The following is a 461,373-nucleotide window of genomic DNA, read 5'->3' as shown; positions in this document are numbered from 1 at the left end:
TGAATACAATACGCCGTTTGAATATACTTCAATTTTAACTTTACCATCCGATTTTTGATTAACGATTTCAGCAAATTTTTGGGCGGCTAAGCCTTTTGGAGTATTTTCAGCTACCACGTGGCTAAAATTAATCACAATTTGCTTATTTAATCCTTTTTGCTCATCGTCATGATACACATTATCCTGATTTATAACCGTATACTGCAAAAAAACATAGATCATCAAGAAAACGCTAACAATGATACTTGCCCCTATAAACATCTTCAAAATGTCCAACCCCGCGATTCAATAATTTTTCTCTACAAATATTCTAACACGCAATTTCTCAACGTGGTAAAATTAAAATAAACTTCAATCAGCAGTAGGTGTTCCGCTATGATGCGCTTATCGATGCAAACGAAAATGACGGGGTTAATCTTTTTTATCGTGGCCTTTTCGTTGTTTTTAGCAAGTATCGTGGTGATTAATAATTTTGTACAGTCAAAAGAAAATGATTTAGAGCAGAGGGCTTTAATCACTTCGAGAACAGTTGCTGAAATGCCTGAAATTCGAGAAAAAATTGAAAAAGATAGTAAGAACATTAATCAAATTGTAGAGCCGATTCGCATTATTCACGGTGCTTATTATGTAGTGGTTATGAATATGAATCATGAACGTTTGTCTCACCCTTTGCAAAGCATGATTGGAGAAATCTCTAAAGGAGATGATGAGGGACAGGCGTTTGCAGAACATACCTATACCGATAAAGCAAAAGGAGAAGGCGGAATGGTCATTCGCTCTTTTGTGCCCGTTGTAAACGATCAGCATGAACAAGTAGGAGTGGTTGTCTCAGGCTATCTTCTTCCGAAATTTACAGAGGTCATTTTAAGTTTAAAAAAAGAAATCTTTCTTATCTCAGGTCTTGCTCTTTTTTTTGGAGGATGGGGAGCGTGGGCGCTTGCATCTCGTATCAAAAAAGAGATGTTTGAGCTTGAACCTCATGAAATTGCTCGTTTGTTCGTAGAACGAACGGAGACCTTTAATGCCATGCATGAAGGAGTCATTGCCATTGATAAAGAGGAGAACATCACTATTTTTAATCATAAAGCGAAAATTATGATGGATGTACCCGATGAAGTAATTGGAAAAAAGATCTATGATGTGATTCCAGATACAAGGCTTCCAGAAATTCTGCAGCTTAATCAGCCTGTTTATAATCGAGAGCTTCAAGTTCGAAATTTGAATATTTTAAGCAATCGTGTGCCGATTAAGGTTAATAATCACACAGTCGGTGCGGTCGCTATTTTTCAAGACAGAACGGAAGTTAAAAAATTAGCTGAAGAGTTAACAGGAGTTAAATCATTTGTAAGCGCTCTTAGAGTTCAAAACCATGAATACATGAATAAACTTCATACGATTGCAGGGCTTATCCAACTTGGAAATAAAGACAAGGCTCTTCAGTATGTTTTTCAAGTGTCTGAACAGCAAGAAGAGCTCACCCAATTTCTTCATAAGCATATTAAAGATGAAAGTATATCGGGATTGCTGTTGAGCAAAGTCAGCCGTGCCAAAGAACTTGGAATTGAGTTAGCTATCGATCGCCACAGCGAGCTTCACTCATTTCCTCCTTACTTAGATCATCATGATTTTGTGATTATTATTGGTAACTTAATTGAGAACGCTTTTGATTCGTATCAACATATGGAGCGTCGTGAACGGAAGATCTATATAAGTATGGAACAAAATGACGGCATTCTTTCTATATTAGTTGAAGATAACGGGTGTGGTATGAATGAGGATCAAGTAGCGAGAATCTTTGATGAAGGTTTTTCAACCAAAGCAAAGGAAAATAGAGGAATTGGTTTGCATTTAGTAAAACAAATTGTTGAAAAAGGAAACGGTCAGATCGAAGTAGAGTCAGAATTAGATGTTGGAACGACTTTTATCATTACATTCTTTTTATAGGGGGAGTGGGAAATGAATAAAAAAGAATGGACCGTGCTTCTCATAGAAGACGATCCTATGGTACAAGAAGTGAACCGCCAATTTATTGAACAAGTTGAAGGGTTCATCGTTATCGCTGCAGCTTCGAATGGTTTAGAGGGGGTACAGCTCATTAAAAAACATCAGCCTGATTTAACGATTATTGATATGTATATGCCTAGTCAAGATGGCTTAACTACCTTACAGCAAATTCGAGCAAATGGCTATAAAACAGACGTGATAGCAGTTACGGCTGCAAGTGATATTGAAACCGTACGCAAAGTTCTTCAATATGGCGCTGTTGATTATATTATGAAACCGTTCAAGTTTGAACGAATGAAGCAAGCACTTGAGCAGTATCGTTCGTTTCAAGTTAAAATAAGTCAAAAAGAACATATTACTCAGTCTGAATTAGATTCTATGCTGTTTCAGCAATTCGAAGAAAAAGCCGATTTGCTTCCAAAAGGGCTAAATGCGGTTACGCTAAGGAGGATACAACAATATCTTTCCGAACAAAATCATCCAATTTCTGCTGAAGAAGTAGCGGACGGTGTAGGAATTGCGCGTGTTACAGCAAGAAGGTATTTAGAGTTTTTAGAACAGGAAAACGAGCTGAAATTATCAGTTGAATACGGCAGAGTGGGGAGACCTATTAATCGCTATATGTTAAAAATAAATTAAATGATACAGAACAGCTTTTATTTGGAAAAGCTGTTTTTTTGCGTTAGAAAGTATATCTTTTTCTCTCCTAGAACAAATTAAGGTATACAGTTTTCGCTATCCAAAGAATATTTCGTGCGGTCATTAATTCATAAAATGTCCCTGAAAAAGGATTAATGGCGGAAAAATTGGGGAATATGCACTTTGACATTTAATTTTAGCACAGGAAGGTTTTGAAACATGGACATATTTTTAGCTGTCTTACCAGCCATATTTTGGGGAAGTATTGTGCTTTTCAATGTGAAACTAGGCGGAGGACCTTATAGTCAAACACTTGGAACCACATTGGGAGCTTTGATTTTCTCCATCGGTATTTATATTTTTGTACACCCTACGCTTACACCTTTAATCTTTGGGGTTGGAGTTGTATCGGGGCTATTTTGGGCAGTTGGACAAAGTAATCAGTTGAAAAGTATTGATTTAATTGGAGTTTCTAAAACGATGCCTATTTCAACTGGGCTTCAGTTAGTTTCCACTTCATTATTTGGAGTAATTGTGTTTCACGAGTGGTCTACAAAAACTTCAATCATTCTTGGTGTGCTCGCTCTTATCTTTATTATTGTAGGGATTGTTTTAGCATCACTTCAAAGCAAAGAAGAGAAAGAGGCTGAAGAAGGAAAAGGAAACTTCAAAAAAGGAATTGTTATTTTATTAATTTCAACCGTTGGTTATTTAGTTTATGTGGTAGTAGCCCGTCTATTTAATGTAGACGGATGGTCGGCTTTATTACCTCAAGCGATTGGTATGGTTATTGGAGGAGTATTGCTGACGTTTAAGCATAAGCCATTTAATAAATATGCAATTCGCAACATTATCCCAGGTCTTATTTGGGCCGCTGGTAATATGTTTTTATTCATCTCACAACCTAAAGTAGGCGTAGCGACAAGCTTTTCGCTTTCCCAAATGGGAATCGTCATTTCAACATTAGGCGGGATCATTATTTTAGGTGAGAAGAAAACGAAGCGTCAGCTAGTTGGGATTATTATTGGAATTATACTGATCATCATAGCAGGAGTCATGTTAGGGCTCGCCAAAAGCTAACTAGGAGGGTATTAACAATGTATAAAGATTTAGAAGGAAAAGTAGTTGTCATAACAGGTTCATCTACCGGTTTGGGAAAATCAATGGCGATTCGTTTTGCGACAGAAAAAGCCAAGGTAGTTGTGAATTATCGTTCGAAAGAAGAAGAAGCTAACAGCGTTTTAGAAGAAATTAAAAAAGTTGGCGGAGAGGCAATTGCCGTTAAAGGTGACGTAACAGTTGAGTCTGACGTGATCAATTTAGTTCAATCTGCTATTAAAGAATTTGGAAAGTTAGACGTTATGATTAATAACGCAGGAATGGAAAATCCGGTTTCATCTCATGAAATGTCTTTAAGCGATTGGAATAAAGTCATTGATACGAACTTAACGGGAGCATTTTTAGGCAGCCGTGAAGCGATTAAATATTTTGTGGAAAATGATATTAAGGGAACAGTTATTAACATGTCGAGTGTTCACGAGAAAATTCCTTGGCCATTATTTGTTCATTACGCAGCAAGTAAAGGCGGAATGAAGCTTATGACCGAAACACTTGCATTAGAATACGCTCCAAAAGGTATTCGTGTAAATAACATTGGACCGGGAGCGATTAATACACCGATTAACGCTGAGAAATTCGCTGATCCTGAGCAGCGTGCAGATGTAGAAAGCATGATTCCAATGGGATACATTGGAGAGCCGGAAGAAATTGCAGCGGTTGCTGCATGGCTAGCTTCTTCAGAGGCAAGTTATGTAACAGGGATTACACTCTTTGCTGACGGTGGTATGACACAGTACCCATCATTCCAAGCAGGACGCGGATAAGAAAAAACGCACTCTATGATAGAGTGCGTTTTTTAGTTTTCCTGAGCTTTTTTTTGGTTCTTAGGAGCTGACTGGTGTTGAAGTCGTAAAAAAAGAAAAATCAAAACGATGCAGCCAGTGATGCTGTACATCCCAAGAATAAGCGGTTGCTGTGTATCTGTTCCAGAAGTAATGCCGTGATACAGTGCGAGCAAATAGCCTGGAAAAGCAAGAAAATGAATGGCTTTCCATGTTTTTCTCCCCAGCTGTTTTATAAAATCGGATGTGATAATCAGTACGAATAAAATGTAGAGTGAAATAGTACCAAGACCTGTGCTAATTGGTTTGTAATCGGAAGTGAACGGAATTAAAATGTCAGAAAGTGAAAAATGAATCGATTGATCAAATGATAAAACAAGTCCGTGAATCATGCCAAATAATAATCCGAACCACCCTGATGATTGATGAACCAGCAAAAGCTGTTTTTTTCGTTTTGGTTTAAAAAATGAAAAGCTGTGAGAAATGCCAGCGGCAACCGATACAAACATGAGCAAATAAGAAGTTAAGCCGGCTGCCCGAATGGTATTCCAAACGGGAAAGTGGGCACTAAATTGCGCGAGGAGAGTAGCCATAATGGTATACCTGACCTTTCACATTTTTTTCGATTAACACTTCGCCTTCTTTTGTAACCGCAATTACCTCTAAAGAAGGGTGATGCATTTTAGCTAATCTTAATCCGACGTCCCATCCGAGAATAAGCATGCATTTTGCATAGACTTCAGAAACGGTCAAGTCTTCTGAAACAACCGTTACTTGCAGAAGCTCTGATGAACTAGGCTTGCTGATTCTGCCATCAATAATATGATGGTGAGTGTGTCCGTTTACTTTCCACAATCGCTTGCCCACACTGCTTGTGGCAATGCCGCTGTTGCTCTTTACTTTAATACTCATGAGATTTTTTGATAAATCAAATGGATGAGAGAGCGCAATAGACCAGTGCTTGCTAGCAGGCCCCCACGTTACAATATCACCGCCTCCATCGATTGCACCAAGTGAAGTTCCTTTTTTCTTTAATTGATTCGCCATTTGCTGAATGCTCCAACCTTTTGCGATTCCGCCTAAATCCAGACCGACATTAGAAGCAAGCTGAATACTTCTCATTCCTTTGTGAATCATAATAGGGTTAACAGCATCAAAAGCTGCTACTTCTTGAGGAAGCTGATTGTTAGGCAGTTGTTCAAAGCTTTGGTCATATCCTAGAGTTTGAATAGAGTGATACAGAAATGGGTTGAAAATCCCGTTTGTCTCATTGTGATAGTAAGAGGCTGTTTTTACAGCTTCATACAACATTTTTGACGGTAAAAATAATCTTCCGTTCAGCGAATTAAGCTGTGAAAGCTCGCTTGTTGGAAGAAAGCGGCTTAGGGTTTCTTCTACAAGATAACACCAGCTCTCCACTTTTTGGCTGACAAGTGTTTCAAGCTCATATACATTAAATTCGGTATTCATTGCTTTAAATGAGTAGCTCATTATATCACATCCTTAAGAAGGTCTTGATTGCATAGAAGAATCATCGTTATTGCCCCAATTATCCTGACTATTTCCAGCATCATCATTAGACCACTGATCTTGCTGGCTACTTGAATCATCGTCTGACCACTGATCACTTTGCTCACTAGAATTGTCATTTGACCATTGATCTTGCCCGTTAGTTCCATTGTTCGTATTGGAACCAGATCCTGAATCTGGAAATAGATCCGTCTCATCTTCCGTTTGAGTTTGAGATGAATTATCGGCTGATGCATCGTTATTTAGTGCTGGAGCTGTTGAATTTGTTTGATCATATTTTTGAGAAAGTCCTATAAAAGTGGTAAATGCAGCAACGCTCGATAAACCAACCATCCATTTTGTCCATTTATTAGCTGCCATTGATATGCTCCTTTTATCTTTCATATTTTGCAACTGAACACTGAAGAAAAACTGCAGTGGAAGGTAACATACATCGTTCAATTGTTATAGTTCAATATAGACAGAGAAAATGAAAAAATAGTGAAATAGATGTAGGTCGGATTATTTTTGTGGGGGAATTGAGTGAATTATTAGATTAAAAAAGGGTTGTTCTTTTTAGAACAACCCTTTTTTAATCACCGATAAATCTTACTAATTGATACGTAATAAACCGTTAACTGTACAAGAGAAAGAAGCAAAAGAACGGCAATGGGATAGAAGCTAAAAGAATTAGGTAACAGCGGATAAAAAGCTATTAATATAGCACCTATAGGAATAGAAAATAGGAGGAAAACAAAGGCTTTTTTGCAAGCTTCTGCTGTTATCATCTTTTCACGTTCATCTTCTTCTGCAAATTCAAAAGGAAATAATAAAGGCGAAACGTTCTTCGTCTTTTTACGCGCGCGGTAGTAAAAAAATGAGACAATTAAAAGAACAATTAAAGAAGCAAAAGAGCCTATAGACATAGTAATTTCCCACGGAGGCTCAGGGTCGGTCATAACTTCACTAAATTGAATATTTAGGCTTAAAAAATCATATAAAAACCAACCTACGCACAACAGGGACACTACATTCAACAAATAAGATTTAATAACATTACTCAACATTTTTCTCCTCCTTTTGAAGTGTAAAAACATCTTCCATTTTTAATTGAAAGACATCACAAATTGTTAAACCAAGTAGTAGGGAAGGAACGTAATTTCCCTTTTCAATAGCTGCAATGGTTTGGCGAGTGGCTCCAACTTTTTCAGCTAAATCTCCTTGCGTATATCCATGTTTAGCTCTAAGCTCTTTTACGTGATTAATAAGAGTCAATATGATCACCCGCTGTCTTTTTAATGAATTTGTTAAGTTGATTTAACATTATGTAAAGTTAATTTAACACTAATTGGATAATTTTTCAATAGTTTATGGATAAAAAATACAAAAAAGATCCTAGAAGAATTCTTCAGGATCTTTTTTGTTAATAAATTTCTTTAATGCCAGACAAACGAATGGAAAAAATGTTTTGTTTTTCATCTCGTAGGGAGAGGGTTTGGTCGGTTAGGTTTAAATTTTGGATTTTTCCTTTGAAGGTTTGAAGCAGGCCATTTTCGTAATAATTCACGGTTACATGTTTGTTTTTCTTTAACGCTTTTAAAATCATTAATTCATCTCCTTTCATGTGTGCATCTGTTATGAAAAGAAAGCTGTGGCTTAAGCATAAGAATGTGGAGAATGCTCAAGGCAGAATTATTATTATACAACAAGATGAGAATAGTTTGTATATAAATTGTGAAAAAATGCACAAGTTTGCAGTACGGGTGTTGCAACAGAGTACAGTATATGAGGGAAGAAGGGGTTTTATGATAAAAAAGGTGATTTTAGTTTATTTATTTGTGGGTATTAGGTAAACTAGTAGATGAATTTAAAGAATCTATCTATGGTTGTGAAGGCTAGGATTTCATTTAATTTTCATTTTCTATGAGTACAATGATAAAGGTTTTCTATATGTTCTTTGTGAATCTACTCATAAACTAATCGAGAAAGGAAAATCAAAATGAAGCGAATCGTTTCTAAGCCGCTGCACTATTTCATATTAGCCGCTGTTTTAATGTGGATAAAGTCGTATGTGGCTTATAAAACTGAATTTAACTTAGGCGTAAGCGGCGTAATGCAGCAAATGCTGCTGTTCATAAACCCTGTGAGTTCAGTGCTGATTTTTTTAGGAATCGGCTTATTTTTAAAAGGAAAGAAAGCAGGAGCTTGGATCCTTGCAGGCAGTTTCATTATGACGCTGCTGTTATACAGCAACGTTCTCTATTATCGTTTTTTTAACGATTTTGTAACGCTTCCTACACTGTTGCAAACAAGTAATGCAGGAAGTATGGGCGGAAGCATTATGGATTTATTAAAAGCACATGATGTTTTTTATTTTGTTGATTTTATTATTTATTTTTTCTTCTTTTTTAGTAAAAAAATTGACTGGCATAATGAAAAAGTATCGGTTAAGAATGCTGTAACCATTCTTTCTTTAGGATTTATGGTTTTTTCTGTAAATTTAACATTAGCAGAAATTGATCGCCCGCAGCTTCTATCTCGAACTTTTGACCGCAATTATCTAGTAAAGTATTTAGGCGCCTATAATTATACGATGTATGACGGTGTTCAGACTGCTCAAAACTCTAAACAGCGAGCTTTTGCAAGCAGCAATGATTTAACAAACGTCGTTAATTTTAAAAACAGTCATTATGCGGAGCCTAATTCCGTTTATTTTGGAAAAGCTAAAGGGAAAAATATTATTAAAATTCATTTGGAATCATTTCAGTCTTTTTTAATTGATTACAAATTAAATGGCCAGGAAGTGACACCTTTCTTAAATTCGTTGGCCCATGGAAATGACTTTACGTATTTTGATAACTTCTTTCATCAAACGGGACAAGGAAAAACATCAGATGCTGAGCTGATGATGGACAATTCTCTATACGGCCTTCCTCAAGGTTCTGCCTTTGTACTGAAAGGAAGCAATACGTATCAGGCAGCGCCAGCTATTTTGGATCAAAAAGCTGGCTATACGAGCGCTGTGCTGCACGGAGACTATAAGACGTTTTGGAACCGTAACGAAATTTACAAGCAGTTCGGTGTGGATAAGTTCTTTGATGCAAGTTATTACAATATGACGGGTGAAAATAAAATTAATTATGGTTTAAAAGACAAACCGTTCTTTAAAGAATCTGTTCCAATGCTGCAGTCTTTACCGCAGCCGTTCTATGCGCATTTAATTACGTTAACAAATCACTTTCCATTTTTACTTGGAAACAATGAGGCAAGCATACAGCCGGCTAACACGGGCGATGCAACAGTTGACCGTTATTTCCAAACGGCTCGTTATTTAGACGAATCATTGCAATCTTTCTTCCAAGAACTGAAAGCTTCTGGGCTTTATGATAATTCTGTGATTATGATTTATGGAGATCACTACGGTATTTCTGAAAATCATAATGCGGCAATGGAAAAAGTAATGGGAAAAGAAATTACCCCTTATGAAAATGCTCAGCTGCAGCGTGTACCTCTATTCATTCACGTTCCTGGAGTGAAAGGCGGAGTTAATCATACGTACGGTGGAGAAATTGACGTTGTGCCAACTCTTCTTCATTTAGTAGGGATTGACAGCAAAGAGTTTATCCAATTTGGCACAGATTTATTTTCTAAGGATCATGATGATGTAGTTGCATTCCGCAATGGCAACTACGTATCTCCTAAATATACATTAGTGGATGGAACGTATTATGATTCTAAGACGGGCCAAGCCCTTAAAGAAAATAATCAAATGAAAGCTTATAAACAGAAGGTAGCAAAAGAACTGGAGTTATCTGATCAAGTGCTTTATGGAGACTTGCTTCGTTTCCACAAGCTGAAGGATTTTCAAACAGTCGACCCTTCGAAATATATGTACGGGAAAGAAGAAACAGAAACATCAGCTAAATAAAGCTAAAATCAAAAGAACATGATGACTTCTGCAAAGCAGAATGAACATCATGTTCTTTTTTACTGTAAACTATTCATTAATAAATTTCTTTAATTCCCGATAAGCGAATAGAGAAAGTATTTTGCTGCTCATCTTTTAATGAAAGCGTTTGGTCCGTTAAATCTAGGCGCTGTACTTTTCCTTTAAACGTTTGAAGCAAACCGTTTTTATAATAGTTAATTGTAACGGCCCCGTTTTTTCTTAATGCTTTTAAAATCATCTTCAAAACTCCTTCCATATTTAAAATGTTTATGATTAACGAGCTGTAACATTCATTTTCATTTGCATATTTTTATTATACACAAAAATAGAAAGCGTTTTCACTTAAAGTTTGAACACTTTGTGAAAACTTTAACAGAGAATGTGACAAATACATACAGAAACTAATTTATTTGTCGTATTCATCATAAAACACATTTATGAAAGGAGTGTTAAGAACGTGTTAAAACTTTATGGATGGAAGAATATTATAAAATATCGTTTGAAATGTCGTAGTGAATCCATTCATCGTTTGTTACATTTCCGCCCATTTTTCTGTAAAGCATTTGGGCTCTTGTGTTATCATAAGCCGTTTCCCAAGACATAGTTGCATACTGATGTTCTTTTGTATACTGGTGACTAGTCGAAAATAATTTTTCTCCAATTTTTTGTCCTCTTGCTTTTTCAGTAACGTACAAGTCATTTAAAATCGCTACAGGCTTTACACGCGTGGTGCTAAATGTAAAATAAAGCGTCGAAAAACCTACTGCTTCGTCATTTTGAGTCGCGATAAACTGAACGCCAGCATCCGGATGCTGAAATAAGTGATTAATTAAATTTCTCAGCTGCTTTTTGGTAGGCTGAGGGCGCTTGTAAAAATCAACAATGTATTCGTTCATTAATGAAATAAGTGCTTCCATGTCAGCGGCATTAGCTTGACGAATTGTAATAGTAGTCATTAAATCTTCTCCTTTTTAATCAGATGATCTACACTTATAGTAAAAGAAATGTATCCCCTCTAAAAGAGCCAGATTTGAAAAATAAAATAGGGACAGATGAAAGGAGCTAGCGTGAAGTTCACACCTTTATTAAACCGCAAAGATGATATGCCTTTGTATCACCAGCTATATGAATATATAAAAAAAGAAATTGTATCCAGCAGGGTAGAAGTGAATGACAAACTGCCTTCTATCCGGTCTTTTGCTGATTACTTAAACGTAAGTCGAAATACTGTAGATATGGCCTATCAGCAGCTTTTAGCTGAAGGGTATGTAGAAAGCAGGCCCAAAAGTGGACTGTACGTAACGAATACACAGTTTGATTTACTGCAAACAGATAGAAAGCCGACTGTATTTTTACATCCTCACTCAGAAACAAAGTCGTGTACCTATGATTTTCGGTATGGAAAAGTTGATAACCGTTTGTTTCCTTTGGATGAGTGGAAAAAACGATACAATGAAAGTCTTCAAACTTATAGAGAATCTCTGTTTACTTACCAAGAAAGTCAAGGAGAAGAATCACTGCGAGAAGAAATTGCGACGTACCTTTATCAATCAAGAGGAGTGGTTTGTTCAAAACATCAAATTATTATTGGAGCAGGTACGCAGCAATCACTCAGTTTACTAGCGCAGATGCTAAAACCAAGCATCTGGGACATTGCCTTTGAAAACCCTTGTTATGACGGGGCTAGCTTTGTATTTAAGCAGCATGGATTTTCCTTAAAACCCGTGTCGCTTAATAACAAAGGGATAAACATCCAAGAGCTTTATGATAGCCTAGCACGAGCTGTTTATGTCACACCATCTCATCAGTTTCCATACGGAATGATCATGCCTGTTTCAAGAAGAATAGAGCTTCTTAAATGGGCGAATGACCGCAACGGGTTTATTATTGAAGATGATTATGACGGAGAATTTCGTTATAAAGGCTCTCCCATCCCTTCATTGCAAAGCTTAGACACTGAGGGGCGCGTCATTTATACAGGTACATTTTCAAAATCTTTTATGCCTTCTTTAAGAATCAGCTACCTTGTATTACCTGAAGTTCTTCTAAAGGAATATCATGAACGCTTCTCTTTATACGAGCAAGCTGTTCCAACTCTCCATCAGCGGACGCTCGGGCTGATGATGAAAAATGGAGAGTGGAGTAAGCATTTAAGAAGAGTAAGAACTGCTTATCAACTGAAACACAGTACTCTTTTAGCAGCTTTACAGAAGGAGTTTAACAAAAACATCACGTTGTCAGGAGAATCTGCAGGTTTGCATATACTTATACGCGTGCACAACGATATGAACGAACAGCAATTAATTAACGCAGCTCGAAAGCAAGATGTCTCTGTCTACGGTACCTCTCGTTATTGGCTTACGGAAGTACCTAAACAAAAGCCTCATGTTTTGTTAGGCTTCGGAAGTTTGGGGAGAGAAGAAATAGAAGAAGGAATAAAACGATTAAAAAAAGCTTGGTTATAAATCCATGCTCGTTTTTTCGGTTTCTTGACAAAAGTTGCCTAGTCCTTTAGACTTTTTTGCATATATTTTAAATTATCTGAAAGGAGGATAGGGTAATCGAAGCTAACTGCTAGTGGACAACCCTAGATTAAACAATGAATCCTATCCAACAAATTTTACATACATTTCCTGTGATTGTACTAGATGGTGCAATGGCAACTGAACTGGAGAGATATGGCTGTGATCTAAACGACAGCTTATGGTCTGCTAAAGTGCTGATGGAGCAGCCAGAATTGATTAAGAGAGTGCATCAAGATTACTTTTCAGCAGGAGCTGACTGTGCGATTACAGCAAGTTATCAAAGCACATTTGAAGGTTTTTCTAAACGTGGTTTGAGTGAAGCAGAGGCTCGCGAGTTAATTCAAGCATCTGTAAAAATTGCGGCTGAAGCAAGAGATGAATTTTGGCAGCAAGAAGAGAATCGTCTTAATCGCCCAAAACCAATTGTCGCCGCTTCGGTAGGGCCTTACGGAGCATTTTTAGCAAACGGATCGGAATATACTGGACAGTATGACGTAACAGAAGAAGAGTTAATGGAATTTCATCGTCCTCGTATGAAAGCATTAATTGAAGCAGGAGCAGACGTATTAGCTTGTGAAACTATTCCTAATGTAATGGAAGCAAGAGCCATTGCGAGGCTGCTAGAAGAGTTTGAAGGAGCGTACGCATGGATTACGTTCAGCGCAAAAGATGACCTGCACATTAGCAGCGGAACATTAATCTCGGAGTGTGCACGCTATCTGGATTCCTATGAGCAAGTAGCGGCTCTTGGAGTTAACTGTACGCCGCCTCAATATATTTCTTCACTTATTAAAGAAATTAAATCTCAAACGGATAAGCCAGTCATTGTGTATCCAAATTCAGGGGAGCATTATGATGCTGAATCTAAAACATGGAACGGGATATCTGCAGGCGAAACGTATGGCTGCAGCGCTCACAGCTGGTATGAAGCAGGTGCTCAGTTAATCGGAGGGTGCTGTCGTACAACTCCAGATGATATCAAAGGCATTACAAAATGGGCTAGAAAATAACGGATTAAAAGAAAGAGAATGTGAGAAAAGTTGTTTCGCTAACGTTAAACACGAACGATCTATCAAAAATAGATCGTTCGTGTTTTTTATGGTCATGGTGAACGTAGGTTTCGTGTGGGCAGGTCCTTCTAGCTGTTACACGGAAATCAACAAAGGTGTCATAAGCAGTTCAGCTCATTTATCCCCATTTTCTGTCTTTAGATTAGATTCATTTTATTATGTCCCAATCTTTTTTTCTTGTAAAATAAAAGAATACAAGTTGAAAAATCTTTATTTGAACGAAAGAAGGGATGATGAAAGTGAAAGATATTAAAAATATTTATTGTGTAGGGCGGAACTACGCACTGCATGCAAAAGAATTACATAATGATATTCCAACATCACCTTTTTTATTTTCCAAACCTACTCACGCTCTCGTTGAAGCAGCTGGACAATCAATCGCTCTTCCTAGCGACCAAGGAGAGGTGCACTTTGAAACTGAACTGATTCTTCATATTGGACAATCTTACAAAGAGGGCATAACAGTAGATGAACTTGTTGACGAGATGACGATTGGATTAGACTTGACCCTTCGAGACGTGCAGAGCGAATTAAAACAAAAAAAGCACCCTTGGCTGCTTGCAAAAGGGTTCAAACGTTCAGCGGTTGTGGGAAACTTTATTCCATTTGAAGGAGTAGAAGCATCTAAGAAGAAAGACTTTTCGTTAGTGAAAAACAATGAACGCGTGCAGCTGGGGAATATTAAAGATTTGATTTTTGACTTACAAACGATTATTGATTTTACAGGAAAACATTTTGGTCTTGATAAAGGAGATCTTATTTTTACAGGGACACCTGAGGGAGTAGGTCCGCTTACTCATCATGATGAGCTTTCACTTAAATGGGGACAGCAAGAGCTTGGTTCTTGCATCATTTCCTTTCGTTAACAAAAAGAAGCTGAAACAAAAGTAGTTTAGTTGAAGGAAGATCCGAACGATGAATTGAGATTCTTGATAGAGAATCCAACTCGTTCGGATCTTTTATTGTGATGGTGAACGTAGATTGTATATATTTGCTTCTAGCTGTTGATTAGAGGGTAAGGCGAAGACTCCGGGAGGAAAGTGGAGTGGCTGAGACCCCGCAGAAGGGTAAGTGAAGTTTTGCACGAAAATCAACAGCGGTGTACCACGCAGTCCAAATCATTTATCCTATTTGTTCGTATTTAGTTTGGCTTGCTTTCGTTATGCCTCAATCTCTTTTTCTGCGAAGTCTTAATTTTTTAGCCTTCAGAATGAATTTAATATCCAATGGGAAAGCTGTTTCTATCTCCTATAGAAAACGAGGTCCTCAGCATGGTGCTCTTAATCCTTACAACGGTGATTTCTATTTTGAGTGTACTAGTTATGCCAAAACGTATCAGCTGGATAGAAATGTACACAACTTCTTTGTTTGTTATGTTTTTAGGATCGGTAGCAGATATATATCTTGATGTTAAATATGATCTTTATGGATTCTTCACAAAAGGAGTAGATTTTGAATATCTTTTAATTTTTATTTTTGTTTATCCTGCAACGAATAGTGTATTTTTAAATTTTTATCCACAGAGCAAGAGTTTGGCTAAAAAAGCTTTATATATTACAGTGTGGGTAATTCTTACAACCCTGTTTGAATACATTTCTGCCCAAACAGAAGTGTTTTATTATAACGAATGGAAGACGCTATACTCGTTTTTTTGCTATCCTTTTCTTTATATAGCAATGGTTTTAAATTTAAAAATGATACGGAGGCTTCAGATTATCGATAAACAAAAATAGAAATAAAAAAAAGTAATGATAAATCATAAAAAAATGATATTTTATTAATGGCTACATATGTAATATAGTAAAAATAGAAAATAAACGAAGCAGCATATAAGCAGGGTTAAAAAACATCAAAACGGGAATCTTGACATTAACTTCATGTTTTTAACCATGTATTGTGAATGAATATACTTATTGCTAAATAATATGTTGTAGAAGGAATTTAGCAAAGGAGGCAAGAAGATGTTTAAGCGTAGTGAAAAAATCCAAATTCATGGCGTAACGTTTCATGGAGTCATGAGTGCGAAGCAAAAAGCCGCCCTGCAGGAAATTGCTAATGTAACAGACGAAAAAGACTGGGATGGGCTAAAAGGTGTGTATTGCTTAGGCAGTGTAAAAGTGCAAGGGAAAGATGTGCTAGGCGTGTACTATGGCCAATTTAATGATAACCTTCCAAAAGATAAGCGCAAACTTCAGTTTGAAATTGACTATATTAAATATACAGTAACGGAATGTCCTATTGTCTTTATCGATACAACAAAAAATAAAAAGCCTCATCAATTTGCTTTTATCATTCTGCATGAATTAGGCCATCATGTGGATCGTATGACAAATGGAACGCTTTTAAAAGAAGGAAATAGAACGCAAGAAATGTTTGCTAATACGTATGCTTTAGAGAAATATTCAAAAATAGAAAAGTTCCAAACAAAGAAGTTGAAAAACATTCCATTTTTAGAGGAGTCTCTTACTCAATGGAATAAAACTCCTCATCCTGGAGCTTATTCTCTTAGAGTTCAAATTGAATAATTCACGAGAATAGTTCCTCTCTCTCCGTTTTTTATTTTCCTATCTTTTTTCCTCTTCCTTTCTTTTATTCTTCCAATGAACAAAAAGGATTTAATTACCCATAAAGTTTTAAAAGTTTTTATAGTACGAATTATTTACACTATACCCTCCTGTAAATTATGATTATTTTAAGAAAAAACAGAAAATTTTAAAGTTTTAAGGTACAACTTAATAGTGAACAAGCGATGTTGTAATCGTATAGACGAACTGGCATACATATGCGAGTCATACATACAAACGAATCGCTTCCACTGTTATGAAAGCGGATTCAAAAATAGGAGGGGTAATAATGTTAGCTATTCTTGGGTTTTTGATGGTTTGTACATTTATGTTTCTAATTATGACAAAACGATTAACGCCGCTTATTGCTTTAATGGTTATTCCAGTATTGTTTGCAATCATAGGGGGATTCACAAGTGATATTGGAGAAATGGCTTTAAATGGTGTAAAAGAATTAGCACCTACAGGCGTTATGTTAATGTTTGCTATTTTATATTTTGGGATTATGATTGATGCTGGTTTGTTTGATCCAGTTGTAGGAAGAATTTTAAAAATCGTAAAAGGTGATCCACTAAAAATCACAATTGGTACAGCTATTTTAGTTCTTATTATCTCATTAGACGGAGACGGAACAACAACATATATGATTACGCTCTCAGCGATGCTTCCGCTTTATAAAAAGCTAAACATGAAGCCTATGATTTTAGCCTGTATCGCTATTATGGGTAGTGGAGTTATGAACTTAACGCCTTGGGGCGGACCTACTGCACGTGTGATGAGCGCATTGAAGTTAGATGCTTCACAGGTGTTCACACCACTGATTCCAGCCATGATTGGTGGAGCTGTTTGGTTATTATTTACGGCTTACTATTTCGGGAAAAAAGAGCGTCAGCGCTTAGGTGTTATTGATATTCAAGACGTTACAAATGCTCAAGTAGCTTTTGCAGAAGCAGCCGCTGCTGAAGGAATCGAGTACAAGCGTCCGAAGCTTTTATGGGTAAACTTTGCTTTAACAGCTCTCTTATTAGTAGGACTTATCACAGCAGTTATGCCGCTTCAAATTCTGTTTATGATTGGATTTGCAATCGCTATCATGATTAACTATCCAAATTTAGAAGTTCAAAAAGAGCGTATCACAGCACATGCCGGTAATGTACTTGCTGTTGTATCTCTTGTATTCGCAGCAGGCGTATTCACAGGTATTTTATCAGGTACAAAAATGGTAGATGCAATGGGTAATAGTTTAGTAGGATTAATTCCAGATGCGTTAGGGCCTTACATGTCTGTGATTACAGCCATCACAAGTATGCCATTTACGTTCTTTATGTCAAATGATGCTTACTACTATGGGATTTTACCAATTATTGCTCAAGCAGCTTCAGCATACGGTATTGATGCTGCAGAAATTGGCCGTGCTTCATTGATTGGTCAACCTGTTCACTTACTAAGTCCTTTAGTTGCTTCTACGTATCTATTGGTCGGTATGGCAAAAGTCGAGCTTGGTGAATTCCAGCGCTTTACTTTAAAGTGGACGATTGGAACAGCGATGGTGATGCTTTTAGTAGCTATTATTACAGGAGTTATTACGCTGTAAAGATCATGAACCTAAAAACTTATCAATTCCGCTTTTGGGATTGATAAGTTTTTTTGTCTAAAAAGCTTTTGGAATAAGGAGCGGATATACAAAAAATTTTGATAAAATAAAAGAGGAATAGAACTATAAGGTAAAGGCTAAAGGTGCGATGAAATGAAAAAATGGTTTCAAGTATCGCTGCAAACAAAAATCGTAGGTTTATCAGCAGCATTAATCATAACTGTTATTGTTCTTTTAGCGAGTATTTTCTCTTACATGCAGTTTGTAGAATCTAAAAGGCAAGCCGAGCAGCTGGCTCTTCAAGCAGCCAAATCAATATCATTTATGCCGGAAGTCAAAGCTGCTTTTCAAAAAAAACAGCCGAGTCGCTACATTCAGCCGCTTGCCGAGCAAGTGAGGGAACAAATCGGAGCAGCAAGTATTGTAGTTCAAAACCGTGAGCAAATCATCTATTCTCATGCTAATCAAAAATGGATAGGAAAGAAAGACAAAGAGGCGGTTAACGATAGAGCACTATTATTCGGCGGATATTATACGCTTGACGGAGAGGGAACCACAGGTCCTGCAATTATGGGGAAAGCGCCTATTGTCATCAGTCACGGAAAGTATACGGAGGTCGTGGGAGTAGTGACGGTTGAGTTTTTAAAGTCTCATGTTCATGCTCAGCTCATTACGCGCATTCAGCAAATTATCCTATTTTCACTAGCTGTTTTATTGCTTGGTATGATCGGGGGTATTTTTTTAGCTAAAAGTATTAAAAAAGATACTCTCGGTCTTGAGCCCCATGAAATCGCTTCTTTATACCGTGAACGAAATGCGATTTTACTTTCGATAAAAGAAGGAATTATTGCTATTGATCATCAAGGCTTTATTACGATGATGAATACATCAGCTAAAAATATGCTAGGACTACAGACGGAATATTTACATCATCATATCATTGAAGTGTTTCCTTATACGAATATGATTGAAGTGCTAGATACGGGAATAGCCCGAAGCGACCAAGAGATTTTTCTAAATGAAAAAACGTTTATCTTAAACTTAACACCTATTATTGAACATCAGCGAATTGTAGGAGTGGTCGCTAGTTTTCGTGATAAGACAGAATTAAAAAGTTTAATCAATACGATTTCAGAAGTACGAAAGTATTCAGAGGATTTACGAGCTCAAACGCATGAGTTTACGAATAAGCTGTATGTGTTGTCGGGTTTGCTGCAGTTAGGGCAGTACAAAGATGCATTTGAGTTTATTCAAAAAGAATCAGCCGTACACCAAACACAAAACCGTATTCTATTTGATCAGATACTAGATTCTAAAGTCCAAGCAATATTGCTTGGGAAGATTGGAAAAGCATCTGAAAAGAAAATTCACTTTTCGGTTGATTCGGAGAGTACACTCGATACGCTCCCAGAACATATTGAAATTTCTCATCTCATTATCATTATTGGGAATTTAATTGATAATGCATTTGAAGCGGTGAGTCAGCAGCCTGAAAAAGAAGTGTCGTTTTTTATTACCGATATTGGTCATGATTTAATTATTGAAGTGATGGATAACGGACCTGGTATATCAGAAGAAGTACTAAATCAAATTTTCACAAAAGGTTTTTCAACCAAAGGTACAGACAGAGGATACGGACTGGCAAATATAAAGAAAATGGTAGATGAGCTTGGAGGATCTATTGAAGTGTATAATCAGCCAGAAGGAGGAGCCATTTTTTCAGTTTACCTTCCAAAAAACTGAATCATGAGAAGTAAGGGGAGAGTTGAAATGTTAAGAGTCGCAATTGCAGAAGACGATTTTCGAATTGCTCAAGTTCAAGAGCGATTTTTATTAGAAGTAGATGGTGTGGAAGTTGTAGGTAAAGCGTTGAATGCAAAAGAGACGCTTGAAATGCTAAAGGAGAAGAAAGTTGATTTACTTCTTTTAGACATCTATATGCCAGATGAAATGGGAACAGATTTACTGCCAAAAATCAGAGCGCAGTTTCCACACGTTGACGTTATCGTGGTAACGGCTGCCACCGAAAAAAACATTGTAGAAATCTGTTTGAGAAACGGCGTCGTTAATTATTTGATTAAGCCGGTTATGATGGAATCCTTCATTAATGCTATTAAACAGTATCAAGAGAAAAAGGAACTGTTTAGTACGCATGAAGAAGTTGATCAATCATTTATTGATGCGTACTTTGGACATGTCAGAACAAAGCCAAAAGCGGATAAATCTCTTCCTTCAGGTATTGATGGTATCACATTACAAAAGTCAAAAGATATTTTAAAAAGCATCAAAGGAATTACGATCGAAGAGATGGGGCAACACATGGGAGTATCTAGAACGACAGCTAGACGATATTTAGAGTATCTAGTATCAACTGGTGAATGTCACGTTGAATATGATTATGGGATTATTGGACGGCCGGAGCGCAAGTACTATTTAGCGTAGCATTAGCCTTGAAGGATGGTATATATGATCAAAAAGCTCATGATAGTGTTTATAAGTGTATTGCTTGTTAGCTGTTCTTCTCCCTCTAAAAAAGACCATATTGATATGGGGGAAATTGAAATTGTGGCAGCCGGTGCAAAAGGCGGAGGAGCAGATGCAACAGTAAGAGCCATTCAACAGGTGCTAACGGAAAAGAAGATTGTGAAGGTACCCGTTTCTGTTAGTAATAAAATAGGTGGGCAAGGTGAAGAAGGATGGAAATATATTAAACAGAGAAAAGAAGGGAATATTGTTTCCGGAAATTCCAGCTTACTGATTACAAATAATTTGCTAGGGCAAAGTCAATTAACCTATAAAGACTTTACTCCGCTCGCTATTTTAACATCTGAATGGGAGGTCATCGTAGTCCCGGCTAACTCTCCTATATATAATTTAAAACAGCTCATACGCACGTTAAATCAAAGTGAATCCAGCATGAAAGTGGGAATATCACCTCGCTTAGGAAATGACGATCATTTATCGTTCATGCAGCTAAATAAAAAAGCAGGCGTAGACTCTTCCAAGCTTGAGTTTTTCGTTTACAACAGCAGTCATAAAGTGATCGATGCGCTCGTTCATCATCAGCTAGATGTAGCACCTATGTCATTATCAGAAGTAAAAAAGCAGTATGAACAAGGGCAGGTAAGAATACTCGCCGTTTCTTCTCCCAGCAGGCTAGAAGAGTTAAAAGAGATCCCAACGTGGAAAGAAGCGGGAATTGACGTAACATTTAGCCATTGGAGAGGTCTAATGGGACCGCCTAATATGACCAAAGAGCAGGTAGCATATTGGAATAAGACAGTGTATGAAATGGTTCATACAAAAGAATGGGAACAGCTGCTTAAAGATAACGATTTAACCTCTTTTTATAAAAATAGCAGCGGTGCTAAAGTCTTTCTTGAACAGCAAAGCAAGCTGTATTCTGACTTAATGGGCGGAACAAATGATGAATAAATACAATAGAAAGAGGTTGGGATAAAAGGATTTTAGACGGAGTGAAAAACGAACCATTGATCAAGGTTTTTGATTCGTGGTTCATTTTTTTGTTTTGGTGAGGATAGTTTCATCTGTTTTGTTCCTTCTAGCAGTTGATTGGAGGGCAAGACGAAGACTCCTGCGGGAGAAGCGGAACAGGTGAGACCCCACAGGAGAGTTAGCGACGAGGAGGCTCACACCGGCCTCCCGCGGAAAGAGAAGTCTTGCACGGAAATCAACTGCAGGGTCAAAAGCAGTTCAGCTCATACATCCCATTTGTTCGTCTTTAGATTAAATTCATTTCGGTATGTCTCAACCTCTTTCTATCAGCGTACATCTTTTAAATCCAAGTTTTGAATGAACTCAATAAAAGCTTTTACGATGTTAATCTTTAATGAATCCTCATGATAAAACATCCATGTACTGCGCGTTAAAGGCTGCTGGTCTTTTGTTTTTAACGTGTATCTGTAAATCTCTGCTGCGTCATCAAGCAGCATACTCGGCAAAATCGCATAACCGAGTCCGTTTACAACCATCTTTTTGCATGTTTCTGCTTTATCCACTTCAATACTGACAAGGGGAGGCTGAGAGTAATTTTCAGCCCACCAGTTATCAACAGATGTTTTTAAAAAACGATCTTGGTGATAATCAATTCGAGGTATATTGGGAAGGTTGTTTATATCAACAGGCTGTGCAGACGCAATGCAAATCGTTTCTTTAAAAAGCAGCTCTTTCTGATCCTGCCAGTTATAATCACCTTTTACAAACGCAATATGAACATCGTGCTTATAAAGTAAGTGGGCCATGTCACTGCTCCATCCGGTGGTGACTTTGAATTCAACGTCAGGAAATCGCTCTTTAAATAGCCGTAATAGTCCAGGGAGCTTGTAGTCAGTGAAAAAGTTAGACACTCCTAGACGTAAAGTACCGGTTAATTGATCATCCATGTTTAACACATTTTCTTTTATTTTTTGAAGCGTGAGCAGCATTTCTTCTGCACACTTCACTAAATATTCCCCCTGTGGTGTAAATTGAACGCCGCGGCGTCCTCTGTTCACAATCTGAACATGAAATTCCTTCTCCATCTGCTGCAGTCTATGCGTAAGCGCAGGCTGAGAGATAAACAGCTCCTTGGCTGCTTTTGTAATGTTTTTTTCTCGATACAACACTTGTAGAATAAGCCAATCTCGATCGTCCATACTATCCCTCCAGGAATAAAAAAAATGAATGGTTTATAATAAAATTTCGATATTTTAATTATCTCTAAAATTATACTATAGTTAAGAAGAGGAATGTTCGGTGTAAGAAAGAAAAGCCTTGTAGAAGGAAGGAAGTAGATATGAACGCAAGAATTATTTTTTTACAATCTATATTTTTTATTTTATTAACAAGCATAGGAGGATTTCTTTTATCGTTAACAGGTTTATCCATTGGCTGGATGCTTGGGACCCTCATTTTAGCTGCTATTCTAGCTTTCCGAAAGCCGCGTTTTTTATCTCAAACAAGCAAAAAAGGTATTCCAAAATATTGGCTGTACGCAGGACAGTGTATTTTAGGGATTGAATTAGGTCAGAAGATTAACTTGTCTGTATTAACTACGTTTCAATCTCACTGGTCCACCATTACGATCATGCTTTTGCTGTCCGTTGTTTTTTCTCTTTTATCCGGTTATTTGCTATGGAAGTTCAGTTCCACAGACTTATTAACAAGCTTTTTCGGCACGACTCCTGGAGGAATGAGCGCAATGCCAGGCATGGCTGAAGAGGTAGGGGCCAATACGGCAATTGTAAGCATTATTCAAACAATGCGCGTGTTTTTAGTTGTGCTTGCTGTTCCTTTATTTGTGGTCTATTGGGGAAGTAATACAGGTCGGCATGCAGTGTCAGCTACTCCAAGTATTTTTGGGTGGGAATCACTGCTATGGACAGGCGTTTTAATCGTTACAGCAGTAGTAGGCTATTATATAGGAAAAAAACTAAAATTTCCTGCTCCTTGGTTAGTAGGGGGAATGCTTACTGTTGCGATTGTTCAAACAGCTGCTTCATCGTACGCGGGATATAATCTTCAAGCATACTGGCCTCATTCTGTTATGATTTTATCGCAAATTTTTATCGCGTCAAGTATTGGTTCTCGCTTTCATAAAGAAATGTTTATTGGCGTGAGAAAAATTATAGTTGTTGCGCTTATTAATACAATCGGTTTGATCGCTGCTATGTTTGTTTGTGCACTAGCAGTCTCCAAAATAACTGGAATCGGGCTTATTACGTCTATTTTAGCGTTTGCTCCTGGAGGCATTGCAGAAATGGCAACAACATCAATTGTACTGCAAGCCGATTCGACGTTGGTAGTAGCGGTCCAAGTGCTTCGAATTTTAACCATTTGGCTGCTTCTTCCTCCGCTGTTTCGCATGTTTCATCAATGGGGAGAAAGAAAAAGAATACATTCACACGTTTCATAATAAATATGTGAATGCACTAGGCAAAGTAATAGAGAGTTTTAAAGAGAAAAATGGGGGGAGAATAGATGAGTAATAAAGAAATGGTGGTCAGTCAGTTCGGGGGGAATGCTGGAAAGTACGTCAAAAGTAAAGGTCATGCGAAAGGCAAAGATTTAGCTATTTTAGCGGAAATTGCTGAAGAAAATAGAGGAGGAAAGCTGCTTGATGTAGCAACAGGAGGAGGACACGTGGCAAATAAGCTAGCACCTGTTTTTCAAGAAGTAACGGCTTTTGACTTAACTCCTCAAATGCTGCAAAGTGCTGAAGGCTTCATTAAAGAAAATGGTTATGAAAATGTATCGTTTGTTCAAGGAGATGCTGAAGATATGCCATTTCAAGATGACGAGTTTGATACGGTAACGTGCAGAATTGCACCGCACCATTTTCCTAATATTAAACAGTTCATCAAAGAGGTGTACCGAGTGTTAAAGCCAGGCGGACAGTTCTTGCTCATTGATAATGTAGCACCGGAAGTGAATGCTTATGACGAGTTTTATAATCGAGTTGAAAAGACAAGAGATCCAAGCCATTATCGTGCCTATAAAAAAACAGAGTGGCTTTCTATGCTTGAAATGCAAGGATTCCGTACAGAAGTGCTGACAACTTTTCCAAAGCGCTTTTTATTTGATGACTGGTGCGGGATGATGAATGTTTCGGAAGAGACAAAGCGTGAGCTTACTCAATATATGCTGAATATACCAAGCGGATTTAAGCAATTTTTCGACATCAAAACAAATCAACAAAGAATTGAATCGTTTCAAGGAGAAGCAATCTTTGTAGCGTGTTACAAAAATAAATAAAAAGAGGCCAACTCATCGGAGTTGGCTTCTTTTTTTACTTATGCTCGTTGGTTTGAACGATTTCCAAAATATTGCGTAATACGATCTAAAATAATCGCTAAAATAACGATTGAAATTCCAGCTTCAAAGCCCGTGCCGACTTCAAGTCGAGAAACTGCACGATATACTTCCGCACCAAGTCCCGGAGCACCTACAAGAGAGGCAATAACAACCATTGAAAGAGATAGCATGATGCTTTGGTTAATTCCGGCCATGATTGTTTTTGTGGCTAATGGAAGCTGTACTTTAAATAATTTTTGTTTTGTTGTTGAACCGTAGGCATTTGCTGCTTCTACTAGGTCAGCGGGTACTTCGCGAATACCTAGGTTCGTTAAACGAATCGTCGGAGGCATTGCAAAGATAACAGATGAGATAACACCTGGTACCACACCGATTCCAAAAAAGAAAAGTGCTGGAATCAAATAAACAAATGCGGGCATTGTTTGCATAAAGTCTAAGATTGGCGTAATAATTCGAGCCGTCTTTTCGCTTTGAGATGCCCAAATGCCAAGCGGAATTCCTACTATAATCGAAATCAGTACGCTTGTTAAAACGAGAGCTAGTGTGTCCATGGTTTCTTGCCAGTAGCCAAGATTAAGAATAAATAACAGGCCAATCATCGATAAAATAGTAAATGACCATTTTTTACTTGAAAACCAAGCAATGATTCCGACAATTAAGATTAAAATTAATGCGGGTGGAAAGGTTAGCACTAGTACAATAAAACTTACAATACCATCGACAATAGCTGAAATAACATCAAAAAACCCTTTGATATTATCATTTAAAAACGTGACAAAATGGTCAATCCAATTGCCAACAGGAATTTTAGGAATACTATTCATTTACGTTCACCTCATTACTATCAGTACCGGCGAGTGCTTCAATCACTCGTTCTTTTTTAATGATGCCGCGCAGACGATGGTTTTCATCTACAACCGGTAGTGGAAAGCGGCTGATAACCATTTTGTCGTACAGGTTTTCTAGTAGCGTATCTGTTGTAACAGTTGGAATATCCGTATCTAATACGTCTGCTGTCAGTTTATTTTGTTTAATGGCACGGCTAATATCATCTGCAGTTACAACTCCTAAAAGAGTTTTTTTCTTGTCTACGACGTAGATGCTTGAATAACCAGCTTCTTGCATAATTTTAAGAGCCACGCGCGGACCTCGGTCTACGGTAATAGATTCGGCACGGTTCATCACGCTTTCAGCTGTGTATACTTTAGCTACATTAACGTCTTCCACAAAGCGCTCAACATAATCATTGGCAGGGTTTGTCATAATTTCTTCAGGTGTTCCTACCTGAACAACACTGCCGTCTTTCATTAAAACGATGCGATCTCCGATTCGAAGAGCTTCATCAAGATCATGGGTAATAAAAATGATTGTACGTTCCATTTTTTCTTGAAGCTCCAGTAAGAAATCTTGCATGTCTTTACGAATAAGCGGATCTAGTGCACTGAATGCTTCATCCATTAATAAAATATCAGGGTCATTGGCAAGTGCTCGGGCCAGTCCGACACGCTGCTGCATACCGCCGCTCAGTTCACCAGGGTATTGATTTTCGTACCCTTTCAAACCTACTAATTCAAGCGCTTCTTTTGCTTTCTTTTCACGTTCGGCTTTTGGTGTACCTTGAACTTCTAGTCCGTATTCTGTGTTATCAAGAACCGTACGGTGAGGGAATAGGGCAAAGTTTTGAAAAACCATGCTCATTTTTTTTCGGCGCATGTCGCGGAGTTCATCTTTGTTCATTTTTACTACATCGTCACCGTCTAAAATAAGGGATCCAGATGTTGGTTCAACAAGGCGATTAAACATACGAACTAAAGTGGATTTACCACTTCCAGACAGGCCCATAATAACGAAGATTTCACCGGATTTGATTTCGAAGTTTGCTTGATTAACCCCTATTGTCATTCCTGTTTCTTCTAGAATTTCTTTTTTTGTTTTTCCTTTTTGAAGTAAATCAATCGCTTTTGACGGATTCTTACCAAACACTTTGGTTATATTTTGTACTTTTAATTTTACGTGTTCCATATGTCCACCTCAATTGTTGTTTTCTTTTACGTCCATTAATCTTTTGTCCAACTGTCAACTAGCTTTTTATGCTTTTTTACCCATTCTTGCGCTGCTTCTTCAGGATTCGAAGATTTTTCAACTTGTGATAGAAGAGGACTGATTAATTTATCATTCATCTGTGCATTATTCATCCATTTTATGACTTGAGGATTTGTCTTTTTAAATTCCTTGCTTGTCATTGTGTAAATGTTGTCAGGGTCTCCAAACGAATTTTTAGGATCTTTTAAGTATTTGATATCAAAGTCTGCAAAAGCCCAGTGAGGATTCCACATAGTAACAACAATTGGTTTTTTGGCATCATAGGCTTTGCGCAGTTCACTGAGCATAGCTGCCTCAGACGATTTTACAAGCGTATAGCTTTTAAGGTCATAATCCTTTAACGCCTGTTCGGCTAATCCATTAATACTGGAGCCTGGGTCAATTCCAATTACTTTGTTATCGACATCAGAAGCAACCTTAGCAAGGTCTTCCGTTGTGTTCACATCTTTCATATAGGAGGGAACTGCGAATCCTAAGCGCGCGTTTTTTAGCCAAGGGTCTTCGATGTTCACTTGATCTTTATACTTTTTGTAAAAAGGCGCATCTGTTGTAGGCAGCCATGGTGCAAAGGAAATATCAATGTCGTCATTGGCCGTTCCTACCCAAACACCGGCTTTCTCTAAGAAAACAGTTCTAACCTTGTAGCCTCGATCTTCTAAAATCTGTTTCCATACGTACGTGTAGGCGATGTTTTCAGTATAGTTATTCATGCCGATGGTAATGGTTTTTTTATCTTTAAATGCGCCATTACCGTTGCCGCAAGCCGAAGTAATAACTAGAAGAAAACAAATCATGCTGATTAACAATAGTTTCTTCATGCAATGTAACTCCTTTATAAAGTTTTAAATCAATCTGACTGATATGTAGAACGAGTGCTAAACACAACGAAGTGTATACCCGGTTTTTTTAGGTGGTAAACATAGAAAATATAAAATGTGAAATAGAGTGGGTGATTTTTTGGCGTTATAAAGTTATTTTTAGCTAAAAATGTACATCGTAGTTAAGAGAAATTATGGGAAATAAATGGATAAAATAAGTGACTGTAGAATCAGTTTTACATGTTACCACTCTTTTTTTTACTCCGTCAACTTCGAGTGAAGAGTAATTAAGCGATAAAGCTTTATAAATAAACGCAGAAAAGTATCTTTCTACTAAAGATACTTTTTCAGAAAAATAGTTGCTTAAAGAGCGTTGTATCAGCTTTTACTTTGGATGGTGAAAGGAAGAGAAATAACAGTGAGACATATAAAAAGAGCGAGGGTAAAATGATAAAATAAAAAAATATTTTGAAGACGGCATGCGACCGATTTTTTAATTAAATTTAAAGATTCAGAAAATTTTATCTTGCATAATTTGTGTTACTTATAGTAAAATGAATGAAAGTCATTCATTTTATAGGTGGAGGGAAAGAGTTGGTTACAAGCACAAGTGAAAAATACGATAAAATCTTACAGGCAGCGATTGAAGTTATATCTGAAAAGGGGCTTGATAAAACGTCAATTTCAGACATTGTAAAGCGTGCAGGCGTAGCTCAAGGAACTTTTTATCTTTATTTCAGATCCAAAAATGCCCTTGTTCCTGCGATTGCAGAAAACTTACTTTCTTTGTCGCTTGAAAAAATTAAAGAAAGAGCTAAAACAGCAACGAATTTTTTAAGTACATTAGAGGTAATGATTGACGAAACGTATAAAACAACTGATGAATATAGAGATGTTCTTGTTTTATGCTATTCGGGGCTCGCTTTTGACTATTCATTAGAAACATGGGAAGCTATTTACTTACCTTATTACAACTGGTTTGAAGAGGTATTAAACGAGGCTGTTAGAAAGGAAGAAGTCATTAAGCAGCTTAACGTTAAATGGACAGCTAAAACGATGATCAATTTGATTGAAAATGCTGCGGAACTTTTTTATATCGGGCGAGAGCAAGATGTCACACTTGAGCAATCAAAGGAAGAACTTTTTCAATTCTTAAAGCGTTCTCTTGTGCCATCCGTGTAATATTAGCGCTGCTGATATTACACCTATCAAAATGACTGACATTCATTCAAACTATATAATTAACTATCAGAATTATAAGTTTTTAAAAGTTTAAAATGACTGACAATCAGTCGTTATTTAATAAGGAGGTATCTTATGGATCGTACAGCCGTTAAAACGTTAACTTTAAATATGTACATAAACGGAGAGTGGAAAAAAGCAGAGAAGCAACGTCCTACTGTTAACCCAGCGACAGGTGAAGTAATTGGATATGCTGCAGAAGGCAGCGCAGAAGATATGAAAGCAGCAATTGAAGCTGCACGGGAAGCCTTTGACAGCGGAAGTTGGTCTGAGACTTCTGCGTCTGAAAGAGCAGCTATCTTATTTAAAATTGCCGATAAGCTTGAAGAAGCGAAAGAGGAATTAGCAGCGCTAGAAACAATGGATAACGGAAAGCCATATCGCGAGGCTGAGGCTGATGTGGAAGATGCAGCTGCTTGTTTTAGATATTACGCTGGATTAATTACAAAGCCAGACGGTCAAACGTACAGTGTTCCTGCACCTATGCAAGCAATGGTTATAAAAGAACCAATTGGGGTGTGCGGACTGATTGTACCTTGGAATTATCCGCTGTTGATGAGCGTGTGGAAAATTGCACCTGCTTTAGCTGCAGGAAATACGATTGTATTTAAACCTTCTGAAGTGACACCGGTTACTCCTACAAAACTTTTTGAGATTTTAGAAAGCGTAGGATTGCCAAAAGGAGTAGCAAACCTTGTTATGGGAGCTGGAGATACTGTAGGAAATACGCTTATTCAAGATAAGCGTGTTGATAAGATTTCCTTTACGGGCGGAACGGTAACTGGAAAACACATCATGCGTCAAGCAGCGGAGAATGTAACGAAAGTCTCTTTAGAACTTGGAGGAAAGTCACCGAACATTATATTTGCTGACGCTGATTTTGAAACAGCTGTAGATTATGCCTTATTTGGAATTTTTGCAGGGAGCGGCCAAATTTGCGCTGCAGGTTCTCGTATTTTAGTAGAAGAAAGCATCGCTGAGAAATTTATTGAACGTTTTGCAGAGCGTGCTCAAAAAATTAAAGTAGGAAATGGAATGAATCAAGAGATTGAAATGGGCCCTCTTGTAAGTGAAGAACATATGAAAAAAGTATTAAAGTACATCGAAATTGGAAAGCAAGAAGGCGCCCGCCTTGTATGCGGAGGCAATCGAATCACCAGCAGTGGATTGGAAAAAGGATTCTTTGTAGAACCTACGGTTTTTAGTAACGTTACGTCAAATATGAAAATTGTGCAAGATGAAATCTTTGGACCCGTTGTTGTTATTCAAACGTTTAAAGACGAAAAAGAAGCTATTAAACTTGCAAATGATACGGAATATGGTTTGGCAGGCAGTGTGTTTACAAACAACGGCGCAAAAGCTCTTCGGGTGATTAAAAAGCTGCGTGCGGGCATCACTTGGGTAAACACATATCATTTTACATTTAACGAAGCGCCTTGGGGCGGATATAAGCAGAGCGGAATTGGTCGAGGGCTGGGCACGTTTGGATTGGAAGAATTTCAAGAAGTAAAACAAATTAATATTAATTTACAAGTAGAGCCAATCGGCTGGTTTAAAAATTAAAAAGTAGAGAAGGAGCGATATTAAAATGAATACAGTGACGAAAAATCAAGAGGTAAACAAAGCATATGGTGAAGTAAACGAATATATCAACAAAGTGCTGGGACTTATTGAAAAAAGCGAAGTTTCAGCTGAAGAAGCACAGTGGATTACGAAAGAAACAGTAGACGGATTTCGTGAGCATGTTAACCCAGGCTTTTTAGAATATCGCAAAACAGTAACGGTGGATACGCAGTTTGCAGCTGTGGAATGGTCAGATGAAGGCTCTTGTTTTACGGATGTAAACGGTAAAAAATACATTGATTGTTTGGGCGGATTTGGAATTTATAACGTGGGGCACCGCCATCCTAAAGTAGTCAAAGCTGTTCAAGATCAGCTTCAGCGTCAAGCGCTCCATAGCCAAGACTTATTAGATCCACTTCGTGCGATGCTTGCGAAAATTTTAGCAGATATTACACCGGGTGATTTGAAGTATTCCTTTTTCACAAACAGCGGAACAGAAAGTGTAGAAGCCGCTTTAAAATTAGCGAAAATGTATAGTGATCGAACAACGTTTATTTCCACAACACGTTCTTTTCACGGAAAAAGTCTAGGTTCTTTATCAGGTACGGCAAAAGGAATGTTCCGTAAACCATTTCTGCCGTTAATTCCAGGTTTCCGTCACGTGCCGTTTGGTGATATTGACATGATGCGCAAAACATTTGAAACGTGCGCGCTTGTAGGGGAAGATGTGGCAGCTGTTTTATTAGAACCAATTCAAGGAGAAGGCGGCATTATTCTTCCTCCTGAAAATTATTTAAAAGAAGTGCGTGCACTATGTGATGAGTACGACGCTATCTTAATTTTTGATGAAGTTCAAACAGGTATGGGACGTACCGGTGAAATGTTTGCATCAGAACTATACGATGTTGTACCCGATATTTTATGTCTTGCTAAAGCGTTTGGAGGAGGAGTTATGCCTGCTGGCGCGGTTGTAGCAAAAGAAAAAGTGTTTTCAAGCTTCTTTGATAATCCGTTTATGCACACAACAACGTTTGGAGGCAACCCGCTTGCCTGCGCAGCCGCTATTGCAACCATTAAGGTGTTGATTGAAGAACAGCTGCCAAACCGTGCAAAAGAGCTGGGAGAATATTTCCTTGCTGGTTTAAAGAAAGCAGCTGAAAAACATGGAGATAAAGTACTTGAAATCAGAGGGCAAGGTTTAATGATTGGAATTGAGTTTCACCAAGATGAAATTGGCTACGCGCTTTCTAAAGGTATGTTTGATGAAGGGATTCTAGTAGCCGGCACGCTTGTAAACTCTAAAACAATTCGTATTGAGCCACCGTTGACTATTTCAGCGGAAGAAGTAGATCAAGTCATTTCTACATTTGAAAAAGTATTAAATGAGCTGAACCACCAATAAATGTAACAAGGAGCAACGAATATGAGTCGGCAAACGTTTCTTATTCCCGTATTGCTTTCAATGATTTTAGTAGTGGAAATGCCTAGCGACTAACTGAAATCATTGAAACGGAGGAGTAAATTATGAAATATCCATTGTCCCCAGATGTCAAACCAGAATTTTGTACAACGGGCTCATTTATGAGGCTGCCAGCGGAAAGAGAAAATGCAAAAGTAGGGCTAGTAGGGATGCCGTTTGATACGGCAGCATCCTTCAGAGTAGGTGCGCGCTTTGCACCTCAGGCAATTCGGCAAGCTTCCATGACGCTGTTTCCTTATCATCCGGTACACGACGTATATCCATTCGATGATACGAATGCTATCGATATCGGTGATGTGCCCGTGATTCCGCATAATATTCACAGAAGCTATGAATTAATGGAAGAAGCGGTAGGCACTCTTATGGATAGAGGAATTGTTCCAATTGGAATTGGAGGAGATCATTCGATTACCTTGGCAAGCCTTCGTGCTGCTGCTAAAAGATATGGTCCAGTGGCTATGATTCATTTTGATTCTCATACAGACACGTGGGATACGTATTACGATGAAAAATATTGGCACGGATCTCCTTTTATACGCGCATATGAAGAAGGGCTAGTAGATCCAAAGAAGGTCTTTCAAATTGGTATCAGAGGAACATTAAATCATCCGGGAGATGTTCAAGAAAGCAAAGACCTCGGTTATCATGTAGTAACGGCCGGGGAGCTTGAACATCAAGGATTTTCAGTGATTTTAGAGCAAATGAAGACAGCGATTGGAGATACTCCGTGCTTTTTAACGTTTGATATTGATTTTGTTGATCCTTCTTGTGCACCAGGAACAGGAACGCTTGAAGTAGGCGGATTCAGCAGCAGAGAAACGCTGAAAATGATCCGTTCTCTGGCGGAATTTAACTATGTTGGATTTGACCTGGTGGAAGTGCTGCCTTCTTATGATCCAACTCAGATAACCTCGTTGCTTGCAGCTACAATCATTCATGATTTTGCTAGTTTAGTTGCAGTGAAAACGAAAAGAGAGTCATTGGATACGATGATTGAATAACGGCTTGTAAGCAGAAATCCCTCTTATTCAGAGGGTATTTCTGCGTTGATATAGCAGGAGATTAGGAACATATAGCTATTTAAAATAAAACGCTTTCATAATATGATAAAAGAAAAAGATAGGTTGTTAGCAACCCTTACCAACTTAAAGAAATAAATCATATATTTGCTATAGTAAATGTAACTACTCTTTATGTAAAAATGAATGAAAGTCATTCATTTTTATATAAAGAAATTAAATACAGGCATTTATGGATTTAATTGTAAGAATGTTCTTAATAAATAGAAGGGGGAAGATAAATGAAACATGAAACAGTAACATTAAAAAGGTCGTTGAAATTATGGCAGATTGTATTAATGGGGATCGGATATATGACTCCGATGGTAGTGTTTGATACGTTTGGGATTGCGTCTGATATGACGAATGGACACGTTCCCACGTCTTATATCATAGCCCTTGTCGGGATGCTTCTCACGGCAGTAAGCTATAAAAAGATGATTCAAGTGTTTCCAAATGCAGGGTCAGCTTATACATATACGCAAAAGACAATCAATCCACATTTAGGATTCTTAGTTGGCTGGTCTGCACTAATGGATTATCTCTTTTTACCGATGGTTAACGCACTTATTTTTCAAATTTATTTATCATCTATTTTTCCTTCGGTACCATCGTGGGTTTGGGTTGTCAGCTTCGTCATTATCGTTACGCTGCTAAATTTACGAAGCGTTAATTTCACCGCCAATTTCAATACGTTTCTTGTTATATTTCAAATGACGATTTTAGTATTGTTTGTTGCTGTTTCAATCAAAGCCTTGCTAGGAGGAATGGGGGAAGGTACTCTTTTTTCTATGAAGCCTTTCTTTAATCAGAACATGACGTCATCAGGGCTAATAGCGGGAGCCACACTTATGTGTTTTTCCTATTTAGGATTTGATGCAGTGGCTATGTTATCAGAAGAAACGCCTAATCCTAAAAAAACGATTCCGCAAGCTATTTTTTTAGTTGCGTTAATCGGAGGAGTCATGTTTACCGTGACATCTTATTTTATTCAAGCGGTTTTTCCAACGTTAGAAGGATTCAAGCATCCAGACGCTGCGGCTCCTGAAATTGCTATGTATGTGAGCGGTACGCTGTTTCAAATTGTCTTTTTAGCTGGAGGAATTGCAGGAACATTATCATCAGGCATGTCATCGCATGCAAGCGTTTCGCGTTTATTATACGTAATGGGACGCGATCGAATTTTACCTCAGTCATTTTTTGGTTATGTTCATCCTAAGCTGCGCACCCCTTCGCGAAATATTGTATTAGTCGGAGTTGTATCAGCAAGTGCCATTTTCTTCAGTCTGGCAACAGCTACGTCATTTATTAATTTTGGAGCACTCATTGCGTTTTCTTTTGTTAATATTTCGGTTATTGCGCACTATGCTGTTCATCAAAAGCAGCACCGGTCGGCTAAGGGATTTTGGTCATACATTGTTATGCCACTATTAGGAGCAGCAGCGATTGGCGTTTTATGGCTTAACTTGGAGCGCAACTCCTTTTTACTTGGTATTGGCTGGGGGATTGCTGGTTTGGTTTATTTAGCGTATGCAACGAAAGGTTTTAGAAGGCAGCTGTCTTCCATTGAGTTTAAGGAAACAGAAGAAATGTCACCTTTGATGAAAGTCGGAGAAAAGTAAGGATAGAAACTACCTGTTTAAGCCTATCTTATTAAGGAAGCCACATTTATGGATTACGCATTTTGAACGTGTTACTATGTAAGAACGATAAGATAGAAAAAGGTAGGTAAATTATGATTAAAGCAGTTGTGTTTGATTTTGATGGATTAATTATTGATACAGAATCAGTGTGGTATGAAGTATACCGAGAAATGTTAGAAGACAGGGGAGTAGATCTACCGATTGCAACGTTTGCTTCTTATGTGGGAACGGATGCTACGGCACTTTACGATTACTTGCTTCAGCAGTTTAACAATGAGTTCACAAAAGAGGAACTAGCTCAAGAATCGTTAAGACGTCATCAAGAAAAAATGAAATCATTAGTAGCCCGAGAAGGTGTAGCGGAGTACTTGGCAGAAGCAAAAGAACTTGGATTGAAAATTGGTTTAGCAAGCAGCTCATATCGCGACTGGGTAACAGCTTTTTTAAAAGAGCTAGATTTGCTGCACTATTTTGAAGTCATTCAAACGCGCGATGATGTAGAAAAAGTGAAGCCAGATCCGGCTCTTTACCGAAATGTAATTGAAAAGCTAGGAGTAGAGCCCTCTGAAGCTTTGGCATTTGAAGATTCTTCTAATGGAGCAAAAGCTGCTATGGCAGCAGGCTTGCGCTGTGTGATTGTACCAAATCCGTTAACTAAACATCTGTCGTTCGAAAGATATCACTTACACATCGAATCGATGAAAGAGAAAAGTTTAAAAGAAGTGATTCAGTATCTTTGTATTGAAGATTAAAAAGAAAGGACGCTCCTGCTGCGTCCTTTCTTTTTTTATAGAATAGATATAATTTTTTTAATTAAAAAATAACGAATCAGCTTGTTTAAATAGATAAAACTGATATAATGATAACGATTATCAGTTTCAAGAGTCGATTATCTACATAAAGATACAAGCAGGAGGAATGACATTTGAATAAGAAAAAAATAGGACTGCTGGCTTTTATTACAATGCTGGCAATCGGAATGCTTATCGGCTGCAGCAGCACGAATAAGGGAAATTCAGCTGATGAAAAAAGTGAAAAAACAAGAGTGGTCAAGCATGAGCTTGGAGAGACAAAGGTAAAAGAGAATCCAAAGCGAGTAGTCGTATTAGAGTTAGGCTTTATTGATGCATTGTTAGATGCTGGTATCAAACCTGTAGGAGTAGCTGATGATGATAAAGCAGAACAGCTTATTGATAAAAATGTACTAAAAGAAATCAAAGGATACAAATCAGTTGGCACGCGAGCGCAGCCAAGCTTGGAATCGATTAAACTGCTGAAGCCCGATTTGATTATCGCCGATTCAGAACGTCATAAAAATGTATACAAAGAATTATCGAAAATTGCGCCAACGATTGAGTTAAAAAACTTAAATGCTAATTACGATGATTTACTAAATACAGAGTTAAAAGTAGGAGAAGCGGTTGGCAAGAAAGCAAAAGTTGAAAAAGTGGTAGAAGAGCATAAGCAAAAAATGAAGGATTTAAAAGCAAAAGCACCAAAAAATCCGGGCAATGTACTTGTTATCGCTGATGCAAATGGTAATATTAATGCTAGAACTTCAAATTTCTTTACAACGGGTGTTCTTGAGCAATTAGGCTTCAAAAATGCATTAACAGATCCTACAAAAGAGTACAGTGTAAAAATGACAATGGAACAACTTGTAAAAGCAGATCCGGACAAACTCATTGTTATGCGAAATGAAAAAGGTCATACGCCTTTAGCAAAACAGCCATTATGGAAAGAGCTAAAAGCGGTTAAAAATAATCAAGTGTATGAAGTTGATGTATTTAAATGGTCTCTTCGCCGAAGTGTACAAGGTGCAAATGGTATTGCAGATGAAGCAGAAAAGTTATTATTTGAAGGCAAATAATAACGAAGAAAAGAACAATCCAGCGGGATTGTTTTTTTTCTTTTTAATGAACTTTCAAATGGAAGGAGGCGCATTCTACTATGAAAGCTGTTCACGGCTTATCCAAAAGAAACAAATCTCCGCTTCGTATAATAGCTATTTTTCTTGCGGTTATTATTCTTTTACTAATTTCAATGTTTTTATCTATTTCCATCGGTTCTATACATATTTCTTTTGGAACGATTAAGCAAGCTATACTAAATTTTGACGGATCAAAAGAACAGTCTATTATTCAAACTGTCCGTCTGCCTCGCTTATTGGTAACGGCATTTGTTGGCGCTAATTTGGCTGTCGCTGGAGCGTTGATGCAAGCATTAACTAGAAATCCATTAGCTTCTCCTGGTATTTTTGGTATTAATGCCGGCGCATCAGCGGCAATGGTATTTTTAACGGTTTTAGTGCCTAGTGTAAGCATGATTGGCGGGGTATTTGGTGCATTTTTAGGAGGCGCATTTGCTGCTGTTATTGTTTATGTCATGAGTTCGTTGATTAAAGGAGGCGACAGTGATGTAAAGCTTGCTTTAACAGGTGTTGCTATACAAGGTATGCTTATGTCTCTCACGCAAACGCTGCTGATTTTTAATGAAAGCAAAACAGAAGGCGTTATGTTCTGGCTCACCGGTTCAGTTATTGGGCGAGATTGGGGACATGTTCATGTATTGGTTCCTTTTAGCATCGCGGGCCTGCTTATTGCGTTTGGTCTGGGAAGAGCGTCTTCTTTATTGTCTTTAGGAGATGACGTAGCTAGAGGACTCGGGCAGCGAGTCTTTGCCATTAGAGCGTTCACTGCAGTTGTTGTGATTGTATTAGCAGGTGTTTCGGTGGCAATTGCGGGTCCCATTGGCTTTGTAGGGCTTGTTGTTCCTCATATGGTACGCTATTTAATAGGTGTAGATTACCGGTTCGTTTTGCCAATGAGCGCGCTGCTTGGTGCATCTTTATTGCTGCTAGCAGACGTATTATCACGATTTATTACATACCCGTATGAGACTCCTGTAGGTGCAGTAACAGCATTGCTCGGAACGCCGTACTTTATTTACTTAGCGAGACGCAAAAAAACAGAAAGGAAGGCATGAGTTATATGCAGACTGTCAATAAAACAAAAAAGCAGCCATCTCGATTCAAGTCTGTCGGCCTGTTTATCATTCTTTCTGTCTTAATTATAGCGCTGAGTGTGATAAGCCTTAGCTTAGGAGACATTAACATACCTCCTCTAGACATTATTACGTCTTTTATTGGTATTGGCGATCCTGACTTGACGTCCATTTTAGTAGAATTTCGTCTGCCTCGTATTTTGCTGGCTATTTTAACAGGAGTCGGCCTAGCTGTGTCCGGAGTCGTCGTACAGTCCATTATGAGAAATCCGCTCGCTAGTCCAGATACATTAGGTCTATCAAGCGGATCAGGATTAGCAGCTGTTGCAGTCACTATTTTACTGCCTTTAGCAAGCCCATCTGTTTTATCTGTCGCTGCGTTTGCAGGAGGCTCGCTTGTCTTTGTAATCGTCTATTTGCTTGCTTATAAAAAAGGAGTAGAACCTATTCGATTTGCATTAATAGGTGTAGCAGTCAGCGCTTTTTGTTCATCCGGTATTCACTTGTTAATTTCAAAAGCAAATCCAAACGTAAATGCGGCACTGATTTGGCTGAGCGGCAGCTTATGGGGAAGAACATGGGATCAATTAATTGGTTTACTTCCCTGGGTCGTTATATTAGTACCGTTGATTTGGCTGTTAGCTGCTCGGTTAGATTTAATTCATTTAGGTGATGAAGTGGCTCGAGGACTAGGGGCTAGAGTAGAGTTAATTCGTCTAGTATTGCTGGCAAGCGCAGTGGCAATGACGGCTGCGGTTGTATCGGTGGTTGGCACAATTGGCTTTGTAGGGCTTATTATTCCTCATGTGGCCAAACGGTTAGTGGGACCGAGACACAAAAAATTGATTCCTACAGCCGCTTTGCTTGGCGCTTTGTTTGTACTAGCAGCAGATTTAATTGGGAGAGGAATTGCTCCTCCGGTTGAAATTCCGGCTGGATTAATCATTGGCATTATCGGCGCTCCGTATTTTCTTTATTTACTGTGGAGAGAATCTAAAAAATGAGGCTGTGACAAAAGTAGTGTAGTTAAAGTTAAACACGAACTATTCATCAAAAATGGATGAATAGTTCGTTTTTTTTTGTAATCATGGTGAACGTAGGTTTCATATATGCAGGTGCTTCTAGCTGTTGTTTGTAGAGCAAGGCGAAGACTCCTGCGGGAAAAGCGCAACAGGTGAGACCTCGCAGGAGCGCAAGCGACGAGGAGGCTCAGCGGGCGCCCGCGGAAAGCGAAGCCTTGCATGGAAATCAACAGTGGTGTCACAAGCAGTCCAACTCATTGCTCGTCTTTAGATTGGGTTCATTTCGTTATGTCCCAATCTCATTTTTATTCCAAATGAATTTTTGGGAATGGAATATGCGGAGGCTCTTCTAGACATCCTTGTTCAATGCTTATTCTTGATACTTCTTTGGCGTATTCCAAAATTTCATTCGTGAAGTTTGTATAGTTTAAAGCGAGATCTAAACGCGGGCTCGTTGACATCGCCAGCCCGTATCCACGTACATTTTCAGTAATCATCGCAGCCAGGTGAAACATCATGAGTTTTTCTGAAAATGGAGGAACGGAAGACTTTTCTACTCCGTAATCCCACTTCATTGTGACCGGTATGTTTTCTACCATTAGCGGTTGTGACAGGGATTCAATGTGCTGCTGTACCTGCTCTCTACCTTTTAACAAAAAAGCTTGAATTTCCTGAGAAGGAGCTGTTTAAGCAAATCCTAAAATTAAATCCTTTGCAATTAAGTTCGTCTGTATGCTTGACACGATATGAGAAATTTCGATGACCGTTAACGGCCGCTTTTCATCAAAATAGCTTCCTAAGAAAAGTTCTTTATCGTTCATATCAGACGCATCTGCAATAGGAATAGGAGGAAGCTCTATAAAAATTTGTTTTTCTAACAGCAAATCTGTAATCGTTTGATTAAGCTTTTCTGCTTTTAATAGCAAGCTGCGAAAAAAAGATCGTACATCACTTCTTGCGGCAACATCGACGCCCGTAGTTGCTGATAGCAGAAGGATATTTGAAATATGCTTCAAATAAAGCAAATAAAAAGAATCCGAAAATAATTTTGGAGCTTCAACATTAAGGTCTTCTTCGCCGAAACCTAGCGGGATTGGCATATTTTCTTTTAAAAAGATAGCAGTGAGCGCATCACTGTTTTTTGTTGTGATGTGCAGTGTACCTTGAATCGCTTTTTGAATATCTAAATCGTCTACATGACACAGAAAATGTTTAAGCATACAAGAAATTGCTTTATCGTTCATATATTGCTTCCAAATAACAGCCATCTCGGCGGCTGATAGTGGAGAAAATGATTGATTGTTCATAATAAACTCCTCATATATAGATAAATAACAAGTTTCTAAAAGGTTATCAACTAGTATAAGTCAAAGGAAGTAAGATAAACACTATAGAAAGTAAAAAAGGTATCAACATTTTACTATAAGAGTAACCGTCATGCATAATTTAAAGGTTCTTTTAGGAAAAGAAGAGTTCAACCGCTTCTTTCTTGCAAAGCAGAAATAAAACCGAAATAATAAATGAAGAAAGTTAGGCAAGAAAGGAGTTTCATTATATGCCAGAAGGTCCAGAAATTAGACGAGCAGCCGATGAAGTGGAAAAAGCGATTATTAGTCTTCCCGTTAGAGAGATATGGTTTGCTTTTCCATCTTTACAGCATTACGAAGAAGTATTAACGGGTGCTCGTATTAAAAGGGTAGATACAAAAGGGAAGGCTATGCTTATTCGTTTTGACAATGGCTATACCATTTATTCACATAATCAGCTTTATGGAAAATGGTATGTACGTTCATCTTACAATTATCCATCTACAAACAGACAGCTGCGTCTTGCTATTCATAATGAAAAAAAATCAGCGCTGCTCTATAGCGCTTCTGATATTGAAGTATTGCGTGATGAAGAAGTTTCTGCTCATCCTTTTGTATCAAGAGTAGGTCCGGATATTTTAAGTGAAGAAGTAACGGCAGATGAGCTTTTAGATCGCTTTTACTCTAAGTCATTTTACCGCAGAAAATGGGCGTCACTGCTGCTAGACCAAAGCTTTATAGCGGGGATTGGAAATTATTTGCGCAGTGAAATCTTATTTGTAGCGGGAATTAATCCTGCAGCTCGTCCGGTAGACTGCACGGAAGAACAGCTTAAAAAGGCAGCTGAAGCAACCATTTCTCTTGTCAAACGGTCCTATGAAACAGGTGGCATTACAAATGATGTAAAGCTTGCTGAAACGTTAAAAAAGAAAGGCCAAAAGCGCTCTGAATACCGCCACTGGGTTTTTAACCGTGAAGGAGAAGCTTGCCGAATTGACGGCACGCCTATCTTAAAAGTGCAAGCTGCTTCTAGAAGGCTTTATTACTGTCCTACTTGTCAAAAATAGCAGGATATATTTATTCTGCTATTTTTTTAATGTGGGAATGAATGACTGTTCATTTTTTGTGATATAGTTAAAAAGTAAAGTCATAATCTTAAGGGGAGGGATAAGATGGAATGTAAAACAGGAGATACATTTACGTGGCAAAGAACGTTTCAAGAGGAAGAAATCATGCAGTTTGCGGAGATGACTGGGGACCGGGGCAAACATCATATAGAACGTGACGAAAAAGGGCGGATAATGGTGCATGGACTTATGACTGCTAGTATTGGGACAAAAATAGGAGGAGACTTAAACTACATTGCAAGAGAAATGGTGAGTGAATTTCTTCGTCCAGTTTTTGCAGGAGATACAGTTACCTGTGAATGCATATTAACTGAAGTAGAAAAAGCAGATGGTTTTAAAAAAGTGAAAATCAAATCAGTGTATCGAAATCAACAAGGTAAAGAAGTACTGATAGGGACAAGTAATGGAGTTATTAGAGATTAAAATGAAAACGATAACAAAAAATAAGTTATGAATGTTGTTAGAAAAGTCACGGATTCGTGACTTTTTTATTATGCAATTTCCTGCTTTTGTTGGTTACCATTTAAATGTAAATATGGTAATTTAGTAAAGTTGAGTTTCGTAAATGGTAAAAATGTGTATTTACTAAGTACATAGATTCTTATTTTTGGAAAAATATTCAAAAAGGAGTTTCTTATATGAAAAAAATAATGAATACAGGCTTAGCACTATCATTCGCTCTATTGCTTTCGGCATGTGGGATGCCGTCTTCAGAGGAATTAACGGGTGACGTGAAAGAAGCACAAGAAAAGGTGAAAAATGTTCAAGTGAAGGTCACTGGAAAAGAAGAAGGATCCTCTGATTACCAAGTAAACGGAGTACAAGAGTTTGATTTTAAAAGTAAAGCAGGTTACATTAACACAAAAATGAACGGCGAAGAATTGAAGATGTATCATGATGGTGATGAAACGCTAGCTGTGGCTGGAGAAGAAAGCACAAAAGTACAGGGAGAAGAAAAAAAGTACGTTGCCGCTTTAATTAATAACGCTATGGAGCTTCAACAAAATCCAATACGCTACTATCAAAAATATGATAAAAATCTTCCAAATGAATTTGACGTCACCGAAAAAGACAAAGAGTATGTATTAACATTTAACGGAGACAAAGACAAAAAGCAAAAAATTGTAGCAGGTGATGCTAAAGCTTATTATAAAATAACAAATCAAGGCAGCGATACCGCTGTAGACCTTGACCAAATTAAGGGAAAAGATTTTTCGCTTGTTGTGACAATTGATAAAGAAACGAAGCAAATAAAGAAAGTAGTAAAAAATCAGTCGTATTCAGTTAAAGTAGACGGGAAAACAGAAAACTCAAAGTCTAAGCAAACGTATACGTATACATATAACCAATTAGACAATGTAACAAAACCAAAAGTGGAAGCAAAAGCCGCTGCTGCTTCTAAAGATAGCAGCACCGAAACGCCAAGTAAGGAAAAGCAAGCTGCCTATGCCAAGGAAGCAGGACAATACGTGGATGCTTTAATTCAAGCAACTGTTTATCAAAATACAGATCAATTTGTTGCTAAACATCCGAATCAGCAAGATAAGAAACAGGTGAAAGAAAAAGGGGAGTTCCAAAAGAGTTCGTTTGTAGAGTTTTTTGAAACGAATTTTAAAGGTGCTTTATCATCATTGAGCTCAAATATAACCGACGAGCAGTTAAACGAAGTAAGCAGCGCTTTTCTAAAAGCTCTTTCATCTACAAAATATAAAATTAAAGATGCAGCGTATAGTGATGAAGATGATGCGTACGTCGTACAAGTCGAAATTCAAGGATTTAACGATGCAAGTGTATTAGCGGAAGTCATGACACCACTTGCAGAAAAATATCAGGCGGGTGAGCTGAGTAACGAGCAGTTAGTAAACGAACTTATTAACGGAGTGGCAAAACGCTATCGTGAGCCAGTTGAATTACTTCCTGCAAAAACAGTCCCTGTACACGTCGTAAGAAATGGTGAACAAGATTACGAAGTTTTAATGCAAGATGAGTATCTGTTAACATTTGCTCAACAATCATAAATAGACATAAAAAAAGATTTTAGCTATATGCCTGAAGTCTTTTTTTGTGTTTTTTTTAAAATATAATTTTAAAAAATAAAATAAATTATTGAAATTATATTTCAAACAAATTATAATAGCCATAACTTCACTATATGATGAAAAAGGAGCCCAAAAGATGAATGAACAGCTTACGTTATTAACAACAGAGTCCCAAAACGAACACACAATGAAGATAGATACAGCTAGTACAAAGGAAATTTTAAACATAATGAATAAAGAAGATCAAAAAGTGGCGCTGGCTGTACAAAAAGTACTTCCAGACGTAGAGGTGGCAGTTGAATTTGTAAGTGAATCGTTTCAAAAGGAAGGCCGGCTTATTTATGTCGGAGCAGGAACAAGCGGGAGGCTGGGAGTATTGGATGCTGTTGAATGCCCGCCTACTTTCAGTACCAATCCCAATCAGGTACAGGGATTGATGGCTGGAGGAGAAAAAGCATTTGTTAAAGCAGTTGAAGGTGCTGAAGATAACGAAGAATTGGGAGCAGCAGATTTACAAAAAATTCATTTGAATGAACGAGACACAGTCATTGGAATTGCTGCAAGCGGACGCACTCCTTATGTGATTGGTGCATTAAGATATGCAAAATCTGTAAAAGCTAAAACGGTGGCGCTGTCTTGCAATGGTAATTCTCTTATTGGAAAAGAAGCGGACCATAGTATTGAGGTGGTAGTAGGTCCGGAAGTGCTAACAGGTTCCACAAGGTTAAAAGCAGCAAGCGCTCATAAAATGATTCTCAACATGATTTCTACAGCGGCTATGATCAAAGTAGGAAAAGCGTATGAAAACTTAATGATAGATGTTCATGTGAGTAATGAAAAGCTTAAAGAACGAGCAATAGGTATTATTTGTAAAATTACGGGTGTTTCTTATGAGCAAGCAAGTCGAACGCTTGAAGAAGCAAATAATGAGGTAAAAACAGCAGTGGTTATGATCAAAACAAATGAAAATTATGACACCGCGAAGATGTTACTGAATAATGCGGACGGTTATGTGAGAAAAGCGATTGAACATTACGTATAAAGGAGAGAAACGATGTCAACAGGCGGATTAACAATGATTAAAAACACGGTGGCTAAGCTTCCTGATTCGGAGAGGAAAATTGCTGAATATATTTTAAACAACCCGCATACTGTGGTAAACAGTACGGCTGGGGAACTAGGTAGACTAGCGAATGCGAGCAGTGCTGCTGTTATTCGTTTGTGTAAATCTATCGGGGTTAGCGGGTTTCAAGAATTAAAGGTAAGAGTAGCCGGTGATTTAGCTAGAGATACGGAGCAAGGATACCGCGATATTGAAACAAATGAAACGATTCAATCTATTGTCAAAAAAACGGCAAGCAACAGCATTCAAAGTCTAAGTGATACGGCCGAGCTTGTGAATTACAAAGAAGCAGAGCGGGCTGTTTTGGCGCTGATTGAAGCTAAAAACATTCATTTTTTTGGAATCGGTGCTTCACATATTATTGCTATGGATGCGCAGCAAAAATTTCTTCGAATTAATAAAAATGCGACTGCTTTTGCAGATAGCCATCTAGCAGCTACACTTATCGCAAATGCAAGTAAAGACGATGTAGTTGTGGGCATCTCTTTTTCAGGGGAGACTCCTGAAGTAAGCAATGTCTTATCTTTAGCTAAAAATCGCGGAGTAAAGACGATTAGCTTAACCAAGTACGGACAGTCTACCGTTTCGTCTTTAGCTGATATTTGTTTGTATACGTCTTATTCTCAAGAAGCGCCGTTTCGAAGCGCAGCTACATCGTCTCGTTTAGCCCAGCTTTATGTGATTGATGTGTTATTTTTAAGTATTGCAGCGCAGCAGTATGACCAGACGATTGAGTATATTGATAAAACAAGGGATGCCATTCAGTTTTTGAAAACTAAGAAATAAAAAAAAGAAAACGATTACAAAAGGGGATTTTGTGGTCTGTTTCCTCAGTACCGTGTCCATCTAAGAGGAAAATACAAAGGGGGATTAACATGTCTGTAGATAATCATCAATTAGCAAAGGTTATTTTGGAGATGCTTGGGGGAGCATCAAATATTGAAGCGTATACGCATTGTATGACTCGGCTGCGCGTGACTGTAAAAGATGATTCAATTGTAAAAAAGGCAGATATACGAAAGCTTGAAGGCGTACTTGGATTAGTTGAAGAAGAAACGCTGCAAATCATTATTGGTCCTGGAAAAGTAAACAAAGTAACAGAGGAATTTGGAAAGTTAATTGATGAATCTGGCGGTATTAATTTAGAAAATCGTGCGGCTCAGCGGAAATCAGAGCTGAAAGAAAAAAATGCAACTCCGTTTAAGCTCTTGCTTCGCCGAATTGCGAGTATTTTTATTCCGTTAATACCTGCTCTTGTAGCATCTGGACTTATCACCGGAGTGACAAAAGCAGCTGTTCAAGCGAAGTGGCTTCCGGCAGATTCACAGATTGCTATTCTTTTAACCGTTATCGGAAGCGGTTTATTTGCTTATCTTGGTATTTTAGTAGGTATTAATGCGGCAAAAGAATTTGGTGGTTCGCCGGCTCTAGGAGGCTTAGCCGGTATTTTAGTCATTAATCCTGCCGTAGCTGATATTAAACTTTTTGGTGAAGCACTTTTGCCGGGACGGGGCGGCTTAATAGGCGTATTGCTTGCAGCAATCTTTATGGCCGTAGTGGAAAAACGAGTGCGTAAATTTGTCCCTCAGTCACTGGATATTATTATTACACCGACCGTTACGGTGTTAATTACAGGCATTATTACGTATGTAGTGTTCATGCCAATCGGAGGTTTGATTTCAGATGGAATCACAAAAGGCCTTTTAGGAGTTTTAGAGGTTGGAGGAGTTGTAGCAGGCTTTGTTTTAGGAGCAACGTTCTTGCCGCTTGTCATTACAGGACTGCATCAAGGTCTTACTCCTGTTCATTTAGAGCTTATCAATTCAATTGGAGATGATCCGCTTCTTCCTATACTAGCAATGGGCGGAGCCGGTCAGGTAGGTGCCGCTTTTGCTATTTATATCAAAACGAAGAAAAAACGTTTAAAGCGAGCAATTGGAGGCGCTCTTCCTTCAGGGCTGCTTGGAATCGGAGAGCCGCTTATTTTTGGAGTCACACTTCCTTTAGGGCGTCCATTCTTAACCGCTTGTCTCGGAGCTGGAATCGGCGGAGCATTTCAGGCGCACTTTCATATTGCAACTGTAGCGGTGGGGGTATCAGGTTTACCGCTTACGTTTTTAGTTCATGCGCATCAAATTCTTCTTTATTTACTTGGATTAGTTGTTGCTTATGCAGCAGGCTTTGTTTGTACCTATTTCTTTGGATTTAACGATGAAATGGCGAGGGAGTTTGAATGATCGGTATTTCGTTTTATTTAAATGATAGTGATGCCCCCGAAAAATTAATAGAAGCGAGTGAGTGCGGCGTCACACGTGCATTCACTTCGCTTCACATTCCAGAAGAAAAAGGAGATTTGGCTGAACGGGCAAAAGACTTGCTTCATGTGGCTAGAGATTGTGGAATAAGCGTGTATGCAGACGTATCTAAGCATACGCCAGTTCATTTAGGTATTGAAAGCCTTATGTCGCTATCTTCACTTGGCGTATCTGGTATTAGACTAGACGATGGCTTTAGCGCAGAAGAAACTCTTTCGCTTGCGAATGAATTTTATATTGCTGTTAATGCAAGTACGTTATCCAAACAAGAAATTGAAGCACTCTTATCTGCAGGTCTTCATCATCATCAGCTGCTTGCATGGCATAATTTTTATCCGCGGCCTGAAACAGGGCTTGAAGAAACGTTTTTTCAACAGCAGACAGATTTATTTAATGAACTTCGGATTCCAGTCTGCGCTTATATTCCTGGAGAAGACGAAAAAAGAGGCCCTATTTATCAAGGTCTTCCTACTAGAGAAACAGACCGTAATAGATGTCCTTTTACCTCTGCAGTAGATTTATACGGATGCGGAGTAGCAGAGGTTTATATTGGAGATCCATGCGCCGGTTCAAGTTTATTAAAGCGTTTGGTTCAATATCAAGAAAGCCGTATTATTCCGCTGCGCATTCGTTCACCTCATATAGAGGGAACGTACAGCGTGCGTCCGGATGTATCAAAAGACGTTCTGCGTTTAGTTGATACTCGATCTGTAAAACCAGTGCCGCCATTTCATACAGTAGAGCGCAGAATGGGAGCAATTACAATGGACAATGATGGCTACGGACGTTACAGAGGAGAGGTTCAAATAGCTAAAACGAATTTGCCTGCAAATGCTAATGTGAATGTGATTGGGTATGTAATAGAAGAAGATCATGAGCTGCTTTCGTTAGTGAGACCGGGGCAAAAACTTGAGCTTGTCACTGTCTAAATGGAAAAACCGCGTATTTTTAAAAAAGCCGCTAACTAGTAAGCTTATAAAAGTAAAGAGCACACACTGCTTAAAAAAGGTGTGTGCTTTTTATTTTACTAAAAAGGAAACTATTTTCATTGCTGAATCATGAACCTTTCTATTGAATAAAACGCTTTACTATGATAAAACTATTACAGGTAAACATATGATAATCGTTTAATTTTATAGAGATACAACGCCACTAGGGGTGCTTTCTAAGCTGAGAGAGACGAGAAGTCTTAACCCTTATAACCTGAACTAGGTAATACTAGCGTAGGAAAGAGGTATTGTAATGGATGTTTTGTATGGTATTTCCTTACGAACTCGTTATAATAATTTTTTGTATATAAACAAAAACACTTCTTTCCTGCGAAAGAAGTGTTTTTTTATGCGTAAAGGAAGGTGTCATACATGGAAGAAACAATTGATTTGATTGTCAAACAGGTAGAGGAGCGCAAAGGGGAGCTAATCCAGTTAGTAAAAACGCTTGTTTCATATAAAACGCCGGCGCCTCCTGCACGAAATTCTCATGAAGCGCAGCGTTACGTAGCAGATTTCCTTAAAAGCTGCGGTTTTTCCATCGATATGTGGGATTTATATTGCAACGATCCTATTGTAGTGGGCACGCTAAAAGGGAAAAAATCAGCTGACTATCAAAGCTTAATTATTAACGGGCATATGGATGTAGCTGAGGTACAAGAAAATGAAAAGTGGGAGACAAATCCGTTTGAAGCTGTGGTAAAAGACAACATGATAATCGGACGCGGAGTTGCTGATATGAAAGGCGGCTTGGCAGGAGCATTATTTGCAGTCCAGCTTTTAACAGAAGCAGGAATCGAACTGCCGGGAGACTTGATTTTTGAATCCGTTGTAGGAGAAGAAGTGGGAGAGGCAGGTACGCTGCAATGCTGTCAGAAAGGATATACAGCTGACTTTGCGCTTGTTGCTGATACGAGTGATTTACATATTCAAGGTCAAGGCGGAGTGATCACGGGATGGATTACGATAAAAAGCAGTAAAACCTATCATGACGGTACACGCCGAAGTATGATTCATGCTGGAGGAGGTCTGTTAGCTGCGAGTGCTATTGAGAAGATGGCAAAAGTGATCGGAGGGCTGCAAGAATTGGAGCGCCACTGGGCTGTTACAAAAAGCTATCCAGGATTTTTGCCGGGAACAAATACGATTAATCCAGCAGTAATCGAAGGGGGAAGGCATGCTGCGTTTATTGCAGATGAATGCAGGCTGTGGATCACCGTTCACTATTATCCCAATGAATCATACGACCAAGTATCAAAAGAAGTGGAAGAATACATTTTAGCTATTGCAAAAGCAGATCCATGGTTAAAAGATAACCTGCCAACCTTTGAATGGGGAGGCACATCAATGATTGAAGACAGAGGAGAAATCTTCCCGTCATTAGAAATTGATGAAAATCATGCTGGAGTACAGCTGCTTGCAAATACTCATGAACAAATTGAAGGGAAAAAGCCCCCAATCGATGTGTCAACTAGCGTAACAGATGGCGGTTGGCTAGCTGATGCGGGAATTCCGGCAGCTATTTACGGTCCGGGAAATTTAGCAAATGCACATGCTGTGAATGAACAATTAGATATGAATCAGCTTATTCAATATACAAAAGTGATGGTGCAGTTCATTTATACGTGGCTGCATACGCATAAGGAGTGATCATCATGAAATTTAGTGAACGATTATACGAAAAGCTGCAGCCTATTTGGCGTCAAAATCATAATCATCCCTTTGTACAGGGAATGGGAGACGGAACGCTTGAAAAGGAGAAGTTTCGCTTTTACATGATTCAAGATTACCTTTACCTAATTGATTATGCCAAATTATTTGCGATTGGAGCCATGAAAGCTACTGATGTTCAAACGATGGGGAAATTTGCTGCACTTTTGGATTCTACATTAAACGAAGAAATGAGCCTGCACCGTGAGTATGCCAAGAAATTTGAAATCAGCGAAAAAGAATTAGAAAAAGCGCAGCCATCTCCTACAACGCTTGCATACACACACTATATGCTGCACGTTGGTCAAAGCGGAACATTAGCTGAATTAGTGGCGGCTCTTTTGCCTTGTATGTGGAGCTATTGGGAAATAGGAAAAGAACTCAGTGAAAAGCCTGGAGCTAACAATGAGTTTTATCATGAGTGGATTGAAATGTACAGCTCAGAAGAATTTGGAGAACTAGCGACATGGTGTATTAATTTATTCGACTCACTTACTGCAGACAAATCAGAAGTGGAGTTAGAAAAGCTCGAAGAAATTTTCTTAAATACAACGCGTTTTGAGTATATGTTCTGGGATATGGCTTATAACGAAGCGATGTGGCCAATTCATGAATAAGTCTGTGTTATCTTTTCAAAACGTCAGTTTTACGTACAAAAACGGTGATCAACCGATTTTAACATCATTAAACTTAGACGTGAAAGAAGGCGAGTTTGTCAGTATCGTTGGAGCGAGCGGTTCTGGGAAAAGTACGTTGTTTCGTCTCATTACAGGTCTTGAACAGCAGAGTGAAGGCGATATCGTGATTAACGGACAGTCTTATGAAAAGCGGCTTGGAAAAGTAGGCTACATGCCGCAGCAAGATTTGCTTCTTCCGTGGCGTACGATTTTAGACAATGCAGCGCTGCCGCTTGAGCTTCACAATGTGTCAAAAGCAAGTGCTCATAGGCAAGTATCTCAGCTGCTCGAAGAGTTTGGTTTAAAAGGGTATGAAAATCGTTTTCCAAGTGATTTGTCTGGAGGGATGAAGCAGCGTGTTTCTTTTCTGCGAACGGTATTAAGCGGTTCTAACGTACTGCTTTTAGATGAGCCTTTCAGTGCGCTTGATGCCATTACGCGTTTGTCGATGCAAGAATGGCTGCTTGAACAATGGCAAAAGCGTAAGCACACCATCTTATTTATCACTCATGACGTAAACGAAGCGCTTTTTTTATCAGATCGTATTTTTATCTTTTCAGACAAGCCGGTAAGTCATCTTGAAGAGATTCAAGTGCCGCTTAGCAGACCTCGAACGCAAAAAGATTTGAATCAACAGCGTGTGCTTGACGTAAAAGATTATTTAATTGAACAGCTTAGATCGAAGGTGAACACATGAAAAAGTACGGAGCTTCAGTGATATTAGTAGTCATTTTACTGGCTGCTTGGGAAATTGGAGCACGCATTGTAAACTATCCGTTTATTTTACCAACGCCCACCGGTATTTTAACGAAGCTTTGGGATTTGCGAATGGATTTATTGTTTAAGCATTTACCAGCTACGTTATCTATTGTCATAATTGGGCTGGTTATATCCGTTGTGCTAGGGGTTCTGCTGGCCGTGTGGATGAATTGGAGCTCGCTTATTGAGCGTGCCTTCTATCCGCTTATTATTGCGTCACAAATGATTCCGACCATTGCCATTGCTCCTGTATTTGTTCTCTGGTTTGGCTACTCCATTTGGAGCAAAGTGATTGTGACCGTATTAATTACGTTTTTTCCCATTACCGTTAGCACGTTTGACGGGCTTCGTTCCACAAACAAAGAGTTAAAAGAACTCATGTTAACGATGGGAGCAACAAAAAAAGATATTTTCTTTAAGTTGAACATTCCTTCTGCACTGCCTCATTTTTATTCAGGGCTCAAAGTAGCGGTTACCTTTAGTATAATAGGTGCTGCCATTGGCGAATGGTTAGGTGCACAAGCAGGCTTAGGATATTTCAGTCGTCGTATGATGACACAGTTTGATGCAGCTGGTGTATTTGCACCAATTGTAATTTTATCTGCGCTTGGTATTTTATTCTTTATTATTGTAGTAGGTTTTGAAAAACGTTCATTAAAGTGGAGGAAAACAGAATGAAAAAATGGTTTGTAATTGGCTTAAGCCTGATGCTTGTTTTGATGCTCGCTGCTTGTGGTCAGAACAAGGAAAATAAAGCTGGTGACAGTAAAAAATTAAAAGACGTTACAATTATGCTTGATTGGTATCCAAATGCAGTGCACAGCTTCATTTACGCTGCACAAGAAAAAGGATATTTCAAAAAAGAAGGGCTGAATGTAAAAGTACAGTTTCCTGCTAATCCAACAGACTCGCTTAATTTAGCAGCTGCGGGGAAAGTTACGCTCGGCCTTTATTATCAGCCTGATGTAGCAATGGCACGAGCAAATGAAGATGTGCCGGTAAAGTCGGTAGGAGCAATCGTAAGGTCTCCGTTGAACCGAGTTGTGGCGCTGAAAGATAGCGGTATTAAGCGTCCTAAAGATTTAGAAGGAAAAGTAGTAGGCTACAGCGGAACACCATTAAGTGAATCTGTTCTAAAGAAAATGGTGAAAAGCGATGGAGGAGATCCGAATAAAGTCAAACTAGTAGACGTAGGATTTGAGTTAAATTCATCGCTGATTAGTAAAAAAGTAGATGCCGTAATAGGGGCATATATTAATCATGAAGTACCATTGCTTCACAAAAAAGGATACAAAACGGTTGACATTGATCCTTCGGATTACGGCGTACCATCTTACTATGAGCTAGTGGCAGTTACTGGGGATCAAACATGGGCAAAAGATTCTGATACGATTAAAGCGTTTTGGCGTGCCGCGACAAAAGGATATGAGTACACAGAGAAGCATCCAAAAGAATCACTTCAAATTCTATTAGATAACCAAGATAAATCAAACTTCCCTCTTGAAAAAGACGTGGAAACAAAAAGTTTAAATATTTTACTTCCGAAAATGAAGTCTGAACACGGATTTGGCAGTCAAACGAAAGAATCATGGCAGTCAAATGTGGACTGGTTAAAAGAGTCAGGATTAATTAAGAAAAAGCCAAATGTAGATGAAATGTTTGAGAATATCGGAGAATCTAAGTAAATAATTTAAGACGAATTTAAAAAAACCTTCTTATACTGAACGTAACTTTCTGAAAGAGAAAGTGAAAAGGTAAAGGAGGTTTTTTTATGGCTTTTACGATGGTAGATAAGGAAACATGTATTGCTTGCGGAGCATGTGGAGGGAGCGCACCAGATCTTTATGATTATGATTCAGAAGGTCTTGCTTATGCTGTGTTAGATAACAACGAAGGAATAAAAGAGGTTCCTGAACATCAGCAAGATGAGATGATGGAAGCGTACGAAGGATGCCCAACAGACTCGATTAAAGTTGCAGAGCAGCCCTTTTATGGAGATGCAACAAAATTCGAATAGGGTTTTTGAAAAAAGTTAACGATAAAGTACATTTAGTTAGTTATGCGATAAATAAATATTTGGTGAAATAGAAAGTTTCAAAACAAAAAAGGTCTTGCCTAGAGCAAGACCTTTTTTTATTCTAAATTTGCATGCTTTCCGTACATTGTATGGGTATCAAGTTCTTTCTTCTCCATGAAGCGAAGAATCAGCGCATCGTAAAAGAGAAGAAGCGTTTGTTCAAACAATGATGCCATAGGCTGTACTGTTTGATAACTGCTTTGTTCTTGATCCTTAGGAGCACCAGGCAGCTTCACGATAAAGTCAGCCAGCTTGCCAAGCGTGGAGTCGGGAGAAATTGTGACTACTCCAACTTTTCCTCCAAGTTCTTTTGCTTTTTGAGCGATAGGAATCAAGCTCTTCGTCTCCCCAGAACCTGATCCGATGATTAATAAATCATCCTGCGTGAAAGTGGACGTCACGGTTTCTCCAATGACATAAGCATCAATGCCCATATGCATCATACGCATAGCAAACGACTTGCCCATAAGACCTGAACGGCCTGCTCCAGTGACAAACACTTTTTTAGATGAGATGATGCCATTTACAAGCTGCTCAGCTTCATCATCAGCGATTAGAGCTGTTGTTTGTAAAAGCTCATTCATAACTGTTTTTAAATGTTCGCTCGTCTGCATAGAAAGCTCCTTAATTTGTAATAAGCTCTTTCATTTGAGAAGCAACTGATTTTTTATCGTCTTGGCTCGTGATTCCTCCGCCAACGATAACAAGATCAGGCTGTGCTTTTACTACTTCAGGTAAAGATTCTAATTTAATTCCGCCAGCAACGGCTGTTTTTGCATTTTTTACAACGCTTTTGATTGTTACTAAATCTTCAAAAGAGTTTTGACCAACAGCTTGAAGGTCGTATCCTGTGTGTACACAGATATAGTCAACGCCAAATTCGTCTAGCTCTTTTGCGCGTCCTTTAATATCTTTTACCCCAATCATATCGACTAGAATTTTTTTACCTTGTTTTTTGGCTTCTTCAACTGCACCTTTAATTGACATATCTTCAGCAACACCTAAGATGGTAATGATGTCTGCTCCAGCTTGAGAAGCTTGCTGTACTTCATAGCCAGCTGCATCCATAATTTTTAGGTCAGCTAATACTTTTAAATTAGGAAATGCTTCTTTAATTTCTTTAACGGCGCGAAGCCCTTCATTGATTACAACGGGCGTACCGATTTCCACGATATCAATATGTTCTTCAACTTCTTTTACTACCTCTTTTGCTTGAGAGATATTAACAAGATCTAATGCTAATTGTAATTCCATTCTACTCCACTCCTTACAGAAATGTATAAATACCTTTTGTGCTTTTTTACATATAAAGCAGCTGGTGTAGTTATTGTACCCGCAGTTTGAGGTTCTTAAAAGTACGCACTTTTCCCACAAATAGTGTGGGGAATGATAGTATACAGAAGTATACTAATGGACATATCAGTCTTGTAACCGCTTAATCTTTATTAAAAATGCGGATGATGTTGAGTAACATCATCCGCATAAAAAAATAAAAACTATGGAATAGAAGGAGTAGTTTCCATCATTTAATCAACGTTTCCGCCTTTTGTTCTTGATTGATCAGCACTGTATCACGGTAATTTTTACCCCAATCATACATGGCTGTCAAAATGGGCATTAAACTTTCTCCTTCTTTTGTAAGTGAGTATTCGACTTTAGGTGGTACGACAGGATAAACTTTACGGTTAACAATTAGATCTTCTTCCAGTTCCCGCAGCTGGTTAACCAGCATACGCGGCGTAATATCAGGAATAAGCGATTTTAGTTCCCCGAACCGTTTTGTTCCTTCACGTCCTAAGTGCCATAGTATCAGCATCTTCCATTTCCCACCGATAATAGCAAGCGTTAATTCTTTTTCACAGTTAAATTCCTTATTAAGCTGGCTCAATTGCTTCACCCCTATGACCAATAGTATAAAATTTATTTTAAAGTACTTCTTATTATACCGGTGCTGACAATCCTTTTACAAAAATCCGGCTTGCGCTTTTCCGTTAAAAAAGGGGAGCTTTTTTAATACATAGTTATTCTTGACTAGTGGGAGCAAAAAGGTGGCCTTTAGTCATGTTTTTTGTGTTCAATTGTTTAAATATAAAAAAAGATGGGAAATCACTCAATAACAATGCTAAAGGAGGCAGTAAAAATGGAAAGAAGCCGATCTGAATTACAAAACCCTGCTTTAAGCAACAGCGCAGGCATTAATAACGACGTAGGAATCAATAACAATCCACAGACAGCTAATAGCACTACTGCTGTTAGCACTGGAAAAAGCTGTAGCAGCAAGCTAGTAAAAGGTGTTGTTGTCGGGGCAGTTGTGGGTGGATGTATAACATTACTTGATAATAAAACTCGCTCATCTGTTAAAAGAAGAGCCGTTACATTAAAGGACTCTTCTGCAAACATGATTAATCAAGTAAAAGAGAACCCTCAAGAAACAAAAGAAAAAATGGTGCAGCAAATGAAAAACGCATCGAATCTTTTAAAAGATGCAATTAATGATGCTAAACATTTGTACGAGCGTGTAAATGAAGATTTCTTTAAGCAAGCAGAAGATGTGAAAAGCGTTACGCATGATGCAAAATCGACGGTAGAAGATGCTAAAAGTGATTTACAGCAAATTGGTGAAAAAGTGAAAGATGCAACTTCTGAAATAAGTAAGGAAAAGATGACGCCAGACGAAAAACCAGAAGCTGAGCGTGAAAGAACATACCAGTCTATTCACTAAAAGGGAGATGTTAACTGTGAGTCAAATGAATGAAGGAACTACAAAAGACATGAATAAAATTGAAGAAACGGCAGATAATTTAGGGACGGAGAAAAAAGAAGCAATTTTGCAGAACTTTGATACGTTTACCGATTATTTAAGTCAAAAAGTTCATGTCGGTAAAAAGCTCGGGTTAAGTGAGGAACAATTAACGGCCGCTACAAAAAAAGTGGCTAGCTATTTAGCCAAAAATGAGGAGCCTCGAAACCGAGAAGAAAAAGTCCTTCATGAGTTATGGAAAGTCAGCAGTGAAGAGGAAAAGGAAGTCCTTTCTCATCTCATTTTAAAACTAGTTGCGTAACATTAAAAAAGCATCCCATCTATCAGGATGCTTTTTTAATGTATTAAGATGATTGATTTTGAGCCTCTTGAATCGTTTTATCCCAGTCAATACCGCAATCATCCGTTGCACAAGAAGATTGCTGTGCGCAGCTTGCACATTTTCCCTGAGTACTCTTGCGGAAGAATTTTGTCATATGATAAAGAGCATATCCAAATATCAAAACCCCAATTAAAATGTTAATAATCAATGTTATTCACTCCTTTTAAGAAAAACCAAGTACTTTTCCAATAGTGTGTACAAGCAAAGCTACGAGATAAGCGACAACCAAAGGGTAGGCCACAGCAAATGCTGTCCATTTCAATGAGCCGGTTTCTCGTCGAATAACAGCGACGGTTGCTAGACACGGAACATAAAGAAGAACAAACACCATAAACGTATAGGCTGTTAGCGGTGTAAAGAATGTCTTCATTGTGTCGCCAAGCTGTCCTTCTTGTACTTTATAAATGATGCTCATAGTCGAAACAACCACTTCTTTTGCTAGGAAGCCTGTAATCAGTGATGCTACAGCTTGCCATGTCGCAAAACCTAAAGGTATAAATAGCGGAGCGATAGCACCTCCAATAATAGCCATAAAGCTATTTTCCATATCTACTCCAAAACCGCCAGGGCCAGCGTAAGATGATAGCCAGATAAATACAGAGCCAGCTAAAATAACCGTACCTGCTTTTCGGACGAAATTTCGGCCTTTTTCCCACGTGCTTCTCCAAAGAGTCTTGGCTTGAGGTACGCGGTAAGGAGGAAGTTCAACAATAAAAGTTGATTGTTCGTCTTTAAGAAGCGTTACTGATAAAATTTTCGTTACAACAAGTGCTAAAATAATGCCAAGCAAGTACATAGAAAACACCACAGCTGCTCCGTTTTGTACAAAAAACGCACCTACAAACAAAGCGTATACAGGAAGGCGTGCTGAGCAGCTCATAAATGGATTTACTAAAATGGTCATAAGGCGCTCTTTTCGCTGTTCAATTGTACGCGCGGCCATGATCCCTGGTACGTTACATCCAAAGCTAATAATCATCGGAATAAATGCTTTTCCGTTCAAACCGAAAAATTCCATGATACGATCCATTACTACAGCAATTCGAGCCATGTATCCTGAATCTTCAAGCAGTGAAATGAAAAAGAACAGGACAAAAATTTGTGGTACAAATACTAGTACGCCGCCTACGCCTGCGATGATGCCGTCCACAATTAAATCATGAATAAATGGAGCGGCACCAGCTGCAGTTAGAAGAGAATCAGCGCCTTTACTAAGCGTTCCGCCAAAAAAACCGTCCAGTTTATCAGAAAGAGGAACGCCAATCCAAGTAAACGTAATATTAAAAATCAAATACATTAAGCCAAGAAAAATAGGGAGACCAAGCCACTTATGCGTCACAATTCGATCGATTCGATCTGTGAAGGTTAGAGGTGTTTCGCTGCCCTTTATGATACACTCGCTGGAAATGCGTTCAATAAATGCTGTACGCACGTCGAAGAAATGCTCGCTAAGCGGCTTGGTTAATTTTTGTGCAGCCGCTTTTCGAAGCTCAAGCAGCTCTGAGTAACTCGTTTTTTCTTTTAATGTTGATTCGATTACGCTATTTTCCGCTAAAAATTGAATGGCAATCCATCTGCTGACATCCGCTTTTGTTTGAATCATATGAATTGCTTGTTCAGCGGTTTCCCCGTAATTTAATTGAAATGAAGGGGCTTTTAAATCTTGCTTCAAAGTGGAGAGAAGCTCATTAATTCCTTTTCCATTGCGGGCAATAATTGCAGAAACCGGAATATGTAATGATTTGCTAAGCTTTTCCAAATGAAAAGTTAATCCACGTTTTTCCGCTACATCAATCATATTTAAGCCGATTACTAATGGCTTTCCATATTCCAATGCTTGAATAGTGAGGTGCATGCTTCTTTCAAACTGAGAAGCGTCTACAATATTCAGCATACTGTTAAATTCTCCGGTTAACAAAAAGTTAGTTACCACTGCTTCATCTGAAGAAAGAGGAGTAAAATCATACACACCCGGCAAATCAACCAGCTGGCTGTTTTGCTTTTTAATAGACCCAACTTTCTTTTCAACGGTTACACCGCTCCAATTTCCTACGTATTCATAGGAATCTGTTAATATATTGAATAAAGAAGTTTTTCCTGTGTTTGGATTTCCTAAAAGTGCAATTGTACTCATGCTGTCTCAACCTCAATTTTAGCCGCATCGCGTTTTCGGATGCTAATCATTTGACCTTGACATTCAATAATACAAGGTCCCCCTAAGATGGTTTTTTGCTTCATGCACAGTTCGCAGCCTTTTTTTACTCCAAAAGAAAGAAGGCGGCGTTCTAATGATCTATCTAAAAATTCAATGTTTTTAACTTTTACTTTGTCGCCAATACTCACGGTAGTTAAATTCATCATTCAGCACTCCTGTTAATGATAATCATTTTCAATTTGTATCTATCTCGATTATACATAAGGTTCTAAAATCAATCAATGCTTCTAGAGCGTTACAATTAAAAATATATATTTATAACTATATTTTTCAGGTGAAATTATGTACGATTTTAGCAGCAAATTGTCAGGAGGGATGTGAGTGGAGGTAATCATTCGCAAAATGAGAAAAGAAGATATTACGTCTGTTCAATACGTCGCAAAGATGAGCTGGTATGATACATATGAAGGGATTATTCCTAGAAGCGTTCAGAATCGGTTTCTTTCAGAAGCATACTCCAATAAAAGGCTGCTGTGGCGCTTGCGCAATTCGTTCATTTATGTAGCAACTATTGATGAGAAAATCGTAGGGTACGCTAACTTTTTCCGACTACAAAACAAAGGGGAAATAGAACTAGGATCTATCTATATACTTCCTGCTTATCAAGGAAAAGGAATCGGTTCGCAATTGTTAGAAAAAGGAATGAAGCGCTCGAAGGAATTAAAAATCGTTTACATTAACGTAGAAAGGGAAAACGGAATAGGCCGTGCTTTTTATCAATCAAAAGGTTTCCAGCTCGTGGATGAATTTGATGATGAATTTGAAGGGCACTTGTTAAAAACGATGCGGATGAAGTTAATGATTTAAGCCTATAGCATGAACGTTATCTTAAAAAAGCTGATTTTAAACTTTCTGCTAAAATCAGCTTTTAATTACAGAATAACGATTGACCTTATTCTTGTGAATATGGTAACATTAATCAGAACTTAATGACCGAAAATGTTTTTCGGTCAAACAGTCAGGCGGAAGTAAGGATTATTGGAGGCTAAAAAACATGAATATGATTAAAGGAGAATGGAAAAAAATCTTTTCCAAACCAATGACTATTGTTGTGATTTGCGGATTGTTATTTGTTCCATTACTTTATAATGTCATCTTTTTATCTGCTTACTGGGATCCATATGGAAAAACAGATCAAATTCCAGTTGCAGTGGTAAATGAAGATAAAGGTGCTACGTTAGATGGAAAGAAATTGAATGTCGGTCGTGATTTTGTTGATGATTTAAAGAAAAATGATAAATTTGACTGGAAATTTACGAACAAAGAAAAAGCGTTAGAAGGCCTAAAAAATGAGGACTACTATTTAGTTTTAGAAATTCCAAAGAATTTCTCCAAAAATGCAACAACATTAATGGATAAAGATCCTAAAAAAATGAAATTTATCTATCATACAAATGCCGGAAAGAACTATTCAGGCGCTCAAATTAGCTCAAATGCAGTGGCTAAAATCAATGATCAGATTAAAGAAGCAGTCACAAAGCAGTATGCTGAAACGGTATTTGACAGCTTTAAGCAAGTAGCGGACGGTCTTCAAAAAGCAAGTGACGGTGCAGGAGAGCTCGAAAATGGCTCAAAAACGCTGCGAGATAACATGAAGAAATTAGCAGACAGCACGGTTACATTCGAAGACGGTACAGCTAAATTGGCAAGTGGGTTAACGGATGCACGAAAAGGAGCAACAGATTTAAATGCAGGTGCAGCTAAGCTCCTAAACGGTGCGGACACAATTAATGAAAACTTAGGCAGCCTAAACAGCGGTTTAGGGAAGCTAGAGAGTGGAAGCAGTCAATTATATAGCGCTTCTAGTCAATTAGAAACTGGAGCTGTTGGTGTTCGAGATGGATTGTCAAAGTTACAAAGTGCAACCAAACAGCTTAATGATGGAACGCAGACACTTCAAGGAAAGCTTCCGCAGTTCACAAGCGGCTTAAATCAAGTGGACGCTGAAGTGAGCAGCGTTACGCAGCAAATTAATCAAGCGGAACAGGAAATTACGCAGATTAAACAGCAGGTCGATTCAAAAAAAGCAGAGTTTGAACAGCAGCAGCAAGCTCTCATTGACAGCATTAACAGCAATGAGTCCATTCCTGATGAGCAAAAACAAACGCTGATTGCAGGAATTAAAAAGCTGACGTCTCAGCAGTTTATGGATGAACAGCAGCAAAAAGCAGAGCAGCTAAAAGCAAAAGTAGATAAAGTGCAAGAATTATCAGCAGCGCTTCAAAAGCTTTCTAAAGGCGGAGAAGATATTCAAAGCGCTATTAATAAAATTGCTGATGGACAAAGTCAGCTGTACGATGGACAAACGAAAGTATATAATGGTGCTGTTAAACTAGCAGACGGAGAAAAGCAGTTCAACAGCAAATTTGCAGAGCTAAACAGCGGTATTGCTGACGCTCATACAGGAGCTGGAAAGCTTGCTGACGGGCAGCAGCAAATTGTGGATGGACTTAAGAAGTCTGAACAAGGAAGCGCAGCGCTAGCAAATGGTTTAACACAGCTAGAAAACGGGGCAACCAAATTAGCAAATGGTTCTAAAGAGTTAACAAATGGTTCGTCCAAACTATATGATGGTTCATCTAAATTATCAGATGGAACAAGCGAGCTTCATTCATCTTTAGCAGATGGTGCAAAAGATGCAAAAGATGTTAAAGCGGATGATAAAACATATAGCATGTTTTCAAATCCAACGGATTTAAAATCAGATAAACAAAACAACGTAGATAAGTACGGTGTCGGATTAGCTCCATACATCTTATGTATTGGCTTGTTTGCGGGAACGTTAATGTTCTCAGCGGTATATCCAATGAAAGAGCCATCAATTCGACCGACATCAGGCATTTCGTGGTTCTTAAGTAAGTTTAGTGTCATCACTATTGTAGGTATGCTGCAGGCAGCGATTGCTGTTACAGCTCTTCTATGGGGCTTGCATTTAAACGTAACAAGCATTTGGCACTTCTATATCTTTACCATGATTACAGGTGTGACGTTCTTTACACTTATCTTGTTCTTAACAACAGGGTTAGGAAAAGTAGGGCAGTATTTAGCCTTCATTATTCTGCTGCTTCAAATTGGCGGCAGTGCAGGTACATTCCCTAAAGCACTTGTGCCGGAATTCTTCCAGGCAATTAATCCGTACTTGCCTATGACCTATGCAATTCGCGGTTTCCGTGAAATCATCTCAATTGGTGATGATTTCGGCTATGTATGGCATCAGGCTGGCGTACTTGGAATCTTTGCAGCAATCTTCATCACTCTTTCATTGATAATGTTTTATATCAATGCCAGAAAAGAGAAGCATCACACAGAGGAAGAGGCAGCAGCATAATTTAACTAATATAAAAAGAGAGTTCCAGTTTAAAAAGGAACTCTCTTTTTCTTTATGATAGTATAGGTTTACGTATAAAAGAGGGGAACGTGAATGCATGCAGCTTACAAAATTTTCGGTATATGAAAGTGATCGTGTAAAAAAGTGGCAGGAAGGGCTGAAAGAATGGGACGGTTCAATATCGGAACGGATGATAAACGACCGAGCTGAAGATGAATTTTGGCAGCAGTATTTAGAGAAAATGTCTTTTAATTCAGTAAATGACCCTGTAGTAAAACAGCTTCAACAAGAACTTCTTGCTTTTTTGAATCCAAATGACTCTGTTATGGAAATTGGCCCTGGCTGGGGAAATTATACGTTTTCGATTGCTGATTATGTAAAAGAACTTACGTGTATGGATTGTTCGCCAAGCATTATTCGCTACTTACAAACGCAATCAGATGCCCGCTCTAATCTAAAGTTCATAGAAGGTAAATGGGAGTATGAGCGTCTAACAGATAACTACGATGCCGTAGTAGGAATAAACTGTTTTTACCGTATGCATAATATTGTCGATGGTCTCTTAAATATGAACGATTCGGCTAATCGTTTGGCGGTTATAGGCATGTCAACGGGTCCAGAAAAGCCTCACTACGTAGAGTTACATAGAAAGCTTGGGTACGAGATTAAATGGCGCCGTAAGGAATATATTGACTTACTAAATATTTTATATGAACTGGGTATTTACGCAGATTGTAAGCTGGTTCCTATAACCAAAACGGTAACCTATGAGACGTACGAAGATCTCATCAAGAAGAACTCGACAAAGGTGCTTTCTAAAGATATTGACAAGTTAAAAACTGAGAAGATTATTTTACAGCATGTAAAGAAAATAAATGGCACATATGAATATACGTATCAATATCATATGGCTTTTATTTATTGGAAACCGATAAAAAGAACCCGTTGAGTAAAATCAACGGGTTCTTTTTAGTAGGGATAAAGCTGTAATTTAGAATAAGCAATATTAAAATCGTCGCCGCTTAGAAGAACTTTCAATTCCTGCTTCTTCACGGTATTTAGCTACTGTTCTTCTTGAAATCTGAATTCCTTCGCTGGAAAGAAGAGACATGAGCTTTTGATCTGAAAGAGGTTTTAATTTATTTTCTTCGGCAATTAATGTTTTGATTTTTTCTTTTATAAAGGCAGTAGAATTGCTTTGTTCGCCATCAGTTCGCTCTAAAGAATTGGTGAAAAAGTATTTTAACTCAAACAGCCCGCGTGGCGTTTGAATATACTTTCCGTTAGTCGCACGACTTACCGTTGATTCGTGACAGTCTATTTTTTGAGCAATATCTTTTAAGTTAAGCGGCTTTAGCCCCGAAATACCCATTTCAAAAAAATCTTGCTGATGTTCCACAATGGCTTTGGACACGTTGTAAATCGTCGCATTACGCTGCTCAATACTATTGATTAGCCAAGTAGCTTCATGAATTTTTTCCTGTACGTATCGATCGGTTGTTACGCATGCAGAGCGATGAACCAGCTTTTGATAGGTGCCGTTAATTTCGATGGGCGGAAGCAGCTCGCTATGAAGAATAACATGATAGCGGCCGTCAACTTTTTGTACCGTTACATCAGGCGAGATGTACTTTGTAAGCGGGACGTGGAAATCTCCTGCTGGACGAGGATTTAATGTCCGCAAGCAGTCAACAATTTCTTGTACTTCACGCATCGAAATAGAGTATTTTTTTGAAATGTTCCGATATTTTTTGTTAGCAATATCTTCAATATCGTGTTTTACCACGTCGTATAAAAGAGGAGGCTTTGACTTTTTGGCCTTAATTTGAATAAGTAGTGAATCGACAAAATTTTGAGCGCCCACGCCAATCGGATCAAAGCTTTGTAAAACGTGAATCATATCGTTGACTTCGTTAATTGAAACATTCAGCAGTTCGGCTGCCAATTTTGGCTCAATTGCTAAAAAGCCGTTTTTATTTAAGTTTCCAATTAGAAATTGAACGATGTGTTTTTGGTGTGAGTGTAAATGATTTAGCATAGACAGCTGCTCTAATAAATGACTCTCTAATGTCACAGTTTGATCAGATATATAATTAAACGGATTATAATCGTCATCGGTATAACCTTTTGAATATGAACGCTGTTCTCGAGTATCAAATGAATCTTTTTGCTGAGAGTCGCCAGCAGACAGTTTAATCACAGGATTTTCATTGACTTGCTGATGAAGATAATGAACTAAATCGGCCGTAGAATAATTTAAAATGTTGATAGACTGACGTAATTCAGGTGTCATGGCCAATTTTAATAGTTGTTTTTGGGATAAATCTAAACCTAATTGCATCATTGAATCACCTATCATTCTTGAGTTTTATTTCGACAATTCTGGCTGCATCGTTCGACATCATCATAGCTGAAAATGCGAAAGAATTCTATAGTGTTGTCAGATGTTCTTACACAGGGGCTAATTGCAAGAAAGAGTAGGAGAATAGATAAAACAAAAACGAATAGCTCCTGGCAATAGCTATTCGTTTGTTTTAACAGAGCCGCTAGGAGAACTTAGCTGCAATTTGGGGTGTTTCCCATTCTTCTATCTCCCCATGCGCACATCATATTTAAAATTTCTCGTAAGGTTTCGCCTTCTTCACTGAGTGAGTACTCTACTTTAGGAGGAACTTCATTGTATACTTTTCTATTAACCACACCGTCTTTTTCTAATTCTTTTAGCTGTTGAGACAGCATTTTTTTGGTAATAGCAGGCATAGCTCGCTGAAGTTCACTAAAACGTTTTTCACCTTCTTTTAATAAGCATAAAATAACGACTTTCCATTTCCCGCCGATTACTTCAAGCGTTGCTTCAACAGGTACATTATAGTGGGGTGCTTTCACCGTTAATCCTCCATTCATAAACAGATATGAAATATGGATATAATAATTTAATATCCATAGACCTAGGTTACCGGGAAGGTACCTGGTTACATGAAAGTGCCGTCTTTTGTAAACAACATGTATTTATTATACTGAAAAAGAACTTTTAATTGAAGGAAGAAATGTAAAAGGGGAGATCTTGATGAAAGCTTTACTGCTAGAAGGCAAAGGGAAAGTAAGTGAGATGAAAGTCGGAAATATCCAAAAGCCACATCCAGCTAAAGGTGAAATTTTAGTTAAAATTAAAGCTACTGCTTTGAACCCTGTAGATTATAAAACAGGAAACAGCGGTAATCCTAGTTGGACATATCCTCACGTATTAGGACTTGATTCAGCGGGCGTTGTCGAGGAAGTGGGAGAAGAAGTCACAGCTGTCAAAGTCGGAGACCGCGTTGTATATCATAGCGATTTATCAAAAAAAGGCGGGTTTGCACAATACGGGGTGACAACAGCCCACACAGTTTCTCTTATTCCGCAAGGGGTTTCATTCGAAGACGCTGCGGCTATTCCATGTGCGGGATATACAGCATATCAAGCATTGTTTCACAAAATGAACGCTTCAAAAGGACAAACAATTTTAATTCACGCAGGTGCTGGAGGGGTTGGAGGATTTACCATTCAGCTTGCCAAAAATGCAGGCCTTACAGTGCTCACAACCGCATCTTCTGCCAATCATGAGTTTGTAAAAAGTTTAGGTGCTGATTATGTAATCGACTACCGTAAAGAAGACTTTGTGAAAAAAGTGCTGGAGCTTACCGATGGAATCGGTGTAGATTTAGTCTTGGATACCGTTGGACGAGACAATGCAGACGAGTCGGTAAAGGCTCTTGCTTTTAATGGTCAAATTGCATTCATCGCAGGACCGCCTAATGTAAACAATGCGATTTCGTTTGCGCACCCACTATCGTTTCATCAAGTTGCATTAGGGAGTGTACATCAGTCTAATAACGTAAAAGAACAGCAAAAACTTGCTGAGATGGGAAATAAAATGCTTTTGCTTTTACAAGAAAATACGCTAAATGCACTCGTGGAAAAAGTCATTTCACTAGAAGAAGTGCCAGCAGCATTAGATGAACTGGCGACTCGTCGAGTAAAAGGGAAAATTGTAGCTGTAATAGATAAATGATAGAACGAAAAAGAGATTGAGACATAACTACATCAATTCAATCTAAAGACAAACAAATGGAATAAAGGAGCTCGTATCGACCATTTATTACACCGCTGTTGATTTCCGTGCAAGGCTTCGCTTTCCGCGGCCGGCTGATGAGCCTCCTCGTTGCTTGCGCTCCTGGGGGTCTCATCCCTTCCGCTGTTCCCGCAGGAGTCTTCGCTTTGCCCTCCCATCAACAGCTAGAAGCAGCTAACTAGATGAACCCTACGTTTACCAGCACAATGAAAAGGTCCGAACGATTACTCGTTCGGACCTTCTTTAAACTAACATACTTTTTATTTTACCTCTTTTAAATCGTAAACTGCTGCGTATAGAGTTGGTGATAAAACCCTTGTTTTTCTAGCAGCTCGCGATGATTTCCTTCTTCAATAATTTGTCCGTCTTTTAAGACAAGAATTTGATCTGCATTTTCAATCGTTTTAAGGCGGTGGGCAATGACAAAGCTTGTTTTTCCTTTTAATAGATTACTCATTCCTCGTTGAATATCAATTTCTGTTTTTGTATCAATGTTGGAAGTAGCTTCGTCTAAAATTAAAATATCACAGTCAGAAAGCATGGCTCGAGCAATCGATAAAAGCTGCTTTTGACCTTCACTTAAATTTCCTCCGCCAGCTGAAATCGCGGTATTGTATTGCTGCGGCAAATGTTTGATAAACGAATGAGCATTGGCCATTTTAGCTGCGCTTTTCACTTCTTCGTCGCTGGCATCTAACCGGCCAAATCGAATGTTATCCGCAATCGTACCGGAAAATAAATAGGTATCTTGAAGAACAATGCCGATTCGGTTTCGTAAATCATGGATGTTATAGTCACTGATGGAACGTCCGTCAATTTTAATGTCTCCGTTTGAGATGTCATAAAATCGTGTGAGCAAGTTAATGATGGTTGTTTTACCAGAACCTGTGGGACCGACCAAAGCAACCATTTCACCTTTTTTTGCTGTCAGTGTAACATTTTTTAAAATCATTTTTTCATCGTTATAGCCAAATGATACGTTCTCAAAAGCAACGTCTCCTGCAAATTTTGTAACAGAAAGAGCGTTTGGCTTGTTTGTGACGTCCGGCTGCTCATCCATAATCGCAAACACGCGCTCTGCGCCGGCAATAGCCGAAAGAATGGTGTTTACTAAGTTTGCCATTTGACTGATTGGGCGAGAGAACTGACGTGAGTAGTTAACAAATGAAGCGATCATCCCAACTGTAACGCTACCTTGAACAGCCATAAATGCGCCCGCTCCGATCACTAGTGCTAAGCCTAAGTTGTTAATAAAGTTTGTGACAGGACCTAAAAAGCCTGAAAATGTTTCCGCTTTTGTTGCTGAACTTCTCAGCTGTTCATTTCGTTCATTAAAAACAGTTAAAAAGTCTTTTTCCTTACTAAAAAGCGTAACAACTTCTCCTCCAGAGATTGCTTCTTCTACAAAGCCGTTTAGCTCACCTAAGTCTTTTTGGCGTTTGACAAAATTTTCACTGCTTCGTTTTAATATTTGTCGAACGATTATAACCATCAAGGGAATAACAATCAGCGTGATAATGGCAAGAATCCAGTTGAGCGAGAACATCGCAATGGTAATGCCGACTAAAGACAAAATAGAGGACAGAGCCTGAATAACGCTTTGACTCAGAGCGCTGTTTAGATTATCAATATCATTTGTGACTCTGCTCATTAACTCTCCGTGAGCTCGTTTGTCAAAAAAGCGAAGGGAGAGAGTCTGAAGCTTTGCAAATAAATCTTGTCGAAGCATTCCAATAGTCGTAAACGAAACGTTCACCATTAAATAGGTTTGCAGCCATGTTAACAAAGATGTCGTAATATAAATTCCTGCAAGAATAAGGGACATTCGTATCGTTCCGCTGATATCTTTAGGAATAATATGCTCATCAATAATAACTCCAATTAAATAAGGGCCTAGTAAATTAAGCAGGGAAGTCACAATAACTAAGATTATCGCAGCCGCAAGCGGAGGTTTTCGTTTCCCCATATATGACCAGATTCTGTACAGTGTTTTTTTCGCATTTTTTGGCTTAACTACAGGGCCTTTCATCATTCCTCTAGGGCCGCGAATAGAGCTCATTTGATTTTTACCTTGGTTATTCACTAGGCAACACCTCTTTTCCGCCTTGTGCAAGGTAAATGTCGTAATAAAGAGAGCGATAACGAAGCAATTCTTCATGAGTCCCTTGTTCAGCAATTTTGCCTTCATCCATGACGATAATATGATCAGCGTGGAGAAGAGACGAAATTTTAGAAGCAATAATGATAACGGTCGCATCAGCAAACTCTTCTTTTAAATGTTTTAGTACCTGCGCTTCTGAGACAGCGTCTAATGCCGAAGTTGCATCATCGATGACCAGGATAGCGGGCTTTCTAACAAATGCACGCGCAATTGAAAGACGCTGCTTTTGCCCTCCTGATAAATTGGTTGCTCCTCGCGTTAAAGGATACTCATATCTTTCTGGAAGTTTTTCAATAAACTCCGTTGCGCATGCAAAATCCGCAGCATCTTCAATTTCTGAGGAAGAAGCCTGATCTTTTCCCATTCGAATATTCATATCAATCGTGCCGGTAAACAGCGTAGCTTTTTGAGGAATAAATCCAATGGATGAGCGAAGCACTTTTACGTCATAGTCCGTAAGGTTTTTTCCATCTACGAAGATTTCGCCGTCATCAGGATCATATAAGCGGGAAATAAGTTTTGCAAGCGTCGACTTCCCGCTTCCAGTAGAGCCGATAATGCCAATGGTTTCCCCGTGTCTAGCAGTGAACGAAATATCTTTTAATACGTTTTCGCCATTTTTACTATAGCTGTATGTAACGTTTTGAAACGATAGATCACCTTTAAGTCTGTTGATTTGAGCAGCAGAGTTTGCTGGAGGGATGTCTATTTTTGTTTTTAAAACAGAATCGATTCGTTCAGCTGAAGGGAATGCGCGTGTAATTTGCATCAGCACCATGCTGCTTGACATAAGTCCGTTTAAAATAATCGTTAAGTAATTAATAAAAGCTAAAATCACACCTGCTTCAATTTTTCCTGCTTCGACTTGAAGTCCTCCCAGCCATAGAGTAGCTACCATTCCGATATTTACGACAAATAAAATAACGGGCATTAAAAGCGAAATAAGCTGAACAGCACTCATATTAGCTCGCGTCAAGGAACTGTTTGCTTCTTTAAACTGATTGATTTCATACGATTCTCTTACATACGCTTTTACTACACGCATCCCTGATAAATTTTCTTGGACTTTTGTATTTACACGATCAACGCTTTGCTGAACTTTTTTAAAAAGTTTTCCAGCTTTCGTGATCACAAACCAAATGCATAAAAATAAAATAGGGACGACCACGACGATAATAGGAAACAAAGAACGAGCGGTTAATAACACGATCACAATACTTCCTGCAAAAAGTAAAGGACCTCTAACTAATACTTTTAGCGTCATATTCAATGCGTTTTGAACACTCGTTACATCATTTGTCATGACGGTAATTAAGTGACCAGTCCCTAGTTTGTCTCTGTTGCTGTTTGAGAGGTTTTCAATTTTTTCAAAAAGCGATTTCCGAATATCGGTAGAAAAATTTACTGCCGCTTTTGTGCTAAGGATGGCGCAGACGATACCGGCAGCTAAGCCAATGACTGCTAACATTAGCATAAGGATACTTCGAGTGATAACATATGTTTGATCGTTGTTTGCAATGCCATAATCAATGATATGCTGCATAATAGTAGGCTGAAGAAGGTCAGCTAACACTTCAATTACCATCAATAGCGGGGCAAACAGCGCGAGCCATTTGTAAGGTTTTAAGTAAGGGTACAAAGATTTAATTGTATTCACACATTGTGGCACTCCTTTCTGTAAAAAATATGGTAACATAGAATAAGTTTAGAAGTTTGTTTCAAGCACCATTTATTATACGCCAATGCAAGCAGAAATCCACTTTTTGAGAGGGTCAGGTATGCAATGAATCAAACATTACGAGTACATCATCCGCTTTTTGGATCTTTGTTATATGACTCGGCCTGGGTTGGAGAAAAACAGGTCACTTTCTTTGGACAAAAACAACAGGTGTTGCTGACAATTGATGGAGATAAAGAGAATCCATTTCAAAAACGACAAGAAGAGGCCTTTCAAGCATTTTGGCTTCAAGGTGAATTATTGTTAAAGAGGACGGAAAAAGCTCTTTTTGATTATTATCAACAGGTGCGAGATGAATACAGAACTCAAGTTGAAAAAGACGTGGTAGACTTATTAGTTCCGAATGTAAAAAAGCGAAAAGACATCGGGTTTTTAGTTGAGTGTATTCAAATCTTTGTTCCTGAAGCACCTCATGATACAAGAGAACTTGGTTTGTTTTTTGAATGTACGTGGGAAGAAGAGCATATGTTAGCTGTAAAGTTTAGAAATGAACAAATTTCCGCTATTGGTTTACAAGAAGATTTATTCTAGTAAAAAGCCTTGAAGCAACCTGCTTCAAGGCTTTTTGGCATTAATGCTTGACGGGCTCTTCGATTCCCATACCTGTATTTGCTTTTACTAAAATCTCATCAAATTTCTTTTCGTCTGCTTTTTTAGACGAAAGAAGTGTTCCTATAAAAGCAGCTAAGAAGCCTAGAGGAATAGAGATAATACCAGGGTTTGTTAGCGTAATGAGCGGTTCACCTACAAAGATAGCAGCTCCCGGCTCAGGTGCCCATACGTTAGGACTAATGGCAACTAAAAACAGGGAGCTGAATAGTCCAACCAGCATGCCAGTGACTGCTCCTGCTGTATTAAAACGTTTCCAAAAAATAGTGAGAAGAATAATTGGCAAGTTAGCGCTCGCTGCTACCGCAAACGCAAGTGCCACTAAAAATGCCACGTTCATGTTTTGAGCAAATAATGCAAGAATAATAGATAAAATGGATACCCCAATAGAAGCCCATCGTGCAGCCACTACCTGTTCTTTTTCAGTAGCAGCTCCTTTACGCAGAATATGACTATAGAAGTCGTGCGCGAATGCTGAAGCTGCTGAGAGCACCAGTCCAGCTACAACAGCTAAAATTGTAGCAAATGCTACAGCTGAAACGAACGCAAAAAGAAAGTCTCCGCCAAGAACTTGAGCGAGCAGAGGAGCCGCCATATTTCCTGCTGCATTTGCTTTGATAATATCATCATATCCTACAAAAGCAGCAGCACCGAATCCTAAAAAGATTGTCATAATGTAAAAAACGCCAATGATCCACGTTGCATAAATAACAGACTTTCTTGCGGTGATGGCATCTTTTACTGTGAAGAAACGAATAAGGATATGAGGCAGGCCTGCTGTACCAAGAACAAGAGCTAAATTCAACGAAATCATGTCCAGCGGATTTTTGAATTTATTTCCTGGATTTAAAAAGCCGTCACCAAGAGGAGTTGCAGTTTTCATCTCGGAAAACATTTTAGCTAAGCTAAAATCAAATTTTGAAAATACGATAATGGAAATAATGAACGTGCCAATCATCAGAAGCAAGGCTTTGACAATCTGCACCCAGCTAGTCGCTGTCATTCCTCCAAATACAACGTAAACCGTCATCAAGACGCCGACAATCAAGACAGAGTACACGTAATCTAGACCAAGTAATAAATGAATTAATGCTCCTGCTCCAACAAGCTGCGCAATCATATAAAAAATGGAAATGGTGATCGTGTTTAACGCAGCAACTCCCCGCACTTTCTTTTCGTTAAAACGAGCTGCTATCATATCTGCCATCGTGTACTTTCCTAAGTTGCGAAGGGGTTCAGCTACAATGTATAACACAACCAGGTAGGCAACTAAAAAGCCGATGCTGTAAAAAAAACCGTCAAATCCAGAAAGCGCTACCATTCCAGCTATGCCTAAAAATGATGCAGCAGACATATAATCTCCGGCAATTGCCATACCGTTTTGCCAGCCGGTTAAACTTCCATCTGCTGTATAAAAGTCACTGGTCGTTTTTGTCCGCTTGGATGCCGCATACGTAATGATTAGCGTAAGACCTACAATGGCTAAAAAAAGTGAAAAAGCTAGTACGTTCATTCATTTAACCCCCTATTTAATTTGCAGCTTCTTTTTTAATCGTGTCAACAAGTTCATCGAATTTCGAGGCTCTTTTTGTGTATAGAATGCATAGGGTCCAGGTCATCACAAACTGTGTAAAAGCAAATACCCACGCCCAGGTCATAGAAGCAAAAGCTGGTTTGTTTAGGACGGTTGTGTAAGCCGTTAAGATAGGCAAGGTAAAATAAAAAGCAAGAAAAAACAGAGAGAGCGGTAAAATAAAATTGCGTTTTTGTTTCAAAAGCTTTTGAAATGAAGCAGACTGTACAATTTCTGTGTAATCAGGAGAGGAAGAAGCATTGTTTACCTTCTTTAAAGAATTTTCATTCATCGCCAAGCGGAATTCCCCCTTTGATAATAAATAGATGAAGCGAAAAGCTTCATACCACTTGAATTATATTATTTTCGGAATAAAAAGTAAATTCTGTCTTTTTGTGAGAATGGTAACTGTGTAGGTTTTTTAATATACTGAAGGTTCGTAATAAATGCATACTGACATAATAAAAAAAGAACAACATTTAATACAAAGGAAAAATCATTCGCAAAAGAAATGTTGAAATTAATCCTTAGTTTCTTATATATAAGGCTTTTCTTTATTATTTAAACATTATTTGTTTGTTTGATCTTTTGAAAAAGAAAAGAAGATGATGATAGAATCATAAGCACACAATAATGCTTAGAGAGGAAACAGGTTGAGAAAATAAGCTATTATTTAGAGATGGTTATAAATAGACAAGATATTATGAAAGATTTCTATATGAATGATATTTTTTCTTTATAGTAAACAAATCATGTGACTACTTATATAAAAGAGAAAAGGTGAAAGAATGGCATTTGGAATTAAACGCCCGGAACTAAACGCATGGAAAGCAGCTGTTAAGCGAGGAGAGATCGCGTTTTTAACTCATTATTGGCTTGATGAGCGTTTTCCACATGCAACTACCGTAACAAAAGTAGGTTGCAGTGACTTAAATAAGCTGATTAAGTGGGGAAAAAAGTATGGTATTCCCGCTAAGTATATTGATAATCGATCCGGCTATCCTCATTTCGATTTACTAGGTGAGCGTCAGAAAGAAATTATGAAAAAGGAAAATCAGCTGGAGCAGCTGAAGCGATTTGAAGAAGTTAACGAGTGAAAAGCAAAACTAATTTCAAAAAATGTAAAAAAATTCTATTGTTAAGACTTTTTTTATGTTTAAATAGAAAAAACAGTGGAATAGATTAAGAAGAACAATTACGTTATGTATTCTCTTATATAGGGAAAATAACTTAGTGTAGTTTCCTTATTTGATACGATAAAGAGCTTTGTTTTATAATAAAATTGTTGTTCGGATAAAAGGAGGAAGAAGGGCATGTCCGAGGTTGGAACTTTAAAAAAAGGATTAGATATCTTCTCTTTGCTTTTAAACCGTCCGAATATGACTATTCCAGAAATGATGGAAGCGCTCGGTTTTAATAAGAGTACGATGTATCGTCTTGTGAGCACGCTTGAGCAAAACGGATTTATTGTAAGAAACCCGTCTAACCGCTATACGGTTTCACCGCAACTGGTGCTGGCACTCGTGCAAAATACGATGCATACGAACTATGAAATGAATTGGCTCTCTGTTCCTGCTATGCAGAAGCTGAGTGAAGAGACCAAAGAGACCATTTATGCGGGAATTCTCCATCATAAACAAATGGTTACAACTCAGGTGGTTAACGGGCAATATAGCACTCGTACGCATTCTGAAGTAGGAAATAAAAAGCCGCTTCATGCAAATGCTATTGGAAAGTGTATTCTTGCTTATCAAGAGGACAGCGTACAAAAATCTATTCTTCATGAACTTTCGCTTGAAGCTTATACAGATCGAACGATCACCGAGCTGGACGAGCTTGAAGCTGATTTAGCTTTAAGTAAGGAAAGAGGATATGCTGTCGACGATGAAGAACGGGAGCCGGGCGTTCGCTGTATTGCAGCCCCTATTTTCAGAAAAGGAAAAATAATGGCGGCTATTGCTTTATCAGGTCCATCCTTCCGTATTTCACAAGAGAAAGACGAAGAACATGCTGCACTTGTTAAACAGTGCGCAGAACAAATTTCACAAGCAATTACTCTTTACGAATAATTCAATAGTAAAAAAAGGGGATGAACAGCAACATGGAAAACTTACAGTCAACTACGACCTTAGCAAACGGCGTTAAAATGCCTTGGTTAGGTTTAGGTGTTTATAAAGTAGAAGATGGTCAAGAAGTTGTAGATTCAGTTAAATATGCAATCAAAGCTGGATATAAAAGCATTGATACGGCTAAAATTTATGAAAATGAAGAAGGCGTGGGACAAGCGATCAAAGAATCAGGTGTTTCTCGCGAAGAACTGTTTGTTACATCAAAAGTGTGGAATGCAGATCAAGGATATGACACAACTATTCAAGCGTTTGAAACAAGCTTAAACAAGCTAGGGCTTAAATATTTAGATTTATACTTAATTCACTGGCCAGTTGAAGGTAAGTATAAAGATACGTGGAAAGCACTTGAAAAGCTTTATAAAGACGGGAAAATTCGTGCAATCGGCGTATCGAATTTCCAAGTACATCATTTAGAAGACTTGATTGCAGATGCAGAAGTCAAGCCGATGGTAAACCAAATCGAATTTCATCCACTTTTAACACAAACAGAAGTGCGTGAATACTGCAAAAAACAAGGAATCCAAGTGGAAGCATGGTCACCGCTTGCACAAGGTGAGCTGCTTGATAACGAAGTGTTAACTCAAATTGCTGAAAAGCACGGAAAATCAACTGCTCAAGTTATCTTACGTTGGGACTTGCAAAACGAAGTAGTAACTATTCCTAAGTCAACAAAAGAACATCGTATTATCCAAAATGCAGACGTATTTGATTTTGAATTAAATGCAGATGAAGTTGAAAAAATTAACGCATTAAATCAAAATCATCGCGTAGGTCCTGATCCGGATAACTTTGACTTTTAATTTTAAAGCAAGACTAAAACGTCTTGTAAGATAAATAATAAACAAAGCGCTATTGTCATTCATGCAGTAGCGCTTTGTTTATTAAAGAGTAAATGCGATGGTTGAACGAGGAGGAAAAGTAATGAAGATGTCAGAAAACACTATTTTAATTACGGGCGGAGCATCAGGAATTGGGTTGTCGCTTGCAGAACGGTTTTTAAATGAAGGAAATGAAGTTATTATTTGTGGAAGAAGGGAGTCAAAGCTGCAAGAAGCAAAAGAAAAATTCCCTTCATTACATACAAAAGTGTGCGATGTATCAATAGAAGAAAGCAGAGTAGAGCTAGTAAAATGGGCGACTGAAAGATTCCCGAAATTAAATGTTATTGTGAATAATGCAGGCATTCAGCAGCGCGTAAATCTTTTACACATGCACAAAGAGTGGCAGTATTACGAAAAAGAACTAATGAGTAATGTAAGTGCTCCTATTCATTTAACGTCGTTATTGATTCCTCATTTCGTTCAGCAAGAAGGTGCTGCGGTTATTAACGTTACTTCCGGGCTGTCTTTAACACCTGGAGCATGGGTGCCAATCTACAGCGCAACAAAAGCGGCATTAAGGTCGTTTACGATTAGTCTAAGACATCAATTAGAAGAAACAAATACCGAAGTGATAGAAATTCTTCCTCCAGCCGTGAACACGGATTTGGGAGGACCGGGACTTCATACATTTGGAGCACCGCTTGATGACTTTGCCGATTCGATATTTGAAGAATTGAAAAAAGGTAAAATCGAAATTGGCTATGGAGACAGCGCTAAGAGGCTTCATGCTTCCAAAGAAGAAATTGAGAAAGCTACAGCACAGGCTTGGAGTGGATTTTTGAAAAATAATCCTGAATTTTAAAGACAGCAAACAAAAAGCTTACTAAACTCGTCAATAGTAGCGGGTCATAAAAAGCGTGTGTCCATAAAATAAATGAACACACGCTTTTTAGCATTAACGATCTACAGTTTGTCTAATTCGTTTTTCCATTTTTTCAAGCATGCGGAGGTACTCATCCTGTTCTTCAGGAGTTAGAGCAAAAAGCATGTCTTGCCAAAATAAATTCCGCTGCTCAATTACATAGTTCACTAATGTTTCGCCAGCCTCTGTTAAGGATATCCATACAATTCGGCGGTCTTTTTGGTCACGTACGCGCTTAATGAGTGCATCAGCTTCTAATTGATTTAATAAAATGGTAGTAGCCCCGGAGGTTAGCTTTAGATTTGAAGAAATTTCGGCTACCATACGTTTAGAGCTGACTCCAATGAATTTTAGAATTAAAAATTTCGTAATGGTCAAATTATAGGGCTGCTCACTGATTTTATCTTCCAAGAGCTTTCGCTTGAGTTCAAATAATGAGGTTTTAACTTGGTCAAGTTTTTCTAGTTTATCTATTAACTGCTGATCCATTATAATCACCTTTTCTTTATCATTATAGGTGTTAAACAATTGCTGCTAGTTACCTATTGTGGTTTATGTATATAGGGAGTTTGTTCCGAAAAAAGAAGCTGTTTTTGTGTATAACCCTATGCTTATATATCTAACTTTAAAGTAAAGTAAAGTACTTGTAAAGAAACCAAAACTTTTAAGTTGTATTTCAGTTAAAGATGTAGTAAAGTATTCAGTCGGGAAAACTTTATGAAACATAAATGTTTAGTTTTAAAAATAAATTAAAATCAAAGTTATTTACAACTAAATATCTTTGTGATAAAGTTATCTAGCGTAATACTTAACTGAATGAAATATTAAGGAGGTAAAATAAATGTCAAGAGGGCGTTTAATTTTAATGAACTTTATCGGAATTATTGTAGTATTAGCTTTAATTATTGGTGGGGGATACTATTATATTCAAAAATCTAATTATGTATCCACAGACAATGCAAAAGTGTCCGGCGACCTTTATACAGTAGTAGCGCCAGCGGCAGGTAAAGTAGCAAGCTGGAACGTTGAAGAAGGTAAAGATGTTTCAAAAGATGATGAGGTAGCTAAAATCCAATCAGAAGATGGAGAAAAAACAGTTACAGTACCAGAAGACGGTAAAATCATCAAAACACAGGTAAAAGAAAATCAAATGGTTCAAGCTGGTCAACAAATTGCTAGCGAAGTAGATATGAATAACTTATTCATCATTGCAAACATTAAAGAAGACAAATTAAAAGATATTGAAGCTGGCGATGACGTTGATGTAACAGTTGACGGAGATACTAAAACAACAATCGATGGAAAAGTAGAAGAAATCGGTTATGCAACAAACTCAATTTTCTCATTAATGCCAAGTTCTAATTCAGACGGCAACTATACGAAAGTATCACAAACAGTTCCTGTTAAAATCTCTATTTCTAACTACTCTGAAAACGTACTACCAGGTATGAACGCAGAAGTTAAAATCTCTAAAAACTAAGAACGTACATGATTAAGAAGAGAAGAAAGGAGGAAGGAACTGATGTCAGCAAACACGATACAACCAGAGGAAAGCTCAGTTAAAAAGCATATTCCGCTGCTAGTCGTACTTATGCTTGGATTGTTCTTAGCAATTTTAAACCAAACGCTGCTAAATGTTGCGATCCCGCATCTGATTACAGAGTTTGGCGTTACGGCTAATACGGCACAGTGGTTGCTTACAGGATATATGCTTGTAAATGGTGCACTTATTCCATTATCAGCCTATTTAATTGAACGTTTTGGAGTTCGTCGCTTATTCTTATTTGCAATGGCCTGCTTTACAATAGGGGCACTTATCTGCGGAATTGCGCCGACTTTCTCGATTATGCTAATCGGACGTCTGGTTCAAGCAGTCGGAGGCGGAGTGCTAGCACCTCTAGTTATGACCATTATCGTATTTATTTTCCCTCCTCATATGCGCGGAAAAGGAATGGGTATCTTTGGTTTAGCCATGATGTTCGCTCCGGCAATTGGACCGACGCTTTCAGGATGGGTTATTCAAAACTATGACTGGCACATTTTATTTACGGGAATGGTGCCACTAGGTGCGCTCGTACTTATTATTGCAGCTTTTAAATTAAAAGATATTAAACCACCTCAAAATGTAAAAGTAGATCTAATCTCTGTGTTTACATCTCTTGCAGGTATGGCTTTACTTCTATACGGCTTCAGTGAAGCTGGAAACGATGGCTGGACGGATTCAGTTGTATTGTCAACGATGATTGGCGGTATTGTCTTATTAATCATCTTTGTCGTGCAGCAGCTTCGACTTAAGAGTCCATTACTTGATGTGAGAGTATTTAAATACAGTATTTTCTCATTATCTAATATCATTAGTATTGCCATCACAATTAGCATGTATGCTGGTATGTTCTTATTGCCAATTTACTTGCAAAACATTCGTGGCTATTCAGCATTTGATTCAGGTTTATTAATCTTGCCTGGTGCACTTGTTATGTTAGTTATGTCACCAATTTCTGGTACGCTGTTTGATAAATTAGGACCGCGTCCACTAGGGATTGTCGGGATGTTGATTACGGTTGTGACAACATTTGAATTTACAAAATTAACGCTTGAAACACCGTTTAGTCATATTGTTATTATTTATATGATCCGTGCATTCGGTATGTCATTATTGATGATGCCAATTATGACGGCTGGTTTAAATCAGCTGCCGGCAAAATTAAGCAGCCATGGTACATCAATGGCGAACACGCTTCGTCAGGTGAGTGGTTCAATCGGTATCAGTTTAATGACTACAATCTTTACAAATCGCACAACATATCATGTGAATGAAATGAGCAGTTCCATGACTACATCCGATCCATTCTTTATGAATAACTTCCAGGCATTTGTGCAAAAGATTGCTCAAACGCTTCACCTTTCTCAAACAGAGGCGCAAAAACAAGCTTTAACAACATTAGCTGGAAAAGTTCAAGCGCAAGCAACTGTACAAGGAATTAACGACGCGTTTTATTGGACAGTTATTATTGCCATTATTGGATTGATTTTAAGTTTCTTCCTACGTGATGTTCGTAAAGACCCAGTAGTGGAAGTGGAAGAAATAGAAAAAGAAACAACAGACGATATTCGTATGTTACCGGCACCAAAAGATATGAACTCATAAGCAACGGAGGGATAAAGGATGAAAATTTGTATCGTATATGATAGTGAAGGCGGACATACAGAGGCATTAGCCAAAGCGATTGCTTCTGGCGCTGAGCAGTCTGGAGAAGCAACTGTATATGTAAAGCATGTAGAAGAAGCAGATGTACGTGAACTGCCTGAAATGGATGCTATTATTTGGGGCTGCCCAGGGCATTTTGGAACAATCAGTTCAGGGTTAAAAACGTGGATTGATAAATTAGGTTATTTATGGGCAGAAGGTAAATTAATTGATAAAGTAGGTGCGGTGTTCTGTACAACAGCTACAACGCACGGTGGCTTAGAAGCAACGCTTTTAAATTTAATTACACCTATGCTTCATCAAGGAATGGTTATCGCTGGCTTACCAGGTAACATTCCAGAAAATGCGCTGTACGGTACTTATTACGGTGTGGGAATTACTTGTCCAATCGAAGGTGACGAATTATTAACAGAGAACGACCAAGCGCTAGGTAAAGCGTTAGGAGAACGTGTTGTTCAAGTGACTAAACGAATGACACAAGGACAGTAGGTGACAGTATGTTAGGTATTTTACTGATCGTTGTAGCTGTGATTCTGGTTGTACTAATTATTACAATGAATGCTAAAGCATCATCTTCTAAGCGCCAGCGTACAGTTCCACCTAAAAAAGAAGCGGCTGCTTCAAATGCTCCTAAAGAGCCAAAAGTAGAAGAGAAAAAAGTGGCAGAAAAAAAACCTGAAGCACCAAAAGAAGAGCCAAAAGAGCCGCAGGCCAAGACGGAAACAAGAACATCTAGATATAAGAAAGAAAAAGATGTCATGAACGATGATATGTATCGTCAAGTGCTGCAAAAGTTTAGAGAAGGCGAAAAAGACAACACGGTTTTTACAAAAGAAGAACGTGACGTTATGAATGATGACGCTTTTCGTAAGGCTTTAAGATCGTTTAAGAAAAACGATAGTGAATGAGTTTCTTCTATTATAATAGTACGGAATAAAATAGATAGAAAATAGGTTATAAGCATTCTGCGAAACCAGCCGCTCTCCCCAGGCTAGGTTTCGCTTGGAGTGCAGCAGGGGGCTGACATGTTAACATCGACTCCCTGATTATAAGAAAGGGGACGTCAAAACATGGAACAGCTCACATTTATTGAAGAGGTCCAGAGAATTTCGATATCCCTTAACAAAAAGGTAATGACAGAGATAAAAGAAAGGTTACTTTCACAAGGGATTACACCTTTTCAATATCATATCTTATTAATTATCGGTAAGTGCAGTCACATTGGGGTAACCAAGCTGGCAGAAGAGATGCGCGTCAAGCCTAGTGCGATTACTCCTGTTATTAATCGTTTAATAGACTTAGAGTTAGTTTCACGCTATCACTCTAAAGAGGATCGCCGCAAAGTAAACATTGAGTTAACAGCTAAAGGTGAACAAGTGATTGAAGAAGCAAATGAAATTGTGCAAAAGATGATTGCTCATTTCTTTTCTTGCTATGAACCGAAAGATCAAGAGCAATTTTTGAAATTATTTAAGAAACTAGACGCTAATATCTAATGAAAGAAAAATCACTTCTTAATGAAGTGATTTTTTTTAATAAAAAGATTGTCAACTTCACTTTTCCATGTTATTATTTGTGTAAACGGTTACATATATGAAAGGAGGGAAATAAAGTGGTAACAATTCGTGATGTAGCAAAAGAAGCAGGCGTGTCCGTTGCGACCGTTTCGCGCGTTTTAAACAGTACAGGATATGTAAAAGAAGACACGCGTGTGCGAGTAATGAATACAATTCAAAAATTAAACTACAGCCCTAACGAGGTAGCCCGTTCGCTTTATACACGTGAATCTCGTTTGATTGGTCTCTTGCTTCCAGACATTACAAACCCTTTTTTCCCTCAGCTTGCACGCGGAATAGAAGATGAAGTACATAGCCATGGATTTCGTTTAATTCTTGGCAATAGTGATGAGCAGTTAGAGAAAGAATTAACCTATCTCCAAACGTTTACGCAAAACCATGTAGTAGGGATGATCACGGCAACAACAAGTCTAGCTCAGAAACTATATGAAGGTCTTACATTTCCCGTCGTGTTTTTAGATAGAAGTTCTGAACAGTATCCATCCGTTTATGCTGATGGTTTTGAGGGTGGAAAGCTTGCTGCAGAAGAAATAATCAAAAGAGGAAGTAAAAGAATTACACTTATCAAAGGTCCAGTAAATGTAAAGCCTGCCCAGGAACGTTTTCAAGGCTCTCTGTCTGTTTTGAGTCAGTCTGATGCAGACTTTTACGTATTAAATACAAATTCTCTAGCGTTTGACGATGCGCAGAAATGGGCAAAGGAAATCTTTCAAAAGTACCCTGAAACGGACGGGATTATTGCAAGTAATGACATTGTAGCCACAGCCGTTTTACACGAGGCGTTTCGATTAGAAAAAAGCGTGCCTGATGATCTACAAGTAATTGGTTTTGATGATATTCCGCAAAGCCGCTTTTCGTTTCCAGCGCTGTCTACAATTCGTCAGCCTGCTTATGAAATGGGCAAGCAAGCAGCAGGTCTGTTAATAAAATGCATTAAGAAAGAACCTTTAATTCAAAAGCAAGTACAACTACCCGTTACGTTTATTGAACGAAATACGACACGAAAGGTTGAGGAACATGGCTAAAGTAACTGTGATTGGAAGTTCATCAATGGATTTAGTAGTAACATCAAATATTCGTCCTGGAGCTGGAGAAACAGTGTTAGGAGAATCATTCAAAACTGTTCCCGGAGGAAAAGGAGCGAACCAAGCTGTTGCAGCAGCCCGTCTTGGAGCTGATGTGAGTATGATTGGGTGTGTGGGCGAAGATCATTACGGAAAAGCAATTCTGGAGAATTTCAAATCAAACGGTGTATCCGTGAAAAATGTGAAACCGGTTACAGATTCAGATAGCGGAACAGCGCACATTATACTCGCTGAAGGAGATAACAGCATTGTAGTTGTCAAAGGAGCAAACGATTATATTACTCCAGACTACGTGGAAAAAGCAAAAGAAAAAATTAAAGAAGCGGATATCGTACTTATTCAGCAAGAGATTCCAGAAGAAACGGTTGAATATGTTGCTGAGCTTTGTCAGGAACTTAAAGTACCGCTTTTGTTAAATCCGGCGCCTGCAAGACCATTAAAAGCAGAAGTGATTGAACAAGTTTCTTACATCACTCCAAATGAACATGAAGCAGAGCTTTTATTTGAAGGAAAAGAAAAAGAAGAAGTATTAAAACAGTATCCAAATAAATTGTTTATTACAGAAGGAAAACAAGGTGTGCGCTATTTTAACGGCAAGAAAGAAGTATTGGTTCCTTCTTATCAAGTAGAAACGATTGATACAACAGGAGCAGGAGATACATTTAACGCAGCGCTTGCTGTGGCACTTGCCGAAGGAATGGGTTTTGAAAAAGGAATTCAGTTTGCTAATCGGGCAGCTTCGCTATCCGTCACTAAATTTGGTGCGCAAGGCGGTATGCCGACTCGCAAAGAAGTGGAGGAGAGTCTGTAAATGAAACGTCACGGAATGATTAACAGTCATATTACGAAAATACTAACAGATCTAGGTCATACAGACACTATTGTCATTGCAGATGCAGGGTTACCTGTTCCGAGTGACGTGCCTAAAATTGATTTATCTTTAAAGCTAGGGGTGCCTAGCTTTGAAGATGTAGTAGTAGCTGTGTTAGAAGATATGGCTACAGAAAAAATAGTGATTGCTTCTGAAATGAAAGAAAGAAATCAAAAGGCTTACGAGTTGATGGAGAAGCAAAACATCTTAGTAGAAGAAGTATCGCATGAACAATTAAAAATGCTGACAAGCAAAGCGAAAGTTGTGATTCGTACAGGAGAAGCAACTCCTTATGCAAATTGCATTTTACAAGCGGGAGTTATTTTTTAAAAGAGGTGAACAGCATGCATATTGCAATGAGAGGGATTCATAAAGCCTTTGGAGCAAACCGTGTACTAAGGGGCGTGGATTTTGAATTACATGAAGGTGAAGTTCACGCACTAATGGGGGAAAATGGAGCGGGGAAATCTACGCTGATGAATATTTTAACCGGCCTTCATAAAAAAGATGAAGGGCAGATTCTGATTGATGGCAAAGAGACGTATTTTCAAAACCCAAAAGAAGCAGAACAAAACGGAGTTACCTTTATTCATCAAGAGCTGAACGTTTGGCCTGAAATGACGGTGCTTGAGAACTTATTTATCGGCAAAGAATTAAAAACGCCTTTAGGTTTTTTAAAAACAAAAGAAATGAAAGCGTTAGCAAAGAAGCAGTTTGAAAAATTAGCTGTGACCATTCCTCTTGATCAAGAAGCGGGACTTTGTTCTGTCGGACAGCAGCAAATGATTGAGATAGCTAAAGCGCTGATGACGAATGCAAAGGTCATTATCATGGATGAGCCAACCGCAGCGCTTACTGAAAGAGAAATTCAAAAGTTATTTGACGTAATTAATGCGCTGCGAAAACAAGGTGTATCGATTGTCTATATTTCACATCGTATGGAAGAGATTTTCGCTATTTGTGATTCCATTACGGTCATGCGTGACGGACAGACGGTAGACAAAAAGCCGATTCCAGAAACCAGCTTCGATGATGTTGTTCGCAAAATGGTAGGAAGAGAGCTAACGGATCGATTTCCTGCTAGGACATCTCCTAAGGGAGACGTTGTATTTGAAGCAAAAGGCTTGGAGAGAAAAGGTGCATTTCAAGACGTTCATTTTTCAGTGCGATCAGGAGAAATTGTCGGTGTTGCGGGGCTAATGGGAGCTGGCAGAACCGAAATTATGCGCGCTATCTTCGGGCTTGATCCGTTAGAAAAAGGCGAAATTATATTAAATGGCAAACGGGTCAGTATCACAAAGCCCGACCAAGCCATTAAATTAGGTCTCGGGTTCATTACAGAAGATCGTAAAACAGAAGGGCTCGTCCTGGATTTTTCTATTCGAGAAAATATTGCGCTTCCAAGTCTATTCAGCTTTTCGCCAAAAGGCTTTATTGAACAAAAAAGCGAGCAGCAATTTGTAGATTTACTTATTAAACGTTTAACGATCAAAACTGAGTCGTCTGAGACGAGTGCGGGTAACTTATCGGGAGGAAATCAGCAAAAAGTAGTTATTGCCAAGTGGATTGGCATTGGACCAAAAGTGCTGATTTTAGATGAACCAACTCGAGGAGTTGACGTCGGGGCAAAGCGTGAAATTTATCAGCTTATGAATGAACTGACAGACAGAGGCGTGGCTATTATCATGGTGTCTTCAGAGCTTCCAGAGGTACTGGGCATGAGCGATCGCATTTTGGTTGTACATGAAGGGAAAATAACAGGTGAACTGACAAGTGAAGAAGCAACTCAAGAAAAAATTATGACATTTGCAACAGGAGGTCAGTAAAATGAAAGCAAACACAGCGATAAAAGAAAATCGCGTTGATAACGTGATGCAAAAGCTAGGTCCGTTACTAGGTCTATTTATTCTTATTGTCATTGTATCGATTTTAAATCCAAGCTTTTTAGAACCTTTAAATATTTTAAACTTGCTGCGTCAAGTAGCCATTAATGCCTTAATTGCATTCGGTATGACGTTTGTCATTTTAACAGGCGGAATTGATTTATCGGTTGGCTCTATACTTGCTTTATCAAGTGCGTTAATGGCAGGTATGATTGTGTCAGGTGTAGATCCTATTTTAGCTATTTTAATAGGATGTGTGTTAGGAGCTGTAATGGGTATGATTAACGGCTTGCTTATTACAAAAGGAAAAATGGCGCCGTTTATTGCAACGCTAGCGACGATGACAATTTTTAGAGGGTTAACGCTTGTTTATACAGATGGAAATCCGATTACGGGGTTAGGCGAAAACTATTACTTCCAGTTATTTGGCCGCGGCTATTTTCTAGGTATTCCTGTTCCGGCAATTACGATGGTACTAGCATTTGCTGTCCTATGGGTGATTTTGCATAAAACGCCGTTTGGCCGTAGAACATATGCAATCGGAGGAAATGAAAAAGCAGCATTTATTTCAGGAATTAAAGTACCAAAAGTTAAGGTTATGATCTACTCACTAGCAGGATTATTGGCAGCGCTATCAGGAGCGATTTTGACTTCTCGTTTGAACTCTGCTCAGCCAACGGCAGGTACGTCTTACGAGTTAGATGCTATCGCTGCAGTAGTACTGGGTGGAACAAGCCTTTCTGGAGGACGTGGACGCATTGTTGGAACGTTAATTGGTGCGCTGATTATCGGAACGTTAAACAACGGCTTAAACTTACTCGGCGTTTCGTCCTTTTACCAAATGGTCGTAAAAGGAATTGTTATTTTAATCGCGGTATTAATTGATCGCAAAAAGTCAGCTTAGGAGGGAAAAACATGAAGAAAATTTGGCTCGTGCTATTATCATTTTCATTATTACTGTTAGGGGCTTGTTCACTTCAGCCTCCTGAGTGGGCGAAACCATCTGAAAGTAAAAATTTAAAAGATATTAAAATTGGTTTATCCGTTTCTACATTAAACAATCCGTTCTTTGTTTCGCTAAAAGAAGGGGTACAAAAAGAAGCAAAAAAACTGGGCATGGAAGTAGTTGTAGTAGATGCTCAAAATGATTCAGCAAAACAAATTAACGATGTAGAAGATTTAATGCAGCAAGGTGTTAACATTCTGCTTATTAACCCAACGGATTCAGCTGCTATTTCAACAGCTGTACAATCGGCTAATAATGTAGGTATTCCAGTTATTACACTAGATCGTTCAGCAGAAAAAGGAAAAGTAGAAACCCTAGTAGCTTCAGATAATGTAAAAGGTGGTCAAATGGCTGCTGATTACATTGTGAAAAAAGTAGGGGAAAAAGCTCAAGTAGCAGAACTTGAAGGCGTGCCGGGAGCTTCAGCAACTCGTGAACGAGGAAAAGGGTTCCACAACGTTGCGGATCAAAAGCTAGATATTACGGCTAAACAGTCGGCTGATTTTGACCGTACAAAAGGCTTAAACGTTATGGAGAATGTTCTTCAAGGAAATCCTGGTATCAAAGCCGTATTTGCTCATAATGATGAAATGGCATTAGGAGCTATTCAAGCGATTAACAGCTCAGGAAAAGATGTGCTAGTAGTAGGGTTTGATGGAAACGACGATGCAATTAAAGCGGTAAAAGAAGGGAAGCTAGGAGCAACTGTAGCCCAGCAGCCTGTTTTAATCGGCAAACTTGCCGTAAAGTCTGCTAAAAATGTTCTTCAAGGCAAAAAGGTAGATAAGCAAATTCCAGTGCCTTTAAAACTAGTAACACCTGACAAATAATGGTTTTATACGTGTGTAGAAAAAAGACGCTCATTTGATTTATGGGCGTCTTTTTATGTATATAAAGTGTAAAAAAGAAGTGAAAAAGTCACAACTTTATAAATAGTGTAGGAATTATGTAGGTGGAATTTATGTAATAAAAAGTAAAAAACACCGAAAAAAGACGCTGAAACACATAATTTTCTGTGAAAAATTTGTAATATACCTGTAATAATAAGCGTTTATTTCTATTTTTAAAGAGTGATTTTGCCCTGTTTATGACAAAAATATATCTTTTTTAATAAACAGTAAACCTCTCTATCAAGGGATTTTGGTGATGAATTCCCAGAAAGAGATTCTTGGTTATACAGATTATGGGAAACTTTTAACTGTATTGTAACATAAACAGATAGTTTTTTATGGTATAACTAAGTCTATGAGGAAAGGGGACTATTACTTTATGAAAATTTTTAAGCGTATGACTCTTGCAGCAGTCACAGGAATTTTCTTCATGACCGGCATCACAGAGACTCACGCCCAATCGAATGAAGAAGCGCTCCAGAGTACTGAAAATAAAATTAAAGAAACAGAAAAGGCTGTTCAACAAAAAGAGAAAGAGAAACAGTCTATCAATTCAGATGTTCAAAACATTCAATCACAATTAAATTCATTACATACAGTAATCTCTAGCAATAAAAAAGAGTTAGCATCGACTGAAAAGCAGATTTCAGAAGCGAACAAAATGATTGAGAAAAAGAAAAAAGAAATCGTTTTGCTTCAGGAAAAAGTGTTAAGTCGTAAAGATATTATTGAAAATCGATTAGTTGCTTTACAGCAAGACGATAAAACAAGCGTTGTTATTGATACATTAATGAATGCTGATAACTTTGGAGATTTTGTTGCACGTATGGGTGCTGTCACAACGTTATTGTCAGCAGATAATGATATTTTAAAGCAGCATCAAAATGATTTAGATCAAATTGAAAAAGATAAAAAAGAAATTGATAAGCAAGAAAAAGTATTAAAAGCAGCAAAAGGTAGCTTAGCGGCTAAACAAGCTGAATTAGATAAAAACGTTGCCAAACAAACAGCAACGTTAACAACTATGCAAGAAAAGTACAGCACGGTCGTAAATGAAATTGATGCAGCTTCTTCAGAAAAAGCAAACCTTCAGTCTGAATTAACAGGCATTCAAGATAAGATTGCAAAAGAAAAAGAAGCAGCTCAAAAGCAAGCTGAGCAAGTGGCAAAACAGCAGGCAGCTGAAAAGGCTGAGGCTGATGCAGAAGCAAAGCGTCAAGCTGAACTGGCAACAGCTAAAAAAGAAGTAAAAACAGAGCCAAAACAAGAAGTAAAAACAGCTGCAGCTACAGAGAAGAAAGCAACCGTTTCTTCAGAAGCAAAAGAAACGAAAAAAGAAGAAAGCACACAAAAGCATTCTGGAAAAGAAATGTATGTAGAAGCAACAGCTTATACAGCTAATTGTGCAGGGTGTAGCGGCGTAACAGCCACTGGACAAAATGTGAGTTCAGGCACTCATAAAATTATTGCGGTAGATCCATCCGTTATTCCATTAGGTTCAAAAGTATACGTAGAAGGATACGGAGTGGCAACAGCAGGTGATACGGGCGGTGCGATTAAAGGATATCGAATTGACGTATTAGTACCTTCCGAGTCAGCTGCAAAAGCATTTGGACGTCGTACAGTGAAAATTACGGTGTTAAATTAAAGAAATAAGCTGAAAATATTTTAGTTGCAGGAAAATCCGAACGATGAATCGTTCGGATTTTTTCATTGTTGTAGTGAACGTAGGTTTCATCTAGTTAGTTGCTTCTAGCTGTTGATTGGAGAGGAAGGCGAAGACTCCTGAGGGAAAAGAGGAAGTGATGAGACCCCGCAGGCCCGTAATCGACGAGGAGGCTCATCGGTCGCCCGTGGAAAGCGAAGCCTTACATGGAAATCAACAGCGGTGTCACAAGTGATCGATACCAGCTCATTACTCCCATTTGTTCGTCTTCGGATTAGATGGATGTAGTTATGTCTCAATCTCTTTTTTGCATATTTAGTGAGCAAGTTGCTAGCTAATCTATACTCTTTTCGTTACCATACAATAAAGTAAATCGAAGAAAAGGAGTGGGTAAAATGAAGATAGTCGATCCAGCGGTACAAAGTGTAAAAGACAATTATCATTTGTTAACAGGGGTCGTCATTCCCCGGCCGATTGCGTTTGTTACAAGTCAAAATGATGACGGTGTAGTGAATGCCGCACCGTTTAGTTTCTTTAATGTAGTTGCGGCAGAGCCTCCGCTGATTGCCATTTCAGTTTCGAGAAGTGAAGGTCAAATGACGAAAGATACGGCCAAAAATATTAGTTCATCTAAAGAATTTGTAGTTCATCTTGTAGACGAAAACTTAGTGGAACAGGTGAATCAAGCGGCATCTTCTTATCCTTCTTCCGTCAGTGAAGTCGAAGAAACAGGGTTAACGCTAGCACCGAGCAAAAAAGTGCAGGTTCCCGGAATTCAAGAAGCCAGCATTCGGATGGAATGTAAGCTTCACCAAATTGTGCCATTAGGAACGGATGAGGCATACAGCTCAGATTTGTTTATCGGTGAAGTTGTGATGTTTCATATTAGTGAAAAAGTGATAGAAAACGATCGCGTTTCTGCAGAACGTGTGAAGCCAGTCAGCCGACTTGCGGGTTCTAACTATAGTAAATTGGGGCAATTATTTTCCTTAGAACGTCCTAAATAAGCAAGAAAGTGTTACTTATGTAGCAAAAAAATAGTATACATTGGATTTTTTTAAATAAGCGATTGTGTTCTGTTTCAACAATGACAGTACATTCGCTTTTTTTCATGAACGAAAAAGTTAATAGAAACCATAATAACAAAATCAATTTAGAAAAAGGCAAAAATGTAAGGTTTTTGCCTTTTATATTTACCATTGAGGAAAAGGGTATTCATTCATATAATTTAGATTAAGTAAATTGTATACGCTTTCAATATACAGAATTATTTTTCAATAATTCTCTCGAAAAAGAGTCATGAGCGTTTACAAAAAAACTTGCCACACTAGGAGACAAGATTATAGGAGGGGTATTCATTGAAACGTTGGTTTAGTTTAATCAGTTTTGCACTCATTTTAACCCTAGTACTTGCAGGATGCGGAGGAAAGGCCGCTAATGAAACAAGTGGTAGCGGTGGAAAAGAAGTTGTTGCATGGGCTTGGAATATTAACGTACCGGTATTAAAGAAAGCAGCAGCAGAATATCAAAAAGAGAATCCAGGTTTTAAATTAAAAGTAGTGGATATGGGACGTGAAGACGTTTATTCAAAACTAACAACAGGATTGCAAGCTGGCGGAAAAGGCCTTCCTGATATTGTATTAGTAGAAGACGATCGTTTCCAAGGATATTTAGATGCATTTCCAAAAGCATTTTTAAACCTATCTAAAAAAGGATTTGATAAGCAAGAAGATAAGTTTCCTGAATTTAAGAGAGCCCTTTTATCAAAGAATGGAGATATGTACGGCTTCCCGTTTGATGCAGGTCCAACAGGCGTATTCTATCGCACAGATTACTTTGAAAAAGCAGGCGTAGATCCAAACAGTATCAAAACATGGGATGATTATATTGCAGCTGGTAAGAAAATTAAAGAAAAAGTTGGCGTTGATTTACTAGGTTTAGATTTTAATAATGACGATGGCTTATTCCGAATGACGCTGACACAGCAAGGTACGTTCTACTTTAATAACAAAGGAAAGCTAAATTTAACTTCTAAAGAAGCGAAAAAAGCAATGGAGTTAAATAAGAAGTTAAAAGAAGCAGGCATTGTTAAAAATACAGTGGGCTGGGATGCTTCAATCAGTGCCTTAGCAGAAGGTAAAGTAGCAAGTTCACCATCCGGTGCTTGGCTATCCGGTTCTATTACACAGCAGGCTCCGGATTTAAAAGGAAAATGGGGAGTGTTTTTATTACCTTCGTTTGAAGAAGGAGGTAACCGTGCTTCTAACTTAGGCGGAAGCAACTATGTGATTTCAGCAACTAGTCAAAAAGCAGATGAAGCGTACAAATTTATGGAGTATTTCTCAACAACGGATAAAGTTCAAGAAGAAGCGATGAAGGGCGGATTATTCCCATCATTAAATACCGTATACTCTTCAAAATTATTCACTGCACAAGATGAGTACTTTAACAATCAGACGATTTGGAAAACATTCGCAGATGAAATGAAAGATATTAAACCGGTTAATTTTACGGGCAATTACTCAGTTGCAAACAGTGAAGCAGTCAAAGCTGTGTCAGAAGTAACAAATGGTAAGGGTGTTACAGACTCGCTTGAAGCAGCTCAAAAACGCTTAGAAAACCGAATTAAAAAATAATCAAGAAGCATAGAAGGTGATTTATGGAAAATTGCCTTCTATCTCTTCTTCTTGCGGTACTAGGAGGTCATCATGAAGACAAATAAATCGTTGCCTTACTTATTTATTGCTCCAGCACTTTTGCTGTTCGCGCTGTTTACAATCTACCCTATTTTTTCATCGTTTGTTTTAAGCTTTCAGAGTATGGAAGGCGGAAAGTATGTATTTACCGGGTTATCAAACTATACACGTTTGCTCGGAGATGATATTTTCTGGAAAGCGCTTGGGAATACGGGGATTATTTTAATCGTTCAAGTACCCGTTATGATTTTATTAGCTCTTGTACTAGCTAACGCGTTAAACAGTCAGCTTTTAAGACTAAAAGGTTTTTTCCGAGTTTCATTTTTCTTGCCGGCAGTAACGTCACTAGTTGCCTACTCTATTTTGTTTTCAATCATTCTTCAAGATGAAGGAATTATGAATACTATTTTAGGGTTTTTCGGTATCGATGCCATTCAGTGGCTGGGAGATCCATTTTGGGCTAAAGTCTCAATCATCGTTGCGATGACTTGGAGATGGACAGGTTATAACATGGTTATTTTTCTAGCAGCTCTTCAAAGTTTATCTCATGAAGTTTACGAAGCAGCTGATTTAGATGGAGCAAATCGTATTCAAAAGTTTTTCCACGTAACGGTTCCACAATTAAAACCCGTTATCTTGTTTGCTACTATTTTATCAACAATTGGCACGCTTCAATTGTTTGACGAACCTTTTAACTTAACAAAAGGCGGCCCTGCTGATTCTACTATGACGCTAGGCTTATATATTTATCAAAATGGCTTTAAATACTTTGATTTTGGATATGCATCGGCCATTGCGTACGTTGTTGTATTATTAGTTGGTATTTTAACGTTCTTCCAATTTAAATTTACGGGTGATAAATCATGAGTGTATTAGAGAGAGTAGAAGCAACCGCAGTAGTTACCGTTCCTAAGGTCAAAAAGAAAAGGCACATCATGCGTAAAATAGGACTATACAGCTTGCTTGGGCTGTTTACGATTATCTCAATTTTTCCTTTTTACTGGATGTTTATCGGCGCTACGAATGAATCAGGAAAAATGTTTACAAACCCTCCAACGCTGAAGCCTGGCGATCAATTTATGACAAATCTACAAAATTTAAATGCTTCAATTGATTTAGGGCGCGTCTTTTTTAACTCAGTATTTGTTTCAGTCGTGTATGTGATTGTAGCTTTAATGGTCTGCTCCACAGCTGCATATGCGCTATCTAAATTTGAATTCAAAGGCCGAAACGCAATTTTCACTACGCTTTTATTGTCTATGATGATTCCATATCAAGCAACGCTCATTCCACTTTTTCAGCTGATGTCGAATTTTAATTTGCTTGACACGTATTTTGCACTTATTGTTCCGCAGCTGTGTTTTCCGTTTGCTATCTTTTTATTACGTCAGAACTTTTTAGCTTTTCCAACGGAACTTATTGAAGCAGCTCGTTTGGACGGAGCTGGAGAGATGAGAATCTTTTTAACTATTGTGCTTCCTTCTATGAAGCCTGCTATGGCTGCAGCAGCTATTTTCTTATTTATGACACAGTGGAATAACTTTATGTGGCCTTTAGTTGCGACTACATCTAACGAAATGGCTACATTACCAGTTGCTCTTTCAAGCTTAATTGGCTTATCGATTATTGATTACGGTCAAGTAATGATGGGAGTAACAATTGCAACCATTCCAATCATTGTCTTCTTCCTGGCACTTCAGCGTCATTTTATTTCAGGAATGCTTGGAAGTGCAGTAAAATAAAAGCAGAAGCTCCTATTATAGGAGCTTTCTCAATGAACAGGGGGAGAGAAGATGGGAGAAATACCTGTAGGAGTTCAGCTTTATACGCTGCGTGAAGAAATGAAAAAAGATTTTAAAGGAACGCTTCAAAAAGTAGCTGCTTTAGGATATCAAGGGGTAGAATTTGCAGGGTACGAAGGATATACAGCAAAAGAAGTAAAAGCATGGTTAACGGATTTACAGCTGAAGCCGGCTTCTAGTCATGTGCCGCTTGAACAATTAGAATCTAATTTAGAGCAAGTGATTCACTTTGAACAGCAAGTTGGAAATTCACATATTGTTTGTCCTTATTTAATGCCTGAACGTCAAACTGAAAAAGGATATCACGTGCTTATTGATTCTTTAAATGATATTGATACGTATTGTAAAAAAGAAGGTATGTCGTTTAGCTATCATCATCATGATTTTGAGCTGAAGAAATTGTCAACTGGAAAGTCAGCTCTCCAAACAATCTTAGAAGAAACTGAGGTAAACGTAGAACTGGACATTTATTGGCTGACTAAAGCAGGTGAAGATCCAGTGGAGTGGATGCAGCATTATCAAAATCGTACGCCTTTTATTCATTTAAAAGATATGACAACAGACGGCGAGCAGTTTTTTGCTCCTCTTGGTACCGGAGGAGTAGATGTAAAGGGTGTAATGCAAGAAGGACATAGAGCAGGCGTAAAATGGTGGATCGTTGAACAAGATCACTGTATAGAAAGTCCACTTAGCAGCATTAAAAAAAGCTTAGCATATATCAAATAAAAAACGAACAGACAGCGTCTGTTCGTTTTTTATTGATAAGCTGGAGTCCACTCAATTTCTCCGCACTTATTCGTATAATCAATATTCACCTCAAAGTTATGTTTTTCATAAAAATGAATCAATCTTTCGAGATGATCCCAATCGCGCTCAGCGATATCGCCTTTAATGACATGAACATTTTGATCAACCGCTACTTCTTTTAAATAATTCATACATACAGAGCCATATCCCTTATTAGCGGGCCCTTTAATGTCACCAATAAAAATCGTGTGATTATCTTCATATACGCCATCGATGGCAAAATCCCAAGCCCCTCTATAGGCTTTTGTACATTCATTTAGCATAATTTTACATGCGTTTCCGTCATTTTGTGCCGATACAATAACTAACTGATTATCTTCAGGCTGATCGACACCAATAACTTCATACTTTTTAGCAATTTCTTTTAAATTATCCTGCATGCGAAATAGCTGAAACTCTAAATCATCAAGTGTTTCTTTTAGTTCTTCTGCATTCTGGTTTTTTTCTGTAAGCTGAGTAAACATTTTATACTCCTTTCCGTCTGTTTTCGGTCTAAGTGCGCCTATGACAAAGAGGACACGGTGTATAAAGCGAAACTTTATTTAGCAAAGTATCTACCTTAGTAAAAATATAAAAAGGAAAGAACCTGATTTGATTGATTATTCATCAAAACGGCTGCTTTCCTTAGCATTCACTTTTAAATTTTTCACAACGTGTATAAGGGTAACAAAGACTCATTAATTTTGTCAATAAGGTTGTAGGTCTATTTATAAAGAAGATAACAGGTCATTTTACTTATTGGGTAGAAAAAATAATGGGTGAAAAAAGAATCATTTTAAAGTAAAATCATTGAAGGAAAAGTATGGTTAAAAAGGAATTGCTTTTCATTTGGAAAAAACATACTTAAAATACAAGTAAGAAAATATTTCATTTACTTACAAAATATTATAGAAAAATGGATGGAGTAATATGGGGTAAGTGTTAACTATATCGAACAAAGGGTGTATAAGATGGATAAATATCAAATTGCATTATTAGCTAATGTCCGCAAGCAGCTGCAAGAGTGGACCGATCAAAATGAAGAAATACCTCATGAAGAAGTGTACCGCTTTTTGCATTCAATTTCTGGAACGTCTGCAACCATTGGACTGAATTATTTAGGAGATCGTTCCCGCGAGTTAATGGAAGCTGTTGAAAAAAATCAGAAAAAAACCTGGGGTTACGCGGAGTTGAATACATTTTTATTAGATATTATTAAAATTTGTTATCAAGATGAAATTCAATCCGTAGAAGACATAAATAAACCGATAGAAATTAGTGAACAAACAGCGAATGTTTTACTTGTGGATGATGATCTTTCAATGCTGATGTATTTAAAAGAACAGTTTGAAAAACAAGGGTGGTACGTATTAGCAACTGCCTCTAAAGAAAAAGCCATTACGGCTTTTTACGAATTAAAGCCGGATTGTTTTGTTGTTGATGTACATATGAAAGACTGTACAGGCTTTGACATTCTTTCATTTTTACGTGATAAAACAAAGCAACTGTTCGTCCCCATTGTCATGATGAGCGTTGATAATCAAAGAGAGACGCGTTTGAAGGCTTTTAAATTAGGGGCCGATGATTTTTTTGTTAAACCTCTCGATATGGAAGAAAGTCTACTTCGAATTGGTCACCATATTGAACGAAAGCAGATGTTTAACTCCTATTTAATGTTTGATGAATTAACAGGAGCCTATAACCGAACGTATTTAAAAGAAATCTACAGTCAGCAGCTATCCAGCTACGACCGCTTAAAAGATCCTTTTTGTTTAGCGATTTTAGATTTAGATTTCTTTAAGAGAATAAATGATCGATATGGACATCTTATGGGAGACCGTGTGCTGCAAGCATTTGTAGAGTATATGAAGCATGAAATTCGTCCAACAGATTACATTTTTAGATATGGAGGCGAAGAATTTATTCTTTTACTGCCAAAAACCAATATAAAAGAGGCAGAAACAGTATTAAATAGACTGTTGGATTTCTTTGTGGAAAAAGTGTTCACACATCAAAGCAATTCGTTTTATTGCAGCTTTTCCGGCGGAGTTGTAGAAGTTCATAACACTGAATGGCCGTTAGAAAAAGCTCTTCATCAAGCTGATGAGGCATTATATATAGCGAAGGAATCAGGACGTCAAAAAATTGTAGCTTCTTCTCAAAGCAAGCTGGTTAAAAAGCGAACGCTTCGTATGGCTATTATTGATGATGATTCTATCATTCGAACGATGCTGAAAGAGCTTTTAAGTAAGATTGATGTAGGAGATCGCTATGAAGTGAAAATAGAAGTGTTCAAAGATGGCATTGAATTTTTTGAGTCTCAATGGATTCATTCTAGCGATCAGTACTTTGTTATTTTAGACGGAATGATGCCTAAAATGGATGGCTTAGAAGTGCTGCAAAAATTAAGACAGAATAAACGTTACGATCAGTATACGGTTATTATGCTTACATCAAGAAACAGCGAACAAGATATTCAAAGAGCATTAGAACTTGGGGCAGACGATTACATGACAAAGCCATTTAAGTTAATGGAGCTTGAAGCGCGCGTGCGTCATTTAATGAAGAAGGTGAAATAAATGGCGATGTCAATTCAAGTGGTATATGTCTTATTTGGCGGATTGCTATTGCTTTTAGTCTGTTTTCTGAGTTATTTACTTATTCAAAAAGCGCGTTTAAACGCTTTTCGAGCAAAAGTAGAATTCTATAAAGATAGTATGAAAGAATCTCTTTTTATTTATTTATACAGAAATGATGAAGAACATCGGTTAGAGCCTAAAAATAGAATAGAGCTGGCGGGTGTAGAGGAACTATTGAGCGGTTTTTCTACAGCTGTACAAGGCGATGAAATTCTAAATAACATCACGCTCTATGCGGAGAAGGTTTTTACACCCAAATATAAAAAAGAGCTGCATCATTCTAGATGGAGTGTCAGAATGAATGCCCTTTATGCTATTGAAGATTTTGGTCTAACTACGCTAACAGACCAATTAGTAGAAATGTATGAGAAAAAAAATAGTACAGCGGCTGAAAAAAATCAAATTTTAAAAATTTTAGTTAAGCTGAACCGCCCTGAGTTTGTTGTGTACATGACAAACGCTTCTAGACCGCTGTCTGAATTTATGTACCGCTCTTTGTTTGGAACTATGAACAGTGAGCAGTTTCAGCAATTTATTAATAAATTTGAAAATCTACAAGAAGAAATTCAGCTGCCTCTTATCGATATGATCGGTATCAATCATAAGTTAGAGTATATAGATTTCTTAAAAATGCACATGAAAAGTTCATCAGAAGAACTGCGAATTCGTACATTGAAATCACTTAATGCTTTATCTTTTCCATTAAGAATAGAGGAGCTCACGAACCATCTTCAGTCAGGTATTTGGCAAGAAAGAATGATGGCTACAAAACTAATAGGCAAAACGAGAGATGAGAAGGGATTGTCACTTCTTGAGCAGTCGCTAAAAGATTCTCATTTTCTTGTGCGTTCGAATGCTGCTCAGTCAATGATGAAAATCCCAACAGGTAAAGAATACTTAGTTCAAGTATACAAAACGACTGATGACAAGTTTTCGAAAGATATGGCAGCAGAATGGCTTGAAAAAGGAGGAGTTACGGTTGTGGAATAGTGTTTGGCATCTTTTATTGTCCATTTGCGGATGGGCTGTATTTGCTTATATGATTTTTGTGCTTTGTTTTTATTTTATGATGTTTATCATCTCTGCTTTTCAACTGCGAAAGCAATATCAATTAAATGATGAAGAACCTTATGAAGATTTGCTTGCGGTTAGCTATACAACACCGTTATCTATATTAGTTCCCGCTTATAACGAATCTGTCGGGATTATTGGAAGCGTGCGTTCGCTGCTTGGAATTGAATATCCGGAATATGAAGTAATTGTAGTAAACGACGGATCTTCAGATGATACGTTAGAAAAGCTAATCGAGGAGTTTTCTCTTGTGAAAATGAATCGAGTTGTGAGAAAGCAAGTAGAGACGAAAGAAGTAAAAGCTGTATATCGTTCTAAATTATACGATTATTTATATGTAGTCGATAAACAAAATGGGGGAAAATCAGATGCATTAAATGCAGGAATTAATTTATCCAACTATCCTTATTTTTGTTCGATCGATGGCGATTCAGTGTTAGAAAGAGATGCTTTTTTAAAAGTTATGAAGCCAATTATTGATTCAGACGGAGAAGTAATTGCTTCAGGGGGAAGTATTCGAATTGCAAATGGATGTAAAATCGAAAACGGTGCGGTCGTATCGATTGGACTTGATACACAGCCGCTTGTTGTGATGCAGATTATTGAATATTTACGTGCATTTCTTATGGGACGCATTGGTCTCAGTCGCCATAATTTATTGCTTATTGTGTCAGGAGCATTTGGCGTATTTTCTAAACGCTGGGTGATTGAGGCTGGGGGTTATTCTCACACGGTCGGCGAAGACATGGAGCTTGTTGTTCGCCTGCACCGACTGATTAAACAGAAAAAAACCAACAATCAAATTGTTTATATTCCAGATCCCGTATGCTGGACAGAAGCACCCGATGAAATCAAATATTTGCGAAGACAGCGGAACCGCTGGCACCGCGGTTTATTTGATAGTCTTTGGAAGCATAAAGAGATGCTGTTTAATCCGAAATACGGAAGCATCGGAATGATTTCTATGCCTTATTTTGTGTTTATTGAACTAATCGGACCGGTCATGGAAATGTTAGGCTATTTGTTTATTGTTATTTCTCTAGTTGTAGGCGGGATTTATGTAGAATTTGCTTATTTGCTTTTTCTTTTAATGGTTGTATATGGTTCTCTTTATTCAATGGCGGCCGTTTTGCTAGAAGAGTGGAGCCTTCGTAAATATCCAAAAGTATCCGATATTGCTAAGCTATTTGTCTTTTCCCTGACTGAATCCTTTTGGTATCGCCCACTAACTGTTATATGGCGCTGTCATGGATTGTTGGATGTTATTCGCAATAAAAAAGGCTGGGGAGACATGCAGCGAAAAGGAGTTTCACAATGAAAAAATGGTTATTAATCGGCGGCATTATTTTGGTTATGGCGATAACGGCTTCTCCATTTCTTATTTGGCAGCTAAAGAAACCAACTGATTTGAATATGCTTGTTATTGATAAAACAGTGCCAGATCAAACGTTTCGAGAGCATCAAGGCTTAATGTGGATGCTGAATCAAGCGAAAGTACGCAAAGACGGGAAGCCTTATGAAATCTCAAAAGATTATGCAGGGTTTTACCCAAAAGGAGATAAAACATACAGCATTAAATCTCTGCCAAAAACAAACTCTGCAGATATGATTTATATCACCGACACGTATGGTGTATACAAAGAAGATTTAGGCGTAAAAGCTAAAAGAGGAGATCGCTCTCAATTGGTGTATGGCGGCATGACTTCTGAAGACGTGAGCTACGTTAAGAAAGCGCTGAATGGACGTACAAACACGCTGATTGGAGAGTTTAATACATTTGGAAGCCCTACTTCTTTAGACGTTCGCAAAGAACTGTATGAATTGTACAATGTTACGTGGTCTGGCTGGATTGGTCGCTACTTTGAGGAATTCGGCAGTGAAGAAGTTCCTGCTTGGGTGAAAAGTGCTTACAAAAAGCAGTACAACAAAGAGTGGAGCCTTACAGGAAAAGGCTTATTATTCGTTAATGAATCCAATAAGCTCGTTATTATAACGGAAAAAGAATTAAAAGAAAATCCAGTATGGTTTCAATATACAAAACAAGGAAATAAAACATTGAATTTACAGGATGAATCTGCTTATCAATATTGGTTTGACGTAATTACACCCCAGCAAAAAAGTGATGTGCAGGCTCAGTTTGTCTTTCACTTGGATTCTGAAGGAGAAAACAAGCTAAAGGAAAATGGTATCCCTTTGTCCATACCAGCAGTCGTTCATCATAATAAAGAGCGATATGATACCTATTACTTTGCAGGAGATTTTGCAGATCAAGGAGAAGTACCTTCCATTTATCAAACCTCTTTTTACCCGGTGTGGAAGAAATGGACAGAGAAAATCGGAAAAGAAGATGAGTCTTCTTTTTACTGGACTGTTTATCTGTCTCTTATGAATAAGATCATAGATCAACAGCAAAATGAATCTCAGCCTGCTTCTGTTACTTTTAATGAAAATATGGAAATCTATGAAGATGCTGACCGTAAAGTAGCAGGGAAAGTAGGAAAAGATTATTTGCAAGTTTATCAAAATGGCAAGTGGCAAGATTTGCTGATTAAAGGAGTAAATATGGGCATTAGTAAGCCAGGATATTTCCCCGGTGAGACTGCTATTTCGAAAGAAGAATATTTGCGCTGGTTTAAAGAAATTGGAAAGATGAATGCCAACTCAATCCGCGTATACACCATTCATCCTCCCGCCTTTTATGAAGCGCTTGCTGAGTATAATCAAAAAGCCAAAGAACCCATTTATCTTTTTCATGGAGTATGGGTAAATGAAGAAGTTTTCTATGATTCACAAGATGCTTTTGCAAAGGAAAATACAAAAGAATTTGAAGCTGAAATGAAAAGGATTGTAAACGTTATTCACGGAAAGGCAACACTGCCAAAGCGGACGGGACATGCAAGCGGAACGTACACAGCAGACGTGTCTCCTTATGTTTTAGGATGGATTATAGGAGTTGAATGGGATCCCACGGTAGCTCTTTCGACAAATGAAAAACATAAAGGAATGAAAGATTTTAAAGGGCAGTACATCTATACCGAAAAAGGCAACCCTTTTGAAATTTGGCTTGCTCAGCTTATGGAAAAAACAATTTCCTATGAGCAGGATAAATATGATTGGCAGCGGCCTATGAGCTTTACGAACTGGGTGACGACGGATTTGCTTACTCATCCATATGAACCTTCTGAAGACGAAGATAAAGTGTCCGTTAATCCTAATTTAATTCACACAACTAAAAAATTTGAGCCGGGCTTATTTGCCTCTTATCATATTTATCCGTACTATCCTGACTTTTTAAACTATGAACCTCGTTATCTCGCTTATCGAGATCATCGAGGAGAGAAAAATAACTACGCAGGCTATTTGCAAAATATGAAAGAAGTTCATCATATGCCCGTTCTTGTTGCTGAATTTGGTATTCCGGCTTCGCGAGGACTCACCCATAGAAACGTATACGGGTGGGATCAAGGCTTTCACACGGAACAAGAACAAGGAAAGATTCTGTCACGCTTATACGAAGACATTGTCGAAGAAAAAATGGCTGGCGGTATGGTCTTTACATGGCAAGATGAATGGTTTAAGCGAACGTGGAATACGATGGAGTACGACAATCCGAACCGAAGGCCATTTTGGACGAATTTGCAAACGGGAGAGCAGCATTTTGGACTGCTGAGTTTTGATCCAGGAACGAAGCTGAAAGTCAAAGTAGACGGTAAATCAGATGATTGGAAAAAGCTGAACAGCAAGTCGGTATATAAGCCGTCTAAAAAGTTAAAAGCATTGAACATTACAAGTGATGAAGGTTATCTATATCTACAAGTGAGTGCAAAAGAACTGGAAGATCAAAAGCTTTATTTCTTGTTTAACACGATTAACAATCAGGGACAGTCAAAGATTCCTCAAATTCCTTCCTTAAAAACAAAAGGAATTGATTTTGTAGCAGAATTAAACGGGAAAGAAGACAGTCATTTATGGATAGACAGCTATTACGATACGTATTATTTTTCATATGCTCATCAGCTTCAAATGATTCCGGCCGTAAAAGGAACCGATACGAAAGACAACGGCATGTTTAATCCAATCAGGCTCGCCCTTAACAAAGAGTTAGCGATTGGAGAGGGGAAAAACAAGAGAACCATTCCTTTTGACGCCTATGAAACTGGGAAGCTCCAAGAAGGAAACAGCGATCCTAACTCTTCATCATTTGATTCGCTAGCAGATTTTAAAGTAAATGAATCAAGTGGAATTGCTGAACTTCGCATTCCTTGGGCGCTTTTAAATGTAAAAGACCCGAGTCAAAAAGAAATAATGGGAGATATTTGGTCCAAAAAAGGATTAGAATCCAGCAAGAAAATAAAAGGGATTCAAGTGGGAGTCGTAGCTGTTAATAAGAAGAGCAATGACGTAGAAGATACGTTTCCGACTCAGAAAAAAGGAGAACTTTTATTAAAAGATTTTTACTTATATAAGTGGAGAAATTGGGAGTATCCAACTTTTCATGAACGAATAAAGCCGTCCTACTTCATATTGCAAAAAACGTATGGACGACTACAAGCGGAGGAATAACAATGGCAAAAATTTTATTAGCAGAAGATGAAGAAGTGCTTCGTATGCTAGTGGTAGATACCCTTGAAGATGAAGGACATGATGTGACGGAAGCAGAAAATGGCGAAGAAGCTTTGGAATTTATTAAAGAACGTGATTTTGACTTAATTATTTTGGATTATATGATGCCCGTGTTCACCGGGCTTGAAGTCATTCAACAGCTGAAAGAAATGAAAGATAAGCGCCATACAAAAGTATTGATGCTTTCAGCTAAGAATCAAGCTGCTGATCAAAGCCGAGTGTTAGAAGCAGGGGCTGCGTATTTTATGTCTAAGCCGTTTAGTCCCCTATTGCTAGCCGAACGTGTCGAGGAAATTTTAGATGAACAATAAACTAAAACGAAAAAGTATCTCAATCCAGTTCATCCTCTTAGCAAGTATCCTTTTACTTGCTTTTGCGGCGGGTTCAACTGTACTTGTTGTACGGCAAAAAGAAATTACAGCTGATTATGCCCAGTACAGGGCACAAGTACGGGAAAAGGCACAGCTGCTATCTACAATTGATAAATCAATGAACAAGGCTTTTTTGCAGGCTCGTGGGTTTATTGCATTTGATTCAGAGGATATGTATAACGAGGCTGCAAGTCAGCAAAAAATTATCGAAGAAAATCTTGATCGACTTTCAGGTCTAGCCGCAGATAGACGTGAGCGTACGTTTGTAAATGAAGCGACGGTGATGCTAAACACGTATTTTAATCAAACGCTTCCTTATTTTAAAGATATTTACGACAAAAAAGGTATTGAAGGAGTCCGCTCTAGTCCTGAGCGGAAGGCTGCTTCTAAATCAATAGAACAAATGCAAAAAGAACTTGATGACTACCAAAAGGAATTAACTAAAGACTTAAATACACAGTACGATGATACGTCGAGTGACATGCAGAAAAGTCAAACGCTCTTTATTTTATTTTTAGCGTTTACAGTGGTCATTTTATTATTGCTTACACGGGTACTGCTAAATAAGTTTGTAAAGCCGCTGAGTCAGCTCGCATATACGGCAAGCGAAATTGCTGCCGGAAAAGAAATGCCTATGACATTTGATGAACATAGAAGAGATGAAATTGGTATGCTATCTCAAGCCTTTTACAAAATGGTATCGACTTTGCAAAATAATGAACAGGAGTTAACGGCTCAAAATGAGGAGCTGATTGCACAGCAAGATGAATTGCACAGTCAGCAAGATGAACTTCAGCACGCGTTAGAATTGACCAAGGAACGAGAAGGGGAGTTAGAATTGCGCAATTTATTTGTGCATGGACTAACAAATTCTCTTCACAAGCAAGAGGTTCTCACGAGTGCTGTCACAAACATGAGCCGGGTGATGAAAGCTGATCACGGGTTTATTATGCTAGCCGATGAAAAGACACATGCTTCATTTGGTCTATCTTCATCAAGTGTTCAACAGATGGTGGTAAATCTTCATAATAATTACGTTGATCATGTGCAAAAGACGAAAAAATGTATGGTAGTAAAAAGAGAGTGTATAGAACATGAGCGCCTATATCATCAGCAAACGTTTTATTTGTATGATGTTATCGTACCGGTGCTCTCTTCACAGGGAGATATGCTAGCCTATATGTTTTACAGCCGCTACGCGGATGAATACACAGAACATGAATTACAGACATTTGAAATACTGGCAAAACAAATTACGATTGCCCTTGAAAAAATTTATATTTACGAAGAGTCTGAGCATGACCGATTGCTATCTCAAGATATTTTAAATTCGATTCAAGAAGGAATGCAGCTTGTAGATACAAGCGGTACGATTCTACAAGTGAATACGAAGATTAGCGAATTGTTTCAATATGAGCATCAAAGCGGGCTTCTTCAGCTCTCTTGCAATCAATGGCTAGATGCTCTTTCTCAAAAAGTGGAAAATATACAGCAGCTGAGACAATACGTTGAAGCCATTTGTAAGGGAGAGCAAGTAGAAAAGTCTTTTGTTTATTACCTGCACACGGAAGGTAAGCGAAAAGTTATAAAAGTTTATAGCGAATACGTATATCGAAACCGTCAGATGTTTGGCGTATTGTTCGTTCATCGGGATATTACGAAAGAATTTGAAGTTGATCAGATGAAGTCGGAATTTGTAAGCACTGTGAGTCACGAACTGCGCACACCTTTAGCAAGTGTATTAGGGTTCACTGAGCTTATGCTAAACAAAACATTAAAAGAAGAAAGACAGAAGAAGTACTTAACTACTATTTATCAGGAAGCACAGCGGTTAACATCTTTAATCAACGATTTTCTGGACGTCCAAAGAATGGAAGCGGGGAAACAAACCTACGATAAAAAGTATCAAGACATTCTGCCGCTTATTAAGCAGGTGATTGAGGTCCAGAAAATACAAACAAGTAAGCACGAATTTGATATGATTTCCGATCAAGAGCATTTTACAGTAATGGGAGATAAAGATAAGCTGCTGCAATTGTTTAATAATGTAATTAGTAATGCAGTGAAATATTCCCCCGATGGAGGGAACGTTACAGTTAAAGTGTATCAAAAGGAACACGCTGTTTATATTGATATTCAAGATGAAGGGATTGGTATACCAAATAAAGCGCTAGGTCAATTGTTTACCAAATTCTACAGAGTAGATAACTCCGATATGCGCAAAATTGGCGGAACAGGTCTAGGATTAGCAATTGTAAAAGAAATTGTAAAAGCTCATGGCGGAGACATTACTGTACAATCGGAATGGAAAAAAGGAACAACATTCACGGTTGTTCTCCCGCTTCTATATGAAGTTCAGTACGATGAAGAGATGATAAATACGAATGATAGCCGTAAAAGCGTAGTGATTGTAGAAGATGATAAAAGTTTAGCGACGCTTTTACAGGTAGAATTAAAAGAAAGCGGTTTTCACGTTCGGTATTTTAACAATGGAGAAGACGCATTAAACTCTATTCATCAGCAAAAGCCTGAAGTGGTTGTTCTAGATATTATGTTAGGAGAAAATAAGTTAGACGGCTGGGATGTTTTAAGACAGCTCAAAGAAAATACAGAGACAGAAAAAATTCCTATTTTAATCTCATCTGCTTTAGACGAAAGAAGCAAAGGGTTAGAGCTTGGAGTGTGTGAGTTTCTGATTAAACCCTATCAGCCTAGTAAATTATCCAAAACGATTCTCCAGCTGCTTTTGAAAAAACAAGAGCACGAAGGAGAAATTATGATTCCATCAGATAAAGAAGAGTAGAAATTTGGTGAGGCTTCGTTATATTTACGGAGCCTCATTAAACGAAAAGAAAATTAGCAAAGTAATATAAAAAACATTGAAAACGCTATCAAAATGTGGTTTTATAGAAAGTAGGCATAACATGATGACCTTAGAATTACCTTTTTCCACCTCCTTACATGCGTAAGGAGGCTTTTTTGTATAAATATAGTAAGATAAGATAACAAAACCTGATGCAGAATCGTTCATTGAATTTCAGCTAATTAAGAAACTGCTCAAGAAAGTTTGATAGTGAAAGGAGTGAAGCTCTGGAAATTATTTTACAAAGAGAGGATAGTCTATCCAAGAAGTGAAGGTAGTTCAAATTTTATAATCATAGTATAATAAAAAATACGGTTATAAAAGCTGTGTTTATTATACATCTTTTATATAGAAGGTAAGATTGAATTTTATATTTGCTTAAAGGAGGTCTTTCCTTGGATATTGCGTATATAATTGCTGAAGAAAGAATTAGACAAGCAATAAAAGACGGTGACTTTGATAAGCTGCCTGGGGAAGGAAAACCATTAAAGTTAGAAGATTTATCACATATACCTGAAGAACTGCGCCAAGCGTATAGGATATTAAAAAATGCAAACATGATAACGGATGAACAAGAGCTGAAACGAGATATGGCTACAATAGAAGAATTGATTTCTATATGCACGGATGCTAATGAAGAACAAAGGCTAACAGAGATGCTTACGGAAAAGCGTTTGCGCTTTGAGCAGCTCGTTGACAAGAAAAAGATGACAAGTTCTGCAGCTTACAGGACGTATCAGAATAAAATTTACTCCAAATTTTTTTATTAATGAGTGTAATGAACCAGACGATCGGAGGGTGAGAACTTGCGGCTGTTAATTTTATTGATTAGTATCATACTATTTATTTCGCTTTGTTTTTATATTTTTGCCCCACAAATAAAACGAGGTGCCCAATCGAAAAATGTGCCGGTTTTATTTATTCATGGCTATTTAGGCAGTCAAAAAAGCTTAGGGAAAATGATTAAACGATTTGAACAAAACGGATGGGGAACTAAAGTAGCTTACTGCGTTGTTCAAAAAGATGGAGCTATTCAGTGGAAGCACATTATGAAAGCAAAAGAGGGAAAACTTCCGCTTATTCATATCGTCTTTAAAAAGCCAGATGCCAGTATTGCACAGCAGCAAAAATGGATTGAAGCTATTATGCAAGATGTACGTGATACATATAAAGCATCTTCTGTTGATTTAGTTGGACATAGTATGGGAGGAGTAACAGCAGCAGCTGTTAGTTTGTCTAACCCTCAGTATATTCAAAAGTTAGTTACGTTAGGATCGCCAATTCAAGGATTAGATTATCAGGAATTAATGGAGATGTATCCTCATGCACGCAATCATATTGAATCTATGGGTGCTCGTGATTTAGCTTTTCACTCTATAGCGTTAAACAAGCTGTACGAAAGTCGTCAAGATTTCTCAAAAGAAATCGACGTTTTTTCAGGAGCAGGAGATGTGGGAGATAAGACAGATGGAGTGGTAACAGTAGAAAGTGCGTACGGACTGCAAGAGTTCACCGAACACATTCATCTCCACACGTTTCATGAAGCACATTCAGATTTACATGAAAGCTCAGAGGTTGATAAAGCTGTCTATCAATTTTTAAAACGGGATTAAAGGGGGATTACGATGCTTTATTTAATTAGACACGGCCAAACAGATTGGAATAAAAACAAACTTATTCAAGGGCATGCTGATATTCCGCTCAACGAAGCGGGAAAGCAACAAGCTAAACGCGTAGCGGAACGTTTTCGAGATATCCATATTGATGTAATCTATACAAGCGATTTGCTTCGCGCGCAGGAGACCGCTAGGGAAATTGCAGCTGCTGCTAAAGTAAAGAAAATGGAAGTTTGTGAGCAGCTGCGTGAGCGCTCTTTTGGAGAACTAGAATCAAAGAACGTAGAAGTTCTGCATGAGCTTGTGCCAAACTATGCGACAAATTGGGGAGAAGAGCCTTTATATAATATCGAAACACTCGAAGCGGCTCAAGAACGGATGGTTCAGCGGTTAACGGAAATTATGAAGAAGTCTATCGGAAAGAAAGTAGCAGTTGTTAGTCACGGGGCAGCAATTAATACATTCATTCATCATGTAACAAGCGGAGAACAAGGAACAGGGACTACTGTTTTACAAAATACATCGATTACAACTTTTGCTTATGAAAGTGGAAAATGGCGTCTTGAAACGATCAATGATGCCAAACATCTTGAATAAATATACTTAAAGAGGCTGTGGCAGTAGTATTTTAGTTAAGGGGAAATCCGAACGATTAATCGTTCGGATTTTTTTATGGTGATGGTGAACGTAGGTTTCATATATGTAAGTACTTCTAGCTGTTGATTGGGGGACAAGGCGAAGACTCCTGCGGGAAAAGCGGAAGGGATGAGACTCCGCATATTAATTCCATATATAAATATTTATACAATTGATTTTAATAAAAATGCATAGTAAAATAAGTTTTATTACTATTCTATTAAAGCGTTTAGTATAACTGAATTTCCTAATATTGTTTAATAAGTAACTATATTTCGGAATAAGATTAATTGATTTGTATAATTTCAAGGAGGATGTAGTATGTCAAAAGATTGGAGTCACTTATTTGAAAGAATGCCTGAATTGCTAGCACCGACGATGGCTAAAGACCATCCGAATTTGCCCGTTGTGAAAGAAGAAGGATGCTATTATTATGGATTGGATGGTAAAGAATATCTCGATTTTACTTCCGGAATCGCTACGACTAATGTAGGACACAGACATCCGAAAGTAGTAAAAGCAATCAAAGACGGAGCAGATCAATTATTGCACGGTCCTTCAGGTGTTATTATGTACGAATCGATACTAAAGTTAGCCGATGAGCTAGGAAAAGTAACGCCGGGCAATTTAGACTGCTTTTTCTTTGGAAATAGTGGCACCGAAGCAATTGAAGGAGCCTTGAAATTAGCGAGACATGTCACAAAGCGTCCGTATGTTATTTCTTTTTTAGGGTGTTTTCATGGCCGCTCGATGGGAGCTTTAAGTGTTACAACCTCGAAAAGCAAATATAGACAATTTCAGCAGCCTTCAGGACTGACGTATCAAATTCCATATGCGAATCCAAAAGAGTGCCCTGCGGAGCTAGACAGCGATGTGTACTTTACTGAAAAGCTTGAAAAAGATTTTGAAATACTCTTTAAGCACCAAGTCACGCCTGAAGAAGTGGCGGCCGTTATTTTGGAACCAGTATTAGGAGAAGGCGGCTATATTATTCCTCCGAAAAGTTGGATGAAGAAGTTAAGAGAGATTTGTGATCGTCACGGAATATTACTTATTTTCGATGAAGTGCAAACAGGATTTGGCCGTACCGGCGAATGGTTTGCTGGACAAACGTTTGATGTCGTGCCAGATATTATGGCTATAGCAAAAGGAATTGCTTCTGGAATTCCGCTTAGTGCAACGGTAGCTTCTCAAGAATTAATGAAGCAGTGGCCCCTTGGCACACATAGTACAACATTTGGAGGAAATCCTATTGGATGTTCAGCAGCACTTGCAACTCTTGAAGTGATGAAAGAAGAACAACTGCTGGATAACACGAAAAAAATGGGCGCTTATGCGTTAGAAAAGCTGCATCTTTTAAAGGACAAACATTCAATTATTGGGGATATCCGTGGTTTAGGACTTATGATTGGAATTGAAATTGTTAATCCGCATACGGGAGAAGGCGATGGAGACGCCTTATTCGAGATTTTAGACTTAGCTTTAGAAAAAGGTGTGTTATTTTATTTTTGCGGAAATGCAAGTGAAGTTATTCGCATGGTACCTCCGCTTACTGTAACAAAAGAACAGATAGATGCCGGCATTCGTATGCTAGATGAGGCTATCACTTCCTTTGAGAAAAAGTCAGCTGTAAAAGCGTGATAAAAAAATATAAAAAAATTATATATTTGTAACCTAGTTGTCATAGTAATGGTAGCGATATCATAGTTTTAGAGGGAAAACAATTTTCTGAAAAGTAGTTGACATCTGTTTGTGCAGCATGTAACATAATATTTATCTTATCAACAATTATCAACAAAATTCGACAAACTTCTTATCAAGAGAGGTGGAGGGATAGGCCCTGTGAAACCTCGGCAACGGACTTTATAGAACCGTGCCAACTCCCACAAGCAGTGCTTGAAAGATAAGAAGAGACCAGGCTTACTAACAATTGTGATCCCAACCTCTTCTTACAGGCACTTAGACACTGTAAGTGGAGGTTTTAATTTTATGACAAGAAGATGACATTTAGATAAAAAACAGCAGGCGAAATTACCTGCTGTTTTTATATGCTGTAAAATGATAAATAACCTACCATAATTCCTAGTAAAAGTACCCCAATCGTAATACCAACAATCCACCACATTATTTTTTTCATTATTTATTCCTCTTTATCAATTAACTGTAGCTGTTGATCCGCCTGAAGCGCCGGAAGCTGTACCGTAAGCAGTTTGTCTTTTGATTCCGGCATTTTTAGCTGCAATTTTCCACTGCCAGTCAATTCGCCCGTAGGCTCGATTATTTTGCACCCAAGATTTTGAGCTCTTTTTTGAAATAGACACAAGGGGGTTTACATTTTTCGTGACGACGCCTCGTACACTTTTGACTGAAGTCACCGATGAGTTTTTCGTGTAATAGTCTACATACACCGTTAGTTTTGTTGTTGTAAATCCAGCCGCTTTATAAGAAGCCGTATAAGCTGCTGTTTTGAATAAAGGTGAAGCCGTTCTTACTCCGTATGCTGCTGTACTTGCAGCTTCGACCGTGCCGCTAGTCTCTTCAATATCCATTTTTAACAGAGATGGATCCTTTAGTGATTGTACAACTTTTTGTTTTTGTTGACGCGACAGTTTTGAAAATTCATACAGTGAACTTTTATCACTTTGCGCTTTCAAGAACTGCGTGTAAGAAGCAACCGTTAAATGTGCAGGTTTTTCACTAGCCATAACAGAGTTTGGTACGACTAATAGACATAATAACGCACTTATCAGGAAAAAAGAAAAAAACGTTCTTTTTGTAGCCATATTTATATAAATCCTTTCTAGTATTCTATCTTTATAAATAGATACGAAGTAATTTATCGTTTTGAAGAAGGACTGTGTGCTGACATATTAACTGTCATCACGACACGAGCTTGCTGTACAGATTTCATAAAACATTCGTATAGAGAAGTGAATACTTTGTCCACATCTCCTTCTAAAGCTGTTGCAAAAGGCACGGTTTCGGCAAATACTCCCTGTTGTTTAACTGCGCCAATTCCGCTTTTGATGATGTCTACATAATGCGGCGTATCTAATGGATACAAAGAAAATTGAGTGGATACAGGGAACGAAGCACAAAGCTGTTGGTTTGAAGATATGTTTTCTTTTGGTTTTATTTTTCTTTCTTCAAAATATTCTTCGTGCTGCCCTGTTGAAAACGTGGCATTCAGCACAATATGCTTTCCTGATTTTCCAGCACTTTTATAAACGGCTTGCACAACTTCAAATACGTCTTTAGCACTTCCTTCAATAAACGTACTAACACGGTCCGTTTTTCGCTGAACTTTAGACATATCCACTTCGTTTAGTGCGCCTAAAATAATATCGATAAAGTTATCACTCATAACGGAAAGCGTAAAACGGCAGCCAACATTTATTTTTTCCAAGTTAATCACCCCTAAAATATAGATTTGTAGTTTTTTAATCATACAAATCATAAAATAACTTTTCTGTTTTGTATAGAAACAGAAGATAGATTCTTTATTTTTAGGAAATATTACATAGAAGAAACGAAAATAAATTGCATAACATGAAAAATAAGGGTGTTAAGAAAAGTTACATAATAAAAAAGAATAAAAAAACAATGTTAGAACTTCTGACAAAAAGCTGGTATATAGACTGAAAACACCATATTATAAATACAAGATCACATTATTCTCCTGCGATTTCGTATAACCTCTTGAAAAAGGGACTTGGGATTTTATCATAAATCCAACCTCCTAGCTGTATAATCAGCTAGGAATTTTTTTTACCCAAACTCTCTATCGCGCATGAGGTTACCTACACTTATTCAACTCAGAGCATGCACCATATATATTTAAGAACAGTGTAAGAAAGATTGCTTGAAGATGTTAGTGTTCGGCTTGAGCTAGAAATAGATAGATGTTACGAAAGAGGGGAAAGAAGGTATGACGCACACATTAATTAAAAATGCAGAGATTATTACGATGAATGAGAAGAATGATATTATTTACGGTGACCTTTATATTGTTGGAAATCGTATTGCAGCAATCGGGAAAAACCTGCATCCGGAAAAGGTAGATAAAGTCATTGACGCAGCAAATAAAACGATTGTGCCGGGCTTTATACATACTCATATCCATTTATGTCAAACGCTTTTTAGAGGGCAAGCAGATGATTTAGAGCTGCTAGACTGGCTAAAGAAGAAAATATGGCCGCTTGAAGCTTCACATGATGAAGAATCTATCTATTATTCAGCGCTGTTAGGGATCGGCGAACTCATTCAGAGCGGGACTACAACAATTGTAGATATGGAAACTGTTCATCATACGGACTCTGCTTTTCAAGCTATATCTCAAAGTGGAATCCGAGCTCTTGCAGGAAAAGTAATGATGGATAAAAAAGGCGATGATCTGCCAAAAGCTCTGCAGGAGACAACGGCTGACTCGATCAAAGAAAGTGTAGAGCTGCTTGAAAAATGGCATAATTCAAATAACAGTCGTATTCGATACGCATTCTCCCCAAGATTTGTGCTGTCGTGTACGGAAGATTTGCTGCGTGAAGTGAGCCATTTATCAGCTGCATATAATGTCCATGTACATACTCATGCTTCTGAGAATCAAGAAGAAATTCGCATCGTAGAAGCTGAAACGGGTATGAGAAATATCATGTACTTAGATCATTTAGGATTAGCCAATGAACGCCTTATTTTAGCGCACTGTGTGTGGCTAAATGATCAAGAAAAGCAAATTATTAAGAATCAAGGAGTAAAAGTTAGTCATTGCCCAGGCTCAAACTTAAAACTTGCATCGGGAATCGCAGATGTGCCCGGTTTATTAGAGCAAGGTGTATTTTTAAGTCTTGGCGCTGACGGTGCTCCTTGTAATAATAATTTGGATATGTTCAACGAAATGAGGCTGGCCGCTACGATTCATAAACCCTCGCACGGACCAACGGCCATGAATGCAAAGCACGTGCTAGAAATGGCTACAATCGGCGGAGCGAAAGCAGTCGGGCTTGAAAAAGAAATTGGAAGTTTAGAGGTCGGGAAAAAAGCGGATCTTGCTATTTTAAATTTAAATCAGCTTCATACTTTTCCATCTTACGGCGTAGACCCTATTTCCAGAGTTGTGTATTCAGCAACGCGAGGAGATGTAGAATTAACGATGGTTGATGGAGAAATTGTGATGGAAAATCGCGTGTTAAAAACAATTGACCAAGGAATTGTATTGAAAGAAGCAAATCATTCGATTGATCGTCTTTTAAAAAGAATCCCGCTTTTGATTTCATAAGATGTAAAACAAAGAAGAGGCTGGAATAAAAGTATTTTAGCAAAAGTAAAACTCGAATTATTAATCGGAGTTATTGATTAATAATTCGAGTTTTTTTGTTGTCAAGGTGAACGTAGGTTTCATCTGTTTATTTGTCTTGAGAATGGATTTATTTAGTGATGTCTTAATCTCTTTTTTGTATAAATGAGTAAAAAGAGTACTCTTGCAACAGACTAAAAAGATAAGAGAAATAAATTTTCAAAATTCCAAACTAACGGAAGATAAAAATTTTTATAATGATAGCGTTTTCTACCTTTGCATATCTACAAATTAAGACTATAATAGGACAAAAGATTTTACTTTGCAACGTAAAATCCTCCTAAATCGTGTCTTTTTTAGGACATTTGAATAGGTAGGATTTTTTATTTTTTTTAGAAGTAGGGAGGCGCGCGTGTTGGAGCGTAACGGAATATTAGAGCGCTTGTTTAAACTATCAGAGCGCAACACAACACCAAAACAAGAAATACTAGCAGGACTTACAACTTTTATGACGGTCAGTTATATGGTAATTGTCAACCCCATTATCATGTCTGACGCGGGTATCCCCCGCGAAGCGGCGCTTGCAGCTACCATTTATGCCATTGTATTTAGTACGTTACTGATGGCTCTATGGGCAAATTTCCCGATTGTAACCGGTCCAGGGATGGGTTTAAATGCGTTTTTTACGTATTCAGTAGTATTAGGGCAAGGATTGTCATGGCAAACGGCACTTGGAGCAGTTTTTATATCCGGGGTCTTATTTTTTGTTTTAACGGTAACAGGAATACGCGGAAAGATTATTGATGCCATTCCGAACGTATTAAAGTCTTCCATAGCAGTTGGAATTGGTCTTTTTGTTGCGTTTATCGGTTTGAAAAACGCTGGATTAGTTGTGGCAAACGAGTCTACTTTTGTAGGGCTTGGAAATGTCATGGATAAAGGTCCCTTACTGGCTATTTTTGGGCTGATATTAGCAGCTGTACTGATGGCTAAAAATGTAAAAGGCGCTCTCATTATAAGTATTTTTGCTACGACAATATTAGCGATGATTGTAGGAGTACAAGCAGTTCCTCATTCCTTGAAAGACGTCTTTTCAGCTACGCCGCCAAGCGTTGGAGAAACATTTTTTCAAATGGATTTAAAGGGTGCAGTTGCCTACGGCATTTTTTCAGTTGTATTTTCTTTCACCATCGTAGAATTATTTGATACGCTAGCGACATTGATTGGATTATCTAAAAAAGCAAACTTGGTAGATAAAAACGGTAAAATTCCAGGTTTAAATCGCGCGCTTGCAGCGGATTCAATCGGTACAATGGCGAGTGCTATTTTTGGAAGCACTGCGTTAAATACGTATATTGAAAATGCAACAGGTATTGCAGAAGGAGGGCGTACCGGCTTAAAGGCATTAACGGTTGCCATCTTATTTATATTTACCTTGTTTTTTGCACCGCTCATTCAATTTATCCCAAGTGTTGCTACTGCTCCGGCACTCATTATTATTGGTTCGCTTATGCTGAGTGACATTCGAAACGTTAACTTCGACGACTTTACTGAAGTTGTTCCCGCTTTCTTAACAATTGTCATGATGCCGTTAACCTACAGCATTGCAGAAGGTTTAGCATTCGGCTTCATTTCATACACAGCGATTAAACTGTTTACAGGACGCCGTCGCGAAATTCATTGGATGATGTATGTGATCACAATTGCCTTTTTTATCAATTTTTATATGAGTTCGCATTAGGGATGAAAAAAGACGTAGCATTAAGCTACGTCTTTTTTTGTAAAGGCTTGTTAAGGGAACGAATTTTTATTTCATTAAGGTTGATAAATGTCCCAAGCTGTTTTTAATGAATCAACGATATAGTTAGCTACTTCTTCAATATCTAAATTATCAGTTTCAACTTTCGAATGGTGATTGGAATAGATAGCTTGACGATCGTAAAATAGCTTTTCAATATCTTCTAAGCTTCTTCCTTGTAAAACAGGGCGGCTATCAATAATTAAACTAATGCGTTCTTTCCAAGAATCCCAAGATAAATCTAAAAAGAATACGATGCAGTTAGATAAACAAATCTCTTGAATTTCTTCTTGTAAAAAAGCGCCTCCCCCTAAAGAAATGATTTTTAAACGCTGCTGTGAAAGTCGATTTATTACTTCTTTTTCTTTTTGTCTGAAGAAAGTTTCACCGTGCTCTTTAAAAATCTGAGAAGTAGGCATATTAAATTCTCTTTCGATTTCTTGATCTATATCAACAAAATCTCTATACAATTTTTTGGCAACCATTTCTCCAATAGTTGTTTTTCCTACCCCCATAAAGCCGATAAATACAATACTTTTCTCTCTAAGAGATATGTCGTTATATGCCATTTTTAAGCCTCTTTCTGATTTTTAAATACAAATCGGATGTTATAGTAAATACTGAAATTATAATATAAATCCTTTAGTTTGTAAAAGCTACTATTCTTCTCTGAAATAAACCGGAAATTATTTTTTAGGATGCATGGAAAGATACACCCGAGTATCTTTTTTGCGCTCGTACTTTGGATTAGCGCTTCGCGTATATTCTTTTGACTGATGTTCTATATGGTAGTTCTGTTCAAACTGTTTGATTGCTTCATTAATTTCTTCTTGTTTTCCCATTAATCTTACTTGCAGCATTGTAACGTCTCCTTCCATATACTTTGCCTTTTGACTATATCATGAAATGAAAAAGAAGTAATTTTATTTTTGTTGACGAACCTGTATATACAGGTTAGAATAAAAACATAAAACTTGTATATACAGGTTTGCGGTGAGATTTATATGGGGGATAGGAAATACAGGAGTAAAATGAAAACGGAAACAAGGGGGAAAAGACATGAATCGAGAATCTGTTGAACGCATTGTAGAAGCCGTTGGCGGAAAAGAAAATATTTCTGCTGCAACGCATTGTGTAACGCGCCTTCGACTTGTTTTAAAAGATGAAGGTAAAGTCAATCAACGTATGCTAGATGAGCACGAATTAGTAAAAGGATCTTTTTCTACAAACGGCCAGTTTCAAGTTGTCATTGGTCAAGGCACGGTCGATAAAGTATACAAAGAAATGGTGGCGCTTACAGGGATAGGCGAACTATCAAAAGAAGAAGTGAAAAACGAAGCGGCTAAAAACTTAAATCCGCTGCAGCGTGCAATAAAAACATTAGCTGACATTTTTATTCCTATTTTACCGGCCATCGTAACCGCGGGTTTATTAATGGGAATAAATAATGTATTAACAGGAGCAGGAATTTTTTACGATGATAAATCAATCGTAGATGTTCATACACAGTGGAAAGACTTTGCGAGCATGATTAATTTAATTGCCAATACGGCTTTTGCCTTTTTGCCGGCTCTTATTGGATGGTCAGCTGTTACGCGTTTTGGAGGAAGCCCTTTATTTGGAATTGTCCTTGGGCTCATGCTGGTCCATCCTGATTTGCTAAATGCCTGGTCTTATGGAGAAGCATTAAAAAAAGGAAGTATCGATACGTGGAATTTATTTGGCCTGCACGTTGAGAAAGTCGGCTATCAAGGACAGGTTTTACCTGTGTTAGCTGCTTCGTTTGTGTTAGCAAAAATCGAATTGTTTTTACGAAAACGAATACCGGATGGTTTTCAGCTTTTAATTGTAGCGCCTGTAGCTCTTTTAGTAACAGGGTTTCTCGCTTTTATTGTGATTGGTCCGATTACATTTGCAATAGGAAATGTGATTACAGGTGCAGTTGTATGGCTGTTTAAAACGGCTCCATTTATTGGAGGACTTGTATACGGCGGCTTATATGCTCCCCTTGTTATTACGGGCATGCACCATACATTTTTAGCCGTAGATTTACAGCTGATTGGAAGTGTGGGAAGTACGTTCTTATGGCCAATGGTAGCATTATCTAATATTGCACAAGGCTCTGCGGCTTTTGCGATAATGATTCTTTCAAAAAATGATGAGAAATTAAAAGGACTGTCTTTAACGTCAGGGATTTCAGCGTGGCTTGGCATTACGGAACCTGCAATGTTTGGTGTGAATTTACGCTTTAGATTTGCTTTTATTTCTGCAGTGATTGGTTCAGCTATTGCAGGTGTCGTCATATCTGTGGCAGGAGTGAAAGCAGCATCGGTGGGAATTGGGGGTATCCCTGCTCCGTTATCAATTGTTCCACAAAGCTGGCCAGCTTTTATTATTGGAATGGTAATCGTAATTGTGGTGCCGTTTCTTTTAACGTTAACGCTTGGAAAGCTTCAGAAAAAATCAACTGTTACATCAACTGTCGCGGCTACAGAATCGTTTCAACATAATCCAAAGAATTAAATGGTGGTGTTAAAAATGCAAGAACCTTGGTGGAAAAAATCAGTTGTCTATCAAATTTATCCTAAAAGCTTTTACGATACGACTGGCAACGGCGTGGGTGATATAGCTGGTATTATTAAAAAGCTAGATTATTTGAAAAAGCTTGGCGTAGACGTTGTGTGGCTAACGCCAATTTATAAATCGCCGCAGCGGGATAATGGATATGATATAAGTGATTATTTTGTTATTCAAGAAGAATACGGAACAATGGAGGACTTCGATCGTTTAATAACAGAAGCGCATAAGCGGGATCTTAAAATCATCATGGATATTGTCGTTAACCATACGTCAACTGAACATAAATGGTTTCAAGAAGCTAAAAAATCGAAAGATAACCCGTACAGAGATTTTTATATTTGGAAAGATCAAAAAGAAGATGGAAGTGCTCCGACGAATTGGGTTTCAAAATTTGGAGGTTCGGCGTGGGAGCATGATAAGCTGACAGAACAATCCTATCTGCATTTGTTTGATGTCACGCAAGCGGATTTGAACTGGGAAAATGAGCGTGTGCGCCGCAGCGTGTACGATATGATGACGTTTTGGTTTGAAAAAGGAGTAGATGGATTTCGTCTGGACGTTATTAACTTAATTTCAAAAGATCAGCGCTTTTTAGATGATGATGGTTCTATCGCACCAGGAGATGGACGGAAATTTTATACCGACGGTCCTCGCGTTCACGAATATATGCGAGAAATGAATCAAGAAGTTTTTTCAAAATACGATAGCATGACCGTTGGGGAAATGTCGTCGACAACTGTTGACCACTGTATTCAATATTCTCATCCGGACCGGGGCGAGCTTAGCATGACGTTTAATTTTCATCATTTGAAAGTCGATTACCCAAACGGAGAAAAGTGGGCGCTAGCAGATTTTGATTTTATTAAATTAAAAGAGATTCTATCAACTTGGCAAACGGAGATGAATAAAGGAGGGGGATGGAATGCACTATTTTGGTGCAACCATGATCAGCCTCGCGTTGTTTCCCGCTATGGAAACGATGAACTCTATCATAATAAATCTGCCAAAATGCTCGCTGCAACGATTCATCTGATGCAGGGAACACCTTATATTTATCAAGGGGAAGAAATAGGGATGACAAACCCGAAGTTTTCCTCTATTGATGAATATAGAGATGTGGAGTCATTAAATGTGTATGAGATAAAACGTGCACAAGGAATGAACGAAAATGAAATTTTGGAGATTTTAAAACATAAATCAAGAGATAATTCCCGTACACCGGTGCAATGGAGCGATGAGCCAAATGCAGGTTTTACAAAAGGAAAGCCGTGGATTAATCCAGCCGATAACTACCGTGAAATTAATGTGGAAAAAGCGTTAGATGATGAAGATTCAATTTTTTATTTTTATCAAAAGCTTATTGCACTGCGCAAGCAGTACGAGATTATCACCTATGGAAACTATGAATTGATTCTTGGAGAAGACGAGCAGATTTTTGCTTATATCCGAAATGGAGCAGATGAAAAGCTGTTGGTTATAAACAATTTCTACGGCAGCGAAACGACTTTTGAACTGCCAGAAAATCTAACTTTTGAAGAATATCATAGTGAAATATTGCTGTCTAACTACGAAGATTCATCAAAGGAATTCAAGCAAGTCTTCCTTCGGCCGTATGAATCAATCGTGTATCATTTAAAAAAATAGAGAAAAAGTAAAAAGAACGATGGGTGACAATCTATCGTTCTTTTTATACAATTGGGTATATATAGAAAGTAAAATAGGTGATGGCAATTGAAAGAAAATAAATTTATCAGCATTTACGAACAGTTAGTCGATAAAATTAAACGCGGTGACTGGCGTCCTAATACAAAACTTCCTTCTGAAAATGAACTTGTTGAACAGTATCAAACGTCTCGTGAAACGATACGGAAAGCGTTAAATTTACTTTCACAAAATGGGTACATTCAAAAAATGAAAGGAAAAGGCTCATTTGTATTGGACGTATCACGCTTTGATTTTCCAGTATCAGGACTTGTTAGCTTCAAAGAAGTAGCGGAAAAGCTGGGACATACATCGACCACTATTGTAAAAGAGTTTGAGTTAGTCAAGGCCGATCAAGACCTGTGCACACAGCTTGGGGCGACGAAAAAAGATCTTATATGGAAAGTGGTTCGAGCGCGGGAAATCGATGGGGAGAAAATTATTTTAGATAAAGATTTTTTTCATAAAAAGTATGTTCCTCACCTCACAAAAGACATATGTAAAGGCTCTATTTATGAATACTTAGAAAAAGATCTTGGGCTGAAAATAAGCTTTGCCAAAAAAGAAATTTCCGTTGACGAGCTGACGGACGAAGATAAGTGTTACTTAGATTTAAAAGACTATGAACATATTGTGGTAGTAAGAAACTATGTGTATTTAGAAGATGCAAGCCTTTTTCAATATACGGAATCACGTCATCGTCTGGATAAGTTTCGTTTTGTAGATTTTGCCCGAAGAGGTATATAATGGTTCACTGCCTATAAGTTTTATCTTTTTGTACATGTTTATAAAAAAACTGCTTTGGTATAAAAAACAAAGCAGTTTTTTTATGGGGAAAATTGAAAAAACGTGATCCTTTTGACGATAAAATTTTAAAAAGGTTGAATTTTTCTTTGGAGTTTGTTTTAGTAGAACATAAGATTATTTTATATTTATATAATGTTATCCATACAGGATAGGGATTTATTGTTCTTTTTTTTATTAGGTATATAAGAAATTATTATTCGAAAACAACAATTCCATTAGTAATTCTAATGAATGTATCTAACTACAGCATTAAAGGGAGCTGCTCAAACAATACTAAGTAAAAAAAGGAGGAGACGGAATGAGTCACGATTATCGACTTTATCCTCTTGGTGACAGCGGCATTGTCGTTTCGTTTGGAGACGAAATTAATTTCGGTATACATAAACGTATTCAGCAATTTACTGAGGTACTAGAGCAATCATTATGTAAGGGGATGATTGAATATGTGCCGGCTTTTACAACAGTTACAATTTATTATGACCCTTGGGTAATGAGTGAAAAAGGAAGAAGAAATCCTTACACAGCAATATCTACATATATTGAAGAGCTGCTTTTCCGCCAGGAAGAAAAATCTGAAGCGGTCGCTAGACAAATTGAAATTCCGGTGTGTTACGGAGGAAAGTACGGCCCGGACTTAGAGAGGGTAGCCGCTTTTCATTCATTAACGCCTGATGAAGTTATCTGCATTCATACAAATGGAGAATATTTGGTGTATATGTTAGGCTTTGCTCCTGGTTTTCCTTACTTGGGAGGGATGAGCGAAGAAATTGCGACTCCAAGAAAAGAATCACCGAGAAACAGCATCCCAAAAGGGTCAGTTGGCATCGCAGGAATGCAAACCGGCGTGTACCCAATTGAGACACCTGGAGGATGGCAGTTAATCGGGCGTACTCCTCTTACACTATTTAACCCCAAAAATGATTCGCCAAGCTTGCTTCAAGCAGGTGATCGTATCCGATTTGTTTCCATTTCTGAAACAGAATATGAAGCCCAAAAGGAGGTGGATGAAGATGAGTATTAAAGTGATACGTCCCGGTTTATTAACAACGATTCAAGATATCGGCAGACATGGATATCAAAAGGACGGCATGATTGTCAGCGGGGCAATGGACAAAGTTGCTTTAAGGATTGCCAACTTATTAGTAGGAAATCAAGAAAATCAGCCGGTTATTGAAATTACGTTAATGGGGCCAAAAATTGAATTTCAGCAAGATGCTTTGATTGCCCTGACGGGAGGGGATTTATCGCCAACTGTTAATGATGAAGCCGTAAAGATGTGGCGGCCTTTATATGTGAAAAAAGGGAGCGTGCTACAGTTTGGCGTTCCGACTTTAGGGTGCCGTTCTTATTTATCGGTTTCCGGTGCTTTTAATGTTCCTGCAGTTATGGGAAGTACATCTACTTCACTTCGCGCTCGGATAGGCGGGCTGCACGGTAAAGCATTACAGTCAGGGGACGAAATATTAAGCCACCCTCCTACAGAAACGGGGGAAGCAATTATAAAGAAACTGGTGAAAAAGCAAACGGACCGCTCTTTTCAGCAGGCTTTTTGGACGATTCATCCTAAACTTCTTCCTTCATACGAGACGCCTATTATCCGCACGATGAAAGGTGCAGAATTTGATTGGTTTACAAAAGAAAGTCAACAGCATTTCTTTAATCAAGAATTTGACGTTACCCCTCAATCTGACCGCATGGGCTATAAGCTAAAAGGGAAGAAATTAGTCCTTGGTCAAGAAAAAGAGCTGCTCTCTAGCGCTGTGACGTTCGGTACGATTCAAGTACCAAAAGAAGGACAGCCCATTGTTTTATTAGCAGATCATCAAACGACAGGAGGATATCCTAGAATCGGACAGGTAGCAACTGCAGATTTTTCAGCGCTGGCGCAAATTTCTCCAGGGAAAAAGATTTCTTTTCAAGCAATTTCACTGGATGAAGCACAGCATTTATATATGGAGCAGGAAAAGAAAATAAATCATATTAAAAGAGCACTTCGAATGAAAATATAAGGGGGAAGAAGATGGCTACCGTTGATTTGAACTGTGACTTAGGGGAGAGCTTTGGGAACTATAGATTAGGAAATGATAAAAAAATTTTACGCTATGTAACGTCAGCAAACATTGCTTGTGGCTTTCATGCCGGAGATCCTTCGGTTATGAGAGAAACAGTAAAGCTGGCTTTGAGTGAAAATGTGGCGATTGGCGCCCACCCGGGATTGCAAGATTTAGCTGGATTTGGACGTAGATATATGAAAATTACGCCTCGAGAAGCTTATGATTTAATGGTGTATCAAATGGGGGCTCTTTCAGCTTTTATACGTGCAGAAGGAGGGACCCTTCATCATGTGAAACCTCATGGCGCTTTATATAATATGGCTGCAGGGGATCGAGACATAGCTAAAGCTATTGCTGAAGCTGTTTATAATGTTAGTGAGGAAGCTATTCTATATGGTTTGGCTGGAAGTGAATTGATTAAAGCCGGAAACGAAATGGGCTTGCGTACGTCTCAGGAAGTATTTGCAGATCGAACCTATCAACAGAACGGCATGCTGACGCCGAGAAACGTTGAAAACGCCGTGATTCAAGATGAAGGAGCGGCTATTTCTCAAGTAATTAAAATGGTCAAAGAAAAGAAAGTGTTTACTGTGCAAAATGAAGAGATTCCCATTCAAGCAGATACCGTTTGTATTCATGGAGACGGTGCACATGCTGTTGAATTTGCCAAAGCTATTTGTGACAAGCTAAAAGAAGAACAAATCATTATTCAACCACAATGAGGTGACATCATGAAAAAAGAGCGCAACTGGAGCGTGCTGCTCGGAGCAGCATTTTTAATGGCTACTTCAGCAGTGGGTCCAGGTTTTTTAACTCAAACAACGGTCTTTACACAAGCACTCGCCGCAAGTTTTGGTTTTGTCATTTTACTGTCGATTTTATTAGACATTGGCGTTCAGCTAAACGTATGGCGTATTATTGCCGTTTCAGAAAAAAGAGCACAGGATATCGCTAACAGTGTTTTGCCAGGTCTCGGCTTATTTATTGCTATTTTAATTGTAATCGGAGGCTTAGCATTTAATATTGGAAATGTAGGAGGAGCGGGTCTTGGCTTCAATGCGCTATTTGGTATTTCCCCTAAAGCTGGTGCAGTCATTACAGCCATCATTTCTATCGCAATTTTTTTAGTCAAAGAAGCCGGAAAATTAATGGATCGATTTGCTCAATTAATGGGCGGAATATTAATTATTTTAATGGTGTATGTGGCTATTTCGTCCGCTCCCCCAGTAGGAGAAGCAGTCTCTAAATCATTTTGGCCGGAGCACATTGACGTAATGGCGATTGTTACTCTTGTAGGAGGAACGGTAGGAGGATATATTACATTTGCAGGAGGTCACCGTTTATTAGATGCAGGAATTAAAGGAAAAGCCGCGATTCCTGAAGTAACAAGAGGAGCAGTATCTGGTATTACGATTGCTTCGATCATTCGAATTTTTCTATTTTTAGCGACATTAGGTGTGTTGAGTCAAGGGTTAAAACTGAATCCTGATAATCCACCAGCCTCTGTTTTTCAGTTAGCCGCAGGGGATATTGGCTATAAATTATTCGGTGTCGTCATGGCAGCAGCGGCTATCACTTCAGTTATTGGTTCAGCATATACATCGGTTTCCTTTGTTAAATCCTTCAGCAAAAGGATTGAGAAATATGAAAACTGGATTATCATTGCCTTTATTACGATTTCAACCCTAGTTTTCCTAACGATTGGCCAGCCGGTCACTCTGCTTATTTTAGCTGGAGCATTAAATGGGTTAATCTTACCTATTACACTCGGAACAATGCTTATAGCGGCGTATAAAAAGAAGATAGTAGGCGATTACAAGCATCCGACTTGGCTTACCATTTTTGGCGGTGTTGTGGTCGTTATTATGGCTGTGCTAGGAGTCTATACGCTTGTGACTCAAATGGCAAAACTGTGGTAAGGAATTCTATAACCAATTAAAAAAGGGCCCTCTGGCCCTTTTTTAATTGGTTATAGGCAATACATATAAAATGATTGCTAAAAAGTGGAGTACGGTTCCGCCAAGAACAAACATATGCCAAATCATATGATGAAAACGAAATCCTCGCCATACGTAAAAAACGGCCCCGATTGTATACAACACGCCTCCAACTACGAGAAGGACAATTCCTTGATGGGCAATGTTTTGAGTTAACGAATCCCAAGCAAAAACAATCATCCATCCCATAAATACGTAAAGAATGGTGGAAATAAAAAGGAATTTCTTTACAAAAAAAGCTTTGAATACAATTCCTGCAAGAGCGATGCCCCATACAATTCCAAAAAGTGTCCAGCCGGTGGTTCCTTTTACTGCGATAAATAAAAATGGAGTGTACGTACCGGCAATAAACAAATAAATAGAAGAGTGGTCAAATATCTCAAAAAGATCTTTTACCTTACCTTCCGGAAAACTATGGACAAGCGTAGAGGAGACATAGAGAAGCAGCATGGTTACTCCGTAAATAGTAAAACTGATAACATGCCAAGGCGTTCCTTCTAACGAAGAAAGTACGATTAAAAGCGTTAATCCAACAATGCTGAGTACGGCTCCAACGCCGTGTGTAATCGCATTTGCAATTTCTTCTCCTCTTGTAAATGTGTGTGTAGTAGCCATTTACAAAATCCTTTCTTTACACAAATTTATCTTCTATTTTCTCAGAGGATCAGGTTTGAACATACCTGCTGAGAAAAAATCCGTAACTGTCAAAAACATGAGTGAAAAAGTCATTGGTTATTTCTTTATTATAGACCATTCTTTTGATTTTATCTATTTTGACTGGAGGGCCGAAAAGAGGAAAGATATATATGTGAATATTCACTAGCTGTAAAAAGCATGTATAGAAGAAAAAATTGCTTTTTGAAAAAATGGAAGAAAAGTTGTCATGAAGGCATGATTTTGAAATACATATAAAATAAAACTTTTAACAGTCAAGGTTACGATTACTGCTTAGCTCATTTGCAATAGATAAGTAACAAGATTGTAAGAAGGCAGGGGGATGGAAGCAGTGAAAAAAGAAGTTATTTTTGATGAAACAGGCACATACAAATACTCTCTATTATGCAAATGGAGTGAAGTAAACGAACGTAAACTTACGTTTATCTTGTCATTTCCAGAAAATACGTATGAATACAGCGACGATACAGCTGTATCCAAATGCATAGAACTGGCGCAAAAGTGGGGATTTGGAGTTTTAGAAATCGTTTATTTATTCAGCTATCAAACCGATCATGTTTCGTTTTTACGCATGCTTTCAAAAGAAGAAGCTGTTGGAACAAGAGCAGGTGAGTATATTCAAAAAGCAGTGGAAGATGCTGAACTGGTTGTGGTAGCTTGGGGTGATCATGGAAGCATTTATAACCGGCAAGAAGAAGTAGAACGCTTTTTGAAACACAAGCCGGTATACTGTTTTGGAAAAACGAAGCAGCAATTTCCTCGCCATATTTTATCCGTGGTGCACCGCACAGAATTACAAAAATACGAAATGCCGGCTAATCGTGAAGAGTCGGAAGAAGTTTCTTCGTTTATTGAAGACATAGATCAAAGTTTTGGTGGAGAGGATTATTCTCCAATTAAACAACTAACAGAAGAAGAACCGCTTATGTTTATTGAAGACATTGCCAGTATGTATCGGTAAAAAGAAGAAGCGAGGTTTATATTCCTCGCTTTTTCGTTAGTATAAAACACCAAGTTTTGTCATATGGTTGTATCAAGAAGCGTGTGTGAAGGGGGAACTTTATGAAGTTGAATGAAGTATTGCACCGCATCACAACTATTTATAATGAGTTAGAAGAAGAGTGCTTTCAATATATAGGGACTGTGATCAACGAAAATGCAGAGCTGGATATTTCTCGTCTAGAAGAATTAAGTACGCTGTTAAACTTCGTATATGAATGCTCGGAGGATGTATTAGTAGGTTCTATTTTAACAAAATTGGATTATGGACAACCCATTTATCAATTTGCTATGTTAAAGCCTATTTCCCTTGAAGGAAATGAAGATAAGTTAGATATTTTATATGAAGAAAAGGTAAAAGTAGAAAGAGCTATTCTAGATGTGTATACAGCTCAGCGAAAGAAGTTATTGACTCAAGCAGCTGAAGACTTAAAAGAACTGCACTACGAGCTGCAGACCTATGTGTATGCTTGCAACATATAAATGAATCTGTTGAAATGGCAAGGCATATATACAAATAAAAGGGAACATGTTAGGATAAATAAAAAGAACTCCTAATCAAAGAGTTCTTTTTATTGTAAAATATATGATTTTGAACTAGTAAAGCATAAAGACGGTGGTAATGGCAGTTACCCTTTTCTTTGTGCTTTTTTTATCCGATTGTATTGATGATACTGCTTACTGCGTTAAAAAAGTTCATAAGTACCTCGTTTAGCATGTAATATGCCCCCTCTCTTACTAAATATGTACAATCAAATTATCCAATTGTGTTAATTATGCTGCTTACCGCGTTAAATAAGTTCATTAAAACGTCGTTGAACATGTTTGCAACCTCCTTTATGATAGATTCATATAGTAATACGAGAAAACATAAAGTTTGGATCACATTTTTTTAATGTTTTTTAGAAAAATAGTTAAAAAGAGAATTTAATGGAGGTTGAAGAAGATGAATTCGTTTACAAACGACGAAAAGCAAGCGGTGTACAAAGCGATTTATGGAAGAAGAGATGTACGAACATTTTTGTCTGATGAGATTCCGAATGAAACGGTTTATAACATTCTGCAGGCTGCTCACAGCGGACCTTCCGTCGGGTTTATGCAGCCTTGGAATTTTATATTAGTATCTGATACAGAAGTGAAAAATAAACTTGCCTGGGCAGCAGATAAAGAGAGAAGAGCACTGGCTATTCATTATGAAGATGAAAAGAAAGAAGATTTTTTAGAGCTCAAGATTCAAGGATTAAAAGAAGCGCCGTTAACTATTTGCGTAACGTGTGATCCAACAAGAGGGGGCTCTCATGTTCTCGGAAGAAACTCAATTCCAGAGACCGATATGATGTCAACTGCGTGTGCGATTCAAAATATGTGGCTTGCTTCATATGCAGAAGGACTGGCAATGGGGTGGGTAAGTTTTTATAAGAAAAATGATGTACGTGACATTTTACATATTCCTCCTCATATTGATCCTGTAGCGCTTATGTCAATTGGCTATACAGATAAATATCCTGAGAAACCAATCTTAGAACAAGCTAACTGGGAAAAAAGAAGGGATTTAGACAAGCTAATTTATCATAATGTATGGGAAAATGAAAAAGAATAGCGGAGAGAAAATAAAGACATACTAAAAAGCGCCGAAATATAGTAAAATTTGAATATTAAATGATACACTATATATAGCGAAAGCGGATATGAGCGTCTAGCGTATCCGTTTTATTTATATGTATACAAATGACTTGGGAAAAAGAGAGATAGGAGAATTGAAGGTTTCATGAATATTGCAAGAAGTTGGCTTCACAACAAACTTACTATTCGCATCATTACGCTTATTATCATTACAGTTTTACTTGTCAGCATTAGAAGTATGCTTCAGCTGCTGTTATTTACGTTTATTTTCACCTTTTTAATTGGTCGTCTTCAACAAACGTTAAGAAGAAAGCTTCCGCTTAATTCAACGCTTATACTCATCGTCATCTATATCGCACTGATTGGGGCGCTCGGTATTGTAGGATATGTATATATCCCGGTTATTATGACGCAAGTTACTGAGCTTGTACAGAAGCTGATGTATTTTTACAAACACCCCCCTGATAATACATTCGTCACCTATATTATCGATAATCTAAAGAGATTCAAATCACCAGAGAATATTCAGCAGAATATTGATTTAGTATACAGCTATTTATCTAATATTGGAAAAGTAAGTGCACAAGTTTTCTTAGCACTCTTGTTAAGCCTATTCTTTTTACTTGAAAAGTCGCGGATTCACCGATTATTTGTCCAACTGGAACAATCTAGGCTGGGCTGGTTTTTCAAAGAAGCTGGCTATTTGGGGAGAAAATTTGTTAATTCCTTCGGCAAGGTAATAGAAGTTCAGTTTATTATCGCTTTTGTGAACAGCATTTTGTCCGTTATTGCGCTGTGGGTGTTAGGGTTTCCTAATTTGCTTGCACTTGGCGTTATGGTCTTTCTACTAGGGCTAGTGCCGGTTCTTGGGGTATTTGTTTCACTCATTCCACTTTGTACAATCGCTTACAGTTTAGGAGGCGGTGTAAAAGTACTATCTGTGTTAATTATGGTGGTAGTACTTCACGCACTTGAAAGCTATGTATTAAATCCAAAGCTCATGTCATCTAAAACAAACTTGCCAACATTCATTACGTTTATCATTTTAGTGTTTGGTGAACACTTCTTGGGCGTATGGGGGCTAATTCTTGGTATTCCTATTTTTATTTTCTTTTTAGATTTAGTAGGCGTAGATTCAGCCCAGCAACTGTCAAAAAAAGAAACCTCCGCAGACTAGTCTGCAGAGGTTTCTTTTTTTAAGCAGCGTATCGTTTTTTGAATAGTAGGATGATCGCGATGCTTAAGTTTATAAGCAAGAAAGATCTGATTTTTTACTGCTAAATGTTCAAGTTCGATTTTTACTTTTTTTTCTCGAAGTGCTTCTTGAATTAAATAGCGGGGAAGCAGGCTGATTCCCATGTGATGCTGAATGGCTTTTAACACCGTTTGAAGATTTGGAATCACGTGATGAGGCTGAATTTCAGGTCGTTTTTTAAAATGCTGCCGCCAAAAACGTCTAATAATAGGAAGTTCAAGACCATAGCTAATCCACCGCTGGTTGTATAAAAACTCTTCTACGTCTTTACTAGCTGTCATTTCAAAAGAAGGAGGGACGGTTAAGACAAACTCTTCTTCTTCAATGACCGTATATTCAATTCCAGGTATTTGCAATCTTTGGGTTGTAATCGCAATATCAATTTCGTCGCTTTGTATCTTTTCAAGCAAAACAGAAGCAATACCAAACTGGCTGTAGCAGCGGATGCCTGCATCTTTTATTCTTTCTAAAGCTTGTTCGGTAAAATACTCTACGGGAGAACCAATTTTTACGACCGGCAGCGCGTCGGGAGATGAAGCGGTCATTTTTAATTCAATTGAAGCAGCTTCTAGACTTTCAATTAACGGGACAATACGCGTGTACAGTTCTTTACCTTTTTCTGTTGGAATCATTTTTCTCGGTGCACGGATAAATAAACCTTCCCCTATTTCAGCTTCTAAAGCAGCTAAGTGCTGACTCATGGCCGGCTGCGTTAAGATCCTCGCTCTGGCTGCTTCAGAAACGGATCGATATTTGTAAATGCTAATAAAGCTGCGATACCATTCAAAATCAATCATTTATGCTATCCTTTCTTATAAATTTATTTATGGATATCTATTTATTTTCTAATTTGTATTATAGACAAGCTCTCTTTAAAATAAAAATAGTAAGCAAATCATTTTTAGATAAAATAATAAAAGCAACGCTAGGCAAATGATTTAAAAAGGAGAGTTAGACTGTGAAAGCATTATTATTGCAAGATAAAAATAAATGGACAGAAATGAAAGTAGAAGAAATAGAAAAACCTCTTCCAAATAAAGGGGAAGTAGTAGTTGAAGTGCACGCAGTGGGACTTAATCCCGTAGATTATAAAACGGCTACTAATGGAAATCCTTATTGGACATATCCTCACATTCTAGGTTTAGATGTAGCTGGGACAATTGATGAAGTTGGAGAAGGAGTAGTTGACTGGAAAAAAGGAGACCGCGTTGTCTATCACGGGGACTTTATGAAAAAAGGCGGATATGCTGAATATGCGGTTACAACTGCTCATTCAATTTCGCGCATTCCTGATGCTGTTACATTTGAAGAAGCTGCTGCTTTGCCTACGGCAGGTTACACAGCGTATGAAGCACTATTTCGTAAACTTCCAATGAACCATATTCAAACCATCTTAATTCATGGAGGAGCTGGAGGCGTAGGAGGCTTTGGCGTGCAGCTTGCTAAAAACGCTGGAAAAACCGTTTTCTCAACAGCTTCAGCACATAATCATGAGTATGTGAAGTCGTTAGGAGCTGATTATGTAATTGATTATCGCGAGGAAAACGTCGCGGAAAAAGTATTGGAGCTGACAAATGGCCGCGGCGTAGATGCTGTGCTTGACACGGTGAGCGCAAAGAACGCAACGGATTCTTTAGATATGATTGCCTATAGAGGACATTTAGCACATATTGCTGGTGCACCTGATTATACAAAAGTAAAGCCTTTTACAAAGGTGATTTCTTATCATGAAGTAGCTTTAAATGCTGCACACCACATTGATGACATGATTGCGCAAGCGGATTTAGCAAAAATGGGCGATGAGCTTTTAGCATTAGTAGCAGAGAAGAAAGTAGCTCCGATGATTGAGCGCATCATCTCGTTAAAAGAAGTGCCGAGTGCATTAGAAGAGCTTTCAAAACGCCATGTGAAAGGGAAAATCATTGCTAAAGTTAAATAATAGCAGAAAAAAACTCTTTTATTATAACTAATAAAAGAGTTTTTTTCTGCTATTTTCTTTTTTTGCGTTACTTCACTTATGAACTGCATATGATAGAAGATAATCGAATATAGCAAACGGGTGCGTATGAGCTTTTTTTACTAGTAAAATTGCTTTGAAATCGTGAAATTTTGAATAGTTTGAGTTATGATGAAAGAACGTGAAATTTGTATGATTGAAAGGAGAAAAAAGGTGCAAGGGTTTATTGATTTTGTACAAAATTTAGGCATAGTGGGCATCTTTATTGCTACAGCAATCGAAGCTGCGGCAATTCCTTTTCCGTGTACGTTATCGATTTTGCTTATTGGCTCGGTGCTGCAGCTCTCAATATGGAAAATCCTTATTGTTTCAGCTGTTAATACCGTTATTTATATCGCATTCAACTATATTCCGTTCGTTATGGGATACAGGTTTGAATCTATTACCAAGCGCTGGTTTGGTGAAAAAAATATAAAACGTGCCCAAAAATGGTTTCATAAATATGGAAAATGGAGTATTACGATTTCCCGTCCCATCAGTATCGCAAACTATATAACCTATTTGGCAGGTCTTAGTAAAATCAAATCTAGGGACTTTGTTTTATACAGCACCTTAGGCATTTTTCCGTGGTTTGTTTTTTTGCTCTATGTAGGAGGACTTGGAGATATTGAAAAAATCCAAAAATATTTGCATGATGTTGATCGTTTAATATTTGTTATTCTCGTAATCGGAGTGATAGTTGGTGCAGGCTGGTGGATGAAAAAGAGAAAAGATACATAAAAAAGGATCTGCCTAAATAAGCACTACCTTAAAATAAGAGAGTTTTTAAATTAAGGTTTTCATAATTCAAAAGAGCTGCCTCTGAGCCGAGTTTTCGACTTAGAGGCGGCTCTTTTATCCCCTTATGTATACGGAACCATTCCGTACGCTCTCTCTCGGACCAGCCTTTAACATGTGTTAAACGGAACCCTAGATCGCTTTTTTGTCTTCAACAGAGCGAAGACCTTTATAGGTAATGTAAGTAGTTCGAAGTATAAGCAGGATTATAGGAAGATGCAACTACTGTGTTAGATAGTTTAACAAACTTTTTGAAAAAGTAAACTTTTGTAAAAGGCGAACTATATATAATTTTATTAAAAAGATTATTCGTTTATAGTTGACTTACAGAAAGACCTATAGTATATTTGTAGACAAGAAAAAGCTAAATACGGTTCACTCATATATGTTTGAGAATATGGCTCAGACGTTTCTACCTTATCACCGTAAATGATAGGACTATGAGTAAAAAGTGAATCTAGGTTCCCATTTTTACGTCAGTAGAAAGTTTGGTCCAAGCGATTCACATATTCATTTTTGAAAAGAAGTGGATATGACACCGAAGGGATAAAAGCCCAGGCGGGTAGGTTTTTGCTCATTGTATTTGAGAGACCTGCCTTTGTTTGGGCTTTTTCTTATGTGTCTATTTACAGTATGAGCGAGTGATGAAAATTTCTTGTTTGTATCTGCATTGCTTTCTGGGGAGAATAGCGATGCAAAGCATGAAATCACTCACTGAAGCTTTATCTGTAAGCCCTCATTTAACCATGGGAAGTATATTCTATCTATTTTCTAGCATTTTTTCTTTGATGAGCAGCGTGGGGACGCTGCTCCTTTTTTTGTTCTTGCTTTTTTCTCTGTAAATAAAGGTCTCTAAAGAGAAGGTGATTTGCGAAATTTGGCGAATTAATGCTTTAAACAATAAATGATAGAGAAGATAAAGCGGTCTATGAAAAATGAAGAAGTTGAAAAATTGAGGAGGGAATTATGTTGCTTCACTTAATTAATGTTCGTTTGCCAATTATGCACGACCACGCTCTTTTTGAAGTGAAAATTTCAAATGGAATGTATACTTCTATCGTTTTACAAAACGGCTATCTTGAAGGTGACGAGTTTTTTCCGCTGCACGCGGCCGTGTTAGGAAAAGAAACGTCACTTGATGCACAGGGTCGTGTGCTATTACCAGGATTTGTAGATATGCATATGCATTTAGACAAAGCTCATTCGCTTCCTCAAGTGCCCAATATATCTGGAACTCTTCAAGAAGCCATTAAAAATTACAGCAGCAGCCTGCCGGCATTTCCAGAAGAAGAAATTAAGCAGCGAATGTTAAAAACTGCTTTACAGGCATTAGCTAACGGTACGACTACGATTCGAACGCATATTGATTTTGACTGCAGCATGGAAGAAGATAGTTTATTTCGAAGTTTACAAGCGGCTGTCGAAGTGAGAGATGAATTAAGCCCGTATATGGACGTGCAGGTTGTTCCGCTATTCTCTAACCTAGACATTGATGATATGCATAAGATGAATAAAATTGAACGAGCATTCGACCTTGAAATTGATGCGATTGGAGGCTGTCCTCATTTAGCTAGAAATCCAGAAAAAGAGATTGATGCTCTATTTTCGCTGGCTCAAGCCTATAATAAACCTCTTGACTTACATGTGGATGAAAGCGATGATCCGTCTGTTGATACAATAATTAATATTGCTCACAGAACAATTGAATTAAATATGGAAGGAAAAGTGGTAGTGGGGCATCTTTGCTCGCTTGCAGGAATGACTGATGCAAAAGTGAAAGAAATCTTAAATCTTTTAAAACAGGCGAAAATTGGAGTTGTCACATTACCTGCTTCTAATTTATATTTACAGGGAAGAGAAGATAAAGGAATTGTAAGACGAGGCGTAACGCGTATTCGCGACATACAAAAAGCAGCGATTCCAATTGCTACTGCATCTGATAACGTGAACGACCCCTTTCATCCGTTTGGAAAAGCAGACTTGCTGCAAGTAGGGTTACTAACTGCCTATGCTGCACATATGGGAAGTCCGGATGATCAGCGGCAGTTGCTCCGAATGATTACAAGTATACCAGCCCGGCTGATTGGAAAAGAAAAGTATGGAGTGGAAGAAGGAAACGAAGCAAACTTTGTTCTATTAAATGTGCAGTCTGTACAGGAAATATGGACTGAACTTCCCGAAACTCGCTTTGTTTTCAACAAGCATCGCTGGCTTAGCGTAAAAGAGACGCATCAGCGGCTCGCTGATGCGAACTTGACCAATCTTTGGCAGGAAAACCAAATTTTAATTGGTTAAAAACGAGGTTGAGACATAACTATATCAATTTAATCTAAAGACGAACAAATGGTATAAATCATCTAATAGATATCACTACTTGTTACACCGCTGTTGATTTCCGTTCAAGACTTCGCTTTCCGCGGGCGGCCGGTGAGCCTCCTCGTCGCTTGCACTCCTGCGGGGTCTCACCTATTTCGCTTTTCCCGCAGGAGTCTGCGTCTTGCCCTCCAATCAACAGCTAGAAGCAATTATATACATGAATCCTACGTGCACCATCCTAATGAAAAGATCCGAACGAAGTGGATTCTCCATCAAAAATCCACTTCGTTCGGATCTTCCTTCGACGAATATACTCTTGTATGTGCCTCATCTCTATAAATGTTTTGTTTAGCTCTGGCTTCCCAAAGTGGAACGTGATTGTACTTTTGCCACTCGAATACCTTTGTTTAAGCGTATTGTACTAAGTTTTAACATCAGAAAAGCAATGCCTATTGAAAAGATAATTATAAGAGCAATGCCTATTAGATAAGTTATAGTAGGATGTGCCATTTTAAATGAAAGCAATTCAGAAACTAGACCAGCTATGAAACCAATGAATCCACTTCCTGCAAGTTCGTCTGCAAATACTTTAAATGAAGAAGGGAGGTTTAGTAAAGCAAATGGAATAAGGGCAATAAATAAATACACATAGGCTAAAATTGCTAAGAGAATCGACACACCAAATGTAAGACGGTTCTGAGGGTTGTTAGGGTTGTGCTTAGCACCAATGGTACCTAACCAAATTCCCATACTGCTAATCCCAATAGTTAAAATTCCTTTTAGCAAAATACCACTGATTATTTGCACAGCAGACCAATGAATGAACAAGCCTAAAACAATTTCAATAGTTGATAGCAGGATGAAAGGGAGCAACCAGCTCATCCACAGCTTACCTAGTGCAAGTTGCCAACTGGAAATCGGCAGACTTTTTATAAGTGATGCTGTCTCTGCTTCACGTGCAATTGAAGAAGCAGACATTGACCCATTAAAGAGAGCGTAAAAAAATAAAAAGAAAACTTGTACACCGAGCCATACATTATCTTTATAAGAAATAATATTCTCTAAAGTAGCTCCACTTTTTAAAAAGCCAATGGTAGGAAATATCAGAAAGAATACAAAAGGCATAAAAACGAGCCATTCTCGCAAATCTCTTTTTATATTTTTCCAATCTGTCAACCCAATAACCATAACTGGATGGTGAACTCGATATTTTTTGCTAAATGAAATTTTAGCTCTTTTTTTGGCTTTTCCTTCACTTAAACGAACCCATCCAGTTCTAAATCCTTTTTCTACTAAAAAAGAAGATAAAAGTACACTAAGAAAAGCCAAACCCATAATACTTAATGCGGGTAAAAAAGCATGAACAGATCCTTTAGCACTTGAGGTTATTGCTGTGCTCGCCCAGTAAAAAGGTGTCCAGTTAGGAAATAAGGGAAGGGCTGTTATTGCTTTTTCAAAAGGTGCTCCATTAGAGCTAAAATTGGGAAGTTGAAATAATACATATACAATAACACCTGATAAAGCACTCATGGCTGTCATAAGCTCGTTTGCTCTTTGTGCAGGAATAAGTTGAACCAACAGGAGATTAAGTAAATAACAAATAGAAAGGCCTATCACGGCTGTACTTAATAAAACGGCTAAGGAAATAATATAGAATAAAAAATGAGCGTGAACTTGAATACCGTAGACGATCAACGGTATATAAAATAGAAAAAACATGATTAATGGTGTAGAAAGGAAACTCTTAATATATTTCACCCAAAAAAGCTGTTTTGTTGGAATGGGCATTGTAAATAAAAAGGATAAATCTAAAGAGGAATACAAGTTTTTAAATACCTGCGGGATTCCCATTAAGACAAGCATGCCCATTAACAATAAACAGCTATAAGAAAATAAGCTGCTCACCGTCTCAAAAGAGAGAGAGGGTGCCACGCTCCATACGCCTTTTGACAGAAAATACACAATAAGAGCAATAAATAAAGTAGAAAATCCAATCGTGGCGTAAGCTTGTTTTTTAGAAGATTTAACATGGTTAAGAAGTAGTTTTCCTTCTGTTTGGAGCAAGAGTTTCATCATTGATTTTCACCAGCTTTTGCAAGTTCTTCTATAATGTTTTGCTGCTCTTCATTTCCTATTAAATCGAGGAAGATGTCTTCAAGACTGGACTGATTATTGTTCGCTTGCTCTCTAAGCTCTTTCATAGAACCTAAAGCAATAACTTCTCCATCTAAAATAATGCCAATTCGATCACAAAGCTGTTCAGCAATTTCTAAAATATGAGTAGTGATAAAGACCGTTACGCCATTATCGCAAAGCCTACGTAATAGATTCTTTAGCGTTCGTGCACTTTTGGGGTCAAGTCCTACAGTTGGTTCGTCCAAAAAAATAATTTTAGGGTTATGTAAAAGCGCTCCGCATAAGGCGATTTTTTGTTTCATGCCGTGTGAGTAGCCTTCAATGAGTTCATGTGCTCGTTCTTCTAGCTGAAAAAGATGTAACCATTTAGTGGAGCGTTTCTCGAATTCGTCAGCAGATAATTTAAAAATCGAGGCGACAAACTGTAAGTATTCCATGCCGGTGAGTTTTAAGTAAAGTGTAGGTTGATCAGGAACGTAGGCGATTTTTTGTTTTGCTTCAACAGGGGACTCCCACACATTAATTCCGCACACATTAATAGAGCCGGAAGAAGGTTCTAATAGTCCTGTCATCATTTTAATAGTCGTTGTTTTTCCTGCACCGTTAGGGCCTAAAAAGCCGAATAGTTCGCCAGTTTCTACGGTTAAATTAATGTTTTTTACCGCTTTGTACGAACCGTAACTTTTAGATACATTTAATAGTGAAATAGAGTGCATCTTTATCCTCCTCACTTGTTTTTCTACTATCATATACGACTGAAAAAGGATAAAGTTTCATAAAATGTAATAAAAAATCCAAAAAAGAGCATAAAAAGAAGCTGTCACATTAGTGACAGCTTCTTAATCAATTACTTTTGAACGTTAGCAGCTTGTGGTCCACGAGCTCCATCTTCGATTTCAAATGTAACTTCTTGACCTTCTTCAAGTGATTTGAAACCTTCGCCTTGGATAGCTGAGAAGTGTACGAATACGTCGTCTTGTCCTTCTACTTCGATGAATCCAAAACCTTTTTCTGCATTAAACCATTTTACTTTACCTTGTACCATTGTAGTACCTCCTGTGTGGAAAATCCACGAATATATTACTATCTCTGCTCAATTTCAATAAGAATCACTTTAAAGAAAGTCTTTCTATTTGTTAACACCGAACAAGAAATAATATACCTAGTATAACACTTTTTCATAAAAAAGAAACCTTTTTTCATAAAAAAGTACTCTGAGATAAAAATAAGTTGAAAATATGGATATATTTTGAAATGGTAAATAAGCTATTTTTTTATGGATCTTTAGCAATCACTAAAATCTTTTATCTCGTAAAAAAAATGAATACCGAGGTTGACAAATTGAGCGAATTGTAACTATAATGGTTACAACGAGCTAAGAAGAATTAGTAGTCCTATAAAAAGCTCAAATTTTTTTGTGTTGTATGTAACTATAGTGGTTACAACTAAAATAAAAGGAGAGAATAAAAATGAAAATTGGTGTTATTGGAGCAACAGGAAAAGCAGGTCAATTAATTATGGAAGAAGCAAAACAGAGAGGACATGAAGTAACAGCCATTGTTCGAAATGCTTCTAAACTAAAAAATCAAACAAACGTAATGGAAAAAGATATTTTTGCCATCACTTCAAAAGATATTGAACAGTTTGATGCTGTGGTAGATGCATTTAATGCACCTCCTGGAAGCGAACAGCTTCACGTTGAGTCTATACAATCACTTATTAAAGTATTTCAAGGTGTGCAAACGCGACTCGCAGTAGTGGGCGGAGCGGGAAGTTTATTTGTAGATGCAGAAAAAACAGCGCCTTTAATGAGCACAGACGGTTTTCCAGCAGCTTATTATCCAACTGCTTCAAACATGGGCAAAGGTTTAAAAGAACTTGAAAAGTCGACTATAAATTGGACTTATTTAAGCCCAGCAGCCTTTTTTGATGCAGAAGGTGCTCGCACGGGAGCCTATCAATTAGGAAAAGATCATGTGATCACAAATAGTCAAAATGAAAGTTATATTAGCTATGCGGATTACGCGATTGCTTTAATAGATGAGTTAGAGAATAAAAACCATGTGAATGAACGCTTTGCTGTAGTGGGTGAAAAAGCATAAGCTTACGTTTGAGTCATATTGAAAAACAGCTTGCATTTGATGTGAGCTGTTTTTTTATGGAACAAAATAAATATAAAGCAATGGAAAATGGTATAGATTTTTTATTATTTCTTCGTTTTTCTTTTTAAAAACGATACAATACAACATAGATGATAAAAAGGAGATGAAAAGATGATTCGTTTTGGTGTAATAGGAACAAACTGGATAACAGATCGACTGTTAGAATCAGCTCAGTATGTAGACGACTTTCAGCTGGCAGCTGTTTATTCTCGAACGATTGAAAAAGCAGAAGAATTTGCAGGTAAATATGATATTCCTCATATATTTACTGATTTAGAGGAAATGGCAGCGAGTGCTGAAATTGATGCAGTGTATATTGCTACTCCAAATGCTTATCATGCGGAACAAGCTATCTTATTTTTGAAAAATAACAAGCATGTATTGTGTGAAAAACCGCTCGCAGCCAATGCAACAGAAGTAACTCGCATGATTCAAACAGCCAAAAATCACAAGGTGTTACTAATGGAAGCGATGAAATCAACCCTTCTTCCTAACTTCAAAGTGATTCAAGAGAACTTACATAAAATTGGTCCAATTCGGAAATACGTTGCATCTTACTGTCAGTATTCTTCTCGTTACGATAAATATAAAGAAGGTATCGTGCTTAATGCCTTTAAGCCAGAGCTTGCAAACGGTTCACTGATGGATTTAGGTGTATATTGTCTTTATCCTCTGATTACGTTGTTTGGAGGGCCTCATAAAATAAAGGCAACGGCGTTTATGCTAGAATCTGGAGTAGATGGAGAAGGGTCAGTTGCTTTAGAGTACGAAGATCGTGACGCGGTCATCATGTATTCTAAAATTACAAATTCGCATTTGCCAAGTGAAATTCAAGGAGAAAAAGGCAGTATGATTATTGACAAAATACATACCGCTGAAAAAGTAGAAATTCGGTACAATGACGGACGGGTAGAAGAGTTAACGGTCGATCAGCCTTATCCTGCTATGTACTATGAAATAAATGAATTCGTAGAGCTGTTAAAGCAAGGAAAGATGGAATCGGACACAAATTCTTATGAGAATTCATATTTAACAATGCATGTGATGGATAAAGTGCGAGAGCAAATCGGTCTTGTATATCCAAATGATAATAAATAACAGAGGCTGGGCAAAAGTAGTTTAGTTGAAGAAAGATCCGAACGAGTTTGATTCTTGATGGAGAATCAAGCTCGTTCGGATTTTTTTATTGATAGGGTAAAAGTAGGTTTCATGTATGAAGTTGCTTCTAGCTGTTGCACGAAAATCAACAGCGGTGTAACCCATCATCCATACTAGATCATTTTCTAATTTGTTCGTCTCTAAATTGGATTGAGATAGTTATGTCTCATTCTCTTTTATTGTCGCTATAAAGAACATAATTGAGATTCGAAATCTTGCTTCGGCACATTTTAAAAGCAAATATGTTGAAACAAGGGAAGTTTTTTAGTATCTTCTATCTTTATCTATCCCTGCATACATAGGATTAATCAAAGGAAAGAATAAAAAGAGTGGAAAATATTCGATAATCAATCCTAGATTAAAATGATTATAAAAAAGTATTGACTATAATAATAGCTCGTGTATAATAAACAATGTAATCAATAGTCATTACTAGTTTATAATGATACTAATAATCGTTATCAAATAGAAGCTGTCATTGATTGCATTAAAAATAATACATACAAGCATAAGCTTGTAAAATACATCGTACAAGGAGAGGTTTTGACATGGCAGAACGTATGGTAGGAAAACAAGCACCACGCTTCGAAATGGAGGCTGTACTTGCAAATAAGGAATTTGGAAAAGTAAGTTTAGAAGAAAATATGAAAAACGGTAAATGGACAGTATTGTTCTTCTATCCAATGGACTTTACATTCGTATGTCCAACAGAAATTACAGCTCTATCAGATCACTACGAAGAGTTTGAAGATCTAGATGCTGAAGTTGTAGGCGTTTCTACAGATACAATTCATACTCACTTAGCTTGGATTAACACAGATCGTAAAGATAATGGACTTGGAGATTTGAATTATCCATTAGCTGCAGATCCAACTCACGCAGTAGCACGTGATTACGGCGTGTTAATTGAAGAAGAAGGCGTAGCGCTTCGCGGGTTGTTTATTATTAATCCAGAAGGTGAATTGCAATACGCAGTTGTAAACCATAACAACATCGGCCGCAGCGTAGAAGAAACATTACGTGTACTTCAAGCTCTTCAAACTGGCGGACTTTGCCCAGCTAACTGGAAACCAGGTCAAAAAACACTTTAATAAATAGCGGTGGAGTAGAGGAGAAATTCCTCTACTGCTGCCATTAAAATAGAAAAGGCAGTTTTCTAACTATAAAAAACAGAATATTCAGTTTAATTAATGTGGAGGAGGATTTTAAAATGAAATTACGTGAACAAATGCCTGAATTAACTGGAGCAACATCTTGGATTAACGACGAAGTAACAAAGGAAGACTTAGTAGGTGATAAAGCAACGCTTATCCACTTTTGGTCAGTAAGCTGCCATTTATGTAAAGAAGCAATGCCTGAAGTTAATGATCTTCGTGATGAGTATGATGATCAATTGAATGTTGTAGCAGTTCATATGCCTCGTTCGGAAGATGACTTAGATATGGGTGTTATTGAGGCAATGGCAATGGGACACGATATTACTCAGCCAATTTACGTAGACAGTGAGCATAAGTTAACAGACGCTTTTGAAAATAAATATGTACCAGCATATTATGTATTTGATAAAGAAGGTCAGCTTCGCCATTTCCAAGCGGGTGGAAATGGAATGCCGATGCTTCGCAAACGTATTAACCGCGTTTTAGGCGAAGAATAATCTCTACATGAAGAAGAAATAAAAAGGCCGGGATAAAAATATTTTAGCCGAAGTGAAAAACGAACCACTAATCAAAATATTTGATTAGTAGTTCGTTTTTTTTGTTGTGTCACAAGCGGGATCAGCTCATGTATCCTATTTATTCGTCTTTAAATTGGATTCATTTCGTTATGTCTCAATCTCTTTTTTATTTTTTACTGAGTCGTTTTCATTATTAATGAGCAATTCATCATATTGACATAAAAAACCTAATATAGTTAAATTTATATAAGAACAAGCGTTCGTTTTTGGTGTTGTTATTTTACTCTTTTCTCCCTTTTTAATAAGTATAAGAAAAAAAGGAGGAGATTTGCACAATGACTCAGCTCTATTCGCAGCAAGAAAAGCGGCATGACAAAGAATGTACCTTTCATACATTTCTTACAAACCACAGCCCAACTCTTCAGACTCATATAATGAATACATTTTTGACACCAGAACGCTATGAGCGATTACAAAAAGCGGTTGTTAAACATGATACAAAAGAACAAAGACTTCTAAACAAAGAATTTCATCAGTTTTATAGCGAAGTTAGATTGCTTCATTATATTAACAAGCTTTGCAGACATTATTCCAGAGATGTTATGCGTATCAAAGAAAAAGAGCGTTCTTATATTCCTCTTCGCCTGCAGCAGCCGGCTGCGCTAGATGGAAATCGAACAGTGGAAGATATGCTAGGAGTACAGGACGGGGCTGTATGGGAGCATGAATTTTTAGGAAATCAACTTGAAAATCGTATTCTTCATCATGCATTTCGCCAATTAACGGCCAAGCAGCAGTGTATGCTGCACTTGATTATTGTCGAACGCTGGACTCATAAAGAAATCGCTGCTTATTTTTCTATTTCTCAGCAAGCGGTTTCTAATCATTATCAACGTGCGCTAAGCAAGTTGAAAAAAATTATGAAGGTGAGTGATAGATATGTTTGATCCTCAGTGGCTTCAACTTGTTGGAAACGTAGGATTTCCTGCTGTCCTTTCTTTTTATTTATTACTGCGTGTAGAAAACAATATAAAGAGACTTGAAGAAAAAGTAGAGAAATTAACAACTGACTTAAGAAAGAAGTGAAGAAATGGAAACTCTATATGAGCTTGTAAGTAAAGTGAAAGCTGGAGATGAAGAGGCGTCAAGGCGTTTATTAAAAAAGCTGGAACCAAAACTAAATAAAGCTGTTCAAAGCTTTTCGCTGCATGAGAGAGAAGACGTAAAGCAAGATTTAAAGATTAAAATTCTTTCCGCTGTTAAGACGTTTGATTTTTCCAAAACGCCAGGACTTTGGGAATTTTTACGCCATAAATAAAAAAGAGCGCTCGTTGTATCGGCGCTCTTTTTTTATTTTTGCTGAAGTTTGACTACTTACCTTACGAAAATACAAAAAATAGAAAATGGATGAATATTAAAAAAAAGGTAAAATATTATGTGTGCAAATAGAGTTTAGTAGTATACTAACAAGTAGAATTTCTTGTATAAAAGGAAGATAATCACTCTTTATATAGAGAGGATTGTCGGCAACGAATAGAGGATAGAAGAGTTTTATTTAATGAAGGAAAAAATCGTGCTGTTCGATAAATCGAACAGCACGATTTATAAAAAGGGGCAGTAAACAATATGTAAGCTAAGAAGCCTATTGTTTTTTGTTTTAGCTTTTTGGAAAGAGGTGAAGAATAAAGTGAGTCAACTTCTCTTTAATATCACGTTAATTATTTCTTTCATGTTTGCTGCGAGTATAGTTCGAGAGCAAATCATTTCTAGAGTAGAAGGAATAAGCCGGTACAAAATGTATCGCTTAATTTATTACGGATGTTCTTACGGCCTATTAGGCAGCATTTTAATGATATATACAATTAAAATAGATTCTACTATTATTCTTGACCTTCGCTTTTTAGCGGTGACAATTGTCTGTCTTTATGCAGGAATGGTACCTGCTATCATTGCGGCTTGTATTATAGGGGTAATGCGTCTGCTTTTGTTTGGAATTACGGCAAGCGGAATAATAGGGGCTGCTGCAATTATCGTAATGGCTTTACTGTCTGGGTGGACGGTTCGCTTACCTTATCGTCCATTTATTCGTTTTCAATTAATGAATTCTATTAGCTTGCTTTGCGTATTCTTCTCATTGTCCTTTCTTTTTAAAGATATCAAGCACGCTGCTACAATTATCATTTATTTACTGCCTGCTTCTTTTATAGGTGGGTGTTTGGTGTATCTGGTAGGTAGATATATATATGTATCTCGAGTAACGACAAGTCAGCATAAAAAGCTGTCTAAAATGTTTTCAGTTATGATTCAAAATGCAAAGACAGGTACCATGATTGAAACGCCAGAGCGCGAAGTAGCTGTTATTAATCAAACTTTTTGTGACATGTTTGACATACCCGGACCTCCTAATCAATACGTGGGATTGAAAAGTAATCAGCTGTTTTTATCTCACGCTCCTATATTGAAAGATCCTGCTAGGTTTTTAAAAACGGTAGAAAGCACCGTTTATTCAAAAGAGTCAATAGTAGATGAAGAAATTACGTTTATTAACGGTAAAATTTATGCGCGTGACTACATTCCAATCTATGAAGGTCATGTGTATATTGGCCACTATTGGGAATATCGAGATATTACGGAGAAAAAGAAGGCTGAGTGTGATCTTCGCAAAGCCAATAAAAAGCTTGAAATGCTGTCCATGAAAGATGGCTTAACAGGTCTGAACAATCGCCGATCTCTTGATAAACAGCTGGAAAATGAGTGGGAATATGCACAGAAAGAAAAAGAGCCGCTTTCTTTTCTATTATTTGATATTGATTATTTTAAAGCGTATAACGATACCTATGGCCATATTCAAGGAGACGAATGCTTAAAAGAAGTAGCGAATATTGCTAAAAGCGTTGTTTTTGACGAAGCGGCTTTTGTTGCAAGATACGGAGGAGAAGAGTTTGGTATATTGCTTCCTCGAGCTAATCAATATGAAGCGATAAAAATGGCAGAAGCTATTAGACAGCAAGTGCAGCAGCGTGCAATTATCCATCAAGCTTCTGACGTGTTTAAGTGTGTCACAATCAGTGTTGGAATAATGACAGTCGTTCCATCCGAACACATACAGCTGATTTCAATTGTCCATGGAGCAGATCAGGCTTTATATGAAGCAAAGCGTACGGGTCGAAATCGAATTTCAGTATATTCTCACCACAAAGAAGCTGACTCAAACGTTTGAGTCAGCTTTTAAAAGAGATATAAGCCTCTTATTTAGGAGGAGCTTTTTCTTTTTCATCTTCTTCCATAATTCCTTTTGTAGCGTTTTTAAACTCTTTTAACGTTTTTCCGGCAGCTTTCCCTAATTCCGGCAGTTTCTTTGGGCCAAAAAGCAATAGAGCGACAAATACAATTAAGGCAATTTCTCCAAACCCAAGGTTCATTGTCATCGTCTCCTATTTTTTGAAAGTGTTTACAAGTTTAGTATAGCATGAAAAGAAAGGAAGTAGTACATCATTATCCAGTGATTTTAAGGCCGATTACACCTGCTACAATACAAAAAATAAATAAAATTCGACGCATATCTTTTGCTTCATGAAAGAAAAGCATGCCAAGAAGTACGCTTCCGGCAGCTCCTACTCCCGTCCATATGCCGTAAGCTGTTCCAATAGGTATCTCCTTTAATGCTAAGGAGAGAAGATAAAAACTTCCTGCACCGAAAAGGATAAATCCAATCGAAGGAAACAACCGCTTAAACCCATCTGAAAGTTTTAAAAAAATCACAAATCCCACTTCGCAAAAACCGGCAGCTATTAATGCAATCCAAGCCATGTTACGATCCCTCTCTTTCTGTTTCTTCAGTAGAAATCAACTTTAAACCAACGATTCCAAAGATCATTAATCCTAAAAATAAAATCTTTCCAATATTTGCTCCTTCGTCTAAAACGGTCATTCCAAGTATCGCTGTGCCAGCAGCCCCTATACCAGTGAATACTGCGTAAGCTGTTCCGACAGCAATTTTTTTTAAGGCATTTGAAAAGAAATAAAAGCTGATCACAATTGTGACGATTGTAATGATTGTTGGAGTTACTTCAGTAAATCCGTGTGAATATTTTAAGCCGATTGCCCATACAATCTCGAGCAAACCAGCGATAATAAGGTAAATCCAAGCCATTTTAATTCCTCCTTGCATAATAATAAGCCCTTTTTACAGGGCCTATTTAGCACGTATGCCTTCCCAAAATATCGTCCAAGCATCGTGAATTTTTTGGTCATAATACTCCGGTTCATAATAAAAGCGCTGAATGAACAGTCCGTCGGTTAAACAATAAAAGCTATTGATATACAAATCAATCGGACGTTCAATTATTTCGCCTTCAGCCATTCCCTGTGTAAAAATAGCATGCAGAATTTGATCAGACAATCGTTCGCTTCTTAAGAAAATAGCTTTTACTTCCGACTGTAAATGTTCAGGTGGAAACAAAATAAGACGACGGTACATCTGGCCAAAAGAATCTTTTTCAATCATCGTGCAGAAATCTACAACAAAGCAGTGAAGCTGTTCTTTAGCAGACTTTGTTTTATGCTGTTCGTATATAACAGATAACTTTGTTAAAAATAAATTCATTAAATCATGCACGGTTAGTAAAAATAAGTCGTCTTTGTTCTTAAAATGGGCGTACAGGGAAGGTTTTTTTATGCCTACTTTTGATGAGATATCGGCAAGCGATGTTTCTGTATAGCCTTTTTCTCCAAAGAGCTCCATTGCTGCAGCTCTAATTTTTTCTACAGTTGATAATTCACTCAAGAAAAGCTCCTCCTCAATCTAACTAACGGTCGTTAGGTAAAAGATATCAAATATAAAAAAAAGAAGCAAGGGAATCGCTTCTTTTTAATGTATTTTCACTAAATGACGCTGAGTTAAAAATAAAGAGAAGATAAAAATAAGCTCAAACGTATTTGTTACAGCCGTGCTTGGTATAGGAATTGACACGGCACTTCCTACAATCATCACGGCTACTCCAATCATCATACTGCTCCATCGCGTCTTGCGAAATAAGGAAATTCCAACAAAAAGCAAAATAATCGCCACAATGAGAACCATAAGAGGGGGACCGGATGATCCTACTAATGTATAGCGAACAATGCCATATTCACGTACAACTTCCATACGCTGACTAATCGTCTCGATTATTTCATAGCTAATTAAGGCAAACGTAGTTAGCAAAAAAAGAATGCCGGCAACAGGTTTTTTAGCCCATGTAATCGTCGAATATTTCGCTACGCCATACGCAAAGAGCACCAAAGTAGGGGTAAATAAAGCGTGAAACCAAAAGCGAAGCATGCTGAGTGAACGTAAAGTATCCCCTTCACCGATAAATGAACCAATCCCAATCATTATATTATCGTAAATTAGTCCAGCTATTACTAAAGGAAGAAAAAGCATGTAAAACGGCGAAGTGTTTTTTCGCACTACATATATGCTAAAGAAAAACAGGACAATATAGCAAAAAGAAAATAGAAAATAAAGGGTTGTATCAACCATTGTTTTCCTCCTTCTGATGATACTTCTTCTTTTTATGATAACATCATATACCAAAAAAGTGAGAAAACATGCATTTTTCTAGGCAATCTTAACGGACGAAAGACTCCTTTATCGGTAGAAAGATTCAGAAAATATTGAAATAAAAATAGGAAAAGAGGCCATAGTCAAGAGATTTAGATTTACTGAATTGATTATTAAATAAAGGAAATCTATAAAATTACAACAAAAGAACTAGGAACACATGGAGTCTAAATGCTTATATAATTAGAAAAAAATATTTAATGTCCTTTCTATTTAAGTAAGTTAAATGTAAGCATAAAATGATAAATAAATGTATTTTTTTTACTTTTATATCTATCTATCATCCTTATAAGTACGGTTGTTAGACAAATCCAATTGGTATATCCATAAAAAGGAATTAATGGGATAAAATATTTTTTATCCCACCTTTATATTACAAAACGTTTTCTAAAGTTAAGAAATTTTTAATTACGTAATATTTCCGTGTGTTAATTGTAAGAGTGGTGTATAAAATATTCCTGTTGTTATGGTAAAAAAAGGTATCGATGGGATTTTTCTAGGTAAATAAACTTTAGACCTATTCTGTAAATTTTAAATAAAACGATGAGTTTTTAATTCTGTAAATAGACAATCGGAATTGTAAGAATATATAACATTTGAGCTATTGACCACTAATGAGCGCAGATGATAGTTTTAGAGCTGTTGAAATTGGTACTCGAGTCCATTTTTCAAAGCAGGTGTTTTAGCAGCATGCTAGCGCTGTTAATTGATTAGCTCCCATACATATATAAAGGGAGTGAAACTATGAAATCGTATATCTATCATTATGAATCAAAAGCATTCATAACGTATCCAACAGGAGAAGTTTGGAAGGAGAAGAATGAAACATGATCTTAATTATCCTATGCTGCCTATTTTTAGTAGGGTATGGCGTTTGGGAGTATCGCAGACATTTACGCAAGCTGCATTCAATTCCTGTACGAGTGAATGTTAATGGTATTCGCGGAAAATCCACCGTTACACGATTGATTACAGGTATTGTAAAAGAAGCAGGTTACAAAACAGTAGGAAAAACGACAGGAACACAAGCGCGTATGATCTACTGGCATACAAGTGAAGAAGAACCAATTATTCGTCGTAAAGAAGGTCCGAACATTGGAGAACAGCGACGAGTGGTAAATGAAGTTGCCGATATTGGCGCAGAAGCTCTTATTTGTGAATGTATGGCTGTACAGCCTGATTATCAAATCACATTCCAAAATCAGCTGATTCAAGCCAAGGTAGGCGTTATTGTAAACGTACTAGAAGATCACATGGATGTAATGGGTCCAACTCTAGATGAAGTTGCTCAAGCGTTCACTGCTACTATTCCTTACGATGGCCACCTTGTTACAATTGAAGGTCCATATTTGGAATACTATAAAAAAATAGCCGCAGAGCGCAACACAAAAGTTATTGTAGCTGACAATGATAAAGTATCTGAAGCGTATTTACGTGAATTTGATTATATGGTTTTCCCTGATAATGCTTCCATCGGTTTAGCAGTAGCAGAAGCACTTGGTATCGATGCTGAAACAGCGATGAGAGGAATGTTAAATGCCCAGCCTGACCCAGGAGCTATGAGAATTACAACGTTTGGCGATGAAAAAAATCCAGCCTTTTTAGTGAATGGATTTGCTGCCAACGACGCTTCTTCCACGCTTCGTATTTGGGAACGTGTAGATTCAATGAACTATAGTGAAAAACTTCCTATTGTCATTATGAACTGCCGTCCGGACCGTGTAGATCGCACGGAGCAATTTGCTGAAGATGTAATGCCATACATTGAAGCGGACGTAATGATTGCAATTGGTCAGACGACCTCACCAATCGCTGCAGCATATCAAAGAGGCGAATTGCCAACAAAAGAATTCTGGGATATGGAAGGCGCTTCTACAGAAGAAATTTTAGAGCGCATGAAGCCTTATTTAAAAGATCGTATCGTATACGGTGTCGGAAATATCCACGGTTCAGCCGAGCCGCTTGTTGAAGCTATTATTGAAATGAAAAAGATGAGAAAAGCAGTTTAATCTAGGAGGCCATTCCATGTTCGGATCAGATTTATATATCGCCCTTGTGTTAGGGGTTACACTAAGCTTAATTTTTACAGAAAAAACGGGCGTATTGCCAGCGGGTCTTATCGTACCGGGGTATTTAGCTCTTGTATTTGATCAGCCAATTACCATTTTAATGATTTTCTTAATTAGTATTTTAACTTATGTTATCGTCGTATACGGAATCTCAAAAGTAGTTATTTTATATGGACGTCGCAAATTTACAGCGATGTTAATTACGGGTATTGTGATTAAAGTTGCATTTGATTATTTCTTCCCGATCTTGCCGTTTGAAGTGTTTGAATTACGCGGAATTGGTATCATTGTACCGGGCTTAATTGCAAATACAATGCAAAAGCAAGGTCTTCCTTTAACAGTTGGAACAACGGTTTTATTAAGTGGTGTAACATTTGGAATTATGCAAGTTTATTATTTATTTTAATACACAAACAAACCGCAGCTGGTAAAGGAAGGTGAAAGCGTTGAAAGAGAAAAAATTAAACTTTCAAGAAAAAGTATTGATGTTTATAAAGAAAACAAAGCCTACAACGGGCAAGCAAGCTCTTATCTTAACGCCAATTTTAATCGTAATTTTAGCTCTTTCAGGATGGATGGAGCGTTCGGATGCTCTTGAAAACCCTGAGACGGCTAATCCAGAGGCCAATAATGATTTAACGATGACTATGGTCGGAGACATTATGATGGGTCGCCATGTAAGAGAAGTAACTGAACGCTACGGAGAAGATTTTGTATTCCGCAACGTGGAGCCGTTCTTTAAAAATTCGGATTACGTAAGCGGGAACTACGAAACACCGATTTTAACAAATGACGTAGATTCATATAAAGCAATGGAAAAAGGTATTCATTTATATAGTAAGCCTGCTGATCTAGCGACTGTTAAAAATGCAGGTTTCGACGTATTAAACTTAGCGAACAACCATTCAATGGACTACAGTGCAAAAGGGTTAGAAGATACGATCTCTACTTTTGAAGCAAACAAATTAGATTTTGTTGGTGCTGGCCGTAACTCTGAAGAAGCAAAGCATATTTCGTATAAAGATGCTGACGGTATTCGCATTGCAACCGTAGGTTTTACGGATGTACATTCAGACGGAATGTCGGCTGGAAAAAACAACCCAGGGATTTTAAAAGCAGATCCGGATCTTATTTTCAGCACGATTCAGCAAGCGAAAGCAAATGCTGATTTAGTTGTAGTAAATGCCCACTGGGGTGAAGAATACGATGCACAGCCAAGTCCTCGTCAAGAAGGGCTAGCAAAAGCGATGGTAGACGCTGGTGCGGACATTATCATTGGTCACCATCCGCACGTTTTACAGTCATATGACGTATATAAAGGTTCGGTTATTTTCTATAGCTTAGGAAACTTTATTTTTGACCAAGGGTGGTCAAGTACAAAAAATACAGCGATGGTTCAGTATCATTTAAATAAGCAGGGCCAAGCTAAAATTGATGTTATTCCAATGGTTATTAAAGCAGGTACGCCAACTCCAACAGATAACCCTTGGCGCATGAAGCGTATTTATAACGATTTAAACAAGTTTTCTTCAAACCCTGAACTGTTAGAAAAAGAACGAAACAAGTTTGAATTAAACTTAGATCATTCTCGCATTATAAAACATGCAGAGGAGCGCAAAAAGAACGAAGCGCAAGCTAACTAATAGCCCGTCATACACAGAGGAGGTAAAAGATGATAAATAAACGTAATGCGATTATTGTTTCCATTGTCATCTTTTCACTCATAGTAGGTGTATGTGTTTATCAATTTATGTTTCCAAAACAAGAATATGCAGTAAGTACTTCAGATCCTCGCGCCACAAAAGTAGGTATGGAAATTCTTAAACAAGGCGGTACAGCAGTTGATGCAGCTATTGCCATTTCCTACACGCTTGGCGTTGTGGAACCGTACGGATCAGGACTTGGGGGAGGCGGCGGAATGCTGATTGATCCAGCAGATGCCTCTCCAACATTTATTGACTACCGAGAAATTGCACCTAAGAATGATAAAGAAGATGAGATTGGCGTACCAGGGTTCGTTGCTGGTATGGATTATATTCAGCACCACTACGGATCTATGTCGATGAGCAAACTAATCGACCCGGCCATTAACTATGCTGAGAATGGGTATAAAGTGGACAAAGATTTGCACGACAGGCTGGTTTCATACAAAGGTAATGTGAATGAAGATGAAATTCCTAGCTTTTATCCAGATAAGGACGCCATTAACACAGGTGAAATTGTCAAACAGCATGAATTAGCGAACACGCTGCAAAAGATTAAGGAAGAAGGGCCAAATGCTTTTTATAGAGGGAAGATTGCAGACGATATTACAGAAGAAACAAAAGTAAGTCACAAAGACTTGCGAAAGTATGCGCCTGTTGAACGCAAACCTCTATCGACGAATTATAAAGGTCATCAAATTATTTCAGCACCTCCGCCTTTTGCTGGTGCTACGCTTATTCAAATGTTAAAAATGACGGATCAAGAAGATATTTGGAAGCTGAAGGAATCGCATCCTAGTCTTTATTATCATTTTCTTGGTCAAATTTCAAAAGTAGCTTATCAAGACCGCTTGAAAAAAATTGCTGATCCGGCTTTTATAAAAGAAACGCCAAATGATTGGATCGACGATCATTACGTGCATTTACTTCGTAATAAATTAAATAATACTGAAACAGATCATACCAAAGTAAGCGACGTCGAAGAACATGAAAGTACCACTCATTTTGTTGTCATGGACGGTGAAGGAACCGTTGTATCAACAACGAATACGCTGAGTAATTTCTTTGGCAGCGGTGAATATGTAGATGGATTCTTTTTAAATAATACGCTCAATACGTTTGGGGAAGGAATTAATAAGCGTCAACCCGGTAAGCGTCCAAGAACATTTACAGCCCCTACCATTATTCGTGAAGGTGATGAATGGGTAATGTCCATTGGCACACCGGGAGGAAATCGCATTCCTCAAGTGTTAACGCAAGTAATTGGGGATTATTTTGAAGACAAAGATTCCATTAAAAACGCAGTAGAAAACAAGCGTGTCATTTTTGATTCTCATAAGTTTTATTCAGAAGCTAAGCTTAAACAGTCAACTAAAGATGGTTTAAAAACGTACGGCTATGACTTAAAAAACAATGATAACGCGATGTTTTACGGAGGCGTTCAAGCTCTTGTGAAAGACTTAAAGAAAAATAAGATTCAAGGTGACGCTGATCCGCGCCGCCACGGTTTATGGGAAAAAAGTACAGACTAACTTAATTGGAGGAATAGAAAATGATCGCAAAACGAATCGTAGGGATTGTAGGACCAATTGCTATTGTAGCAGGAGTAGTAGCAGGACTTGGAGCTTTAAAACATCCGGCTACTCTTTCAACAGATGAACAGCAAAAAATTGAAAATAACGTAAAAATGATTGAACAAACAAAATCAGCTGCTACAGATGCAGTAAATGATGCTGCGGCAGCTGCTGGAAAATAAATCTTATGTAGTAACAAAAATGGCATCGTCCTAGACGATGTCTTTTTTGTGTGCAATGTAATGTATGGATAAAAATGAAAGCGCTTCACAAAATATACATATGAGTAAAAATGGAGGGGAATGTGTGAATAAAAAATTACTGTTATTTAATATTGTTGCTGTTTTGTTGTTAATCGGCGTTATAGCCGCTTTATTTATGACTCAATCAAGTACAGAACTTAATCCTAAAAAGCTCCTAAAAAAAAATAATGATCATTCTTACGGTGTGAGTGCTTCTAATTCTCTGGCAGCAAATGTAGGGATGGACGTATTAAAAGAAGGCGGGAATGCAGTAGATGCGGCCATTGCAATTTCGTATGCCCTTAACGTAGTCGAACCTTTTGGATCTGGAATTGGCGGAGGTGGAGGTATGCTGATTGCCAAAAAAGATCAGCCTGCTACTTTTATCGATTACCGGGAAACCGCTCCAACTTCTATGAGTGGTAAAAACGGCGTGCCGGGATTTGTCGCTGGTATGGAATATATTCAGCAGAAATATGGTACAAAATCAATGAGTGATTTGATTCAGCCGGCTGTTGAATATGCTGAAAAAGGGTTTGAAGTAGACTCTCTTTTATCGTCTCGATTGTATTACTCTAGAGGAAGGATGGATGTAGACGATCTATCCGCTTTTTATCCAAAGGGAGAAGCAATCGAAGAAGGAGAAACCCTGTCGCAGCCCGTGTTAGCTAAAACATTAATCAAAATTCAGCGAGAAGGTGCGTCTGCATTTTATAAAGGAGATGTGGCACAAGATATTGCTGATGCAACGCCTATTTCTAAAAAAGACTTATCTTCCTATCAAGTGACAGAAATCAAGCCTGTCGTTTCAACTTACAATGGAACGGAAGTGATTTCAGCGCCTCCGCCTTTTTCCGGAATTACACTGATTCAAATGTTAAAAATGGCAGAGAAAGAAAATCTTGAAACAATGCCTGACAAAGAATATTACGAAACGATGAACAGAATTAAAAAGGCAGCTTACTCCGACCGGTTAAAACAAATCGGAGATCCAGACTTTCATAATCAAAACTCAAGTGAATTAGTCAGTGATGATTATATAACAAACTTGGTCAATCACCCGACACGTTCTTCAGGTGAAGGCGATGAAGAACACGAAAGTACAACACATTTTGTGGTTATTGATTCAGAAGGAACCGTCGTATCTACAACTAATACGTTGAGTAACTTCTTTGGTACAGGCGAACAAGTTGACGGCTTTTTTCTTAATAACAATGCTGATACGTTTGGAAGCAAAGAACCGAATAATCGCGAGCCGGGAAAAAGAGCAAGAACTTTTACGGCTCCAACTATTATAAGAGAAAAAGGCGAGTGGGCGATGGGAATAGGTTCTCCGGGTGGAACGCGGATTCCTCAAATTTTAACTCAGGTACTTTCTAAAAACCTTGAAGGAAATGAATCGCTTCAAAAAGCTGTAAACGAACCGCGCTTTATTTTTGATGATTCGACTATTTATGTAGAGCCCGATTTAAATACCAAAAATATTCCTTCTGCGTTTCGAATAGAAAAAAAGGAAAGCGACGTCTTTTATGGAGGTATTCAAGCGTTAACCATTAATTTTCAAGATAAACAAATGGAAGGAGCCGGAGATCCTAGAAGAAATGGAGTTTGGAAAACAGGAGATTAACGAAGTAAAGATCCCTTCTCATATGCTTAGGCATAGTGAGAAGGCGTTTGAAAATATCGAATGGAATGAAAATCTTTGTCGCTGGAATGAAAATGTACGTAAATGGGGGAACGATCTAAAGCAGGGTGAGCGTTGAAAAACGTGGCATCACCGTAGCGCAATGCTTTTAGCAAGTAAGGCATTTCCTGTTTGAAAATAGCGTACCGTATGGCTTGAACGGACTTTTCCGTTTGTTCATTGCCAATAAATACGTATACATACAGCGTATCAACACCGTCTTTGTGGAGCCATTCGGCAAAAAGCTCATTTCGCTGCTCATTTAATTGATCAACAGCAAACTTTTCGTCGATCCAAAGAAATAAATCGTCTGTTTGTTCAGAATGTGTGAGCGTATAGCGTCGCCCAATAAAAGGAAAGGTGGGCGTGCTTCCTTGCCGGTATGTGACGCTAAATTGCTGAGGATTAAAAGCAGACAAACGGCATCTTCCTTTCACGCTTTTAAGTAGTTTATGCATAAAAAAGAGAAATTTCACACATTCGTCAAGAATTTTAAGCTGTTTTTCTTACATGCATACTTATGAAAAAGTTGTTACACTGAAGAAAAGAAATAGTGGGTGATAAAAGATGGAGCCGCTGTATATTGTCTTATCCATTTTTTTAGCAGCGATGCTATCGTATGATATTGCTAAATTTGTTCGAGGGGACCGGCCAGATTGGAAAGAGGGTCTCGTGACGGGCCTTGTGTTCGTGGGCTTTTTAGCAGCCATGCAAATGGCTTTTCACATTGTATAGCGACGAAAGAGGCTGGGACAAACGTACTTTAGTTGAAGGAAGATCCGAACGATGAATCGTTCGGATCTTTTATGTTTATGTCTCAATCCCTTTTTTAAAAGATATGCCGGATAAGTTTAGTCCGGCAATACTAAAAAGCTTGGATATCGAATAAGCTGTTGTATACTGCATTTTTGATAAAGGGGCTTTTTACTTGTATCGAAAAAAAACACTGCTTTTGAAGCGAAGTTTAGGAGTAGCTGTGTTTCTTTCTGTTATTGCGCTGGGAGTTTGGATGTTTCAATTTACATTCTTTTCTCCGAGTCATCAAGCCAAATCTGCCGTAAAAGAATTTTATACGCTAGAACAGGAAGGAAACTTTTCGGAATCATGGGACCTTTTTCATTCATCCATGAAAAAGAAATGGACAAAAGGTGCATACATACAAGATCGAGCACACGTATTTCTCAATCATTTCGGGGTAGACACCTTTACTTATTCCATTGAAGATGTTGAAAAAAGAAAGAGCTGGAAGATGGAAAATGATCGTAAAGCGTTTCCTGTTGTTTACGAAATGACTGTTATCCAAACGTATAAAGGGAAATATGGAAACTTTGATTTGGTGCAGAAAGTGTATGCTGTTCGTGAAAAAGGAGAATGGAAAGTCGTGTGGGATTATAAACAGTAGGAGAGCCTGCTGTTTTTTTATTTTCATAAGAAATGAGCATACATCAGCTGTTAATAGGCCTCTTTTTTAACAGAAAAAACGTTATGTTTTTTTGCGAGTGGGTAAAATGAAAGAAGGAGGCGAACACAGATGAAATTTAAAACGATTTTATTTGATGCATATGGAACACTGTTTGATGTACATACCGTTATTGAAACGTGTGATCAGCTGTATCCGGAGCGGGGAGAAAGCATTAGTCATTTATGGCGTTTGAAGCAAATTGAATACGCCATGCAATATCAGCTGATGGGACGATACGTTGACTTTTATACATTAACAAATCAATCCCTGAAATATGCAGCAGAAGCAAATGATATTGATTTAACGGAACACGAAGAAAAAATGCTGATGAGTGCCTACATGAAGCTGAATGTCTACGATGAAGTCAAAGAGGTGCTCGCCTATTTAAAAGAAAAAGGGTATCGCCTGGCTATTTTTACGAATGGTCCTAAGCACATGGTTGATCCGCTTGTTTCTTATCACAATATGAATCATTTATTTGAGGACGTTATTTCCATAGACGAAATCAAACAGTACAAGCCTACGATGGCAAGCTATCACTATGCAAAAAACAAAATGAACGCCAAAAGAGAAGAAGTATTATTTTTGTCATCGAATACATGGGATATTGCCGGTGCTAAAAACTACGGGTTCGCAACGGCTTGGGTCAACCGAAAAGGAAATGTAGCTGAACATAAAGAATTGCAGCCAAACGTAATCATTAAAAGCTTAAATCAGCTTATTAAATAAAAAAAGACGAGCATTTAAGCTCGTCCTTTTTTATTTATTGCTAAATGTATCTTTTGTTTCGCCTACTGCTTTTTGAGCATTTCCTTTTGTTTTCTCAGCTTTTCCTTCGCGCTGAAGGTCGCGGTTATTCGTTGCATTTCCCACTTGATCTTTTACTTCACCTTTAGCTTTTGATACATTTCCTTTAACTTTATCTCCTAAACCTTTACTCATTTTAATCTTCCTTTCTATTAGTAATTAAGTAGTGTTACTTGTCTGTTCCACCATTAGAAAGAAATTAAACATATTTTCTGATTTCAACTTAAATAGAAGCTAAGTGTACGATATTTAGGAGTAATGTGTAGGCAACTATCATTATTATTGTTCAGAGGTTTTAAGCTCCCAATCATCATAAATCTGAGATTCATAAGGCCATGATAATAAGCTTAAAGATTCCACTGCTTTTAGAACAAGAGGCGAAGCATTATCGATGTTGAGATCCTGCGGTGCAATCCACAATGCTTCCAAAGAATCCTGTCCTTCAAACTGTACGGGGTGGGAAAGAAGCTCACCGCCGGCAATGTCTACGCAATAAAATACAGCAATGTGATGCACGTGAGTAAATTCTTTCCACTTACAAGGATACTGAAAATCTGTTGTACCCGCTTGAGAAATAATGTTAATCTCAAAGCCTGTTTCTTCCACAAATTCTCTTTTCATCGCTTCCGTTAATGTTTCACCGTGCTCTAGCTGTCCGCCTGGCAAATCAAAACGATGAATATACGGACCTCTATTTTTTCGAATAACAAGCAGCTTGTTATCTCGCATACAAATTCCATATACGCCAAAAGCGCGATCATAATTTGGTTCCATCTTTTTTTCACTACTTTCTATAACAGAATGGCTTGATAAAGCATCGTTTGATTTCTTTATCCTACCATACATTTTGCTATAGAACCTTTTTTAATGAGATGCTTTTACAGTAAGCGTGCGGGAAACGGCACTTTCGTTATGCAAACGGTCAACAGAGGTTACAACATATGTGTATGTTTGATTTTTGAGTGCATTTTGATCTACAAACAATTGTTTTTCTCCTGTTTTTCGAACGGTTGTCAGCAGATTTTCTGCGCTGTTAATGTCGCCTTTTTTATTGCCTTGAAAGCGATAAATGGCATAATAAGCGGAATCATTCTGCTGGTGATCTCGAATTTCAAATGCTGCTTCTTTTGTATGAGGACCCGCGTTTTTTAATTTTGGTGCTTTTGGGGCCGTATTATCAAGCCAAGGCATTGCTGGAATAAGCGCAGGGTGTTTATAAATATCGTTTTGCAGCTTATCTTTTATTCCTAGCGGGTTTCGGTTCAAATCTTTCAGGCTAAAATGCATGCTCCCCTGTACTTCTGGAAACTGGTGATTTAGAGCAATTTGCCTTGGGTACTCATCGGGATCAGACCAAGCTTCCACCGCGTTGTTATTAATTTTGTAAGCAGCTTGTCCAATATAAAGGTGAACTGGCTTTCCGCGAACTTCATCTCTCCACCAGTTGAGCAGCGTATCGTAAGCAGCGGGTTCAAATCCGATATTCCAATAAATTTGCGGAGTGATGTAATCAATGTATCCATTTTGAATCCACGTACGCGTATCGGCATACAAATCATCGTAGTTTGTTTGTCCAGCAGTCGTCTCAGAGCCGGTTGGATCATTAGCAATGTTTCGCCATACGCCGAACGGACTGATGCCAAACTTCACGTATGATTTTGTTTTTTTAATAGATTTATTTAAATCTCGAACAAGCTGATTAACATTGTCACGCCGCCAGTCTTCAATATTGGAAAACGTTTGAGCACCGTAGGCTTCATATGTTTTTTGATCTGGGAACGTTTGACCTGCAATTTTATAAGGATAAAAATAGTCGTCCATATGAACAGCATCAATATCATAGTTTCTTACGACTTCGAGCACTTCTTCAATAATAAAGTTTTTTACTTCTGGAATACCTGGGTTGTAGTAGAGTTGTTTTCCGTAGGAGACGACCCAATCAGGATGTTGTTTGGCAGGATGATTATCGGCTAGTTTGTTTAAATCAGTATGATTCATTGTAATGCGGTAAGGGTTAAACCATGCGTGGAATTCTAAGTTGCGCTTGTGTGCTTCGTCTACCATAAAGGCCAGAGGATCATAGCCGGGATCTTTTCCTTGTGTACCGGTTAAATATTCTGACCACGGGCCATATTTTGACGGATAAAAGGAATCGGCGGTCGGTTTAATTTGAACAACAACAGCATTCATCCCCATCTTTTTTACTTCATCTAGCAAATAGGTAAACTCTTTTTTCTGCTGTTCAACCGGAAGACCAGGCTGAGAAGGCCAATCAATGTTGTATACGCTTGCAATCCAAGCGGCTCGAAGCTCCCGTTTTTGATACGTAGTAGGTACGTCTGCTTTAGCAGGCAATGTGCTCGAACAAAACAGCAGTAAAAACAAGATGCCTCCAACCCATTTTTTAATATGCATGTTCGTTCCTCCTTCTTTTTTGGTTGAGATAAAATTTCTTTCATAATATAGCATGCGGTCGTTATATTCACAATAGATTTTAATGAAATATTCTGAAAAATAAAATAAAGTTTTAAAAATATCAGAAAAATATTGAAATTAAACTTCAGAAAAAATATAATAATGGTAATTTAAAGAATATTTTAGAAATACGTTACTTAACGATGGAGGAATTCATGCGCCAATTTTCCGTACTTACTTTAATCGATGCACAAATGAATCATTACAGTCCTGCTGAAGGAAGAGTAGCTGATTACGTGCTAGAAAATCCCACGACCACGTTGAACTTAACGACCAAACAGCTAGCTAAGCAGTGTCAGTGCAGCGAAGCTACGATTATTCGCTTTTGTCAGCGTGTAGGCATTAATAGTTTTAAAGAATTAAAGATTGAATTAGCAAAAGATGCTCATAAGGTGCATACCGAACAGCTGCCGAATCTTCCAGTTAATTTTGAAGACGAGACAGATGCCGTGCTTGAAAAAGTCATAAGCAAAAGTATGAGCGCACTGATGAATACAAGCCGACTAGTGAGCACTTCTGCAATTGATGCAGCTGCGGAAGCTATTCATGGAGCGAAACGAGTGTTTTTATACGGAGCAGGAGGATCATCTGTAGTTGCGCTAGATGCTCAGTATAAACTGCTTCGAATTGATATTTCGGCTCTGTTTTCATTAGATAGTCATGTTCAAATGGTGATGGCTACGAATATGACAAAAGATGATGTGCTGTTTGTGGTATCCACTTCAGGTCAAACAAAAGAAGTGGTAGAACTGATGCAAATAGCCAAAGACAAAGGAGCAGCCGTCATTTTGCTAACGCAGCACGGATCATCGCCAGCTTCTAGATTAGCTGATATTCTGCTGACTATTTCGGTAGAAGAACAGCATATTCGAATTGGAACGATGAGCGCTCGTATTGCTCAGTTAGCCATTGTAGATGCGATGTTTATACGGTTATGTATTCAAAAAGGCAATCAAGTGTTTGAACGCATAATCGATACACATAATGTAATTCAAAAAATAAAGAGGTAGGGGGAAATGAGAAAATGAAGGTATTGTTTGTATGTTCTGGAGGAATGTCAAGTGCGATTGTGGTAAAAGCATTAAAAACAGAAGCACAAAAGCACGGAACGGATATGGAAGTGCTGGCAATTGGAACAAATGAAGTGGCAGAGGAAATTCAAAAGGGCTGGGACGTTGTAATGGTTGCACCGCAGATTCGTCACCGGTTTAATGCAGTGAAAGCGGAAGCAGATAAAGCTTCTGTTCCATGCGGGCCCATTCCGCCGCAGGCTTATACGCCGCTTGGAGGTCCAACGCTTTTTAAAACGGTTCAACAGCTCGTTAGTTAAGAAAAGCAGGTGTATTCCTGCTTTTTAAATAGATAAGGGGTTTCATTTACACAAGGGGAGAATATAGAGGGGGAAAGGGTATATGAGCAAATTTGTGTCGTTTTTAGAGAACAATTTATCGGGACCCATGGCCAGATTATCAGAACAGCGGCATCTTCAAGCCATTCGCGATGGTGTTATATCCGCTTTGCCGTTTATCATTATCGGAAGTTTTTTCTTGATTCTAGCGTTTCCGCCTGTGCCGCAAGACAGCACAATTGCGAAATGGGCCGCTGATAACAGCGCCAATATTTTAATACCGTATCGCGTAACGATGTTTATTATGTCTTTATATATAGCCTTTGGGATAGGATACAACTTGTCCAAAAGCTATAATCTCGATCCGCTGTCAGGAGCGCAAATTGCAGTAGCTGCACTACTCCTTACGGTCACTCCAAAGCTGATTGAAGAAGAAGGGTTTATGCTTCCAATGACAAACCTTGGAGGTCACGGTTTATTTGTAACGATGATTGTATCGATTTTATCGGTCGAAATTCTCAGGTTTTGTAAAGCAAAAAATGTCACCATTAAAATGCCAGAACAAGTGCCGCCTTCGGTATCGAGGTCTTTTGAAGCACTAATTCCGGTTGCGATTGTTGTTGTACTTATGACGATTATTACCATTGTTTTAGGTATCGATCTTCACCATTTAGTTGATAAACTAGTTGCTCCGCTTGTGGAAGCTGGAGATAGTTTAGCAGGAGTATTAATACCGGTTTTCTTAATTACGTTTTTCTGGTCATTTGGAATCCACGGCGTCTCTGTTGTTGGGACAGTGGCAAGGCCTGTATGGGAAGTGTATTTAGCCAAAAATGCTGAAGCGGTAGCAGACGGAGCTTCCATACTTCCGTATATTGCACCTGAAACGTTCTTTCAGTGGTTTGTTTGGATCGGAGGATCTGGAGCGACGCTAGGTCTTGCCTTAGCGATGCTGTTTTTCTCAAAATCTAAATATTCGAAAGCGCTTTCTAGGACATCTTTTATTCCGGCGGTTTTTAATATTAACGAACCAATTATTTTCGGTTTGCCAATTGTCTTAAATCCTATTTTAATTATTCCATTTATCATTATCCCGATTATTACAACGATCATTTCATACGCAGCAACGGCGACAGGTCTTATTACGCCAACCTACGTAATGGTTCCTTGGACGCTCCCGGCACCGATCGGAGCGTATCTATCAACCGGAGGAGACTGGCGGGCGGTTGTGCTAGTCGTTATCAATATTGCTATTTCTGTTGTCATTTATCTTCCGTTCTTTAAAATGTACGACCGAAAGATGGTCGAAATGGAAAAAAGCGATGATGCAACGGTTGCACCATCCGATAGTTCAGTTCAAATGTAAAGAAACAGAAGCCAACTTGTTTGGCTTCTATCTCTTTAGTAGGAGTGAGGGTCAATGTTTGTACGGTTTCGATATAAAACTGTGTTTTTATTTCTGCTAACCATGGTTCTTTGCAACGTTATTTTTACACCTCTGCTGCAGTATGCTGGTTTATCAGCGCAGCATAGTTTATTTGCCATTACAAGCCTATCAGCGGCGCTGCTTACAACATTTATTTCCATTCGGCTTTCAAACGCAGCTTTATCTAAAACCGCCGTTTGTATACGCTTTGTTTTGCTTGGAATAGGGTGCACAGCCGTTACATATTTAGCCGTTTTTTAACAAGGAGGGGCAAAAAATGAAAGTAGTGACAATTGGGGGAGGATCAAGCTACACACCGGAATTGGTCGAAGGGTTTATTAAACGATATGATGAGCTTCCAATTCGAGAGCTATGGCTTGTAGATGTTGAAGAAGGAAAAGAGAAACTTGCAATTGTAGGAGCACTTGCGAAAAGAATGGTCAAAAAAGCAGGTGTTGATATGAAAATTCATTTAACGCTTGATCGACAAAAAGCGTTGATAAATGCTGATTTTGTAACGACACAGCTTAGAGTAGGTCAGCTTGATGCGCGTATTCAAGATGAACGCATCCCTCTTAAGTACGGAATGATTGGTCAAGAGACAAACGGGGCGGGAGGGTTATTTAAGGGCTTACGAACGATACCAGTTTTGTTGAAAATTGCCGAGGAAATACACGAAGTTTGTCCAAACGCTTGGCTTATTAATTTTACAAATCCTGCAGGTATGGTAACGGAGGCGCTGCTTCGCTACGGAAAGCATTCTAAAGTAGTAGGAGTTTGTAACCTGCCTGTACATATGGCAAACTCCATCGCGGGCTTGCTTCAAGTAGAAAAAGAAGATGTTCACATTGAATTTGCAGGGTTAAATCACTTGGTATATGGACTGCATGTGTATGCAAAAGGAAAGGAAGTAACGCAAGAAGTCATTCGGCGATTAAGTGATCCAAACTCTCAAGTAACAATGAGAAATATAGCTCCTATTCCATGGCAACCGGACTTTTTGGAAGCTCTTGGCGTGATTTTATGTCCTTATCACCGCTACTACTACAAAACAAAAGAAATATTAGCAGAAGAGCTTCTGGCCTTTCAGTCAGGTACCACACGCGCTGAAGTGGTCAAAGCATTAGAAGCCGAGCTTTTTGAACTCTATAAAAATCCAAATCTAGAAATGAAGCCACCGCAGCTGGAAAAACGAGGGGGCGCTTATTACAGCGATGCCGCATGCAATTTAATTTCATCCATTTATAACGATAAAGGCGATATTCAAACATTAAATGTAAAAAACAATGGAGCTATTTCCTCACTCCCAAACGAATCTGCGGTTGAAGTAAACTGTGTAGTAACAAAGCAAGGGCCAGTACCGCTCGCTGTCGGTGAACTTCCGGTAGAAGTTAATGGACTTGTGCAGCAAATTAAATCGTTTGAACGAGTAGGAGCAGAAGCTGCGGTTACAGGATCTTATGAAAAAGCACTGGTTGCGCTGAGCATTAATCCGCTTGTTCCAAGTGACGAGCTGGCTAAGTCGGTCTTAGATGAACTGCTTCAAGCTCATCGCAAGTACTTACCTGCTTTTTTTAAGGAAGTGAACGCGTAGTATGTATGCTGTTGGACTTATGTCAGGAACGTCACTCGACGGAGTTGATGCAGCTCTTGTTCAAATTGAAGGAAGCGGCTATGAAAGTAAAGTTAAGCTTCTTCATTTTATTACCGTGCCGTTTTCACCTCAGTTAAAAAAGGAAATTGAGCAGGCGCTTTCTTTTGAACATTCAAATGTACAGCTGATCTGCAGCTTAAATTTTAAACTTGGCTATGCATTTGCGGATGCAGTGAAAAAAGTGTGCCAAGAAGCCCGCTTTTCTCTTGAACAAATAGATGTTATTGGATCGCATGGTCAAACCATTTACCATCAGCCTTATGCTTCGGGAAGTACAGCGATGTCTACACTCCAAATTGGAGAGCCGGCTGTTATTGCCTATGAAACCAAAACGAAGGTAATAGCAAACTTCAGAGTGATGGACATGGCAGCAGGCGGGCAAGGTGCTCCGTTAGTTCCTCACACGGAACGGATTTTGTACAGCCACGCTGAGCGTACAAGGCTGCTTCAAAACGTTGGAGGTATTGGAAATGTAACGTTGATTCCGCCAAAAAAATCTCCTATACCCGTAGTAGCTTTTGATACGGGGCCGGGAAATATGATGATAGACGAAGCATGTCAGCAGCTTTTTAATGTTTCATTTGATGAAAATGGGCGTTTAGCAGCTGAAGGAAAGGTTATTTCAGAGCTTTTAGAAGACTGTATGAATCATGATTACATGAAGCTTTCTCCTCCTAAATCGACTGGAAGAGAACTGTTCGGTACACAGTACACAAAGAGACTGCTAGAGAATTATAGTAAACATAAAAAGGAAGATCTGCTAGCTACGATTACTATGTTCACGGCATCATCCATTGTACATCACTATGAAACATTTATTTTTCCTGCCTATTCTATTGACGAAGTGATTATTGGAGGAGGCGGAAGTTATAATAATACGCTGATGAATATGATTAAAGCGCAGATCGGGAAACGCTGCAGCGTGTATACACAAGAAGAAATAGGAATGTCTTCAGAAGCAAAAGAAGCCGTAGCTTTTGCGGTGCTCGCAAATGAAACACTTTCAGGTTATCCAAGCAATGTACCAAGCGCAACCGGCGCCTTGTCTCCTGTAATATTAGGAAACATTACGCCTGTACCACTATAAAAAAGGGGATGGAAGAAATGACAGAAGCAGCAAATATGGAAAATGAAATTTTTGAACTTATTGCATACGGAGGAAATGCCAGATCACTTGCATATGAAGCGTTAGAAGCAGCTGAAGACTATGATTTTAATAAAGCTGACGAACTTTTAAAGCAATCTCAAGAAGAGCTCAGTCATGCTCATAAAACGCAAACTGCGCTTATTCAACGTGAATTGAACGGAAAAACAATTGAAAAGTCGCTGCTTTTAATTCACGCACAAGATCATTTAATGACGGCTATTTCAGAGCAAAAATTAATTGAACATATGATTAAGCTTATTAAAAAATTTAAAAAAGAAGGCGAAAATCAATGAAAAAGCTAGGTATTGCGATTTACCCGGAACATTCGACTGTCGAAAAAGATAAAGCGTATATAGCACTTGCGCATCAATACGGATTTACCCGCATTTTTACATGCTTGCTTTCTGTTGAAGGCGATCAGAAAAAAGTAATGGCAAATTTTAAAGAAATTATTGAGTTTGCCAATGAGCTAGAGATGGAAGTAGTAGTGGACATCGCTCCTCGCGTATTTGGAGCGCTTGGCATTTCTTATGATGACTTATCTTTTTTTCACGAATTAGGGGCTTATGCTATTCGTCTTGATCTAGGGTATACGGGAAATGAAGAGTCCATTATGACCTTTAATCCATACGGCTTAAAGATTGAAATTAATATGAGTAATGCGACGAAGTATGTGGATAATATTTTAAGTTACCGACCGAATCGAAAGCAGCTGATCGGGTCGCACAACTTCTATCCTCATCGATATGCGGGGTTGTCGTATGATCACTTTTTGAAGTGTTCAGCATTGTTTAAAGAACATAACCTTGAAACAGCAGCCTTTATTAATTCACCAAGCGCTACTTTTGGACCGTGGCCTGTTACTGAAGGACTTTGTACGCTTGAAATGCATCGCACGCTTCCGATCGACGTGCAGGCTAAGCATCTTTTTAAAACGGGATTAATTGATTGTGCAATCATTGCGAATGCGTATGCATCAGAAGAAGAGATGAAGGCGCTGCGTGATGTTGTTCAGCAAGAGCGCTTTACTTTTAACGTGACCCTGTATGATACGATTACCGAGCTTGAGAAAAAAATTGTGCTGGAAGAGTTTCATTTTTACCGCGGAGACGTATCTGATTATTTAATTCGCTCTACGCAAAGCCGAGTAAAATATAAAAAAGAAGAATTCAAGCCTACGCATACTCCTTCCATTCGAAGAGGCGATATTTTAATAGAAAATGAGCTCTATGGACAGTACAAAGGAGAGCTGCAAATTGCGCTGTTAGACATGGAGAACTCAGGTAAAACAAACGTAGTAGGACGCATTGCAGAAGAGGAAATTTTTTTACTAAATGAACTGCAGCCATGGGACAAATTTGCTTTTTTTGAGCGGTGATAAAATGGACTATATTATTGGTATCGACGGCGGGGGAACAAAAACAGAAGGCGTTGCGTATAGCTTAGACGGTCAAGAGCTTGCTGCTTCAAAAAGCGGCTATGGAAATTTGCTCATTAATTACAACACGGCTATTACTCATATTGATGAATGTATTACGGCGTGCAAAACTGCGCTTGCTGGTCATACATGTAAAGGCATTTCACTAGGGCTTGCTGGAAGTAAAGCATTATCTAAAGAAGAAATAAAAAGATATTTTTATGATCGTTATCAGGTAGAAGTAGGTTTATATGATGACGCCATGATTGCACATGAAGCACTACTGCATGGAAAAGACGGGATTTTAACCATTGCAGGAACTGGAGCCGTCAGCATTGGGAAAAAAGACGGAGTGTACGAATACGGAGGAGGGTGGGGACACCTTCTTGGAGATGAAGGAAGCGGATATTGGATTGGTCTTCAAGCACTGATATTGCTGACGAAAGAGCATGATCAAAGCCTTCCTTACAGCAGCCTTAGTCAGACAATCTTGCAACATGTAAAAGCAGATACCATACACGATATAAAAAAGTTTGTCTATTCATCTCCTAAATCAGAGGTTGCTTCACTCACTCCGCTTGTTGTAAATCAAGCGAGAAATCATAAACAAGAAGCAAGTGACATTCTTCAACAGGCTGGAAAGAACCTTGCAAACATGACTCTTCATTTATATAAGAAACAGCGGTTTAAAGGGAGCTGCTTGCTGTCATGCAAGGGCAGCATTTTAACGGAAGTTCCAGAAGTGTTTGATGTTTATAAAAAAGCATGTGAAAAAGAAATAAAGCATATCCAGTGGGCAACACAGCGAGTATCATCTGCTAAAGGAGCTTATCAGCTGTTCATGAACGAGTATAAATAGAGAAAAAATGATGGTGGAAAAGGCAGGGGATCACAGTGAACTTAAATCATATCTTAACAGAAAAACGCAATCCGCAAACCTTAAACATTGATGAATTATCAAGTCTGGAAATTGTAAAAAAAATTAATGAAGAAGATCATCAAGTGCCTCAGGCGATCAATAAAGTGCTGCCTGTTATTGCTCTGTTAGTAGATGAAATTGTCAGTGCCTTTAAACAAGGCGGACGTCTTATTTATATCGGAGCAGGTACAAGCGGGCGGCTAGGTGTATTAGATGCATCTGAATGTGTACCAACATTCGGTACACCTGCCGAACAGGTAATTGGGATTATAGCCGGGGGAGACAAAGCGCTCCGTCATGCGTTAGAAGGAGCAGAAGATAATAAGAAACAAGCGATAGAAGATTTGAAAGCGATTAATTTATCAAATAAAGATATTCTTGTAGGTATAGCTGCAAGCGGAAGAACTCCTTATACACTCTCAGCGCTTACGTATGCAAACAGCCTGGGAGCAGTAACGGGCTGTGTTGTAAATTCTCCTCAATCACCTATGGAACAAGAAGCAAAATATGCAATAGTAGCAGAATCAGGGCCGGAAGTTGTAACAGGTTCAACAAGAATGAAAGCCGGAACTGCCCAAAAGCTTGTTCTTAATATGCTGACGACCGCTTCAATGATTCAAATTGGTAAAGTCTACAGCAATCTAATGGTAGACGTACAGCCGACTAATGATAAACTCGTACAGCGTGCTAAAAATATTATTGCGGAACTAACAGGCGTCTCACCAGAGGAGGCAGCGGAAAGTTTACAAACATACAAAACGCCAAAAGCCGCCATTCTTGCGCTTCTTACTTCTACAGAAGGTGATGAGGTGCATCGGCTGCTTGATAAACATGACGGACATTTAAAAAAAGCCATCGGAGAAGCAATGGAACAGCCGACTAAAGATTAACTCTTAAAAGAAGTGCATACAGCACTTCTTTTTTTGTTGAGTACATTTTTTGCACAATGTATGTGGGTGAATTCGGTCTAATCATTTTGTAAGACCCGTAGTATAGTAAAAGCATAAAGCATAGTAAGTATTTCAATTTGTGCACGAATTGGACTGAAGGTGATTCATTTGTTAGACAAACGCAGTACGGCCGTATTGCAGGTTTTGCTTCAAGCCGCAACATTTATATCAGTACAAGAGTTAATGAAGCAGTTTCAAGTGTCAAGGCGTACTATCTATTATGATATTGAGAAAATTAACGATTGGCTGTGTCAGCAAGAATTAGAGTTTGTTCAGTACACATATGGGAAAGGCTTTTTTCTAAACGATCAAGCAAAGGACCAAGTTGCTAAACAATTTTCTCATGTTATGCCATCTGCTTACTTATCAGTTGAGGACCGGCAAATATACGTTGCTTTGATGTGTATACTTCGAGGCGGGAAAATCGGAACTCAGCAGCTCATGGATGAAACAGAAGTTAGTCGCAACACTGTCTTACAAGATATTAAAGACTTAAAAAACAAGTGGGCAAAGAAAGGCATATCTTTGACATATAGCTATAAAGATGGGTACGAAGTAAAAGGATCTGAAAGCGACATTCGAAATTTGCTTTATATACACATCACAGAATTATTAAGTCAACATCAAGAAGAGTTGTTGAAAAGGGTCATGAAAGCAGATTACGAATATTCAATGATTTATAACTGGCTTGTAGAGTGTGAAGATAAACTGGGAATGGCGTTTACAGACAAGATGCTGACGCAATTAGCCTATATGCTCACGTTCTGTATTCAGCGTATTGGAGGCAAGCGCTATGTAGACGCCTTGATTACTAGAAAAGACGAATTAGAAAAAACCAGGCAGTACAAAGCGCTCCAAGAAATTGAAAGCGTTTTAGGATTTGATTTTCCACCTCAAGAAAAACATTATCTGGCCACGGTTTTACTAAGTGCAAAAGTAAATGTAGTAAATCAAGCAGATAGTGATGATTGGATGAGAAGCATTGTAAAAGAAATGGTATCACGTTTTCAAGCATATGCTTGTGTGGTATTTGAAGATCGAAATCGTCTTGAACAAAATTTATATATTCATTTGAAGACGGCTTATTACAGGCTTCTCTATAATATTCACCTCCCTAACCCTATGCTTTCGGCTATTCAAACAAAGTATCAGGATATAGTAGAACTGACAAAAAAAGCGTTGCTTCCTTTGGAAAACAGCCTTCAAACACGTATTAATGAAGACGAAATTTCTTATTTTGCTCTTCATTTCGGAGGATGGATGAAAAAACAAGAGGGAAGGCAAAAACAAAAGCGTATTGTTATTGTTTGTGCCAATGGAATTGGAACGTCCCGTATGCTTCAGTATCAGCTTGAACAACTGTTAACAGATGCTGAATTGATAGGGCCAATGACGGTAAGAGATTATGAGCAGTTTAAAGAAACCTATGATTTAGTTATTACAACTACGCCATTAAAAAAGCGAATGAATGTGATGCTTGTGAATCCTATTTTAACGGATGATGAAAAGCAGCGGTTAATCGACTTAGTTGAACCAGCTTCTTCTCAGCTAACCACTCAAGCCATCATGGGTATTATTAAGCAGCATGCAAATATTCAGGATGAACCAGCTCTGTTAGCTAATTTAAAACTAGTGATACAGCAATCTAAAAAAATGGTAAGAGAGGATAAAAAGCCAATGTTGCATGAAGTATTGCAAGAGCCATTCTTGCAGCTTACAGATTCAGCAGACGATTGGAAATCAGCTGTTAGGCTGGCTGCCAAGCCCTTGTTGAACTATGAATATATTGAACCTTCTTATGTAGAAGCAATGATCAAAAGTGTAGAACAGTTAGGCCCTTATATTGTTATTGCGCCAAAAGTTGCGCTCCCTCACGCAAGGCCGGAACAAGGTGTAAATCGTGTGGGTATGAGCATGCTTCGTTTAAAGGAGCCGGTCTATTTTTCTACTGAAAAACAGCACGGAGCGCAGCTTATTATCGTACTTGCTGCTACTGATAATGAAACCCACTTAAAAGCATTGTCACAGCTTTCAATGATGCTATCTGAAAACGATAATATTGACAAGCTTATTGCTATGAATACAAAACAAGAAATGCTTGCATTAATTGAAGCTTACTCAAATTAAAAGGAGAGATAAAAAATGAAAAAGATTTTAGTTGTATGCGGAAACGGTTTAGGAAGCAGTTTTATTGTGGAAATGAATGTAAAGAAAATTTTAGTAGAGCTTGGTGTTGAGGCACAGGTATCTCATACGGATTTAACAACTAGTAAAACGGAGCAGGCAGATATCTATTTAGGATCTGCAGATATTGTAAATCAATTGGATGATGGCACTCGCACGGTCGTGGCATTGCAAAACATTTTAAATCAAGCGGAAATCAAAGGAGCACTGCAAAAATACTTCGTGGAGGCGTAAGCCATGTTTGATTTAATTATGAAAGATATATTAGGAACACCCGCTATTCTAGTAGGGTTGTTTGCACTAATCGGTTTGTTGCTTCAAAAGAAAAAAAGTGCAGATATTGTATCAGGTACCTTAAAAACAATTATGGGTTTTCTTATATTAGGAGCGGGAGCTAATATATTAATTGCTTCACTTGAAGCGTTTGGAAAAATGTTTAATAAAGCGTTTTCCGTTGAAGGCATCATTCCTAATAATGAAGCAATTGTAGCTGTAGCTCAACAAACGTTTGGTACAGAAACAGCGATGATTATGCTTTTAGGTATGATTGTAAATATCATTATCGCGCGCATCACGAAATTTAAGTATATCTTTTTAACTGGGCATCACACCATGTTTATGGCTTGTTTGATTGCAGCAATTTTATCTACCGGCGGGTTAACGGGAGCACCTTTGGTTTTGATCGGTTCACTATTATTAGGTATTTTAATGGTTTTATTTCCTGCACTGCTTCAGCCGTATGTGCGTGAAATTACAGGGTCAAACGATATTGCCGTTGGTCATTTTGGTTCCTTAGGCTATTTAGTAGCAGGGTTTATCGGCAAGCGAGTAGGAAATCGCGAAAAAACAACAGAAGAAATTAAAGTTCCTCAATCCTTAGGATTTCTTCGGGATACATCCGTTTCTGTCTCACTGACCATGACCGTTTTATTTATTGTTGTTGCACTTTTTGCAGGTCCTGCATTTATCGAAACAAAATTAAGCGGGGGTCAAAATTTTATTGTGTACTCGCTAATTCAAGCAATCACTTTTGCAGCAGGAGTATATGTCGTGCTGGCGGGTGTTCGTATGCTTTTAGCAGAAATTGTACCAGCATTTAAAGGAATTGCTGACAAAGCGGTACCAAATGCCATTCCAGCTCTAGATTGTCCAACTGTGTTTCCGTTTGCTCCTAACGCAGTGGTCATTGGATTCTTTTCAAGCTTTATCGCAGGTCTCATTTCAATGTTCTTTTTGCCTCTATTTGGTCTAAGTATTATCGTGCCAGGCCTCGTTCCGCACTTTTTTACGGGAGCAGCTGCCGGAGTATTTGGAAATGCGACGGGGGGAAGAAGAGGAGCAGTGGTCGGGTCATTTGCCAATGGAATCTTAATTAGTTTTTTACCGGCTATTTTACTGCCTGTTCTCGCGTCGTTAGGTTTTAAAGGCACAACATTTGGAGATTCGGACTTTAGTGCGGTAGGTATTCTTCTTAGCATGCTAATTAAATTATTTACGTAAAGATAAAAAACTCATGTTACGCTAGTAGCATGAGTTTTTTATGATATTGGAAACGGAGGAGCAATGAATGAAAATTGGGTTAGCTCAAGTGAGATTTCCAAAGTCAGCCGCAGAGGGCATAGAAACGGTAGAAAATTATATGAAACAAGCAGCAGAAGAAGGGTGTAACCTTGCATGTTTTCCAGAATCAATTGTGCCGGGACTTAGAGGAGTGGGTTTTGAAGTTGAGACATACAATCACGAAATTCAACAAAATACGCTTTATAGAGTTAAGTTGCTTGCCAAACAGTTAAAGCTCAACGTAATTTTACCACTGGAGTGGCGCGACGAACTTGGTATGCATTTAACTGCTTTTGTAATTGATGAAAATGGAAAAGAATTAGGGTATCAAACTAAAAATCAAATTGATCCAGCAGAAGATCAATTTGGTTATAAGCCTGGAAATGGCCGCCAGTTGTTTGAAATAAACGGCGTGAAATTCGGTATTGTCATTTGCCATGAGGGATGGCGCTATCCTGAAACTGTCCGATGGGCTGCTATAAGAGGAGCAAGCATTGTGTTTCATCCACAGTTTACTGGTGAAGTACCAGATCCGAAGTTTTATGATTATGCAATGATTGCAAGAAGTACGGAGAATGGTATTTACTTTGCAAGCGTGAATTATGCCTTAGAGAACCAAAAAAGCACAACTTCTCTTCTTTCTCCAAAGGGTGAATGTTTGATAAAAGCGAAAGCTGAAAAGCAAGAACTACTAACGTATACGCTAGAGCCCGGTGAGGCTAACCGGCTGTTAGCTCAGCGTCTGTTATCAAATTTACTATTGTAAAAAAGTTTATTTTCTCTAGTTAAATTAGCATGTGCGCTCATATAACCCTTTGGTTATTTCTCCTTATGACGATATAAACGTCAATATGGTATTATCAAAAGCTAAAGGGGTATTAAAAGGTGTGTGGAAACAATGGATCGAAAAAAAGTCGCATCAGTAGCCGGAGCATTGGTTATTGCCGTAGGAATTTGGCTATTTCAAAGCGGGAAATTTAAAAGTGAAGCGCAGGCAGATAAGTTTACGAGTACATTTTTGGTCGATCATGAACAAACAGACAATGGATTTGAATTATTTACTTCGGATACCAATCAATATAGGATGTGGTTTCCGCTTCAGTATGTTATTCATAAATCTTCTTATAAAAGCAGTGAAGATGAAAGTGAAGTATGGACAGCATCAACGAAGGAAAATGATTCATACAATGCTGGGAAAATAACGGCTTTATTTTCTAAGAAAAAAAGCAAAGCAGCTCAAAATAAAATAGATGCGTTTCAGCCTGATTACATGTTAAAAGGTAAAAATGCAACGATTTATGTGAAAAAACAAACAAGAGATGGAAAGCATAGCATTTACCATGCTTATGTGAATGATGATTATTCAGACAAGTATATTTACTATACGTTTGAACTAAAAAGCAGCGAACAGACAAACAGTACAAAACAGCAGTATTGGGTAGAAAAAATTCTTCTAAATACACAGTTTCAAAAAAACTCAGCTGAGTAGTCAGCTGAGTTTTTACGTAAGGGTTCATAATACTTTTCCTTTTTTATGTAAACGGGTACAATATGAGTAAGGAGGCCTTTGTATGATTGAAAAACAAGCAGTTGGTGAAAAAGCAGCACAATTTGTTGAAGATGGAATGATTGTAGGGCTAGGGACAGGTTCAACAGCTTATTATACAATTGTAAAACTAGGTGAACGAGTAAAAAATGGATTACACATCAAAGCGGTTCCTACTTCTCAAAAAACAGAAGAGCTGGCAAGGAAACTAGGTATTCCCATTGTTACCTTAGCAGATGTTGAATATATTGATATAGCAATTGACGGAGCAGATGAAGTAGATAGCGAACTTTCTTTAATTAAAGGAGGAGGAGGCGCGCTGCTTCGAGAAAAAATGATTGCGTACGCAGCGAAGCGGTTTATCGTGATTGCAGATTCTAAGAAAATAGTGAAGACGCTAGGAGCTTTTCCTCTTCCTGTTGAAGTTATACGTTTTGGCTGGGAAATGACGGCGAAGCACATTCGCAGTGCAGGTTGTGTACCGCAGCTTAGGCTTTTAGATGATCATACGCCGTTTATCACCGATAACGGGAATTACATTCTAGACTGCCATTTTTCAGAAATTGAAAATCCTGCTGAGTTGGAAAAACAGCTGATAAGGATCCCAGGCGTAGTAGAAAGCGGTTTGTTTGTAGGAATGACGGAGGAAGTCATTACCGTACAAAACCAAGATGTTCATATCATAAAAAAATAGAAGCTTTGGCGTCGGGCCTAGGCTTCTATTTTTTAATTGGAAAGAACGTTCCAATTTTTCTCTAATTGATATATGTATTGAGACGCGTTCAGTACATTTGGATGAACGAAAGTATCAATTGTTTTTTGCGGACAAGCAGATCCGTATAATGAAAAAATGATAAGCTTGCTATGCTCGATTGGTGATACAACGTGAGATAAACAGCGATAAGAAGGATTTATCAAGCTTTTTACCATCTCATGGATATCTTCTTTGTCGTAAAAATCGACTTCAATTTCCGTCTTTACTAAATAACGGCTTTCAATGGCGCTGCTTCGATAATAATTGTAGCGTGCTCCTATGAAGTAGGACGGATCTGATGTTGAAACGTCCAAATTCGTATATGTTTGATCCTGCTTGCTTTTATAAAAAATAGAATCATGAGTATGCTTCATGAATTCTTGATAAGTTGTTCCATCTTCCCACAGAGCTAGAATACAAGCATCTGTTTCATCTTCCACGTTCCAACCCCCTAATTGGCCAATGAAACCATTCACGTGTGCAAGAGCAGCCCAATGCTGTTGCGTATATGAAAAAGATGCTTTTTTATCAGTCGGTATGCTGCATTTCACAATTTTTGTCAACATTCTCCCATCACCTCAATTAATTACTTCGATAAATGAAGGGAAAATCCTTCTAAAAAGAGGAAAATCATAGACATATCCCCCCTTTAAAAGCCATACATTTCAAATAGGACAATGTTAGGGAAAGAAGGGGAAATGAATGAAAGTTTTTCGTGCAAAAGCCTGTCAATCTCCTATGCGAAAAGGCTGGTCAATTATGTTTCAGCATCCGTTTAAAAAAGATGAAAGAGGAAGATCGCACCCGTTTGTTAAACGGTTTATGTATACAGAGCAACACGATGAAATTGACATTCTGGTTGAAGAGATGAATGAACTGCTGAGAGTGCAGGATTTTTGGACAAGTACTGCAAAAGGAAGAGCAAAAGCAAGATATGATGAACGAGTAGTGAATGCTTTTTATAACGATATTGAAAAAAGAACGAGCGAACAAATTGACAGCGAGTATGAGTACATTCATGTAATCGGAGAACAAGGAAGCGGCAAAACAGCCTTAATCCGCCAGCTTCTTGGTATAAAAAAGGAATGTGGCTTTCTAGGAATAGGCAGTAAAGGCGCTTATTCTGCTACGTATAAGGTTAAGGATTCCCAACATTATGAAGCTTCCGTCTCTTTTTTTACGCGAAGCGAAGTGCAAAGGAAATTGGAGAATATCCTACTAAGAAGCGCTGAAGTGTATGCTGAAGGAGGCACAGATTATGACTTGGTCTTTGAATTATTACACGGAGATGCCTCTTTTAATCTGCGCGCTCTTTTGGGAGATATCCCATACAAAGCCCGTTATTTTAATGATGATGTTCCTTTAAGAATGAGTGATGAAAATAGTTCATTCAAACAATTTGTAGATGCAATTAAACGAGAAAGTGAAATAGTAAAAGACGCTGTTGATCAAGAAGGAAGAGATTTTGCAGAGGGATGGCACAAGCGGCTTGAATGCAGGAAAATCACCGAGCAAATGCTTCTGGCAATTGAATCCCGGTTGAAAGAATACAAGGAAGGAACATGGGAAATAGGAGAAGACGACTGGCCAATATCCTGCCGTCTCACAGCAAAAGAGCTGTCTTCTCTTGGTCCGTTAACAAATGAAGAAGAAGAAAATAACGGACTTCTTATTTATCCATTGTTTCGTAGAATTGAAGTTTGCGGCCCTTTTTCTTTTAAAAAAGGAGTAGCGATTTGCGAGCATGCGTGTTTTGAATATACGAGCACCATCCACGATTCTTTTAAACAAGCAGCTTCTATTTTATACGTACATCATGGGCTTAAAGAATTAGATATTCAATTTCTTCAACAGCTCATCGTACATGGTCACGGTGCTAAGCTAAACGTTTGTGTCACACACGGAGATTTGCTGACCTCTCCAAGCTGCCATACGGATTATGCTAAAAAACATGCCATGGCTAAAATGATAGATTATGCGCTTAAAAACGTTTCACCTCTTATGAAAAAGCAGCTTCACTACTATTTAACAGTAGGGAATACGACTATTTTAGAATGTGTACACGAGGAATTCAAAGAGAGTCACCTTCTGTATAAAGACTTAAAGGCAGCTTTAGTATCAGAAACGAGAAAAAAGCAGCAAGAGCTGCATCCTATTTATTTAAACTTGACTGTCTCTCAGGCTTTTTATGAAGCGATGGAGTCGCTGAACATTCCTTATATGGATAGAGAAACATGTTTGAACATTTCCTTAGGAGAGCATGAAGGGCCGGTGCCAGTCATTGCGTCCGCTTTTATTTCATCTGTCTACGAGCATTTTCTAAGCCAGCCGTCTGGGTGGTCAAGTACCTATCATTCGGTCACCGACCGACAGCAGGTTATTCAAGAACTGGCAGGTGAGTTCGCAACCGTCGTTTATTCCTATTTCAACGAACAGCTGCTTGAAAAATCCCGTAATGACTGGCTCGCTCTTTATAAACAAAAAGAAGACGATCAAGCCTACAAATATAGCAGACTGATAGAAAACGTAATTCCTGCCAAAAATGATATCTATCAGCAGCAAAATCTTATGAGAACGGTTTATCAGCTAATTAAGTATGTCGTAGAAAAGAAAGACGGCGTACTGGTTCATTAAGGGGTCAAGGCGCGATGTAAAAAAAGCGGTTTATCAATAAAAAAACAGAGCCTGAAATCAGGCTCTATTAGCGTTTGGAAATAGCAGTTAAAGTATTAGGTCCGGCAATGCCGTCCACTGCTAGCTTATTGTCTTTTTGAAAATTACGTACAGCAGCTTCCGTATTGGCACCGAAGATACCGTCCGTACCTTTTGTATTATAGCCAATCGCTGTTAATTTCTTTTGAAGAGCTTGAACATTGCTGCCTTTGCTTCCTTTTTTCAGCGTTTGTTTTGTGTTAATTGTTGTATCTGCTGGTGGATTTGTTGGCTTTGGATTTGTCGGGTTTGTTGGTGTCGTCGGGTTCGCTCCTGAACTTCCTAAAGCTTTATATGTTGATGGGCCAACAATGCCGTCAGCCGTTAAGCCGTGGTCTTTTTGGAACTTACGAACAGCGGAATCTGTATTGGCACCGAACACACCGTCCGTACCTTGTGTATTATAGCCAAGTGAAGTTAGTTCCTGCTGAAGTTCTTTAACTGCATTTCCTTTACTGCCTTTCTTTAAAACAGTTCCTGTAGAAGGAGCTGGAGTAGAACCTGAGTTTCCAGAAACGTTGTACCCGTTTGCTGCTGCAATGTCGTTAAATGATTTAGAAGAAGTTGTAATCACAACCGGTGTACCGACGGTCACTTTACTAAATAACCATGCGACTTCTTCATCGTACATACGAACACATCCGCTGCTTACATATTTGCCGATGGAAGCAGGATTGTTATTTCCGTGAATAGCATACGTCGTGCCGTATGTACCTCTCGCATTTAGACCTAGCCAGCGATTGCCAAGAGGGTTTCTAGGGTCTCCACCAGGAATGTTCCCTGAGTAATAAGGGCGATTGACAATTTTATTTACTACTTTGAAATGGCCTTCTGGTGTAAGAGACTGCGTGCGTCCTGTTGCTACTGAAAACGTTCGGACAAGTGAACCATTTTGATAATAAGCGAGTTTGTTTGTCGCTTTGTTAATGATAATTAAATGAGATGGTGTTGAAGCAGCTTCTGTTTTTGGAACTCCTACAAACAAGCAGGCTAGAGCTAAAATAGCCGCTATGAGTACGATAGTTGTTCTTGATATTCTATTTGCCATGTGCTGCGCCTCCTTAGGCTGCATTAATGAAAAACGTATGCTTCGGGCGGTGCTATAAATTCTTCACTAATAAAATAAAAGACGAATAGCTGTATTTTCTATACCTGTATGTATGGGCTTAATAAGGAAATCATTAAGTAGAAAGACTTTACTAGCGGGAATTTATAATAATAAGAATAACTAAGTTTTTCTTGATGCTTTGTACAATTTTAGGAATATAAGTTTACTAATCTAGCGGATTCATATTTAAATAAGCATCACACCCTTTCCAGTTCTTCATTTTCGTGTAAAGAAATGAAAGCGTTATACAGATTGTTTTGTAATCATATTGTAACATAGTTGTATTTTTTATACCATAAAAAGACATAAAATAGTATAAAAATACTTTATATGGGTTTTATGTACAAAAAATTCAAAAGTTAAGGAGAACGAAGCTATTATTAGATATACGAAACTGGAAAAGAAGTATGCGTAGTTTTGTGGAAATAGATAAATATTCTTATTCGAATATAGGGAGGGAGAGAGTAAAAAAACTACTTGCAAAGAGACAAGTAGTTTTTAAACCGTTATTTTTGAGCATACATTACAACAAAATTAAAAAATTTATAAATGCAATCCACTGCGCTGAACCCGCTTGCTGTTAACCAATTTAACTGATCATGTAGGGTTGCCATTTTATCTAACTTCGTACGTTCATGAGCAGCCTCAATTTGCTCATGAGTTAATCCGCTTGCGGCAATTCGTTCGCTCCAATCTTTTTTATATAACTCTTCAATAATAGAAGAATGGCCTAATACTTGATCGGCATTAATAAATATTCCTCCTGTATGCAGCAAATCATAAATTTGTTCATACAGCTTGTGTTTTTGTTTGTCTTCTAAATGATGGATAGCAAGTGAAGAAATCACAATGTCAAATGAGTGCTCAAATTTGTAGCTTGTTATATCTGATACGATAAATTCTATATGCTGTTCATTTTTAAAGCGTTCCCTTGCTTTTTCAAGCATTTGATCTGAGACGTCAATCAACGTGAAATGCGCATCTGGGTACTTTTCTTTAACAAAAGAAGAAAACAAGCCTGTACCTGCTCCGATATCAAGTATGCGAAGCGGCTTTTTTGAAAAGTGAAGAAGCGAAACGGGAATAGAATAAAAATCCAAAAAACAAGGAATGAGTTTGCGGCGCTGCTCATCATACTGAGAAGCATGAGCATTAAATTTTTCTTTAACGTTATTTTTCATTTTTACAGCTCCTTTATTTGGTAATATTGAGATACATATATCGTATAGAAGTTTGATAGAAAAGAAAATAAACAAAAATAAGCAGTATTGATTCCAGTTTGTTATGAATAGAAAGAGATGGAGAGAAGAAAATGGAGATCAAATGGCTAAAAACATTCATTGTAGCGGCTTCTTATGAAAATTTCAGACAAGCGTCTGAAGATTTATTTTTAACGCAGCCTGCTGTATCAAAGCATATTCAGCGACTGCAGCAAGAATTAGGAGATGAGCTTTTTGAAAAAAAAGGTAAATATATCGCGCTGACTGAGGCAGGACGCTTTTTTTTGCCTCATGCTCAAAAAATGGTGAGAGCATATGAGGAAGGAGTAGGGAATTTTAAGCTATGGAAGCAAGGATATAACCGAAAGTTGACTATATCCGCTGCTCCTCAAATAGCAGCATCAGTTTTGCCGAGTCTAATCAAACAATTTGTAGAGAGATATCCCCATATTGAAGTCACGGTTAATATCACAAATTCGTTTCAAGTGGGAAAAGACATCAGCGACAGAAAATCAGATGTTGGATTAACAAGGATGCTTCCGGGTCAGGCAGACGTTTTTTATGAGTTAATTCATAAAGAAAAAGCAGTCTTAGTCGCCCCGTTTTCTGTAGGAGCACGTACGGAACAGGAGCTGTTATCTTCCTACCGGCTGCTTACGAATAATCATCCTGTTTATTGGGAAGATTTACTCCTTCAACTCAAGGCTTGTTATCCTCACATTCAGCTGCTTCCTGTGACGCAAGTAGAAATTACAAAGCGCTTTATTGAAGAAGGTTTAGGCGTATCTTATTTGCCATTTTCTATGGTGAAAAAGGAAGTTGAAAATCAAACGTTAAGCGTAATTTCACAGCAAAAAATTATTCGGCCTTCTTCACACACGTATATCGTAACAAAAGGCGAAACAGAAGAAATAAAGCAGTTTAAGCACTTTGTAGCTGAGATCTTAACAGAAACGAGCTGAAATGATACCATAAAAAGGAAGGAGAGATGACGATGTATATATTAATCATGCTAGTAGGAGCAGCAGTCGTAGTAGATTTTATTTTAGGAAAAGTGCTTGATAGACCTCGCAGCAAATTTTGGGGAAAATATGAGTATGAAAGTCTAGCTTTAGAACGTTGGGACAAATATGTGATGGTAGCTTTTGTTCTTTTTCTCATATTGGATATGATTTTTATGGTTGTAGAGCCTTATATCGTATCTTTCCTATTCTTAATCGTGAATATTTTGCTGAAAAGTATAGATGAATGGAAATATAAACAAGAAACAAAAGAATACGTAACAAGCTTTGTACAGATGGGATTCTTCTTTACGGCTTTTGTTCTATTAGCCAGCGGAATTGTATAGAAAAAAGAGCTTTACCTATGGCAAAGCTCTTTTTATATTATTTAAAAATATGATCAATGTCTTTAATTTCGGAAGAAGTGAGCTGAACATCTAATGTTTTTAAGTTATCAAGTACTTGTTCAGCGCGTTTTGCCCCTGGAATTAACACATCAATTGAATCACGCGTTAAGTACCAAGCCAGAACAAGATGAGCTACTTCTACGCCTTTTGCGCTAGAGATTTGACGAAGACGCTCTACTTTTTCTAGGTTTTGCTGAAATGCTTCCCCGATAAAATGAGGCATATCTTCGCGCAGGTCATTAAACTTTGTGTTTTTATCGTATTTCCCAGCAAGTAAACCAGCAGCTAGCGGGAAGTACGGAATAAATGAAATGCGGTTTGCAGCCGTATAAGGTAAAATATCGTTTTCTGCTTCTCGCTGAATTAAGTTATATTGGCCTTGCACCACGTCTACATAACCATCTTTATTTGCTTCTTTTAACTGATCTAACGAGAAGTTTGATACGCCAATAGAACGGATCTTACCTTCATCTTTTAATTCTTTTAACGCACCAACCGCTTCGTCTTTTGGTGTGTTTTTGTCTGGGAAATGAATATAATACAAATCGATATAATCTGTTTGAAGGCGTTTTAAGCTATCTTCAACTGACTGTTTTAAAAACGCAGGAGAGTTGTCTAGCAGTACCTCATCTCCAACAATTTTATGTGCTCCTTTTGTGGCGATAACCGCTTCTTCACGATTTCCACGTTCTTTTAGCACTTCGCCAATTAGTTCTTCAGAACGTTTTGGACCATAAATGAACGCTGTATCAAGGAGGTTTATGCCATTATCTAGCGCCTTATGAACAAGGTCTTTGCCGACTTCTTCGTTTAGGTTAGGATATAAGTTATGTCCTCCTACAGCGTTTGTTCCAAGTCCAATAGGATTAACATATAATTCGGATTTTCCAATCTGTACTTTTTCTGCCATGTCTAACGTCCATCTCCTTTTTTATATCTTCTTTTTTACTATAGCAAAATATACCATGAATCAAAAATAGTACGCTCATATGAAAAGCAGCTTTAAAAAAGTATGTGAACTTGAGTTACATGTAAATAAGGAGTATATTCTACAGGGCTCTATTTCAATAGAAGAAATAAAAAAAGAACCTCTTTTAAATAAGAGACTCTCTTTTAGTCATGGTAATATGATAACTTTTTGACAGCTGAAATGTTTCAGCAAGCTGCCTGCGTCCTTGCGCTCCTTGTTCGCGTACATACTCTAATTCGTTTGGTGTAAGAAGCTTCATGCTAATCAGTTTAATAGATTCGTAAGGTAAAGAGAGGCTAGCTGAAACAGAAGGAGACTGAACGCCTAGCAATACACCAATTTCTCCATTTTCATTTACAAAATGAGACGGTACGTCCAAATCAGTAAATTCAATTGAAAGAATATCGTGCTTCATGAATAGTTCTAGCATATTAGGATGAGCGGCAGCATTTTGACTCATTTGATAAAGAAGGTCAAATGCCCAGTGATCCTGGATATCAGATACAGGTCCGCGCAGAGATTCATCATCGCATTCGATATAGAATTCTAAACCTTTTCCTTGCTTTCGGCTCTTTTCTTCGGGGGATTGAAACGGATCGGACAAGCCGTCGCTTGCGAGAATAACCGTCTCTGTTTTTTGAACACGAATAAATGTTTGACGTCCAGATGGCCAAGCAGGCCCGCCAAAAAACATGGGATTTAACAAATGAGTTAATACGTCTCCGTCTACATGTCCAATTGTGTTCCAGTAGTCTTTTCTTTTTGAGATTGATTCCTCAAGAACACGCTCTACTTCTTTTTCATGCTTCTTTTGCTTCCACTTTAAAAATAATGACAAGTATCCCACACCTCTTTACGACTTCATAGTACCCAATATATACCTCATTAAGGGAACTCGTAAACCATTATTTAGTGCATAAAAGTAAATTATTCCTTTAAATTATAAAATCCCCAAATTTTTCTTAAGAAAAATTTGGGGATTTTGTCTTTAATAAATCAGTTGAAAAATCAAATAAGCCACATACACGGCCTGTGCGAAAAATAAAAAACCCCAAAAGCGTGCTGAAAGATGGGTAAGCTGCTTTAAACTCGTAGCGTCACCTGCATCGTGTGGATATTTGATGCTTAACACAAAAATAATAAAGGCAGAAAATAGAGATTCTACAAGTAACAGCGCACCAACAAACATCATGCTGTAGCGCGTAAGCTGTGGGTCTTGTAAATAATAAATACCTCCGAGGATCAAACCGATAGAAAAAAGCCATACAATTCCGTATCCGTTACGTACCCAAAGCAGTAAATTAATAACAACAACACTTCCTAACCCATAAAAAAGCCAGTCGTAGTGATGGTGAACGAGCAGGTAGAAAAACAAATAAGCCATTGCTGAGCTGGACGGGTAGCCGGCTAAAGCAATAATGACGCGCGGCAGCCATCCACGGGATCCCGCGTAGGTGGCAGTCACAGCTACGCCTTCATTATTGGTATACAGCTCAATGCGATTGACGCCTTTTCCGACAATAAGCCCCATTAACGCGTGGCCATCTTCATGAAACATCGTATTTAAATTTGAAAAATAACGTCCAATATGCCGAAGCAGCTGATTAATGCTAGGAGCAAATGAACCTATAAATGGAATGCCTCTTGTTAGCACAAAAGCTAATAAAATAAATAAGAAAAGCGTAGTAGATTGTTCCATCGCGATAGTCCTTTTCGTAAAATGATATGTTTCTACTTTACTCGCAAACGTGCTAAAAGGGAAATAAAACGGCTAGTTTCTCTAGGAAAAGAGAAGCTGGGAAATTTACATAATATTAATGTTAACAGACCTGACACATTCATTGACCGGCTTATTCCAAATTTTATATTCTAAACAGATATAAGAAACGAGGAGATGGTTGAATGAAAGATACGTGGAACGCATTTGTAGACAGTGATCTTTACGTACCTCCAACGGGAACGGGAATGTTAAATAACTTGAGTTTTGCGTTAAAAGACGTATTTGATGTACAAGGACATATATCAAGTGCGGGAAATCCAGATTGGCTCGCCACGCATCAGCCTGCAAGTGAACATGCAGACGTAGTAGCTGCTCTTTTAAAAGAAGGAGCTGCGCTAAAGGGAGTTACGCATACTGACGAGCTTATGTACGGATTAAATGGAGAAAACGCGCATTACGGAACACCGGTAAACCCAAAAAGCGCAGATCGAATTCCGGGAGGTTCTTCAAGCGGATCAGCGGTTGCTGTCGCAGCGGGAATAACTGATTTTGCGATTGGAACAGATACGGGAGGATCGGTTCGAATTCCTTCAAGCTACTGCGGTATTTTCGGGTATCGTCCTTCTCACGGACGCATTTCTACAAACGGTCTGATTCCACTGGCTCCTAGCTTTGATACAGTTGGTGTAATGGCTAGAGACGGCCACACTCTGCAAAAAGTAGGAGCGGTTTTATTGAATTCAGCGTCGCGTGCTAATGGATTTACACGGCTGTATGTACCAACAGATGTAATGGAACTCGTGGATGAACAAAGCATGCGAGCTCTTGCGCCGTCTATCAACCACGTAATGGAGTCTTTCTCTACTATAGAAGAGATAGCGATTGCCCCTCAGGGTTTTTCTACATATATGGAAACCTTCCGTTTGCTGCAAGGAAAAGAAATCTGGCAAACGCACGGAGAGTGGATTCAAAAAGAAAATCCAACCTTTGGAGAAGACATCGGAAGCCGCTTTCAATGGGCCAGCACTCTTACATTATTAAATATGAATTATATAGAAGAAAAGCGTCGTGAACTTCGCTATTTTATGTACTCACAGCTTGGAGAAGAAGGAATATTAGTACTTCCTACAGCTCCAGGACCCGCGCCTGTAAAAGATGCAAAAGGACCGGAATTAGAAAACAGAAGATTGCGAACACTTCAAATGACGTGTATTGCCGGCCTGAGCGGTCTTCCCCAAGTTACGATACCTGCAGGAGAACTAGACGGTTTGCCAGTCGGTTTATCTTTTATTGCAGGATACAGCCAAGATGAAAAATTATTAAATTGGGTAAAAGAAAACAGCGGTCGTATCATTCAAGCATCGGTAAGGAGCGTATCATGAAGTTAGTAAATATAATAGAGCAAGGGAAAGAACAAGCAGCTATTTTAGATAATGACAGCATTATGCTTATAGAAGACATCAATACTAAATATTTAACAAACTGGTCTACAACAATTTGGGATCTTATTCAATATAAAGAACTTCGCCACCTTGAAACATGGTACGCCCATAATAAATTTGGTATGAACAGCTCTTTTCCCGTACTGCACTTGCAGGGCAGAAAAACAGCTCCTATCATTAGTAATCCGTCGAAATTATTAGGCATTGGATTTAATTATGCGGCTTCTGAAGAAAAACTAAAAGACTACGACCGTGCCATTGATCCAGTTAGTTTTTTAAAACCCGCAACCGCCATTATTGGACCAGATGACAGCATTCGTATTCCAAAGCAGTCCTACAAAACAACGGCTGAAGCGGAACTAGCGGTGGTAATCGGCGAAACGTGTAAGGATATAGAGCCAGATGAAGCCATAAACGTAATTGCTGGTTATACGTCAGCAATTGACGTAACCGCAGCTGATATTCATGCGGCGAATCATCGTTACTTAATGCGAGCGAAAAGCTTTGATACATTTTGCAGTATAGGCTCAGAATTTATCACAAAAGAAAGTATATCAAACGTAAAATCACTTCAAGTGCGCACATTGCTAAATGGAGACATGCAGCATGAAAATACAGTGTCTAATATGATTTACGACATCGCATACTGTGTTTCATTTTTCTCAAAAGTCATGACGCTGCATCCAGGTGACATCATCCTCACCGGAACGCCGGGACCGGCTGTTATTGAAGACGGGGACTGTATTGAATGTCATATTGAAGGGATGCTTCCATTAAAAAATAAAGTAAAAGATATGAAGAAAGTGCCTCAGCAAATCTAAGAAGAAAACCCGTTGCCTACACGCACGGGTTTTTGAGCAGAAACGAATATCTTCACACTCAGTTCACAATTAGTAGATATACTAATTAAAAGAGACAGCTGCGGTATCATATACTGAAAAATGAAATATTTACAAATGGAAAAGAAACGGGTACGATATCTGTAGCGACACTTAATAAAAAGGAGCTGACTGACAGTATGATTTTAGTCATCGGAGGAGCAGGCTATATCGGAAGCCACCTAGTAAAAGAATTAGTGAAAACAAATGAAGTTGTGGTACTTGATAATCTATCAACGGGTCATCGCTGGGCAATCGATGAGAAAGCGGTATTCGTAGAAGGAAATCTAGGTAATGAGAAAGATTTAGAAAGCGTATTCACAAATCATAAAATTGATGCTGTCATGCATTTTGCTGCTAATAGTTTAGTAGGGGAGTCAGTAACAGATCCTCTTAAATATTATCAAAACAACGTAGCTGCGACGTTAACCCTTTTACAAACGATGATGAAGCACAATGTGAAAAAGTTTATTTTTTCGTCTACTGCTGCTACATATGGGATCCCTTCTGTAGATATCATTACAGAAGATACGGCAACAAACCCAATTAATCCGTACGGACGTTCAAAGTTAATGATTGAACAGATTTTAGCTGACTTTGCAAGTGCTTACGATATGGAATATGTGGTGCTTCGTTACTTCAACGCAGCGGGTGCTTACGAAACAGCGGAAATTGGCGAGTGCCATGATCCTGAAACGCACTTAATTCCAATCATTCTTCAGCACCTGCTTGGTGAACGTGAAAACATCTCTGTATTCGGCTCAGACTACGATACTGAAGACGGAACGTGCATCCGTGACTACATTCATGTAACGGACCTAGCAAATGCTCACATTTCAGCGCTTCAAGCACTGTTAGACGGCACGAAGAAAACAGCAACGTACAATCTTGGAAACGGCCTTGGTTACTCTGTAAAAGAAGTGATCGAAACGTGTGAAAAAGTAACGGGTAAAAAAGCGAATGTTGTAATGGCAGACCGCCGCGCTGGAGATCCGGCACGCCTAGTTGCATCTTCTGATAAAATTCACGAAGAATTAGGCTGGGAAGCGCAAATTTCATTAGAAAAAATTATCGCATCAGCTTGGAACTGGCATCAAAACAGCGCAAAAGTAACAAATTAATAAAAAGTGCCTCTTTTCTTTTTGAAAGGGGCTTTTTTATTAGAATTAAACTGATTTATGTTCTAAATAATCATTTTTAAAATCCAGTGTTTTAGCCCACAGACAAGCCTTCTCCTTTTCGGACATTTTCCCTAAACAAGCACGACTTTTGTTCTTTTCCATATGATGTAGGTAAATATACCATTCAAAACTATCCCCGTTTATAAAATAGTCCGCAAGGAGGTTATGATATGTATTACTGTGTAAGATGCTCCAAATTTCATGACGAACAGGAAAAAGAAAACATCTTTCAAAATGGTTTTTACATTGATCCCTATTTGCTTCAAAAAGTTCATCTGGGCATGTGCGTACACAAATCCCCATCAATCAAACAAATGAGAGCCGTAGAACGATTCGAAACGAAAAAGATGTAGAATTCACATTCACCAATAAGAAGCTAGATCTAATCAGGTCTAGTTTTTTCAGTGAATAACAGCTTTCTTCAGCTATCTTTCATGTAATATTAAGATAAATTTAAGACAAGCCCGCTATACTAGTTAGTAGACGTATACATAGGATATGGTACGTTAAGAAATTGAAACAGCAGTCCGTTTTATAAACTAGAAAGGATGGCGTCAAATGATTTCTGAAAAACGATCTCTTTTGTTGAAAGAACAAGCAAAGCTTCTCGCATTAAAAGAATATAAAGGCATTATCAAATCCATATCGCTGAGTAAAATACTCACTCTTCCTATTTATATAGTAGACATCCTTACGTTAAACGGAGAAGAGCATAAAGTAAAAATTAACGCCCAAACCGGCAGTATTTTGAAAGAAAAAACGATTCCTTTAACTAAAAGCCGTGCAAAAGCATACGCGTTAAGACAGCATAAAGGCATTATTGAATCGGTTGTTCTTGCTAACAAGCAGTACGAAATTGTGATTCTTGGACTTGATGGAAAAACCCACAGCGTAAAGATTGATGCTGAAATTGATGTGCTGGCACAAGAAGAGCGAAGCGTTCAGTAAATGGTCTATATTATGTAATCAACCTCACTTTTTTGAAAGTGGGGTTTTCTTTATTGAGAGAAATCATTAATAAAGTAAGAAACGATTATTTATTTAAAAGAAAGGGTAAGTGATAGTAAAAAATAACCACTTCCTAATTATGGTTCTTTGATTCGTTCTGCTTATGATTCTCCCATTATAAGTATGATAGTATCGAACATGTATAAAACATAGGTTATAACATAACTAAAAGGGTGTGCGACAATGAAAAAACGTACGAAGACCATTATTGCAGTCATTGCAGGAGCTGCTATTTTAATAGGAGGAATATGGATGATAAACGAAAGCCGATACCCAAACGTCCCTGCTTTTGATGATCACTTTACGCGTGAATTCTTAAACAAAGATAAAAAAGTGGATGACGGGTTTTATGAATTTAAGTCGAAGACCGGGCAGTATACGATGTGGTTTCCGGAGGAGTATCAATTAATACATGAGGATGCATCAGATTATGTTAAAGACGATACATATTATGAATTTTGGAAAGCCTCGAATAATAACAATGAAGGACATAAAGGATATATTAACATTGAGTTGTCTGAGAAAAATCCCGATAAAGAAAAGGTCTATGTAGAAAGCTTATTTAAGAAACGTTTTCATAGTACTAGCCCTCAAAAATTACAGACAGATACAACAAGAATTTATTATGACAGAGCGTACATATATTTTAAAGGAACAGATAAAAGGGTAATTACGGACTTTAATAGACATATTCCAACTACGTATGCTGGTTATATTGCAGACAAGAACTCCGAGCGTGTAATTGAATTTTATTTTGATAGTACAGATGATCATCTTTCTAAAAAGTCAGCAGAAGAACGAGATGAATGGATTATAAATATATTAAAGAGCATTACTTTTAATAAGGATGAACACAATGGCTAATCATTCTGTTTTAAATAATAGTTTAAGAAATAAGTTAACACAACTTGAATATAAGGATTTATCAGGAAAAGAGAAAGAAATAAAAAAAATCTATGAAGAAACAATGGGGAAGAACCGCCGAATTTTGAGATTTATAGCAGTACGGACATGAAAATTGGAAAAAAGTCTGGTTTCGATGGAGCTGCTATTCATTTTTATGATAAAAAGCACCATATTAATGAAATATATTATATCTTTAGAGGAACAGAACCATCCAAAGATTTTGGTGATGTGGTTTATGATGCATTAGGTATTGGAGCAGGAAAAAGTAACAAGCAAATTAACGATGCTTTAGAGATGTACAATGAAGTAGAAAAAAAGGTGGAAGGTTCAGATATTGAAATTAAAAGGTATGGAGATGGTCATTCTCTAGGTGGTCACCTTATAGTTACATTAGGTCTGTTAACTAAAAACTTTGTGAACATAAGAGGGTTGAATGATGCTCCTGTAAATGTTAAACAGCTCAAAGACCTTGATAAAGACTTCTTAGAATATATAAATCGAAAAAGAGGAGCAAGCAGACGTTTATCTTCAAATGACCTCATATCTCTAGCTAATACTTATTATGAAAAAGAAGCAAAAAGAATTAGCCATACCTGGGTAAAAGGCGAGCCCATGCATGCTCAATCCTTTCCAAACAGCTGGTATGCAGGTAGCAAAGTGACGATGCTTGGAGATTTAGATACAGAAGAAATGATTAACATTGGAAAATATCCTTTTCAAAAAGAAGCAAAATGGAATCCAGTGTATATGATAGACCAATTTCGCTATAATCTTGGAGTGAAAACGATACTAGGTGGCTTAGGCTTTGTTAATGATCATGTAAAACAGGAAACGTTACTCGACCTTCCTAATAAGAGTGAGCAATACCTTGAGCATATAAAAAAGTATCCTTTTCTCCATTTAGGTGAGATAAAAGCTGGAGTTGCTCTAGGCGCAGCAGGTGGAGTTAATTTACTAACTAGTCCCGGGGGGTTCTCACAGGTTTATAAAGGAATATCTCAAAGGGACCAAGCAAAACTGCACGGAATTAATTACGTCGTCAAATACACAGAAGCTAATACTATGAAGACATATTATCAGGTTTTTGATTCAGGATCTCAGGAAGAAATCTTGCTAGATTATGAACAAATGAAGAAGTTTGTTTATTACTGTGCTAATGCCATTAAAGACAAAGAAGCAAACTTAAATGCACTAAAGCAGTATTTACATAGTGAAATTAACGAAGTCTTCGAAGCTAAGAAGAAAAAGTTAAAAATGAAAATATCCAGAGAAGAAGCTTCTCCCCAGTCATTTATGGAAAAGGCAGATAAAGACGGAGCTACTCTCGCTTGGTTTGGACAAAAGCGTGTGGCTGAAAAAGTGACGTTTGACAAAACGTTTGATCCGCTAGACGATAGTGTATTTACCCCTGTTGAAGAGATTATTTCTTCTATTCAAGAGGAAGTTACATACTATCAAAAGTTTCTTGAAGCGTTCTTCCAAAATTTCGAGAAGATGATGGAAGCAGACGAATCGGTAGCTTCAGATATTAAAAGTATGAAAAAAGTAGTAGGGGGGATTTAATTGTTTGATTTTGATTTTACACACACAGGAACAACGAGCGGTAAATACACGTTTAAATTTGATGGTGATGACTTCAAAGACGAGCAGGCAAAAAGGATTAAAGAGTTAATTAAAGAGTTAATTAAAAAGGATCAAGAAGTGAATGAAAAGCTTTGGCATGCTAAAAGCTATTTAGAAAACCAAACGGGTGAGTTTGCGGATGCTGTTAAAAGTAAATTAGAAGCAGCTGAGCGGGGATATACGCTAAGGGCTCAGCAGTATGATACTGGAGCATTTCAGCATATTATGAGTTTTATGCATTCTGTTAAAGATATGCATAAGAGAGAGTACGAAATTCGATATAAAGAATCAATGGATGAAAGTGAATTAACATAAGGGATACTTCTATTCCTCAGACAGTGGTCTGAGGGATTTTTATATGTTGAACAATTTACATTAAGTCCCGTTTATTTCAAAAGAATAATAAAGGGAGTGTATGACAATAAAAAAACGTACGAAGACCCTTCCCGCAATCATTACAGGAGTTGCTATTTTAATAGGTGGAATATGGATGATAAACGAAAGCCGCTATCCAAATGTCCCAGCTTTTGATGATCACTTTACACGTAAGTTCTTGAACAAAGATAAAAAAGTAGGCGACGGATTTTATGAATTTAAATCAAAGACGGGGCAGTATACGATGTGGTTTCCGGAAGGATATAGACTACTGAGTGAAAATGGAGATTACGCTAGAGATAATAAAGACTTTGAACAATGGGGAGCTATTCCCTCAAGTGAAAACAAAGTGTATTTATTTAAGAGAAGGTTTGGATTAAGTATTCCTAATAAGATTGAAAACTCACAGACGAGGGTTTACTACCAATCAGCTTATATTTATTTCAAAGGAACAGAAAAGCGTGTAATAGTAGATAAAAAGAAACATATTCCTAATGCATACTTGGCATATGTAGCAGATAAGAGTTCTAATAAAGTATTACAGATTTCTTTCGATAGTAGTGATAAATATAAAAGCGGTGATGAAGATAAAAAGAAAGAATGGTTTTTAAAAATTCTAGAAAATATTCATTTTAAAGATGAAAAATAGTAGAGAATTTATAGAGAAGAAGAGGTAACAAATTAGATGAAGAAAGTTATAGGATTTGCTTTAGCTGTAGGTACAATATTTCTTTGTAATGCTTTGTATGGGCTGGTATCTTTGGTTTTCCAACTAGCATCTATTTATCAATATTAGCAATTTGTCTATGATTACAAACTAACGATAAGAGATTATTGCGCTAAGTATCTGGTAAACGTAGATTTTATGTATATAGGTGCTTCTAGCGGTTGATTGGAGGGCAAGGCGAAGACTCCTGCGGGAAAAGCGGAAGTGGTGAGACCCCGCAGGAGCGTAAGCGACGAGGAGGCTCAGCGCCCGCCCGCGGAAAGCGAAGCCATGCACGGAAATCAACCGCGGTGTAACAAGTAGTCCAGCTCCTTTATCCAATTTGTTTGTTTTAGATGAGAGTGAGTCCGCTCTTTTTTGAAACATCCTTTACAGCCTGTCTATCAAAAGCATAAAAGCCTCTAAAACACTTCTTTGTTGCTATCATAAGCCCCCAGCAAGTCTCAAAACACCTAAATCGCCTAATGGAATCTCTTACTTTTAATGGACAATTATCTGTTTTTAGGATATATTTTTATAAGTTTAGGTTATGGAAGAAATAGTATATTGAAAACGAAAGGTGATTAAACGAAAGAATGGATGCTCATGTGTTAAAGGAACTGACGTATGAAGACTTTCAGTTTGTATATCAGCCTATTTATGCGTTGAATTCGTGGGAGACGCTTGGTTTTGAGGCTTTGCTGCGCACGGCTTTCGCAAAAGGGCAGATTGAAGAGTTGTTTTCACTGGCAAGACGCCATAATTATTTGTACAAGCTTGATACGATGGCAATTGAAGGAGCGATCAAGCACTTTCCGTTTGATGTGTTGAAATCAGAGGATGTATTTATCAATGTGTTTCCATCTACTCTTCTCCATCCCCATTTTCAACTATTTTTAACGTATCTGTTGAACACCTATAAAAACGCCAAGCATCGCATTGTATGGGAGTTAAATGAAACGCTTCATGAAAAGATTTTATGGGAATCGCCTGCTCTTTTTGCCCGAGTAATGAGTTTGAAAGAGGCCGGTTTCAAAATTGCGATTGATGATTTTGGAGCAGGGGCTGCAGCGATGAGACAAGTGAGCATGTACGAACCTCACTATATGAAGCTGGATCGAAGCTATGCTGAAGGGCTAGCTGACTGCAAGCAAAAGAAAGATCTGATTGATTTGCTTGTTAACTATTATCCGCATACGAATCTCATTTTAGAAGGCGTTGAACGAGATAAAGATTTAGCCGCAGCGATTTCGTTAAACCTACATGCTGCTCAGGGCTATTTACTGGGCACGCCGCAGTCGATCTCTTCCTACTTAACTTATAATAAGTACCGCAGTTTATTCAGACGAGAAAGGCTGCTGAACTCTTAAACCATACACTTCACTAAATAGATAATTTATCGTAATATGAGAACGGGTAATTAGACTTATATGCAACGCAGATGTCTTGAATTTTTATAAAATTATGTGATTTTGTGCGATTGTTAAAATATTTTAAGGGATAAAGAAGATGTGTTGGCTTGGTAGAATGAGTAAATTGCATATCAAAACAAGACGTTTAGTGAAATTCCAAAGGCAGATGGAGGATATTTAGTATGTATAGTGAAGGGGTATTCCAATTTTATTTTATGAATATGCCGCAGCCTGTTATTTTAATTCAGCAAGAAAAACATCAGCTATATTATAAAGAATGTAACAAAGCAGCTCAGCAATTCTTTGACAAAATGGAAGACAAGATAATCAATAAAGAAGAAAATCTGCTTTTTTACACACTTTGTGAAAAAGCTATTGCCACGAAAGAACCGATTCAATATCAATACATACAGCTTTTTCAGCCCGACCGGCATGCATATGAAGTAACATTTACCCCTCTTTTTAATCAAGCGACAACCCCTTCACATGTCCTTGTCATGGCTCAAGAAATTCATTATAAAAAAACGCAGGAAGAGAGCACGCGCTTACTCGATGCGTTTTTAGAAAATACGGTAGACGCCATTTTAATTGCTGATTGTGATGAGAAGGTCTTAGCAGTCAATGGTGCATTTGAAAAGCTATTTCAGTGGAGAAAAGAAGAAGTTATAGGAAAAAGCCGTCAAGAGATGAACATCGTGTCAAAGAAAGAGGAAAAAGAAAACCTTAAATTAATAGCAGAATTAAAAAATGGCAAGACGCTGCCTCCTTATGAAACAGTCAGGTACACAAAAAGCGGCGAAAGCGTGTGTGTCTCTGTCAGCTGTTCACCGATTTATGACTATCAAAATCAACTGGTCGCCTATTCGGTGATTTACCGAGATATCACAGCTATTAAAAGATTAGAATTGGAGCTCATAAAAAGCAAACAGTGGTACAAATCGCTATTTACAAACCACCACCACGCGGTTTGTATGCTGAATTTGGACGGCACGATTTTAAATATCAACAGCGCATTCTTAGAAACGCTGCAGCTTTCTGCAAGCGATGTGCTGCATCAAAATTACCGAGATATTGCTAAAAGAATGGGAGCCTGTAATTACAAGTCTTGGAATGTATATGAAGAAATTAGCTATAGTACAGAACTAACATTCCGCAGAAGCCAACATTCTATACAACACGTGTATATTACCACCATTCCTGTTAAAGTAAATAATCAAACGGTTGGGGCTTATGCAATCTTACACGATATTACGCCTCAAAAAGAAGCAGAAGAACAGCTGGCTTATACGCTGAAAGAACTTGAAAATATAAAATATGCGCTTGATGAATCAGCTAGCGTTATGATTATAAATGCAGGTGGAATTATTACCTATGTAAATGATATGTATGTACAGTATTCAGGTTATGAAAAAGAAGATTTATTAGGGAAGTATTATCGAGATGAAGAGCTTCATCATGACCACCATGAGCTGCTTGAAACAATAAAAAGCGGAAAAGTATGGCGAGGGCAGCTTGAAATGGAGACGAAGCATCATCAGTCATACTGGGTATCGAAAACAATTGTGCCGTTAAAAGATATAGACGGAAATATTACTCATTATGTATCCATTCACAATGATATTACTGAACAAAAAGCGCTAGAAAATAAACTTCATTTTGAAGCCACTCACGATAGTTTAACAGGTCTTCCCAACCGGGCGATGTTATTAAAAGAGTTAAACAAAGTAATTGAAAATGGGCAGCGGAAAAGCGATGAGTTTTTTGCGCTTTTGTTTCTCGACTGTGATAATTTTAAGCAGATTAACGATGAATATGGCCATCATATAGGCGACGAATTTCTAAAAGCATACACGAAGAGATTAAAAAGCTGTGTACGGAAAGGCGATCGCATCTATCGGTTGGGCGGAGACGAGTTTATCATTATTTTAAACGTAACAAATGGACGGGAAATTGAACAAATTGCTGGGCGGATTCATGTATCTCTTCAGCAAAGCTGGAACGTACGGGGCTATTGTTTGCGCACAACAACTACCATCGGCGTCTCTATTTATCCAGAGGACGGGGAGTCAGCCGCTTTATTATTAAAAAATGCAGATGATGCGCTATACAAAGGAAAAAGAGAAGGGAAAAATAATTATATCCTCTATCAAACGTAAAAAAAGCCTCACTGGAGGCTTTTTTATTTTATCCATGTTTTTGCCCACTTACTGACGGGCCCTAAGATCATACCAAGCTCTGATCCTTTTTTAGTTAAGATATATTCAATGCGAACAGGACGTTCAGGAATAACGTGCCGGATCACAATTCCTTCTTCTTCCAGCTCTTTCATTCGTTCGGTTAACATTCGTTTACTTAAAGAAGGAATGCTGCTGTGAATTTCACTAAAGCGTTTAGGTCCGCTCATAAGGACATAAATAATTAATCCATTCCATCTTTTTCCTATTATATCGAATGTTTTCCACACTTTTGGACATAAATCATCAAAATCATTCATTGATGTCACCTGCTTTATTGTATATAGGATATTAAAAGTAACCACTGTAATGTTATTATATACTAACATTTGGATAATGAAAAGGCTATCTTTTTTTATTTTCAAAACTTTCAGTAGCTTGGAAACGCTGTATTGTAAAGTATTCAAAAAAAGTCACAAAATCGACATATTATTGTTGACGTATCAAGAAAAAAGGTCTAAGATTGGTTACATAAAGTTACCTAGTTAAATAAAAGGTACTTTAAATTTACAATTACATCAAGAGTTTGAGAAAGAAGGTTAGTATCAAATGGATATCCTTTTGGCTATTCTTCCTGCGATTTTCTGGGGAAGTATTGTCCTGTTCAACGTTAAATTGGGCGGAGGTCCTTACAGTCAAACGCTTGGGACTACAATTGGTGCGCTGATCTTTTCAGCCGTTATTTACTTCGTAGTTCATCCCGTATTGACGCCGCTTATTTTTATTGTCGGAATCGTTTCAGGATTATTTTGGGCAGTTGGGCAAAGTAATCAGTTGAAAACGATTGATTATATTGGTGTTTCAAAAACCATGCCAATTTCAACTGGTATGCAGCTTGTGACGACATCATTGTTTGGTGTTATCGTATTTCACGAGTGGTCAACAACAACAACCGTTATTTTAGGCGTGTTAGCTCTTATTTTCATTGTTATTGGTATCGTGCTAACATCACTAGAAAGCGAAAAAAACCCAGAGCAATCTGGACAATTCAAAAAAGGGATTATTACCCTTATTATTTCAACAATTGGATACTTAGTGTATGTAGTTGTCGCTCGTTTATTTAATGTAGACGGATGGTCGGCGCTATTCCCACAAGCTATTGGTATGTTAATTGGTGGACTTATACTTACTTATAAACACAAACCGTTTAATAAATACGCAATTCGCAACATTATTCCAGGGCTGATTTGGGCAGCTGGTAACATGTTCTTATTTATTTCTCAACCTAAAGTAGGGGTTGCAACAAGCTTCTCATTATCACAAATGGGAATTGTTATTTCAACGCTTGGCGGTATCTTCTTACTTGGAGAAAAGAAAACAAAGCGTCAGCTTATTTCAATTACGATTGGTATTGTGCTCATCATTTTAGGTGGCGTATTCCTCGGAATGGCTAAAAGTTAACGTTTACGTAAAAGTTAATGATAGTATGTATGAATAAATGAAAACACTAGGAGGATTTTATTATGTATACAGATTTAAAAGATAAAGTAGTTGTAATTACAGGTGGATCAACAGGTTTAGGACGCGCAATGGCTGTTCGTTTCGGTCAAGAAGAAGCAAAAGTTGTTATTAACTATTACAACAATGAAGAAGAAGCTTTAGATGCGAAAAAAGAAGTAGAAGAAGCAGGCGGACAAGCAATCATCGTTCAAGGCGACGTAACAAAAGAAGAAGACGTTGTAAATCTTGTTCAAACAGCTATTAAAGAATTTGGTACATTAGACGTTATGATTAATAATGCTGGTGTTGAAAACCCAGTTCCTTCTCATGAGCTATCTCTAGATAACTGGAACAAAGTTATTGATACAAACTTAACAGGTGCATTCTTAGGAAGCCGTGAAGCAATTAAATATTTCGTTGAAAACGACATTAAAGGAAATGTTATCAACATGTCTAGCGTTCACGAAATGATTCCTTGGCCATTATTTGTTCACTATGCAGCAAGTAAAGGCGGTATGAAACTAATGACGGAAACATTGGCTCTTGAATATGCGCCAAAAGGTATCCGCGTAAATAACATTGGACCAGGTGCGATGAACACACCAATTAACGCAGAGAAATTTGCAGATCCAGAACAACGTGCAGACGTAGAAAGCATGATTCCAATGGGTTACATCGGTAAACCAGAAGAAGTAGCAGCAGTTGCAGCATTCTTAGCATCATCACAAGCAAGCTATGTAACAGGTATTACATTATTTGCTGATGGTGGTATGACGAAATACCCTTCTTTCCAAGCAGGAAGAGGCTAATAGTTTTTAATCAATGTAGAAAAAAGAGACATGGCAAAAGCGCCATGTCTCTTTTTTCTATACCTAAGCGAATGACACCCCCCTTGCGGAGTTGGTGGCATTCCGCTAGGTAGAACCTTTTAAGAACTTTTTAAACCCTTCTTAATACAAAAGATTTTTGGGAACATTCAAGGGAGTTTTTTTGGCTCCCTTATAAGTGTATGGTATTAGCCAGCCATTTTTTTATCAGACGAAGGCTGGTTTTTGTCTTTTAGTTTGCTGAAGATAAAGGCTAGCACTGAGCCTGAGATGTTGTGCCAGACGCTGAAGATGGCGCTTGGGACAGCGGCTAGCGGCGAAAAGTGAGTGGAAGCAATGGTGACGCCGAGCCCTGAGTTTTGCATACCAACTTCCATTGCCACTGCTTTTTGTTTGGCTAGATCCATTCCGCATAAGCGGGCAAAGAAGAAGCCGATTGTGAAACCAAGAATGTTGTGAAGAACAACTACGGCAAAAATGATACCGCCTGTTTTAGCAAGCTGGGCTTGGCTTCCTGCCACAACGGCAGATACAATCAAGACAATCGCGACTACTGAAACAAGGGGAAGAGCTTTGGAACTTGCTTCTGCAGCTTTTCCAAAAAACTTTTTGATTGTAAATCCAAGAGCAAGCGGAATGATGACAACTTGTATAATGGAAATAATAAGAGACATGATATCAATATCGACCCACTTGCTTGCAAATAATAAAATGAGAAGCGGTGTAACAATCGGTGCTAAAATGGTTGAAACAGAAGCGATAGCAACTGCGAGCGCAACGTTTCCTCGAGCCAAAAAGACCATTACGTTTGATGATGTGCCGCTTGGACAGCAGCCTACTAAAATAACGCCCACTGCTATTTCTTTTGGTAAATCTAAACCAATCGCCAAACCGAATGCGAGAAGCGGCATAATGATAAAATGTCCCACCACGCCTAGTGCTACTTCTTTCGGTCTTCGAAACACTTCACTGAAATCAGACGCTGACAGCGTTAATCCCATTCCAAACATGACAATTCCTAAGAGCGGAACGATGTACTTTCCAATCCATACAAAATGCTCTGGGAATGAGTAGGCAATAACGGAAATTAGAATAACCCAAAGCGTAAATGTTTTTCCTGCAAATGTACTGATTTTCTCTATTGTTTTCATCTGTACGATACCTCCTGCGAACTATAAGAAGAAATTATACTATTTATTCAGAAAAATGAAAACAGTATTTTTGTAAAATAGTACAGAATATTTTATCTTTTAGAGATTATTTCAGTTTAAATGCAAGCATTCCTTCATTGAATACACGGAATATGTGGTAATATAAAGAAGTTAGTTTTAGAAAGTCGGAGGAGTTTAGTCATGAAATTTATCTATATTTTGTCTGTCCTTCCGTTCGTAGGCATATTAGGTTTTCTCCCTTTTGTTAATCGAGTGACTCCGTTTGTTCTCGGTATGCCGTTCAATATGTTTTGGATGGTGATATGGGTGGTGCTTACGTCCATTATTTTAGGGGTTATGTACAAGCTTGATCCCAGAAATCGGGAAGGGGAAGAAGAATGAATAGTGCACTTATTATTATTTTACTATTTTTAGTGGCAGCTATTTTTCTTGGCATACGATCAACCAAAGGCAAGGATATGAACTTGGAGCAGTGGACGGTAGGCGGACGCGGTTTCGGGGCTGTTTTAGTGTTTGTGCTGATGGCCGGAGAAATCTACACAACGTTTTCGTTTCTAGGCGGAAGCGGATGGGCTTATGGAAAAGGAGCTCCTGCACTTTATGTGTTAATTTATATTAGCTTATCATATGTCTTATCATACTGGCTTCTTCCTGTTATTTGGAAGTATGCAAGAGATCATAAGCTCGTCTCGCAGCCTGATTTTTTTGTAAGCAAATATAAAAGCCCTTACCTTGGTGTGCTTGTAGCTGCTGTAGGAGTGATTGCTGTCATTCCTGTTATTGTTGTGCAGTTAAAAGGATTGGGGATTATTGTATCACAAGCATCATACGGTGCCATTTCAATGCCGGCAGCCATTTGGATGGGAGCTATCAGTTTAACGCTGTATGTTATGATATCCGGTATCCACGGTTCTGCATGGACGGCCGTTATTAAAGACATTATGATGCTTGCTGTGATTGGATTTTTAGGCATTTATTTACCTTTTCATTATTACGGAGGATACGGTCCGATGTTTGAAGCGGTGAATACAGCGAAGCCAGGGTTTTTAAAGTTTCCTGAGCAAGGATTAAGCGTCTCGTGGTTTATTTCGACCGTTATTTTACTAGTACTTGGTTTTTATATGTGGCCGCAGGTTTTTAGTTCAAGCTATACAGCGAAAAATGCAAAGGTATTTCGTAAAAATGCAATCATTAGTCCTCTTTATACGCTGATGCTGCTCTTTGTATTTTTTGTTGGATTTGCAGCTATTTTAAAAGTTCCTGGTTTAAGCGGAGGAGACGTGGATCTTGCGCTATTACGGATCTCAATTCAAACCTTTGATCCTTGGTTTATTGGAATTATAGGAGGAGCGGGTTTGCTGACAGCGCTTGTGCCGGGATCGATGCTGTTAATGAGTGCGTCAACGCTGCTGGCGAAAAACATATACAAACCGTTTGCGCCTCAGGCAAGCGAAGCGCGTATTGCTCGTTTAGCGAAAAGCTTTGTACCGGTTGTGGCTCTCATTTCCGTTTACTTTACCCTAAACGGAGGAACGACGCTGTCAACAATTATTTTAATGGGCTATAGTCTAATGACACAGCTGTTTCCATCTCTGCTTTTCAGCTTGAAGAAAAATAACTTTGTAACGAAACAAGGAGCAGCGTGGGGGATTGTTGCTGGAATTATTGTAGTAGCCTATATTACAATCAGCGGATCTACTATTGGTACGTTATTTCCATCACTGCCTCAGCAAATGAAGGATATCAATGTCGGATTTATTGCGCTGCTTGTCAACTTTATCGTAATGTGGGCAGTCAGTATGCTCACAAAGCACAACGAGGCTGGGACAAAAGTATGTTAGACGAAGTGAAAAACGAACCATTGATCAACACGTTTGATTAGTGGTTCGTTTTTTTTGTTAGGGTCAACGTTAGACCCTTCTAGCAGTTGATTGGAGGGCAAGACGAAGACTCCCGCGGAAAGCGAAGTCTTGCGCGGAAATCAACTGCGGTGTCACAAGCGGTTCAGCTCATGTCATTATGTCTCAGCCTCGTTTTTTCTAATCAAACAGTAAAGAGCCAAAGGAATAGGACCATCCTTTGGCTCTTTACGTGGCTTTTAACCGGTAATTTGTAAAATTTCCTACATCAACTGATTTACGCTAAAGCGGGAACTCGGTCGTTATAGTAAATAACTTCCGATAGGATCTTACACCCTTTAATCTCCTGAAACGTCTTTTTCGCCTCTACCTCTGATTCAAATTCAAACATAGTCGGACTTTGGTTTTTCGAGTAAACGGTAATGATCCACATTGTAAAATAAGCTCCCCCTATAAAATAATAGTTTTCCTTTTTAGTGTAGCTATCAGGTGATGTAATAATAATTGAATAGTTGTGATACAGCCTCACATTTTAAAAGGTACTTCTACTATACAACAAAAATTACAAAATAAAACAAGAAAATCTAAAAAACTACAGAGAATAATGAAAGAGAATAAATAACTGTTTATATATGGGCTATATTTATAAATGGAAGTAGGAATGTAAAAAAATATAGAGAAGAGCGATTGTCTTTTAGATTGCTAAACTATATACTTATGTTCAAAAAGTGCAGGAAGTGAACGATGAAAGTTGATACGGTAGTAAAAAAAGATGTTTTACTCATTCTGGTGATGATAGTCGTTGTGCCGCTAGCAGGAGAGCTTAAATATTATCCTTTTCATGATACGTATAGAGTTAGCTTTGCTGTGCCCATTTTTTTCTTTTCACTGCTGCTTTTAAGAAAGGTATCTCCTGTAATACCAGGTATTTTAGTTGCGAGTGCTATAGTGGGCTTTCGGATGTACCTTGACTGGTATAGCTACGAATCATTTGATTTTCTGCATTCTTTGCAGATCAGGTGTTCAGCGGGGATTTATTATCTCGTTTATGCCATTTCTTTTTCGTGGTTTAAAATTAACGATTTTCATTCAAAGCCTTGGATTATTGGCATATGGAGCATCATCATCGAAACGGTTTCAGGCGGGATGGAATTGCTTTGTATGTATGTAATGGTTCATCATCATATTGTGTTTCCAGAGTTCATGCAGATTTTTATTGTAGGCGTCTTTCGAAGTTTCTTTGTTTTATGCCTATTTAGTATGATCAAACTTTACGAGGGGCAGCTGAGAGAACGACAAATCTCTCAAAAAAATGATCAGCTGCTTGTTGTGCTTTCAAATTTATATGAGGAATCCATTCATTTGAAAAAAACGCTGCAGGACGCTGAGAGAATTACGAAAAAGTCTTATGATTTGTATGAAGAATTACACGAAGCGGATATCCACCAGCTTACTTCACTGCACGATTTTAGCCAAAAAGCATTACAAATTGCAGGAGAAGTACATGATATAAAAAAAGACAACCAGCGGATATCAGCAGGACTGTCCAAGGTTATTACAAAAGAAGAGTTTTCTGAGTATATGGAAATTGAAAGTCTGCTTCAAATCGTGATGCGCAGCAACGAAAAATATGCGGCGATGTTAGCAAAAGATATTCATTTTTCATATTCGATTTTAGGAGAGCATCCTCGCTATCACGTGTACTTGTTTTTATCATTAATCAATAACCTAGTAACGAATGCGGTCGAAGCGATTGAAAAAGAAGGCGCGATTATTATCGATGTATGTCGAGAAGAAGACCGCATTTTATTGTATGTAAGAGACAGCGGTCCCGGAGTGAAAAAAAGGCATGAACGTCTCATTTTTAAAGCGGGATTTACATCCAAATATGCAAAGGACGGAACGCCTTCTACGGGTCTTGGGCTTGTCTACGTTAAGCAAATGACCGAGCAGCTGGGAGGGAATATTCAATTTGTTAATCTGTCTCCAAGCCCCGGTGTTCAATTTGCTATAGATTTACCTATTTCTACGTTAATGGGGGATAAGGACTAATATGCGATTTTATATCATAGATGATGACGAAGTCTTTCGTTCAATGTTAGCAGAAATTATTGAAGATAACGATCTAGGGGAGGTTATAGGAGAAGGAGAAGACGGGATCGTGTTAAACGATCAAGTTTCTTTATTGCAGCAGATCGATATTTTATTTATTGATTTATTAATGCCGGTTCAAGATGGAATCGAAACCGTGCGCAAAATAAAGGATAGTTTTAAAGGGAAAATTATTATGATGTCACAGGTAGAAACGAAAGATTTGATTGGAAAAGCCTACTCGCTTGGCATTGAATACTATATCACGAAGCCGCTTAATCGTATGGAAGTACTCATGGTCATTCAAAAAGTAATTGAACGAATTCATGTTCAACAATCAATGGAGAAAATTCAAGAATCGTTAAATACCGTACTTAATGTAGGAAATCAGCAAAAAACGCCTTCTTTTGGTAAAAAAGAAAGCGATCCGGCAGAAGCGTGCAGGTTTCTTTTAAGAGAACTTGGGATTTTAGGAGAAAGCGGAAGTAAAGATTTGATTGAAATCATCAATTACTTGCATCAAACGGAAAAAAGCACGATGTATGAACAGCATTTTCCTTCTCTCAAAGAAATTTTTGAGAAAATTACCGTGAGAAAGCTTGGTTCATCTTTTTCAGAAGACGTGCTGCAAAAAGAAATGAAAGCAGCCGAGCAGCGAGTAAGAAGAGCTATTTATCAGTCTTTAAATCATTTGACCTCTCTTGGTATGGTTGACTTCTTTAATCCTAAATTTGAAAATTATGCTTCTAAGTTTTTCGATTTTTCAATGGTGCATCAGCGCATGAGAGATATAGAAAAAGGCACGGGAAAAAGCAGCACTCCGAGTCGTATAAACGTAAAAAAATTTATTCAAATGCTCTATTATGAAGTCAAACAAACGCTGTAGTAAAAAAACTACAGCGTTTTCATTTTGTAATTTTCTAAAAACTTTTTGTTAGTTTCAGTAGGTTTTTGTTAGATTTTGTGATGCCTATGATAATGTAATCTTATGAATAAAAGAACTACTTAATAAACAGTTCTTAATTGAATTGTATCTGTTGAATACATTAAGTGCAAATAAACAGCTTTGAGCTGTTAGAAAAAAGAAGGAAGGTGCAAAGATATGTTCAAAAAGCTTGGATTAGCAGGACAAATTCTAATTGGTTTGATTGCAGGTATTATTGTAGGGGCTATTTTTTACGGAAATCCTAAAGCAGTTGAAGTGCTGCAGCCAATTGGAGACGTATTCATTCATTTAATTAAAATGATCGTGGTGCCGATTGTTATATCTAGTATCATTGTGGGCGTTGCGGGTGTTGGTGATATTAAGAAGCTTGGTAAATTAGGCGGAAAAACAATTCTTTACTTTGAAATCATTACAACGGTTGCGATTGTTGTAGGCTTATTAGCAGCTAACTTGCTTCACCCTGGTACTGGTGTGGACCGCAGCGGTCTTGAAAAATCAGATATCAGCAGCTACACATCAACGGCAGAAGCTACAGAGCAAAAAGGATTTGTAGAAACATTTGTTCACATCGTTCCAACGAATGTATTTGAGTCAATTGCTGCAGGAGACATGCTGCCAATTATTTTCTTCTCGGTCCTATTTGGACTTGGAATTGCATCAATCGGTGAAAAAGGCAAGCCGGTTTTAAGATTCTTTGAAGGCACGGCAGAAGCGATGTTTTGGGTAACGAATTTGGTTATGAAGTTTGCACCGTTTGGCGTATTTGCATTAATCGGTGTAACCGTATCAAAATTTGGACTAGCGTCTCTGATTCCGCTTAGTAAGCTTGTAATTGTTGCTTACGGCACAATGATTTTCTTTGTGTTAGTTGTGCTAGGACTTGTAGCTAAATGGGCTGGCGTTAACATCTTCCACTTATTAAAAGTGCTAAAAGATGAATTGCTGTTAGCATTTTCAACTGCAAGTTCAGAAACAGTATTGCCGCGTATTATTGCGAAAATGGAAAAGTTCGGATGTCCTAAAGCAATTACATCTTTTGTTATTCCGACGGGATATTCGTTTAACTTAGACGGATCTACTCTTTATCAAGCGCTTGCTGCGATTTTTATCGCGCAAATGTACGGTATTGATATGAGCATCACACAGCAAATTTCACTGATATTAATTTTAATGGTTACATCTAAAGGAATTGCAGGAGTTCCAGGCGTATCGTTTGTTGTACTGCTTGCAACGCTTGGATCTGTAGGACTTCCGGTAGAAGGGCTTGCATTTATCGCTGGAATCGATCGTTTGTTAGATATGGGACGTACAGCGGTAAACGTAATTGGAAACTCACTTGGTGCGATTGTCATTTCGAAGTGGGAAGGGCAATTTAACGATAAAGACAAGGAAGCTTATATTAACGAAGTAACAAAAAAAGTATCGTAACAACAAGGAGTCTGGGACAAAAGCATTGTAGTTGAAGAAAGATCCGAACGATTATTCGTTCGGATTTTTTTATATTGATATAGATTTTATCTGTGCAGTTGTTTCTAGTTGTTGATTGGAGAACAAGGCGAAGGCTCCTGCGGAAAGCGAAATCTTGTATGGAAATTAACGGCCGTGCAACAAGTGATCCATACCAGCTCATTTATCCAATTTATCCGGCTTTAGATGGGATTTATTTAGTTATGTCTCAATCTTTTTTCGGTTGAATTTGCTTTGGGAAATTGGGAATAGTAACTAAAGATGAAAAACAAATGATTGATACAAGGAGGTCTCAACATGGGAAGAGCAAATAATCACAAATCATCACATAACAACAAAGGGTCACTGCCTCAAACACCAAAAGAGTTAAAAATTGCTCCGGATCAAGCAAATGAAGAATTTTCACGTGAATTAGCGCAGCATCACGATGCTAAAGCGAAACAGGACTTAATTTTGAAACAGCAAAAAGAAAAGTAAAAGAAAAAGAGGCTGGACAAAAGTGTTTTAATTGAAGGGAAATCCGAACGATGAATGGAGATTCTTGATGGAGAATCCAACTCGTTCGGATTTTTTATTGGCAGAGTGAACGAAGGTTTCATTTCTATAGTTGCTTCTAGCTTGTGATTGGAGGGCAAGACGAAGACTCCTGCGGGAAAAGCGGAACAGGTGAGACCCCGCAGGAGCGTAAGTGACGAGGAGGCTCACCGGCCGCCCGCGGAAAGCGAAGTCTTGCACGGAAATCAACTGCCGCGTAACAAGCGATTCATACTAGCTCGTTTATTCGTCTGTAGATTCGATTGACTTAGGTATGTTTCAATCTCTTTTATACATATCTAAAGATAAAAATACCTTAGTAACCATTTTGTAACATTATTTAATCATAGCGTAATAGTTTTTGAGGCTTTTTTCATTATAATTAAACCGAACATATTGAAAAATAAGTTCTATAGAAACGTAACGTTCGGTTACATAATGGAGGAGAAAAATGAAAAAAGCCATCATTGGGTCTATAACGGCAGCGGCAGTCTTATTTAGCGGAGCCAGTCCGTTTATTGCACCTGCTCAAACAGTAGAAGCAGCGTCATACTCATACAAGGACACGGCTATTGCTACTGGTAAAAAATTAATGGGTGTTCCTTATAAATGGGGAGGCACAACAACAAAAGGTTTTGACTGCTCGGGATTTATTCAATACATTTTCAAAAAGGCTGGAAAAACACTTCCGCGCACAACGGAACAAATGTATCGAGTAGGGACAAGCGTTTCAAAAGCAAAGCTTCAAAAAGGAGATTTAGTTTTCTTTCAAACGTATAAAAAAGGTCCTTCACATGTAGGCGTGTACTTAGGAAATAATCAGTTTCTTCAAGCTTCTACGTCTAAAGGCGTGACGATTACATCTCTTAGCAACAGCTACTGGAAAGCACGTTATATTGGTGCAAAACGGATTTAACCATCCGTCATTTTTTTGGAAAACAACACTACATCATGTAGTGTTGTTTTTTGTTTGCATATACATAACATATTGCCAATATTATTTTTAACGTTTTATACAAAAAAATCCATATTCTATGAGATAATAACGTTAACACATTTTGTACTTTAACATAAGGAATATCCCACTCTATTCGAAAGTTTGGTGAGCGAAGATGAAGCGCTTAGTATGGAGTTATGGAATAGGTATTGTTGCAATAGTAGCAGTACTCTCATTTTTCTTTATGATGAAAGGTCAAACAGAGAAAGCCGTCGTTAGCGGAAATGTACCAAAAGCTCATGCGCAGGGAGAAAGAGTGAAGCAGCCCATCTCACAGTTCCAAGCAGTACAGCCTCATGAAGCAGGTAATGAAGTGAAAAATGTAAAAAACAACATGCCTGAAAAAGCGGATCCTCCTTCTTTTTTAGTCTACATTGACCCTGGTCATCAATCTCAGGCTAACCTGGAGAAAGAGCCAATCGGACCGGGATCAGCAGAAACAAAAATAAAAGTTTCCGGAGGCACATCAGGCGTAGTGACCAAGAAGCCCGAATACAAGCTGACGTTGGAAGCTTCTATGATATTAAAACAGCTGCTCGAAGAAAAAGGCATAACCGTAAAGCTTACTCGGAGTTCTGATAATGTAGATATCAGCAACCGGGAACGAGCGGAGCTTGCGAATAATTCAAAAGCTGATCTGCACGTACGTATACATGCAGATGGTTCTGAAAATGCTTCTGTAAAAGGATTTTCTGTGCTTACTCCTGCAGAAGATAATTCCTATACAAAGTCTATTTATCAAAGCAGTCTGCAGGCATCTCAAGCTATTCTGACAGAGGTGAAAAAAGATCAGTTTGTCGAAGCAGACGGCATTCGCTATCGCAGTGATCTTTCAGGATTTAACTGGTCGACTGTACCTGTAACGCTAGTTGAACTGGGATATATGACGAATCCAGAAGAAGACCGGAACCTGTCTGATCAGGCTTACCTTACAAAGCTGATGAATCATATTGCAGATGGTGTAGCGGCATATGAAGAAATGAAAAAATAAAAGGTGAAAAGACCTATAAAAGCGTGTGACTAAATCAATTGATTTATGTCACACGTTTTTTTTGTCGTTCATATGATATAAAGAAGCGTTTTTTCGACAAAAAAATGGACGAGCAGAAAAGAAAACTAGGTAAAATGCTTTAATTTTTATAAAACTATGTCGATATAACGAGTGATATTAAAATGCGTTAGACAGTACATGAAAATGGGGGAACAAGATGAGAAAGTTAACGGCATTTGCTTTAGTACTAAGCGTACTGCTGTTTCAATTCACGCCGCTTGCTAGCGTGAAAGCTGAAACGGTAGAACCAGTTGTGTCTGTAAAATTAGTAAACTATTTAGGAGATCATCATGCAATTACAATTAAGCCGTCTTATTTATACACTATTAAAAACTCGGATTTGGTCTTAAAGGCAAATACAGAGTATACGGTAACAGCAACAACTCAAGGTGTCACTCTAAAACAAGGAAGCACTGTATTAGGTGATTTTACAAGCTTTGAAATTACACCGTCTCTTTATAAAAATCCCATATCTATTAACGGCAGACAGTACTTAGGGGACGTTGCGTTTACAAATGAAAAAGGAACGTACGTCAGACCTGTTAATACGCTTCCGATTGAAGACTATTTAAAAGGCGTTGTGCCAAATGAAGTCTATACATCTTGGAATCTGCAAGCCTTAAAAACTCAGGCAGTAGCAGCGAGAACATACGCAATGAGCTATGCAGGAAAAGTAATCAATGACACGGTAAGCTATCAAGTATACGGTGGCTATACGTGGTACGACAGCACAAACAAAGCAGTAGATGAGACATTTGGACAAGTAGTCACATACAACAATAGATTAATCAACGCCGTTTTCTCATCAAGCAACGGTGGGAGAACCGAATCAAACAGCAATGCTTGGGGAGGAACTCAGCTTTCTTATTTCCCGGTGAAAGAAGATCCATACGATAAGCAGACGCCGTGGACGTTAGCTATTCAAAAAACGCAAATTGATTTAACAGGAAAAGATTTAGCTAACTATAGCGCTTGGTGGAATACGGTTTCTGAAAAAGATAAAACCGTTACGGATAATTTGAAGTCATGGTTAGTAGCCAATAAGCATCCTGGTAAAACGATTAAAATTACGTCTATTCCAAAGGTGAGTTTTTATGCTCCTTCATCAGGAGGCCGTGTGACTAAAGGTGCGATTACAGTGGACTACCTCGTTAAAGGAGATGTAGACAGTTCGCAAAAACTAGTGGTTCATCATTTGGAATTAACGGATTTAACATCGACGAAGCTAAAATCGATGTTAAACAGCCGTGCGATGCTTAGTCTGCTTGTAACGGAAACAAATGAAACAAGCATATCAACAACTTTTAATGGTAAAGGAAATGGACACGGTGTTGGAATGAGTCAATACGGTGCTCAAAAAATGGCAAGCGTAGGAAAAGACTATCGTGAAATTTTAGATTTTTATTATCCAACAACTACTCTTTTAAGTTTTTATACAACTAAATATCCGCGAAAAGAGCAGGAGCAAGAACCACCGAAAGATACGGTTGCGCCTGATGCACCTTCAGTTAATGCACTAGGAGACAGCGAAACATCGCTTACGGGCGTGACAGAACCAAATGCTTCTGTTATTGCAAAAGTGGAAAATGAAGTAATTGGAACGGGTCTTGCTGACGAAGCTGGAAAATTTGCAATTACGATTGCCGAGCAGGAAGCAGATACAAAAGTATCGGTAACGTCTAAAGATGCAGCTGAAAATGAAAGCACGGCCACAGTAGTGACCGTAACGGATCAAACGCCGCCTTCTGTTCCAATTGTAAATGAAGTAAGTGACCAAGATACGACCGTAACAGGCGTAACAGAAGCAAACGCCGCCGTGACGGTAAAAGCAGGCGATGCAACGTTCTCTGCAGTAGCGGATGGTAACGGTACATTTACTGTTTCAATTCCAGTACAAATAGGTGGAACAACAATAGCGGTAAGTGCAAAAGATAAAGCAGGGAACGAAAGTCAAGCGCCTTCTTTTGCGGTTAAATCTACGTTAAAAGCACCGCTTGCACCAAAAGTAAATGCAGTAAGTGATCAAGACACAATGCTTAAAGGAACGGCTGAAGCAAATGCGACGGTCATCGTTAAAAACGGAAGTCTTCAGCTTGCAGCTGGTAAAGCGGATGCTAAAGGAACATACAGCATCTCAATTGCGAAACAAAAAGCAGGAAGCACGCTGTCTGTAACGGCTCAAAATGCAGGTGGAACAAGTTCAGCCACTGCGGTAACCGTACAGGATAAAACGGCACCAGCTGCGCCAAAAGTAAACGCAGTAAGTGATCAAGATACAAAAGTTACAGGTACAGCAGAAGCAAATGCGACGGTTACTGTAAAAGTGGGAACAACAACTGTGGGAACGGCTAAAGCAGGTGCAAACGGAGCGTTTTCTGTTGCCATTTCTCTGCAAAAAGCGAATACAAAGCTAAGCGTACAAGCAAAAGATGCAGCAGGAAATAACAGCTCTGCATCGACTGTAATCGTTACAGCAAAGCAAAAAGCTCCGGTAAGACCGACAGTTAATGAAGTGAGTGATCGAAGTACAGCCGTTACGGGTACAGCAGAAGCAAATGCGACGGTCATCGTTAAAAACGGAAGTCTTCAGCTTGCAGCTGGTAAAGCGGATGCTAAAGGAACATACAGCATCTCGATTGCAAAACAAAAAGCAGGAAGCAAACTGTCTGTAACGGCTGGAAACACAGCGGGGGTAAGTCCAGCTGTAACCGTAACCGTGCAGGATAAAACAGCACCCGTTACACCAAAAGTAAACGCTGTAAGCAATCAAGATACAGTCGTAACGGGAAGCACAGAAGCGGGCGCAGAAGTGCATGTGAAAATTGACAAAAAAGTAATTGGCAAAGGAAATGCAAAATCGGATGGAACGTTCAGCATCACCATTCCAAAGCAGCCTGCTTCTACAAAATTAGTTGTTATTGCAAAAGATGCAGCCAATAACTACAGCTCCAACACGTTTGTAACAGTCAGTGCCGCGCAGACAAAACCAGCGCTTCCAACCGTTAATACGCTTACTGAAAAAAGTACAGCGGTAACGGGAACAGGAGAAAAAAATGCGTCTATTTATATTAAAGTAGGCGGAAAAATTATTGCGAGTGGAAAAATTGATGGAAACGGCAAGTTCAGCGTGAAAATTCCTGCTCAAAAAGCAGGAACAGAAGTAACGGCAGTTTTGCAAAATAAAGTAGGGTACAGTCCTTATAAAATTGTAAAAGTACAAGACACAACCCCGCCGGCACCTCCGGCAGTGAATGCCGTTACGTCTTTGTCCACCTTTATCTCCGGAAAAACGGAAGCAAATGCCGTGATTACGATTAAAAGCGGTACAAAGCTGATCGCATCGGGTAAAGCAGATAGCAAAGGGCAGTTTAAAGTAACTATTCCAAAACAAAAAGCAGGCGTAAAGCTGGCTGTGACGGCAAAAGATGCCGCTGGAAATACAAGTTCAGCAACGAACGTAAGTGTTAAATAGAAAGAGGCTGGGACAAAAGTATTTTAGTTAAAGTTAAACACGAACTATCTATCGAAAACTGATGGATAGTTCGTGTTTTTTTATGATTATCGTGAATGTAGGCATCATGTAGGTAAGTGCTTCTAGCGGTTGATTGGAGGGCAAGGCGAAGACTCCTGCGGGAAAAGGGGAAGGGATGAGACCCAGCAGGAGCGCAAGCGACGAGGAGGCTCAGCGCCCGCCCGCGGAAAGCGAAGCCTTGGACGGAAATCAACAGCGGTGGAAAAAGCAGTCCAGATTATTTATCCGAGTTGTTCATCGTTAGATTGGATTTATTTCGTGATGTCTCATCTCTTTTAGCGGTTTTTAAGTAAAATAGAAGGTTACTAAAAAGTTACCTTAGAACTTTGAAGTGCCTAACTTACTTTAAAGTGGGTTCTATCTTTTTCTTTTTTTCTGTTTCATAATAACAAATGTAAAGAAATTAGCAGGGGGTTTTTTATAATGAGTAATCATTTGCAAGATACAGTAACACTTCACAACGGAGTCAAAATGCCTTGGCTTGGACTAGGTGTCTTTAAAGTAGAAGAAGGGCCTGAATTAGTAAACGCGGTGAAAACAGCTATCGTCAAAGGCTATCGCAGCATTGATACGGCAGCTATTTATGGAAATGAAGAAGGTGTAGGAGAAGGAATTCGCCAAGGTCTGAAAGAAGCAGGTCTTTCACGCGAAGATATTTTTGTTACATCAAAAGTTTGGAACGCAGATTTAGGCTATGAAGAGACGCTGGCTGCTTACGAAACAAGCTTACAAAAGCTTGGCTTAGAATATTTAGATCTATACTTAATTCACTGGCCGGTAGAAGGTAAGTATAAAGCAGCGTGGAAAGCATTAGAAACGCTTTATAAAGAAGAAAAAGTAAGAGCTGTGGGCGTAAGTAATTTTCAAATTCATCATTTAGAAGACTTAATGAAAGATACAGACGTTAAGCCTGTTATTAACCAAGTGGAGTATCATCCTCGTTTGACGCAAAAAGAGCTGCATGCTTTTTGTCAAAAGCATGATATTCAGCTAGAAGCATGGTCTCCGCTTATGCAAGGAGAATTGCTAGATAACGATGTGTTAAAAGGAATTGCTGAAAAACACGGTAAATCAGTTGCTCAAATTATTCTGCGATGGGATCTGCAAAACGGAGTTGTAACGATTCCAAAATCGACAAAAGAACATCGTATTGTTGAAAATTCATCGTTATTTGATTTTGAATTGGATGCTGAAGACGTAAGTAAAATTAATGAATTAAACCAAAATCACCGAGTAGGTCCAGATCCGGACAACTTTGATTTTTAATAGAAGAACTAACAGGCTGGGAGAAAAGTATTTTAGCCCAAGTGAAAAACGAACCATTGATCAACTAGTTTGATGAGTGGTTCGTTTTTTTTTGTTATGGTGACTACAGCTTCATCTGTTTCGTCCCGTCTAGCAGTTGATTGAAGGGCAAGGAGAAGACTCTTGCGGGAAAAGTGGTTCAGCTCATGTATCTCATTTGTTCGTCTTTAGGTTGGATTTATTTAGTTATGTCCCGGCCTCTTTTTATGCATTATTACATAAATTTAACATTTTCTTCACAGTAAGCTAAAGGACGGGCCGTATGATAAAGAAAGGTCGTGAAAGCTAGAGAAATCATTTCATTTTTAAGTGTAAAATAGGCGGTGTAACGATGACAAAACAAGCTTACTCTCACATACAATGTAAAAAAACATCAATGATTGATTTATTGCTGGATGCAGGGGTTTATAAAAAAGGAAACAAGCAGCTATATGAGCTTACGCTTCAAGAGCTAGAAACAGAATACGAAGCTATTTCACAACAGCGCATATCCCCATGAAATTTTGATACATTGCTAGAATTTGTTATAATAGAGGAAAGGATAGGAGTTGATTTATATCGAAAAGCACCCGACAGACTCGCAGCCCATCCGTATGGATATCCTCGATTCTATATTTGCTAAAATGGTATTAAATAAGGCTATCCGAGATTTTAGAAGAGATCAAATTTTACGTGAAGTCGATCAAACATTAGAAGAAAGAAACAAAGAAAAATTTTTTCAATTAATTGAAGAATTAAAATCAATTTCGTAAAGGGCATTCGCGCGATAGAATTTGATTTTATCATTTTAGCATATAAAAACAGGTAAGAAGCGGCATGCTTAGTTACCTGTTTTTTTGTTGTCTTATTGTAAACGAAGGCCCTACATAAGAAATGAACCTTATCACTGAACAGACAAAAAGAGCAAGTCTAATGTACTCACTCTTTTCAGAAAGGTATGGGTGTTACTGAGAAAATGAATGTCACTCTCTAAATGTTGCGTGTGGGGTTTAGAAAGTTCTATGCAACTGCATATTTTCTAATTCATTCGCTCTATGTATTGTTAAAGTAACAATATAACCATATCTTATCACATGAACGAAATTCGATTCAATATATTTATTGATTTTCTTTTTAAATTGTTCTAAATAATTAGTGAATGTAAAAAAATGTTTTTATTGGGTGAATGTGTATCTATAAAAAAACAATAAAAAAACGTAGTGAGTTTTTATGAGAGACATTTGTTTATTTCTGACGGACTGTAAGCTTCAAAAGAGTACAATCCGTCCTGTAAATCAGTATTAAGAAAAAATGAGCTGAACCCAGTAGAATAGGAGGAAAAGCGTAACGATGGTGGTAAGCGGGATAACGATAAGTGATACTTTTAAATAATCTTTCCATTTTACCTTGATATGATTTTCTTTTAAAATATGCATCCAAATAAGAGAAGCCAGTGTTCCAATCGGCAATAAAAGCGAGCCCATATCACTTCCAATAATATTAGCAAGGTAAATAGTTTTAAGAGTAATAGGATCGAGCCCCATTTCAGTCAAGGTAATGGTTCCGACCATTAAAGCAGGGTGATTGTTAAACAAGTTAGAGAGAATGGAAACAAGTCCTCCCATGATAAAGCTTGCTTCAAAAAGCCCTCGATTCACAATTGGTTCGCAAATTTTTACAAGTAGATCTGTCAATCCTACGTTATGCAATCCGTAAATAATAACGTACATTGAAAATGCAAAAACGAAAATGTGCCACGGCGTTTTCTTTAAAATATCAATCGGGTTTGTACGTAAGTGATACCATCTCCAAATAAGTAAGATCAGTGAGCCTAGTACAGCAACCAATTCGATTGGTATGCCGAAATAAGAGGCGACAAATAGGAGACAGCGCATAACAAACACAAATAATAAAACTTTCAGCATAAATTGTGTGCGTTTACGTTTTGTTTCAACAGAAATGCTTCCTTTTAAGGGGTGAAACTGTTTCGTAAAGAAACTCTCTTCTATATCTTTTGAAGCATGCGGCAGTTTTTTTGGCAAATGGCGTTTTACGACCGTATACATGAGCCAAGACATAAATAATAAACCAAGTGTCGCCGGTACAAACATCATCGCCGTGTGCATATAAAGCGACATATGAACAATTTTTAAGGCAATCAAATTGACAATATTACTTACACCTATAGGCGCGCTGGAAGCGGTAGCAATAAGCGCTCCACTTAAAAGGTAGGGGATCTGCTGGTGGGGTTTTAGCTGAAGGTTTTTCAAAAGTAGAATTAAAATTGGAGTGGTAATTAAAATACTGCCGTCATTATTAAATAGTAAAGTCATTAAAAAGCAAAGCAGTTGAATGTACCAATATAATCGGTACCCTGAGCCTTTGGATAAACTCACTAGCCGTGCAGCTGCCCAGTGGAAGAATCCGAAACTTTCTAATATGACGGCCATGACAATGGTGGCAATAATGGTGATAGAAGCGCCGCTTATCTTTCCGAAAATATCAACAATGTCTGATTTGGATACAATCCCTGTAAGCAGGATAATGGCTGCTCCTATGAATGCCGGCCATGCTTCGTTGATGCCGTTTGGCCTCCAAAAAATGACGAGCATTGTCATTGTAAACACGAAAATGGCAATTCCAATTTCAATATTCATCAGTATGCTCCTTTCTTCTAAAATTTGTAATGAATATACCCTTGCATGTCCCTTACACTCTATTTATATTCATTTATTACTAGAAGGATTGTGCATAAGACCATTTTTGCTAATATGTTTGTTTATCTTGCCAAGGCACGTGTCATATCAGGAGAGACGCCTATGAAAAAGAGGCTGGGACATAACTAAATCTATCCAATCTAAAGAAAAATCAATTGGATAAAGGAGCTAATAGGCATTGCTTTTTAAAGTGCTGTTGATTTCCATGCCAGCCTTTGCTTTCTGCTTGTCCCGCAGGAGTCTTCGTCTTGTACAGATAGAAGCCGCTATATACATGAAACCTACGCTCACCATATCAATAAAAAAATCCGAACCATTCATCGTTCGGATTTTCCTTCAAATAACATACTTTTGTACCAGCTTGTTTAAGATTAGCAAGTATAGACTTTTTCGTGTAAAGTTAGCGCTTTTATCTGATCGTGATCAGGTTCGTAGCCGATGCCTGGTGTATCAGGCACGGAAATAATACCGTTGTCGACCGTGATTTCCGGATGAACGATATCACGCGGCCAGTATTTAGAGGATGCGGCCGTATCTCCGGGAAGCGTAAAATTGGCAAGTGTGGTAATGGCAATATTATGTGCTCGTCCAATACCTGATTCCAGCATGCCGCCGCACCATACGGGCACACCGTAAGTTTGACAAAGGTCATGAATTTTTTTTGCTTCTGTTAGTCCGCCTACTCGTCCAATTTTAATGTTAATAATTTGTGTGCTTCCAAGTTTAATAGCTTTTCGAACGTCTTCAGCTGAATGAATGCTTTCATCTAAGCAAATGGGCGTGCGCATGCGGACCTGCAGTTCAGCGTGATCAATTAAATCATCATGAGCCAACGGCTGTTCAATCATCATTAAATCAAACTCATCAAGCTGAGCAAGGTGATCAGCATCTGTAAGCGTATAAGCAGAATTCGCATCAACCATCAGCGGAATAGAAGGAAACTCGTTTCGAACCGCGCGCGTCAAGTTAAGATCCCAGCTTGGCTTAATTTTAATTTTGATCCGCTTATATCCTTCATTCAAGCCTGCTTCAATTTTGCGAAGCGTTTCGTCAATCGTAGGCTGAATGCCAACGCTAAGACCAACTTCAATTTGACTTTTACTGCCTCCTAGCGCTTTAGATAGAGAGAGGTTTTGCCTGCGCGCATACAAATCCCAAACTGCGCCTTCTAACGCCGCTTTTGCCATGTAATTGCCTCGAATATGAGCAAAGCGTTCAGATATTTCGTCAGGGTGCTGAATTTCTTTCTGTTGAAGCAAGGGAATTAAAAAATCCTCCATAATGTGCCAGTTTGTTTTGAGCGTTTCTTCTTTATAAAAAGGATCCGCGCACGCTACGGATTCAGCCCAGCCGGATCGTCCGTCTTCGTCTTGAATTTCTACTAAAATAAAATCTCGATCCACTTCTTTTCCAAGACTTGTGGTAAACGGATGAAGTAAATCCATTTTTAAATGCCGTAAAATGACGTCTTTTATCTTCATTTTTGTACCTCTTTTTTCGTTAAAATATAAAAATGAACGGGTGCGCTGCTTTCTGGATACTTCATGAAGTCTGTTACTTGGAATCCTTTTGCAAAACACGTTTGAAATACGCGTCTTGTACGCATACGCCAGTCTAATGCTAGAGAAGGAGAGACTTCTTTCATTTGCTGAAACGCAGATGGAATAGCTACAGACACGATGTCATGATTCAACCATCTTTCATCAATATCTGTAACAGAAGGAAACCCTTGATCCGTTAACGTCCATTGAATGAGCGATGCGTCCATTATTTGATCTGGCGTATAAAGAGGCTGAGCTCGTTTTGTATCTTCTGCGGATGCCCATTCCACAACGAATCGATCAGAAGGCAAGTCAGCATTTAACGGATCGTTCATGTCTCCGTAGCAGTTTTCAATATAGGTAGAACAAACGGCTCCAAGGTTTCCAATATTTAAATACCCGTTGGCGCTTTCTAGAGGATCATACGTCCAGCTGATATATGAATAACCCTTTTTTTTACTTTCTTGTCTCTGCGCATGCTTAAGCTTGGCACCGATACCCATGCTGCGATAGGCAGGGTCAACTGCTAATATATGAGAACATAAATAGACACACGTTCCGTCAAACCCGGGAAAACTATATTGAAAGCCAATCAGCTTTTCATTTAAAAACGCACCGAGAACAAGACCTCCGTTTTTAACAGCGGTCAAGGTTTGATGAACGGGCGTTGCTTCTTCTTCTCCCCAGACGCGGCTTTCTAATGCACGTACGTCTTCTAGTTCAGTGGTTGTTGTAAGTGAACGAATCGTTAAGGCTTCAGTCATTTGTTTACTTCCTTTCTATTATCTATTCTAAAAAGATGCCTTGCTCGGCATAGAGTTTTTCCAAGTGTTCTTGTCGTTTTCCAGCCGTTTTTTTATCTCTTTTTTGCATGCTGCTAATGACAATTTGAGATAGGGCAAGAAGCGATAAAATATGTTCGGTTGTTCCAGCTAAAAGCGTGATATCAGCGATTTGACCTACCGGAGACAGACGGCGGTCTGTAATGGCAATTACTTTCGCTCCTTGTTTTTTAGCCTGCTGGGCTACTTCAAGCGCTTCTTTTGTATACCGCGGCAGTGAAAATACAACAACAGCAGATTCACTAGTAAGATTGCATAGCGTTTCAAGCAAAAATCCTGTTGGAAAAGATAAAAGAACATGATTGCGAAGCTGATTCATTTTATAATACAGCCAGTAGGCTGCCGTATGAGATTCACGGAAACCTGCAATATACACTTGATCACTTTTGATAAGCGCATCTACAGCTTGAGATAATTCTTTTTCGTCAATAGGGGAAAGCCATTCACTAAAAGGTTTCTTTTCTTCCGCTGCAGGCTTGCTAGCTGCTTCTTTTGATTCGGCAGAAGAAAGCCATTCTTTTCGCATTAGCTCCTGCAAATCAGAAAAACCATTTAATCCAAGTGCGTAAGCTAGACGAATAACGGTTGTTTCACTGACACCTGCTTCTTTACCAATTTGCCCGGCCGTGTACAGCGAGCCTTTTTCCGTAAAATTAACGAGAAACTCCGCCACTTTTTTTTGACCGCGGGAAAGGTCAGGGAATTTATGTTTAATTAATTCTTGAAATGATGGATTCATATAGCCTCCTAAAAAAGAAGTTATAACTTCATAAAAATATATTAATGCATTTTTAACTTCATTTCAATTGCTGTTTCAAAATAAAAAGAAGTCCTCGTGATATAATAAATTGATTATTCAAAAATAAATGCCGTTATTCAAAAACGAATTGTATTTTATTCAAAAATGAATAGAAAGCAGGGAGCATACATGAATTCAGAGTGGAATGAAAATCAGTGGATCCTTCATTCATTAAAAGATGATTTGCTTGTGACCGATGAAAAAGGCATCATTGTCCGAATACATGAAGGAACAGGAAACATTTACGATGTAAAAGCTGAAAAACTGCTGGGAAAGTCTGTTTATGAACTTGAAAAACAAGGGCTGTTTACACCAATCGTCACGCCAATTGTGCTTGAAACAAAGAAGAAAATTACGCTTGTACAAACAACTAAACAAGGCAAGCAAGTGCTCGTTACGGGCATTCCTGTCAAAGATGAAAAAGGAGAGATTAAAAGAATCGTCAGCTATTCTCATGATGTGACGGAGCTTATGGAAATGAAAACATATCTTGATGCGATGGAAGGCGAAATGCAGCGCGTAAAGAGCGAGCTTATGCTGCTGCGGAACCAAAATCTATCAACAGAAGGAATTGTATGCAACAGCGAAAAGATGCAGCACGTTCTTCGTACGGCTGTTCACGTTTCGAATGTAGACGTAAATATTTTACTTTTAGGGCAGTCAGGAGTAGGAAAAACGCACTTAGCCAAGCTGATACATAACAAAAGTACAAGAAGCAAAGGGCCGTTTATTGAAGTGAACTGCGGAGCGATTCCAGATCATTTATTTGAAGCTGAACTGTTTGGCTACGAAGCGGGTGCTTTTACCGGTGCATCTAAAAATGGAAAGGTGGGACTGGTCGAATTAGCAGATGGAGGTACGCTTTTTCTAGATGAAGTGGGAGAACTGTCACCGGCGCATCAAGTTAAAATTTTAAAGCTCATTCAAGAAAAACAGTTTTATTCCGTTGGAGGAAGAAAGCCTAAAACCGTGGATTTTCGCTTAATTGCAGCGACGAACAAAGATTTAGAAAAAGCCGTTGCTGAAAAAGAGTTTCGAGAAGATTTATACTTTCGTTTAAGCGTCGTACCGATTACCATTCCATCTTTGAACGAGCGCCCTGAAGATATTTTTCCGCTGCTCACACATTTTGCCGAGCAGTTTGAAAAGAAATACAACCGAAAAAGAACGTTTGATAATGCGGTTATTCACGCACTGCTTGCACATGAGTGGAAAGGAAACGTACGAGAGTTAATCAATGTGATTGAACACGCTGTGGTTGTGTCTTCGCAAACGCTGATTACAATGGAGCATTTGCCGCATTCTCTGCACAGAAAGAAACGGATTCAGCACGTTGAAGAACACGGGGAAATGAAGCTTAATGATGCGTTAAACGAGCTGGAAAAAGAGATATTAGTAAAAGCAAAAAAACAGTATAAAACGACAACAGAAATAGGGGAAGCACTTGGAATCAGTCAGCCTTCAGTTGTTAGAAAATTAAAAAAACATTCCGTTTTTTAACGTCTTTGGCACGCTCTTTGCATGTAAAACAAGTACAAACACATTACTTGATAGATTGCGAGGAGGAAGTCATATGACGCAGGCATCACTTACACAGTTAATGAACAGTCTACCGGATTTACTAGCACCAAGCATGGCGAAAGATCACCCTAATTTACCGGTGGTAAAAGCAGAGGGCTGCTACTACTACGGAGCTGACGGGAAAACATATTTAGATTTTACATCAGGTATTGCAACAGCGAATACAGGTCATCGCCACCCTAAAGTTGTACAAGCGATTAAAGAAAGCGTTGACCATCTTATGCACGGTCCGTCGGGTGTGATTATGTACGAATCTATTTTACAGCTTGCTGAAGAATTAAAAACAGTATTGCCAAGAGGATTGGACTGCTTTTTCTTTGCCAACAGCGGAACTGAAGCAATTGAAGGAGCGTTAAAACTGGCAAAGTACGTTACGCAAAGACCTTATACGGTTTCGTTTACGGGCTGTTTTCACGGCCGTTCTCTCGGAGCGCTTAGTGTGACAACATCAAAAAGCAAATATCGGAAATTTCTTCAGCCATCGGGCTTAACGTATCAAGTGCCTTATGCAGACGCGACTCAGTGTCCAAAAGGAGAAGATCCGGAAATCTACTGCGTGGAAAAGCTGGAAAGAGATTTTGACACTTTGTTTAAGCATCAAGTCACACCGGAAGAAGTAGCGTGCATGATTGTAGAGCCGGTTCTTGGAGAAGGCGGCTACGTGATCCCTCCGAAAGCGTGGCTGCAAAAAATAAGAGAAGTGTGTGACAGACACGGCATTCTGCTTATTTTTGACGAAGTGCAAACAGGGTTCGGACGTACGGGCGAGTGGTTTGCAGCTCAAACGTTTGATGTAACGCCTGACATTATGGCCATCGCAAAAGGCATCGCATCGGGCTTGCCGCTAAGTGCTACCGTAGCTTCAAAGCAGCTTATGGAAAAGTGGCCGATTGGTACACACGGAACCACTTTTGGAGGCAATCCCATCGCCTGTTCAGCAGCGCTTGCGACGCTGGACGTATTAAAAGAAGAAAAGCTGATTGAAAATTCAAAAGCAATGGGGAAATATGCAGCGGATCAGCTTCAGCATTTAAAGGCGAAGCATGAAGTTATCGGAAGCATTCGTTCAGTAGGACTAATGATTGGAATTGAAATTATTAATCCGAAAACAAAGCAAGGTGACGGAAATCTTCTTCTTGAGATTCTAGACAAATGTTTGGAAAAAGGGGTGCTGTTTTACCTTTGCGGAAATAGCGGAGAAGTGATTCGAATGATTCCTCCTTTAACGATTACAAAAGAAGAAATTGACACAGGGCTTCGCGTGCTACACGAAGCACTGACAGAAATCACAAGTCTTCACGTGATCTAAAGCTTTTAGGAAGCTCTTTGTTTCACTGAAAGATAGATTGACCCATAATAAGGAGGAATCTGTTATGAACGGACTGGATATGACAGTTATGTTTGTTTATTTTGGCGTATTGGTTGTAGCTGGTATTATTGGCTCGTTAAAAGCAAAGTCATCAGAAGATTTTATTTTAGCCGGACGAAACTTAGGGATGTTCATGTATTTAGGGTGTTTGTCAGCCGTTATTTTAGGCGGAGCGTCGACGATTGGAACGGCTCAGCTTGGCTATGAGCACGGGCTGTCTGGCATTTGGTTTGTGACGATGATTGGACTTGGAATCATTACGCTTGGAACGATTTTCATTAAGCGGATTTCGTCGTTGAAAGTGACAACTATCAGCGAACTGCTAGGAAAAAGATATAACGCTCAAGCGCAAATTATCAGCGCCGTTGTTGCCGCTATTTATACACTCATGGTATCAGTCACTCAAGTGATTGGAATGGGAACGATCATTCATGCGCTGCTTGGATGGAACATGACGGCCTCGATGTTAATTGGCGGTTCGATTGTTCTGTTCTATACGATTCTAGGCGGAATGTGGAGCGTAACGGTTACTGATATTATTCAATTTGTTGTAATGACAGTGGCGATTTTTGGATTTATGCTTCCAATGAGTGTATCAGAAGCAGGAGGTTTCAAAGCCCTTGCCGGAGATTTGCCATCATCTTATTTTGATTTTTCATCCATTGGATACGGTCAAATCTTTCAGTATTTCCTCTTGTATACGCTTGGTATGGCAGTATCTCAAGATATTTGGCAGCGGGTATTTACGGCGCGAACAGAAAAAGTCGCCCGAAACGGCTCCATTTTTGCAGGTGTGTATAGCATTGCCTACGCGATTGCGGGAAGTGTAATTGGAATGTGTGCGTACTTGCTGCTGCCAAACGCAGAAAGCAGTCAAAGCATATTTGCGACGCTTGCAGTTCAAATTCTGCCTCAAGGATTATTAGGTCTCGTATTAGCGGGCGTTTGTTCGGCGCTGATGTCAACTGCTTCAGGAACGCTGCTTGCGTCTTCTACGCTGATTAGTAACGATATTATTAAAAAAGTGTGGCTTAAAAATATTTCAGAGAAAAATTATTTAATTTTAACGCGCGTAAATACGCTTATTGTTGGCGTGCTTGCTATTATTTTTGCTCTTTGGATTCAAGACGTGCTTGTCGCTTTAGACGTTGCGTATGCCATTTTATCAGGAGCAATTTTTGTTCCGTTTGTTGTGTCGCTGTTTTGGAAAGACATTCATCCAAAAGCAGGGGTTTCAGCTATTGTTGTCAGTACACTAGTAGTACTTGGAGGTCTATTGATTGAAGGACTTTCTTCTACCACGCCAATCCTATACGGAATTTCAAGCAGCATTATTATAATGGCTGGATTTGCGGTTATGGCTCGAAACAAAGAACTGTCTGACCAAGAGCCGGTAAGCGAAGATGTAAAATAAGAAAAGAAAGGCTTCTCCTTTACGGTGAGAAGCTTTTTATATTCCTGCTTATTATTTTAGCCAGTAATCGTACATACTAATAGATATTCCCAAAGAAAAGAGTGTTACAAATGGAACGAACACTGCTAAAAGGGCTAACTGTGTTGTGTGCAGTTCTTTTTCCTTTTGTTGTAAAAAAACCGAGATTTAAAGAAATGCTGATTGTCTTTTTTGCAAAAGGGATTTTGGCCACGCTTATTGATGCTTATGCTGTAAACACGAATCGAATCAAATATCCTGTTCGGCCGTATCCTCGCATTTTTTCAACTAATATTTTATATGATCTGCTGTTTTTTCCTTTGCTAAGTATGGTTTGGGTTAGACAATCTTATGAAGACAAGCTTCCTGCAATCTTACTAAAAAGCTTGATGTGGAGCGTTCCGATGAGTATCAGCCAGTGGTATTTAGAGAGAAATAGCAATCTGTTTAAATGGAAAAAGTGGACCATCTTTCATACATTTGCAAGTGTTAGTTTTACATTGCTGACAATCAGGGGGTTAGCTGGCCTTGTCAAAAAAGCAGATAAAAAGCTATAGCTCAGCTTTTTATCTGCTTTTTTATGCACAAATCTAGACAACATCTATCAAGCAGGAGTAAACTAAATGCTCAGATTATACAGATAAGGAGATTGTCAAATGAAAAGCAGAACGTCCGTAATGGTTAGTATTGTGCTGGCAATGCTAGTGGCTTCGCTTGATTCAACGATTATGAATACGACGATGCCCGTTATTGCAAAAGAGCTTGGAAGATTTGATTTGTACGCGTGGTCGTTTGCTTCGTACATGATTGCAAGTACGATTTTATCTCCAGTAGCGGGAAGATTATCGGATTTATTTGGCCGCAAAAAAGTATTTGGGTTTGGAATTATTGCTTTTTTAATTGGTTCGATGCTTTGCGGCGTGGCGAATACGATGATTCAGCTTGTTCTTTTCCGTGCGGTTCAAGGAATAGGAGCCGGATTTATGGTGGCGTTTCCCGCTATTATTGCCGGAGACTTATTTCCTGTCGAGAAACGAGGGAAAATTCAGGCGCTGTTTACAACGATGTGGGGATTATCAGCTGTATTAGCTCCGCTTTTAGGCGCTTTTTTTGTGGATTATTTAACGTGGAGATGGATTTTCTTTATTAATTTACCCGTATGTATTGTTTCATTTCTGACGTTAATGCCATATCAAGAAAGCTATAAGCCGAAAAGAGCAAAAGTCGATTACATCGGTGCCATATTGTTTGGAACGGGCGTTACGTCACTGCTGCTTGTGACGGTAGTGGAACAGAACCGAGTTGTGTATACAGTAGCGGGACTTATTTTATTAGTGATTTTTTATCTCCATGAACGAAAACACGCTTCACCAATTGTACCCCTGTCTATGTTCCAAAACAAAACGCTGTCATGGATTAATATCAATGCATTTATTGGAACGGTGGCTTTATTCGGTACGTCAAGCTACATTCCATTATTTTTACAGCGAGTAGCGCATCTGTCGCTGTTTATGAGCGGAGTTGCGCTGTTAGGAACGGCGGTCGGGTGGATGTCTGTATCTGTGCCAGCAGGTAAATGGATTTTAAAACACGGCTACAGAAAGCTATTGTTAATCGGGAATGTGCTGCTGGTTGGTTCGGGAACACTTCTGCTTATGCTAAATGAAAGTCACGGTTTCTTTTATGTGTTTTGCGTCATGATTGTCCAAGGACTATCGTTTGGTCTGCTTTCTACGGTTGGCGTCATTGGTGTACAGCAATTAGTAGGAGGACATGAAAGAGGTATTTCAACGTCATTTTTTATGTTTTGCAGAAACATGGGAACAGCCATCGGCGTTACGATTATGGGTGCGTTGCTGACTTCAGGCGGAAGCTTTATGGCAGGCATTCATCACTTGTTTTTATTTGGCTTTGCAGGAAGCATCGTGGCTTTATTGACTTCCTTAAAAATTCAAAACGATACCGAATCAAAGCACAGACGAGCTGCTAGTTGAGGGAATTTATGCTAAATATGTTTATTTCATAAAAAAACGGGAAGAAACCAAATAAGGTCATAGAATTGCCTGAGAAATCGTAGGCATATTCTTCTTCTTCTTTCACTTACTACATGTGGGACGCCGGGTATCGGCGTCTTTTTTTTGTGCTGTAAAGGAGCTGCTTATATTATCCATAAGTAATCTCGTTCAAATAATGGGACTTTTTACAAAAATAAGTCTTTAAATGGTAAGGAACATTAGGTATAATTTAGTGGTTATTTAGCATATTTTAGAAATGTTTGGCTAAGTTTGTACGAAAAAGTGAAAGGGGAAATTTCATGTCTTGGCTCACCAAATGGTCGTTCAAAAATAAAGCGGCTATCACCATTATGTCTATTTTAATTTTAGCTTTAGGAGTCATTAGTTATTTTACACTTCCGATGGAATTCCTGCCGACCGCTGATCAGCCTCAAGTGTCAGTAGTGGTTATGGGGCAAGGAACGGATGCGGATTCTATGGAAAAACAAGTTACGTCACCGATTGAAGAAGCGGTAGCCGGTGTTAAAGGAAAAAGCAACGTGTACTCGACGACGGGAGACGGCTATTCCAAAATCGATCTTTCATTTGAATCCAAAACGGATATGAAAGAAGCAAAAACAAACGTCCAAGAAGCGCTGTCTTCGGTGCAGCTTCCAGCCAGCGTATCAAAGCCTAATGTTATTCAATTAAATACCTCTATGATTCCCATCGCAGATATTTCACTCACATTTAAAGAAGGATTAACAAGAGACAATCTGGATCTTGCAGAGAAAAAACTGATCCCTAAATATAAAGACATTAAAGGCATTGCGAGTGTTCAAACGTATGGAACAGCGGATTCCTACGTGTCTATTAAAGTTGATAATAAAAAATTGTCACAAAAGAACGTGACCATTGATAAAGTCATCAGCGTGTTAGAAGGAAAAAACACGTCGCTTGCAGTTGGAGAAAAAGTCATTAATAACAAGTCGAGCAACATCAATGTAACAGGTAAAATTGACAGCTTGGACAAAGTGAAAAAGCTGCCGGTTGCACCGGATGTAACGCTAGGCGACCTTGCAAAAGTAGAGGTGAAAAAGCCTGAAGGCGTCGTGACGCATATTAACGGAAAAGATGCACTTTTACTTATTGTGACAAAAGACAGTCACTCAAACGCCGTTAGCATTACAAAAGAAGTAAAAAAACTGTCTCAGCAAATTAACAAAGACTATAACAATGTGGACGCTTCTGTATTTTTTGCAACAGGGGACAGCGTGCAAAACTCTGTTCATTCCATGATGAAAGAAGTGTTGCTGGGCGCACTTTTTGCGACCATTGTCATCATGCTGTTTTTACGCAGCGTTCGCTCTACGTTTATCACGATTGTATCCATTCCTTTATCGCTTTGCTTTACGCTGTTCTTACTGTCTAAATCAGGCGTCACGCTTAATATTTTAACGCTTGGAGGAGTAGCCGTAGCGATTGGGAGATTAGTAGATGATAGCATCGTTGTCATTGAAAACATCTTCCGGAAAATGCAAAAAGAAAAGTTTTCGCTTGGTTTAATTATTGATGCCACAAAAGAAGTAGGCTCCGCTATTACCGCTTCTACGTTAACAACAGTAGCTGTCTTTTTACCAATCGGCCTTGTAAACGGAGGGCTTCAGGACTTTATGCTTCCGTTTGCTCTAACGCTGACGTATTCACTGCTGTCTTCATTAATTGTGGCACTTACGGTTGTACCGTTAATGAGTGCGGGATTATTAAAAAATGAAAAAATTCGCAAGCACAAGCAGCCGGTTCGTTTTACAAAAGTCATTACGTGGTCGCTTAATCATAAATGGGTTGTACTGCTGCTTTCGCTGCTTTTATTTGTGGGATCTATTGGCGCGTACACGATGATGCCTAAAGGAGCGGTTGATAACTCTTCATCTGACTTTGTAGGCACAACGTTAAGCTATCCAAATAACACGCCAATTAAAACCGTAGAAGAAAAATCACTGCAGCTTGAACGCTATATTTTAGCTCAAAAAGAAGTAAAAGAAGTATACATGCAGCTTGGTAATACGGACGAAGGAGCCAAGTGGGGAGACGTTGGTTCACCTACTGAAGCTACGTATACGATTACTGTAAAAGACAGTGGAAACACGGATTCCCTAATGAAACGAATTCAAAATCAAAAGAAGCTCTATGACGGAGGGGATCTTAGCGTAAGTGCTGCTTCACTAATGGGAGCGTCTACTACTTCGATTACCGTTGATGTAATTGGAAATGACATGAACAAGTTAGAAAAGACGGCAAGCAGCATTAAGAAAGAAATCAGCGATATAAAAGGAGTAGACAAAGTTTCTACGAATCAAGACGAAAAGAAAACGATTTACTCTTTAGACGTAGATCCAACAAAAGCGAATACGCAGCAAGTAGCACAGCAGCTTGGCGTTATGCTGAATAAAACGCCGATTGGAGCGATAGATTTAGAAGGCAAACAAGCAAACGTACTTCTTGAATCTGTCCTAAATCCCACATCACCAAAAGAGTTAAAAGATATTTCTATTATGACAGAGACAGGACCGTCACCTGTTTCAAAAGTGGCTTCACTAACGCAAGCTGAAAAGCCAACAAATCAATTTCATAAAAACGGAGACCCGTATATTCAAATAACAGCGGATGTCAATCCAGAAAAGCTTTCAGAGATTAATAAAAACATTCAAACAGCGATTTTTGGAGACGGTAAGAATAAAGGACTGTCGATTTCAAAAGATGTTGACGTTGTAATCGGAGGAGCAAGCACTCAGCAAGGAGAAGATTTCTCTGACTTGTTCATTACAATGCTTGTGTCGATTGGCATTGTGTTCTTAATTATGGTGATCACGTTTAAAACAATCCGCACGCCGTTTGCCATTTTATTTTCGCTTCCGCTTGCAGCGATTGGTGCTGTTTTAGGAGTATTAATCAGCCGCATTCCAGTAGACGTAACGGCTTTATTAGGCGCACTGATGCTGATTGGTATTGTTGTAACCAACGCCATTGTACTATTAGACCGAGTGAAGCAAAATGAAAAGAAAATGATTATGCGCGATGCCATTGTCGAAGCAGCCGCTACGCGTATGCGTCCAATTGTCATGACGTCCGCTGCTACGATTTGTGCGATGCTGCCGCTATTATTTAAACAAAGCGAAAGCGGAAGCCTTGTTTCTCAAAGTCTTGCAGTCGTTGTAATCGGAGGATTAGCCGTTGCGACTCTTCTTACGCTTGTAGTCATTCCGGTTGTATATGAACTGCTTCATTTCAGAAAATCGAAAAAGCAAAGAATACAGCAAAAACAGCAGGAAGACGTAACTCCGCTATAATGTTTAAAAGAGGCTAGGACATAAGTATATTAGTTGAAGGAAGATCCGAACGATGAATCGTTCGGATTTTTTCATTGATGATAGGGTGAACGTAGGTTTCATGTCTCTAGTTGCTTCTAGCTAGAATTGATTTGGTTACATTCCAGCTTCTTTTTTATGAAACCTTTTGGCTAGTCAAACGTATAGTTATACAAAGAGATGGAGGGATAATATGTTTGCAATAAAGGAGCAGTGTTCCGTTTGTCAAAAAGAAATTCAGCCGAATGAAGAAGTATGGATGCGGATGAGGTACCCAAGTAAAAGAGGCATGACCGAAATTAAAGCTTTTCTACATCAAGAAGCGCAGTTTGTATGCATGGACTGCTTTGAAAAAACAAAAAAATGAGTCAAATGCAGATGTTCTCTTTTCAAAATATTGACATATTATATTTTGTAGTTTAATATTTAGATAATTATCTAAATACTTAAATATGATGGAGATGAACTTCAATTGAATGAAACGTTTAAAGCTTTAGCGGATCCCACTCGCAGAAAGATTTTAGAGCTGCTGAAAGAGCGGGATTTAACCGCAGGAGAAATTTCCGAGTATTTTAATATGACCAAACCAAGCATCTCAAATCATTTAAAAATCTTGAAGCAAGCGGACCTCGTTCAAGATGAAAAAAGAGGGCAGTTTGTGATTTATTCGTTAAATACAACCGTTTTTCAAGATTTAATCGGCTGGTTTTTCAGCTTTCAGAAAGGAGAGAGTTAAATGAAAAAACACGTATTTCCTTTAAGCATTACCCTTTTAACACTGGTTGCATGGCTGATTGCACTGCCGCATCTTCCAGCTACGATGCCCATTCACTGGGGAGCAAATGGAGAAGCAGACGGATTTGCAACGAAGATAAACGCAATGATCTTAACAGTAGGCATCATGGTACTTATTTATTTTATCATTGCATTTGTTCCGCGAATTGACCCGCGTAAAGAAAATTATAAGTACTTTTCAAAAACATATAACATCGTGTTAAACGCCGTACTGCTATTATTCTTTTTTGTAAATATGAGCACTATTTTACAGGGGCTTGGCTATAACGTGCCGATGTCGTACATTGCTCCAATTATGGCTGGACTCGTTTTTATCATTATCGGAAACTACTTGCAGCGCGTGCGCTCGAACTATTTTATGGGGATTCGTACACCATGGACACTAAGCAATGAAACCGTATGGAAAAAGACGCATCGTTTATCTGGAAAGATCTTTTTTATCGGCGGACTGCTAATTCTTATTAGCGCTTTTTTACCTGATGGATACAAGTCGGTTATCATGTGGGGCAGTATCGTTCTGTGCGTGGCGGTTCCTTATCTGTATTCGTACCTGGCGTATAAAAAAGAAATGAATATGTAAGCATACAAAAAATCCGGTGAACATACCGGATTTTTTTATGGATAACATATCAGCCGTAACGCCACCGTTCGTGTCACGCCAGCTGATGAGAATAAATACAGCATAAAGTATGAAACGCGTTTCAGGTCAAGAGCTGCTATGGAAAAACTTACATTTGTTTACGATCGCTTGCTTCAGGCGGCTTTTCAATCCACCCGTTTTTAATCATTACTTCGCTGCAGCGCCCGGCTACTTTTAAGTCTCGTAAAATACACGCTTCACAGTGACCGACAATATCAAGCCTCATGCTGGTAGTCATTGCCGTTGCGTAATAGGTAATGGCTACTTTAAACATTGCTCCTGCGTGAAACGTCATCAGCTTTTCTGAAAAAGGCGCGTGCGTAGACGTTGTGATTTCATTATCCAAAAGCGGAGGAGTATGAAGGTTTTCTTCGTGCATAATGGAAGAATAAAGCTCAATATGCTTGTGTGCTACATCAAGCCCGGCCTCCATTACTTTCCGTACATCTTTTCGTTTGCTGACTTGTTTAAACGCAATTAAAAGCGCTTTGGTTGCCATGCTTTTGCGTAAATTAAAATAAATATTTCCAGCTTCATTTGCGTTTAAAAGACGCTGCTTCCCTACAAAATCAAGAGCGTAAGTCAACTCTGTAATCGACTCTTGCTTTTTCGGGGTTAAAAAATAAGGAGCTGGCACATAAAGATTTTTTGCTAAAAGCAGGTCGAGCGACCGATTGTAGATTTCCATGGCATCTAAATTGCACTGATGATAATAATCTCGAAGATCTCGGCGAACTGACACGCTAAATGAAATACCGTACCCTGACAAGCCGTGAATCGTCATGTCGTGAAGATACTTCAGCCAAAAAGAGTCTGTAAAAAGCGGAGGTGCGTGCAAGTCCACATCTTCATCTGTAAATCCTTTCGGCAGCGGAAAATGTTCAGCATGAAAAATGGCAGTAAGCAGCTCAATATGCTTTTTTGATAACTCTAGCGAAAAGGCAAACAGCGACCGAATCTCGGCATCCGTTACCGTTGCAAGGACGTGTTTCGCTACACAGACCGCCAGCGTATCCTGGTGATACTGCGTGCATAGACTCGTTATTTCAGTTGAAGTCAAACGCTTGCTTTCTGCTTTCAATTGGCTTTCCTCCTATCTATAAAAATGGTACGTATCTATGAAAAAACAGATAAGTATAGTGTGGACAAGGGTGTGTTAAATTATTCCATGGCCAAATTGAAATCAAAATAGAAAAAAGATCTGCCCGGTAAAGAGCAGATCTTTATATATTGGTTTATTTTTTATTCATTGCTTTTTCAATTTCAGGATAGGTAATGCCGTATTTTTTAGAGACGGTAACTAAACCGATAATTTCTTCTTCATCTTCTTCAGTAGGTGGTCCCACTTGCGGCAGAGGAGCATTTGCGGGAACGGAAGTACCGAGTTCTTTAACGAATGAATCAAAGCCTGCAGGAGAAGCAGTAAGGATAAATTCTGTTTCTTCTGGTCCAGTCACAAAGCGGTGCTGAATACCTCTAGGAGCAAAAACATAATCGCCCGCTTTTGCTTCAATTATTTCTTCTCCTATGTAAAAAATCATTGAGCCGCGCTTTACGTAAAACGTTTCGTCTTCATGTTCGTGAAGGTGAAGCGGGGGACCTTGGTTTGCTGGTTTCACTACATGCGCCACGGCGTAAGCTCCGTTTGTATCTTCACCTGCTACAAGAAGCGTTACTTTTTCATCAAGAAAATGCATCGTGTGGCATACGGTGAAAAGCGTTTGTTAGCTGATTATGAGTTGCTGTCATCCTTTTATCTCCTTTAAAAACATATTTTGAGATTATTGTATACTAATATGGACGTTTTGTGTGCGAAATAATAGTTAAAAAGAATTATTTATTTACATTTATTATCTTTTTATAGTTCTATTGTTACTGTTAGTGGATTTTTAATAGAATTCCCTCTATCTATTTTCCAAAACTACCCAATATGCTAACATAAAGATAGAATTCCTAAATGGAGAAATGATGTATCAGATGTAAAAGGAGAGTTTTGATGAAGTTGTTTAAAGATGCCTCTAAGCAGGAGCATCAAAATTGGAATAAAGCTGTGTCGGTAGGTTTTTATATACTTTTACTCCTGCTGTTTGTGAATACATTGATGTATGCCTATAATAGTGCTGAGTTAGTATCGTCACTCTCGATGTTTTGGACAGGGATTATTGTGACGTTTGGCTATCAGTTTATTTTAAATCGAAAAAGTGAGAAGAAATGAAAAAACAGCCTTGGCATCGTTCAGAAAAATTTCTGATGCTGCTGTGTTTTTTTGCGCCACCCATTGGCTATGTGGCGGTGATTGTGAATAGGAAAAAGCTAAGCCGAGAACAGTGGCTGAGTAACTTAACAGTAGCGACTATTATAATGTCCATATGGCTGCTGAAGTTTTTACCCCATCAGTGGGGAACGATTATTTTACTAACGGGAGCCGGAATCTATTGGTATCACCGAATGTTAAAGAAGTTTAAGAAGTAGCAGCAGGGATAAAGAAAGTTAAATTTTACGCATTGATATTTTGAAAAAAGAAGTTAAAATATTATAGTAATACAAATTTGTTCTACCCATGTAAATAAAAGTATTTATTTGCTGTGTTTTATAATTTAGTTAAGAATAGAGCCAACCAAAGCGGTTGGTTTTTTGCATGAGTTCATTCTTTTTTTGTGGAAATTAAAGAATAGTATCCGATGTAAATCTAGAGAACATAAACAAGTGTTAAAACTGTCGGATCCGTTCTTTAAACAGGAGGCAGCCAACTAGTGTCGATAAAGAAAAAGTTATCCGTATTCTTTACTTTGCTGGTATTGTGTATTCTACTAGCGAATAATACCTTGCACTACATTCGATCAAAAAATAGATTAATAGAATTTAACAAAAAAGAAATCACGCTGGTAACAGAGGAAATTGCGTACGAAGTCGAAAACTCCAAAAATAGTGCTTCTTATATGGAAAATCGAATGGCACAGGAATTAAGAACGGCCTCGATTGCGATTCAGGATTCTTTGCCTGCTGATTACCATGACGTCAGCAATGACCAGTTAAAGCGACTGGCTAAAAAACTGATGATATCTCACATTACATTATTAGCTCCTGCAGGAGATGATATTATAGGCGTAAAATCTTCTGACCCTAAGGAAATCAATATGTCTACAAAAGAGTGGGGCTATTGGTATACATCTTTTCAGCAGTTGCTTTCTCAGCAGCCGATTACTACCAAAAAAGGAGTGACTCTACCTCACTTTTGGAGCGGTCCCATTGAAGTAGCCTCTAGCAACCCTAATCACATTGACAAGTGGGGCTATTATTACGACGGGTCTACTAATTATATTATTGATCCTTATTTCCGTGATCGGCACGTACTGGATTTTGAAAAAAGGTTCGGTCCTACGAACGTGATGAACCGCTTTACAGAAAATCTGGAAGGCGTTCTTGAACTAACCGTTTTTAACCCCAAAAATTTCGGGAAAAGAAATCAAAACGTATACTTAAACGGCAATAAATATATTAAAATAAAAGATCAGCCGATTTGGTATGGAACATACACGTATCGAAATACCGAACGGGATAAAAAATCCATACAAGAGGTCTTAAAAACGGGAAAATCACAAAGCTATCTTGCTGAAATTAACCATAAAAAAGTATTAAAGACATTGGTACCGATTAAAGAAAAAAACACTCCAGCTTATGTAATAGGCGTAGTGTATGACTACGGACTTATTGAAAAAGAGCTGCAGCAAGAATTAATCAAACATTTACTGCTGTCTCTTCCGTTTATCTTTATTGTCCTTATTATCAGCTTTATCTTCTCTACATCCATTACGCGGCCAATTAAACATATTATGGAGCACGTAAATCAAATCGCCAAAGGCAATTTTGGCAAGGTGCTGAATGTAAGAAGAAAAGATGAGCTGGGAGGACTTGTAGCAAACATTAACCACCTTTCTCACTTTTTAAAAACATATGTAGACGATTTAAAGAAAAGTCAGGAAGAAAGTGAGTATCATGCGTACCACGACTTTTTGACAGGATTGCCAAACAGAAGATATTTTAAAGAAGAATTAAACAGGCGCTTAATTGAGTCGAAGGAAAAGTCCATTCGTCACGTAGCCGTGTTATTTATGGATATAGACCGGTTTAAAGATATTAATGATACGCTAGGGCATTCAAAAGGAGATCAGCTTATACAGCTGATAGCCAACCGTATTAAAGAGTGTCTGCCTCCTGCTAACAATTTTCTTACAAGGCAAGGAGGAGACGAGTTTGTTATTTTATTCAGCGATTTTACACCGGAAGAAGTTCAAGGTATTACCGAGAAGATCATGGCGTATGTTCAACAGCCCTGCTATATTGACAGTGATGAAGTTTTCGTCAGTATCAGCAGCGGATTAAGCTTTTATCCGGAGCACTCTACGAATTTGGACACGCTTATTACGTATGCAGATGTCGCCATGTATGCTTCAAAAAGACAAGGCGGCAGTAAAGTAAGTATTTATCATGATTCATTAAATCAAAAACAAGCTGAAAAAGTTCACATCGAAACGCGCTTGCGAAAAGCGATTCAAAAAGGTGACATTGATGTTTACTACCAGCCGAAAATAGAAGCAAAGCGCAATGTAATCACCGGCGTAGAAGCATTAGTTCGCTGGAATGACGCAGAGCTTGGATTTGTTTCTCCGGAAGTATTTATCCCTATAGCAGAAGAAGCAGGTTTGATTCAGTCTCTATGGGAAGTTGTCATGAAGAAAGCTTGTTCTCAAGTCAGTAAATGGAACAAGGACCGAAACGAAAAAATGACGCTAGCAGTTAACTTTTCTCCGCGGCAATTCCAGGATCCGATTGTGTTGGTTAAGGAAATACAGCAATTTCTTTCGCTCCATAGATTTGATCCTACATGGTTTGAAATGGAAATTACGGAAAGTACATTGCTGATGAACGCGGAAGAAACGATTAAAGCTTTACATCTGTTAAAGAAATATGGTATATCAATTTCTATCGATGATTTTGGAACCGGATATTCTTCGTTGAGTTATTTAAAAAAATTACCAATCGATTGTTTGAAAATCGACCGGTCTTTTATCCAGGATATTCAAGAAGATTACAGCAACAGTGAAATTGCGCAGGCGATTATCAGCTTATCTCAAAGCTTAAAGCTGCAGGTAATCGCAGAAGGTGTAGAAGAAGAATATCAAAAAGCGTTTTTAATGAAAAATGGCTGTGATCACATGCAGGGATACTTGTTTAGCAAGCCTCTTGCTGCAGAAGATTTTGAAGCAGCATTTTTAAATAGCTGAAGCAAAAACATCATTTGAAAATAAACTTACTAAGAAAAGGGAAGAGGACATAAAAAGATGGCACTTAGTACACAAAATTTAATTGCTCAAAAATTTTTAGAAACAGTAGACACGAATTCAACTGAAATAGATAAAAAAATAGGTCAAGCTGACACATTTATGAATGCGGTGAAAGAACTGATTGATTTATGCGGAGACAATCCGGAAAGAGACGGTCTTGAAGAGACGCCGTACCGCGTGTTGAAGGCGTTTTTAGAATACACGGAAGGCTACCGAGAAGATCCGAAAGCTCATTTGGAAAAAACATTTGATGTGAATCACAATGAATTGGTGTTAATACGAGACATTGAGTTTCATTCAATGTGTGAACATCACTTTGCGCCGTTCTTTGGCGTTGCTCACGTTGGGTATATACCGGATAAAAAAATTACAGGTTTATCTAAAATCGCTCGTACGGTAGAAGGATATGCAAAGAGATTTCAAGTGCAAGAGCGTCTAACAAATGAAATTGCAGATGCAATCGAAGAAGTGTTAGAGCCGAAAGGGGTTATGGTGATTATTGAAGCGAAGCATATGTGCATGTGCGGAAGAGGAATTAAAAAGTCTTCAGCTTCTACAGCCACTTCATCTGTTCGAGGAACATTTATGGAAAAACCAGAGGTTCGAGGAGAATTTTTATCTCTTTTACAGCGACAAATGTAAAGAAATAAAAAGCCATATAAGCTGAGAAGCAGAAGCGAGGTGAGCTGTATGCAACATGTTGACGTACTGATTATTGGCGGAGGACCCGCTGGTATCTCTGCTGCCGTGTGGTGTAAAAGGCTAGGCGTTGAGTGCTTGCTTCTTGAAGAACAGGCACAGTTAGGCGGACAGCTGTTTACTATTTATAATGAAATTATTGATTATCCCGGAATACAAGCGGAAAATGGAATCGAAATGCAGCGTAAAATGGTTCAGCATTTTATCGATATGGACTGCTTATATGAAGCCAATACAAAAGTAATTTCTATTGACGAACGTTCTAAAACAGTAAAAGTAAAGCAGCAAGAAACAGAAAAAGAAATTGGCTATACGTATCTTATTTTAGCAACGGGTTCTAGTCAGCGAAAGCTCGGAGTGCCGGGTGAGCAGCAAATGATGGACCGAGGAGAAGTATATTCTGCCTCAGCAGACGGAGAACGGCTAAAAGGTAAAAGGGTTGCTCTTATTGGCGGAGGAGACCGAGCTTTTGAAGGAGCACATCTTTTAGCATCACAAGCAAAACAAGTATATTTGATTCATCGTTCTACGCATTTTAAAGCAAGAGAGCAATACGTTGAAAAAGTTCTTTCCAACTCCAGTGTTAAAGTGATGACAGATACCGAAGTGACGGCTATCCACGGAAAGCATCACGTCACATCGATCGATTTAAAAAGTAAAAACAGTGAATGTAAGAACCTATCAGTAGACGCAGTACTGATTAGACTAGGCGTAGCGCCCAATGTTGAACTTATTAAAGAAAAAGTCACCACTACACAAAGCGGGCTCATCGTCATCAATGAAGTGCATCAAAGCAGCGACCCAGCTATTTATGCAATTGGAGACGCGTGCACGAATCCCTTGTTTTCTAGTATCAGCTCTTCAGCCGGTCAAGGATCGATTGTAGCCAAGCATGTATCGAGCCTTTTGAAAAAGTCATAAGATAAAAAAGCATCTATCAAATTGATAGATGCTTTTTTACGTAATGTAGTAGAAAAAACATAGCAGAAGTGTATTCACAGGCAGACAAATCGTTTGGAAAAAAGCAGTGTAGTTTTTAGGCACGGAGCTGATTCTTTTTACTAGAATACACTCGGTAATGAAATTAAAAAGAATCATGATAGAAGCGACTATTATATACGCCCAGACGTTCTGCTGAAACAAACGAGTAAAAAGAGGCGAGAAAAGAAGCAGAAAAGCAGCGGTTTGAAAAGAACCTCTAGAAAATAAGTCGAATTTTTTAGCACTTTGAGTCACGCTATCCCTCCTTTATATGTTTTATTTTACCAAACTAAAAAGACTTTAAAAACGGTTTCAGTTATTTTTACCTGAGATGTTCCTCATTTGGGGAAAGTAGGGTGAAATATATGTCAAATATAGCTTATAATAATATAAAAGAAATAGAGAAAAGGAGGCGCCATGAGATCTTGCCGGATAAAAACACGGAGAAGGAGCAGTCGATCATGATGATGAAACATCTTGATCGTTTGAATACGCAGCTTTTAAAAGAATACAGTGAAGGTATTTTTTTTATCAACTGTGAAGGCGATATCATGTTTAGCAACGAAGCAGCCTTCAAGCTAACAGGAAACGAGCATAAGGAAAAAAGCCAGCAGCTGACAGCTCTTATACATAAATCGAAACAACAGCAGGCACAAAATTTCTTTCAACGTGCTTTACAAGGGGAAAAAGTTCAGTTTTCGACAACGATTAATCACAACACAAAAAAAGAACTTCATTTATATATTACGCTTATTCCTATTATCATAAGTGAACAAGTAGCGGGAGTCTACGCCGTGTGCCGAGATGATTCAAAAGAACAGGAGCGCTCTAATCACATTTCTAAATTAGAAACACATTTGAAAATGGAGCAAAAGCTTGCGAATGTAGGAAGCTGGTATTACGACGTGCGGGAAGATAAAAGCTATTGGTCACCTCAGCTGTATAATATTTACGGATTAAACCCTAATCAGCTCTTTACTCCTTCTTTTAAAGATGTTCTTCAATTTATCAACGGTTGTGATCAAAAAAGATTAGAAGAAGCAGTTATGGAGGCACTTTCAACCGGAGAAAGCTATAAAATTGAATACACGCTGATGCGGCCAAACGGTGAAGAACGTACGGTATTTGAACAAGCGGATGCGGTAGCAGATGACCAGGGAAACATCGTACAGCTGATTGGTGTTGTGCACGATATTACCGAATCGAAAGTAATTACGAATGAATTAAAGCAAAAAGAACAGCAGTTTCAAACGATTTATAACAATTTGGATGCCGGAATATGGTCCGTTGATGTGCAGCGCAATAAAATGATTGTATGTTCAAACGGTGTTAGCAACATTTACGGAGAAGATGCGATTAAATTTTTAGAAGATAGAGATCTGTGGGAAAGCTTTATTCATCCAGAAGATAAGCCAGCTGTGGAAAAAGCGCAGCATCAGTTAGAAAAAGGAAAAACAATTCGCCAGCAGTATCGAATTTATACAAAAACAGGAGAGATAAAGTGGGTAAAAGATAGATGCATTCCCACGCTTGACGAGAATGATAAGCTAGTGCGCATAGACGGCATTGTTGAAGATATTACCGCAGAAAAAAAGTACATGGATCAAGTTGAATATCTTGCAACTCATGATCATGTAACAAACTTACCGAATCGAAGAAAGTTTGAAAGAGAATTAAAAAATTTCATTCGGCAAATGAAAAAAGAAAAAGATTCATTAGCGGTCTTTTATGTAGGACTGAATCGCTTTAAACATATTAATGACACATTAGGGCACGACGTAGGCGATCGCCTGCTGCAGCGTATCGCCAATCGGTTGAAAAAGTTCGTTACGCCAGATGTGATGCTAGCTAGAGCAGGAGAAGACGAGCTTGCGATTTGTTTTTTATCTCTTGCACATATCAATGAATGTCAAAAGCTAGCTGCTGCTCTTTTTCAAGAAATTGAAAAAGAAATTACCATTGACGACTTTTCTCTGTACGTCACAGCCAGTATAGGAATCAGCATCTACCCGCATGACGGTGAAGATGTGAAGATGCTGCTAACGAATGCCAACCTTGCTATGCGCCGTGCAAAAGAAGTCGGGCGAAGCGACTGGCAGCTGTATTCTCCGTTAATGGACAGCGAGACGTATAAAAGCTATCATCTGGAAAAAGGACTGCGCAACGCACTTCTTCAAGATGAGGTTTTTATTGAATATCAGCCAAAGGTTCATACAAACAGCAGAGAGATTGATAGTATCGAAGCGTTAATTCGCTGGAATCATCCGGAATGGGGACGCGTATCACCGGAAAGCTTTATTCCATTAGCAGAAGAAACTCATTTAATTATTGAACTCGGCGACTGGGTAATTGATCATGTGTGCAAGCAGCTGCAGCAGTGGAAGAATCAAGGGTTACAAACCGTGCCCGTTTCGATTAACGTCTCGTCTAAACATTTGCTGAAACGAGGATTTGTAGAGCACGTTCAACAAACGCTAGCTCATTACAACATCGACCCTTCATTCATTGAATTTGAAGTAACGGAAAGCTCTATTATTCAGTATGAAGAACACGTAAAAAAAGTCATAGACGAATTAAAGAAAATTGGCGTAACGTTTGCATTAGATGATTTTGGCACTGGCTTTTCTTCGTTATCACATTTAAAAGACTTCGAATTTAACACGTTAAAAATCGATAAAACATTTATTCAACACGTGACCAATAAAGGAAAGCAGCAGGCGATTACAAAAAGCATTTTGTACTTAGCTCATGCTCTTAACATGAAAGTGATCGCAGAAGGCGTTGAAACAAAAGAGCAGCTTGCCTTTTTACAAAAGCATGAATGTACATTTATCCAAGGCTATATTGTCAGTCAGCCGGCTGCGCCTCAAAAAATCGCCGAATATTTAAAGAGGCGATTTCTATAAAAAAAGTGATGTCTCGACGGAGACATCACTTTTTTTTACGCTTGAATAGGTTTTCGAAGCGTCCAAATTTGGTAAAACATATAAAGAGACTAATAGATGGTCAAATACGTCAGCAAGATCCAGCCGTTCATTAGGTACGGGTAAATGACTTTCTGTACAGAAGTAGATAGCGTTGTACACTATCATATCAAAAAAGGTTTTGGAAGTTTGCTGAGAAGGAAAGTTTTTGTTGAGAAGAGATGATTTAATTAATCAATAGCGTTAATATGCTAGGATCAAATAAATGAAATCACATGACAAAAAAGGGTCTCCGTTATGGAGACCCTTTAGAAATGCCAATTAACGTAACAGTTGAAGTACGTTTTGCGGCTGTTGGTTTGCTTGACTTAGCATAGCTTGAGAAGCTTGAGATAGAATTGAATTCTTTGTTTGTTCCATCATTTCTTTCGCCATCGTGCGAACATTTGCTTTCACAAATGACTAGACTATATCTTCACCCTCCAAAGAAGTAGGGGTTGGGCACTTCGGGTATAAATAAGCGGAACAGCATATTTTTACCCTACAGATTTCATCGTCGTAGCAGGATGCCTTAGACGGTTTATCTTAGTCGTTGAACTTTCTCCAGAGTTTCCTCACAGGAGCTTAGCTGCTGATTGCCCAATCTTTTCTTTTTTTAACCGTTACGCCTGTCGTTTCCAACTACGCTGTGGTAAGAAAAGCTCTCAGGGGTTTCCAGCAATTCACCCAATTATAATCACTAGCCGTTACCAGCTAGGACGACTGTGCTTAGGGCTGCTTAGACAGCTAAAGCATAATCTACGTCACGGATACGTGATTCCGCAGCTGTTAGGTTTTCTGATGAAGTGCTTAGGTTGTTAATCGTGTGATCTAAACGATTTTGTTTAGCACCAAGTTGAGCACGTTCATCTGACACCGTTTTAATTGCTGCATCAATTGTATCAATTGCAGCAGTAGATGTAGCGGCATCTGCACTTAAATCAATAGCGTTAACCCCTAAACTAGTTGAGTCCATTTTAGCAAACGTTACATCAATTTTTTGATCTTTATTCGCCCCGATCTGAAAAGTGAACTTTCCAGCATCTCCACCTGTACCATCTAGTAATTTTTGAGTATTAAATTCTGTATCAGTAGCAATTCTATCTACTTCACTTATTAGGTCTGTTACTTCTTTTTGAATTTCAGCTCTGTCATCTGCAGTGTTAGTGTCACTACTTGATTGAACAGCTAGTTCACGAACACGTTGTAAAATAGAGTGTGTTTCATTTAATGCACCTTCACCAGTTTGGATCATTGATACTCCATCCTGAGCATTACGAGAAGCTTGGTCCAATCCGCGAATCTGTCCACGCATTTTCTCAGAAATTGCAAGACCTGCTGCGTCATCAGCTGCATTATTAATACGCTGACCTGAAGATAATTTCTCCATAGATTTTGCTTGTGCATTGTTAGCTGTGTTGTACTGACGGTACGTGTTTAAAGCTGTAATGTTGTGATTAATTCTCATTTTCCTTACCTCCGTATAATGGTTTTACTTCTTGGTTTACATCCTTGTATACAAGAAGTGTCCCGCTTTAAGACGGGATAACAGCAATTGAACATCTTTGGGAAATATGTTCATACTATATATCGACTGAGAGCAGAGGTTGTTTATACTTTCCATTAATTTATTAAATAAAAAATTTGTGCATGTATAAAAAGAAAAACCAGTTCTCTATATGAACTGGTCTTTAGCATTAATGAGTAGCTCCGCCTGAAACTAAAATATCATCTTCCGTTACAATTGTGGTTTTTGCGATGGAAAGCAACCCTTGCACAATCAAATCCAGCGACATACTGGCTTTCCCTGGATGATTTACGGCTTGTTCAGGAAGATAAGGAATATGCACAAATCCGCCTTTAATACAGCAGTTTTGAATCATATTCATCAGCCCATAAAACACGTGGTTACATACAAACGTTCCAGCAGTTTGAGAGACGCTGCTTGGAATGCCTGCTTGGCGCAGGTTTTCGACAGCTGCTTTAATTGGCAGTGTCGAAAAGTATGCGGCAGGGCCGTTTTCAATAATAGGGCGATCAATGGGCTGCTGGCCAATATTGTCAGGGATTCGAGCGTCGTCTACGTTAATAGCAACGCGTTCGACCGTAATTCCTTCCCGGCCGCCTGCTTGTCCAACGCAAATGACGATAGAAGGGCTGATGTCTTCTATATACGTATGAAGCTTAGCCATTGATTCGCCAAAAACAGTGGGAAGAGGCTTAGCAACAATGTGATAGTCTTCAACAGCTACGCCGTCCAAAGCTTTTACAGCTTCTAAAGACGGGTTAATGCTTTCACCTTCAAATGGTTCAAAGCCAGTTAGTAATACAGTTGTCATTCTATTACTCTCCTTTAAAAGTGATATACAAGGTAGTACATTAATAGCGTATTCACAACAAAAACGGATAAAGCAATTGGCACTTGTGCTTTAATTACGGCATTTTTGTCTTTTAATTCAAGCAGCATGGCAGGTACGATGTTAAAGTTGGCTGCCATTGGCGTAAGAAGTGTGCCGCAGTAGCCAGCAAACATGCCAAGCGCTGCCATAATCGCTGGATTACCCCCATGCATATGTACAATTAGCGGAAGTCCAATGCCTCCAGTAATAACGGCAAACGCAGCAAAGGCATTTCCCATGACGATCGTAAATAGCAGCATCCCCAAGCAGTAAGCAAGCACAGCAACAAACGCATAGTTAGTCGGCAGTATATCACTTACAATATCTGATACTACTGTTCCAACACCTGATTTTGAAAAAATACCGCCAAGAGCTGCGAGCATTTGCGGTAAAATAACTGCCCAGCCAACTGCTTGAAGCAAGCGGCTTCCTTCTTTAACAGGCACGTCCATTTTTGCTTTAGTGACGCCCATTGAAGCGATAAAGGCAATGACAGCTGCGATTGCCAGTGAAATTAACGTGACTTTTTCTGGGTCGATCAATGCCCAGTTTCCAAACTTGATCTTTCCAAAAAGAAGAGTGCCGATAATCGTAAAAATAGGAATAAATAAAGCCGGTAAAAAGATTTTGTTTTTTAATCGCTGTGCGTGAGCCACTCGTTCTTCAGCAGGCGTTTCGGCTTCATTAGACTTAGTTACACGATTAAATGAAGCAAGCAGCACCATGATAATGACCAAACATCCTACATAAAAAGGCGGAATCACGTTGCCAAATAAAAACGTAATGGAAAACAGCGCCCAGAATAGAGAAGATCCTAAACGATTAGGATGGTTAGGGTCACGCGCGATTCGAATCGCGATAAAAGCGACAATAATACCGAGTAAGTAGTAAATCGTATCAAGCGTCAGGATGCTTTTCATTTAACTCGCCTCCGTCTTTGAAGATGATGTTGGTTTGTGCTTCGTCATTTTTTTGTGAATACGTCGGTCTAACTGACGGAAACGAATGGCACTAATCAGCAGCGCTGCGATGGCTGTTGGAATACCCCAAAGCGCCATATCCCAGACGTCAACGTGAATGCCTACAGAGTCGAAGAATCCTTTCATTAAGAGAATTCCACCCGTTGCGATAAAGATATCTTCGCCGAAAAACCACCCTGTATTTTCAGCTGCCGCTGCGTGGGCGCGAATATCTTCTTTGATTTTAGGAGGAAGCTCTCCATATTTGGCACGAGCTGCGCCTTCAGACATAGGTGCCACTAACGGACGTACAGATTGAGCATGTCCTCCAATATTTAAGCCGACTGCGGCTGAAATTTCACGGATAAAAAGATATATATAAGTAAAACATTTCCAGAAGAAGCGTTTTTCGCTTTTTTGATCAGCACTTCTGCTTGTTCCTTTAACCCGTATTTTTCTAACACGCCAAAGATAGGAAGGGTAAGTAAAATAGCCATAGACATATAGCGGTTATCAACAAAGAACTGACCGAACATCGTGATTACTTCATGCAGTGATAAACCTGATACAAGGCCCGTCACGATGCCTGCAACAGTCACAACAAGCAGTGTATTTAAACGAAATAAAAAACCTACTGCCACTAGCAAAACCCCAATTAATTTCAACATAAAAATCCCCCTTGAGTATGTATAGACCGTGCTGCAAATTTACCGCCTTTGTTTTTCTAGAAAAACAAACATGTTTCGAGTATAAACAATTCTGAAAATTAAAACAAGATGCTTAAGGCATAAAATAGTTTTATTGGTGAAACAAAATTATAGAAGGAAGATTTATATAATGTGCATGGACTCAGAAGTAAAATAAAGAATTCTGCGCGGGAGTTTGGGTAGTGATTTTTTTAGTTGATCCGTTAAAAACATTTCTCCTAAAATACCAAAAATGGTGTATAATGCTAAAAGGTATGAATATAGAATTATATAGATTTTAACAAAATAAATCTATATGACTATATTTTAAACAATTTATTGAAGGGGGAAGGAGTATTTGAATTGTTCAAATTGCGGCCATTTTAATGATGGCGGAAAGTTTTGCGTGAAATGCGGTCATAAATTACAAGAAGAGGCAGCTGTAAGCCAGACGGCAGCAGCATCTGAATATCAGCCTCAATCTCAGCCGCAGCCAGCGTATGCGCCTCAACAGGCTAATCAGCGTGTTCGTCAGGCGAAAAAAGTGTCAAAATCATTTTTTAGTTATTTTGCAGAAGGGATTAAAAATCCAACAGCTACAGCGCAAGCAGCAGGCGAAAGCCAATTCGTTAATGCTCTTATCACAGTCATTCTTTATGCTCTTAGTATACCTGTTATGCTGTATGTAGGCTGGAAGCTATTGTTGATTCAATTTGTTCGAAGCATGTTCAAGCTTCCTATTATCAGTGAAGAGCTGGCTCCATCTGACATGGAGGATTTTAATACAGGCGTTGATTTGATAAAAGCCACAGATATCAACAGCATCATTCACTTCAATTTTACGGATTTCGTCTTTAAACAAGGAATTTTCATTTTTATTGGACTGGCGATTATTATCGGAGCAACATATGTTGCAGCAAAGTTTGGAAAGGTAGACGTTTCCTTTAAAGAATTCTTCTCACGCTTTGGCACGTTTTTAATTATTCCAACAGCTCTACTTTTAATTGGGCTTGTGCTGGCATTTCTCCATGTTGAATACTTCTCTTATTTTATGAATTTTGGTTTGCTGAGCATTTTCCTTGTGGTTCCATTTACGATTGCTAGCTTTAAGCAAAGCGGAACAAATGGGCTTGATCGTATCTATAGCACTCTTATTGTATATGTAGTCATTACGATTGTACTGACGTTCATTGCGAATGGTTTAGGAGAAGAAGCCAAAACCATTATTACAAGAATGGGAAACAGCAGTGAATTGAATGATCTATTTTAAGTTGACAGAAAGCATCGTGTACAGCGGTGCTTTTTCATACCATTATAAAAAAGGAGTGTAGAAATTGGGATATTGCAGAGAGTGTGGCCATCAGTTAACAAATGAGCATCAATTTTGTCCGGAGTGTGGACATCCCGTCGAAAGAAAAGAGGCTTCTAGCCAAGGAGTAAAAACACACCGTTACGTAGAACCCGCATCAGCTTCAGTAGAGGAAGAGAGAGAATCGGTAAAACCTCCCAATAAAAAAACAAAGATTATTGCGATTTCAGTTATAGCAGCAGCTGCTATACTTGGCGGCGCTTATTACGGAATAGATAAAACAATGATGGCGCCTAAAGCCGTGTCAGAAAAATTTATTGCTTCAGTAAAGGGCAACGATATTGATAAAGTAAAAAAATATGTTAATGATGGTCAAATCCAACTAGAAGCCAACGATGAGCAAACAAAATCATTTATTACATATTTGCACGAAAATCCGGATGTAATGAAATCAATCTCTGAAGGGTTAGCGGCAGATAGCAGAGCGCTTGAAGCAGGAGTTCCAAGCGAAGATCACTCTTCATACGCTAAGCTAGAACAAGACGGAAAGAAGTGGGGAATCTTTGATCATTACACGGTACAAATAAACCCTGTATATGCACAGGCTCAGTCTACAGAAGATGCGACAGCAGTATATATTGACGGTCAAAAAGCTGGAACGGTAAGCAGTGACTCTTCTAAAAAGATTGGTCCATTTTTACCTGGTACACATACATTAAAAGGTGAAGTGCAAAATGATTACGGAAAAGTTGAAAACGAACAAGAGATTGAAGCCGCCAACGGAGAAGATGTAAACGTTGAGTTTGATTGGTCAGATCATGCAGTATACATCTCTTCAGATTATGATGACGCGACGCTGTTCGTTAATGGTAAAGACACAAAAACAAAAATTAGCGATATTGATTATTTAGGTCCACTGCCAATGGATGGGTCAGTAAAACTATATGCAAAACGCGGAGAAAAGAAAACGGAAGAAGTATCAATTAAAAAAGGCATAGAAGATGTTGCGCTTAATTTTGATGAAAAAAATACGACAGAAGCTACAGCAAAAGCATCGGCTCCTTCTGAGAATCAAGAGACGACGGACAAAGGTTCGGAAGTCAATTCTGGAGTATCTACTAGTGAAGTTTCTAGTTTTATTGAACAATATATGTACGCTACAATTTCCTCAATTAACAGTGGAGACTTCTCTATTGCAGAGCCATATATCGATTCTAACGGACCAAAATACAAGGAACAAAAAGATTATACCGCTTACCTAATCAAAAAGGGAATAACAGAAGATTTATTAAGCTTTAATGTAAATAGAGTAACAAAACTAGATGACTCTATGTATAAAGTATATACAACAGAAGAGTATGATATTTCGTACGGAGACGGATCTGTTAAATACAAAAAATTCAACAGCATTCATAAAGTAAAAGAATTATCTGATGGAAGTTTGGGAGTTTATCAGCTTATTAGTTCAACGGAAGTAAAGTAAAAGCTGATAAATAGACTTTGAAAAAGCAAACAACTTAGTAGGTAACAATACGTAAAAAAGACGTCTTCTCATAAAAGACGTCTTTTTTATGTATAAGTCCTAATATCAAACCCAATACCTGGGATACTGCCGATCTTGAAATAAATTATTATACACGGTAGAAATCAATACAACGACACATGCACAAATCATAATAATACCTAAGTATCCCCAGCCTGCTTGAGTATTAATTGCGACAATTGCGCTAGCTGCAGCGGGAGGATGAACGGTTTTTGTAAGAATCATTAAAATAAGAACAAAAGCAAGCACAATCGCAATCGTAATTAGACTTCGATGAAATAAGCTCCAAATAATAAGTGCGGAAACTGTTGCGAGCAAGTGCCCTCCAAGCACGTGGCGAGGCTGTGATAAAGGACCTTTGTGCGCTCCGAAAACAAGCACGCAGCTCGCACCAATCGGAGCAAGCGCCATTGGATAACCAAGCGCTAGTGCAATCGCGCTGCTGATGATAATCGCAATTAAGCCTCCGATTGAAGAAACGACCGCATCTCTATAATTGATTTTCGGTTCTTCTTTTAGTTCTCCTTTCATCTTTTTAGCATACGAGCTTAAGTAAGATAGAAAGGGACTTTTTGTTTGAGCAAAACTTTTTTCAATCTGCATTTCTTCTTTCCTTTCTCTTTTGTAAGTAAAAGTTGTTTGTCAAGTTGTATGTCAGAACATCTGCTATATTAAGTTAGTTTATAAGAAAAGAAGGATTACTGGAAGAGGAAAAATATCTTTTTTTAGTGGAAATTCTTTTGATGAACAAAAAAAGGTGGGGGAGGCGGTAGAAGGGTCTCTATGTGCAGTAAGAGCAGGAGAAATGTATAATAGACCTAGAGGTGACTAAATTATGTATCTAGTAGACTACCATCATCACACGAACAATTCATTTGACTCACAGGCAGTCATGAAAGAAGTATGCGAACAAGCTGTAAAAAACGGCATAAACGAAATTTGTTTTACCGAACACTTTTCATTAAATCCACTAGCGCCAACGTACGGTCATATGGATTTTGATAAATATGAACGAGAACTAACTGAATGCAGAGATCAATTTCAAAATCAGCTAGTGATTAAAAAAGGAATTGAAATTTGTGAGCCGCATTATTTAAAAGAGAAGTATCAGGAAACGATGAAGCAAGAGAAATTTGATTTTATTTTAGGTTCGGTGCATAACATTAATAACATCAAGCTCCGTAAACATTTGGAGCTTAATGATAAAGAAGCAATTTACCGCGCTTATTTTAACGAAATGCATAAGCTAGTAAGCGAAGCGGATATTGACGTGTTGGCTCATTTAGATTTAATGAAGCGCTATGCATTTGAGCAATACGGCATTTTCGACTTTCATCAGTTCAAAGATATTCTTGCAGATATCTTAAAAAAAGCAATTGATCGTAATATTGGAATTGAAATTAACACTTCAGGTATGAGAGGGAAGCTGGGCGAAGCATTGCCGGCACTTGAAGTTGTTGGGCTGTACCGCGATTTAGGCGGAGAAATCTTAACAATTGGATCTGATTCACACTTTGCCGAAACCGTAGGAGCACATATGAAAGAAGCAGTTGAAATGGCAAAACAGTGCGGATTTACGGAGATTTATACGTTTGATCAACGCAAACCAAAAGGAATTCGTATTTAATATGAGTGTATTTGACTTTCTTCATAATGAAAAGCATAAATTTCTTCCATTGAAAGCAAAAGAGATAGAAGCTGCGGAGCAAAGATTAGGAGCAAAATTCCCGGCAGAGCTCCGTCAATTTTATTTGGAAATAGGATATGGCTTTGCAAATAGGGATGAAACAACTGCTTTTCAGCGAATTATAGATCCGGACAGCGCAGTAGACTTGCATTTACGTGAAGACTTTTACGAGCATGATCCTGATTTAGATATGTATGATGAAAGAGAAGGCTTTATTTTCTTTGAAGTCGTAGAAGGATTGTATTTTGAAGCAAGGTGGGGCACAGAGGCTGCTTCGCCAGTGTACTTTATGGATACACGTATTTCAGACTCTCTCCAAGCGTTTTTTGAGCAGCTCGATAACAACGCCCATTTCTATGAGAAAATGTTAGAAGAATAATAATAACTGTAAAAAGCACGCTCTGATTAGAGCGTGCTTTTTTAATTTAGTTCTGCTTAAGCTCCGATAAAAATTTCCGGACTTCTTCGATGGTCAGACCCAGCTTGCGGGCTGTTTCCATAAGACTTACCCACTCTTGATCGATTGACAGTACATGTTCTTTTTTCATTACGATTCATCCACCCTTTGCCAGGGAACCCAGCTATCGTAGCCGAAAGCGGCCTTAGACCTGAAGCTTTGCGTCACTATTTTTCAATAGTTTTGCCCTTATCTGGATAATTTGTAATAGTATTCTTAGTATACAGTTATTTTACAAAATAATATTTGTAAAAGATGTCGAAATAGGTCGATTATAACAAAAAAATTAAACGTTCGTGAATGGACCTATCAGTTTGTTTTACGGAACTTTAAATAATACTGAAATTCAATAAATTCTTCTTTGGTCATGCCGTCTTGAATGGCTCGTTCAATTAAATGAAGCCACTCTAGATTGAGGGCTGGCTTTGAAGTTAGAGCTGGACAGCTGATGTCTCCCTCAATTAATTCATCAATCGTTGTGTGAAGAGAAGACGCGATTTTATCAAGCATTTGAAGAGAAGGATTATTATTTAACCCTTTTTCTAAATGAGACAAATACGATTTTGAAATATTGGCTTCTTCAGCCAAGCGTGTAATAGAATAGCCTTTTTTTAGTCGCAAATTCTTAATCTTTTCTCCTATCACATTCAGTTCATCCTCTTCTTATAGGTTTTTTGTTCATTATAACGCATATTTGTGCATTGTGTGTAAATAAAAATATAAAATAAATAATATTTTGTTCTTTATAAAGAATAAAATAGGCCAAAATATCTATTCTTGATGCGGGTATATTATGCTATACTTCACTTACAAATTGTTCTTTATTAAGAATATTTGTCGATTTATCACTTTTTTATTCGCTATAGTGAACGTTTTGTATAGTACGCTAGCGCTATATGAAATGATCCTTGCGCGATAAAGAGATAACATTATTTATTAAATTAGGATAGGAGATTACATGGAAAAAAGATATGTAGAACTTGATTCTTTAAGAGGATTAGCAGCTCTTTTTGTTGTGATAAATCATTATCTCATGATTTATCCAAGCTTCAGCGAGTATAGGTATGACGGTGATTCTTCTTTTTTACTGTCCATGGTAAAAGAAAGCCCGCTGCGGATATTGTTCAGCAGTGGAAATGAATCAGTTGTTTTGTTTTTTGTCTTAAGCGGATTTGTTTTAGCACTGCCGTTTTATGGGCGTTCTTCTTTTCGGTATGAGAACTATCTTGTAAGAAGAATTTGCCGAATTTATCTTCCTTACTTGTTTGCGGTGTGTGTGGCTATTTTATGCAAAATCTTATTTAGCCAAGGTGGGATTTCACAGTTAAGCCAATGGTTTAATCATTCATGGATCACAAACGAGTCGCCAAGTTTACTTCTTCAGCACTTCTTTTTAATTGGCACATTTAACACAGACGCTTACAACAATGTTATTTGGTCGCTTGTTCATGAAATGAGAATTTCAATTATTTTTCCTCTTTTAATGATTCTTTTGCTGCGAATGGACGCAAAGAAAATCATGATGCTATTGTTTTTCGTTTTTGTTTCATCATCAGCGCTATTACTGCTTAATCAATCAAACTTAGAGCCTACGAACTTCTTGCTTTCTTATCATTATTTGCTTTTATTCGCCGCGGGTGCAGTTACGGCGAAATACCGAGATTTTTTTATTCAACTTTATCTGAAAATTGGCACATTTAAAAAGGGTCTTATCGTTCTGATTGCATTTACCTGTTATTTATCTGAAGGCATTATGGGAAATTACGCGATCACCAATAACTTTTTATGCCGCAATCTAGCAGTGATGGTAGGGAGCTGTATGTTCATTATTATCGCTTTAGCATCGCCGGCAGCTTCAAAGGTTTTACGTACAGGAGTGCTGTCGTTTCTAGGTAAAGTTTCGTACAGCTTATATTTAACTCATCTCATCGTGCTGTTTTCGTTGCTGTATTTGTTACACGGGCTTTTGCCGTACTGGAGCATTCTAAGCATTTGTTTCCTTTTATCACTGGCAATGGCTTCCGTCACGTATCATTTTGTTGAAAAGCCTTCCAGCAGATTAGGGAAATTCCTCACAAGAAACAAAGTTGTTTTCGGCGGAGCAGTGAGTCGTAAGTAACAGAGAGATAAAAGCGTATGGAGGTGAGTTTACGATGCAGGATAAAATTCAGCTAAAGGATTTTTTTCGAATTTTAAAAAGAAGATGGCTTACGATGCTTTTAGTCATAGTCATTACGAGTATGAGCATCACAACTATCTGTTTCTATCTACTAAAGCCTACGTATCAAGCATCTACTCAAGTACTTGTTAATCAAGCAACATCTAAAAATGTAGATGAGATTGCTAATATTACACAGCTGAATACCCAATTAATTTCTTCGTATATCGATTTTATTAAAAGTCCGATGATCATAAACGGTGTAAAAGACGAATTAAAGTTAACTATTTCTAATAAAAAGCTGAGTGAACAAATTACGATTGATCATAACGAAAATTCTCAATTTGTCACGATTACCGTAAGAAACGAGAATTCGAAAACAGTAAGTGAAATCGCAAATAAAGTAGCTCTTCTTTCAAAAGATCAAGCGATGAAGTTAATGAAAGGAAGCAACATTCAAGTATTAACCGAACCGTCGCAGAGCCTTAAAGTATTCCCAAAGCCGCTGCCGGTTGCAGCTATTACTATCTTGGTCAGTCTGTTGGTAGGAATAGCGGGAGCGATGTTGAGAGAATATCTTGATAGTACAGTACGAAATGAACAAGATATTCAAGAACTTATCGGACTTCCGATTATTGGACATATCGAGCTGGAGTCTCGAAAAATGAAGCGAAACCAAAAGCAAGGCAGTGATCAGGCAAAGGCAAGGAGGGAGAAGCTTGAGTTTTAAACAAAAAAAGTATCCATTTTCACTGTATCAAGATGCCAAAACCATCAACCAAACAAATATGATTCGAAAAAATGTTGAGGTGCTGCTGAATAGTGAAGCCAAATGCCTGACAATCACATCAGCGGAAGTGAACGATAAAAAGCCGCTTATGACGGCAAAGCTAGGGATTTCATTTGCTGAACAAGGAAAAAATGTTCTTCTTATTGACGGAAACGTGCATTGTCCTTCTCTTCATCAGCTCTTTGACCTTGGAAGTTCAGAAGGATTAACGGATGTATTAGTAAACGGGAAAGGCCGGCATGTACCCATTAAACAAACGTCATACAAAGGACTGGATGTGCTTCCGGCCGGATCTCACTTTCGAAACGCATCCACACTATTTGTTTCCAAGTACTTTGATGAGCTCATAAAAAGATGGAAAGAAGAATACGATTTGATTCTTTTTGAAACACCTCAGTTTTTAGAAGAGACCGATTCTCATATTCTTGCAGCAAAATGTGATGCGACCATGCTCATTGTGGAAGAGCGCAAAACAAAACTAGATGCCGTTGTTAAAACGAAAAATATGCTGGAAAAAGCGCGCATTCATGTGCTAGGCGTTATTTGGAGTCCGTCTCACTAGCTCCTCATTTTATATAGAAGGAAGTGAAACGATGAATCAAATTGTCTCGAAAACGACCGGTGATTCCGATGTGCTAAAAAAAGACTTTCCGCTTTTTTACTTGCTGTGTAAACGCGTATGTGATATTGCAATTTCGCTTATGGCATTTGTGGTATTACTGCCTGTCATTTTGTTATTTGCGCTCATTGTGATGATTGAAACACCGGGTTCACCTTTCTTTCTTCAAGAGCGTCTAGGTCAAAGCGGCAGGCCATTTACGATTATGAAGCTGCGTTCGATGTACAGCGACGCTGAAAAAAACGGAGCGCAGTGGGCCGTTAAAAATGACAGCCGCGTTACCAAAGTAGGAAAGCTGATTCGCCAAACGCGAATTGATGAACTGCCTCAGCTGTGGAATGTGTTAAAAGGCGATATGTCGATTGTGGGGCCACGACCTGAAAGAGCCGTATTTATAGAAGAGTTTCAAAAAACACTTCCTTCGTTTAGCCAGCGGCTTGCTGTTAAGCCTGGACTAACAGGCTGGGCGCAAATTAACGGAGGATATGAGCTAACGCCAGCAGAAAAGCTGGAGCTCGATCTTTACTACATTCAACATACGAATATACGGTTTGACGTGAAGATTATGATAAAAACGCTAAGAGTCATTGTAACAGGAGACGGATCAAGATAGGAGAGGGATAACATGAAAAGAGTACTAGTTACAGGCGGATGCGGTTTTATTGGGTCACATATGGTAGAGCTTCTTTATCAAAACGGATTTGAAGTAAAGGTAATCGACAATCTATCAACGGGAAAAATAGCAAACTTAGAAAATCGAGGTATTTCTTTTCACTACGGAGATATTGTGAGTGAAGAATTAGATAAAGTATTTGCCGAGTTTAAACCTCATTATGTTGTTCACCAAGCGGCTCAAGTGAGCGTGGCTCATTCCGTTACTAATTTTCATCATGACGCCAATGTTAATATTCAAGGGACGATCAACATTATTAATGCATGCAAAAAACACGGAGCTGAAAAAATCATTTTTGCTTCATCAGCTGCCGTGTACGGAAATACGAACGTTACTCCAATTACGCTTGCTCACCCAACGAGTCCAGCTTCACCTTACGGATTGTCAAAGTTTACGTCTGAAGAATATTTAAAGCTTGCTAAACAGCTGTATGATATTGATTACGTGATTCTTCGCTACAGCAACGTGTATGGCCCACGGCAAAATTCACAGGGGGAAGGCGGCGTAATTTCAATCTTTTTTGACCGGTTTGTTACGAACCAACAGCCGATTATTTACGGAAGCGGCCGTCAAACAAGAGATTTTATTTACGTGGAAGACGTGAGCCAGGCGTGTTTACAAGCCATTCAGTATGAAGGATGCGGCACGTTTAATATTTCCAATAACAGCAGCATCAGCATCAACGAACTCTTTTTTACGATGAAAAGCATATCCGGCAGTCACTTAACACCTGCTTATCACAGCGTGCGTGAAGGTGATATTGCAGACAGCAGACTGTGCAACAAAGAAAGCATCAAAGTATTAAAGTGGTCGCCTGCTTTTACGCTTGAAAAAGGCTTAGCTAAAACGTATGACTACTATCACGAAACGCTAGCTCAGCGATTTGCTAAAACGATGGAGTAAGAGGAATGTATGAAGAAAAATTCCATTTGGAAAAACATTGTTCATTTATTTATTAGTACCGTTGTATCACGTTTGTTAAATGCAGCTGCGCTTATCGTGCTGGCACAGTATTTAAGCGCAGCTAGTTACGGCAGCTTCAGCGTAGCGCTAGCTTTTGCGATGATATTGGGCTACTTTACCGACGTTGGATTAAGCAATACGGTGCTTCGTGAAGGCTCTAAAAAACAAGCAGACGTGGATCATCTTTTGTCATCGTATTTGAAAATGAGAATTTTGCTTTTGCTTGCGACGTTTGCAGGGGCATATATAGTGATTTCCTTGTTTTATCACGAACCGTCACTTGTAAAAATGATGTACTACTTGATTGTACCGATGGTGACAGGACTTGCAATGCAAAGCATAGGGATTACGTATTTTCAGCTTACTGAACAAATGCATCATTTAGGAGCCATTCGAATCTACTCAGCTCTTTTGCTAGTGGTTCTGCTGACGGTTGGAATGCTGATGCATACAAGCCCGTTTTTTATTTCGTTTTTGTTTGGCTTTTCCTATCTTTTAGCAGGAGTGTACGGACTGTGGATGGTGAGAAAAAGAGTATCGTTTAATTTGAAAAAGAAAATTCAACGCGGACTGTTAAAAAATATCGGCTCCTTTATTGTAAGCGGACTGTTGATTATGCTGCTGCCGCAGCTTGGTCCAATCGTATTAGAAAATACGATTCCGCTTGCAGCCGTCGGCGTGTTTGCCGTTGCGTACCGTATTCCATCGGCGCTGTATCAAGTTCCAGGAATTGTGGCAGGTGCGTTTTATCCGGTATTGTTTCGTCACTATAATCACCAGCAGGCAGATAAACATTTAGAGTTAAATATTCTTCAAGTGAAGCTTATGAGTTTAGTAGGGATGCTAACAGCGCTTCCTTTTTATCATTTATCCGATCTTGCCGTGTCGTTATTGTTCGGAGATAAATGGGCTGCGGCTGGAGGTGCGTTAAAGTGGCTGTCGCTGATGCTGATTTTCCAAGGCTTAAGCGTAGCACTAGCAGACGGCTTAACAACAAAAGGACTTCAAGGAAGAAGAACGGGCGTTCAGCTGGTTGCTGTTGTATCGGGAATTGCTTTTTACTACTTTTTAAGCTCTGCTTATTCTGTGATGGGAGCCGTGTATGCCGCGCTTTTAATTGAAGGAATTTTATTTATCGGCTGCTGGTTATGCAATCCAGAAAGAGTCATCATTATGCACAAAACCTTTCCCATTTTTGTTTGTTTATTTGGCAGTACGATTGTGCTTACTACGCTCCTGTTTTCGCAGCATCCGTTTATTGCGCTGTGTGTGAACATGCTGCTTGTGTTGCTGCTAACGCTGTTAGATAGAGAGATTAGAAATCAAGCGCTTAGCTATTTGCAAAAAAGTAAGTTAGTAAACGTAGAGAACAGAAAGGAGGCACAAAATGGATAGTGTATACGTGCAAAATCGAAAACCGACCGTTTTGTTTTGTCTTTTTGTTCTTGTTACGTTAAGTAAATATAACGTGAATATTGGCTTTTCATTAAAGCCGTACATGATTTTTTTATTTGCACTTCTGCTGTTGAGTTTTGCTTCTTTTTACGTTTATAAGCTTCAGGCGTATGAAGTGCTGCTGCTTTTATTTTATCTTTTTTACTGTATGACCGGAGCGTTTTCTCTGTACCCTGAAGCGAGTCTTCGTATTATGCTAGGCGTTTTGCTTATCCTTGCTTGCTACTTTTTAATGAAATATGTGATAGCAGAGTTTCATAGCGGAAGTATTAAACGTGCGTTAACCGGAGCGGGCATTCTTTTTAACGGTGTGAGCTTGCTGCTCTATATTGCCGGTCTCCAAGCCGTTCATTTTCAATTTGCCTCCGAAGTAGAAATTATTAAATGGGGCGTCATGATTGACCGCAGCTATCCCCGTTTGATTGGCGTACTGGATGATCCTAATATTTATGTATTTTACAATACGCTGTTTTTTACTTACTTTTTAACGAATAGCGATAGTACTAAAAATAAAGTCGGACTTTTACTTAGCACATTAGCAAGCGTGTTAACGTTTTCCCGAGGCGGATTAATTGCCATGGTCGCCGTGTTGATTCTATATTTGCTCATTACTCGTTCGCTTAACAGTCTTAAAACAGCTCTTTCGTTTGTGTTTTTATTTGGTGCACTTGCTCTTATCGCTCATTTTATGACGAATTTTAACGTGTTCACCATTTTAACTGAACGAGCCGATGATTTTTTACATGACGGAGGAAGCGGAAGGTTTTCGCTGTGGAGCCGGGCATTTGAGTTTTTTTCATCGCATCCGTTTGCCGGAATCGGCGCTTTTAACTTTTCAGAGTATAACTTGTTTTACTACGGCGAAGCCCTGTACGTTCATAACACGTTTTTAGAGATTTTATCAGAGACGGGTATGATTGGTTTTTGTCTATATTTTAGCTTTTTACTTCTTGTGTTGCTTCAGCTTTTAAAACAAAAAATTCATAAACAAGAACCTTACTTATTTTTAACGTTTATTGGTTTTTTGCTTCAAATGATGTCGCTTTCGTTAATTGTAAATGAGCTGTTCTTTTTATACCTAGCGCTGCTGTCAGGCTATTTACGAAATCATCAAAGTGAGGAGAGTGCAAAATGAATAACTTCAAATCTCAACCGGATCAGCCCCTCGTTTCAATTGTTACACCTGCCTATAACTGCGCAGCCTTTATTTCATCCACCATAAAATCCGTTCAGCAGCAAACGTACCTCAACTGGGAGCTGCTTGTTATTGACGACTGTTCGACAGATGAAACGGCTGAAGTAGTAAAGAAATTCAGTAGAAAAGATCAACGCATTCACCTGCTTCAGCTAACCAAAAATTCAGGAGCCGCAGCGGCACGAAACGAAGGTATAATCGCAGCAAACGGAAGATTCCTTGCCTTTTTAGACAGCGATGATGTATGGCATACAGAAAAACTTGCAAAACAAGTGGCCTTTATGCTTGAAAAAAACTGTGCGTTTTCTTATACGGGCTACAGCATAATCAATGAAAAAGGTGAGGAAACAGGAGTTGAAGTAAACGTTCCAAGAAGTGTTGATTACAAAAAGCTAGCGGGAAATACCATTATCGGCTGTTTGACGGTCATGCTTGATAAAAAACAAATTTCCGAGATTTTAATGCCAAACATTCAACCAGAAGACACGGCGCTGTGGCTGTCACTGTTGAGAAAAGGCTATACAGCTTACGGCCTTCAAGAGTCACTTGCTTATTATCGTCTGGTATCTCATTCGGTTTCTAGCAACAAGCTGAAAGCAGCGACAAGGTATTGGAAGCTTCTTCGCAAACAAGAGCGGCTGCCGCTATGGAAAAGCGCCACTTATTTTGTCCAGTACAGCGTAAATGCGTACGCTAAAAGCAAAAACCTTTCAAAATCGTAAAGGATGTGAAGTCTTGAAAAACGTACTTTTAATCACAGATAAATTGATTACAGGCGGAGCAGAAACGTATTTTTGCAAGCTCGAAAATCAGTTAAATCATCCCGATATTACCGTATACACAGCAGCTGCAATGGGAGAACTGTACAGCAAAATTCAATATAAAAAACGGTTCACGCCTTTAAGCAGAAAAAATCATCTTCACAATCTTTATATACTGTGGAAAAAGGTTCGAACGTGTAAAATTGACATCATTCATGCCAACAGCCTGCGCATGGTGATGTATGCAGTGTGCGTAAATCGAGTGCTGCGAAAAAAAGTAAAAATACTTTATACAAAGCATAATGTAACGGTGCTTGAACAAAAGGCAAAAAGCTTTTTTTGTAAACTCGTAAACTCTTATGTGCATGGAGTGATTACGGTCAGCCGCTTTGAACAAGAGCAGTTAATGCACCTTGGCGTAAATAGCAGCAAAGTAACAACGATTTACAATGGAGTGGATTTAAATCAGTTTGTGTTTAAAGAAAAAGCATCTTCACTCGACTGTCATATCGGTCTGTTGGCACGAGCTTCAAAAGAAAAAAATCACGAGCTGTTTATCGAAATTGCCTCACTGCTTCGAGATCACGAACATATGAAGTTTCATATCGGAGGAGGAGGGCCTGACCTTCAGCGAATTCAAGAGCTCATTCAGCAGCAAGGCTTATCCGAAAAGATAAAGATATGGGGAGAAGTAGAAGACCCTGAAGCATTTATTACGAAAATGGATATGCTTCTGTTAACTTCTCATCGTGAAGTCTTTCCAATGGTTGTTTTAGAAGCAATGGCCGTTGGTACACCGATGATTTCAATTGATGTAGGAGGCGTGAAGGAAGCAATAGCAGACGGAGACACGGGCTACTTAATCCCTGCGTATTCACCTCAAGCATTCGCAGAAAAAATTACGGTGCTGTACGCCGAGCAAGAACAAAAGCAGCGTTTTGCTAAAGGCGCAAGGAAAAAAGTCGAACAGCACTTTACGTCGAGTCAAATGATTGCGTCCACTGCTAATCAATACGTAAACGTGAGCGGAAAAAGCTTCTAACACGGAAGCTTTTTTTCTATGAAAATAGTGAACCACAGGTAGTCAAAACGCATAAAGTAATAGAAGCAGTACATGCTTTATAGCTGCTGAGAAAGCGAGATGAGTTTAATGGAAAACTGCAGTGAAGAAAGAATAGTAGACGCCGCTTGTTTTGGTGTGAAAAGAGACGGCGTGACGGATGATGCACCTGCGATACAGCAAGCAATTGATTACGCAGAGGCTAACAATTTATCACGAGTACTCCTAACAGGAGACTATACGTATGCCATCGCATCACCTCTTGTGATTAAACCGTCTATTTCGTTTGAAATGGACAGCGGAACAAAACTTAAAGTAACGGGAAATTATCATGTATTTACGCTGCAAAAAGATGCGTCTATTTCAGGAGGAACCGTTGAAGTGATCGACCCATCATTTACCTCTTCGGTCATTTACCTTCATGGATCGCAGCAATTAGAAACAGGAAACAAAACGACGATAAGTAACATCAGCATGATCAATACGTCAGGCGCTTATAATGGAAAAGGCATTTATTTTTATTGCCAAAAAGCGTGGGATTTTATCAGCTTTGTGAACGTATCCTTTGTACACCTTCGCAACTTTGAAAGAGGCGTACTGCTGCAAACTGAAAAAATCACCAACATCAATACGCCTGCATGGATTAACGCGAATAACTTTAGCTATTTATCAATTGACGGCTGTCAGTATGGAATTGACGTAGCCGGTATCAGCGACGTGCCGTATGAAACGTCAGGAAACAGCTTTAGTCATTTTCAAATGCAGTGCCGCAGCCAAACGAAACGAGCAATTAAATGTTCAGGTGCTTACAATACGTTTGAAGGTCATATTTGGGATACGTATTTGATGAACGGGGGAGAACCGCCCGTAGAATTTACAAGTATCTCACATCGAAATCAGCTTGCCTCTAACCTTTTATCCACATCGATTTTAAACAACGGACAGTATAATGACATTACGTCTCCTTTTGAACAAACCCGAAATATATTTGCGCCAGGACTTCCAGGAAAACCTGATATCATCGGCGATCAAGACGATATTTTCGTACAAGCTGATAAAAAATATACCGTCAAACAAACAGCTGGAAAAGCCCCGTACGGAGGAAGCATCAGCAATTGCTTCAGCTTAATTGATGAACAAAGCATGAACTACCTCGATGTGCCAGCTTCAACTCCCGTTGTGATTGAAATGGACTTTACTGCAAATCCAATTAAAATGCTGAATATGGCCGGGGTTTCATTTGGATGGGGTGAGTCACCTAAAAATATTAAATTTGAATATCTAACAGCACTAGACGGTGCGTGGACAACAGCAAAAGACGTAAAAAACAATTTAGGAAACACGGTAACGGCAGAAGTGCGAGCCAATACGCTGTATAAAATGAGACTTACGCTAAGCGAATATACAAAAGACCACAAACGCTTTCGAATTAACCGCATATTCGGTACGTCTTCTATGATGCCCGGTTCCTCTTGGGTGGCAACGTCCGGAAGCAAAATGTACGGAAACCTCGAGTTTCAGCAAGGAAACAGCCTGATCCTTAAATCTCCTGACGGACAGAGCTGGAAGCTAAGCGTCGATAACACTGGGAAAGTCTCCGGGACAAAAATCTAAGTAGAGAAATTACTTTTAAACCAGCTTCTTTTTATGAGAAGCTATTTTTTATGTCGATAAAAAGTCACGAGCGTACTATGGATGGAACAAGCCTCAAAACCGTAAGTTATCTGGTTTATTTGTTGCCTAGTCTCAAATAAAGAAATATTTTAATTAAACTTAGCTAAAAAGGTTGGAAATTGTCGAAAGTCTGCCGATATAACGAAGGGAAACAGAAAAATAGACAAGGAGACAAGTAGACAGAATGAGAAAGATTTTACCCGTTTTATTCATGCTAAGTTTACTGGTTATGTTTAGCTATAGTGCTGCAATTAAGCCTGTACAGGCAGCCGAAACAGAGCCGACGGTATCCGTAAAATTAAAAAAATATTTAGGCAATCAATCCAGTATTAAAATTAAGCCATCGCAGTCCTATACGATTGCAGACAGCAAAGTAACGCTTCAAGCTAATACAGAGTACGAAGTAAAAGCAGCGGGGAGCAAAGTCAAACTCCTGCATAACCAAGAAGTCCTTGGTGAATTCGATAGCTTCACTGCTAAACCATCTACATACGAAGCCTTCCTTTCTATTAATAACCGAAACTACTTAGGAAACGTACAGTTTACCAACGAAGGCAGCAAATATGTCAGACCCATTAATACAATTCCAATGGAAGATTATTTAAAAGGCGTTGTTCCAAAAGAAGTGTATACGTCTTGGCATGCGGACGCATTAAAATCTCAGGCTGTTGCTGCGAGAACATACGCATTAAGCTATGCAAGTAAAATCATTGATGATACAACAAGTTTTCAAGTATACGGAGGATATGAATGGTACAACAGTACCAACAGCGCAGTTGATGAAACGTTTGGAAAAGTATTAAAGTACAACGGTGCGTTAATTAACTCTGTGTTTTCTTCAAGCAACGGCGGAATCATTGAATCTGATTATAATGCGTGGGGAAAGGCTTCTCATCCTTACTTTCAAGTGAAAACTGATCCGTATGATCCTCAAACAAAATGGTCATTAACAGTTCAAAAACAGCAAATTGACCTATCTACAAAAGATTTGAAAAACCCAGACGCGTGGTGGAGTCAAACAAAAGAAGCGGATGAAAAAATCGCAGGCAAAATTAAAGCACAAATGCAAACAGCGACTCAATTTAAAGGAAAAGACATTAAAATTGTAGGCATTTCTAAAATTAGCCTTTATCAGCCAACGTCAGGTCAGCGTATGAGCAAAGGAGATATCAGCGTAACCTACGTGATGAAAGGCGAAGTAGATCAAGACAATAAGCTTGCAGTTAAAACATGGAGTCGAACTGGAGATAAAGCAGATAACATTCGATTTATGCTGGACGGAACGCTGTTTAAAAGCCTGATGCTTACTAAGCAAGATCCTTTGGGGGACACAATTACTATTGAAGGAAAAGGAAACGGACATGGAGTCGGCTTGAGCCAATTCGGAGCGAATGCGATGGCTGCTCAAGGAAAAGCATATGCGGATATACTGAGCTTTTACTATCCGGGAGTAAGCCTAGTCTCTCAATACACGGATAAATATCCTCGAATCACGGTTCCAGATCCAGCTCAAGTCAATCCAATCAAGGCTGGTGATAGCAAACTATCAGGAACAGCTGAACCTAACTCGACGATCTATGTAAAAGTATGGCCGGATACCGTTGCGACAGGAAAAACAGACGCTGCAGGAAACTTTTCGTTTGACGTGCCAAAACAACAAGCGGGAACCATGCTTCATGTACTAGTCAAAGGTCAAGGTGGCTACAGTACGTATACGAAAATTTATGTACAGTCTGATACAGCCCCTGAAGCAGCAAAAGTAAATGAGCTAAGTGAAGGCGATACAAAACTAACGGGAACAGCAGAGCCGAACTCGATAATCTATGTAAAAGTATGGCCTGATATTATTGCGACAGGAAAAACGGATAATGCAGGAAACTTTTCTATTACGATTCCAAAGCAGCCGGTGGGCAAACAGCTTCACGTATTAGTGAAAGGCCAAAGCGGCTACAGCAAATATACAAAACTATTTGTGAAAACGGATCAAGCTCCGGAAGCACCAAAAGTTAACGCTATTTCAAGTCAAGATACCAAACTTACAGGAAGTGCCGAGCCAAACTCGACGATCTATGTAAAAGTGTGGCCAGATATTATTGCGACAGGAAAAACAGATAATGCAGGGAACTTTCCAATTGCCATACCCCAGCAAAAATCCGGAACGATGCTTCACGTACTAGTGAAAGGCCAAGGCGGCTACAGCACCTATTCAAAAGTAACAGTAAAATAAAAGAATACAAGATTTCTAGCATAAGAAAAAAGCATGCAGCTCTGCATGCTTTTTTCTTATGCTTTGATATTCTTTTTTCTCGCCCGATACAACAGATATAATGCAATGGCTGCACCCAGTGAATCAACAGCTACATCTATAATCCGTCCATCTCGGCCAATAATAAACGCCTGATGCACTTCATCTAAAAATGCAAAAGCAGCTACACACAGCCATGCTTTTATGTAACGATAGCTCTGCTTCTTTAAATTCCAGTAAAAAAGCAAGCCTAACAAGCCGAAAAAAGATAGGTGGGCAATTTTTCGTACAATAAACTCTGCATTAAAGCCGTAGCTGTAGGCGGTGAAAAATTCACTGCCAGGACGCAAAACGGACCAAAGCGTAGCCTCATGATCCCAAACCGACGAATTTGTCCAGCTAGAAGGATCCATTACTTCTAAATGCGGAGTATGTGAGAACTTTGAAATAGATAATAGCAAAAGAACTAATAAAACACGCTTTAAAATCATTACAAAACTCTTTTCTCTACAAAATTTTCACTTAATGATAAAAAAAGATGGCGAAAATTGCAAGGAATTAGTTAGAGTATATGATGTATTAGAGTCTTATTAACTATATTTCTAATAGGTATAAGTGTCTATTTTTTGCAATTACGTTTTCAATAAAAATGTTATATTTAAAGTAATGGTTGCGTTTTCAATATAACAAAGAGGAATTCCTGTTTTTCTCTGAAATTTAAAAATAAATAATTCTCTAGGCTCAATAAATAGAAAGGTTTCACTGATAAAATAAGTTTTGAAGAGTTATTTGGAATAAAATTCTTTTTAGTGAAAATAAATCTAATTAATATAAATAATTAGTATATAGTTATAACGTTTATCATGATAAAAAAAGACTATTTCAGATACAAAAAACGTCATAAAAAGAAGAAATTAAGTCATTTGATATTTTTCGACAAAATAAGACATTGAAGGGTTAATATGCCTATGGTAGTATTTCATAAGTATAACTAGTTCGTATAGCTCATTTAAGGTGATAAGGAGGAATATAAGAAATGATTGATCTTCACTGTCATATTTTACACGGTATTGACGATGGTGCTCAAACAATAGAAGACAGCTTACATATGGCAAAACAAGCAGTAAGTGAAGGGATTCATACCATTGTTGCAACTCCTCACCACCAAAATGGCAAATATATAAATGAAAAAAATGAAATTATACAGCGAGTCGAGCAGTTAAATACTTATTTGCTTCAAGAAAATATCCCTCTTACAATATTACCGGGTCAAGAGTCTCGTATATATGGAGAAATTATCAAAGACTATCAAAACGGTAAAATACTTACTTTAAATCAAACAGGAAAATACCTTTTTATAGAACTGCCATCCAGCCAAGTGCCAAATTTCACTGAAAAATTAATATACGATATTCAGTCTGAAGGATTAACGCCAATTATTGTTCATCCTGAGCGTAACAGCAGGCTTATAGAAGATCCAGATATTTTATATAATCTTGTGAGCAAAGGAGTTCTTACTCAAGTTACAGCATCCAGCTTAACAGGAAGGTTTGGTAAGAAAATCAAGAAATTTTCTATAGATTTAATCCAAGCAAACTTAACTCATATGATTGCTTCTGATGCACATAACATCTCTGGCAGGAACTTTCACATGCAGGAAGCAAGCGATCTTATTTCTGCTGAATACGGGATAGACATGCTGTATCTATTTCAAGAAAATGCGGATGCGGTTATCAATGGAAATGTTTGTTTTAAAGATACACCGGAAAAAATTAAGAAGAAGAAGTTTTTAGGGATTTTTTAGATAAGGATGATATAAGTGAAGAATTTTAATGAATTGCCGAAGAATGTCAAGAAGACAATTCGCTATATAAATCAGGATGTTTCTTTAGAACAGCTAATGATTTTTAAATATCATTTAAATAAAGCCATCAAAAATAAAGAAAAAGAATTTTTTGGGGGTGGAAATAAACGTTAAGATTACTAGCGGTGATATCTCCTAGCCAGTATCTAAGGAGGTACTCGGCTGCACTGTGGGTGCAATATATACATACCTTAGACACTCTGTTCTCGAAAGTGTAGTGTGAGGAGGGGTTAGATGCCCAATTTTTTAGAATAGATGCTTAAAGAATAATTCTCTAAATTACTAGAGAGTTATTCCTTAAGCATCTATCTATGTAAGATACCTACACACTTACACTTGATTTATAGCTTGAAACTAGATAGAAAATGAATTGCAGGAAGGTGCCTTAATGATTAATCATAAAATAAAAGTAATGACTATATTTGGAACAAGGCCAGAAGCCATAAAAATGGCACCACTGGTATTGGAATTAAATAAACGTGAGGAATTTGAGTCTATTGTAGTGGTGACAGCACAGCACCGGGAAATGTTAGATCAGGTACTGAATACGTTTAATATTATTCCAGACTATGATTTAAATATTATGCAAAGCCGCCAAACTCTAATGGATGTTACCACGCGTGGATTAGAAGGATTAGATAAAGTGCTAAAAGAAGTTCAACCAAATATTGTACTTGTTCATGGAGATACAACAACCACATTTATAGCTAGCTTAGCCGCTTTTTATAATCAAATAAAAGTAGGACATGTTGAGGCTGGGTTGCGTACTTGGAATAAGTATTCTCCCTATCCAGAAGAAATGAATCGCCAATTAACAGGAGCTCTTGCAGATTTGCACTTTGCTCCAACATCAAAATCTGCTGCTAATCTCTTAGAAGAAAATAAAAGTGAGGAAACTATATTTGTCACAGGAAACACAGCTATAGATGCTTTAAATACAACAGTCTTAGAAGATTATTCACATCCCATGTTAGAACATCTTGGGAATGATCGTTTACTATTATTAACGGCTCATCGTCGTGAAAATTTGGGTGAACCAATGCGCAACATGTTCCGAGCAATTAAACGAATTGTTCAAGAGAATAATGATGTACAAGTTGTTTACCCTGTACACTTGAATCCAGTGGTGAGAGAGATTGCTAACGAAGTTTTAGGTGAAGATCCTCGTATTCATCTAATTGAACCACTTGAAGTAGTTGATTTCCATAATTTCGCTTCCAGAGCACATATAATTTTAACTGATTCAGGGGGAGTTCAAGAAGAAGCACCGTCTTTAGGCGTTCCAGTCTTAGTCCTTCGTGATACTACAGAACGTCCAGAAGGGATTGAAGCTGGAACACTAAAACTTGCTGGTATTGAAGAAGAAACCATCTATAGTCTCGTGGATGAGTTATTAACAAATGAAGAAGAATACAATCTTATGTCTAAGGCTTCCAATCCTTATGGTGATGGGAAAGCTTCCGAGCGTATTGCAGATGCTATAAAAGAGTATTTTAGCCAGGTAGAAATGAGGGACTAAATTGTCAAAAATAAGAAAAGCAATTATTCCAGCTGCTGGTCTAGGAACACGCTTTCTGCCAGCTACAAAAGCAATGCCGAAGGAAATGCTACCAATCGTAGATAAACCGACTATTCAATATATCGTTGAAGAGGCGGTTGAGTCAGGAATTGAAGATATTATTATCGTAACAGGCAAAGGAAAACGTTCAATTGAAGACCACTTTGATTATGCTCCAGAACTTGAGAATAACTTAGTTTCAAAAGAAAAGTTTGATATTTTAGAAAAAGTACGTCAATCGTCGAATATAGATATTCATTATATCCGTCAAAAAGAACCAAAAGGATTGGGACATGCGGTTTGGTGTGCACGCAACTTCATTGGTGAGGAGCCATTTGCAGTTTTACTTGGGGACGACATCGTGCAAGCAGAAACACCATGTCTGCGTCAGCTGATGAATGAATACGAGCAGACATTATCTTCAGTAATCGGTGTTCAAACGGTACCTGATAACCAAACGCATCGATATGGCATTATTGATCCAATTTCAAACGAAGGCCGCCGCCATCAAGTGAACAAGTTTGTTGAAAAGCCAGCAACAGGTACAGCTCCTTCAAATCTAGCAATTATGGGACGCTACGTATTTACGCCTGAAATTTTTAAGTTTCTAGAAGAACAAGAAGTAGGAGCTGGAGGCGAAATTCAATTAACTGATGCTATTCAAAAGCTAAATGAAATTCAACGTGTCTTTGCCTATGATTTTGAAGGTAAGCGTTATGACGTTGGAGAGAAACTAGGCTTTATTGAAACTACAATTGAATTTGCGTTGCAGCACCCCGATTTAAAAGAGGACTTACTGAAAATTATGAATGATTTGGTGGTTAAAGAAATGAAACATACAACCCCCGTCAGATAAAAATAATCTTTAAAGATTATTAATATTTTACCAAAATTTTAGTTTTAAATATTTAATTCAAGGACGTAATTGTTATGTTCCTTAACTAGATATTCTTTGCGACAAAATTTCACAAGAAGAAGGTGTTAAATTGAGCTACTCAAAACGAGTATCATTGCTAATAGGGATGGATTCGTTCATCGTCCTATTTTCAATATTCATTGGATATTATATTTTAAACCCTTACTTTAACATTTACACACTTCAAATGTTAACAATCAGTTCTCTGACTTTACTACTAAGCCATCATGTATTTGCATTTATTTATCACTTATATCATAAGGCTTGGGAATATGCTAGTGTGGGAGAACTTGTTGCCATTGTAAAAGCTGTAACATTCTCAGTTGGAACAGCAGCTATTGTTCAGTTGTTAGTAAACGGTAACGTATACATTCGGGTTTTATTTATCACATGGCTTTTACACATGTGCCTTATTGGAGGTTCTCGTTTTTCCTGGAGAATGGTAAGAGGGCGTCTTATTAAGTCAGTCATAGAAAAAGAGAATGCGCTCATTGTGGGGGCAGGATCAGCTGGCACGATGCTTGTCCGTCAATTATTAAAGCACAATGAAAGTGAACTAAAACCAATTGCTTTTGTAGATGATGATGTTACAAAACAGAAGCTTGAGATTTATGGGGTTACAGTGCTTGGTAAAACGGAAAATATTCCTGAAATTGTAGAGAAAAATGAGATAGGACATATTATTATTGCAATTCCATCACTTAATAAACTTGAAATTCAAAAGATTTATCAAGAGTGTAGTAAAACAAAAGCTCAAATAAAGATTATGCCAATGATAGAAGATATCATTACAGGAAAAGTATCCGTTAATCAATTTAGGGACGTACAGGTTGAAGATTTGTTAGGAAGAGACCCCGTAGAACTTGATATTCAGGGGATATCTAAGAAGTTAACTGGAAAAACAATTCTTGTTACGGGAGCGGGAGGCTCAATCGGATCAGAGATTTGCCGACAAGTAAGCAAGTTCAAACCGGGAAAAATATTGCTTCTTGGTCATGGAGAAAACTCGATTTATTCTATCGATATGGAGTTAAGAAATCGATACAAGGGTGAATTTGAAGTTATTCCGATTATTGCCGATATTCAAGATCGTCAGCGGATCTTTGATGTTATGGACAAGTACAGACCAGATGTGGTTTACCATGCTGCTGCTCATAAGCATGTCCCTTTAATGGAATATAACCCTAAGGAAGCTGTAAAAAATAACGTAATTGGTACAAAGAACGTAGCAGAGGCGGCTGATACATTTTCAGTTAGTAATTTCGTGCTGATTTCGTCAGATAAAGCGGTTAATCCTACAAATGTTATGGGCTCTACTAAGAGGATTGCAGAAATGGTAATTCAGGAATTAGATAAGCATAGTCAGACAAAGTTTGTAGCTGTTCGTTTCGGCAATGTTCTAGGCAGCCGTGGCAGTGTAATTCCTCTATTTAAAAAGCAAATTCAATCCGGCGGCCCTGTTACAGTTACGCATCCTGAAATGACAAGGTATTTTATGACAATCCCTGAGGCCTCTAGACTTGTTATGCAAGCTGGGACGCTTGCTCGTGGCGGAGAAATTTTTGTATTGGATATGGGTGAACCTGTTAAGATTGTAGATTTAGCAAAGAATCTGATTAAACTTTCAGGTTATACGGAAGAAGAGATCGGAATTAAGTATTCAGGCATTCGACCTGGAGAAAAAATGTATGAAGAGCTTCTAGGAAAAGATGAAGTACATGATGAGGCTATCTTCCCTAAGATCTTTATTGGAAAATCTGTAGAAGTAGATTTTTCTCGAGTTTCAACTTTGGTTAATAATTACAATGTTTATGATACAGAGTATACTAGGGATTATGTACTGAATTTAGCAAACGATCGTGAAAGTTTGCTTGCACAAAGTATGAATTAGACTATTTCTTTATTATAGAAGGTAGTAGTTTCATCTTTAATAAAATAAGGAGTAAATATTGTGGCTAAATTATTAATTTTAGGTGCAGGCGGTCATGGGAAAGTGGTATCTGAAATTGCTCAACTTATGGAACAGTGGGAAGAAGTTGCTTTTCTGGATGATAGAGAAGATATTTCAGAAGTATTAGGAATTCCTATTGTAGGTAAACTAGCTGATTTATCCGCCTTGAAAAACAAATATGAATACGCATTTGTAGCCATTGGTAGCAATAATGCCAGGGTTAAGTGGACAAAAAAATTAAGTGATCATAGTTTTAAAATACCAACCCTTATTCATCCTTCTAGTACAGTGAGCACAAAAAGTTCTATAGAAGAAGGAACTGTAATAATGGCAGGAGCAGTAATAAATCCAAATGCAAGAATCGGTAGAAGCTGTATTATTAATACAGCTTCTACAATTGACCATGACTGTCTATTACAAGATGGTGTTCATACATCTCCTGGTGCTCACCTTGGCGGCACTGTGAAAGTCGGGGAGCGGACGTGGATTTGTATTGGAGCTACTATTATAAATAATATTAATATTGGCTGTAATTCTATAATAGCAGCTGGAGCAGTTGTAACTAAAGATGTACCAAGCAATGTTTTAGTAGCTGGTGTACCGGCAGTTATAAAAGAATAGTTAACAATAATCAAACAAAATAGAAGATATCTTACGATGGAAGGAAGTCCATAATATGCGAGATAGAATTTTTCTTTCCTCCCCTCATATGAGTGAAGAAGGATATGAAATGGAATACGTAAAAGAAGCTTTTGATACAAACTGGATTGCTCCTCTTGGAGAGAATGTAAACAAGTTTGAAGAAGAGCTAACAATTAAAGTAGGTTCTAAATCAGCAGCAGCTTTATCTTCAGGAACAGCAGCTATTCATCTAGCTTTAAAAGCAGCTGGGGTAGAAGCTGGCGATATTGTTTTTTGTCCAACTCTGACTTTCTCAGCTACGGCAAATCCAATAATCTATCAAAATGCTACTCCAGTGTTTATTGATAGTAATGAAGAAACATGGAATATGTGTCCTGAAGCACTAGAGGAAGCTTTTGCAAAATATCCTAACGTAAAAGCTGTTATTGTTGTGCATCTTTATGGATTATCCGCTGATATGGATAGAATTACAGAGCTTTGTACAAAACATAATGTCCCTTTAATTGAGGATGCAGCTGAAAGTCTAGGAACTTATTATAAAGGAAAGCATACAGGTACTTTCGGGGACTATGGTGTTTTCTCTTTTAATGGTAATAAGATTATTACAACTTCTGGCGGGGGAATGCTTGTCTCAAACAATGAAGAAAAAATCTCAAAAGTTCGTTTCTGGGCTACACAGAGCCGTGATCAGGCAAGGCATTACCAGCACAGTGAATTAGGTTTCAACTACCGTATGAGTAATGTTGTTGCAGGTATTGGTCGAGGTCAGTTAAAGGTTTTAGATCAACGAGTAGAGAAAAAAAGAGAAATTTTCTCTTTTTATAAAGAGCAATTAGAAGGTCTTGAAGGAATAGTGTTTATGCCCAGCAATGAATGGGATAAACCGAACTATTGGTTAAGTAGCATGACTTTGAATGGTCAAATAAGACCTCTTGATGTTATGGAAGCATTAGAAAAAGAGAATATTGAATCAAGACCTGTTTGGAAACCAATGCATATGCAGCCATTCTTTGAAAAGTATGATTATATTGGTAACGGAACAGCAGAAAAGCTATTTGAAAATGGTGTATGTCTGCCGAGTGATACGAAAATGACCTCTGGTGACTTAGAGAGAGTAGTAAGTATTATTAAAAAGTTGTGGTGTGAATAATGCAAACTTCTAACAATGGTATTTATAGAGGGTACATAAAGAGACTTTTAGATATCATCTTATCACTAGTTGCAATTATCTGTTTAAGCCTTTTATTTTTAACAGTAGCTTTCCTTGTTCGAGTAAAATTAGGAAGTCCTGTGTTGTTTAAGCAGAAGAGACCTGGTATGAATGAGAAGATATTTCTAATGTATAAATTCCGAACAATGACAGATGAGCGAGATGAGGATGGAGAACTTTTGCCGGATGATGTACGGCTTACTAAGTTCGGAAAGTTTTTAAGATCAACGTCTCTTGATGAATTACCTGAGTTGTTTAATATTTTAAAAGGTGATATGTCATTAGTTGGCCCTCGTCCATTACTCGTTCAGTATTTACCTTTATACAACGAATATCAAAAACGTCGTCATGAGGTAAGACCGGGGTTATCTGGATTAGCTCAGGTGAACGGTAGGAATGCGATTAGTTGGGAAAATAAGTTTGATTTAGATATACAATATGTAGATCAAGTTAGCTTTATAAAAGATTTTAAGATAATATTTCTTACAATTAAGAAAGTCTTCATTAGGGAAGGAATTAGTTCTGAAACAGCAGCAACAGTAGAAGTTTTTCAAGGTAATAAATCCTCTATGAAATAAGCTGTTGTAATAAATGAAAAAATACTAATTTTCACTATCAAAATAGGTAATATACTGTACCTCTTTATTCTGATAAATTTGTATTAACTAGAATAAACGAGGTCTAGTATTCAATTTCTATAGATTTGTAGAATTGTATTTTAAAAAGTGAGATAAGCGCCAATACATAAGGCTTACATGATTATATGCTAGGTCTGGGCTGGGAGTGTAGTTTGATGAAAAAAATACTTATATTAGCAAATAACGACGTTGGTTTATATAAATTCAGAAAGGAATTAATTAGTGAATTAATAAAAAAATATAAAGTTTATATTTCTCTTCCTAATGGAGATCTCGTTCCTGAATTAGAGAAATTAGGGTGTGAGTTTATTGAAACTCCAATTAGTAGAAGAGGAACCAACCCAATAACTGATTTGAAAGTACTATGGAGGTATAAAAAGATTATTAAAAGTACTAATCCCGATATAGTCTTGACATATACAATTAAGCCAAATGTATATGGAGGGATAGTGTCTAGAATAAGTAAAGTCCCTTATATCTCTAATATTACAGGATTGGGAAGTGCAGTGGAAAATGGAGGAATTCTGCAGAAGGTAACTTTAGCTCTCTACAAACTGTCTTTAAAAAAAGCTCATTGTGTATTCTTTCAAAATAAGGAGAATGAAAAATTTTTAAGTGGCAACATTTCTATTGATAATAAGAGGTTAATACCTGGTTCAGGAGTTAATTTAGAAGAATATTCTCTACTGGATTATCCAAAATCTAAAGAGATTCATTTTTTATTTATTGCTCGTGTAATGAAAGAGAAAGGTATTGATCAATATTTAGAGGCGGCTGAATATATAAAAAAGAAGTACTCAAACACAGTGTTTAACATATTGGGCTCTTGTGAAGAAGAGTATGAAGAAAAACTCAAAGAATTGAATAATAAAGGTATTATTAGGTACCATGGAATGCAAAAAGATGTACAAAGATATCTTAGAACTTCCCACTGCACTATTCATCCTACTTATTATCCAGAGGGAATGTCAAATGTGTTATTAGAAAGCGCAGCCTCTGGAAGACCTGTTATTACTACGAATAGGAGTGGTTGTCGCGAAATAGTAGATGACAACGAGAACGGGTTTATTGTGGTACAACAAGATAGTAAAGATCTTATCCATAAACTTGAAAAATTTATTAGTCTAAGTTACGAATCACAAAAGGCTATGGGGATATGTGGTAGAAAGAAAGTTGAAAAAGAATTTGATCGAAATATTGTAGTGGCAGCATATATTAATGAAATTGAAAAAATTAACACGTCTATAAGTTGAAATTAAAGGAGTTTCTTATGGCAAGGAAGAGAGAGATAGTAAAAAAGTTTTCCTCATTAATAAATCTTCTAGTTAAGTTATCAAAAATATTACCTTCAAGTTTTTACTTAAGATTATTGAAATTAGTAAGGAACCACGATAACTATATAGCTATGTTGGTTAGATACATCTGCTTAAAAAACTGTGCTAAAAGTTGCGGTGATAATGTTGCGATATTTTCAAATGTTTATTTTTATCGTCTTCACAACTTAGAGATAGGGGATAATGTGAGTATTCATCCTATGTGCTATATTGACGCAGCAGGAGGAGTTAGTATAGGGGACGATGTCTCTATAGCTCATAGTAGTACGATTCTTTCTGAAGAACATATATATTTGGATTTAGAAAGAAATATAAAAGATCAGGGTTGTGAGTTTAGGGAAACTATTATTGAGAATAATGTATGGATAGGAGCAGGAAGTAGAATATTAGGTGGTAGCAAAGTTTGTTCTGGAAGTATTGTTGCTGCAGGTGCAGTAGTTAAAAATAAAGTGGAAAGCAACACAATTGTAGGGGGGATACCTGCAAAAAAAATTAAGGAAAGGAAAAGAGTATGAAGCTATTATTTGCTCATGACCACACGTTTTATAAGTATAAAGATAATTTTTATAGTACAGGAGGGCTTTCTAAAGCTGTACTAGAAAGGTATACAAAAATTTTTGACGAAGTTATTGTCGTTAGTAGGCATAAAAGGATATATGATTTTGATGATAAACTAACTTTAGCGTCGACTGAAAGAGTAAGATTTGTAGAAATCCCTAACTTTAAATCTATAAAAAGTCAGTTTAGAATTATTAAAGCCAAAAAAATTATTAGCCAAGAGATTAAAGAATGTGATTCACTGATTGCTAGATTACCAAGTTCTATTGGTTCACTAGCTACTTCTCTCGCTGAAAAAAGTGGAAAACCTTATATGATAGAAATGGTGGCGTGTCCATGGGATGCTTATTGGAATCACAGCTTAAAAGGAAAGGTTGTTGCTCCTTATGTGTATTTGACTACTAAACAGCGAGTGAAAGCTGCCTCTAGTGTGATGTATGTGACAAGAGAGTTTTTACAAAAAAGATACCCTAATAGTAAGATGACTATAGGCTGTTCGGATGTAGCCTTACCTCAATTGGACGCAAGTATTTTAGAGAGACGTTTAGAAAAAATTAATAGAATACCTAAAAATGATTCTATTATATTAGGGACGACAGCAGCTGTTAACGTAAGGTATAAAGGGCAACAATATGTAATAGAAGCTATTTCACTTCTTAATAAAAAAGGGTACAATTTTGAATACCATATTGTTGGAAGAGGAGATAACAGTTTTCTGAAATCAGTTGCTGATAAAGCAGGAGTATCTGATAAAGTTAAATTTTTAGGCTCTTTATCTCATGATAAAGTTTTTGAATATCTTGATAATATAGATATATATATTCAGCCTAGCAGACAAGAGGGATTACCAAGAGCTTTAGTAGAAGCGATGAGTAGAGGGTGCCCATCTATTGGTTCTACTACTGGGGGAATACCAGAGTTATTGAATAAAGAATTTATTTTCTCTAATGGATCTGTTGAAGAAATATGTAGAAATTTAGAGGCGATGAACCTTAAAGCGATGCATGAAGAAGCGATAAGAAGTTTTGAAAAAGCGAAAGAATATGATTATAGTAAGTTAGATGTAGAACGTAATAACTTCTATAAGGCATTCAGTCTAGGTATTAATGATGGAGGAAAAAATGAATCGTAAGAGAGTAATATATGTAGTGAAAGAAGCTTTGCATATGTATCCACCTTGTGTGTCCCAAATACTGCTCATGAACGACTTTGGCGTAGACATAACTGTAATCTGTGGAGAATGTGACCAACATTTGCTCAATGAATTTGAAAAAAGAAAAATAAAATGCATCATACTGGGAAATAAACGAATATCAATACCTCAATTAGGAAAGATAAATGCCTATTTAAGGTTTAGAAGAAAAGCTTGGAGAGTTATAAACCAATATAAAGACAAAAATACAGTTCTTTGGTTAGGTACCGTAGATAGTGCTATAGCGCTTGTGAATAAATATAAAAAAATGCCATACGTATTAAGTGTACTAGAGTTATATGATAAGTATCCTTTCTATCGTTTTATACTGAAAAGAATCATTCACAATGCTTCTGCGATCATTGCGTGTGAAGATAATAGAGCTAGGATAATGAAAACGTGGTGGAGTCTAGAGCAAAAGCCATACGTACTACCTAATAAGCCGTATCATCATCCTAAAATGTTAAAACAAGAACCTACAACCCCGGACTTAGAGGCTGCAATATCAAAAATTCAAGGGAAAAAGGTTATTGTATATCAGGGAATAATCTCTGCTGATAGAGATTTGGCAGTTTTAGCTCAGGCATTAAATGACATGAAGTCTGATTATGTGTTAGTGCTCATAGGTAAATCTTTCTACAATGGGGCAGATAAAGTTAAAAAGATATACGCAAACTCTATCTATCTAGGATATTTCCCAGCACCATTACATCTACAGATTACTAGTTATGCGCACATAGGTATAGCAAATTATGATGATTCTTCAATGAATAATTTGTTTTGTGCTCCCAATAAGATCTATGAATATACAGGTTTTGGGATTCCTGTATTGGGGAGTGATGTTCCAGGGCTGACCAGCACAATTGGAACTTTTTTAGCAGGAGAATGTGTAGATTTCTCAGATAAGAATTCAATAATTGATGGTATAAATAGGATTGAAGACAATTATGTAGTGTATCAAGAGAATGCAAGAAAGTTCTTCAAGAATACAGACAATGTGTCTAACATGAAAAAAATCTTATTAGATATTAATAGTTAAGAAAAAGGTTGTGCGAAATGGCGACAATTATTGATTGGATCCTTATTGTTATATCTTCAATACTTTTCTTCAAATCTTTAGGTAGGTTATTAAATTATAAATCTAAAACAATAGCAGATTATATAATAGTTGTTATATATATCTTTAATTGTTTACCTATCTTATTAGATAACACTATAGGAGTTCCTAAGTATACTGCATGGTTTATAAACTTTCAAATAGCATTAAATAATAACTTTATTAGAATAGTTTACGCTCTTTATATATTAGCTTCGGTAATTTGTTTATATATATATATAAAATTGTACAACCCTAAGAAGATAAATGTTTATAGGCAGAACAATTCTATTATATTTAAAAAAAGGGTACTTCCAATACTAGTTTATTTACCGTATTTGCATATTTTAGTAACTGGTAATATAACCCACTACTTTAGTTACGGAACAGCTGGAATACGCGGTTTAACAAGTACATTCTATCAACAAAATACTGCGTTAGTATTTATAAGTCTCTTCTCGTTTTGCTGTATGTTTTTTTGTAGAAAACTACAAAAATCTGATTATGTAATTTTATTTACTTATGCATTTTCTTTGATATGGATAGATGGAAAAAGATACATTGTTGTTACTCTAATAATTACATTTCTATTCTTCTTGTTAAATAGTGTTAATGTTGAGCATAAAAAACCCCCTATTAAGAAAGCCTTGGTGGCTATATTTTTAGTTTTGATTGTATTCAATTCTATATATTCTTTATATGTTAAACCGATAGCAGAAAGTTCCTCTGATTCAATGTACATGTCATATAGAATTGATTACGGAAGGGATGATGTTACAAAATTTGTTTTGTATAGAGAGCTCATATCAAATGATCCAATATTAGACTATAGAGGAGAAACTTTTCTTTCCACTATATTTACATTAGTACCTAGAACTGTATGGCCTTCAAAACCATACCCACATTATAGGTATTTGACATCAGCACTATATGGAACATCTTCTCCTCTAGATATACCAGCAGGTATGACACCGTCCTTATATGAGATGAGTGTCGCTAACTTTGGAGTTTTCTTAGGTATTATAACTACAATTTTTATTTTAATATTTTCATGTCTCTGGGCTGACAATTCTAAAAGTATACCTAGAAAAGGTCTGTATTTGCTATTAATTATAGGGTTACTAACTCAGAGTATGGATGCATTAATAGTATATATGGCTATTGCGCCTCTAAGCGCCTTTGCATCATGGGCTAAAAGGAGTGTAAAAAGCAAACATAGATTTAAAATTGAACAAAAAGTTAAAGTATAGTTTATCTAGGTTCAAGCAGTTTATTACAAAGGAATTCTACAAATAAATTATGATTTGAATAGAAAGCATGGGAGTTACTGAGTTGGTTAATACTGGAATATAGAGGGTTGGTGTATATTTTATTAAACAGGATTATTCCTAGCCAGCAAGTTTCTCAACCAAGAAACTTCTATATTACTACAGGCAATCATAGTAAATTAAATTCTAGTAAAAACTACCATTAACAAAAGCTTTAGAGATAGAGGGTTTAAAATGGTTTATAATATTAATTCTTTGCTAAAAAATAAAATCTTTATAAACGGTATGTGGTTGTATATATTACAAATCTTCAATACTGTACTTCCATTATTAACACTTCCATATATAACTAGAATTTTGGGGAGTTCTCAGTATGGGGTTTTCTCATTCTCGTTAACTTTTGTTACATATTTTCAAGTAATTGTGGAATATGGATTTAACTTGTCTGGTTCAAGGAAATTAGCACTCGCTTCTAATCAAGAAGAAAAAAGTAGAATTTTCACAAGAATCACAATGACAAAACTCATTCTTTGTGTAATATCATTTATAATAATGATTGTTACTGCTTTTCTACTTGGATTAAATGAGAAACAACTTTATTTGATTTTAATTTTATTCACTATCGTAATTGGTACAGCAATTCAACAAGTATGGTTATTTCAAGGGCTGCAAGTCATGAAATATATTACTATAATAAATGTACTGTCAAGAACTTTATCTGTTTTGCTCATTTTCTTATTAATAAGAGATTCTACACAAGTGTACTTGTATAGTGTCCTTTATGCAGTGACTTTTCTATTTAACGGAATTCTTAGTGCAACCATAACAAGGTATAAATTAAAAATACAGTTTACAAGTTTTTCTTTTAAAGATATTATTAACGAACTTAAAGATGGATGGCATATATTTACGACTTCAGCAATGTCAGTTGTGTTTAGTGGTATTGGAGTTACGGTATTAGGCTTCTCTAATAGTGACAGTACGATAGGAGTCTATTCAGCAATTCAAAAGGTTCCTTATATAATGATTATGATGTTTTCTCCTATAGGTCAAGCTATTTTTCCAAGGATAAGTCAAAAATTTTCAAATTCTTTTGATGATGGAATCAAAAGTGTTACAAGAATTTTAAGTATTATTCTTCCTATAATCGGTATAGTTAGTTTTATAATGATTATGTTCTCGAGTTCAATAGTCAATTTAATATATGGAAAACAATATTCTGCGTATCACTCTCTTATGCTTCCCTTAGTTCTTTGGTTTTTTCTAAGTATACTTAATAATTTTTTAGGGATTCAGAGCTTGGTTTCGAGTGGTTATCAAAAAGAGTATGGTATCGCTTTTAGAATAAGTGTAATAGCGATAGTTATTTTAAACATCTTATTAGGGTATAATTTTGGGGCATATGGAGTTGCTTATGCAACTATGTTTTCAGAATTTATTTTAACTCTGAGTTTGGTATATCAACTTAATAAGGTGAAAAGCAAGATACGAAGAAACTATTCAACATTATATTAATAAAAGCTTGGAGAAATCCTTATAAGCTTTTGTTAGATATCCTATTGAAACCAATTATGGACAGGTTAAAAATAGAGAAATAATACATCAAATTAAATATATCCAGAAATATTAAGGGAGAGTAAAATAGTTAGAGTGGAAGGTGAACCTTATGTACAACATAGCAGTAGCAGGAACAGGATACGTTGGTCTAGTAGCAGGCGTATGTTTTGCTGAAATGGGCCATCAAGTAACTTGTGTAGATATTGATCAAAATAAAGTAAATTTAATGAAGTCTGGTATTTCACCAATCTATGAAGCAAACTTACAAGATTTAATGATAAAGAATTATGAATCAGGAAATCTTAACTACACAACAGATTATCAATCTGCTTATAAAGATGCAGATGCTATCTTTATTGGTGTAGGCACACCAGAGCAACCAGATGGATCAGCTAATCTCTCTTATATTGCAACAGTAGCAAGACAAATTGCTGAATCGGTGGAGCAAGATTGTCTTGTTGTTGTTAAATCGACAGTTCCAGTAGGCACAAATGATAAAGTAGAGCAATTTATTCAAGATTTCTTAATCAATGATGTAAGAGTGGAAGTTGCATCAAACCCAGAGTTCTTAGCACAAGGGTCTGCGGTCCATGATACTTTACATGCAGAAAGAGTTATTATTGGAACAGAAAGTAAATGGGCAGAGGAGCTTTTACAAGATATTTATAAACCATTTAACCTTCCAATTGTCTCAGTAAATAGAAGATCGGCTGAGATGATTAAGTATGCTTCAAATGACTTCTTGGCATTAAAAATTTCGTATATGAATGATATTGCGAACCTTTGTGAATTAGTAGGAGCTGATATCCAGGACGTTGCTAAAGGAATGAGTTTTGACGAACGCATCGGTAGCAAGTTCCTAAATGCCGGTATTGGATTTGGCGGATCATGTTTCCCAAAAGATACAAAAGCATTAGATTATCTTGCAAAGCAAAATGGTTACGAGCTAAAAACCGTACAAGCTGCTATTAATGTAAATAAAGAGCAAAAGACCATGCTTTATAAAAAAGCAAGTCGCCGACTTATTACATTTAACGGTCTAAAAGTTGCTGTACTAGGTTTAACATTCAAGCCAGGAACAGACGATTTACGCGAAGCTGCTTCTCTTGAAAATATACCTTTATTATTAGAACAAGGCGCCGACATTTATGCATTTGATCCTGTTGGAGCAGAAAACTTTGCTAAAGTACATCCTGAAGGTCGCCATGGAAGAGGGAGTATTACTTACGTGTCTAATGTTGAAGAGGCAGTTAAAGAAGCCAATGTTTGCTTTATCTTTACAGAGTGGGATGCAGTAAAAGAAGTTGCGCCAAGTATGTATAAGAAGCTAATGAGAACACCATTAGTTTACGATGGACGAAATATCTATAGCGTGGATGAAATGGAACAAGTACAAGTAGAGTATCATTCTATTGGAAGAAAAACAGTAGAAAGACAAAATATGAAGGAGTCGAACGAACGTGAGCTACAACCAGCTAGATTTTAATAAGACATACCTTATTACAGGAGCAGCAGGGTTTATTGGCTACTTTTTATCTAAAAAGTTATTAGAACAAGGATGCACAGTTATTGGAATTGATAATGTTAATGACTACTATGATGTACAGCTTAAACATACTCGTCTGGAGCAATTGGAACCGCATGAGAAGTTTATGTTCTTGAAAATAGACATTTCAGATAAAGAAGCTCTTACGAATGTATTTAAAGAGCATAAGCCAAGCATTGTCGTCAACTTAGCTGCTCAAGCAGGGGTACGATACTCAATTGAGAATCCTGACGTGTATATGCAAAGTAATGTTATTGGTTTCTACAATATCCTTGAGGCATGCAGACACTATCCCGTAGATCATCTAATCTATGCTTCTTCAAGCTCTGTGTATGGTGCTAATAAGAAAGTTCCATTTGAAGAAAGTGATTTTGTTGATCATCCGGTATCACTTTATGCAGCAACTAAGAAATCTAATGAATTAATGGCTCATACTTATAGCCACCTATATAACGTTCCAGCTACAGGACTTCGATTCTTTACAGTATACGGACCAATGGGACGACCAGATATGGCTTACTTTGGCTTTGCGAATAAGTATTTTGCTGATGAGCCAATTAAGATATTCAATAACGGTGACTTTGAGAGAGACTTATATAGAGATTTCACCTATATTGATGACATTGTAGAAGGAATTGAGCGTTTACTTCTTAATCCTTCAGTTGGAGAAAATAACGTCCCTCATAAAGTGTTTAATATCGGAAATAATAATCCAGAGAAATTAATGGTTTTTATTGAAACTTTGGAAAAATGTTTAAGTAAAGCTCTAGGCAGAGAGGTAGTATTTGAGAAAATATTTGAGCCTATTAAACCGGGGGATGTTCCGGCTACATATGCATCGACGGAGTTGTTACAAAATGCTGTAGAATTTAAGCCGGAGACTTCCATAGAAGAAGGATTGCAAAAATTTTCCGATTGGTATGTAGGGTATTATATTAAGAAATAAATATTATCCTGAAAATAATATTTTGAGATGAATGAAACTGGATACCAAAAGGGAATAAGCGCTAAAATTGAAAGGTGTCTAAAATTAATTAAATAAAACAACAACATAAAAGTAAATAATTTTATATTGTTGTCGATATAAAAATGGCGAAGAAAGAGGGAAAATGTAAATCTTTAGTTATAGTTTACAAGAATTCGTAGTTAAAACAACTTTTGTCAATTATAATCAAGAGTATACAGATTTTTTAGAAGTTACTAAATTCGGAGGTCAACTATGGAAGAGACAATTAGTTTGCGAGAGTTGTTTGCAGTGCTTCGTAAGCGTCTTTGGCTTATTGTACTGATTACCATTATCGCAGCAACCGTAAGTGCAGTAATTAGCTTTTTTGTGCTGACGCCTGTGTATCAATCGAAAACGCAGATCTTAGTCAATCAAGCGAAAAGCGATGAACAGTTATATAATACACAAGCTGTTCAAACAAATATACAGCTTATTAACACGTACAATGACATTATTACAAGTCCGGCTATTTTGGACAAAGTCATTAAAGAACTGAAGCTTGATGAATCGGCTCAAAGCTTAAAAGGTCAAATTCAAGTAACAAGTGCCGAGTACTCTCAGGTAGCTCAGATTGCCGTACAAGATACAAGTGCGAAGCGTGCGACTGATATTGCAAATACAACGGCTTCTGTTTTCCAAAAAGAAGTACCTAAAATTATGAATGTAGACAATGTAAGCGTGCTGTCAAAAGCAACGCTTGTTGAAAGTGTCAGTCCTGTTAAGCCTCAGCCTCTTATGAACGTTGCAATTGCCATCGTTTTTGGGTTAATGGCGGGTATCGGTCTATCGTTCTTGCTGGAATACTTAGACAATACGGTAAAAACAGAACAAGATATTGAAAATCTTTTAGAACTGCCCGTTATGGGAGTTGTGACAACGATTAAAGATGTACCAAAAGCAACCAACGTACAGCGTCCGGATTTAACTGCTCGCGTACCGCAAAGAGGTGAGACGTTTGGCTCGTAAAAAGAAAGAACAAAAAAATGATAAAATGCTGACGTTAAAGAGACGTCTGCTCGCTCATAACAGTCCGAAAGATCCGGTGGCTGAGCAGTACCGCACGATTCGTACGAACATTCAGTTTTCAGGAACGGACGAAGAGATTAAATCTCTTTTACTGACTTCGAGCGGACCTTCTGAAGGAAAGTCTACAACAGCTGCTAACTTAGCTGCTGTTTATGCCCAGCAAGGCTTGAACGTGCTGCTTATTGACGGAGATTTACGAAAGCCGACGGCACATTATACGTTCCGTTTGGAAAATCATACGGGTCTTACCAATGTGTTAACGAAACAATCACAGCTTGGACAAGCGGTTCAAAGTACGGAAGTGCCGAATCTTTACGTCTTAACGAGCGGTCCAATCCCTCCAAACCCTTCTGAACTTCTTGCTTCTAAGCAAATGGGAGAGGTGCTTGCTGAGATGAAGGAGCGGTTTGACATGGTTATTTTTGATACACCGCCGATTTTAGCCGTAGCGGATGCTCAAATTTTAGCTAATCAAGTAGACGCTTCTCTTTTAATTGTAAGCAGTTCGAAAACGGAAAAAGATGCAGCGTTAAAAGCAAAAGAGTTGCTAACGCAGGCAAAGTCAAAATTGCTTGGAGCGGTTCTTAATAATCGTAAAATGGAAGAAGGAAATTATTACTACTATTATGGAAGTAATTAACCTATTTTCTTAAATAACAGGCAGGCTTTCTTATAAGGCGTCGAAACCAAAGCGGTTTCGGCGCCTTATTTTTGTTTGCTGTTTTTCAGGCCCCTTTTAGGTTCTGAAAAGCTTCTTTTTTGGCTTGGGAGGTGTTCTGTTCCTAATTTTCCCTTAGCGATTTATATAAGGAAAGAAAGCATTACATTAACTGAGGTAGAAATTTCGACAAAAAAAGACATAGAAATACTTACTGTAATGTGCTAATATGAATATTGCTTTTGTTAGGTCTTAAGGCATATGAAAGGAAGATAAAAATTTCATTGCTATTTTAATTTGCCGCTTTTTTCCTATATGCATCCAGACTTATTACTTGATAAGATGAATGAAATTACGCTTAAAACAGCCGTGTCAGAAGGTCTGACATAGTAAAATGTGTTATTTTGCGTTCTAGCATGCATATTGATGTACTGAGGAAAAAGATATATTACTATATGTGTAGAAAAAAAGAACGTTTTGTAAAAGAAAAGATAGCTAGTTTGGACGGATTTACAAGTGCAAACCAGCCCATCCTTCTTTTTTGCTTTTAGTGCAAAATTTATCTAATGAAGTCAAAATACGGGTAGTGGACGCGGTTTTTAGCGAAAAAGCTCGTACAGACACAACTACATAATAAAGGAGAACATAACATGCAAAAAGTAAGAAAAGCGATCATTCCAGCAGCAGGGTTAGGAACACGTTTTTTACCTGCTACAAAGGCAATGCCAAAGGAAATGCTTCCGATTGTAGATAAGCCTACTATTCAATATATTATTGAAGAAGCAATTGAGTCAGGTATTGAAGATATTATTATCGTAACGGGTAAAGGCAAGCGTGCGATTGAAGACCATTTTGACAACGCTCCGGAGCTAGAACAGAACTTAGCTGAAAAAGGTAAATTTGAGCTGTTGGAGAAAGTTCGCCAGTCTTCAAATGTTGAAATTCATTATATTCGCCAAAAAGAACCAAAAGGATTAGGGCATGCAGTGTGGTGTGCACGTAACTTTATTGGCAACGAGCCGTTCGCTGTTCTTTTGGGAGACGATATTGTACAGGCAGAAACACCTTGTCTGCGTCAATTGATGGATGAGTATGAGCAAACGTTATCTTCAGTGATCGGTGTGCAGACTGTTCCTGAAAATGAAACGCATCGTTATGGTATCGTAGATCCTTCTTCAAACAAAGGCCGCCGCTACCAAGTAGAGTCATTTGTTGAAAAGCCAGCAGCAGGTACAGCCCCTTCAAACTTAGCGATTATGGGCCGTTACGTATTCACTCCTGAGATTTTTAAATTTTTAGAAGAGCAAGAAATTGGAGCGGGCGGAGAGATTCAATTAACTGATGCGATTCAAAAGCTAAACGAAATTCAGCGCGTGTTTGCGTATGATTTTGAAGGCAAGCGCTATGACGTAGGAGAAAAATTAGGCTTTATCCAAACATCACTGGAGTTTGCTCTTCAGCACGAAGATTTGCGTAAAGATCTTCTTGTATTTATGGAGCAGCTGCTAAAAGAGCAGCAAATCAAAGCTTAAACAGAGAAACCTGCCGGTAGCTTATTTCAGTAGGCTGCCGGTTAAGTAGTATTGGGGTGAAGCTTAATGACAAAAAAAGTACTTGTGATTTCTCAACATTTTTATCCGGAAATCGGAAGCGCCGGAAACCGGATGAAAAACGTATATAAGCTCTTAAAAGAAAATGATTATGATGTAAATGTTTTGACAACTGAACCAACGTATCCCAATAAGAAGATCTATAGCGATAGGCAGTTTTGGGACGATGATTCATTAGATGAAGAAAATGATGTTACACGAGTAAAAGTAGCCAATCGCAAATACTCTAGAAGCATTATTAACCGCTTATGGTACTACTTAGAAATTGCGTTTCGAATGATTTTATTTATTTTATTTGACCGTAAGAAATATGATGTTATTTTTGTGACGTCACCTCCTATTTTTATTGCGGTTGTCGGGTTAGTAGCGAAGTATCGGTACCGAACAAAAATGATTCTAGATATAAGAGATTTGTGGCCGGAATCACTAAAGGGAGTCGGGGTTTTTAATTATCGGTTTATTATTTATATTTTCAGTAGGCTAGAAAAACTTCTGTATGTAAAAGCCGATAAAATTATCGTAAACAGTCAGCGCTTCAAAGATTTTATCATCGGTAATTACCATATTCCTCTAAAGAAAATCTCTTTTATGCCAAATGCCGCTCGCCAAGAAGAAATCTCTCCGATTGAATCAGGTGATGGGCCGTTTAAAGTCATGTACGCAGGAAATATTGGCTTGGCTCAAGACGTCACCATCTTAATGGAACTAGCGAAAGAATTAAATGAGTATGATATTCAGCTCACGGTGATGGGCTACGGATTTAAAAAGCGGGAATTTGTGAAGTTTGCAAAAGAACATAATCTTTCTAACGTGAATTTTATGAAGCCTTCTACCCGTAAAGAATGTTTAAAGACAATTTCAACTCATCATATTGGAATTGTTACTCTTAACGGCAAGGAAGTATTTGAAACGGTATTGCCTGGGAAAATTATTGATTATATGACGTGCAGTCTTCCTATTGTTGGAGCCGTATCCGGTTATGCTAAAACCATCATTGAAACAACAGAAGCAGGAATTGTAGCTAACTCTCATGATGCAGAAGAAATGTTAAAACATATTTTATACCTATATCAGCGTCCTTCTCTGCGAAGCGAAATGGCACTAAACAGTCGAAAGTATGTTCAAAAACATTTCCTGTGGGAACGAAATATCAATGTGTTAATCAATCTGATTGAAAACAGAGTACCTGCATATGAAGAGATGGGTCCTGTAGAAACGAGAGAAAAAGCCGAAGTTTTATAATTACATAGAATCTTCACTATGAATATCTAAAAGTAACGACGGAGGATAAAGATGTCTAAGAACGTATGTATGTTTGTGTGGAATCATTTTACCAATGATGCCCGTGTCTTAAGAGAATGTTCTTCATTAGTAGAAGCCGGCTATAATGTGGATCTCATTGCGATTCATGACCGGAAAAATCCACAGCTTAAAAAGAAAGAAGAGCGTAAGGAAGGTTTTACTGTTATTCGTGTCAACAACCAGTTTCCATTATTACAAATGCTTCTTGGAGCTGCCCGACGTTTGAAAAAAAGTATTCCTTTGCAGCTGCTTGCTTTAGTTATACTTGGCTTAGGATTATGGAAACTGACAGTTATCACGTTACTCGTAGCTGTTCTCCTTGGACTGTTTGTGACGCCAAAAGCTCGAACGTTTATGGTTAGAGGTTATATTGCAAGTCAAATGGTGAAGTATGGGTTAAAAAAGAAATATGATATTTATCATTCTAATGATTTAAACACGCTTCCTCAAGGCATTACATGTGCAAAAATTTTGCGCCGGAAAAAGCTAGTCTATGATTCTCACGAAGTGCAAACGAGCCGCACTGGGTACAACAGTCCTATTTACGGAATAATGGAAAAACTTTATATTAAGTTTACGGATGTGATGATTGCTGAAAATCATACGCGTGCTAAATATACAGAAGACTTGTACAAGCTGTATCCGCAGGTTGTTCATAATTACCCGTTTGTTGTGAAGCCAGAGCTGAGTCAATCTGTTAATCTTCATGAGAAGCTGGATATTCCTTCTACTGAACCAATCCTTTTATACCAAGGTGGTGTTCAAGTTGGTAGAGGTCTTGATAAGCTGATAGAAGCAGCACCGCTGTTCAAACGAGGCGTGCTTGTATTCATTGGTGACGGTCGTATTAAACCCCAGCTTGAGAAAATGGTGAAAGAGCAAGGACTTGAAGATCGTGTTAAGTTCTTAGCCAAAGTACCGGTGGAAGATCTGATGCATTATACAAAAAATGCGTATCTTGGTTTCCAAGTATTAAATAACATTTGTTTTAACCATTATTCAGCGTCTTCCAATAAATTATTTGAGTATATGATGAGTGCGGTTCCCGTTATCGCCTGCAGCTTCCCTGAAATTCAAAAAGTAGTAGAAACAGAGGAAGTAGGAGTATGCGTCGACTCGCATGATCCAGCGTCGATTGCCAACGGCGTTAACTACTTGCTTGATCATCCTGAAGAACGTGAACGAATGAGCGGTAATTGCTATCAAGCTCGTGAAAAATATAACTGGAATAATGAAAAAGAAATTTTTATCGACATCTACAAAAAGCTGGCATAATTGTCAGCTAGAATTTTAACCTTCTAAATGTGTGCAGCATCATCACTAATTTTTACAAGAATAGGAATGAGCAACTTGAGTAAATATAAAGTCACCGTCGTGATTGTAAACTATAATAAAGAACCCTATATTTCTCAATGTATTGAGTCTGTTATCAATCAGTCTCTGCAGCCAATTGAAATCATCATTGTAGACGATGGGTCAACAGATAACAGCGGCATCATTTCGAGCCGATATGCTGCAGCACATCCTCATATTCGTTATCTCACTCAAGAAAATAATGGAGTAAGCTCGGCCAGAAACAAAGGCTTATCTTACGCACAAGGCGAGTATGTTGCCTTTTTAGATGCAGATGATTATGTATCGGCTGATGCCTATGAAAGGCTGTATAAAGCCGCAGTACAATCAGATGCAGATACTGCTGTAGGAAACTTTGAATGTTTTAATGAGTACCGCACTTGGCACTTGGCTTATATGAAGAAAGTCTTTGCGAAAGGCCTTCCTGCCGTACGGCATATTTCTACCCACAAAGAACTGCATCTCACGCCTTCAGCAAGCAATAAATTATTTAAAAAAGATCTTCTTATTCAGCATAGCATTTCTTTTGATGAAGATTTACATGTTGGTGAAGATCTGTTATTCACTCAAAAAAGCCTCTACTGCTCGCTTAAAACGGTAGTAGAAAATAGTGACGTTTTATATTACCGAGTTAATGACAATGAAATGACACTATCAAAAAATAGTACTCTTTCATTTTTTAAACAGCTAGTAATGGTACAGCAAAAATTAAAGAGTTTATACGGTACTCTCAATGAACGGTCTCTGCTTCACGAAATCGAAAAGAGACAGGCAGAATTTTTCTTTAACTCTCTTTTTACAAAGGGTCCTAAGCTGCCGAAGAATCATTTGAATGAGCTGTTAGATATAAGCAGCAGCTTTTTAGATACGCTTGTTCATCGTGAAGTAACGTCCAGCCTAGACAGCAAAAGTCAGCTGCTCACACAAATGATTGTACAAAGAGATTATGAAGAGTTTATGAACTTAATGTTTTCTTTTTGTAAAGATGAATCTATAAACGAGGTTTTTTTGGAAGAAGGTCTGTTTTACAGCTCTTTGGCCAAAACATTTCCTAGATATAAGCAGTACTTAGAAGTGAAGCACGTAGAAGTTGAACAGCGAATTGAAGTGATCGAATTAAAAGACGGACAGCTAACACTTGGCGGCTATGCGTTTATTAAAGGCTTATCTGCTCAAGGAATGCAAAAGGACTTGCTATTTAAATACCGAGGTAAAGAGAAAGCAGTTTCTTTGCAGCAGGATTTACGAACAGACGTGAGTTATATATTTTCACATAATCAAATTGATTACCAAGACGCTGGCTTTAAAACGATTTCTCTCAACGTACTGGATTTTCTTAAGCAAGGTGAGTGGCAAGTATATATTCGTTTGACTGTGAATGATGTAACAGTGGAAGAACCAATAAAAGTGATGTTAGCGCAGCTGCGAAATCGTACGAAAGCCCATGTGGTGAATAATATTCAAATTAAAACAGCATTTAACACACGCTCGCAAATGACAATCAGCTTAAAAAAAGTAAGCATGCTGGAAAAATTAAAGTCTTTTGCTGTTCAAGTAAAAAGAGATGTCCGATATGATGCAAGCTTCTTGAAGGCTAAGGATTACCATACGTTTTCAGCGATTCTATTATATAGAATGTTTCGTTTATTTTATGTTAAAAAACAAATTTGGCTGATTGGTGAGCGAAAAGATACGGCTCAAGATAATTCTTATCATTTATATCACTATATTCGAAAACATCATCCAAACGTTAATATTTATTATGTAATTGATAAGCAATCTCCAGATTATCAATTTATCAAGCATTTAGGAAATATTATTCATTTTAATAGTCTGAAGCATACGTTTTATTTACTCATATCTCATAAAACCATTAACAGCTACGTTGAAACTTCTAATATGCATACGGAATCGTATAAGAAAATTATGAAGTATTATCCAGAGTGGCAGCAAAATGAAAAGATTTTTATTCAGCATGGTGTAATTGGTGTTAGCCGGGTTAATCATGTTCTTCATAAAAATAGAATGAACTATAGTCAGTTTGTCGTTTCTTCACCGTTCGAAAAAAAGCACGTTATGAAAGAATTTGGTTATAGCGAAAACGAGGTAATTGAGACGGGGCTTGCACGCTGGGATGCGCTTGAAGATACAAGCACAGGCAAAGAAATTCTCATCATGCCAACATGGAGAAGCTGGATTAAAACAGAGCAGCAGCTGTTTACATCCGATTATTGGAAACGCTATTTGTCTCTGCTTGAAAACGAAGAATTTCACCGTTTTCTTGAACAAAAAAATTTAACAGTTACGTTCTTTCCGCATTATCAAATGCAAAAATTGATTGGAGAATTTCCTGCTTTCCATCCTAGAATCACGGTCGTGAAGCAAGGAGAAGAAACTGTTCAAAACCTATTAAGAAGTCACAGTATGCTGCTTACTGATTATTCGACTGTATCGTTTGATTTTGCTTATATGAATAAACCAGTTTTATTCTATCAGTTCGATTATGATGACTTTTATTCAAAGCATTATAATGAAGGTCCTATTAATCATAAAAAAGATTTATTTGGAGAGAGAGTAGAAACGGAAAAAGAAGTGATTCAGCTATTAAAGCAATTTCCTCACTTTTCTATTCATAAAGCTAATAAAATTCAAAATTATGTTGTAAAAGAACATTCTCATAGCAATTTACTATTCAACCAATTGAGTGGAGGGAATTATGAATGAATAAACCATTAATTACAGTTATTCTACCTATCTACAATGTAGAAAGTTATATCGAAGAGTGCTTAAACTCCTTGTTGAATCAAACAATCGGCCATGAAAAATTGGAAGTCCTTATGGTTAATGATTGTTCTACGGACAACACAGCTGAGATCATGAATCAATATTCTCAGAAATACCCTCATTTTAAATCCATTCACTTGGCGGAAAATACGGGCGCACCCGGAAAGCCAAGGAATATTGGCATTGAAAAAGCAACTGGTGAATATTTAATCTTTTTAGATCCCGATGATTATATTCCAAATGATGCGTACGAGGCTCTTTACAAGGTCGCTAATGAAAATAAATCAGACTTTGTAATGGGGAAAATGGTGAGTTTTGACGATGAAGACGGCAGAGAGTATGAGCATATTACATTTAAAAATTATTTGTTACATAAGCAGTACTTGAATGCAGATATAAAAAGCGTTCCTTTCTTTCTGCAAGTGAAAACAGCCGTTTATTTAAAGCTTGTGAAAACATCATTTATTAAAAAGCATAACATTTCATTTGTAGAAGGCATGAAAAACGGCGAAGACAAATACTATGACATGCAGCTTTTCACTAAAGCAGCTAAATTTAGCTATATCCCGAAGGTTATTTATATGTACCGAGCAAGAAATGATGCAAAAAACTTATCATTAACGCAGCGAGATATCGTGAGTACAGTTGAAAATGATGTGAAAGCAGCAAAGCTTGTAAAACCGATGCTTGGCAGCCAAGAATACACGTATTTTCAAATTAACGCGCTGAGATCCCTATTATGGAAGCTGTGTGATCCAGACTTTAACCGTCTGCAAATGGATACAAAACTTTATTTGATTAACTTGGTTAAAGACGTTATTAAAGGTTATGATAAAAAGTTAATTGAAAAATATTTAAAGCTTGAAGGTCCTTTTATCAGTTTGATAGATAAAGGGTATATAGATGAAGCGCTAGAGTATAATAAAATGCTTGTTTCGAGACGCTGGTGGTACAAGCAAGGTATCGAACTGCAAGCAGAGTACAAGAAACATGCCAAAATCAGAAAAAGCTATTCATGGAAAATGACAAAAATCTTACGCAGCCGTAACTTTAAATTGAAACAACTAATTAAGAGGAGATATATAAATGAAAGTCAGCATAGTAGCACTTTTGCAGGAAAGTAATCTTACCAATTTTATTGATACTCTTAATAGATTAAGAGAACAAACGATTGGGTTTGAAAACATTGAATTGATAATTCTTGATCAAGCCGTTGAAAAAACGTCTCAGGAAGTAATTGAGCTCTCTAAATTGTCTCAGGAGGCCAACATACATGTACAAAAAGAAAGCGAGGTGAACTTTGCTTCTTTAAAAGGAAAGTACATCAGCTTCTTTGATTTTAATTATAGTATTTCACCTCATTTGTATAGTGAGCTATACAATACAGCAGAAAAAAAAGGACTGGATTTTGTATCAGCTAATGCAGATTCAACGGTGAAAACAAATATGGATGCATCAGCTGATGTTATAAAAAAAGGATTTAATGCGTTAACGTCTTTAAAATTAATAAAAAAAGACACCCTGCTTCAGCATCCGCAGTTAGTATCTAAATCTGTCACAAGTACAGCCGTTGAAGCTTTTCATTTTCTCGTCTATACAAAAAAGCTTTCTTTTAACTACATCGGTAAATTAAAATACAAAAATGGGTTTACTTTTGATGAAGATTATATCAGCTCATCGATTGGACAGATTGGCGAGGTTAACCGGGCGTTGCAAATGCAGGCACCTAAGGAATTAAACGAAGCCATTAAATTTCAACTTTTAACTCATATGCTTTATTTGATTGATAAAAATACGTTTACAAATAACTTAACAGAAGAAAAGCAAACGATTGCTTATAATGAGCTAAGAAGTCTATTAGCTTTATTTAGCTCGCAAGAAATCAAAAGCTGCGGTATAGACGGATATATTCCGATTTTTAAGATGCTCGATAAGAACCTGGACGAAGAAGCTACTGAGTATATTAAATTACTAAGAAGTAAGCGTCATTGGTATGAGCAAACAAATAAATATAAGCAGTATTTTAAAAAGAACCCGTACAGCTTAGAAGAGTCGCTTTCCTGGAAAGTAACCAAGCCTTTTAGAAAAGCCAGCAGCATGCTTCGCAGCTTAAAACAATCTCTATACAAAGGGGTTTTACTAGCTGCCGCTAGTCTGGTTAAGGTATCGTTGTTTAACCGTAAAGTATGGCTTGTAGGAGAACGTGAAGATCAAGCAGAAGACAATGGTTATTTTTTCTTTAAGTACTGCCGAGAACATTACCCAAATCAAAAAGTCTATTATATTATTAACGAGGATTCTCCTCATCTTGACAAAGTAAAGAAACATGGAAATGTCATTCATCATTCTTCTTTTAAGCATCAGCTATATATGCTGGTGGCTAGCACTTACATTAGCGCATGGACGTTTGAGGAGTGTTCATATCCAAGGCCGAAAGAAACATTTAAAAAGTTATTTAAAAAGCAGCTGGCTAAAAAATACAATATCTGCTTACAGCATGGTGTTATTATTCATAATATCTCTCCTTATTTACATAAAGAGAGATACAATCAAAACCTTATTATTTCGAGCTCTGAATACGAAAAGAAAATTATTCAAAACACCCTGGGCTACAGCGAGAATGAAGTTGCTGTAACAGGTTTAGCTCGTTTTGATAATCTTCACGAACTGGATGTCAAAAAACAAATTTTAATCATGCCAACATGGAGAAGACATTTATTCAAAATTAATAAAAATAGCTTCTTAAAATCGGATTATTATAAAGCTTACAAAAACCTCATTACCAATCAAGAATTTTTAGAAATGATTGAACGCCATAACATTCCTGTGAAGTTTTATATTCACAGCCAAATGCAAAAATTTATGGATCAGTTTGTCATTGATCATCCGAACATCGAATTTTTAGTTAAAAGTACAGCTACTGTTTCAGAGCTCTTAAAAGAAAGTTCGCTGTTAATTACGGATTATTCTTCGGTATCAAGCGATTTTTTGTATATGGATAAACCGGTTATTATGTATCAGTTCGATCCGCACAATAACCACCATACACAAGTAAAAGAAATCCAATACAACCATCTGGGAATGATTGTTTCAAATGAAAATCAATTAATGTCAGCTATTGGATCAGTGGTGAACAACGATTTTAAAGCAAACAAGCAATATCTTGAAAATTCACAGCGGATTTTTAAATATAAAGATCAAAATAATTGTCAGCGTATTTATAACGTTATTAAGCAAAAAACGTCTTAATGATTTATAAAAGCAAAAGCTCTGGTCAGCATGAAGAAAATGCAATAGTTATGTTGCATTTTCTTCATATAAGAAGCTCTTTTTATACGAAGAGAAGTCATACTTAATTATAGGTGGGTCATGAATTTACTAGTAGAAAACATTAAATATAGAGATATTGCTATCATAGAAATAGCCTTAAATATTCCGAAAGAACTCAAGTTAAAGCCAGCTGAACTCTTGCTAACGAGACGTGCTAAACATAAAAACAAAAGCATAACCTATTCGCAGCAAATTTCGCTGGATGATTCAGTCATTATTAACTTGAATGATTTAAAGCACTTAAAAGGGAATTCAGTATCTGTAGAAGAGATTATAGATGTTGCTATTAAAGCAGAAGAGCAATTATACGAGTTGAGTCTAGCTGATTTTAATGTAACTAAAATCAAATATATGACTGAAAAAGTATGGGGAACTCATTGGATCAAACCGTATAGCACAAATAAAAAAACAGTTGCCATTTACACTAAAACAGACTTTGCGGCAAAAGTCATTGAATGCTCTTTAGAAAAATCAGATTTGATTCTTACTGTTGAAATGAATGCAACGATTCTTCCCCAGGATTGCTATGCGACTATAAACGGGAAAAAATATGCCATTGAGAGCAGGCTGAATTTAAATACAATTGTATTTCGTATACCACTTCAAAATAGTGTACACTTGTATAAGACTATATCTAAAGAAGACGTCTCTATGCAGTACATCATGAACGATACGGTAGTGTCAGCACATCTACATGTGGGAAATCCTGCTCAGCTAAATAATGAATTATATACTATTCAGCTGAACAGCAGCGAACCTTATGCAGCCATGTGGATCGAAAGAAAAAAAAATGACGCAGTAAAAGTAGCAGTATTGGGTTCATGTGTTACACGTGATAATTTTAACAGCAAGTTTAATCCTGACTACAAAAAAAGTTACGAGTGTGTTTCTTTGCAAAATCAATCTTCTATTATAAGTTTAATGGCTCCTGCTTTAGCGTTTCCACAGGACAAAATTGATAACTTAAATGATTGGGATACATGGAATGTTAAAACAGATTTTCAGAAGCAGTTTTTAAAGGATCTAAAAAAACAGCAGCCTGATTATTTAATCATTGACTTGTTTGGAGACATCTTTTTTGGGTGCCTTCGTGTGGCGGATAGTTTTTTAACTAATAATTACTGGAAGTTAGCTAAAACTAGTTATTTCAAGGAATTAAAAAATCATGATGCTATTACCCTGCAAAACAAACAGGATGAATATATGGAACTCTGGAAAAAGGCGGTTAACGACCTATTTGCTTTTCTTCAAGCGGAATTGCCTAATTGCAAAGTAGTTCTTCATAAAGCACGCTTCACAGATTCTTATTATGACAATGAAGGTCAGGTCAAAACCATAGCTTCTTCTGTCAATGTTCAGACATTAAATCAATATTGGGACCTCCTCGATGGTTATATTCAAGAAAACTATCAAATAGATGCAATCGATTTAACAAAAGAGAAGTATATCTCTTACGAAGGCCATCCTTGGGGCGTCTTTCACGTTCATTTTGAAATGAACTATTATCAGCAGTTTTTAAAGCAATTACATTGTATTGTAGTAAAGCACTACCTTGAAGCAGAACACGTCTTTGCAACAATATATCAAGAATTAGAGCAGGCTTAATCATTGAGAAGTAAAGTCTATTTCTCAATAAATTGTACAAAAGGAATTATGATATGAAATCAATTAAAATCGTAATACAAGAACAAATTCAAAATCTCTACATGATTGGTAGACTATCAGCTTATGAGTTGAAAAAATCGTATGCGGACAACCTATTAGGTGGACTTTGGATTATTTTGAATCCTTTATTTCAAATTGGAGTTTATTGGGTTGTGTTCGGTCTAGGAGTACGTGGAGGTCAAGATGTTGACGGAATCCCTTTCTTTGTTTGGTTAATTTGCGGCTTAATCCCTTGGTTTTTTATTAGTGCTGCCATCCTTCAAGGCTCTAACTCAGTCTATGCCAGGTTGAATTCAGTTTCGAAAATGAATTTTCCTCTGAGTGTTATACCTACATATGTAGTGGTTGCACAACTTTATACGCACTTAATACTTGTAGCTATGCTAATGGTTATTGTTATTACATCTCAAGGTATCCACCATATAAACATTATTAGTCTATTGTATTTTATGCTGTCGTCATTTTGCTTTTTGCTTTCTTTATCGTTTGTAACATCTACTTTATCTACAATGGTAAGAGATATTCACTTGCTCATTCAGACAGCTACACGTATGTTGTTTTATGTAACTCCTATTTTATGGTTGCCGAGTGATAACACGCCGCAATTGCTAAAAGAGATCTTTGCGATGAATCCTTTTTATTATATTGTAGACGGTTATCGTGAATCGCTGCTAAAAGGCAGCTGGAATTTTATTCACTCTCCATATACGCTTATATTTTGGAGTGTCATTCTCTTGTTGCTTATATTAGGTTCGGCGATTCATGTGAAATTCAGAAAGCAGTTTGTTGACTATTTATAAAAGGTGAATCAGGTATATGAGTTATAAAGTAAAGTTTCAGCAAGTAACAAAAAAATACAAAATGTATAATAAGCAAATAGAGAAAGTAAAAGATTTGTTTTGGAACCGCGGTAAAGGAGAGTACCACTATGCGCTAAATAATATCTCCTTTACCGTAGATAAAGGAGAAATCGTAGGCGTTATAGGATTAAACGGATCAGGGAAAAGTACCTTATCTAATTTAATTGCAGGCGTTACAATGCCAAATGAGGGTATGGTTGATATTAAAGGCAGTGCATCGCTAATTGCTATCGGAGCAGGGTTAAACAACAAGTTAACAGGCCTAGAAAACATTGAACTTAAAGGGTTAATGATGGGGTTGACCAAAAAGCAAATTCAAGAGATTACGCCAAAAGTTATCGAATTCGCTGATATTGGAAAATTTATTAATCAGCCTGTAAAAACCTATTCAAGCGGTATGAAATCCCGCTTAGGTTTTGCTATATCGGTTAATATTGATCCGGATATCCTTGTTATTGACGAAGCGCTCTCTGTTGGAGATCAAACGTTTACAAATAAATGCTTAGAAAAAATGAATGAATTTAAGGAAAATGGCAAAACCATTTTCTTTATCAGTCATTCATTGTCTCAGGTGAAAAGTTTTTGTACAAAGGCTCTTTGGATCCATTATGGACATGTCAAAGAGTATGGAGACATTAACGAAGTAGCGGACCAATACGGTCAGTTTTTAAAAGAATATAATAAGATGTCTAAAGAAGAGCGCGAACAGTTCCGTGAAAAACAGCTCAATGAATTATCACATGGATTATTGAATAACGGCACCTCAGTTTCAAAAGACACAGGTGAACATTCAAAAGAAGAATCTGCTGAACCACTTAGTCTATCTCGTTCAAAAAGAATAGGAAATAAGCAGAAGAGTTCTTCTAGAAAGAAAAGTTTTACTAAAAAAGTATTGTTGCCGGCAGCTGCAGTTATTTTATTAGGAAGTGCTGGGTACGCTGTCTATGCGGCACAAAGTGCCAGCCATTTAACCAAACAGACAGAGAGTAAAAAACAGTCTTCTGCTAGCAGTACTGCTCAAAAGAAACAACAAGCTGAGAAAGCAGTCATTAATACAAAAACTGCTTTTGTCAGGGAAGAGCCAGATTTAGAGAGCAGCCAGAAAGCAGTTCTATCGTTTGGAGAAATATATAAAGTTCTTGAAGAGAAAAAAGATCCTGCCGAAGATATAAAATGGGTAAAATTGAATGCGGAACAAGGGAAGGAAGGCTGGGTTAGTTCAGCTCTTTTAACACCTTATACTGAACAGCAGTCAACGCTAACAAATAAAAATATTGATTCGCTGAACTCGCTTGTACGGTCAAAATATAATATCAGTATAAGTAAGCTGCTAAGTCCGTTAAGTGAAACTCAGCAAAACTTAATGGGAAATCAAGCTTTATCTTTAACAAATCAGTATGAATCAAACGATGGAACTTTACTAAATTATGGATCTGTTCAATATGTGGCACTAAATAATATGATCACCGAAGTATCGTTAAGAAATGTAGATGAGGATACAGAAGATATCTTATCATTACTAAAGAAGAAACCGTTGTTTATCAATGACAAAGAAGGTCTGTATTTCTATCAATCCAAGAATTATTATATTAAGGTATATACAAATGTAAAAACGAACAAAATCAAGATTATATCTTTTGTAGAACGAGAGAAAGCAGAAGGTAAACAAATGAAATAAAAGTAAAGCCGTCTTTCTTAAGAAAGACGGCTTTACTTTTATTTTACATTTAAATGATCTTTTAACTTAGCAGACAACTCTTGGCGCGTTGCATCTGAAACTGCATAGTAGTAAATGCCGTTAATTTTCTCACCTTGACCGTCTACTTGAAGTTGCTCTACGTTATGACGAGCATCTTTATAGTTCGATTGAATTTGCTTCATATCGTCGAATGTAAGGTTTGTTCTAACATTCGTTCCAATTGCATCTAAAATATTACCATAGTTTGCTAGTGATTGAACGCTTGCTCCTTCTTCAATAACACCTTCAATAATTTGACGCTGGCGCAGTTGACGTCCAAAATCTCCGCGAGGATCTTCTTTACGCATACGAGAGTAAGCAAGAGCTTCTTTCCCGTCCAGCGTAAGCTTTCCTTTTTTGAAGCTGTACCCATCATAATTAAAGTCTAAGTCATTGTTCACTGTCACGCCTCCAACTGCGTCCACAATGTCTTTAAAGCTTTCCATATTCACTTGGACATAATAATCAACCGGTACATCCAAGAATTTTTCAACCGTATTTACAGCCATATCGACACCGCCGAATGCATAGGCGTGATTGATTTTATCAGTCGTTCCTTTTCCAACAATCTCTGTGCGTGTATCACGAGGGATACTGACCATTTTCATCGATTGATCTTTTGGGTTCACTGTCATTAGAATTAATGAGTCAGAACGCCCGCGGTCTCCTGCACGCTGATCCACTCCTAAGAGTAATATTGAAATAGGGTCTTTGTCACTGAATGAAACCTTCTCAGATCTTTTCTCCGATACATCACGTTTTAAAGGCTCATGAGTCTGCGTGAACGTTTTTTCAACAGAATGCCAAACACTGTAGGCATAAGCGCCTACACCAAGGATTAATAATACAATAATACCCATAATGATTTTGAATGCGCGTTTTTTCTTCGGCTTTCTCCTTTTACGTTTGCGAGTTTGAGATTCTTCCATATTCATTGTCTCTTCCTTTGCTTAATATATTGATAAAATAAATGAAGTACCTATGTAAGTCATTATTCTTATCTTGAAAAAAATTCTGCATCAAAATTACTGAAAAAATGACAAATTTAATCATTTTTCTGCACTTACTTACAAATTATATTATAATAAGAGCAAAAAAGAAAGATATAGTAAGGGAGACAATTTATGAAAATTTGGATTAATATTCTAGCAGTCATTGTTTTTATTGCCGCAATTTCATTAGGAAAAGTGTATTGGAACAACAAAGTGTCAGAACAATCTGTTTCCAGACCAACAAAAGTAGAGGCTTCCAGTGATGCAAGTAATTCAGAAACTACTTGGAAAGAACACGCTCAAAATCTTCCGGAATCTATTAAAACTAAAATTCAAAAAGCTAAGCAAACAAAAACACCGCTGAAGCTAGTTATTGTTGGATCAGCACCGCAAGAAGAAGTAAAAGCTACTTGGGCCGAGCTGTTGAAGAAAAAAATTGAAGATACATATGGTTCTTCCTTAATCCAAGTTGACGTCCGTGAATATGAGGATATGACAACCTTACAGTTCATCAAAAGCGATACATATAAAGAAATTGCCAAAGCAAGTCCAGATGTTTTGCTGTTTGAACCGTTTCTTTTAAATGATAACGGCGTAGTAGGTATTGAGAATACGTTAGATAATGTAGATATTATCTTGACGTATTTGAAACGTCAAAATGGACAGCTGGTTACGATTCTTCAGCCGTCAGCTCCCGTTTATAAAGCAAATAATTACCCATCTGATGCTAAGGCGTTAGAAGACTTTGCAAAAGAAAGTGGCTATGAATATATCAATCATTGGAAAGCATGGCCGGACTATCACTCAGAAAAGATTTCAGCTTATTTAACACAAGCGCCTGGTCAGCCTAATGACAAGGGAGAACAGCTGTGGGCACAGTATTTAGCACACTATTTTACAAATTCTAAATCTAGCCAGTAAACAACAAGCCTAACCATTCGGTTAGGCCTATTGTTTTAAAAAGAAAAATACTTATAAAATGCATTTCAAGACAAAATGGGAGCTTGTAAGACATAAAATTTATACATAAGAAGCAATTTTCCTTTATATAGAAAAGTCGGTAGGGGTCTATGATATAATATAACTCATGGAATACTATCCATGATCTGAGGCATAGAAAGAGGAGAAAAAGAATGATAGATATATATACCAATATCTTGCCAAATGTGAACAGTGGTCCCAAAAGTGTAGAAGAGTTTTTAGAAATGGCAAATGTATTAGTGAAACAAGGCGTAACAGAAGTCGTAGCAGCACCTCTTTATGACGGAAAAGATTCCAGCTGTAGAGAAAGTGTTGATCTTGCAAATGAATGGTTAAGAAAATCTTCTATTTCGTTAAGAGTTTTACCAGGTCATAAAATAGTTGCCTCTACCCAGATGATTGTATCAAATGAAGATTATTATATGATGACAATAAATGAAAATGAAAAATATATGTTTTTAGAGATTCCGCAAGATGTGGAAATTGAAGTGTTAGAAAGTATTGCATACGAGCTTCAGTTAAAAGGCATCGTGCCTATTTTAAATGAGCCTGAACGTCATTCATTATTTGTAGAGAATCCCGCGCATTTGTACAAGCTCGTAAAAAATGGAGCAGTCGTTCAGCTGTCTGCACAAAGTGTGCTGGGCGGCAACGGGAGTAAAGCTAAAAAAGCCGCTTATCAGTTCATTGATCACGGATTAGCACACGTTATTGCATCTGGCGTGAATCGTGAAAATTACCAGCAGTACGGCCTGCAAAAAGCTTATTCTGCTGTTTCTAAAAAATACGGCAACAGTAAGCTCTATCATTTCATGGAAAATGCTGAGGCTATTGCGAGCGGGAAGGCTGTTTATAAACAAGAGCCTGAACGCATCAAAAAAACAAAATTCCTAGGAATCTTTTAACTTTTCCCTTTGTACCCTGATTAACTTCTGTTTAATCAGGGTATTTGCATACAAAGACCTATTTCAATCCCTTCTTTTCTCATCATTATTTGGAGTTATTTTACAAATTTTGTTTGCGTTTTCACAAAGAATAATAGTAAAATATTGTTAGTTAAGTAGATGACAGGAAAGTACGCGGTTTTCCGGGGTTCGTGGTGGTAAATGTCGAGAAGAATACATAGTTTCACACTTGAAATCGTCGTAGAATAGAGCTATACAAAACGCAGGGAGGGAAATAAAGTGATTGATATTCATACGTACATATTGCCTAATATCGATAGCGGACCTGAGGAAGTAGACGGCTTTTTGAAGATGGCACGCTCCTTAGCGGATCAAGGCGTTCAGTCCGTGGTGGCGACGCCGCTTTATGATAGCGATCAAGAGTTCATGAAACACCATTTATTTCTCTATGTGAACGCAGCTAATGAATGGCTCACGAATTCATGTATTCCTCTTCAAGTATTACCAGGTCAGCTTGTCCCTTTATCGCCTCAACTTCTGCGAAACTATGAGCGAAATCAGCTTCTTACGCTTAATCACACCGATAAATATTTGTTTCTTTCACTGCCTGACTGTGATGTCTCACCTTATTTTGAAAAAACGCTGTATGATCTTCTCACAAAAGGCATTGTGCCTATTCTTCGTTCACCAGAATGTCACCCGATTTTCCGAGATCACCCTGAGCGTTTGTATGAGCTTGTTAAAAAAGGCGTACTTATTCAGCTAAGCGCCGCTAGTATTCTTGGTTTAAACGGAAAAAAAGAAAGAAAAGCGGCGTGTACGTTTATTAAATACCGCTTAGCCCACGTGATTGCCTCGGGCGTTCATGCTCGCAATTACCACGACTATTCACTTTCAAAAGCGTATGATTACATTTCCGATATGTACGGTGCTTCAGAACTTTATTTTTTTATTGAAAATGCAGAAGCGATTATCGACGGTCGTCCGGTGCATCAATTAGACCCTGAGCCGATGAAAAAATTTAGTTTATTTAAATTATTTAGCTGAAAACAAGGGACTTTTCCATAAAAACGGGAAAGTTCCTTGTTTTGTCTTTCTTTCATTGTGGTATGGAATAGAAACAACGTTAAAGAAAGGAAGGCTGAATATGATAAAAACTACAGCTGGCAAAGCAGCTATGTCGGTATTAAAAGAATGGAAGATCGATCACATTTTCGGTATGCCAGGAGATTCCATCAATCATTTCATGGATAACTTGCGCAGTGAAAAAGATGAAATTGAATTTATTCAAGTCCGTCACGAGGAAGTAGGCGCACTTGCGGCATCTTCTTATGCTAAAATTACAGGCAAAATCGGTGTGTGTCTGTCGATTGGAGGGCCGGGTGCGATTCATTTGTTAAACGGTTTGTATGATGCTAAAGCAGACGGTGCACCGGTGCTAGTGCTAGCGGGACAGGTGCCTCGCGCGAAGCTTGGCAATGAATCGTTTCAAGAAGTGAACTTAGAACGTGTTTTTGACGATGTGTCGGTGTTTAATCACCGAGTAGATTCGCCTGAATCGTTTCCGCATCTGCTGCAGCAAGCAATTCGAACGGCTTATGCGAAAAAAGGCGTCGCGGTCTTAGTTATTCCAGATGATATTCCGTCTTCAACGATTAAAATTGATGAAAAAACGCCAATTGCTAATGTGTCAAAATCAATTTCTCACAGTGACCCGGAAGATGTAGCTAAAGCGCTTCTAGCGATTAAATACGCAAAAAAACCGGTTATTTTAGCAGGAACGGGTGCCAAGCACGCCAAGCTTGAGTTAGCGCAGTTTGCGGAAAAAATTGCGGCGCCGATTATCTTTACGCTTCCGGGTAAAGGAATACTGCCTGATCATCATCCTTACAACTTAGGTCAGCTCGGGCAGATTGGTACAAAGCCGGCGTATGAAGCGATGGAAGAAACCGATTTGCTGATTATGATTGGAACTTCGTTTCCATATCGTGAGTTTTTACCAGATGGAGTCGAAGCAATACAGCTGGATTCTAATGCCACACAAATCGGCAGACGTTACCCTGTATCGATTGGATTAGTCGGAGACTCGAAAACGACGCTGTCACAGCTTACGCATAATTTAGATTATCAAGAAAACCGCCGTTTCCTAGAAGAGTGTCAAGTTAATATGGAAAACTGGTGGAAGCACGTAGAAAAAGAAGAAAACGAAGTGAGTACGCCAATCAAGCCCCAGCAAGTCATTCCTAAGCTGCAAAAAATCGTTGACGATGATGCGATTGTATCTGTTGATGTAGGAAACGTGACGGTATGGATGGCAAGACATTTCCGCATGACGAATCAAAAATTTGTGATTTCAAGCTGGCTGGCAACGATGGGCTGCGGACTCCCGGCTGCGATTGCAGGAAAGCTTGCTCATCCTGAAAAACAATCGGTAGCCGTGTGCGGTGACGGAGGCTTTACGATGGTCATGCAAGATTTTGTGACGGCTGTGAAGTACAAGCTGCCAATTGTTGTAGTCGTCCTTAATAACAGTGAAATCGGGATGATTAAATATGAACAAGCAATTCAAGGTCACTTGGATTACCAAACGCAGCTTGGTGAGATGAACTTTGCGAAGTTCGCTGAATCATGCGGAGGAATTGGCTACCGCGTTGAAAAACACGAGGAGCTCGAAACAGCGTTTGAAAAAGCAGCGCTTGCGAATGTTCCTGTTGTGATTGATGTTGTTATTGCGGATGAACCGCCGCTTCCAGGCAAAATTTCATTCGGACAAGCAGCCAATTATTCGAAGCACATCATGAAAAAATTCTTTAAAGAACATGAGCTCGAAATGCCGCCGCTTCGTAAAGGACTAAGCAGAATGCTTTAATCAGTGACTCTCCGTATAGGAGAGTCTTTTTAGGAGGGATATCATGGGAGTATTTGAAATCATTTTACTTATTTTTGGCGCGGTCATGATGCTTGTGATTGTAGTGCCGGTTATTATCGCTATTATTCTTTGGATGAAAGATGAAAAACAAGAAGAGCATTCGGTTTTGAGAAACTATCCGCTGCTCGGGAAAATGCGCTATATTTTTGAGAAAATGGGGCCTGAACTGCGTCAGTATTTATTTTTAAATAATAACGAAGGCAAGCCGTTTTCTCGAAATCAATATGAACAAACCGTTAAGTCAGGTAAATATCTAAACCGGATGATGGGATTTGGCTCAGAGCGTGATTTTAGCGAACCGGGCTACTACATTCGAAACGCGGTGTTTCCAAAGCAGCGCGACGAAATGAAAGCGGATAATACGCAAAAAATTAAAACGAAAGTATATAAAATGGACGCCGATAACTTATTCAGCCGAAGAGAGCACCGAGAAGAAAAAGAAGCGGATCCGTTTTATTTGCGGGATGAAGAGGCGGTCGTTATAGGTCCTTCATGCAAAAAGCCGTTTGTTGTAAAAGGATTAATCGGTCAATCCGGCATGAGCTTTGGAGCGCTTGGTGACCACGCGATTACGGCTTTATCACTAGGGTTAGGACGAGCAGGCGGCACGTGGATGAATACGGGAGAAGGCGGACTGTCACCGTATCATTTAAAAGGAAACGTCGATATTATTTTTCAAATTGGTCCCGGGCTTTTTGGCGTTCGGACAAAAGAAGGCGAATTTTCATGGGAAGAATTTAAAAAGAAAAGTGAAATGAAGCAAATCAAAGCGTTTGAAATTAAGCTGGCGCAAGGGGCCAAAACGCGAGGCGGTCACGTAGACGGTTCAAAAGTAACGGAAGAAATCGCCGAAATCCGCAATTTAAAGCCAGGAGAATCGGTAGACAGTCCAAACCGCTTTAAAGAGTTTGCGTCGTATCCTGAAATGTTCCAGTTTATTGAAAAACTTCGAGACGTAGGCGGCAAGCCAGTAGGCATTAAAATGGTTGTCGGAAACACAAATGATCTTGAAGAGATGGCGGCGTATATGAAAGAGACGGGAAGCGGACCTGATTTTATTACGATTGACGGAGCAGAAGGCGGAACAGGCGCATCGTTTCAAGAATTAGCGGACGGAGCGGGCGTACCGCTGTTTTCAGGACTTCCTTTTGTGGATGAACTGCTTAAAAAGTATGGCGTTCGTGATGAAGTAAAGCTTTTTGCATCGGGCAAGCTGTTAACGGCAGATAAAGTTGCAACGGCTTTATCGCTGGGTGCTGACTGCGTTAATATTGCCAGAGGCTTTATGTTTTCTGTTGGCTGTATTCAAGCGCAGGTTTGTCACAATAACCGCTGTCCGGTAGGCGTAGCCACAACAGATCCAAAGCTGCAAAAAGCGCTTATTATTGAAGAAAAGTCATATCGCGTGTGCAACTACGTGCTGTCATTACGTGAAGGATTGTTTAATTTAGCAGCAGCAGCCGGTATTGATTCACCGACGAAGTTTTCAAAGAAACACGTGGTGTTCAAAAACAGCAGCGGACAGTTAGCTGATATTTCTGTAAAAGAAAAGATGTACGTATAAAAAAGCTGCCGATTGGCAGCTTTTTTATTGTCTTCTTTGAAGTAAATGCAGGCAAAACTCTAAGTCTTTTTGAAGGTGTTCCTGCATTAACGCTTCCGCTTTTTCAGCATTGCGTTCTTTAATAGCTTTATAAATGTCTTCATGTTCGTCAATTAAAAACGGGCGGTTGTAAAATACGACCGTATGAATGGATAAGGCTTCATATTCTAAGCGCCTGATGAAATTACGCATTGGTGTTTGGCTGAATACAAGCTTGCTCGCTAATTTTTCTTCAACGATTTTTGTACGGCCTTCAAGCTCACCGTGTGAACTACCCACCACTTACCACCCTTACGGGGTGCTTGGAGTGGGGGCTTCTTGGGTAATCGTCACTCTTGGTAGCTGACGAAATAAACCAAGCTAACCCTCTTGTTCCAAAAGTTAATATTTTTACTAGGCAGTCGTTAATAAGCGAATGCCTTCTTTTTTGATGTTGAGTGCTGAATTATAATCTCTATCGAGGTTTAGTCCACACGAACAGGTGTATGTTCGAATGTGCATCGGCATTGGTTGGATACTCCCACAACTCGAACAAGTCTTAGTAGAAGGAAACCATTTGTTGATTTTAACAAGCTGTTTCCCTTTTTCTTTTAGTTTGTACTGCAAAAAGGACGTGAACATTCCCCATCCATTATCAGCAACACTTTTACCAAACTTTAGAGCTTGTGACATTCCTTTCATATCTAAATCCTCAATTATAACAGCGTCAAAGGAGGACACCAACTCTTTAGATTTATGGTGGAGAAAGTTCTTACGCTGATTTGCCACTTTTTCTTGTATTTCAGCCACTCGAATACGTTGTTTATGCCAATTCGAAGAGCCTTTCTTTTTACGAGAAAGTTTACGTTGTTCTTTTGCTAATTTATCAAGCGATTGTCGATAAAACTTAGGGTAGTTGGCTTTCCTACCCTCGCTATCGACAAATAACCCATCCATCGCAAAATCTAATCCAACAACTTTTTCAAGCTCTTTTCTTTCAATCTCCTTTTCGTACTCAGTCAACACAGAAATGTAGTATTTTCCTGATGCAGTTATAGATATGGTACAAGATTTGATTTTATACTCTGAAGGAATTACTCGATGTTGCTTAATTTTGACCATTTTTAATTTAGGTAATTTGATATGGCCATCCAGCAATTGAATATTTCCGTTGACAGCATTCGTTGTATAGCTTTGTTTGTGCCGTTTGCTTTTGAATTTCGGAAACCTAGCATTCCCCTTAAAGAACGCTTTATAAGCCTTATCTAAGTTCAGTTGTGCATTTGCCAATGCCAATGAGTCTACTTCTTTTAACCATTTAAACTCCTTTTTATATTTAGCAGGGGTTGGGTGTTTTACTTTTTTTAATGCTTCTTTATCTTCTTTAAGGTTTTGGTAAGTTTCGTTTCGTTCTGCTAACATTTTGTTGTAGACGAAACGAACAGAACCAAAGGTTTTCCGTATAAGCAAAGCTTGTTCATCATTTGGATACAAACGAAACTTATAAGCTTTATTTTGTTTAGCCATATCAAATCACCTCACTTTCATCACTTGATCTTCAATATATTCTTTTGCCACTTCAATATGTGAACCGTCAGTGGTCAATAAATAAAAGCTTCGTGACCAAAACATTTCTTTCTAACGAGAGGAAATTCTTTTTTATTCAGTCTCGAACTAGCACTTTTGTACGCATTGATAAACTTTGATAATTCTGTAGTGGGATAGGCTTTTAATAGAATATGAATGTGGTCAATGTCGTTGTTCCGCTCGACCAATGTAATATTATATCTATTGCCTAATGATACAAACTTTTCTTTCGCATAATCTGAAATCGCATCGTTGATTACGTTTTGCCTGTAGTTTATGACCAAAACTAAATGGTAGTACATCGACAAAACTGAATGTTTATTAATATCTAAATTAATTGTTATATCAAACCTTATTATTTATAAGCTTGATTTTAATATAAAGAAACAGAAAACAAAAGCTTTTAGGCTAACAGTCAACCGAAATTCATCTATGTCCTTAACACGCTTGAAGAAGGAAACTCCGTTCGGAAGTACGTTAAAAACGTGGACAGTGATGGAAACGATTCTATCGTTTGCAGCGTTTGCAATGGTTCTTATTTTAGACATTTTTATTTAAAAGAAAAGCGCTGGTTTCAGCGCTTTTTTCTTTGATGAAAAATATATTCATAACATTTAGAATAATGAGAAAAAAAGACTAGATTTTCCCCTTTTCGATAGTATAGAATAGTTATAAAGTAGTAAAAGGAGGTAGATGTATGACAAATGATGAAAAGTATCAAATTGGTTTGACGACAAAAGCATTAATTCCAGTGAATGATCCTATGCACCGAACGAAGGTGCTAGATGAAGCGGGAGAATACATGTTAAGCAAGACCTGTAAGCAATTATTAGAAGAAGCGTGCATTCGAGAATTAAGTACGTTTAAGGGCTCCATTGCCGCCGTTCGAAAAATGTTTCCGTACAAACAGCTTACGCCGCTTGTTATTAATCGTTCACAAGCCATCATTGCGTTTCCGACATCTTCGCCAAATGACTATGGCTGCGCCTGGATTTTTGCCTCTCATGTTCATACTTCACACACGCTTGCTACAGTTGATCCAACCTCCATGCTAATTCACTTCAAAGACGGAACGTTCATTCCAGTTAAGCTTTCTTATTATAGTTTAGAAAAAAAGCTGGCCAGAGCGGCTGTTATTCGTAATTACTGTTTAGAAAGTCCGGTTGTCTTGGCATAATGCGTTCGATTTACCGAATAAACTTGTCCTACATATGAACAATCGTTTGGACTACACATATGAACGAAAGGAGGAAGCTTATGATAAGCTTCCTCCTTTTCTTACTCCTGAAGAAGCGAGGCCTTTAGCTTTTTGCGAGCTGCTTTTCCCCAGTTTTTAACGGCTCCCGTGGAGACTCCGTATTTGCAGGCAATATCTTTATACGAGTAGCCTTCTAGCAGATGTTCGAGCACATAGATTTTTTCTCTTCCTGTTAAATGTTCGATATGCTGCTTGATGATTTCACTTTCTAGCGGAACGGGAAGAGCGGGATCTTCGTTCAGTGAAAGCAGATTCTGTTCAGCCGGTGTTTCACGTTCTTCGTATAAAATGGTGCCTTTTAAATGAGAAAGGATCGTACCGCGCACGGTTGTATAGGCATAAGCAGAAAAAGATCCTTTGTTTTCATCAAATTTTTGATACGCTCGCCATAAACCAATCAACGCAATTTGATAATATTCGTCGTAGTCTTTGTAAATATGAAATCTTTTAATCATCGACACAATTAATGGATGAAAAGATGAAGCGATTTGATCAAACGAGCTTTCTTGCATGCAGCATTCCTTTTTCAAAAACGCGTTTTTGCTGTATTCCGCCGGTATCTCTACTGTACAAGGGGAAGATCACCTGTGCGAATGAACGTACATTATGTTTTCTTTTTAAGAAACGTGACGTAATTTCCCCGGAAACTTCACGTTTCGCTAGGAAATATGCGAAGTATACGTGTATTTGTAGAGATTTTACGTACGAAAGGTCCCCCATTCCAAATTCTACTAATCTATAATTATTTTTATATCGATGTAGCAACTCTACCATCACGGAAGAGCGGTGATGATAGAGTTGCTAGACCTTTAAGGGTATATTCGCAGGAGCTACTAATTTTGAGTTCTTCTTTATGAAAGCAATTTGCTGAGATTGTAAGAAGAACTTGTAAAGGGGAGATTGAATGAAGGCGATGGTTGGGGTAAATGTGGCGGCGGCTGTTTTGTGCGGTGCGGTGATGTATGCGGGGACGCAGCACTGGCAGGAGCAAACGGAAGCGCAGGCAAGTGAAGTAAAAACTGCTGTTGTACATAAAGAAAAACAGTTTTCCGATGTATCTGCTTATACAGAAAATCTTCCAGACTTTATCACAAAGCAAATCCAGTCATCTATCGCAAATAAAAAGCCTCTGACTCTTGTAATTGCCACATCCGCAAAGGAAGCAGGGTGGCCTCAGCAGTTTAAAAAAGAGCTAGCAGCTACATATGGAAGTGATGTATTTACGGTTAAAACCCTTTCATACGGCAGCCAAACAACGGATGAGCTTTTATCCTCACATATTGCTGATCAAATTAATCAGCTTCAGCCAAACATTATTCTGTTTGAAGCACCTCTTAAAAATGACTACCAGCACCTTACGCTAGATGATACGCTTGAAAATACAGACAAGCTCATTCATGAGCTCAAAGACTTGAAAAAAACCCTTATGATTCAGCCGTCACAGCCATATATTTCACAAACGGAGTCCTATGAAGAAGGGGTAGAAGCAATCAGGGGAGTCTCTGAAGCAAACTGGGTATATTATATGAATCACTCGCTCATTTGGCCGTTTCATTTAGGAGAGTATATAAATAAAGACAGCGGTAATTTAACGAAAAAAGGAAATGAAGTGTGGGGAGAGTACGTTGTGAATTGGTTTACGGGAAAATAAAAAAACAAACCCTCTTTCAAAAGAAAGAGGGTTTGTTTTTTACAATTTTGCTAGATTGTGACTTTTCTTCGTTTTATAGTAGTAATTTTTGGTGTCTTTGCACTTATAAAGTTTAAAGCCAAAAATCTCTAAAGGAGTCCAAATCTTTTTGATGTTTACGAGTGGCATTATGATTCCCCATTCTGTTCTTTATAGAGTTTATATTAATTCATTATAGAGAACTTAAGGGGGATAGTAAATACTATAAAGAACAGTTTATCTAAAAAATTCTTTATAAAGAATTTTTTGGAATAATTATTGTTGGTACATAAACATTTAGATTTCTTGGTCTGCAATACCCGCAATAATCAGTTTGCATGCTGATAAAAGATAGATGACAAGATACTAACTCACGTCATTAAAATAAGACTATCAAATTATTGATCATTTTCCATAGGAGTGATTTTTATCATAGCTCAGGTTAGTTATTCTTGCTACATTAATGTTGTGAAAAACATCACAAAAAAATGCAAAGGATGATCCAAATTAAAACGTAATTAGACCACTTATTTTTTTTGCTTGCTGTTAAAGCAATGGAATCGCATACATACCATAACTGTGTTAGATAATCTAACACATAAGTTGAACGATTCAGAAAATTCATATATCTTAAGTATATCTTTAAAGATGCATAGAAAATATATCTTTGAAACAAGCAGGTATAGACGCCAGGGGAGGAATGGAAGATGCAAAAAAAGAAACTCGTATTGATTGGAAATGGAATGGCTGGAGTTCGAGCGATTGAAGAAGTATTGAAGGTTTCAAGCGAAGCGTTTGAAATTACGATTTTCGGAAGCGAGCCGCATCCGAACTATAATCGTATTTTACTATCAAAAGTGCTGCAAGGAGATACGAATGTTGAAGACATTACGTTAAACGATTGGAACTGGTATCAAGAAAACAATATTACATTATATACGAGCGAAACGGTTACTAGTATCGATTCAGTGAAAAAAGAAGTAGCGACAAACAGCGGCAGAGTAGAATCGTATGATGAGTTGATTTTAGCAACGGGCTCTCTTCCTTTTATTCTTCCGATTCCAGGGTCTGATAAAAAAGGAGTTACGGCTTTTCGAGATATAAAAGACACGGATGAAATGCTGCAGGCTTCTCAGCAGTATAAAAAAGCAGCGGTTATTGGAGGCGGACTCCTTGGATTAGAAGCAGCGCGCGGACTGTTAAATTTGGGGATGGACGTATCTGTGATTCATTTAGCTCCGTATTTAATGGAACGCCAGCTTGATCCAACAGCCGGCAAACTGCTTCAAAACGAATTAGAAAAACAAGGCATGAAGTTTTTGCTTGAAAAACAAACGGCGGAAATCGTCGGCGATGAGCGAGTTGAAGGATTATCTTTTAAGGACGGGACGTTTTTAGACGCTGATTTAGTCGTGATGGCCGTTGGAATTAAGCCAAACGTTCAGCTTGCAAAAGCAGCGGGACTTAACGTAAATCGAGGAATTGTTGTAAATGACTATATGCAAACGGATATTCCAAACATCTACGCGGTTGGAGAATGTGCAGAGCATAGAGGAATGGTATACGGGCTGGTGGCACCTCTGTATGAACAAGGAAAAGCATTAGCAAAAGCGATTTGCGGGGCAGAAAAAGTTCCTTATGAAGGGTCAGTTTTATCCACGCAGCTAAAAGTATCAGGTGTTGAAGTGTTCTCCGCAGGAGACTTCATGGAAGATGAAGAGAAAAAAGCGATCAAAGTGTTTGATGAACAAGACGGCATTTATAAAAAGCTTGTTTTGCGAGGCAATCAAATTGTAGGAGCTGTTCTTTTTGGAGAAAGCAGCGACGGAAATCGACTGTTTTCAATGATTCAAAAGCAAGAAGATGTATCCGATGTCGCAAAAGTGTCGATTTTACAGCCATCTGGAGGTAACGCGGGTGAAAGCTTAGTAGCAAGCATGAGCGCCGATGATATTATTTGCGGCTGTAACGGCGTAACAAAAGGTACGATTGTGGAAGCTATCCAAAAACAAGGATGCTCATCGGTTGATGAAATCAAAGCTTGTACAAGTGCCTCTCGTTCTTGCGGAGGATGTAAACCGCTTGTAGCGGAAGTGCTTCAGCATACTCTTGGCGCTGACTTTGACGCGGCGGTTCAAAAAGAAGCGATTTGCGGCTGTACGACTCTTTCACGAGATGAAGTTGTCGAAGAAATCAAAGCAAAAGACCTTTCGCATACGCGTGAAGTGATGAATGTACTTGGCTGGAATAATGAAGAAGGCTGTTCGAAATGCCGTCCGGCGCTAAACTATTATTTAGGTATGGTGAATCCAACCGGATACGTTGATGAACGCGAATCACGATTTGTGAATGAACGCATGCACGCAAATATTCAAAAAGACGGCACGTATTCTGTTGTTCCTCGCATGTACGGAGGCGTCACAAATGCAGAAGATTTACGAAAAATTGCCGATGTTGTTGATAAATATGAAATTCCGCTCGTAAAAGTGACAGGTGGTCAGCGTCTTGATTTGTTTGGCGTTAAAAAAGAAGATTTGCCTAGCGTATGGGAAGAGTTAGATATGCCTTCTGGCTACGCGTACGGTAAGTCGCTGCGGACGGTGAAAACATGCGTCGGCGAACAGTTTTGCCGTTTTGGCACGCAGGATTCAATGGGCGTTGGAATTGCGCTTGAGAAAAAATTTGAAGGACTGTGGACGCCTCATAAAGTGAAAATGGCTGTATCTGCTTGTCCGAGAAGCTGTGCTGAGTCAGGTATTAAAGATATTGGCTTTATTGGAATCGACGGCGGCTGGGAAATTTACGTGGGCGGAAATGGAGGTACGCATCTTCGCGGAGGAGATTTATTGTATAAAGTAAAAACAGACGAAGAATTGATGGACATTACAGGAGCTTATTTGCAGTATTACCGGGAAACGGCTAATTACTTAGAGCGTACGTCTGCATGGATTGAACGCATGGGACTTTCGCACATTCAGTCCGTGCTTGATGACGCTGAGACGAGAAGAGAGCTGAATATGCGTATGGACGAAGCGTTATCTACGTATCGTGATCCTTGGAAAGAAATCGTCGAAAGCAAAAAGACGAAAAAAGAGCTGTTCGAAACAGTTGTTACATCATAAAGCTGGGGGGAAATAAAGATGGTGAATAAAAACATTACAAAAGTATGCGTAGGGTCGATTCATGATTTTCCGGTAAGTCTAGGTAAAACAGTGAAAGTAAACGGAAAAGAAATTGCGGTGTTTAAGCTATCAAGCGGAAAAATCCGGGCAATTGAAAATCGCTGTCCGCATAAAGGCGGGGTGCTAAGTGAAGGAATTGTGAGCGGCGACTCGGTGTTCTGTCCGATGCACGACTGGAAAATTTGCTTGCATGACGGTAACGTACAAGAGCCTGACAGCGGATGTGTCGACACGTACGAAGCGTCTGTTGAAGGAGATTTGCTGTATCTTTTAATTGAAGAATAAGTACCGTGGCGCGTTGATTTTCAACGCGCCACAAAAATTCAAGGGAACACATTAAAAGGAGCGAAGCAAAAATGAGAACAGGAAAAGTGTACATTGTAGGAGCCGGACCAGGAGATCCAGATTTACTAACCATAAAAGCAGCCAAATGTTTAGAAAAAGCAGATGTTATTTTATACGACCGATTAGTGAACCCTGTTCTTCTTCAGTATGCAAAAGAAGGAGCGGAACTCGTCTACTGCGGGAAAAAGCCTGGTGATCACTGCGTTTCTCAAGAGGATATTCATGATTTGCTTGTATTCTACGCAAGAAAAGGAAACACCGTCGTGCGGTTAAAAGGCGGAGATCCGTTTATTTTCGGAAGAGGCGGTGAAGAAGCAGAAGTGCTCGCTCAGCATAGAATTCCATTTGAAATCGTTCCGGGTATTACAGCGGGCATCGCGGCACCTGCTTATGCTGGAATTCCTGTGACGCACCGTGAGCTGAGCCGTTCGTTTGCCGTTGTGACGGGACACTGTTTGAGCGGCAAGCCGGAAAGTATTCGCTGGGAGCACTTAGCAAAAGGAGTTGATACGCTTGCGATTTATATGGGCGTTAAAAACTTGCCGTATATTTGCCGTCAGCTTTTAGACGCCGGAAAAAGCGCGGATACGCCCGTCGCGCTTATTGAACAAGGTACGTCTATTTATCAGCGCACGGTTACAGGGACGCTTGGCACAATTGTAGACACGGCTGCTGAACAGCAAGTCAGCAATCCCGCGATGATTGTGATTGGTGAAGTGGTGAAGCAAGCTTCTGCTCTTTCTTGGTTTTTGGAAAAAACAGAAGAAAAAGTATGCGTCTAAGATGAATAAAAGGAGGAAACACTTTTGTTTAAGAATTCACTGCAGTCAATGAATGAGTTAGCACGCGAAAAAACGAAGCTTGTGAATGAGCATTTGCCGAGTTATTTGCTGTTAGCTGTGCTAGCGGGTGCTTACGTAGGACTTGGCGTTATATTAGCTCTATCGGTAGGAGCACCTTTGGCCTCTGCTTCTTTACCGGTCGTTTCTCTTGTGATGGGGTTATCTTTTGCTGTTGCTCTCCTGCTTGTCGTATTTGCAGGAGCTGAATTGTTTACGGGGAATCATATGGTTTATACAGTCAGTACGCTATCGGGAGTCACGACATGGAAAGATACGTTCAAAAACTGGACGTGGTGTTTTATCGGAAATGCGATAGGTGCGTTTGGGCTTTGCTTGTTAATTACCGGAACTGGTTTGTTTAAAGGAATTGAACCGAACCATTTACTTATGACGCTGGCAGCTAAAAAAATGAATTTGCCGGTCAGTGAATTATTTTTTCGCGGCATCCTTTGCAACTGGCTTGTTTGTCTGGCAATTTGGACGGCTGCGCGCACTAAAAGCGATGCGGCAAAGATCATGCTTATTTTTTGGATGCTGTTTGCATTTGTTGCTTCAGGATACGAGCACAGCGTGGCAAATATGACGTTTCTTGGTCTAGCTTTATTGCTTCCGCATCCTGATGCGATTTCGGCTGCTGGGCTATTTCATAATTTAATTCCCGTTACACTCGGAAACATCGTAGGGGGAGGACTGTTTGTGGGAAGCATTTACTGGTTCGTGAACGCTAGGCAGCTGAAAGAAAACGCAAAACAGCCGGCTGCTCTCTCAGCTGACTTGAATTCTGCTAAACTGTCTAAATAGCAAAAAAACCGCTCTTTGTACCATATAGTCTGCTTTTTAAAGCTAGCATTACGGTATTTTAGAGCGGTTTCTTCTATATAATATAAACTGCTTAAAGCGTATTCACATCTATACGTATCGAACAAGCAGTATTGTTCTTCATTTTATAGAAACAGGATGTCTGTGAGAATTGAATCGGACAGATTCTGTTGAAATGAATGTGTGAGGGTGCAGGTATCATCGAAGAGGCAGAGGGCATCTTAGAATTTTAATGTTGTTTGGCATTTTATGCTCTTTTTGAGCGTCCTTAAAGCAGTTGTACATTGCTTTGCTGCCTGAATGATTAGCGGAGTGAATCGTAATTCGATCGGCATATAAATGATGCTTTACCATAAAATGCACGAGCATTAATCCATTCCGTGTCTTACTCAGTAAATCGTGATCGAGTGATAAATGTTCAACATCGAATGATCTTAGCAGATCAATACATTCATCAATCGTTTCGGCTAAAACATGACCGTCAGGGCATTTGCGATAGTCGTCTAGAAAAACATTGATTTTCATGACTGATTCTCCCTTCCTTGCCTTGTATTTAGTGTAACATACATAATGTCATATACCTACCTAAGTCTATTCGACACATTTTAAGCCATTCCTTCTTAAATAGGGGTAAAAACGCGAATTTTTATCATTATTTGCATATTCACGGCGAATAAACAGGAAATAAGAGAAGAGATGTCGAACGAAAAATGAATAAATAAACAGTTTAAACTGGAAATTAACTTTTTTTATTCCGCGACCTTTGTGTAAGAAAGTCATTTCAATCTCAGGTTTGATAAGGGATGGAACGGAATTAACCAATAAAACATTGTGAGAAAAAAACGATAATTTGTGATTTTTTTAAAATAAATTGGAAATTTCTCTTTACGAAAAAGATGTTTGGGACGTATAATTTGATTTAAGGATTTTTTGGAACATAGTATGACAATATGACAAAAAGAAAAGTAAGGTGAATAGAATGGGTAAGTTATTTAGTATCGGTGAAGTATTAATTGATATGATTCCAGCTCAAAAAGGTCTTCAATTGAAAGAAGTGGAATCGTTTACGCGTGTGCCAGGCGGAGCGCCGGCAAACGTTGCAGCAGTTGTTGCTACATACGGTAATGAGTCAGCGCTTATTACAAAAGTTGGAGAAGATGCGTTTGGAGACTTTCTAGTAGATACGCTTCGTGAAGTAGGAGTAGGTACTGATATGGTCTATCGTACAGAAGAAGCAAACACAGCTTTAGCTTTTGTTTCCCTGCGTGAAGACGGAGAAAGAGATTTCAGCTTTTATCGTAATCCTTCAGCAGATTTATTGCTAACTGAAGACGAAATTAACTCTGATTGGTTTGCAAGCAACGATGTTCTTCACTTCTGTTCGGTTGATTTAGTTGAAAGCCCTATGAAATACGCTCATATGAAAGCGATTAAAAGCATGAAAGAAAAAGGCGGCGTTATCAGCTTTGATCCAAATGTACGTCTTCCGCTGTGGAAAGACCATGAGCTATGCCGTCAAACGATTTTAGAATTTATTCCTCAAGCGCACATTGTCAAAATTTCAGACGACGAGCTATCGTTTATCACAGGCATTGAAGATGAACAGCAAGCGATTCAGTCTCTATTTACAGGTGACGTTCAAGTAGTTGTGTTCACAAAAGGTGCAGAAGGCGCAGCGCTTTATACAAAACAAGCTGTCTATGAATCAAACGGTTACAAAGTAGCAGTTGTTGATACAACAGGTGCAGGAGATGCGTTTATTGGCGGATTCCTTTATCAGCTATTAAGCCGCGATGTGTCACAAGAAAACTTAACGGCTATTCTTGACTCTGACCACGATGCTATTTTACGTTTTGCAAATGCAAGCGGTGCCTTAACGACAACTGGAAAAGGTGCGATTAGCTCAATTCCAGCCAAAGAAGTAGTAGAGCAATTTTGTAAGCCTGTAGCTAACTAAAATGAAAAGGCTTTATCTCTTCTTATTTTCAATCAGCAGAGGCGTTAGTTTCTGCTGATTGCAGATTACATAAGAGGGAAAAGCAAGCTGCAGAGCAAGAAGAAAAAATTTTTTTCTGTTTTTAAAAAATAATCAAAAAAATTTCTAGCTAAATAATAAATGTTCGTGTTAGTATAATACGAGCAGCAAGAAATAGCAGTTTTAACACTATTTATGAAAACGTTATATATTTATCGATGTAGAAAGTTTGATAGGACTAAAGAGCAGTCCTATCAAACCTTCTAGACCTAAGCGGATGCTGCCCCCCTTGCGGGGTAGGCTCATCCGCATAAGTGGACCTTTGGGGGAATATTCGAGGGAGTATGAGTGCTTGGCTTTTGCCCTTGATGAGAGAAAAGCAGCAGGTCGTTACATACGATGTACATAGATTAGAAATAGGAAAGTAGGTTAAGAGAAAGATGGATATTTTGCTAGGTGTTCTTCCTTCCGTTGCGTGGGGAAGCATGATTTTAGTTAGTATGAAGATGGGCGGTGGACCTTACAGTCAAACGCTTGGAACAATTATTGGAGCTTTGATTCTTTCATTTGTTCAGTTTATGATTGTGCAGCCGGTGTTAACACCAACGCTCGTTATTGTCGGAATTGTTTCAGGTTTGTTCTGGTCAGTAGGTCAAAGCAATCAGTTTAAAAGTGTTCCATACCTTGGTGTTTCAAAGTCAATGCCGATTTCAACAGGTATGCAATTAGTATCAACAGCTCTTTTTGGTGTTATTGTATTTAAAGAATGGTCAACGCTTCAAACGATTGTGCTTGGATCTATTGCGATTCTTTTAATACTAGCAGGCGTTGTGCTTTCTTCATTAGACGGTAAAAAAGAAGGAGCACAAGGGGCTCCAGGACAAACGAAAAAAGGAGTTATCACTCTTATCATTTCAAGTCTTGGGTTCTTAGTTTACGTAGTTATCGCACGTATCTTCAACGTAGACGCATGGGCAGCTTTATTCCCGCAAGCAATCGGTATGTTAATTGGCGGTTTAATCATTACATACAAACATAAGCCATTTAACAAATATACGATTCGTAATATCTTACCAGGTCTAATCTGGGCATCTGGAAACATGTTCTTATTCTTATCTCAATCAAGACTAGGCGTAGCAACAAGCTTTTCATTATCGCAAATGGGTATCGTTATTTCAATTTTTGGCGGTATTGTCTTCTTGGGAGAAAAGAAAACAAAGCGTCAATTATTCTATGTATCTCTTGCGAGTGTACTGATTATTTCAGGCGGTATCTGTATCGGCCTCGCAAAAGCACACGCTTAATTTATCGATGTAGAAAAACCCCCATGGCTAGAGTGCAGCCATGGGGGTTTTTCTGGAACTAAGGTTTTGAGGCTACCCCGCAAGGCGTGGCCTCAAAACCTTAGTCAAAGTCAAGATCAAAACCTTAGTGCTGTTAGGAATTTCAGGTCTGGATGTTTGTGTTGGGGATTCTCGGTCTTAAGTATGGTTATTTTTCATTCTTTGTTAGGAAGCCGTTTGGTGTGAAATGGCTTATAGTAGTAGAAAAGGATGGAGGGAAGGCTATGATTAAGAGTATTTATGAGACGCATGTGCAGGTGCGGAATTTGGAGAATTCGATTGAGTTTTATAGACGTCTTGGGCTGACGTTTGTTCATAAAATTGAAGAGAGGCGCTGTGCTTTTTTCTTTGTTGGGGAACAAAAGCAGATGCTTGGACTTTGGGAAACCGATGAAAAAGAGTTGAAAAGAAGTCATTTTGCTTTTGGAATTGAAGCAGCGGATATTCATGAAGCGTTAACGTGGCTGCGTTCAAAAGGTATTGAACCGGAAGAGACGTCGTTTGGAAAGCCGCAAACAGAACCGATTGTTCATACGTGGATGCCAGCGGCTTGCGTGTATTTTAATGACCCTGACGGTAACCGTTTAGAGTTAATTACACTTTTAGATGATAAGCCCGTTATATCTAAGGATTTTCCTTATTTAAGTGAATGGAATAAAGAGACCGGAACGAAATTATTTTAGCCTAAGTGAAAAACGAACCATTGATCAACGTGTTTGATTCGTGGTTCGTTTTTTTGTTATGGTTAACGTAGGTTTCATGTGTGTAGGTCTTTCTAGCAGTTGATTGGAGGGCAAGGCGAAGACTCCTGCGGGAAAAGCGGAAGGGGTGAGACCCCGCAGGAGCGCAAGCGACGAGGAGGCTCACCGGCCGCCCGCGGAAAGCGAAGTCTTGCATGGAAATTAACTGCGGTGTCATAAGTGATCTATATGAGCTCATGTATCCCATTTGTTCGTATTTAGGTTGGGTTCATTTCGTTATAATTCAACCTTTTTTGTGTATCATAAACATAAGTTTGACATAATAATAAACATATAATATATTTGTTTATAAATTAATAAACAAATAAGAAAGGTGTCTATTTATATGGTAAACGATTTGTTTTGGGAATCATCTTTTGAAGATATGAAGAAAGGGTACGGGGAAAGCGGAGATCACTACCACTGCTTACTGTGCGGTGAAAGCATTGAAAAAGGCATTATTTATCCGGTGGAAGGTGTTTTTTATGAAGCAAAACGCTATATGAAGCTTCATGTGGAACAGCAGCACGGGTCTGTATTCCATCATTTAATAGAGCTAGATAAAGAGGTAACGGGTCTGTCTGATCATCAAAAAAATTTAGTGAAGTTTTTTAAAGAAGGAAAAAGCGACAGCGATATTCAAAAAGAAATGGGAATTGGCAGTTCATCGACTATTCGGAATCACCGCTTTACGTTAAAGAAAAAAGAGCGTCAGGCAAAAGTGTTTTTAACGCTGATGGAACTGTTAAACGACGGGCAAGAAGAGAAGACGGCACCCGTAACAAATACGGCGCCTAGAAGAAGTCAGCGCTACAGCGTCAGTGATGAAGAGCGTGAAAAAATTTTAGCGAAGAATTTTCCGCAAGGCTTGAACGAACCTCTTCGCACCTTTCACTTGCAAGAAAAACACCGTCTTGTTGTTCTTGAAGAATTAAGCGGACATTTTGATGTTGGAACAACGTATACCGAAAAAGAAGTAAATGATAGGTTAACACCTTTTTATGATGACTACGCCGTGCTGCGACGCTATTTAATTGAGTACGGTTTCTTAGAGCGCAGCGCAGACGGAAGCAGCTACTGGAGAAAAGGAGAAATAGGTATGAGTATGGACTCAAAAGACTATAAAAAGCAAATGAAGCAGCTAGCGAAAGAAGTAAAAACAGAAGGCGGCGTGTATCAAATAAAAAACCTTCAAAACGATAAGATTTACATTGGCTCTACGCCTAACATCAAAACGTTAAACGGCGTAAAGTTCACGTTAAAGACGAACACTCATCAAAATAAAGAGCTTCAAAACGAGTGGAATACGTACGGAGCGGATGCTTTTTCAATTGAGATGCTGGAAACGATTAAAAGAGAAGAAGAAAAAGCACTTTCAAAAAAGGATTTGCTGAAACTGGAAGCGAAATGGTTAGAGAAGCTGCAGCCTTACGGCGAAAAAGGCTATCATTCGCCGAAAGCTGATACAAAGGAGAAATAGGTGTGAAGAATCAAGATGTTAAAAGTGAAGCAGTGGAATCAGAAAAATCCGTCAGTAAGCTGATGCTTGTGTTTTTGATTCCGCTCATGTTAAGTAACGCCATGCAGTCAGTTGGGCAGCTGGCGGGAAGTATTATTGTCGGAAGAGCGCTTGGAGTTGATGCGTTAGCCGCTATTTCCGCTTTTTTTCCTCTGTTTTTTCTGCTCGTGTCGTTTTCGATTGGAATTGGTTCAGGAAGTTCCATTTTAATCGGGCAAGCGTACGGGGCCCAAAACGAAAAACGAGTCAAAGAAATTATCGGTACCACGCTCACGTTTACCTTTTTAGTCGGAATTGTGCTTGCCGTTTTGGGAAGCATATTTGCTCCGGATATTCTTCGGATTATGGGAACGCCGGCTAATATTATTGACGTAACGGTTCACTATGCGCGCATTTTGTTTGTGGCAATTCCTGTTTTGTTTTTATACTTTGTTTATACGACGTTTATGCGCGGAACCGGAGACTCTAAAACGCCTTTTTACTTTTTAGTTGTGAGTACGGTCTTAAACATCATTTTCCTTCCGATTTTAATTTTTGGATGGATCGGAGTGCCAAAGCTTGGAGTGTACGGCGCTGCGTATGCAACGGTGTTTTCAACCGTATTAACGTTCATTATTATGATTGTTTATTTGCGCAAGAAAAATCATCCGTTAAAGTTTGACTCATCTATTTCATTAAAAATGGACGGAACGCTTTTAAAGCTGCTTATGCGTTTAGGGATTCCAGCGAGTATCAATATGATTTTAGTTTCTCTTTCTGAAATTGCGGTCATTACGTTTGTAAACGGATTTGGCTCAGACGCTACAGCAGCGTACGGAGCGGTGAACCAAGTGGCGAGCTATGTACAAATGCCGGCAATCAGCTTAGGAATTGCGGTTTCTATTTTTGCGGCGCAGTCGATTGGCGCCAATAAATTTGAGCGTTTAAAAGAAGTGATCCGCTCTGGAATTATGCTGAATTACGTTATTGGCAGCGTATTGATTTTACTTATTTATCTCTTTTCGAATCAAATTTTAGCTCTGTTTTTAACAAGTCAGCATACGCTCCATATTGCCGAAGAGCTGTTAGTGATAACACTTTGGAGCTATTTGATTTTCGGTCATGCGCAAATTATTACCGCTACGATGCGAGCAAGCGGTACGGTGCTTTGGCCTACGGTATTTAGCATTATGGCTATTTGGTGTGTGGAAGTACCCGTAGCCTACGTGTTATCGCAGTTTACACCTCTTGCGATCAAAGGGATTTGGATTGGTTATCCAGCGGCGTTTGTGGTCAGCTTGATCCTGCAGTACAGCTATTATCAATTTGTATGGAAGAAAAAGAAAATTGAACGTCTTGTCGGATAAAAAACGAGTGGGAACGCTCGTTTTTTATTTTTCCTAATTAAAACACCCTTAGCTAAAAGTTTTAATAGGATAGTGCATATAACTTTTTGATGAAAAGAGGGTATGACACTATGAGTAAATCTGGATTTGTGCCGGATAATTCAAATATTAAAAAAAGCTCAGGAACGCCTAATCTGTCAGTGAATTATAAGCAAAATGTCCTGTTCAAACGAAACGATCAAAATATAGCGTATCAACTAACCTCAACTCAGCTGCCTGCAATGCTCGGAGGTGCTTTTGTTGATTTATATATGACGAAAGGGCATATGAGAGAACCGCACTGGCACCCAAACGCGTGGGAATTAGATATCGTCGTTTCGGGTGAAGTGCAGGTATCTATTTTAGACCCTGATACAAGCAGCATGCACAATTACCGAATAAAAGAAGGTGAAGTTGTGTTTATACCGATGGGCTGGTGGCATTGGATTGAGCCCTTATCGGAAGAAGCGCATCTTCATCTCTTTTTTAACAATGATCAATTCGAATCTACAGAAGGATCCGACGTGCTGCGCTTAACGCCTCCGATCGTGTTTCAAAAAGCATACCGAGTAAGCGCAAGCGAAGTAGCAGAAGCCGTTGTTCCGATTACGGATACGGTTATCATTGGGCCGCCTAATGATCATTCTTTTTATCAAAAGAGCTATCTCAAAGATGAACGGGATGAAAGAATTGTGGTTAAAATAAATGAAAAAGTAGTGCCTGCTGAAGATAAGTAGCCTAAAAAACCATTGAGCCTATGGTCAATGGTTTTTTCGTGAGGCGTTTTTATAAAAACAGCTCCTTACGTTCTAAATGCTTATACAGCCGCGTTGTGACTTGTTTTTGATTCCATTCGTTTTGCGGAAACTGCTGCTTGTCTACGTGAGAAACGGCCGGTTTGTAGGTTTTTTGAATCCTTTTGATATCATTAAAGGTTGCATTGGTTTCAATGTGATCAGCGAGCGTAAATACAAGAGAATGCAGCTTTGCAACATTGGGAATCGTAGCTGCTTGGCTGAAAATGGCTTTCGCGACGGACAGCTGTCTTTCATGCGCAGTAAAGATGTCTTGCTCATTACGCTCCTTTAAAAAAACAAGTGCTTCCTCTCCGTTAAGGCGAATCGATCCTTTTGGAAAAACAATGTTGCTCTGTTCAAAAGCACGTTTGTTTGTGACGATAATGCCGCCTAATTTATTTACAGCATCGACGACTGACTGCTGATCCATTTTGACATAATAATCAACAGGAAGCTTTGTATACGTTTCGACGTTCTTTACGACAGCATTCATATTTCCTCGATGATAAATGGTTCGCAGTGTTTCATTGCCGAGCTGAGTTGACCCTGGCAAGTGGGTCATTTTTATTGATTCATGCTGTTTATTAACAGTCATATATACAAATGACGTATTTTGATGGTTCTCTTGAATTAAAAGCAGGGAAAACGGTTGCCCTTTTTTTAAATTGACGTGTGTTTTATTCCCATGCTCAAGCGGTACATACGTGTGATCAACGGCGGCTTTCACCGTATGATAGCCTGCAAATGTGATGCTGACAAAACTGACGAGTAAAAATAGTACGAGACCGCCAATCCACTCTTTTTTTGCTTTGCTGCTCATCGTCTCACCTTTTTCTATCGAAGTCGTTCGTAGTATTGCCATCTTAAAAGGGGAGTAAAACAAATGAGCGCTATTTTTATTGCTTATCTTGCTTTTTCTTGGCGTAGGTTTTGAGCTCTGTAATTAAGATTGCTTGTTCTTCCACATCGTTAAACGCTTCAATGCCATAAAGGTATTCGGTGTGCCGTTTTTCTTTCCACACGCAAAGTCCGGTAATATGAATAGGTTTTTCATTTAAATAAAAGCTAATTTTTAGCTGAATTTGATGGTTGAAAATAGGTAAATCAAGCGGCGTGATTATTTTGATTCCTTTTGGTGAAAGGTCGATAACGGACAAAGGACCTGGCTTAGAATCGATTTCTTTGTTGTCGTATTTAGCAATGGAAAACGTTCCAACAATGGGAGTCTCAAATAAAAAGCGAAACGGTTCTTCACGTTTAAAATGCATGTATTATCAGTCCTTTTCGTAATCTAAGTTTGTTAAGTAAGTATTCGATGAAAGTCCAAAAATTCCTACACGTTTTTTCCCATCACACATATAATGTTTATCGGTGTAGAATATCTACCATGACCAAAGACCGGCCGTGATAGATATTCTAGACCTAATCGTAGGCATCCCCCTTGAGGGGTTGAACGTCTATGGTTAGGTGAACCTTTGCGGGAGGAATTCAAGCTTTATTAGTTATCGATTGCCGATTATAACTGCTTTTATAGTATCGGAAGTTTTGTTTGAAACTTTAAATGGTGAGGGAAAGGTTTTGAAAAAAGCGCTACGCTAGAGTTGGATTGTATGTTAAAATTAAACTTTGTGAAGTAGCTGTATTACAAGTCAGCGTTCCTTCAACTAATTAGGAGGTGAGATGAATGGGCACTGATGACCCCATTTCGATGAAGGTTACTGCAAAACAAGATAGGGGCAACAATGGTGTATATGTTCCTCTCATTTCAGCGAAGGAAAATACTCCTTAATGCCTCAATGATGTGAGGTGAAAAATCAATGATTAAAACATACTTATATGATGATGAAACAAAAGAAATGGTAACGAATCTTGATTTAGGAGACGTGCATGAGAAATTGCGCAATCCTGATAATTTGCTGTGGATTGATTTGTATGATGTCCACGGACAAGAGCTTGCTCAAATTGCTAAATTATTCGATTTTCACCCATTGGCGATTGAAGACTGCTTACATGACAGTCCTCGCGCTAAAATGGATGATTACGAAGACTATAAATTTTTCGTCTTTCACGCGCTTCGCTATAACGAAGAAAGTGATGACGAGATTACGACGCTTGAGTTAAATGCCTTTGTCGGATCAAATTACGTAGTGACGATTCATAAACATAAAATGGGCTGGCTTCGTAAAATGGATGCTGTGTGCTCACGCTATCCAAAGTTTATGAACCGCGGCGCCGACTTTTTACTGTATGCTTTGATTGATGGCATCACGGACGAATACTTTCCGATTTTAGACCGAATTGACATGCGTATTGATGAATTAGAAGATGAAATCTACAACAAAGAAGTCCGCGGAGTGACGGAAGAGTTCTTGGCGTTAAAAAGAACGATTATCTTAATCCGTCGCGTTATTCTGCCTCAGCGCCGAATTTTCTTAACGGTTAATGGAAAGTGGAAATTCGATATACGTGAGGAAAATGTTCCTTTCTACATTGACTTGCTTGACCACTTAGAGCGTATTGTAGATTCTGCTGAAACATTTAGAGACCTCGTAAACAGTGCACTTGATACGTATTATTCTATTACCAATGCAACTTCATCGGAAAAGCTGAACGTCTTAACGCTGATTTCAACGATTATGCTTCCGCTGACGTTCGTAACCGGATTTTTTGGGATGAACGTACCGATTCCATATCAAAATTCCCACTGGGCTACTGCTGTTATTATTGTTATGTTAATTGTGTTAACGTGGGGAATGTGGAAGTACTTTAAAAACAAACAGCTTTTATAACAAAAAGGCACTTGGCCATAAGCCAAGCGCCTTTTTTCTTTATTTTGTCACCGTTTTTGTTGTTGCTTTACTCGTATTGTTCGCTTTGTCTTTTGCAGTTACGCTTAAGACTGTTTTTTCTTTTTGCTTTTTAATTTTTACTGAGTATTGTCCTTTACTGTTAGCAGCAGCAGAGCCAATGCTTTTTTTGTTTACTGTTACCGTTACGGTAGCATTTGCTTCTGCTTTACCTGTTACAGCCGTGCTTTTTGTTGTGACAGCATTGACGCTTGGTGCAGCAGGGGGAGTTTTATCGCTCACTTTTACAGTCGTAGCTTTACTTGTATTGTTGGCTGCGTCTGCTGCTGTTACGCTGATTGCTGTACCTGCTTTTTGTTTTTTAATCGTTATGCTGTACTGACCTTTTGCATTTGCTTTTGCTTTGCCGATTTCTTTGTTGTTCACTTTCGCTACAACAGATGCATTTGCTTCAGCTGTTCCTTTAATAGCTGTATCCGCGTCGCTGACTGGATTCACTTTAGGTGCATTTGGAGCAATAACGTCACGCACCGTTACTTTTACTTCTTCACTTTCTTGTTTTTGGCTGTTTGTAGCCGTGATGTACAAGACTGTGTTTTCTTTTTGTTTTGGAATTTTTACTTTGAACGCGCCTTTTGCATCAGCTTTTGCTGAAGCAATCACTTTCTTAGCGCTGTTTTTAACATTTACCGTAAAATTCGCTTTAGACGTTCCTGTTACGTACTCATCTTTATTCGTTACGGCTTTTACCGCTGGTTTGGCAGGTGCTTTTTGAACAACTGCACGAATGCTCGTACTTGCTTTTCCGTTTGTGACAACTACTTGTAAAACGGTATCAGCTTTTTGAGCTGGAATGTTCACAGAGAACGTATTTTTTGCATCAGCTTTAACTGTGCCAAGTGTTTTTGAGCCGTTCATTACTTTAACAGTTGAACCGCTTTGAGCTTTACCTGTAACAATTTTTTGCGTGCTGACAAATGTATTTACCTGCGCTTGCAGCTGCTGTGCACTTACCGCGCTGTACGCATTTAAACGTCCCCATCCTGATACGTAATCGTAGCCTGGAGCAGGGGGTTCTGCTGGACTTTCTTCATCATCGTATACAGGAGCATCTTTTTCATCAAATTTAATATCTTTAGCTGTATCCGTTAGACGTTTTTCAACGTCTTTTGGCTTTAAGCCTGGGTTTTGTGATAGCAATAATCCCGCAACGGCTGCCACGTGAGGTGTTGCCATTGATGTTCCGCTTAGATAAGTGACGTTTCCGTCTGGAACAAGACTTGGAATATCAGAGCCAGGAGCTGTAATATCTAATCCTTTTCCGTAGTTTGAGTAGTCAGATACGATATCTAAACGGTTTGATGCGCCTACTGAAATCGCATAGGCAGATGAAGCAGGGTAAGAGAGTTCTTCCATACCGTCGTTTCCACTTGCAGCTACAACCGTTACGTTATGATCGTATGCGTATTTTAACGAATATTCAAGCACGCGGCTGTAAGATCCGCCAAGGCTTAAGTTAATGACTTTTGCACCGTGATCAACCGCGTATTTAATACCGTACGCAATTTGTTCTGTATCTCCGCTTCCAGATGCATCTAGAATTTTAACCGGTAAAATTTTTGCATGAGAATTAATGCCGGCCATTGAATAGTTATTGTTTGCAGAGGCTGCGATAATACCTGCTACGTGAGTTCCGTGTCCGTTGTCGTCTGTTGCATTTGACGAACGATCCACGTAGTTATAGCCTGTTTTTGTATCCACCACGCCTTTTAAATCAGCTAGTGATGAATCGACGCCCGTATCCGCAACGGCAATAACCGTATCTTTTAATTTTTGACCGTTTAGTAATTTTTCAAGTGATTCGTATTGAATATCGGCATGTTGCGTACCGTCATTTTTACCCGTATTGTTTAATGACCATTGATACGGATATTGTGAATCCATTGAAAGAGCGTGGTACTCTTGAACCGGCTCGATAAATTCAGTTTCAGGAAGTGCCTGAATTTGTTTTGCCGTCATTTTACCTTGAGCAGATGACGTGCTGAAACTTTTTGCATTGCTGTCATCTAATTGAATAACAAACATATTATCAAAAGAAGCAGCTGATTGTTTTAATGGATTAATAGATTCAATGCTTGCTGATTTTGACTGTGCTTTTGTTTTGAATGATTTAGCATTTGCACCATCTTTTAATTTAACAATATAGCGAGTTTCAGCTTTTGTTGAAACGCTGTTTGCGCTGACTAACTTAGCTCTTACTAATACAGACGATACGTTTAAGTCCGTTACGTCTTTTAATTTTGTCTGTGCTGCTACTTTTTCTAAGTCTTTCTTTAAAGCAGCCGGAACGGATTTATAAGCGATGCTGTATAAATCATTGATCGCTTTTTGATCAGCACTTGTAATCATATATGTGCTTGATGCGCCGTTTTTCGCCACATCTGTAAATAGACCCTTTAGCTGAACTAAATCTTTGTATACTTGTTCGCGAATCGATTTATCGATAATCATTTTAGAGCTGATAAACGGAGCGGCTTTGTAGTAAAGAGAAGAAAGGTCTTTTCCGCTTGCTGTTTTTGAAAGCACAGCGTCGCGAATCGTACGCAAATCTTTTAAAATACCTTTTCCGTTTTCTTTTTGGCTTGTACTTAATTCAGCCGGGCATTCTTCTTCCATCATTTGAGAAGGAGGAAGTGAAGCGCCTTCATAGCTGATTGTGTAAGGAACTTCTGTTTTTAATTCCGGCTGAGGTTCAGAAGGAGTTTGTCCACCTTCTTCGGTATCATCTTCAACAATAAGATCTCCATCTCCGTAATACTCAACTTTCACATAATAAGGGCCAGTCCAAGCGATTGGAAAATCAAGCTGAGCAGGCTCATCTTTGTAGGAGTATCCCATATAACGGTCAAATGCCACGTTGTTTTTGGCATTTTCAAGACTAGAGTAAACCGTGATGTTTACTTCATCATCACTTTGAAGCTTAATTCGGTAGTGTGAAAATTTTGCTACCTCTTGCTTAGAAGGATTAATTTTGTACCAATGTGTTTGTTCTGGTTCTGTAAATGTTCCTTTTGCTGCTTTACCAATGCTTAATGTTTTTTCATTAGCAGGTGGATTGCCTGCCGCTTGTGTTTTCAGTAAGCCTAATTGGCTAAAACACAAGGTAAACATTAAAGCAAAAGCAATAAAACGATAAATTGACCCTTTTTTCATGTTAAACCTCCAAAAAAATATAGTAAAAAACAGGAATTACATACCTATTAAACCATAAAGTTTAAAAAATTGTAAATAATTACTGTTTCTTATTTTAGTATTTTGTCAAGTTATTAATCTCGCATAAGAAATGGTGAGATAAGTCCTAGTTGCAAAAAGTAGAAAAAATTGGAATAATAAAGATTGAGCCTGTTTATAAGAGGCGAGAGTACGCTGAAAAGGGAAGAAGGGAATGAGAATTATTTTTCGAAGCAGAATTAACTGGAGAAAATCTGATCGGTTTCTTTTTACCTGTGTTTATAAAGAGGAAATCGGGCTATATAAATAAAGATTGGAAAAATTTTCAGTCTAATTAAGTTCATTTGTAGCATATAATACGAGCTGGATTTCTTTTATAATAAACAAAAGCAAAGAAAGAGCAAATGGTGAAAAGGAGTGAAAGAAGTTGTCAAATGTGATGCAACGACAGGAAAAACGAATGAAGTTTGATGCCGAACAGCTTGCACCCCTTGATATTGATAAAGAGACAAAGAAGTTGCTAACAGAAAAAGGATTGCCCAAAGAAGCTTCACCATTTCTAGAGTTCGTTTCATCCAAAGGGAAGCTAACAACATTATGCGAAACATTTGAGTTATCATCTCGCTACCAGCACTACTGGTTTTTAGGAACAACAGGCGCTGGAGATCCAATTTGTCTTCATCAAAAAAACGGTTCGGTTGTGCTGCTCGATACGTCCAACGATGACTGCGAGCGTTTCGTGAATACAACTTTTCCGCAGTTTTTAGCATGCTTAGATGTGTTTGAAGAGCTAGTAGAAGAAACGATTCAAGCTAACGGAGAATCTGCATACTTAGAGAGACACATTCCTGCTGAGGTGCTGCAGCGATGCAAAAAACGTATAAATGAAATTGATGAAGCTTGCTTAGCCCCTTATTCTTTTTGGTTCAAAGAACTTTCTTTTTAATATAGTAGAAAAATAGACATGGCCGTTTTGGTCATGTCTATTTAGTTGTGGCTGCAGGGCTATTAATATAGATAGAATAAATAAAAATAATAGTATATAATGGATATAAATTCCTTTTTTAAAAGAAGGCGGAGGGTGTAAATGATTTCTTTATTTGGATTAATGGGTGCTTTCTTTGTTCTGCTTTTTAGTGCGTCGTATTTCTTCTATAGAAGGAACTCACCTGGGCAGTACGGAATTTCACTTAGCAGCATGCTAATAAGCATATTTCTATTTCTATATAGCATATTTGGAGTTGGCGGCTTTGAAGGAATGGGGCTTGGTGCTTTAGCTGCTGCTTTGTTCTTGGCGTCGGTTCTGAGCTTGTTCGTCAGTGTTCTTTTTAACATCATAAATAGACACGGGAAAGGTGCTGTGTGAAATGGGAGAAATAACCTTTAGAGAAGCGGTGCGGGAAGATTTAGATCAAATTGTTGGAATGCTTGCTGATGATATGCTTGGAAGCAAACGAGAGCGCTACGAATCACCGCTTCCAGCCTGTTATGTTCAAGCATTTCAGGCAATTGATGCGGATCCAAACAATGAACTGATTGTCGCATGTAAAGATAGTGAAGTAATAGGTGTTCAACAAATAACCTTTACGCCCCACATTGTACGACAAGGCGCGTGGAGAGCAACGATTGAAGGAGTCCGAACCGCTTCGTCAGAGCGCGGAAAAGGGGTTGGATATCAGCTGATTACATGGGCGATTCAACGAGCGAAAGAACGTAATTGTCAGTTGATACAATTAACAACTGACAAGGAACGGTCAGAGGCTTTGCGTTTTTATCAAAAGCTTGGATTCACAGCTTCTCATGAAGGATTAAAGCTCCATTTGTAATTCGCTATTAATGATTGTATCTCCGTGGTAAGAATTTTTTGATTAAAATGAATTTTTTAGTTTAGTTCAATTGAAACGTGGTATACAAATAGTACAGAGCCGATAGAAATTTTTCTAAGGCTACTGTGAAAGGTAAATACTTAGCTTCATGAAGGGACTGGTTTAGTTTTGGAATACTTAACAGCAACTTCAGCAAACGTATTACCTCATATGAAAAGCAGATATTCTGATCTGACAATTGGCACTCTCGTTATGAACCGATATACGTAGCGAAAGGGCCTCACAAGGGCAAATGAACATGAAATAATTAGCATGATATGAAGGGAAGAAGCTGCATCAGTTTTGATGCAGCTTCTTTTTTGTAAGATGCGGCACGAAATCGTATACAAAATTTTGGCGGAAATTTATATGTAAAATCTATAAGTTAAGTATAGTAAATTATTTTACCATCACGGATGAAATCATACATACAACAATTATGAAAGAAGCTAAAAGCCAGCTGGAACATTACCGTAAAAAAATCTTCAAATGAATGCACTACGAAATTTCTTATAACTTATTTGACACCTAAGGTATAAAAGAGTATACTTATGTTAAACATAGTAATTATGTCGGATAAGTAGGTTATGGTGCTGTGAACAAGACTTCTACTGATAAAGAGGAGATCTAGTCCAAATCGTACAGTCCGACTTTGATGAGATGCTTTCAAGCATCTTTTTTTTGTGCAAAAAAACAGCCGCAGGGGCTGTTATAGGGCAGTAATTCTTCCTTTGTAAGCATCAATCAACCGCTGGTTATGTTCATCTGAACCTTCCATGTTTCCGCTTAAAAAGACAGGAGGCGTGATGCCGCGGCTGAGCAGTTTTTGGATGGCTTTAGATAGGACATCATTTAAGATAGCGCCTCCAATTACAGTAGAACCAGAAGCGAAAGAAATGTCTTGCTGATGAAGAAGAACGTCTCCTTTTGGAATGTGATTATTCATAACAAGATCTACGACATCATGAAGGTATTTTCCGCTTTTATGCCGCGAAGCCCGGCTCGTGGCATAAGAAGGAGAGGTAAGCCCGATAACAAAAGCGCCTTTTTCTTTTGCAATTAAGGCCACATCAATCGGAACGGGATTTACGCCCGACGTAGAAATCACAATCATGATATCGCCTGGTACGATATCTTCTTTTTCCATAAAAGTGGAGGCATAGTCGTTTTTACGCTCTAGCTGTGAAGAGCGCGAAGCTCCTTTATGAAGCATCAGTTCTTCTACAAAAATAGGATGAATCGGCGCAAGCCCTCCGGAACGGTAAAACACTTCTTCCGTTAAAATATGAGAATGACCGCACCCAAATAAATGAATGAGGTGATGAGAAGCTAGTTGCTGTGAGATTTTCTCCGCTGCGGATTCCATTGCCTGCTGTTCATGCATCTCCACTTTAGCAAGCAGTTTTGTTAGTTCCTGTAGATATAAACTAGACATAAAAAAACTCCTTAGTTAAGATCGTGTCATGTTAATCGTAAACTTATAGCGGTCTGCTCGGTACGAAGACTTCACCACTTCAAGCGGCGTGCCGTCTTGCAAATACGTATTTCTTTGAATTAATAGAACAGGTGAATATGAGCTGATTCCAAGATGCTTCACTTCGGTTTCAGAAGCTAAAATGGATTCTAACGTTTGGTTGGCTTCACCAATTTTTAGCCCGAGCTCTTCTTCAATATAGCGATAGAGAGAGTCGTTAACAATGGATTCTGTTAAGCCTTTGACTAAGTTAGCGGATACATACACGCTTTCAAGCGCCATTGGCACGTCGTCAGCTAAACGAATACGCTTGATTTCATAAACAGGTGCATGAAGAGAAATGTGCAGCTGATCGGCAATTTTTTCTGAAGCCGCAATAATTTCAAAGCTCAGCAGCTTACTGCTTGGCACCATTCCGCGCGCTTTCATATCTTCTGTAAAACTCGTTAATCCAACGAGCTGCTGCTCCAGTTTTTTTTCAGATACAAAGGTGCCGCGGCCTTTTTGACGATACAAATAACCGTCGTTTACTAAATTGTTAATTGCTTGGCGAACGGTCATTCTGCTGATTTCAAATCGTTCTGCAAACTCTCGTTCAGAAGGAAGCGAATCATTCGGTTTTAACTCTCCGTTTTCAATTTGTTTTTTCAACTGTTCTTCAATTTGATAATAAATCGGAAGAGGTGAGCTTTTATCAATCACTTAAGTTCTCTCCTTTATGTAAACCTCCTCATCTAAAAAAGACGAGGAGGTATGTTATCTATATATGCTCTAACTAATAGCGAGACACCTTTCTTTCATAAAGACGGATTGATTATAGCCGGGTCAGGCTGCTTGACTATTCTTTCAAAGGTTCACTTTAGCTAAAGCTTCTTGGTCCGCAATAATTGTAACACAGTGATGCTTCTTTAAAATAGAAGCAGGGAAGTTCTCTGTGATTTCTCCGTTAAGCAGCTGATACATCGCTTCTGCTTTGGCTTCCCCGGAGATAAGAAGTAAAATTTCTTTACTTTTCATAATCGATTCAATTCCCATTGTAATAGCCTGAGTAGGCACTTCGTCAAGAGAATTAAAGTAGCGAGCATTCGCATTTCGCGTTGACTCTTCTAACGTCACAATATGAGTAGGAGAGTTGAATGACGTACCAGGTTCGTTAAAGCCAATATGTCCGTTTTGGCCGATTCCAAGAATCTGAAGGTCAATGCCTCCGTGATTTTGAATCATTTCATCGTAGCGGCGGCATTCTTCTTCAGGCGTATCAGCTAGGCCGTTAGGAACGTGCGTGCTGCTTACGTCAATATCAATGTGATTAAATAACGCATCTGCCATATAGTAGTGATAGCTGTTTGGATCTTGCGGTTTCATTCCGACATATTCATCTAAGTTAAAGGAAGTAACGTGTTTGTAAGACGTGCCGTGCTCTTTATGATCTTGAATTAAACGATCATATAACCCTTTCGGCGTGCCGCCCGTTGCAAGTCCCAGATTCATATTTGGCTTTTCATGAAGTTTGCTAATCAGCATATCAGCTGCTTTTGCACTCATTTCACTGTAGTTTTTCACTTGGATGATATTCATTGTTAGTCCTCCTTTTGAAAGCTCAATGTGCCTCGGCAAAATGTCATTTCAACATCTAAATTTTCATTTAACACTACGATATCCGCATCTTTTCCAATTTTGAGGCTTCCTTTTGTATCGAACAGATTAAGCTGTTTTGCTGGGTTTTCAGCAGTCATTTTTACGATGTCTTCTAATGAGCAGTTCGTAAAGCTCATCGTGTTTTTAATCGCATCGTTCATCTTTAAGATACTTCCTGCTAACGTTCCGTCTGCAAGGGTAGCAGTCGTGTCATTTACGTGAACAGGCTGTCCGCCTAAATCATACGTACCGTTTTTTAGCCATTTGGCACGAAGAGAATCCGTGATAAGAATCATGCGTTCACTTGTAATTTGATCGTACGCAAGCTTGACCATTTCAGGTCGGCAGTGGATGCCATCTGTAATCAGCTCTACAAATAATTCATCTCTCAAATACGCGGCGCCTAATACGCCCGGCTCTCTATGATGAAGACCGCGCATGCCGTTATATAAATGCGTAATATGAGAAGCTCCTGCTTCGATGGCTTCACCAACTTGATCATATGTGCTGTCAGAATGGCCAATAGAAGCGACGACGTTTGTTTCTTTTAAATAAGAAGTAAGTGCTAAGCCGTTTGGCTGCTCCGGAGCTAATGTAACAAGTTTAATATGTCCTCCGGCTGCTTTTTGCCATTCTTGAAACAGTGCCACATTCGGATCTTGAATGTGAGTAGGGGGCTGTGCACCCGCACGTTTTGGTGAAATAAACGGACCTTCTAAGTGAATACCTACTACTTCAGCATCCGCATCTGTTTGTTCTTCAATATAAGCGCCCGCGTTGCGAAGCGCTTTTTCAACCGCTTCATTCGACTGCGTCATAGTGGTTGCTAAAAAGCTTGTTGTACCTTCTTTTGGGAGCGTGCGCGCCATTGTTTTTAATGCTTCTGCTGTACCGTCCATTGCATCGGCATTGTTAACGCCATGAATATGCACATCAATGGCACCAGGAATCACTTTATAGGAAGGAGAAAGCTCAATTACATGGTCTTTTGGCTGACGGACGTATTGATGTATCTCTCCGATTTCAGTAATTTTCTTGTTCGTTAGTTTAATATACCCGTTTTTTAATGTCTGATTTTCACTATAAACGGTTACATTATAAATAATGATGGATGAATGTGTATCCATACATACACTCCTTTGCTCGTTGTATTGATTTAAGTGTAACGCTTTTTGGAATAGTTGTCTAGACCAGTTGATTATTTTTTGGGAACTAGAAAGTTTTGTAAGGGCTTTTAACATTGATATAGAGAGGTTTTTAAAAAGAAAATTGGTATAGACAACTATATATTTTATGTGCTAGTATGAGTCCATGCAGTAAAACCGCCGTTATTTCAGCTGATGATGTAATCATGGGCTGGGATGAATGCGGTAACTTGTCATCCGATAAATATTGTTACGAAAATCCTTGCTCGTAACATCGGGTTAAATACGTTATACAAAGGGGATAGAAACATGCTGAATTTTTTACAACGTATTGGTAAATCGCTTATGCTGCCAATCGCAGTATTACCTGCTGCGGCATTGCTTCTTCGTTTGGGTCAAAAGGACTTATTGGATATTCCATTTATGGCACAAGCCGGAGATGCAATTTTTGCGAATTTAGCACTACTGTTTGCACTCGGTATTGCTGTAGGGCTTTCAAAAGATGGAAGCGGCGCAGCAGCACTTGCCGGAGTGGTCGGTTATTTTGTGTTAACAAAAGGAACTGTAGCTATTGATAAAGATATTAACATGGGTGTACTCGGCGGGATTGTCTCGGGGGTAACGGCTGGTTTACTATACAATCGTTTCTCAGCCATTAAGCTGCCAGAGTGGCTCGGCTTCTTTGCAGGAAAGCGGTTTGTACCGATTATTACCTCAGTCGTTATGCTCGCGCTTGCAGGAATCTTCGGGGTTATCTGGCCGCCGATTCAAGATCAAATTAACAACTTAGGAACGTGGATTACAGGAGCAGGGGCGCTTGGTGCAGGTATATACGGATTTTTAAACCGTCTATTGATTCCAATTGGGCTGCATCACGTGTTAAACAGCTTAGTATGGTTTGTATTCGGAGATTATCACGGCGTAACGGGAGATTTGAATCGCTTCTTTAAAGGCGATCCAACGGCAGGAACATTTATGTCTGGATTCTTCCCGGTTATGATGTTTGGTTTACCGGCAGCAGCGCTTGCGATGATCGCAGCAGCTAAAAAAGAAAAACGCAAACAAGTCAGCGGTATGTTAATTGGACTTGCTGTTACTTCTTTTTTAACGGGAATTACGGAACCAATTGAATTTCTATTTATGTTCGTAGCACCGTTATTATATGTTATTCATGCCGTTTTAACGGGAATATCGATGGCTTTAGCCGTTGCTCTTGGTATTCACGCTGGATTTGGATTTTCAGCAGGGGCCATTGATTTCTTCTTAAACTACGGAATTTCACAAAAACCGCTGCTGTTAGCAGGAATTGGAATTGTGTATGCAGTCATTTACTTTGTCATTTTCTACACGCTGATCAAAGCATTAAATTTAAAAACACCGGGGCGTGAAGACGATGAAGAAGTAGACACATCAAACGAAACGGTTGTGGCAACAGGCGATAAATATGTGGATATGGCGTCTTATTTTATTGAAGATTTAGGCGGAAAAGAAAACTTGACCGTAATTGATAACTGTGCGACTCGTCTTCGTTTACAAGTAGCTGATGCCGGCAACATTAACGAAGCTGCCTTAAAGCGTCACGGAGCGAGAGGAATCATGAAGCTCAGCAAAACAAATGTTCAAGTCATTGTCGGAACAGAAGTAGAATTTGTTGCGGACGCAATGAATCAATTAGTTAAATACGGCACAGCGTCAACCGCTGCACCTGTTGAACAACAGGCTGTTCAAGCACACACACACACAGAGTTTGTGTTACCGTTTGAAGGCGTTGTAAAGCCGCTTAGTGAAGTAGAAGATCAAGTGTTTTCACAAAAAATGATGGGTGACGGCTTTGCGATTGAACCGACTGAAGGAACGCTCGTATCACCGATTAACGGTGAAGTCATGACCGTATTCCCAACAAAACATGCGATTGGCTTAAAAACAGCAGAAGGAATTGAAATCCTCATTCACGTTGGATTAGATACCGTGAATTTAAAAGGCGAAGGATTTGAAGCGCTTGTTCAAGAAGGCGACAGCGTTCAACAAGGGACGCCGCTTTTACAAGTGAATGTAGACTATGTTAAAAAGCATGCACCGTCTATTGTGACACCAGTTGTATTTACCAACTTGCCAGCGGATAAAGAAGTAAAGCTGTTAAAAACAGGTTATCAAAAGCAAGGCACAAAAGACGTTATTACATTTTAATAAGATGGCTGGAACAAACGTGTTTTAGTTAAAGATCCGAATGATTCATCGTTCGGATCTTTTTATTTTCTTCATAATTGCAAAAAAAATATGTTAAAATTTAGTGTGTTTGATACAGCTAGTGCAGAGCAGAGAGGGAGTAGAACAAATGAAAACAGTAACGGCATTATTCAAAGTAAAGGTGACAGCATGTTTATTATAGGAGCATTAGTAAACGGACTAGCGATTGTTGTAGGAACATTAACGGGCAAGCTTGCTCACCGCATTCCTGAAAAAGTAAGCGTGACGGTAATGCAAGTGATGGGGTTATCCGTTATCACGCTCGGTTTGCAAATGGGTTTTAAAAGTCATCAGTTTTTAATTGTAATTTTGAGCTTAGCCATTGGAGCGGTTATTGGTGAGTTCATTGATTTAGATGAAAAGCTAAACCTTTTAGGCAATATAATTGAACGGAAATTTCAATCACAGCAAAATGACAAGCAAACATTCAGTATTTCACAGGGCTTTGTAACAGGGACGTTAATTTTTGTTATTGGAGCGATGGCGATTGTCGGGGCATTAGACAGCGGAATACGCGGCGATCACAGCGTATTGTTTACAAAAGCGGTGATGGATGGGTTTATCTCATTATTATTAACGACTACGCTTGGAATAGGCGTCATTTTCTCAGCTGTGCCCGTGTTTCTATACGAAGGCATCATTGCGTTATTTGCCACGCAAATTAATGCGATTGTGCCGCAAGATTTAATGAATAGTATCATTGCCGAAGTCACGGGAGTAGGCGGCGTATTAATTTTAGCAATTGGGATTAATTTATTAGAAATTATTAAAATTAAAGTTGCGAATTTACTGCCTTCGATTTTAATTGCGGTTGTGATTGTAGTTGTACAGCATACATATTTTTTATGAAGAAAAAGCTTGTGAATAGTATTCGCAAGCTTTTTTGTATATATGAGCAAAAGTTAAGGTAATGGCAGGTATAAAGTGATGCGTGGATAATGGTATAGAATGAACCGAAAACAAAAAGGAGGATTAAAAATGCCGAGTCCCGTTTTCAATAAAATGAATACGGTATTTATTCACGTAGCTCATTTAAAAACTTCGGTAAAATGGTATAGCGAGTTATTGAATCAAGAATACAAGATGAGCGAAGTTAAGAACCCAGTTTATAATCTTAAAATTGATGGAGAAACAGGATTAACGCTAGACGTAGGTCCCAAAGGAAAAGAAAAACAAATAGCGGTTAGTCTCCATCCAATTTTTAATTTTCATACTGAAGATATTAAAGAAGCGTATGAATTTGTTAAAGGGCTGGACTATACGATTGATTCTCCGATTACTTCTTTTGAAGATTTTTCGTTTTTTACCATAAAAGACCCGGATGGACATGTGGTCATGATTTGTACAGGTTAAGTCGTTAGCTCCAGAAGTTTAAGGTATAGTATACTAAGAAGAAAACCCTAATGAGATGAACTNATTTGTTAAAGGGCTGGACTATACGATTGATTCTCCGATTACTTCTTTTGAAGATTTTTCGTTTTTTACCATAAAAGACCCGGATGGACATGTGGTCATGATTTGTACAGGTTAAGTCGTTAGCTCCAGAAGTTTAAGGTATAGTATACTAAGAAGAAAACCCTAATGAGATGAAGTAAGGAGAAATACTGCTTATGAAAGACAATCAACAGATTACAGCTCTTATTGCTGCACAAGTGGAAAAGTTAGCACGTCAATTTGGCTATGACTTTTTATCTGAAAAACAAGGGAATCAAACGCTTTGTCAAATTCTTCAGCGAGATGAAGACGGATCTATTTTGGCAACGCCGCTTAGTTTTCATTTACATATGAATGAAGACAAAGGGACGGGAGATATTATTTACTACCATGAACAAGGAGAATTTAAGCGTCAGCAAGTGAATGTATATGAAGAAAACAGCCTTGTGAACGTGTTGTTATTTATCCAAGAGCGCTTAAAGGTCAATCGATAGAAGCGAGTTTCCTAACATATGCAAGAAAAAAAGAAGGGAGTTAGTTCCCTGCTTTTTTCTATGAATTGATATAGCGCAATCCTACGCGGTTATTAAAAATTTGGTTGTGATTTTTGAAGATAAAAGCACCTGCTGCGTGATCAATTACCAGCTCATTGTCGTACACTTCTTCCATGTCGTCGTCAACAATAAATTCTAAGTCTTCAACCGTTACAACTTTTTCATAGGGTTGAAGGCTGCTCTTTGAGATGATCTTCATTTCATAAATTGTATTAACAATATCGCAGCTTCCTCGATCAAAAGAAAGCTGAATCATTTGATTTTGTTCTACGTTCCGCAACGCTTCTTTTGCAGAAGGAGTGACGCGTATATTCATAATGATATCCTCCTTTTTCTATCCTCAAATTAAATTGTGTAAAATGTATTTAGCAATACTTTACTCGATTTTTACATCACCGGCAAGAAAAAAGCTTTCTTATATTATTTCCCTTTCGAACCAGAACAAAACGCTGCTTTTTTATCATCTTTTCATAAAGGCGTACATAGATATCACCTGTATATGATTAAAGGAAAAAGAGATCGACTATAGAAAAGTGCCGATTCGTAATTCTTAGGTGTAAATGCTTAAAAATAGGAATATATTGTAATAAACTAAGAAGTTAAGTCATTTACCTATTTTAATAGTTATTGAGATAGTTTTGAATAATTGGTTTTATTTTCAATATATTGGGTACTTAAGTAGAGTACTTTGCACACGATATTGCACCGAAAGACATCGGTTTATCGGACTAATTATTGTCTTATTTTGTCGAAGTAGTAGAATTTATGGAAACCATTCCTTATCATGTACAAAGTGACTAACAAAATACATAGGAGGTTCTGGTGTAGATGAGTGAGAAAGATCAAAACAGAACAACAGACGAAACAGCGGCTTCGCTAGAAACAGCGCCCGCTCCCAAAAAAGCACCGGCTAAATGGATTATCATTTTAGCAGCTTTAATTGTGATTATTGGAGGAGCAATTACATTTGCTACGGTATTTAAAAAATCTCCTAAGCAATTATACTTAATTTCTGAAGTAAATACGTATCAAAAAGCAGCTGATGAATTAGAAACAAAGTACAGTGAAACGATGGCTTATCAGGAAAAAGCGATGAAGCAGCCTTCTACTACAAATGCTACTATCAAAGGCGGCTTTAACATGGATTCACTTTCCTATGATCCAAGCTTTAAAATGATTCAAGATCTTATCAGTAAAGCTGAAATTAAAATTAAAGCGGAACAAGATCCGAAAAAAAGTGAAGGATACGGTTCACTGGCTCTTAATATCGGCGGTTCAAAAGCGCTTGACCTAGAAGGGTTTCAAACGAAAGAAAGAATAGGCTTTAAAGCCCCGATTCTAGCAAATGAATATTTCTATTTAAACTTAGACGAATATGGACAGGTAGCGCGTAAGTTCGATCCTTCTTATTCAGGTCCTGAAACGCTTGATATTAACACAAGCAACGTGAGTTTAGAAGACTTAAAGTTAACGGAAAAAGAAAAGACCTACATTGCAAAAGAGTATGGAACGTTCATTTATGAGGAGCTAGACAGCGATTATTTTACCAAAGAAAAAAATGTGGATTATAAAACAAATGGCAAAACGCTTCAGTTAACAAGCGTGACGCTTAACATGTCTGATAAAGAAACAAAACAATTTATGGATAAGCTTATTGCGAAGGTAGCAAAAGATGACAAGCTTCATACCATCTATGCAAATCACGTATCTAAGCTGTTTAAATCTTCGGCAGCAACGAATCCAGAATTAAAAGATATGGCAGATCCAAAAGAATTGAAAAAATCAGTAAAAGAAAGTCTTCAAGACTTCCAGAAAGAAGCAAAAGATACGACTTACCCTGGCGGTGTTAAATCAACTGTGTACGTTCAAGATGATGTTGTGGTAGCTCGAGATATGAACATGGGCGTAAAAAATGCTTCTAACGATAAAGGCAAACTTAACGTAGTAACTAAAAATATTCCGTATGAAGATAACAAAACGGCTAAGCAGTTTAAAGCAGTTTTAGCGGATAGCACTACCGATGATGCGTTTACGTTTGATATGAAAAATAACGTAACAACGGAAAGTGAAAAACGAAAAGAAAACATGTCTATTCATTTGTTAACAAAAGATTCAAAAGATGAAGACACGAATATGACGTTTAAAATGGATTCGGTAATCAATGGTAAAACCGATGCGAAACAAACGGCTGACCGTACTTTCTCTTTAGACTTAGGTGATCAAGAAGATCTAGTAGTAAACGGGGAAGTAAAGCAGAATCAAGCAATAAGTGCTTCAAAAGGAAAAGCAGATTATTCGTTTGATATTCGTACAAAAATAGGACCAAAAGCAGATCCGGCAAACGTTACGTTAAAAATTGACTCTGCTTCTCAATTAAAAAAATCAGCAGCTATTCCAGAGCTTGATGCGTCTAATGCAACAAATGTAAAAGATGTAACGCCTGAAGATATGCTGTCGATTCAAGAAAATTTCGCTAAAAATGTTCAAGGTCTCATGATGAATATGGGAACCGCTGGTTACTAAAAGGTGCAAAGCAGATGAAGATATATTTCTCTTTGACTCTTTTTACATGTAAAGCTCTATTGAAAAATATAAAATCTCTCATACTGCTAATAATGATCCCTGCTCTGTTTTTACTTGGAGCAGGGATCATTATTAGTCAGACCATGCAAGGTGAGGAGAGAGTAAATCGGTTCCCCGTGGCAATTGTGGATAAAGATGATACTGCACAAACGAAGTACGTCATCGAACAGCTGACTGAAGGTAAGCTTCGCAAGATCATGAAGCCTCTTTACACGAATGAACAGAAAGCTAAACAGCTGCTGCAGCAAAATAAAGTGGCAGCCATTGTGACGCTGCCAAAAGGTTTTAGTCACGATATTGCTCATGGGAAAAATCAGCCTTTACACGTCATTGGGAATAGCAATAAGCCGCTTCAGTCACAGCTGTTTCGCTATGTGATGGAAAGTGCAGCCGACTACACATCAGCTGCTCAAAGCGGTATTAATACGGTTGATGCCTTTTTAGAAAAAGAAAATGTTTCCGATGAAAATAGACACGCAGAGTTTAAGAAGAGCTTGGTGACGTTTGGGCTTCACGTGTTAGATCGAGGAAGTTTATTTGATGAACAAATAGAAACGAGTTTCTTTCAGCAGGATATGAAGCAATATTATGTCCTGTCTTTTGCTGCTTTGCTGCTTATGATTTGGAGCTACGGCGGATGGCTGCTTGCTAGTGAAACGCAGACTTCTCCCGTGCTGGCTCGAATGAAAACAAGAGGTGTATCATTTGTTCACATTTATTTAGCGCAGCTGACGGCTCTGTATATTCTTTTGCTACCCGTCTCTGTCTTTTTGTTTGGCAGCCTCATTAAAGGACTAAAACTGCCTGTAACCGGTACGTACGGAGAGCTTTTTTTAGGGGTAAGCGGAAGCTTGTTTGCTTTTTTATGTTTGTTTTTACTGCTTCGGGTTCTTTTTTTATCACAAAAAGCTTATCAAATAACCGGTTTGCTGTTTATTTTGCTGAGTGCGATTTTAAGTGGACATGTTGTGCCGGTCGTCTATTTACCGGACTGGGCGAGTGGTTTTCAGAAATGGTCACTCAACACCAGAGTCTTGGAGCTGTTATTTTATGAATTTGATGGATATAACACAAACGAAGCTTTTCTTTACCTTAAGCCTATTCTCATTACGGCAGCGGGAAGTTTTGTTATTGCTGTTTTCTACGTGATGACGCTGCAAAGGCGGTGGAGAAAATGATCAGTGAAAAAATAAAGCAGCAGCTGAAGCGCCCTATGCTTGTTATCATGATTTTCTTTTTACCTTTAATAGGAACGATTATTAGCAGCTCGTTTTTAGCAAAAGTACAAAGTGATTCAAAAATACCCGTTGCTCTTGTCGATCAAGATCACAGCCAAATGTCTAAACAAGTGATCAATCGACTACAGAAAACAACAGAAATTCAGTTTCTTTCTCTGAACGAAGAACAAGCGAGAAAGCAGCTGGCCAAAAATAAAATTGACAGCATTTTTATGTTTCCTAACGGATTTCAACAAGAAGTAGAAGCGGGGAATTATCAAGGAGTCATTGATTTGCTCACGCTGCCTTCTTCCGTTGCCACAGAAGCGGTTCGAGAAGTCGTGGCGAGTGAAGTGACAAGGTTAACGACAAATATTAAAGCGGCAAATGAAGTGCGTTTTTTATATAAAGTTTATAACATTCATGCAGGACCGGATTTATGGAAAGAAGCGTATCGTTATACCGATAACCAGTGGAAGCCAAAGCCGCTGATGACAATTGATTACGAGGCGCAAGGAACGAAGCATACGAAGCAAGGGAGCGCTCAAGTGACCGGATACGTGCCGCTATGGGGATTCTTTACGCTTTTACTTTGCTGCCTCACATCAGATTGGATGATTAAAGAGCGGAGGCACCTTTTCAAACGAATGAAAACGATGCAAAAAGGACTTTACGGTTATATTCGAAGCGTCAGCGCCGCTTATGCTGTGCTATACGTGCTTCAAGCTCTCATAAGCTTTGCTCTATTTAAATGGCTTTATGGAGTAGAGTCTTACGGTGTGCTGCTGTATATGTGTATCTATGTGATTGTGTGCGTTGCTTTTAGCACGTGGCTTGCAAGTGAAAGCCAGCGAGTTGGATCTTATTATATGATCAGCGTTGTTATGGTCACAGGACTCAGTATAATAGGGGGGAGCTTTTTCCCTGTAGGAGAGCTTTCTGCAACGATTGAAAGAATAAGTCAGTGGCTTCCGCAGCATCTGCTTCTGTATCAGCATGCACTGCCGCTTACGTTCATTTGGAAAGAGATAGCTGTTTCCATTGCATGTATATGTTTGTGCGCGTTTAAAATAGTGTGGAATGTGAGGAGCATCAAATGATTGAAATTAACAATGTTAGCAAAACATACGGAAAAAAACGGTCGTTAGCAAATGTTACGCTGACCGTAGAAAGTGGAGAAGTCATTGGTCTTTTAGGACCAAACGGCGCTGGTAAGTCGACGCTTCTGTCTATTTTGTCTACCATTACGGCTCCTTCAAGCGGGAATGTCACGATTGGAGGCTTATCGCTTAAGAAAAATCAAAAAGCGATTCGAGAAGTCATTGGCTACGTTCCACAGGACATAGCGCTGTGGGAAGAGCTTAGCGTAAAAGAAAACATGAAAATGTGGAGTAAAATGACTTCACGCTCTCTGTCGAATGAACAGCTTCAGTCTCTTTGCTCAGCTGTACAGCTCGAAGGAAGATGGAAGGAAAAAGTGAAAAATTTATCAGGAGGCATGAAGCGAAAGCTCAACATAGCCGTTTCACTTATTCATGAACCGTCCGTTTTGTTAATGGACGAGCCGACAGTCGGAATTGATTTGCAGTCCAAGCTTGAGATCATTCGTTATATTAAACAGCTGGCGGCAAAAGGAAAGACGATTATCTATATTACCCATGATTTGAATGAAATATTAGACGTGTGTCATCGGTTTGCGGTCTTAAAGGAAGGAAAGCTGGAATTTGTCGGCACGATGGACCAAGCGAAGGAAAAGACTGGGGAAAAGGCAGAAGAGAACGTTGTGTATAAGCTGCTGCATGATTAAGATAAAGTAATGATAAAAAAGAGCCGCTTCATGAAGAAGCGGCTCTTTCTATTATGCTTGTGTAACTTCTTGTTCTGGTGAATGACTTTCAGGCTGTACGCGTTCTTCTTCAGGAAGGGCACGTACTTCTACTTCTTTCATTTGGTGACCGTCCATTTCTTTTGCAATAAACTCGTATCCGAAAAGTTTGAACGATTCGCTTTCCTGGATATCGATATTTTGCATTAGCATCCAGCCGCCAATTGTATCGATATCGTCGTTTTCAATTTCGATATGAAGGACTTCGTTAACTTCTTCAAGCAGTACTTTTGAGTTAAAGACAAAGTGCTGATCGCTGATTTTTTGAACAAGCGGCTTTTCATCTGTATCAAACTCATCTCGAATTTCTCCAACGATTTCTTCTAAAATATCTTCAACGGTAACGATACCAGCCGTACCGCCGTACTCGTCAATCAACACAGCCATATGCGTACGTTTCTTTTGCATCGAGCGCAATAGGTCTTGAATCGCTACGGTTTCAATTACTTGAATAATAGGATTCATATAAAGCTTCACGCTTTGCTTTTTTAACGCATCGTTAATTACGACATCGTTTAGAATCTCTTTGACGTTGACTAAGCCGATAATGTTATCTTTGTCTCCGTCAACGGTAACAGGGTAACGAGTGTAGCGATCTTCTACAGCAAGCTTTAAGAAATCTTCAATGCTGTCGTCTTCAGAAACAGCTGAAATTTCTGTTCTTGGTACCATGATTTCGCGAGCAACACGGTTATCGAATTCGAAAATGTTGTTCACGTACTTATATTCAGACTGGTTAATTTCCCCGCCTTTAAAACTTTCTGATAAAATAATGCGCAGCTCTTCTTCACTGTGCGCAAGTTCATGCTCTGAAGCTGGCTTTAATCCAAACATTCCAGTTAATAAACGGGCAGAACCATTTAGTAACCAAATGAAGGGGAACATAATTTTATAGAATAAAATTAACGGACGAGCAAACAATAACGTAACTGTTTCAGCTTTTTGAATCGCAAATGTTTTTGGCGCTAATTCACCAACGACTACGTGAACAAACGTTACAAGCGCAAATGCGATAATGAATGAAAGAATATGTGTTAAAGATGCAGCAACACCCATTTTTTCAAACAGGGGTTCTACAATCTTCGCAACAGTCGGTTCTCCCAACCAACCGAGTCCTAAAGCAGTAATCGTAATACCAAGCTGACACGCAGATAAATACTCATCTAAGTGTGTCGTCACGGTTTTAACCGCATTCGCTCCTTTTTTTCCTTCAGCAACAAGTTGATCTACCCGTGAACTACGAAGCTTCACAATTGCAAACTCTGAAGCAACGAAAAAAGCAGTGAGTACAATTAAAATCGCAAAAATAATTAAGTTAATGGTTATCAATGAATATACTTACTTTATAATGCTATAAAGTAAGTAAACACCTCCTGTAAATAATAAATTTACGACAGCAGCAGCAGTAAAGAGTGCAAAAGAGTGACGCTTTCTGGTGAGAGCCGATTCATCATTACTTTTCGATCTTCTTCATTAAGCTTTTCCATAAGCGGTGCAACTTCTTTTAAACTGTCGTTTAGTACGTAAAATTTGGATGCTAATTCGTCTTTAGAGTGGCTATTCTCGGATTGCTCTATAGAAAATAGAGAAGAAATCTCTTCAAGAGAACGGCCTTCGCTTTTTAATTTTTCAATTAAGTAAAGACGTTTCAGCGCTTCTTCGTTATAAAAGCGATAGTTAGAAGCAGAGCGTTCTGCTTTTAACAAACCAATGTTGGTATAATAGTCAACCGTGCGTTTCGTTACATGTGCCATCTCTGCAAGTTCGCCAATTTTGTATGTCGCAACCCCATCAGAATACCACCTCCTTTAACTATATCAACCATCACGTGATGGTTTTTATCTGCGTAACTATTTATCTTTTATCCTATCGTAATTAAGTATACGCGCGTAAGATCAAAAAGTTTCATTTTTTTATTAGCATTCAGTATATCTCAAAATAAGGTAGTTTGACAAAGATTTTATAAAAAAACTCGCTTATATTAAGCGAGTTTTTTAGTAGGATGACGTACGATAATGTGCATGCGTTCATACACATATTGAATACGTTCAGTATAATCTATGAACTCAGGGCTCATTGGAGATAGCTGATCAGCAATACGGTGCATAATAGCAGCTTCTTCTTTTAACGAATCTAAATTTTGAGTTCGGTCAATTCTTGCTTTAAATGTTAACGAAATCATGTTATTCACCTCGTTGTTATGTTACTCGTTATAAGGCGCTATGTCCGTGACTTTTATCACTCTAGTCAAAGGTGATAACGTAATTATTTGATGTTTGCCGGCATTTTGTGTAGGATGATTAGAAAAGGGTTTTTATGGGAGAATGAAATGGATTTAAAACGAATGCACCACGTAGCCATTATAGGAAGTAATTATGAACGTTCAAAAGCTTTTTATGTAAATGTGTTAGGATGCAAGATTATAGAAGAAACATATAGAAAAGAAAGAGAGTCATATAAACTAGATTTAGAAGTAGCTCCTGGCTATCAAATTGAGTTGTTCTCGTTTCCAAATCCGCCACAGCGTCCTTCAAGACCTGAAGCGTGCGGCTTACGCCATTTAGCTTTTGCCGTTGAAAGCGTAGAGGATTCCAAGCGTGAACTAGAGCAGCAAGGGATTGATGTGGAACCTATTAGGGTAGATGAACTAACGGGAAAAAAATTCACTTTTTTTGCTGATCCGGACGGGTTACCGCTAGAGCTTTATGAAGAGAAAGAGGGGGAATAAGGAGTATGTGCAATTATTTATTTGTATACGGAACGCTTCTTGAAGGAGAAGGTAATCACGGATTGCTGCATCATGCGCGCCCTATTGCCAAGCAGGCAAAAACGAAAGGGAAATTATATGACACAAAGCAAGGCTATCCTATGCTTGATATTGACAGTGAACATAGTGTATACGGAGAAGTATATGAAGTGACCGATCAGCTTATGTGGAAGGCTCTTGATGAATTAGAAGGGTATATTCATGAAGGTCATAAAGATAATGAATATGATAAAGTTGTGCAAACGGTTGAAACGGACCAAGGTGAATTTGAAGCCGTTGTGTATGTGGCAAGCGATCGTTCGCTGCTGCACGAATTTATCCCGAGCGGAAACTGGCGCGTGTGGAAAGAAGATTTATTAGAAGGTATGCTGTATTTTGCTTACGGTTCATGTATGGATAACGATCGTTTTATTAAGCACGGGGTGGATCAGCATTTCCAGGACTGTCTCGGCAGAGCGGTTTTTAAAGGCTATACGCTTCGATATAACCACGTTATTCATGACGGAGGACGTGCAGATATGGTGGAAGAAGGCGGAGTCGTTGAAGGCAAACTGTACCGCGTGCCGCCTGAAGCAATTACGTACCTGTATGGCAGAGAAGGCGTAGATAATAATGGCTATCGTCCTGCTATTATTTCTGTCGAGCATGAAGGTAAGATGGTGGATCATGTTCTTACTTTTTTTGTGTTAAATAAAGAAAAAGAAGTCGCACCTCCGGATCATTATTCGACTGAAATTATTCGAGGGGCAACAGGTGTACTCAGCGAAGAATATGTTCAGAAGCTAATAGAACAAGTCCATGCGCTAAAAAATAGCGATGTTGTAAATAACTAATGTAAAAAGAAGCAGGAACAAAAATAGTTTAGTTGAAGAAAGCTCCGAACGAGTAATCGTTCGGAGCTTTTTATTGTTATGGTGAACGCAGGCTTAATCTATTTAACTGCTTCTAGCTGTTGATTGGAGGGCAAGGCGAAGACTCCTGCGGGAAAAGCGGAATAGGTGAGACCCCGCAGAGCGTAAGCGACGAGAAGGCTCAACAGCCGCCCGCGGAAAGCGAAGTCTTGCACGGAAATCAACAGCGGTGTAACAAGCAGTCCAGCTCATATATCCCATTTGTTCGTCTTAAGATTGGATTGATTTTGTTATGTTATGTGTTTGTTGCATCAACTAAAGGAAACAGAGAATTCTGTTTGAAATACACCGTCTTTTGATAAACGGTTGATGCCTAATTTTTCTTTGAAATTTCCGTTGTGATCATGCGTATCTGCAATTCCAAACCAAGGTTCGATACAGAGAAAAGGAGCGATTGTATGATTTTCTGCATCATACTTTGACCAAATACCGACATACGGGAAATCATTAAACTGAACGTTAATTTGATTTTCATTAACCGGCGATTTAATCGTAATTCCGTCAATATGACTAAAAATTAGCGCATCATTTGCAAATAAATCTGCGCTTAGCGGCAGCTGATGCAAATTTTCTGCAGCTCCTTTTTCATGAATAAGAGCGTCTTTTAATATAAATTCCTTCGGCGTAGTTTCAGAAGGCTCTATTTCTAAAAAGTAATCAGAAATCTGCTCGTTTTCACGTAACGGAATACGAAAAGCAGGGTGGGCTCCAATTGAAAAATACATATCGTCTTTATCTTCATTCACTACTTTCCACTGAAAAGTTAATCGGTTATTTTCCAGACGGTAGCTGATTTCAACTGAACATTCAAACGGATATACGTCTTTAAAGCGGCCGTTTGTAGCAAATTGCAGCCGTGCCGTTTCGTTTGTTTGTTCGATCACGCTGAAAGCAGAATCACGTAAAAAACCGTGCTGTGGCAAAGAGTATTCGCGCTGATTAACGGTATACTGATCATTTTTTAATCTGCCTACGATTGGAAACAATACGGGGGATACTCGTCCCCAATAAGCGGGGTCTCCGCTCCACATGAACTGCAGGTCTTTTTCTTTATGAAATACTTCTACAACTTCCGCTCCTTTTTCTTGAATACTTACTTTCATTTTGCTATTTTCTAGTACAATCATTACAACATCTCCCAAATCATTCTTGTACACTCGAGCAGCCTCAAACGTACTGGCTTTGCCTATATTATACCCTTCTTGGCAAAAAAGGTATTAATTTCCCTATTTTTGTTCAAATTAATATAGAAAAAGGAGGGTTCAAATATGAATCATGCAACATTATTGCTCATTAAATTTGCAGCGGCACTTATTGCGTTTGGTATAGGCCTTGATTTGTTTTTTGATGCAACCATCGGAGACATTATTTCCTTTAGCTTGCTAACGACAGTTGTGACATATTTAGTAGTGGATCGAATTGTACTGCCTCGAGTGGGCAACCGTGATGCCATTATTGTTGAATTTGTTCTAACCTATATGAGCGTATGGATTTTTGGAACATTGTTATTAGACAGCTACGTTCAAATTGCTTGGGGAAGTATTATTTCTGCAGCTATTATTACATTTGCCGAGGTTTTTGTTCACCGCTACTTATTCAACCATATTGAAACGAAACATACGGCGAGAACGCGTCCCGCTTTTAAGCGAAAACTAGCGTATGACACAGAATTTGCAGAAGAACAGCATGTAGAAAACAAGGAAAATCCAAAATAAAAAGAAAGCTCACTTTTGAGCTTTCTTTTTTATGTGTTAATGCATAAGAGTCATTTCCTTTAAAGGCCAGTATTTCATATTGACTTCTCCCATGATCGAAGAAATCGGAGTGAGGCCGAAATGTCTGCCATCTCGGCTAATGCGTCTGTTGTCACCTAGCACTAATACGTATCCATCGGGTATCGTGCCGTCTTGAGACAGTTCGTACGTGGAAAAATTTTCAGTAAATCGCTCGTAAGCGGGCACTTTGGATAAATATTTATGAAGATGCGGTTCTTTTTTGACTTTGTTATTTATATACAGAACATCATCTTTGTATTCGACCGTTTCTCCTGGTAAGCCGACGATGCGCTTTACTAGAAAATCACTGCTATAGGGAGCTTGCAAAACGACAATGTCAAAGCGCTCCAGCTTGCTGTGTTTGTTAATAATAATTCGATTGCCTTCGTGCAAAATAGGCTTCATAGAATCGCCTTTTACAGTGTAGGGCTGAAACCAATAGTGCTGAACGACAACAGAAAGCAAAACGGTGCCGAGGATGACGCTTATGTATGTAAGAATTTCACGCTTTATTTTTTTATTGACCATAATGGATGAACACCTTCTTAACGGTAAGACTGTCAATTTAAGTTTTTCATAGAGATATAACAGTGTTGATTGTACCATTCAGAACTAAAGTTTTCCATATCTATCTGTTTATGCGTGTATGCCAAAAATATGCATGAGGGAACAAAAAATGAAAAGAGCCGTTATTCTAGGGAATAACGGCTTTTCTTTATTATAACTGAGCGCGCTCAGTTCGAGTAGCTGGTTGATTTGGTTCTTCTTCCACAACAGGCTCAACAGGCTTATGCTGCTTGATTTCTTCTTCTAGCTCAGCAATTCGCTTGTTTTTCTGTTTCACTTGTCCTCTTAGTTGAACAATTTTTACAAAGCTCAATGAAGCAGCAACCACTCCTCCAAACACGGCCGTTGTTAAGATAATTAAAATAAGAGGCCATTTTTGTGAGCCAAATACATAGTTAAATTGTACAGGATCGTTGTTAATTACAGCTAAAACAGCAATGATAAGAGCAAATATAAGTCCTAAAATAAAAAAGCTCTGTCCTTTCATAAGCTGCACTTCCTTTCTTTACATGGTCATTACAACTTTTATAGCGTAACCACTCATCTTAAGTGTTTGTTATCTTGCTTATAGGTATACGTATCCACATTTAAACAAAATCAAACATTTTCTTGATTATATATATCTTTCTTTTAAAACACAATATATCGATTGGTGTAGAAACTTTGACATGTCCAAAGACCTGGTATGTCGAACTTTTGGAATAAAGAGCTCGCGTATCCTTTTTTGCTTAAGCAGAGGGAGAGACTGGCATTTAACTCATATATGCACAAAGAGACCTTTATCTATTAAAGGTCTCACTGTTAATAAAGGGGTATAAACACAAGATGAAAATCAGTCCAGAAGCTGAGACTTTGGCTTAATTGCATTAAACTATTTCATTATCTATCGCCTGGAGCAGGATGGTCTACACCTTTGACATGATGCCGATGCTGGTTGTCTTCGCTGGTATAAAAGTCATAATAGTGAACATGCATACCGTTGCCAATGGGAATAGCGGGACCAGAGTAGGCTTTGTAATGATGTGTATGTCCGTCTTCAAAAACAACATAGCCTTCTGTATAGTGAATGTGGCTTCCATCCTCGCTTTGAATTGGAGGAGACGTTACATCGAGGCACTGATGGACATGTCCTGACGCAACAGAAGTGTAGTCCACTGAGCCATGATTATGATGAGGAACAAACCCCGAAATAAAATCATCTTTGCCTATTTTTTTCATTTTACTTCCCCCTATAAATTCAATTTTAAAAAACTGTTTAAGTAAATTTTTTAAATGGACATCTAAATTTCTCTGTTTAGTTAAATTCAAAAATACATGCTATTGATATGAACAAAGAAAAATAAATATGACTTTTGATAATCAGGATTTATAAAATGGGTAGTTTTCCTGTGTGTTTGCCGTTTCTACTTGATAACTTTCACATATATTTATTAAGGTAGGACAAGTCATTACAAGAGAGGAAGTCAGCATAATGAGTTGGGAAAATAAAAAGAGTCTATGTCAGGAGTTTGCGAGAATTCTAGGTGGACAAGGCAGTTTAGATGAAAATGGCGTTTGTTTGGTACAAAAATTTCGGACGATTCGTTTTAAAATTTTAGGGCGTCCAACACGCTCTCCGTTAGTTACTCCTCAATTTTTTACTTTTGAAGATTTAGATAGCAAGGGAAGAGCGCTAAATCTAGGTGAAACCGTGCTTTTGCAAGAAGAGGTAAATCCATTATTAACGGAGCTTAGAAAAAGAGATATTAAGGTTACGGCCGTTCACAACCATTGGCTATTTGAAGAGCCGAGAGCAATGTATATGCATTTTGAATCCGTAGAACCACCGTTAGATTTTGCACGAAAAGTAAGAGAAGCGTTTAAAGTATTAAAAGGATAGAAAGCAGTTTTTTATAGAATCAGTTTATTCTTACTTACTGCTTCTAAAATTAGATTAATAAAACTTTAAACATGTATATTATATATTGGTTTATAAACTGCGCTTGAATGAACCTATCAGGTTAACTAATTTTTGAGCAGTGAGATTATTCGGGTACTTCTATCCAAATAAAAAAAGCACGCGTTCGCCGCGTGCTTTTTTTATGTATAAACTTAAAATGCGTTTAGGGTGTTATCGCTTAACCACTGTTTGCGTTCAGCTGCATCTTCGAATAACTCATCTGCATTTGTAAATTGAGAAGCAATGACATATTCAATTGTTGCAAGAGGAGCTGTTAGCAAACGCCAGTTTAATACGATTGTATTATCTTGAGTCGTAGCGTATTCTTCACCTAACTCGTCCCACTTAACAGATTCAGGAGCATTGTCTGCAGTTTTTTTAACAGATTTCAAAGCTTCTTGGAATTTTTCACCTGCGCGGCCTTGGTACCATTCTGTTAACAGTTGTCCAATACCTTCATTTGTTTGCTGCTCGTTCCAGCTTTCAGGTACTGTAGCAATGAATTTTGCACGGAATGTCATTTCAGCCTTTGCTACATCTCCACGAACGATGTTTAAGCGGTATTGACGTCCTAGGTAAGGGAATTTGTCTCCCTCTTCAAAAGAACCAGTTTTAGCTGCAGAAGCTGCTGCTTTAGGAGCCTCTTTTTTAGCTGTTTCTTTTTTTACTGCTTCTTTCTTTGGAGCAGCTGGCTTTTCCTCAGCTGGCTGTGAACCGTTTAGTTGTTTTAAAATCCATGTTGCTTTGCGTGCGATGATTGAACGCACATTGTTTTCATTAAGACCTCTTGGGATAATAACTTTTACCCCTTCTTTGTCACAAATTTGCACCGTGATATCGGTTCTATTTGGAACGACTTCAATTTTGTAGTCAATTGTTTGATTGCCTGTTTGATACGTATACATAAAATTTTTCGTACTCCTTTCTACAAATCTTCATTTTATAAGCAAAGGTAGAGTTTGGTCAAATGAAAGAATAATCAGACAGTTATCAACTGCTGTTGCAGCGCCTTACAGAATGAAATGTATTCCAATATTTAGTGGAAAAGCGCCAATAATAATTGTTTCAATTCTTCTTTAGTTTTTACAAAAAAATATAAAAATATGCCGATACTACTAATATAGATTAGACATTCTATGTCTTTAGATTGTATAGGGGATGAAAAAATGAAAAAAGCTTTTCAAAGTTTACGCATGAAAATGCTATGTATGATTGCAGCCATGATGACCATAACATCTACTGTAATTGAAGTAACAAATTATTATCTTATTGTGAAACAAGAGCAAGCAGCTTCGATTACGCTAGTGATTACATTTCTGTTTGTTTCTTTTACAACTACCGTGTTCTATTTTATCATACGTCGCTACATAATTGCGGTTGAAAATTTGTCAAAAACAATGAAAGGGATTTCAAACGGTGATTTATCTGTAGATCTTGCTCCTTTGAAAGGGAAAAATGAGATTAGTACACTCATATCTTCATTTAATGAAATGATGATTCACATGAGAATGCTGCGTCAGAAAATAAGTAAAACAAAGAGCACGGTCAGTCATTCCTCAGAGCAACTGTTTGCAAGCATGGAGGAAACAAAAACAGCTGTGACAGAAGTTACGATGTCGATTCAAGAAATTGCTGCGGGTTCTGATAAGCAGTTGCTAAATGTGGTTGAAACCGAGCAAGCTATGGTGGATATGGCCAAGCTCCTTCAGAAAATGACTGATCATTCTTCAAGGGTACAGCAATCGATGAACAGAGCCTCTGAACATGCTTCCACTGGAAATGTTTCGGTGAAAGAGGTGACGAACCAAATGAATAAAATCTATGAATCAGTTAAGATATCCACTAGTGAAGTAAAGGGACTCGAAGATCGTTCTACAGAGATTGGACGAATTATTGACACGATTACAAGAATTGCTGAACAAACAAATCTTCTTGCACTTAATGCTGCTATTGAAGCTGCAAGAGCTGGGGAACATGGAAAAGGCTTTGCTGTAGTAGCAGGAGAAGTACGTAAGCTAGCGGAAGAATCTAAAACGTCCGCTATACAAATCAGTCATCTGTTAAAAGAAATTGAAGCGCAGGCAAAGCAGGCTTATCAAAACATGGAAGTCAATACAGAAGAAGTCACACTTGGTATTGCCACTGTCGAAGATGTAAATGAACAATTTTCCACAATCATGGAAGATGTTTTTGCTGCTCAAGAACAAATGAACAAAATGACAAAGGCAACAGGAGAGATTGATGGGTATTCGTTCAAGGTAATGGAGTCTGTCATGGGCCTTTCAGAGGTTGCTAAACAAGCAGCTGCTTATGCTGAAGAAGTAGCTGCGGCTTCACAGGAGGAGTTAGCATCTATAGAAGAACTTGTGGTGTTGGCAGCTACTTTAAAAGCTACGGTAAGTGAATCCTGAAGTTGATCTTGGTATATACGTAATGAGGCTGTGAAAAAAGTATTTTCGTTGCAGGAAGATCCGAACGATGAATGGAGATTCTTGATAGAGAATCCAACTTCGTTTAGATCTTTTCATGGTTATGTTGGACGTAGGTTTCATGTATGTAGGTGCTTCTAGCTACTGGTTGGAGGGCAAGATGAAGACTTCTGGGGGAAAAGGGGAAGAGGTGAGCCACCCAGGAGCATAAGTGACGAGGAGGCTTAGCTGCCGCCTGCGGAAAGCGAAGGTTTGCACGAAAATCGACAGCGGTGTAACAAACAGTCCAGCTCATGTATCCCATTTCTTCGTCTTCAGCTTGGAGTGATTTAGTTATGTCTCAATCTCTTTTGTTTTATTTATACCCTTTATAGAAAACGATAAATAGAATTGACACGTTATAAAAGCAGTTGTATAGTGAGTACGCAAGGCGGCAGTCTGTCTTTTTTAATTCTTAGTAAACTTATAAGTTAAATAAAATATTTAAGCACTACATAAGGAGGCGAAGAGATGAAAAATGAATTCCGTTTGGCAACAAATGACGACGCAGATAACTTATTGAACTTAACTCTACAAGCATATAAGCCTATTCGAGAGCTAGGCATTCCTTTCTTAGCAGCTACTGCTGATCTTGCCCTCGTTAAGAAAAATATTTCTCAAAACCTTTGCTATGTATATGAAGAAGATAAAAGAATCGCTGCAACTGTGTCTATACGAATGCCTTGGGGAGAACATCCAGGTCCGTTTGCTGTTCCGCATCTTTGGTGGTTTGCAGTAGACCCGTCGTTTGCCAGGAAAGGCGTTGGATCTAAGCTGCTGCATCTAGTAGAGGAAGAGATAATAAAAAATATGTTTAAATCACCAGGTGTGTCTTTAGGAACAGCAAAAGAACATCCTTGGTTAGTTGAGATGTATGAACGAAAAGGATATGTTCAAGCTAAAGAAAAGCGCCTTGCAGAAGGTTATACGACCGTATTTCTTTATAAAAAATTCAATAAGGTACACTCTTTGTCGTAAAAGATAGAGAAGTGATCCAAATTAAGAAATGTGAAAGAGTGATAAATATGACAGATCAATTACTACTAAATGAGTTAATAGACATACGCCGTGAGCTGCACCGGTTTCCAGAGCTTTCAATGAAAGAATATGAAACAACTAAACGTATTAAAAAGTGGTTAAAGCACTATGATATTTCTATAGCGGATGCATTCCAATTAGACGTAGGGACAGTAGCAGAAATTGTAGGAGGAAAGCCGGGACCTACTATCGCTATTCGAGCTGATATTGATGCGCTGCCAATTGAAGAAAAAACCAATCTGCCATTTGCTTCTGAAGTAAACGGTGTTATGCACGCGTGCGGCCATGATTTTCATACGGCTTCTATAATCGGAGCAGCTATCCTTCTTAAAGAGCGTCAGCAGGAGCTTTGCGGTACGATTCGATTTATCTTTCAGCCAGCCGAAGAAACGGCTTCAGGGGCAAAAATGCTAGTTGAAAAAGGTGTGCTCGAAGGAGTGGAAGCGATATTTGGGATGCATAACAAACCGGATCTTCCTGTAGGAACCATTGGTATCAAACCGGGACCTTTAATGGCAAGCGTTGATCGTTTTGAAATTGACGTCAAAGGAGTAGGAGGTCACGCGGGTATTCCTGAAAAAACAATAGATCCGATTGCTGCTGCTGGTCAAATTGTTACTAGTTTACAAACCATTGTCAGCCGTAATCTCAGCCCCTTTCAAAATGTTGTTGTCAGCATAACTCAAATCCACGGAGGGAGCTCGTGGAACGTCATTCCTGACAAAGTAACGCTTGAAGGAACGGTGCGTACCTTTCAAGAAGAAGCGAGAGAAAAAATACCGGCTCTTATGAAACGAACTGCTGAAGGGATTGGCGCAGCTTTCGGGGCTTCAGTAGACGTTAAATGGTATCCATATCTTCCAGTAGTCAACAATGATGATAAGCTGGAAAAACTGGCTATTAAAGCGGCAGAGGATCTTAGTTATCAAGTCGTAGAAGCTGAACAATCGCCTGGAGGAGAAGATTTTGCCGTATATCAGCAGCATGTACCAGGATTTTTTGTATGGATGGGTACAGCTGGAGAATATGAATGGCACCATCCTTCTTTTTCATTAAATGAAGAGGCATTACTTGTAGCAGCTTCTTATTTTGCTAATCTAAGCTTTCATTTTTTGAATTCATTCCATTACCGAAAAAATTAAAATATTTTTATTTTTCTATTTACGCGGATGGAATTGTTTGATAAAATAAATTTTAAATTAAAAAGTTATCACGAGTGGACGAGAGATCTGGCTCTTTGACTCCACAGCAACCTACGAATGTAAGGTGCTCCTACCAGCAAAGCATGTGCTTTGGGTGATAAAACGGGTGAAAAACTCATTTTGCATCAAAGCAAAATGAGTTTTTTTTATTTTTCTAAAAGGAGAGGGTTTTATGAGTCATACAGCAGTTGCAGCACATACAGGAGAGAAAGCATTAAAGGAAGCAGTGAAATTATTAGGAAAGCATTATCAAGTAGCTTATCGTGAGTTAGAAACATTTTATGAAATTGTGGTCGAAAACCATGTTCGTACATATGCTGTAGGCATAGATATTAAAGATATACAAAAAGCAAATGAACTAGAAATTTATTCATCATGCTGTTCCAAGCTTGAGCGAGTAGGCTGTCTTTTATAGAAGAAGTCTGCTCGCGCCTCTATTTTTTAAGTGTTTTTAAATAGAAAGCATGGTTTTTGACAAGCAAAGAATCTGGTGGGTATAATCAATACTCACTAGGTTTTAAAATTAATCATAAATTGTCGAAATTTTTACACAAATTAAAGGTTACATTCGAAATGAATTGTGGTATGTTATAAAACAAGAATATTTTATGAAAGGAGCATTGAAATGGAAATGTCTCTTGAACACGGAAACGATGCAGGAAGCGAACAGCTTATTGATCGTATCCTAGACTTTTTAGAAGATGACCAAAAGTAAAAAAAGAGTGTGCGGTGCTATCCCTAGCCGCGCACTCTTTTTTTATCATGTGCGTAAAGGCAGCGCCATACTATGATACATAGGGATAGGATGAAAGGGTCTCTGTCAAAGGGATTGACGAATGGTTTTGTTTGATAGAAAATTTAGAAAAAGGAAAGAGATGAAGGGTATGTCGAACAAAACATCTTTGTATCAAACAAAAGAACAGTTAAAAAAACTTGTAAGCGAATTGGTTTCTATACCTAGCGTGACAGGAACGATGGCAGAAGTGGAAATGGCTGAATCGATAGCGTCGTATTTATTGAAGCTGCCTTACTTTCAAAAAAATGAGCAAGTCGAGCTTCATTCAACAGGAGACGGGCGATCGATTGTTACAGCTTTTGTTCAAGGGAAAAATACGAACAAAACAGTTGTACTAGTAAGTCATTACGATGTAGTGGATGTACAAGATTATGGACAGTGGAAAAAGGATGCTTTTCACGCTGATACATTAACGAGTACTTTTTATAACCATATGGAACAAGTTCCGGCGCACGTACAAAAAGATATGATAAAAGGAGACTGGCTTTTTGGCCGAGGAACGATGGACATGAAAGCAGGCATTGCCCTGCATATCAGTATGGTTGAACGAGCATGCAACGGAGAGTTTGACGGAAACATCCTGCTGCTGTCGGTACCGGATGAAGAAGTAAATTCGCTTGGGATGAGAAAAGCAGTGCCTGTTCTTTTAGAACTTGCCCGCAAACATCAGCTGGATTTTTCTCTCATGCTAAATGCAGAACCGGTGTTCAGCCGCTATCCTGGAGATCAAACGAACTATGTGTACTCAGGATCGATTGGAAAAATCATGCCAAGCTTTTTGTGTTATGGAAAAGAAACTCATGTAGGGGAACCGCTAGCTGGTTTAAATGCTAATTTACTAGCTTCTTATTTAACAAAAGAAATAGAATTAAACGTTGATTTTTGCGAAAAAGTAAGAGATGAAACGAGTCCACCTCCTACGGTGCTGATACAAAAAGATTTAAAAGAAGAGTATTCAGTTCAAGTTCCGCACTCTGCCGTTGTATTATTTAATTTATTTATGTTAAACCGCTCTCTTAAAGAAGTAACAGATCTGCTGTTGAAATCGGCTGAAAAAGCAGCTTTGAATGTAAAAAAACATTATAATAAAGCCGCTAGGCAGTACGCTGAGGGAATGGAGGGTTCATCTCTTGACGTGAACGTATGGACGTATGAAGAACTTTATACTCATGCAGTCAAACAGCACGGAGAAAAATATGTGCACGAAATGGAAGTAGCACTTTTGGCACAAGAGGAGGATGACAGAAATAAAACCATTAAATTAGTAAACTCTTTAGCTGGTTTATGTAAAGAAGCAGCTCCGATGATGGTCTTATTTTTTACGCCGCCTTTTTATCCGGCCGTTTGTTCACATGATGATCCGTTTGTACAAGAGATTTTGTCAAACGTACGGGCAACTGCCAAAGAGCAATTCCAATTGGAGCTAGTTGAACAAAGTTATTTTGGCGGAATTTCGGATTTAAGCTATGCCAGCCTGCAGCATCCGCTTCATACATTTAACACGTTAGTAGCCAATATGCCCCTATGGAATAAAGGGTATCATATCCCGCTAGAAGAGCTAGAGGAGCTGAAGATGCCGGTGCTGAACATTGGACCGCTGGGAAGAGATGCGCATCAATGGACCGAAAGATTAGACGTTCAGTATTCCTTTGAAATTTTGCCTCATTTCATTTATCAAGCTATAAAAGAAGCACACAAATAAACATCCGTCCGCTGATGTTTATTTGTTAAATTTAAAAGAAGCTCCTTGTACGGTAATTTGTTGCGGTGTTAGAGCGTGATCCAATTCAACCAAAAATGGACGTTCTCCAACTTTTTTTAATGTATCATGGACAACACCTTGTGTTCCGCTGCAAAAAATAAGGTTTCCTCCATTGACATATAGTTTTTGACAACGTGCATCAAGTAAAGAGTCTTTGTAGCTTTCGCCAGACTGAACGTCCAGCAGTTTCGTCCACTTGCTGATGGATTCTTCGAGGTTATGTACAGCACAGTAAATATTTTTTAGCTGCAGCTGACCAGCTTGGTGGGAAGAAAGATCCGCTAGCTTTGGCTTGCGTTTTTCTTCTGGTTCACCCCATTCAATAAAAAAAGGAAGAGGCAGGGAATCGTGGTCAGCTTCAATAAAACACATTTTCCATTGAAGTCTTTCTCCATCATTGGTTTGGCGAGAACCCGCTACAGGACCTTTTACAGTGACGTTCTTGCTTTCCAGCTCTTTTATCAGCAAATCCATATCATCTGTACGAAGTGCAAATCGGCCAAAATGACCAAGCGGTGTATGTTCGTTAACAAGCTGCTGAATAAGGTCATTATCTGTAACGTTTTGAGCTAACGCGATATCTCTAAGCCCAAGCCATTCAATATAGCTGAGGTTAAAATAAGCCAACGTATTAAAAGTGCCCCATTTTTCATGGATGCCGCCTTTAATGACATTTATTCCGTATTCGTTTAGTTCTTTCTGAGCTTTAATAGGATCAGGTGAAAAATGAACAAGATGATCAAAAGATAAGTGCATGGATAGGCCTCCTTTTAAGAGAGATTCTTTCCCATTATTATACGTTGTTTTCCTTTTCAAGAAGAGTAAAACGAATGATTATGTAAAATAAAAATCTTAAAAAAAGCAAGCCGCGTATGTTTTAAACTCGACTTGCTTTAGATTTATTTAGCGACGACAGCCATGCCCTTTAAAGCAGCAGCCAAATGATTTATTAAACCATGGGTATGAGCAGCAAGGTGAACCGCAGCGACAGCGGCGACGGCTAGAACGACGAGTAGAACGGCGAGTAGAACGGCGAGTAGAACGACGAGTAGAACGGCTAGAACGACGAGTAGAACGGCGAGTAGAACGGCGAGTAGTGCGGCGAGTAGTGCGACGAGTAGTGCGGCGAGTAGTGCGGCGAGTAGAACGGCGAGTAGAACGACGACGAGAGCGTCTGTGAAGAGCAGTTGGCTCTTGGTACATAAACGTTTCAAGCTCAGTAGAAGCAATCGCTTCTGTTGCTTCTCTAATTCTTTCAGCAGTGATATGCATATAAACACCTCCTGGCTAATTCGGTACATAATACAATATGTACAAGGAAGGCGTTTGGATATAGTGAAAACATGGAATTTGTCTAAATTTGTGAAAGAAATGGAGTGGTTTTCATGCTTCAAATCCTCGAACATCAAAGAGTGGATATTTCTCTTCAAATAGTAGCTGTGCAAGTAGAAGCTTATCAAGAAGAAGCAAGGCTCATTGGTTTTTCAGATATTCCTCAGCTTACAGAAAGCAAAGAAGATATTATGAAAAGCAAGGAAGTGTTTATCGGAGAAATGATTGAAGGTAAGCTAGCAGGAGTGCTGTCGTTTGAAAAAGAAAATGAGCGATTAACGATTTGCCGCCTCGTTGTGCGTCCTCGTTACTTTCGAAAAGGAATCGGAAGCCGTCTTTTAACACATGTACTTCAAAGATATTCTGAATGTGAATGTATGGTGTCTACAGCCGAAAAAAATACACCTGCGATTAAGCTGTACAAAGCGCATCAGTTTTCAATTATAAAACACACTGCAGCTGCTGATAACCTTGTGTTAGTAACGATGAAAAGAGATTGATCCATCGCTAAATTAATCTAAAGACCAACAAATGAGCTACATGAGCTAGTAGGAATCGACTGTTGATTTCCGTGCAAGACTTCGCTTTCCGCGGGCGGCCGCTGAGCCTTCTCGTCGCTTGCGCTCCTGCCGGGTCTCATCTCTTCCTCAGCAGTCTCCGTCTTGCTCTCCAATCAACACAGCTAGAATACTCATAACAATAAAAAAATCCGAACGCGCTGGATTCTCCATCAAGAATCTCGATTCACCGTTCGGATCTTCTTTCGACTAAAATAATGTTGTCCCGGCCTCTACGATGAGAGTGTTTGCTCAGAATAATCTAGAGCTGTATGACGCTGAATCAGCAGTAAAGCAGCTAAAGTGACAACAGCTCCGATAATAAAGGGCAGCGTCATATTGAGTTTAAAGGCAAATGCACTAAGCAGAGGACCAAAAATACGCCCTAAGCTATCCATTGAGGCGGTTAGCCCCGAAGCAGAGCCATATCCTACTTTGGTTCTCATTGTAATTAATGAGAGGACACAAGGACGAATAAGGGCATTTCCCGCTGTAAATATGCACAAAAATAAGGTAGCATTAACGGCACTAGAAGATAACAAAATAGACGTAAATCCTATTGCTGAAACCAATAAGCCAATGGCCATCAGCTTTTTTTCATTTCCTTTTTTAAATCGCTGCAGCACACCGCCTTGAATCAGCGCTTGAGTTAAACCGCTCGCCATAAACATCCATCCGATTGTCGTAGGAGTAGCATTAATTTTCGCTATTTGAAAAAATTGAAAAGTAGCTTCTAAACCAGCGAGCGTAAAAGTGGCTAAAAATGAAAGAACATATAAATACTTCATAGCTCCTTGAAAATCTGACGTGAAGTCATGCCATCTCGATGTCTGTACTTTATCAGCAGATTCTTTTCGTAAAGATTCTTTTAACGTAAAGAATGAGAACGCTGTCATAATCAGTGACAAGATACCAGAGATAACGAAGGGAACAAACAAGCCGAAAGATGAAAGGACGCCGCCTAATGCCGGTCCAAAAATAAAGCCTAAGCCAATCGACATTCCTAACAGTCCCATTGCTTTCGTTCGGTTTTCTTCATCTGTACTATCAGAAGCATATGCAAAAGCACAAGGAATAACAGCTCCTGCGAACAAACCTCCGATGATGCGCGACGTATACATTAAAGTCAGAGAGTTTTTTGCCACCGAAAAAAGAAAAAAGCTTGCGCTAAAGCCGAGTAAGCCCCAAAGTAAGATGGGACGCCGGCCTTTTATATCGGAAAGCTTCCCCCAAAAAGGTGCGGTAATAAAAGATGCGATCGAATAGCTAGCCATTAGTATTCCTAAATTGACCGTGCTTGCACCCGTGGCACGAATAACTTCAGGTACGATGGGGATGATCACTCCAAAGCCGACAAATACCATAAAAATAACAAACATTAACGTTCCAAGCTGTTTGTTCATATACAATTAAGCCCCTTTCTCTGTAGAACATACCGTGAGTTTAGTATACCAAATACAAAGAAGTTTTTTACGTATATTTGGTAAAAAGCGTTTTATTTACAAATGGATAACTATGTTAATATCTACCTGTTGTGCTGAGGATGATACAATTAAAAGAAAAGGGACGTGAAGCGATTGCCAATATGGATTTTATTTGCTGGGATCGTAGGCGGTCTTTTAGGGTTTGGGGCGCTAGTGGATTATATAGCTAAGAAGAGAAGTATCGAATTAGATCCAGAAGAAGGAATAAAGAATGCTTCTGATGCAGAACAAATCTATGTGAAAAATTATCTTTATCAAACAAAAGAAAATAACAATCACTTTCAATAAAAAAAGCTTGGAGACGAATCCCCAAGCTTTTTAATGCGGTAAAAAGATGAGCTGATAGAGAAATAAAACAGCAAAGACATACACAAGCGGATGAACTTGTTTGCCTTTTCCTTTTACCAGCTTCATTAACGGATAAGAAATGAAGCCTAGCGCAATTCCTGTTGCAATACTTGATGTAAGAGGCATCGCTAGAACAACTAAAAAGGCAGGGAACGCTTCATCAAAGTCATTCCAATTAATTTTAGCTACAGCACCCATCATCAAGCTTCCGACAATAATTAATGCAGGTGAAGTAATAGCTGCTACGCCAGAAACCGAGCTTACAACCGGACTAAAGAACGCTGCCACAATAAATAAAATGGCTACCGTCACACCTGTTAGACCTGTACGTCCGCCTGCTGCTACACCAGATGAAGATTCAACGTAAGCCGTTGTTGGGCTTGTACCAAATAAAGCTCCAATCGTTGTACCAAATGAGTCAGCAAGCAATGCTTGACGTACGCGAGGCATCTTATTACCTTTCATAAGACCGGCCTGTTGAGCTACTCCTACCATTGTACCTGTTGTATCAAAAATTGTAACAAGTAAGAAAGAAAAAACAACTGTGTACAGATCATGATGAATAACATCTCCAAAAGCAGCAAAAGGATTTGAAATCATTAAGCCGTCTGGAAGGTGAGGAGAAGCAAACAAACCTTTATCAAATGAAAGCTGTCCTCTAAAGAAAGCAATTAACCCCGTAATAATCATACCGAAGAATAAAGCGCCGTTTACATTTAGCGTATATAAAATGATTGTAATCGCAAGTCCAATCAGTGTTAAAACTACTTTTTCAGACTGCAAATCACCAAGTCCAATTAAATTTGACTTATTTGCAACAATAATACCGGCTGAACGAAGCCCGATAAAAGCAATAAATAAACCGATACCAGCACTAATCGCGTGCTTTAAATTGCTTGGAATAGCTTCAATTAATTTTTCACGAAACGATGTTAACGATAGGATGATAAAAATAATACCCGCTACGAATACAGCTGAAAAAGCAGTAGCATAGTCGATACTTCCATTTGAACCAACAACTAAAGCAGCAAAGTATGCATTCATTCCCATACCGGGAGCAATAGCGATTGGATAGTTAGCTGCAAGAGCCATCCATAGCGTAGCTACGACTGCTGAAATAATAGTAGCTGTAAATACTTGATCAAAAGGAACGCCGGCGCTGGACAAAATAACTGGGTTCACAATGACGATATAAATCATGGTTAAAAACGTTGTAATACCAGCTAAAATCTCCGTTTTAGCATCCGTGTTATATTCTTTTAACTTAAACATAAGTAACCTCCAAAAATAACGAACATTAAAAGCAACATGATATATAATATTCGTTTTTTACTTGAAATGCAATAGATTTGCATATAAAAAATCAAAAACTAAAAAAGTGACGATAAAAGAGCTAAAACAAGTGTGAAATATTTCTTTTTTTCGGTGCTTTTTATAGTGTGTGCGTATAGAAGAGGCTCATACGAAAAAAAGCCGCTTGGGCTGCGGCGGCTATGTTACTTGTTTTGAGGAAACGACTATTGGAAATTTTATTTTAATGGAAAGAGTTAAATCGTGATACGTATATTCCAAGCGTCCGTGGTAGTTGGAAACAAGTTCAGAAATGATCCACGTGCCAAGGCCTTCGTGGCGTTCTTTCTTTTCTGTAACATGAAAAGAAGTAAACAAGTGATCTTGACGCTCTCGTGATAAAGGAGCGGTAGAATTGCTGACTTCTAAAATGTAAATGCCGCTTCGGATCATACTCGAAACGGTTATCTCTTTTTTCTCAGAAGAATGAGCGGCTTCTAAAGCATTATGCAGTAAATTCATGATGAGATTCATTTGGTCAAGGTGCTTTAAAGGCAGCTGTGATAACGGTGAATCTAATTGAACATTCATATGTATTCCCCACGTATGTGCTTGATTCTTGCTTTGATGTACAACAGAAGCAACGTGCGAATGTTCACCTTGAATATATGAATGGGTATCATTCAAAGCTTCAACGTAATCTTGAATATACTCTTGTGCCTGCTGTCTTTGATTTGTTTCTAGAAGATAGGATACGGCACTGACATGTTTAATAAAATCATGTCTTTCAGCCCTTAACGCTTGAAAAAGCTCATTGTTTTTTTGAATTTCACGTGAAGCACTGCTTTCCCGGTTGGTTACGAATATGTATTGTTGATAAGAGAAAAACATGTCGGTCATGTAACCAATCATTGCGATAACGGTTAGGGCAATGCTAAAAGGTGAAGATAGGCTAAATAAAAGCAGGAAAAAAGACGTCAGTACGATTGCTTTTTTTATAGTTAGTGAAGGAGCCGTTTGATATTTCTTTCTCCATATAAAAAATGAACCAATTATAAAAGAACTAAGTAGGAGATGTAAACTAACAGGCAGGTCTTTAAAAAAGAGGAGCACGAAAACAGTTAGTAAAACTAGTGTGTAAAATAGTTTCATTTTAGATAGTCCCTCCTTTAAAAGTATTCTTTTTGCAAGATGTCTAAATTTGTTTTCGTGATTAAAGCTGTTTTTTCGGTGCTTTGAAACATCACTGAGTAGGAGTGCTTAGTATACAGGGAGAAATTTTGAATATAGGAAATGTTGATAATAAAAGCTCGATGAGACCTTAGAAAATGACTCGCTGTTAATTCTTTTTCAATTTCGTTTAATGATTGATAGGTACTAAATTCTCCATTTGTCGTTATGATTGTGGTAGAGCGACCTGTTCGTTCTGCAAATATAATATCTTGTTTGTTTAGCACTTGCATTTCGGTTTTTTGTTTTAAAATAAGCTTATCTCTTGTGTCAGTTGATTGTTTTTTTTGATGAAAACGCTGAATGCCTTTTAACAGACGCTCTTTAGAATAAGGCTTCATAATGTAGTCTAAAACGTTGAGTTCAAATGCATGAACGGCAAAGCCGCTGTGTCCAGTGACAAAGATGACTTGAATATCAAGTGCGTAAGCATTGATAAAGTCCGCAAGCTCATAACCTGATAGCTTTGGCATTTCAATATCTGTAATTAATAAATCAATTTCATTTTTTTTAATTTCGTTATAAGCTTCCTCCGCGCTGCTAGTCGAAAAAAGTATGTCTATATCATCTTCTCTTTCTAAAGAAATCCTCAATTTCTCTAAATCATATGAATGATCGTCCACTAATCCTACTTTCATAAATAAAAACCCTCTTTGTTTCATTCTATTGGATATTACCACACTATTTTACCATGATTTACAAGGTGGAAAGGACGTTTCACGACATAAAAAACCCTCTTTATGACAAGATGGAAGATGCTGTATGAAAAATAAGCTAAGATATAGTCAATCACAGTAAAAGGGGAGAGCGGATATGATTGAAATCAAAGGTGTTACGAAATATTTTAAAGAGAAAAAGCAAACAATTGCAGCAGTTCAAGATATTCATGTAACCATCTCACAAGGAGAAATTGTAGGGCTATTAGGTGAAAATGGTGCGGGGAAAACAACTCTTTTACGTATGCTGTCGACTGTACTTGAACCATCGGAAGGTAATATGTTCATTCACGGAATTAACATTCATAAACAGCCGGATAAAATAAAACAAAGAATTGGCGTGCTTTTTGGCGGTGAAACAGGCTTATACGACCGTTTGACCGCTCGTGAAAACTTAGCTTATTTTGCTAAGTTTTATGGTATGAGCAAACATGAAACAAAGATAAGGATTGAGGAACTGGCCAAACGTTTTGGAATGAAAGACTACTTGGATCGCCGCGTCGGAGGCTTTTCAAAAGGAATGCGTCAAAAAGTAGCCATTGCACGCACTATTCTTCATAACCCTGACGTTATCCTATTTGATGAGCCGACTACAGGATTAGACATTACATCAGCAAACATGTTTCGTGAGCTTATTAAAAGTCTGCAAAGAGAAGGAAAAACGATTATTTTTTCCAGTCACATTATGGAAGAAGTGGAGATGCTGTGTCAGTCTATCATCATGATTCATAAAGGAAAAATGATTTATCAAGGAACAAATGAACAGCTTTATAAAGAAGAAGAAAGCACAGATTTAAACTATATCTTTATGTCGCGTATCGTGAGGGGGGCTTAATATGATTTGGCATATTTATAAAAAAGAGTTAATTGATTGTTTGCGAGATCGAAAGACGATTATCTTTAGTGTGTTGATTCCGATTTTATTAAATGTAGGGATTATCTTTTTTGCCGACAAAATGATGGCTAGTGATCAAACGGATTCTATGTCTGTAGCTGTTACAAAGAATTCTGATGCCAGTGTGATCGATTGGTTAAAAAAAGATGACAACATTAAAGTAATTGAAAGTAAAAATCCACTCAGCGCTGTAGAACAAGGGAAAGCGTTAGCGGCGTTAAAGATACCAGGTAATTTTTCTTCAGAAATGCGTAACATGAAATCGCCAAAAGTTACTGTTTATATTGATTCGTCCAGTATGAACTCAGGCGCTACGGCGGATTATATACAAAATATATTAAATAAACATCGAGAAGCTATAGTTAACGAACGCTTAGGTCAATTAAATGTCAATAGTCAAATGATTGCTCCGTTTAATGTGGTTGAAAAAGGAGTGTCTAAGGAAGATGACGGCTCTTTAACTATGATTGCGATGTTTGCCCCAATGATTATCATTATGGGCGTTTTAGGTGGTATTCTTCCCTCTGCAAATGATATCTTTGCAGGTGAAAAAGAACGAAAGACGATGGAAGCTTTATTGATGTCTCCTGTCAAAAGAACTCAATTATTAGTTGGGAAATGGCTGACTATCTCTACATTCGGTATCATAAGCGGTCTTTTGTCGACATTGGCCTTTGTTTTGTCTGTGCGTTATTTAACAACGGTATTAAATAATGCACTGCAGCTTAAGGGGCATTTTACAACCTTTATTTTCTCATTTTTAGTTAGTCTTACTTTACTAGCGCTTCTAGGAGCTATGGTATTATGTATTCTTAGCCTTTTAGCAAGTTCGGTTAAAGAAGCGCAAAGCTACACATCCCAGATTATGATGGTAGCGATACTTCCATACTTTTTACTGATGGGAAAATCCGTACACGAACTGCAGCCAAGCGGATTCTTAATTCCTATTTATAACGTATTTGCACTTATGAAACAGCTTCTCTACGGTGTCTATGACATGCAGAGTCTTGCCTATACAATAGGAAGCTTATCGGTTTGTACGGTTGTTTTATTTGCGGTTGGTTATACGATGTTTACCAAAAGCCGCTGGGTGCTTGGTAAAGGGTAAGAGACTGGACAAAAGTATGTTAGTTGAAGGAAGATTCGAACGAGTAATCGTTCGGATTTTTTTATGGGAATGGTGAACGTAGGTTTCAAGTAGGTAGTTAGCTGCTTCTAGCTGTTGATTGGAGGGAAAGACGGAGACTCCTGCAGGAAAAGCGGAACAGGTGAGATCCCACAGGAGCGGAAGCGACGAGGAGGCTCACCGGCCGCCCGCGGAAAGCGAAGTCTTGCACGGAAATCAACAGCGGGGTAACAAGCGCTTCATAATAGCTCATTTACCCCATTTGTTTGTCTCTAGATTGAATTGATTTCGTTATGTCTCAACTTTTTGTGTAGGGAAAGAGCAATTAAAAGAGAATGTAGGAAGAAAGGAGAGTGAGACAGTTGCATCCTATTATAGTAGAAGAAATTCCCCATTCGATAAAAAAGTATGTAAAGTAAATCGAAAAAGTGACGTTTCCAAAGCAAGGGTGTACATCGTGTACATCGGATGTTGGGATCCTTCATACGGCTAAAGGGAGATAGGTTTTAAAGAGAGCAAAAGGGGGGAAGTACAGAAAATGGTTATATAGGTAATATTATGTATTAAAAAATATACGGGCACTGGCGGACTTTCAAAGCCCTAGTGCTTACAAATTCGTTCAAACAGCTGTTATTGACTGGAGCGGAGGAACCTGCGGAGACGCTCGTTATGATATGGCGCTTGCTGTGCGCTTTGAAGACGGAATTTTTACAGATAAAGAGCGCGCGTCTTTTTTAAGGGATATGGCAAGCAGATTTCACAGCACGAATTTTGTTATTTTGCAGAAGGATTGTACGAGTTTTTCTAAGTAATAATGACATCATTTTCTTCATTTGTTGAACGTCCACTTTCTTTGACGAATTCATACTAGTTTTGTCACGCATGAAGGGATTTAAAAATTTCTCTCGAAATGGCTAGTAAATGAAAAAAATGGAGGGATGGAACATGACGATGAAAACGGTAGATGTGGCGAAAGCGCTGGGAATACATCCAAGTACGGTATTAAAGTGGGTCAAAATGGCGGATATCGAGCTAGAGAGAAATGAATCGGGACACTGTGAGTTTACAGAAGAAAATGTTGAAGCACTTAGAAACTTTCAAAAAAACCGCAATCGTCAAGCCGTCGTCAAAGTGGTAGAAAAAGTAGTGGAAAAAGAGGAAGTCGTTATATCTGATGAACGTGCACAAGACATGCAAAAGCAGCTGGATCAGCTTTTTTTAAGGCTAATTGAAAATGAAAAGCGTACAGAAGAAAAAGCGGGAGAAGTAGTGACTTTTCAAATTTTAGAGCATCGTTCAGAAATCGATCGATTAAATAAAGTTATTACGAAATTAGAAAATCGAGTAGTGGAACTTGAAAGTCAGTTAAAAAGTGAAGACAGCTTAAAAGGTAAAAAGCCTGTTCCGAGATGGAGAAGCTTTTTAACCGGTATTTTTAGCTATTAGCAGCGATTTACCATAACGGTAAATCGCTTTTTTTATGGAATTTTATGAAAAATACATCAATTCGTACAGACTTGTGGAAAAAAATCTCAATAATAGTTGACGAAACGCTTAGTAATTTGATAAAACTAATTAAGTTAAGAAAGTGAAATACTTTCGTAAATACATATTCGTTATCATGTGATAGCGTTAAGGAGAGTGACAAGTGAAGAAAAGAGAAGAGCTCGTTCAAGAAATGGAGACGCTGTTTCGCTTTGTGTTCAGACAGCTTCGCCAAGAAATTAATGAAGTATACAATTCAGAGCTATCAACAAATGAATTTATGGTGCTTCGTATGCTGGTTGATTCCGGCAGGCAGCGATCAACTGATTTATCAAAGTATCTTCAAGTGTCAGCAAGCCACATTACGGCGGTAACCGACTTGCTTTTATCAAAAGGCTACATTGCACGCAAACGGTCTGAAAACGATCGGCGTATTATTGATATTGAACTGACCAAGGAAGGACAGGATATTTTTAATGCTATTCAAGAGAAGAAACGAGCCTATTTCCTTGAGCGTTTTGAGCACTTTACAGATAAAGAAATTGAAACGGTGAATAAACTGTTTCACAAAATTAAAGGCGATCAAAATTAAAGGCGATCAAAAATAAAGCGCTTTAAGTGCGGAAGAATAATCAGTGAACATGGCTTTCACTGATTATTTTTTTGTCTTAAAACGCAAAGAGTATGAAAGGCAAGTTAGTTGGTGAGAACATAAAATCAGCGTATAATAATAGAAAGAACACATGAAGGAGGTCATCTTTTTGACAGAACAATATGAAGTAGCAACTTTTGCGGGCGGCTGTTTTTGGTGTATGGTGAAGCCCTTTGATGAACAGCCAGGCATTATAAAAGTTGTATCTGGCTATACAGGCGGTCACAAAGAGAACCCGACGTACAAAGAAGTATGCTCAGAAACCACGGGCCACTATGAAGCGGTCCAAATTACATTTGATCCAGAGATTTTTCCATATGAAAAGCTTTTAGAACTATACTGGCCTCAAATTGATCCAACGGATGCAGGGGGACAATTTGCGGATCGAGGCGACTCGTATCGAACAGCTATTTTTTATCACAATGAACATCAAAAGGCACTAGCTGAAGAATCGAAGCAGCAATTAGAAGCAAGCGGTCGTTTTTCTGAGCCGATTGCTACACAAATTCTACCGGCAAAACCGTTTTATGAAGCGGAAGAATACCATCAAGGTTACTATAAGAAAAATAAATTCCGCTATGCTATGTATCGACGCGGGTCTGGACGTGATCGTTTTATTAAAGAAAACTGGAAAGACTTTGGACGCGACGACCAGCTGAAAACGACATTAACGCCTATTCAGTATGAAGTTACTCAAAACGATGCAACGGAACCTCCATTTCGCAATGAATTTTGGGATCATACAGAAGATGGTATTTATGTAGATATCGTATCAGGAGAGCCGTTGTTTAGTTCAACTGATAAGTATGATGCCGGATGCGGATGGCCGTCTTTCACAAAAGCGATTAATAAAGATGAAGTAAAAGAAAACATGGACGTTAGTCATAATATGGTTCGTACAGAAGTACGAAGCAAAACGGCTAATTCTCATTTAGGTCATTTATTTGATGATGGTCCGCAAGATGCAGGCGGCTTGCGCTACTGTATCAACTCAGCAGCTCTTCGTTTTGTTCCGAAGGAAGATTTAGAAAAAGAAGGATACGGAGAATACGCTGTTTTATTTAACAAATAAAATAATATGAGAAAAAGAGCGTGATTCAACTTAAAGTTGGCTCACGCTCTTCTTTTTGTGCTTTCTTTTGTTTTATTTTGGCTCGAATGAGGCTATAGAGAAAAAGAAAAGGAATGTAGCCATAAATAAAGTAAAAGCCCGTCATGGATAATCGTGTATTAAGCTGATCAATGGTTTCCCGATCATCAAAGAAAATAGAAAAACCAAGAAGGGCAATAAGAACTAATATAAGAAAAATCGTAGGCGGCTTATTAAATGTTTTACTAAATCCACGAATTGTACACCATACGCTGACAGCAATAGTAGGAAGAACAACTAAAAGCCACAGAGAAATTAAAATATATTCAAAACGCTGTAAAAATGGGATTTCAATAATTTTAGCCATCGTTAAAGTTGGCCAGATGGTATGGCCTAACTGTCCTTGGCTAAAGTAAGCAAATGACACTAATGCTGTGCAAAAATATAAAAAAGTGCTGAACAAAACGCCATATTGCCCCCACTTTTGGCTAGTAGCGCCATTTTTTATAAATGGATAGAAAAAAAGCACGGATTCAAATCCTAAATTCTCAAAGGTCATCAGTTTAGTTGAAATTAAAAATTCCCATATCGTATGGTCAAACAAAGGAAATAAGTTGTTAAGGTGCCCATATTTTAATGTATAAACCAAGGCAAACACGAGCGGCAAAGGAAGCATTACCCCAAAAAAGGCAATTCCAGTAATCACACGAAACCCACCGGAAACTGTGTAGTAAATAATAGGCAGGTATACAAGTGATACGATCCATGTTTCCAGCTGTGGAAACATCCATATTTGTAAAATCTCTACGTACGTTCGGTAAATCGTTAATGCAAAGATAAAATAATAAATCGAAGCGGCAAGGGTTAAAGCCCCTCCAAGGTATTTTCCAAAATATAGCCGGTGAATATCAATAATATCGCTGTTTTCACGGGTTAAGATATTAAAAATCATCGCTAATAAAATACAGACGCTGATCGCAGCAAGGAAGATAGATATCCACGCTTCATATCCAGCACCTTTAATAATATAACGCTGAAATCCTAGTATTCCAACGCCAATCTGAGTAGAGTGAACTAAGAAAAAAAGAAAAGAAGGGGAAACTTGATTTTCTTCTTTAATTGTATTGTGCATCTTTTCTTCCTCCTAGTTGCTAATACCGGTTTGAATAAGATGAACATGAGCTTTTACTTCAATATTCATATCCGGATATTGCGCTTTGAATTCTTCACTGTTAAACCCTCGTGTTTTACTTCGCACATAATCTGTAAAACAAATGGGGTCGATTTTGTGTTGCTGAAGCTTTTTAATAAAAGCATTTCCATCTTTTTCAATGTCTTTTTGAAGCGTTCTTTCAACCATTTTAATATGATCGGGGTCTGTTAAATCTATCCATCCGGGAAACTCTTTTACAAGGCCGTCGACAGTTAAGTGCGCAATAATACTTGGATGCTGATGATTTCCTTTAATTTCATACTTTGTTTTAGTGCGCAAGTTTTGCAGTATAATTTCGCCTTTACGGTCACTTTTTTTAATTTTTACTGAGTAGCGGCCGTGCTTTGTTCCGCTTGTTAGCAGCTTAAATAAAAACGTTTCTTTCATTCCGATGGTTGTAACGACTTTTTGCTGCTTGAAAAGCGCCAGTCCTTTTAATTTAATAGCATCTTTTTCTTGGGCTAAAACAGGAAGATACGGGTCACGGTCGTCGCTAAAAAAACTGAATAAAAAAATTTGTAAATTGGTGTTAGGCAAATTTTCTGTGCGGATATTTTGTTCGATTAAATTCGAAATAAACTGATAGTCTTTAATTTTCTTTTTTGTAACGGAGCTCAATAATTCGTGTGCGTTGCCATCTACAATGCTTAATTTAATATTACGTCCAAGGTCTGGATTTCTAGCAATTGTATTTACTAATTCATCTACTCCATGTGTTGCAAATTTTTCTCCAATAACGATGCTCCTCAGCTGCCCGAAAGCAACGGGAAGAGATGATTTATTGTTTAAACGAAGTGGAATATCAAATGATGAATTAGCAGTAGCCGCAATAATACTTGGTTCTTCCGTTGGTCCATATTTATAGATAGGATATAAAATGGTTCCTCTGACTTTATTGCTTTGAGGAATATAATCATATCCTATGGAGTTGACTACTTGAATTTCGTCAATCGTTTCACGGTCTGCACAGCTCGTTAAAAAAGTAAGGCAAGTGCATAAAATAAGTATTCTCTTCATGATGTTTCCCCGCTTTACTCATTATCTAAATTACTTTTTCTTTTACCTTTATTCGCTTTATTGGGGTTATAGCGGAATCGCTCTAAAGGACGCAAGTAGCTTGGCCGCTTGGCTGTATGACTATAGGGCAATCGCAGAAAGGTATCCCTATACTCTGTGGGCCGAAACGGAAAAAGCGGAACAAGATAAGGCATGCCCAAAGATTTTAAACGAAGCAAATGAACCAGCAAGAAACAAAAACCAAAGGTGATGCCGACTAAACCAAACGCAGTGGCAAACAAAATAAACGGAAAACGTAGCAGCCGGATCGTGTTAGACATTTTAAAAATAGGCGTCGTAAAAGAAGCTAAAGCTGTCAGTGAAACAATAATAAGCAAAATATTGCTTGTTAACGCAGCTTCTACTGTTGCTTGCCCAATAACAATCCCGCCTACGATTCCCAGTGTTTGACCTACTTTTGTTGGAAGTCTGGCTCCGGCCTCACGAAGCAGTTCAATGGTAATTTCTAAAAAAAGTACTTCGATGACCGGTGGAAAAGGAACGTTTGTCCTTGAAAAGATAATAGGCCCCAGCAGATCTTTTGGAAGCATTTCATAATGATACGTAACAATCGCTACATAAAGAGGCGTAGCAAAAATAGAGAAAAAGACGCCAAAAATACGAATAACTCGGAAAAATGATCCTAGAACCCACGGTAAATAGTAGTCTTCAGGTGAAATAAAAAAGTCAAGCAGCGTTGACGGACCTGTAACTGCGTAGGGTGAACCGCTCGAAAAGAAGGCAGCTTGCCCGTTTAACAGACTAAACAGGACTCGGTCGATTCGCTCTGTTGTTAAAAAGAGTGGAAACGCCGTAGACGAATTATCTGAGATCATCTGATCAAGCATCGTACTATCAAAAATGACGTCGAAATCTATATCTTCCAGGCGCTGCGTCATAGTGTCTACGTGCTGAGGGTTCGTTACGCCTTCTAAATAAACAAGAACGACGCGCGTTTTGGATTTATTTCCTACGGTGAGTTCTTTAAAAATAAGATTTTCGGAAATGACCGTTTTTCTCATTAAGTAGAGGTTGACATCTAAATCCTCTACAAAACCAATTTTAGGACCAACGACGCTGAACTCGTTTTCCGTTTCATTTTCTTTTCGAAACCCTGTATCAAAGCTTTGAACTTTAATAAGAGCTACTAGCTTATCGTCTTTATGAAATTGAAACATCACATAGCCGCGCAGCAGCTTTTCTAAAATTTCTTTTGTATCTTTTGTAACGGAAATATCTTCAATCGGCAGAACATTTTCGACTTCATATACACTGCTTAACGTGAAGTCTAATTTTTGAAAAGGCTCAAGTATTTTATCTTCAACACTTTGCATGTTTACGAGCTGCTTAAAATAAGTAATAATGTATTTTCTATGCTGCGAACCAATGGCTAATGTTGTGAAATCACTTGATTTTTTTAATTGTTTAATCAGTTCATCCAATGTTTTTTTGGGCTGATCCTCTGCATTCTTTTTTTTAAATAAATGTTTAAACATAACCGTGCCCCTCGCATGACTTTCTATTACTGGTAGTTTGTTCATGTACTTCCTTTTTATTCGACTATTTTTTCTCACGAAGAAAGGAAGGATATAAAGACAAACTTTACACTCTTTTACAGTGGATAAACAGTGGGTTTACGTTTGAATGGTAACTTTAGACATGTCGAAGACAATTAAATAAAGGAGCGGGTACATTTATATGAAGAAAAAATTAGCAGGTATTACACTGGCAGGAGCAGTAGCATTGGCCTCGTTTGGTGTAGGAAACTCACTTATTCAAACGGAAGCAAAAGTGGAGCACAAGTCAGCTAAGAAACCTCAAAATGTCATTATGATGGTAATGGACGGGACGAGTTCAAATGCTACTACACTCGCAAGATGGTACAAGGGAAAACCGTTACATATGGATCAGCTGATGGCCGGAGGAGTACGTGCGTATTCGGCAGAATCTGCTATTACAGATTCCGCTCCGGCAGCTACTGCTTTAGCAACAGGAAATAAATCAAATTCAGGTTATGTAGGTGTGCTTCCTTCAGTAGTGAATACACCTGGAATTAAACCCGTAGAAAAAGAAGATCAATTTCGTCCCGTAGCAAACGTTCTAGAAGGAGCAAAGCTTTCAGGGCGCGCGACAGGAATTGTGGCTACCTCTGAAATCCAGCACGCCACACCAGCTGGTTTTTCAGCCCACAACTATAGCCGTGATGATTTTCAAACGCTAGCGGAGCAGCAAGTGTATCAAAACATCGATGTAGTGCTTGGAGGAGGTAAGCAATCTCTTCTTCCAGGAAAAGAAGAAAAAAGCCGGAAAGACGGTGAAAACTTAGTCAATGTATTGAATAAAAGAGGATATGACTTTGTAGAAAATAAAAAGGAATTAGAGCAGTCACACGCCAAAAAAATCTGGGGGAGCTTCGCCGACCGAGACTTAGCATATGATATGGACCGACCGCAGACAAAAGCAGAACAGCCAAAGTTGTCCCAGATGACAAATAAAGCAATAACAACACTATCCAAAGATAAAGACGGTTTTTTCTTATTTGTTGAAGGAAGCAAAACGGATTGGGCAGCTCATGCGAATGATCCAGTAGGAATGATTAGCGATGTACTAGCGTTTGATGAAGCAGTGGGCAAAGCAGTAGAGTTCGCTAAAAAAGATGGAAATACGATGGTTATTGCGATTGCCGATCACGGAAACAGCGGTCTTTCAATCGGTAATGCAAATACAACAAAAGGATACGATACCACACCTGTTTCTGCTTATATTGATCCATTAAAAAAAGCAAAAATGACGTTAGAAGGTGCTACGTCTAAATTAAAAGAAGATTTATCAAATAAAGAAGAAGTAGCTGCTTTGTATGGTTTATCAAATCTAACTTCAGAGGAAAAAGCACAGCTGACTAAAGCAAGAGATAAAAAAGAAATCAGTGCTACACTATCGAAGTTATTAGCCAACCGAGCAAACCTTGGATTCACAACAGGCGGTCATACGGGTGAGGATGTATTTCTGTATTCATACGGCGTAAATCGACCAACGGGACACTTTGATAATACGGATATTGCCAAACATATGGCTAAATCAATGAATATTAACTTAAACCAGTTAACAAATGAATTATTTATTGAAGCAAATAAAGCTTTTAAAGGCTCAAAGGTAGCGGTTGACTCAAAAGACAAAAACAACCCTGTACTGGTTGTTACAAACAATAAGCGAACGGTGCGTTTTCCAGTAAATAAAAATATTGCTATTGTAAATGGAAGAGAAATTCAAATGGACAGCGTAGTGATACAGGATAAAAAGAATCGCTTCTTTGTATCAAAACAAGCACAGCAAATTGTAAAAAATGAAAAATAAGAAATGAATGCAAAACAGGCCGGGTTATAACTTTAGGCCTGTTTTTTTACAAATAATAGATGGTTAATTAAGTTATGTAGCCTTTATAGAGGAATGAAGCTATTTATTTTACAAATAAATAGCTTTGAACACTTAAAGAAATGGAAAGTCTTCACGTTTAACTATATGTGATTTATACTATGAAATGGTATAATAATCATAGTTTTAAAAGGAACTAGTTCGGAATACATATGTAAGTTCATACCTTTGTATGCTAGAATTTTTATAATAAAATGAATAAAAAATACATAAATTCTTTTGGATTAAATCACAAAATCAGGGTTGTTAAGGACAATATGTAAGTAATTACCTTTAATGAAAAGTAAAAAAATTAACAAAAGTACGGGTGAAAGAGCGTAGAACATGTTTTAATAGTAAGAGAAAACAAAATGATTGAAAAGAGCGTGTCGCCTTTATCGAAAATGTTAAATAAAGATTTTGACATGCTGATTTACAGATTATAAAAAGGGTATTAAATCATTGTTAGGAAAATAAATGATAATAGATAAACGGTTTTTATGTCTTCTTCTAGAAAACCTACAATTATTGCAATATTCCCCATGAACAATCGTTGTGTGTTCATTAACGATTAGCGTCCGTGTAGATCATTCATCTCAACATAAAAACACTATAACGATGTGTAGACATGCATAAAACAGAATGGGCAATAGTTCGTACTATACTTTAACATTGTATCCTAGGGGGAGTCAGGATGAACAAAATTAACTTAATTATTGCCGATGATAACGAAGATTCGGTTGAAATTTTAGATTATTTTATAGAACAGCTTCCGGAATTTGAAGTGATTAGCATCTGCAAAGACGGAGAGCAGCTTGTACAGGAAGTGATGGCCAAGAGTCCAGACCTTTTGCTCGTAGACATTAATATGCCTACGATTAACGGTGTAGATGCCATAAAAAAGTGCCTGCGCATTAAGCCGAATTTAAACTTCATTTTTATCACCGGTTACGATGAATTTGCTGTGAAGGCATTTGAGCTGTCAGCACTGGATTATATTGTAAAACCGATTGAAAAAACCAGGCTTTATATGGCGTTAGAGCGGGCAAAAAACTCCATTGGAATTGATAAAAATCAGTCAAAAAAGCCAGGTCAGCAATTAAAAAGACTGCCTGTAAAATTTAATGGATCTACTTATTACATTCCAATTGATCAAATTATTTTTATTGAAAAATCCGGAAAAAAATGTTTGATCTATACTCAATCACGTATCTATGAGACATATGAAAATATTAGTGATATCTATATGTATTTGAACCCTTCTGTATTTAGTCAAACACACCGGTCTTATATCGTGAATTTACAGAAAGTTTCGCACATCACACCAAAAAACGAAACATATCTTGTTTATTTCTTAGAAATTGATGAATATGCTCATATCTCAAAATTAAAAATCCAAGACGTTCAAAAACAGCTGCATCAGTTAATGACCAATTAAGAGATGCTGCTGCTTCTAAAATAGCTATGTTGATGAAAGGACGAAGCTTATGCAAGTTTCGTCTATTTCATGTGTCTGCTTTCGGAGCAAATGATCGTAATATAGTTCTTATAAGAAGAGTTAGATAGAAGAAGTAACGTTAAATTGAAAGGAAAGCAAATGATTTCAATTACTGGTCACTATAATGAATTTACCGTATTTCTTGCTGTCATTGTAGGGATTCTTGCCTCTTATACAGCACTTGATATTATGAGCAAAATGATAAAAAAACAGCGGAACAATTATTTGTGGCTTACGCTGTCAGCAATTTCAATGGGGCTTGGAGTGGGAGCGATGCATTATATTGCTATGCTTGCTTATTATGTTCCTGTTAGCTTTCATTTTGATGCTGTACTTTCTGTCCTTGCTTTAATAATAGCGATTAGCGGATCATTAGTTGCGTTTTGGACCTTCTGGAAATGGCGCACGTCGGTATGGTCAGGGCTTATTTTAGGAAGCAGTATTCTGGGTACGCATTACATTGCCATGGCAGCAATCGAAACAGAAGCACGCATTCATTATGCCCTGCTATCTGTTTTGCTTTCCATCATCATCGCCCTGGTCGTTGCATTTTATGCGATGCACTTGTTTTTTCGCTCGAAAAGCGTGAAAGCTAATCCCTTTCTTAAACTTGTTAGCTCTATTTTACTGGGCATTGGAATTTCAGTTATGCATTTCATCAGTATGTATGGAATGAAGCTGCATATTGCACACTCAGTTGCTAGAAAATGGGGGCAGTGGCTGCCGTATCAAGCGCCATTTTCCAATATTATTGCAAGTATTACAATTACGCTACTCATTGTCTTCCTGCTCGTTGCTGCTTTTAAGCGTCAGGAAGAAGTGAGGGAGAGTCAATTAAAAGAAGAGTATTATCAATCTCTTTTTAACTACAATCCCAATATTGTGTGTGCGGTTGATTTGTACGGCAATATTCAAACGATTAATCCAAAAGGAATCGAGCTAACGGGATACACGTTGCATCAAATGGAGAAAATTCCGTTTCCTTATATGTTTAGAGAAGCTGAACAAGCTGAAGAATATATGTGGAAATCTCTGAACGGAGACTCTGTTTATTATGAGGCAACGCTCATTCGCAAAGATAATCAGCCTGTATATGTTGAAGTAACGCAAATGCCTATTATTGTTCATGATCAAATTAAAGGCAGTTACGTCATCGCCAAAGATGTGACAGACCGAAAAAAGGCTCAACAGCAGCTGTTGGATTTACAAGAAGATTTAAAACGCACGCTTTCACAACAAGATGGCGCTATTTTTAAATTTGTGAAAAACGATAAAGGGTATATTCATACCATGTGCGAAGGAAAAATGGTTCGTGAAATGGGATATGAGGAAATAGATGTTGTTGGTAAAACACTTGAAGAATTTTTGCCTGAATCCTACGCGAAAGAAAATAAGAGATACTATGAGAAAGCATGGGCGGGAGAGAAAGTGTCTTATGAAGTACTTTTGAACGACTTTGCTTACTATACGAAGTTAATACCTCATATCTACAAAGGAGAAGTACAAGAAGTTATTGGTTCTATAGTAGATATTACTGATCTTCACGAAGCAAGAGAAAAGCTGGCTAAAAGTGAAAGCATGTATCGCTCCGTTCTCTCTACAATGTCAGAAGGTGTAGTGTTTCATGACCTTGAAGGAAATCTAATTGCTGCCAATGCCTACGCTGCTAAAATTCTAAACGTGCCTTACGACCAAATGTTATCGGTTAACCCCTTTGGTTTAGACTGGGAAATTATTCATCCTGATGGAACAGCTTTTGCACTGGAAGACATTCCATCTGTTCGATGTCTTCATACAAAAGAACCCGTACGAAACACGGTTATGGGCATTTATTTAAATGAGAAAAAGTTGACTTGGATTTCGGTGAATGCTGAACCTCTTCAAGAAAGCAAATATTATAAGGGCGTAGTTGTCACATTTTATGATATTACAAAACAGCAGGAACAAGAACAAGATTTGCTTCATTCCAATCAGCAAATGATTATAGCAAAAGAAGAAGCCGAAAAAGCAAATCAAGCCAAGTCTGAATTTTTATCAAAAGTAAGCCATGAGCTTCGTACGCCTTTAAACAGTATTTTAGGTTATGCACAGATATTGGAAGAGCAAGGGGAAAAAGATTTAACAGAAAAACAATTGAATCGTATACGAAAAATTTTAAAAGCTGGTAATCATCTTCTTTATTTGATAAATGAAACGCTTGATTTATCGAAAATTGAATCAGGTCACTTAGCGATTAATCTTGAACCGGTGTCGGTAAAAGAGGCAATTGAAGACGCGCTTAAAATTATGAAACCACTAGCAAAAAATAAGCATAGTATACTTTATACTCGCTTTCACGCATACCAAGAAGTCTTTGTTGAAGTAGATGAACTTCGGTTTCAGCAGATCTTATTAAATCTGCTTACAAACGCCATTAAATACTCGCCCGCTTATCGCGATATCACTATCTATACTGACATCACTCAGCATCACGTAACTATATCGATTGAAGATAAGGGCTTTGGAATTCCAGCTTCAGAATTAAATCGGATTTTTGAGCCTTTCTACCGTGTAAATAGACTAGAAAAAGACGGAACAGGAATTGGGTTGGCGCTTGTAAAACAGCTTGTTGTATTAATGAATGGAACGTGCGGAGTCCGAAGTGAAGAAGGCAAAGGCAGTACATTTTGGGTGCGTTTTCCCATAGTCCATCCACCTGTTCCTAAACGATTATCCGATCAAGGAGAAGCCGAGCCGTTTTTAGGTTTTTCCATGCCAATTTCAATTGTGTATATTGAGGATAACGATACAAATATCGAGCTTATGCAATCGATTCTTTCTCCATATAAAAACGTTAAGCTTTTAATTGCTAAAACAGGAGAAAATGGCATCGGGCTAATCAGGTCTATTTCACCGGATATAATCTTAATTGATATTGATCTTCCTGATATGAATGGTTTTGAGGTATGCACACAGCTTCAGCTGGAAAAAGAGTTGAAGCATATTCCGCGAGTCGCCCTGAGTGCAAGCGCGATGCAAAGCGATATCGATCAAGCTTTTTTAGTCGGTTTTAGTGAATACGTAACAAAGCCTATTCATATTGCAACGTTTTTGAATGTATTAAAACGCTTAACAAAAGCTTAACAAAAGTTTAGAGGGCTTTTAATTGACTTATTAGTGGACTCTTTGTAAAATAAAAACAACTTAATACATTTACTTCTTAAGGAGTAAAGGGGAGTAGCGTCAGGGAAACCTGAAACAAAGTCGTCATTACATGGAGTATTCCATCGGCTTTGTTGGCATAATGATTATGCTTAGCAAGACCTTTGCCATATTTGGCAAAGGTCTTTTTGTGTTTTATTCCGGTAATGAGGATAAATAAACTTATACAAAGAAACGAGAGGGGATTTTTATGGATGCATCACTTTTATTAGAGTATGGATGGGTATTGCTAGTGCTGGTTGCATTAGAAGGAATTTTGGCGGCGGATAATGCTCTTGTGATGGCCATTATGGTCAAACATTTACCGGAAGAAAAACGCAAGAAGGCATTATTTTACGGATTAGCCGGTGCCTTTATTTTTAGATTTGGTTCATTGTTCTTGATTTCATTTTTAGTCGACGTATGGCAGCTTCAAGCTATAGGAGCCATTTACTTATTGTTCATTTCCATTAATCATATTGTGAAGCGATATGTGAAAAAAGACGATCGTGAAAAAGTGAAAGAAGCAGATGAGAAAAAGGGATCAAGTTTCTGGATGACGGTTTTAAAAGTAGAAATAGCGGACATTGCTTTTGCCGTTGATTCAATTTTGGCCGCTGTGGCTCTCGCCGTTACATTGCCAACAACAAATCTTCCTCAAATTGGCGGACTAGACGGAGGACAGTTCTTGGTGATCTTCGCCGGAGGAATTATGGGATTAATTATTATGCGTTTTGCTGCAACTTGGTTCGTCAAGCTATTAAATACGCGCCCAGGCCTAGAAACGGCGGCTTTTGCTATTGTAGGCTGGGTAGGAGTTAAGTTAGCGGTTTATACCCTTGCTCATCCCGAGTTGGGTATTATTAATGAACATTTCCCTGAATCAAAAGTGTGGAAAATTACGTTTTGGATTGTGTTACTTGGCATAGCCGCTTCAGGCTGGTTTCTATCTAAAAATAAAGAACAAACTGATCTTGAAGGCTCAGAGAAAGAAAAAGAATCGTTAAAAAAAATTGAAAATCAATAATAAAAAAACGCGCTTTCAATGCTAGTTGAAGGCGCGTTTTTTTATATCAAGACAAAATACCTAGTTTGGATTGTTTAGATAAAGGGTAAAAGAACTAACTAATGTTTAATTATTTTATATCCGAATGTTTTGCTTTTTCGTTCATATTCTGTAGAGAACAGAAGCAGCCGTGAGTAATTCAGTTCAATGAAGTTTATTTCAGTTTATAAACATATATTTCAAATGTATGTTAATTGGTAAAATTGAGCTATTATGGGTTATAATAAAGGGAAATTAAAAGGAGCAGAGCGCTTCTCAACCCTGTTCGTCATCAAAAGAATGGATATTAACATGGTATAAAGCAACTGAGTATAGTAAAAGAGGTGAAGCCAATGCTCACAAAAGTTCAAACGCCTCCATCGCTTGAAACGCTTGTACTGACGATTCAGCAAGGGGATAAACAATTACATAACGAAATGATTCAACAATATAAACCGTTTATTGCTAAAGTTGTTTCAGCTGTATGTAAACGTTATATAAGTGAAGCTGACGATGAATTTAGCATTGGTCTGATTGCATTTAATGAAGCCATTGAGAATTACACAATCCAAAAAGGACGATCTCTTCTTGCATTTGCGGAACTTATTATTAAAAGAAGAGTAATTGACTATATTCGAAAAGAAAAGAGAAATCAAACGCTGCTCTATAGCCGAATTGAAAATGAAGGTTTTATTCAAGGCAAGGTAGAAAGGGATATATCGCTTTCTAACTATAAAAGGCAAAGTGAAACTTCATATATTCAAGAGGAAATGACTTATTTTTGTCAGGCGCTAAAATTGTTTAAATTAACTCTTGAAGACATTATCGAGACGTCTCCTAAACATAAGGATGCAAGGGGAAATGCAGTCGAAGTTGCATCATTTATCGTCAATGAAAAAGAATTAAAAGATAAGCTGTTTTTAAAGCGGCAGCTTCCTATTCGCTTGATTGAAAAACATGTCAAAGTGAGCCGGAAAACAATTGAAAGAAACCGTAAATATATTATCGCGATGGTTATTATATTAGCGGGGGACTACGTGTATTTAAAAGACTATATTATGTAAGAAAAAGGCACACGCAGGTGCCTTTTTTTAGCCATGTTATGAAGTTATGTTTTATTTTTGTGTGCTGCCGCTTAAGTGAGCTTGAGCTTGTTGCACCAAGCGTTTTGTGATTTCTCCGCCTACTGAACCGTTGCTGCGTGCAGCAGTGTCAGAACCTAGAGTTACCCCAAATTCTTGAGCGATTTCATATTTATATTGATCTAAAAATTGTTCTACACCTGGTGTTAATAGTTTATTTGTTCTAGCCATGATTAGTCATCTCCTTTTTTAGTGGTACAGCAGTTCACTGCTGTACCTGTATTATTTGTTGTTTCCTATTTTGCATACTGGTAATGGTTTGCAAGAAAGTATAAAAAAGCCCAGCTTTCAAAGAAGCTGGGCTTTTTTATATATTATTTTACAACTGCATATTGCTCAAGAGACTGAGCAAATGACTTTTGAAGAGATTTTACTTGTTCTACGTATGCATCAGATACGTGTTGGAATTCTTGGCGCGTTTTCTTTTGCTCTTCTACTAATTGTGTTACTACTTGATGATATTGTTCTTGAGCTTGCTTTACTAAAGAATAGCTTGATTTGCTTTGGTTAAGAGAAAGCTCTTGTAATTTATTTAATGCTTCATGCGTGCGGTTTGTCCATTCTTCATAAGAATCGGCAACAGCGTTTCCAGCTGTTTTACGTAAGTTTTCAACTGTTTTTTGTTGAAGATCTTCTAATTCAGCTTTCCATTGTTTGTCTGTTGCTTGAAGTTGTTCAACTGCTTTTGTTACAAATTCTTGCTGTTGCTCAAGTGCTTTTAACGTCCATTGCTCAATTTGTTTGTTTCCGTCTGCAATGTTTTGTAACCCCTTTGTCCATTGTTCCCACATTGCATCAATTACTGTATCATACTTTACTGTTGACATAATCAAATTCCTCCTTGAATAATTTGGTCTGGCGAACAGTTATCGTAATGAACAAAACGTTAAAGAAGAAATTCGTAGTTGTGTGATAAACCTAACATTCCGCGCTCGCTGGTTGACCGTGAAATTTAACATTATATTAGGAAACGCAGATGTACTGCGTGAATCCCTTTAATCGTTTTCTTCCTCTTTTGATTCTTTTGACTTTTTAGAAGAAGAAGAGCTAAAAGGGAACAACATGTCGGTATACATGTGAAAAAATGAATCTAACATGTTTTGATACTGTTCAAGTGAATTAGCCCACATGCTTAAATATTGTTCGCCGGCATCTGTTAATGAATAAATCCGACGTGCAGGTCCTTCAGCTGACGTATCCCATTGCGATGTAATCAAGTTGTCTTTTTCAAGCTGTCTCAGCGTGCGGTAGACATTTCCCTGATCAACTGATGTGAATCCAAAGCTCATTAGTTGCTGAATGAGCTTGTAACCATGTAGATTCCAACCTCTTAAACTTAAAAGAAGAAAAGGAACCATCAAGTTTTTTGGTGCACCGCTAATCGATTTTTCTAAGTTGTTTGAATTAGAGGTGTTATCTTTTTCACTTGATCCCAAGGTAATCACCCCTTCGAAAAAAGAGAATTTGTTTTCCATATGTGTAATTTACACCTAGATGAAAAAATTGTCAACACTTTAAAACAGGTCTTTCAAATACAGGAAAAAAGAACGATTTTTTGGATTTCGACAAAAAGCGTCAAAAAAATTCAAAAATAAACAAAGATTTAGAATTGTTTATTTTGGAAAACGTATTTATAATAGTACATGTAGGTAATTTTTATAACATTTATAATTTGTTGGTAAGTGAATTGTGAAAAGATTTACATTATCCAATAAATAAACGCAAAATTGGTTGCGTTTACTTAGAGCTTCTAATATGTCGCTTGTCACATTAAGTGTCTATATTGAAAGCCATCACTTTTAACGTACACAAGAAAGGAGATGGAGTTTTGGAACAGCAAAAAGTATTTGATCCGTTTCAAGCATGGAAAGACGTATATGACAAAACCGAATCTTACTGGGGTAAAGTTATTGGGGACAATATGAATCGTGAAGAATTTTCCCAGCTCATGGGAAATGTGCTAAATATGAACCTTCAATATCAACAAGCAGTAAATGAAGTAACGGGGCGCTATCTGCACCAAGTAAATGTACCAACAAAAGAAGATGTAGCAAACGTTGCGTCATTAGTCATCAATGTGGAAGAAAAAGTAGAATTATTAGAAGAGCAATTTGACGATCGTTTTGATGAATTAGAAGCACAGCAAGAAAGTGCATCTGCTTTGAAAAAAGATGTAACTAAGCTGAAATCTGATGTCAAATCGTTAGACAAAAAACTCGACAAAGTTTTATCTCTTCTTGAAGGGCAGCAAAAAACACAAGACGAGTTAAAAGAAACTATTCAAAAACAAATTAAAACTCAAGGTGAGCAGCTTCAGGCTCAGCTGTTAGAAAAACAAGAAAAATTAGCTGAAAAGCCAAAGGCAGAAGCTAAATCTGAAGCAAAACCATCAAACGCTCAAAAAACTGAGCAGCCAGCTCGCAAGTAAGGTATAGGGGATTTTATAACAACATTAACTGCTGTATTTACAGTAAAAATCATAGCTGAAGAAGCAAGGGGGAAATTTTTCATGACAACATTACAAGGTAAAGTAGCAATCGTAACAGGCGGATCTAAAGGTATCGGGGCAGCAATTACACGTGAGCTTGCTTCTAATGGAGTAAAAGTAGCAGTAAACTATAACAGCAGTAAAGAATCTGCAGAAGCAATCGTAAAAGAAATTAAAGACAACGGCGGAGAAGCTATTGCGGTTCAAGCTGACGTGTCTTATGTAGATCAAGCAAAACACCTAATCGAAGAAACAAAAGCTGCGTTTGGTCAATTAGACATTCTAGTAAACAATGCTGGAATTACGCGCGACCGTTCATTCAAGAAGTTAGGTGAAGAAGATTGGAAAAAAGTAATTGATGTAAACTTACATAGCGTATACAACACAACATCAGCTGCGCTAACGCACCTTTTAGAATCTGAAGGTGGTCGTGTTATCAATATTTCATCAATTATTGGTCAAGCGGGCGGATTTGGTCAAACAAACTACTCAGCTGCTAAAGCAGGTATGCTAGGATTCACTAAATCATTAGCTCTTGAGCTAGCTAAGTCAGGCGTAACAGTTAATGCAATTTGCCCAGGATTTATTGAAACGGAAATGGTAATGGCAATGCCGGAAGAAGTTCGTGCAAAAGTTGTAGCAAAAATCCCAACTCGTCGCTTAGGCCACGCTGAAGAAATTGCACGTGGAGTTGTTTACTTAGCAAAAGACGGCGCGTACATTACAGGACAACAGTTAAACATCAACGGCGGCTTATACATGTAATAAATGCTGGCCCTGACTTTTGTCGGGGCTGTGCTTGTTAACTAACTACTAATGGAATGAAAGGGTGTGTATATTCGTGGCAATTCCTTACGTGCAAGAGTGGGAAAAATTAATCAAATCAATGCCAAGTGAATATAAAAGTTCTGCAAGACGTTTTAAGCGTGCATATGAAATTATGACAACAGAAGCGGAACCGGAAGTTGGATTAACACCAAAAGAGGTTATTTGGAAAAAGAACAAAGCGAAATTATACCGCTATACGCCAGTAAAAGATAACCTGCATAAAACACCAATCTTACTCGTATATGCATTGATCAATAAACCGTATATTTTGGATTTAACACCTGGAAACAGCCTTGTTGAATACTTATTGAACCGCGGTTTTGACGTGTATTTGCTTGACTGGGGAACTCCTGGGCTTGAAGACAGCAATATGAAGCTAGATGATTATATTGTAGATTATATTCCAAAAGCAGCGAAAAAGGTGCTGCGCACTTCTAAATCTCCTGATTTGTCTGTTCTTGGTTACTGCATGGGCGGAACTATGACATCTATTTTTGCTGCATTAAATGAAGACTTGCCGATTAAAAACTTAATTTTTATGACAAGTCCATTTGATTTTTCGGATACAGGTTTATACGGAGCATTCCTAGACGATCGCTACTTTAATTTAGATAAAGCAGTAGATACATTCGGAAACATTCCTCCAGAGATGATTGACTTTGGAAACAAGATGTTAAAGCCAATCACGAATTTCTATGGCCCATATGTAACGTTGGTGGACCGTTCGGAAAATCAGCGGTTTGTTGAAAGCTGGAAGCTAATGCAAAAGTGGGTTGCTGACGGAATCCCATTTGCTGGTGAAGCTTATCGTCAGTGGATTCGTGACTTCTATCAACAAAATAAATTAATCAATGGTGAACTTGAAGTTCGCGGACGCAAAGTAGATTTGAAAAATATTAAAGCTAATATTTTAAACATTGCTGCTAGCCGTGATCATATTGCGATGCCGCATCAAGTGGCAGCTTTAATGGACGCTGTTTCAAGTGAAGATAAAGAGTACAAATTGTTGCAAACAGGTCACGTATCTGTTGTATTTGGGCCAAAAGCAGTGAAGGAAACATATCCTTCAATCGGCGATTGGCTAGAAAAACGCTCTAAATAAAATAAAGACGCGGCTGGGACAAAAGTATTTTAGCCGAAGTGAAAAACGAACCACTGATATTAGTGGTTCGTTTTTTTTGTTATGGTAAACGTAGGTTTCAAATATATAGTTGCTTCTAGTTGTTGATTGGAGGGCAAGGCGAAGACTCCTGCGGGAAAAGCAGAACAGGTGAGACCTCGCAGGAGTGTCAGCGACGAGGAGGCTCACGGGCCGCCCGCGGAAAGCGAAGTCTTGCACGGAAATCAACAGCGGTGTCACAAGCGGTTCAGCTCATGGATCCCATTTGTTCGTCTTTAGATTGGATTCATTTAATTATGTCTCAACCTCTTTTTTTTTGTAAACAGATAATATTGATTGACGGTTCTTTATGCGGGCTGCTGGAATATATGATATCTAATGACAAGTGAGGTGACTTCTTTTATACTAATGTAGTCACCTTCTTGAACATGGGATTTTTTACATGGATATTGCAATCCGTGTAACAATGAGTATGCTTTGAGAAGAAAGAAGAAAACTATTAGTATTATAACAAAAAGGAATGTCAGATTATGCCGCAACCATGGAAACGACGAGTAAGGCAGATGTCTTCAGCTCAAATTATTGTTACATTTTACATAGTGGCTGTTACGCTTGGATTTCTATTACTTAGTATTCCAGAAGCTTTAAAGCCGGGAGTGAAGTTAGCATTTATTGATCGCTTATTTATTGCCGTTAGTGCGGTAAGTGTAACAGGGCTGACACCTGTCTCTACTCCGGATACATTTAGTACGACGGGCTATTTTTTGCTCGCTTTTATTTTTCAAATCGGTGGTATTGGTGTAATGACACTCAGTACATTTATTTGGATGATTTTGGGTAAAAAAATCGGTTTAAAGGAACGTCAGCTCATTATGACAGACCATAACCAATCCCGCTTATCAGGATTAGTTGACTTGATGAGAAATATTTTATTTATTATTTTTGCCATTGAACTAGTTGGCGCCATTGTTTTAGGATTACATTTTCTCCGTTATTATTCGAGCTGGACAGATGCGTTTTTGCATGGTTTCTTTGCTTCTGTCAGCGCTACAACAAATGCTGGCTTCGATATTACAGGATCTTCATTTATTCCGTATGCCCATGATTATTTTGTCCAAGTGGTAACCGTTATTTTAATTACGCTTGGAGCGATTGGATTCCCTGTATTAATTGAAATTAAGCACTATTTTTTAACATTTAAAGATAAGCGTAAATTTCAATTTTCGCTATTTACGAAGCTAACGACCATTATGTTTTTTCTGCTGTTAGCAGGGGGAACAATCTTGATTCTTGTGCTAGAGCATTCAGGATTTCTAGCAGATAAGTCTTGGGATGAATCGTTTTTTTATGCGTTTTTCCAATCCGCTGCCACAAGGAGCGGAGGAGTGGCGACCATGAATATTAATGAGTTTTCACTTCCTACGTTAATTATGATGAGTGCGATGATGTTTATCGGTGCTTCACCGAGCTCAGTAGGGGGAGGAATTCGTACGACGACGTTTGCATTAAATATTCTTTTCCTGTTTTATTACGTCAGAGGAAATAAGACGATTAAAATCTTTCGCCGCGAAATTCATGAAGACGACATTATTAAATCAGTAGCTGTATCGATGTTAGCCGTAATCATTTGCTCGAGTTCTCTTCTTATTTTAAGTATTACAGAACATTTTTCTCTCATTGAGCTTATTTTTGAAGTGTGTTCAGCTTTCGGGACAACAGGTTTATCAATGGGAATTACAGGAGGGCTTTCTGATATCGGTAAATGCGTTATTATGATTTTAATGTTCATCGGCCGAATCGGCATGTTTTCATTTATTTTAATGCTTCGCCGTCCAACGTCTGGACCGGATTATCACTATCCGAAAGAACGTATTATTATTGGATAAAAGAGGCTGAGGTAAAAATATGTTAGTTGAAGAAGGATCCAAACGAGCTTAATTCTTAATCAAGCTCGTTCGGATTTTTTTATGATGGTAAACATAGGTCTCATATTTTTACCTGCTTCCAGCTGTTGATTGGAGGGCATGGCGAAGACTCCTGCGGGAAAAGCGGAACAGGTGAGACCCCGCAGGAGCATAAGCGACGAGGAGGCTCACCGACCGCCCGCGGAAAGCGAAGCCTTGCACGGAAATCAACAGTGGTGTCACAAGCGGTTCAGATGAACTCATTTATCCCATTTGTTTGTCTTTAGATTAAAGTAATTTCGTTATGTTTCAACCGCTTTTTTACAGCTTTTTCTGCTTATATTACGCATCAGAAAGTGCATTCTAAGAAAAGGAAGTTCAATGGACTTCCAAGCATAGGAGGGATAGATGATGGCAAAGCGTAAAGTAGGGTACAAATCAGCACTGACTAACAATAATACACCAAAAGAGAGCCTTTCAGATGCAGAATTTGCTGCTGAATATGCTGGCGGCGAGGAGCCGGCTAAAGGCGCGAATCGTAATTCCAAAAAAGGAAAGCAAGGTAAGTAACAATGAGCAAACATAAACAACAAAATAAGCATATCGCAAGCACTGAAGCGAAGCAAAAACAATTACTGCAAGAAGAGTTTGGAGCGGAAATGGGCGATCCCAACGCAGCTAAAATATATGAATCCCTAGGAAAGACAAAGTCTGATAAAGAGCATGAAAAGAAAAAAGAATGTTAAAGAAAAAAACCTCGGGTATCCGAGGTTTTAGCTTACAACTGGAAGGCCAAATGCCTCTACAGGTGCCGAATAAAGTTTTGTATCGTTTGCTTTTTGATCATAATAAGCAAGAAGAACAGATGGTTGTTCATTTATTTTTCCCGTTTGTTTATAATACATATAGTCAAATGGCAGAATCTCTAAAACAGTGTGCTTGTATAATTCTTTTTCAGCAAGCTGTTCAGCTTCAAAAGCCTGTCCCATAATAGAAGGATTAGCAAGCATTTGCTGATAGTAATGAGAGCGGACTTGTTTTTCTACTTTATCGTCCCACCAAGGTTTACGAGGCTTATGCTTTTGGTTTTGTAAATAATCAATTTTCATAAACCCTTCAATCATTTCTTCATTTGAAAAATTCTCTGTTTCAATGTACTGTCTAAGGCGTCTGAATAAATCTTCAAGCTGATGGCCGATTCGAACCCAGCCCATTTCATCCCAATACGTCCCGAAGTTTTGGAAGAAATCAAAAGGTGTATCATAGCAGTGCTCAACTAAAAACTCTATTGTCTCATCCATTCGATGGTCATTCCAAAACTTCTCTAAAATATCTTCTACATGTTTAATACGTACGACATCTGAAAATGGCAAGACGTTATTGCTTAAAATCTCATAAGGCGACTGATCCATGTATTGATAATTATAGCGAGGCGCACTTAAGCGTAAGCCAGTGCCGCGAAGCATTTTTAAAAAGCCTAGCTGAAGCTCTTCAGGGCGAAGTGCAAATACATCATTAAACGTATTCTTAAATGAGTTATAATCTTCGTCTGGCAGTCCCGCGATTAAATCTAAATGCTGATCGATCTTTCCGCCTTCTTTCACCATTGTTACGGTACGCGTTAACTTTTTAAAGTTTTGTTTGCGTTTGACTAGTTCATTAACAGCATCATTTGTAGATTGAACGCCAATTTCAAAGCGGAATAATCCTTTTGGCGCATGATCGTTTAAGAACTGAATAACTTCTGGGCGCATAATATCGGCAGTAATTTCAAATTGAAATACGGTGCCTTCACGATGTTCATCAATTAAAAATTGGAACATTTCCATGGCGTAGCTGCGGCTGATGTTGAACGTGCGGTCTACGAACTTAATCGTGCGCGCTCCGTTATCCATCAAATAGCGAATATCTTCTTTTACCTTTTCTCTATCGAAATAACGAACGCCTACTTCAATAGAAGAGAGACAGAACTGACAGCTAAACGGACAGCCGCGGCTTGTTTCAATATATACAACGCGTTTTGAAAGTTCTTGGCGGTCTTCTTCAAAACGGAAAGGAGAAGGCATTTCGCGCAGATCAATTTTATTGCGCTGCGGGTTTACAACTGGTTTTCCTTCTTTTCGGAAAGCCACGCCGCTTACGTTTTCAAACTGGCGCTCTCCATGAAGTTCGTCCAACAGCTGCTTGAATGTTTCTTCTCCTTCACCAATAGCGATAAAGTCAGCTTCAGGAATACGCTCTAGCCAGTGAGTTACATCATAGGTTACTTCTGGTCCACCGAATATAATGATGAGCTCGGGATTGATCTTTTTTAGCATTTGGGCGACTTTAATCGTTTCTTCAATATTCCAAATGTAACAGCTGAAACCAATAATATCTGGGTTGCGTTTATATAAATCCGTGACAATGTTCATAGCAGGATCTTTAATCGTATATTCGGCCATATCCACTTTATAGTCAGGCTCTGCATAGGCTTTTAAACATCGAAGGGCTAAAGAAGTATGGATATACTTCGCATTCAATGTACTGACAACAATGTTCATTCAAAAAGCTCCTTTTAACTCGTAATATGAAATCAATTTACTATTTTAGCACATTTGAGAAATAAAGTATAAATACCTTGCCACTTTTGTTGTGGAGGGGAAAGGATTTCGGTAAAATGTAACAGAAACGTAAAAGAAGAAAGAGTCTCGGTTAATGTAAACCTTGGTGAACGAAAAAAATGAGGTGGAAAACGTGGAATATAAGCGAATTAAGCCAAAAAAAATATATGAAGAAGTAGCCGAAACGCTTCTTGAGAATATAAAAGAAGGCAGCTTAAAGCCTGGTGACCGTTTGGATTCAGTGCAGCAGCTCGCAGAAAACTTTCAGGTAGGGCGCTCAGCTATTCGTGAAGCTCTTAGCGCTTTGCGGGCGATGGGGCTGCTGGAGATGAAGCAAGGAGAAGGCACATTTGTACGCGAATTTAACTCTGATATGCTGTCTTTGCCTGTAACTAGCGCTGTATTAATGAATAAAAATGATATTGAACATTTGCTTGAAGTGAGAAAAGTATTAGAAATTGGGGCTGTTCGAGCGGCAGCTCAAAAGCGAACGGATGCGGATCTTAACCAGCTGTCCGATAGCCTGGAACAAATGAAAGGAGCGTTTGGCAATGAAGAGCTGGGGGAGAAAGCAGATTTTGCTTTTCATTTAGCCATTGCCAAAGCATCGCAAAACCCTCTTTTAGTGAAGCTTATGAATAACGTATCAGAAATGATGATTGAAACGATGAAAGAGACAAGACGCATCTGGCTTTATGCAGAAGAAAAAACGGCTGAACGGATTTATAAAGAGCATCAGCAAATTTATGAAGCTATTCTTTCTCAGCATGCAGAAGATGCTCAGCATTTTATGATGAGTCATCTTGATAATGTTGAACACGTGTTAATGAAATACATACCAGAAGAAAAATAATGCCATTTCAGGTAGAAAAGTGTGCACCAAATAACAGAAAAACTAAAATTCAAGCACCTTCCGATAATTTATGCTTGCTCTATTGTGAAAAGATTTACATAATAGAAACTAGGATTGTCAAATGGAGGGTTACAAAGTATGAAAAAGCAATATAGAGATGATAGTTTAGCTTTGCATACAGATTTATATGAACTGAATATGGCACATACGTATTTTAAAGACCATATTCATAAACGCCGTTCTGTATTCGAAGCTTACTTTCGTCGGATGCCGTTTGAAAGCGGTTATGCTGTGTTTGCCGGGCTAGAAAGAGTAATTGATTTTATTGCTAATTTTAGGTTTAGCGAAACGGACTTAGATTATTTATATGAAGAATTGCATTATGAAGCGGAGTTTATCGACTATTTAAAGCAAGTTCGCTTTAGCGGTAATGTTCGTTCGGTTGTAGAAGGCGAAATGATTTTTGCTAACGAACCTATGCTGCAAATTGACGCTCCTTTAGCGGAAGCGCAGCTTATTGAAACGCCGCTTTTAAATATTTTAAATTTCCACCCGCTGATTGCGACAAAAGCATCGCGTATTCGCCTAGCCGCGGGAGAAGATAATTTATATGAGCATACGGGTACGAATCAGCTTATGGAATTTGGCTCAAGAAGAGCACACGAGATGGATGCTGCATTTTACGGAGCGAGAGCTGCTTATATTGGAGGCTTTGATGCAACCAGTAATGTCAGAGCGGGGAAAGTATTTGGAATTCCTGTGTCCGGTACTCACGCTCATGCGCTTGTTCAAGTCTATCGTGATGAGTACAGCGCGTTTAAAAAGTATGCGGAATCACACCGTAACTGTATCTTTTTAGTAGATACATATAATACGTTAAAATCAGGTATTCCCAATGCTATTAAAGTAGCAAAAGAAATGGGAGATCGCATTAATTTTATCGGTATTCGATTAGATAGCGGAAGACTTCCATATCTTTCTCAAGAAGCAAGAAAAATGCTTGATGAAGCTGGCTATCATGATGTGAAAATTTTTGCTTCGAATGATCTCGATGAGTACAGCATTCTAGATTTGAAAGCGCAAGGTGCCAAAATTGATGGATGGGGAGTTGGAACAAAACTCATGACATCTTTTGATCAGCCTGCGCTAGGAGCGGTGTACAAACTGGTTTCGATTGAAGATGATCATGGAAACATGGTGGATACGATTAAGCTGTCAGAAAATCCAGAGAAAATTTCCACTCCTGGTTTAAAAGAGGTATACCGAATTGTAAATCAAGTGAACCACAAATGGGAAGGTGATTATATTACGATGCAAGACGAAGTGCCGAATGAAGAGCAGCATTTAAAAATGTTTCATCCGATTCATACGCACGTCAGCAAGTTTGTCACGAACTTTAACGCACGTAAAATTCACCAGCCAATCTTTGCGCAGGGAAAGCTTGTGTACGAGCAGCCTACCATTGAAGAAATGAGAGCCTACTGCTTACAAAACTTAAAGCATCTATGGGATGACTACAAAGTCATTACAAAATCGAACGAAGATGTATTTCGTCCTACAGAGTATCCGGTAGACTTGAGTACAAACTGCTGGGATAACAAAATGCAAAATATTGAAGAGACTAGAAGCAAGTTACTATCTGATACCGTACTTGTGTAGATTCCGTCAGCTAGTAATGAGAGGAGAGTTTTTTTATGAAAGAGCTACAAAAGCAAATTATTGAAGAAATGCACGTCCAAAAAGAAATTAATCCCGTAGAAGAAATTCGCCGCAGCGTTGATTTTCTGAAATCCTACATGAACAAATATCCTTTTTTACGTTCGTTTGTACTAGGTATTTCCGGCGGCCAAGATTCTACGTTAACTGGAAAGCTGGCGCAGCTAGCAGTTAATGAGTTGAACGAAGAGGCCGGAGAAGAGCGCTATCAGTTTATTGCTGTTCGTCTTCCATACGGTGTGCAAGCAGATGAAGCAGACTGTCAAGATGCACTTGCTTTTATTCAACCAACAAAATCTATTTCTATTAACGTAAAACCAGCAGTAGATGCGATGCTTTCTGCTGTTGAAGAAGCGGCAGATGATAAAGTTTCCGACTTCAACAAAGGAAATGTAAAAGCACGTGAACGAATGATTGCGCAATATACGGTAGCGGGCATGTACAGCGGAGTCGTACTCGGAACGGATCACTCTGCTGAAGCTGTTACAGGGTTTTATACAAAATTCGGTGATGGAGGAGCTGACTTAGTACCTATCTTCCGTCTGAACAAGCGACAAGGAAAACAAATGCTAAAAGAATTAGGCTGTCCTGAGCATCTATATATGAAAAAACCAACGGCTGATTTGGAAGAAGATCGTCCACAGCTTCCGGATGAAGAAGCGCTCGGCGTAACGTATGAGCAAATCGACGATTATTTAGAAGGCAAAGATGTAGGTGAACATGCAAGTAACGTCATTGAAGGTCACTTCTTAAAGACGCAGCATAAACGCCAATTGCCAATCACAGTATTTGATGATTTTTGGAAATAAATAAGTAAGAAGCTAAGACAAAAGTAGTTTAGTTAAAGGAAGATCTGACCGGTGAAGATTCTTGATAGAGAATCTTCACCGGTCAGATTTTTTTAATGTTATGGCAAACGTAGGTTTCACGTATCTCAATTTCCTATTTTTTATGAAAAAAGATAGCAAACAAAGAAAGGTATTTTTGAAAAACTAGTGAAATTAGAAAAACATAGGAGTATAATAGCATTAAGTCATCTGATGACCTGTTAACTAAAAGAAGTAAAATGATCAGCTTGGAGGGAGCAAATGATGAAAGTATCTTTATTTGCGACATGTTTGATTGATATGTTTCAAACAAATGTAGGAAAAGCGACGGTAGAATTGTTAGAACGATTAGGATGCGAAGTGGATTTTCCAAAGAGCCAAGTTTGCTGCGGGCAGCCTGCGTATAACAGCGGTTACGTAAAAGAATCAAAAGAAGCGATGAAAAACATGATAAAAGCGTTTGAGCATGCAGAATACGTTGTATCTCCGTCTGGATCGTGCGTGACAATGTTCAAAGAGTATCCTCATCTTTTTGAAGGTGATGCTGCATGGCATGAACCTGCCGTGAAGCTTGCTGATAAAACGTATGAGCTAACGGATTTTATTGTAAACGTTTTAAAAGTTGAAGACGTGGGAGCCAGTTTAAATGGTAAAGCCACTTATCATTCTTCCTGTCATATGACGCGTTTGCTAAACGTAAAAAAAGAACCTTTTACACTATTAAACAATGTAAAGGGTCTTGAAATGGAAAACCTTGAAAACAGTCATAACTGCTGCGGATTCGGCGGGACGTTTTCGGTTAAAATGGGGCAAATCTCCGAACAAATGGTCGATGAAAAAGTGGGCTGTATAGCTAAGACAAACGCAGAGTACTTAATTGGAGCCGACTGCGGCTGTCTTATGAATATTGGAGGAAGAATTGAACGAAAAGGACAGCCCGTAAAAGTGATGCATATCGCTGAAGTGTTAAATAGCAGAATGTAAAGAAAGGAGAATACCAAATGTCTATGAAAATAGGAAACGATCAGTTTAAAAAACGTGTTGATGATGGAGTCAATAATGCGTTTATGCGCTTTGCGGTTTCAGGTGCTCAAGAGCGCTTAAGAAGCCGTAGATTAGATGCGGCAGAAGAGTTAGGAAACTGGGAAGAATGGCGAGCGCTTGGGGAAGAAATTCGTCAGCATACGCTTGAAAATTTAGATTACTATTTAGAACAGCTCACTGATAATGTAGCTAAACGCGGAGGCCACGTTTTTTTCGCTCAAACAGCTGAAGAAGCGAATGAGTACATAAAAAATGTAGCGAGGAAAAAACAGGCAAAGAAAGTGGTTAAATCCAAGTCAATGGTTACAGAAGAAATTCATATGAACGCTGCTTTAGAAGAACTAGGCTGTGAAGTTATTGAAACGGACTTAGGGGAATATATTCTGCAAGTAGATGATCACGATCCGCCTTCTCATATCGTAGCTCCTGCACTTCATAAAAATAAAGAACAAATTAGAGATGTATTTCAGGAAAAGCTTTCTTATAAAAAAACAGAAAAACCTGAAGAACTAGCCCTTCATGCCCGGGAAATGCTGAGAAAAGAATTTTTATCAGCGGATATTGGCATCACGGGATGTAATTTTGCGATTGCAGAATCTGGATCTATTTCACTTGTTACCAATGAAGGAAATGCAAGGCTAACGACCGCCCTCCCTAAAACGCAGATTACGGTGATGGGAATGGAACGAATTGTGCCAACATTTGAAGAATTTGAAGTGTTGGTAAGCCTTTTAACTAGAAGTGCAGTAGGTCAGCGGCTTACAAGTTACGTAACGGCACTTACGGGACCTAGACTTCCAGGGGAAGTAGACGGACCGGAAGAATTTCACCTAGTGATTGTAGATAACGGACGATCTGCGATTTTAGGAACTGAGTTTCAATCTGTTTTACAGTGTATTCGCTGTGCGGCATGTGTGAATGTATGTCCCGTGTATCGCCATATTGGAGGACATTCATATGGATCTATTTATTCAGGTCCGATTGGAGCTGTATTATCTCCTTTGCTTGGAGGCTATGAAGATTACAAAGAGCTTCCATATGCCTCAACGCTATGCGCAGCCTGTACAGATGCCTGTCCGGTCAAAATTCCGCTGCATGAGCTATTGCACAAGCACCGTCAGCGAATTGTCGAAAAAGAAGGAAAAGCACCTATTTCGGAAAAGCTGGCGATGAAAGCATTTGGCTTGGGAGCAGCTTCTTCTTCTCTATATAGAGTGGGCGCTAAAGTAGCACCGGCAGCTCTTACTCCTTTTATGTCAGGAAGCAGTATTTCCAAAGGGCCTGGTCCATTAAAAGCGTGGACGGAAAGCAGAGAGTTTCCAGCGCCTACAAAAGAGCGCTTACGAGATTGGTTTGATAAAAGGAGTGATAATGATGAACGGAAGCATTCAAAATAGAGACAGTTTTTTAGACAATATTGCTGCTAATCTTAAGAGAAGCAGGCGAACAAACGGCGTAGTAAGGCCACAATGGAAGCACGCTCCTCAGCATGAGGTTTACCGCAGCTATTCGCCGGATCAATTAAAGAAAGAGCTTGAAAACCATTGCGAACGTATTCATACTCGCTATGTAGAAACATCATCACAACACTTGCCAGCTGTCCTTGAGGAAGTCGTAGCGAACTATGGAAATGGTCTTGTGAGCACGTGGGATGATCCTAGGTTTTCCGAATATGGATTGAATCTGCTGATGGAGAAATGGGAAACAAGCACTAGCCTTCATGTATGGAATTCTGCAAAAGGCGATGAGAATATTAAACTAGCTGAACAAGCAAATGTTGGCATTACCTTCAGTGATTTGACGCTAGCGGAATCCGGCACAGTTGTTTTGTTCAGCAGCGCTGAAAAAGGACGATCGGTCAGTTTGCTGCCCGCCACTTATATTGCAATCATTCCTCAAAGCTCAATTGTTCCTCGCATGACACAAGCCGCTGAAATGATTCATGAAAAAGTAGAGCGAGGAGAAACGATTGCTTCTTGCATTAACTTTATTACGGGACCGAGCAATTCAGCCGATATTGAAATGAATTTAGTCGTTGGCGTGCATGGACCTATTCAAGCCACTTATATTGTAGTGAATGATCGATGAGACTGGGACAAACGTATTTTAGCCGAAGTGAAAAACGAACCGTGAATCAACATGTTTGATTCACGGTTCGTTTTCTTTGTTATGTTGAGCATAGGTTTTAGCTGTTTCATTCCTTCTAGCAGTTGATTGGAGGGCAAGGCGAAGACTCCGGCGGGAAAAGCGGAACAGATGAGACCCCGCAGGAGCAGAAGCGACGAGGAGGCTCACCGTCCGCCCGCGGAAAGCGAAGTCTTGCACGGAAATCAACTGCGGTGTCACAAGCGGTTCAGCTAGCTCATGCATCTCATTTGTTCGTCTTTAGATTGGATTCATTTTGTTATGTCTCAGCCTCTTTTATTCATGCTCCATTTCTAAATAGCGGGATAATGTGAAGAAATGTCGCATTTTGAATAAACGTGGCTAATTTTAAAAAGGTAAAAAGCAAATCTTGTAGAATACTAAGTCTATAGATAAAAGGTGGGGAAATGGGAAGTGCAAAAGAAAGGAGCAATGAGCATGTCACCACACAGAGAATTAACATCTGAAGCTGAGCAAAAGCAGCAAGGTGAATTACAGCAGCTACGAGCTATTTTTAATGACGTATTAGATGCCATTGTCGTATTTGATGAGTATTTTCAAGTTATAAATGCAAATGAATCAGCCTGCGGGCTGTTTGAAAAAACAAAGGATGAGCTATTAACGTATCAAATGAAAGATTTTCTGATGTATTTTCCGTATGACATGATTGAAGCGTATTATCCAGCACTCTTAGAAGAAAGCTATTTCAAATATGAAGGCGCGATGACGCTTCGAAGCGGCATGATGAAACATGTTGAATTTACTTCACACAAACATAGTCACATGTCGGGCATTATTGTGTGTACATTTCGGGATATTACGCAGCACAAAATAATGGAAAATGAACGGTTTATTAGTCATCATATGTTTATGGATGTATTTAATGAAGCGGTAGACGGAATTGTCATTTTTGATCGAACGGGTCAGCTTATCGACGCGAACCCTTCATTTTGCGAACGATTAAATTATACAAGAGCACAGCTTCTAACCAAAACATTAGAAGAGCTTGTAGAACCTACTTATCATTATAAGGTGAAAAAATTATGGAGAACTCTGCATCAAGAAGGAAAGACAAGCGGTGAGCTACCGATCAGGCTCGAAAATGGAGACGTTACTTTTTTTGAATTTACCACAACGGCTAATATATACAGTCAATACTATATGTCCATTATGAGAGACGTGACGGAAAAACGGCTGATGGAGCAGCAACTGTTGAGAAGCGAAAAAAATTTCAGGGCTATTTTTGAAAATGCGATTGAAGCGATCTTGATTTGGAGAGATGATGGTGAAATCTTGAACGCTAATCTTGCTTCTTCGCGTACATTTGAGCTGCCGTTAAACAAATTAATTGGAAGCAATTTGTATACGTTTATCGATACAAAAAGCTTTAGTGCGTTAAAGGTGCTCCAAACGTTTCAAACAAAAGGAGAAATTCGTAATCAGCTTCCTTTTTACATGCCAAATGGAGAAATCAAACAGTTGGAATTCACAGGGAAAAAAGGCATTATAGAAGGAGACCATTTAACGATTTTTCGAAACATCAGTGAACGTACAAAAATCGAACAGGAGCTTCGGAATAACGAAGAGAAATTCAGACAGATTTTTAATGGTTCGATCGATGGGTTAGTTTTGTGGGACGGCAAGCGAAATATTATTGATGTAAATTCTTCTCTTTGTGATATTCTAGAACTCAGCAAAGAGGAGATTTGTGCGCACTCCATGGAGGATTTTATTTCTTCAGCGAATTTAGATGCGGTCATTGAGCATAAAGAAACGATTGAGCAAAAAGGGGAAGCAGAAGGAGAGATTACGTACGTTACGGGGAACGAAAAAGTTAAAAATATCGAATTTTCCACGAAAAAAGATATCTTGCCAGGTCTATATATGACGCTTTTAAGAGACGTAACGGAACGAAATCAAATGCAAGAGCAGATTCGAAAATCGGATACGCTTCAAGTAGTCGGCCAGTTAGCAGCTGGGATTGCGCATGAAATCCGCAACCCGATGACAGCTTTAAAAGGGTTTGTGCAGCTGTTAGAAAGCAGCATTCAAGAAGATCACTCTCTTTATTTTGATATTATTAAATCCGAATTAAAAAGAATTGAAACCATTATTACAGAGTTTCTCGTACTCGCTAAGCCACAGGCCGTAAAGTTTGAAAAGAAAAATCTAGCTGGGGTTGTTAAAGAAACGATTGATTTATTAAATGCTCAAGCGCTTTTAGAAAATATTCAGTTTGAACTAAGTGTGTCTCCTCAGCTGCCAATGGTATACTGCGAGCCGAACCAAATTAAGCAAGTACTAATAAATGTCATTAAAAATGCAATTGAAGTCACGTCAAACGGAGGAAGAATTATTGTTGAAGTTTACTCTACAGAGCCGCACTACGTGACGGTCTCCATTCGAGATCAAGGAGACGGAATGCCCGAAGAGCGCATCAAGCGCTTAGGAGAACCATTTTATACGACAAAAGAAAAAGGAACGGGACTCGGTTTGATGGTCTCATATAAAATTATCGAAGAACATAAAGGGCGAATTGAAGTGGAAAGCAAAATAGGAGAAGGCACAGCTTTTCATGTTATTCTTCCAGCTTAATTAGAAAGGATAAAAAATATGTACTACGGAGAAATGAATTTATTTTCTGATTTGAAAATTTATATTGTAGCCTCGGAAAAAGGGGTTCAACATATTTGGTTTGATAGCGATGATCATAACGAGCAGCTTAAAAAACTTGTCCATGACGAAAATTATCATCATGTGAAAGAAGCAAAGCGACAGCTGCAGGATTATGCTGAAGGGCGCACGTTAACATTTGATTTGCCTTTGGATATAAAAGGAACAGACTTCCAAAAAGAAGTATGGTTAACGCTTAAAGGTATACCTTATGGACAAACGTGGTCTTATAGTGATGTAGCGGAGTCTGTTAATCGCTCTAAAGCCGTAAGGGCTGTGGGACAAGCGAATCGTCGAAATCCACTGCCTATTATTTTACCTTGTCACCGTGTGATTGGAAAAAATGGAGCTTTAACAGGTTATGCAGGTTCCCAAACTCATATAAAAGAGAAACTATTAATGCTTGAAAGAAATGTAGCAAAAGGCGCTCTGGAGTTAAAATAACTATTCCCCGTCCAATTTCCAGCCTTCTCCCTGCACAAAAACACCGTCAATTTGCTGAGGAGAAGGAAGGGAATTTAGTTCTTCATCTTTGGATAAATCGAATAGCTGATAGTGCTGCTTACGATTCAGCGCTTTGTTTTTATCCGTTTTTTGCTCTGAACTCATATTTACTCCCCCTTATTCAAAAAGAATCCCCTATAATATATGTAGAAAAAGAAGAGAGTACTGTTACAATTGTGTTACAAATGCAGGTGAAAACCAGTGCTCAACAAAAAAAAGCCGCATAGCAGCGGCTTTTTTTATTGAGCAGATTGCAGTAAAACTTTTTGAATGGATTCCAAAGACGGGGAATGGATAATTCCATGCTCTGTAATAATGGCCGTAATCAGTTCGCTTGGCGTCACATCAAAAGCTGGATTGTACACAGAGATTCCGTCTGGAGCAATTTGTGTATCTCCAATGTGCGTTACTTCTTTAGGTGAACGTTCTTCAATAGGGATGCTGCTGCCGTCTTGAATAGATAAATCAAATGTGGACTGCGGCGCTGCTACGTAAAATGGAATACCGAATGCTTTCGCTAAAAGAGCAAGTCCATATGTTCCAATTTTGTTAGCCGTATCGCCATTTGCTGCAATGCGGTCAGCACCTACAATAATCCCATTAATTCCTTTTGTTTTAATGGTATGAGCGGCCATATTATCCGTAATCAGCGTCACGTCCACTCCCGACTGCTGAAGTTCCCAGGCTGTTAAGCGAGAACCTTGAAGAACGGGTCTTGTTTCACAGGCAAATACTTCAAGCGGAATATCGCGCTGCTTAGACAAGTGAAAAGGTGCTAAGGCTGTTCCGTAATAAGCTGTAGCAATTGAACCAGCATTACATATTGTCATGATTTTATCTTTCTTTTTAAATAAAGAAAGAGCATGATCTCCAATTCGGTAGCACGTTTCTTCATCTTCTACTTGAATTTGAATAGCTTCATGAACAACTTTTGTTTTAGCTTCATTAACGGACGAAGCGGATTCAGCGCTTTTCGCTACGCGCTCCAATGCCCAAAATAAATTGACGGCAGTAGGGCGTGAACTAGCTAAATACTGTTGATCAAGAGCTAGTTTTTTGTTAAATTCCTTGACTGAATCTGTGTCATAGCTAAGCGCAGAAAGAGCAAGACCAAAAGCCGCCGTAATGCCAATTGCAGGAGCTCCGCGTACTTTCAAGGTAGTGATAGCATCCCATACGTCTTTAATGGTTTGCAGCTTAATATATTCAACTTTGCCAGGAAGCTGCTGCTGATCTAATAAAGTAATATATGATTCATTCCATTCCACTGAGCGCGGAAGTGATAGTGTATTTGTCATGCTGATACCGATCCTTTCATTGTGTACATTATTCGTTATCGAAGTAAATGTTCAAATTCATTTGGTGAAACATCTTGTTGGTGCAGAAGCAAATAGCGTCCAATTTTTAACGCAGTACGTTTAGCGTTAATTTTTCTTTCCTCTGAAGAAATTTCGTCTAAGTCCGCCACGTGAGCTAAGCCAATCGTACGTCGAATGATTTCACATCCTGCATATCCAACAGCATCTTGCCACGTTTGCGTTAAAATTTCATGTAATAAGCGCTCATCTTTAGCGAAAGGTTCAGTGTTTTCAGAATGCCAAAGCGCAGTAAAGGTATCTTTGAATACGTTCCATGTGTTCGTAATGTGTGCAAATAACGGTTCGCGATTTGTTTCTCGAGAAAGAGCATTTAAAAATAAATTCGCAACAAATTGCCCTAAATCGAATCCAAACGGACCGTAAAAAGCAAACTCTGGATCAATCACTTTCGTTTCTTGACTGCTAGCAAAGATGCTGCCTGTATGTAAATCACCGTGGATTAGCGTTTGCGCATTTGTTAAAAATTTATATTTTAATTTTGCTGCTTGTAGCTTTACATCACCATCATTCCACAATTCTTCTACATCAGGACGCAGCGCTTTTTCAAATTCATTTGTATCAATATCAAAAAAAGGATCTGTAAAAACTAAATCTTCCGTAATATTGCATAAGTCGGGGTTGCTGTACTTAACAACTTCTTCTTTTTTATCCTGAGGTTTTAAGGCGAAATCAGACGTTTTGAACGCAATATGTCCTAAAAAAGAACCGATATGCTGTGAGAGCAGAGGATAACTTTCACCTTGAATAAGTCCGGCTCGAGAAATCGTTAAATGAGACAGGTCTTCCATGACCGTAACAGCAAGCGTTTCATCGTGGTAATAAACAGCGGGCACAAGTTCTGGCGTAAATGCACCGAATTGCTTGAGCGCATTGCTTTCAATTGTGGCACGGTTCAAGGATAGAGGCCAGCTTTCGCCTACAACTTTTGCATAGGGAAGCGCTTGTTTGACGATAATGGATTTATTTGTTTGATCATTTATGATGTGAAAGACGAGATTTAAGTTGCCGTCACCAATTTCACGGGCAGTCAGTGCTTCTGTGGCATCAAAAAGACCTAGCTTTTTCACAAGTTTGATTGCTGAAATTTCTGTTAAAGGGTGATATTTCTCTGTTTTTGTTGTTGACATCGGAATCCCTCCATAGTTTATTAAACTGATTTGTTTACTAAGTTAATAGGTTTAAGAATATATGGAGGCTTTTATAATTTTAGAAAATATAAAAGCCTCTTTCGTTGGAAAGAGGCTTGATTGTAGTGTTCAAACCTCTTATCTGCCAGAAAAAATTACTTTCTGTTGGAATTAGCACCGTGCCTTTGTAAAACATGTTTTACGGGTGTGATCCATCTTAGGATGGAATGACGGTCGGTTGCTGGGCTTCACAGGGCCAAATCCCTCAGCCAACTCTTGATAAGAGTACGATTACTTATTCAATTTTGATTTGTTTGAATATTTTATGATATCTGGTGAAAATCGTATCATGCAAAAAAACGGCTGTCAATACATAATTAATAAAATTCTGTACGGCGATCTGTAAAGACGGGAATTTGTTTACGAATTTCTTTTACAAGTTCCAGGTTAACCTCAGCACTCAAAAGTTCTTCGCTATCGCCAGCTTCAGCGATTATTTCTCCCCACGGATCGATGACTAAGGAATGTCCGGCAAATGTGTTATTAGGATCTTGGCCTACACGATTACATGCGATTACATAGCATTGATTTTCGATTGCACGGCTAATGAGCAGGGCTTTCCAGTGGGCAAGTCTTGGAGCCGGCCACTGAGCGACAACAAACAAGACTTCTGCTCCGCTGCTAGTGTGAACCCGAATCCATTCTGGAAAACGAATATCGTAACAAATAACTCCTGCGCACAGTGACTGTTCAAGTGTAAAAAGATTTTTTGCTGTTCCTGCTTCTAAATACAGGTGTTCATCCATTAATTTAAATAAGTGCAGTTTACTGTATTGTGATACTTCACGACCTTTTCGGTCAAAAATATACATCGTATTCGTGACGCCTTGCTCTGTTTTTTTCGCGATCGAACCTGCCACAATATTTACTTCGTTCGTTTTAGCAAACTGAGAGATTAATTGCTTGGCTTGCTGTCCTTCATCATCTGCAATTTCGTCTAGCCGCGTCAAATCATAAGCTGTATCCCATAGCTCAGGAAGCACAAGGATATCAGGGTTTTCTTTCAGGGCTTCCGTCATTTTTTGTTCGATATATTTTCGGTTTTTAGTTGGGTTTCCAAACGCAATATCAAGCTGCAAACACGTAATTTTTACACTCACTTTATCATCCGTCCTTTTTTTAGTAGTTGAAAAAAATGACTTTACAAGTTGAGTATTACAATATATTATTTGTGACTAGAATTTCAAGAATTTTTTGAGAAGGTGTGCGATGATGAAACAATTTGAGCAATCGGAACTATTAAAAAGTTTACCAAAACAATTTTTTGCATCACTTGTGGGCAAGGTAGGAAAAGTAATGGCCCAAGGGCACGACGTTATTAACTTAGGACAGGGAAATCCTGATCAGCCTACTCCTTCACATATTGTAGGAACACTGCAAAAAGCAAGTGCTAATCCTATGCATCATAAGTATTCTCCATTTCGGGGGCACCAGTTTTTAAAAGAGGCCGTTGCGACTTTTTATAAACGAGAATATGGCGTTGATGTAGATCCTGAAAAAGAAGTAGCTATTTTATTTGGCGGAAAGGGTGGACTTGTTGAAATCCCGCAGTGCTTGTTAAATCCTGGAGATACGGTGCTGGTTCCGGATCCTGGGTATCCTGATTACTGGTCTGGAGTAGAGCTTGCAAAAGCCAAGATGGAAGTGATGCCTCTCACGGCTGAAAATCATTTTCTACCCGTATACGAAGAGATAAGTGAACGTGCTAAAGAACAGGCAAAGCTCATGTTTTTAAACTATCCGAATAATCCTACTGGTGCAGTGGCAACGGCAGAATTTTTTGAAGACACCGTGGCGTTTGCTGCCAAGCACGATATTTGTGTGGTACACGACTTTGCTTACGGAGCAATTGGGTTTGATGGTAAAAAGCCAATCAGTTTTTTACAGACTCCTGGTGCAAAAGAGACGGGAATTGAAATTTATACTCTTTCTAAAACGTATAACATGGCGGGATGGCGAGTTGGATTTGCTGTAGGAAATGAAAGTGTAGTAGAAGCTATTAATCTTCTTCAAGATCATATGTATGTCAGTCTCTTTGGGGCGGTTCAAGAGGCAGCAGCCGCAGCTCTGTTGGAATCTCAACAATGTGTGAATGATTTAGTTAAGCGCTATGAATCTAGACGCAATACCTTTATTCAAGGGCTTCGAGAAATTGGTTGGGATGTTACATCTCCAGCAGGCTCCTTTTTTGCATGGCTAAAAGTTCCTCAAGGATATACTTCCGAACAGTTTTCAGATTTACTCCTTGAAAAAGCCCACGTTGTAGTTGCTCCTGGTGTAGGCTTTGGAACATATGGTGAAGGCTATGTGCGCGTAGGACTGCTGACGGATGAAGAACGAATGAGAGAAGCTGTATCTCGAATAAAAAAATTAAATTTATTTTAAAAACGCATTGACAATCCTTTTTGAGTTGGCTTAATATGTAAGAAGTTAACGAGATTAATAACCGATAAATCCTAGCGGTATTTTTTATTTAGTATATAATCTACGAATTCAATTTAAATAAATAGCAACTTTCTTATTAAGAGTAGGTGGAGGGACTAGCCCGATGAAGCCCGGCAACCGACTTAACGCATGTTAAGCACGGTGCTAATTCTTGCAGCAGCAGCTGAGAGATAAGAAGAGCAACGAAAGCCTCTTCTTAATCACAGAAGAGGCTTTTTTTATTAACGATATTAAACAGCAAGGGAGTTTTTAGCATAATGAGCGAAATCGTTGCAAGCTACTTACTACATGATAATAAAGGGAATTTTCATAAAAAAGCGGAAGGAATTGCTTTAGGACTAACCGTCGGCTCATGGACAGATCTGCCGCTTTTAGATCAGCAACAGCTTCAAAAGCATAAAGGGCGCGTCGTGTCCGTAACTGAGCTTCAAGATTGCGAACGTGTAAACGGATATTTAGGCGGAGAAATTAAGCAGGCTATTGTCAAAATTGCTTATCCAACTGCCAACTTTTCAAGAGATTTACCGGCTATTTTAGTTACGGTTTTCGGAAAACTATCACTTGATGGAAAAGTGAAATTATTAGACTTGGATTTTCCTGATGAATTATTAGCTGAATTCCCAGGACCGCGCTTTGGAATAGAAGGTATCCGAGAGAAACTAGGCGTTTATGACCGTCCGCTTGTGATGAGTATTTTTAAAGGCGTGATTGGAAGAGATATGACGTACTTAACAACTCAGCTTCGTGAGCAAGCGCTTGGCGGAGTGGATTTGGTTAAAGACGACGAGATTTTGTTTGATAGTGAACGAACACCTTTTGAAGCTCGCGTTACAGAAGGGAAAAAAGTACTGAATGAAGTATACGAAAAAACGGGACACCGCACGCTGTATGCTGTTAATTTAACGGGACGAACGTTTGAGTTAAAAGAAAAAGCGAGAAAAGCAGCTGAGCTAGGAGCCGATGCTCTTTTATTCAACGTATTTGCTTACGGGTTAGACGTACTGCAGGCACTTCGAGAAGACGATGAAATTAACTTGCCGATTATGGCACACCCAGCTGTTAGCGGAGCGCTTACGCCATCAGAGTTTTACGGTTTTTCAAATTCATTGCTGCTTGGAAAGCTATTGCGTTTAGCCGGAGCAGATTTCTCACTGTTTCCATCACCATACGGAAGCGTAGCGCTTTCTCTTGAAGATACGACAGGCATTGCCTACGAATTAACGCGTCCTGTATACAAATATAAGCAGTCTTTCCCTGTTCCTTCAGCAGGAATTCATCCTGGAATGGTACCGCAGCTTGTGAAGGACTTTGGAATCGACAGCATTATTAATGCAGGAGGCGGAGTTCACGGTCATCCAGACGGAGCTATCGGAGGAGGAAAAGCCTTCCGTGCGGCGATAGATGCAGTACTCTCTCATCAAACACTAGCCGAAAAAGCTGAAGAATCAAAAGAGTTGCAAAAAGCTTTGCAACTATGGGGAACAGTAGAGGTGAAAGCATGACATCGTTAAAAATCTTTTGTGACTTTGATGGAACAATTACAAATAGCGATAACATTATTGCTATTATGAAACAATTTGCTCCTCCGGAGTGGGAAAGTATTAAAGACGACGTGTTGGCACAGCGCGTCTCCATTCAAGAAGGAGTTGGGCAAATGTTTGCCTTGCTCCCCGTGGAATTAAAAGAAGATATTATTTCTTATATTTTAGAGACGTCTGCTATTCGAGATGGATTTGATGATTTTATTGCCTATACAAAAGAGCACCATATTCCGCTTTATATTGTAAGCGGAGGAATTGACTTTTTTGTAAAACCACTTTTGGGAAATCGAGTTGCAGAGGAAATGCTCTACTGCAACGGATCTGATTTTTCCGGTGAGCATATTTCCATTACGTGGCCTCATACATGTGATAAACAGTGTACAAATGACTGCGGCTGCTGTAAGCCAACGATTATTCGCCATCTTGCAGATGAAAGAGATCATACGGTTGTTATTGGCGATTCCATTACGGATTTGCAGGCTGCCAAATTAGCTGATACGGTCATTGCACGTGACTTTTTAATTGAAAAATGTGAAGAGCTATCTCTACCGTATCGTCCTTTTTCTACTTTTTATGATGTCATTCATCATTTACAAGAATTAACAGAAGAGGTGAAAGCATGAGTATCATGGCTCAGCAGCGATTACACGAGCTTGCGGATATAAAAGATGAGCTGGCAGAGCGTGATTGGTTCTTTGGTACAAGCGGAAACTTAGCAATTAAAGTGGACCAAAACCCGACAACTTTCTTTGTATCAGCAAGTGGAAAAGATAAACGAAAACGTACAAATGAAGATTTTTTATTAGTTGATCAATACGGAAAGCCTGCAGAAGACACGCATTTAAAGCCTTCTGCTGAAACGCTTCTGCACGTTAAGATTTACAATTTAACGAATGCTGGGTGCAGCCTTCATGTACATACAATCGACAACAACGTGATCTCTGAACTGTACGGAGATGAAGGCGTTATTTCATTCAAAGGTCAAGAAATTATTAAGGCGCTAGGTATTTGGGAAGAAGATGCGGAAATTACTGTTCCGATTATTCCGAATTACGCAGATATTCCGACACTAGCAGAAGAGTTTTCTCATCATATAAAAGGCGATCAAGGCGCGATTTTGATTCGTAACCACGGGATTACGGTATGGGGGAAAAATGCATTTGAAACAAAAAAAGCGCTAGAAGCCTATGAATTTCTATTTAGCTACCACGTCAAATTACTGTCACTTAAAGGCATTAAGCCAAAGGTGCATTTATAAAAGGAGGAAACAACAATGGCGCACATTCGCTTACATGTAAACAATAAAAGAATTGAAACTCAAGAGGAAGTATCAGCTTTTCTAGCAAACAATGAAGTTATTTATGAAAACTGGGACATTACAAAACTTCCAGAAAATCTTCGTGAAAAATATGATTTAACTGATGAAGAAAAAACAGAAATTCTAAACGCTTTTGGTGAGGATATTAAAGATATTTCTGAACGCCGCGGCTATAAAGCTCAAGATGTTATCTCGTTATCGGAATCTACACCAAATATTGATGAATTGTTAAAAAACTTTCAGCGCAAGCATATTCACACAGATGACGAAGTTCGCTTTATTGTAAGCGGTCATGGAATCTTTGTTATCCAAGGAAAAGACGGCGAATTTTTTGATGTTGAATTAGAGCCGGGCGATTTAATTTCAGTACCAGAAAATATTCTTCATTACTTTACACTAATGGAAGATCGTAAAGTAGTCGCTGTCCGAATTTTCGTGACAACTGAAGGATGGGTACCTATTTACGCATAACAATTACTTGTAAAGCATAGGTCATCATCACCCCGCTTTTACATCTAAAAGCGGGGTATTCTTTGGATTATTATAAAACTAACTATTTTTATATGAATAATAAGTTTAATGGGAGGAACACCATGAAAAAGAGTAAAAAAATGCTGTGGCCACTTACTTTGCTCGTGCTTCTAGTCTTTGCACTGGCTGCCTGCACGAAAGAACAGCCAAGTCTAAACGAGAAAGCACAGGCAGCTCCAGCGCAGCAAGCGGCTTCTGCTAAGCCTGTACAGCAAGAAGGAAAAAAGGTTACGAAAGATACAAAAATTGCGCTTATTTCTGAATTTACGTCAGGCACTCACGCTGCTCAGTACATAACAGGTGTGACAAAAGCGGCTAAAAAAGCAGGGGTACAGCTATCCGTTTCTGATTCAAACAATGATCAATCCAAAATGGCTGCTTATTTAGACACGGCTATTAACCAAAATGTTGACGGTATTATGATTGACCACGGCCGGGCTGAAACCCTTGAACCTGGCGTGAAGCGCGCGATTGCAAAAGGAATTCCCGTTATTGCAACAGACGTAGAATTAAAAGTAGAAGGCGTTACAACAATTGACCAAGACGATTATATGCTTGCGCTGCAGGGTCTGAAACAAATGATGCAGGACATTAATGGAAAAGGAAACATTGTATATGCATTTGTTGGAGGGTTTGCGCCGATGGAAAAGCGCGACAGCATTTATAAAATTATGATGAATCGCTATCCAGATGTAAAACAAATTGCTACGTTTGGAAGCGCAACGGACAACACCTCATTAGACACACAAAATAAAATGGCAGCTGTGTTGAAGCAGTATCCAAATAAAGGAGACATCGCGGCCGTTTGGGCACCTTGGGACGAATTTGCAAAAGGAGTAACAAGAGCGATTAAAGAAGCAGGACGAGACGAGATTAAAGTGTACGGAGTAGACTTATCTGATGAAGATCTACAAATGATGCAGGCAAAAAACAGTCCGTGGAAAGCGTCAGCTGCCGTAAATCCAGCTTCAGTAGGAGAAAAGCAAGTTGATCTGCTTCTTAAAAAGATTTCCGGTCAAGAGATCCCTCGTTATTATTCCTTTGATCCGGTTTTAGTCAAACAAACAGACTTGCCTAATCAAACGATTAATATGGATCAGCTTAGTCAGTATGTAGAAGAATGGGGTAAAAAAGAATAGAAGTGGAGGGACAGATATGACGAACGAGCTTTCAATGAAGAACATAACAAAAAACTTTGGTTCTTTTCAAGCGCTGAACAAAGTTGATTTTACTGTTCGAAAAGGGGAAATCCATGCTTTATTGGGAGCCAATGGTGCCGGTAAAAGTACGCTGATGAAAATATTGTGCGGAGCTTACGACGAGTACGAAGGGAAAATCTGCAAAGACGGAGAAGAAATCTCCATTTCTTCTCCTAAAGAAGCTAAGCGCCAGGGCATCGGCATTGTGCATCAAGAAGTAGATGTAGCGCTGATTCCTTCGCTGTCAGTGGCTGAAAACATTGTGTTAGACGTGCAGACTTCTAATAAAAGTAAGACATTTGTAAACTGGAAATCTATTTATAAGAAAGCGGAAGAAGCTCTTTCTTTACTTGGCTCTTCTCTATCCGTTAAAAAAAATGTCGTTGACCTAACTCTATCAGAAAAACAGCAGGTGCTTATTGCACGTGCAATTGTACAGAATGTTGATTATTTAATTTTGGATGAACCAACCGCACCTCTTAGTGTGGAAGAGACGAAACAATTGTTTTCTGTAATGAGAGAGTTAAAGAAAAGCGGAGTAGGCATTATTTACATTTCACATCGCCTTCAAGAAGTGGTTGATATTTGCGACCGCTTAACGGTTTTAAAGGACGGACGCTATGTAGCTACAAAAGAAACTGCACATACATCAATTGAAGACGTGATTACGCTCATGTTAGGAACGTCTTCTGTAAAGCAGTGGATCAAAAAATCAGTAGAATTTGGAAACGAACTTTTACATGTAGAAGCATTATCTCTTCCAGGGCGCCTTTCTAATATCTCTTTTCATGTGAAAGAAGGAGAAGTAGTCGGTATTGCAGGGCTTGTCGGAGCGGGAAAAACGGAGCTTTGCCGAAGTCTATTTGGTTTAGAGCAATATGTGAGCGGCAGAGTGCGGTTAAAAGACAAGAAACTAAAGTTGAATAAACAGCCTTATTATTATATTGCACAAGGTCTTTCTCTTGTTCCTGAAGAACGAAGAAAAGAAGGGATTTTTGTTCATGAATCGATTGCCGATAACTTAGTTTTGCCAAGTCTGTCCCGCTTTACAAAGTATTCGTTTTTAAAGCGAGGAAAGATCAAAGAAAAAGCGCAGAAAACGACTGGGCAAGTTGGCGTAAAGTCTCATTCTATCGAGCAGTCAGTTGGAACGTTAAGCGGTGGAAATCAGCAGAAAGTAGCAATCGGAAAATGGCTTGTTACGGACTCTGACGTGCTGTTGTTTGATGAACCAACTAAAGGGGTCGATGTGGGCTCCAAACGAGAAATATTCGACTTAATTACAAATCTTGTGTCACAGCAAAAAGGCGTTGTTTATGCAACCTGTGAATTCGAGGAACTGCTAGGGGTAGCGGATCGAATTTATGTTATGTACAACGGGAAAATCGTGAAAGAATTATCCAAAGAAGAAGCAACTAGTGAAAAATTATTTTATTATACAGCAGGAGGAGTAAAAGGATGAGTGCGGAGTATGTAACAGAACCTGTAGCGAAACCAAAGAGAAAAATAAGCGTTTTCGACTTTTTTTATAAATATGGGACAGTCTTAATGATTTTTGTTATCATGATTATCTTCTCCATTGCCACACCTAACTTTTTAACAGGAGAAAACATTAGTGATATCCTGCGCTCTATTTCCATTGTTACCTTAATAGCGCTTGGTGTAACGATATCGTTAACCGTCAACGGACTCGATTTATCTGTAGGGTCTACGGCTGGGTTAGCCACTATTTTATCAGCCTCTATGCTTGTTTTACACAGACAAGAAATTGCAGTTGCTATCATTGTTCCGATTATTGCATCGCTTCTTATCGGGTTAATAAATGCTTTTTTAGTAGTGAAAGTAAAGATTCCTGATATTTTAGCCACTCTTTCCATGATGTTCATCGTACAGGGGATTTTATTAACGTATACAAAAGGCTCAGCTATTTATACCAATATGCCTTTGCCAAGCGGAGACAGAGCTCCGGGAATTTTTATTCCATCTTTCCTTGCGCTGGGGCAAGGTCACTTACTAGGTATTCCTGTTCCTGTTATCATTATGCTGCTGACTGTGCTGCTTGTTCATATCGTTTTTTCCTATACGAAGTTTGGGCGTTTTTTCTACGTAACAGGAGGGAACATAGAAGCAGCAAGACTTTCGGGCGTACCGGTTAATCGTTACCGTATGTATGCCTATATGTTTTCAGGTTTGCTTGCTGGAATTGGAGGAGTCGTTTTAGCTGCCCGTATTGGAGTAGGAGAAGTAAACGCGGGTTCACCATTTTTAATGGATGCCGTAGCTGCTACATACATTGGCTTTTCCGTATTTGGAGCAGGGAAACCGAATGTATTCGGGACACTGATTGGCTCTATTTTAATTGGTGTGCTGTTAAATGGGTTAACGATGCTAAATGTTCCGTATTATATGCAAGACATTATTAAAGGAGCTGTATTAGCAGGAGCCTTGGCTTTAACATATTACCGCTCGAAACAAACATCTACGGCTGTGTAAACAGCCGTTTTTTTTCGTTTGAAATCGGGAAGAATAAGGAAAAACAATAGTATAGCTTATTATTTATGTAGAAAGAGGGAGTATAGATGAAACGTGTCGTCATTATAGGAGGAGTAGCCGCCGGAATGAGCGCAGCTTCACAGCTTCGCCGGATGAAAGAAAAAGAAGAAGTGGAAATCCTTGTGTTTGAAAAAGGTGGAGATATCTCTTACAGCGCATGTGGCATGCCTTACTATCTGTCAGGAGTTGTAAAAGAAAAAGACGATTTGATTGCTCGGACGAAACAAGAATTTGAAGAGCGAAACATCTCCGTCCATCTTTTCCACGAAGTTAAAGAAGTAAATCATACAAAAAAATACATAGTAGTGCAAAATGTAAAGACGTCAACGGAAAAAGAGATAACATATGATGAACTCATCATTGCAACTGGAACAAGGGCTGTTAAACCCAATTTTATGAGTGATCACATGCCGAATGTATGCACATTAAAGTCATTAGAAGACAGCGAAAGAATCTATACATATCTACAGGCTCACTCCGTAGAGAAAGTCACCATTATCGGCGGAGGATATGTCGGAATGGAAGTAGCTGAAGCAATGAAGGCTTTGGGAAAAGAAGTACGGGTTATTGAACAGGGAAAGCAGATTCTATCTATTTTAGATCAAGAAATGGCAGAGCATTTACAAAAGCAGCTAGATGACGATATTTTATTTCATTTCGAAGAAGAAGTGGAAGCATTGCTGCATTCAGATGGTTCCGTCACTCACGTTCAAACAAACCGTCAAACGTATCAAACAGATTTAGTGATTGTAAATGTAGGAGTTCGTCCGAATACGCAATTCTTAGAAAGAAACGGACTAAGGATGCTTGAAAATGGAGCTATTTTAGTAAACGAGAAGTTGGAAACCAACGTGCCACATATCTACGCAGCAGGAGATTGTGCAACGAGCTATCACCGCGTATTAAAAAAAGATGTTCATATTGCTCTTGGAACCATTGCCAATAAGCAGGGAAGGGTTCTTGGTTACCGATTAGGGGGAGAAAGTCGAGAATTTCCGGGTGTTATAGGTACAAGTATTGTCAAAGTGATGGACTATGAAATCGGAAAAACCGGCATTTCAGAAAGAGAAGCAAGGGAAAATTCTCTTTTATACAAAGCCGTCACAGCCGAAGCTCCGAGTCATGCTTCTTACTATCCAGGAGCTGAAAAGATTGTGATAAAACTTGTTTATCATCCTGAAACAAAAGAGATTTTGGGGGTTCAAATGATTGGGAAAGAAGGAGTAGCAAAACGAATCGATGTATTTGCGACAGCTATTACTTGCCGCCTCACAACAGATGAAATAACCATGCTAGATCTTTCGTATGCTCCTCCTTTTGCTACGGTATGGGATGCTGTACAAATTGCTGCTCAGAAAGCTGAATAGAAAAAGATACGGTGACAAAAGTATGAAGATCCGAACGAAGTAATTCTTGATTAAGAATCAACTTCATTCGGATTTTTTTATGCTGATGGTGAACGCAGGTTTTATATATTTAGCTGCTTCTAGCTGTTGACTAGAGGGCAAGGCGAAAATTCCTGCGGGACAAGCGGTTCGGCTCATGTATCCTATTTGTTTGTTTTTAGATTGTATTGATTTCGTTATGTTTCAATCTTTTTTCGATTCGACAAGCAGCATCTTTTGTCGAAAAACAAGTTGTAAAAAAAAGATAAATGGTATTCCTATAGTAATGTAAGCGTTTGTAAATTCCGACAAAATAATTTTTTTGCAAAAAAAATGTCTATTATTGCGACTCTATTTACATATTTAGTAGAATTTGTAATAATGCGTTATAAGCTAATTTCTTTGTCATAGGAGAGGATTTTGTGTTTGGAGTGAGAAATAGAACGAAATCAGAGAGATTATTAGTAGAAATCGTCCAAAAAAGACAAAAGATGGTGCAGCTCGGAGAAGAAAAAGGTTTGACTAATGAAGAAACCGTTACCTGTAGTCAAGAGCTTGATCAGCTCTTACTCGTTTATCAAAAGAAGCGTTTAAAAGAAGAGGAAGAAAAGACATCGTTTGCCACACTGATTAGCCGCTTTTTATCTTTTTCAAAGCTGTAATACAGGACAAGCATTCGGGATCGGGCAGTAAAACAATCATGCTGCCCGTGGCCTCTCTTCACCTTTAAAAAATGTTAATTAAAAAGATCATAAACAAAATACCAAAAATAAACGAATAAGTAGCAAATCTTTCGTTTCCATCGCCGTGGCTTTCTGGAATCAACTCTTTATAAATAATAAAAAGCATGGCTCCAGCAGCAAAAGCTAATCCATATGAAACGAGAGAATCAACAAAATTAGTTAAATAAAACCCGAGTAAAGACGTTACAATCTCAACGGAGCCTGTAAGGGTAGCAATTAAAAATGCTTTTATTTTACTGATATTTTGCTGAGCTAAAAATAGCGCGACCAACAGTCCTTCAGGTGCATTTTGAAGACCGATTGCAAGGGCGATTAAGTTCCCTGTATTTTCAACATTTGAAGCGTAGCTAACACCAACAGACAGTCCTTCAGGAAGGTTATGCAAAGTAATAGCGGAAACAATTAAAAGTGCTTTTTCATCAAACTGAATGCCGGTTTTAGAATGCTCAAGATCAATGTGAGGAATATTCTGCTCCAAGAGTGTTAATGTTACAACTCCAAGTAGTAAGCCAATGGCTAAGGAAAAAAAACCGCCGCTTTGAAGAGATTCTGGAATCAAGCTCATAGTAGAAGCTGCTGTCATAATACCTGCAGTGAGCGCAAGAAGTATATCTTTCCAGCGATGAGTGAGTTCTTGATTCAAAAACAGAATAGGCAAAGCGCCTACTCCAGTCGATAGCGCAGAAAGAATGCTTCCAATTAGTACCTCAGTCATAAACCGTCTCCTTTTACGTATTCTTCTTTTTATCCTCAATTCACATCGTTCTTTTAGTGTATGTTTTTTTGGTTTCTATGAGCATGACTATTTTAAAAGTGAATAGCTTTATGCAATAACCTTACAAAAAAGTTGAACCAGTGAAGGTTCAACTTTTTAGGTGAAGTACAGCTCCTGAACTTGGTTAGCAATGTGCTCAAGCTTATTGGAAACTTGAGGAATGCCATATCCTACATACAAAGGAGATGTGGCAAAGCGAGGAATGATTTTCGCCGCAATTTTGCCGTTTTTAAGATTATAAAAAAATAAGTTGTAGCTCGTGCAGCTACGATGAAAATGATTTAATAAATAGTGAGCAGCCGTTTGAAGATAATCTGCAAATGCATGCATCTCTTTGTCAAGCTGATCCGTTATCACGTTAAATTCAAAAAAGCCCATTCTAGGTTTTGCAGATAAATTAAATGTGACGTGTTCATTTTGGGCAATTGTGACTCCTTCAAACTGCTCTAGCTTCACATTTTCATTTACATCCATCTCATTTAAACCAATAATTTGCATATGAGGATGTCGTAATGATCCTCCGGACATGGGGCCGTGGTTTTTAAAGAAAAGAACAGAAGCATATTCTCCGCTGTTTATCATAGATATCCATCGTTCAGTAGCGAAGCTCAGCAAGGTGTACAGATGTTCCTTTGGATAAATAGATAGTTCCGAAGAACATTCATCGGTCTCAATAATAACCGTCTGATAAGCATCTTGCAGAACGGGAAACTTATTTTTCAGCCAAATGATAGGTCCTTGTTTTTCAATAATGCCTGTAAGAGATTCTACGTCGCAAAAGGGACAGGGATTTTGCCGGTTAACGATTGTTTCAGGCTTTTGTGAACCAATCGCGGAATTAAATAATAAATGGGTTGGTTTCATAATCATTCACCTTTTTATGTAATGGTCATATGTTTATTGTATTAAAAGCATATGTATAAATCCACTTATATACATTTTTTATCAAAAAAATTGTACAAGCGGAGAGAATAACCGCTGAAATAAGCCTGCTTTGATTGACTTTGAAGGGAAATTTTAGTATTATCTTGATATCAAGATAATATTAAAGGAACTGATTAAAATGACGAATGATGTAACTAGAGAAGAGTTAGACCAATCTCTTAAATTATTTATTGTACTATCTCGTGCCAATCGTTCAATTAATGATCATGTGCATAAATTTATTCAACAGCATGGAATGAATCCAACCGAATTTGCTGTCCTAGAGTTATTGTACCACAAAGGCCAGCAGCCTCTGCAGCAAATTGGCGGAAAAATTCTACTCGCAAGCGGCAGTATTACGTATGTAGTAGACAAGCTTGAGAAAAAAGGCTTCTTAGAGCGCGTTGCTTGTCCGAACGATCGTCGTGTAACCTATGCAGCTATCACCAAGCAAGGTAAGGAAATGATTGAAAGCATGTTTCCGAGTCACGAAAAAAGAATTCATGATATTTTATCCGTCCTGTCTAGCGAAGAAAAAGAAGTTGCTATTTCGATGCTTAAGAAATTAGGACACTATGCAGATGAATTTTTGCCGGAATCGACTGATTAATTAAGGAAAGCTCGTTTGTTTCTGTTGAACAAACGAGTTTTTTTCTATGACTTCTTTCATAACCAATCGACATAAAAAATAAAAAGTGACAAAAAATTGAAATTAACAGGAATACAGCTAGATAAAAACGAATTAGGTTACATACAGACAATAGAGAAAGGGGTACAAATGATGAAATTTGAGAATTATACATATACGCGACCTGATATGAATGAAATTGAAAAGCAGTTTGAAAAGGCCATTACACACTTTACGGAAGCAGCGTCAGTCAGTCAGCAAAACGAGGCAATTCGTCTAGCAAATGATGCGTATTCCCAGTACAGCACAATGGGGAACATCTGCTATATTCGTCATTCTATCGACACAGCGAATGAATTTTATAAGGAAGAACAAGACTATTTTGATGAAACACAGCCGCTTTTAGAAGGATATGTAGAGAAATTTTACAAAGCGTTAATCTCTTCGCCTTTTAAACAGCAACTAGAAGAAAAGTGGGGCAAGCAGCTGTTCTCTCTTGCTGAAATGCAGTTAAAAACGTTCTCTCCGGAAATAGTAAAAGAGCTTCAGGAAGAAAATAAGCTATCGTCTCAATATACGAAACTAGTGGCGTCAGCTAAAATTGTATTTGAAGGAGAAGAAAGAACGTTAGCTCAGCTCGATCCGTTTATGGAGTCATCTGATCGAGAAATGAGAAAAAAAGCAGCAGAAGCGAAATTTCAATTTTTTACCGATCATGAAGAGGAATTTGATGATATTTATGACAAACTTGTAAAAGTGCGGACCAAGCTTGCTGAAAAATTAGGCTATAAAAATTTCGTAGAAGTGGGCTATGCTCGTATGTCTAGAATAGGCTACGATGCTGAAATGGTTGCCGCTTTTCGCAAACAAGTAAAAGAGTATATTGTTCCCCTTACTGAAAAACTAAAAAAGCGTCAGCAGGAAAGAATTCAAGTAGAGAGCTTAACTTATTATGATGAACCGTTTCAGTTTGAAACAGGAAACGCAGTGCCAAAAGGTGATGAAAAGTGGATTATTGAAAATGGACGGGTTATGTATAAAGAGCTTTCTAAAGAGACGGACGAATTTTTTTCATTTATGCTTGAAAATAATTTGATGGATTTAGTCGCTAAAAAGGGCAAAGCAGGCGGAGGCTACTGTACGTTTATTGAAGAATACAAAGCACCGTTTATTTTTTCGAATTTTAATGGAACATCAGGGGATATTGATGTGTTAACGCATGAAGCAGGGCATGCTTTTCAAGTGTATTCCAGCCGAGATATGGAAACCAATGAGTATCACTGGCCTACGCATGAAGGAGCTGAAATCCATTCGATGAGCATGGAGTATTTTACATGGCCTTGGATGGAGTTGTTCTTTAAAGAAGACAAAGATAAATACCAGTTTTCTCATTTAAGCTCAGGCTTAACTTTCTTGCCTTACGGGGTAGCGGTAGATGAATTTCAGCATGCTGTATACGAACGCCCTGAGATGACGCCTTCGGAACGAAAACAAACGTGGCGAGAAATTGAAAAGAAATATATGCCTTCTAAAAACTATGACGGCCATCACTATCTAGAAAGCGGGGGCTTCTGGCAGCGCCAGCTTCATATTTACACGTCTCCGTTTTATTATATTGATTACACGCTCGCTCAAATTTGTGCATTTCAATTTTGGAAAAAAGATCGAGAAAACCATGAACAAGCATGGCAAGATTACGTTCATTTGTGTAAGCTTGGCGGAAGTAAGCCGTTTTTAGAATTAGTAGAGGCAGCGAATTTGATCTCTCCATTCGAAGAGGGCTGCGTGCAGTCTGTAGTAGATGAAATTGAAAACTATTTAAATAGTATTGATGATAAAAAGCTATAAAAAAAGAGATTGAGACACAACAAAATTAATCCAATGTAAAGACGAACAAATGGGATAAACAATCTAGTATGAATCGCTTGTTACACCGCCGTTGATTTCCGTGCAAGGCTTTGCTTTCCGCGGGCGGCCGGTGAGCCTCCTCGGCGCTGATACTCCTGCGGGGTCTTACCTATTCCGCTTTTCCCGCAGGAGTCTTCGCCTTGCCCTCCAATCAACAGCTAGAAGCACCTAAATTAAATCTACGTTCACCCTCATAATAAAAAAATTCGAATGAGTTTGATTCTTAATCAAGGAACAAACTCGTTCGAATCTTTCTTCAACTAACATACTTTTGTTCCAGCCTCTTTTTTTAATGATTAATTTCTTGTTCCCATAAAGGAATCGTAAGGGAAACGCTGGTTCCTTCGCCAACAGTGCTTTTAATCTCAAATGTTCCTTTATGCTGATACAAAATGTTTTTAATCACAACAAGTCCAAGACCGGTACCTGAGGGCTTCGTGGTAAAAAAGGGCTTTTGAATGTGCGTAAGCAAATGTGAAGGAATGCCGACTCCTGTATCTTTAATGAAAATAGTAAGATCTTTAGTATGCTGAGTAACGTTTAAATGAATTTCTCCTCCACTAGGCATAGCTTCGAGCGCATTTTTCAACAAATTAATGAGTACTTGCTTAATTTGGTTTGCATCACAGCAGATGTATGTATGCGGGGCTTCCACCTGCGTTTTAACTACGACATTTTTTAATACACATTCTGATTCATACAAAAGAATAACGTCATTTAAAATAGTAGAGAATGCGTGCTTTTTCATAACCGTGTCATGAGGTTTAGCGAGCAATAAAAATTCTCCAACGATTGAGTTAATACGATTCAGTTCGCTCAGCATGATGGTTGTATAAGAATGATAGCGGCTGCTGTCTTCATGAATAAGCTGAATAAATCCATTTAGAGAAGTAAGTGGATTTCGAATTTCATGAGCGATTCCCGCTGCCATTTCGCCCGCTAAAGATAACTTATCGGTTTGGCGAAGAAATTTTTCTGTTTCCTTTTCTTCTGTAAGATCGCGTGAAATACCAAAAAGCGCAACGACTTGCTGATCACGATTAAAAATAGGTGAAACAGTGATTTCTACATCAATTATTTTTCCGTCTTTTCGCTTATCTTGGGTTTCAAAGGCTACCAGCTTTTCTCCTTTTTTAACCCTTTCTAATCGGCTTTCAGCGTCGCCTTTTAAGCCAGCAGGAATGAATGGAATGGCTTTTCCGACAATTTCTTCCGCTTTCCATCCGTATATTTGCTCAAAAGCATCGTTTACTTTAATCACTTTGCCGTCTAGACTGAACACGGAAATGGCGTCGCGATTGTATGTAAAAAAAGATTGTAAATACTCTTGAGCTGAGTACAGTTCATCTTCGGTTTTGTTCATTTTGACCCTCGTAATAGCAATCAGTTTTTTAGAGAAATGAGCACAATACAACAAAATAATCATTGTGATCAGCGTAAACAAAATGAAATAAACGATATCTAATTTCACGAAAGCCACAGATGTAAAAAGAGTGTTGCTTACATAAAAGTACAAAACAATTATTATGGACATTAATGTAGAAATTACAATAGCGACATAGCTATAATAAATAAAGCTAACAATAATTCCAAGAAACAAAAATAAATAATTAATAACAGCAGGTTCAATAGATGCCATGTACGCAATATAGGCATAATAGCATATAAAAAAAGAATACATAATGATGGCAGGATGAAAACGAAAGTAGTACATAGCCGTCACTACCAATAATAAAATTCCTCCGCTTATAAAAACAATCATATGAGGATCAGCTGCAATAAAGTGGTATAACACAATGTGGACAAAATATAGCAGCCAAAAAATAAGTAAAAGAATAAAATTCCGTTTTTTTATGAGGTTGTGTGATTCCATAAAAAATCCCTTTCTTAAATGGTGAATAATTTTATAGAAGAATAACTTTATAGTCAGCTAGTCGCACGATATAGTGATATATCACTCATATTAGCATAGTTACAACTGTGTGAATAGCCGAATTGAGCACTTAGACCAAGGAAGATAGATCTAGAATACAGCTAGTCATAAACTATTAAGGAAATATGAGGGGAATATGAACGAAATGAAGGGGATGTAAAGCTTTTGTGATAACCTTGTAAAAATGAACTTTTTTCTAATTGGATAGGCTATACTGCCAGTAGAGCCGTATGAATGGTGACTACATAGAGGCTCAGATGATTCGAAAGGAGACGGTAAAATGAACAAAAGTTTATTAGTCAAGTTATTTGGATCACTTCTAGCAATTATGTTAATCACAGCATGCAACTCACAAACGGATGAAAAAGATGCCACAGAACAGCAAACAGAACAGTCGGATGATACTCAAGCGGAGGACACAACTACAGATGATTCACAGGAAACAATGAAGCAAGACGAAGCAGATGATTCATCTGGGGATGAAGCATCTGATGATCAAGAAGAATCAACGGATAGTACTGACGAAAAAACAGATGAAAGTAAATAAACGTAAGTATTTCTATAAAAAAAAGCGACTCAAGTAGAGTCGCTTTTTCTATTAGTTTTGTACGGTGATTTCGCTTGCTTCATTTAACGTTACGTTCACTGTCGATACGTCTGCGTCATCTAAAAGTAAGTCTGTAATTCGATCTTCAAGCTGTTCTTGAATTGCTCGGCGGAGCGGTCTAGCACCGAATGCAGGGTGATAGCCAAGTTCAGCTAGTTTTTCTTTTACCTCATCTGCTACGCTCAGCGTGATATTTTGTTCTTGTAATGTTTCTTTTAATTCAGCAAGCATAAGGTCCACAATTTTAATCAAGTTGTCTTTTTCAAGATGATTAAATTCAATGATTGTATCAAATCGGTTTAAAAACTCTGGTTTGAAATAAGATGAAAGTGAATCTAAAACGGATGCCTGTTTAAGTGCGTCATTTTCTGCGTCAAACCCAACCGTAATTTTCTTTTCACCTACACCAGCGTTACTTGTCATAATGATAACTGTGTCTTTAAAGCTTACTGTGCGACCTTGACTATCTGTTAGACGTCCGTCTTCTAGAATTTGTAGAAACATATGCTGAACGTCTGGATGAGCTTTTTCAATTTCATCTAGTAAGATGATGGAATAAGGATTACGGCGTACTTTCTCTGTTAATTGTCCTGCCTCTTCGTGACCTACGTAGCCAGGAGGTGAACCGATTAATTTAGACACCGCATGTTTTTCCATATATTCACTCATATCTAGACGAACCATAGCATCTTTTGAGCCGAATAGTTCTTCAGCTAATGTTTTGGTTAACTCTGTTTTACCGACACCTGTTGGGCCGACAAATAAGAATGAACCAATTGGGCGATGCTTCGCTTTTAATCCAGCGCGAGAACGTCGAATCGCTTTTGCTACTTTTTCTACAGCTTCCTGCTGTCCAATTACTTTTTGAGCTAAGTGCTCTGCTAAATGCTTCATTTTTGCTGCTTCATTTTCTTGAAGTTTACCAACAGGGATACCCGTTTTCTTTTCAATAATTGCTTGAATGTCAGCAATATCCACATTCATTTTTTGCTGTTCTTCGTTTAGTTGTTTTTCAAGAGCAGCTTCTTCATCGCGCAGTTTTGCCGCTACTTCATATTTTTCATCCTTTAGCGCCTGCTCTTTTTCTTTTGTAAGTTCTTTTAAGCGAGCGGCCGCATCGTCTTTATTTGTAATGCCTGCCTGTAAGTTCATTTTTGAACCTGCTTCATCTAGCAAGTCAATTGCTTTATCAGGCAAGAAGCGATCTTGAATGTAGCGGTGTGATAAATTTACACAAGCGCGGATCGCTTCATCTGTATAGCTAACGCCGTGATAATCTTCATATTTACTTTGGATTCCTTTTAGAATTTCAACGGCTTCTTCTACAGACGGTTCGTGAACCATAACCGGCTGGAAGCGTCGTTCAAGAGCCGCATCTTTTTCGATGGAACGGTACTCTTTTAAAGTTGTAGCTCCAACTACTTGAAGTTCGCCTCGTGCAAGAGCAGGTTTTAAAATATTGCTTGCGTCCATTGAACCTTCCGCTGAACCAGCTCCCACAAGAAGGTGAATTTCATCGATAAATAAAATCACGTTTTTTCGCTGTTGAAGCTCAGAAATTAACTGCTTCATGCGCTCTTCAAATTGACCGCGCACGCCGGTATTAGCTACGAGAGATGCTACATCTAAAAGATATACATCTTTATTTAACAGCTTAGCAGGAACTTTTCCTTCCGCGATTTTTAAAGCTAACCCTTCAACAACAGCTGTTTTACCAACACCGGGTTCTCCGATTAGTACCGGGTTGTTTTTGTTTCTTCTATTTAAAATTTCAATGACACGCTCTACTTCTTCTTCTCGGCCAATAACAGGGTCAATTAATCCCGTTTTCGCAATTTGAGTTAAGTTTCGACCGAACTGGTCTAAAAAGCCTCCGCCGCCATTTCCTTGCTGTGGCTGTTCCGGTGCAGCTTGTTCGTGCGCCATTTGCTTGAATAAATCATCGATGTTCATAAAGCCGCCACCTCCAAAACCTGATGGGATTTTATGTTCTTTCATTAGTGCTTGATAACATGTATGACATAAACGATATTGAGATTTTTGGTTATTTGTTTGTACATTTAATTGAATAGATGCTTCACGTTTATTACAGTTTTGACAAATCATTTAATTAGCCTCCCTAAATGATTTTAATCGAAGATCAGCAGGTGTTTGACCTTTTTTGACCTTTCGTAATTTCATTATACTTTGACCTTTTTTGACTTTCAAGTCTTTTGCTTAAAAAATTTTTGAAGGAAGTTCCTCGCTTATGTACAAAAGGTAGTACATTAAAAAAAGATGTGTTTTATGTGTACCCGTTCTATACATGTAAAAACATAAGAGGCATTTTGTACAATGATCTGCTTGGAGAGGGAATTAATATTAATAAGAAGAAAAGTGGAAAAATGAGCGCAGAGCCTACCGTTGGATAAAATAAGTTATTGACAGCAAGAAGGATAAAAATTATACTCAAGAAGGTTTGCACTTAACTGCGTAAAAGCATAAAAGCGTTTAAGTGAAAAAGAAAGATAGAAAGGGAATACCTCATGAAAAAAGAAATTTCATTTATACAATCAATAGCGGTGGTTTTGGTGCTATTAGCTATTATTTTTGTTTCATTATTTACGTTAAAGCTGCCGCCTCATATTCCACTGATATTTGGTGTAGCATTTATTAGTGTGATTGGCTTTTTGTTGAAATATAAGTGGACAGAAATGGAGAAAGGGATTTTAGACGGTGTCAGACTGGGCATTAAGCCTATCCTTATTTTAATGCTGATCGGGATGCTTATTGCGATTTGGATGGTAGGAGGAACGATACCGACGATTTTATCCTACGGCTTCCACTGGATTTCACCACAGTACTTTTTAATTAGTGCTCTGGTTATTCCCGTATTAGTTTCAACATTCACGGGAAGTTCATTAACAACCGTCAGTACGGTAGGGGTCGCTTTATTTGGCGTAGGAACTGCTATTGGTGTACATCCAGGGCTAGCAGCGGGGATGATTGTTTCAGGAGCTGTGTTTGGAGATAAGATGTCTCCCTTGTCTGATACAACAAATTTTGCTTCTGGTATCGTTGAAGTCCCGCTTCCTAAACATATTCAGCACATTACGTGGACGACGGTTCCAAGTATTGTTATTACAGCAATCATTGCACTGGTAATCGGAATCAACGGAAATCAGGAAAGCGTCAATTACGGGGAAATTCAAGGAATTCAAGACGCATTAAAACATACGTTTAATTTACATGTGTTAACGTTGCTTTCTCCACTTTTAGTTCTTATTTTTTCGATGAGAAGAGTCGATGTACTGCCAACGTTAGTTTTAGGTATTGTAACGGCCATCATTACAGGAATGATTACACAGCATGAATTTACGCTGAGTCAATTGCTAGGCGTTCTTCAAAGCGGGCCGGCAGTAGAGTCAGGAAATAAAGTAGTGGATGCGATTGTGAATAAAGGCGGACTGCAGTCCATGATGTTTTCTATTTCCCTTATCATGATTGCCTTGTCGCTAGGTGGCTTGATGAGAGCTGTTGGAATTATTGATGCTTTGTTAGAAGGATTAGCAAAACAAATTCGCCGCAGCGGAGACGTTATTTTTGCTACGCTTCTATCTTCAATTGGAGTGAACGTTATTACAGGCGAACAGTATTTATCGATTCTCTTGCCTGGACAGACGTTTAAGCCGCTGTATGAAAAATGGAATTTAGATCCAAAAAACTTATCACGAACGCTTGAAGACGGCGGAACGGTTATTAATGCTATTATTCCGTGGGGTGTCAGCGGTGCTTTTATTTCAACTGCATTAAATATTCCCGCAGCTGACTATATTCCATTTACATTCTTTAGTATTTTATGTCCTATTTTTTCAATTATTTTAGCATATACAGGCATTGGCATTGCCAAGAAAAAAGCTCAGTCTTAACTGGGCTTTTTTTTTGGGAAAAAGGACAGGTAAAAAACGACAAAAAAAGTATCATTCCACTTTTCAAATCTATAATTTAATAATACAATTTACTATACGTCTTTCTTGTTAATGTATTTGGATGAATTCTTATTTCTTTATTGATGAAGAAATTTGAGTTTTGCGGTATGATAAATAAGCTGTATTGGCGATGGGATGAATGCCCTTTTTAGCAAACATTTAAGAAGGGTAAAGCCAAATGAAAACACTCATTATAAAAGAGAAAAGATATTTATTGAGGAGAGGGTTTCTGTTGAAAAAATGGGGCATCATTGCATTAATCACTGTAGCTGTGCTCGGTGTGACAGCGGTTTTCAACCGAGCTGAAAGTGATGATGTAAATAAAGAAAAATTGAATTTATTATCGCCTTATTCAAATAAAGTAGATGTATATAGCATTACGTATCCTAGTGATAATTTAAAGATAAAAGGGTTTTTAGTACAGCCTAAAGACATTGCAGACAAACATTATCCGCTTTTAGTATATAATCGCGGAGGAAATCGCGAACATGGCATGATTCGCGCAAAAACACTGCAGTACTTATCATATTGGGCAAGTAAAGGCTACGTCGTGGTTGCGACTCAATACAGGGGAAATGGAGGAAGTGAAGGTACAGAGACGTACGGAGGTAAAGATATTGACGACGTGTTAAATCTTATTAAGTGGGGAGAACAGCTTCCTTATGTAAATCACCAGCAAAAGGTAGCGCTAGGATATTCACGCGGCGGCATGATGACGTATTTAACGATGAAAAACGGCGTTAAATTTGATGCAGTTGTCGTACAATCAGGTATTACAGACATGTTTCAATTCTATGATCAAAGAGGGCCTGAAATGAAACAAGTGCTGCGGACGATTGTAGGAGATCCGGCGCAGTATCCGGAGAGGTATAGAAGTCGTTCTGTTGTCTATTGGAGCGATAAAGTAAATTCACCTCTTTTGATTTTACAGGGTGATCATGATCGTAAAGTTCACCATACGCAGGCTGAAAAGCTTGTGAAACAATTAGATGAGCAGGGAAAAGAATACAAATATGTACTGTACAAAAACGGAGACCATCCGCTAACTGCTTATTATGATCAATATAACGCGGAAATTGATAAGTGGTTTAAAATACATTTAGCTAAGCAGTAAAGAAATTGGAAGCAGTTTTGATGAATGGAAAAGAGCAGCTTGTTTTATCCTACTACATGTAAGCATATAAAAAGGGGATGAAGCAAAATGACTCAGTCTAAAAGTCAAAAAGAGCGTCAGTGGAATGTGCGAAAACAATCACAAAACCCATCGCATGGAAAAGTGAAATCTTTTGAAGAACTATCAGAAGAAATCACGCCTAAACGTAAATAAGGTAACCACCATATAAAGGAAGACACAAAAAAGGAGAGCTGAAGCTCTCCTTTTTCTATGTTTGTTTATGGATTTGTGGACCACATGCCCGCAGATTTGATAAAAATACGAGGATGCAATTTTAATTGTGCGACCATAATTTCTGCTAGGTCTTCAGGCTGCATCACTTTATCAGGATTGCCATCCGTTAAGTTTTCTTTATACGCTAATTCCGTTGCTACTGTACTTGGTGTTAGAGCTGTTACACGAATATTGTGTTTGCGTACTTCTAACGCTAGAGATTCAGTTAAGCCGAGCACGCCAAATTTTGAAGCGCTGTAAGCACTTGTAACGGGAGCGCCTTTTTGACCAGCAGTGGATGAAATATTGATAATGTCTCCACCATTTTTTTCGATTAATTGAGGTAGAACGGCGCGCGTTACGTAGTAAACGCCCATTAAATTCACATCAATGATTTGTTTCCACTCATCTGGGTCTAGCTCTAAAAAGCTTCCGAATTTACCGATTCCTGCGTTGTTGATTAAGATATCTGTTGCCCCTAATTTTGTATGTAGATGCTCAACTGCTGCATTTACTTCTTCCATAGAAGAAACATCTGCTGTTGCATAAGCAACTTGTACATCAAATGCTTCTAGTTCAGAAGCAACAGCCTTTAAATCTGCCTCTGTACGAGCAATTAAACCGATATTTACGCCTTCCTTTGCTAATTCAATCGCAGTTGAACGACCGATGCCTTTTCCTGCTCCTGTAATAAGAGCTACTTTGCCTTTAAGTGATTGTGCCATGTATAGACTCCTTTCAATGTTCCGCATAAACATTCTTCATAATAACAAAGAATTATCCATTACTATCCTATAGAAATGCACAAATGATGTCAAAAATAAAGATTATTAAAATGGCTTCAAGTATAAATTTCCTTTTCATACAAAAACTATAGAGACTAAAAAGAAGAAATTCCGTTTCTTTTCGTTCAATGTAGTGGAGGATGAACAATGCGTATAAAAAAACTATCTGAGTTAACGAATAAATCCAAACAGCGGAAAGAAAAAGCTGATGAATCGAAGGACTCTAAGGACACTAGTGCTTCTTCTACACAGGAAGAGCAGAAATTATCTGAGAGGGTGGGAGATAATTTATCCCGCATGAAAAAAGCATTGGGACAGAGCACGGATTTAGTTGTGCGAGAGTTTCGAATTTCGATTGAAGAAAAATTTACTTTAGGTGTTGCTTACATCGACGGATTAGTAAATAAAGACGAAGTTGAACACTATGCGCTGGACTCCATTATGCACTATCACGATGAACATTTAACACATGATGATGGCATCGTTAATATGTACGAATTGATTAAAAGCTATAGTTTGGCAGCCGGTGAAATCATGGAAGCAAAGACATTGGATGATGCTCTTCTTCATGTTTTATCAGGAGATACCGTACTGTTTTTAGAAGGGTATCAAACGTGTATTGTGGCAAGTACCAGAGGATGGAGAGACAGGGCTGTTTCTGAACCACAATCTCAGACCGTTGTAAGAGGGCCTCGAGACAGTTTCACAGAAACACTGCGAACGAATACCGCATTGATTCGGCGCCGAATAAAATCTCCAAAACTTTGGATTGAATCTCAGCAAATAGGAGAGTTTACAAAAACGGATATTGCGCTCGTTTATATAGACGGCATTGCGGATGAACAGGTCATTCAAGAGGTAAAGGAGCGTCTTTCCAAAATTGATATAGACGGTATTTTGGAGAGCGGATATATCGAAGAGTTGATTCAAGATGAAGATTATACACCTTTTCCTACTATGCATAACACGGAGCGTCCAGACTCGGTGGCAGCAGGTCTTTTAGAGGGGCGGATAGCCATTTTAGTAGACGGTACACCTTTTGTATTAATGGTTCCTGCCTTATTTATTCAATTTTTTCAAGCGGCCGAAGATTATTACCAGCGCGCAGATATTAGTACATTGATTCGCTTAATGCGCTACATGGCATTTTTCTTAGCTCTTTTAACACCTTCTGCTTATATTGCTTTAACTACTTTTCATCAAGAAATGCTTCCTTTTGCTTTGTTAATTAGTATTGCAGCTCAAAGGGAAGGTGTTCCTTTTCCTGCTATTATTGAAGCGTTTATTATGGAAATCACGTTTGAAATTTTGCGAGAAGCGGGAGTCCGATTGCCTCGAGCAGTAGGTTCAGCTATTTCGATTGTGGGAGCACTCGTTTTAGGAGAAGCCGCCGTACAAGCGGGATTAGTTTCACCTGCAATGGTTATCGTTGTATCCATCACCGCTATTAGTAACTTTGTGTCACCTGTGTATGATATGGCTATTGCAGTAAGGATGCTACGCTTTGTTTTAATGGTTTTAGCAGCTACTTTTGGCCTGTTCGGTATTATCCTGGGGCTAATTTTAATGATTTTACATTTATGCAGCTTAAGGTCATTTGGAGTCCCTTATATGACACCTATGGCTCCATTTGTGAAGCGTGATCAAAAGGATGTGCTGATTAGACGTTCGATCAAAAAAATGAAAACAAGGCCAAAGCTTATTAATGAGAAGAATATTTCACGTCAAAAGACGCAAAAAAACTAAACTGTGTAAAGGTGGCCGTTGACTATGAAAGCATTTCTAATGTTATGTATCTGTTCAGTGCTATTAAGCGGCTGCTGGAGCAGTCGAGAGTTGAACGAGCTAGCCATTACGGTTGCTGTCGGAATTGATAAAGTAGAAGATGGCATTATTGTGACAGTTCAGCTAATTAATCCGGGTGATATTCAGGCGAAAACGCCTACAAACGGGCCTTCTGTTACCACATTTTCTATTAAGGCTTCGTCTGTAATGGAAGGATTAAGAAAAATAACGACAAAATCTCCGCGTAAAATTTATCTTTCTCATTTACGAATGCTAGTTATTAGCGAAAGCATGGCGGAAGACGGTATTGCTGAAGTGCTTGATTTCTTTGCTCGGGATCATGAAGTGCGTACCGATTATTTTGTTGTTGTGGCTAAAAACACGAAAGCATCGAGCGTTTTGAATGTATTAACAACCATCGAAAAAATACCTGCTAATCATATGTTTGCTTCATTAGACGTGTCACAGCGTATTTGGGCACCTACTAGAGGAGTGAAGTTAAATGAACTGATCAGTAACTTAACCAGTGAAGGAAAGCAGGCGGTGTTATCAGGAGTGTTAGTGAAAGGCGACGTGAAAAAGGCAGGAGACATGTCTAGTATTTCTCGCACCAATCTTTCCACCCTGCTCAATTTCAAAGGATTAGGTGTCTTTCAAAATGATAAGCTTCTCGGCTGGTTCAATGAAGACGAAAGTAAAGGATATAACTATATTACCGGACATGTAAAAAGTACGTTAATTGTTATTCCATGCGAAAAAAAAGAAAAACAGCATGATATCATCGGAGTCGAAATGCTTCGAACGAATGTCAAGGTGACAGCTACTATGAAAAATCATAAACCTCATATTCACGTTGATTTAAAAGGAGAAGCGAACGTAGCTGATGTAGAGTGTCAAGTGAATTTACAGGACCCAGCTGTAATCAATATGCTCGAACGAAAAACAGCAGCCGACGTAAAAGAAAAGATGAATGATGCAGTAGAAAAAGCTCAAAAAACCTATAAAAGCGATATCTTTGGTTTTGGCGAAGCGTTTTACAGACAAGATGTAAAGAGATGGTACAAAATGAAAAGAGACTGGAACAGAATTTACGCAGAGGATTTAACCGTCGATTTAGATGCAAAAGTTCAAATCCGTCGCTTAGGCACGTTAAATAACTCATATATGAAGCAAATGAAGCATTAAGGAGAAAGAAAATGGAGGGATTTATCGCCTTACTTGTACTGCTTGCTTATTTGACTAAAAAAATAATGATCAACTTCCGAAAGGAAAAGTATTATCGTGAGATAATCGTCTACCTTTGTCTTATAGGTTTGGGTCTATTCTTTTGGGGAGCGATTACACTCCGTAAAGAAGTTCCTACGCCTCTGTACTTTTTAGAGGCACTCGTTAAGCCTCTTACTAGAACCGTTCATCATTTGTTATTCACGTGAGCACGCATGTAGGAGAGAAGGTGTGTATGATGCAAATAAAAGAATTTATTAGTCCAAAACAATTTCTTTTTCTCATTTATGTTTTTTGTATCGGAAGCGCCATCTTGGCAGTTCCGGCTACATTATTAGAGACAAATAGACAAAATGCGTGGTTTTGCGGTGTGCTTGCTATTGGCTTTGCACTTTTAATCGTTGCGGTGCTTTTATGGCTGATTCAGCGTTACCCTCAGCAAACATTCATTCAAATAGCTAAAAAGGCGCTAGGTCCTTATGCAGGAACGTGTATTTCTCTTATTTACATTTTCTTTATGTTCATTCAGTCTACGTTTTCGCTTCGAGATATCAGTACATTCATGACGACTCAAATTGTCCCTGAAACGCTGCCTACATGGATTCATGCTCTTGTTCTTTTAGCTGTTATATACGGAGGGTATCTAGGTATTGAAGTGGTAGCAAGAACCGCGGAAATCTTTTTGCCTTGGATTGTGGTCCCCTTTTTATTGTTAATTGTTTTAAATATTCCTCAGATGAAAATTGATCGTCTTTATCCTTTTTTTGAATTCAGCATGGGTGATTTAGTATTAGGGACCACTTATTTTTTAGGAAACCCGTTTATGGAATTGGTTTTTATTCTGATGATTACGCCTCATATAAAAGATGGAAAAAAGGTAAAAAGAATGTTTGTTATCGGCACTGTCGCATCGGGCTTGACGATTACGATTGCAGTTGCGGCTTGTATATTAGCTCTTGGCGCGAATATTGCATCGATGCACAGCTACCCAGTTTATTTATTAGGAAAAATGATTTCGTTAGGTGCAACGATTCAGCATGTTGAAGTATTAGTAGCTATTATTTGGATGTTATCTATCTTTTTTAAAGTTGTCATTGTGTTCTATGCTATTCAGTTAAGTATCGTCCAATTGTGTAATTTACGGGTGCGCAATTTTTTAAGCTTTCCTTTAGGTCTAATTATTACAGGCGTGGCATATTACATTATTCCCAACACAGCGTACTTCAATTATTTTGAAAAATATTACTGGCCGTTTTATTTATTTGTATTAAGCGTCTGTTTTCCGTTGTTATTTATTGCGCTTTCTTATATAAAGAAAAATAAGGCAGCTAAAGGCGATAGAAGTCAACAAACATAGCATTATCTATACGCATGTGGTATAATACGATGACAATTCAAGAAGAAACGCCGTACACGTTTGGATACGTACGGGAGAGGTTCGAAAACTCCCTCTATAAAAAACTAAGATCATCGTTGATGACAAAAGACACGGTTTTAACGTGTCTTCTTTCACGTGCTTTTCTATCAACGCGTCTTTTTGACGTGTATGCTGGCGAGGACGTGTATCTTAGTTGCTTTTTAGGGAGATTGCTGGAAAAGAGCAGTCTCTTTTTTGTGTTATAAAATTAGTCACAAAGGGAACGAACGGTTCAATAAAGTTTCTTCTTCTTTTGATTTCAATCAAAAAGGAGACGAACAATAATGATGAAAAATGAAAAAGCTATTGTTGTATTTAGCGGAGGTCAAGATAGTACAACATGTCTATTTTGGGCTTTGAAAAACTTTAAAGAAGTAGAAACGGTTACTTTTCAATACGGTCAGCGCCATAGTCAAGAGATAGAGGTAGCAAAGGCTATCGCAGCTGATTTAGGTGTGAAGCACACCGTACTAGATATGTCACTTTTAAATCAATTAGCACCAAATGCCTTAACGCGAGATGATATTGAGATCGAGCAAAAAGAAGGAGAGTTGCCTACAACGTTTGTTGACGGCCGCAATCTGTTATTTTTATCATTTGCAGCCGTACTGGCTAAAAACAGCGGAGGCCGTCATATCGTAACAGGCGTTTGTGAAACTGATTTTTCAGGATATCCAGACTGTCGAGACGTATTTGTGAAATCGTTAAACGTCACGCTTAATTTATCAATGGACTTCGAGTTTGTGATTCATACGCCGCTTATGTGGATTGATAAAGCAGAAACGTGGGCGTTAGCGGATGAGCTAGGAGCGCTTGAATATGTGCGTGAAAAAACATTAACGTGCTACAACGGTATTGTTGCTGACGGGTGCGGCGAATGCCCCGCATGTCAATTGCGAAAACGCGGGTTAGATCAATACATGCAAACGAAAGAAGGAGGAGAGAAATAATGTTGCAACAAATGTATCCTCAAGTATTTCATGACTATGAATACGAACTGAACAAAGATATGCAGTTTGCTGCGGCACATTTTGTTCCTCACACAGAAGCAGGAAAATGCCGTCAAGTCCATGGACATACGTATTTCGTAAATCTAACTGTTGCCGGAGATACATTAGACGAAGCGGGCTTTTTAGTAAACTTTGCGCTATTGAAAAAAATTGTTTCTGGTCAATTTGATCATACATTATTGAACGATCATTCTATCTTTAACGAAGAAAATCCAAATGATTTTCCTACAACTGAAGTTGTTGCCCGTAAAATTTATGAGTTGGTTCAAGAATATCTAGACACACTACCAAATAAGCCTTCTTGCGTACAAGTATTCGTGCGGGAAACGCCGACAAGTTACGTAGTTTACCGCCCAAAGAAGGTGAAAAAACGTGGCTAATACAATTCCAGTACTTGAAATATTCGGACCAACGATTCAAGGGGAAGGAATGGTTGTAGGACGTAAGACGATGTTTGTTCGTACCGCGGGCTGTGATTATTCCTGCAGCTGGTGTGATTCAGCTTTTACATGGGATGGATCGGCTAAAAACGATATTCGTCAGCTAACAGCAGAACAAATTTGGACGGAGCTAAAAGAAATTGGAGGAGAGTGCTTTGATCACGTCACCATTTCTGGAGGAAACCCTGCGCTTATCAAGGCGATTGGTTCACTTGTAGAGCTTTTGCACAGTCAAGGGGTAAAAGCAGCTCTTGAAACACAGGGGAGCCGTTATCAGGATTGGTTCCTAAAGATCGATGATTTAACGATTTCTCCTAAGCCTCCAAGTTCATTAATGAAAACAAATTTCCCCGTATTAGACGATATTATAGAGACATTAATAAAGGAAAAACGCCTGGCGCACATAAGCATAAAAGTCGTTGTATTTAATGATGAGGACTTTGAGTATGCAGCGTCTGTTCATGAACGTTATCCTGAGGTTCCATTTTTTGTTCAAGTAGGAAACGAGGACTTAACGACAATCGATAATGCGTCGTTAACACAAGAATTGCTTAAAAAGTATGAGTGGTTAATCGATAAGGCAGTGGCAGCAAAAAACATGAACGATGTAAGAGTTCTGCCGCAGGTTCACGCCCTTGTTTGGGGAAATAAACGAGGCGTGTAAGCGCATAGCAAAAAATTTACAAAGAAAAATAAAAACAGATATATACAAAATAAAAAAACGCTGTTAGAATGACAATCGTAGAAAGAGAGGAAATGCAAATGAGCGGTCGAAAAGATGAAGAATTAGAAGGTGTATCACTCCTTGGAAATCAAGGAACAAACTATTTGTTTGAATATGCACCAGAGATTCTAGAAGCATTTGATAACAAACACCCAAATCGTGATTATTTTGTGAAATTCAACTGTCCGGAATTTACGAGCTTATGTCCAAAAACAGGTCAGCCGGATTTCGCAACCATTTATATTAGTTACATTCCAGATGAAAAAATGGTAGAAAGCAAGTCGTTAAAGCTTTATTTATTCAGCTTCCGTAACCATGGAGATTTCCATGAAGACTGTATGAACATTATTATGAATGACTTAATTAAACTGATGAATCCAAGATATATTGAAGTATGGGGAAAATTCACACCACGCGGCGGAATCTCAATTGATCCATATACAAACTATGGCCGTCCCGGTACGAAGTATGAAGAAATGGCTAATTATCGCCTGATGAATCATGATTTATACCCAGAAACAATTGATAATCGTTAATTCGAACAAACAGGTTGTGTATGCAACCTGTTTTCCATTGCAAAAACAACAGGTGAGAAGGTGAAAGAATGTCACAGAGATCAGCATTAGTATTAGGTGCAAGCGGACTTGTTGGTCAAGAACTTTTAAAAATGTTATTAAGCAACAGCTTATATAACCATGTGACAGTGTTTGTTCGAAAAAAGCTACCAATCGAACACACAAAGCTACGTCAGCTTGAAATTGATTTTTCAGAGCTTGATAAGCACGAAGAATGCTTTGCAGTTGATGATGTATATTGCTGTTTAGGCACGACAATGAAAAAAGCAAAAACAAAAGCGAAATTCATTAAAGTGGACTACGAATTTCCTTTAAAAGCGGCTAAATGTGCAGAAAAATATCGCTGCAAAAACTTTTTAACGATTACAGCAATTGGTGCTGATCTTCGTTCGCCATTCTTTTACAGTAAAGTAAAGGGGCAAGTAGAAGAAGATATCGCAAGTTTGTATATCCGTTCTACTCACTTTTTCCGCCCATCGTTATTATTAGGCAAGCGCCAAGAGTTTCGCCTATTTGAAAAGATTGGGGGATACACGTTAAAGTCGTGTTCATTTTGCCTTGTAGGAAAGTGGAGAAAGTATCGTCCAATTAAAGCGTATAACGTAGCCAAATCGATGATGAAAGCTGCTCTTGAAGATAAATGTGGGGTTCATGTACATGAAAGCCAAGACATTTATACAGGTGAATGCTATTATTCGTTTACCAACGGCAAGCGAGTATTATCAAAATAAAGAAAAGCCTCTTCTTAAGAAGAGGCTTTTTTTCTATTTTCCGTCACCATCCGCATCTCCATCTCCACCGCTATCTCCATCGCCATCATGATCGTGGTTAGAAGCAGTTTCACTCCAGCTTGTGTAGGAGTTAGAATCTTCTTCGGCATAATTCATGGGTTCAACGGATGTTTTTTTATTTGAAGTTTGTTTGCGTTTAAAAACGAACTGCACGATGAAAAAAAGAATGACAATAAGAGCAACGATAAACAATACAGTATCAAACATGCTAGTAATTCCTTTCGGTAAGAAGATAGTAGTAGCTTGTTCTTATTGTCACACGAAAATAAGCCCCTTTCAAGAAAAAATGGGGCCTGTTTTTGTTTCTTTAAGGAAACTTTTTTTATCTCAGCCATATATTATTGTATAAAGAAACATTTTAGAAAAGAGGGAGTACAGTGAAAAAAAGTTCGAAGGATGTTAAGGTGCAACAGTATATTTACCTCATGTATAAGCTAGGGATTATTACAGAAGAACAAAAGAATCAATTCTTTCAAAATCAATAAAAAAGCAACCGCTTTTGCTGTGCGGCTGCTTTTTTCCTTTACATAGCTGGATTAATGATGATGTAGTTTTTGTGGTTGACAACAGTTCGCTGCTCTAAGTCTAAATCGCGGTAGTTTGTCATGTAAGTCAAATCTACAATCACGGAGTTTTCATTTACTTTTTCGACAATGCCCTGTAAGCCATTTTTAAATTCTATCAAGTTTCCTACCTCTGCTATTTTCATGATTCATCGCTCCTTTGTTTTAAATTAGTTCATTATAAATTTTTAAATAATTTAAATTTTAAAAATAATAAAACTAGTTAGCGCTTTCTTTTTTTACAATTTTGCCTTAAAACTGGGAATTAGTAAAGGGTTTTTTGAAAAAATATAAAATAAAATTGAAAAAATAAGTAAAATGTGCTGAGAAATAAAAGGAATTGGTAGCTTTAACGAAAGAGAGAAGCAGGACAGTTCCATCTTTGTTCATCTTTCGTTATAATAAACGAGGTATAATCTTGTCATAAATTATAAGAATTAGAAGGTGTAGAAATTGAAAGATACTGGACTCGTGCTCGAAGGAGGCGGTATGAGAGGCCTTTATACAACTGGAGTTTTAGATTACTTTATGGAAAGAAATCTGTACCTTCCGTATGTAATTGGCGTTTCAGCCGGCGCTTGTCATGCCACTTCTTATTTATCTAGACAAATAGGAAGAAGTCGCAAAGCTAATTTAGATTTTTTAGAGGATCCTCGCTACTTGTCGTGGAAAAATTATTTTAAAACAAAAGAGATATTTGGAATGGATTTCGTTTTTGATGAAATTCCTAATCAGCTTCTTCCATTTGACTTTGAGGCATTTGCTGAGCGTACAGAGAAGCTTGTAGTAGGAGCAACGGACTGCTTGACGGGAGAACCCGTTTATTTTGATGAATATGACCGGGACATTTTGACAGCGGTTCGCGCTTCTAGTTCCCTTCCATTTTTAGCACCTGTCGTTACATATAAAGGAAAAGAGCTGTTAGACGGAGGAATCAGTGATCCGATTCCAATCAAAAAAGCAGTGCAGGATGGATATAGAAAAAATATTGTTGTGCTAACGCGAAACGAAGGATATCGAAAAAAGAAATCAAATATGCTTTGGTTATTGAAGCGCAAATATCGTCATTATGATGGGCTGACTCGTGCGCTTGAGAACCGCTATAAATTGTATAATGAAACATTGTCATATATTGAAGAACAGGAAAGACAGGGGAATATCTTTGTGATTCGTCCGCAAACCCCTCTTGTAGTAGGGCGAATTGAGAAGAATCGTGAGCGTCTCGACGCTCTTTACAACCAAGGATATAAAGAAGCAAAAGCTCAATTTGCATCTCTGCAAAATTGGCTGAACAGTTAAAAGCGAGGTGAAACTGAATGGATGAACAAACAGCAATAAACATGTTGAATGAGTTAAGTGAAGGAAAAGTAACCGAAATTAAAGTTAAAAAAGAAGACTTTCTTGCTTTTCGCCCTTTTTTAGTAAATCGCCCTGATTTCAAACATTTTCGTGGAATAGCTGGACGCGGTGGAGATTTCACCTATACGTATCTAGAAATTCCTAGGAGCTAAACGAAATGATGGCATTATTTGATTATGCCTTATATAATGGATGTATGAGCCTGTACAGTAGAGAATATACTGTTACAAGTGCTTGTGCGTTTATTTAGTAACGTACGGTAAGAGCGAATAAACGTGTTTAGTTATAGGAGGGATATTATGGATGAGTTTCGAAAAAGTACAGCACCTTTTTATTTTGCAGATCATATATGGAAAGATAAAAATGGAATGACGACTTATGGGATGCTGTTAACGAACCGGCCCGAAGATGACGGGGACTATGACCTCCATTCGTTATTAGAAGAAGCATATGTAGATCATAAAAAAATTCTAATTACTACTGTTTACGACAACAGTGAACAGCAGTTGACCGGATACGTGATACATTTATCAGATGATCAAGACGTCTTTACGTTTATGGATGATACGGGTGCTAAGCTAGTGATTGATTTCTATGATGTTGTAGAAATTGAGATCGAAGATTAAAAAGAGCTGAATGTTGATTACAACATTCAGCTTTTTTGTGTAAAATTAGATGAATTTAAATGTTTATCATAAGAATTATAAGGGAAAAATGAATGAAGAAATTTCTGATTAAACTGAAATAAACCGGGAAAATATACCTGTATTTTAGAAAAATTACCGTGATTATGACAAAAAACAAGGTACAATGTCATAATTGTGTTCCGAACGTAATTTTGTTCATCAAACTTAAAGAAATGTAATTGAATCGTTCGGTGAAACCCCTATATTGCTATGATAGAGTAATACCATACGAAATTTCAGGAGGTATTACCTATGAAACATAGTTATATGAAATCAATGGTAGTAGCTTGTTTAGCTACTCTTTCATTTATAGGTTTTAATGCAACAGCTACGGCTGCAACTAATTATAAAGTAGTCAAAGGCGATAGTCTTTGGAAGTTAGGTAAAAGATATAGTGTAACAATTGACGATATTAAAAAATTAAACAATCGTCAAGGAGATATGATTTATATTGGTGAAACATTAGCGATTCCGAGTAAGACAAAAGTGCTGGCTGCTGAAACAACGGAACCTTCAACGGCAGCCCCAGCTAAGCCAGAAGCAAAACCAGAAGCAAAACCCGCGGAGCAGGAAACACCTGCAGTTTCGATTTCAGCAAGTGAAAAAGATTTATTAGCTCGCTTAGTAGAAGCTGAAGCAAAAGGCGAATCATATGAAGGAAAAGTAGGGGTAGCAACAGTGGTGTTAAACCGTGTAGATTCTCCGAAGTTTCCAGATACGGTAACAGGAGTTATTAAACAAGTTGTCGGAAAAGCATACGCTTTTTCACCGGTCCAAAACGGATCAATTAACAAACCTGCTTCAGAAGATTCGAAAAAAGCAGTAGAGCAAGCATTGACTAGAAAAGATCGTTTAGACGATTCCATTTACTTTTATAATCCAAAAACAGCTACCGATAACTGGATTCGTTCACGTGCTGTAATTAAAACAATTGATCATCATGTATTTGCCAAATAAAAAAGAGCCGTTCTGGCTCTTTTTTTTTAGTCTAAAAAAATATCTCGTTCCAAACTGCCTTCAGAACCTGTTAAAACCAGACCAATATCGGTATCAGCTTCTAAGTTCTGAACGATAGTAAAAGGCACTTTATGTTGGTTAGCCGCTTGAATATAGGGGGAGAGGTATGAATAAGACAAGGAGCCATTTAAAAACAAATGACCGTCTTTCACTTTTTTTAAAAGAGGCTTTATTTTTGCTGCATCCTTTTTCATGACTTGCCCTTTTTTTAGCGCAAGTTCAATATTCTCACGTAGAGCAGTTAAGAAATATCTTCTTTCGTCTCTTTTTGTTTCCTTTGCTCCGTACATTCCTCGTTCTAAGTATTCTTCTAGTTGATCAGACATTGCGTCACTTCCTTTCGTTATAAACTATAAACGATTATGGCTATAAGTAAAAGGGACAGGAAAAAAGGAAAATCACTGTGCTATATCACCTGTTTTTTTGCTGAGTATAAAGAAAAACAAAAAATGTGTTGAAATTTAGCCTAAAATATTGTTTAATGTAAATAGATAGAAAATCATATCGGTTTTTTATTAAAGGTTTGTAAGCGATTACAGATATACATACATAGCAGCGTTTGGGGAGACGCTCCTATGATTTTATGTTCAAAGCGCATTGTATAAAAAGGGGATTATATAGCTTTAGGGCATATACGGTCAAGCAAAGGGTCAGATAAATTAATAAAAAATCGTTATGTATTTTCATAAGAAGAACGGTCAACATTTTTGTTGAGCGTTCTTTTTATGCGTTCATATTATGTTTATTCCTCATTGCAGCAGGTGCTGAAAATCGTAAAGGTCCATTCCTCGTTTCATCTCTCTTATTTTACATAAGTTACATGTAGTATGTTTCAAAGCCTTAAAAAATATATGTCTCTACGCTTGTTTAATCCTAACGAGGTGGTAGAAAAGGAATATTTTTTAAGAAATCACAAAAAAAGAGGCGATTGCCTATGCAAGAAGTAGGTGAATAACATATGTAATAAAGAGAATGAAATATAATTTGAGGAGGCATGTATCATGCAAGAATTTGATATTAATGACATAAGAAGACCATTCGGTGGTTTTGGAGGCTTTGGTCGTCCAGGATTCGGTTTCGGTCGCCCAGGTTTTGGTTTCGGTCGTCCTGGTTTTGGCTTTGGCCGTCCGGGGTTCGGCTTTGGCTTTGGTCGCCCTTGGGGTTGGGGCTTTGGAGCTCCATTTCTTGGAGGATTAGTTCTTGGAAGTGCATTAGGAGGTCCAGGTTATTACGGTTATCCAGCACCATATTATCCGCCGTACCCACCATATTATCCTTATTATTATTAAAACAATGAGCGCTGATAAAGCGCTCTTTTATTATGTCCAGTCCAAGATATATATAGAATGAATGCAAGACGTTACGTTTAGAAAATGATAACAGTTTTAAATAAGGAATGAACGCTTAAGCTAAAGGAGACAAGTTTTCCTTGCAACAATTGTTGATTTTGCTATAATAACTTCGGTGGCATTTTTGGTCACTGGGTGGGCGAGGGATAGATGAAAAGAAGGAAATTAGATTGAACGCATTATTTGAAAAGTTGTTTCGTTTAAACGACCACCAAACAACTGTTGGAAAAGAAAGTTTAGCTGGGGTCATTTCATTTCTTTCCATCGTGTATATTATTGCTGTTAATTCAACCATTTTGTCTGATGCTGGTATTCCGCTTGAAGCAGGAATATTCGCAACAGTAGCTTCGGCTTTTGTAGGCTGTGTTATTATGGCTTTTTGGGCAAACGCGCCTCTTATTTTGGTGCCAGGTATGGGGATTAATGCATTGTTTACGTATACGATGGTTCAATCAATGGGGTTATCTTGGCAAGAAGGGTTATTAGCAGTAGTGATATCCGGCTTTCTTTTTATAGCATTAGCTTTCTCACGACTGTCTGCCAAAATTGTCTCTTCGATTCCGCATTCGCTAAAAGAAGCGATAACAGTCGGTGTTGGCTTATTTTTAACATTTATTGGTTTGCAAAAAGGGAAGCTTGTAGTTCCAAGCGAAAACACTTTTGTAGCACTTGGAGACTTGTCAGATCCGTTTGTGATCAGTACGCTGTTGACGTTAATTATCACAATCGTACTGTTTATCCGAAATGTGAAAGGTAACTTTTTGTTAAGCATGATTGCTGGATCAGTCCTTGCCTTCTTACTTGGTGTAAGAAGCGGTGCAGAAAAAGGACAGTCCGCTGGGAGCGTAAACGACTTCTTTAGCAGCTTTGGCACATTGTCTTTTGGAGCTATTGGAGACGTTGCGTTTTGGGCAGCTGTCTTTTCATTAACAATGGTATTGATTTTTGAAAATATCGGTTTGCTGCATGGTCAGCTAGGTATGATGAATCAAGATAGCAAATTTCCGCGGGCCTTTCAAGCAACAGCCGCCTCAGCTTTGCTAAGCGGCGTGTTTGGAACAAGTCCAACGGTGTCTTCTGTAGAAGGAGCATCTGGTATTGCAGCTGGAGGGCGAACGGGTTTAACATCGCTGATTACAGGAGTTTTATTTTTAAGTTCACTTCTGTTTATTCCATTTATCAAGCTGGTTCCAGATAGTGCTATTGCACCTATTCTTATTGTTATTGGAGCATTGATGATTCAAAATATCAAAAACATCAATTTACAGGACTTAACAGAAGGTTTCCCTGCATTTTTAATTATTGCGCTTATTCCTCTTACGTACAGCATTGCTGATGGAATTGCATTTGGGTTCATTGCGTATCCACTGCTTAAATTATTCCTTGGTAAAATGCGTGAAGTATCGATGTTTATGTATGTAAGCGCGCTGTTGTTTTTCTTGAATTTTGTGCTGCATTATATTGCTTAAAATAGACAGCTGAGTACTTTTGCTCAGCTGTTTTTTGTGTTTGCGGTAAAGAATCCACTTTTTAGATATCATACTCCGTATTTCGTGTCCTTTGGCTAACTTCCGCTTCTAAAATGACGTTTCCTGCGTAAAGTAGTACAGAAGTCGGAGGGGGATATAAGGGGGAGAAAATGATGGGAATTAAATTAATTAAAATATCAGCCGTTTATTTTGGACTTGGCATCATATTGGGGTATTATATGTCAATTGTTCACAGCTACGCTTTGACTCCTGTTCACGTGCACATCAATTTATTAGGATGGACGTCGCTTACGTTAGCGGGACTTATTTATTATTTGTTTCCTGCGTTTAGCGAAAGTAAATTAGCCAAACTGCACGTATGGTTGCATAATATAGGATTACCGGTCATGATGATTGGTTTATTTTTCATGATCGTACTAGAAAACCAAGCTTTTACACCCGTAGTGGCAGCAGGCGCAACACTTACGGCTATTGGCGTTTTAATTTTCGTATATCACATCCTTAAAAATTTGAAATCTGAACGATAAACGAAGAAGGTCGTTGACGATGACTGCTAATTTCAAAAGGAAAAAGAACCAGCTATAGCGAATATACATGTAAACAAGGTGAAAGTGTGATTTACATAAAGGTGTGCTAGGGATCTTTATAAGGAGGGGTAAGCTGCAGGGATTTCTAGCTCTTATAAAAGCCAATAAAAGGGCTGATTATAAGTTTCTTGCGGCGGAGATACTATGGGAGAACATCAACAATTAGTGCGTGTTAGGGAGCTAGCAAATGAAATTATTCGACTTCGTCTTCAAGACCGTACGACTTATGACGAATTAGAGTTGCAAAATAATGTAGAGTTGTTGTCTCGTTCTGTGGTTGACTTAGTAAACATTATGTTAGCCGAAGATGTGGATTCGTCTACGTCTTTAAAAGCTACAGCTTCTAAAATGAAAATGGTGTATAATAACATGCATCAAGCTGAGAAAAAAGATTATTTGCATTTCTAATTGCTAGGCTCCTTTTCGCCACAAACGAAATGGAGGTGTACGAGGCAGATGCTATCGTCACTAACGACTTCTGAAGCTATTGTAGCATCCGTTCTTGCACTGGTTGTCATTGCCGTTTCCATTATCTTTTTTGCCACTCTTATTATGGTTGTTGTTCGACGAGAAAGAATCAGCAGCTTGGTTAATCACGGAGAGCATGCAGATGGAAAGCAAAAAAGCTTAGGTGAATTTTTTCGTTCTTTACGGAAAAAATAACTACCGTTTTCTTATTAAATAGATAAAAGCGGTCAATTTAAACGTTGACCGCTTTTTTTAGATGGTTTGCTTATTTTTTTCTAAAACAATACCCGCTGCTTCACTAACAGATGACACAACAGCAGAGGCGTGGCGCTGCACAGCTTCAGGAGCTGTAGCCATAGCGAAACTGTTCGGCGTTAATTGAAACATAGGAATATCATTAAATGAATCCCCCACACATGCAATTTCCTCTGGTTTTAGCTGAAGATGATTTAATAAAATTTCAATGGCATTTCCTTTGCTGATATGTTTAGGCATAATATCCAAACACTGCTTGGCAGAAATATATGTATCAATATAATCACCAAACTCTTCGTTCACTTCTTTTTGCAGAGCTACCATTTCATCATGATCTCCAAGAACCGTGATTTTAGATGGAGAAAGAGCGTGACCAAATGAATCCGTCATTTCCATTTGTTCTTCGATAGGGAAAAACATGTGAGTTTCAATCGCTTCAATAATTTCATTTCGCTGCTCTACGTAATTCGTGTCGTTTGAACAGACAAGCGTAATACGGTTAGGATCTATCGTTTTTTTATAAAGTTGAACCGCTAAATCATCTTCAAACACTTTTCCATGAAGTTCTTGATTTTCTTTGGTCCACACAAATCCTCCGTTTTGGCTAATGCGATGAAATGTATTATTAATATCAGTAGAAATCTTTAAAATTTCCGTATCCATTCGTCCAGACGCAAGACAAACCTCTACTCCTTGGCGCTGAAGTTCACTAAGTGCGTCTGCATTATGCTGTTCTACGTATTTTTCTTCGTGTAAAAGAGTGCCATCTAAGTCGCTTACAAATAATTTAATCATTGCTTGAAAATTCCTTTCCCTGAAAAATTTGCTGTGACAAGAGCGTTACAAATTTATTACATTCCTTATTCTATCAGTGTTTCCCAAGAAACTCATAAAAAAAGCTCAGACCGGCGGTGAATTCAAAGAGATTAAGACATAACTGCATCAATTTTTTTCGCAGGAGTCTTCGCCTTGCCCTTCAGCCAACAGCTAGAAACAGCTACATGAAATCCAGTTCACGATCACAATGAAAAAAATCCGAACGCAGTTGATTCTCAATTAAGAATCTGGATTTACGGTTCGGATCTTTCTTCAGCTAAAATCCATTTGTCGCAGCCTTTTTTTCAGGTTTGTTCACTGTAAAAAAACAGCCGCGGTCTAAAAGACCGCGGCCATATTTTACAATACGTTAAAATATTTCGCTTCAGGATGTGCAAAAACAAGGGCTGTAACAGAAGCTTCTGGTTCCATCATGAAACCGTCTGTTAACTGAATGCCGATGTCTTCAGGTTTAAGTAATTTAAACAGTTTTGCTTGGTCCTCAAGGTCTGGACATGCAGGATATCCGAATGAAAAACGCTGACCTTGGTATTTGGCTGAAAAACGCTCCGCCATTGTAAAGTCAGGCGAATCGGGGAATCCCCAGCGGTCACGAATTTGCTGATGAACACGTTCTGCTAATCCTTCAGCTAGTTCAAGCGCAAGAGCTTGGAACACGTGACTCTTTAAAAACTCGCCGTTTTCTTTGAATTTCGCCGCGCGTTCGCGAATGCCTGTTCCTGCTGTTACAGAGAAGAAACATACATAGTCCATCTCTTTTTCTTTAGGCTTTGCAAAATCAGATAAGCACAAGAACTGTCCTTTTGCTTGTCGAGGGAAGGTAAAGCGTTCAATTTCTGTTTTTTCATCAGCAGGATCATAAATAATTAAATCATTTCCGTCTGCTTGAGCAGGGAAGAACTGATAAATAACCGCTGGCTTAATTAAGTTTTCTTTTAGTGCCAGTTCGAGCAGGTCATCAACGGTTTCTTTTAATTGAACAGCACGCTCATCTTTTTCAGCAAGCAGCTTATTCACTTTTCCTTTTAGTCCTAAGTGATGGCCTAAAAGCATCTGCCAGTTAATATACGGAAGAACCTGTGCCAAATCGTAGTGTTTAACAACGTGGCGCTTTAAATCAGCAGGTACAAAAACAGGAGAGTCCGTTGAAATGGCGGATCTTTCTAAAACAGCCGTAGCTGCTTGAGCGGTTTGAGGCTGGCGTTCTCGAACCGTTACTTTCTTTTCTTGCCGCGTTTTTAAATCTGCTAAAAGCTGAATAACTTCTTCTTTGTTCTGCAGCTTGTTTGCTAACGCTAATCCGTCCATCGCATCTTTGGCGTAGAGGACCGCACCATCATATTCCGGGGCAATTTTAAAGTCAGTAAATTTACGGGAAAGGGCAGCGCCTCCTACCATAATTGGAACATCAATGCTTGATTGTGTTAAATCTTGGGCAGTCAAAACCATTTGCTGAGCTGACTTTACTAGAAGACCTGACAGGCCAATGATGTCTGGCTTTTCTTCTTTTACTGCTTCAATCAGCTGCTGGGGCGTTACTTTAATTCCTAAATCTATTACTTTAAAACCATTGTTGCTTAAAATGATGTCTACTAAGTTTTTACCGATATCATGCACGTCGCCTTTAACCGTTGCAAGAATAACTTTGCCTTTTCCAGAATCATTTTCAGTTGCTTCCATATGAGGTTCTAAAAAGGCAACGGATGCTTTCATCACTTCCGCACTTTGAAGCACTTCTGCTACAATCAGCTGGTTGTCATTAAACAAACGTCCAACTTCCGCCATCCCCTTCATAAGCGGTCCGTTAATAATATCTAACGGATCATCATATTGAGCTAAAGCCTGTTCTAAATCAGGAAGCAATCCTTCTTTTGTACCTTCGACAATATACATTGCCAATCGTTCTTCGAGTGTTAACGTAGAAATTTCTACTTTTGCTTCTTTCTTTTTATCACGATAAAAGTCGGTAAACGTGCTTAACGTTTCATCAGTTGTGTTAAATAATAACGCATTAGCAAGCTCAATTTCAGCTTCTGGAATAGAAGCATAGCGCTCTAACTTTTCGGTATTAACAATGGCATAATCGAGTCCAGCCTGCGTACAGTGATAAAGGTAAACCGCATTTAGTACTTCACGTCCGACTGGAGGAAGACCGAATGACACGTTACTTACGCCGAGAATGGTCAGGCAATCAGGCAGGGCTTCTTTAATCATTTTAATCCCCTTAACTGTTTCTTCAGCAGAACCAATGTATTGTTCATCACCAGTCCCTACAGGAAACACAAGAGGGTCAAAAATAATATCTTTTGGATTAAAGCCATGTTTTTCAACAAGCAAATCATGTGAGCGTTTAGCAATCTCTACTTTTCGTTCTGCAGTAACGGCCATGCCTGTTTCATCGATTGTACCGACAACCAGAGCTGCACCGAATTTTTTTGCTAGCGGTAAGATTGCATCAAAACGCTCTTCACCATCTTCTAAGTTAATGGAGTTAATAATGACCTTACCTTGCGAGTACGTTAAAGCTTTTTCAATAACTTTCTCGTCCGTTGAATCGATTACAAGAGGAACCTTCACTTTTTTTACAACTTCTTGAATAAATTCCTCCATGTCTTCCATTTCTTCACGGTCCGGATCTGCCAAGCAAATATCAATAACGTGAGCACCATTTTTAACTTGAGCACGCGCAATTTCAGATGCTTCTTCAATTTTTCCTTCCGCAATCAGACGCTTGAACTTGCGAGAACCGATTACATTCGTACGTTCTCCCACAAAAAGAGGGCGCATAGAATCGTCATATACAAGCGGTTCAATACCGGTTACAGCATGGTTATGCTCGGAGCGATCAAGCGAACGGGGCGCAACCTCTTTTACCGCTTCCGCCAGTGCTTTAATATGAGCAGGCGTTGTACCGCAGCATCCGCCTACAAAGTTCAGCCAGCCTTTATCAGCAAACCCTTTAATTTTTTGAGCAAGCAGCTCAGGGGATTCATGATAATTGCCTTCTTCATCCGGAAGTCCAGCGTTTGGATAACAGCTAACTGCTGAAGTGGCTAGGTCTGAAAGAGAGCGAATATGATCCGTCATAAATTCAGGGCCTGTCGCGCAGTTAAGTCCGACTGAAAGAGGCTTCATGTGTTCCAGTGATAAGTAAAAAGATTCGATATCTTGACCAGCGAGAGTTGTTCCCATCGGCTCAATTGTTCCTGAAATCATAATAGGAACTTCGGTTTTTAGTTTTTCAAACGCCGCTGTAATACCTAAAAATGCGGCTTTTACGTTCAGCATATCTTGACAGGTTTCGACTAAAAGCAAGTCAACGCCGCCGTCTAACAAACCTCGAGCTTGCTCTTCATACGATTCTACTAACTCAGGGAATGTAATACCTCCGGTAACAGAGAGAGTTTTAGTGGTAGGACCGATAGCTCCAGCTACGAACCTAGGCCATTCGGGAGTTGAATATTTATCGCGGGCTGCACAAGCAAGCTTCACAGCTTCGATATTCAATTCATACGCCAAGTGACCTAAATCGTATTCATCAAGTACGGTAGATGTTGAGCCAAACGTATTGGTTTCAATGATGTCAGCACCTGCTGCAAAGTACTCTTCATGAATGCGCTGAATCACATGAGGCGCTGTTCGAGTCAAATATTCGTTGCAGCCTTCATATTCTTCGCCGCCAAAATCTTCAGCGGTTAAATCAGCATCTTGAATCATCGTTCCCATTGCTCCATCGATGATGAGTATTCGCTTCTTTAGTTGTTGTTCGATAAGTGAGCTCATTTATATCTTCCTTTCTGATGTAACAAGTTGCTTGTCATGAATATAGCGTGTTAGAATTTCGGTCATTTCATAGCGCATAAACGGCGTAATTAAGTAAATACCGTCAAATAACTCATATGCTGTATCAATTAAGCTTTTTGCAATCGCAAGACCTTCGACTTCACCGCGGATTCGGTCATTTCCCGTTGCATCCATGCGTTCTAGAATATCTTCTGATAATTTAATTCCAGGTACTTCATGGTGAATAAATCGAGCATTTCTTGCGCTTGTTAACGGCATGATACCGATATATACCGGTGTTGTTAAATGTTTGGTTGCTTCATATACCTCTTCAATTTGCTTAGTTGAATAGAGAGGCTGAGTAATGAAATAGTGAGCCCCGCAGTCGATTTTCTTTTCCAAACGCTGAACGGCTCGGTCTAAGTGACGCACGTTTGGGTTAAAGGCAGCTGCAATGGAAAAATTGGTTTTTTGACCAAGTGGTTTGCCGGAATAAGATAGTCCTTCATTAAACTGAGCGATTAAACTAATCAAGTCAAATGAAGATAAATCGTAGACCGAAGTGGCGCCAGGGAAATCGCCAACTTTTGACGGATCACCCGTAATTGCAAGTACTTGATTCATTCCTAGCGTATGAAGTCCCATTAAATGAGATTGAAGTCCAATTAAATTTCGGTCGCGACAGGTAATATGAATAAGCGGTCGTGCTTTTGTTTCTTGCTGCATCAGTGTTGCCATTGCCAAGTTGCTGATGCGAGGTGAGGCAAGAGAATTATCAGCTAATGTAATAGCATCTACGCCGACTTTATCAAGTGCTTTTGCGCCTTCTAAAAATTTCGTCGGACCAAGCTGTTTAGGCGGATCTAGCTCGACGATAACCGAGCGGCGCTTCTTCACAATTTCATGCATATGAGGTTTATCCTGCTGCTCACGCTCTTGAACCGTAACGGCAGGTCTCATTTTAACAACTTTGCTTGTAATCGGAGGCAGCTCTTTTAAGGCAGATGACATTGCGCGTACGTGAGCTGGTGTTGTACCGCAGCATCCTCCAATTAAGCGAACCCCTTGTTCGCGGAATAAACGCGCGCTTTCTACAAAGTAGTCTTCATTTGTTTCATATTCCAGCTTTCCTTCCACATACGCCGGAAGGCTGGCATTAGGGTAAGCAGATAAGAAAGCACGATCAGGAAGCGGTACTTCTTCAAGAGACTGAATCATATGATAAGGACCTAAACGGCAGTTTAGCCCGACAACATCTGCTCCCAGCGCCTCTAATTCTTTTAATGCATCTGCTAAAGGGCGGCCATCTTGCAGTACGCCAATATCATGCAGGGAAACGTGAGTAATAATAGGCTTATCCGTTTCTTTTCTTGCCAGTGTAAGAACGGTTTTTAATTCTTCGAAATCATAGTATGTTTCAAACAAAAGGCCATCCACGCCTTCATTTAAAAGCCAAAACATCTGTTCACGAATGCTTCGCTTAACCTCTTCTAAACTAATAGCGTTTTTTTGGAAAGAACGAATTCCGCCGAGTGTACCAACCACGTAAGCCTGATCTTTTGCAGCTTGTTTTGCTAATTTTACACCAGCAACATTGATGTCTTTGACTGAATCTTCTAATCCATAACGGGCAAGTTTTTGATAATTAGCAGCGTACGTATTTGTTTGAATAACGTTTGCACCAGCTTCTACATAGGCTCTGTGAATACGAGAAACCTCTTCTGGTTTGGTGATGTTTAGTTCTTCAAAACAGCTGTCAATACCGTGTGAGTAAAGGAGGGTACCAGTGGCACCATCCCCAATTAAAATTTTAGACTTTAAATCTTCAAGTAACCCCATGTCAAAACCTCCTTAAATTGTTTCGCTTCTATTTCACGAGTGATTCGTTTTATGCAATATGCCGATAAAATAGAAAAAGTCTTCTTAAGAAGAAGACTTTTTTCGCCTTCTTATCTTCCAAGCAATAAATTGCTTGCTGGATTTAGCACCATGTCTCTAACGACTGGTTGCTGAGGTTTCAAAGGGCCAGTCCCTCCACCTCTCATGATAAGAATCAATTGTATATAATTGAAACATATTTTTTTAAATAGAAAGAATACTTATTTAATAATTTATCTGATTTTTAGAAATTATACAACAGTAAATTGTGAATTTCCAGCAAATATTGAGGAAAATTTAAAAGCTAAAGGGGAAATATCCGTATATTTTGTTTGAAAATGACTGTTATGTTAGGGGTTAAGGAGTTTTTTGTGAGAAATACAAAAAGAAAATGAAAAAAATAAACCAAAAGGCACAAGCACTGGGATATGCGTAGATTTACATGTAAAAAGGCTCGTCTTTTTTTTATCGTTTCTACATATAGTGAACTATGAAGGGTAGAAGGGTGATGGGCATGAAAAGGTGGAAACTCACGCTGCAGGTTGCTGCTACGTATGTAGGCACCGTTGTAGGAGCCGGTTTTGCAACAGGCAAGGAAATCGTTCAATTTTTTACACAGTACGGGGAACTTGGAATGGTCGGAATTTTGGTCAGCGGCTTGTTTTTTATTTGGCTAGGTTCAAAAATGATGCTGCTTTCGCACGCAATTGGGGCTTCTTCTTATCAGCAGCTTAATACATATTTATTTGGTGATGTGCTTGGAAAAGTGGTAAACGGTGTAATGATTGTCATTTTATTTGGAGTAACTTCAGTCATGCTAGCGAGTACGGGAGCAATAGGAAAAGAACAGTTTGGGCTGTGGCCTCCTGTTGGAATGATTTTTACAATTGTTTTAACTTATATATTTATCGCAAAAGGAATTAACGGTATTTTAATGGTTAATTCTCTTGTTGTACCGATGATGCTTTCATTTGCTTTTATCATCTTTATGCCGAATATCAGCTATTTCTCACTGATTCAAACGAAGCCGGATTTAACGCTCGTCACGCAGTGGAAGTGGGCGGTTAGTCCCTTTTTATATATTTCCCTGAATCTAGCTTTGGCTCAGGCCGTTTTGGTCCCATTAGGAAGCTCGGTGAAAGATAGGAGCGTGATTACAAAAGGGGCCTTAATAGGAGGATGTGTACTTACGTTTATGCTTGTTTCTACTCATCTTGCCCTTTCCAATTTGCCTTATTCATTTCAACTTGATATTCCGATGAGTGCCGTTGTTAAAAATATCTCAGCGTGGGTGAATGTTTTATTTACGGTAGTTGTGTTGGGCGAGATTTTTACTACATTGATTGGAAATGTATTTGGCATCGCTAAGCAGCTTCAGTCATTTCTTCCCCTCAATGACAAACAAGCTTTTGCGTTTATTATCTTGGCTTGCTTTATTATTGGGCAATTCGGATATGCCCAGCTTCTTGAGTTTTTGTATCCGATATTTGGCTATATTGGACTAGCTTTTGTATGGATGCTATGTATTAAAAAAGAAAAAATAAGCTAAAAGTTGGATTTTAAAAAATAGATGTGAAAAAACGAAGTTAAATGATGTGACAAGTCGATTTTACTTTGCTATAATGTAAAACAAATAAGACTATAGCAGTCGAATATATTATCCTTCGGGGTCGGGTGTAAGTCCCAACCGGCGGTGATAAAGCGTATGCTTTTAAGCCCGTGACCCGTTTTCATACGATGTATGTTAGCGGTGGATCTAGTTAAAATCTAGAGCCGACAGTAAAAGTCTGGATGGGAGAAGGATCAGGAAGCACAGTTGTTTTTTTTGTGTTGAATTAATAAGGGGCACGCTTGCCTTTTTTAAAGCTACCCTTGTTTTTGTACACAAAATATAACTGTTTATTTCGTATACAATTAGCGGAATTTTGCATAGATAAAACTGATTCAGCTCAGCCGACCCCTTGGACATTTGTTCAAGGGGCTTTTTTATTTTCAGTGGTTGGGGGAAAGATAAATATGAAAAAAAAGCAGCTGCTATTTCAAAACGGTATAAGAAGTTGGAATAGCGCCAAAGCAGGTGAAGAAAATGTTCACAGGTATTATTGAAGAAATTGGAAAAATAAAACGTATTCAAAAGGCTACAGAAGCAATTGTTCTTACGATTGATGCGAAGACCGTGTTAGAAGATGTGAACTTAGGAGACAGCATTTCAGTTAACGGCGTTTGTTTAACCGTAACGGCTTACTCTCAAAATGAATTTACGGTCGACGTCATGCCGGAGACGATTAAAGCAAGTACCCTTCAGCTTCTAACCGTTGGATCACGTGTTAACTTAGAGCGGGCGATGGCTTCAAATGGCCGGTTTGGAGGGCATTTCGTTAGCGGACACGTTGATGGAATTGGAACTATTGTAAGCAAAACACGTAAAGGAAATGCTTTTTATTATGAAATTCAAGTCGATCCTGAACTTCGTGAATTTATGATGTTAAAAGGATCTGTTTCCGTAGACGGAACAAGTCTTACTATTTTTGATGTCAGCAACCAATCATTTACTATTTCTCTTATTCCTCATACGGTGCTTCACACAGTCGTTGGAGACAAACAGCGAGGAGACAAGGTGAATATTGAATGCGATATGTTAGCTAAATATATGCATCAGATGATGACAAATAAGTCAACTCCTGGCGCCTCGAATCGTTCAGGTAACATGAAGGATTTATTGCAGCAGCATGGTTTTACAAATTAACAGTGAGGTGAAAGAGATGTTTCATAAAGTAGAAGAAGCCATTGAAGAGTTAAAAAAGGGAAAATTGGTTATTGTATGCGATGATGAAGATCGAGAAAACGAAGGAGATTTTATTGCATTAGCCGAAAAAACGACGCCTGAGGTTATTAACTTTATGGCTACTCATGGAAGAGGATTAATTTGTACACCTGTTAATGAAGAAATTGCGCATAAATTGAATCTTCACCCGATGGTAGTGAACAATACGGATGTACATGGCACAGCATTTACAGTAAGTATTGATCATATTTCAAGTACAACAGGTATCAGTGCATACGAACGTTCTGCTACCGTTATGGCTCTTGTAAATGAAGCGACGGTAGCAAGTGATTTTCAACGCCCAGGACATATTTTCCCATTGATTGCAAAAGACGGGGGCGTTCTGCAGCGTGCAGGTCATACAGAGGCTGCTGTTGATTTAGCAGTATTAGCAGGAGGAAAGCCTGCGGGTGTTATTTGTGAAATTATGAATGAAGATGGAACAATGGCACGTGTACCGGATTTAACAAAAATTGCAGAGCAATTTGATTTAAAAATGATTACAATAAAAGATTTGATTGCCTACCGCCGCAAACATGACCAGCTTATTAGCCGTGAAGTAGAAGTGAGCTTACCTACGGCATTTGGTGAGTTTAAAGCTGTAGGATATACAAATAAACTTGATAATAAAGAACATGTGGCTCTTATCAAAGGTGATATTGACCATAATAGCCCCGTTCTTGTTCGCGTTCACTCTGAGTGTTTGACTGGAGATGTGTTTGGTTCTGAACGCTGCGACTGCGGTCCTCAGCTTCACGCAGCTCTTATGCAAATTGAAGAAGAAGGACGCGGCATTCTGCTGTATATGCGTCAAGAGGGCAGAGGTATTGGCTTACTAAATAAGCTAAGAGCATATAAGCTGCAGGAAGAAGGATACGATACCGTAGAAGCGAATGAAAAACTCGGGTTTGCTGCAGATTTAAGAGAGTATGGAATCGGTGCTCAAATCTTAAAAGACCTTGGAGTCAAACAAATGAAGCTTTTAACGAATAACCCTCGTAAAATTACTGGGCTAAAAGGCTACGACCTTGAAGTGATCGAGCGAGTGCCTCTTCAAATGCCGGCAGTGGATGCCAATAAAAAATACTTAGATACAAAAGCTAAAAAATTAGGTCATTTATTACATTTATAATTTTACACTTTTTTTCGTTATAACAAATGAAGCTAATTCATGAAAAGAAATGTAAATAACTATATATTAATACTAGCAGGAGGAACAAAAGATGAATCATTTATATGAAGGAAATTTAGTAGGCACAGGATTAAAAATCGGAATCGTGGTAGGGCGTTTTAATGAATTTATTACAGGCCGTTTACTTAGTGGAGCAGAAGATGCGCTCAAACGTCACGGCGTAGCTGATGAAGACGTAGACGTGGCTTGGGTGCCGGGCGCTTATGAAATCCCATTAATCGCCAAAAAATTAGCTGAATCTAAAAAATATGATGCAGTGATTACGCTAGGAACCGTTATTCGAGGAGCTACTCCACACTTTGATTTTGTATGTAATGAAGTAGCAAAAGGCGTTGCATCTCAAAGCTTACAAACAGGCGTGCCAATTATCTTTGGTGTATTAACAACTGAAACAATTGAGCAAGCAATTGAACGTGCAGGAACAAAAGCAGGAAATAAAGGATGGGAAGCTGCAGCATCAGCTATCGAAATGGCTAACCTTTCAAAAATGATTGAAGGATAATAGATACCATTCCGTTTTTTGTAAGCTGAAGAGTTAAAAGAGGCTGAAACAAAAGTATGTTAGTTGAAGGAAGATCCGAACGATGAGTCGTTCGGATTTTTTCATTGGTAGGGTGAACGCAGGTTTCAGGTATGTAGTAGCTTCTAGATGTAGATTAAAAGGTCAGGCGAAGACTTCTGCGGGAAAGCGGAAGAAGTGTGCCCCCGCAGAAGCGTAGGCAACGAGGAGGCTCAGCGGCCGCCCGCGGAAAGCAAAGTCTTGCACGGAAATCAACAGCAGTGTAGAAAGCGATCTATACTGTCTCATGTATCCCGTTTGTTCGCCTTTAGATTGGATTGATGTAGTTTTGTCTCAAGCTCTTTTGAATAGAAGCTAGCTATGTATAATTTGGCTAAAACGTCTTACTCTAAGTAATAATTAGGTCGTAAAAGGGAGACGTCTATGCCTCATTATACTGCTTTTTTTGCATTGATTATTATCAGCACAGCCGTTTTGCTTACAGTATTCATACGTAAAAAAGATAAAAAGCTAGTCGTTTTGCTTTTTTTTATCATTGGAATGGCTTATGTACTAGAATATATTGTATTTGTGTTATTTGAAAGTTACGATTACGATCCTGATTTTATGACCAATGAATATTTTGATAATTTGTTTGGGTCCTTAACTTCTCAAGCGTTTGCTTTTCCCATCATGGCTATGGTGGTAGCTGCTTATCAATTAAAATTTCGCTATATTTTATTCATTTCAGCTATGTTTATGGGGATTGAAGAATTATTTTTACACTGGGATATTTATACACATCACTGGTGGAAAACAGTTTATACAGGCGTTTTAATGACTATAGGCTTTAGCATTTCAAAGATTTGGTATGTATGGCTAACAGAACGGTATATGACATTTGTGCATTACGCTACATTTTTTCTCGGAACGCTCGCCATTACTTCTACTATTATGTTTATGCTGTTAGCATATTTTCATAATAATTGGTTTTATACGGGATGGTTTGCGTCCGCTACTCATGATTCCGTAAATGCAACGATGATTTACGTTTGTATTGTTACAATTCTCCTCGTTTGGAGTGTAGCCAAAGAATTTTTTGTTGGAGCTGGAATGATTATAGCGGGGCTGCGTATAGTAGATATTTTGCTGATTCACTATGGGGTGTTGCTGGTATCTATTACCACTTCACTTGTTCTTTTTACGCTTTTACAAGCGGGTGTATTCATTCTGAGCGTTATGCTTCAAAACTTTATTATGAAAAATTGTTATGGGACGAGCAAAAAAGACGTTGCGTTTCCAGTAAAGAACTACTAAGATAATACGTAACTCAAATAGTTTAGTTCAATAATATTTGAAACAAAGAAAAATGAATTGACGGTTATGCGTATTATTTGTAAGATAGGAAAGCAAATAATAGAAAGCCGAAACAGGGGAGTGAAGGATTCGTGAAAGAGTCCTTTTTTGTAGAAAAGGTACTTAATAATAATGTATTAATTGCTAAACACCTTACCTATGATGAAGTTGTGCTAATTGGGAAAGGAATAGGGTTCAATAAGAAAAAAGGCGATGAAATCGATGCAAAAGCCGTGGAGAAAATGTTTTTGTTAAAGAGTGAAGAAGAGCAAGAACAGTACAAGCAGCTTTTAGCGCAAGTGGATGAAGACGTGATTGAAATGATGAATGATATTGTAACGCACATTCAAAAGCGTGTTAACATTCCTTTGAATGAGCATATACACATTTCATTGACGGACCATATCGCGTTTGCGATAAAACGTTTTCAGCAGGGAATGGGGCTTAAAAACCCATTTTTACTTGAAACCAAAGCTTTATATCCAGAGGAATATACGATCGCATCTGAAGTGGTAGAAATTATTAGTCGCAAAATAGGCGTGCAGCTTCCAGTAGGAGAGATTGGTTTTATTGCACTTCATATCCACAGTGCGCTGACTGAAAAAAACCTGCTGGAAGTGAATCAAGACTCGCAGCTTATTCAAATGATTATTAATGTGATTGAAGAATCGCTTCATCTGCAGGTAGACAAAGAATCTGTGCACTATATGAGATTGATTCGTCATTTGCATTTTGCGATTGATCGAGTAAAAACAGGAGAAAAAATAGAAGAGCCAAAAAAAATTGCTTTGCTATTGAAAGAAGAATATCCCCTGTGTTACAATGTGTCTTGGAAAGTGATAAAAGTAATGCAGCAAGCGTTACATTTACCTGTGTATGAAGCAGAAGCAGTTTACTTAACGATGCATCTGCAGCGACTTATAACAAAAACGGATTTATAAAATCATTTCAATACGTGTTACTGATACGATCAGGCATGAGTGAGAAATGAAGCGATGTGTAATTGGATGAGTGTATCCATTTATCGTTTCTTTTTCCTCATGCCTTTTTTTGTTATAAGAAAGCGCAATCATTTAAAGCTTAGGCTTCAGGACACCAGGAGATGTAAGGAGTTTTCTAGTTAAAGAAAGCGTTTTATGAAAGCGCGTTAATGATTCACGTATCAAATAAATAGCTTGTTGCACACTAAATATATAAAAGGAGGTAAGCGCCATGTTTAAAAAACTTTTTGGAGTATTACAAAAAGTCGGAAAAGCGCTTATGTTACCGGTTGCGATTTTACCGGCAGCAGGGATTTTACTTGGAGTAGGGACAGCGCTTCAAAACCCTACATTGTTGGATGCAGTACCGGCACTTGGTGCAGACTGGGTTCAATTGGTTTCAAATGTTTTGTCGCAAGCGGGTCAAATTGTATTTGACAACTTATCGCTATTGTTTGCCGTTGGTGTTGCCGTTGGTTTAGCTGGTGGTGACGGTGTAGCAGGTATTGCTGCAATCGTAGGCTACTTAATTATGAACAAAACGATGAGCACAATCTTAGTTGCTACAGGACAACTAGATCCTGACAAAATGGGTGCCAATCCAGCTTACACTAGCATCTTAGGAATTCCTACGTTAGCTACAGGTGTATTCGGGGGTATCATAGTAGGTATTTTAGCTTCATCCATGTATAATCGTTATTTCAATATTGAATTACCATCTTATTTAGGGTTCTTTGCGGGAAAACGATTTGTACCAATCATTACTGGGGTATTTTCAATTGTTTTAGGTGTTATTATGATTTTCATTTGGCCGCCAATTCAAAGCGGATTAAATGCTTTCTCTACTAACATGATTGATGCAAACCCAACTTTATCAGCTTTTGTATTTGGATTGATTGAACGTTCATTAATTCCATTTGGACTTCATCACATATTCTACTCTCCGTTCTGGTTTGAGTTTGGTGATTACGTTAATAAAGCAGGTCAACATATTCACGGTGACCAAAAGATTTTCTTTGCTCAATTAGCAGATGGCGTGCCTTTAACAGCAGGAACATTCCAAGTTGGTAAATTCCCGTTCATGATGTTCGGATTGCCAGCAGCAGCTCTTGCGATTTATCACGAAGCTCGTCCTGAAAACAAAAAATATGTAGCTGGTATCATGGGTTCAGCTGCTTTAACATCTTTCTTAACGGGTATTACAGAGCCGCTTGAGTTCTCATTCTTATTCGTAGCACCAGTACTATTTGCAATTCACGCAGTATTTGCTGGTTTATCATTTATGGTTATGCAATTATTAAATGTTAAAATCGGTATGACATTCTCAGGTGGGGTTATCGATTACGTTCTATTTGGAGTTATGCAAAACCGTACAGCATGGTGGCTAGTTATTCCAGTAGGTTTAGTTCTAGCAGTTATTTACTACTTCGGTTTCCGCTTTGCAATCCGTAAATTTAACTTAAAAACACCGGGTCGTGAAGATAAAGAAGAAGGAGAAGAAGATGTAAAAGTAGAAGCAGCAGAGCTTCCAACAAATGTTTTAGCAGCACTTGGCGGTAAAGAAAACATTACACATTTAGATGCTTGTATTACGCGTTTGCGTGTATCAGTAGATGATGTGGGTAATGTTGATAAAAACCGCTTGAAAAAACTTGGAGCAGCTGGTGTTCTTGAAGTTGGTAACAATATTCAAGCTATTTTCGGTCCGAAATCTGACACGTTAAAAGGTCAAATTCAAGACATTATGAATGGCAAAACACCGGTTGTCACAAAAGAAGAGACAAAAACAATTGAAAAACCTGTTGCAACATCTGAAGTAGGAAGCGATAATGGTAATGATATTGTTTCACCGATTGAGGGAGAATTGGTACCTTTATCGGAAGTACCAGATCAGGTATTTTCACAAAAATTAATGGGTGACGGTTTTGCGATTATTCCGAAAACAGGCACAGTAGTTGCACCAGTGGACGGAAAAATAGTAAACTTATTCCCGACGAAACATGCTTTAGGTATTGAATCAACGACTGGACGTGAAATTTTAATTCACGTTGGTATTGATACAGTTAATTTAAAAGGCGAAGGTTTTGAAGCTTTAGTTGCCCAAGGCGATGAAGTGAAAAAAGGACAGCCTCTATTGAAAATTGATTTAGACTTTGTAAAAGAAAATGCGCCATCGACAATTACGCCGATCATTTTCACGAATTTACAAGCTGATGAAAAAATTGATATCTTAAAGCAGGGCCAAGTTTCTCAACAAGAAGCAAATATTATTAACATTTCAAAGTAAAAAGGAGATTGATTTAACATGGCACAAAAAACATTTACAGTAACAGCAGACTCAGGAATTCACGCACGTCCAGCAACAACTTTAGTACAAGCAGCAAGCAAATTTGATTCTGATATCAACTTAGAATTCAACGGTAAAACTGTAAACTTAAAATCAATCATGGGCGTTATGTCTTTAGGTATTCAAAAAGGCGCTACAATCACTATCTCTGCAGAAGGTTCTGACGAAGCAGATGCACTTGCTGCTCTTGAAGATACAATGAGCAAAGAAGGATTAGGCGAATAATGACAAAGGAAATTCAAGGCATTGCCGCTTCTAGCGGCATTGCTATTGCTAAAGCATTTCGTCTAGAAAATCCAGAATTAACCGTTGAAAAAAAATCAGTAACTGAAGTTGAAGCAGAAGTAGCACGTCTAGAAGCTGCGCTAGAAAAGTCAAAATCAGAACTTGAAATTATTAGAGAGCATGCTCGTAAAGAACTTGGAGATGACAAAGCAGAAATCTTTGAAGCTCACTTATTAGTTCTAAGCGATCCTGAACTTATTAATCCAATTAAAGATAAAATTACAAATGAAAATGTAAACGCTGAACATGCACTTGATGAAGTAGCGGCAATGTTCATTAATATGTTTGAGTCAATGGACAACGAATATATGAAAGAACGTGCTGCTGATATCCGTGATGTAACAAAACGTGTATTAGCTCATCTTTTAGGTGTAAACGTTTCAAATCCAAGCTTAATCTCAGAAGAAGTTGTCATTATCGCAGAAGATTTAACGCCGTCTGATACAGCACAGTTAAATCGTAAGTTCGTAAAAGGATTTACAACAGATATTGGCGGACGTACTTCTCACTCAGCAATTATGGCGCGTTCCATGGAGATCCCAGCTGTTGTAGGTACAAAAACAGTTATGGAAGACATTCAAAACGGCGTATTAGTAATTGTTGATGGTTTAGATGGCGAAGTTATCGTTGATCCAAGCGAAGAAACGGTAAAAGCTTACGAGAAAAAAGCCGCTGAGTATGCAGAACAAAAAGCTGAGTGGGCTAAGCTTGTAAATGAAAAAACGGTTTCAGCTGATGATCATCACGTTGAACTTGCAGCTAACATTGGTACACCAGAAGATGTAAAAGGCGTATTAGAAAACGGCGGCGAAGGCGTTGGCCTTTATCGTACAGAATTCTTATATATGGGCCGCGAAGACCTTCCGACGGAAGAAGAGCAGTTTACTTCTTATAAAACAGTTCTTGAACGTATGGAAGGCAAACCAGTGGTTGTTCGTACTCTTGATATTGGTGGAGACAAAGAGCTTCCTTATTTAAATCTACCAAAAGAAATGAACCCATTCTTAGGATTCCGTGCCATTCGCTTATGTCTAGAGATGCAAGACATGTTCCGTACACAGCTTCGTGCGCTTCTACGTGCAAGCGTATACGGTAATCTGAAAATTATGTTTCCTATGATTGCTACTGTTGATGAGTTCCGTCAAGCAAAAGCTATTCTTTTAGAAGAAAAAGCTAAACTTCAACAAGAAGGCGTACAAGTTTCGGAAGACATCGAAGTAGGGATGATGGTAGAGATTCCTTCCTCAGCGGTAATCGCAGATTTATTTGCTAAAGAAGTAGATTTCTTCTCTATCGGAACAAATGATTTAATTCAATACACGCTTGCTGCTGACCGCATGAATGAGCGCGTGTCTTATTTATATCAACCGTATAACCCAGCGATTCTTCGCTTGGTGAATATGGTAATCAAAGCGGCTCACAAAGAAGGTAAGTGGGTAGGCATGTGTGGAGAGATGGCAGGAGATGAGATTGCAATTCCAATTCTTTTAGGTTTAGGCTTAGATGAATTCTCAATGAGTGCAACATCTATTCTGAAAGCTCGTTCTCAAATCCGTCAATTATCAAAAGCTGATATCGAACCTCATTTAGATACAATTCTATCAATGTCTTCTACGGAAGAAGTTATTGAGTTCGTAAAATCAACTTTTCATATTGGATAATAAAAAGGTGTGATCATATATGATCACACCTTTTTTATCTTTTAAGCGAAAATAGTAGGCAGAAGCATATTCGCAAATAGCATTGTAAGAAGTGCTGCTACGATCATGCCAAGGCTAGAAAAAGTACCTTCAATTTTTCCAAATTCAAAAGCTCTTGCTGTACCTGTCCCATGAGAAGCTACTCCTAAAAGAAGACCTCTTGCTAGAGAAGAGTGCAGTGCGAGGAGCTTAATCAGTTTTGGAGCGACCATACATCCTACTACACCGGTTATAATCACAAACATAATGGTAATATTCGGATCTCCTCCTAGCGTCTGAGATACATTAACAGCAATAGGAATCGTAACCGATCTTGGAATCAAGCTATGAACCAGCGTTGATTGTAAATGAAACACTAATGCTAACAGCATGGAAGATATCATGGCAGCAAACGTGCCGAGCCCTACGCTTAAGCTGATTTCAACACGGTGTTTTTTGAGTAAATCAAAATACTTAAACATAGGAACAGCAAAAGCAACGGTTGCTGGTCCAAGC

At 38.3% G+C, this 461,373-nt stretch carries 448 protein-coding genes, 4 pseudogenes and 11 riboswitches (2 of these 463 only partly in view); of the genes and pseudogenes, 327 read left to right on the top strand and 125 right to left on the bottom strand.

Annotated elements, in window-relative coordinates:
• Positions 1-267, bottom strand: partial view of a DctP family TRAP transporter solute-binding subunit gene (locus ACFX4R_RS08880; protein WP_043980297.1) — the 5' end (the start) only. Its footprint begins 792 nt before the window's first position; only the first 267 of its 1,059 coding nucleotides appear in the window; its start codon is at positions 265-267; its stop codon lies beyond the left edge, outside the window.
• A gap of 108 nt (positions 268-375) precedes the next feature.
• Between ACFX4R_RS08880 and ACFX4R_RS08875 the strand changes: the two genes are divergently transcribed.
• From ACFX4R_RS08875 to gdh (ACFX4R_RS08860), 4 genes are all read left to right on the top strand, one after another.
• Positions 376-1,944, top strand: coding sequence for an ATP-binding protein (locus ACFX4R_RS08875; RefSeq protein ID WP_043980295.1), 1,569 nt, complete (start codon positions 376-378; stop codon positions 1,942-1,944).
• A gap of 12 nt (positions 1,945-1,956) precedes the next feature.
• Positions 1,957-2,643 carry a response regulator gene (locus ACFX4R_RS08870; protein WP_043980293.1) on the top strand — a complete coding sequence of 229 codons (687 nt, stop codon included), beginning with the start codon at positions 1,957-1,959 and terminating at the stop codon, positions 2,641-2,643.
• 219 nt (positions 2,644-2,862) lie between these two features.
• Complete coding sequence (locus ACFX4R_RS08865) at positions 2,863-3,723, top strand: RhaT/GlcU family sugar-proton symporter (protein ID WP_028407570.1); 861 nt, start codon at positions 2,863-2,865, stop codon at positions 3,721-3,723.
• Between the two features lie 17 nt (positions 3,724-3,740).
• The gene (gdh, locus tag ACFX4R_RS08860) at positions 3,741-4,526 is read left to right on the top strand and encodes a glucose 1-dehydrogenase (protein ID WP_043980290.1); all 786 of its coding nucleotides are present in this window, start codon (positions 3,741-3,743) and stop codon (positions 4,524-4,526) included.
• Positions 4,527-4,558: 32 nt separating this feature from the next.
• On the opposite strand, the gene ACFX4R_RS08855 is transcribed toward gdh (ACFX4R_RS08860), so the two are convergent.
• From ACFX4R_RS08855 to ACFX4R_RS08830, 6 genes are all read right to left on the bottom strand, one after another.
• The gene (locus ACFX4R_RS08855) at positions 4,559-5,137 is read right to left on the bottom strand and encodes a ferric reductase-like transmembrane domain-containing protein (RefSeq protein WP_162213659.1); all 579 of its coding nucleotides are present in this window, start codon (positions 5,135-5,137) and stop codon (positions 4,559-4,561) included.
• Complete coding sequence (locus ACFX4R_RS08850; RefSeq protein WP_377569376.1) at positions 5,112-6,035, bottom strand: FAD:protein FMN transferase; 924 nt, start codon at positions 6,033-6,035, stop codon at positions 5,112-5,114. The genes ACFX4R_RS08855 and ACFX4R_RS08850 overlap by 26 nt, the downstream gene beginning before the upstream one ends.
• Before the next feature lie 12 nt (positions 6,036-6,047).
• Positions 6,048-6,458, bottom strand: coding sequence for a hypothetical protein (locus ACFX4R_RS08845; protein WP_342314839.1), 411 nt, complete (start codon positions 6,456-6,458; stop codon positions 6,048-6,050).
• Positions 6,459-6,649: 191 nt separating this feature from the next.
• Entirely contained in the window at positions 6,650-7,120 is a 471-nt protein-coding gene (locus ACFX4R_RS08840) for a DUF2178 domain-containing protein (protein ID WP_013081869.1), read from the bottom strand.
• Positions 7,110-7,328, bottom strand: coding sequence for a helix-turn-helix transcriptional regulator (locus ACFX4R_RS08835; RefSeq protein ID WP_013081870.1), 219 nt, complete (start codon positions 7,326-7,328; stop codon positions 7,110-7,112). The genes ACFX4R_RS08840 and ACFX4R_RS08835 overlap by 11 nt, the downstream gene beginning before the upstream one ends.
• 148 nt (positions 7,329-7,476) lie before the next feature.
• Entirely contained in the window at positions 7,477-7,677 is a 201-nt protein-coding gene (locus ACFX4R_RS08830) for a YolD-like family protein (RefSeq protein WP_370881275.1), read from the bottom strand.
• 375 nt (positions 7,678-8,052) lie between these two features.
• Here ACFX4R_RS08830 and ltaS point away from each other — a divergent pair, with 375 nt between their 5' ends.
• Entirely contained in the window at positions 8,053-9,981 is a 1,929-nt protein-coding gene (gene ltaS, locus ACFX4R_RS08825; protein ID WP_043980277.1) for a lipoteichoic acid synthase, read from the top strand.
• Positions 9,982-10,057: 76 nt separating this feature from the next.
• On the opposite strand, the gene ACFX4R_RS08820 is transcribed toward ltaS, so the two are convergent.
• Entirely contained in the window at positions 10,058-10,258 is a 201-nt protein-coding gene (locus ACFX4R_RS08820; protein ID WP_074893948.1) for a YolD-like family protein, read from the bottom strand.
• A 229-nt stretch (positions 10,259-10,487) separates the two neighbouring features.
• Entirely contained in the window at positions 10,488-10,958 is a 471-nt protein-coding gene (locus tag ACFX4R_RS08815) for a GNAT family N-acetyltransferase (protein ID WP_043980274.1), read from the bottom strand.
• A 111-nt stretch (positions 10,959-11,069) separates the two neighbouring features.
• On the opposite strand from ACFX4R_RS08815, the gene pdxR reads away from it, so the two are divergent.
• The 10 genes and pseudogenes from pdxR (at position 11,070) to ACFX4R_RS08765 (ending at position 21,506) form a co-directional block, all read left to right on the top strand.
• Positions 11,070-12,467, top strand: a complete 1,398-nt coding sequence (gene pdxR, locus ACFX4R_RS08810; protein ID WP_323618459.1) for a MocR-like pyridoxine biosynthesis transcription factor PdxR — start codon at positions 11,070-11,072, stop codon at positions 12,465-12,467.
• A gap of 134 nt (positions 12,468-12,601) precedes the next feature.
• Positions 12,602-13,537 carry a homocysteine S-methyltransferase gene (gene mmuM, locus ACFX4R_RS08805; protein WP_097824257.1) on the top strand — a complete coding sequence of 312 codons (936 nt, stop codon included), beginning with the start codon at positions 12,602-12,604 and terminating at the stop codon, positions 13,535-13,537.
• A gap of 293 nt (positions 13,538-13,830) precedes the next feature.
• Complete coding sequence (locus ACFX4R_RS08800) at positions 13,831-14,463, top strand: fumarylacetoacetate hydrolase family protein (RefSeq protein ID WP_377569373.1); 633 nt, start codon at positions 13,831-13,833, stop codon at positions 14,461-14,463.
• Between the two features lie 456 nt (positions 14,464-14,919).
• On the top strand, positions 14,920-15,330 hold the full coding sequence (locus ACFX4R_RS08795) for a CBO0543 family protein (protein WP_157842262.1): 411 nt from the start codon (positions 14,920-14,922) through the stop codon (positions 15,328-15,330).
• 228 nt (positions 15,331-15,558) lie between these two features.
• A complete protein-coding gene (locus tag ACFX4R_RS08790) occupies positions 15,559-16,122 on the top strand; it encodes an ImmA/IrrE family metallo-endopeptidase (protein ID WP_165575524.1) in 564 nt (187 codons plus the stop codon).
• A gap of 328 nt (positions 16,123-16,450) precedes the next feature.
• Positions 16,451-17,755, top strand: a complete 1,305-nt coding sequence (locus ACFX4R_RS08785; protein WP_028407583.1) for a CitMHS family transporter — start codon at positions 16,451-16,453, stop codon at positions 17,753-17,755.
• Between the two features lie 153 nt (positions 17,756-17,908).
• Entirely contained in the window at positions 17,909-19,498 is a 1,590-nt protein-coding gene (locus ACFX4R_RS08780; RefSeq protein ID WP_340447650.1) for an ATP-binding protein, read from the top strand.
• Positions 19,499-19,525: 27 nt separating this feature from the next.
• Complete coding sequence (locus ACFX4R_RS08775) at positions 19,526-20,197, top strand: response regulator (RefSeq protein ID WP_013081881.1); 672 nt, start codon at positions 19,526-19,528, stop codon at positions 20,195-20,197.
• 24 nt (positions 20,198-20,221) lie between these two features.
• Positions 20,222-21,190 carry a tripartite tricarboxylate transporter substrate binding protein gene (locus ACFX4R_RS08770; protein ID WP_043980258.1) on the top strand — a complete coding sequence of 323 codons (969 nt, stop codon included), beginning with the start codon at positions 20,222-20,224 and terminating at the stop codon, positions 21,188-21,190.
• A 134-nt stretch (positions 21,191-21,324) separates the two neighbouring features.
• Positions 21,325-21,506, top strand: a pseudogene (locus ACFX4R_RS08765) (hypothetical protein).
• Positions 21,507-21,537: 31 nt separating this feature from the next.
• On the opposite strand, the gene ACFX4R_RS08760 reads toward ACFX4R_RS08765, so the two are convergent.
• Positions 21,538-22,410: a LysR family transcriptional regulator gene (locus ACFX4R_RS08760; RefSeq protein WP_043980256.1), complete on the bottom strand. Its 873-nt coding sequence runs from the start codon at positions 22,408-22,410 to the stop codon at positions 21,538-21,540.
• A 140-nt stretch (positions 22,411-22,550) separates the two neighbouring features.
• Here ACFX4R_RS08760 and ACFX4R_RS08755 point away from each other — a divergent pair, with 140 nt between their 5' ends.
• Both ACFX4R_RS08755 and ACFX4R_RS08750 read left to right on the top strand, forming a co-directional pair.
• Positions 22,551-23,669: an AbrB family transcriptional regulator gene (locus ACFX4R_RS08755; protein ID WP_043980254.1), complete on the top strand. Its 1,119-nt coding sequence runs from the start codon at positions 22,551-22,553 to the stop codon at positions 23,667-23,669.
• Positions 23,670-23,734: 65 nt separating this feature from the next.
• Positions 23,735-24,508, top strand: a complete 774-nt coding sequence (locus ACFX4R_RS08750; protein ID WP_043980252.1) for a class I SAM-dependent methyltransferase — start codon at positions 23,735-23,737, stop codon at positions 24,506-24,508.
• Positions 24,509-24,546: 38 nt separating this feature from the next.
• On the opposite strand, the gene ACFX4R_RS08745 is transcribed toward ACFX4R_RS08750, so the two are convergent.
• From ACFX4R_RS08745 to ACFX4R_RS08735, 3 genes are read right to left on the bottom strand one after another with little or no spacing between them, the layout of a single operon-like run.
• A complete protein-coding gene (locus ACFX4R_RS08745; RefSeq protein ID WP_013081885.1) occupies positions 24,547-25,392 on the bottom strand; it encodes an ABC transporter permease in 846 nt (281 codons plus the stop codon).
• Entirely contained in the window at positions 25,385-26,590 is a 1,206-nt protein-coding gene (locus ACFX4R_RS08740) for a quaternary amine ABC transporter ATP-binding protein (RefSeq protein ID WP_097824252.1), read from the bottom strand. Before ACFX4R_RS08740 ends, ACFX4R_RS08745 begins: the two co-directional genes overlap by 8 nt.
• A gap of 35 nt (positions 26,591-26,625) precedes the next feature.
• Positions 26,626-27,489 carry a glycine betaine ABC transporter substrate-binding protein gene (locus ACFX4R_RS08735; RefSeq protein WP_043980248.1) on the bottom strand — a complete coding sequence of 288 codons (864 nt, stop codon included), beginning with the start codon at positions 27,487-27,489 and terminating at the stop codon, positions 26,626-26,628.
• A gap of 594 nt (positions 27,490-28,083) precedes the next feature.
• On the opposite strand from ACFX4R_RS08735, the gene ACFX4R_RS08730 reads away from it, so the two are divergent.
• The 10 genes from ACFX4R_RS08730 to ACFX4R_RS08685 all read left to right on the top strand — a co-directional run bounded on the left by ACFX4R_RS08730 (position 28,084) and on the right by ACFX4R_RS08685 (position 38,771).
• Positions 28,084-28,671 (top strand): TetR/AcrR family transcriptional regulator, encoded by a 588-nt coding sequence (locus tag ACFX4R_RS08730; RefSeq protein ID WP_080781636.1) that lies wholly within the window; start codon positions 28,084-28,086, stop codon positions 28,669-28,671.
• A 135-nt stretch (positions 28,672-28,806) separates the two neighbouring features.
• Positions 28,807-30,294 carry an aldehyde dehydrogenase family protein gene (locus ACFX4R_RS08725; protein ID WP_043980243.1) on the top strand — a complete coding sequence of 496 codons (1,488 nt, stop codon included), beginning with the start codon at positions 28,807-28,809 and terminating at the stop codon, positions 30,292-30,294.
• Positions 30,295-30,319: 25 nt separating this feature from the next.
• On the top strand, positions 30,320-31,696 hold the full coding sequence (locus ACFX4R_RS08720; protein WP_129706459.1) for a putrescine aminotransferase: 1,377 nt from the start codon (positions 30,320-30,322) through the stop codon (positions 31,694-31,696).
• Between the two features lie 122 nt (positions 31,697-31,818).
• Positions 31,819-32,775, top strand: coding sequence for an agmatinase (gene speB, locus ACFX4R_RS08715; RefSeq protein ID WP_043980238.1), 957 nt, complete (start codon positions 31,819-31,821; stop codon positions 32,773-32,775).
• Between the two features lie 299 nt (positions 32,776-33,074).
• On the top strand, positions 33,075-34,454 hold the full coding sequence (locus ACFX4R_RS08710) for an APC family permease (protein WP_097824248.1): 1,380 nt from the start codon (positions 33,075-33,077) through the stop codon (positions 34,452-34,454).
• A gap of 116 nt (positions 34,455-34,570) precedes the next feature.
• On the top strand, positions 34,571-35,227 hold the full coding sequence (locus ACFX4R_RS08705) for an HAD family hydrolase (protein WP_208757603.1): 657 nt from the start codon (positions 34,571-34,573) through the stop codon (positions 35,225-35,227).
• A 173-nt stretch (positions 35,228-35,400) separates the two neighbouring features.
• Positions 35,401-36,345, top strand: coding sequence for an ABC transporter substrate-binding protein (locus tag ACFX4R_RS08700; protein ID WP_377569369.1), 945 nt, complete (start codon positions 35,401-35,403; stop codon positions 36,343-36,345).
• 80 nt (positions 36,346-36,425) lie between these two features.
• On the top strand, positions 36,426-37,460 hold the full coding sequence (locus ACFX4R_RS08695; RefSeq protein ID WP_043980230.1) for a FecCD family ABC transporter permease: 1,035 nt from the start codon (positions 36,426-36,428) through the stop codon (positions 37,458-37,460).
• Between the two features lie 5 nt (positions 37,461-37,465).
• Complete coding sequence (locus ACFX4R_RS08690) at positions 37,466-38,482, top strand: FecCD family ABC transporter permease (protein WP_043980228.1); 1,017 nt, start codon at positions 37,466-37,468, stop codon at positions 38,480-38,482.
• Positions 38,483-38,606: 124 nt separating this feature from the next.
• Positions 38,607-38,771, top strand: a complete 165-nt coding sequence (locus ACFX4R_RS08685; RefSeq protein WP_377569367.1) for a hypothetical protein — start codon at positions 38,607-38,609, stop codon at positions 38,769-38,771.
• A 34-nt stretch (positions 38,772-38,805) separates the two neighbouring features.
• On the opposite strand, the pseudogene ACFX4R_RS08680 reads toward ACFX4R_RS08685, so the two are convergent.
• Together ACFX4R_RS08680 and ACFX4R_RS08675 are read right to left on the bottom strand one after the other, a co-directional pair.
• Positions 38,806-39,171 (bottom strand): annotated as a pseudogene (locus ACFX4R_RS08680) (DUF3231 family protein); the annotation flags it as partial.
• 15 nt (positions 39,172-39,186) lie between these two features.
• Entirely contained in the window at positions 39,187-39,807 is a 621-nt protein-coding gene (locus ACFX4R_RS08675; RefSeq protein WP_377569365.1) for a DUF3231 family protein, read from the bottom strand.
• 248 nt (positions 39,808-40,055) lie between these two features.
• Between ACFX4R_RS08675 and nei the strand changes: the two genes are divergently transcribed.
• The 13 genes from nei to ACFX4R_RS08610 all read left to right on the top strand — a co-directional run bounded on the left by nei (position 40,056) and on the right by ACFX4R_RS08610 (position 52,563).
• On the top strand, positions 40,056-40,874 hold the full coding sequence (nei, locus tag ACFX4R_RS08670) for an endonuclease VIII (RefSeq protein WP_043980226.1): 819 nt from the start codon (positions 40,056-40,058) through the stop codon (positions 40,872-40,874).
• Positions 40,875-40,979: 105 nt separating this feature from the next.
• Entirely contained in the window at positions 40,980-41,357 is a 378-nt protein-coding gene (locus tag ACFX4R_RS08665) for an FAS1-like dehydratase domain-containing protein (protein WP_043980224.1), read from the top strand.
• 215 nt (positions 41,358-41,572) lie between these two features.
• The gene (locus ACFX4R_RS08660; protein ID WP_162213666.1) at positions 41,573-42,952 is read left to right on the top strand and encodes a DUF6612 family protein; all 1,380 of its coding nucleotides are present in this window, start codon (positions 41,573-41,575) and stop codon (positions 42,950-42,952) included.
• A gap of 157 nt (positions 42,953-43,109) precedes the next feature.
• Positions 43,110-44,015 (top strand): N-acetylmuramic acid 6-phosphate etherase, encoded by a 906-nt coding sequence (gene murQ / locus ACFX4R_RS08655; RefSeq protein WP_162213667.1) that lies wholly within the window; start codon positions 43,110-43,112, stop codon positions 44,013-44,015.
• A gap of 12 nt (positions 44,016-44,027) precedes the next feature.
• Positions 44,028-44,882, top strand: a complete 855-nt coding sequence (locus ACFX4R_RS08650) for a MurR/RpiR family transcriptional regulator (protein WP_013081906.1) — start codon at positions 44,028-44,030, stop codon at positions 44,880-44,882.
• Positions 44,883-44,971: 89 nt separating this feature from the next.
• Entirely contained in the window at positions 44,972-46,333 is a 1,362-nt protein-coding gene (locus tag ACFX4R_RS08645) for a PTS transporter subunit EIIC (RefSeq protein WP_025749740.1), read from the top strand.
• Positions 46,330-47,340, top strand: coding sequence for a MupG family TIM beta-alpha barrel fold protein (locus tag ACFX4R_RS08640; RefSeq protein ID WP_043980214.1), 1,011 nt, complete (start codon positions 46,330-46,332; stop codon positions 47,338-47,340). The genes ACFX4R_RS08645 and ACFX4R_RS08640 overlap by 4 nt, the downstream gene beginning before the upstream one ends.
• Positions 47,341-47,555: 215 nt before the next feature.
• Positions 47,556-47,658: riboswitch (TPP riboswitch) on the top strand.
• Positions 47,659-47,772: 114 nt separating this feature from the next.
• Positions 47,773-49,050 carry an acetylornithine deacetylase gene (locus tag ACFX4R_RS08635; protein WP_043980211.1) on the top strand — a complete coding sequence of 426 codons (1,278 nt, stop codon included), beginning with the start codon at positions 47,773-47,775 and terminating at the stop codon, positions 49,048-49,050.
• Between the two features lie 5 nt (positions 49,051-49,055).
• On the top strand, positions 49,056-49,727 hold the full coding sequence (gene tenA, locus ACFX4R_RS08630; RefSeq protein ID WP_377569362.1) for a thiaminase II: 672 nt from the start codon (positions 49,056-49,058) through the stop codon (positions 49,725-49,727).
• Positions 49,720-50,484, top strand: coding sequence for an ABC transporter ATP-binding protein (locus ACFX4R_RS08625; protein WP_013081911.1), 765 nt, complete (start codon positions 49,720-49,722; stop codon positions 50,482-50,484). Before tenA ends, ACFX4R_RS08625 begins: the two co-directional genes overlap by 8 nt.
• A complete protein-coding gene (locus ACFX4R_RS08620; RefSeq protein WP_043980206.1) occupies positions 50,481-51,224 on the top strand; it encodes an ABC transporter permease in 744 nt (247 codons plus the stop codon). Before ACFX4R_RS08625 ends, ACFX4R_RS08620 begins: the two co-directional genes overlap by 4 nt.
• Entirely contained in the window at positions 51,221-52,231 is a 1,011-nt protein-coding gene (locus ACFX4R_RS08615) for an ABC transporter substrate-binding protein (RefSeq protein WP_016763180.1), read from the top strand. The genes ACFX4R_RS08620 and ACFX4R_RS08615 overlap by 4 nt, the downstream gene beginning before the upstream one ends.
• Positions 52,232-52,317: 86 nt before the next feature.
• Positions 52,318-52,563, top strand: a complete 246-nt coding sequence (locus tag ACFX4R_RS08610) for a ferredoxin (RefSeq protein ID WP_043980201.1) — start codon at positions 52,318-52,320, stop codon at positions 52,561-52,563.
• Positions 52,564-52,679: 116 nt separating this feature from the next.
• On the opposite strand, the gene hxlB is transcribed toward ACFX4R_RS08610, so the two are convergent.
• From hxlB to hxlR, 3 genes are all read right to left on the bottom strand, one after another.
• A complete protein-coding gene (gene hxlB / locus ACFX4R_RS08605) occupies positions 52,680-53,237 on the bottom strand; it encodes a 6-phospho-3-hexuloisomerase (RefSeq protein WP_013055598.1) in 558 nt (185 codons plus the stop codon).
• A gap of 10 nt (positions 53,238-53,247) precedes the next feature.
• On the bottom strand, positions 53,248-53,877 hold the full coding sequence (hxlA, locus tag ACFX4R_RS08600; RefSeq protein ID WP_013055599.1) for a 3-hexulose-6-phosphate synthase: 630 nt from the start codon (positions 53,875-53,877) through the stop codon (positions 53,248-53,250).
• A 268-nt stretch (positions 53,878-54,145) separates the two neighbouring features.
• On the bottom strand, positions 54,146-54,511 hold the full coding sequence (hxlR, locus tag ACFX4R_RS08595) for a transcriptional activator HxlR (protein WP_013055600.1): 366 nt from the start codon (positions 54,509-54,511) through the stop codon (positions 54,146-54,148).
• A gap of 252 nt (positions 54,512-54,763) precedes the next feature.
• On the opposite strand from hxlR, the gene ACFX4R_RS08590 reads away from it, so the two are divergent.
• Both ACFX4R_RS08590 and ACFX4R_RS08585 read left to right on the top strand, forming a co-directional pair.
• Positions 54,764-55,345, top strand: a complete 582-nt coding sequence (locus ACFX4R_RS08590; protein WP_043980198.1) for a hypothetical protein — start codon at positions 54,764-54,766, stop codon at positions 55,343-55,345.
• A 16-nt stretch (positions 55,346-55,361) separates the two neighbouring features.
• A complete protein-coding gene (locus ACFX4R_RS08585) occupies positions 55,362-55,685 on the top strand; it encodes a DUF3243 domain-containing protein (protein WP_013055602.1) in 324 nt (107 codons plus the stop codon).
• Positions 55,686-55,728: 43 nt separating this feature from the next.
• Here ACFX4R_RS08585 and ACFX4R_RS08580 read toward each other — a convergent pair whose 3' ends face one another.
• Genes ACFX4R_RS08580 through ACFX4R_RS08570 form a run of 3 tightly spaced genes read right to left on the bottom strand, consistent with a single transcriptional unit; the run spans position 55,729 to position 58,127 of the window.
• Positions 55,729-55,914 (bottom strand): FeoB-associated Cys-rich membrane protein, encoded by a 186-nt coding sequence (locus ACFX4R_RS08580; protein WP_013081918.1) that lies wholly within the window; start codon positions 55,912-55,914, stop codon positions 55,729-55,731.
• Positions 55,915-55,929: 15 nt separating this feature from the next.
• On the bottom strand, positions 55,930-57,900 hold the full coding sequence (gene feoB / locus ACFX4R_RS08575) for a ferrous iron transport protein B (protein WP_043980190.1): 1,971 nt from the start codon (positions 57,898-57,900) through the stop codon (positions 55,930-55,932).
• Entirely contained in the window at positions 57,897-58,127 is a 231-nt protein-coding gene (locus ACFX4R_RS08570; protein WP_013055605.1) for a FeoA family protein, read from the bottom strand. Before ACFX4R_RS08570 ends, feoB begins: the two co-directional genes overlap by 4 nt.
• A 175-nt stretch (positions 58,128-58,302) precedes the next feature.
• Here ACFX4R_RS08570 and ACFX4R_RS08565 point away from each other — a divergent pair, with 175 nt between their 5' ends.
• From ACFX4R_RS08565 to ACFX4R_RS08555, 3 genes are all read left to right on the top strand, one after another.
• Positions 58,303-58,788, top strand: coding sequence for a GNAT family N-acetyltransferase (locus ACFX4R_RS08565; RefSeq protein WP_322551754.1), 486 nt, complete (start codon positions 58,303-58,305; stop codon positions 58,786-58,788).
• A 187-nt stretch (positions 58,789-58,975) separates the two neighbouring features.
• Positions 58,976-61,309, top strand: a complete 2,334-nt coding sequence (locus ACFX4R_RS08560) for a YhgE/Pip domain-containing protein (RefSeq protein WP_043980187.1) — start codon at positions 58,976-58,978, stop codon at positions 61,307-61,309.
• 97 nt (positions 61,310-61,406) lie between these two features.
• Positions 61,407-62,258, top strand: a complete 852-nt coding sequence (locus tag ACFX4R_RS08555; protein ID WP_377569359.1) for a class I SAM-dependent methyltransferase — start codon at positions 61,407-61,409, stop codon at positions 62,256-62,258.
• A 57-nt stretch (positions 62,259-62,315) separates the two neighbouring features.
• On the opposite strand, the gene rpoN is transcribed toward ACFX4R_RS08555, so the two are convergent.
• Complete coding sequence (gene rpoN, locus ACFX4R_RS08550) at positions 62,316-63,650, bottom strand: RNA polymerase factor sigma-54 (RefSeq protein ID WP_043980184.1); 1,335 nt, start codon at positions 63,648-63,650, stop codon at positions 62,316-62,318.
• A gap of 215 nt (positions 63,651-63,865) precedes the next feature.
• Positions 63,866-64,213, bottom strand: coding sequence for a winged helix-turn-helix transcriptional regulator (locus ACFX4R_RS08545; protein ID WP_034668472.1), 348 nt, complete (start codon positions 64,211-64,213; stop codon positions 63,866-63,868).
• Positions 64,214-64,376: 163 nt separating this feature from the next.
• On the opposite strand from ACFX4R_RS08545, the gene ACFX4R_RS08540 reads away from it, so the two are divergent.
• Entirely contained in the window at positions 64,377-65,360 is a 984-nt protein-coding gene (locus ACFX4R_RS08540; protein ID WP_377569357.1) for a zinc-binding dehydrogenase, read from the top strand.
• A gap of 334 nt (positions 65,361-65,694) precedes the next feature.
• Here the strand turns inward: ACFX4R_RS08540 and ACFX4R_RS08535 are convergent, their stop codons facing one another.
• Together ACFX4R_RS08535 and ACFX4R_RS08530 are read right to left on the bottom strand one after the other, a co-directional pair.
• Entirely contained in the window at positions 65,695-67,479 is a 1,785-nt protein-coding gene (locus tag ACFX4R_RS08535) for an ABC transporter ATP-binding protein (protein WP_043980631.1), read from the bottom strand.
• 16 nt (positions 67,480-67,495) lie between these two features.
• Entirely contained in the window at positions 67,496-69,238 is a 1,743-nt protein-coding gene (locus ACFX4R_RS08530) for an ABC transporter ATP-binding protein (protein ID WP_074893984.1), read from the bottom strand.
• 126 nt (positions 69,239-69,364) lie between these two features.
• Between ACFX4R_RS08530 and ACFX4R_RS08525 the strand changes: the two genes are divergently transcribed.
• Positions 69,365-69,850: a DUF6985 domain-containing protein gene (locus tag ACFX4R_RS08525; protein WP_060744909.1), complete on the top strand. Its 486-nt coding sequence runs from the start codon at positions 69,365-69,367 to the stop codon at positions 69,848-69,850.
• Positions 69,851-69,890: 40 nt separating this feature from the next.
• Here the strand turns inward: ACFX4R_RS08525 and ACFX4R_RS08520 are convergent, their stop codons facing one another.
• Both ACFX4R_RS08520 and ACFX4R_RS08515 read right to left on the bottom strand, forming a co-directional pair.
• The gene (locus ACFX4R_RS08520) at positions 69,891-71,441 is read right to left on the bottom strand and encodes a solute symporter family protein (protein WP_013081928.1); all 1,551 of its coding nucleotides are present in this window, start codon (positions 71,439-71,441) and stop codon (positions 69,891-69,893) included.
• Positions 71,442-71,457: 16 nt separating this feature from the next.
• A complete protein-coding gene (locus tag ACFX4R_RS08515; RefSeq protein WP_377569460.1) occupies positions 71,458-71,793 on the bottom strand; it encodes a DUF485 domain-containing protein in 336 nt (111 codons plus the stop codon).
• Between the two features lie 496 nt (positions 71,794-72,289).
• Between ACFX4R_RS08515 and ACFX4R_RS08510 the strand changes: the two genes are divergently transcribed.
• The 4 genes from ACFX4R_RS08510 to ACFX4R_RS08495 all read left to right on the top strand — a co-directional run bounded on the left by ACFX4R_RS08510 (position 72,290) and on the right by ACFX4R_RS08495 (position 75,313).
• The gene (locus tag ACFX4R_RS08510; protein ID WP_013055618.1) at positions 72,290-72,598 is read left to right on the top strand and encodes a hypothetical protein; all 309 of its coding nucleotides are present in this window, start codon (positions 72,290-72,292) and stop codon (positions 72,596-72,598) included.
• Between the two features lie 216 nt (positions 72,599-72,814).
• Entirely contained in the window at positions 72,815-73,570 is a 756-nt protein-coding gene (locus tag ACFX4R_RS08505) for an IclR family transcriptional regulator (protein ID WP_013081930.1), read from the top strand.
• 32 nt (positions 73,571-73,602) lie between these two features.
• Entirely contained in the window at positions 73,603-74,430 is an 828-nt protein-coding gene (locus tag ACFX4R_RS08500; protein WP_377569354.1) for an aldo/keto reductase, read from the top strand.
• A 121-nt stretch (positions 74,431-74,551) separates the two neighbouring features.
• Positions 74,552-75,313 carry an SDR family oxidoreductase gene (locus ACFX4R_RS08495; protein WP_028407631.1) on the top strand — a complete coding sequence of 254 codons (762 nt, stop codon included), beginning with the start codon at positions 74,552-74,554 and terminating at the stop codon, positions 75,311-75,313.
• 93 nt (positions 75,314-75,406) lie between these two features.
• Here the strand turns inward: ACFX4R_RS08495 and ACFX4R_RS08490 are convergent, their stop codons facing one another.
• On the bottom strand, positions 75,407-75,862 hold the full coding sequence (locus ACFX4R_RS08490) for a MarR family winged helix-turn-helix transcriptional regulator (RefSeq protein ID WP_043980161.1): 456 nt from the start codon (positions 75,860-75,862) through the stop codon (positions 75,407-75,409).
• A 352-nt stretch (positions 75,863-76,214) separates the two neighbouring features.
• On the opposite strand from ACFX4R_RS08490, the gene ACFX4R_RS08485 reads away from it, so the two are divergent.
• The 17 genes from ACFX4R_RS08485 (at position 76,215) to ACFX4R_RS08405 (ending at position 92,783) form a co-directional block, all read left to right on the top strand.
• Positions 76,215-76,853 carry a biotin/lipoyl-containing protein gene (locus tag ACFX4R_RS08485; protein WP_013055624.1) on the top strand — a complete coding sequence of 213 codons (639 nt, stop codon included), beginning with the start codon at positions 76,215-76,217 and terminating at the stop codon, positions 76,851-76,853.
• Between the two features lie 42 nt (positions 76,854-76,895).
• The gene (locus ACFX4R_RS08480; protein WP_237074548.1) at positions 76,896-78,521 is read left to right on the top strand and encodes a DHA2 family efflux MFS transporter permease subunit; all 1,626 of its coding nucleotides are present in this window, start codon (positions 76,896-76,898) and stop codon (positions 78,519-78,521) included.
• Between the two features lie 18 nt (positions 78,522-78,539).
• Positions 78,540-79,070 (top strand): NAD(P)H-dependent oxidoreductase, encoded by a 531-nt coding sequence (locus tag ACFX4R_RS08475; protein WP_377569352.1) that lies wholly within the window; start codon positions 78,540-78,542, stop codon positions 79,068-79,070.
• Between the two features lie 8 nt (positions 79,071-79,078).
• On the top strand, positions 79,079-79,489 hold the full coding sequence (locus ACFX4R_RS08470) for a hypothetical protein (RefSeq protein ID WP_162213679.1): 411 nt from the start codon (positions 79,079-79,081) through the stop codon (positions 79,487-79,489).
• 162 nt (positions 79,490-79,651) lie between these two features.
• Positions 79,652-80,077, top strand: coding sequence for a MarR family winged helix-turn-helix transcriptional regulator (locus tag ACFX4R_RS08465; RefSeq protein ID WP_013055628.1), 426 nt, complete (start codon positions 79,652-79,654; stop codon positions 80,075-80,077).
• A 116-nt stretch (positions 80,078-80,193) separates the two neighbouring features.
• Positions 80,194-81,183, top strand: coding sequence for a LacI family DNA-binding transcriptional regulator (locus tag ACFX4R_RS08460; protein ID WP_162213680.1), 990 nt, complete (start codon positions 80,194-80,196; stop codon positions 81,181-81,183).
• Positions 81,176-82,054: a ribokinase gene (gene rbsK / locus ACFX4R_RS08455; protein ID WP_043980153.1), complete on the top strand. Its 879-nt coding sequence runs from the start codon at positions 81,176-81,178 to the stop codon at positions 82,052-82,054. The genes ACFX4R_RS08460 and rbsK overlap by 8 nt, the downstream gene beginning before the upstream one ends.
• A complete protein-coding gene (gene rbsD, locus ACFX4R_RS08450; RefSeq protein ID WP_013055631.1) occupies positions 82,055-82,444 on the top strand; it encodes a D-ribose pyranase in 390 nt (129 codons plus the stop codon).
• 14 nt (positions 82,445-82,458) lie between these two features.
• On the top strand, positions 82,459-83,940 hold the full coding sequence (locus ACFX4R_RS08445) for a sugar ABC transporter ATP-binding protein (protein ID WP_043980150.1): 1,482 nt from the start codon (positions 82,459-82,461) through the stop codon (positions 83,938-83,940).
• Between the two features lies 1 nt (position 83,941).
• Positions 83,942-84,901 (top strand): ribose ABC transporter permease RbsC, encoded by a 960-nt coding sequence (gene rbsC, locus ACFX4R_RS08440; protein ID WP_025749709.1) that lies wholly within the window; start codon positions 83,942-83,944, stop codon positions 84,899-84,901.
• Between the two features lie 11 nt (positions 84,902-84,912).
• Positions 84,913-85,833, top strand: coding sequence for a ribose ABC transporter substrate-binding protein RbsB (gene rbsB / locus ACFX4R_RS08435; RefSeq protein WP_377569350.1), 921 nt, complete (start codon positions 84,913-84,915; stop codon positions 85,831-85,833).
• Between the two features lie 439 nt (positions 85,834-86,272).
• Entirely contained in the window at positions 86,273-87,541 is a 1,269-nt protein-coding gene (locus ACFX4R_RS08430) for a 3D domain-containing protein (protein WP_043980145.1), read from the top strand.
• A 413-nt stretch (positions 87,542-87,954) separates the two neighbouring features.
• Positions 87,955-88,566: a flavin reductase family protein gene (locus tag ACFX4R_RS08425; RefSeq protein ID WP_043980143.1), complete on the top strand. Its 612-nt coding sequence runs from the start codon at positions 87,955-87,957 to the stop codon at positions 88,564-88,566.
• A gap of 351 nt (positions 88,567-88,917) precedes the next feature.
• Positions 88,918-90,195 (top strand): ABC transporter substrate-binding protein, encoded by a 1,278-nt coding sequence (locus ACFX4R_RS08420; RefSeq protein WP_043980141.1) that lies wholly within the window; start codon positions 88,918-88,920, stop codon positions 90,193-90,195.
• 72 nt (positions 90,196-90,267) lie between these two features.
• Positions 90,268-91,122: a carbohydrate ABC transporter permease gene (locus ACFX4R_RS08415; RefSeq protein ID WP_013055639.1), complete on the top strand. Its 855-nt coding sequence runs from the start codon at positions 90,268-90,270 to the stop codon at positions 91,120-91,122.
• 68 nt (positions 91,123-91,190) lie between these two features.
• Positions 91,191-91,997 (top strand): carbohydrate ABC transporter permease, encoded by an 807-nt coding sequence (locus ACFX4R_RS08410; protein ID WP_026106517.1) that lies wholly within the window; start codon positions 91,191-91,193, stop codon positions 91,995-91,997.
• Between the two features lie 51 nt (positions 91,998-92,048).
• Positions 92,049-92,783: a sugar phosphate isomerase/epimerase family protein gene (locus ACFX4R_RS08405; RefSeq protein ID WP_043980137.1), complete on the top strand. Its 735-nt coding sequence runs from the start codon at positions 92,049-92,051 to the stop codon at positions 92,781-92,783.
• A gap of 29 nt (positions 92,784-92,812) precedes the next feature.
• On the opposite strand, the gene ACFX4R_RS08400 is transcribed toward ACFX4R_RS08405, so the two are convergent.
• Positions 92,813-93,328 carry a GNAT family protein gene (locus ACFX4R_RS08400; protein ID WP_013055642.1) on the bottom strand — a complete coding sequence of 172 codons (516 nt, stop codon included), beginning with the start codon at positions 93,326-93,328 and terminating at the stop codon, positions 92,813-92,815.
• A gap of 486 nt (positions 93,329-93,814) precedes the next feature.
• On the opposite strand from ACFX4R_RS08400, the gene ACFX4R_RS08395 reads away from it, so the two are divergent.
• The 10 genes from ACFX4R_RS08395 (at position 93,815) to ACFX4R_RS08350 (ending at position 108,303) form a co-directional block, all read left to right on the top strand.
• A complete protein-coding gene (locus ACFX4R_RS08395) occupies positions 93,815-95,422 on the top strand; it encodes a GGDEF domain-containing response regulator (RefSeq protein ID WP_043980135.1) in 1,608 nt (535 codons plus the stop codon).
• Positions 95,423-96,472 carry a HEAT repeat domain-containing protein gene (locus ACFX4R_RS08390; protein ID WP_377569348.1) on the top strand — a complete coding sequence of 350 codons (1,050 nt, stop codon included), beginning with the start codon at positions 95,423-95,425 and terminating at the stop codon, positions 96,470-96,472.
• Positions 96,462-97,871, top strand: coding sequence for a glycosyltransferase family 2 protein (locus tag ACFX4R_RS08385; RefSeq protein WP_043980132.1), 1,410 nt, complete (start codon positions 96,462-96,464; stop codon positions 97,869-97,871). Before ACFX4R_RS08390 ends, ACFX4R_RS08385 begins: the two co-directional genes overlap by 11 nt.
• On the top strand, positions 97,868-101,116 hold the full coding sequence (locus ACFX4R_RS08380) for a hypothetical protein (protein ID WP_377569346.1): 3,249 nt from the start codon (positions 97,868-97,870) through the stop codon (positions 101,114-101,116). Before ACFX4R_RS08385 ends, ACFX4R_RS08380 begins: the two co-directional genes overlap by 4 nt.
• Positions 101,117-101,118: 2 nt before the next feature.
• Positions 101,119-101,487, top strand: coding sequence for a response regulator transcription factor (locus ACFX4R_RS08375; RefSeq protein ID WP_025749698.1), 369 nt, complete (start codon positions 101,119-101,121; stop codon positions 101,485-101,487).
• Positions 101,477-104,350: an ATP-binding protein gene (locus ACFX4R_RS08370; RefSeq protein WP_377569344.1), complete on the top strand. Its 2,874-nt coding sequence runs from the start codon at positions 101,477-101,479 to the stop codon at positions 104,348-104,350. The genes ACFX4R_RS08375 and ACFX4R_RS08370 overlap by 11 nt, the downstream gene beginning before the upstream one ends.
• Positions 104,351-104,805: 455 nt before the next feature.
• Entirely contained in the window at positions 104,806-105,180 is a 375-nt protein-coding gene (locus ACFX4R_RS08365) for a DnaJ family domain-containing protein (RefSeq protein WP_043980127.1), read from the top strand.
• Between the two features lie 36 nt (positions 105,181-105,216).
• A complete protein-coding gene (locus tag ACFX4R_RS08360; RefSeq protein ID WP_043980124.1) occupies positions 105,217-106,023 on the top strand; it encodes an alpha/beta fold hydrolase in 807 nt (268 codons plus the stop codon).
• Between the two features lie 12 nt (positions 106,024-106,035).
• Complete coding sequence (locus ACFX4R_RS08355) at positions 106,036-106,623, top strand: histidine phosphatase family protein (RefSeq protein WP_043980122.1); 588 nt, start codon at positions 106,036-106,038, stop codon at positions 106,621-106,623.
• 360 nt (positions 106,624-106,983) lie between these two features.
• Entirely contained in the window at positions 106,984-108,303 is a 1,320-nt protein-coding gene (locus tag ACFX4R_RS08350) for an aspartate aminotransferase family protein (RefSeq protein WP_025749693.1), read from the top strand.
• Positions 108,304-108,472: 169 nt separating this feature from the next.
• Positions 108,473-108,572: riboswitch (SAM riboswitch) on the top strand.
• Positions 108,573-108,815: 243 nt separating this feature from the next.
• Here ACFX4R_RS08350 and ACFX4R_RS08345 read toward each other — a convergent pair.
• Both ACFX4R_RS08345 and ACFX4R_RS08340 read right to left on the bottom strand, forming a co-directional pair.
• Positions 108,816-109,445, bottom strand: coding sequence for a hypothetical protein (locus tag ACFX4R_RS08345; protein ID WP_043980119.1), 630 nt, complete (start codon positions 109,443-109,445; stop codon positions 108,816-108,818).
• A gap of 53 nt (positions 109,446-109,498) precedes the next feature.
• Positions 109,499-110,077 carry a YkoF family thiamine/hydroxymethylpyrimidine-binding protein gene (locus ACFX4R_RS08340; protein WP_377569458.1) on the bottom strand — a complete coding sequence of 193 codons (579 nt, stop codon included), beginning with the start codon at positions 110,075-110,077 and terminating at the stop codon, positions 109,499-109,501.
• Positions 110,078-110,590: 513 nt separating this feature from the next.
• Between ACFX4R_RS08340 and ACFX4R_RS08335 the strand changes: the two genes are divergently transcribed.
• Both ACFX4R_RS08335 and ACFX4R_RS08330 read left to right on the top strand, forming a co-directional pair.
• The gene (locus ACFX4R_RS08335; protein ID WP_043980115.1) at positions 110,591-111,934 is read left to right on the top strand and encodes a 5'-deoxyadenosine deaminase; all 1,344 of its coding nucleotides are present in this window, start codon (positions 110,591-110,593) and stop codon (positions 111,932-111,934) included.
• Between the two features lie 433 nt (positions 111,935-112,367).
• Positions 112,368-113,693, top strand: coding sequence for an NCS2 family permease (locus ACFX4R_RS08330; protein WP_028407655.1), 1,326 nt, complete (start codon positions 112,368-112,370; stop codon positions 113,691-113,693).
• 74 nt (positions 113,694-113,767) lie between these two features.
• Here ACFX4R_RS08330 and ACFX4R_RS08325 read toward each other — a convergent pair whose 3' ends face one another.
• Positions 113,768-114,319 (bottom strand): shikimate kinase, encoded by a 552-nt coding sequence (locus tag ACFX4R_RS08325; protein WP_025749688.1) that lies wholly within the window; start codon positions 114,317-114,319, stop codon positions 113,768-113,770.
• A 117-nt stretch (positions 114,320-114,436) separates the two neighbouring features.
• Positions 114,437-114,610, bottom strand: coding sequence for a YvzF family protein (locus ACFX4R_RS08320; RefSeq protein WP_080781634.1), 174 nt, complete (start codon positions 114,608-114,610; stop codon positions 114,437-114,439).
• A 199-nt stretch (positions 114,611-114,809) separates the two neighbouring features.
• On the opposite strand from ACFX4R_RS08320, the gene treP reads away from it, so the two are divergent.
• The 7 genes from treP (at position 114,810) to ACFX4R_RS08285 (ending at position 122,811) form a co-directional block, all read left to right on the top strand.
• Positions 114,810-116,273, top strand: a complete 1,464-nt coding sequence (gene treP, locus ACFX4R_RS08315) for a PTS system trehalose-specific EIIBC component (RefSeq protein ID WP_028407660.1) — start codon at positions 114,810-114,812, stop codon at positions 116,271-116,273.
• Between the two features lie 15 nt (positions 116,274-116,288).
• The gene (gene treC, locus ACFX4R_RS08310; RefSeq protein WP_043980113.1) at positions 116,289-117,974 is read left to right on the top strand and encodes an alpha,alpha-phosphotrehalase; all 1,686 of its coding nucleotides are present in this window, start codon (positions 116,289-116,291) and stop codon (positions 117,972-117,974) included.
• A gap of 87 nt (positions 117,975-118,061) precedes the next feature.
• Complete coding sequence (gene treR / locus ACFX4R_RS08305; protein ID WP_013055666.1) at positions 118,062-118,778, top strand: trehalose operon repressor; 717 nt, start codon at positions 118,062-118,064, stop codon at positions 118,776-118,778.
• 358 nt (positions 118,779-119,136) lie between these two features.
• Positions 119,137-119,859: a 5-oxoprolinase subunit PxpB gene (pxpB, locus tag ACFX4R_RS08300; RefSeq protein ID WP_377569341.1), complete on the top strand. Its 723-nt coding sequence runs from the start codon at positions 119,137-119,139 to the stop codon at positions 119,857-119,859.
• Positions 119,849-120,847 (top strand): 5-oxoprolinase subunit C family protein, encoded by a 999-nt coding sequence (locus ACFX4R_RS08295; protein WP_377569339.1) that lies wholly within the window; start codon positions 119,849-119,851, stop codon positions 120,845-120,847. The genes pxpB and ACFX4R_RS08295 overlap by 11 nt, the downstream gene beginning before the upstream one ends.
• Before the next feature lie 11 nt (positions 120,848-120,858).
• Complete coding sequence (locus ACFX4R_RS08290; RefSeq protein ID WP_097824201.1) at positions 120,859-121,614, top strand: LamB/YcsF family protein; 756 nt, start codon at positions 120,859-120,861, stop codon at positions 121,612-121,614.
• 9 nt (positions 121,615-121,623) lie between these two features.
• Positions 121,624-122,811: an NRAMP family divalent metal transporter gene (locus tag ACFX4R_RS08285; protein ID WP_377569337.1), complete on the top strand. Its 1,188-nt coding sequence runs from the start codon at positions 121,624-121,626 to the stop codon at positions 122,809-122,811.
• Positions 122,812-122,853: 42 nt separating this feature from the next.
• Here the strand turns inward: ACFX4R_RS08285 and trhA are convergent, their stop codons facing one another.
• Complete coding sequence (gene trhA, locus ACFX4R_RS08280) at positions 122,854-123,504, bottom strand: PAQR family membrane homeostasis protein TrhA (RefSeq protein ID WP_013055671.1); 651 nt, start codon at positions 123,502-123,504, stop codon at positions 122,854-122,856.
• A gap of 382 nt (positions 123,505-123,886) precedes the next feature.
• On the opposite strand from trhA, the gene ACFX4R_RS08275 reads away from it, so the two are divergent.
• The 4 genes from ACFX4R_RS08275 to ACFX4R_RS08260 all read left to right on the top strand — a co-directional run bounded on the left by ACFX4R_RS08275 (position 123,887) and on the right by ACFX4R_RS08260 (position 127,363).
• Positions 123,887-124,525, top strand: coding sequence for a DUF1643 domain-containing protein (locus tag ACFX4R_RS08275; RefSeq protein WP_230183673.1), 639 nt, complete (start codon positions 123,887-123,889; stop codon positions 124,523-124,525).
• Between the two features lie 101 nt (positions 124,526-124,626).
• Positions 124,627-125,046 (top strand): hypothetical protein, encoded by a 420-nt coding sequence (locus ACFX4R_RS08270; RefSeq protein ID WP_043980102.1) that lies wholly within the window; start codon positions 124,627-124,629, stop codon positions 125,044-125,046.
• 463 nt (positions 125,047-125,509) lie between these two features.
• A complete protein-coding gene (gene bluB / locus ACFX4R_RS08265) occupies positions 125,510-126,163 on the top strand; it encodes a 5,6-dimethylbenzimidazole synthase (RefSeq protein ID WP_377569334.1) in 654 nt (217 codons plus the stop codon).
• A 168-nt stretch (positions 126,164-126,331) separates the two neighbouring features.
• Positions 126,332-127,363 carry an AI-2E family transporter gene (locus ACFX4R_RS08260; RefSeq protein WP_028407669.1) on the top strand — a complete coding sequence of 344 codons (1,032 nt, stop codon included), beginning with the start codon at positions 126,332-126,334 and terminating at the stop codon, positions 127,361-127,363.
• Here ACFX4R_RS08260 and ACFX4R_RS08255 read toward each other — a convergent pair.
• Entirely contained in the window at positions 127,360-128,238 is an 879-nt protein-coding gene (locus ACFX4R_RS08255) for a LysR family transcriptional regulator (protein WP_043980098.1), read from the bottom strand. The genes ACFX4R_RS08260 and ACFX4R_RS08255 overlap by 4 nt on opposite strands.
• Before the next feature lie 161 nt (positions 128,239-128,399).
• Here ACFX4R_RS08255 and ACFX4R_RS08250 point away from each other — a divergent pair, with 161 nt between their 5' ends.
• The 3 genes from ACFX4R_RS08250 (at position 128,400) to ACFX4R_RS08240 (ending at position 132,530) form a co-directional block, all read left to right on the top strand.
• Entirely contained in the window at positions 128,400-129,380 is a 981-nt protein-coding gene (locus ACFX4R_RS08250; RefSeq protein ID WP_028407670.1) for a zinc-binding dehydrogenase, read from the top strand.
• 231 nt (positions 129,381-129,611) lie between these two features.
• Positions 129,612-130,178: a DedA family protein gene (locus ACFX4R_RS08245; RefSeq protein ID WP_230183675.1), complete on the top strand. Its 567-nt coding sequence runs from the start codon at positions 129,612-129,614 to the stop codon at positions 130,176-130,178.
• A gap of 416 nt (positions 130,179-130,594) precedes the next feature.
• Positions 130,595-130,696, top strand: a riboswitch (purine riboswitch).
• A gap of 505 nt (positions 130,697-131,201) precedes the next feature.
• Positions 131,202-132,530, top strand: coding sequence for an amidohydrolase family protein (locus ACFX4R_RS08240; RefSeq protein WP_043980091.1), 1,329 nt, complete (start codon positions 131,202-131,204; stop codon positions 132,528-132,530).
• An 82-nt stretch (positions 132,531-132,612) separates the two neighbouring features.
• Here ACFX4R_RS08240 and ACFX4R_RS08235 read toward each other — a convergent pair whose 3' ends face one another.
• From ACFX4R_RS08235 to ACFX4R_RS08220, 4 genes are all read right to left on the bottom strand, one after another.
• Positions 132,613-132,747, bottom strand: coding sequence for a hypothetical protein (locus ACFX4R_RS08235; protein ID WP_255255743.1), 135 nt, complete (start codon positions 132,745-132,747; stop codon positions 132,613-132,615).
• A gap of 152 nt (positions 132,748-132,899) precedes the next feature.
• Entirely contained in the window at positions 132,900-134,627 is a 1,728-nt protein-coding gene (locus ACFX4R_RS08230) for a putative ABC transporter permease subunit (RefSeq protein WP_377569332.1), read from the bottom strand.
• Complete coding sequence (locus ACFX4R_RS08225) at positions 134,624-135,403, bottom strand: ABC transporter ATP-binding protein (RefSeq protein ID WP_237074562.1); 780 nt, start codon at positions 135,401-135,403, stop codon at positions 134,624-134,626. The genes ACFX4R_RS08230 and ACFX4R_RS08225 overlap by 4 nt, the downstream gene beginning before the upstream one ends.
• A 131-nt stretch (positions 135,404-135,534) precedes the next feature.
• Positions 135,535-135,732 carry a cold-shock protein gene (locus tag ACFX4R_RS08220; protein WP_013055689.1) on the bottom strand — a complete coding sequence of 66 codons (198 nt, stop codon included), beginning with the start codon at positions 135,730-135,732 and terminating at the stop codon, positions 135,535-135,537.
• 424 nt (positions 135,733-136,156) lie between these two features.
• On the opposite strand from ACFX4R_RS08220, the gene ACFX4R_RS08215 reads away from it, so the two are divergent.
• The 8 genes from ACFX4R_RS08215 (at position 136,157) to ACFX4R_RS08180 (ending at position 142,902) form a co-directional block, all read left to right on the top strand.
• Complete coding sequence (locus tag ACFX4R_RS08215) at positions 136,157-136,789, top strand: NAD(P)-dependent oxidoreductase (protein ID WP_237074563.1); 633 nt, start codon at positions 136,157-136,159, stop codon at positions 136,787-136,789.
• A 171-nt stretch (positions 136,790-136,960) separates the two neighbouring features.
• Positions 136,961-137,947 carry a Gfo/Idh/MocA family protein gene (locus tag ACFX4R_RS08210; protein ID WP_162213700.1) on the top strand — a complete coding sequence of 329 codons (987 nt, stop codon included), beginning with the start codon at positions 136,961-136,963 and terminating at the stop codon, positions 137,945-137,947.
• Positions 137,948-138,555: 608 nt separating this feature from the next.
• A complete protein-coding gene (locus tag ACFX4R_RS08205; protein WP_014461319.1) occupies positions 138,556-139,098 on the top strand; it encodes a peroxiredoxin in 543 nt (180 codons plus the stop codon).
• 119 nt (positions 139,099-139,217) lie between these two features.
• Positions 139,218-139,661 (top strand): TlpA family protein disulfide reductase, encoded by a 444-nt coding sequence (locus ACFX4R_RS08200; RefSeq protein ID WP_013055693.1) that lies wholly within the window; start codon positions 139,218-139,220, stop codon positions 139,659-139,661.
• 356 nt (positions 139,662-140,017) lie between these two features.
• Positions 140,018-140,629: a sigma-70 family RNA polymerase sigma factor gene (locus tag ACFX4R_RS08195; RefSeq protein ID WP_322551772.1), complete on the top strand. Its 612-nt coding sequence runs from the start codon at positions 140,018-140,020 to the stop codon at positions 140,627-140,629.
• Positions 140,622-140,768 (top strand): YvrJ family protein, encoded by a 147-nt coding sequence (locus ACFX4R_RS08190; protein ID WP_013082003.1) that lies wholly within the window; start codon positions 140,622-140,624, stop codon positions 140,766-140,768. The genes ACFX4R_RS08195 and ACFX4R_RS08190 overlap by 8 nt, the downstream gene beginning before the upstream one ends.
• Before the next feature lie 4 nt (positions 140,769-140,772).
• Complete coding sequence (locus tag ACFX4R_RS08185; protein WP_043980077.1) at positions 140,773-141,000, top strand: helix-turn-helix domain-containing protein; 228 nt, start codon at positions 140,773-140,775, stop codon at positions 140,998-141,000.
• 369 nt (positions 141,001-141,369) lie between these two features.
• Positions 141,370-142,902: a sensor domain-containing diguanylate cyclase gene (locus tag ACFX4R_RS08180; protein WP_377569329.1), complete on the top strand. Its 1,533-nt coding sequence runs from the start codon at positions 141,370-141,372 to the stop codon at positions 142,900-142,902.
• A 28-nt stretch (positions 142,903-142,930) separates the two neighbouring features.
• Here the strand turns inward: ACFX4R_RS08180 and ACFX4R_RS08175 are convergent, their stop codons facing one another.
• From ACFX4R_RS08175 to ACFX4R_RS08155, 5 genes are all read right to left on the bottom strand, one after another.
• Complete coding sequence (locus ACFX4R_RS08175; protein ID WP_013055701.1) at positions 142,931-143,104, bottom strand: twin-arginine translocase TatA/TatE family subunit; 174 nt, start codon at positions 143,102-143,104, stop codon at positions 142,931-142,933.
• Between the two features lie 73 nt (positions 143,105-143,177).
• Complete coding sequence (locus ACFX4R_RS08170; RefSeq protein ID WP_047933611.1) at positions 143,178-143,492, bottom strand: DMT family transporter; 315 nt, start codon at positions 143,490-143,492, stop codon at positions 143,178-143,180.
• A 1-nt stretch (position 143,493) separates the two neighbouring features.
• A complete protein-coding gene (gene sugE / locus ACFX4R_RS08165; protein ID WP_165575500.1) occupies positions 143,494-143,835 on the bottom strand; it encodes a quaternary ammonium compound efflux SMR transporter SugE in 342 nt (113 codons plus the stop codon).
• 42 nt (positions 143,836-143,877) lie between these two features.
• Positions 143,878-144,468, bottom strand: a complete 591-nt coding sequence (locus ACFX4R_RS08160; RefSeq protein WP_014461312.1) for a TetR/AcrR family transcriptional regulator — start codon at positions 144,466-144,468, stop codon at positions 143,878-143,880.
• Between the two features lie 84 nt (positions 144,469-144,552).
• Positions 144,553-145,206 (bottom strand): hypothetical protein, encoded by a 654-nt coding sequence (locus tag ACFX4R_RS08155; RefSeq protein ID WP_043980067.1) that lies wholly within the window; start codon positions 145,204-145,206, stop codon positions 144,553-144,555.
• 908 nt (positions 145,207-146,114) lie between these two features.
• On the opposite strand from ACFX4R_RS08155, the gene pgsB reads away from it, so the two are divergent.
• The 6 genes from pgsB to ACFX4R_RS08125 all read left to right on the top strand — a co-directional run bounded on the left by pgsB (position 146,115) and on the right by ACFX4R_RS08125 (position 152,502).
• On the top strand, positions 146,115-147,296 hold the full coding sequence (gene pgsB, locus ACFX4R_RS08150; RefSeq protein WP_016763263.1) for a poly-gamma-glutamate synthase PgsB: 1,182 nt from the start codon (positions 146,115-146,117) through the stop codon (positions 147,294-147,296).
• Positions 147,297-147,312: 16 nt separating this feature from the next.
• Positions 147,313-147,762 carry a poly-gamma-glutamate biosynthesis protein PgsC gene (gene pgsC / locus ACFX4R_RS08145; RefSeq protein ID WP_013055707.1) on the top strand — a complete coding sequence of 150 codons (450 nt, stop codon included), beginning with the start codon at positions 147,313-147,315 and terminating at the stop codon, positions 147,760-147,762.
• Positions 147,763-147,802: 40 nt separating this feature from the next.
• Positions 147,803-148,999, top strand: coding sequence for a CapA family protein (locus ACFX4R_RS08140; protein ID WP_013082012.1), 1,197 nt, complete (start codon positions 147,803-147,805; stop codon positions 148,997-148,999).
• 29 nt (positions 149,000-149,028) lie between these two features.
• Positions 149,029-150,591, top strand: coding sequence for a gamma-glutamyltransferase family protein (locus ACFX4R_RS08135; RefSeq protein ID WP_043980064.1), 1,563 nt, complete (start codon positions 149,029-149,031; stop codon positions 150,589-150,591).
• A 20-nt stretch (positions 150,592-150,611) separates the two neighbouring features.
• Positions 150,612-150,815 (top strand): CapE family protein, encoded by a 204-nt coding sequence (locus tag ACFX4R_RS08130; protein WP_013082014.1) that lies wholly within the window; start codon positions 150,612-150,614, stop codon positions 150,813-150,815.
• 124 nt (positions 150,816-150,939) lie between these two features.
• Positions 150,940-152,502, top strand: a complete 1,563-nt coding sequence (locus ACFX4R_RS08125) for a gamma-glutamyltransferase family protein (RefSeq protein WP_043980061.1) — start codon at positions 150,940-150,942, stop codon at positions 152,500-152,502.
• A 26-nt stretch (positions 152,503-152,528) separates the two neighbouring features.
• Here ACFX4R_RS08125 and ACFX4R_RS08120 read toward each other — a convergent pair whose 3' ends face one another.
• Positions 152,529-152,978, bottom strand: coding sequence for a staygreen family protein (locus ACFX4R_RS08120; RefSeq protein ID WP_028407691.1), 450 nt, complete (start codon positions 152,976-152,978; stop codon positions 152,529-152,531).
• 148 nt (positions 152,979-153,126) lie between these two features.
• Here ACFX4R_RS08120 and ACFX4R_RS08115 point away from each other — a divergent pair, with 148 nt between their 5' ends.
• The 3 genes from ACFX4R_RS08115 (at position 153,127) to ACFX4R_RS08105 (ending at position 154,750) form a co-directional block, all read left to right on the top strand.
• Complete coding sequence (locus tag ACFX4R_RS08115) at positions 153,127-153,294, top strand: hypothetical protein (protein WP_013055713.1); 168 nt, start codon at positions 153,127-153,129, stop codon at positions 153,292-153,294.
• Between the two features lie 193 nt (positions 153,295-153,487).
• Positions 153,488-153,961 carry a hypothetical protein gene (locus ACFX4R_RS08110; protein ID WP_013082017.1) on the top strand — a complete coding sequence of 158 codons (474 nt, stop codon included), beginning with the start codon at positions 153,488-153,490 and terminating at the stop codon, positions 153,959-153,961.
• Positions 153,962-154,090: 129 nt separating this feature from the next.
• Entirely contained in the window at positions 154,091-154,750 is a 660-nt protein-coding gene (locus ACFX4R_RS08105; RefSeq protein WP_165575497.1) for a haloacid dehalogenase type II, read from the top strand.
• Positions 154,751-154,780: 30 nt separating this feature from the next.
• Here ACFX4R_RS08105 and ACFX4R_RS08100 read toward each other — a convergent pair whose 3' ends face one another.
• The 3 genes from ACFX4R_RS08100 to ACFX4R_RS08090 form a co-directional block, all read right to left on the bottom strand.
• Entirely contained in the window at positions 154,781-154,963 is a 183-nt protein-coding gene (locus ACFX4R_RS08100) for a CsbD family protein (protein ID WP_013082019.1), read from the bottom strand.
• Between the two features lie 144 nt (positions 154,964-155,107).
• Positions 155,108-155,602 carry an NUDIX hydrolase gene (locus tag ACFX4R_RS08095; RefSeq protein ID WP_098779729.1) on the bottom strand — a complete coding sequence of 165 codons (495 nt, stop codon included), beginning with the start codon at positions 155,600-155,602 and terminating at the stop codon, positions 155,108-155,110.
• A 90-nt stretch (positions 155,603-155,692) separates the two neighbouring features.
• The gene (locus tag ACFX4R_RS08090; protein WP_323618489.1) at positions 155,693-157,243 is read right to left on the bottom strand and encodes a glycoside hydrolase family 10-like protein; all 1,551 of its coding nucleotides are present in this window, start codon (positions 157,241-157,243) and stop codon (positions 155,693-155,695) included.
• 215 nt (positions 157,244-157,458) lie between these two features.
• Here ACFX4R_RS08090 and ACFX4R_RS08085 point away from each other — a divergent pair, with 215 nt between their 5' ends.
• The 16 genes from ACFX4R_RS08085 to rpiA all read left to right on the top strand — a co-directional run bounded on the left by ACFX4R_RS08085 (position 157,459) and on the right by rpiA (position 172,148).
• The gene (locus ACFX4R_RS08085; protein WP_162213705.1) at positions 157,459-158,313 is read left to right on the top strand and encodes a MurR/RpiR family transcriptional regulator; all 855 of its coding nucleotides are present in this window, start codon (positions 157,459-157,461) and stop codon (positions 158,311-158,313) included.
• Between the two features lie 14 nt (positions 158,314-158,327).
• The gene (locus ACFX4R_RS08080) at positions 158,328-158,633 is read left to right on the top strand and encodes a PTS sugar transporter subunit IIB (RefSeq protein ID WP_013055720.1); all 306 of its coding nucleotides are present in this window, start codon (positions 158,328-158,330) and stop codon (positions 158,631-158,633) included.
• 82 nt (positions 158,634-158,715) lie between these two features.
• On the top strand, positions 158,716-160,017 hold the full coding sequence (locus tag ACFX4R_RS08075; RefSeq protein WP_340447672.1) for a PTS sugar transporter subunit IIC: 1,302 nt from the start codon (positions 158,716-158,718) through the stop codon (positions 160,015-160,017).
• A 54-nt stretch (positions 160,018-160,071) separates the two neighbouring features.
• A complete protein-coding gene (locus tag ACFX4R_RS08070) occupies positions 160,072-160,338 on the top strand; it encodes a hypothetical protein (RefSeq protein ID WP_013082025.1) in 267 nt (88 codons plus the stop codon).
• A 16-nt stretch (positions 160,339-160,354) separates the two neighbouring features.
• Entirely contained in the window at positions 160,355-161,671 is a 1,317-nt protein-coding gene (locus tag ACFX4R_RS08065; protein WP_377569324.1) for a 6-phospho-beta-glucosidase, read from the top strand.
• A gap of 1 nt (position 161,672) precedes the next feature.
• The gene (anmK, locus tag ACFX4R_RS08060; RefSeq protein ID WP_162213708.1) at positions 161,673-162,818 is read left to right on the top strand and encodes an anhydro-N-acetylmuramic acid kinase AnmK; all 1,146 of its coding nucleotides are present in this window, start codon (positions 161,673-161,675) and stop codon (positions 162,816-162,818) included.
• 17 nt (positions 162,819-162,835) lie between these two features.
• Positions 162,836-163,171 (top strand): PTS lactose/cellobiose transporter subunit IIA, encoded by a 336-nt coding sequence (locus tag ACFX4R_RS08055; protein ID WP_013055725.1) that lies wholly within the window; start codon positions 162,836-162,838, stop codon positions 163,169-163,171.
• The gene (locus ACFX4R_RS08050; RefSeq protein WP_043980046.1) at positions 163,168-164,256 is read left to right on the top strand and encodes a DUF871 domain-containing protein; all 1,089 of its coding nucleotides are present in this window, start codon (positions 163,168-163,170) and stop codon (positions 164,254-164,256) included. The genes ACFX4R_RS08055 and ACFX4R_RS08050 overlap by 4 nt, the downstream gene beginning before the upstream one ends.
• A 4-nt stretch (positions 164,257-164,260) precedes the next feature.
• Positions 164,261-165,154: a BadF/BadG/BcrA/BcrD ATPase family protein gene (locus ACFX4R_RS08045; RefSeq protein WP_162213710.1), complete on the top strand. Its 894-nt coding sequence runs from the start codon at positions 164,261-164,263 to the stop codon at positions 165,152-165,154.
• 35 nt (positions 165,155-165,189) lie between these two features.
• A complete protein-coding gene (gene murQ / locus ACFX4R_RS08040; RefSeq protein WP_377569322.1) occupies positions 165,190-166,104 on the top strand; it encodes an N-acetylmuramic acid 6-phosphate etherase in 915 nt (304 codons plus the stop codon).
• 168 nt (positions 166,105-166,272) lie between these two features.
• Complete coding sequence (locus ACFX4R_RS08035; protein ID WP_043980037.1) at positions 166,273-168,291, top strand: BglG family transcription antiterminator; 2,019 nt, start codon at positions 166,273-166,275, stop codon at positions 168,289-168,291.
• Between the two features lie 15 nt (positions 168,292-168,306).
• Positions 168,307-168,582: a PTS sugar transporter subunit IIB gene (locus ACFX4R_RS08030; protein ID WP_013055730.1), complete on the top strand. Its 276-nt coding sequence runs from the start codon at positions 168,307-168,309 to the stop codon at positions 168,580-168,582.
• Positions 168,583-168,585: 3 nt separating this feature from the next.
• Positions 168,586-169,848 (top strand): PTS ascorbate transporter subunit IIC, encoded by a 1,263-nt coding sequence (locus ACFX4R_RS08025; protein WP_043980035.1) that lies wholly within the window; start codon positions 168,586-168,588, stop codon positions 169,846-169,848.
• Between the two features lie 67 nt (positions 169,849-169,915).
• The gene (locus tag ACFX4R_RS08020; RefSeq protein WP_162213712.1) at positions 169,916-170,674 is read left to right on the top strand and encodes a carbon-nitrogen hydrolase family protein; all 759 of its coding nucleotides are present in this window, start codon (positions 169,916-169,918) and stop codon (positions 170,672-170,674) included.
• A 132-nt stretch (positions 170,675-170,806) separates the two neighbouring features.
• Positions 170,807-171,397, top strand: coding sequence for a hypothetical protein (locus tag ACFX4R_RS08015; RefSeq protein ID WP_043980032.1), 591 nt, complete (start codon positions 170,807-170,809; stop codon positions 171,395-171,397).
• 82 nt (positions 171,398-171,479) lie between these two features.
• Positions 171,480-172,148: a ribose-5-phosphate isomerase RpiA gene (rpiA, locus tag ACFX4R_RS08010; protein WP_025749641.1), complete on the top strand. Its 669-nt coding sequence runs from the start codon at positions 171,480-171,482 to the stop codon at positions 172,146-172,148.
• 32 nt (positions 172,149-172,180) lie between these two features.
• Here rpiA and ACFX4R_RS08005 read toward each other — a convergent pair whose 3' ends face one another.
• Positions 172,181-172,774, bottom strand: coding sequence for a YdbC family protein (locus ACFX4R_RS08005; RefSeq protein WP_025749640.1), 594 nt, complete (start codon positions 172,772-172,774; stop codon positions 172,181-172,183).
• 136 nt (positions 172,775-172,910) lie between these two features.
• On the opposite strand from ACFX4R_RS08005, the gene ACFX4R_RS08000 reads away from it, so the two are divergent.
• Entirely contained in the window at positions 172,911-174,842 is a 1,932-nt protein-coding gene (locus tag ACFX4R_RS08000; protein ID WP_237074578.1) for a hypothetical protein, read from the top strand.
• Between the two features lie 67 nt (positions 174,843-174,909).
• Here the strand turns inward: ACFX4R_RS08000 and ACFX4R_RS07995 are convergent, their stop codons facing one another.
• Together ACFX4R_RS07995 and ACFX4R_RS07990 are read right to left on the bottom strand one after the other, a co-directional pair.
• Positions 174,910-175,968 (bottom strand): L,D-transpeptidase family protein, encoded by a 1,059-nt coding sequence (locus tag ACFX4R_RS07995; RefSeq protein WP_377569318.1) that lies wholly within the window; start codon positions 175,966-175,968, stop codon positions 174,910-174,912.
• Between the two features lie 566 nt (positions 175,969-176,534).
• On the bottom strand, positions 176,535-177,209 hold the full coding sequence (locus ACFX4R_RS07990) for a class I SAM-dependent methyltransferase (RefSeq protein ID WP_043980028.1): 675 nt from the start codon (positions 177,207-177,209) through the stop codon (positions 176,535-176,537).
• A gap of 131 nt (positions 177,210-177,340) precedes the next feature.
• On the opposite strand from ACFX4R_RS07990, the gene ACFX4R_RS07985 reads away from it, so the two are divergent.
• Positions 177,341-178,210 (top strand): LysR family transcriptional regulator, encoded by an 870-nt coding sequence (locus tag ACFX4R_RS07985; RefSeq protein WP_377569316.1) that lies wholly within the window; start codon positions 177,341-177,343, stop codon positions 178,208-178,210.
• Positions 178,211-178,242: 32 nt separating this feature from the next.
• Positions 178,243-178,596 (top strand): DUF4181 domain-containing protein, encoded by a 354-nt coding sequence (locus tag ACFX4R_RS07980; protein ID WP_043980022.1) that lies wholly within the window; start codon positions 178,243-178,245, stop codon positions 178,594-178,596.
• Positions 178,597-178,633: 37 nt separating this feature from the next.
• Here ACFX4R_RS07980 and ACFX4R_RS07975 read toward each other — a convergent pair whose 3' ends face one another.
• From ACFX4R_RS07975 to ACFX4R_RS07965, 3 genes are all read right to left on the bottom strand, one after another.
• A complete protein-coding gene (locus tag ACFX4R_RS07975; RefSeq protein ID WP_025749635.1) occupies positions 178,634-179,566 on the bottom strand; it encodes an aldo/keto reductase in 933 nt (310 codons plus the stop codon).
• Between the two features lie 184 nt (positions 179,567-179,750).
• A complete protein-coding gene (locus tag ACFX4R_RS07970) occupies positions 179,751-180,473 on the bottom strand; it encodes a suppressor of fused domain protein (protein ID WP_241771361.1) in 723 nt (240 codons plus the stop codon).
• Between the two features lie 141 nt (positions 180,474-180,614).
• Positions 180,615-181,325 carry a M50 family metallopeptidase gene (locus ACFX4R_RS07965; protein ID WP_280559141.1) on the bottom strand — a complete coding sequence of 237 codons (711 nt, stop codon included), beginning with the start codon at positions 181,323-181,325 and terminating at the stop codon, positions 180,615-180,617.
• Positions 181,326-181,528: 203 nt separating this feature from the next.
• Here ACFX4R_RS07965 and ACFX4R_RS07960 point away from each other — a divergent pair, with 203 nt between their 5' ends.
• From ACFX4R_RS07960 to ACFX4R_RS07900, 13 genes are all read left to right on the top strand, one after another.
• Positions 181,529-182,728, top strand: a complete 1,200-nt coding sequence (locus tag ACFX4R_RS07960; protein ID WP_043980004.1) for an amidase — start codon at positions 181,529-181,531, stop codon at positions 182,726-182,728.
• Positions 182,725-183,609, top strand: coding sequence for a fumarylacetoacetate hydrolase family protein (locus tag ACFX4R_RS07955; RefSeq protein ID WP_237074581.1), 885 nt, complete (start codon positions 182,725-182,727; stop codon positions 183,607-183,609). The genes ACFX4R_RS07960 and ACFX4R_RS07955 overlap by 4 nt, the downstream gene beginning before the upstream one ends.
• Positions 183,610-183,806: 197 nt before the next feature.
• Positions 183,807-184,787: a UDP-glucose 4-epimerase GalE gene (galE, locus tag ACFX4R_RS07950; protein WP_043980000.1), complete on the top strand. Its 981-nt coding sequence runs from the start codon at positions 183,807-183,809 to the stop codon at positions 184,785-184,787.
• A gap of 230 nt (positions 184,788-185,017) precedes the next feature.
• Positions 185,018-185,200 carry a DUF3973 domain-containing protein gene (locus ACFX4R_RS07945; RefSeq protein ID WP_013055747.1) on the top strand — a complete coding sequence of 61 codons (183 nt, stop codon included), beginning with the start codon at positions 185,018-185,020 and terminating at the stop codon, positions 185,198-185,200.
• Positions 185,201-185,405: 205 nt separating this feature from the next.
• Positions 185,406-185,795, top strand: coding sequence for a PepSY domain-containing protein (locus ACFX4R_RS07940; protein ID WP_043979997.1), 390 nt, complete (start codon positions 185,406-185,408; stop codon positions 185,793-185,795).
• A 243-nt stretch (positions 185,796-186,038) separates the two neighbouring features.
• Positions 186,039-186,719, top strand: coding sequence for a hypothetical protein (locus ACFX4R_RS07935; protein WP_043979994.1), 681 nt, complete (start codon positions 186,039-186,041; stop codon positions 186,717-186,719).
• On the top strand, positions 186,712-186,870 hold the full coding sequence (locus ACFX4R_RS07930; RefSeq protein ID WP_157842259.1) for a hypothetical protein: 159 nt from the start codon (positions 186,712-186,714) through the stop codon (positions 186,868-186,870). Before ACFX4R_RS07935 ends, ACFX4R_RS07930 begins: the two co-directional genes overlap by 8 nt.
• Positions 186,867-188,324 (top strand): DUF6792 domain-containing protein, encoded by a 1,458-nt coding sequence (locus tag ACFX4R_RS07925; protein ID WP_237074583.1) that lies wholly within the window; start codon positions 186,867-186,869, stop codon positions 188,322-188,324. The genes ACFX4R_RS07930 and ACFX4R_RS07925 overlap by 4 nt, the downstream gene beginning before the upstream one ends.
• A complete protein-coding gene (locus tag ACFX4R_RS07920; protein ID WP_043979990.1) occupies positions 188,325-188,699 on the top strand; it encodes a hypothetical protein in 375 nt (124 codons plus the stop codon).
• 106 nt (positions 188,700-188,805) lie between these two features.
• Complete coding sequence (locus tag ACFX4R_RS07915; RefSeq protein ID WP_043980618.1) at positions 188,806-189,408, top strand: hypothetical protein; 603 nt, start codon at positions 188,806-188,808, stop codon at positions 189,406-189,408.
• 239 nt (positions 189,409-189,647) lie between these two features.
• Positions 189,648-189,782 (top strand): hypothetical protein, encoded by a 135-nt coding sequence (locus ACFX4R_RS07910; protein WP_272911194.1) that lies wholly within the window; start codon positions 189,648-189,650, stop codon positions 189,780-189,782.
• A 279-nt stretch (positions 189,783-190,061) separates the two neighbouring features.
• Positions 190,062-190,835 (top strand): EAL domain-containing protein, encoded by a 774-nt coding sequence (locus ACFX4R_RS07905; RefSeq protein ID WP_165575489.1) that lies wholly within the window; start codon positions 190,062-190,064, stop codon positions 190,833-190,835.
• A 224-nt stretch (positions 190,836-191,059) separates the two neighbouring features.
• Positions 191,060-193,033, top strand: coding sequence for a PAS domain S-box protein (locus ACFX4R_RS07900; protein ID WP_323618499.1), 1,974 nt, complete (start codon positions 191,060-191,062; stop codon positions 193,031-193,033).
• Between the two features lie 23 nt (positions 193,034-193,056).
• Here the strand turns inward: ACFX4R_RS07900 and ACFX4R_RS07895 are convergent, their stop codons facing one another.
• Positions 193,057-193,371: a winged helix-turn-helix transcriptional regulator gene (locus tag ACFX4R_RS07895; protein ID WP_057239017.1), complete on the bottom strand. Its 315-nt coding sequence runs from the start codon at positions 193,369-193,371 to the stop codon at positions 193,057-193,059.
• 289 nt (positions 193,372-193,660) lie between these two features.
• Here ACFX4R_RS07895 and ACFX4R_RS07890 point away from each other — a divergent pair, with 289 nt between their 5' ends.
• Both ACFX4R_RS07890 and gdh (ACFX4R_RS07885) read left to right on the top strand, forming a co-directional pair.
• Complete coding sequence (locus ACFX4R_RS07890) at positions 193,661-194,512, top strand: GRP family sugar transporter (protein ID WP_014461263.1); 852 nt, start codon at positions 193,661-193,663, stop codon at positions 194,510-194,512.
• Between the two features lie 62 nt (positions 194,513-194,574).
• Entirely contained in the window at positions 194,575-195,360 is a 786-nt protein-coding gene (gdh, locus tag ACFX4R_RS07885) for a glucose 1-dehydrogenase (protein WP_025749618.1), read from the top strand.
• 206 nt (positions 195,361-195,566) lie between these two features.
• Here the strand turns inward: gdh (ACFX4R_RS07885) and ACFX4R_RS07880 are convergent, their stop codons facing one another.
• Complete coding sequence (locus tag ACFX4R_RS07880) at positions 195,567-196,529, bottom strand: bile acid:sodium symporter family protein (RefSeq protein WP_013082056.1); 963 nt, start codon at positions 196,527-196,529, stop codon at positions 195,567-195,569.
• Positions 196,530-196,730: 201 nt separating this feature from the next.
• Here ACFX4R_RS07880 and ACFX4R_RS07875 point away from each other — a divergent pair, with 201 nt between their 5' ends.
• Entirely contained in the window at positions 196,731-196,931 is a 201-nt protein-coding gene (locus ACFX4R_RS07875; RefSeq protein ID WP_013055761.1) for a DUF3311 domain-containing protein, read from the top strand.
• The gene (locus ACFX4R_RS07870; protein ID WP_162213724.1) at positions 196,928-198,391 is read left to right on the top strand and encodes a sodium:solute symporter family protein; all 1,464 of its coding nucleotides are present in this window, start codon (positions 196,928-196,930) and stop codon (positions 198,389-198,391) included. Before ACFX4R_RS07875 ends, ACFX4R_RS07870 begins: the two co-directional genes overlap by 4 nt.
• 295 nt (positions 198,392-198,686) lie before the next feature.
• On the opposite strand, the gene ACFX4R_RS07865 is transcribed toward ACFX4R_RS07870, so the two are convergent.
• On the bottom strand, positions 198,687-198,842 hold the full coding sequence (locus ACFX4R_RS07865) for a hypothetical protein (protein ID WP_013055763.1): 156 nt from the start codon (positions 198,840-198,842) through the stop codon (positions 198,687-198,689).
• A gap of 311 nt (positions 198,843-199,153) precedes the next feature.
• Here ACFX4R_RS07865 and ACFX4R_RS07860 point away from each other — a divergent pair, with 311 nt between their 5' ends.
• The 11 genes from ACFX4R_RS07860 (at position 199,154) to ACFX4R_RS07810 (ending at position 211,084) form a co-directional block, all read left to right on the top strand.
• On the top strand, positions 199,154-200,461 hold the full coding sequence (locus ACFX4R_RS07860; protein WP_237074585.1) for a sensor histidine kinase: 1,308 nt from the start codon (positions 199,154-199,156) through the stop codon (positions 200,459-200,461).
• A gap of 1 nt (position 200,462) precedes the next feature.
• Positions 200,463-201,386: a response regulator gene (locus ACFX4R_RS07855; RefSeq protein ID WP_043979980.1), complete on the top strand. Its 924-nt coding sequence runs from the start codon at positions 200,463-200,465 to the stop codon at positions 201,384-201,386.
• Positions 201,387-201,602: 216 nt separating this feature from the next.
• Positions 201,603-202,874, top strand: coding sequence for a cation:dicarboxylate symporter family transporter (locus tag ACFX4R_RS07850; protein ID WP_028407730.1), 1,272 nt, complete (start codon positions 201,603-201,605; stop codon positions 202,872-202,874).
• 336 nt (positions 202,875-203,210) lie between these two features.
• Entirely contained in the window at positions 203,211-203,390 is a 180-nt protein-coding gene (locus ACFX4R_RS07845; RefSeq protein ID WP_013055768.1) for a YfhD family protein, read from the top strand.
• 508 nt (positions 203,391-203,898) lie between these two features.
• Entirely contained in the window at positions 203,899-204,363 is a 465-nt protein-coding gene (locus ACFX4R_RS07840; protein WP_016766438.1) for a C40 family peptidase, read from the top strand.
• 196 nt (positions 204,364-204,559) lie between these two features.
• Entirely contained in the window at positions 204,560-205,435 is an 876-nt protein-coding gene (locus tag ACFX4R_RS07835) for an N-acetylmuramoyl-L-alanine amidase family protein (RefSeq protein WP_162213726.1), read from the top strand.
• A gap of 217 nt (positions 205,436-205,652) precedes the next feature.
• Complete coding sequence (locus ACFX4R_RS07830; protein WP_377569312.1) at positions 205,653-208,967, top strand: Ig-like domain-containing protein; 3,315 nt, start codon at positions 205,653-205,655, stop codon at positions 208,965-208,967.
• A gap of 129 nt (positions 208,968-209,096) precedes the next feature.
• Entirely contained in the window at positions 209,097-209,306 is a 210-nt protein-coding gene (locus ACFX4R_RS07825) for a hypothetical protein (protein ID WP_377569310.1), read from the top strand.
• Between the two features lie 144 nt (positions 209,307-209,450).
• On the top strand, positions 209,451-210,293 hold the full coding sequence (locus ACFX4R_RS07820) for an aldo/keto reductase (protein WP_080781630.1): 843 nt from the start codon (positions 209,451-209,453) through the stop codon (positions 210,291-210,293).
• 370 nt (positions 210,294-210,663) lie between these two features.
• Positions 210,664-210,831, top strand: a complete 168-nt coding sequence (locus tag ACFX4R_RS07815) for a Fur-regulated basic protein FbpA (RefSeq protein ID WP_075421395.1) — start codon at positions 210,664-210,666, stop codon at positions 210,829-210,831.
• Between the two features lie 49 nt (positions 210,832-210,880).
• Positions 210,881-211,084: an IDEAL domain-containing protein gene (locus tag ACFX4R_RS07810; protein ID WP_016766443.1), complete on the top strand. Its 204-nt coding sequence runs from the start codon at positions 210,881-210,883 to the stop codon at positions 211,082-211,084.
• A gap of 528 nt (positions 211,085-211,612) precedes the next feature.
• Here the strand turns inward: ACFX4R_RS07810 and ACFX4R_RS07805 are convergent.
• The 4 genes from ACFX4R_RS07805 to ACFX4R_RS07790 form a co-directional block, all read right to left on the bottom strand.
• Positions 211,613-212,968, bottom strand: a complete 1,356-nt coding sequence (locus tag ACFX4R_RS07805; RefSeq protein ID WP_377569308.1) for an arsenic transporter — start codon at positions 212,966-212,968, stop codon at positions 211,613-211,615.
• Positions 212,969-213,399: 431 nt separating this feature from the next.
• Positions 213,400-214,509 (bottom strand): o-succinylbenzoate synthase, encoded by a 1,110-nt coding sequence (gene menC / locus ACFX4R_RS07800; RefSeq protein ID WP_377569306.1) that lies wholly within the window; start codon positions 214,507-214,509, stop codon positions 213,400-213,402.
• Positions 214,506-215,333 carry a GNAT family N-acetyltransferase gene (locus tag ACFX4R_RS07795; RefSeq protein ID WP_377569304.1) on the bottom strand — a complete coding sequence of 276 codons (828 nt, stop codon included), beginning with the start codon at positions 215,331-215,333 and terminating at the stop codon, positions 214,506-214,508. The genes menC and ACFX4R_RS07795 overlap by 4 nt, the downstream gene beginning before the upstream one ends.
• A gap of 22 nt (positions 215,334-215,355) precedes the next feature.
• Positions 215,356-216,150, bottom strand: a complete 795-nt coding sequence (locus ACFX4R_RS07790; protein ID WP_043979964.1) for a MurR/RpiR family transcriptional regulator — start codon at positions 216,148-216,150, stop codon at positions 215,356-215,358.
• Positions 216,151-216,339: 189 nt separating this feature from the next.
• On the opposite strand from ACFX4R_RS07790, the gene ACFX4R_RS07785 reads away from it, so the two are divergent.
• The 9 genes from ACFX4R_RS07785 (at position 216,340) to ACFX4R_RS07745 (ending at position 227,329) form a co-directional block, all read left to right on the top strand.
• Positions 216,340-217,710 carry a sigma-54 interaction domain-containing protein gene (locus ACFX4R_RS07785; protein ID WP_236658119.1) on the top strand — a complete coding sequence of 457 codons (1,371 nt, stop codon included), beginning with the start codon at positions 216,340-216,342 and terminating at the stop codon, positions 217,708-217,710.
• A 73-nt stretch (positions 217,711-217,783) separates the two neighbouring features.
• Complete coding sequence (locus ACFX4R_RS07780; RefSeq protein WP_377569302.1) at positions 217,784-219,100, top strand: aspartate aminotransferase family protein; 1,317 nt, start codon at positions 217,784-217,786, stop codon at positions 219,098-219,100.
• A gap of 64 nt (positions 219,101-219,164) precedes the next feature.
• Positions 219,165-220,574, top strand: coding sequence for a sodium:solute symporter family protein (locus ACFX4R_RS07775; protein ID WP_377569300.1), 1,410 nt, complete (start codon positions 219,165-219,167; stop codon positions 220,572-220,574).
• A gap of 110 nt (positions 220,575-220,684) precedes the next feature.
• Positions 220,685-221,149 (top strand): CBO0543 family protein, encoded by a 465-nt coding sequence (locus ACFX4R_RS07770; RefSeq protein ID WP_162213732.1) that lies wholly within the window; start codon positions 220,685-220,687, stop codon positions 221,147-221,149.
• Between the two features lie 99 nt (positions 221,150-221,248).
• Positions 221,249-222,586 (top strand): MFS transporter, encoded by a 1,338-nt coding sequence (locus ACFX4R_RS07765; RefSeq protein ID WP_377569298.1) that lies wholly within the window; start codon positions 221,249-221,251, stop codon positions 222,584-222,586.
• A gap of 320 nt (positions 222,587-222,906) precedes the next feature.
• A complete protein-coding gene (locus ACFX4R_RS07760; protein ID WP_377569296.1) occupies positions 222,907-225,936 on the top strand; it encodes an efflux RND transporter permease subunit in 3,030 nt (1,009 codons plus the stop codon).
• A 211-nt stretch (positions 225,937-226,147) separates the two neighbouring features.
• The gene (locus ACFX4R_RS07755) at positions 226,148-226,321 is read left to right on the top strand and encodes a hypothetical protein (RefSeq protein WP_043979951.1); all 174 of its coding nucleotides are present in this window, start codon (positions 226,148-226,150) and stop codon (positions 226,319-226,321) included.
• A gap of 105 nt (positions 226,322-226,426) precedes the next feature.
• Positions 226,427-226,690: an autorepressor SdpR family transcription factor gene (locus tag ACFX4R_RS07750; protein ID WP_013082079.1), complete on the top strand. Its 264-nt coding sequence runs from the start codon at positions 226,427-226,429 to the stop codon at positions 226,688-226,690.
• A complete protein-coding gene (locus tag ACFX4R_RS07745; protein WP_098332140.1) occupies positions 226,691-227,329 on the top strand; it encodes an SdpI family protein in 639 nt (212 codons plus the stop codon).
• A 148-nt stretch (positions 227,330-227,477) separates the two neighbouring features.
• On the opposite strand, the gene ACFX4R_RS07740 is transcribed toward ACFX4R_RS07745, so the two are convergent.
• Positions 227,478-228,470: a DUF3231 family protein gene (locus ACFX4R_RS07740; RefSeq protein WP_340447689.1), complete on the bottom strand. Its 993-nt coding sequence runs from the start codon at positions 228,468-228,470 to the stop codon at positions 227,478-227,480.
• A 154-nt stretch (positions 228,471-228,624) separates the two neighbouring features.
• On the bottom strand, positions 228,625-229,086 hold the full coding sequence (locus tag ACFX4R_RS07735; RefSeq protein ID WP_377569293.1) for a cupin domain-containing protein: 462 nt from the start codon (positions 229,084-229,086) through the stop codon (positions 228,625-228,627).
• Between the two features lie 299 nt (positions 229,087-229,385).
• On the opposite strand from ACFX4R_RS07735, the gene ACFX4R_RS07730 reads away from it, so the two are divergent.
• The 5 genes from ACFX4R_RS07730 to ACFX4R_RS07710 all read left to right on the top strand — a co-directional run bounded on the left by ACFX4R_RS07730 (position 229,386) and on the right by ACFX4R_RS07710 (position 234,354).
• The gene (locus ACFX4R_RS07730; RefSeq protein ID WP_323618508.1) at positions 229,386-229,604 is read left to right on the top strand and encodes a hypothetical protein; all 219 of its coding nucleotides are present in this window, start codon (positions 229,386-229,388) and stop codon (positions 229,602-229,604) included.
• Positions 229,601-229,861, top strand: coding sequence for a hypothetical protein (locus ACFX4R_RS07725; protein ID WP_165575479.1), 261 nt, complete (start codon positions 229,601-229,603; stop codon positions 229,859-229,861). Before ACFX4R_RS07730 ends, ACFX4R_RS07725 begins: the two co-directional genes overlap by 4 nt.
• A gap of 281 nt (positions 229,862-230,142) precedes the next feature.
• Positions 230,143-232,674, top strand: coding sequence for an EAL domain-containing protein (locus ACFX4R_RS07720; protein ID WP_323618509.1), 2,532 nt, complete (start codon positions 230,143-230,145; stop codon positions 232,672-232,674).
• A 57-nt stretch (positions 232,675-232,731) separates the two neighbouring features.
• Entirely contained in the window at positions 232,732-233,376 is a 645-nt protein-coding gene (gene folE, locus ACFX4R_RS07715; protein ID WP_165575478.1) for a GTP cyclohydrolase I FolE, read from the top strand.
• 48 nt (positions 233,377-233,424) lie between these two features.
• On the top strand, positions 233,425-234,354 hold the full coding sequence (locus ACFX4R_RS07710) for an NAD(P)/FAD-dependent oxidoreductase (protein WP_377569290.1): 930 nt from the start codon (positions 233,425-233,427) through the stop codon (positions 234,352-234,354).
• 36 nt (positions 234,355-234,390) lie between these two features.
• Here the strand turns inward: ACFX4R_RS07710 and ACFX4R_RS07705 are convergent, their stop codons facing one another.
• Entirely contained in the window at positions 234,391-234,669 is a 279-nt protein-coding gene (locus tag ACFX4R_RS07705) for a hypothetical protein (RefSeq protein WP_043979929.1), read from the bottom strand.
• 206 nt (positions 234,670-234,875) lie between these two features.
• Between ACFX4R_RS07705 and ACFX4R_RS07700 the strand changes: the two genes are divergently transcribed.
• Complete coding sequence (locus ACFX4R_RS07700) at positions 234,876-237,320, top strand: sensor domain-containing protein (protein ID WP_377569288.1); 2,445 nt, start codon at positions 234,876-234,878, stop codon at positions 237,318-237,320.
• Between the two features lie 339 nt (positions 237,321-237,659).
• Here ACFX4R_RS07700 and ACFX4R_RS07695 read toward each other — a convergent pair whose 3' ends face one another.
• The 5 genes and pseudogenes from ACFX4R_RS07695 to ACFX4R_RS07675 all read right to left on the bottom strand — a co-directional run bounded on the left by ACFX4R_RS07695 (position 237,660) and on the right by ACFX4R_RS07675 (position 241,403).
• Positions 237,660-237,794: a flagellin gene (locus tag ACFX4R_RS07695; RefSeq protein ID WP_071276448.1), complete on the bottom strand. Its 135-nt coding sequence runs from the start codon at positions 237,792-237,794 to the stop codon at positions 237,660-237,662.
• A gap of 322 nt (positions 237,795-238,116) precedes the next feature.
• Positions 238,117-238,845: a flagellin N-terminal helical domain-containing protein gene (locus ACFX4R_RS07690; RefSeq protein ID WP_013082095.1), complete on the bottom strand. Its 729-nt coding sequence runs from the start codon at positions 238,843-238,845 to the stop codon at positions 238,117-238,119.
• 229 nt (positions 238,846-239,074) lie between these two features.
• On the bottom strand, positions 239,075-239,716 hold the full coding sequence (gene pcp / locus ACFX4R_RS07685; protein ID WP_043979925.1) for a pyroglutamyl-peptidase I: 642 nt from the start codon (positions 239,714-239,716) through the stop codon (positions 239,075-239,077).
• Positions 239,717-239,730: 14 nt separating this feature from the next.
• The gene (locus tag ACFX4R_RS07680; RefSeq protein ID WP_182028418.1) at positions 239,731-240,696 is read right to left on the bottom strand and encodes a DUF979 domain-containing protein; all 966 of its coding nucleotides are present in this window, start codon (positions 240,694-240,696) and stop codon (positions 239,731-239,733) included.
• Positions 240,697-241,403 (bottom strand): annotated as a pseudogene (locus ACFX4R_RS07675) (DUF969 domain-containing protein).
• A 376-nt stretch (positions 241,404-241,779) separates the two neighbouring features.
• Here ACFX4R_RS07675 and ACFX4R_RS07670 point away from each other — a divergent pair.
• The gene (locus tag ACFX4R_RS07670; RefSeq protein WP_377569285.1) at positions 241,780-242,691 is read left to right on the top strand and encodes a zinc ribbon domain-containing protein; all 912 of its coding nucleotides are present in this window, start codon (positions 241,780-241,782) and stop codon (positions 242,689-242,691) included.
• Positions 242,692-242,755: 64 nt separating this feature from the next.
• Positions 242,756-244,213 (top strand): zinc ribbon domain-containing protein, encoded by a 1,458-nt coding sequence (locus ACFX4R_RS07665; RefSeq protein ID WP_377569284.1) that lies wholly within the window; start codon positions 242,756-242,758, stop codon positions 244,211-244,213.
• A gap of 105 nt (positions 244,214-244,318) precedes the next feature.
• Here ACFX4R_RS07665 and ACFX4R_RS07660 read toward each other — a convergent pair whose 3' ends face one another.
• Positions 244,319-244,876 carry an HPP family protein gene (locus ACFX4R_RS07660; protein ID WP_043979915.1) on the bottom strand — a complete coding sequence of 186 codons (558 nt, stop codon included), beginning with the start codon at positions 244,874-244,876 and terminating at the stop codon, positions 244,319-244,321.
• Between the two features lie 232 nt (positions 244,877-245,108).
• Here ACFX4R_RS07660 and ACFX4R_RS07655 point away from each other — a divergent pair, with 232 nt between their 5' ends.
• Both ACFX4R_RS07655 and ACFX4R_RS07650 read left to right on the top strand, forming a co-directional pair.
• Complete coding sequence (locus ACFX4R_RS07655; RefSeq protein WP_377569282.1) at positions 245,109-245,900, top strand: histidinol-phosphatase HisJ family protein; 792 nt, start codon at positions 245,109-245,111, stop codon at positions 245,898-245,900.
• Positions 245,866-246,339 carry an SMI1/KNR4 family protein gene (locus tag ACFX4R_RS07650; protein ID WP_377569280.1) on the top strand — a complete coding sequence of 158 codons (474 nt, stop codon included), beginning with the start codon at positions 245,866-245,868 and terminating at the stop codon, positions 246,337-246,339. Before ACFX4R_RS07655 ends, ACFX4R_RS07650 begins: the two co-directional genes overlap by 35 nt.
• Positions 246,340-246,385: 46 nt before the next feature.
• On the opposite strand, the gene ACFX4R_RS07645 is transcribed toward ACFX4R_RS07650, so the two are convergent.
• Together ACFX4R_RS07645 and ACFX4R_RS07640 are read right to left on the bottom strand one after the other, a co-directional pair.
• Positions 246,386-246,508 (bottom strand): anti-repressor SinI family protein, encoded by a 123-nt coding sequence (locus tag ACFX4R_RS07645; RefSeq protein ID WP_377569278.1) that lies wholly within the window; start codon positions 246,506-246,508, stop codon positions 246,386-246,388.
• Between the two features lie 20 nt (positions 246,509-246,528).
• Positions 246,529-246,615: riboswitch (cyclic di-GMP riboswitch) on the bottom strand.
• Positions 246,616-246,726: 111 nt separating this feature from the next.
• A complete protein-coding gene (locus ACFX4R_RS07640) occupies positions 246,727-247,062 on the bottom strand; it encodes a helix-turn-helix domain-containing protein (RefSeq protein WP_034653819.1) in 336 nt (111 codons plus the stop codon).
• A gap of 313 nt (positions 247,063-247,375) precedes the next feature.
• Here ACFX4R_RS07640 and ACFX4R_RS07635 point away from each other — a divergent pair, with 313 nt between their 5' ends.
• The 11 genes from ACFX4R_RS07635 to ACFX4R_RS07585 all read left to right on the top strand — a co-directional run bounded on the left by ACFX4R_RS07635 (position 247,376) and on the right by ACFX4R_RS07585 (position 259,992).
• Positions 247,376-248,536, top strand: a complete 1,161-nt coding sequence (locus ACFX4R_RS07635; RefSeq protein ID WP_377569276.1) for an acyltransferase family protein — start codon at positions 247,376-247,378, stop codon at positions 248,534-248,536.
• Between the two features lie 34 nt (positions 248,537-248,570).
• Positions 248,571-249,305: a YveK family protein gene (locus ACFX4R_RS07630; protein ID WP_280559168.1), complete on the top strand. Its 735-nt coding sequence runs from the start codon at positions 248,571-248,573 to the stop codon at positions 249,303-249,305.
• Positions 249,295-249,927: a CpsD/CapB family tyrosine-protein kinase gene (locus tag ACFX4R_RS07625; RefSeq protein WP_280559169.1), complete on the top strand. Its 633-nt coding sequence runs from the start codon at positions 249,295-249,297 to the stop codon at positions 249,925-249,927. Before ACFX4R_RS07630 ends, ACFX4R_RS07625 begins: the two co-directional genes overlap by 11 nt.
• A gap of 31 nt (positions 249,928-249,958) precedes the next feature.
• Positions 249,959-250,597 carry a sugar transferase gene (locus ACFX4R_RS07620; protein ID WP_052500322.1) on the top strand — a complete coding sequence of 213 codons (639 nt, stop codon included), beginning with the start codon at positions 249,959-249,961 and terminating at the stop codon, positions 250,595-250,597.
• A gap of 12 nt (positions 250,598-250,609) precedes the next feature.
• Positions 250,610-251,560, top strand: coding sequence for an NAD-dependent epimerase/dehydratase family protein (locus ACFX4R_RS07615; protein ID WP_377569274.1), 951 nt, complete (start codon positions 250,610-250,612; stop codon positions 251,558-251,560).
• Positions 251,561-251,569: 9 nt separating this feature from the next.
• Complete coding sequence (locus tag ACFX4R_RS07610; protein WP_377569271.1) at positions 251,570-253,015, top strand: oligosaccharide flippase family protein; 1,446 nt, start codon at positions 251,570-251,572, stop codon at positions 253,013-253,015.
• Positions 253,008-254,210, top strand: coding sequence for an O-antigen ligase family protein (locus ACFX4R_RS07605; RefSeq protein WP_377569269.1), 1,203 nt, complete (start codon positions 253,008-253,010; stop codon positions 254,208-254,210). Before ACFX4R_RS07610 ends, ACFX4R_RS07605 begins: the two co-directional genes overlap by 8 nt.
• Complete coding sequence (locus tag ACFX4R_RS07600) at positions 254,207-254,992, top strand: glycosyltransferase family 2 protein (RefSeq protein ID WP_377569267.1); 786 nt, start codon at positions 254,207-254,209, stop codon at positions 254,990-254,992. The genes ACFX4R_RS07605 and ACFX4R_RS07600 overlap by 4 nt, the downstream gene beginning before the upstream one ends.
• Before the next feature lie 13 nt (positions 254,993-255,005).
• A complete protein-coding gene (locus ACFX4R_RS07595; protein ID WP_377569265.1) occupies positions 255,006-256,073 on the top strand; it encodes a glycosyltransferase family 4 protein in 1,068 nt (355 codons plus the stop codon).
• Between the two features lie 99 nt (positions 256,074-256,172).
• Positions 256,173-257,705: a pectate lyase family protein gene (locus ACFX4R_RS07590; protein ID WP_377569263.1), complete on the top strand. Its 1,533-nt coding sequence runs from the start codon at positions 256,173-256,175 to the stop codon at positions 257,703-257,705.
• 244 nt (positions 257,706-257,949) lie between these two features.
• Complete coding sequence (locus tag ACFX4R_RS07585) at positions 257,950-259,992, top strand: SpoIID/LytB domain-containing protein (RefSeq protein ID WP_377569261.1); 2,043 nt, start codon at positions 257,950-257,952, stop codon at positions 259,990-259,992.
• 56 nt (positions 259,993-260,048) lie between these two features.
• On the opposite strand, the gene ACFX4R_RS07580 is transcribed toward ACFX4R_RS07585, so the two are convergent.
• Positions 260,049-260,501, bottom strand: coding sequence for a VanZ family protein (locus ACFX4R_RS07580; RefSeq protein WP_218812792.1), 453 nt, complete (start codon positions 260,499-260,501; stop codon positions 260,049-260,051).
• A gap of 545 nt (positions 260,502-261,046) precedes the next feature.
• On the opposite strand from ACFX4R_RS07580, the gene ACFX4R_RS07575 reads away from it, so the two are divergent.
• The 27 genes from ACFX4R_RS07575 (at position 261,047) to tagH (ending at position 294,612) form a co-directional block, all read left to right on the top strand.
• Positions 261,047-261,814, top strand: a complete 768-nt coding sequence (locus tag ACFX4R_RS07575) for a tyrosine-protein phosphatase (protein WP_218812791.1) — start codon at positions 261,047-261,049, stop codon at positions 261,812-261,814.
• Positions 261,815-261,829: 15 nt separating this feature from the next.
• Positions 261,830-261,988, top strand: a complete 159-nt coding sequence (locus ACFX4R_RS07570) for a hypothetical protein (RefSeq protein ID WP_218812790.1) — start codon at positions 261,830-261,832, stop codon at positions 261,986-261,988.
• A 274-nt stretch (positions 261,989-262,262) separates the two neighbouring features.
• On the top strand, positions 262,263-263,393 hold the full coding sequence (gene wecB / locus ACFX4R_RS07565; protein ID WP_218812789.1) for a non-hydrolyzing UDP-N-acetylglucosamine 2-epimerase: 1,131 nt from the start codon (positions 262,263-262,265) through the stop codon (positions 263,391-263,393).
• Between the two features lies 1 nt (position 263,394).
• Complete coding sequence (gene galU / locus ACFX4R_RS07560) at positions 263,395-264,288, top strand: UTP--glucose-1-phosphate uridylyltransferase GalU (RefSeq protein WP_218812788.1); 894 nt, start codon at positions 263,395-263,397, stop codon at positions 264,286-264,288.
• Positions 264,289-264,418: 130 nt separating this feature from the next.
• Positions 264,419-266,239, top strand: coding sequence for a polysaccharide biosynthesis protein (locus ACFX4R_RS07555; protein WP_306441394.1), 1,821 nt, complete (start codon positions 264,419-264,421; stop codon positions 266,237-266,239).
• 60 nt (positions 266,240-266,299) lie between these two features.
• Complete coding sequence (locus tag ACFX4R_RS07550; protein WP_309141624.1) at positions 266,300-266,920, top strand: acetyltransferase; 621 nt, start codon at positions 266,300-266,302, stop codon at positions 266,918-266,920.
• Positions 266,921-266,975: 55 nt separating this feature from the next.
• On the top strand, positions 266,976-268,091 hold the full coding sequence (locus tag ACFX4R_RS07545; protein ID WP_218812787.1) for a DegT/DnrJ/EryC1/StrS family aminotransferase: 1,116 nt from the start codon (positions 266,976-266,978) through the stop codon (positions 268,089-268,091).
• Positions 268,091-268,729, top strand: a complete 639-nt coding sequence (locus ACFX4R_RS07540) for a sugar transferase (RefSeq protein ID WP_256995880.1) — start codon at positions 268,091-268,093, stop codon at positions 268,727-268,729. The genes ACFX4R_RS07545 and ACFX4R_RS07540 overlap by 1 nt, the downstream gene beginning before the upstream one ends.
• Positions 268,730-268,944: 215 nt before the next feature.
• Positions 268,945-270,042 (top strand): glycosyltransferase family 4 protein, encoded by a 1,098-nt coding sequence (locus ACFX4R_RS07535; RefSeq protein WP_218812786.1) that lies wholly within the window; start codon positions 268,945-268,947, stop codon positions 270,040-270,042.
• A gap of 17 nt (positions 270,043-270,059) precedes the next feature.
• Positions 270,060-270,638: an acyltransferase gene (locus tag ACFX4R_RS07530; RefSeq protein WP_218812785.1), complete on the top strand. Its 579-nt coding sequence runs from the start codon at positions 270,060-270,062 to the stop codon at positions 270,636-270,638.
• A complete protein-coding gene (locus ACFX4R_RS07525; RefSeq protein ID WP_218812784.1) occupies positions 270,635-271,813 on the top strand; it encodes a glycosyltransferase family 4 protein in 1,179 nt (392 codons plus the stop codon). Before ACFX4R_RS07530 ends, ACFX4R_RS07525 begins: the two co-directional genes overlap by 4 nt.
• A complete protein-coding gene (locus ACFX4R_RS07520; RefSeq protein ID WP_377569255.1) occupies positions 271,803-272,912 on the top strand; it encodes a glycosyltransferase family protein in 1,110 nt (369 codons plus the stop codon). Before ACFX4R_RS07525 ends, ACFX4R_RS07520 begins: the two co-directional genes overlap by 11 nt.
• A gap of 17 nt (positions 272,913-272,929) precedes the next feature.
• Positions 272,930-274,219, top strand: coding sequence for a hypothetical protein (locus tag ACFX4R_RS07515; protein ID WP_218812782.1), 1,290 nt, complete (start codon positions 272,930-272,932; stop codon positions 274,217-274,219).
• Between the two features lie 252 nt (positions 274,220-274,471).
• Entirely contained in the window at positions 274,472-275,752 is a 1,281-nt protein-coding gene (locus ACFX4R_RS07510; protein ID WP_218812781.1) for a flippase, read from the top strand.
• 151 nt (positions 275,753-275,903) lie between these two features.
• Positions 275,904-277,280 (top strand): UDP-glucose dehydrogenase family protein, encoded by a 1,377-nt coding sequence (locus tag ACFX4R_RS07505; protein WP_218812780.1) that lies wholly within the window; start codon positions 275,904-275,906, stop codon positions 277,278-277,280.
• Positions 277,255-278,286: an SDR family NAD(P)-dependent oxidoreductase gene (locus tag ACFX4R_RS07500; protein ID WP_218812779.1), complete on the top strand. Its 1,032-nt coding sequence runs from the start codon at positions 277,255-277,257 to the stop codon at positions 278,284-278,286. Before ACFX4R_RS07505 ends, ACFX4R_RS07500 begins: the two co-directional genes overlap by 26 nt.
• A 273-nt stretch (positions 278,287-278,559) precedes the next feature.
• A complete protein-coding gene (locus ACFX4R_RS07495) occupies positions 278,560-279,312 on the top strand; it encodes a YveK family protein (protein ID WP_377569251.1) in 753 nt (250 codons plus the stop codon).
• Positions 279,302-280,012, top strand: coding sequence for a CpsD/CapB family tyrosine-protein kinase (locus ACFX4R_RS07490; RefSeq protein ID WP_377569249.1), 711 nt, complete (start codon positions 279,302-279,304; stop codon positions 280,010-280,012). The genes ACFX4R_RS07495 and ACFX4R_RS07490 overlap by 11 nt, the downstream gene beginning before the upstream one ends.
• Before the next feature lie 668 nt (positions 280,013-280,680).
• The gene (galU, locus tag ACFX4R_RS07485; protein ID WP_028414262.1) at positions 280,681-281,562 is read left to right on the top strand and encodes a UTP--glucose-1-phosphate uridylyltransferase GalU; all 882 of its coding nucleotides are present in this window, start codon (positions 280,681-280,683) and stop codon (positions 281,560-281,562) included.
• A 66-nt stretch (positions 281,563-281,628) separates the two neighbouring features.
• A complete protein-coding gene (locus tag ACFX4R_RS07480) occupies positions 281,629-282,882 on the top strand; it encodes a glycosyltransferase family 4 protein (protein ID WP_013055840.1) in 1,254 nt (417 codons plus the stop codon).
• Between the two features lie 51 nt (positions 282,883-282,933).
• The gene (locus ACFX4R_RS07475; protein WP_098399726.1) at positions 282,934-284,217 is read left to right on the top strand and encodes a glycosyltransferase; all 1,284 of its coding nucleotides are present in this window, start codon (positions 282,934-282,936) and stop codon (positions 284,215-284,217) included.
• A 75-nt stretch (positions 284,218-284,292) separates the two neighbouring features.
• Positions 284,293-287,019 carry a bifunctional glycosyltransferase/CDP-glycerol:glycerophosphate glycerophosphotransferase gene (locus tag ACFX4R_RS07470; RefSeq protein WP_377569247.1) on the top strand — a complete coding sequence of 909 codons (2,727 nt, stop codon included), beginning with the start codon at positions 284,293-284,295 and terminating at the stop codon, positions 287,017-287,019.
• Positions 287,016-288,203: a glycosyltransferase family 2 protein gene (locus ACFX4R_RS07465; RefSeq protein ID WP_041816510.1), complete on the top strand. Its 1,188-nt coding sequence runs from the start codon at positions 287,016-287,018 to the stop codon at positions 288,201-288,203. Before ACFX4R_RS07470 ends, ACFX4R_RS07465 begins: the two co-directional genes overlap by 4 nt.
• The gene (locus ACFX4R_RS07460) at positions 288,166-290,328 is read left to right on the top strand and encodes a CDP-glycerol glycerophosphotransferase family protein (protein WP_098278332.1); all 2,163 of its coding nucleotides are present in this window, start codon (positions 288,166-288,168) and stop codon (positions 290,326-290,328) included. The genes ACFX4R_RS07465 and ACFX4R_RS07460 overlap by 38 nt, the downstream gene beginning before the upstream one ends.
• A 120-nt stretch (positions 290,329-290,448) precedes the next feature.
• Positions 290,449-292,014 carry a DUF6270 domain-containing protein gene (locus tag ACFX4R_RS07455; protein WP_098278333.1) on the top strand — a complete coding sequence of 522 codons (1,566 nt, stop codon included), beginning with the start codon at positions 290,449-290,451 and terminating at the stop codon, positions 292,012-292,014.
• A gap of 53 nt (positions 292,015-292,067) precedes the next feature.
• Positions 292,068-292,874, top strand: a complete 807-nt coding sequence (locus tag ACFX4R_RS07450) for an ABC transporter permease (RefSeq protein ID WP_013055846.1) — start codon at positions 292,068-292,070, stop codon at positions 292,872-292,874.
• A 16-nt stretch (positions 292,875-292,890) separates the two neighbouring features.
• Positions 292,891-294,612 (top strand): teichoic acids export ABC transporter ATP-binding subunit TagH, encoded by a 1,722-nt coding sequence (tagH, locus tag ACFX4R_RS07445; RefSeq protein WP_377569243.1) that lies wholly within the window; start codon positions 292,891-292,893, stop codon positions 294,610-294,612.
• Positions 294,613-294,650: 38 nt separating this feature from the next.
• On the opposite strand, the gene tagU is transcribed toward tagH, so the two are convergent.
• Complete coding sequence (gene tagU, locus ACFX4R_RS07440) at positions 294,651-295,601, bottom strand: polyisoprenyl-teichoic acid--peptidoglycan teichoic acid transferase TagU (protein ID WP_041816657.1); 951 nt, start codon at positions 295,599-295,601, stop codon at positions 294,651-294,653.
• A gap of 195 nt (positions 295,602-295,796) precedes the next feature.
• Here tagU and ACFX4R_RS07435 point away from each other — a divergent pair, with 195 nt between their 5' ends.
• The 5 genes from ACFX4R_RS07435 (at position 295,797) to ACFX4R_RS07415 (ending at position 302,043) form a co-directional block, all read left to right on the top strand.
• Positions 295,797-296,585 (top strand): SGNH/GDSL hydrolase family protein, encoded by a 789-nt coding sequence (locus ACFX4R_RS07435; RefSeq protein WP_098278335.1) that lies wholly within the window; start codon positions 295,797-295,799, stop codon positions 296,583-296,585.
• A 212-nt stretch (positions 296,586-296,797) separates the two neighbouring features.
• The gene (locus ACFX4R_RS07430; RefSeq protein ID WP_053486971.1) at positions 296,798-297,550 is read left to right on the top strand and encodes a CpsB/CapC family capsule biosynthesis tyrosine phosphatase; all 753 of its coding nucleotides are present in this window, start codon (positions 296,798-296,800) and stop codon (positions 297,548-297,550) included.
• Between the two features lie 279 nt (positions 297,551-297,829).
• Positions 297,830-298,597, top strand: coding sequence for a tyrosine-protein phosphatase (locus tag ACFX4R_RS07425; protein WP_318331074.1), 768 nt, complete (start codon positions 297,830-297,832; stop codon positions 298,595-298,597).
• A gap of 100 nt (positions 298,598-298,697) precedes the next feature.
• Positions 298,698-300,419, top strand: a complete 1,722-nt coding sequence (locus tag ACFX4R_RS07420) for a pyruvate oxidase (protein WP_377569240.1) — start codon at positions 298,698-298,700, stop codon at positions 300,417-300,419.
• Between the two features lie 43 nt (positions 300,420-300,462).
• On the top strand, positions 300,463-302,043 hold the full coding sequence (locus tag ACFX4R_RS07415) for an FMN-binding glutamate synthase family protein (RefSeq protein ID WP_377569238.1): 1,581 nt from the start codon (positions 300,463-300,465) through the stop codon (positions 302,041-302,043).
• Between the two features lie 24 nt (positions 302,044-302,067).
• Here ACFX4R_RS07415 and ACFX4R_RS07410 read toward each other — a convergent pair whose 3' ends face one another.
• The 3 genes and pseudogenes from ACFX4R_RS07410 to tnpA form a co-directional block, all read right to left on the bottom strand.
• Positions 302,068-302,361, bottom strand: a complete 294-nt coding sequence (locus tag ACFX4R_RS07410; RefSeq protein WP_318331076.1) for an FCD domain-containing protein — start codon at positions 302,359-302,361, stop codon at positions 302,068-302,070.
• Positions 302,362-302,475: 114 nt separating this feature from the next.
• The gene (locus ACFX4R_RS07405) at positions 302,476-303,588 is read right to left on the bottom strand and encodes an RNA-guided endonuclease TnpB family protein (protein WP_305157529.1); all 1,113 of its coding nucleotides are present in this window, start codon (positions 303,586-303,588) and stop codon (positions 302,476-302,478) included.
• Between the two features lie 6 nt (positions 303,589-303,594).
• Positions 303,595-303,986: pseudogene (tnpA, locus tag ACFX4R_RS07400) on the bottom strand (IS200/IS605 family transposase).
• 359 nt (positions 303,987-304,345) lie between these two features.
• Here tnpA and ACFX4R_RS07395 point away from each other — a divergent pair.
• A complete protein-coding gene (locus ACFX4R_RS07395) occupies positions 304,346-304,825 on the top strand; it encodes a competence protein ComK (RefSeq protein WP_377569235.1) in 480 nt (159 codons plus the stop codon).
• Between the two features lie 101 nt (positions 304,826-304,926).
• On the opposite strand, the gene ACFX4R_RS07390 is transcribed toward ACFX4R_RS07395, so the two are convergent.
• Positions 304,927-305,418: a sigma-70 family RNA polymerase sigma factor gene (locus tag ACFX4R_RS07390; RefSeq protein WP_377569233.1), complete on the bottom strand. Its 492-nt coding sequence runs from the start codon at positions 305,416-305,418 to the stop codon at positions 304,927-304,929.
• A 392-nt stretch (positions 305,419-305,810) separates the two neighbouring features.
• On the opposite strand from ACFX4R_RS07390, the gene ACFX4R_RS07385 reads away from it, so the two are divergent.
• The 5 genes from ACFX4R_RS07385 to ACFX4R_RS07365 all read left to right on the top strand — a co-directional run bounded on the left by ACFX4R_RS07385 (position 305,811) and on the right by ACFX4R_RS07365 (position 311,745).
• Positions 305,811-306,557 (top strand): SGNH/GDSL hydrolase family protein, encoded by a 747-nt coding sequence (locus ACFX4R_RS07385; protein WP_377569231.1) that lies wholly within the window; start codon positions 305,811-305,813, stop codon positions 306,555-306,557.
• A 725-nt stretch (positions 306,558-307,282) separates the two neighbouring features.
• Entirely contained in the window at positions 307,283-309,697 is a 2,415-nt protein-coding gene (gene nirB / locus ACFX4R_RS07380) for a nitrite reductase large subunit NirB (protein WP_377569229.1), read from the top strand.
• A gap of 18 nt (positions 309,698-309,715) precedes the next feature.
• Positions 309,716-310,042: a nitrite reductase small subunit NirD gene (nirD, locus tag ACFX4R_RS07375; RefSeq protein ID WP_013055862.1), complete on the top strand. Its 327-nt coding sequence runs from the start codon at positions 309,716-309,718 to the stop codon at positions 310,040-310,042.
• 71 nt (positions 310,043-310,113) lie between these two features.
• Complete coding sequence (gene cobA, locus ACFX4R_RS07370; RefSeq protein ID WP_098525360.1) at positions 310,114-310,884, top strand: uroporphyrinogen-III C-methyltransferase; 771 nt, start codon at positions 310,114-310,116, stop codon at positions 310,882-310,884.
• A gap of 24 nt (positions 310,885-310,908) precedes the next feature.
• Complete coding sequence (locus ACFX4R_RS07365) at positions 310,909-311,745, top strand: formate/nitrite transporter family protein (RefSeq protein ID WP_280559203.1); 837 nt, start codon at positions 310,909-310,911, stop codon at positions 311,743-311,745.
• A 216-nt stretch (positions 311,746-311,961) separates the two neighbouring features.
• Here the strand turns inward: ACFX4R_RS07365 and ACFX4R_RS07360 are convergent, their stop codons facing one another.
• The gene (locus tag ACFX4R_RS07360; RefSeq protein WP_025749520.1) at positions 311,962-312,288 is read right to left on the bottom strand and encodes a cyclic-phosphate processing receiver domain-containing protein; all 327 of its coding nucleotides are present in this window, start codon (positions 312,286-312,288) and stop codon (positions 311,962-311,964) included.
• Positions 312,289-312,742: 454 nt separating this feature from the next.
• Between ACFX4R_RS07360 and ACFX4R_RS07355 the strand changes: the two genes are divergently transcribed.
• The 7 genes from ACFX4R_RS07355 to ACFX4R_RS07325 all read left to right on the top strand — a co-directional run bounded on the left by ACFX4R_RS07355 (position 312,743) and on the right by ACFX4R_RS07325 (position 319,441).
• Positions 312,743-313,720: a carbohydrate kinase family protein gene (locus ACFX4R_RS07355; protein ID WP_165575429.1), complete on the top strand. Its 978-nt coding sequence runs from the start codon at positions 312,743-312,745 to the stop codon at positions 313,718-313,720.
• 458 nt (positions 313,721-314,178) lie between these two features.
• A complete protein-coding gene (locus ACFX4R_RS07350; protein ID WP_013055866.1) occupies positions 314,179-315,042 on the top strand; it encodes a GRP family sugar transporter in 864 nt (287 codons plus the stop codon).
• A gap of 263 nt (positions 315,043-315,305) precedes the next feature.
• Positions 315,306-315,764, top strand: coding sequence for a VOC family protein (locus tag ACFX4R_RS07345; protein ID WP_162213801.1), 459 nt, complete (start codon positions 315,306-315,308; stop codon positions 315,762-315,764).
• Between the two features lie 99 nt (positions 315,765-315,863).
• Positions 315,864-316,001 carry a hypothetical protein gene (locus tag ACFX4R_RS07340; RefSeq protein WP_377569226.1) on the top strand — a complete coding sequence of 46 codons (138 nt, stop codon included), beginning with the start codon at positions 315,864-315,866 and terminating at the stop codon, positions 315,999-316,001.
• A 166-nt stretch (positions 316,002-316,167) separates the two neighbouring features.
• Positions 316,168-317,301 (top strand): DUF2087 domain-containing protein, encoded by a 1,134-nt coding sequence (locus tag ACFX4R_RS07335; protein WP_377569224.1) that lies wholly within the window; start codon positions 316,168-316,170, stop codon positions 317,299-317,301.
• A gap of 62 nt (positions 317,302-317,363) precedes the next feature.
• Complete coding sequence (locus tag ACFX4R_RS07330) at positions 317,364-318,686, top strand: MATE family efflux transporter (RefSeq protein ID WP_244300228.1); 1,323 nt, start codon at positions 317,364-317,366, stop codon at positions 318,684-318,686.
• 110 nt (positions 318,687-318,796) lie between these two features.
• Positions 318,797-319,441 (top strand): cupin domain-containing protein, encoded by a 645-nt coding sequence (locus ACFX4R_RS07325; RefSeq protein WP_377569222.1) that lies wholly within the window; start codon positions 318,797-318,799, stop codon positions 319,439-319,441.
• A 49-nt stretch (positions 319,442-319,490) separates the two neighbouring features.
• On the opposite strand, the gene ACFX4R_RS07320 is transcribed toward ACFX4R_RS07325, so the two are convergent.
• Both ACFX4R_RS07320 and ACFX4R_RS07315 read right to left on the bottom strand, forming a co-directional pair.
• Complete coding sequence (locus tag ACFX4R_RS07320; protein WP_043979784.1) at positions 319,491-320,321, bottom strand: LCP family glycopolymer transferase; 831 nt, start codon at positions 320,319-320,321, stop codon at positions 319,491-319,493.
• A gap of 76 nt (positions 320,322-320,397) precedes the next feature.
• Positions 320,398-320,769 (bottom strand): PilZ domain-containing protein, encoded by a 372-nt coding sequence (locus ACFX4R_RS07315; RefSeq protein WP_028407825.1) that lies wholly within the window; start codon positions 320,767-320,769, stop codon positions 320,398-320,400.
• A 549-nt stretch (positions 320,770-321,318) separates the two neighbouring features.
• Between ACFX4R_RS07315 and corA the strand changes: the two genes are divergently transcribed.
• Positions 321,319-322,290: a magnesium/cobalt transporter CorA gene (gene corA, locus ACFX4R_RS07310; protein ID WP_013055874.1), complete on the top strand. Its 972-nt coding sequence runs from the start codon at positions 321,319-321,321 to the stop codon at positions 322,288-322,290.
• Between the two features lie 39 nt (positions 322,291-322,329).
• Here the strand turns inward: corA and ACFX4R_RS07305 are convergent, their stop codons facing one another.
• A complete protein-coding gene (locus ACFX4R_RS07305) occupies positions 322,330-325,521 on the bottom strand; it encodes a S8 family peptidase (protein ID WP_377569220.1) in 3,192 nt (1,063 codons plus the stop codon).
• A gap of 454 nt (positions 325,522-325,975) precedes the next feature.
• Here ACFX4R_RS07305 and ACFX4R_RS07300 point away from each other — a divergent pair, with 454 nt between their 5' ends.
• From ACFX4R_RS07300 to ACFX4R_RS07290, 3 genes are all read left to right on the top strand, one after another.
• Positions 325,976-326,485 (top strand): SUKH-4 family immunity protein, encoded by a 510-nt coding sequence (locus tag ACFX4R_RS07300; RefSeq protein WP_237074789.1) that lies wholly within the window; start codon positions 325,976-325,978, stop codon positions 326,483-326,485.
• Positions 326,486-326,626: 141 nt separating this feature from the next.
• Entirely contained in the window at positions 326,627-326,905 is a 279-nt protein-coding gene (locus ACFX4R_RS07295) for a YesK family protein (protein WP_162213808.1), read from the top strand.
• A gap of 1 nt (position 326,906) precedes the next feature.
• Positions 326,907-327,365, top strand: coding sequence for a GNAT family N-acetyltransferase (locus ACFX4R_RS07290; RefSeq protein ID WP_043979775.1), 459 nt, complete (start codon positions 326,907-326,909; stop codon positions 327,363-327,365).
• Between the two features lie 748 nt (positions 327,366-328,113).
• On the opposite strand, the gene ACFX4R_RS07285 is transcribed toward ACFX4R_RS07290, so the two are convergent.
• The 4 genes from ACFX4R_RS07285 to nagA all read right to left on the bottom strand — a co-directional run bounded on the left by ACFX4R_RS07285 (position 328,114) and on the right by nagA (position 331,643).
• Positions 328,114-328,839 (bottom strand): SIS domain-containing protein, encoded by a 726-nt coding sequence (locus tag ACFX4R_RS07285; RefSeq protein WP_043979773.1) that lies wholly within the window; start codon positions 328,837-328,839, stop codon positions 328,114-328,116.
• Positions 328,840-328,854: 15 nt separating this feature from the next.
• A complete protein-coding gene (locus ACFX4R_RS07280; protein WP_028407832.1) occupies positions 328,855-329,580 on the bottom strand; it encodes a GntR family transcriptional regulator in 726 nt (241 codons plus the stop codon).
• Positions 329,581-329,724: 144 nt separating this feature from the next.
• A complete protein-coding gene (gene nagB, locus ACFX4R_RS07275) occupies positions 329,725-330,456 on the bottom strand; it encodes a glucosamine-6-phosphate deaminase (RefSeq protein ID WP_377569217.1) in 732 nt (243 codons plus the stop codon).
• Between the two features lie 2 nt (positions 330,457-330,458).
• The gene (nagA, locus tag ACFX4R_RS07270; RefSeq protein ID WP_047751445.1) at positions 330,459-331,643 is read right to left on the bottom strand and encodes an N-acetylglucosamine-6-phosphate deacetylase; all 1,185 of its coding nucleotides are present in this window, start codon (positions 331,641-331,643) and stop codon (positions 330,459-330,461) included.
• 327 nt (positions 331,644-331,970) lie between these two features.
• On the opposite strand from nagA, the gene nagE reads away from it, so the two are divergent.
• The 4 genes from nagE to ACFX4R_RS07250 all read left to right on the top strand — a co-directional run bounded on the left by nagE (position 331,971) and on the right by ACFX4R_RS07250 (position 335,836).
• On the top strand, positions 331,971-333,848 hold the full coding sequence (gene nagE, locus ACFX4R_RS07265; RefSeq protein ID WP_162213813.1) for an N-acetylglucosamine-specific PTS transporter subunit IIBC: 1,878 nt from the start codon (positions 331,971-331,973) through the stop codon (positions 333,846-333,848).
• Positions 333,849-334,037: 189 nt separating this feature from the next.
• A complete protein-coding gene (locus ACFX4R_RS07260; protein WP_043980592.1) occupies positions 334,038-334,757 on the top strand; it encodes a DUF554 domain-containing protein in 720 nt (239 codons plus the stop codon).
• A 129-nt stretch (positions 334,758-334,886) separates the two neighbouring features.
• Positions 334,887-335,261 (top strand): VOC family protein, encoded by a 375-nt coding sequence (locus ACFX4R_RS07255; protein ID WP_377569215.1) that lies wholly within the window; start codon positions 334,887-334,889, stop codon positions 335,259-335,261.
• 257 nt (positions 335,262-335,518) lie between these two features.
• A complete protein-coding gene (locus tag ACFX4R_RS07250) occupies positions 335,519-335,836 on the top strand; it encodes a hypothetical protein (protein WP_013082157.1) in 318 nt (105 codons plus the stop codon).
• A 58-nt stretch (positions 335,837-335,894) separates the two neighbouring features.
• On the opposite strand, the gene ACFX4R_RS07245 is transcribed toward ACFX4R_RS07250, so the two are convergent.
• The gene (locus ACFX4R_RS07245) at positions 335,895-336,212 is read right to left on the bottom strand and encodes an iron-sulfur cluster biosynthesis family protein (protein ID WP_377569213.1); all 318 of its coding nucleotides are present in this window, start codon (positions 336,210-336,212) and stop codon (positions 335,895-335,897) included.
• A 512-nt stretch (positions 336,213-336,724) separates the two neighbouring features.
• On the opposite strand from ACFX4R_RS07245, the gene ACFX4R_RS07240 reads away from it, so the two are divergent.
• From ACFX4R_RS07240 to ACFX4R_RS07225, 4 genes are read left to right on the top strand one after another with little or no spacing between them, the layout of a single operon-like run.
• Positions 336,725-338,419, top strand: coding sequence for a DUF6583 family protein (locus tag ACFX4R_RS07240; protein WP_043979754.1), 1,695 nt, complete (start codon positions 336,725-336,727; stop codon positions 338,417-338,419).
• Positions 338,420-338,433: 14 nt separating this feature from the next.
• On the top strand, positions 338,434-339,657 hold the full coding sequence (locus ACFX4R_RS07235; protein ID WP_377569211.1) for an ABC transporter permease: 1,224 nt from the start codon (positions 338,434-338,436) through the stop codon (positions 339,655-339,657).
• Positions 339,654-340,796 (top strand): ABC transporter permease, encoded by a 1,143-nt coding sequence (locus ACFX4R_RS07230; RefSeq protein ID WP_377569209.1) that lies wholly within the window; start codon positions 339,654-339,656, stop codon positions 340,794-340,796. Before ACFX4R_RS07235 ends, ACFX4R_RS07230 begins: the two co-directional genes overlap by 4 nt.
• On the top strand, positions 340,793-341,503 hold the full coding sequence (locus tag ACFX4R_RS07225) for an ABC transporter ATP-binding protein (protein ID WP_280559233.1): 711 nt from the start codon (positions 340,793-340,795) through the stop codon (positions 341,501-341,503). Before ACFX4R_RS07230 ends, ACFX4R_RS07225 begins: the two co-directional genes overlap by 4 nt.
• 51 nt (positions 341,504-341,554) lie before the next feature.
• Here the strand turns inward: ACFX4R_RS07225 and ACFX4R_RS07220 are convergent, their stop codons facing one another.
• The 3 genes from ACFX4R_RS07220 to ACFX4R_RS07210 form a co-directional block, all read right to left on the bottom strand.
• The gene (locus tag ACFX4R_RS07220) at positions 341,555-342,910 is read right to left on the bottom strand and encodes a hemolysin family protein (protein WP_013082163.1); all 1,356 of its coding nucleotides are present in this window, start codon (positions 342,908-342,910) and stop codon (positions 341,555-341,557) included.
• 59 nt (positions 342,911-342,969) lie between these two features.
• Positions 342,970-343,335 carry a MerR family transcriptional regulator gene (locus tag ACFX4R_RS07215; protein WP_013055894.1) on the bottom strand — a complete coding sequence of 122 codons (366 nt, stop codon included), beginning with the start codon at positions 343,333-343,335 and terminating at the stop codon, positions 342,970-342,972.
• Positions 343,336-343,562: 227 nt separating this feature from the next.
• The gene (locus ACFX4R_RS07210) at positions 343,563-343,763 is read right to left on the bottom strand and encodes a hypothetical protein (RefSeq protein ID WP_013082164.1); all 201 of its coding nucleotides are present in this window, start codon (positions 343,761-343,763) and stop codon (positions 343,563-343,565) included.
• Positions 343,764-343,910: 147 nt separating this feature from the next.
• On the opposite strand from ACFX4R_RS07210, the gene gloA2 reads away from it, so the two are divergent.
• The gene (gloA2, locus tag ACFX4R_RS07205; RefSeq protein ID WP_165575422.1) at positions 343,911-344,309 is read left to right on the top strand and encodes an SMU1112c/YaeR family gloxylase I-like metalloprotein; all 399 of its coding nucleotides are present in this window, start codon (positions 343,911-343,913) and stop codon (positions 344,307-344,309) included.
• 5 nt (positions 344,310-344,314) lie between these two features.
• Positions 344,315-345,181 (top strand): gamma-glutamylcyclotransferase family protein, encoded by an 867-nt coding sequence (locus ACFX4R_RS07200; RefSeq protein ID WP_043979742.1) that lies wholly within the window; start codon positions 344,315-344,317, stop codon positions 345,179-345,181.
• Positions 345,182-345,510: 329 nt separating this feature from the next.
• Here ACFX4R_RS07200 and ACFX4R_RS07195 read toward each other — a convergent pair whose 3' ends face one another.
• Complete coding sequence (locus ACFX4R_RS07195) at positions 345,511-346,386, bottom strand: aldose 1-epimerase family protein (RefSeq protein ID WP_377569206.1); 876 nt, start codon at positions 346,384-346,386, stop codon at positions 345,511-345,513.
• A gap of 141 nt (positions 346,387-346,527) precedes the next feature.
• Between ACFX4R_RS07195 and ACFX4R_RS07190 the strand changes: the two genes are divergently transcribed.
• Entirely contained in the window at positions 346,528-346,974 is a 447-nt protein-coding gene (locus ACFX4R_RS07190) for a YndM family protein (RefSeq protein ID WP_016763336.1), read from the top strand.
• A gap of 36 nt (positions 346,975-347,010) precedes the next feature.
• Here the strand turns inward: ACFX4R_RS07190 and lepB are convergent, their stop codons facing one another.
• The 3 genes from lepB to ACFX4R_RS07175 all read right to left on the bottom strand — a co-directional run bounded on the left by lepB (position 347,011) and on the right by ACFX4R_RS07175 (position 348,819).
• On the bottom strand, positions 347,011-347,562 hold the full coding sequence (gene lepB, locus ACFX4R_RS07185; RefSeq protein WP_075420714.1) for a signal peptidase I: 552 nt from the start codon (positions 347,560-347,562) through the stop codon (positions 347,011-347,013).
• A 190-nt stretch (positions 347,563-347,752) separates the two neighbouring features.
• Entirely contained in the window at positions 347,753-348,088 is a 336-nt protein-coding gene (locus ACFX4R_RS07180) for a LapA family protein (protein ID WP_014461129.1), read from the bottom strand.
• 392 nt (positions 348,089-348,480) lie between these two features.
• Complete coding sequence (locus ACFX4R_RS07175) at positions 348,481-348,819, bottom strand: YmaF family protein (protein ID WP_013055902.1); 339 nt, start codon at positions 348,817-348,819, stop codon at positions 348,481-348,483.
• A gap of 253 nt (positions 348,820-349,072) precedes the next feature.
• Here ACFX4R_RS07175 and ACFX4R_RS07170 point away from each other — a divergent pair, with 253 nt between their 5' ends.
• Positions 349,073-349,480 carry a DUF1259 domain-containing protein gene (locus ACFX4R_RS07170; RefSeq protein ID WP_025749486.1) on the top strand — a complete coding sequence of 136 codons (408 nt, stop codon included), beginning with the start codon at positions 349,073-349,075 and terminating at the stop codon, positions 349,478-349,480.
• Positions 349,481-349,692: 212 nt separating this feature from the next.
• Here ACFX4R_RS07170 and ACFX4R_RS07165 read toward each other — a convergent pair whose 3' ends face one another.
• On the bottom strand, positions 349,693-350,445 hold the full coding sequence (locus tag ACFX4R_RS07165) for a M48 family metallopeptidase (RefSeq protein WP_043979736.1): 753 nt from the start codon (positions 350,443-350,445) through the stop codon (positions 349,693-349,695).
• 261 nt (positions 350,446-350,706) lie between these two features.
• On the opposite strand from ACFX4R_RS07165, the gene ACFX4R_RS07160 reads away from it, so the two are divergent.
• From ACFX4R_RS07160 to ACFX4R_RS07140, 5 genes are all read left to right on the top strand, one after another.
• Positions 350,707-351,951, top strand: a complete 1,245-nt coding sequence (locus tag ACFX4R_RS07160) for a methyl-accepting chemotaxis protein (RefSeq protein ID WP_280559237.1) — start codon at positions 350,707-350,709, stop codon at positions 351,949-351,951.
• Positions 351,952-352,479: 528 nt separating this feature from the next.
• Entirely contained in the window at positions 352,480-352,986 is a 507-nt protein-coding gene (locus ACFX4R_RS07155) for a GNAT family N-acetyltransferase (RefSeq protein WP_162213822.1), read from the top strand.
• Positions 352,987-353,033: 47 nt separating this feature from the next.
• Positions 353,034-354,188, top strand: a complete 1,155-nt coding sequence (locus tag ACFX4R_RS07150; protein ID WP_097824051.1) for a M20 peptidase aminoacylase family protein — start codon at positions 353,034-353,036, stop codon at positions 354,186-354,188.
• 62 nt (positions 354,189-354,250) lie between these two features.
• Positions 354,251-354,352, top strand: a riboswitch (SAM riboswitch).
• A gap of 68 nt (positions 354,353-354,420) precedes the next feature.
• Complete coding sequence (locus tag ACFX4R_RS07145; protein ID WP_013082177.1) at positions 354,421-354,663, top strand: hypothetical protein; 243 nt, start codon at positions 354,421-354,423, stop codon at positions 354,661-354,663.
• A gap of 469 nt (positions 354,664-355,132) precedes the next feature.
• The gene (locus ACFX4R_RS07140) at positions 355,133-356,746 is read left to right on the top strand and encodes a M20/M25/M40 family metallo-hydrolase (protein ID WP_377569203.1); all 1,614 of its coding nucleotides are present in this window, start codon (positions 355,133-355,135) and stop codon (positions 356,744-356,746) included.
• Between the two features lie 18 nt (positions 356,747-356,764).
• Here ACFX4R_RS07140 and ACFX4R_RS07135 read toward each other — a convergent pair whose 3' ends face one another.
• Both ACFX4R_RS07135 and ACFX4R_RS07130 read right to left on the bottom strand, forming a co-directional pair.
• Positions 356,765-357,562: a VOC family protein gene (locus ACFX4R_RS07135; RefSeq protein ID WP_043979727.1), complete on the bottom strand. Its 798-nt coding sequence runs from the start codon at positions 357,560-357,562 to the stop codon at positions 356,765-356,767.
• 147 nt (positions 357,563-357,709) lie between these two features.
• Positions 357,710-358,078, bottom strand: a complete 369-nt coding sequence (locus ACFX4R_RS07130) for a CotG/ExsB N-terminal domain-containing protein (protein WP_377569201.1) — start codon at positions 358,076-358,078, stop codon at positions 357,710-357,712.
• 113 nt (positions 358,079-358,191) lie between these two features.
• Between ACFX4R_RS07130 and ACFX4R_RS07125 the strand changes: the two genes are divergently transcribed.
• A complete protein-coding gene (locus tag ACFX4R_RS07125; RefSeq protein ID WP_043979725.1) occupies positions 358,192-358,638 on the top strand; it encodes a GNAT family N-acetyltransferase in 447 nt (148 codons plus the stop codon).
• Positions 358,639-358,928: 290 nt separating this feature from the next.
• On the opposite strand, the gene ACFX4R_RS07120 is transcribed toward ACFX4R_RS07125, so the two are convergent.
• Positions 358,929-360,098, bottom strand: coding sequence for an MFS transporter (locus tag ACFX4R_RS07120; RefSeq protein WP_377569199.1), 1,170 nt, complete (start codon positions 360,096-360,098; stop codon positions 358,929-358,931).
• A gap of 174 nt (positions 360,099-360,272) precedes the next feature.
• Here ACFX4R_RS07120 and ACFX4R_RS07115 point away from each other — a divergent pair, with 174 nt between their 5' ends.
• Complete coding sequence (locus ACFX4R_RS07115; RefSeq protein WP_377569197.1) at positions 360,273-360,467, top strand: hypothetical protein; 195 nt, start codon at positions 360,273-360,275, stop codon at positions 360,465-360,467.
• Positions 360,468-360,497: 30 nt separating this feature from the next.
• On the opposite strand, the gene ACFX4R_RS07110 is transcribed toward ACFX4R_RS07115, so the two are convergent.
• The 3 genes from ACFX4R_RS07110 to ACFX4R_RS07100 form a co-directional block, all read right to left on the bottom strand.
• A complete protein-coding gene (locus ACFX4R_RS07110) occupies positions 360,498-361,799 on the bottom strand; it encodes an NCS2 family permease (protein ID WP_014461116.1) in 1,302 nt (433 codons plus the stop codon).
• A 219-nt stretch (positions 361,800-362,018) separates the two neighbouring features.
• The gene (locus ACFX4R_RS07105; RefSeq protein WP_377569195.1) at positions 362,019-362,969 is read right to left on the bottom strand and encodes a sensor histidine kinase; all 951 of its coding nucleotides are present in this window, start codon (positions 362,967-362,969) and stop codon (positions 362,019-362,021) included.
• A 17-nt stretch (positions 362,970-362,986) separates the two neighbouring features.
• Complete coding sequence (locus ACFX4R_RS07100) at positions 362,987-363,685, bottom strand: LytR/AlgR family response regulator transcription factor (protein WP_016763353.1); 699 nt, start codon at positions 363,683-363,685, stop codon at positions 362,987-362,989.
• A 175-nt stretch (positions 363,686-363,860) separates the two neighbouring features.
• Here ACFX4R_RS07100 and ACFX4R_RS07095 point away from each other — a divergent pair, with 175 nt between their 5' ends.
• From ACFX4R_RS07095 to msrA, 6 genes are all read left to right on the top strand, one after another.
• Entirely contained in the window at positions 363,861-364,598 is a 738-nt protein-coding gene (locus ACFX4R_RS07095; protein ID WP_028407859.1) for an ABC transporter ATP-binding protein, read from the top strand.
• Between the two features lies 1 nt (position 364,599).
• Entirely contained in the window at positions 364,600-365,766 is a 1,167-nt protein-coding gene (locus tag ACFX4R_RS07090; protein ID WP_043979721.1) for an ABC transporter permease, read from the top strand.
• Between the two features lie 114 nt (positions 365,767-365,880).
• The gene (locus ACFX4R_RS07085) at positions 365,881-366,015 is read left to right on the top strand and encodes a hypothetical protein (protein WP_256720429.1); all 135 of its coding nucleotides are present in this window, start codon (positions 365,881-365,883) and stop codon (positions 366,013-366,015) included.
• Between the two features lie 714 nt (positions 366,016-366,729).
• Positions 366,730-367,230, top strand: coding sequence for a MerR family transcriptional regulator (locus ACFX4R_RS07080; RefSeq protein WP_034653601.1), 501 nt, complete (start codon positions 366,730-366,732; stop codon positions 367,228-367,230).
• Between the two features lie 202 nt (positions 367,231-367,432).
• On the top strand, positions 367,433-367,861 hold the full coding sequence (locus ACFX4R_RS07075) for a MarR family winged helix-turn-helix transcriptional regulator (RefSeq protein ID WP_323618574.1): 429 nt from the start codon (positions 367,433-367,435) through the stop codon (positions 367,859-367,861).
• Between the two features lie 169 nt (positions 367,862-368,030).
• A complete protein-coding gene (gene msrA / locus ACFX4R_RS07070; protein ID WP_080781618.1) occupies positions 368,031-368,993 on the top strand; it encodes a peptide-methionine (S)-S-oxide reductase MsrA in 963 nt (320 codons plus the stop codon).
• Between the two features lie 25 nt (positions 368,994-369,018).
• On the opposite strand, the gene ACFX4R_RS07065 is transcribed toward msrA, so the two are convergent.
• From ACFX4R_RS07065 to ACFX4R_RS07055, 3 genes are read right to left on the bottom strand one after another with little or no spacing between them, the layout of a single operon-like run.
• Positions 369,019-370,143, bottom strand: coding sequence for a GerAB/ArcD/ProY family transporter (locus tag ACFX4R_RS07065; protein WP_043979717.1), 1,125 nt, complete (start codon positions 370,141-370,143; stop codon positions 369,019-369,021).
• Between the two features lie 12 nt (positions 370,144-370,155).
• Positions 370,156-371,241 (bottom strand): Ger(x)C family spore germination protein, encoded by a 1,086-nt coding sequence (locus tag ACFX4R_RS07060; protein WP_237074657.1) that lies wholly within the window; start codon positions 371,239-371,241, stop codon positions 370,156-370,158.
• 14 nt (positions 371,242-371,255) lie between these two features.
• Complete coding sequence (locus ACFX4R_RS07055; protein WP_043979711.1) at positions 371,256-372,776, bottom strand: spore germination protein; 1,521 nt, start codon at positions 372,774-372,776, stop codon at positions 371,256-371,258.
• A 202-nt stretch (positions 372,777-372,978) separates the two neighbouring features.
• Between ACFX4R_RS07055 and ACFX4R_RS07050 the strand changes: the two genes are divergently transcribed.
• From ACFX4R_RS07050 to sigI, 5 genes are all read left to right on the top strand, one after another.
• Positions 372,979-374,634 (top strand): alkaline phosphatase, encoded by a 1,656-nt coding sequence (locus ACFX4R_RS07050; RefSeq protein WP_377569191.1) that lies wholly within the window; start codon positions 372,979-372,981, stop codon positions 374,632-374,634.
• A 751-nt stretch (positions 374,635-375,385) separates the two neighbouring features.
• Positions 375,386-376,129, top strand: coding sequence for a LytR/AlgR family response regulator transcription factor (locus tag ACFX4R_RS07045; protein ID WP_043979705.1), 744 nt, complete (start codon positions 375,386-375,388; stop codon positions 376,127-376,129).
• Between the two features lie 144 nt (positions 376,130-376,273).
• A complete protein-coding gene (locus ACFX4R_RS07040; protein WP_043979702.1) occupies positions 376,274-379,312 on the top strand; it encodes a PAS domain S-box protein in 3,039 nt (1,012 codons plus the stop codon).
• Positions 379,313-379,388: 76 nt separating this feature from the next.
• Positions 379,389-379,484: riboswitch (yybP-ykoY riboswitch) on the top strand.
• Positions 379,485-379,580: 96 nt separating this feature from the next.
• Positions 379,581-380,396, top strand: coding sequence for a TerC family protein (locus ACFX4R_RS07035; protein WP_043979698.1), 816 nt, complete (start codon positions 379,581-379,583; stop codon positions 380,394-380,396).
• Positions 380,397-380,767: 371 nt separating this feature from the next.
• Complete coding sequence (gene sigI, locus ACFX4R_RS07030; RefSeq protein WP_043979696.1) at positions 380,768-381,478, top strand: RNA polymerase sigma factor SigI; 711 nt, start codon at positions 380,768-380,770, stop codon at positions 381,476-381,478.
• A gap of 51 nt (positions 381,479-381,529) precedes the next feature.
• Here the strand turns inward: sigI and ACFX4R_RS07025 are convergent, their stop codons facing one another.
• The 3 genes from ACFX4R_RS07025 to phaQ form a co-directional block, all read right to left on the bottom strand.
• The gene (locus tag ACFX4R_RS07025; RefSeq protein WP_013055933.1) at positions 381,530-381,727 is read right to left on the bottom strand and encodes an alpha/beta-type small acid-soluble spore protein; all 198 of its coding nucleotides are present in this window, start codon (positions 381,725-381,727) and stop codon (positions 381,530-381,532) included.
• 143 nt (positions 381,728-381,870) lie between these two features.
• A complete protein-coding gene (gene phaP, locus ACFX4R_RS07020; protein ID WP_014461097.1) occupies positions 381,871-382,383 on the bottom strand; it encodes a polyhydroxyalkanoic acid inclusion protein PhaP in 513 nt (170 codons plus the stop codon).
• A gap of 168 nt (positions 382,384-382,551) precedes the next feature.
• The gene (gene phaQ / locus ACFX4R_RS07015; RefSeq protein ID WP_013082201.1) at positions 382,552-383,031 is read right to left on the bottom strand and encodes a poly-beta-hydroxybutyrate-responsive repressor; all 480 of its coding nucleotides are present in this window, start codon (positions 383,029-383,031) and stop codon (positions 382,552-382,554) included.
• Between the two features lie 353 nt (positions 383,032-383,384).
• On the opposite strand from phaQ, the gene phaR reads away from it, so the two are divergent.
• The 8 genes from phaR (at position 383,385) to ACFX4R_RS06975 (ending at position 388,642) form a co-directional block, all read left to right on the top strand.
• Entirely contained in the window at positions 383,385-383,984 is a 600-nt protein-coding gene (gene phaR / locus ACFX4R_RS07010) for a polyhydroxyalkanoic acid synthase subunit PhaR (protein ID WP_013055937.1), read from the top strand.
• A gap of 81 nt (positions 383,985-384,065) precedes the next feature.
• Positions 384,066-384,809, top strand: coding sequence for an acetoacetyl-CoA reductase (gene phbB / locus ACFX4R_RS07005; RefSeq protein WP_014461095.1), 744 nt, complete (start codon positions 384,066-384,068; stop codon positions 384,807-384,809).
• 76 nt (positions 384,810-384,885) lie between these two features.
• Positions 384,886-385,974 carry a class III poly(R)-hydroxyalkanoic acid synthase subunit PhaC gene (locus ACFX4R_RS07000; protein WP_013055939.1) on the top strand — a complete coding sequence of 363 codons (1,089 nt, stop codon included), beginning with the start codon at positions 384,886-384,888 and terminating at the stop codon, positions 385,972-385,974.
• 122 nt (positions 385,975-386,096) lie between these two features.
• Positions 386,097-386,381, top strand: coding sequence for a hypothetical protein (locus ACFX4R_RS06995; RefSeq protein ID WP_377569188.1), 285 nt, complete (start codon positions 386,097-386,099; stop codon positions 386,379-386,381).
• Between the two features lie 141 nt (positions 386,382-386,522).
• Positions 386,523-387,878, top strand: coding sequence for a TrkH family potassium uptake protein (locus ACFX4R_RS06990; protein ID WP_043979693.1), 1,356 nt, complete (start codon positions 386,523-386,525; stop codon positions 387,876-387,878).
• Positions 387,879-388,003: 125 nt separating this feature from the next.
• On the top strand, positions 388,004-388,183 hold the full coding sequence (locus tag ACFX4R_RS06985; protein WP_116733217.1) for a hypothetical protein: 180 nt from the start codon (positions 388,004-388,006) through the stop codon (positions 388,181-388,183).
• A gap of 124 nt (positions 388,184-388,307) precedes the next feature.
• Positions 388,308-388,466, top strand: coding sequence for a hypothetical protein (locus ACFX4R_RS06980; protein WP_025749458.1), 159 nt, complete (start codon positions 388,308-388,310; stop codon positions 388,464-388,466).
• A gap of 2 nt (positions 388,467-388,468) precedes the next feature.
• Positions 388,469-388,642, top strand: a complete 174-nt coding sequence (locus ACFX4R_RS06975; protein ID WP_164797379.1) for a hypothetical protein — start codon at positions 388,469-388,471, stop codon at positions 388,640-388,642.
• 27 nt (positions 388,643-388,669) lie between these two features.
• Here the strand turns inward: ACFX4R_RS06975 and ACFX4R_RS06970 are convergent, their stop codons facing one another.
• The gene (locus ACFX4R_RS06970; protein ID WP_060746702.1) at positions 388,670-390,439 is read right to left on the bottom strand and encodes a B12-binding domain-containing radical SAM protein; all 1,770 of its coding nucleotides are present in this window, start codon (positions 390,437-390,439) and stop codon (positions 388,670-388,672) included.
• A gap of 193 nt (positions 390,440-390,632) precedes the next feature.
• Between ACFX4R_RS06970 and ACFX4R_RS06965 the strand changes: the two genes are divergently transcribed.
• The 9 genes from ACFX4R_RS06965 (at position 390,633) to ACFX4R_RS06925 (ending at position 400,201) form a co-directional block, all read left to right on the top strand.
• Positions 390,633-391,352: a FadR/GntR family transcriptional regulator gene (locus ACFX4R_RS06965; protein WP_014461089.1), complete on the top strand. Its 720-nt coding sequence runs from the start codon at positions 390,633-390,635 to the stop codon at positions 391,350-391,352.
• A gap of 138 nt (positions 391,353-391,490) precedes the next feature.
• On the top strand, positions 391,491-393,011 hold the full coding sequence (locus ACFX4R_RS06960) for a nicotinate phosphoribosyltransferase (RefSeq protein WP_043979686.1): 1,521 nt from the start codon (positions 391,491-391,493) through the stop codon (positions 393,009-393,011).
• Positions 393,012-393,046: 35 nt separating this feature from the next.
• A complete protein-coding gene (nadE, locus tag ACFX4R_RS06955; RefSeq protein WP_013082209.1) occupies positions 393,047-393,877 on the top strand; it encodes an ammonia-dependent NAD(+) synthetase in 831 nt (276 codons plus the stop codon).
• Between the two features lie 282 nt (positions 393,878-394,159).
• Positions 394,160-394,879 (top strand): (Fe-S)-binding protein, encoded by a 720-nt coding sequence (locus tag ACFX4R_RS06950; protein ID WP_029325071.1) that lies wholly within the window; start codon positions 394,160-394,162, stop codon positions 394,877-394,879.
• Positions 394,880-394,896: 17 nt separating this feature from the next.
• Positions 394,897-396,336 (top strand): LutB/LldF family L-lactate oxidation iron-sulfur protein, encoded by a 1,440-nt coding sequence (locus ACFX4R_RS06945; RefSeq protein WP_323618577.1) that lies wholly within the window; start codon positions 394,897-394,899, stop codon positions 396,334-396,336.
• Complete coding sequence (locus tag ACFX4R_RS06940) at positions 396,314-397,027, top strand: LutC/YkgG family protein (protein WP_377569185.1); 714 nt, start codon at positions 396,314-396,316, stop codon at positions 397,025-397,027. The genes ACFX4R_RS06945 and ACFX4R_RS06940 overlap by 23 nt, the downstream gene beginning before the upstream one ends.
• Before the next feature lie 122 nt (positions 397,028-397,149).
• A complete protein-coding gene (locus ACFX4R_RS06935) occupies positions 397,150-397,398 on the top strand; it encodes a hypothetical protein (protein ID WP_377569183.1) in 249 nt (82 codons plus the stop codon).
• Between the two features lie 124 nt (positions 397,399-397,522).
• The gene (locus tag ACFX4R_RS06930; RefSeq protein ID WP_377569181.1) at positions 397,523-399,679 is read left to right on the top strand and encodes a PAS domain S-box protein; all 2,157 of its coding nucleotides are present in this window, start codon (positions 397,523-397,525) and stop codon (positions 399,677-399,679) included.
• A gap of 18 nt (positions 399,680-399,697) precedes the next feature.
• Entirely contained in the window at positions 399,698-400,201 is a 504-nt protein-coding gene (locus tag ACFX4R_RS06925; RefSeq protein WP_116515939.1) for a methylated-DNA--[protein]-cysteine S-methyltransferase, read from the top strand.
• On the opposite strand, the gene ACFX4R_RS06920 is transcribed toward ACFX4R_RS06925, so the two are convergent.
• The 4 genes from ACFX4R_RS06920 to ACFX4R_RS06905 all read right to left on the bottom strand — a co-directional run bounded on the left by ACFX4R_RS06920 (position 400,202) and on the right by ACFX4R_RS06905 (position 403,927).
• Positions 400,202-400,366 carry a hypothetical protein gene (locus tag ACFX4R_RS06920; RefSeq protein WP_013082215.1) on the bottom strand — a complete coding sequence of 55 codons (165 nt, stop codon included), beginning with the start codon at positions 400,364-400,366 and terminating at the stop codon, positions 400,202-400,204. It abuts the gene before it with no gap.
• Positions 400,367-400,500: 134 nt separating this feature from the next.
• Entirely contained in the window at positions 400,501-401,559 is a 1,059-nt protein-coding gene (gene mtnA, locus ACFX4R_RS06915; protein WP_043979675.1) for an S-methyl-5-thioribose-1-phosphate isomerase, read from the bottom strand.
• Positions 401,560-401,594: 35 nt separating this feature from the next.
• Entirely contained in the window at positions 401,595-402,767 is a 1,173-nt protein-coding gene (gene mtnK, locus ACFX4R_RS06910; RefSeq protein ID WP_116371925.1) for an S-methyl-5-thioribose kinase, read from the bottom strand.
• A gap of 135 nt (positions 402,768-402,902) precedes the next feature.
• Positions 402,903-403,053: riboswitch (SAM riboswitch) on the bottom strand.
• Positions 403,054-403,144: 91 nt separating this feature from the next.
• Positions 403,145-403,927 (bottom strand): carbon-nitrogen family hydrolase, encoded by a 783-nt coding sequence (locus ACFX4R_RS06905; RefSeq protein WP_043979671.1) that lies wholly within the window; start codon positions 403,925-403,927, stop codon positions 403,145-403,147.
• Positions 403,928-404,039: 112 nt separating this feature from the next.
• On the opposite strand from ACFX4R_RS06905, the gene ACFX4R_RS06900 reads away from it, so the two are divergent.
• The 10 genes from ACFX4R_RS06900 (at position 404,040) to ACFX4R_RS06855 (ending at position 414,461) form a co-directional block, all read left to right on the top strand.
• Entirely contained in the window at positions 404,040-405,212 is a 1,173-nt protein-coding gene (locus ACFX4R_RS06900) for a pyridoxal phosphate-dependent aminotransferase (protein WP_323618665.1), read from the top strand.
• 130 nt (positions 405,213-405,342) lie between these two features.
• A riboswitch (SAM riboswitch) is annotated at positions 405,343-405,449 on the top strand.
• An 80-nt stretch (positions 405,450-405,529) separates the two neighbouring features.
• Positions 405,530-406,774 (top strand): 2,3-diketo-5-methylthiopentyl-1-phosphate enolase, encoded by a 1,245-nt coding sequence (mtnW, locus tag ACFX4R_RS06895; RefSeq protein WP_025749445.1) that lies wholly within the window; start codon positions 405,530-405,532, stop codon positions 406,772-406,774.
• A complete protein-coding gene (locus tag ACFX4R_RS06890; RefSeq protein WP_028407890.1) occupies positions 406,771-407,436 on the top strand; it encodes a 2-hydroxy-3-keto-5-methylthiopentenyl-1-phosphate phosphatase in 666 nt (221 codons plus the stop codon). The genes mtnW and ACFX4R_RS06890 overlap by 4 nt, the downstream gene beginning before the upstream one ends.
• Positions 407,433-408,071 carry a methylthioribulose 1-phosphate dehydratase gene (locus ACFX4R_RS06885; protein WP_028407891.1) on the top strand — a complete coding sequence of 213 codons (639 nt, stop codon included), beginning with the start codon at positions 407,433-407,435 and terminating at the stop codon, positions 408,069-408,071. Before ACFX4R_RS06890 ends, ACFX4R_RS06885 begins: the two co-directional genes overlap by 4 nt.
• 15 nt (positions 408,072-408,086) lie before the next feature.
• Positions 408,087-408,602 carry a 1,2-dihydroxy-3-keto-5-methylthiopentene dioxygenase gene (locus ACFX4R_RS06880; RefSeq protein WP_013082223.1) on the top strand — a complete coding sequence of 172 codons (516 nt, stop codon included), beginning with the start codon at positions 408,087-408,089 and terminating at the stop codon, positions 408,600-408,602.
• Between the two features lie 122 nt (positions 408,603-408,724).
• The gene (locus tag ACFX4R_RS06875) at positions 408,725-409,801 is read left to right on the top strand and encodes a sugar ABC transporter substrate-binding protein (protein ID WP_063670932.1); all 1,077 of its coding nucleotides are present in this window, start codon (positions 408,725-408,727) and stop codon (positions 409,799-409,801) included.
• Positions 409,802-409,817: 16 nt separating this feature from the next.
• Positions 409,818-411,323 carry a sugar ABC transporter ATP-binding protein gene (locus tag ACFX4R_RS06870; protein ID WP_162213837.1) on the top strand — a complete coding sequence of 502 codons (1,506 nt, stop codon included), beginning with the start codon at positions 409,818-409,820 and terminating at the stop codon, positions 411,321-411,323.
• Positions 411,320-412,354, top strand: coding sequence for an ABC transporter permease (locus tag ACFX4R_RS06865; protein WP_028407894.1), 1,035 nt, complete (start codon positions 411,320-411,322; stop codon positions 412,352-412,354). Before ACFX4R_RS06870 ends, ACFX4R_RS06865 begins: the two co-directional genes overlap by 4 nt.
• Positions 412,355-412,440: 86 nt before the next feature.
• Complete coding sequence (locus tag ACFX4R_RS06860; protein WP_043979653.1) at positions 412,441-413,781, top strand: CoA-disulfide reductase; 1,341 nt, start codon at positions 412,441-412,443, stop codon at positions 413,779-413,781.
• Between the two features lie 440 nt (positions 413,782-414,221).
• Positions 414,222-414,461 carry an aspartyl-phosphate phosphatase Spo0E family protein gene (locus tag ACFX4R_RS06855; protein WP_016763388.1) on the top strand — a complete coding sequence of 80 codons (240 nt, stop codon included), beginning with the start codon at positions 414,222-414,224 and terminating at the stop codon, positions 414,459-414,461.
• A 64-nt stretch (positions 414,462-414,525) separates the two neighbouring features.
• Here the strand turns inward: ACFX4R_RS06855 and ACFX4R_RS06850 are convergent, their stop codons facing one another.
• Both ACFX4R_RS06850 and ACFX4R_RS06845 read right to left on the bottom strand, forming a co-directional pair.
• On the bottom strand, positions 414,526-415,257 hold the full coding sequence (locus ACFX4R_RS06850; protein ID WP_016763389.1) for a ZIP family metal transporter: 732 nt from the start codon (positions 415,255-415,257) through the stop codon (positions 414,526-414,528).
• A gap of 156 nt (positions 415,258-415,413) precedes the next feature.
• Positions 415,414-416,181 carry a DUF4931 domain-containing protein gene (locus tag ACFX4R_RS06845; RefSeq protein WP_043979649.1) on the bottom strand — a complete coding sequence of 256 codons (768 nt, stop codon included), beginning with the start codon at positions 416,179-416,181 and terminating at the stop codon, positions 415,414-415,416.
• A 199-nt stretch (positions 416,182-416,380) separates the two neighbouring features.
• Between ACFX4R_RS06845 and ACFX4R_RS06840 the strand changes: the two genes are divergently transcribed.
• Positions 416,381-416,851 (top strand): MarR family winged helix-turn-helix transcriptional regulator, encoded by a 471-nt coding sequence (locus tag ACFX4R_RS06840; protein WP_025749435.1) that lies wholly within the window; start codon positions 416,381-416,383, stop codon positions 416,849-416,851.
• A 171-nt stretch (positions 416,852-417,022) separates the two neighbouring features.
• The gene (locus ACFX4R_RS06835) at positions 417,023-418,717 is read left to right on the top strand and encodes a M3 family oligoendopeptidase (RefSeq protein WP_043979646.1); all 1,695 of its coding nucleotides are present in this window, start codon (positions 417,023-417,025) and stop codon (positions 418,715-418,717) included.
• A gap of 80 nt (positions 418,718-418,797) precedes the next feature.
• Here ACFX4R_RS06835 and ACFX4R_RS06830 read toward each other — a convergent pair whose 3' ends face one another.
• Positions 418,798-418,932, bottom strand: a complete 135-nt coding sequence (locus ACFX4R_RS06830) for a hypothetical protein (RefSeq protein WP_255255728.1) — start codon at positions 418,930-418,932, stop codon at positions 418,798-418,800.
• A 134-nt stretch (positions 418,933-419,066) separates the two neighbouring features.
• Positions 419,067-420,650, bottom strand: a complete 1,584-nt coding sequence (locus ACFX4R_RS06825; protein WP_377569177.1) for a PAS domain S-box protein — start codon at positions 420,648-420,650, stop codon at positions 419,067-419,069.
• A 340-nt stretch (positions 420,651-420,990) separates the two neighbouring features.
• Between ACFX4R_RS06825 and ACFX4R_RS06820 the strand changes: the two genes are divergently transcribed.
• The gene (locus ACFX4R_RS06820; RefSeq protein WP_043979643.1) at positions 420,991-421,257 is read left to right on the top strand and encodes a hypothetical protein; all 267 of its coding nucleotides are present in this window, start codon (positions 420,991-420,993) and stop codon (positions 421,255-421,257) included.
• A gap of 51 nt (positions 421,258-421,308) precedes the next feature.
• On the opposite strand, the gene ACFX4R_RS06815 is transcribed toward ACFX4R_RS06820, so the two are convergent.
• Positions 421,309-423,423, bottom strand: coding sequence for an ATP-dependent Clp protease ATP-binding subunit (locus ACFX4R_RS06815; protein WP_280559268.1), 2,115 nt, complete (start codon positions 423,421-423,423; stop codon positions 421,309-421,311).
• Positions 423,424-423,842: 419 nt separating this feature from the next.
• On the opposite strand from ACFX4R_RS06815, the gene nhaC reads away from it, so the two are divergent.
• The 3 genes from nhaC to ACFX4R_RS06800 all read left to right on the top strand — a co-directional run bounded on the left by nhaC (position 423,843) and on the right by ACFX4R_RS06800 (position 426,612).
• Positions 423,843-425,225 carry a Na+/H+ antiporter NhaC gene (gene nhaC, locus ACFX4R_RS06810; protein WP_043979639.1) on the top strand — a complete coding sequence of 461 codons (1,383 nt, stop codon included), beginning with the start codon at positions 423,843-423,845 and terminating at the stop codon, positions 425,223-425,225.
• A 292-nt stretch (positions 425,226-425,517) separates the two neighbouring features.
• The gene (locus ACFX4R_RS06805; RefSeq protein ID WP_043979636.1) at positions 425,518-426,399 is read left to right on the top strand and encodes an alpha/beta hydrolase family protein; all 882 of its coding nucleotides are present in this window, start codon (positions 425,518-425,520) and stop codon (positions 426,397-426,399) included.
• Positions 426,400-426,486: 87 nt separating this feature from the next.
• Positions 426,487-426,612: a DUF6254 family protein gene (locus ACFX4R_RS06800; protein WP_013082238.1), complete on the top strand. Its 126-nt coding sequence runs from the start codon at positions 426,487-426,489 to the stop codon at positions 426,610-426,612.
• Between the two features lie 65 nt (positions 426,613-426,677).
• Here the strand turns inward: ACFX4R_RS06800 and ACFX4R_RS06795 are convergent, their stop codons facing one another.
• On the bottom strand, positions 426,678-427,397 hold the full coding sequence (locus tag ACFX4R_RS06795) for a 3-ketoacyl-ACP reductase (protein ID WP_043979634.1): 720 nt from the start codon (positions 427,395-427,397) through the stop codon (positions 426,678-426,680).
• A 207-nt stretch (positions 427,398-427,604) separates the two neighbouring features.
• Here ACFX4R_RS06795 and ACFX4R_RS06790 point away from each other — a divergent pair, with 207 nt between their 5' ends.
• The 9 genes from ACFX4R_RS06790 to ACFX4R_RS06750 all read left to right on the top strand — a co-directional run bounded on the left by ACFX4R_RS06790 (position 427,605) and on the right by ACFX4R_RS06750 (position 435,363).
• Complete coding sequence (locus ACFX4R_RS06790; RefSeq protein WP_043979632.1) at positions 427,605-429,203, top strand: spore germination protein; 1,599 nt, start codon at positions 427,605-427,607, stop codon at positions 429,201-429,203.
• A 24-nt stretch (positions 429,204-429,227) separates the two neighbouring features.
• A complete protein-coding gene (locus ACFX4R_RS06785) occupies positions 429,228-430,427 on the top strand; it encodes a Ger(x)C family spore germination protein (protein ID WP_043979630.1) in 1,200 nt (399 codons plus the stop codon).
• A gap of 11 nt (positions 430,428-430,438) precedes the next feature.
• Positions 430,439-430,675 carry a hypothetical protein gene (locus ACFX4R_RS06780; protein ID WP_043979628.1) on the top strand — a complete coding sequence of 79 codons (237 nt, stop codon included), beginning with the start codon at positions 430,439-430,441 and terminating at the stop codon, positions 430,673-430,675.
• Positions 430,676-430,701: 26 nt separating this feature from the next.
• A complete protein-coding gene (locus tag ACFX4R_RS06775; protein ID WP_116515445.1) occupies positions 430,702-431,823 on the top strand; it encodes a GerAB/ArcD/ProY family transporter in 1,122 nt (373 codons plus the stop codon).
• Between the two features lie 70 nt (positions 431,824-431,893).
• Positions 431,894-431,937: riboswitch (PreQ1 riboswitch) on the top strand.
• 230 nt (positions 431,938-432,167) lie between these two features.
• Positions 432,168-432,833 (top strand): 7-cyano-7-deazaguanine synthase QueC, encoded by a 666-nt coding sequence (gene queC, locus ACFX4R_RS06770; RefSeq protein ID WP_043979622.1) that lies wholly within the window; start codon positions 432,168-432,170, stop codon positions 432,831-432,833.
• Positions 432,833-433,273 carry a 6-carboxytetrahydropterin synthase QueD gene (gene queD / locus ACFX4R_RS06765; protein WP_013055983.1) on the top strand — a complete coding sequence of 147 codons (441 nt, stop codon included), beginning with the start codon at positions 432,833-432,835 and terminating at the stop codon, positions 433,271-433,273. Before queC ends, queD begins: the two co-directional genes overlap by 1 nt.
• Positions 433,266-433,997 (top strand): 7-carboxy-7-deazaguanine synthase QueE, encoded by a 732-nt coding sequence (gene queE, locus ACFX4R_RS06760; protein ID WP_080781617.1) that lies wholly within the window; start codon positions 433,266-433,268, stop codon positions 433,995-433,997. The genes queD and queE overlap by 8 nt, the downstream gene beginning before the upstream one ends.
• A 98-nt stretch (positions 433,998-434,095) precedes the next feature.
• Positions 434,096-434,593 (top strand): preQ(1) synthase, encoded by a 498-nt coding sequence (queF, locus tag ACFX4R_RS06755; RefSeq protein WP_013082243.1) that lies wholly within the window; start codon positions 434,096-434,098, stop codon positions 434,591-434,593.
• Positions 434,594-434,661: 68 nt separating this feature from the next.
• Positions 434,662-435,363: an NAD(P)H-binding protein gene (locus ACFX4R_RS06750; RefSeq protein WP_013055986.1), complete on the top strand. Its 702-nt coding sequence runs from the start codon at positions 434,662-434,664 to the stop codon at positions 435,361-435,363.
• Between the two features lie 33 nt (positions 435,364-435,396).
• Here ACFX4R_RS06750 and ACFX4R_RS06745 read toward each other — a convergent pair whose 3' ends face one another.
• Together ACFX4R_RS06745 and ACFX4R_RS06740 are read right to left on the bottom strand one after the other, a co-directional pair.
• Positions 435,397-435,630 (bottom strand): hypothetical protein, encoded by a 234-nt coding sequence (locus ACFX4R_RS06745; RefSeq protein ID WP_162213846.1) that lies wholly within the window; start codon positions 435,628-435,630, stop codon positions 435,397-435,399.
• A 316-nt stretch (positions 435,631-435,946) separates the two neighbouring features.
• The gene (locus tag ACFX4R_RS06740) at positions 435,947-436,132 is read right to left on the bottom strand and encodes a YkvS family protein (RefSeq protein WP_013082245.1); all 186 of its coding nucleotides are present in this window, start codon (positions 436,130-436,132) and stop codon (positions 435,947-435,949) included.
• A 307-nt stretch (positions 436,133-436,439) separates the two neighbouring features.
• On the opposite strand from ACFX4R_RS06740, the gene ACFX4R_RS06735 reads away from it, so the two are divergent.
• The 4 genes from ACFX4R_RS06735 to ACFX4R_RS06720 all read left to right on the top strand — a co-directional run bounded on the left by ACFX4R_RS06735 (position 436,440) and on the right by ACFX4R_RS06720 (position 438,988).
• A complete protein-coding gene (locus ACFX4R_RS06735; RefSeq protein WP_043979615.1) occupies positions 436,440-437,285 on the top strand; it encodes a patatin-like phospholipase family protein in 846 nt (281 codons plus the stop codon).
• A 17-nt stretch (positions 437,286-437,302) separates the two neighbouring features.
• Positions 437,303-437,497 carry a hypothetical protein gene (locus ACFX4R_RS06730; RefSeq protein ID WP_013055990.1) on the top strand — a complete coding sequence of 65 codons (195 nt, stop codon included), beginning with the start codon at positions 437,303-437,305 and terminating at the stop codon, positions 437,495-437,497.
• A 147-nt stretch (positions 437,498-437,644) separates the two neighbouring features.
• Complete coding sequence (locus tag ACFX4R_RS06725) at positions 437,645-437,971, top strand: hypothetical protein (RefSeq protein ID WP_013082248.1); 327 nt, start codon at positions 437,645-437,647, stop codon at positions 437,969-437,971.
• Positions 437,972-438,283: 312 nt separating this feature from the next.
• Positions 438,284-438,988, top strand: a complete 705-nt coding sequence (locus tag ACFX4R_RS06720; RefSeq protein ID WP_043979612.1) for a cell wall hydrolase — start codon at positions 438,284-438,286, stop codon at positions 438,986-438,988.
• A 26-nt stretch (positions 438,989-439,014) separates the two neighbouring features.
• Here ACFX4R_RS06720 and ACFX4R_RS06715 read toward each other — a convergent pair whose 3' ends face one another.
• Complete coding sequence (locus tag ACFX4R_RS06715; RefSeq protein WP_013082250.1) at positions 439,015-439,374, bottom strand: YueI family protein; 360 nt, start codon at positions 439,372-439,374, stop codon at positions 439,015-439,017.
• Positions 439,375-440,049: 675 nt separating this feature from the next.
• On the opposite strand from ACFX4R_RS06715, the gene ACFX4R_RS06710 reads away from it, so the two are divergent.
• The 5 genes from ACFX4R_RS06710 (at position 440,050) to ACFX4R_RS06690 (ending at position 443,137) form a co-directional block, all read left to right on the top strand.
• On the top strand, positions 440,050-440,337 hold the full coding sequence (locus tag ACFX4R_RS06710) for a hypothetical protein (protein WP_013055995.1): 288 nt from the start codon (positions 440,050-440,052) through the stop codon (positions 440,335-440,337).
• A gap of 230 nt (positions 440,338-440,567) precedes the next feature.
• Positions 440,568-441,866 carry an NCS2 family permease gene (locus ACFX4R_RS06705; protein ID WP_013055996.1) on the top strand — a complete coding sequence of 433 codons (1,299 nt, stop codon included), beginning with the start codon at positions 440,568-440,570 and terminating at the stop codon, positions 441,864-441,866.
• Between the two features lie 173 nt (positions 441,867-442,039).
• The gene (locus tag ACFX4R_RS06700) at positions 442,040-442,414 is read left to right on the top strand and encodes a cbb3-type cytochrome c oxidase subunit I (protein ID WP_043979607.1); all 375 of its coding nucleotides are present in this window, start codon (positions 442,040-442,042) and stop codon (positions 442,412-442,414) included.
• Between the two features lie 204 nt (positions 442,415-442,618).
• Positions 442,619-442,882 carry a hypothetical protein gene (locus ACFX4R_RS06695; RefSeq protein ID WP_013055998.1) on the top strand — a complete coding sequence of 88 codons (264 nt, stop codon included), beginning with the start codon at positions 442,619-442,621 and terminating at the stop codon, positions 442,880-442,882.
• A 48-nt stretch (positions 442,883-442,930) separates the two neighbouring features.
• Positions 442,931-443,137: a hypothetical protein gene (locus ACFX4R_RS06690; RefSeq protein ID WP_013055999.1), complete on the top strand. Its 207-nt coding sequence runs from the start codon at positions 442,931-442,933 to the stop codon at positions 443,135-443,137.
• Between the two features lie 57 nt (positions 443,138-443,194).
• Here ACFX4R_RS06690 and ACFX4R_RS06685 read toward each other — a convergent pair whose 3' ends face one another.
• The 3 genes from ACFX4R_RS06685 to ACFX4R_RS06675 form a co-directional block, all read right to left on the bottom strand.
• Positions 443,195-443,992, bottom strand: coding sequence for an HAD family hydrolase (locus ACFX4R_RS06685; protein WP_322551874.1), 798 nt, complete (start codon positions 443,990-443,992; stop codon positions 443,195-443,197).
• A 381-nt stretch (positions 443,993-444,373) separates the two neighbouring features.
• Positions 444,374-447,817, bottom strand: coding sequence for a methionine synthase (gene metH / locus ACFX4R_RS06680; RefSeq protein WP_377569174.1), 3,444 nt, complete (start codon positions 447,815-447,817; stop codon positions 444,374-444,376).
• Positions 447,818-449,656 (bottom strand): bifunctional homocysteine S-methyltransferase/methylenetetrahydrofolate reductase, encoded by a 1,839-nt coding sequence (locus ACFX4R_RS06675; protein ID WP_377569172.1) that lies wholly within the window; start codon positions 449,654-449,656, stop codon positions 447,818-447,820. It lies immediately after the preceding gene.
• A 107-nt stretch (positions 449,657-449,763) separates the two neighbouring features.
• A riboswitch (SAM riboswitch) is annotated at positions 449,764-449,870 on the bottom strand.
• 339 nt (positions 449,871-450,209) lie between these two features.
• Here ACFX4R_RS06675 and ACFX4R_RS06670 point away from each other — a divergent pair.
• The 9 genes from ACFX4R_RS06670 to ptsP all read left to right on the top strand — a co-directional run bounded on the left by ACFX4R_RS06670 (position 450,210) and on the right by ptsP (position 460,839).
• A complete protein-coding gene (locus ACFX4R_RS06670; protein ID WP_237074669.1) occupies positions 450,210-451,244 on the top strand; it encodes a YkvI family membrane protein in 1,035 nt (344 codons plus the stop codon).
• Between the two features lie 107 nt (positions 451,245-451,351).
• Positions 451,352-451,502: riboswitch (FMN riboswitch) on the top strand.
• 279 nt (positions 451,503-451,781) lie between these two features.
• A complete protein-coding gene (ribE, locus tag ACFX4R_RS06665; protein WP_377569170.1) occupies positions 451,782-452,441 on the top strand; it encodes a riboflavin synthase in 660 nt (219 codons plus the stop codon).
• A 16-nt stretch (positions 452,442-452,457) separates the two neighbouring features.
• Complete coding sequence (locus tag ACFX4R_RS06660) at positions 452,458-453,651, top strand: bifunctional 3,4-dihydroxy-2-butanone-4-phosphate synthase/GTP cyclohydrolase II (RefSeq protein ID WP_377569168.1); 1,194 nt, start codon at positions 452,458-452,460, stop codon at positions 453,649-453,651.
• A 91-nt stretch (positions 453,652-453,742) separates the two neighbouring features.
• Positions 453,743-454,213 (top strand): 6,7-dimethyl-8-ribityllumazine synthase, encoded by a 471-nt coding sequence (ribH, locus tag ACFX4R_RS06655; RefSeq protein WP_013056007.1) that lies wholly within the window; start codon positions 453,743-453,745, stop codon positions 454,211-454,213.
• A gap of 441 nt (positions 454,214-454,654) precedes the next feature.
• Entirely contained in the window at positions 454,655-455,527 is an 873-nt protein-coding gene (locus tag ACFX4R_RS06650; RefSeq protein ID WP_097824004.1) for a hypothetical protein, read from the top strand.
• 131 nt (positions 455,528-455,658) lie between these two features.
• Complete coding sequence (glcT, locus tag ACFX4R_RS06645; protein WP_377569165.1) at positions 455,659-456,507, top strand: glucose PTS transporter transcription antiterminator GlcT; 849 nt, start codon at positions 455,659-455,661, stop codon at positions 456,505-456,507.
• Between the two features lie 271 nt (positions 456,508-456,778).
• Complete coding sequence (gene ptsG / locus ACFX4R_RS06640; protein ID WP_013056010.1) at positions 456,779-458,833, top strand: glucose-specific PTS transporter subunit IIBC; 2,055 nt, start codon at positions 456,779-456,781, stop codon at positions 458,831-458,833.
• Between the two features lie 18 nt (positions 458,834-458,851).
• Positions 458,852-459,118, top strand: a complete 267-nt coding sequence (locus tag ACFX4R_RS06635) for a phosphocarrier protein HPr (RefSeq protein ID WP_013056011.1) — start codon at positions 458,852-458,854, stop codon at positions 459,116-459,118.
• Entirely contained in the window at positions 459,118-460,839 is a 1,722-nt protein-coding gene (ptsP, locus tag ACFX4R_RS06630; RefSeq protein WP_013082261.1) for a phosphoenolpyruvate--protein phosphotransferase, read from the top strand. Before ACFX4R_RS06635 ends, ptsP begins: the two co-directional genes overlap by 1 nt.
• A gap of 41 nt (positions 460,840-460,880) precedes the next feature.
• Here ptsP and ACFX4R_RS06625 read toward each other — a convergent pair whose 3' ends face one another.
• Positions 460,881-461,373, bottom strand: partial view of an LrgB family protein gene (locus tag ACFX4R_RS06625; protein WP_162213850.1) — the 3' portion only. 194 nt of this gene lie beyond the right edge of the window; 493 of the gene's 687 nt are visible here — the last part of the coding sequence; its start codon lies off the right edge, out of view; it ends in the stop codon at positions 460,881-460,883.

This window comes from Priestia sp. YIM B13490, from assembly GCF_042787735.1.
Classification (GTDB): Bacteria; Bacillota; Bacilli; order Bacillales; family Bacillaceae_H; genus Priestia; species Priestia megaterium.
This window is presented reverse-complemented; position numbering and strand designations above follow the sequence as displayed.

What these genes read in the sequence shown, in the direction of transcription:
- ACFX4R_RS07790 (WP_043979964.1), bottom strand. Translation starts at nt 216,150, where the DNA reads ATGAATCCATCATTTCAAGAATTAATTAAACATAAATTCCCTGACCTT.
- ACFX4R_RS07210 (WP_013082164.1), bottom strand. Translation starts at nt 343,763, where the DNA reads ATGATTTCGTTAACATTTAAAGCAAGAATTGACCGAACTCAAAATTTA.
- ACFX4R_RS07745 (WP_098332140.1), top strand. Translation starts at nt 226,691, where the DNA reads ATGAAAAAACACGTATTTCCTTTAAGCATTACCCTTTTAACACTGGTT.
- ACFX4R_RS08650 (WP_013081906.1), top strand. Translation starts at nt 44,028, where the DNA reads ATGTCAACAGGCGGATTAACAATGATTAAAAACACGGTGGCTAAGCTT.
- ACFX4R_RS08745 (WP_013081885.1), bottom strand. Translation starts at nt 25,392, where the DNA reads ATGAATAGTATTCCTAAAATTCCTGTTGGCAATTGGATTGACCATTTT.
- ACFX4R_RS08720 (WP_129706459.1), top strand. Translation starts at nt 30,320, where the DNA reads ATGAATACAGTGACGAAAAATCAAGAGGTAAACAAAGCATATGGTGAA.
- ACFX4R_RS08295 (WP_377569339.1), top strand. Translation starts at nt 119,849, where the DNA reads ATGAGTATTAAAGTGATACGTCCCGGTTTATTAACAACGATTCAAGAT.
- ACFX4R_RS07050 (WP_377569191.1), top strand. Translation starts at nt 372,979, where the DNA reads ATGAAGAAAAAATTAGCAGGTATTACACTGGCAGGAGCAGTAGCATTG.
- ACFX4R_RS08185 (WP_043980077.1), top strand. Translation starts at nt 140,773, where the DNA reads ATGGAAACTCTATATGAGCTTGTAAGTAAAGTGAAAGCTGGAGATGAA.
- ACFX4R_RS08205 (WP_014461319.1), top strand. Translation starts at nt 138,556, where the DNA reads ATGGCAGAACGTATGGTAGGAAAACAAGCACCACGCTTCGAAATGGAG.
- ACFX4R_RS07160 (WP_280559237.1), top strand. Translation starts at nt 350,707, where the DNA reads ATGAAAAAAGCTTTTCAAAGTTTACGCATGAAAATGCTATGTATGATT.
- ACFX4R_RS08135 (WP_043980064.1), top strand. Translation starts at nt 149,029, where the DNA reads ATGATAAATAAACGTAATGCGATTATTGTTTCCATTGTCATCTTTTCA.
- nadE (WP_013082209.1), top strand. Translation starts at nt 393,047, where the DNA reads ATGAAAGAGCTACAAAAGCAAATTATTGAAGAAATGCACGTCCAAAAA.
- ACFX4R_RS07580 (WP_218812792.1), bottom strand. Translation starts at nt 260,501, where the DNA reads ATGATTTTAAAGCGTGTTTTATTAGTTCTTTTGCTATTATCTATTTCA.
- ACFX4R_RS07870 (WP_162213724.1), top strand. Translation starts at nt 196,928, where the DNA reads ATGAATAGTGCACTTATTATTATTTTACTATTTTTAGTGGCAGCTATT.
- ACFX4R_RS07260 (WP_043980592.1), top strand. Translation starts at nt 334,038, where the DNA reads ATGTTTATTATAGGAGCATTAGTAAACGGACTAGCGATTGTTGTAGGA.
- nagA (WP_047751445.1), bottom strand. Translation starts at nt 331,643, where the DNA reads ATGGATACACATTCATCCATCATTATTTATAATGTAACCGTTTATAGT.
- ACFX4R_RS07135 (WP_043979727.1), bottom strand. Translation starts at nt 357,562, where the DNA reads ATGCACTTATCTTTTGATCATCTTGTTCATTTTTCACCTGATCCTATT.
- ACFX4R_RS08690 (WP_043980228.1), top strand. Translation starts at nt 37,466, where the DNA reads ATGCAGACTGTCAATAAAACAAAAAAGCAGCCATCTCGATTCAAGTCT.
- ACFX4R_RS06660 (WP_377569168.1), top strand. Translation starts at nt 452,458, where the DNA reads ATGTTTCATAAAGTAGAAGAAGCCATTGAAGAGTTAAAAAAGGGAAAA.
- ACFX4R_RS07450 (WP_013055846.1), top strand. Translation starts at nt 292,068, where the DNA reads ATGAAATCAATTAAAATCGTAATACAAGAACAAATTCAAAATCTCTAC.
- ACFX4R_RS07045 (WP_043979705.1), top strand. Translation starts at nt 375,386, where the DNA reads ATGAACAAAATTAACTTAATTATTGCCGATGATAACGAAGATTCGGTT.
- ACFX4R_RS06950 (WP_029325071.1), top strand. Translation starts at nt 394,160, where the DNA reads ATGAAAGTATCTTTATTTGCGACATGTTTGATTGATATGTTTCAAACA.
- ACFX4R_RS08430 (WP_043980145.1), top strand. Translation starts at nt 86,273, where the DNA reads ATGAAAATTTTTAAGCGTATGACTCTTGCAGCAGTCACAGGAATTTTC.
- ACFX4R_RS07895 (WP_057239017.1), bottom strand. Translation starts at nt 193,371, where the DNA reads ATGAATGATTTTGATGATTTATGTCCAAAAGTGTGGAAAACATTCGAT.
- ACFX4R_RS08850 (WP_377569376.1), bottom strand. Translation starts at nt 6,035, where the DNA reads ATGAGCTACTCATTTAAAGCAATGAATACCGAATTTAATGTATATGAG.
- ACFX4R_RS07940 (WP_043979997.1), top strand. Translation starts at nt 185,406, where the DNA reads ATGATTTCTGAAAAACGATCTCTTTTGTTGAAAGAACAAGCAAAGCTT.
- ACFX4R_RS08080 (WP_013055720.1), top strand. Translation starts at nt 158,328, where the DNA reads ATGAAGGTATTGTTTGTATGTTCTGGAGGAATGTCAAGTGCGATTGTG.
- ACFX4R_RS07130 (WP_377569201.1), bottom strand. Translation starts at nt 358,078, where the DNA reads ATGCATATCACTGCTGAAAGAATTAGAGAAGCAACAGAAGCGATTGCT.
- ACFX4R_RS07660 (WP_043979915.1), bottom strand. Translation starts at nt 244,876, where the DNA reads ATGCAGATTGAAAAAAGTTTTGCTCAAACAAAAAGTCCCTTTCTATCT.
- ACFX4R_RS07805 (WP_377569308.1), bottom strand. Translation starts at nt 212,968, where the DNA reads ATGAATATTGAAATTGGAATTGCCATTTTCGTGTTTACAATGACAATG.
- ACFX4R_RS08345 (WP_043980119.1), bottom strand. Translation starts at nt 109,445, where the DNA reads ATGGCTACAAAAAGAACGTTTTTTTCTTTTTTCCTGATAAGTGCGTTA.
- ACFX4R_RS06725 (WP_013082248.1), top strand. Translation starts at nt 437,645, where the DNA reads ATGGATGAGTTTCGAAAAAGTACAGCACCTTTTTATTTTGCAGATCAT.
- ACFX4R_RS06870 (WP_162213837.1), top strand. Translation starts at nt 409,818, where the DNA reads ATGACGAACGAGCTTTCAATGAAGAACATAACAAAAAACTTTGGTTCT.
- trhA (WP_013055671.1), bottom strand. Translation starts at nt 123,504, where the DNA reads ATGGCTACTACACACACATTTACAAGAGGAGAAGAAATTGCAAATGCG.
- ACFX4R_RS08200 (WP_013055693.1), top strand. Translation starts at nt 139,218, where the DNA reads ATGAAATTACGTGAACAAATGCCTGAATTAACTGGAGCAACATCTTGG.
- ACFX4R_RS08500 (WP_377569354.1), top strand. Translation starts at nt 73,603, where the DNA reads ATGGAAAACTTACAGTCAACTACGACCTTAGCAAACGGCGTTAAAATG.
- ACFX4R_RS08535 (WP_043980631.1), bottom strand. Translation starts at nt 67,479, where the DNA reads ATGAGCTCTATTCGCGGCCCTAGAGGAATGATGAAAGGCCCTGTAGTT.
- ACFX4R_RS08170 (WP_047933611.1), bottom strand. Translation starts at nt 143,492, where the DNA reads ATGGCTTGGATTGCATTAATAGCTGCCGGTTTTTGCGAAGTGGGATTT.
- ACFX4R_RS06815 (WP_280559268.1), bottom strand. Translation starts at nt 423,423, where the DNA reads ATGATTTGTCAAAACTGTAATAAACGTGAAGCATCTATTCAATTAAAT.
- ACFX4R_RS07025 (WP_013055933.1), bottom strand. Translation starts at nt 381,727, where the DNA reads ATGGCTAGAACAAATAAACTATTAACACCAGGTGTAGAACAATTTTTA.
- ACFX4R_RS06860 (WP_043979653.1), top strand. Translation starts at nt 412,441, where the DNA reads ATGAAACGTGTCGTCATTATAGGAGGAGTAGCCGCCGGAATGAGCGCA.
- gdh (WP_043980290.1), top strand. Translation starts at nt 3,741, where the DNA reads ATGTATAAAGATTTAGAAGGAAAAGTAGTTGTCATAACAGGTTCATCT.
- ACFX4R_RS07630 (WP_280559168.1), top strand. Translation starts at nt 248,571, where the DNA reads ATGCAGGATAAAATTCAGCTAAAGGATTTTTTTCGAATTTTAAAAAGA.
- ACFX4R_RS07200 (WP_043979742.1), top strand. Translation starts at nt 344,315, where the DNA reads ATGTGCAATTATTTATTTGTATACGGAACGCTTCTTGAAGGAGAAGGT.
- gdh (WP_025749618.1), top strand. Translation starts at nt 194,575, where the DNA reads ATGTATACAGATTTAAAAGATAAAGTAGTTGTAATTACAGGTGGATCA.
- ACFX4R_RS08790 (WP_165575524.1), top strand. Translation starts at nt 15,559, where the DNA reads ATGTTTAAGCGTAGTGAAAAAATCCAAATTCATGGCGTAACGTTTCAT.
- ACFX4R_RS07495 (WP_377569251.1), top strand. Translation starts at nt 278,560, where the DNA reads ATGGAAGAGACAATTAGTTTGCGAGAGTTGTTTGCAGTGCTTCGTAAG.
- ACFX4R_RS07140 (WP_377569203.1), top strand. Translation starts at nt 355,133, where the DNA reads ATGTCGAACAAAACATCTTTGTATCAAACAAAAGAACAGTTAAAAAAA.
- ACFX4R_RS07520 (WP_377569255.1), top strand. Translation starts at nt 271,803, where the DNA reads ATGAATCGTAAGAGAGTAATATATGTAGTGAAAGAAGCTTTGCATATG.
- ACFX4R_RS08260 (WP_028407669.1), top strand. Translation starts at nt 126,332, where the DNA reads ATGAATATTGCAAGAAGTTGGCTTCACAACAAACTTACTATTCGCATC.
- ACFX4R_RS07175 (WP_013055902.1), bottom strand. Translation starts at nt 348,819, where the DNA reads ATGAAAAAAATAGGCAAAGATGATTTTATTTCGGGGTTTGTTCCTCAT.
- ACFX4R_RS08865 (WP_028407570.1), top strand. Translation starts at nt 2,863, where the DNA reads ATGGACATATTTTTAGCTGTCTTACCAGCCATATTTTGGGGAAGTATT.
- ACFX4R_RS06930 (WP_377569181.1), top strand. Translation starts at nt 397,523, where the DNA reads ATGTCACCACACAGAGAATTAACATCTGAAGCTGAGCAAAAGCAGCAA.
- ACFX4R_RS08275 (WP_230183673.1), top strand. Translation starts at nt 123,887, where the DNA reads ATGGAAGCAGTGAAAAAAGAAGTTATTTTTGATGAAACAGGCACATAC.
- queD (WP_013055983.1), top strand. Translation starts at nt 432,833, where the DNA reads ATGTTGCAACAAATGTATCCTCAAGTATTTCATGACTATGAATACGAA.
- ACFX4R_RS08710 (WP_097824248.1), top strand. Translation starts at nt 33,075, where the DNA reads ATGAAACATGAAACAGTAACATTAAAAAGGTCGTTGAAATTATGGCAG.
- ACFX4R_RS07060 (WP_237074657.1), bottom strand. Translation starts at nt 371,241, where the DNA reads ATGAAGAGAATACTTATTTTATGCACTTGCCTTACTTTTTTAACGAGC.
- ACFX4R_RS07435 (WP_098278335.1), top strand. Translation starts at nt 295,797, where the DNA reads ATGAAAATTTGGATTAATATTCTAGCAGTCATTGTTTTTATTGCCGCA.
- ACFX4R_RS07605 (WP_377569269.1), top strand. Translation starts at nt 253,008, where the DNA reads ATGGATAGTGTATACGTGCAAAATCGAAAACCGACCGTTTTGTTTTGT.
- ACFX4R_RS07905 (WP_165575489.1), top strand. Translation starts at nt 190,062, where the DNA reads ATGGATGCTCATGTGTTAAAGGAACTGACGTATGAAGACTTTCAGTTT.
- ACFX4R_RS06825 (WP_377569177.1), bottom strand. Translation starts at nt 420,650, where the DNA reads ATGGAATCACACAACCTCATAAAAAAACGGAATTTTATTCTTTTACTT.
- ACFX4R_RS08660 (WP_162213666.1), top strand. Translation starts at nt 41,573, where the DNA reads ATGAAAAAAATAATGAATACAGGCTTAGCACTATCATTCGCTCTATTG.
- ACFX4R_RS08085 (WP_162213705.1), top strand. Translation starts at nt 157,459, where the DNA reads ATGCGCCAATTTTCCGTACTTACTTTAATCGATGCACAAATGAATCAT.
- ACFX4R_RS06740 (WP_013082245.1), bottom strand. Translation starts at nt 436,132, where the DNA reads ATGAAAATAGCAGAGGTAGGAAACTTGATAGAATTTAAAAATGGCTTA.
- ACFX4R_RS08395 (WP_043980135.1), top strand. Translation starts at nt 93,815, where the DNA reads ATGGATAAATATCAAATTGCATTATTAGCTAATGTCCGCAAGCAGCTG.
- lepB (WP_075420714.1), bottom strand. Translation starts at nt 347,562, where the DNA reads ATGGTCAATAAAAAAATAAAGCGTGAAATTCTTACATACATAAGCGTC.
- queC (WP_043979622.1), top strand. Translation starts at nt 432,168, where the DNA reads ATGATGAAAAATGAAAAAGCTATTGTTGTATTTAGCGGAGGTCAAGAT.
- ACFX4R_RS07080 (WP_034653601.1), top strand. Translation starts at nt 366,730, where the DNA reads ATGACGATGAAAACGGTAGATGTGGCGAAAGCGCTGGGAATACATCCA.
- ACFX4R_RS08350 (WP_025749693.1), top strand. Translation starts at nt 106,984, where the DNA reads ATGTCAAAAGATTGGAGTCACTTATTTGAAAGAATGCCTGAATTGCTA.
- ACFX4R_RS07620 (WP_052500322.1), top strand. Translation starts at nt 249,959, where the DNA reads ATGAATCAAATTGTCTCGAAAACGACCGGTGATTCCGATGTGCTAAAA.
- ACFX4R_RS08390 (WP_377569348.1), top strand. Translation starts at nt 95,423, where the DNA reads ATGGCGATGTCAATTCAAGTGGTATATGTCTTATTTGGCGGATTGCTA.
- ACFX4R_RS07180 (WP_014461129.1), bottom strand. Translation starts at nt 348,088, where the DNA reads ATGAAAGGACAGAGCTTTTTTATTTTAGGACTTATATTTGCTCTTATC.
- ACFX4R_RS07055 (WP_043979711.1), bottom strand. Translation starts at nt 372,776, where the DNA reads ATGTTTAAACATTTATTTAAAAAAAAGAATGCAGAGGATCAGCCCAAA.
- nagE (WP_162213813.1), top strand. Translation starts at nt 331,971, where the DNA reads ATGCTGAATTTTTTACAACGTATTGGTAAATCGCTTATGCTGCCAATC.
- treP (WP_028407660.1), top strand. Translation starts at nt 114,810, where the DNA reads ATGAATCGAGAATCTGTTGAACGCATTGTAGAAGCCGTTGGCGGAAAA.
- ACFX4R_RS07765 (WP_377569298.1), top strand. Translation starts at nt 221,249, where the DNA reads ATGAAAAGCAGAACGTCCGTAATGGTTAGTATTGTGCTGGCAATGCTA.
- ACFX4R_RS07190 (WP_016763336.1), top strand. Translation starts at nt 346,528, where the DNA reads ATGAATCATGCAACATTATTGCTCATTAAATTTGCAGCGGCACTTATT.
- ACFX4R_RS08285 (WP_377569337.1), top strand. Translation starts at nt 121,624, where the DNA reads ATGAAAAAAGAGCGCAACTGGAGCGTGCTGCTCGGAGCAGCATTTTTA.
- ACFX4R_RS06875 (WP_063670932.1), top strand. Translation starts at nt 408,725, where the DNA reads ATGAAAAAGAGTAAAAAAATGCTGTGGCCACTTACTTTGCTCGTGCTT.
- ACFX4R_RS07880 (WP_013082056.1), bottom strand. Translation starts at nt 196,529, where the DNA reads ATGAAAACAATAGAGAAAATCAGTACATTTGCAGGAAAAACATTTACG.
- ACFX4R_RS06685 (WP_322551874.1), bottom strand. Translation starts at nt 443,992, where the DNA reads ATGATTAAATTATTTGTAAGCGACTTAGATGGCACTCTTTTACACGAA.
- phaP (WP_014461097.1), bottom strand. Translation starts at nt 382,383, where the DNA reads ATGTCAACAGTAAAGTATGATACAGTAATTGATGCAATGTGGGAACAA.
- ACFX4R_RS08640 (WP_043980214.1), top strand. Translation starts at nt 46,330, where the DNA reads ATGATCGGTATTTCGTTTTATTTAAATGATAGTGATGCCCCCGAAAAA.
- ACFX4R_RS08095 (WP_098779729.1), bottom strand. Translation starts at nt 155,602, where the DNA reads ATGGAACCAAATTATGATCGCGCTTTTGGCGTATATGGAATTTGTATG.
- feoB (WP_043980190.1), bottom strand. Translation starts at nt 57,900, where the DNA reads ATGAGTACAATTGCACTTTTAGGAAATCCAAACACAGGAAAAACTTCT.
- ACFX4R_RS08665 (WP_043980224.1), top strand. Translation starts at nt 40,980, where the DNA reads ATGGAATGTAAAACAGGAGATACATTTACGTGGCAAAGAACGTTTCAA.
- ACFX4R_RS07955 (WP_237074581.1), top strand. Translation starts at nt 182,725, where the DNA reads ATGAAGTTAGTAAATATAATAGAGCAAGGGAAAGAACAAGCAGCTATT.
- ACFX4R_RS07995 (WP_377569318.1), bottom strand. Translation starts at nt 175,968, where the DNA reads ATGGCAAATAGAATATCAAGAACAACTATCGTACTCATAGCGGCTATT.
- ACFX4R_RS06700 (WP_043979607.1), top strand. Translation starts at nt 442,040, where the DNA reads ATGGGAATTAAATTAATTAAAATATCAGCCGTTTATTTTGGACTTGGC.
- cobA (WP_098525360.1), top strand. Translation starts at nt 310,114, where the DNA reads ATGAGAACAGGAAAAGTGTACATTGTAGGAGCCGGACCAGGAGATCCA.
- ACFX4R_RS06710 (WP_013055995.1), top strand. Translation starts at nt 440,050, where the DNA reads ATGCAAGAATTTGATATTAATGACATAAGAAGACCATTCGGTGGTTTT.
- ACFX4R_RS06780 (WP_043979628.1), top strand. Translation starts at nt 430,439, where the DNA reads ATGGAGGGATTTATCGCCTTACTTGTACTGCTTGCTTATTTGACTAAA.
- ACFX4R_RS07645 (WP_377569278.1), bottom strand. Translation starts at nt 246,508, where the DNA reads ATGAAAAAAGAACATGTACTGTCAATCGATCAAGAGTGGGTAAGTCTT.
- sigI (WP_043979696.1), top strand. Translation starts at nt 380,768, where the DNA reads ATGCTCACAAAAGTTCAAACGCCTCCATCGCTTGAAACGCTTGTACTG.
- ACFX4R_RS08370 (WP_377569344.1), top strand. Translation starts at nt 101,477, where the DNA reads ATGAACAATAAACTAAAACGAAAAAGTATCTCAATCCAGTTCATCCTC.
- ACFX4R_RS06940 (WP_377569185.1), top strand. Translation starts at nt 396,314, where the DNA reads ATGAACGGAAGCATTCAAAATAGAGACAGTTTTTTAGACAATATTGCT.
- ACFX4R_RS08780 (WP_340447650.1), top strand. Translation starts at nt 17,909, where the DNA reads ATGAAAAAATGGTTTCAAGTATCGCTGCAAACAAAAATCGTAGGTTTA.
- ACFX4R_RS08240 (WP_043980091.1), top strand. Translation starts at nt 131,202, where the DNA reads ATGTTGCTTCACTTAATTAATGTTCGTTTGCCAATTATGCACGACCAC.
- ACFX4R_RS08480 (WP_237074548.1), top strand. Translation starts at nt 76,896, where the DNA reads ATGTCAGCAAACACGATACAACCAGAGGAAAGCTCAGTTAAAAAGCAT.
- ACFX4R_RS07145 (WP_013082177.1), top strand. Translation starts at nt 354,421, where the DNA reads ATGAGTCATACAGCAGTTGCAGCACATACAGGAGAGAAAGCATTAAAG.
- ACFX4R_RS07325 (WP_377569222.1), top strand. Translation starts at nt 318,797, where the DNA reads ATGAGTAAATCTGGATTTGTGCCGGATAATTCAAATATTAAAAAAAGC.
- ACFX4R_RS08725 (WP_043980243.1), top strand. Translation starts at nt 28,807, where the DNA reads ATGGATCGTACAGCCGTTAAAACGTTAACTTTAAATATGTACATAAAC.
- ACFX4R_RS07230 (WP_377569209.1), top strand. Translation starts at nt 339,654, where the DNA reads ATGATCAGTGAAAAAATAAAGCAGCAGCTGAAGCGCCCTATGCTTGTT.
- mtnW (WP_025749445.1), top strand. Translation starts at nt 405,530, where the DNA reads ATGAGCGAAATCGTTGCAAGCTACTTACTACATGATAATAAAGGGAAT.
- ACFX4R_RS06720 (WP_043979612.1), top strand. Translation starts at nt 438,284, where the DNA reads ATGAAACATAGTTATATGAAATCAATGGTAGTAGCTTGTTTAGCTACT.
- ACFX4R_RS07795 (WP_377569304.1), bottom strand. Translation starts at nt 215,333, where the DNA reads ATGACTGAAGCCTTAACGATTCGTTCACTTACAACAACCACTGAACTA.
- ACFX4R_RS06975 (WP_164797379.1), top strand. Translation starts at nt 388,469, where the DNA reads ATGAGCAAACATAAACAACAAAATAAGCATATCGCAAGCACTGAAGCG.
- ACFX4R_RS07690 (WP_013082095.1), bottom strand. Translation starts at nt 238,845, where the DNA reads ATGAGAATTAATCACAACATTACAGCTTTAAACACGTACCGTCAGTAC.
- ACFX4R_RS08845 (WP_342314839.1), bottom strand. Translation starts at nt 6,458, where the DNA reads ATGAAAGATAAAAGGAGCATATCAATGGCAGCTAATAAATGGACAAAA.
- ACFX4R_RS06730 (WP_013055990.1), top strand. Translation starts at nt 437,303, where the DNA reads ATGGATGAACAAACAGCAATAAACATGTTGAATGAGTTAAGTGAAGGA.
- ACFX4R_RS08515 (WP_377569460.1), bottom strand. Translation starts at nt 71,793, where the DNA reads ATGAATGAAAATTCTTTAAAGAAGGTAAACAATGCTTCTTCCTCTCCT.
- ACFX4R_RS07930 (WP_157842259.1), top strand. Translation starts at nt 186,712, where the DNA reads ATGGCTAATCATTCTGTTTTAAATAATAGTTTAAGAAATAAGTTAACA.
- mtnK (WP_116371925.1), bottom strand. Translation starts at nt 402,767, where the DNA reads ATGTCAACAACAAAAACAGAGAAATATCACCCTTTAACAGAAATTTCA.
- ACFX4R_RS06960 (WP_043979686.1), top strand. Translation starts at nt 391,491, where the DNA reads ATGAAAAAGCAATATAGAGATGATAGTTTAGCTTTGCATACAGATTTA.
- nirB (WP_377569229.1), top strand. Translation starts at nt 307,283, where the DNA reads ATGCAAAAAAAGAAACTCGTATTGATTGGAAATGGAATGGCTGGAGTT.
- ACFX4R_RS06775 (WP_116515445.1), top strand. Translation starts at nt 430,702, where the DNA reads ATGATGCAAATAAAAGAATTTATTAGTCCAAAACAATTTCTTTTTCTC.
- ACFX4R_RS07965 (WP_280559141.1), bottom strand. Translation starts at nt 181,325, where the DNA reads ATGGAACAATCTACTACGCTTTTCTTATTTATTTTATTAGCTTTTGTG.
- ACFX4R_RS06745 (WP_162213846.1), bottom strand. Translation starts at nt 435,630, where the DNA reads ATGTTTGATACTGTATTGTTTATCGTTGCTCTTATTGTCATTCTTTTT.
- ACFX4R_RS07875 (WP_013055761.1), top strand. Translation starts at nt 196,731, where the DNA reads ATGAAATTTATCTATATTTTGTCTGTCCTTCCGTTCGTAGGCATATTA.
- ACFX4R_RS07110 (WP_014461116.1), bottom strand. Translation starts at nt 361,799, where the DNA reads ATGTTTAAGTTAAAAGAATATAACACGGATGCTAAAACGGAGATTTTA.
- ACFX4R_RS07585 (WP_377569261.1), top strand. Translation starts at nt 257,950, where the DNA reads ATGAGAAAGATTTTACCCGTTTTATTCATGCTAAGTTTACTGGTTATG.
- ACFX4R_RS07770 (WP_162213732.1), top strand. Translation starts at nt 220,685, where the DNA reads ATGGAACGAACACTGCTAAAAGGGCTAACTGTGTTGTGTGCAGTTCTT.
- anmK (WP_162213708.1), top strand. Translation starts at nt 161,673, where the DNA reads ATGTATGCTGTTGGACTTATGTCAGGAACGTCACTCGACGGAGTTGAT.
- ACFX4R_RS08405 (WP_043980137.1), top strand. Translation starts at nt 92,049, where the DNA reads ATGGGAGAAATACCTGTAGGAGTTCAGCTTTATACGCTGCGTGAAGAA.
- mtnA (WP_043979675.1), bottom strand. Translation starts at nt 401,559, where the DNA reads ATGACAAATACACTATCACTTCCGCGCTCAGTGGAATGGAATGAATCA.
- ACFX4R_RS07405 (WP_305157529.1), bottom strand. Translation starts at nt 303,588, where the DNA reads ATGGCTAAACAAAATAAAGCTTATAAGTTTCGTTTGTATCCAAATGAT.
- ACFX4R_RS08230 (WP_377569332.1), bottom strand. Translation starts at nt 134,627, where the DNA reads ATGATGAAACTCTTGCTCCAAACAGAAGGAAAACTACTTCTTAACCAT.
- ACFX4R_RS06840 (WP_025749435.1), top strand. Translation starts at nt 416,381, where the DNA reads ATGACGAATGATGTAACTAGAGAAGAGTTAGACCAATCTCTTAAATTA.
- ACFX4R_RS08090 (WP_323618489.1), bottom strand. Translation starts at nt 157,243, where the DNA reads ATGCATATTAAAAAATGGGTTGGAGGCATCTTGTTTTTACTGCTGTTT.
- ACFX4R_RS08215 (WP_237074563.1), top strand. Translation starts at nt 136,157, where the DNA reads ATGAAAATTGGTGTTATTGGAGCAACAGGAAAAGCAGGTCAATTAATT.
- ACFX4R_RS07125 (WP_043979725.1), top strand. Translation starts at nt 358,192, where the DNA reads ATGCTTCAAATCCTCGAACATCAAAGAGTGGATATTTCTCTTCAAATA.
- ACFX4R_RS08190 (WP_013082003.1), top strand. Translation starts at nt 140,622, where the DNA reads ATGTTTGATCCTCAGTGGCTTCAACTTGTTGGAAACGTAGGATTTCCT.
- ACFX4R_RS07150 (WP_097824051.1), top strand. Translation starts at nt 353,034, where the DNA reads ATGACAGATCAATTACTACTAAATGAGTTAATAGACATACGCCGTGAG.
- ACFX4R_RS07815 (WP_075421395.1), top strand. Translation starts at nt 210,664, where the DNA reads ATGACAAAACAAGCTTACTCTCACATACAATGTAAAAAAACATCAATG.
- ACFX4R_RS08055 (WP_013055725.1), top strand. Translation starts at nt 162,836, where the DNA reads ATGACAGAAGCAGCAAATATGGAAAATGAAATTTTTGAACTTATTGCA.
- ACFX4R_RS07960 (WP_043980004.1), top strand. Translation starts at nt 181,529, where the DNA reads ATGAAAGATACGTGGAACGCATTTGTAGACAGTGATCTTTACGTACCT.
- ACFX4R_RS06785 (WP_043979630.1), top strand. Translation starts at nt 429,228, where the DNA reads ATGAAAGCATTTCTAATGTTATGTATCTGTTCAGTGCTATTAAGCGGC.
- ACFX4R_RS07320 (WP_043979784.1), bottom strand. Translation starts at nt 320,321, where the DNA reads ATGAGCAGCAAAGCAAAAAAAGAGTGGATTGGCGGTCTCGTACTATTT.
- ACFX4R_RS08105 (WP_165575497.1), top strand. Translation starts at nt 154,091, where the DNA reads ATGAAATTTAAAACGATTTTATTTGATGCATATGGAACACTGTTTGAT.
- ACFX4R_RS07700 (WP_377569288.1), top strand. Translation starts at nt 234,876, where the DNA reads ATGATGATGAAACATCTTGATCGTTTGAATACGCAGCTTTTAAAAGAA.
- ACFX4R_RS08615 (WP_016763180.1), top strand. Translation starts at nt 51,221, where the DNA reads ATGAAAAAATGGTTTGTAATTGGCTTAAGCCTGATGCTTGTTTTGATG.
- ACFX4R_RS07390 (WP_377569233.1), bottom strand. Translation starts at nt 305,418, where the DNA reads ATGCAAGAAAGCTCGTTTGATCAAATCGCTTCATCTTTTCATCCATTA.
- ribE (WP_377569170.1), top strand. Translation starts at nt 451,782, where the DNA reads ATGTTCACAGGTATTATTGAAGAAATTGGAAAAATAAAACGTATTCAA.
- ACFX4R_RS06695 (WP_013055998.1), top strand. Translation starts at nt 442,619, where the DNA reads ATGGGAGAACATCAACAATTAGTGCGTGTTAGGGAGCTAGCAAATGAA.
- ACFX4R_RS08505 (WP_013081930.1), top strand. Translation starts at nt 72,815, where the DNA reads ATGTCCGAGGTTGGAACTTTAAAAAAAGGATTAGATATCTTCTCTTTG.
- ACFX4R_RS08590 (WP_043980198.1), top strand. Translation starts at nt 54,764, where the DNA reads ATGGAAAGAAGCCGATCTGAATTACAAAACCCTGCTTTAAGCAACAGC.
- ACFX4R_RS08855 (WP_162213659.1), bottom strand. Translation starts at nt 5,137, where the DNA reads ATGGCTACTCTCCTCGCGCAATTTAGTGCCCACTTTCCCGTTTGGAAT.
- ACFX4R_RS08560 (WP_043980187.1), top strand. Translation starts at nt 58,976, where the DNA reads ATGAATATGATTAAAGGAGAATGGAAAAAAATCTTTTCCAAACCAATG.
- ACFX4R_RS06650 (WP_097824004.1), top strand. Translation starts at nt 454,655, where the DNA reads ATGCCTCATTATACTGCTTTTTTTGCATTGATTATTATCAGCACAGCC.
- ACFX4R_RS08510 (WP_013055618.1), top strand. Translation starts at nt 72,290, where the DNA reads ATGGCATTTGGAATTAAACGCCCGGAACTAAACGCATGGAAAGCAGCT.
- ACFX4R_RS07760 (WP_377569296.1), top strand. Translation starts at nt 222,907, where the DNA reads ATGTCTTGGCTCACCAAATGGTCGTTCAAAAATAAAGCGGCTATCACC.
- ACFX4R_RS08525 (WP_060744909.1), top strand. Translation starts at nt 69,365, where the DNA reads ATGAATCAAACATTACGAGTACATCATCCGCTTTTTGGATCTTTGTTA.
- ACFX4R_RS06795 (WP_043979634.1), bottom strand. Translation starts at nt 427,397, where the DNA reads ATGGCACAATCACTTAAAGGCAAAGTAGCTCTTATTACAGGAGCAGGA.
- ACFX4R_RS06690 (WP_013055999.1), top strand. Translation starts at nt 442,931, where the DNA reads ATGCTATCGTCACTAACGACTTCTGAAGCTATTGTAGCATCCGTTCTT.
- ptsP (WP_013082261.1), top strand. Translation starts at nt 459,118, where the DNA reads ATGACAAAGGAAATTCAAGGCATTGCCGCTTCTAGCGGCATTGCTATT.
- ACFX4R_RS08005 (WP_025749640.1), bottom strand. Translation starts at nt 172,774, where the DNA reads ATGTTGACAAAAATTGTGAAATGCAGCATACCGACTGATAAAAAAGCA.
- ACFX4R_RS08540 (WP_377569357.1), top strand. Translation starts at nt 64,377, where the DNA reads ATGAAAGCTTTACTGCTAGAAGGCAAAGGGAAAGTAAGTGAGATGAAA.
- ACFX4R_RS07395 (WP_377569235.1), top strand. Translation starts at nt 304,346, where the DNA reads ATGACAAATGATGAAAAGTATCAAATTGGTTTGACGACAAAAGCATTA.
- ACFX4R_RS06920 (WP_013082215.1), bottom strand. Translation starts at nt 400,366, where the DNA reads ATGAGTTCAGAGCAAAAAACGGATAAAAACAAAGCGCTGAATCGTAAG.
- phbB (WP_014461095.1), top strand. Translation starts at nt 384,066, where the DNA reads ATGACAACATTACAAGGTAAAGTAGCAATCGTAACAGGCGGATCTAAA.
- ACFX4R_RS07245 (WP_377569213.1), bottom strand. Translation starts at nt 336,212, where the DNA reads ATGAATATACGCGTCACTCCTTCTGCAAAAGAAGCGTTGCGGAACGTA.
- queF (WP_013082243.1), top strand. Translation starts at nt 434,096, where the DNA reads ATGAGCGGTCGAAAAGATGAAGAATTAGAAGGTGTATCACTCCTTGGA.
- ACFX4R_RS07480 (WP_013055840.1), top strand. Translation starts at nt 281,629, where the DNA reads ATGACAAAAAAAGTACTTGTGATTTCTCAACATTTTTATCCGGAAATC.
- galE (WP_043980000.1), top strand. Translation starts at nt 183,807, where the DNA reads ATGATTTTAGTCATCGGAGGAGCAGGCTATATCGGAAGCCACCTAGTA.
- ACFX4R_RS07215 (WP_013055894.1), bottom strand. Translation starts at nt 343,335, where the DNA reads ATGGCACATGTAACGAAACGCACGGTTGACTATTATACCAACATTGGT.
- ACFX4R_RS08820 (WP_074893948.1), bottom strand. Translation starts at nt 10,258, where the DNA reads ATGGAAGGAGTTTTGAAGATGATTTTAAAAGCATTAAGAAAAAACGGG.
- ACFX4R_RS08155 (WP_043980067.1), bottom strand. Translation starts at nt 145,206, where the DNA reads ATGGTTGATACAACCCTTTATTTTCTATTTTCTTTTTGCTATATTGTC.
- ACFX4R_RS06980 (WP_025749458.1), top strand. Translation starts at nt 388,308, where the DNA reads ATGGCAAAGCGTAAAGTAGGGTACAAATCAGCACTGACTAACAATAAT.
- ACFX4R_RS08695 (WP_043980230.1), top strand. Translation starts at nt 36,426, where the DNA reads ATGAAAGCTGTTCACGGCTTATCCAAAAGAAACAAATCTCCGCTTCGT.
- ACFX4R_RS07710 (WP_377569290.1), top strand. Translation starts at nt 233,425, where the DNA reads ATGCAACATGTTGACGTACTGATTATTGGCGGAGGACCCGCTGGTATC.
- ACFX4R_RS07360 (WP_025749520.1), bottom strand. Translation starts at nt 312,288, where the DNA reads ATGAAAATCAATGTTTTTCTAGACGACTATCGCAAATGCCCTGACGGT.
- ACFX4R_RS08610 (WP_043980201.1), top strand. Translation starts at nt 52,318, where the DNA reads ATGGCTTTTACGATGGTAGATAAGGAAACATGTATTGCTTGCGGAGCA.
- ACFX4R_RS08045 (WP_162213710.1), top strand. Translation starts at nt 164,261, where the DNA reads ATGGACTATATTATTGGTATCGACGGCGGGGGAACAAAAACAGAAGGC.
- ACFX4R_RS08375 (WP_025749698.1), top strand. Translation starts at nt 101,119, where the DNA reads ATGGCAAAAATTTTATTAGCAGAAGATGAAGAAGTGCTTCGTATGCTA.
- ACFX4R_RS07225 (WP_280559233.1), top strand. Translation starts at nt 340,793, where the DNA reads ATGATTGAAATTAACAATGTTAGCAAAACATACGGAAAAAAACGGTCG.
- ACFX4R_RS06865 (WP_028407894.1), top strand. Translation starts at nt 411,320, where the DNA reads ATGAGTGCGGAGTATGTAACAGAACCTGTAGCGAAACCAAAGAGAAAA.
- ACFX4R_RS07290 (WP_043979775.1), top strand. Translation starts at nt 326,907, where the DNA reads ATGGGAGAAATAACCTTTAGAGAAGCGGTGCGGGAAGATTTAGATCAA.
- ACFX4R_RS06880 (WP_013082223.1), top strand. Translation starts at nt 408,087, where the DNA reads ATGGCGCACATTCGCTTACATGTAAACAATAAAAGAATTGAAACTCAA.
- ACFX4R_RS06635 (WP_013056011.1), top strand. Translation starts at nt 458,852, where the DNA reads ATGGCACAAAAAACATTTACAGTAACAGCAGACTCAGGAATTCACGCA.
- ACFX4R_RS07350 (WP_013055866.1), top strand. Translation starts at nt 314,179, where the DNA reads ATGGATATTTTGCTAGGTGTTCTTCCTTCCGTTGCGTGGGGAAGCATG.
- ACFX4R_RS08025 (WP_043980035.1), top strand. Translation starts at nt 168,586, where the DNA reads ATGTTTGATTTAATTATGAAAGATATATTAGGAACACCCGCTATTCTA.
- ACFX4R_RS07330 (WP_244300228.1), top strand. Translation starts at nt 317,364, where the DNA reads ATGCTTGTGTTTTTGATTCCGCTCATGTTAAGTAACGCCATGCAGTCA.
- ACFX4R_RS08520 (WP_013081928.1), bottom strand. Translation starts at nt 71,441, where the DNA reads ATGAACGTACTAGCTTTTTCACTTTTTTTAGCCATTGTAGGTCTTACG.
- ACFX4R_RS08415 (WP_013055639.1), top strand. Translation starts at nt 90,268, where the DNA reads ATGAAGACAAATAAATCGTTGCCTTACTTATTTATTGCTCCAGCACTT.
- speB (WP_043980238.1), top strand. Translation starts at nt 31,819, where the DNA reads ATGAAATATCCATTGTCCCCAGATGTCAAACCAGAATTTTGTACAACG.
- ACFX4R_RS07165 (WP_043979736.1), bottom strand. Translation starts at nt 350,445, where the DNA reads ATGTATACGTATCAAACAGGCAATCAAACAATTGACTACAAAATTGAA.
- ACFX4R_RS07845 (WP_013055768.1), top strand. Translation starts at nt 203,211, where the DNA reads ATGGGAAGAGCAAATAATCACAAATCATCACATAACAACAAAGGGTCA.
- ACFX4R_RS08410 (WP_026106517.1), top strand. Translation starts at nt 91,191, where the DNA reads ATGCGTAAAATAGGACTATACAGCTTGCTTGGGCTGTTTACGATTATC.
- ACFX4R_RS07725 (WP_165575479.1), top strand. Translation starts at nt 229,601, where the DNA reads ATGAAAAAACAGCCTTGGCATCGTTCAGAAAAATTTCTGATGCTGCTG.
- ACFX4R_RS08335 (WP_043980115.1), top strand. Translation starts at nt 110,591, where the DNA reads ATGACGCACACATTAATTAAAAATGCAGAGATTATTACGATGAATGAG.
- ACFX4R_RS08065 (WP_377569324.1), top strand. Translation starts at nt 160,355, where the DNA reads ATGAAAGTAGTGACAATTGGGGGAGGATCAAGCTACACACCGGAATTG.
- ACFX4R_RS07105 (WP_377569195.1), bottom strand. Translation starts at nt 362,969, where the DNA reads ATGAAACTATTTTACACACTAGTTTTACTAACTGTTTTCGTGCTCCTC.
- ACFX4R_RS07755 (WP_043979951.1), top strand. Translation starts at nt 226,148, where the DNA reads ATGTTTGCAATAAAGGAGCAGTGTTCCGTTTGTCAAAAAGAAATTCAG.
- ACFX4R_RS07510 (WP_218812781.1), top strand. Translation starts at nt 274,472, where the DNA reads ATGGTTTATAATATTAATTCTTTGCTAAAAAATAAAATCTTTATAAAC.
- ACFX4R_RS08000 (WP_237074578.1), top strand. Translation starts at nt 172,911, where the DNA reads ATGAAAGTTTTTCGTGCAAAAGCCTGTCAATCTCCTATGCGAAAAGGC.
- ACFX4R_RS08645 (WP_025749740.1), top strand. Translation starts at nt 44,972, where the DNA reads ATGTCTGTAGATAATCATCAATTAGCAAAGGTTATTTTGGAGATGCTT.
- ACFX4R_RS07635 (WP_377569276.1), top strand. Translation starts at nt 247,376, where the DNA reads ATGGAAAAAAGATATGTAGAACTTGATTCTTTAAGAGGATTAGCAGCT.
- hxlA (WP_013055599.1), bottom strand. Translation starts at nt 53,877, where the DNA reads ATGGAATTACAATTAGCATTAGATCTTGTTAATATCTCTCAAGCAAAA.
- ACFX4R_RS07195 (WP_377569206.1), bottom strand. Translation starts at nt 346,386, where the DNA reads ATGATTGTACTAGAAAATAGCAAAATGAAAGTAAGTATTCAAGAAAAA.
- bluB (WP_377569334.1), top strand. Translation starts at nt 125,510, where the DNA reads ATGAATTCGTTTACAAACGACGAAAAGCAAGCGGTGTACAAAGCGATT.
- nagB (WP_377569217.1), bottom strand. Translation starts at nt 330,456, where the DNA reads ATGAATATCATCCAAGTGAAAAACTACAGTGAAATGAGTGCAAAAGCA.
- ACFX4R_RS07295 (WP_162213808.1), top strand. Translation starts at nt 326,627, where the DNA reads ATGATTTCTTTATTTGGATTAATGGGTGCTTTCTTTGTTCTGCTTTTT.
- ACFX4R_RS08050 (WP_043980046.1), top strand. Translation starts at nt 163,168, where the DNA reads ATGAAAAAGCTAGGTATTGCGATTTACCCGGAACATTCGACTGTCGAA.
- ACFX4R_RS08100 (WP_013082019.1), bottom strand. Translation starts at nt 154,963, where the DNA reads ATGAGTAAAGGTTTAGGAGATAAAGTTAAAGGAAATGTATCAAAAGCT.
- ACFX4R_RS08675 (WP_377569365.1), bottom strand. Translation starts at nt 39,807, where the DNA reads ATGAACAATCAATCATTTTCTCCACTATCAGCCGCCGAGATGGCTGTT.
- tenA (WP_377569362.1), top strand. Translation starts at nt 49,056, where the DNA reads ATGAAATTTAGTGAACGATTATACGAAAAGCTGCAGCCTATTTGGCGT.
- ACFX4R_RS08290 (WP_097824201.1), top strand. Translation starts at nt 120,859, where the DNA reads ATGGCTACCGTTGATTTGAACTGTGACTTAGGGGAGAGCTTTGGGAAC.
- ACFX4R_RS06885 (WP_028407891.1), top strand. Translation starts at nt 407,433, where the DNA reads ATGAGTATCATGGCTCAGCAGCGATTACACGAGCTTGCGGATATAAAA.
- ACFX4R_RS07985 (WP_377569316.1), top strand. Translation starts at nt 177,341, where the DNA reads ATGGAGATCAAATGGCTAAAAACATTCATTGTAGCGGCTTCTTATGAA.
- ACFX4R_RS08635 (WP_043980211.1), top strand. Translation starts at nt 47,773, where the DNA reads ATGGAAGAAACAATTGATTTGATTGTCAAACAGGTAGAGGAGCGCAAA.
- ACFX4R_RS07170 (WP_025749486.1), top strand. Translation starts at nt 349,073, where the DNA reads ATGAGTTGGGAAAATAAAAAGAGTCTATGTCAGGAGTTTGCGAGAATT.
- ACFX4R_RS07830 (WP_377569312.1), top strand. Translation starts at nt 205,653, where the DNA reads ATGAGAAAGTTAACGGCATTTGCTTTAGTACTAAGCGTACTGCTGTTT.
- rbsB (WP_377569350.1), top strand. Translation starts at nt 84,913, where the DNA reads ATGAAGAAAATTTGGCTCGTGCTATTATCATTTTCATTATTACTGTTA.
- ACFX4R_RS07515 (WP_218812782.1), top strand. Translation starts at nt 272,930, where the DNA reads ATGGCGACAATTATTGATTGGATCCTTATTGTTATATCTTCAATACTT.
- ACFX4R_RS08400 (WP_013055642.1), bottom strand. Translation starts at nt 93,328, where the DNA reads ATGTTTACTCAGCTTACAGAAAAAAACCAGAATGCAGAAGAACTAAAA.
- ltaS (WP_043980277.1), top strand. Translation starts at nt 8,053, where the DNA reads ATGAAGCGAATCGTTTCTAAGCCGCTGCACTATTTCATATTAGCCGCT.
- ACFX4R_RS07535 (WP_218812786.1), top strand. Translation starts at nt 268,945, where the DNA reads ATGAAAAAAATACTTATATTAGCAAATAACGACGTTGGTTTATATAAA.
- ACFX4R_RS06945 (WP_323618577.1), top strand. Translation starts at nt 394,897, where the DNA reads ATGTCTATGAAAATAGGAAACGATCAGTTTAAAAAACGTGTTGATGAT.
- mmuM (WP_097824257.1), top strand. Translation starts at nt 12,602, where the DNA reads ATGAATCCTATCCAACAAATTTTACATACATTTCCTGTGATTGTACTA.
- tagU (WP_041816657.1), bottom strand. Translation starts at nt 295,601, where the DNA reads ATGGAAGAATCTCAAACTCGCAAACGTAAAAGGAGAAAGCCGAAGAAA.
- ACFX4R_RS08785 (WP_028407583.1), top strand. Translation starts at nt 16,451, where the DNA reads ATGTTAGCTATTCTTGGGTTTTTGATGGTTTGTACATTTATGTTTCTA.
- ACFX4R_RS06925 (WP_116515939.1), top strand. Translation starts at nt 399,698, where the DNA reads ATGTACTACGGAGAAATGAATTTATTTTCTGATTTGAAAATTTATATT.
- ACFX4R_RS07345 (WP_162213801.1), top strand. Translation starts at nt 315,306, where the DNA reads ATGATTAAGAGTATTTATGAGACGCATGTGCAGGTGCGGAATTTGGAG.
- ACFX4R_RS08220 (WP_013055689.1), bottom strand. Translation starts at nt 135,732, where the DNA reads ATGGTACAAGGTAAAGTAAAATGGTTTAATGCAGAAAAAGGTTTTGGA.
- ACFX4R_RS07610 (WP_377569271.1), top strand. Translation starts at nt 251,570, where the DNA reads ATGAAGAAAAATTCCATTTGGAAAAACATTGTTCATTTATTTATTAGT.
- ptsG (WP_013056010.1), top strand. Translation starts at nt 456,779, where the DNA reads ATGTTTAAAAAACTTTTTGGAGTATTACAAAAAGTCGGAAAAGCGCTT.
- ACFX4R_RS07680 (WP_182028418.1), bottom strand. Translation starts at nt 240,696, where the DNA reads ATGAAAAGCATCCTGACGCTTGATACGATTTACTACTTACTCGGTATT.
- menC (WP_377569306.1), bottom strand. Translation starts at nt 214,509, where the DNA reads ATGAAGATAAAAGACGTCATTTTACGGCATTTAAAAATGGATTTACTT.
- ACFX4R_RS07505 (WP_218812780.1), top strand. Translation starts at nt 275,904, where the DNA reads ATGTACAACATAGCAGTAGCAGGAACAGGATACGTTGGTCTAGTAGCA.
- ACFX4R_RS07840 (WP_016766438.1), top strand. Translation starts at nt 203,899, where the DNA reads ATGAAAAAAGCCATCATTGGGTCTATAACGGCAGCGGCAGTCTTATTT.
- pxpB (WP_377569341.1), top strand. Translation starts at nt 119,137, where the DNA reads ATGAGTCACGATTATCGACTTTATCCTCTTGGTGACAGCGGCATTGTC.
- ACFX4R_RS08875 (WP_043980295.1), top strand. Translation starts at nt 376, where the DNA reads ATGATGCGCTTATCGATGCAAACGAAAATGACGGGGTTAATCTTTTTT.
- ACFX4R_RS08750 (WP_043980252.1), top strand. Translation starts at nt 23,735, where the DNA reads ATGAGTAATAAAGAAATGGTGGTCAGTCAGTTCGGGGGGAATGCTGGA.
- ACFX4R_RS08130 (WP_013082014.1), top strand. Translation starts at nt 150,612, where the DNA reads ATGATCGCAAAACGAATCGTAGGGATTGTAGGACCAATTGCTATTGTA.
- ACFX4R_RS07990 (WP_043980028.1), bottom strand. Translation starts at nt 177,209, where the DNA reads ATGAAAAATAACGTTAAAGAAAAATTTAATGCTCATGCTTCTCAGTAT.
- nhaC (WP_043979639.1), top strand. Translation starts at nt 423,843, where the DNA reads ATGAAAAAAGAAATTTCATTTATACAATCAATAGCGGTGGTTTTGGTG.
- ACFX4R_RS07095 (WP_028407859.1), top strand. Translation starts at nt 363,861, where the DNA reads ATGATTGAAATCAAAGGTGTTACGAAATATTTTAAAGAGAAAAAGCAA.
- ACFX4R_RS08445 (WP_043980150.1), top strand. Translation starts at nt 82,459, where the DNA reads ATGCATATTGCAATGAGAGGGATTCATAAAGCCTTTGGAGCAAACCGT.
- ACFX4R_RS08755 (WP_043980254.1), top strand. Translation starts at nt 22,551, where the DNA reads ATGAACGCAAGAATTATTTTTTTACAATCTATATTTTTTATTTTATTA.
- ACFX4R_RS06990 (WP_043979693.1), top strand. Translation starts at nt 386,523, where the DNA reads ATGCCGCAACCATGGAAACGACGAGTAAGGCAGATGTCTTCAGCTCAA.
- ACFX4R_RS08020 (WP_162213712.1), top strand. Translation starts at nt 169,916, where the DNA reads ATGAAAATTGGGTTAGCTCAAGTGAGATTTCCAAAGTCAGCCGCAGAG.
- ACFX4R_RS08210 (WP_162213700.1), top strand. Translation starts at nt 136,961, where the DNA reads ATGATTCGTTTTGGTGTAATAGGAACAAACTGGATAACAGATCGACTG.
- ACFX4R_RS07615 (WP_377569274.1), top strand. Translation starts at nt 250,610, where the DNA reads ATGAAAAGAGTACTAGTTACAGGCGGATGCGGTTTTATTGGGTCACAT.
- ACFX4R_RS08570 (WP_013055605.1), bottom strand. Translation starts at nt 58,127, where the DNA reads ATGATGAATTTAACTACCGTGAGTATTGGCGACAAAGTAAAAGTTAAA.
- ACFX4R_RS08030 (WP_013055730.1), top strand. Translation starts at nt 168,307, where the DNA reads ATGAAAAAGATTTTAGTTGTATGCGGAAACGGTTTAGGAAGCAGTTTT.
- ACFX4R_RS08355 (WP_043980122.1), top strand. Translation starts at nt 106,036, where the DNA reads ATGCTTTATTTAATTAGACACGGCCAAACAGATTGGAATAAAAACAAA.
- ACFX4R_RS07530 (WP_218812785.1), top strand. Translation starts at nt 270,060, where the DNA reads ATGGCAAGGAAGAGAGAGATAGTAAAAAAGTTTTCCTCATTAATAAAT.
- ACFX4R_RS07860 (WP_237074585.1), top strand. Translation starts at nt 199,154, where the DNA reads ATGAAAGTTGATACGGTAGTAAAAAAAGATGTTTTACTCATTCTGGTG.
- ACFX4R_RS08815 (WP_043980274.1), bottom strand. Translation starts at nt 10,958, where the DNA reads ATGACTACTATTACAATTCGTCAAGCTAATGCCGCTGACATGGAAGCA.
- ACFX4R_RS08760 (WP_043980256.1), bottom strand. Translation starts at nt 22,410, where the DNA reads ATGGACGATCGAGATTGGCTTATTCTACAAGTGTTGTATCGAGAAAAA.
- rpoN (WP_043980184.1), bottom strand. Translation starts at nt 63,650, where the DNA reads ATGCAATTAGGTTTAGATTTATCCCAAAAACAACTATTAAAATTGGCC.
- ACFX4R_RS08255 (WP_043980098.1), bottom strand. Translation starts at nt 128,238, where the DNA reads ATGATTGATTTTGAATGGTATCGCAGCTTTATTAGCATTTACAAATAT.
- ACFX4R_RS07540 (WP_256995880.1), top strand. Translation starts at nt 268,091, where the DNA reads ATGCAAACTTCTAACAATGGTATTTATAGAGGGTACATAAAGAGACTT.
- murQ (WP_162213667.1), top strand. Translation starts at nt 43,110, where the DNA reads ATGAATGAACAGCTTACGTTATTAACAACAGAGTCCCAAAACGAACAC.
- ACFX4R_RS07525 (WP_218812784.1), top strand. Translation starts at nt 270,635, where the DNA reads ATGAAGCTATTATTTGCTCATGACCACACGTTTTATAAGTATAAAGAT.
- ACFX4R_RS08840 (WP_013081869.1), bottom strand. Translation starts at nt 7,120, where the DNA reads ATGTTGAGTAATGTTATTAAATCTTATTTGTTGAATGTAGTGTCCCTG.
- rbsK (WP_043980153.1), top strand. Translation starts at nt 81,176, where the DNA reads ATGGCTAAAGTAACTGTGATTGGAAGTTCATCAATGGATTTAGTAGTA.
- ACFX4R_RS07465 (WP_041816510.1), top strand. Translation starts at nt 287,016, where the DNA reads ATGAATAAACCATTAATTACAGTTATTCTACCTATCTACAATGTAGAA.
- rbsC (WP_025749709.1), top strand. Translation starts at nt 83,942, where the DNA reads ATGAAAGCAAACACAGCGATAAAAGAAAATCGCGTTGATAACGTGATG.
- wecB (WP_218812789.1), top strand. Translation starts at nt 262,263, where the DNA reads ATGATTAATCATAAAATAAAAGTAATGACTATATTTGGAACAAGGCCA.
- ACFX4R_RS08770 (WP_043980258.1), top strand. Translation starts at nt 20,222, where the DNA reads ATGATCAAAAAGCTCATGATAGTGTTTATAAGTGTATTGCTTGTTAGC.
- ACFX4R_RS08620 (WP_043980206.1), top strand. Translation starts at nt 50,481, where the DNA reads ATGAAAAAGTACGGAGCTTCAGTGATATTAGTAGTCATTTTACTGGCT.
- ACFX4R_RS08465 (WP_013055628.1), top strand. Translation starts at nt 79,652, where the DNA reads ATGGAACAGCTCACATTTATTGAAGAGGTCCAGAGAATTTCGATATCC.
- ACFX4R_RS08775 (WP_013081881.1), top strand. Translation starts at nt 19,526, where the DNA reads ATGTTAAGAGTCGCAATTGCAGAAGACGATTTTCGAATTGCTCAAGTT.
- ACFX4R_RS07235 (WP_377569211.1), top strand. Translation starts at nt 338,434, where the DNA reads ATGAAGATATATTTCTCTTTGACTCTTTTTACATGTAAAGCTCTATTG.
- hxlB (WP_013055598.1), bottom strand. Translation starts at nt 53,237, where the DNA reads ATGCAGACGAGCGAACATTTAAAAACAGTTATGAATGAGCTTTTACAA.
- ACFX4R_RS07865 (WP_013055763.1), bottom strand. Translation starts at nt 198,842, where the DNA reads ATGTGGATCATTACCGTTTACTCGAAAAACCAAAGTCCGACTATGTTT.
- ACFX4R_RS07385 (WP_377569231.1), top strand. Translation starts at nt 305,811, where the DNA reads ATGAAGGCGATGGTTGGGGTAAATGTGGCGGCGGCTGTTTTGTGCGGT.
- ACFX4R_RS08195 (WP_322551772.1), top strand. Translation starts at nt 140,018, where the DNA reads ATGACTCAGCTCTATTCGCAGCAAGAAAAGCGGCATGACAAAGAATGT.
- ACFX4R_RS06890 (WP_028407890.1), top strand. Translation starts at nt 406,771, where the DNA reads ATGACATCGTTAAAAATCTTTTGTGACTTTGATGGAACAATTACAAAT.
- ACFX4R_RS07925 (WP_237074583.1), top strand. Translation starts at nt 186,867, where the DNA reads ATGAAAATTGGAAAAAAGTCTGGTTTCGATGGAGCTGCTATTCATTTT.
- ACFX4R_RS08115 (WP_013055713.1), top strand. Translation starts at nt 153,127, where the DNA reads ATGGAGCCGCTGTATATTGTCTTATCCATTTTTTTAGCAGCGATGCTA.
- nei (WP_043980226.1), top strand. Translation starts at nt 40,056, where the DNA reads ATGCCAGAAGGTCCAGAAATTAGACGAGCAGCCGATGAAGTGGAAAAA.
- ACFX4R_RS07775 (WP_377569300.1), top strand. Translation starts at nt 219,165, where the DNA reads ATGAACGGACTGGATATGACAGTTATGTTTGTTTATTTTGGCGTATTG.
- ACFX4R_RS08075 (WP_340447672.1), top strand. Translation starts at nt 158,716, where the DNA reads ATGAGCAAATTTGTGTCGTTTTTAGAGAACAATTTATCGGGACCCATG.
- ACFX4R_RS07735 (WP_377569293.1), bottom strand. Translation starts at nt 229,086, where the DNA reads ATGCATTTTCTTGATGAAAAAGTAACGCTTCTTGTAGCAGGTGAAGAT.
- ACFX4R_RS06850 (WP_016763389.1), bottom strand. Translation starts at nt 415,257, where the DNA reads ATGACTGAGGTACTAATTGGAAGCATTCTTTCTGCGCTATCGACTGGA.
- ACFX4R_RS07355 (WP_165575429.1), top strand. Translation starts at nt 312,743, where the DNA reads ATGGGTAAGTTATTTAGTATCGGTGAAGTATTAATTGATATGATTCCA.
- ACFX4R_RS08625 (WP_013081911.1), top strand. Translation starts at nt 49,720, where the DNA reads ATGAATAAGTCTGTGTTATCTTTTCAAAACGTCAGTTTTACGTACAAA.
- pgsB (WP_016763263.1), top strand. Translation starts at nt 146,115, where the DNA reads ATGATCTTAATTATCCTATGCTGCCTATTTTTAGTAGGGTATGGCGTT.
- ACFX4R_RS07850 (WP_028407730.1), top strand. Translation starts at nt 201,603, where the DNA reads ATGTTCAAAAAGCTTGGATTAGCAGGACAAATTCTAATTGGTTTGATT.
- ACFX4R_RS07980 (WP_043980022.1), top strand. Translation starts at nt 178,243, where the DNA reads ATGTATATATTAATCATGCTAGTAGGAGCAGCAGTCGTAGTAGATTTT.
- ACFX4R_RS06820 (WP_043979643.1), top strand. Translation starts at nt 420,991, where the DNA reads ATGAACAAAAGTTTATTAGTCAAGTTATTTGGATCACTTCTAGCAATT.
- ACFX4R_RS07455 (WP_098278333.1), top strand. Translation starts at nt 290,449, where the DNA reads ATGAATTTACTAGTAGAAAACATTAAATATAGAGATATTGCTATCATA.
- ACFX4R_RS08320 (WP_080781634.1), bottom strand. Translation starts at nt 114,610, where the DNA reads ATGCTGCAAGTAAGATTAATGGGAAAACAAGAAGAAATTAATGAAGCA.
- ACFX4R_RS08800 (WP_377569373.1), top strand. Translation starts at nt 13,831, where the DNA reads ATGAAAGTGAAAGATATTAAAAATATTTATTGTGTAGGGCGGAACTAC.
- ACFX4R_RS08070 (WP_013082025.1), top strand. Translation starts at nt 160,072, where the DNA reads ATGTTTGTACGGTTTCGATATAAAACTGTGTTTTTATTTCTGCTAACC.
- ACFX4R_RS08225 (WP_237074562.1), bottom strand. Translation starts at nt 135,403, where the DNA reads ATGCACTCTATTTCACTATTAAATGTATCTAAAAGTTACGGTTCGTAC.
- ACFX4R_RS07835 (WP_162213726.1), top strand. Translation starts at nt 204,560, where the DNA reads ATGAAGCGCTTAGTATGGAGTTATGGAATAGGTATTGTTGCAATAGTA.
- ACFX4R_RS08325 (WP_025749688.1), bottom strand. Translation starts at nt 114,319, where the DNA reads ATGGCATATAACGACATATCTCTTAGAGAGAAAAGTATTGTATTTATC.
- ACFX4R_RS08830 (WP_370881275.1), bottom strand. Translation starts at nt 7,677, where the DNA reads ATGAAAGGAGATGAATTAATGATTTTAAAAGCGTTAAAGAAAAACAAA.
- ACFX4R_RS07545 (WP_218812787.1), top strand. Translation starts at nt 266,976, where the DNA reads ATGCGAGATAGAATTTTTCTTTCCTCCCCTCATATGAGTGAAGAAGGA.
- ACFX4R_RS06750 (WP_013055986.1), top strand. Translation starts at nt 434,662, where the DNA reads ATGTCACAGAGATCAGCATTAGTATTAGGTGCAAGCGGACTTGTTGGT.
- ACFX4R_RS07945 (WP_013055747.1), top strand. Translation starts at nt 185,018, where the DNA reads ATGTATTACTGTGTAAGATGCTCCAAATTTCATGACGAACAGGAAAAA.
- ACFX4R_RS07255 (WP_377569215.1), top strand. Translation starts at nt 334,887, where the DNA reads ATGCCGAGTCCCGTTTTCAATAAAATGAATACGGTATTTATTCACGTA.
- ACFX4R_RS08175 (WP_013055701.1), bottom strand. Translation starts at nt 143,104, where the DNA reads ATGAACCTTGGGTTTGGAGAAATTGCCTTAATTGTATTTGTCGCTCTA.
- ACFX4R_RS08475 (WP_377569352.1), top strand. Translation starts at nt 78,540, where the DNA reads ATGAAAATTTGTATCGTATATGATAGTGAAGGCGGACATACAGAGGCA.
- ACFX4R_RS07900 (WP_323618499.1), top strand. Translation starts at nt 191,060, where the DNA reads ATGTATAGTGAAGGGGTATTCCAATTTTATTTTATGAATATGCCGCAG.
- ACFX4R_RS07120 (WP_377569199.1), bottom strand. Translation starts at nt 360,098, where the DNA reads ATGAACAAACAGCTTGGAACGTTAATGTTTGTTATTTTTATGGTATTT.
- ACFX4R_RS08545 (WP_034668472.1), bottom strand. Translation starts at nt 64,213, where the DNA reads ATGAATGGAGGATTAACGGTGAAAGCACCCCACTATAATGTACCTGTT.
- ACFX4R_RS07285 (WP_043979773.1), bottom strand. Translation starts at nt 328,839, where the DNA reads ATGTCTAGTTTATATCTACAGGAACTAACAAAACTGCTTGCTAAAGTG.
- ACFX4R_RS07590 (WP_377569263.1), top strand. Translation starts at nt 256,173, where the DNA reads ATGAGTTTAATGGAAAACTGCAGTGAAGAAAGAATAGTAGACGCCGCT.
- ACFX4R_RS08015 (WP_043980032.1), top strand. Translation starts at nt 170,807, where the DNA reads ATGGATCGAAAAAAAGTCGCATCAGTAGCCGGAGCATTGGTTATTGCC.
- tagH (WP_377569243.1), top strand. Translation starts at nt 292,891, where the DNA reads ATGAGTTATAAAGTAAAGTTTCAGCAAGTAACAAAAAAATACAAAATG.
- ACFX4R_RS08740 (WP_097824252.1), bottom strand. Translation starts at nt 26,590, where the DNA reads ATGGAACACGTAAAATTAAAAGTACAAAATATAACCAAAGTGTTTGGT.
- ACFX4R_RS07415 (WP_377569238.1), top strand. Translation starts at nt 300,463, where the DNA reads ATGGGAGTATTTGAAATCATTTTACTTATTTTTGGCGCGGTCATGATG.
- rbsD (WP_013055631.1), top strand. Translation starts at nt 82,055, where the DNA reads ATGAAACGTCACGGAATGATTAACAGTCATATTACGAAAATACTAACA.
- ACFX4R_RS06835 (WP_043979646.1), top strand. Translation starts at nt 417,023, where the DNA reads ATGAAATTTGAGAATTATACATATACGCGACCTGATATGAATGAAATT.
- ACFX4R_RS07155 (WP_162213822.1), top strand. Translation starts at nt 352,480, where the DNA reads ATGAAAAATGAATTCCGTTTGGCAACAAATGACGACGCAGATAACTTA.
- ACFX4R_RS06675 (WP_377569172.1), bottom strand. Translation starts at nt 449,656, where the DNA reads ATGGGGTTACTTGAAGATTTAAAGTCTAAAATTTTAATTGGGGATGGT.
- ACFX4R_RS07820 (WP_080781630.1), top strand. Translation starts at nt 209,451, where the DNA reads ATGAGTAATCATTTGCAAGATACAGTAACACTTCACAACGGAGTCAAA.
- phaQ (WP_013082201.1), bottom strand. Translation starts at nt 383,031, where the DNA reads ATGGAAAACAAATTCTCTTTTTTCGAAGGGGTGATTACCTTGGGATCA.
- ACFX4R_RS08795 (WP_157842262.1), top strand. Translation starts at nt 14,920, where the DNA reads ATGCCAAAACGTATCAGCTGGATAGAAATGTACACAACTTCTTTGTTT.
- ACFX4R_RS07785 (WP_236658119.1), top strand. Translation starts at nt 216,340, where the DNA reads ATGAATTCAGAGTGGAATGAAAATCAGTGGATCCTTCATTCATTAAAA.
- ACFX4R_RS08870 (WP_043980293.1), top strand. Translation starts at nt 1,957, where the DNA reads ATGAATAAAAAAGAATGGACCGTGCTTCTCATAGAAGACGATCCTATG.
- ACFX4R_RS08555 (WP_377569359.1), top strand. Translation starts at nt 61,407, where the DNA reads ATGCAGCTTACAAAATTTTCGGTATATGAAAGTGATCGTGTAAAAAAG.
- ACFX4R_RS08470 (WP_162213679.1), top strand. Translation starts at nt 79,079, where the DNA reads ATGTTAGGTATTTTACTGATCGTTGTAGCTGTGATTCTGGTTGTACTA.
- ACFX4R_RS07090 (WP_043979721.1), top strand. Translation starts at nt 364,600, where the DNA reads ATGATTTGGCATATTTATAAAAAAGAGTTAATTGATTGTTTGCGAGAT.
- ACFX4R_RS06845 (WP_043979649.1), bottom strand. Translation starts at nt 416,181, where the DNA reads ATGAAACCAACCCATTTATTATTTAATTCCGCGATTGGTTCACAAAAG.
- ACFX4R_RS07600 (WP_377569267.1), top strand. Translation starts at nt 254,207, where the DNA reads ATGAATAACTTCAAATCTCAACCGGATCAGCCCCTCGTTTCAATTGTT.
- ACFX4R_RS07655 (WP_377569282.1), top strand. Translation starts at nt 245,109, where the DNA reads ATGTATCTAGTAGACTACCATCATCACACGAACAATTCATTTGACTCA.
- ribH (WP_013056007.1), top strand. Translation starts at nt 453,743, where the DNA reads ATGAATCATTTATATGAAGGAAATTTAGTAGGCACAGGATTAAAAATC.
- ACFX4R_RS07780 (WP_377569302.1), top strand. Translation starts at nt 217,784, where the DNA reads ATGACGCAGGCATCACTTACACAGTTAATGAACAGTCTACCGGATTTA.
- gloA2 (WP_165575422.1), top strand. Translation starts at nt 343,911, where the DNA reads ATGGATTTAAAACGAATGCACCACGTAGCCATTATAGGAAGTAATTAT.
- corA (WP_013055874.1), top strand. Translation starts at nt 321,319, where the DNA reads ATGATTAAAACATACTTATATGATGATGAAACAAAAGAAATGGTAACG.
- treC (WP_043980113.1), top strand. Translation starts at nt 116,289, where the DNA reads ATGCAAGAACCTTGGTGGAAAAAATCAGTTGTCTATCAAATTTATCCT.
- ACFX4R_RS07240 (WP_043979754.1), top strand. Translation starts at nt 336,725, where the DNA reads ATGAGTGAGAAAGATCAAAACAGAACAACAGACGAAACAGCGGCTTCG.
- sugE (WP_165575500.1), bottom strand. Translation starts at nt 143,835, where the DNA reads ATGGCTTGGATTTACCTTATTATCGCTGGTTTGCTCGAGATTGTATGG.
- ACFX4R_RS07420 (WP_377569240.1), top strand. Translation starts at nt 298,698, where the DNA reads ATGATAAAAACTACAGCTGGCAAAGCAGCTATGTCGGTATTAAAAGAA.
- ACFX4R_RS08485 (WP_013055624.1), top strand. Translation starts at nt 76,215, where the DNA reads ATGTCAAGAGGGCGTTTAATTTTAATGAACTTTATCGGAATTATTGTA.
- ACFX4R_RS08270 (WP_043980102.1), top strand. Translation starts at nt 124,627, where the DNA reads ATGAAGTTGAATGAAGTATTGCACCGCATCACAACTATTTATAATGAG.
- ACFX4R_RS06970 (WP_060746702.1), bottom strand. Translation starts at nt 390,439, where the DNA reads ATGAACATTGTTGTCAGTACATTGAATGCGAAGTATATCCATACTTCT.
- ACFX4R_RS07335 (WP_377569224.1), top strand. Translation starts at nt 316,168, where the DNA reads ATGGTAAACGATTTGTTTTGGGAATCATCTTTTGAAGATATGAAGAAA.
- ACFX4R_RS06715 (WP_013082250.1), bottom strand. Translation starts at nt 439,374, where the DNA reads ATGTCTGATCAACTAGAAGAATACTTAGAACGAGGAATGTACGGAGCA.
- nirD (WP_013055862.1), top strand. Translation starts at nt 309,716, where the DNA reads ATGGTGAATAAAAACATTACAAAAGTATGCGTAGGGTCGATTCATGAT.
- metH (WP_377569174.1), bottom strand. Translation starts at nt 447,817, where the DNA reads ATGAGCTCACTTATCGAACAACAACTAAAGAAGCGAATACTCATCATC.
- rpiA (WP_025749641.1), top strand. Translation starts at nt 171,480, where the DNA reads ATGATTGAAAAACAAGCAGTTGGTGAAAAAGCAGCACAATTTGTTGAA.
- ACFX4R_RS08735 (WP_043980248.1), bottom strand. Translation starts at nt 27,489, where the DNA reads ATGAAGAAACTATTGTTAATCAGCATGATTTGTTTTCTTCTAGTTATT.
- ACFX4R_RS07890 (WP_014461263.1), top strand. Translation starts at nt 193,661, where the DNA reads ATGGATATCCTTTTGGCTATTCTTCCTGCGATTTTCTGGGGAAGTATT.
- ACFX4R_RS08495 (WP_028407631.1), top strand. Translation starts at nt 74,552, where the DNA reads ATGAAGATGTCAGAAAACACTATTTTAATTACGGGCGGAGCATCAGGA.
- ACFX4R_RS07250 (WP_013082157.1), top strand. Translation starts at nt 335,519, where the DNA reads ATGAAAGACAATCAACAGATTACAGCTCTTATTGCTGCACAAGTGGAA.
- ACFX4R_RS07975 (WP_025749635.1), bottom strand. Translation starts at nt 179,566, where the DNA reads ATGGCAGAAAAAGTACAGATTGGAAAATCCGAATTATATGTTAATCCT.
- ACFX4R_RS07575 (WP_218812791.1), top strand. Translation starts at nt 261,047, where the DNA reads ATGATTGATCTTCACTGTCATATTTTACACGGTATTGACGATGGTGCT.
- ACFX4R_RS08425 (WP_043980143.1), top strand. Translation starts at nt 87,955, where the DNA reads ATGAAGATAGTCGATCCAGCGGTACAAAGTGTAAAAGACAATTATCAT.
- ACFX4R_RS07730 (WP_323618508.1), top strand. Translation starts at nt 229,386, where the DNA reads ATGAAGTTGTTTAAAGATGCCTCTAAGCAGGAGCATCAAAATTGGAAT.
- folE (WP_165575478.1), top strand. Translation starts at nt 232,732, where the DNA reads ATGGCACTTAGTACACAAAATTTAATTGCTCAAAAATTTTTAGAAACA.
- galU (WP_028414262.1), top strand. Translation starts at nt 280,681, where the DNA reads ATGCAAAAAGTAAGAAAAGCGATCATTCCAGCAGCAGGGTTAGGAACA.
- ACFX4R_RS07315 (WP_028407825.1), bottom strand. Translation starts at nt 320,769, where the DNA reads ATGCATTTTAAACGTGAAGAACCGTTTCGCTTTTTATTTGAGACTCCC.
- pgsC (WP_013055707.1), top strand. Translation starts at nt 147,313, where the DNA reads ATGTTCGGATCAGATTTATATATCGCCCTTGTGTTAGGGGTTACACTA.
- ACFX4R_RS07475 (WP_098399726.1), top strand. Translation starts at nt 282,934, where the DNA reads ATGTCTAAGAACGTATGTATGTTTGTGTGGAATCATTTTACCAATGAT.
- ACFX4R_RS06800 (WP_013082238.1), top strand. Translation starts at nt 426,487, where the DNA reads ATGACTCAGTCTAAAAGTCAAAAAGAGCGTCAGTGGAATGTGCGAAAA.
- ACFX4R_RS07100 (WP_016763353.1), bottom strand. Translation starts at nt 363,685, where the DNA reads ATGAAAGTAGGATTAGTGGACGATCATTCATATGATTTAGAGAAATTG.
- pcp (WP_043979925.1), bottom strand. Translation starts at nt 239,716, where the DNA reads ATGACAACTGTATTACTAACTGGCTTTGAACCATTTGAAGGTGAAAGC.
- ACFX4R_RS07935 (WP_043979994.1), top strand. Translation starts at nt 186,039, where the DNA reads ATGAAAAAACGTACGAAGACCATTATTGCAGTCATTGCAGGAGCTGCT.
- ACFX4R_RS08490 (WP_043980161.1), bottom strand. Translation starts at nt 75,862, where the DNA reads ATGGATCAGCAGTTAATAGATAAACTAGAAAAACTTGACCAAGTTAAA.
- ACFX4R_RS06900 (WP_323618665.1), top strand. Translation starts at nt 404,040, where the DNA reads ATGAAACAATTTGAGCAATCGGAACTATTAAAAAGTTTACCAAAACAA.
- ACFX4R_RS07305 (WP_377569220.1), bottom strand. Translation starts at nt 325,521, where the DNA reads ATGAAAAAAGGGTCAATTTATCGTTTTATTGCTTTTGCTTTAATGTTT.
- ACFX4R_RS07065 (WP_043979717.1), bottom strand. Translation starts at nt 370,143, where the DNA reads ATGCACAATACAATTAAAGAAGAAAATCAAGTTTCCCCTTCTTTTCTT.
- ACFX4R_RS07460 (WP_098278332.1), top strand. Translation starts at nt 288,166, where the DNA reads ATGAAAGTCAGCATAGTAGCACTTTTGCAGGAAAGTAATCTTACCAAT.
- ACFX4R_RS07035 (WP_043979698.1), top strand. Translation starts at nt 379,581, where the DNA reads ATGGATGCATCACTTTTATTAGAGTATGGATGGGTATTGCTAGTGCTG.
- ACFX4R_RS06670 (WP_237074669.1), top strand. Translation starts at nt 450,210, where the DNA reads ATGAAAAGGTGGAAACTCACGCTGCAGGTTGCTGCTACGTATGTAGGC.
- ACFX4R_RS07430 (WP_053486971.1), top strand. Translation starts at nt 296,798, where the DNA reads ATGATAGATATATATACCAATATCTTGCCAAATGTGAACAGTGGTCCC.
- ACFX4R_RS06790 (WP_043979632.1), top strand. Translation starts at nt 427,605, where the DNA reads ATGCGTATAAAAAAACTATCTGAGTTAACGAATAAATCCAAACAGCGG.
- ACFX4R_RS07855 (WP_043979980.1), top strand. Translation starts at nt 200,463, where the DNA reads ATGCGATTTTATATCATAGATGATGACGAAGTCTTTCGTTCAATGTTA.
- ACFX4R_RS08380 (WP_377569346.1), top strand. Translation starts at nt 97,868, where the DNA reads ATGAAAAAATGGTTATTAATCGGCGGCATTATTTTGGTTATGGCGATA.